General features: G+C 63.8%; 379 protein-coding genes, 1 tRNA gene and 1 pseudogene (2 of these 381 cut by a window edge). 125 read left to right on the forward strand and 256 right to left on the reverse strand.

What is annotated here, in order from left to right; genetic code table 11:
- The 3 genes from AAFG07_RS25210 to AAFG07_RS25220 form a co-directional block, all read right to left on the reverse strand.
- Positions 1 to 816 carry the start of a TonB-dependent receptor gene (locus AAFG07_RS25210; RefSeq protein ID WP_342722551.1) on the reverse strand. Its footprint begins 1,740 nt before the window's first position, so only the first 816 of its 2,556 coding nucleotides appear in the window; its start codon is at positions 814 to 816; the stop codon falls past the left edge of the window.
- A gap of 227 nt (positions 817 to 1,043) precedes the next feature.
- Positions 1,044 to 1,283 carry a hypothetical protein gene (locus AAFG07_RS25215; RefSeq protein ID WP_092085525.1) on the reverse strand — a complete coding sequence of 80 codons (240 nt, stop codon included), beginning with the start codon at positions 1,281 to 1,283 and terminating at the stop codon, positions 1,044 to 1,046.
- Positions 1,284 to 1,410: 127 nt separating this feature from the next.
- Positions 1,411 to 1,872, reverse strand: a complete 462-nt coding sequence (locus AAFG07_RS25220) for a MarR family transcriptional regulator (RefSeq protein ID WP_212315079.1) — start codon at positions 1,870 to 1,872, stop codon at positions 1,411 to 1,413.
- A 182-nt stretch (positions 1,873 to 2,054) separates the two neighbouring features.
- On the opposite strand from AAFG07_RS25220, the gene AAFG07_RS25225 reads away from it, so the two are divergent.
- From AAFG07_RS25225 to AAFG07_RS25235, 3 genes are read left to right on the forward strand one after another with little or no spacing between them, the layout of a single operon-like run.
- Positions 2,055 to 3,224, forward strand: a complete 1,170-nt coding sequence (locus tag AAFG07_RS25225) for an efflux RND transporter periplasmic adaptor subunit (protein WP_342722552.1) — start codon at positions 2,055 to 2,057, stop codon at positions 3,222 to 3,224.
- Positions 3,221 to 6,367 (forward strand): efflux RND transporter permease subunit, encoded by a 3,147-nt coding sequence (locus AAFG07_RS25230; RefSeq protein ID WP_342722553.1) that lies wholly within the window; start codon positions 3,221 to 3,223, stop codon positions 6,365 to 6,367. The genes AAFG07_RS25225 and AAFG07_RS25230 overlap by 4 nt, the downstream gene beginning before the upstream one ends.
- 58 nt (positions 6,368 to 6,425) lie before the next feature.
- A complete protein-coding gene (locus AAFG07_RS25235) occupies positions 6,426 to 6,986 on the forward strand; it encodes an invasion associated locus B family protein (RefSeq protein ID WP_342722554.1) in 561 nt (186 codons plus the stop codon).
- 22 nt (positions 6,987 to 7,008) lie between these two features.
- On the opposite strand, the gene AAFG07_RS25240 is transcribed toward AAFG07_RS25235, so the two are convergent.
- The 4 genes from AAFG07_RS25240 to AAFG07_RS25255 form a co-directional block, all read right to left on the reverse strand.
- Positions 7,009 to 7,416: a GNAT family N-acetyltransferase gene (locus AAFG07_RS25240; protein WP_342729235.1), complete on the reverse strand. Its 408-nt coding sequence runs from the start codon at positions 7,414 to 7,416 to the stop codon at positions 7,009 to 7,011.
- A gap of 182 nt (positions 7,417 to 7,598) precedes the next feature.
- Positions 7,599 to 7,672 (reverse strand) — tRNA-Gln (locus AAFG07_RS25245).
- 190 nt (positions 7,673 to 7,862) lie between these two features.
- Complete coding sequence (locus AAFG07_RS25250; protein WP_342722555.1) at positions 7,863 to 8,063, reverse strand: hypothetical protein; 201 nt, start codon at positions 8,061 to 8,063, stop codon at positions 7,863 to 7,865.
- A gap of 202 nt (positions 8,064 to 8,265) precedes the next feature.
- A complete protein-coding gene (locus AAFG07_RS25255; RefSeq protein ID WP_342722556.1) occupies positions 8,266 to 10,743 on the reverse strand; it encodes a penicillin-binding protein 1A in 2,478 nt (825 codons plus the stop codon).
- A gap of 549 nt (positions 10,744 to 11,292) precedes the next feature.
- Between AAFG07_RS25255 and AAFG07_RS25260 the strand changes: the two genes are divergently transcribed.
- Positions 11,293 to 11,643: a hypothetical protein gene (locus AAFG07_RS25260; protein ID WP_028344609.1), complete on the forward strand. Its 351-nt coding sequence runs from the start codon at positions 11,293 to 11,295 to the stop codon at positions 11,641 to 11,643.
- A 118-nt stretch (positions 11,644 to 11,761) separates the two neighbouring features.
- Here AAFG07_RS25260 and ggt read toward each other — a convergent pair whose 3' ends face one another.
- Positions 11,762 to 13,498 carry a gamma-glutamyltransferase gene (ggt, locus tag AAFG07_RS25265; RefSeq protein WP_342722557.1) on the reverse strand — a complete coding sequence of 579 codons (1,737 nt, stop codon included), beginning with the start codon at positions 13,496 to 13,498 and terminating at the stop codon, positions 11,762 to 11,764.
- A 115-nt stretch (positions 13,499 to 13,613) separates the two neighbouring features.
- Between ggt and AAFG07_RS25270 the strand changes: the two genes are divergently transcribed.
- Complete coding sequence (locus AAFG07_RS25270; protein WP_342722558.1) at positions 13,614 to 13,856, forward strand: hypothetical protein; 243 nt, start codon at positions 13,614 to 13,616, stop codon at positions 13,854 to 13,856.
- Between the two features lie 240 nt (positions 13,857 to 14,096).
- On the opposite strand, the gene AAFG07_RS25275 is transcribed toward AAFG07_RS25270, so the two are convergent.
- The 7 genes and pseudogenes from AAFG07_RS25275 to AAFG07_RS25305 all read right to left on the reverse strand — a co-directional run.
- Positions 14,097 to 15,596, reverse strand: coding sequence for an amino acid permease (locus AAFG07_RS25275; RefSeq protein ID WP_342722559.1), 1,500 nt, complete (start codon positions 15,594 to 15,596; stop codon positions 14,097 to 14,099).
- 147 nt (positions 15,597 to 15,743) lie between these two features.
- Positions 15,744 to 16,049: a BA14K family protein gene (locus tag AAFG07_RS25280; RefSeq protein ID WP_342722560.1), complete on the reverse strand. Its 306-nt coding sequence runs from the start codon at positions 16,047 to 16,049 to the stop codon at positions 15,744 to 15,746.
- A 191-nt stretch (positions 16,050 to 16,240) separates the two neighbouring features.
- Positions 16,241 to 16,738 (reverse strand): cytochrome c, encoded by a 498-nt coding sequence (locus AAFG07_RS25285; RefSeq protein WP_342729236.1) that lies wholly within the window; start codon positions 16,736 to 16,738, stop codon positions 16,241 to 16,243.
- A 34-nt stretch (positions 16,739 to 16,772) separates the two neighbouring features.
- On the reverse strand, positions 16,773 to 18,050 hold the full coding sequence (gene soxC / locus AAFG07_RS25290; protein ID WP_342722561.1) for a sulfite dehydrogenase: 1,278 nt from the start codon (positions 18,048 to 18,050) through the stop codon (positions 16,773 to 16,775).
- A gap of 239 nt (positions 18,051 to 18,289) precedes the next feature.
- Positions 18,290 to 19,246, reverse strand: a complete 957-nt coding sequence (locus AAFG07_RS25295; protein ID WP_342722562.1) for a catechol 2,3-dioxygenase — start codon at positions 19,244 to 19,246, stop codon at positions 18,290 to 18,292.
- A 161-nt stretch (positions 19,247 to 19,407) separates the two neighbouring features.
- Positions 19,408 to 19,593 (reverse strand): hypothetical protein, encoded by a 186-nt coding sequence (locus tag AAFG07_RS25300; RefSeq protein WP_342722563.1) that lies wholly within the window; start codon positions 19,591 to 19,593, stop codon positions 19,408 to 19,410.
- A 95-nt stretch (positions 19,594 to 19,688) separates the two neighbouring features.
- Positions 19,689 to 21,464 (reverse strand): annotated as a pseudogene (locus AAFG07_RS25305) (EAL domain-containing protein); the annotation flags it as partial.
- 514 nt (positions 21,465 to 21,978) lie between these two features.
- On the opposite strand from AAFG07_RS25305, the gene AAFG07_RS25310 reads away from it, so the two are divergent.
- The 3 genes from AAFG07_RS25310 to AAFG07_RS25320 all read left to right on the forward strand — a co-directional run bounded on the left by AAFG07_RS25310 (position 21,979) and on the right by AAFG07_RS25320 (position 24,922).
- Complete coding sequence (locus tag AAFG07_RS25310; protein ID WP_212315113.1) at positions 21,979 to 23,724, forward strand: ATP-binding protein; 1,746 nt, start codon at positions 21,979 to 21,981, stop codon at positions 23,722 to 23,724.
- Positions 23,725 to 23,822: 98 nt separating this feature from the next.
- Positions 23,823 to 24,401 (forward strand): peroxidase-related enzyme, encoded by a 579-nt coding sequence (locus tag AAFG07_RS25315; RefSeq protein WP_342722564.1) that lies wholly within the window; start codon positions 23,823 to 23,825, stop codon positions 24,399 to 24,401.
- Positions 24,402 to 24,409: 8 nt separating this feature from the next.
- The gene (locus AAFG07_RS25320; RefSeq protein WP_342722565.1) at positions 24,410 to 24,922 is read left to right on the forward strand and encodes an MgtC/SapB family protein; all 513 of its coding nucleotides are present in this window, start codon (positions 24,410 to 24,412) and stop codon (positions 24,920 to 24,922) included.
- On the opposite strand, the gene AAFG07_RS25325 is transcribed toward AAFG07_RS25320, so the two are convergent.
- Complete coding sequence (locus AAFG07_RS25325; RefSeq protein ID WP_342722566.1) at positions 24,883 to 25,509, reverse strand: ParB-like protein; 627 nt, start codon at positions 25,507 to 25,509, stop codon at positions 24,883 to 24,885. The two genes, AAFG07_RS25320 and AAFG07_RS25325, sit on opposite strands and share 40 nt — an antisense overlap.
- Before the next feature lie 87 nt (positions 25,510 to 25,596).
- On the opposite strand from AAFG07_RS25325, the gene AAFG07_RS25330 reads away from it, so the two are divergent.
- The 7 genes from AAFG07_RS25330 to AAFG07_RS25360 all read left to right on the forward strand — a co-directional run bounded on the left by AAFG07_RS25330 (position 25,597) and on the right by AAFG07_RS25360 (position 31,324).
- A complete protein-coding gene (locus tag AAFG07_RS25330; RefSeq protein ID WP_342722567.1) occupies positions 25,597 to 26,508 on the forward strand; it encodes an ion channel in 912 nt (303 codons plus the stop codon).
- Between the two features lie 57 nt (positions 26,509 to 26,565).
- Positions 26,566 to 26,922 carry a hypothetical protein gene (locus AAFG07_RS25335; RefSeq protein ID WP_342729237.1) on the forward strand — a complete coding sequence of 119 codons (357 nt, stop codon included), beginning with the start codon at positions 26,566 to 26,568 and terminating at the stop codon, positions 26,920 to 26,922.
- 181 nt (positions 26,923 to 27,103) lie between these two features.
- Positions 27,104 to 27,403, forward strand: a complete 300-nt coding sequence (locus AAFG07_RS25340; RefSeq protein WP_342722568.1) for an acyl carrier protein — start codon at positions 27,104 to 27,106, stop codon at positions 27,401 to 27,403.
- A 9-nt stretch (positions 27,404 to 27,412) separates the two neighbouring features.
- Entirely contained in the window at positions 27,413 to 27,889 is a 477-nt protein-coding gene (locus AAFG07_RS25345) for a 3-hydroxyacyl-ACP dehydratase FabZ family protein (protein ID WP_342722570.1), read from the forward strand.
- A complete protein-coding gene (locus tag AAFG07_RS25350; RefSeq protein WP_342722571.1) occupies positions 27,882 to 29,066 on the forward strand; it encodes a beta-ketoacyl-ACP synthase in 1,185 nt (394 codons plus the stop codon). The genes AAFG07_RS25345 and AAFG07_RS25350 overlap by 8 nt, the downstream gene beginning before the upstream one ends.
- 27 nt (positions 29,067 to 29,093) lie before the next feature.
- A complete protein-coding gene (locus AAFG07_RS25355) occupies positions 29,094 to 30,371 on the forward strand; it encodes a beta-ketoacyl-ACP synthase (RefSeq protein WP_092112903.1) in 1,278 nt (425 codons plus the stop codon).
- A gap of 17 nt (positions 30,372 to 30,388) precedes the next feature.
- Entirely contained in the window at positions 30,389 to 31,324 is a 936-nt protein-coding gene (locus tag AAFG07_RS25360) for a lipid A biosynthesis lauroyl acyltransferase (RefSeq protein ID WP_342722572.1), read from the forward strand.
- A 140-nt stretch (positions 31,325 to 31,464) separates the two neighbouring features.
- On the opposite strand, the gene AAFG07_RS25365 is transcribed toward AAFG07_RS25360, so the two are convergent.
- The 7 genes from AAFG07_RS25365 to AAFG07_RS25395 all read right to left on the reverse strand — a co-directional run bounded on the left by AAFG07_RS25365 (position 31,465) and on the right by AAFG07_RS25395 (position 39,977).
- A complete protein-coding gene (locus AAFG07_RS25365; protein WP_342722573.1) occupies positions 31,465 to 32,574 on the reverse strand; it encodes a polyamine ABC transporter substrate-binding protein in 1,110 nt (369 codons plus the stop codon).
- A 6-nt stretch (positions 32,575 to 32,580) separates the two neighbouring features.
- A complete protein-coding gene (locus AAFG07_RS25370) occupies positions 32,581 to 33,750 on the reverse strand; it encodes an aminotransferase (RefSeq protein WP_342722574.1) in 1,170 nt (389 codons plus the stop codon).
- Between the two features lie 8 nt (positions 33,751 to 33,758).
- Positions 33,759 to 34,088 carry a rhodanese-like domain-containing protein gene (locus AAFG07_RS25375; protein WP_342722575.1) on the reverse strand — a complete coding sequence of 110 codons (330 nt, stop codon included), beginning with the start codon at positions 34,086 to 34,088 and terminating at the stop codon, positions 33,759 to 33,761.
- Positions 34,089 to 34,225: 137 nt separating this feature from the next.
- On the reverse strand, positions 34,226 to 36,151 hold the full coding sequence (locus AAFG07_RS25380; RefSeq protein ID WP_342722576.1) for a potassium transporter Kup: 1,926 nt from the start codon (positions 36,149 to 36,151) through the stop codon (positions 34,226 to 34,228).
- A gap of 154 nt (positions 36,152 to 36,305) precedes the next feature.
- The gene (locus AAFG07_RS25385) at positions 36,306 to 38,228 is read right to left on the reverse strand and encodes a potassium transporter Kup (protein ID WP_342722577.1); all 1,923 of its coding nucleotides are present in this window, start codon (positions 38,226 to 38,228) and stop codon (positions 36,306 to 36,308) included.
- A gap of 112 nt (positions 38,229 to 38,340) precedes the next feature.
- A complete protein-coding gene (locus AAFG07_RS25390) occupies positions 38,341 to 39,171 on the reverse strand; it encodes a flagellar motor protein MotB (protein ID WP_097672457.1) in 831 nt (276 codons plus the stop codon).
- 32 nt (positions 39,172 to 39,203) lie between these two features.
- Complete coding sequence (locus AAFG07_RS25395) at positions 39,204 to 39,977, reverse strand: MotA/TolQ/ExbB proton channel family protein (RefSeq protein ID WP_029078588.1); 774 nt, start codon at positions 39,975 to 39,977, stop codon at positions 39,204 to 39,206.
- Positions 39,978 to 40,249: 272 nt separating this feature from the next.
- Here AAFG07_RS25395 and AAFG07_RS25400 point away from each other — a divergent pair, with 272 nt between their 5' ends.
- Positions 40,250 to 41,230 carry an NADPH:quinone oxidoreductase family protein gene (locus tag AAFG07_RS25400; RefSeq protein ID WP_342722578.1) on the forward strand — a complete coding sequence of 327 codons (981 nt, stop codon included), beginning with the start codon at positions 40,250 to 40,252 and terminating at the stop codon, positions 41,228 to 41,230.
- Positions 41,231 to 41,839: 609 nt separating this feature from the next.
- On the forward strand, positions 41,840 to 42,073 hold the full coding sequence (locus AAFG07_RS25405) for a hypothetical protein (RefSeq protein ID WP_342722579.1): 234 nt from the start codon (positions 41,840 to 41,842) through the stop codon (positions 42,071 to 42,073).
- A 12-nt stretch (positions 42,074 to 42,085) separates the two neighbouring features.
- Here AAFG07_RS25405 and AAFG07_RS25410 read toward each other — a convergent pair whose 3' ends face one another.
- Both AAFG07_RS25410 and AAFG07_RS25415 read right to left on the reverse strand, forming a co-directional pair.
- Positions 42,086 to 43,357 carry an FAD-dependent oxidoreductase gene (locus tag AAFG07_RS25410; protein ID WP_342722580.1) on the reverse strand — a complete coding sequence of 424 codons (1,272 nt, stop codon included), beginning with the start codon at positions 43,355 to 43,357 and terminating at the stop codon, positions 42,086 to 42,088.
- Positions 43,357 to 45,018, reverse strand: coding sequence for a thiamine pyrophosphate-binding protein (locus AAFG07_RS25415; protein ID WP_342722581.1), 1,662 nt, complete (start codon positions 45,016 to 45,018; stop codon positions 43,357 to 43,359). The genes AAFG07_RS25410 and AAFG07_RS25415 overlap by 1 nt, the downstream gene beginning before the upstream one ends.
- An 875-nt stretch (positions 45,019 to 45,893) precedes the next feature.
- Between AAFG07_RS25415 and AAFG07_RS25420 the strand changes: the two genes are divergently transcribed.
- Positions 45,894 to 47,384, forward strand: a complete 1,491-nt coding sequence (locus AAFG07_RS25420) for a methyl-accepting chemotaxis protein (RefSeq protein WP_342722582.1) — start codon at positions 45,894 to 45,896, stop codon at positions 47,382 to 47,384.
- A gap of 134 nt (positions 47,385 to 47,518) precedes the next feature.
- Here AAFG07_RS25420 and AAFG07_RS25425 read toward each other — a convergent pair whose 3' ends face one another.
- The 5 genes from AAFG07_RS25425 to AAFG07_RS25445 all read right to left on the reverse strand — a co-directional run bounded on the left by AAFG07_RS25425 (position 47,519) and on the right by AAFG07_RS25445 (position 51,790).
- Positions 47,519 to 48,664 carry an acyl-CoA dehydrogenase family protein gene (locus tag AAFG07_RS25425; RefSeq protein WP_342722583.1) on the reverse strand — a complete coding sequence of 382 codons (1,146 nt, stop codon included), beginning with the start codon at positions 48,662 to 48,664 and terminating at the stop codon, positions 47,519 to 47,521.
- Positions 48,665 to 48,740: 76 nt separating this feature from the next.
- Positions 48,741 to 49,568 carry an SDR family oxidoreductase gene (locus AAFG07_RS25430; RefSeq protein ID WP_342722584.1) on the reverse strand — a complete coding sequence of 276 codons (828 nt, stop codon included), beginning with the start codon at positions 49,566 to 49,568 and terminating at the stop codon, positions 48,741 to 48,743.
- Between the two features lie 193 nt (positions 49,569 to 49,761).
- Entirely contained in the window at positions 49,762 to 50,169 is a 408-nt protein-coding gene (locus AAFG07_RS25435) for a MaoC family dehydratase (protein ID WP_342722585.1), read from the reverse strand.
- Entirely contained in the window at positions 50,166 to 50,597 is a 432-nt protein-coding gene (locus AAFG07_RS25440; protein WP_342722586.1) for a MaoC family dehydratase N-terminal domain-containing protein, read from the reverse strand. The genes AAFG07_RS25435 and AAFG07_RS25440 overlap by 4 nt, the downstream gene beginning before the upstream one ends.
- Before the next feature lie 8 nt (positions 50,598 to 50,605).
- On the reverse strand, positions 50,606 to 51,790 hold the full coding sequence (locus AAFG07_RS25445) for a lipid-transfer protein (protein WP_342722587.1): 1,185 nt from the start codon (positions 51,788 to 51,790) through the stop codon (positions 50,606 to 50,608).
- 94 nt (positions 51,791 to 51,884) lie between these two features.
- Here AAFG07_RS25445 and AAFG07_RS25450 point away from each other — a divergent pair, with 94 nt between their 5' ends.
- From AAFG07_RS25450 to AAFG07_RS25470, 5 genes are all read left to right on the forward strand, one after another.
- Positions 51,885 to 52,658, forward strand: a complete 774-nt coding sequence (locus AAFG07_RS25450) for a TetR/AcrR family transcriptional regulator (RefSeq protein ID WP_342729238.1) — start codon at positions 51,885 to 51,887, stop codon at positions 52,656 to 52,658.
- Positions 52,588 to 54,144 carry a long-chain fatty acid--CoA ligase gene (locus AAFG07_RS25455; RefSeq protein WP_342722588.1) on the forward strand — a complete coding sequence of 519 codons (1,557 nt, stop codon included), beginning with the start codon at positions 52,588 to 52,590 and terminating at the stop codon, positions 54,142 to 54,144. Before AAFG07_RS25450 ends, AAFG07_RS25455 begins: the two co-directional genes overlap by 71 nt.
- Positions 54,145 to 54,235: 91 nt before the next feature.
- Entirely contained in the window at positions 54,236 to 54,832 is a 597-nt protein-coding gene (locus AAFG07_RS25460; protein ID WP_342722589.1) for a DUF2889 domain-containing protein, read from the forward strand.
- A 33-nt stretch (positions 54,833 to 54,865) separates the two neighbouring features.
- A complete protein-coding gene (locus tag AAFG07_RS25465; RefSeq protein WP_342722590.1) occupies positions 54,866 to 55,441 on the forward strand; it encodes a GrpB family protein in 576 nt (191 codons plus the stop codon).
- Positions 55,442 to 55,568: 127 nt separating this feature from the next.
- Entirely contained in the window at positions 55,569 to 56,486 is a 918-nt protein-coding gene (locus AAFG07_RS25470; RefSeq protein WP_342722591.1) for a DMT family transporter, read from the forward strand.
- Here the strand turns inward: AAFG07_RS25470 and AAFG07_RS25475 are convergent.
- Both AAFG07_RS25475 and AAFG07_RS25480 read right to left on the reverse strand, forming a co-directional pair.
- A complete protein-coding gene (locus AAFG07_RS25475) occupies positions 56,483 to 56,944 on the reverse strand; it encodes a carboxymuconolactone decarboxylase family protein (RefSeq protein ID WP_342722592.1) in 462 nt (153 codons plus the stop codon). The genes AAFG07_RS25470 and AAFG07_RS25475 overlap by 4 nt on opposite strands.
- Positions 56,941 to 57,348, reverse strand: a complete 408-nt coding sequence (locus tag AAFG07_RS25480; RefSeq protein ID WP_342722593.1) for a cupin domain-containing protein — start codon at positions 57,346 to 57,348, stop codon at positions 56,941 to 56,943. Before AAFG07_RS25480 ends, AAFG07_RS25475 begins: the two co-directional genes overlap by 4 nt.
- Before the next feature lie 88 nt (positions 57,349 to 57,436).
- Here AAFG07_RS25480 and AAFG07_RS25485 point away from each other — a divergent pair, with 88 nt between their 5' ends.
- The gene (locus tag AAFG07_RS25485) at positions 57,437 to 58,888 is read left to right on the forward strand and encodes a PLP-dependent aminotransferase family protein (RefSeq protein ID WP_342722594.1); all 1,452 of its coding nucleotides are present in this window, start codon (positions 57,437 to 57,439) and stop codon (positions 58,886 to 58,888) included.
- On the opposite strand, the gene AAFG07_RS25490 is transcribed toward AAFG07_RS25485, so the two are convergent.
- Positions 58,866 to 59,693 carry an SDR family NAD(P)-dependent oxidoreductase gene (locus tag AAFG07_RS25490; protein WP_342729239.1) on the reverse strand — a complete coding sequence of 276 codons (828 nt, stop codon included), beginning with the start codon at positions 59,691 to 59,693 and terminating at the stop codon, positions 58,866 to 58,868. The genes AAFG07_RS25485 and AAFG07_RS25490 overlap by 23 nt on opposite strands.
- A 265-nt stretch (positions 59,694 to 59,958) precedes the next feature.
- Between AAFG07_RS25490 and AAFG07_RS25495 the strand changes: the two genes are divergently transcribed.
- Together AAFG07_RS25495 and AAFG07_RS25500 are read left to right on the forward strand one after the other, a co-directional pair.
- On the forward strand, positions 59,959 to 60,303 hold the full coding sequence (locus tag AAFG07_RS25495) for a hypothetical protein (RefSeq protein ID WP_212315162.1): 345 nt from the start codon (positions 59,959 to 59,961) through the stop codon (positions 60,301 to 60,303).
- Positions 60,304 to 60,590: 287 nt separating this feature from the next.
- Positions 60,591 to 61,211, forward strand: a complete 621-nt coding sequence (locus AAFG07_RS25500) for a TerC family protein (protein WP_342722595.1) — start codon at positions 60,591 to 60,593, stop codon at positions 61,209 to 61,211.
- Positions 61,212 to 61,391: 180 nt separating this feature from the next.
- Here the strand turns inward: AAFG07_RS25500 and AAFG07_RS25505 are convergent, their stop codons facing one another.
- From AAFG07_RS25505 to AAFG07_RS25520, 4 genes are all read right to left on the reverse strand, one after another.
- Positions 61,392 to 62,108, reverse strand: a complete 717-nt coding sequence (locus tag AAFG07_RS25505; protein WP_342722596.1) for an RraA family protein — start codon at positions 62,106 to 62,108, stop codon at positions 61,392 to 61,394.
- A gap of 254 nt (positions 62,109 to 62,362) precedes the next feature.
- A complete protein-coding gene (gene pssA, locus AAFG07_RS25510; RefSeq protein WP_342722597.1) occupies positions 62,363 to 63,241 on the reverse strand; it encodes a CDP-diacylglycerol--serine O-phosphatidyltransferase in 879 nt (292 codons plus the stop codon).
- 180 nt (positions 63,242 to 63,421) lie between these two features.
- Complete coding sequence (locus AAFG07_RS25515) at positions 63,422 to 64,120, reverse strand: phosphatidylserine decarboxylase (RefSeq protein ID WP_092127222.1); 699 nt, start codon at positions 64,118 to 64,120, stop codon at positions 63,422 to 63,424.
- 153 nt (positions 64,121 to 64,273) lie between these two features.
- Positions 64,274 to 66,262 carry an ABC transporter ATP-binding protein/permease gene (locus tag AAFG07_RS25520; RefSeq protein ID WP_342722598.1) on the reverse strand — a complete coding sequence of 663 codons (1,989 nt, stop codon included), beginning with the start codon at positions 66,260 to 66,262 and terminating at the stop codon, positions 64,274 to 64,276.
- Between the two features lie 213 nt (positions 66,263 to 66,475).
- On the opposite strand from AAFG07_RS25520, the gene AAFG07_RS25525 reads away from it, so the two are divergent.
- Positions 66,476 to 67,081 carry a TIGR00730 family Rossman fold protein gene (locus AAFG07_RS25525; RefSeq protein ID WP_342722599.1) on the forward strand — a complete coding sequence of 202 codons (606 nt, stop codon included), beginning with the start codon at positions 66,476 to 66,478 and terminating at the stop codon, positions 67,079 to 67,081.
- A gap of 154 nt (positions 67,082 to 67,235) precedes the next feature.
- Here AAFG07_RS25525 and AAFG07_RS25530 read toward each other — a convergent pair whose 3' ends face one another.
- The 4 genes from AAFG07_RS25530 to cysS form a co-directional block, all read right to left on the reverse strand.
- A complete protein-coding gene (locus AAFG07_RS25530) occupies positions 67,236 to 67,613 on the reverse strand; it encodes a VOC family protein (RefSeq protein ID WP_342722600.1) in 378 nt (125 codons plus the stop codon).
- 70 nt (positions 67,614 to 67,683) lie between these two features.
- Positions 67,684 to 69,282, reverse strand: a complete 1,599-nt coding sequence (gene cimA / locus AAFG07_RS25535; RefSeq protein ID WP_342722602.1) for a citramalate synthase — start codon at positions 69,280 to 69,282, stop codon at positions 67,684 to 67,686.
- Positions 69,279 to 69,785 carry a GNAT family N-acetyltransferase gene (locus tag AAFG07_RS25540; protein ID WP_342722603.1) on the reverse strand — a complete coding sequence of 169 codons (507 nt, stop codon included), beginning with the start codon at positions 69,783 to 69,785 and terminating at the stop codon, positions 69,279 to 69,281. The genes cimA and AAFG07_RS25540 overlap by 4 nt, the downstream gene beginning before the upstream one ends.
- The gene (gene cysS / locus AAFG07_RS25545) at positions 69,782 to 71,197 is read right to left on the reverse strand and encodes a cysteine--tRNA ligase (protein WP_342722604.1); all 1,416 of its coding nucleotides are present in this window, start codon (positions 71,195 to 71,197) and stop codon (positions 69,782 to 69,784) included. The genes AAFG07_RS25540 and cysS overlap by 4 nt, the downstream gene beginning before the upstream one ends.
- 295 nt (positions 71,198 to 71,492) lie before the next feature.
- Here cysS and AAFG07_RS25550 point away from each other — a divergent pair, with 295 nt between their 5' ends.
- Together AAFG07_RS25550 and AAFG07_RS25555 are read left to right on the forward strand one after the other, a co-directional pair.
- Positions 71,493 to 71,801: a hypothetical protein gene (locus AAFG07_RS25550; protein ID WP_342729240.1), complete on the forward strand. Its 309-nt coding sequence runs from the start codon at positions 71,493 to 71,495 to the stop codon at positions 71,799 to 71,801.
- Positions 71,802 to 72,009: 208 nt separating this feature from the next.
- Positions 72,010 to 73,107, forward strand: coding sequence for a DUF2865 domain-containing protein (locus tag AAFG07_RS25555; protein ID WP_342722605.1), 1,098 nt, complete (start codon positions 72,010 to 72,012; stop codon positions 73,105 to 73,107).
- Positions 73,108 to 73,280: 173 nt separating this feature from the next.
- On the opposite strand, the gene AAFG07_RS25560 is transcribed toward AAFG07_RS25555, so the two are convergent.
- From AAFG07_RS25560 to AAFG07_RS25575, 4 genes are all read right to left on the reverse strand, one after another.
- On the reverse strand, positions 73,281 to 75,032 hold the full coding sequence (locus AAFG07_RS25560; protein WP_342722606.1) for an NAD+ synthase: 1,752 nt from the start codon (positions 75,030 to 75,032) through the stop codon (positions 73,281 to 73,283).
- 90 nt (positions 75,033 to 75,122) lie between these two features.
- The gene (locus tag AAFG07_RS25565) at positions 75,123 to 76,268 is read right to left on the reverse strand and encodes an FAD-dependent oxidoreductase (RefSeq protein ID WP_342722607.1); all 1,146 of its coding nucleotides are present in this window, start codon (positions 76,266 to 76,268) and stop codon (positions 75,123 to 75,125) included.
- A complete protein-coding gene (locus AAFG07_RS25570) occupies positions 76,265 to 76,624 on the reverse strand; it encodes a diacylglycerol kinase (RefSeq protein ID WP_229170836.1) in 360 nt (119 codons plus the stop codon). The genes AAFG07_RS25565 and AAFG07_RS25570 overlap by 4 nt, the downstream gene beginning before the upstream one ends.
- Before the next feature lie 43 nt (positions 76,625 to 76,667).
- Positions 76,668 to 78,056, reverse strand: coding sequence for a 3-deoxy-7-phosphoheptulonate synthase class II (locus AAFG07_RS25575; RefSeq protein WP_342722608.1), 1,389 nt, complete (start codon positions 78,054 to 78,056; stop codon positions 76,668 to 76,670).
- Positions 78,057 to 78,202: 146 nt separating this feature from the next.
- Between AAFG07_RS25575 and AAFG07_RS25580 the strand changes: the two genes are divergently transcribed.
- On the forward strand, positions 78,203 to 79,129 hold the full coding sequence (locus tag AAFG07_RS25580; protein ID WP_342722609.1) for an alpha/beta fold hydrolase: 927 nt from the start codon (positions 78,203 to 78,205) through the stop codon (positions 79,127 to 79,129).
- 810 nt (positions 79,130 to 79,939) lie between these two features.
- Here the strand turns inward: AAFG07_RS25580 and AAFG07_RS25585 are convergent.
- The 7 genes from AAFG07_RS25585 to AAFG07_RS25615 all read right to left on the reverse strand — a co-directional run bounded on the left by AAFG07_RS25585 (position 79,940) and on the right by AAFG07_RS25615 (position 85,858).
- Positions 79,940 to 80,293: a cupin domain-containing protein gene (locus AAFG07_RS25585; protein ID WP_342722610.1), complete on the reverse strand. Its 354-nt coding sequence runs from the start codon at positions 80,291 to 80,293 to the stop codon at positions 79,940 to 79,942.
- A gap of 57 nt (positions 80,294 to 80,350) precedes the next feature.
- On the reverse strand, positions 80,351 to 80,560 hold the full coding sequence (locus AAFG07_RS25590; RefSeq protein WP_342722611.1) for a DUF2934 domain-containing protein: 210 nt from the start codon (positions 80,558 to 80,560) through the stop codon (positions 80,351 to 80,353).
- Positions 80,561 to 80,991: 431 nt separating this feature from the next.
- Positions 80,992 to 82,077: an alpha/beta fold hydrolase gene (locus AAFG07_RS25595; protein WP_342722612.1), complete on the reverse strand. Its 1,086-nt coding sequence runs from the start codon at positions 82,075 to 82,077 to the stop codon at positions 80,992 to 80,994.
- Positions 82,078 to 82,123: 46 nt separating this feature from the next.
- Complete coding sequence (gor, locus tag AAFG07_RS25600; protein ID WP_342722613.1) at positions 82,124 to 83,509, reverse strand: glutathione-disulfide reductase; 1,386 nt, start codon at positions 83,507 to 83,509, stop codon at positions 82,124 to 82,126.
- A gap of 153 nt (positions 83,510 to 83,662) precedes the next feature.
- Positions 83,663 to 84,196 (reverse strand): DUF2059 domain-containing protein, encoded by a 534-nt coding sequence (locus AAFG07_RS25605; RefSeq protein WP_342722614.1) that lies wholly within the window; start codon positions 84,194 to 84,196, stop codon positions 83,663 to 83,665.
- 23 nt (positions 84,197 to 84,219) lie between these two features.
- Positions 84,220 to 84,918: a ribose-5-phosphate isomerase RpiA gene (rpiA, locus tag AAFG07_RS25610; RefSeq protein WP_342722615.1), complete on the reverse strand. Its 699-nt coding sequence runs from the start codon at positions 84,916 to 84,918 to the stop codon at positions 84,220 to 84,222.
- A 106-nt stretch (positions 84,919 to 85,024) separates the two neighbouring features.
- Positions 85,025 to 85,858, reverse strand: coding sequence for an SDR family NAD(P)-dependent oxidoreductase (locus AAFG07_RS25615; RefSeq protein WP_342722616.1), 834 nt, complete (start codon positions 85,856 to 85,858; stop codon positions 85,025 to 85,027).
- A 76-nt stretch (positions 85,859 to 85,934) separates the two neighbouring features.
- Here AAFG07_RS25615 and AAFG07_RS25620 point away from each other — a divergent pair, with 76 nt between their 5' ends.
- The 6 genes from AAFG07_RS25620 (at position 85,935) to AAFG07_RS25645 (ending at position 92,534) form a co-directional block, all read left to right on the forward strand.
- On the forward strand, positions 85,935 to 86,615 hold the full coding sequence (locus tag AAFG07_RS25620; protein WP_342722617.1) for an HAD hydrolase-like protein: 681 nt from the start codon (positions 85,935 to 85,937) through the stop codon (positions 86,613 to 86,615).
- A gap of 160 nt (positions 86,616 to 86,775) precedes the next feature.
- Complete coding sequence (locus tag AAFG07_RS25625; protein WP_212315209.1) at positions 86,776 to 87,258, forward strand: hypothetical protein; 483 nt, start codon at positions 86,776 to 86,778, stop codon at positions 87,256 to 87,258.
- 339 nt (positions 87,259 to 87,597) lie between these two features.
- Positions 87,598 to 88,632 carry a GTP 3',8-cyclase MoaA gene (gene moaA, locus AAFG07_RS25630; RefSeq protein ID WP_050400281.1) on the forward strand — a complete coding sequence of 345 codons (1,035 nt, stop codon included), beginning with the start codon at positions 87,598 to 87,600 and terminating at the stop codon, positions 88,630 to 88,632.
- A 349-nt stretch (positions 88,633 to 88,981) separates the two neighbouring features.
- Complete coding sequence (locus AAFG07_RS25635) at positions 88,982 to 89,521, forward strand: TRAP transporter small permease subunit (protein WP_092127299.1); 540 nt, start codon at positions 88,982 to 88,984, stop codon at positions 89,519 to 89,521.
- Positions 89,518 to 91,122: a TRAP transporter large permease subunit gene (locus AAFG07_RS25640; protein ID WP_342722618.1), complete on the forward strand. Its 1,605-nt coding sequence runs from the start codon at positions 89,518 to 89,520 to the stop codon at positions 91,120 to 91,122. The genes AAFG07_RS25635 and AAFG07_RS25640 overlap by 4 nt, the downstream gene beginning before the upstream one ends.
- 122 nt (positions 91,123 to 91,244) lie before the next feature.
- On the forward strand, positions 91,245 to 92,534 hold the full coding sequence (locus AAFG07_RS25645) for a M20/M25/M40 family metallo-hydrolase (protein ID WP_342722619.1): 1,290 nt from the start codon (positions 91,245 to 91,247) through the stop codon (positions 92,532 to 92,534).
- Between the two features lie 43 nt (positions 92,535 to 92,577).
- On the opposite strand, the gene AAFG07_RS25650 is transcribed toward AAFG07_RS25645, so the two are convergent.
- Complete coding sequence (locus tag AAFG07_RS25650) at positions 92,578 to 93,912, reverse strand: HAMP domain-containing sensor histidine kinase (RefSeq protein WP_342722620.1); 1,335 nt, start codon at positions 93,910 to 93,912, stop codon at positions 92,578 to 92,580.
- A 2-nt stretch (positions 93,913 to 93,914) separates the two neighbouring features.
- Entirely contained in the window at positions 93,915 to 94,589 is a 675-nt protein-coding gene (locus AAFG07_RS25655; protein ID WP_092125557.1) for a response regulator transcription factor, read from the reverse strand.
- Positions 94,590 to 94,914: 325 nt separating this feature from the next.
- Here AAFG07_RS25655 and AAFG07_RS25660 point away from each other — a divergent pair, with 325 nt between their 5' ends.
- The 4 genes from AAFG07_RS25660 to AAFG07_RS25675 all read left to right on the forward strand — a co-directional run bounded on the left by AAFG07_RS25660 (position 94,915) and on the right by AAFG07_RS25675 (position 101,724).
- Positions 94,915 to 96,180, forward strand: coding sequence for an efflux RND transporter periplasmic adaptor subunit (locus AAFG07_RS25660; protein WP_342722621.1), 1,266 nt, complete (start codon positions 94,915 to 94,917; stop codon positions 96,178 to 96,180).
- A gap of 56 nt (positions 96,181 to 96,236) precedes the next feature.
- Entirely contained in the window at positions 96,237 to 99,494 is a 3,258-nt protein-coding gene (locus tag AAFG07_RS25665; RefSeq protein WP_342722622.1) for a CusA/CzcA family heavy metal efflux RND transporter, read from the forward strand.
- Positions 99,494 to 101,089, forward strand: a complete 1,596-nt coding sequence (locus tag AAFG07_RS25670; RefSeq protein WP_342722623.1) for an efflux transporter outer membrane subunit — start codon at positions 99,494 to 99,496, stop codon at positions 101,087 to 101,089. Before AAFG07_RS25665 ends, AAFG07_RS25670 begins: the two co-directional genes overlap by 1 nt.
- Positions 101,090 to 101,391: 302 nt before the next feature.
- Positions 101,392 to 101,724: a hypothetical protein gene (locus tag AAFG07_RS25675; RefSeq protein ID WP_342722624.1), complete on the forward strand. Its 333-nt coding sequence runs from the start codon at positions 101,392 to 101,394 to the stop codon at positions 101,722 to 101,724.
- Positions 101,725 to 101,775: 51 nt separating this feature from the next.
- On the opposite strand, the gene AAFG07_RS25680 is transcribed toward AAFG07_RS25675, so the two are convergent.
- The 6 genes from AAFG07_RS25680 to AAFG07_RS25705 all read right to left on the reverse strand — a co-directional run bounded on the left by AAFG07_RS25680 (position 101,776) and on the right by AAFG07_RS25705 (position 107,011).
- A complete protein-coding gene (locus AAFG07_RS25680) occupies positions 101,776 to 102,048 on the reverse strand; it encodes a hypothetical protein (RefSeq protein WP_194455003.1) in 273 nt (90 codons plus the stop codon).
- Between the two features lie 141 nt (positions 102,049 to 102,189).
- The gene (locus tag AAFG07_RS25685) at positions 102,190 to 103,278 is read right to left on the reverse strand and encodes a TRAP transporter substrate-binding protein (RefSeq protein ID WP_092125553.1); all 1,089 of its coding nucleotides are present in this window, start codon (positions 103,276 to 103,278) and stop codon (positions 102,190 to 102,192) included.
- 246 nt (positions 103,279 to 103,524) lie between these two features.
- Positions 103,525 to 104,613, reverse strand: a complete 1,089-nt coding sequence (locus AAFG07_RS25690) for a TRAP transporter substrate-binding protein (RefSeq protein WP_097672506.1) — start codon at positions 104,611 to 104,613, stop codon at positions 103,525 to 103,527.
- A 326-nt stretch (positions 104,614 to 104,939) separates the two neighbouring features.
- On the reverse strand, positions 104,940 to 105,233 hold the full coding sequence (locus tag AAFG07_RS25695; protein ID WP_342722625.1) for a hypothetical protein: 294 nt from the start codon (positions 105,231 to 105,233) through the stop codon (positions 104,940 to 104,942).
- A 153-nt stretch (positions 105,234 to 105,386) separates the two neighbouring features.
- Positions 105,387 to 106,517 carry a P-loop NTPase gene (locus AAFG07_RS25700; protein ID WP_342722626.1) on the reverse strand — a complete coding sequence of 377 codons (1,131 nt, stop codon included), beginning with the start codon at positions 106,515 to 106,517 and terminating at the stop codon, positions 105,387 to 105,389.
- Between the two features lie 56 nt (positions 106,518 to 106,573).
- The gene (locus AAFG07_RS25705; protein ID WP_021082301.1) at positions 106,574 to 107,011 is read right to left on the reverse strand and encodes a VOC family protein; all 438 of its coding nucleotides are present in this window, start codon (positions 107,009 to 107,011) and stop codon (positions 106,574 to 106,576) included.
- Between the two features lie 202 nt (positions 107,012 to 107,213).
- Between AAFG07_RS25705 and AAFG07_RS25710 the strand changes: the two genes are divergently transcribed.
- The 4 genes from AAFG07_RS25710 to AAFG07_RS25725 all read left to right on the forward strand — a co-directional run bounded on the left by AAFG07_RS25710 (position 107,214) and on the right by AAFG07_RS25725 (position 111,110).
- Complete coding sequence (locus AAFG07_RS25710; RefSeq protein ID WP_342722627.1) at positions 107,214 to 108,086, forward strand: NAD(P)-dependent oxidoreductase; 873 nt, start codon at positions 107,214 to 107,216, stop codon at positions 108,084 to 108,086.
- A gap of 457 nt (positions 108,087 to 108,543) precedes the next feature.
- Positions 108,544 to 110,148 (forward strand): ATP-binding protein, encoded by a 1,605-nt coding sequence (locus AAFG07_RS25715; RefSeq protein ID WP_342722628.1) that lies wholly within the window; start codon positions 108,544 to 108,546, stop codon positions 110,146 to 110,148.
- A gap of 148 nt (positions 110,149 to 110,296) precedes the next feature.
- The gene (locus tag AAFG07_RS25720; RefSeq protein WP_342722629.1) at positions 110,297 to 110,500 is read left to right on the forward strand and encodes a DUF1289 domain-containing protein; all 204 of its coding nucleotides are present in this window, start codon (positions 110,297 to 110,299) and stop codon (positions 110,498 to 110,500) included.
- A 25-nt stretch (positions 110,501 to 110,525) separates the two neighbouring features.
- Entirely contained in the window at positions 110,526 to 111,110 is a 585-nt protein-coding gene (locus tag AAFG07_RS25725) for a TIGR02281 family clan AA aspartic protease (protein ID WP_342722630.1), read from the forward strand.
- A gap of 2 nt (positions 111,111 to 111,112) precedes the next feature.
- Here AAFG07_RS25725 and catC read toward each other — a convergent pair whose 3' ends face one another.
- Together catC and AAFG07_RS25735 are read right to left on the reverse strand one after the other, a co-directional pair.
- Complete coding sequence (catC, locus tag AAFG07_RS25730) at positions 111,113 to 111,403, reverse strand: muconolactone Delta-isomerase (protein WP_342722631.1); 291 nt, start codon at positions 111,401 to 111,403, stop codon at positions 111,113 to 111,115.
- Positions 111,404 to 111,512: 109 nt separating this feature from the next.
- A complete protein-coding gene (locus tag AAFG07_RS25735; protein ID WP_342722632.1) occupies positions 111,513 to 113,090 on the reverse strand; it encodes a 4-hydroxyphenylacetate 3-hydroxylase N-terminal domain-containing protein in 1,578 nt (525 codons plus the stop codon).
- Positions 113,091 to 113,342: 252 nt separating this feature from the next.
- On the opposite strand from AAFG07_RS25735, the gene AAFG07_RS25740 reads away from it, so the two are divergent.
- The 5 genes from AAFG07_RS25740 to AAFG07_RS25760 all read left to right on the forward strand — a co-directional run bounded on the left by AAFG07_RS25740 (position 113,343) and on the right by AAFG07_RS25760 (position 117,747).
- A complete protein-coding gene (locus tag AAFG07_RS25740; protein WP_342722633.1) occupies positions 113,343 to 113,954 on the forward strand; it encodes an FAD synthetase in 612 nt (203 codons plus the stop codon).
- Complete coding sequence (locus tag AAFG07_RS25745; protein ID WP_212315237.1) at positions 113,951 to 114,475, forward strand: flavin reductase family protein; 525 nt, start codon at positions 113,951 to 113,953, stop codon at positions 114,473 to 114,475. The genes AAFG07_RS25740 and AAFG07_RS25745 overlap by 4 nt, the downstream gene beginning before the upstream one ends.
- Positions 114,476 to 114,547: 72 nt before the next feature.
- Positions 114,548 to 115,417: an intradiol ring-cleavage dioxygenase gene (locus AAFG07_RS25750; RefSeq protein ID WP_176532048.1), complete on the forward strand. Its 870-nt coding sequence runs from the start codon at positions 114,548 to 114,550 to the stop codon at positions 115,415 to 115,417.
- A 68-nt stretch (positions 115,418 to 115,485) separates the two neighbouring features.
- Positions 115,486 to 116,664, forward strand: coding sequence for a muconate/chloromuconate family cycloisomerase (locus AAFG07_RS25755; RefSeq protein ID WP_342722634.1), 1,179 nt, complete (start codon positions 115,486 to 115,488; stop codon positions 116,662 to 116,664).
- Positions 116,665 to 116,850: 186 nt separating this feature from the next.
- Complete coding sequence (locus AAFG07_RS25760) at positions 116,851 to 117,747, forward strand: LysR family transcriptional regulator (RefSeq protein WP_342722635.1); 897 nt, start codon at positions 116,851 to 116,853, stop codon at positions 117,745 to 117,747.
- 2 nt (positions 117,748 to 117,749) lie between these two features.
- Here AAFG07_RS25760 and dusA read toward each other — a convergent pair whose 3' ends face one another.
- A complete protein-coding gene (gene dusA, locus AAFG07_RS25765; RefSeq protein ID WP_342722636.1) occupies positions 117,750 to 118,709 on the reverse strand; it encodes a tRNA dihydrouridine(20/20a) synthase DusA in 960 nt (319 codons plus the stop codon).
- Between the two features lie 170 nt (positions 118,710 to 118,879).
- Here dusA and AAFG07_RS25770 point away from each other — a divergent pair, with 170 nt between their 5' ends.
- Positions 118,880 to 119,980 carry a site-specific integrase gene (locus AAFG07_RS25770; RefSeq protein ID WP_342722637.1) on the forward strand — a complete coding sequence of 367 codons (1,101 nt, stop codon included), beginning with the start codon at positions 118,880 to 118,882 and terminating at the stop codon, positions 119,978 to 119,980.
- A gap of 1 nt (position 119,981) precedes the next feature.
- Here AAFG07_RS25770 and AAFG07_RS25775 read toward each other — a convergent pair whose 3' ends face one another.
- From AAFG07_RS25775 to AAFG07_RS25830, 12 genes are all read right to left on the reverse strand, one after another.
- Positions 119,982 to 120,218, reverse strand: coding sequence for a DUF2274 domain-containing protein (locus tag AAFG07_RS25775; RefSeq protein ID WP_342722638.1), 237 nt, complete (start codon positions 120,216 to 120,218; stop codon positions 119,982 to 119,984).
- Positions 120,219 to 120,221: 3 nt separating this feature from the next.
- Positions 120,222 to 121,511, reverse strand: coding sequence for a TrbI/VirB10 family protein (locus tag AAFG07_RS25780; RefSeq protein WP_342722639.1), 1,290 nt, complete (start codon positions 121,509 to 121,511; stop codon positions 120,222 to 120,224).
- Complete coding sequence (gene trbG / locus AAFG07_RS25785; RefSeq protein ID WP_342722640.1) at positions 121,508 to 122,533, reverse strand: P-type conjugative transfer protein TrbG; 1,026 nt, start codon at positions 122,531 to 122,533, stop codon at positions 121,508 to 121,510. Before trbG ends, AAFG07_RS25780 begins: the two co-directional genes overlap by 4 nt.
- Positions 122,530 to 123,234 carry a conjugal transfer protein TrbF gene (trbF, locus tag AAFG07_RS25790; protein WP_342722641.1) on the reverse strand — a complete coding sequence of 235 codons (705 nt, stop codon included), beginning with the start codon at positions 123,232 to 123,234 and terminating at the stop codon, positions 122,530 to 122,532. Before trbF ends, trbG begins: the two co-directional genes overlap by 4 nt.
- Before the next feature lie 3 nt (positions 123,235 to 123,237).
- Entirely contained in the window at positions 123,238 to 124,392 is a 1,155-nt protein-coding gene (trbL, locus tag AAFG07_RS25795; protein WP_342722642.1) for a P-type conjugative transfer protein TrbL, read from the reverse strand.
- A gap of 11 nt (positions 124,393 to 124,403) precedes the next feature.
- Positions 124,404 to 125,156, reverse strand: a complete 753-nt coding sequence (trbJ, locus tag AAFG07_RS25800; RefSeq protein WP_342722643.1) for a P-type conjugative transfer protein TrbJ — start codon at positions 125,154 to 125,156, stop codon at positions 124,404 to 124,406.
- 26 nt (positions 125,157 to 125,182) lie between these two features.
- Entirely contained in the window at positions 125,183 to 127,768 is a 2,586-nt protein-coding gene (gene trbE / locus AAFG07_RS25805) for a conjugal transfer protein TrbE (protein ID WP_342729241.1), read from the reverse strand.
- Positions 127,762 to 128,019, reverse strand: a complete 258-nt coding sequence (locus AAFG07_RS25810; protein ID WP_342722644.1) for a VirB3 family type IV secretion system protein — start codon at positions 128,017 to 128,019, stop codon at positions 127,762 to 127,764. Before AAFG07_RS25810 ends, trbE begins: the two co-directional genes overlap by 7 nt.
- On the reverse strand, positions 128,019 to 128,315 hold the full coding sequence (locus AAFG07_RS25815; protein ID WP_342729242.1) for a TrbC/VirB2 family protein: 297 nt from the start codon (positions 128,313 to 128,315) through the stop codon (positions 128,019 to 128,021). The genes AAFG07_RS25810 and AAFG07_RS25815 overlap by 1 nt, the downstream gene beginning before the upstream one ends.
- Positions 128,316 to 128,397: 82 nt before the next feature.
- Positions 128,398 to 129,381 (reverse strand): P-type conjugative transfer ATPase TrbB, encoded by a 984-nt coding sequence (gene trbB, locus AAFG07_RS25820; RefSeq protein WP_342722645.1) that lies wholly within the window; start codon positions 129,379 to 129,381, stop codon positions 128,398 to 128,400.
- Entirely contained in the window at positions 129,374 to 129,931 is a 558-nt protein-coding gene (locus AAFG07_RS25825) for a CopG family transcriptional regulator (RefSeq protein WP_342722646.1), read from the reverse strand. Before AAFG07_RS25825 ends, trbB begins: the two co-directional genes overlap by 8 nt.
- A 12-nt stretch (positions 129,932 to 129,943) precedes the next feature.
- Positions 129,944 to 131,971: a conjugal transfer protein TraG gene (locus AAFG07_RS25830; RefSeq protein ID WP_342722647.1), complete on the reverse strand. Its 2,028-nt coding sequence runs from the start codon at positions 131,969 to 131,971 to the stop codon at positions 129,944 to 129,946.
- A 558-nt stretch (positions 131,972 to 132,529) separates the two neighbouring features.
- Between AAFG07_RS25830 and AAFG07_RS25835 the strand changes: the two genes are divergently transcribed.
- Both AAFG07_RS25835 and AAFG07_RS25840 read left to right on the forward strand, forming a co-directional pair.
- Positions 132,530 to 133,195, forward strand: a complete 666-nt coding sequence (locus AAFG07_RS25835) for a hypothetical protein (RefSeq protein ID WP_342722648.1) — start codon at positions 132,530 to 132,532, stop codon at positions 133,193 to 133,195.
- Positions 133,192 to 133,782, forward strand: coding sequence for an RES family NAD+ phosphorylase (locus AAFG07_RS25840; RefSeq protein ID WP_342722649.1), 591 nt, complete (start codon positions 133,192 to 133,194; stop codon positions 133,780 to 133,782). Before AAFG07_RS25835 ends, AAFG07_RS25840 begins: the two co-directional genes overlap by 4 nt.
- A 10-nt stretch (positions 133,783 to 133,792) precedes the next feature.
- On the opposite strand, the gene rlxS is transcribed toward AAFG07_RS25840, so the two are convergent.
- From rlxS to AAFG07_RS25910, 14 genes are all read right to left on the reverse strand, one after another.
- Positions 133,793 to 135,778, reverse strand: a complete 1,986-nt coding sequence (rlxS, locus tag AAFG07_RS25845; RefSeq protein WP_342722650.1) for a relaxase/mobilization nuclease RlxS — start codon at positions 135,776 to 135,778, stop codon at positions 133,793 to 133,795.
- Positions 135,779 to 136,349: 571 nt separating this feature from the next.
- The gene (locus tag AAFG07_RS25850) at positions 136,350 to 136,661 is read right to left on the reverse strand and encodes a DUF736 domain-containing protein (protein ID WP_342722651.1); all 312 of its coding nucleotides are present in this window, start codon (positions 136,659 to 136,661) and stop codon (positions 136,350 to 136,352) included.
- Positions 136,662 to 137,398: 737 nt separating this feature from the next.
- Positions 137,399 to 137,887, reverse strand: coding sequence for a S26 family signal peptidase (locus tag AAFG07_RS25855; protein WP_342722652.1), 489 nt, complete (start codon positions 137,885 to 137,887; stop codon positions 137,399 to 137,401).
- Positions 137,888 to 137,927: 40 nt separating this feature from the next.
- Entirely contained in the window at positions 137,928 to 138,146 is a 219-nt protein-coding gene (locus tag AAFG07_RS25860; protein ID WP_342722653.1) for a helix-turn-helix domain-containing protein, read from the reverse strand.
- Positions 138,147 to 138,304: 158 nt separating this feature from the next.
- Positions 138,305 to 139,312, reverse strand: a complete 1,008-nt coding sequence (locus AAFG07_RS25865; protein WP_342722654.1) for a DUF2285 domain-containing protein — start codon at positions 139,310 to 139,312, stop codon at positions 138,305 to 138,307.
- Positions 139,313 to 139,785: 473 nt separating this feature from the next.
- Complete coding sequence (locus tag AAFG07_RS25870) at positions 139,786 to 140,295, reverse strand: thermonuclease family protein (RefSeq protein ID WP_342722655.1); 510 nt, start codon at positions 140,293 to 140,295, stop codon at positions 139,786 to 139,788.
- Positions 140,296 to 140,414: 119 nt separating this feature from the next.
- A complete protein-coding gene (locus tag AAFG07_RS25875) occupies positions 140,415 to 140,561 on the reverse strand; it encodes a hypothetical protein (RefSeq protein WP_342722656.1) in 147 nt (48 codons plus the stop codon).
- Positions 140,562 to 140,923: 362 nt separating this feature from the next.
- Positions 140,924 to 141,370, reverse strand: coding sequence for a hypothetical protein (locus AAFG07_RS25880; RefSeq protein ID WP_342722657.1), 447 nt, complete (start codon positions 141,368 to 141,370; stop codon positions 140,924 to 140,926).
- Positions 141,371 to 141,525: 155 nt separating this feature from the next.
- Complete coding sequence (locus tag AAFG07_RS25885) at positions 141,526 to 142,164, reverse strand: acyl-homoserine-lactone synthase (protein WP_342722658.1); 639 nt, start codon at positions 142,162 to 142,164, stop codon at positions 141,526 to 141,528.
- A gap of 209 nt (positions 142,165 to 142,373) precedes the next feature.
- Entirely contained in the window at positions 142,374 to 143,096 is a 723-nt protein-coding gene (locus AAFG07_RS25890; protein ID WP_342722659.1) for an autoinducer binding domain-containing protein, read from the reverse strand.
- Between the two features lie 233 nt (positions 143,097 to 143,329).
- Entirely contained in the window at positions 143,330 to 144,973 is a 1,644-nt protein-coding gene (locus tag AAFG07_RS25895; protein WP_342722660.1) for a carbohydrate porin, read from the reverse strand.
- A 371-nt stretch (positions 144,974 to 145,344) separates the two neighbouring features.
- Entirely contained in the window at positions 145,345 to 146,355 is a 1,011-nt protein-coding gene (locus tag AAFG07_RS25900; protein WP_342722661.1) for a fumarylacetoacetate hydrolase family protein, read from the reverse strand.
- Positions 146,352 to 146,882, reverse strand: coding sequence for a cupin domain-containing protein (locus AAFG07_RS25905; protein ID WP_342722662.1), 531 nt, complete (start codon positions 146,880 to 146,882; stop codon positions 146,352 to 146,354). The genes AAFG07_RS25900 and AAFG07_RS25905 overlap by 4 nt, the downstream gene beginning before the upstream one ends.
- 274 nt (positions 146,883 to 147,156) lie before the next feature.
- The gene (locus AAFG07_RS25910; protein WP_342722663.1) at positions 147,157 to 147,789 is read right to left on the reverse strand and encodes a hypothetical protein; all 633 of its coding nucleotides are present in this window, start codon (positions 147,787 to 147,789) and stop codon (positions 147,157 to 147,159) included.
- 140 nt (positions 147,790 to 147,929) lie between these two features.
- On the opposite strand from AAFG07_RS25910, the gene AAFG07_RS25915 reads away from it, so the two are divergent.
- Positions 147,930 to 149,489, forward strand: coding sequence for an AMP-binding protein (locus tag AAFG07_RS25915; RefSeq protein WP_342722664.1), 1,560 nt, complete (start codon positions 147,930 to 147,932; stop codon positions 149,487 to 149,489).
- Between the two features lie 11 nt (positions 149,490 to 149,500).
- Positions 149,501 to 150,697 (forward strand): lipid-transfer protein, encoded by a 1,197-nt coding sequence (locus AAFG07_RS25920; protein WP_342722665.1) that lies wholly within the window; start codon positions 149,501 to 149,503, stop codon positions 150,695 to 150,697.
- Between the two features lie 320 nt (positions 150,698 to 151,017).
- On the opposite strand, the gene AAFG07_RS25925 is transcribed toward AAFG07_RS25920, so the two are convergent.
- Positions 151,018 to 152,208 carry a DUF932 domain-containing protein gene (locus AAFG07_RS25925; protein WP_342729243.1) on the reverse strand — a complete coding sequence of 397 codons (1,191 nt, stop codon included), beginning with the start codon at positions 152,206 to 152,208 and terminating at the stop codon, positions 151,018 to 151,020.
- A 1,129-nt stretch (positions 152,209 to 153,337) separates the two neighbouring features.
- Here AAFG07_RS25925 and AAFG07_RS25930 point away from each other — a divergent pair.
- Entirely contained in the window at positions 153,338 to 153,544 is a 207-nt protein-coding gene (locus tag AAFG07_RS25930; protein WP_342722666.1) for a hypothetical protein, read from the forward strand.
- Positions 153,545 to 153,554: 10 nt separating this feature from the next.
- Positions 153,555 to 154,220: an SOS response-associated peptidase gene (locus tag AAFG07_RS25935; RefSeq protein ID WP_342722667.1), complete on the forward strand. Its 666-nt coding sequence runs from the start codon at positions 153,555 to 153,557 to the stop codon at positions 154,218 to 154,220.
- 120 nt (positions 154,221 to 154,340) lie between these two features.
- Here the strand turns inward: AAFG07_RS25935 and AAFG07_RS25940 are convergent, their stop codons facing one another.
- The 5 genes from AAFG07_RS25940 to AAFG07_RS25960 form a co-directional block, all read right to left on the reverse strand.
- On the reverse strand, positions 154,341 to 165,638 hold the full coding sequence (locus tag AAFG07_RS25940) for a calcium-binding protein (RefSeq protein ID WP_342722668.1): 11,298 nt from the start codon (positions 165,636 to 165,638) through the stop codon (positions 154,341 to 154,343).
- A 44-nt stretch (positions 165,639 to 165,682) separates the two neighbouring features.
- Positions 165,683 to 165,970, reverse strand: coding sequence for a hypothetical protein (locus tag AAFG07_RS25945; RefSeq protein WP_342722669.1), 288 nt, complete (start codon positions 165,968 to 165,970; stop codon positions 165,683 to 165,685).
- A 125-nt stretch (positions 165,971 to 166,095) separates the two neighbouring features.
- Entirely contained in the window at positions 166,096 to 167,520 is a 1,425-nt protein-coding gene (locus tag AAFG07_RS25950) for an HlyD family type I secretion periplasmic adaptor subunit (protein WP_342722670.1), read from the reverse strand.
- Positions 167,521 to 167,539: 19 nt separating this feature from the next.
- Positions 167,540 to 169,666: a type I secretion system permease/ATPase gene (locus tag AAFG07_RS25955; RefSeq protein ID WP_342722671.1), complete on the reverse strand. Its 2,127-nt coding sequence runs from the start codon at positions 169,664 to 169,666 to the stop codon at positions 167,540 to 167,542.
- A gap of 400 nt (positions 169,667 to 170,066) precedes the next feature.
- Entirely contained in the window at positions 170,067 to 170,279 is a 213-nt protein-coding gene (locus AAFG07_RS25960) for a hypothetical protein (RefSeq protein ID WP_342722672.1), read from the reverse strand.
- A gap of 187 nt (positions 170,280 to 170,466) precedes the next feature.
- On the opposite strand from AAFG07_RS25960, the gene AAFG07_RS25965 reads away from it, so the two are divergent.
- Entirely contained in the window at positions 170,467 to 171,504 is a 1,038-nt protein-coding gene (locus AAFG07_RS25965) for an IS110 family transposase (protein WP_342722673.1), read from the forward strand.
- Positions 171,505 to 171,759: 255 nt separating this feature from the next.
- Positions 171,760 to 171,939 carry a hypothetical protein gene (locus AAFG07_RS25970; protein WP_342722674.1) on the forward strand — a complete coding sequence of 60 codons (180 nt, stop codon included), beginning with the start codon at positions 171,760 to 171,762 and terminating at the stop codon, positions 171,937 to 171,939.
- Between the two features lie 545 nt (positions 171,940 to 172,484).
- Here AAFG07_RS25970 and AAFG07_RS25975 read toward each other — a convergent pair.
- Positions 172,485 to 172,766 carry a hypothetical protein gene (locus AAFG07_RS25975; RefSeq protein ID WP_342722675.1) on the reverse strand — a complete coding sequence of 94 codons (282 nt, stop codon included), beginning with the start codon at positions 172,764 to 172,766 and terminating at the stop codon, positions 172,485 to 172,487.
- Between the two features lie 274 nt (positions 172,767 to 173,040).
- Here AAFG07_RS25975 and AAFG07_RS25980 point away from each other — a divergent pair, with 274 nt between their 5' ends.
- The 3 genes from AAFG07_RS25980 (at position 173,041) to AAFG07_RS25990 (ending at position 177,159) form a co-directional block, all read left to right on the forward strand.
- Complete coding sequence (locus tag AAFG07_RS25980; protein WP_342722676.1) at positions 173,041 to 174,249, forward strand: 3'-5' exonuclease; 1,209 nt, start codon at positions 173,041 to 173,043, stop codon at positions 174,247 to 174,249.
- Between the two features lie 1,004 nt (positions 174,250 to 175,253).
- Entirely contained in the window at positions 175,254 to 176,897 is a 1,644-nt protein-coding gene (locus tag AAFG07_RS25985; protein WP_342722677.1) for a recombinase family protein, read from the forward strand.
- Complete coding sequence (locus AAFG07_RS25990) at positions 176,881 to 177,159, forward strand: hypothetical protein (RefSeq protein WP_342722678.1); 279 nt, start codon at positions 176,881 to 176,883, stop codon at positions 177,157 to 177,159. Before AAFG07_RS25985 ends, AAFG07_RS25990 begins: the two co-directional genes overlap by 17 nt.
- Before the next feature lie 157 nt (positions 177,160 to 177,316).
- Here the strand turns inward: AAFG07_RS25990 and AAFG07_RS25995 are convergent, their stop codons facing one another.
- On the reverse strand, positions 177,317 to 180,760 hold the full coding sequence (locus tag AAFG07_RS25995) for an autotransporter domain-containing protein (protein ID WP_342722679.1): 3,444 nt from the start codon (positions 180,758 to 180,760) through the stop codon (positions 177,317 to 177,319).
- A gap of 40 nt (positions 180,761 to 180,800) precedes the next feature.
- Here AAFG07_RS25995 and AAFG07_RS26000 point away from each other — a divergent pair, with 40 nt between their 5' ends.
- Positions 180,801 to 181,052: a hypothetical protein gene (locus AAFG07_RS26000; protein ID WP_342722680.1), complete on the forward strand. Its 252-nt coding sequence runs from the start codon at positions 180,801 to 180,803 to the stop codon at positions 181,050 to 181,052.
- Positions 181,053 to 181,634: 582 nt separating this feature from the next.
- Positions 181,635 to 182,348, forward strand: a complete 714-nt coding sequence (locus tag AAFG07_RS26005; protein ID WP_342722681.1) for a transglycosylase SLT domain-containing protein — start codon at positions 181,635 to 181,637, stop codon at positions 182,346 to 182,348.
- Between the two features lie 114 nt (positions 182,349 to 182,462).
- Here AAFG07_RS26005 and AAFG07_RS26010 read toward each other — a convergent pair whose 3' ends face one another.
- The 12 genes from AAFG07_RS26010 to AAFG07_RS26065 all read right to left on the reverse strand — a co-directional run bounded on the left by AAFG07_RS26010 (position 182,463) and on the right by AAFG07_RS26065 (position 205,151).
- The gene (locus tag AAFG07_RS26010) at positions 182,463 to 194,210 is read right to left on the reverse strand and encodes a hypothetical protein (RefSeq protein ID WP_342722682.1); all 11,748 of its coding nucleotides are present in this window, start codon (positions 194,208 to 194,210) and stop codon (positions 182,463 to 182,465) included.
- A 337-nt stretch (positions 194,211 to 194,547) separates the two neighbouring features.
- Positions 194,548 to 195,216 carry an invasion associated locus B family protein gene (locus AAFG07_RS26015; RefSeq protein ID WP_342722683.1) on the reverse strand — a complete coding sequence of 223 codons (669 nt, stop codon included), beginning with the start codon at positions 195,214 to 195,216 and terminating at the stop codon, positions 194,548 to 194,550.
- A gap of 791 nt (positions 195,217 to 196,007) precedes the next feature.
- Positions 196,008 to 197,012 (reverse strand): formate dehydrogenase subunit gamma, encoded by a 1,005-nt coding sequence (locus tag AAFG07_RS26020; RefSeq protein WP_342722684.1) that lies wholly within the window; start codon positions 197,010 to 197,012, stop codon positions 196,008 to 196,010.
- Between the two features lie 32 nt (positions 197,013 to 197,044).
- The gene (gene fdh3B, locus AAFG07_RS26025; RefSeq protein WP_166204147.1) at positions 197,045 to 197,641 is read right to left on the reverse strand and encodes a formate dehydrogenase FDH3 subunit beta; all 597 of its coding nucleotides are present in this window, start codon (positions 197,639 to 197,641) and stop codon (positions 197,045 to 197,047) included.
- A gap of 13 nt (positions 197,642 to 197,654) precedes the next feature.
- A complete protein-coding gene (locus AAFG07_RS26030) occupies positions 197,655 to 200,600 on the reverse strand; it encodes a formate dehydrogenase subunit alpha (RefSeq protein WP_342722685.1) in 2,946 nt (981 codons plus the stop codon).
- An 11-nt stretch (positions 200,601 to 200,611) separates the two neighbouring features.
- Positions 200,612 to 200,821 (reverse strand): twin-arginine translocation signal domain-containing protein, encoded by a 210-nt coding sequence (locus AAFG07_RS26035; RefSeq protein ID WP_342722686.1) that lies wholly within the window; start codon positions 200,819 to 200,821, stop codon positions 200,612 to 200,614.
- Between the two features lie 27 nt (positions 200,822 to 200,848).
- Positions 200,849 to 201,625, reverse strand: coding sequence for a Cro/CI family transcriptional regulator (locus tag AAFG07_RS26040; protein ID WP_342722687.1), 777 nt, complete (start codon positions 201,623 to 201,625; stop codon positions 200,849 to 200,851).
- Between the two features lie 119 nt (positions 201,626 to 201,744).
- Entirely contained in the window at positions 201,745 to 202,404 is a 660-nt protein-coding gene (locus AAFG07_RS26045; protein ID WP_342722688.1) for a DUF3306 domain-containing protein, read from the reverse strand.
- Complete coding sequence (locus AAFG07_RS26050) at positions 202,401 to 202,916, reverse strand: DUF3305 domain-containing protein (RefSeq protein ID WP_342722689.1); 516 nt, start codon at positions 202,914 to 202,916, stop codon at positions 202,401 to 202,403. The genes AAFG07_RS26045 and AAFG07_RS26050 overlap by 4 nt, the downstream gene beginning before the upstream one ends.
- Entirely contained in the window at positions 202,913 to 203,920 is a 1,008-nt protein-coding gene (locus AAFG07_RS26055) for a DUF6352 family protein (protein ID WP_342729244.1), read from the reverse strand. The genes AAFG07_RS26050 and AAFG07_RS26055 overlap by 4 nt, the downstream gene beginning before the upstream one ends.
- 11 nt (positions 203,921 to 203,931) lie before the next feature.
- Entirely contained in the window at positions 203,932 to 204,468 is a 537-nt protein-coding gene (locus AAFG07_RS26060; RefSeq protein WP_342722690.1) for a DUF6505 family protein, read from the reverse strand.
- Positions 204,465 to 205,151 carry a biotin/lipoate--protein ligase family protein gene (locus AAFG07_RS26065; protein ID WP_342722691.1) on the reverse strand — a complete coding sequence of 229 codons (687 nt, stop codon included), beginning with the start codon at positions 205,149 to 205,151 and terminating at the stop codon, positions 204,465 to 204,467. Before AAFG07_RS26065 ends, AAFG07_RS26060 begins: the two co-directional genes overlap by 4 nt.
- A 230-nt stretch (positions 205,152 to 205,381) precedes the next feature.
- On the opposite strand from AAFG07_RS26065, the gene AAFG07_RS26070 reads away from it, so the two are divergent.
- Positions 205,382 to 207,352 carry a 4Fe-4S binding protein gene (locus AAFG07_RS26070; protein ID WP_342729245.1) on the forward strand — a complete coding sequence of 657 codons (1,971 nt, stop codon included), beginning with the start codon at positions 205,382 to 205,384 and terminating at the stop codon, positions 207,350 to 207,352.
- Positions 207,353 to 207,386: 34 nt separating this feature from the next.
- Positions 207,387 to 207,695, forward strand: a complete 309-nt coding sequence (locus tag AAFG07_RS26075) for a hypothetical protein (RefSeq protein ID WP_342722692.1) — start codon at positions 207,387 to 207,389, stop codon at positions 207,693 to 207,695.
- A gap of 25 nt (positions 207,696 to 207,720) precedes the next feature.
- Here AAFG07_RS26075 and AAFG07_RS26080 read toward each other — a convergent pair whose 3' ends face one another.
- From AAFG07_RS26080 to AAFG07_RS26090, 3 genes are all read right to left on the reverse strand, one after another.
- Positions 207,721 to 209,013, reverse strand: a complete 1,293-nt coding sequence (locus AAFG07_RS26080; protein ID WP_342729246.1) for a c-type cytochrome — start codon at positions 209,011 to 209,013, stop codon at positions 207,721 to 207,723.
- A 536-nt stretch (positions 209,014 to 209,549) separates the two neighbouring features.
- Positions 209,550 to 209,765, reverse strand: coding sequence for a hypothetical protein (locus AAFG07_RS26085; protein ID WP_342722693.1), 216 nt, complete (start codon positions 209,763 to 209,765; stop codon positions 209,550 to 209,552).
- Between the two features lie 645 nt (positions 209,766 to 210,410).
- Positions 210,411 to 210,785: a hypothetical protein gene (locus tag AAFG07_RS26090; protein ID WP_342722694.1), complete on the reverse strand. Its 375-nt coding sequence runs from the start codon at positions 210,783 to 210,785 to the stop codon at positions 210,411 to 210,413.
- On the opposite strand from AAFG07_RS26090, the gene AAFG07_RS26095 reads away from it, so the two are divergent.
- On the forward strand, positions 210,769 to 210,948 hold the full coding sequence (locus AAFG07_RS26095) for a hypothetical protein (RefSeq protein WP_342722695.1): 180 nt from the start codon (positions 210,769 to 210,771) through the stop codon (positions 210,946 to 210,948). The genes AAFG07_RS26090 and AAFG07_RS26095 overlap by 17 nt on opposite strands.
- A 689-nt stretch (positions 210,949 to 211,637) precedes the next feature.
- Here AAFG07_RS26095 and AAFG07_RS26100 read toward each other — a convergent pair.
- The 3 genes from AAFG07_RS26100 to AAFG07_RS26110 form a co-directional block, all read right to left on the reverse strand.
- A complete protein-coding gene (locus AAFG07_RS26100) occupies positions 211,638 to 212,117 on the reverse strand; it encodes a Crp/Fnr family transcriptional regulator (protein ID WP_342722696.1) in 480 nt (159 codons plus the stop codon).
- A gap of 957 nt (positions 212,118 to 213,074) precedes the next feature.
- On the reverse strand, positions 213,075 to 213,305 hold the full coding sequence (locus AAFG07_RS26105) for a hypothetical protein (RefSeq protein WP_342722697.1): 231 nt from the start codon (positions 213,303 to 213,305) through the stop codon (positions 213,075 to 213,077).
- A 378-nt stretch (positions 213,306 to 213,683) separates the two neighbouring features.
- Positions 213,684 to 214,211 carry a hypothetical protein gene (locus tag AAFG07_RS26110; RefSeq protein WP_342722698.1) on the reverse strand — a complete coding sequence of 176 codons (528 nt, stop codon included), beginning with the start codon at positions 214,209 to 214,211 and terminating at the stop codon, positions 213,684 to 213,686.
- Positions 214,212 to 214,392: 181 nt separating this feature from the next.
- Between AAFG07_RS26110 and AAFG07_RS26115 the strand changes: the two genes are divergently transcribed.
- Genes AAFG07_RS26115 through AAFG07_RS26125 form a run of 3 tightly spaced genes read left to right on the forward strand, consistent with a single transcriptional unit; the run spans position 214,393 to position 220,707 of the window.
- The gene (locus AAFG07_RS26115; protein ID WP_342722699.1) at positions 214,393 to 215,628 is read left to right on the forward strand and encodes an NHLP bacteriocin system secretion protein; all 1,236 of its coding nucleotides are present in this window, start codon (positions 214,393 to 214,395) and stop codon (positions 215,626 to 215,628) included.
- Positions 215,621 to 217,822, forward strand: coding sequence for an NHLP family bacteriocin export ABC transporter peptidase/permease/ATPase subunit (locus tag AAFG07_RS26120; RefSeq protein ID WP_342722700.1), 2,202 nt, complete (start codon positions 215,621 to 215,623; stop codon positions 217,820 to 217,822). Before AAFG07_RS26115 ends, AAFG07_RS26120 begins: the two co-directional genes overlap by 8 nt.
- On the forward strand, positions 217,819 to 220,707 hold the full coding sequence (locus AAFG07_RS26125) for an NHLP bacteriocin export ABC transporter permease/ATPase subunit (RefSeq protein ID WP_342722702.1): 2,889 nt from the start codon (positions 217,819 to 217,821) through the stop codon (positions 220,705 to 220,707). The genes AAFG07_RS26120 and AAFG07_RS26125 overlap by 4 nt, the downstream gene beginning before the upstream one ends.
- Before the next feature lie 267 nt (positions 220,708 to 220,974).
- Here AAFG07_RS26125 and AAFG07_RS26130 read toward each other — a convergent pair whose 3' ends face one another.
- Both AAFG07_RS26130 and AAFG07_RS26135 read right to left on the reverse strand, forming a co-directional pair.
- Positions 220,975 to 221,148: a hypothetical protein gene (locus AAFG07_RS26130; protein WP_342722703.1), complete on the reverse strand. Its 174-nt coding sequence runs from the start codon at positions 221,146 to 221,148 to the stop codon at positions 220,975 to 220,977.
- Positions 221,149 to 221,789: 641 nt separating this feature from the next.
- Positions 221,790 to 223,358 carry a porin gene (locus tag AAFG07_RS26135; RefSeq protein ID WP_342722704.1) on the reverse strand — a complete coding sequence of 523 codons (1,569 nt, stop codon included), beginning with the start codon at positions 223,356 to 223,358 and terminating at the stop codon, positions 221,790 to 221,792.
- A 257-nt stretch (positions 223,359 to 223,615) separates the two neighbouring features.
- Between AAFG07_RS26135 and AAFG07_RS26140 the strand changes: the two genes are divergently transcribed.
- On the forward strand, positions 223,616 to 223,876 hold the full coding sequence (locus AAFG07_RS26140) for a LysR family transcriptional regulator (protein WP_342722705.1): 261 nt from the start codon (positions 223,616 to 223,618) through the stop codon (positions 223,874 to 223,876).
- A 223-nt stretch (positions 223,877 to 224,099) separates the two neighbouring features.
- Here AAFG07_RS26140 and AAFG07_RS26145 read toward each other — a convergent pair whose 3' ends face one another.
- The 17 genes from AAFG07_RS26145 to AAFG07_RS26225 all read right to left on the reverse strand — a co-directional run bounded on the left by AAFG07_RS26145 (position 224,100) and on the right by AAFG07_RS26225 (position 245,998).
- Positions 224,100 to 225,548, reverse strand: coding sequence for an MFS transporter (locus AAFG07_RS26145; protein ID WP_342722706.1), 1,449 nt, complete (start codon positions 225,546 to 225,548; stop codon positions 224,100 to 224,102).
- A gap of 126 nt (positions 225,549 to 225,674) precedes the next feature.
- The gene (locus AAFG07_RS26150; RefSeq protein WP_342722707.1) at positions 225,675 to 227,471 is read right to left on the reverse strand and encodes a CocE/NonD family hydrolase; all 1,797 of its coding nucleotides are present in this window, start codon (positions 227,469 to 227,471) and stop codon (positions 225,675 to 225,677) included.
- Between the two features lie 138 nt (positions 227,472 to 227,609).
- A complete protein-coding gene (locus tag AAFG07_RS26155; RefSeq protein ID WP_342722708.1) occupies positions 227,610 to 228,782 on the reverse strand; it encodes an enolase C-terminal domain-like protein in 1,173 nt (390 codons plus the stop codon).
- A gap of 299 nt (positions 228,783 to 229,081) precedes the next feature.
- Positions 229,082 to 229,999 carry a fumarylacetoacetate hydrolase family protein gene (locus AAFG07_RS26160; protein WP_342722709.1) on the reverse strand — a complete coding sequence of 306 codons (918 nt, stop codon included), beginning with the start codon at positions 229,997 to 229,999 and terminating at the stop codon, positions 229,082 to 229,084.
- A gap of 299 nt (positions 230,000 to 230,298) precedes the next feature.
- The gene (locus AAFG07_RS26165; protein WP_342722710.1) at positions 230,299 to 232,083 is read right to left on the reverse strand and encodes a CocE/NonD family hydrolase; all 1,785 of its coding nucleotides are present in this window, start codon (positions 232,081 to 232,083) and stop codon (positions 230,299 to 230,301) included.
- A 647-nt stretch (positions 232,084 to 232,730) separates the two neighbouring features.
- Positions 232,731 to 233,675: a LysR family transcriptional regulator gene (locus AAFG07_RS26170; protein WP_342722711.1), complete on the reverse strand. Its 945-nt coding sequence runs from the start codon at positions 233,673 to 233,675 to the stop codon at positions 232,731 to 232,733.
- A gap of 1,232 nt (positions 233,676 to 234,907) precedes the next feature.
- Complete coding sequence (locus tag AAFG07_RS26175) at positions 234,908 to 236,512, reverse strand: FAD-dependent oxidoreductase (protein WP_342722712.1); 1,605 nt, start codon at positions 236,510 to 236,512, stop codon at positions 234,908 to 234,910.
- 42 nt (positions 236,513 to 236,554) lie between these two features.
- On the reverse strand, positions 236,555 to 237,961 hold the full coding sequence (locus AAFG07_RS26180) for an aldehyde dehydrogenase family protein (RefSeq protein WP_342722713.1): 1,407 nt from the start codon (positions 237,959 to 237,961) through the stop codon (positions 236,555 to 236,557).
- A gap of 101 nt (positions 237,962 to 238,062) precedes the next feature.
- Positions 238,063 to 239,019 carry a helix-turn-helix domain-containing protein gene (locus AAFG07_RS26185; protein WP_097672572.1) on the reverse strand — a complete coding sequence of 319 codons (957 nt, stop codon included), beginning with the start codon at positions 239,017 to 239,019 and terminating at the stop codon, positions 238,063 to 238,065.
- A gap of 134 nt (positions 239,020 to 239,153) precedes the next feature.
- A complete protein-coding gene (locus AAFG07_RS26190; RefSeq protein WP_342722714.1) occupies positions 239,154 to 239,864 on the reverse strand; it encodes an ATP-binding cassette domain-containing protein in 711 nt (236 codons plus the stop codon).
- Positions 239,861 to 240,580 (reverse strand): ATP-binding cassette domain-containing protein, encoded by a 720-nt coding sequence (locus AAFG07_RS26195; RefSeq protein WP_342722715.1) that lies wholly within the window; start codon positions 240,578 to 240,580, stop codon positions 239,861 to 239,863. The genes AAFG07_RS26190 and AAFG07_RS26195 overlap by 4 nt, the downstream gene beginning before the upstream one ends.
- Positions 240,577 to 241,608, reverse strand: a complete 1,032-nt coding sequence (locus AAFG07_RS26200; protein WP_342722716.1) for a branched-chain amino acid ABC transporter permease — start codon at positions 241,606 to 241,608, stop codon at positions 240,577 to 240,579. The genes AAFG07_RS26195 and AAFG07_RS26200 overlap by 4 nt, the downstream gene beginning before the upstream one ends.
- Before the next feature lie 6 nt (positions 241,609 to 241,614).
- Positions 241,615 to 242,478, reverse strand: a complete 864-nt coding sequence (locus AAFG07_RS26205) for a branched-chain amino acid ABC transporter permease (protein WP_342722717.1) — start codon at positions 242,476 to 242,478, stop codon at positions 241,615 to 241,617.
- A gap of 3 nt (positions 242,479 to 242,481) precedes the next feature.
- A complete protein-coding gene (locus AAFG07_RS26210) occupies positions 242,482 to 243,747 on the reverse strand; it encodes an ABC transporter substrate-binding protein (protein ID WP_342722718.1) in 1,266 nt (421 codons plus the stop codon).
- 247 nt (positions 243,748 to 243,994) lie between these two features.
- The gene (locus AAFG07_RS26215) at positions 243,995 to 244,384 is read right to left on the reverse strand and encodes a nuclear transport factor 2 family protein (RefSeq protein ID WP_342722719.1); all 390 of its coding nucleotides are present in this window, start codon (positions 244,382 to 244,384) and stop codon (positions 243,995 to 243,997) included.
- Positions 244,385 to 244,400: 16 nt separating this feature from the next.
- Complete coding sequence (locus AAFG07_RS26220; RefSeq protein WP_342722720.1) at positions 244,401 to 245,195, reverse strand: MoaF C-terminal domain-containing protein; 795 nt, start codon at positions 245,193 to 245,195, stop codon at positions 244,401 to 244,403.
- A gap of 14 nt (positions 245,196 to 245,209) precedes the next feature.
- Positions 245,210 to 245,998 carry an SDR family oxidoreductase gene (locus tag AAFG07_RS26225; protein ID WP_342722721.1) on the reverse strand — a complete coding sequence of 263 codons (789 nt, stop codon included), beginning with the start codon at positions 245,996 to 245,998 and terminating at the stop codon, positions 245,210 to 245,212.
- A gap of 410 nt (positions 245,999 to 246,408) precedes the next feature.
- Between AAFG07_RS26225 and AAFG07_RS26230 the strand changes: the two genes are divergently transcribed.
- Positions 246,409 to 246,915 carry a MarR family transcriptional regulator gene (locus AAFG07_RS26230; RefSeq protein WP_342722722.1) on the forward strand — a complete coding sequence of 169 codons (507 nt, stop codon included), beginning with the start codon at positions 246,409 to 246,411 and terminating at the stop codon, positions 246,913 to 246,915.
- Between the two features lie 264 nt (positions 246,916 to 247,179).
- Here the strand turns inward: AAFG07_RS26230 and AAFG07_RS26235 are convergent, their stop codons facing one another.
- The 6 genes from AAFG07_RS26235 to AAFG07_RS26260 all read right to left on the reverse strand — a co-directional run bounded on the left by AAFG07_RS26235 (position 247,180) and on the right by AAFG07_RS26260 (position 252,948).
- Positions 247,180 to 248,337: an ABC transporter substrate-binding protein gene (locus AAFG07_RS26235; RefSeq protein ID WP_342722723.1), complete on the reverse strand. Its 1,158-nt coding sequence runs from the start codon at positions 248,335 to 248,337 to the stop codon at positions 247,180 to 247,182.
- A 57-nt stretch (positions 248,338 to 248,394) separates the two neighbouring features.
- Positions 248,395 to 249,177, reverse strand: coding sequence for a cyclase family protein (locus tag AAFG07_RS26240; protein ID WP_342722724.1), 783 nt, complete (start codon positions 249,175 to 249,177; stop codon positions 248,395 to 248,397).
- A gap of 34 nt (positions 249,178 to 249,211) precedes the next feature.
- Positions 249,212 to 250,453: an SDR family NAD(P)-dependent oxidoreductase gene (locus AAFG07_RS26245; protein ID WP_342722725.1), complete on the reverse strand. Its 1,242-nt coding sequence runs from the start codon at positions 250,451 to 250,453 to the stop codon at positions 249,212 to 249,214.
- Complete coding sequence (locus AAFG07_RS26250; RefSeq protein WP_342722726.1) at positions 250,450 to 251,628, reverse strand: thiolase family protein; 1,179 nt, start codon at positions 251,626 to 251,628, stop codon at positions 250,450 to 250,452. Before AAFG07_RS26250 ends, AAFG07_RS26245 begins: the two co-directional genes overlap by 4 nt.
- Positions 251,629 to 251,762: 134 nt before the next feature.
- Positions 251,763 to 252,545: an aspartate/glutamate racemase family protein gene (locus AAFG07_RS26255; protein ID WP_342722727.1), complete on the reverse strand. Its 783-nt coding sequence runs from the start codon at positions 252,543 to 252,545 to the stop codon at positions 251,763 to 251,765.
- Between the two features lie 82 nt (positions 252,546 to 252,627).
- Positions 252,628 to 252,948, reverse strand: coding sequence for a hypothetical protein (locus AAFG07_RS26260; RefSeq protein WP_342722728.1), 321 nt, complete (start codon positions 252,946 to 252,948; stop codon positions 252,628 to 252,630).
- Between the two features lie 224 nt (positions 252,949 to 253,172).
- Between AAFG07_RS26260 and AAFG07_RS26265 the strand changes: the two genes are divergently transcribed.
- The 4 genes from AAFG07_RS26265 to AAFG07_RS26280 are packed head-to-tail and all read left to right on the forward strand — an operon-like array spanning position 253,173 to position 257,887.
- A complete protein-coding gene (locus AAFG07_RS26265) occupies positions 253,173 to 254,324 on the forward strand; it encodes an ABC transporter substrate-binding protein (RefSeq protein WP_342722729.1) in 1,152 nt (383 codons plus the stop codon).
- Between the two features lie 43 nt (positions 254,325 to 254,367).
- Positions 254,368 to 255,411 (forward strand): branched-chain amino acid ABC transporter permease, encoded by a 1,044-nt coding sequence (locus tag AAFG07_RS26270; protein WP_342722730.1) that lies wholly within the window; start codon positions 254,368 to 254,370, stop codon positions 255,409 to 255,411.
- The gene (locus AAFG07_RS26275) at positions 255,408 to 257,177 is read left to right on the forward strand and encodes a branched-chain amino acid ABC transporter ATP-binding protein/permease (protein WP_342722731.1); all 1,770 of its coding nucleotides are present in this window, start codon (positions 255,408 to 255,410) and stop codon (positions 257,175 to 257,177) included. The genes AAFG07_RS26270 and AAFG07_RS26275 overlap by 4 nt, the downstream gene beginning before the upstream one ends.
- The gene (locus AAFG07_RS26280) at positions 257,174 to 257,887 is read left to right on the forward strand and encodes an ABC transporter ATP-binding protein (protein WP_342722732.1); all 714 of its coding nucleotides are present in this window, start codon (positions 257,174 to 257,176) and stop codon (positions 257,885 to 257,887) included. The genes AAFG07_RS26275 and AAFG07_RS26280 overlap by 4 nt, the downstream gene beginning before the upstream one ends.
- Positions 257,888 to 257,968: 81 nt before the next feature.
- Here AAFG07_RS26280 and AAFG07_RS26285 read toward each other — a convergent pair whose 3' ends face one another.
- Entirely contained in the window at positions 257,969 to 259,159 is a 1,191-nt protein-coding gene (locus tag AAFG07_RS26285) for an alpha/beta hydrolase (protein ID WP_342722733.1), read from the reverse strand.
- Between the two features lie 248 nt (positions 259,160 to 259,407).
- Here AAFG07_RS26285 and AAFG07_RS26290 point away from each other — a divergent pair, with 248 nt between their 5' ends.
- Positions 259,408 to 259,989, forward strand: a complete 582-nt coding sequence (locus tag AAFG07_RS26290) for a TetR/AcrR family transcriptional regulator (protein WP_342722734.1) — start codon at positions 259,408 to 259,410, stop codon at positions 259,987 to 259,989.
- Between the two features lie 534 nt (positions 259,990 to 260,523).
- Here AAFG07_RS26290 and AAFG07_RS26295 read toward each other — a convergent pair.
- A complete protein-coding gene (locus AAFG07_RS26295; protein ID WP_342722735.1) occupies positions 260,524 to 260,823 on the reverse strand; it encodes a hypothetical protein in 300 nt (99 codons plus the stop codon).
- A 318-nt stretch (positions 260,824 to 261,141) separates the two neighbouring features.
- Here AAFG07_RS26295 and AAFG07_RS26300 point away from each other — a divergent pair, with 318 nt between their 5' ends.
- Complete coding sequence (locus tag AAFG07_RS26300) at positions 261,142 to 262,692, forward strand: winged helix-turn-helix domain-containing tetratricopeptide repeat protein (protein ID WP_342722736.1); 1,551 nt, start codon at positions 261,142 to 261,144, stop codon at positions 262,690 to 262,692.
- 243 nt (positions 262,693 to 262,935) lie between these two features.
- Here AAFG07_RS26300 and AAFG07_RS26305 read toward each other — a convergent pair whose 3' ends face one another.
- From AAFG07_RS26305 to AAFG07_RS26320, 4 genes are all read right to left on the reverse strand, one after another.
- A complete protein-coding gene (locus AAFG07_RS26305; protein WP_342722737.1) occupies positions 262,936 to 263,667 on the reverse strand; it encodes a hypothetical protein in 732 nt (243 codons plus the stop codon).
- A complete protein-coding gene (locus tag AAFG07_RS26310) occupies positions 263,664 to 264,101 on the reverse strand; it encodes a thioesterase family protein (RefSeq protein WP_342722738.1) in 438 nt (145 codons plus the stop codon). The genes AAFG07_RS26305 and AAFG07_RS26310 overlap by 4 nt, the downstream gene beginning before the upstream one ends.
- A complete protein-coding gene (locus tag AAFG07_RS26315; RefSeq protein WP_342722739.1) occupies positions 264,101 to 264,325 on the reverse strand; it encodes a fumarylacetoacetate hydrolase family protein in 225 nt (74 codons plus the stop codon). Before AAFG07_RS26315 ends, AAFG07_RS26310 begins: the two co-directional genes overlap by 1 nt.
- Before the next feature lie 68 nt (positions 264,326 to 264,393).
- Positions 264,394 to 265,500, reverse strand: coding sequence for a cupin domain-containing protein (locus AAFG07_RS26320; RefSeq protein ID WP_342722740.1), 1,107 nt, complete (start codon positions 265,498 to 265,500; stop codon positions 264,394 to 264,396).
- A 423-nt stretch (positions 265,501 to 265,923) separates the two neighbouring features.
- Between AAFG07_RS26320 and AAFG07_RS26325 the strand changes: the two genes are divergently transcribed.
- The 4 genes from AAFG07_RS26325 to AAFG07_RS26340 are packed head-to-tail and all read left to right on the forward strand — an operon-like array spanning position 265,924 to position 270,649.
- Entirely contained in the window at positions 265,924 to 268,083 is a 2,160-nt protein-coding gene (locus tag AAFG07_RS26325) for an indolepyruvate ferredoxin oxidoreductase subunit alpha (RefSeq protein WP_342722741.1), read from the forward strand.
- A 24-nt stretch (positions 268,084 to 268,107) separates the two neighbouring features.
- Entirely contained in the window at positions 268,108 to 269,673 is a 1,566-nt protein-coding gene (locus AAFG07_RS26330; RefSeq protein ID WP_342722742.1) for an indolepyruvate oxidoreductase subunit beta family protein, read from the forward strand.
- Entirely contained in the window at positions 269,670 to 270,167 is a 498-nt protein-coding gene (locus AAFG07_RS26335) for a MarR family transcriptional regulator (protein ID WP_342722743.1), read from the forward strand. The genes AAFG07_RS26330 and AAFG07_RS26335 overlap by 4 nt, the downstream gene beginning before the upstream one ends.
- Complete coding sequence (locus AAFG07_RS26340) at positions 270,167 to 270,649, forward strand: MarR family winged helix-turn-helix transcriptional regulator (RefSeq protein WP_342722744.1); 483 nt, start codon at positions 270,167 to 270,169, stop codon at positions 270,647 to 270,649. The genes AAFG07_RS26335 and AAFG07_RS26340 overlap by 1 nt, the downstream gene beginning before the upstream one ends.
- An 11-nt stretch (positions 270,650 to 270,660) precedes the next feature.
- On the opposite strand, the gene AAFG07_RS26345 is transcribed toward AAFG07_RS26340, so the two are convergent.
- The 6 genes from AAFG07_RS26345 to AAFG07_RS26370 form a co-directional block, all read right to left on the reverse strand.
- Positions 270,661 to 271,389 carry an SDR family oxidoreductase gene (locus AAFG07_RS26345; protein ID WP_342722745.1) on the reverse strand — a complete coding sequence of 243 codons (729 nt, stop codon included), beginning with the start codon at positions 271,387 to 271,389 and terminating at the stop codon, positions 270,661 to 270,663.
- Between the two features lie 2 nt (positions 271,390 to 271,391).
- The gene (locus tag AAFG07_RS26350; RefSeq protein WP_342722746.1) at positions 271,392 to 273,008 is read right to left on the reverse strand and encodes an ATP-dependent acyl-CoA ligase; all 1,617 of its coding nucleotides are present in this window, start codon (positions 273,006 to 273,008) and stop codon (positions 271,392 to 271,394) included.
- A gap of 7 nt (positions 273,009 to 273,015) precedes the next feature.
- The gene (locus AAFG07_RS26355) at positions 273,016 to 273,492 is read right to left on the reverse strand and encodes an aromatic-ring-hydroxylating dioxygenase subunit beta (RefSeq protein WP_342722747.1); all 477 of its coding nucleotides are present in this window, start codon (positions 273,490 to 273,492) and stop codon (positions 273,016 to 273,018) included.
- A complete protein-coding gene (locus AAFG07_RS26360; RefSeq protein WP_342722748.1) occupies positions 273,489 to 274,829 on the reverse strand; it encodes an aromatic ring-hydroxylating dioxygenase subunit alpha in 1,341 nt (446 codons plus the stop codon). The genes AAFG07_RS26355 and AAFG07_RS26360 overlap by 4 nt, the downstream gene beginning before the upstream one ends.
- Before the next feature lie 18 nt (positions 274,830 to 274,847).
- On the reverse strand, positions 274,848 to 275,798 hold the full coding sequence (locus AAFG07_RS26365; protein WP_342722749.1) for a PDR/VanB family oxidoreductase: 951 nt from the start codon (positions 275,796 to 275,798) through the stop codon (positions 274,848 to 274,850).
- Positions 275,799 to 276,241: 443 nt separating this feature from the next.
- Positions 276,242 to 276,895: a response regulator transcription factor gene (locus tag AAFG07_RS26370; RefSeq protein WP_342722750.1), complete on the reverse strand. Its 654-nt coding sequence runs from the start codon at positions 276,893 to 276,895 to the stop codon at positions 276,242 to 276,244.
- A gap of 511 nt (positions 276,896 to 277,406) precedes the next feature.
- Between AAFG07_RS26370 and AAFG07_RS26375 the strand changes: the two genes are divergently transcribed.
- Positions 277,407 to 278,330, forward strand: a complete 924-nt coding sequence (locus AAFG07_RS26375; RefSeq protein WP_342722751.1) for a response regulator transcription factor — start codon at positions 277,407 to 277,409, stop codon at positions 278,328 to 278,330.
- Between the two features lie 107 nt (positions 278,331 to 278,437).
- Here the strand turns inward: AAFG07_RS26375 and AAFG07_RS26380 are convergent, their stop codons facing one another.
- From AAFG07_RS26380 to AAFG07_RS26405, 6 genes are all read right to left on the reverse strand, one after another.
- Entirely contained in the window at positions 278,438 to 279,865 is a 1,428-nt protein-coding gene (locus AAFG07_RS26380; protein ID WP_342722752.1) for an HlyD family type I secretion periplasmic adaptor subunit, read from the reverse strand.
- Positions 279,852 to 282,527 carry a type I secretion system permease/ATPase gene (locus AAFG07_RS26385; protein ID WP_342722753.1) on the reverse strand — a complete coding sequence of 892 codons (2,676 nt, stop codon included), beginning with the start codon at positions 282,525 to 282,527 and terminating at the stop codon, positions 279,852 to 279,854. The genes AAFG07_RS26380 and AAFG07_RS26385 overlap by 14 nt, the downstream gene beginning before the upstream one ends.
- Before the next feature lie 159 nt (positions 282,528 to 282,686).
- On the reverse strand, positions 282,687 to 284,798 hold the full coding sequence (locus AAFG07_RS26390; RefSeq protein WP_342722754.1) for a family 16 glycosylhydrolase: 2,112 nt from the start codon (positions 284,796 to 284,798) through the stop codon (positions 282,687 to 282,689).
- Positions 284,799 to 285,187: 389 nt separating this feature from the next.
- Entirely contained in the window at positions 285,188 to 286,198 is a 1,011-nt protein-coding gene (gene galE / locus AAFG07_RS26395; protein WP_342729247.1) for a UDP-glucose 4-epimerase GalE, read from the reverse strand.
- 56 nt (positions 286,199 to 286,254) lie between these two features.
- Positions 286,255 to 287,259 carry a glycosyltransferase family 2 protein gene (locus AAFG07_RS26400; RefSeq protein WP_342722755.1) on the reverse strand — a complete coding sequence of 335 codons (1,005 nt, stop codon included), beginning with the start codon at positions 287,257 to 287,259 and terminating at the stop codon, positions 286,255 to 286,257.
- Entirely contained in the window at positions 287,256 to 288,401 is a 1,146-nt protein-coding gene (locus AAFG07_RS26405) for a cellulase family glycosylhydrolase (protein ID WP_342729248.1), read from the reverse strand. The genes AAFG07_RS26400 and AAFG07_RS26405 overlap by 4 nt, the downstream gene beginning before the upstream one ends.
- 284 nt (positions 288,402 to 288,685) lie before the next feature.
- Here AAFG07_RS26405 and AAFG07_RS26410 point away from each other — a divergent pair, with 284 nt between their 5' ends.
- On the forward strand, positions 288,686 to 289,897 hold the full coding sequence (locus AAFG07_RS26410; RefSeq protein WP_342722756.1) for an NAD(P)/FAD-dependent oxidoreductase: 1,212 nt from the start codon (positions 288,686 to 288,688) through the stop codon (positions 289,895 to 289,897).
- A gap of 34 nt (positions 289,898 to 289,931) precedes the next feature.
- Here the strand turns inward: AAFG07_RS26410 and AAFG07_RS26415 are convergent, their stop codons facing one another.
- Complete coding sequence (locus tag AAFG07_RS26415; RefSeq protein ID WP_342722757.1) at positions 289,932 to 291,068, reverse strand: GNAT family N-acetyltransferase; 1,137 nt, start codon at positions 291,066 to 291,068, stop codon at positions 289,932 to 289,934.
- 212 nt (positions 291,069 to 291,280) lie between these two features.
- On the opposite strand from AAFG07_RS26415, the gene AAFG07_RS26420 reads away from it, so the two are divergent.
- The 8 genes from AAFG07_RS26420 to AAFG07_RS26455 are packed head-to-tail and all read left to right on the forward strand — an operon-like array spanning position 291,281 to position 301,638.
- A complete protein-coding gene (locus AAFG07_RS26420; protein WP_342722758.1) occupies positions 291,281 to 292,834 on the forward strand; it encodes a hypothetical protein in 1,554 nt (517 codons plus the stop codon).
- Positions 292,835 to 292,885: 51 nt separating this feature from the next.
- Complete coding sequence (locus tag AAFG07_RS26425; protein WP_342722759.1) at positions 292,886 to 294,319, forward strand: NAD(P)-binding domain-containing protein; 1,434 nt, start codon at positions 292,886 to 292,888, stop codon at positions 294,317 to 294,319.
- Positions 294,316 to 295,107 (forward strand): glycosyltransferase family 2 protein, encoded by a 792-nt coding sequence (locus tag AAFG07_RS26430; RefSeq protein ID WP_342722760.1) that lies wholly within the window; start codon positions 294,316 to 294,318, stop codon positions 295,105 to 295,107. Before AAFG07_RS26425 ends, AAFG07_RS26430 begins: the two co-directional genes overlap by 4 nt.
- 46 nt (positions 295,108 to 295,153) lie before the next feature.
- Positions 295,154 to 296,308, forward strand: a complete 1,155-nt coding sequence (locus tag AAFG07_RS26435; RefSeq protein ID WP_342722761.1) for a glycosyltransferase family 4 protein — start codon at positions 295,154 to 295,156, stop codon at positions 296,306 to 296,308.
- A 50-nt stretch (positions 296,309 to 296,358) separates the two neighbouring features.
- Positions 296,359 to 298,275, forward strand: a complete 1,917-nt coding sequence (locus AAFG07_RS26440) for a hypothetical protein (protein ID WP_342722762.1) — start codon at positions 296,359 to 296,361, stop codon at positions 298,273 to 298,275.
- Entirely contained in the window at positions 298,262 to 299,020 is a 759-nt protein-coding gene (locus tag AAFG07_RS26445) for a hypothetical protein (RefSeq protein ID WP_342722764.1), read from the forward strand. Before AAFG07_RS26440 ends, AAFG07_RS26445 begins: the two co-directional genes overlap by 14 nt.
- A gap of 15 nt (positions 299,021 to 299,035) precedes the next feature.
- A complete protein-coding gene (locus AAFG07_RS26450) occupies positions 299,036 to 300,304 on the forward strand; it encodes a glycosyltransferase family 4 protein (protein ID WP_342722765.1) in 1,269 nt (422 codons plus the stop codon).
- On the forward strand, positions 300,304 to 301,638 hold the full coding sequence (locus tag AAFG07_RS26455) for a hypothetical protein (RefSeq protein WP_342722766.1): 1,335 nt from the start codon (positions 300,304 to 300,306) through the stop codon (positions 301,636 to 301,638). Before AAFG07_RS26450 ends, AAFG07_RS26455 begins: the two co-directional genes overlap by 1 nt.
- A 47-nt stretch (positions 301,639 to 301,685) precedes the next feature.
- Here the strand turns inward: AAFG07_RS26455 and AAFG07_RS26460 are convergent, their stop codons facing one another.
- From AAFG07_RS26460 to dinB, 5 genes are all read right to left on the reverse strand, one after another.
- Positions 301,686 to 302,930, reverse strand: a complete 1,245-nt coding sequence (locus AAFG07_RS26460) for a hypothetical protein (protein WP_342722767.1) — start codon at positions 302,928 to 302,930, stop codon at positions 301,686 to 301,688.
- A gap of 20 nt (positions 302,931 to 302,950) precedes the next feature.
- The gene (locus tag AAFG07_RS26465; protein WP_342722768.1) at positions 302,951 to 304,219 is read right to left on the reverse strand and encodes a GNAT family N-acetyltransferase; all 1,269 of its coding nucleotides are present in this window, start codon (positions 304,217 to 304,219) and stop codon (positions 302,951 to 302,953) included.
- Between the two features lie 218 nt (positions 304,220 to 304,437).
- Complete coding sequence (locus AAFG07_RS26470) at positions 304,438 to 306,030, reverse strand: polysaccharide biosynthesis/export family protein (protein WP_342722769.1); 1,593 nt, start codon at positions 306,028 to 306,030, stop codon at positions 304,438 to 304,440.
- 341 nt (positions 306,031 to 306,371) lie between these two features.
- Positions 306,372 to 306,581 (reverse strand): hypothetical protein, encoded by a 210-nt coding sequence (locus AAFG07_RS26475; protein WP_342722770.1) that lies wholly within the window; start codon positions 306,579 to 306,581, stop codon positions 306,372 to 306,374.
- 114 nt (positions 306,582 to 306,695) lie between these two features.
- Positions 306,696 to 307,943, reverse strand: coding sequence for a DNA polymerase IV (gene dinB / locus AAFG07_RS26480; protein ID WP_342722771.1), 1,248 nt, complete (start codon positions 307,941 to 307,943; stop codon positions 306,696 to 306,698).
- A 341-nt stretch (positions 307,944 to 308,284) separates the two neighbouring features.
- On the opposite strand from dinB, the gene AAFG07_RS26485 reads away from it, so the two are divergent.
- The 3 genes from AAFG07_RS26485 (at position 308,285) to AAFG07_RS26495 (ending at position 311,404) form a co-directional block, all read left to right on the forward strand.
- Positions 308,285 to 308,551: a hypothetical protein gene (locus AAFG07_RS26485; protein WP_173642050.1), complete on the forward strand. Its 267-nt coding sequence runs from the start codon at positions 308,285 to 308,287 to the stop codon at positions 308,549 to 308,551.
- Positions 308,552 to 308,812: 261 nt separating this feature from the next.
- Entirely contained in the window at positions 308,813 to 309,955 is a 1,143-nt protein-coding gene (locus AAFG07_RS26490; RefSeq protein WP_342722772.1) for a hypothetical protein, read from the forward strand.
- 357 nt (positions 309,956 to 310,312) lie between these two features.
- The gene (locus tag AAFG07_RS26495) at positions 310,313 to 311,404 is read left to right on the forward strand and encodes an acyltransferase (RefSeq protein ID WP_342722773.1); all 1,092 of its coding nucleotides are present in this window, start codon (positions 310,313 to 310,315) and stop codon (positions 311,402 to 311,404) included.
- 57 nt (positions 311,405 to 311,461) lie between these two features.
- Here AAFG07_RS26495 and AAFG07_RS26500 read toward each other — a convergent pair whose 3' ends face one another.
- From AAFG07_RS26500 to AAFG07_RS26580, 17 genes are all read right to left on the reverse strand, one after another.
- On the reverse strand, positions 311,462 to 312,658 hold the full coding sequence (locus tag AAFG07_RS26500) for a glycosyltransferase family 87 protein (RefSeq protein ID WP_342722774.1): 1,197 nt from the start codon (positions 312,656 to 312,658) through the stop codon (positions 311,462 to 311,464).
- A 239-nt stretch (positions 312,659 to 312,897) separates the two neighbouring features.
- Positions 312,898 to 313,398: a tetratricopeptide repeat protein gene (locus AAFG07_RS26505; protein ID WP_342722775.1), complete on the reverse strand. Its 501-nt coding sequence runs from the start codon at positions 313,396 to 313,398 to the stop codon at positions 312,898 to 312,900.
- Positions 313,399 to 313,605: 207 nt separating this feature from the next.
- The gene (locus tag AAFG07_RS26510) at positions 313,606 to 314,004 is read right to left on the reverse strand and encodes a hypothetical protein (protein WP_342722776.1); all 399 of its coding nucleotides are present in this window, start codon (positions 314,002 to 314,004) and stop codon (positions 313,606 to 313,608) included.
- 12 nt (positions 314,005 to 314,016) lie between these two features.
- Positions 314,017 to 315,678, reverse strand: coding sequence for a type II and III secretion system protein family protein (locus tag AAFG07_RS26515; RefSeq protein WP_342722777.1), 1,662 nt, complete (start codon positions 315,676 to 315,678; stop codon positions 314,017 to 314,019).
- 413 nt (positions 315,679 to 316,091) lie between these two features.
- On the reverse strand, positions 316,092 to 316,502 hold the full coding sequence (locus AAFG07_RS26520; protein ID WP_342722778.1) for a TadE family protein: 411 nt from the start codon (positions 316,500 to 316,502) through the stop codon (positions 316,092 to 316,094).
- Positions 316,502 to 317,920: a pilus assembly protein TadG-related protein gene (locus tag AAFG07_RS26525; RefSeq protein WP_342722779.1), complete on the reverse strand. Its 1,419-nt coding sequence runs from the start codon at positions 317,918 to 317,920 to the stop codon at positions 316,502 to 316,504. The genes AAFG07_RS26520 and AAFG07_RS26525 overlap by 1 nt, the downstream gene beginning before the upstream one ends.
- A gap of 8 nt (positions 317,921 to 317,928) precedes the next feature.
- Positions 317,929 to 318,402 carry a hypothetical protein gene (locus AAFG07_RS26530; RefSeq protein ID WP_342722780.1) on the reverse strand — a complete coding sequence of 158 codons (474 nt, stop codon included), beginning with the start codon at positions 318,400 to 318,402 and terminating at the stop codon, positions 317,929 to 317,931.
- A gap of 6 nt (positions 318,403 to 318,408) precedes the next feature.
- On the reverse strand, positions 318,409 to 319,047 hold the full coding sequence (locus tag AAFG07_RS26535) for a methyltransferase (RefSeq protein ID WP_224924353.1): 639 nt from the start codon (positions 319,045 to 319,047) through the stop codon (positions 318,409 to 318,411).
- Positions 319,048 to 319,065: 18 nt separating this feature from the next.
- Entirely contained in the window at positions 319,066 to 319,998 is a 933-nt protein-coding gene (locus tag AAFG07_RS26540) for a type II secretion system F family protein (RefSeq protein ID WP_342722781.1), read from the reverse strand.
- Complete coding sequence (locus AAFG07_RS26545; RefSeq protein ID WP_342722782.1) at positions 319,968 to 320,894, reverse strand: type II secretion system F family protein; 927 nt, start codon at positions 320,892 to 320,894, stop codon at positions 319,968 to 319,970. Before AAFG07_RS26545 ends, AAFG07_RS26540 begins: the two co-directional genes overlap by 31 nt.
- A complete protein-coding gene (locus AAFG07_RS26550; protein WP_342722784.1) occupies positions 320,894 to 322,339 on the reverse strand; it encodes an ATPase, T2SS/T4P/T4SS family in 1,446 nt (481 codons plus the stop codon). The genes AAFG07_RS26545 and AAFG07_RS26550 overlap by 1 nt, the downstream gene beginning before the upstream one ends.
- Positions 322,336 to 323,526 carry an AAA family ATPase gene (locus AAFG07_RS26555; RefSeq protein ID WP_342722786.1) on the reverse strand — a complete coding sequence of 397 codons (1,191 nt, stop codon included), beginning with the start codon at positions 323,524 to 323,526 and terminating at the stop codon, positions 322,336 to 322,338. The genes AAFG07_RS26550 and AAFG07_RS26555 overlap by 4 nt, the downstream gene beginning before the upstream one ends.
- Before the next feature lie 11 nt (positions 323,527 to 323,537).
- Positions 323,538 to 324,503 carry a Flp pilus assembly protein CpaB gene (gene cpaB, locus AAFG07_RS26560; protein ID WP_342722787.1) on the reverse strand — a complete coding sequence of 322 codons (966 nt, stop codon included), beginning with the start codon at positions 324,501 to 324,503 and terminating at the stop codon, positions 323,538 to 323,540.
- Between the two features lies 1 nt (position 324,504).
- On the reverse strand, positions 324,505 to 325,011 hold the full coding sequence (locus AAFG07_RS26565; protein WP_342722788.1) for an A24 family peptidase: 507 nt from the start codon (positions 325,009 to 325,011) through the stop codon (positions 324,505 to 324,507).
- Positions 325,012 to 325,081: 70 nt separating this feature from the next.
- A complete protein-coding gene (locus tag AAFG07_RS26570; protein ID WP_342722789.1) occupies positions 325,082 to 325,297 on the reverse strand; it encodes a hypothetical protein in 216 nt (71 codons plus the stop codon).
- A 91-nt stretch (positions 325,298 to 325,388) separates the two neighbouring features.
- Positions 325,389 to 325,604: a hypothetical protein gene (locus AAFG07_RS26575; protein WP_342722790.1), complete on the reverse strand. Its 216-nt coding sequence runs from the start codon at positions 325,602 to 325,604 to the stop codon at positions 325,389 to 325,391.
- Between the two features lie 373 nt (positions 325,605 to 325,977).
- Positions 325,978 to 326,604: a hypothetical protein gene (locus AAFG07_RS26580; RefSeq protein WP_342722791.1), complete on the reverse strand. Its 627-nt coding sequence runs from the start codon at positions 326,602 to 326,604 to the stop codon at positions 325,978 to 325,980.
- Positions 326,605 to 327,169: 565 nt separating this feature from the next.
- Between AAFG07_RS26580 and AAFG07_RS26585 the strand changes: the two genes are divergently transcribed.
- From AAFG07_RS26585 to AAFG07_RS26610, 6 genes are all read left to right on the forward strand, one after another.
- On the forward strand, positions 327,170 to 327,706 hold the full coding sequence (locus AAFG07_RS26585) for an NYN domain-containing protein (RefSeq protein ID WP_342722793.1): 537 nt from the start codon (positions 327,170 to 327,172) through the stop codon (positions 327,704 to 327,706).
- A 111-nt stretch (positions 327,707 to 327,817) separates the two neighbouring features.
- On the forward strand, positions 327,818 to 328,327 hold the full coding sequence (locus tag AAFG07_RS26590) for a hypothetical protein (protein ID WP_342722794.1): 510 nt from the start codon (positions 327,818 to 327,820) through the stop codon (positions 328,325 to 328,327).
- Between the two features lie 251 nt (positions 328,328 to 328,578).
- Positions 328,579 to 330,297 carry a TolC family outer membrane protein gene (locus tag AAFG07_RS26595; RefSeq protein ID WP_342722795.1) on the forward strand — a complete coding sequence of 573 codons (1,719 nt, stop codon included), beginning with the start codon at positions 328,579 to 328,581 and terminating at the stop codon, positions 330,295 to 330,297.
- A 291-nt stretch (positions 330,298 to 330,588) separates the two neighbouring features.
- The gene (locus tag AAFG07_RS26600; RefSeq protein WP_342722797.1) at positions 330,589 to 332,715 is read left to right on the forward strand and encodes a type I secretion system permease/ATPase; all 2,127 of its coding nucleotides are present in this window, start codon (positions 330,589 to 330,591) and stop codon (positions 332,713 to 332,715) included.
- Between the two features lie 12 nt (positions 332,716 to 332,727).
- Positions 332,728 to 333,978 carry an HlyD family type I secretion periplasmic adaptor subunit gene (locus tag AAFG07_RS26605; RefSeq protein WP_342722798.1) on the forward strand — a complete coding sequence of 417 codons (1,251 nt, stop codon included), beginning with the start codon at positions 332,728 to 332,730 and terminating at the stop codon, positions 333,976 to 333,978.
- 220 nt (positions 333,979 to 334,198) lie between these two features.
- Positions 334,199 to 335,215 carry a transglutaminase-like cysteine peptidase gene (locus AAFG07_RS26610; RefSeq protein ID WP_342722799.1) on the forward strand — a complete coding sequence of 339 codons (1,017 nt, stop codon included), beginning with the start codon at positions 334,199 to 334,201 and terminating at the stop codon, positions 335,213 to 335,215.
- Positions 335,216 to 335,235: 20 nt separating this feature from the next.
- Here the strand turns inward: AAFG07_RS26610 and AAFG07_RS26615 are convergent, their stop codons facing one another.
- Positions 335,236 to 345,447 carry a DUF5801 repeats-in-toxin domain-containing protein gene (locus AAFG07_RS26615; protein ID WP_342722800.1) on the reverse strand — a complete coding sequence of 3,404 codons (10,212 nt, stop codon included), beginning with the start codon at positions 345,445 to 345,447 and terminating at the stop codon, positions 335,236 to 335,238.
- Between the two features lie 235 nt (positions 345,448 to 345,682).
- Here AAFG07_RS26615 and AAFG07_RS26620 point away from each other — a divergent pair, with 235 nt between their 5' ends.
- Positions 345,683 to 346,126 carry a hypothetical protein gene (locus tag AAFG07_RS26620; protein ID WP_224924351.1) on the forward strand — a complete coding sequence of 148 codons (444 nt, stop codon included), beginning with the start codon at positions 345,683 to 345,685 and terminating at the stop codon, positions 346,124 to 346,126.
- Between the two features lie 27 nt (positions 346,127 to 346,153).
- Here the strand turns inward: AAFG07_RS26620 and AAFG07_RS26625 are convergent, their stop codons facing one another.
- Both AAFG07_RS26625 and AAFG07_RS26630 read right to left on the reverse strand, forming a co-directional pair.
- Positions 346,154 to 346,711 carry a DUF3617 family protein gene (locus AAFG07_RS26625; protein WP_342722801.1) on the reverse strand — a complete coding sequence of 186 codons (558 nt, stop codon included), beginning with the start codon at positions 346,709 to 346,711 and terminating at the stop codon, positions 346,154 to 346,156.
- A 292-nt stretch (positions 346,712 to 347,003) separates the two neighbouring features.
- Entirely contained in the window at positions 347,004 to 347,549 is a 546-nt protein-coding gene (locus tag AAFG07_RS26630) for a hypothetical protein (RefSeq protein WP_342729249.1), read from the reverse strand.
- 332 nt (positions 347,550 to 347,881) lie between these two features.
- Between AAFG07_RS26630 and AAFG07_RS26635 the strand changes: the two genes are divergently transcribed.
- Positions 347,882 to 348,256 (forward strand): hypothetical protein, encoded by a 375-nt coding sequence (locus AAFG07_RS26635; protein WP_342722802.1) that lies wholly within the window; start codon positions 347,882 to 347,884, stop codon positions 348,254 to 348,256.
- A gap of 180 nt (positions 348,257 to 348,436) precedes the next feature.
- Here the strand turns inward: AAFG07_RS26635 and AAFG07_RS26640 are convergent, their stop codons facing one another.
- From AAFG07_RS26640 to AAFG07_RS26660, 5 genes are all read right to left on the reverse strand, one after another.
- Positions 348,437 to 348,697 (reverse strand): hypothetical protein, encoded by a 261-nt coding sequence (locus AAFG07_RS26640; RefSeq protein ID WP_342722803.1) that lies wholly within the window; start codon positions 348,695 to 348,697, stop codon positions 348,437 to 348,439.
- Positions 348,698 to 348,809: 112 nt separating this feature from the next.
- Positions 348,810 to 349,580 carry an SDR family oxidoreductase gene (locus AAFG07_RS26645; protein ID WP_342722804.1) on the reverse strand — a complete coding sequence of 257 codons (771 nt, stop codon included), beginning with the start codon at positions 349,578 to 349,580 and terminating at the stop codon, positions 348,810 to 348,812.
- Between the two features lie 49 nt (positions 349,581 to 349,629).
- Complete coding sequence (locus tag AAFG07_RS26650) at positions 349,630 to 350,430, reverse strand: SDR family oxidoreductase (protein WP_342722805.1); 801 nt, start codon at positions 350,428 to 350,430, stop codon at positions 349,630 to 349,632.
- Positions 350,430 to 351,818, reverse strand: a complete 1,389-nt coding sequence (locus AAFG07_RS26655) for a transaminase (RefSeq protein ID WP_342722806.1) — start codon at positions 351,816 to 351,818, stop codon at positions 350,430 to 350,432. The genes AAFG07_RS26650 and AAFG07_RS26655 overlap by 1 nt, the downstream gene beginning before the upstream one ends.
- Positions 351,815 to 353,299, reverse strand: coding sequence for an aldehyde dehydrogenase (locus AAFG07_RS26660; protein WP_342722807.1), 1,485 nt, complete (start codon positions 353,297 to 353,299; stop codon positions 351,815 to 351,817). Before AAFG07_RS26660 ends, AAFG07_RS26655 begins: the two co-directional genes overlap by 4 nt.
- A 218-nt stretch (positions 353,300 to 353,517) precedes the next feature.
- On the opposite strand from AAFG07_RS26660, the gene AAFG07_RS26665 reads away from it, so the two are divergent.
- The 3 genes from AAFG07_RS26665 to AAFG07_RS26675 all read left to right on the forward strand — a co-directional run bounded on the left by AAFG07_RS26665 (position 353,518) and on the right by AAFG07_RS26675 (position 356,861).
- Positions 353,518 to 354,780, forward strand: a complete 1,263-nt coding sequence (locus AAFG07_RS26665) for a Tm-1-like ATP-binding domain-containing protein (protein WP_342722808.1) — start codon at positions 353,518 to 353,520, stop codon at positions 354,778 to 354,780.
- Positions 354,777 to 355,442 (forward strand): HAD-IA family hydrolase, encoded by a 666-nt coding sequence (locus AAFG07_RS26670; RefSeq protein WP_342722809.1) that lies wholly within the window; start codon positions 354,777 to 354,779, stop codon positions 355,440 to 355,442. The genes AAFG07_RS26665 and AAFG07_RS26670 overlap by 4 nt, the downstream gene beginning before the upstream one ends.
- 66 nt (positions 355,443 to 355,508) lie before the next feature.
- Entirely contained in the window at positions 355,509 to 356,861 is a 1,353-nt protein-coding gene (locus AAFG07_RS26675; protein ID WP_342722810.1) for an aminotransferase class III-fold pyridoxal phosphate-dependent enzyme, read from the forward strand.
- Here the strand turns inward: AAFG07_RS26675 and AAFG07_RS26680 are convergent.
- The 10 genes from AAFG07_RS26680 to AAFG07_RS26725 form a co-directional block, all read right to left on the reverse strand.
- A complete protein-coding gene (locus AAFG07_RS26680; protein WP_342722811.1) occupies positions 356,847 to 357,164 on the reverse strand; it encodes a hypothetical protein in 318 nt (105 codons plus the stop codon). The two genes, AAFG07_RS26675 and AAFG07_RS26680, sit on opposite strands and share 15 nt — an antisense overlap.
- Entirely contained in the window at positions 357,161 to 359,185 is a 2,025-nt protein-coding gene (locus AAFG07_RS26685) for a tyramine oxidase (RefSeq protein WP_342722812.1), read from the reverse strand. Before AAFG07_RS26685 ends, AAFG07_RS26680 begins: the two co-directional genes overlap by 4 nt.
- A gap of 65 nt (positions 359,186 to 359,250) precedes the next feature.
- Entirely contained in the window at positions 359,251 to 360,279 is a 1,029-nt protein-coding gene (locus AAFG07_RS26690) for a branched-chain amino acid ABC transporter permease (RefSeq protein ID WP_342722813.1), read from the reverse strand.
- Positions 360,276 to 361,142, reverse strand: coding sequence for a branched-chain amino acid ABC transporter permease (locus tag AAFG07_RS26695; protein WP_097676476.1), 867 nt, complete (start codon positions 361,140 to 361,142; stop codon positions 360,276 to 360,278). The genes AAFG07_RS26690 and AAFG07_RS26695 overlap by 4 nt, the downstream gene beginning before the upstream one ends.
- 16 nt (positions 361,143 to 361,158) lie before the next feature.
- Entirely contained in the window at positions 361,159 to 361,857 is a 699-nt protein-coding gene (locus tag AAFG07_RS26700; protein WP_342722814.1) for an ABC transporter ATP-binding protein, read from the reverse strand.
- On the reverse strand, positions 361,844 to 362,575 hold the full coding sequence (locus AAFG07_RS26705) for an ABC transporter ATP-binding protein (RefSeq protein ID WP_342722815.1): 732 nt from the start codon (positions 362,573 to 362,575) through the stop codon (positions 361,844 to 361,846). The genes AAFG07_RS26700 and AAFG07_RS26705 overlap by 14 nt, the downstream gene beginning before the upstream one ends.
- A gap of 1 nt (position 362,576) precedes the next feature.
- Positions 362,577 to 363,890: an ABC transporter substrate-binding protein gene (locus tag AAFG07_RS26710; RefSeq protein ID WP_342722816.1), complete on the reverse strand. Its 1,314-nt coding sequence runs from the start codon at positions 363,888 to 363,890 to the stop codon at positions 362,577 to 362,579.
- Positions 363,891 to 363,936: 46 nt separating this feature from the next.
- A complete protein-coding gene (locus AAFG07_RS26715) occupies positions 363,937 to 365,025 on the reverse strand; it encodes a GTP-binding protein (RefSeq protein ID WP_342722817.1) in 1,089 nt (362 codons plus the stop codon).
- The gene (locus AAFG07_RS26720; protein ID WP_342722818.1) at positions 365,025 to 366,692 is read right to left on the reverse strand and encodes an amidohydrolase; all 1,668 of its coding nucleotides are present in this window, start codon (positions 366,690 to 366,692) and stop codon (positions 365,025 to 365,027) included. The genes AAFG07_RS26715 and AAFG07_RS26720 overlap by 1 nt, the downstream gene beginning before the upstream one ends.
- A gap of 175 nt (positions 366,693 to 366,867) precedes the next feature.
- Positions 366,868 to 368,445 carry a gamma-glutamyltransferase family protein gene (locus AAFG07_RS26725; RefSeq protein ID WP_342722819.1) on the reverse strand — a complete coding sequence of 526 codons (1,578 nt, stop codon included), beginning with the start codon at positions 368,443 to 368,445 and terminating at the stop codon, positions 366,868 to 366,870.
- 501 nt (positions 368,446 to 368,946) lie between these two features.
- Here AAFG07_RS26725 and AAFG07_RS26730 point away from each other — a divergent pair.
- A complete protein-coding gene (locus AAFG07_RS26730) occupies positions 368,947 to 369,873 on the forward strand; it encodes a hypothetical protein (protein ID WP_342722820.1) in 927 nt (308 codons plus the stop codon).
- Between the two features lie 1,074 nt (positions 369,874 to 370,947).
- On the opposite strand, the gene AAFG07_RS26735 is transcribed toward AAFG07_RS26730, so the two are convergent.
- The gene (locus AAFG07_RS26735) at positions 370,948 to 371,622 is read right to left on the reverse strand and encodes a LuxR C-terminal-related transcriptional regulator (protein ID WP_212310831.1); all 675 of its coding nucleotides are present in this window, start codon (positions 371,620 to 371,622) and stop codon (positions 370,948 to 370,950) included.
- A gap of 223 nt (positions 371,623 to 371,845) precedes the next feature.
- Here AAFG07_RS26735 and AAFG07_RS26740 point away from each other — a divergent pair, with 223 nt between their 5' ends.
- Positions 371,846 to 373,048 (forward strand): serine hydrolase, encoded by a 1,203-nt coding sequence (locus AAFG07_RS26740; RefSeq protein ID WP_342722821.1) that lies wholly within the window; start codon positions 371,846 to 371,848, stop codon positions 373,046 to 373,048.
- A 26-nt stretch (positions 373,049 to 373,074) separates the two neighbouring features.
- Here the strand turns inward: AAFG07_RS26740 and AAFG07_RS26745 are convergent, their stop codons facing one another.
- From AAFG07_RS26745 to AAFG07_RS26785, 9 genes are all read right to left on the reverse strand, one after another.
- On the reverse strand, positions 373,075 to 374,478 hold the full coding sequence (locus tag AAFG07_RS26745) for an amidase (RefSeq protein WP_342722822.1): 1,404 nt from the start codon (positions 374,476 to 374,478) through the stop codon (positions 373,075 to 373,077).
- Between the two features lie 16 nt (positions 374,479 to 374,494).
- Entirely contained in the window at positions 374,495 to 375,256 is a 762-nt protein-coding gene (locus AAFG07_RS26750) for an SDR family NAD(P)-dependent oxidoreductase (protein ID WP_342722823.1), read from the reverse strand.
- 63 nt (positions 375,257 to 375,319) lie between these two features.
- A complete protein-coding gene (locus AAFG07_RS26755) occupies positions 375,320 to 376,030 on the reverse strand; it encodes an ABC transporter ATP-binding protein (protein ID WP_342722824.1) in 711 nt (236 codons plus the stop codon).
- A complete protein-coding gene (locus AAFG07_RS26760; RefSeq protein ID WP_342722825.1) occupies positions 376,020 to 376,739 on the reverse strand; it encodes an ABC transporter ATP-binding protein in 720 nt (239 codons plus the stop codon). The genes AAFG07_RS26755 and AAFG07_RS26760 overlap by 11 nt, the downstream gene beginning before the upstream one ends.
- Positions 376,740 to 376,742: 3 nt before the next feature.
- On the reverse strand, positions 376,743 to 377,816 hold the full coding sequence (locus tag AAFG07_RS26765; protein ID WP_342722826.1) for a branched-chain amino acid ABC transporter permease: 1,074 nt from the start codon (positions 377,814 to 377,816) through the stop codon (positions 376,743 to 376,745).
- 13 nt (positions 377,817 to 377,829) lie between these two features.
- On the reverse strand, positions 377,830 to 378,696 hold the full coding sequence (locus AAFG07_RS26770; protein WP_223968694.1) for a branched-chain amino acid ABC transporter permease: 867 nt from the start codon (positions 378,694 to 378,696) through the stop codon (positions 377,830 to 377,832).
- 94 nt (positions 378,697 to 378,790) lie between these two features.
- The gene (locus tag AAFG07_RS26775; protein WP_342722827.1) at positions 378,791 to 380,005 is read right to left on the reverse strand and encodes an urea ABC transporter substrate-binding protein; all 1,215 of its coding nucleotides are present in this window, start codon (positions 380,003 to 380,005) and stop codon (positions 378,791 to 378,793) included.
- A 57-nt stretch (positions 380,006 to 380,062) separates the two neighbouring features.
- Complete coding sequence (locus AAFG07_RS26780) at positions 380,063 to 381,058, reverse strand: acetamidase/formamidase family protein (protein WP_342722828.1); 996 nt, start codon at positions 381,056 to 381,058, stop codon at positions 380,063 to 380,065.
- Between the two features lie 17 nt (positions 381,059 to 381,075).
- Positions 381,076 to 382,476 carry an amidase gene (locus AAFG07_RS26785; RefSeq protein ID WP_342722829.1) on the reverse strand — a complete coding sequence of 467 codons (1,401 nt, stop codon included), beginning with the start codon at positions 382,474 to 382,476 and terminating at the stop codon, positions 381,076 to 381,078.
- Positions 382,477 to 382,894: 418 nt separating this feature from the next.
- Here AAFG07_RS26785 and AAFG07_RS26790 point away from each other — a divergent pair, with 418 nt between their 5' ends.
- Positions 382,895 to 384,058 (forward strand): transporter substrate-binding domain-containing protein, encoded by a 1,164-nt coding sequence (locus tag AAFG07_RS26790; protein ID WP_342722830.1) that lies wholly within the window; start codon positions 382,895 to 382,897, stop codon positions 384,056 to 384,058.
- Positions 384,055 to 384,642 (forward strand): ANTAR domain-containing protein, encoded by a 588-nt coding sequence (locus tag AAFG07_RS26795; protein ID WP_342722831.1) that lies wholly within the window; start codon positions 384,055 to 384,057, stop codon positions 384,640 to 384,642. The genes AAFG07_RS26790 and AAFG07_RS26795 overlap by 4 nt, the downstream gene beginning before the upstream one ends.
- A 105-nt stretch (positions 384,643 to 384,747) precedes the next feature.
- On the opposite strand, the gene AAFG07_RS26800 is transcribed toward AAFG07_RS26795, so the two are convergent.
- From AAFG07_RS26800 to AAFG07_RS26910, 23 genes are all read right to left on the reverse strand, one after another.
- Positions 384,748 to 396,693, reverse strand: coding sequence for a filamentous haemagglutinin family protein (locus AAFG07_RS26800; RefSeq protein WP_342722832.1), 11,946 nt, complete (start codon positions 396,691 to 396,693; stop codon positions 384,748 to 384,750).
- A 144-nt stretch (positions 396,694 to 396,837) separates the two neighbouring features.
- Positions 396,838 to 397,569: a FecR domain-containing protein gene (locus AAFG07_RS26805; protein WP_342722833.1), complete on the reverse strand. Its 732-nt coding sequence runs from the start codon at positions 397,567 to 397,569 to the stop codon at positions 396,838 to 396,840.
- 358 nt (positions 397,570 to 397,927) lie between these two features.
- Entirely contained in the window at positions 397,928 to 398,431 is a 504-nt protein-coding gene (locus tag AAFG07_RS26810; RefSeq protein ID WP_176532285.1) for an RNA polymerase sigma factor, read from the reverse strand.
- A 10-nt stretch (positions 398,432 to 398,441) separates the two neighbouring features.
- Positions 398,442 to 399,116, reverse strand: coding sequence for an STN domain-containing protein (locus tag AAFG07_RS26815; protein WP_342722834.1), 675 nt, complete (start codon positions 399,114 to 399,116; stop codon positions 398,442 to 398,444).
- Between the two features lie 206 nt (positions 399,117 to 399,322).
- On the reverse strand, positions 399,323 to 401,611 hold the full coding sequence (locus AAFG07_RS26820; RefSeq protein WP_342722835.1) for a VWA domain-containing protein: 2,289 nt from the start codon (positions 401,609 to 401,611) through the stop codon (positions 399,323 to 399,325).
- A 14-nt stretch (positions 401,612 to 401,625) separates the two neighbouring features.
- Positions 401,626 to 402,438: a CbbQ/NirQ/NorQ/GpvN family protein gene (locus tag AAFG07_RS26825; protein WP_342722836.1), complete on the reverse strand. Its 813-nt coding sequence runs from the start codon at positions 402,436 to 402,438 to the stop codon at positions 401,626 to 401,628.
- A 49-nt stretch (positions 402,439 to 402,487) separates the two neighbouring features.
- Entirely contained in the window at positions 402,488 to 403,507 is a 1,020-nt protein-coding gene (locus tag AAFG07_RS26830; protein ID WP_342722838.1) for an alpha/beta fold hydrolase, read from the reverse strand.
- A gap of 34 nt (positions 403,508 to 403,541) precedes the next feature.
- Entirely contained in the window at positions 403,542 to 404,876 is a 1,335-nt protein-coding gene (locus AAFG07_RS26835) for a cytosine permease (RefSeq protein ID WP_342722839.1), read from the reverse strand.
- A gap of 81 nt (positions 404,877 to 404,957) precedes the next feature.
- Entirely contained in the window at positions 404,958 to 405,995 is a 1,038-nt protein-coding gene (locus AAFG07_RS26840) for an aliphatic amidase (protein WP_092125395.1), read from the reverse strand.
- A 32-nt stretch (positions 405,996 to 406,027) separates the two neighbouring features.
- Entirely contained in the window at positions 406,028 to 406,720 is a 693-nt protein-coding gene (gene urtE, locus AAFG07_RS26845; protein WP_342722840.1) for an urea ABC transporter ATP-binding subunit UrtE, read from the reverse strand.
- On the reverse strand, positions 406,713 to 407,465 hold the full coding sequence (gene urtD, locus AAFG07_RS26850) for an urea ABC transporter ATP-binding protein UrtD (RefSeq protein WP_342722841.1): 753 nt from the start codon (positions 407,463 to 407,465) through the stop codon (positions 406,713 to 406,715). Before urtD (AAFG07_RS26850) ends, urtE (AAFG07_RS26845) begins: the two co-directional genes overlap by 8 nt.
- Positions 407,462 to 408,601: an urea ABC transporter permease subunit UrtC gene (urtC, locus tag AAFG07_RS26855; protein WP_342722842.1), complete on the reverse strand. Its 1,140-nt coding sequence runs from the start codon at positions 408,599 to 408,601 to the stop codon at positions 407,462 to 407,464. The genes urtD (AAFG07_RS26850) and urtC (AAFG07_RS26855) overlap by 4 nt, the downstream gene beginning before the upstream one ends.
- Before the next feature lie 16 nt (positions 408,602 to 408,617).
- On the reverse strand, positions 408,618 to 409,487 hold the full coding sequence (gene urtB / locus AAFG07_RS26860; RefSeq protein WP_212310854.1) for an urea ABC transporter permease subunit UrtB: 870 nt from the start codon (positions 409,485 to 409,487) through the stop codon (positions 408,618 to 408,620).
- Between the two features lie 123 nt (positions 409,488 to 409,610).
- Complete coding sequence (locus tag AAFG07_RS26865) at positions 409,611 to 410,861, reverse strand: transporter substrate-binding domain-containing protein (RefSeq protein WP_249131266.1); 1,251 nt, start codon at positions 410,859 to 410,861, stop codon at positions 409,611 to 409,613.
- 127 nt (positions 410,862 to 410,988) lie between these two features.
- Positions 410,989 to 411,630, reverse strand: a complete 642-nt coding sequence (locus AAFG07_RS26870) for an ANTAR domain-containing protein (protein WP_092125390.1) — start codon at positions 411,628 to 411,630, stop codon at positions 410,989 to 410,991.
- Positions 411,627 to 412,781, reverse strand: a complete 1,155-nt coding sequence (locus tag AAFG07_RS26875) for a transporter substrate-binding domain-containing protein (RefSeq protein WP_212310855.1) — start codon at positions 412,779 to 412,781, stop codon at positions 411,627 to 411,629. Before AAFG07_RS26875 ends, AAFG07_RS26870 begins: the two co-directional genes overlap by 4 nt.
- A 274-nt stretch (positions 412,782 to 413,055) precedes the next feature.
- Positions 413,056 to 413,505: an OB-fold domain-containing protein gene (locus tag AAFG07_RS26880; RefSeq protein ID WP_342722843.1), complete on the reverse strand. Its 450-nt coding sequence runs from the start codon at positions 413,503 to 413,505 to the stop codon at positions 413,056 to 413,058.
- Positions 413,502 to 414,650 (reverse strand): acetyl-CoA acetyltransferase, encoded by a 1,149-nt coding sequence (locus AAFG07_RS26885; RefSeq protein WP_342722844.1) that lies wholly within the window; start codon positions 414,648 to 414,650, stop codon positions 413,502 to 413,504. The genes AAFG07_RS26880 and AAFG07_RS26885 overlap by 4 nt, the downstream gene beginning before the upstream one ends.
- Before the next feature lie 44 nt (positions 414,651 to 414,694).
- Complete coding sequence (locus AAFG07_RS26890; RefSeq protein ID WP_342722845.1) at positions 414,695 to 415,978, reverse strand: CoA transferase; 1,284 nt, start codon at positions 415,976 to 415,978, stop codon at positions 414,695 to 414,697.
- A 53-nt stretch (positions 415,979 to 416,031) separates the two neighbouring features.
- Positions 416,032 to 417,255, reverse strand: coding sequence for an ABC transporter substrate-binding protein (locus AAFG07_RS26895; RefSeq protein ID WP_342722846.1), 1,224 nt, complete (start codon positions 417,253 to 417,255; stop codon positions 416,032 to 416,034).
- A 27-nt stretch (positions 417,256 to 417,282) separates the two neighbouring features.
- The gene (locus tag AAFG07_RS26900) at positions 417,283 to 418,245 is read right to left on the reverse strand and encodes a PDR/VanB family oxidoreductase (protein WP_342722847.1); all 963 of its coding nucleotides are present in this window, start codon (positions 418,243 to 418,245) and stop codon (positions 417,283 to 417,285) included.
- A gap of 12 nt (positions 418,246 to 418,257) precedes the next feature.
- On the reverse strand, positions 418,258 to 419,577 hold the full coding sequence (locus AAFG07_RS26905; protein WP_342722848.1) for a Rieske 2Fe-2S domain-containing protein: 1,320 nt from the start codon (positions 419,575 to 419,577) through the stop codon (positions 418,258 to 418,260).
- Between the two features lie 13 nt (positions 419,578 to 419,590).
- Positions 419,591 to 419,917, reverse strand: a complete 327-nt coding sequence (locus AAFG07_RS26910) for a hypothetical protein (RefSeq protein ID WP_342722849.1) — start codon at positions 419,915 to 419,917, stop codon at positions 419,591 to 419,593.
- A gap of 215 nt (positions 419,918 to 420,132) precedes the next feature.
- On the opposite strand from AAFG07_RS26910, the gene AAFG07_RS26915 reads away from it, so the two are divergent.
- Positions 420,133 to 420,609 (forward strand): MarR family winged helix-turn-helix transcriptional regulator, encoded by a 477-nt coding sequence (locus AAFG07_RS26915; protein ID WP_342722850.1) that lies wholly within the window; start codon positions 420,133 to 420,135, stop codon positions 420,607 to 420,609.
- A 19-nt stretch (positions 420,610 to 420,628) separates the two neighbouring features.
- Here AAFG07_RS26915 and AAFG07_RS26920 read toward each other — a convergent pair whose 3' ends face one another.
- The 4 genes from AAFG07_RS26920 to AAFG07_RS26935 are packed head-to-tail and all read right to left on the reverse strand — an operon-like array spanning position 420,629 to position 425,811.
- Positions 420,629 to 421,822, reverse strand: a complete 1,194-nt coding sequence (locus AAFG07_RS26920) for a CoA transferase (RefSeq protein WP_342722851.1) — start codon at positions 421,820 to 421,822, stop codon at positions 420,629 to 420,631.
- 10 nt (positions 421,823 to 421,832) lie between these two features.
- Positions 421,833 to 424,061: an acyl-CoA dehydrogenase family protein gene (locus tag AAFG07_RS26925; protein ID WP_342722852.1), complete on the reverse strand. Its 2,229-nt coding sequence runs from the start codon at positions 424,059 to 424,061 to the stop codon at positions 421,833 to 421,835.
- A gap of 14 nt (positions 424,062 to 424,075) precedes the next feature.
- Complete coding sequence (locus AAFG07_RS26930; RefSeq protein WP_342722853.1) at positions 424,076 to 424,885, reverse strand: enoyl-CoA hydratase-related protein; 810 nt, start codon at positions 424,883 to 424,885, stop codon at positions 424,076 to 424,078.
- Positions 424,886 to 424,944: 59 nt separating this feature from the next.
- On the reverse strand, positions 424,945 to 425,811 hold the full coding sequence (locus AAFG07_RS26935) for a GntR family transcriptional regulator (RefSeq protein ID WP_342722854.1): 867 nt from the start codon (positions 425,809 to 425,811) through the stop codon (positions 424,945 to 424,947).
- 81 nt (positions 425,812 to 425,892) lie between these two features.
- Here AAFG07_RS26935 and AAFG07_RS26940 point away from each other — a divergent pair, with 81 nt between their 5' ends.
- Complete coding sequence (locus AAFG07_RS26940; RefSeq protein ID WP_342722855.1) at positions 425,893 to 427,032, forward strand: acyl-CoA dehydrogenase family protein; 1,140 nt, start codon at positions 425,893 to 425,895, stop codon at positions 427,030 to 427,032.
- 54 nt (positions 427,033 to 427,086) lie between these two features.
- Positions 427,087 to 428,289, forward strand: a complete 1,203-nt coding sequence (locus tag AAFG07_RS26945) for an ABC transporter substrate-binding protein (protein WP_342729250.1) — start codon at positions 427,087 to 427,089, stop codon at positions 428,287 to 428,289.
- A 48-nt stretch (positions 428,290 to 428,337) separates the two neighbouring features.
- Here the strand turns inward: AAFG07_RS26945 and hutU are convergent, their stop codons facing one another.
- From hutU to hutI, 3 genes are read right to left on the reverse strand one after another with little or no spacing between them, the layout of a single operon-like run.
- On the reverse strand, positions 428,338 to 430,008 hold the full coding sequence (gene hutU / locus AAFG07_RS26950; protein WP_342722856.1) for a urocanate hydratase: 1,671 nt from the start codon (positions 430,006 to 430,008) through the stop codon (positions 428,338 to 428,340).
- A gap of 18 nt (positions 430,009 to 430,026) precedes the next feature.
- Complete coding sequence (gene hutH / locus AAFG07_RS26955; RefSeq protein ID WP_342722857.1) at positions 430,027 to 431,586, reverse strand: histidine ammonia-lyase; 1,560 nt, start codon at positions 431,584 to 431,586, stop codon at positions 430,027 to 430,029.
- Positions 431,583 to 432,797: an imidazolonepropionase gene (hutI, locus tag AAFG07_RS26960; RefSeq protein ID WP_342722858.1), complete on the reverse strand. Its 1,215-nt coding sequence runs from the start codon at positions 432,795 to 432,797 to the stop codon at positions 431,583 to 431,585. The genes hutH and hutI overlap by 4 nt, the downstream gene beginning before the upstream one ends.
- An 85-nt stretch (positions 432,798 to 432,882) precedes the next feature.
- Between hutI and AAFG07_RS26965 the strand changes: the two genes are divergently transcribed.
- The 5 genes from AAFG07_RS26965 (at position 432,883) to AAFG07_RS26985 (ending at position 437,693) form a co-directional block, all read left to right on the forward strand.
- On the forward strand, positions 432,883 to 434,241 hold the full coding sequence (locus AAFG07_RS26965; RefSeq protein ID WP_342722859.1) for a formimidoylglutamate deiminase: 1,359 nt from the start codon (positions 432,883 to 432,885) through the stop codon (positions 434,239 to 434,241).
- Positions 434,238 to 434,981 carry a histidine utilization repressor gene (hutC, locus tag AAFG07_RS26970; protein ID WP_342722860.1) on the forward strand — a complete coding sequence of 248 codons (744 nt, stop codon included), beginning with the start codon at positions 434,238 to 434,240 and terminating at the stop codon, positions 434,979 to 434,981. Before AAFG07_RS26965 ends, hutC begins: the two co-directional genes overlap by 4 nt.
- A gap of 133 nt (positions 434,982 to 435,114) precedes the next feature.
- Entirely contained in the window at positions 435,115 to 436,059 is a 945-nt protein-coding gene (locus tag AAFG07_RS26975) for an ABC transporter substrate-binding protein (protein WP_342722861.1), read from the forward strand.
- Positions 436,060 to 436,137: 78 nt separating this feature from the next.
- Positions 436,138 to 436,911: an ABC transporter permease gene (locus tag AAFG07_RS26980; protein ID WP_342722863.1), complete on the forward strand. Its 774-nt coding sequence runs from the start codon at positions 436,138 to 436,140 to the stop codon at positions 436,909 to 436,911.
- Positions 436,908 to 437,693, forward strand: a complete 786-nt coding sequence (locus tag AAFG07_RS26985; RefSeq protein ID WP_342722864.1) for an ABC transporter ATP-binding protein — start codon at positions 436,908 to 436,910, stop codon at positions 437,691 to 437,693. The genes AAFG07_RS26980 and AAFG07_RS26985 overlap by 4 nt, the downstream gene beginning before the upstream one ends.
- A gap of 182 nt (positions 437,694 to 437,875) precedes the next feature.
- On the opposite strand, the gene AAFG07_RS26990 is transcribed toward AAFG07_RS26985, so the two are convergent.
- From AAFG07_RS26990 to urtA, 7 genes are all read right to left on the reverse strand, one after another.
- Positions 437,876 to 438,223 (reverse strand): zinc ribbon domain-containing protein, encoded by a 348-nt coding sequence (locus AAFG07_RS26990; protein WP_342722865.1) that lies wholly within the window; start codon positions 438,221 to 438,223, stop codon positions 437,876 to 437,878.
- Between the two features lie 101 nt (positions 438,224 to 438,324).
- Positions 438,325 to 439,554: a formamidase gene (fmdA, locus tag AAFG07_RS26995; RefSeq protein WP_173641970.1), complete on the reverse strand. Its 1,230-nt coding sequence runs from the start codon at positions 439,552 to 439,554 to the stop codon at positions 438,325 to 438,327.
- A gap of 86 nt (positions 439,555 to 439,640) precedes the next feature.
- Entirely contained in the window at positions 439,641 to 440,330 is a 690-nt protein-coding gene (gene urtE, locus AAFG07_RS27000) for an urea ABC transporter ATP-binding subunit UrtE (RefSeq protein WP_050400072.1), read from the reverse strand.
- A gap of 199 nt (positions 440,331 to 440,529) precedes the next feature.
- Positions 440,530 to 441,285 carry an urea ABC transporter ATP-binding protein UrtD gene (gene urtD, locus AAFG07_RS27005; RefSeq protein WP_063695194.1) on the reverse strand — a complete coding sequence of 252 codons (756 nt, stop codon included), beginning with the start codon at positions 441,283 to 441,285 and terminating at the stop codon, positions 440,530 to 440,532.
- Between the two features lie 12 nt (positions 441,286 to 441,297).
- On the reverse strand, positions 441,298 to 442,431 hold the full coding sequence (gene urtC, locus AAFG07_RS27010) for an urea ABC transporter permease subunit UrtC (protein ID WP_342722866.1): 1,134 nt from the start codon (positions 442,429 to 442,431) through the stop codon (positions 441,298 to 441,300).
- 17 nt (positions 442,432 to 442,448) lie between these two features.
- A complete protein-coding gene (gene urtB / locus AAFG07_RS27015; protein ID WP_092125363.1) occupies positions 442,449 to 443,375 on the reverse strand; it encodes an urea ABC transporter permease subunit UrtB in 927 nt (308 codons plus the stop codon).
- A gap of 172 nt (positions 443,376 to 443,547) precedes the next feature.
- A complete protein-coding gene (urtA, locus tag AAFG07_RS27020; RefSeq protein ID WP_050400067.1) occupies positions 443,548 to 444,810 on the reverse strand; it encodes an urea ABC transporter substrate-binding protein in 1,263 nt (420 codons plus the stop codon).
- Between the two features lie 167 nt (positions 444,811 to 444,977).
- Between urtA and AAFG07_RS27025 the strand changes: the two genes are divergently transcribed.
- From AAFG07_RS27025 to AAFG07_RS27040, 4 genes are all read left to right on the forward strand, one after another.
- Positions 444,978 to 448,346 carry an ATP-binding protein gene (locus AAFG07_RS27025; protein ID WP_342722867.1) on the forward strand — a complete coding sequence of 1,123 codons (3,369 nt, stop codon included), beginning with the start codon at positions 444,978 to 444,980 and terminating at the stop codon, positions 448,344 to 448,346.
- Positions 448,336 to 449,262 carry a response regulator transcription factor gene (locus AAFG07_RS27030; protein ID WP_342722868.1) on the forward strand — a complete coding sequence of 309 codons (927 nt, stop codon included), beginning with the start codon at positions 448,336 to 448,338 and terminating at the stop codon, positions 449,260 to 449,262. Before AAFG07_RS27025 ends, AAFG07_RS27030 begins: the two co-directional genes overlap by 11 nt.
- A 97-nt stretch (positions 449,263 to 449,359) precedes the next feature.
- Complete coding sequence (locus AAFG07_RS27035) at positions 449,360 to 450,238, forward strand: LysR family transcriptional regulator (RefSeq protein WP_342722869.1); 879 nt, start codon at positions 449,360 to 449,362, stop codon at positions 450,236 to 450,238.
- Positions 450,239 to 450,403: 165 nt separating this feature from the next.
- Positions 450,404 to 451,078 (forward strand): peroxiredoxin-like family protein, encoded by a 675-nt coding sequence (locus tag AAFG07_RS27040; RefSeq protein ID WP_342722870.1) that lies wholly within the window; start codon positions 450,404 to 450,406, stop codon positions 451,076 to 451,078.
- 54 nt (positions 451,079 to 451,132) lie between these two features.
- Here the strand turns inward: AAFG07_RS27040 and AAFG07_RS27045 are convergent, their stop codons facing one another.
- Positions 451,133 to 452,119, reverse strand: a complete 987-nt coding sequence (locus AAFG07_RS27045) for an AraC family transcriptional regulator (RefSeq protein ID WP_342722871.1) — start codon at positions 452,117 to 452,119, stop codon at positions 451,133 to 451,135.
- Between the two features lie 130 nt (positions 452,120 to 452,249).
- On the opposite strand from AAFG07_RS27045, the gene AAFG07_RS27050 reads away from it, so the two are divergent.
- The 3 genes from AAFG07_RS27050 to AAFG07_RS27060 all read left to right on the forward strand — a co-directional run bounded on the left by AAFG07_RS27050 (position 452,250) and on the right by AAFG07_RS27060 (position 453,877).
- Positions 452,250 to 452,786: a peroxidase-related enzyme gene (locus AAFG07_RS27050; RefSeq protein ID WP_342722872.1), complete on the forward strand. Its 537-nt coding sequence runs from the start codon at positions 452,250 to 452,252 to the stop codon at positions 452,784 to 452,786.
- Between the two features lie 36 nt (positions 452,787 to 452,822).
- Positions 452,823 to 453,329 (forward strand): DUF417 family protein, encoded by a 507-nt coding sequence (locus tag AAFG07_RS27055; RefSeq protein WP_342722873.1) that lies wholly within the window; start codon positions 452,823 to 452,825, stop codon positions 453,327 to 453,329.
- A 353-nt stretch (positions 453,330 to 453,682) separates the two neighbouring features.
- Entirely contained in the window at positions 453,683 to 453,877 is a 195-nt protein-coding gene (locus AAFG07_RS27060) for a hypothetical protein (protein ID WP_342722874.1), read from the forward strand.
- A 37-nt stretch (positions 453,878 to 453,914) separates the two neighbouring features.
- Here the strand turns inward: AAFG07_RS27060 and cobF are convergent, their stop codons facing one another.
- From cobF to cbiE, 6 genes are read right to left on the reverse strand one after another with little or no spacing between them, the layout of a single operon-like run.
- Positions 453,915 to 454,664, reverse strand: coding sequence for a precorrin-6A synthase (deacetylating) (cobF, locus tag AAFG07_RS27065; protein ID WP_342722875.1), 750 nt, complete (start codon positions 454,662 to 454,664; stop codon positions 453,915 to 453,917).
- A 7-nt stretch (positions 454,665 to 454,671) separates the two neighbouring features.
- Positions 454,672 to 455,400 carry a uroporphyrinogen-III C-methyltransferase gene (gene cobA, locus AAFG07_RS27070; protein ID WP_342722876.1) on the reverse strand — a complete coding sequence of 243 codons (729 nt, stop codon included), beginning with the start codon at positions 455,398 to 455,400 and terminating at the stop codon, positions 454,672 to 454,674.
- The gene (locus AAFG07_RS27075; RefSeq protein WP_342722877.1) at positions 455,397 to 456,707 is read right to left on the reverse strand and encodes a cobyrinate a,c-diamide synthase; all 1,311 of its coding nucleotides are present in this window, start codon (positions 456,705 to 456,707) and stop codon (positions 455,397 to 455,399) included. The genes cobA and AAFG07_RS27075 overlap by 4 nt, the downstream gene beginning before the upstream one ends.
- Positions 456,704 to 457,489: a precorrin-4 C(11)-methyltransferase gene (gene cobM / locus AAFG07_RS27080; RefSeq protein WP_342722878.1), complete on the reverse strand. Its 786-nt coding sequence runs from the start codon at positions 457,487 to 457,489 to the stop codon at positions 456,704 to 456,706. Before cobM ends, AAFG07_RS27075 begins: the two co-directional genes overlap by 4 nt.
- On the reverse strand, positions 457,486 to 457,854 hold the full coding sequence (locus tag AAFG07_RS27085) for a cobalamin biosynthesis protein (RefSeq protein WP_342722879.1): 369 nt from the start codon (positions 457,852 to 457,854) through the stop codon (positions 457,486 to 457,488). Before AAFG07_RS27085 ends, cobM begins: the two co-directional genes overlap by 4 nt.
- Positions 457,851 to 459,032: a precorrin-6y C5,15-methyltransferase (decarboxylating) subunit CbiE gene (cbiE, locus tag AAFG07_RS27090; RefSeq protein WP_342722880.1), complete on the reverse strand. Its 1,182-nt coding sequence runs from the start codon at positions 459,030 to 459,032 to the stop codon at positions 457,851 to 457,853. Before cbiE ends, AAFG07_RS27085 begins: the two co-directional genes overlap by 4 nt.
- Here cbiE and AAFG07_RS27095 point away from each other — a divergent pair.
- Positions 459,031 to 459,780, forward strand: a complete 750-nt coding sequence (locus AAFG07_RS27095; protein ID WP_342722881.1) for a cobalt-precorrin-6A reductase — start codon at positions 459,031 to 459,033, stop codon at positions 459,778 to 459,780. The genes cbiE and AAFG07_RS27095 overlap by 2 nt on opposite strands.
- Here AAFG07_RS27095 and cobJ read toward each other — a convergent pair.
- The 3 genes in view from cobJ to AAFG07_RS27110 are tightly spaced (at most 2 nt apart) and all read right to left on the reverse strand, a layout consistent with a single transcriptional unit that may run on beyond the window.
- The gene (gene cobJ / locus AAFG07_RS27100) at positions 459,756 to 460,490 is read right to left on the reverse strand and encodes a precorrin-3B C(17)-methyltransferase (RefSeq protein ID WP_342722882.1); all 735 of its coding nucleotides are present in this window, start codon (positions 460,488 to 460,490) and stop codon (positions 459,756 to 459,758) included. The two genes, AAFG07_RS27095 and cobJ, sit on opposite strands and share 25 nt — an antisense overlap.
- Positions 460,487 to 461,218 carry a precorrin-2 C(20)-methyltransferase gene (locus tag AAFG07_RS27105; protein WP_342722883.1) on the reverse strand — a complete coding sequence of 244 codons (732 nt, stop codon included), beginning with the start codon at positions 461,216 to 461,218 and terminating at the stop codon, positions 460,487 to 460,489. The genes cobJ and AAFG07_RS27105 overlap by 4 nt, the downstream gene beginning before the upstream one ends.
- Positions 461,219 to 461,220: 2 nt before the next feature.
- Positions 461,221 to 461,373 carry the final stretch of a precorrin-8X methylmutase gene (locus tag AAFG07_RS27110; protein ID WP_342722884.1) on the reverse strand. Its footprint extends 477 nt past the window's final position, so 153 of the gene's 630 nt are visible here — the last part of the coding sequence; the start codon falls outside the window, past its right edge; it ends in the stop codon at positions 461,221 to 461,223.

The raw sequence follows: 461,373 nt of genomic DNA on the forward strand, positions 1-461,373 counted from the left end.
CGGGCTGATCACCTGGTTGACATCGAGCGTCACCCGCTTGGTGCGATCGGTGCCGAACGAGGTGTCCATGTTGTAGAAGCTGTTCTCCGTCGTCGCCTGCTTGGTGACGATGTTGATCGCGCCGCCGGTGGTGCCGCGGCCTGCAAAGGACGAGCCCGGGCCGCGCAGGATCTCGACCTGCTCGGTGAAGAAGTTCTCGCGGACGCTGACGCCGGCGTCGCGTACGCCGTCGATGAAGATATCGTTGCGCGCATCGAAGCCGCGGATGAAGAAGCGGTCGCCGAACGCATTACCGCCCTCGCCCGTGCCGAGCGTGACACCGGCCGTCGACAGGATCGCCGATTTCAGCGAGGTGGCGTTCTTGTCTTCGAGCACGTCCTTGGTCAGCACCGTGACCGACTTCGGCGTGTTCAGGATCGGCTCGGGATACTTTCCGGATGCCTGCAAACGGTCGCCCTTGTACGGCGCGGCCGGATCCGCGTAGCGATCGCGATCAGCCGGAAGACCGCCGGCGTTGGGAAACGGCACCGGCGCCTGCTGGGCCTGCTGATTGGTGCGACGCGCGACGCGGCGCAGCGCGTTGCGGGCGCGGACCTGGTCCGATGTGGGCTTTGACGTGACGGGCCGCGGGCGCGCGACCGGGGCATCGACATTCACCGGCGGCAGGCTGGATTGCTGCGCTTCGGCCCCCGAAAACGACGCCACCGCGATCAGGCTCGCGACAGCGGAGACCTTCGTGGCGGAATAACCGGTATCATCAGCCGAACCGATCGCCGCATCGAAGCGCAGCGATCTCGGCGCCTTCACATTGCTCATGTCTTGCACGCCCCCAGAAAAGCAAGTCCGTTCGCGAAACCACCGTGCGACGAACTGTCTCTTTCGGTTATCGAGCGCGACTTTTTTTATCAATGCGATCAGCGCCACAGTTGGCTTGAATCGCCCCAAATCAAAGCGATTCTAATCTGTGGTTTGAAATCGTTCTAAACTCTAGTTTTTAGGTGTTCTAATAGTCGTTCTAAATTGGTGCCGAGATGCCTCGCCAATCACTCGGCGCTTGGCGGCTTCATCAGCGAGAACAACTCATCGATGGTCCGTTGCGCGACCTGCCGGACGCGGTCGCTATTCTCGAGGCCGGCGATATTGACGCCGCCGACGACCGCTTTGATCTCGTCGCGGAAGTCGGTGAGAAAACGCAGCGGGTCACGCTGCTCGTTGGCGACGCGCGCGATCAACCCGGTGACCAGGATCTGGCACGCCATCATGCGCCCGTTCAATTCGTCCATCGCTACCCTCGTCCTCTCGCATCGTTGCTGCGCGATATGAACGACATCCCGCGGCGTTTCAACCGTGTCGCGCAAGCTGCATCAGGTGAACGGATGAAGAGCAGGTCTGGACGCGACGAGACGCGCGCTATTTCGCGGCGATGTGCGCGGCATCCTCGCCGAGCGCCTTGATGCGATCCTTGACCTCGCGCAGCGTGGCCAGTCCGCTCTCGACATGCTTGTCCGACACGTCACGGAGCACGTCGCCGGCGATCGCATCGCGCAGACTGTCGAGATCGTCGACGAGACGGCGCCCGCTCTTCGTCAAGAACAGCCGATTGGCGCGGCGATCCCGGGGATCGGGACGACGTTCGAGCAGGCCGTGTTCGACGAGGCGGTCAAGCAGCCGCACCAGCGAGATCGGCTGCAACTCGAGCACGTCGGCAAGATCGACCTGGGACAATCCTTCCTGCTCGCGCAGGCGGAACAGCACGATCCACTGTGCCCGCGTGGTGCCTCGCGCCTTGGCGCGATGATCGATATAGTTGCGCAGCAGCCGGGAACTCTCGACGAGCTGCGCAATGAATTGGCGTTTGAGATCGAGCGACATAGGGGTCCTCGGTGCGTTTCCCAGACGGAATGTTTCTGCACGTTTCTGGCCTAAACCTTTCCAAATGTTTAGGATTCTCAAGCCTTGGTGTGTTTACACATTAAGTGCACGCATATTATATCCGCAAGCTCTGTGAACCGTTTCGATCACCCTTTATTGTTACGTCGAGCCCAAGAGTCCGCATGTCAAAGTCACGTACCATCGGTTGGGTTTTAGTGATCGCTGCGGTCGGCGCGGCCGGTTATTTCGGCTGGCAGAAGCACACGGACAATCAGCTGGCGGCAGCAGCCGCGCAAAAGCGTTCCGCCCAGCGCCCAGCCGTGCCGGTCAAGATCGCGCCGGTCGAGAAGGCCGACTTCCCGGTCTACCTGACCGGCCTCGGCACGGTGCAGGCATTCAACACCGTCCAGGTCCGCACCCGGGTCGACGGCCAGATCACCAGGATCGCGTTCAAGGAAGGCCAGTTCGTCAAGGCGGGCGACACGCTGGTCGAGATCGATCCGCGGCCCTATCAGGCGACGCTCGACCAGGCCAAGGCCAAAAAAGCCCAGGACGAGGCCAATATCGCCAACGCCAATCTCGACCTGCAGCGCTACACCAAGCTCGGCGAGTTCGCGACGCGCCAGCAGCTCGACACCCAGCGCTCCACAGTGGCCCAGCTCACGGCCCAGATCGCGGCCGACGACGCTGCCATCTTCAATGCCCAGACCCAGGTCGACTACGCCACTGTGAAATCGCCGATCGACGGGATCGTCGGCCTGCGACTGGTCGATGTCGGCAACATCGTCAACGCGTCGGCAGCGACCGGCATCGTGACGATCACCCAGATCGAACCAATCACGGTGATCTTCACCGCGCCGGAAGACCAGCTGCCCGATATCAAGGCGGCGCTGGCCGTTGCGCCGCCCAAGACCATTGCCCTGACCACCGACGGCAAGCGGGTGCTGTCCACCGGAACCCTGGCGCTGATCAACAATCAGGTCGACACCACCAGCGGGACTGTCCGGCTGAAGGCGGTGTTTGATAACAAGGACCATGCGCTGTGGCCGGGCCAGTCGGTCTCGACCCGGCTTCTGGTCAGAACCCTGAAGGATGCCACCGTCGTCCCGGATGACGCAGTGCAGCACGGCACCGAGGGCCTGTACGCCTATTCAGTCAATCAGGAGAACAAGGCCGAGCTTCGCAAGCTCAAGGTCAGCCAGTCGATCGACGGCAAGTCGGTGATCGAGGATGGCCTGTCGCCGGGACAGCAGGTGATCACCGCGGGCCAGTACAAGGTCTCGCCGGGAACCTTGGTGACGACGGCGGTGGCGAGCACGGACCAGTCCCAGTCGAAGGTTACGCAGGAATGAGCGACGGAATTTCCGCACCATTCATTCGCTTCCCCATCGGCACCTCGCTGCTGATGGCCGGCATCCTGTTCGTCGGTCTTGTCGCCTATCCCCTGCTGCCGGTCGCGCCGCTGCCGCAGGTCGACTTCCCGACCATCCAGATCACCGCGACGCTGCCGGGCGGCAGCCCGGAGACTATGGCGAGTTCGGTCGCCCAGCCGCTGGAGCGCCAGTTCGCGCAGATCCCCGGCATCGCGCAGATGACCTCGACGAGCTATCTGGGAACGGCGTCGGTCACGATCCAGTTCGACCTCAACCGCTCAATCGACGGCGCCGCCAACGACGTGCAGGCCGCCATCAACGCCGCCAGCGGTCAGTTGCCGAAGAACCTTCCCTCGCCGCCGACCTATCGCAAGGTCAACCCGGCGGACGCGCCGATCATGCTGCTGTCGGCGACGTCGGACACGCTGCCGCTGACCACGGTCAGCGATTCCGTCGACGCCCAGCTTGCCCAGCAGATCAGCCAGATTTCCGGCGTCGCGCAGGTCATCATCGGCGGCCAGCAGAAGCCGTCGGTTCGCGTCCAGATCGACCCGGCCAAGCTGGTCGCGAAAGGCCTGTCGCTGGAGGACGTCCGCGCCGCGATCAACATCGCAACGGTCGACAGCCCGAAGGGCAATATCGACGGCGCCACCCGCGCCTACACCATCTACGCCAACGACCAGCTGCTTACGGCGGACCCGTGGAACGACGTCATCATCGCCTACCGCAATGGCGGGCCGCTGCGCATCCGCGACATCGGCAAGGCCGTGACCGGACCTGAGGATGCCAAGCAGGCGGCTTGGGCCAACGGCAAGCGCGGCGTGTTCCTCGTCGTCTTCAAGCAGCCCGGCGCCAACGTCATCGACACCGTCGACAAGATCAAGGCGGCGCTGCCCCGGCTGGTCGCGGCAATTCCGCCGGCGGTCAAGATCGAGGTCATCAGCGACCGCACGACCACGATCCGCGCCGCGGTGGAGGACGTCCAGTTCACCCTGCTCCTGACCATCTTCCTGGTCGTGATGGTGATCTTTGCCTTCCTGCGCAGCTTCTGGGCCACCGTCATCCCGGCGGTAACCGTGCCACTGGCGTTGCTGGGCGCCTGCGCGCTGATGTGGATCTTCGGTTACACGCTCGACAATCTGTCGCTGATGGCGCTGACGATCGCGGTCGGCTTCGTGGTCGACGACGCCATCGTGATGCTGGAGAACATCAGCCGCTACATCGAGGAAGGCGAGCGGCCGATGGCCGCCGCCTTCAAGGGTTCCAAGGAAATCGGCTTCACCATCGTCTCGATCAGCATCTCGCTGGTCGCGGTCCTGATTCCGCTGCTGCTGATGGGCGGCATCATCGGCCGCCTGTTCCGCGAATTCGCGGTCGTCCTGGCGATGACCATCTTCGTCTCGATGTTCGTGTCGCTGACGCTGACCCCGATGATGGCCTCGCGCTTCCTGCGCGCCCACAACGAGGAGCGGCACGGCCGGTTCTACCAGCTCAGCGAGCGCGGTTTCGACGCGATGCTGCGCGGCTATCAGAGCGGGCTCGACCTCGCGCTGCGCTGGAAGTTCACGACCCTGATGGTCTTCTTCGCGACGCTGGCGCTGTCGATCTACATGTTCGTCATCATCCCGAAGGGCTTCTTCCCGCAGCAGGACGTCGGCCTGATCACCGCGACTTCGGAGGCCAGCCAGGACATCTCGTTCGCTGAGATGAAGGGCAAGCAGGAGGAGCTCAGCAAGATCGTCATGCAGGATCCCGGCGTGGCGACGGTGGCGATGGCGATCGGCGGCAGCGGCCGGGCCGGCAACAACGGCAACATGTTCATCACGCTCAAGCCCCTGAACGAGCGCGATGCCAACGCGCAGCAGATCATCGCCCGGCTGCGGCCGAAGCTGGAGAAGGTGCTCGGTGCCCGGCTGTTCATGCAGGCCGCGCAGGACGTTCGCCTCGGCGGCCGCCCGACCCGAACCCAGTTCGAGTTCACGCTGCAGGATGCCAACCTCGCCGAGCTGAACGAATGGGCGCCGAAGATCCTCGGCAAGATGCAGACGCTGCCGCAGCTGCGCGACGTCGCCACCGACCAGCAGACCAACGGCACCACGGTCGAGCTGAAGATCAACCGCGACACTGCCTCGCGCTATGGCATTCAGCCGCAGCTGATCGACGACACGCTCTATGACGCGTTCGGCCAGCGCCAGGTGACGCAGTACTTCACCCAGCTCAACAGCTACCACGTCATCCTCGAGGTGCTGCCGGAGCTGCAGGGCTCGATCAACACGCTCAACAACATCTACATCAAGTCGCCGCTGACCGGCGAACAGGTGCCGCTGTCGACCTTTGCGAAATGGACCACCGTTCCGGTGCGGCCGCTGTCGATCAGCCACCAGGGCCAGTTCCCGGCGATCACCATCTCGTTCAACCTTGCGCAGGGCGTCGCGCTCGGCCAGGCGACGGACGCGGTGCAAAAGGCGATGATCGACCTCGGCGCGCCGCCAACCCTGAGCTCGAGCTTCCAGGGCACCGCGCAGGCGTTCCAGCAATCGCTGTCGACCGTGCCGCTCTTGATCCTGGCGGCGCTCGTGGTCGTCTACCTGATCCTCGGTATTCTCTACGAGAGCTACATCCACCCGATCACCATTCTGTCGACGCTGCCCTCGGCCGGCGTCGGCGCACTGGCGATCCTGATGGCCGCCGGCTTCGACTTCTCGCTGATCGCGCTGATCGGCATCATCCTGCTGATCGGCATCGTGAAGAAGAACGGCATCATGATGGTCGACTTTGCGATCGCCGCCGAGCGCGATCAGCACATGGAGCCCGTGGCGGCGATCCGCCAGGCCGCCCTGCTCCGCTTCCGCCCGATCATGATGACGACGATGGCCGCGATGCTCGGCGGCGTGCCGCTGATGTTAGGGACCGGCACCGGCTCGGAAATCCGCCAGCCGCTCGGCTACGCGATGGTCGGCGGGCTGATCGTCAGCCAGGCGCTGACATTGTTCACGACGCCCGTGGTTTATCTCTATCTCGACAGGCTCTCCAACGCGTTTGCGAACTGGGGCCGCTCGCCGCGCGTCGACCACGATGCCGACGATGGCGAGGACGGATCAGTCAAGCAGGCCGCCGAGTGACTTGACTTTTGCCCGCATACCGGCACACCCGAAAGATGTTCGTTTCGGAGCCGGTACCGTGAAGATTGTCGCAAAGTCGCTCTTCGTCCTGTTCACCGTGATCGGTATGGCCGGCCTTGGCCACGCCCAGTCCCCCAAGGGCAAGAACGCGCCCACGCCGGTTCCGGCGGCTGCTCCCGCCGCTCCTCAAGGTGACGCCCCATCCGGGACCAATACCGGCTGGGTTGCGCGCTGCACGAGCGCGAGCCGCGACGCGCCGCTCGAATGCGCGATGGAGCAGACCGCGGTGCTCACCAAGACCGGCCAGCTCATCGTGCTGGTCAACATCCGCGTTCCCGGCGACACCCGCGCGCCGGTTGCGCTGATCCAGCTTCCGCTCGGGTTGAACCTGCCCGTCGGCGCCAAGCTGCAAGTCGACGACGGCAAGGCCGTCGATGTGCCGATCCAGACCTGCGAAGCGCGCGGCTGCTACATCAATGCGCCGATCGCGCCCGACGTCCTGGCCCAGCTGAAGTCGGGCAAGCAGCTCAAGGTGTCGTTCCAGAATCTCGGCAAGGAAACCATCAGCATCCCGATGCCGCTCGCAGACTTCGCGACGGTGTACGACAAGATCAAGTAGGTCGGCGCAGGCAGCCCTAGCGCTATCGCTCGCGCTTGTAGAGAAACGCGTTGTCCGGCTGCGGCATGCCGATGGTCTTGTAGAACCCGATCGAGTCGGGTGCCGACAGCAACAGGCACATCGATTCAGGTCCGGCGTGGCGCCGGGTTTCCGCGATCAGGCGCTTGCCGATGCCGTGCCCCTGAAATTCTCGATCGACCGCAAGGTCCGACAAATAGCAGCAATAGGCGAAATCGGTCAGCGCGCGCGAGACGCCGACGAGCTGGTGCGCCTTGCGCGCTGTCACGATCAGGTTCGCATTGGCGATCATGCGCGCCATCCGATCGGTATCCGCCAGCGGTCGCCGCTCGCCGAGACCCGACTGGCGCAACACGTCGATGAATTCGTCGACGCCGATCGACGGCTCGCGGGCATAGAGAATTTCGTCCATCACCTTAGACCTCTGTCGCAAAGGACCGCACTACAGGCGCGAGACCATGGTCGATCACGTCGGGCTAATCCACCCTCGATGCCGTGATGGCACACGTCGCGCTACGAGCGGTCCCGCTTCAGGCGCAAGTCCGCCCGGCAAGTCGTCAGGATTTTGAGGATGATCGCGCCATTGAGGCAGATTGGCTGGGGAACCTGGATTCGAACCAAGACAAACAGAGTCAGAGTCTGTTGTGCTACCGTTACACCATTCCCCAAGAATTGTCCGTGGTATCAACAACTTAGTTGGATGACTGGACATCTCGGTGCAGCGGGTTCGCCTGCCAAATCAGCGCCCGCGCGAGTGCGACCTTCTACCCGCTTGGTCCCACGCTTGGCAAGCATTGATGGCGTGGAAAGGGCGTGAAAATCGCGGCCAGGACGAGCGATCAGCGTTCGGCCAGAGGTTTACATTTCAGCGAGCAGTTCAAGCAGCACTTCGGGACAGGCCGCAAGCAGGGATCCAAGGCCAAATCCTGCAGTGCCAAGCGCGATGGCACCAATCCAGCCGCGCCACGCCCATCCGAGGACCGCGCCCATCAGAGTTGCGGCCCCAACCACGAGAACGGTCCAGATCAGCCGTACTACGACAAGCAGCGCCTTGATCATCGCGATCCACGGCTCAACACGCGCGGACGCGAAGGAAACGCCGCGCTTCAGGGGTTCTCCGGTCGAGGCCTCTATTTTGGGTCGGCGTCGCGCTCGGCACGTTCAACCACGGCGGCGTGATGCGCCCTGACAAAGCGCCGCACCGCCACGTTGCCGCGGCGGTGCACGAGACTGAATGGATTCAGTTCCCTGTGGTGGGGCCTCAATACAGCCCGCTTGGACTGGACTGCATGACCGCACGGCCCGCGTCGGGTGAGATCGACTGCTGGGTCCCGTCGATCACATCCGTGCCGGCGACCAATGTCGGATCATAGAACGGCGGCGCCTGGCCCGGCTTGAAGGCTTCGAGCACCACGCCCCGGTTCTGACCGGGCGTGGCGCGCAGGCCGGTCTTGGCATCGACCAGCACCAGCCGGATGCCGACCGGCTGCTTGAACGGGGTGGCGGGCTTGTCGGCCAATGCGAGCTTCAGGAAATCGCGCGCGATCGGCGCCGCGGTGTGGCCGGCCTGCGCGTTACGGCCGAGCGAGCGCGGCTTGTCGTAGCCGACATAGAGACCGACCACGAGGTCCGGCGAGAAGCCGACGAACCAGAGGTCCTTGGCCTCGTTCGAGGTGCCGGTCTTGCCGGCGAGCGGCTTACCGACGTCCTTCAGCGCAGTGCCGGTACCGGCCTGAATCACGCCCTCCATCAGCGAGGTGATCTGGTAGGCGGTCATCGCGTCGAGCACCCGCTCGCGGCGGTCGACGAGCTGCGGCTCGGGCTGGCTCTTCCAGCCTTCCGGCGCGTCGCAGCCGCGGCATTCGCGCTGGTCGTGCCTGAAGATGGTGTGGCCGTAGCGGTCCTGGATGCGGTCGATCAGGGTCGGCTTTACCCGGACGCCGCCATTGGCGATCATCGAATAGGCCGTGGCCATCCGCATCACCGTGGTCTCGCCGGCGCCGAGCGCATAGGCGAGATAGTTCGGCAACTCGTCATAGACGCCGAAGCGCTTGGCATACTCGCCGATGACAGGCATGCCGATTTCCTGCGCCAGCCGCACCGTCACGGTGTTGAGCGACAGGCGGAGCGCGTTGCGCAGCGTGACCTGGCCCTGATACTTGCCGGTGGAGAAGTTCTCCGGCCGCCAGATATTGCCCTGCCCCTGGTCGATCTCGATCGGCCCGTCGATCATCACGGTCGATCCGGTGTAGCCATTGTCGAGCGCCGTCGAATAGACGATCGGCTTGAAGGTCGAACCGGGCTGCCGGTAGGCCTGCGTCGCGCGGTTGAACTGGCTCTGGTCGAACGAGAAGCCGCCGACCATCGCCAGCACGCGGCCGGTGTGCGGATCCATCGCCACCATCGCGCCCGACAGTTCGGGGATCTGGCGCAACCGGTACTGGCCTTCGACGGCCTTGCCGTCCTTGAACAGCGGATCGGCGTAGATGACGTCGCCGGGCTGCAGCACCTGCGAGACCGCGGTCGGCGTCTTGCCCTTGGTCCTGGCCCAGCGCACGCCGTCCATCGTGATGATGCCGGTCTCGCGCTGCTTGCTGACGGCGCCGCCGAGCTCGCGGCCGGGCTGGAAGCCGATCCGCGCCGACTGGTCGTTGCTTTCCAGCACCACCGCCATCCGCCACGGCGAGATGTCCGAGAGCGACTTAATCTCGGCGAGCGGGACGCCCCAGTCGCTGGTGAGGTCGAGCTTCTGGATCGCGCCGCGATAGCCCTGCTGCTCGTCATAGTTCACGAGCCCCGCCACCATGGCCTTGCGCGCCATCACCTGGACCTTGGGGTCGAGCGTGGTGCGCACCGACAGGCCGCCTTCATAGAGCTTCTTCTCGCCATAGCGCTCGAAGATGTCGCGGCGGACCTCTTCGGAGAAATATTCGCCGGCGAAGGTGTGCGCGCCGTTGCTGCGGTTGGTGACGATCAGCGGGTCCTTGCGCGCCTTGTCGGCGTCGGCGGCGGTGATCCAGCCGTTCTCCTGCAGGCGGTCGATCACGTAATTGCGCCGCTCGATGGCGCGCGCACGGTTGCGCACCGGGTGCAGGCTGGCCGGCATTTTCGGCAACGCCGCTAGATAGGCCGCTTCCGAGACCGTCAGTTCATTGACGGATTTGTCGAAATAGACCAGCGAGGCCGCCGCGATGCCGTAGGCACCGAGGCCGAGGTAGATTTCGTTGAGATAGAGCTCGAGGATCTTGTCCTTGGAATAGGCCCGCTCGATTCGCATCGCCAGCAGGGCTTCCTTGATCTTGCGGGTGAACGACACCTCGTTGGTCAACAGGAAGTTCTTGGCGACCTGCTGGGTGATCGTGGAAGCACCCTGCGGACGGCGGTTGGAACCGAAGTTCTGGATGTAGGAGACGCCGGCGCGCGCCATGCCGGTATAGTCGATGCCGCCGTGCTCGTAGAAATTCTTGTCCTCGGCCGCCAGGAACGCGTTGATCACGAGCTTCGGCACGGCCTGGATCGGCAGATAGAGCCTGCGCTCCTTGGCGAATTCGCCCAGCAGCGATCCGTCGGCCGCGTGCACGCGGGTCATCACCGGCGGCTCGTAGTTCTGGAGCTGCGAATAGTCGGGCAGGTCCTTGGAAAAATGCCAGAACAGCCCTGCGACCGCGGCGAGACCAGCCAGGAACAGGATGGTTCCTGCGGTGAACAGGAACCCGAAGAACCGCAACAGAAATTTCATCGACCAGATTTTCCGTGGCGAATACGTCGCTCGTTCTGAGTGCGCTGCGTGCCACTTAGGCCGCCCGGTATATCGGTCGCACCATGGACCTGCAATTCAACACAGGAGAATTAAAGCGCGCCAGGCGTCAAACTTATGCCATAGAGCCCGGCTCGCGCGCAGCCAAATCAGCCCCTCCCCACCCTTCGGACGCTCTACAGGACCGCATCGACCTCGGGCCCTCCGTGCCTCGATTCGCCTGGGCGCTCGGCGGACGGCACGCCGGTCACCACTCGCTGCGCTTGCGCGGTGAGCCGCTTGCGAAAGAAAAGCGCAGGCCGGACCGAGCGCTTGCACTACCCGGCTGCCTTTCCAGGCGCTGTGTCGTCAGAAACCGGTGGACAGTGCCGGCGGGCCGACAGGATTAATGGTTTGTTAGCCATAACTACCGCAAGTTGTTGTCATACACGCGACTCGCGAGGGCTGGTTTGCATGGCACTGCGCGGATTTAGACGGCCCTTTACGGCCGACCCGAATGTCCTCGGATTTCCGAGACCTCCCACATCAGCGATGGGCACCGAAGCCTTGGACCTGGTCTATCAGGCGGCGGATCTGTTCCGCAGCATCGAGGACCGGGCCCGTGCCGGCGAGGCACGCGCCGAGGCCGCCGAACAGGCGCAGCTCGAAATCATCGCCGCCACCGAGCGCAAGCTGAGGGACGCGTCCCGGGCGCTCGAGGAGGCCCGACGGCGTATCGAGTCCCAGCAGGAGCAGCTCGACGCCGCCGAGTTCCGGGCCCAGGCCGCGGAAGCCGAGGCGCGTGAAGCCAAGCAATCGCTGGCCCTGGTCGAGGATGCGATCCGCCGGCGCCTGCTGCTCACGAGCGGGCACGACGACGGCAGGTCGACAGCCGTCGCCTGACCGGCATGCGGCCCAATTGGAGCGGTAGCCCGCATGAGCGAAGCGACATGCGGGAGCTCGACAAGACCCGGATATCGCTTCGCTCATCCGGGCTACGCGTTGTCGTTGGGCGTCTCAATCAATAGCCGGCGGCAAGCCCGGAGTTGCGGCGCGGATCGTTCGCCCCATAGAAGCGGTTGTTGCCGACCGGCTTGCCGCCCAGCGACGGCGCCCCGATGATGATGACCGCGAGGTGATTGGCCGGCTGCGGCGGCCCGAACTTTTGGCCCATGCCTTCCAAAATCTTCCGCGTGTCCGGCGACAGCGTGAAGTCCTCGAGGTTGGTCGCCTCCGGAAGCCATTGCTGGTGAAAGCGCGGCATGTCCACGGCTTCCTGCGCGTCCATACCGTAGTCGATGGCGTTGATCATCGTCAGCAGCACGGCGGTGATGATGCGGCTGCCGCCCGGAGTCCCCACCACCATGACCGGCTTGCCATCCCTGGTGACGATGGTCGGGCTCATCGAGGACAGCGGACGCTTGCCAGGGACGATGGAATTGGCCTCCCCCTGCACCAGGCCGTAGAGGTTCGGCACACCGACCTTGGCGGTGAAGTCGTCCATCTCGTCGTTCAGCAGCACGCCGGTCTTGGCCGCGGTCACCTTGGCGCCGAACCAGTCGTTGAGCGTGTAGGTCACCGACACCGCGTTGCCGTCCTTGTCGGCGATCGAATAGTGCGTGGTGTTGCTGCCCTCGTGCGGCGGAACTCCGGGCTTGATGTCCTTGGACACGCCGGCCTTGGCCGGGTCGATCACGGCGCGGATCTTCGCGGCGTAGTCCTTGTCGAGCAAACGCTCGAGCGGATTCTTCACGAAGTCGGGGTCGCCGAGATAGCTGTTGCGATCGACATACGCGTGGCGCATCGCCTCGATCTGGTAGTGCACCGCCTGCGCCGAATGGTAGCCGAGGTCCTTCAGCGGGTAGCCCTCGAGGATGTTCAGGATCTCGCAGATCACCACGCCACCCGAGCTGGGCGGCGGCGCCGAAACGACGTGGTAGCCGCGATAGTCGCATTCGACCGGCGCGAGCTCGCGAACCTTGTAGTTGTCGAGATCCTCCTGCGTGAGCAGGCCCTTGCCGGCCTGGCTCGAGGCGACGATCGCTGCGCCGACCCAGCCCTTGTAGAAGCCGTCGGTGCCGCGCTTGCTGATCTCGCGGAGCGTCTCGGCGAGTTCGTGCTGCGTCAGCCGTTCGCCGACCTGAAACGGCTTGCCGTTGTTGAGGAAGATCGCGCCCGAGGCCGGATCGTCCTGAAAATCCTTGGTCGAGGTCTGCAGCATGCTGACGTCGCCCTGGTCCAGCACAAAGCCGTCCTCGGCGAGTTGCAGCGCCGGCGCGATGACGTCCGCGCGCTTCATCGTGCCGTATTTCTCGCGCGCATATTCCATGCCGGCCACCGAGCCGGGCACGCCGACCGCGAGATGCCCCTTGGTCGACAGGCCGGGAATGACGTTGCCGTCCTTGTCGAGGTACATGTTGGCGGTGGCGCCCTTCGGCGCCGTCTCGCGGAAATCCAGGAAGGTCTTGCGGCCGTCGGCGAGCTGGATGGTCATGAAACCGCCGCCACCGAGATTGCCGGCGGCGGGATAGGCGACCGCCAGCGCGTAACCGACCGCAACCGCGGCGTCGACCGCGTTGCCGCCCCGCTTCAACACCTCGATGCCGACCTGCGTCGCGAGATGCTGCGCGGATACCACCATGCCGTTCTCCGCGGCGACCGGCGCAACCGACGCGGCGTGGCCAGGAGCTGACGTCGTGAGGCCGATCGCGACAATGGCCGCGACCATCCATCGCGCGCCCGTTTGTGGATTTCGCATTGGAGTTCCCCCGATTGCGCCGTTTGGGTGCGGCGTATGTTCCTTCTATCGGAGCGAGCAAGTGTAGCAGGCCGCGCGCCCGCGCACTATAGGCTCGTCGCGCATCGCAACGGCCTTGACTTTCCGTCAGCCCGACGTGCGCGCCGTGGTTTGTCCGGCCGCGATCGATCTGAAGCCGCGCGACGGCGCGGTCGGCATGCGCGGTCCCGAATGCGCCCGGCGATGCTACGACGACGATAGCATCCTGATCCGCGCCGCCGCCGATACATTGATGATCTCACCGCCCCTGATCATCACCGAGGAACAGATCGAGGCGATCTTCGCAGCGATCCGCCGCGCGTTGCACGCGATCGAGTGAATCTGGCCGCGGACGTTTGACTTTCAATGCCGCAACAAATTCGGTGTCGTCCCTGCGAAAGCAGGGACCCATAACCACGAATGTCGATTGGTTGGCTGCGCTAGAACAACGAATCCCATCCACAACACCCGCCGCAGCGTATGGGTCCCTGCTTTCGCAGGGACGACAGTCTCACGACAGTCTCTTGGCGGAGACGGGCTCGCGGTATCCCGCACAAGGCGAATCCTCGCCGCGCTTGATCTACACCCCGCCCCTCGCCCGCAGCCGGCTGTGGCGTCGGCCATAGGCCGCATAGATCACAAGCCCGAGCACGAGCCACACCGCGAGCCTGATCCAGGTGTCGAGCGGCAGGCCGAACATCAGGAACAGTGAGGTCCCCGCGGCAGCCGGCGCCACCAGCCAGATCGCCGGTGCCTTGAACGGACGCGGCAAGTCCGGATCGCGCAGACGCAGCACCAGCGTTCCGATCGAGACCACCGTGAATGCGAACAGTGTGCCGATCGAAACGAGCTCTCCGACCAGCCCGATCGGCAGCAGCCCGCCGAGAACAGCAGCGACGCTGCCGGCAAAGATGGTCGAGACATAGGGCGTCTGGAACCGCGGATGGATCCTTGCGGCGATGCCCGGCAGCAGCCCGTCATGCGCCATGGCGCGGAAGATCCGCGGCTGCGCCAGCAGCATGATGAGGATCACCGACGTCAGCCCGAACAGGATGCCGAGCTTGATGAAGGGACCGAGCCAGCCGATGCCAACGGCATCGATGCCGACGGCAATCGGATCGGGCACGCTCAGCTTGTCGTACGGTACGATGCCGGTCAGCACGAAGCCGACCGCGACATAGAGCGCGGCGCAGATGACGAGCGAGCCGAGAATGCCGATCGGCATGTCGCGCTCCGGCGTCTTCGCCTCCTGCGCCGCGGTCGAGATCGCGTCGAAGCCGATATAGGCGAAGAACACCACCGCCGCGCCGCGGACCACGCCGGACCAGCCGAATGCACCGGGACCGGCGTTCGGCGGGATCAGCGCGCCCGACGGATTGCCTGCCGTGACCCAGTTCGCCAGCGAGACCGAGGAGGCTGCGGTCGCGAGAAACAATGCGATGACGACGAGTTTCACCACAACGACGAAGCTGGTGAAGCGCGCGGACTCGCGGATGCCGACCACGAGCAGCGCGGTGACGAAAGCGATGATCGCCATCGCCGGGATGTTGATCACCGCACCGGTCGACGACCACGCACCGCTGTTGGCGTCGTAGGCGAGCGGCGCCGAGGTGAATTGCTGCGGCAGGTTGATGCCGAAATCGCGCATGAAGCTGACGAAATAGCCGGACCATCCGACCGAGACCGCGATCGCGCCGACCGCATATTCGAGGATCAGGTCCCAGCCGATGATCCAGGCGATCAGCTCGCCGAGCGTGGCATAAGCGTAAGTATACGCGCTGCCGCAGATCGGCACGGTCGACGCCATCTCGGCGTAGCACAGGCCGGCGAAAGCGCAGGCGACGGCACCAAGCAGGAAGGAGAGCGTGACGGCGGGTCCGGCATTGGCGGCCGCCGCATGCCCCGTCAGCACGAAGATGCCGGCGCCGATGATGCCGCCGATGCCGAGCGTCACCAGCTGCAACGCCGAGAGCGAGCGCTTGAAGACCGGCGTCTCCGCGTCGCCATCGGCACGCGCCGCTTCCCGCAGCAGCTCCGCGGTCGACTTTCGGTCCCAGAAACCGGCCAGGGTGTCTGTCACGCCAGCTGCCCTCCGCCGCTCGGGCCCGGCGGGGCCCGACACGATCAGCGGACTATAACGCGCCCGACGTCCAGGCGTTCGGGTTCAGGGCGACTGCCCGCGCGTTTTTCCACCGCCAAGAACGACGGCCAAGCGCGGTGCAGGGCCCTATTGGCAGGGATGACGGCGGCCGTCGCGGCCAAGGAAGGTGCCGGACGCAGGATCGAACGAATGGTAGCGCGCGCAAGACGAGGACGGCGCCGCGGGCATGGCCCCATAGGCATTCGCCGGGTTGCCGCCGCGTTGCGCCGCCTGCTGGGCCTCGCCCCACGGCGTCAGGGCGCCGCCGTTGATCGCGCTCCGCCCCGGATTTTGCGCATCGAAAAGCGCCGGCTCCGACATCTGAGCCGAGACTGGCGTGAACGTCATTCCCACGAGCAGCACAGCGGCTGCAACGGCCTTGAGTCCGGCCATAAGACCTCTCCGATGGATCAATTGAAATCTGTCCAAGAAACTGTGCAAGGGCGGCAGCGCCGTCCCTGTGCCCAGAACCGATGTGGTGACGGCCAAGGTCCCGATGCAGGGATCATCAGGTCACAATGCCGCGAGGCAGCCGTCGGCGTGGCACGACGACCGCGCCGCGCGACGTCCGCCCGGCCCGCGCTTTACCGATTATGCACGTCAGGCCGCGGGTCGGAGACGAACCCGTCGCGGTTCGGCATTTTGACTGCGGCGAGCGACTTCGCATCGAGCACCGCATTGGCGGGGACGATGCCGTTGAGGCTGAGGATGTAGGCGGACACCGCGTAGACGTCCTCATTGCTCAGCGACTGTGGCGCGTTCTGGGGCATCGCGCGGCGGATGTAGTCGAACAGGGTCGGGGCGTAGGGCCAGTAGCTGCCGACAGTGCGGATCGGCCTTGGGCTCGCCAGCGTGCCCTGTCCGCCGACCAGGCGGTCACCGACGCCGCCCTGCCCGCCGTCGCCATGGCACGCCGCGCATTGCTCACTGAACACGATGCGGCCGCGCTCGACGCTGCCGCTGCCCGGCGGCAGCGCCGCGCCGTCACGGCCGATATCGATGTTCCAGCCGGCGATCTCCGCCGGCGTCGCCTCGCGGCCGATGCCGTAGCGCTCCTCGGCATGAACAGCGACGCCGAGCATCGCGATCGCACTCACCAGCGCGGCGGTCTTCAGATTACGCTTGGCCATTGGTCACCTCGCCATTCGCATCGATGCGCCAGGGCCAGATCGCGTTGTTATGGTAGAAGGAGTTGAGACCACGCACGGCCACCAATTCCGCGAGCGTCGGCTGCACATAGCCGGTCTCGTCGATGGCGCGGCTCTGGATCACAGCGGGGGTGCCGTCCCAGTGCCAGGGCAGGCGGAAGCGCGTGAGCGCGCGCGTCAGCACCGGTTCCTGCAGCACGGCCTGTTGCCAGATCTTGCCTTCGTCGAGCGAGATCTCGACGCTCTTGATCTTGCCGTGACCGCTCCAGGCTATCCCGGTGATCTCGTGAAAGCCGTGCGTGGTCAGCTTCTGTCCGCCGGACGGCCGCGTGATGATCGACTTGGCCTCCATGTAGAAGGTGAATTCGCGCGACGTGCCGTCGGGCATCGGGTCGGTGTATTTCGAGGTCTCCTCGCGCGAATAGGCCGGCTCGGCGACGACCTTGAGCCGGCGCAGCCATTTCACGTTCATGTTGCCCTCGAAGCCCGGCAGCAACAGGCGCAGCGGATAGCCCTGCTGCGGACGCAACCGCTCGCCGTTCTGGCTGTAGACCAGCATGGCGTCGTCGAGGCATTTCTCGATCGGGATCGAGCGCGTCAACGCGGCGGCATCGGCGCCTTCGGCCACGATCCATTTGGCGCCCGCCTGCAGCCCCGCTTCGTCCAGCACGGTTTTCAGCGGCACGCCGGTCCATTCCGCGCAGCTCAGGAGACCGACGAGGTCGGAAGCCGTCTTGCCGTAGGGTTTGGTGTAGACCGGATTGCCGGAGCACTCGATGAAGTGGATGCGCGACTGCGACGGAAAGCGGCGGATGTCCTCCATCGTGAACACCAGCGGGCGATCGACCATGCCGTGCAACATCAGCCGGTGCTCGGCCGGATCGATGGTCGGCACGCCGCCATGGTGGCGTTCGTAGAACAGACCGTTCGGCGTGATGATGCCGTCGAGCTCCTGCAACGGCGTGCGGCCCGACGCGGAGATATATTGCGGTAGCGTCTTCGAGATGTTCTTGACGACGCCCTTCTCGTGAACCGATGGCGCGCCATAGGGCTGGCTTCCCATCGGATCGCCGGGCGCTTTCATCCATTCCGGCACGCTGGGCGGAAGATTATTCCCCTGTTCGGCAAGCGCGGTAGAACCGGCAACTCCAGATATCGCGGAGCCGCCCGCCAGTGCTGCGCCCGCCTGAAGGAATCGCCTGCGAGACGCCTCTCGCACGCGCTTGTCCGTCGTGTGTTCGCTCATCGACGTTTTCCTCTGACGTTACCACAGCATGATCCGGAAAAGTGCGAAGCGGTTTTCCGAAAGGATCATGCCAGGACAACAACCTAAAGCACGATGACGATTCATCGTGCTTCAGTGCAGCCTAACACCAAACGCCCGCGACGAGGCAACGCTCGCGCGCGCAGAGCTGCATCAACTGCACGCGATGGCACACGATGCCGGACACGCAGATCGCGAACGCGGCCCAAAGAACGCGCGTTTCAGTCCTTCACCGGCGGCGTACCGTGGGTGTGGAACGACTCGATCGTCTTCAACCCCCAGGCCTGGCCCTTCTTGCGCTCCTCTTCGGTCCACACGATCGACTTCCAGTCCGGCGCGAGGATCAGGCGGGCACCTGCATTGGCCACCTCGACGCGATTGCCGCCGGGCTCGTAGACGTAAAGAAAGAACGTCTGCTGGATCGCATGCTTGTGCGGTCCGGTTTCGATATGCACGCCGTTCTCGAGAAAAATATCCGCCGCGCGCAATATCTCCTCGCGGCTGTCGAGCGCGTAGGTGACGTGATGGAAGCGGCCCATCTTGCCGTAATGATCGCGGGTATAAGCGAAGTCGTAGCTCTTGTTCGACATCGTCATCCACATCGCGGCTTCCGTGCCGTCGTTGAGCACTATCTGCTCGGTGGTGCGGCACCCCAGATAGGTCTCGAAGAACAGGCGATTGGCCTTGATGTCGACCGCGAGGCAATTGAGATGGTCGAGCCGGCGGACGTTGACGCCGCGCGCCGGAAAGCGCTGCGCCTGGTTCTTCAACGCGGGCTTCAGCTCGGCCGGCGCCTCGTACCATTCGGTCTCGTAATAGAGCTCGATGACGTGGCCGTCGGGATCGCGGCAGCGGAATGCCGGTCCCTGCCCCATGTCGCCATCGATCCAGCCGATGTCGAAGCCCGAGTCTTTCAGCGCGGCGACGCGGCGCTCGAGCGCCTGCGCGCTGCGGGCCCGCAGCGCCATATGCTCCATGCCGGAGGTGTTCGATGCGGTCAGCTTCAGCGAGTAGCGCTCGTAATCGTCCCAGCCGCGCAGATAGACCGACTCGCCCTTCCGGCCGCTGACCGTCATGCCCATGACATCGACGAAGAACTTCAGGCTCTCGTCCGGCTTCGGCGTCAGCAGCTCCATGTGCCCGAGATGAGCGAGATCGAAGATCGGTTCCGGCTGCATGGGGCGGGCTCCTTCCACGACGACGACGCCCGATCGACGGCTTGCCGCTCTGGCGCGCGAGCTTCGGTGCGTCGATTTGTACTAGTGTACAAAGGATTAGGTCCCGTCAACAAAATGTTGATCCCGGAAATTGCGGCAGCCGTTGAGGCCAGCATCCGTGCCTAGCCCTTCGACACCATCACCGGTGCCGGAGCGTGCGGCCGGGATAGGGTCGCCGACACCGTCAGCGCGACGGCGAGCGCGCACACCATGCAGAGCTTCATCTGCGCCGTGCGGCGATCGGTCATCGGCAGGAAGAAGAAGAATGCGATTGCCAGAACGAGAAGCGCGTTCACGAGAATGTACATGGCGGAGCCCTCTTGTTGCGTATCGACAAGATGGCCGGCGCTCGCGCGGCATTCCGTGGCTGGAATCACATATTGAAAGCGGCCGGGGCCGGCGGTCAGGCGACCGAGACGGCCCTCTCGCGATGCGACGACAGCAGCTTGCGGATTTCGACATCCGGCACCGGCCGACTGAACAGAAAGCCCTGCATCTCGGTGCAGCCAAGGCTGCGGAGCAGGTTGCGCTGCTGCTCGGTCTCGACGCCTTCGGCGGTCGTGGTCATGTCGCTTGCGGCAGCAATGTTCACGACGGCCTGGACGATGGTGGACGACGCGCCGGTCCCCGCGAGATCCTTGATGAAGGCGCGATCGATCTTGATCTTGTCGAAGGGGAAGCGCTGCAGATAGCTCAGCGACGAATAGCCGGTGCCGAAATCGTCGAGCGCGATCCGGACACCGAGCTCGCGCAGCTGATGCAGGATATCGAGCGCGGCCTCGTCGTCACGGATCAGCACGGCTTCGGTGATCTCGAGCTCGAGCCGCGAGGGCGCGAGCCCCGACGCCGCGAGCGCGGCGGCGACATTCAGCGCCAGCGTCTGGCTCTTGAACTGGATCGGAGACACGTTGACCGCGACGTTGATGTGATCCGGCCAGTTCACGGCTTCCCGGCACGCGGTGTTGAGCACCCAGTGCCCGAGATCGTTGATCAGGCCGGTATCCTCGGCGACCGGGATGAAATCTGCCGGCGAGATGGTGCCGCGCTCGGGATGGCGCCAGCGCACCAGCGCCTCGCAGCAGCTGACCCGGCGGTCCTCGAGATGGAGCAACGGCTGATAGTGCAGCTCGAAGCTGCCGTCGGCGATGGCCTGGCGCAATTCCAGTTCGAGGCTGCGCCGCGCCTTGGCGCGCGCGTCCATGCCGGCTTCGAAGAACCGGTAGGTGCGGCGGCCATCGCTCTTCGCGCCATAGAGCGCGAGGTCGGCGTTGCGCAGCAGTTGATCGAGGTCGAGGCCGTCGGCGGGCGCGACCGCGATGCCGATGCTGGCGTCGGTCGTGATCAGGTGCCCGCTGCAATCGATCGGCTGGCGGATGGTCTGATAGATCGCGGCCAGGAGCTGCATGGTCTCGGTCTGATCGCGGACCGCAGTCTGGATCACGGCGAATTCGTCGCCGCCGAGCCGCGCCGCGACGTCGGCCCTCCTGACGCAGGAGCGCAGGCGTTCGGCGATGGCCCTCAGCAGTTCGTCGCCGATCTGATGGCCGAGCGCGTCGTTGACGCTCTTGAACTCATCGATGTCGATATACATGACCGCGATCTGTTCGTCGGGTCCGATCGCCTTCAGCGCCTGCTCGAGGCGCTGACGGAACAGCAGGCGGTTGGGCAGATCGGTGAGCGCGTCATAGTGCGCCATATGCGCGATCTTGTTCTCGGTGCGCGTCCGCTCGGTGACGTCCTCGATGGTCGCCACCCATCCGCCCTCCGGCAGCGGCTTGTTGACGATCTCGATCGCACGCCCGCCCGGCGCCTCGGTCAGCTGACGCGTCCCGCGGCCAAGCTTCACGTTGCGGATAATGGCATCGCAGAATTCGTCGACGTCGCCATCGAACGAGCCGGTCTCCTGCCGGTGCGCGATCAGCCGCTGCATGGTGCAGCCAGGCTTCGCCACATCGGGCGAGAGCCCGAACATCTCGATGTAGGGACGGTTGCAGATGATGATGCGCGCCGACGCATCGTAAAGCACGAGCCCCTGCGGAATGTTGTCCACGGCGGTCGTGAGATTGCGACGTTCGGTGGCGAGCCGCGCGTCGGAGATCTCATGCCGCTTCAGCAACAGGAAGACGATCACGGCCATGATCGCGAAGGCCGCCATCAACAGGCCTTCGCGCTCGCTCCACTGCGCGGTCACGCTTCCGAACAGGCTGCCGACGAGCAGGCCGGCACAGAAGGCCAGCCCCTTGGTCGAGCTGGCGTCGGCATTTCCTGACGATGAATTGCGGTGTTCGATGCGCACGCTGATCTCTCCCAGGCGCGGCATCGTTACGCAGCACTGATGGAAAGGTCGTTACAACTCGCAGTTAGCAATCGGTTACACGATACCTGAAGACACGGCCTAACACATCGCGCCAAAACCTCCGTAAACCTACGGAGCTGCCGATGCACTCCTCGAAGATGGTGAATCCCGCCTTAACGGAAAAGCCGCGAAACAAACCCGGCTGTGCCGGAAAGCGACGATTTCGCCGCCGATGGGCGCGACCAAGCGCAATCTCGCTGCACGATAGAAACAAATCGTCACCGGGAAGGTGTAGATTTAGCCGATGCGCAACCTCGGCGACTTAACGGTTTTTCCAAACCCGGGCGCGCATATTGGTCCGGACATTTAGATTTTGCGAACGAGCCAGGCTGGAACTGTGACATCCTTTGGACGTGTGATCTCTGTGCGCGGCTCGCAGGCCCGGGTTGGGCTGCTGACGGGCGGCCAGATACAGCTTTCAGAAATGCGCGCGACCGTCGGCCGGTTCGTCAGTATCCGCTGCGCGAGCTCGGTCATCGTCGCGATGATCACCGAAGTGTCGTGCGAGAACCTGGCGGCGTCCGACGAATACATGGCGACCGCCTCGGTCGACCTGCTCGGCGAAATCCTCGGCGGCGACCGCCCGAAATTCCAGCGCGGTGTCACCCATTATCCGACCATCGGCGACAGCACCGATCTGATCACCAACCAGGAGCTGCGCACGGTCTATGCGCCGAGCGGCTCGGACCAGATCAATGTCGGCACCCTGCAGCAGGACCGTTCGGTTATCGCCTATGTCGACGTCGAGGAAATGCTCTCCAAGCACTTCGCGGTGCTCGGCTCGACCGGCGTCGGCAAATCCACCGGCGTGTCGCTGCTGCTCAACGAGATCCTGAAGTCGCGGCCGAACCTGCGCATCTTCCTGCTCGACGTGCACAACGAATACGGCCGCTGCTTCGGCGAGCGCGCGCAGGTGCTCAACCCGCGAAACCTGAAGCTGCCGTTCTGGCTGTTCAACTTCGAAGAGATCGTCGACGTGCTGTTCGGCGGCCGGCCCGGCGTGCCCGAAGAGCTCGACATCCTCGCCGAAGTGATTCCGATGGCGAAGGGCATCTACACCCAGTACCAGAACTCCGACCGGGTCGGCCTCGGGCTCAAGCGGGTCGACCCCAAGCAGGTCGGCTACACCGTCGATACGCCGGTGCCCTATCGCCTCGTCGACCTGATCTCGCTGATCGACGAGCGCATGGGCAAGCTCGAGAACCGCTCCTCGCGCATCATCTATCACAAGCTGATCTCGCGCATCGACGCGGTGCGCAACGATCCGCGCTACGCCTTCATGTTCGACAATGCCAATGTCGGCGGCGATACCATGGCCGAGGTGATCAGCCATCTGTTCCGCCTGCCCGCCAACGGCAAGCCGATGACCATCATGCAGCTCGCGGGCTTCCCGGCTGAAGTCGTCGATTCCGTGGTGTCGGTGCTGTGCCGCATGGCGTTCGATTTCGGGCTGTGGAGCGACGGCGTCTCGCCGATGCTGTTCGTCTGCGAGGAAGCGCACCGCTACGCGTCCGCGGACCGCAACATCGGCTTCGGGCCGACCCGCAAGGCGGTGTCGCGCATCGCCAAGGAAGGCCGCAAATACGGCGTCTATCTCGGCCTGATCACCCAGCGTCCGGCCGAGCTCGACGCGACCATCATCTCCCAGTGCAACACACTGTTCACGATGCGCCTCGCCAACGACCGCGACCAGGCGCTGCTGCGCTCCGCGGTGTCGGATGCCGCGGCCAATCTGCTGTCGTTCGTGCCTTCGCTCGGCACCCGCGAAGTGCTGGCGTTCGGCGAAGGCGTGGCGCTGCCGACCCGGCTGCGCTTCAAGGAGGTGCCGCCGCACCAGCTGCCGCGCGGCGAAGCCACCATCGCAACGGTGCCGTCGGTCACCGCCGGCCATGACATGCATTTCGTCAGCGCCGTGCTGGAGCGCTGGCGCGGCGCCACCTCGCATCGCGACACCCAGAGCGAGGCCAACTTCAACCCTCCCGCACCGCCGCGCACCGTGGCGCCCGCCGAGGCGCCGATGCTGCAGCCGTCACTGGGCCTCGATCCCGATCGCTTCTCGCTCCTGAAGAAGCCGCTGCGCTGACGTCATTCTGGCAGGGCGCCGATGCGCCTTGCGCCCAAGCCGTCATCCACTATGGTTTCGCGTGACGCCGCGTCCCCGCGGCACGCCGGAACCATCTCATGACGCAGCCGACCGCAAAACGCTTCCCGACGCCCGCTCTCGACAAGCTCCCCGAGGATATCCGCACCCGCATCCTGGCGGTGCAGGAGAAGTCCGGCTTCGTGCCGAACGTATTCCTCACTCTGGCCTACCGCCCCGACGAGTTTCGCGCGTTCTTTGCCTATCACGACGCGCTGATGGAAAAGGACTCAGGCCTCTCCAAAGCCGAGCGCGAGATGATCGTGGTCGCGACCAGCGCCGCCAACCAGTGCCAGTATTGCGTGATCGCCCATGGCGCGATCCTGCGCATCCGCGCCAAGAACCCCGAGATCGCCGATCAGATCGCGATCAACTACCGCAAGGCCGACATCACGCCGCGGCAGCGCGCGATGCTCGATTTCGCCATGAAAGTCAGCCGCGCGGCCGAGGAGGTCGCGGAGGCGGACTTCGCCGCGCTCGCGACCCACGGCTTCAGCGACGACGACGTCTGGGATATTGCCGCGGTCGCGGCCTTCTTCGCGCTCTCGAACCGCCTTGCGAACGTCACCGGCATGCGGCCGAACGCCGAGTTCTACATGCTCGGCCGGCAGCCGAAATAGAGGAAGCCTTGGTAGACTGGAGCGAGATCATCCTGCGTCTCGGCGCGGCCACGCTTGCCGGTGGCGCGATCGGACTCGACCGCGACCTGCGCGGCAAGCCGATCGGGCTGAAGACCCTGGGTCTCGTCAGCCTGTCGACGGCTACGGTCGTGCTGCTGGCATTGCAGGCCGTCGAGCCCGGCCATTTCACCGATGCCGTGAGCCGCGTGATCCAGGGCGTGCTGACCGGCATCGGCTTTCTCGGCGCCGGCGTGATCGTTCGCCAAGGCGACCGCTTTCAGGTCCGCGGCCTGACCAGCGCGGCATGTGCGTTCTTCGCCGCCTGCGTCGGGATTGTCTGCGGCGCCGGACACTGGCCGATCGTCATCACCGCGCTCGTGCTGGCATTCCTGCTGCTGACCTTCGGCAAGCGGACCGAGCGTTGGCTGCACCACGCGCTCGGCGGCAAGGAGGACCCGCACAGACCGGAGGCCGCGCCCGGTCAGTCGTCAGATGCCGGCCCGCACCAGCCGGGCAAATAGATCGCGTCCTTGCTGCGGCCCAGCGCCAAGCCCTTCTCCAGCGCCTTGTCGAAATTGTTCTCCACCGTCTTGCGCGGGATGTGGCGGCGCAGGAAATCGGCCCACAGGAATTCGCTGAACGGCGTCGTGTCCTTGGCAAAGCCGCCGGCCCGGCGCATCTCGCCGGCGAGGCTGCGGAACGGATCGTCCTTGAGATCCTTGATCGACTTCGGAATGTCCCTGAAATGGCAGCGCTCGCCCTTTGCATTATAGGGATAGACCCAGCGCTTGTTGTCCATCACGCCCCAGAACACGTCGCGCTCGACCATCGTGAGATCGCCGATCACCGTGACCAGGATGTCCTTGACGCCCTCCTCGTGCAGCGCACGCGCCATATGATGGTGATCGACCACGTAGTAGCGATCGTCGGGACCATGGACGACCGGGATCATATGCTTGCCCAGCAGTTCGGCGCGCTTCTTGTCCGACTTGTGCTCACGCCAGCGCTCTCGCTTCTCCTTCACCTCATGCATGCCGACCGTCATCTGGGTCGGTCGCAGCGACATGATCGGGACCGGTTTGACGTAGGGCTCGCGCGTATGGGCCATGCCTTGTACTCCCGTTTGACCGGCACTCCGGAATGGGTTCCATTATGACATGATGTCACAGGCAGGCGGAAGAGCCGGTTCATCGGAATGGCACTGAGAGCAAGCGAACGCGTGAAGGCCCGCACGATTCGTTTCGGCAACCGCGAGGTCGTGACCGAGGGGTTGGAGCTCAGTTTCTGGGCAGACATCAGTCATCGCTGCATGACGGCATCCTGGCCCGCCTTTATTGGCGGTGCAGCATTGGTGTTCATCACCTTCAACGCCGTCTTCGCCTTGATGTATTGGCTTGGCGATCATCCGATCGCCAACGTGCCTGACGGCCAATACATCGACTACCTCTATTTCAGCATCGAGACACTTTCGACCGCGGGCTATGGCGACATGCACCCGCAGACGCATTACGGGCACTTCATCGCCACCATCGAACTCTTCACCGGCATCTTCTCGATGTCGCTGATGACCGGGCTGATCTTCGCCCGCTTCTCGCGTCCGAGCGCGCGCCTGCTGTTCGCCGACAATCCCGTGATCTCGGACCATGAGGGCCAGCTCACGTTGATGATCCGCCTGGCCAACGAGCGGCACAACATCATCGCCAATGCCACCGCGCGGCTGTGGCTGTTCAAGAACGGCGTCAGCAAGGAAGGCATGCCATACCGCCGGTTCTACGAACTGCCGCTGCTGCGCAGCGAGAGCCCGGCGCTCGCGCTGAGCTGGACCCTGTTTCATGTGATCGACCAGGACAGCCCGCTCTACGGCCTCGACGCCGCGGAGCTGGAAGCTGTCAATGCCGGGCTCGGCCTCTTCGTGTCAGGCTATGACGACGTTGCAGCGCAAACTGTGCACGCGCGAAAATCGTACGAACATTCCGACGTCCGCTTTGGCCATCGCTATGCCGAGATCCTGCAGGCGACCGACGACGGCCGTCTGCGGATCGACTACAGTCGGTTCCACGAGACCATCGAAGGAAAAATACCACCTCTGCGCGCATCAAGATTTTAGGTGTGAAGCGCAGCGAACATGCTAAACATAAGCGGCGACGCGACCGGACTGACAACAGTGAAGACGCAGCGGCCAATTTCCTCGGATGACGAGCACGTGGTGCTGAAATTCCGGCCGCGTACCTCGGCGCAGCCGCCCGGCAAGCGCGAGGAGGCGGTCCGATCGGCCCGCCCGGCTTCCATCACTCCTGTTTCCGTCGCCAACGACCTCTCCCGCTATGAGAAGCCGCGCGAGGAGCCGGACGATTTCCGCCAGCGCATGCTTGCCAACATCGCCGCCTTCGCCTTCACCGTGGCGCTCACTGCGGTCGGTATCTGGCTCGCCATGAGCATCGCCGATTTGCGCAAGACCCAGGATTGCGTGCTGATGGGACGCCGGGATTGCGCGAAGATTACGGTGATGCCACGCAGCTAGGCAGGCCGGAACCGTACCCAAAAACCGTCCTCGCCAGGCCGGCCAAGCTCCATTGAACTAACGGCCCTGCTCCGATATACGGGCACACGACTCCGGCAGCAGCAATCAGGCAATCCGGGGCACCGCGCCCGCCTCCTCCGAGCCGACCCGGAATTACCTTCAATATATCAAAGGCTTAATGATGTCCTCCACATTCGAGCAGATCGCCAACATTATCGCGGAGACCTGCGACATCCCGCGCGATACGATCAAGCCGGAGAGCCACGCGATCGACGATCTGGGAATCGACAGCCTCGACTTCCTCGACATCGCCTTTGCCATCGACAAGGCCTTCGGGATCAAGATGCCGCTTGAGAAGTGGACCCAGGAGGTCAACGACGGCAAGGCCACGACGGAGCAGTACTTCGTGTTGCAGAATCTCGCCGACCGCATCGACGAGCTGGTTGCGGCCAAGAACGCGGGCCCGGGCTCGGCCTCGTAATCGCCCATCATGCAGCTTGAAACTTTTCAGCTGATCGATCGGATTGTCGACCTCAACCTCGACGCAAAGACGATTGTCGTCGAGGCGGATGTCCCGCCGGACAGCCACTCTGTGTTCGCGGGGCACTTCCCGGGCTACCCGATCATGCCCGGCGTGTTGCTCACCGAAGCAATGGCCCAGAGCTCGGGCTGGCTGATCCTCGGTCTGACCAAGTTCGAGCGCATGCCTTTCCTCGCCATGGTCAAGGAAGCCAAAATGCGTGGCTTCGTCAGCCCCGGCTCGGTGCTGACGATCGAAGCCAAGATCGAACACGAAGGTTCAGGCTTCACCGTAACCTCGGCGAAGGTCCGCGTCGGCAAGGAGCTCAAGTGCAACGCCGAGCTGACCTTCCGTCATATCCCTTTCCCCAGCCCGGACTTGCGTGTGCACATGGATGCGCTCGCCAACAAGATCGGGTTTCCGCTGCAGGCAATGAGTCATGGCTGATAAGGAAGTCTGGATCACCGGCGTCGGCCTGCTCTCCTCGCTCGGCGAGGGGCTGGACGCGCATTGGGAGGCGCTCGGCGCCAAGCGCGTCAATGCCGACGAGAAGCGCCTCGCGCCGTACGTGATTCATCCGATCGCCCCCGTCAGCTTCGACGCCCAGATCCCGAAGAAGGGCGATCAGCGTCAGATGGAGACGTGGCAGCGGATCGGCACCTACGCCGCCGGGCTGGCGCTTGATTCCGCCGGCGTCAAAGGCAATCAGGAAATCCTGTCGCGGATGGACATGATCATCGCAGCCGGTGGCGGCGAGCGTGACCTCAATGTCGACCTGGCGATCATGAACGCCGATGCGCAGGGCAAGCTGCCGCCTGCCGTCCTCAACGAAAAGCTGATGAACGAGCTGCGCCCGACGCTGTTCCTGGCGCAGCTCTCCAACCTGCTTGCCGGAAACATCGCGATCGTTCATGGCGTGTGCGGGACATCGCGCACCTTCATGGGCGAGGAAGCCGCGAGCATCGACGCCGCGCGGATCGCCGTCGCACGCATCGGGGCCGGACAGAGCGACATCGCGCTGGTCGGCGCGGCCCATAATGGCGACCGCGGCGACCTCTTGATGCTGTATTCGTTCGGCGACTTCGCCCTCAAGGATCAATACGCCTCGGTCTGGGCCCGCCGAAACAACCCGGGCTTCGCCATCGGCTCTGCCGGCGCCTTCCTGGTGATGGAATCGCGCGAGCACGCCGAGGCGCGCGGCGCCAAGCCGTACGCCAAGCTGACCAAGGTGGTCGCCGATCTTGCCAAGCGCAAGCAGCCCGGCGCAGTGACGAAGTCGCTGCAGGCGATGTGGCCGCAGCTCGGGGTCGGCAACGACAACGCCACGCTGATCACGGGCGCGACTGGCGCCGAGCCTGCGACCGCTGAGGAGCGCGAATTCCTCGGGCAGCATCCCGGCCTTGCCGTGCGCGCCACCGGAACGACCTTTGGGCACACCATGGAGGCGCAGTTCCCGCTCGGGCTCGCCCTGGCCGCGTTGTCGATTTCCCGCGGCGCGCTCTATCCGGCCAACGACCCGACCGGGCTGGAGGTTGAAAAGAGCGAAGCGCCAACCCAGATTGTCGTATTGGGGGTCGGCCACTGGCAGGGCGAAGGCATGGCACTGGTCGAGGCCGTCAAGTAATTCGGCGCAAGCACCGACGGGGACACCATGACAGCACCACGCGATAAATTCGGCCGACCGATCGTCGTCGTGACCGGCATGGGAATCGTGACGTCGCTCGGCGGCGGCAAGACCGACAATTGGAAGCGCCTCAGCGCGGGCGAGTCCGGCATCAAGACCGTGACGCGCTTCCCGCTCGACAGCCTGAAGACGACGATGGCCGGCGCCGTCGATTTCGTCACTGTCGACCCGTTCTCCTCGACCAGCCTGTCGCAGCGCCTGGCGGAGATCGCGACTGAAGAGGCGCTGGAGCAGTCCGGCATCGGCAGCAAGGGCGACTTCCCCGGCCCGCTGTTTCTGGCGGTCGCGCCGATCGAGACCGAGTGGCCGCAGCGGCTTGAGGTCGCGCGCGAGGTTCCGACCAAGGACTTTGGCATCATCGACTATCTGGCGACCTGCAGCGGCGGCAAGTTTACGCACTTCCACCGGCGCTTCACCTTCGGTTCGGTCGCGCTCAACCTCGCCGAGACCTTCGGCACCAAGGGGTCGCCGATCTCGCTCTCAACGGCTTGTGCGTCCGGCGCGACTGCGATCCAGCTCGGCGTCGAGGCGATCCGCCGCGGCGAAACCGATGCAACGCTGTGCGTCGCGACCGACGGCTCGGTCAATCCGGAAGCCCTGGTGCGCTTCTCGCTGCTCTCGGCCCTCTCCACCCAGAACGATCCGCCCCAGGGCGCCTCAAAGCCGTTCTCGAAGAACCGCGACGGCTTCGTGATGGCCGAAGGCGCCGGCGCGCTGGTGCTGGAGAGCTACGACGCGGCGATGGCGCGCGGCGCGCGCATCCTGGGCGTCGTCGCCGGCTGCGGCGAGCTCACCGACTCCTTCCATCGCACCCGCTCCGCCCCGGACGGCAAGCCGGCGATCGGCTGCGTGCGCAAGACGCTTGCTGACGCGGGCATGGAGCCCGAGCAAATCGATCACATCAACGCACACGGCACCTCGACGCCGGAAAACGACAAGATGGAATATCTTGCGACCGCGGCGGTGTTCGGCGAACACACCAAAAACATTCCGGTGTCGTCGAACAAATCGATGGTCGGTCACACCATCTCGGCGGCCGGTGCGGTCGAGGCGATCTTCTCGCTGCTCACGCTCGAGCATCAGCGGATTCCACCGACCATCAATTACGAGGTGCCCGATCCCGCGATCCCGTTCGACGTGGTCGGCAACAAGGCGCGCGACGCCAAGGTGACCGCCGTGATGTCGAACTCGTTCGGGTTCGGCGGGCAGAACGCTTCGCTCATCCTGACGCGCGAGCCGGCCTAGCGCTCTCGCCTGATCAGATGAAACGCCTGCTCCTTCGCGCCCGCGCGCATCTGCGTGATGCCGCAAAGCCTGTGACCGATGCAGCGATCGGCGGGCTGACGATCGGCCTGCTGCGCACCACGCGCTATTTCGATCCGGAGAAGACCGCACGGTTCTTCGGCCGCGCCGCGCATTTCATCGGCCGCCGGCTGCGCGAGGACCGCATCGGCCGCGAGAACCTTACGGCGGCCTTCCCGGAAAAGTCGCCGCAGCAGATCGAAGAGATCCTGACGGGCGTCTGGCACAACCTCGGACGCATCGGCGCTGAATTCGCGCATATCGACCGCATCTGGGACCACGATCCCCAGAATCCCGACAAGCCGGGCCGCGTCGAATTCTCGGCGCGCAGCAAGCAGCTGTTCGACCAGTTGCGAGACGACGGCAAGCCGGCTTTGTTCTTTGCCGCACATCTCGGCAACTGGGAACTCTCTCCGATTGCCGCGGCGGCACATGGGCTCGATGCTACGATCCTGTTCCGGCGCCCGAACATCGAAGCCGCCGACCGCGCCATCGAACGCATCCGCGCAGTCAATCTGGGCACGCTGGTCCCGGCCGGCCGCGACGCGCCGCTCAAGCTGGCGCAGGCGCTGAAGAACGGCCAGCACGTCGCGATGCTGGTCGACCAGTATTTGACCAACGGCGTTCCCGTCACCTTCTTCGGCCGCAAGACCACCGCGAACCCGCTCTTGGCGCGCCTGCGCCGGCAGATCGATTGCCCGATCCACGGCACCCGGATCATCCGCCTGCCCGACGGCCGCTTCCGCGGCGAGGTCACCGAGGAAGTGAAGCCGGTGTTCGACGCATCCGGCCAGATCGATATCCAGGGCACGATGCAGGCGATCACCGACATCGTCGAGGGCTGGGTCCGCGAATATCCAGATCAGTGGCTCTGGCTGCACCGGCGCTGGCGGTAGTTGACGATTGTCATTCCGGGGCGATGCGAAGCATCGAACTATGGTGCGCAATTGCGCACCTGAGAATCTCGAGATTCCCCGATGCGCAATTGCGCATCTGAGGTCTGGTCCTTCGGACCACCCCGGAATGACGCTTCACGTCACTTCCCGGTCTTCACGCGGGTCCACAGCCGGTTGATGACCCGCTGCGTCGCCGGATCGCGCGCCGTGATCACGAACAGCTTCTTCTGCATCGCCTCGTCGGGATAGATGTTCTTGTCGTTGAATATCTTCGGATCGATCAGCTTCTGGCTCGCCAGATTGCCGTTGGCGTAGGACAGGAAGTTCGAATTCTTCGCCGCGACGTCGGGACGGTAGAGGTAGTTGATCAGCTCATAGGCTTCCGCGACGTTCTTCGCGTCCGCCGGAATCGCGAGATTGTCGAAGAACATCTGCGCGCCCTCCTTCGGGATCGTGTAGCCGATCTCGACATCGGTCTTGGCTTCCGCCGCGCGGCTGCGCGCCTGCATGATGTCGCCCGACCATCCGACCACAAAGCAGATCTCACCCGAGGCCAGCGCGCTGAGATATTCGGATGAATGGAATTTGCGCACATAGGGCCGAATCTTGATGACGAGATCGGCGGCCTTCTCGAGGTCGGCCTGCTTGGTCGAGTTCGGGTCCAGGCCGAGATAGCTCAGCGCCGCCGGCAGGATGTCGTCGGCGGAATCCAGCATGTGGATGCCGCAATCCTTGAACTTGGCGAGATTCTCCGGCTTGAACACCATGTCCCAGCTGTCGATCCTGGCGTCGGGTCCGAGAACCTTCTCCGCCATCTTGACGTTGTAGCCGATGCCCGTGGTGCCCCACATGTAGTTGGCGCCGTAATTGTTGCCGGGATCGTAGGTCGCGAGCTGACCCGTCACCACCGGCCACGCATTGGCGAGGTTCGGCAGCTTCGACTTGTCGAGCTTGAGGAACACCTTCGCGGTGATCTGGCGTTGCAGGAAATAGCCGGTCGGCACCACGACGTCGTAGCCCGACTTGCCGGCGAGCAGCCGCGTCTCCAGCGTCTCGTTGGCATCGAACGTGTCGTAGACCACCTTGATGCCGGTTTCCTTGGTGAAGTCCTCGAGGACTCCCGGCGCCATGTAGTTCGACCAGTTGTAGAAGTTGACCGTGCGCTCCTCCGCGCTGGCGGAGGCAGCAAACAACAGAACCGTGGCGATCGCACCGACAAAGTTGACGAGACGACGGCTCTGCTTCTGCATTCTGGTCTACCTCTTGCGACGATGTACTGCGTCGGACAGCCGCTCCAGCGCGGTGTCGAGCGTCGAGTCCTTCTTGGCGAAACAGAACCGCACGACCGACGTCACCGCATCCTGCTCGTAAAACGCCGACACTGGAATAGCCGCGACCTTGTAATCCTGCACAATTCGCCAGCAGAACTCCGCATCGGTCTCATTGAGCCCGAGCGGCGACAGATCCACGGTGAGAAAGTAGGTCCCCTGCGACTTCAGCACCGGAAAGCCGATGCTCTCCAGCCCCTTGGTCAGGCGGTCGCGGCTGCGCGCCATGTCCTTGCGCATGTCGAAGAAATAATCGTCCGGCTTGCCGAGACCGTACGCCACGGCCGCCTGCAGATTCGGCGCCGTCGTGAAGGTGAGGAACTGGTGCACCTTAGCCGCCACGCGCAGCAGCGGCGGCGCGGCGCAGACGAACCCGATCTTCCATCCGGTCAGCGAGAAGATCTTGCCGGCGCTGCCGACCTTGATGGTGCGGTCGCGCATACCAGGAATCGTGATCAGCGGGATGTGCTCGCGGCCGTCGAACACGACGTGCTCCCAGACCTCGTCGCAGATCGCGACCACGTCGAACTCCTGGCAGTACCGCGCCAGCAGTTCGAGGTCCTCGCGCGGATAGACCACCGCCGCCGGGTTGAGCGGATTGTTGAACAGCACCGCCTTGGTCTTGTGGTTGAAGACGCTGCGCAGCATCTCCTCGTTCAGCCGCCACTCCGGCGGTTCGAGCCGCAGCAGCCGCGGAATGCCGCCGGCCTGGCGGATGATCGGCAGATAGGAATCATAAACCGGCTGGAAGCACACCACCTCGTCGCCGGGCTCGACCACGGACAGGATCGAGGAGGTCAGCGCCTCGGTGCCGCCGGAGGTGACCATCACCTCGGTCATCGGATCGAGCTTGAGCCCGTGCCAGTGGCCGTAATGCGACGCGATCGCCTGACGGAGTTCCGGAATGCCCATCATCGACGGATACTGATTGTAGCCGTTGATGGACGCGTCCGCGGCGGCGCGGCGGATGTCCTCCGGTCCGGGATCGTCGGGAAAGCCTTGGCCGAGATTGATGGCGTTGTTGTCGCGCGCAGCCTGCGACATCGCCTCGAAGATCGTGACGGGAAGGTCCGCGAAGACCTTGTTCATGGAGGTCATGTCAGGAATCAGCCGCCGGTCTTGGTGGGCAGTCCTGCCGCCTTCCAGCCGATGATGCCGCCCGCCAAATGCTTGTCATAGGGCAGGCCCGCGGCCTGAGCCGCCAGCGAGGCCGTCACCGAGCGCTTGCCGGAGCGGCAGGCGAACACCACCTGCTTGCCCTGCGGATCCGGAATCGCTGATGGATCGAACGCCGACAGCGGCACCACGACGCCATCGGGATAGGCCTCCACAGTGACCTCATTGGGCTCGCGGACGTCGACCAGGAGATAGCGGCCTTCCGCTATGCCCTTCGACACCTCGTCCGGAAACAAATCTTCCACCTTGTGATCCGCCACGGAAATATCCTCCCGATATCAGCTTGGGCGAGCCTCGCGCGGCCCGCCGGTCCGGGCCGCAAAGTCGCCTCTCGCGCGCAGAAAATCAAGCACCCGAAACGGGTTAGATGCCGCGCGGAAACGCTGGATCTTGGACCCTAGATCGTGACTTGCGTGCCGACCTCGACCACCCGCCCGGTCGGGATCTGGAAATAGTCGGTGGCATCGTTCGAGGAGCGGCTCAGCGCGATGAACAGATGGTCCTGCCAGCTCGGCATGCCCGAATGCGCCGCCGGCTTCAACGCACGGCGGGACAGGAAGAACGAGGTCGACATGATGTCGAACTGCCAGCCGAGCTTGCGGGCGATCGCCAGCGTCTTCGGCACGTTCGGCTGCTCCATGAAACCGAACTTCAGCGTCACCTTGGAGAAGGTCTCGGTCAGCTGCTCCATCCGCACCCGCTCGGAAGGATCGATGCGCGGCGTCGGCGCTGTCTCGATGGTGAGGATGACGTTCTTCTCGTGCAGCACCTTGTAGTGCTTGAGGCTGTGCATCAGCGCGGTCGGCGCGCTGACGGGATCGCTGGTCAGGAACACGGCCGTCCCGGAGACGCGCTGCGGCGGCCGCTTCTCCAGCATCGCGACGAGATCGGCGAGCGGGAATTCCAGCTTGCGCGACTTCTCGAACAACAGCCGGCTGCCGCGCCGCCAGGTGTACATCACCACGATCATGACCCCGCCGAGCGCAAGCGGCACCCAGCCGCCCTCAAACACCTTGAGGAGGTTGGCGGCCAGGAACGTGACGTCCAGGAACAGGAACGGCGCGACCAACGCCGCGGCGGCGAGCGGTGACCAGCGCCAGACCTTCCAGATCACCACAAAGCCCATCATCGCCGTCACCACCATGGTGCCGGTCACGGAGATACCGTAGGCCGACGCCAGCGCGCTCGACGAGCGGAACATCAGCACCAGCACGATGACCGCGATGAACAGCAACCGGTTGATGCGCGGCATGTAGATCTGGCCGGAATGCGCCTCCGACGTGTGGCGGATTTCGAACCGCGGCATCAGGCCGAGCTGGATCGCCTGCCGGGTCAGCGAGTAGGCGCCGGTGATGACGGCCTGGCTCGCGATCACGGTCGCCATGGTGGCAAGCGCGACCATCGGGATCAGCGCCCAGTCCGGGAACATCAGGAAGAACGGGTTCTCGATGCCCTTGGGATCGCCGATCAGAAGCGCGCCCTGCCCGAGATAGTTCAGCGCCAGCGACGGCAGCACGATGAACAGCCACGCGGTCTGGATCGGGCGCTTGCCGAAGTGACCGAGGTCGGCATAGAGCGCCTCCGCGCCGGTCACCGCGAGGAAGACCGCACCGAGCGTGATGAAGCCGATCACGCCGTGATGCAGCATGAACGACACCGCAAGGATCGGGTTGAACGCGTACAGCACCTCGGGGTGCCGCACGATCTGCGGCAGCGCCGCGACCGCGATCACGGCGAACCACACGCACATCACCGGGCCGAAGAACGCGGCGACGCGCGCGGTGCCGCGCGACTGCACGGCGAACAGGACGACCAGGATCACCACCGTGAGCGGGACGACATAGGGATCGAATGTCGAGGTGACGAGCTTGATGCCCTCGATCGCCGACAACACCGACAGCGCCGGGGTGATGACGGCGTCGCCGTAGAACAGCGCGCCGCTGATGATGCCGAGCAGCACGATCGCGGCTCCGCCCTTGGTGACCGCGCGCTGCGCCAGCGCCATCAGCGCCAGCGTCCCGCCCTCGCCATTGTTGTCGGCACGCAGCAGGATCACGACATATTTCAGCGTCACGACGACGATCAACGCCCACAGGATCAGGCTGAGCACGCCGAGTACCGCATGCGCCGTCACGGCGCCCTCGCCGCCGGCAGCCGCGACGACGGCTTCGCGCAGCGCGTATAGCGGGCTGGTACCGATGTCGCCATAGACGACGCCGATGCTGCCGAGCATCAGCGCCTTGAAGGTGGCGGTTGAATGCGCCTCGCCATGGCCGTTTGCCGCGGGCGTTTCCGCCGCGGTGATCGCACTCTCGGATGACATGGGAAGCTGCGCCTCTGTCTTCTGCCGCACTGCACAATGCCGGGTCGCAGGCCTATACTCCCGGCAGGAATGCATAGGTTAGCCCGGATTCAGGCCTCCGCCATGCATATCACGCATAGATCACGGCTTTTCAACTGTCGAATCCGTCGCTGCATCAAATAGTTACCTGAGTACCCACTTCAACGACCCGCCCGGTCGGAATCTGGAAATAGTCGGTGGCATCGTTGGCGGACCGGCTCATCGCGATGAACAGGTGGTCCTGCCACTGCGGCATCCCGGACTGGGCGGATGGCTTCAGCGACCGGCGCGACACGAAGAACGAGGTCGACATGATGTCGAACTGCCAGCCGAGCTTGCGCGCAACCGCAAGCGCCTTCGGCACGTTCGGCGATTCCATGTAGCCGAAGCGCAGCCGCACCGCGGTGAACTTGTCGCTGACCTTCTCCATGGTCACGCGCTCCGACAGGTCGACGCGCGGTGTCGGCGCGGTCTCGATGGTCAGGATCACATTGTGCTCGTGCAGCACCTTGTTGTGCTTGAGATTGTGTAAGAGCGCGGTCGGCACGAAGCTGGGATCGCTGGTCAGGAACACCGCGGTGCCCTTGACGATATGCGGCGGCCGCTTCTCCAGGCTGTGGATCAGGTCGCGTAGCGGCACCTCGATGCGGCGGGTCTTGGCGATCAGGATCGCGGCGCCGCGACGCCAGGTCCAGATCATCGTCGCCATCACGACGCCGAACAGCAGCGGCACCCACGCGCCCTCGAACAACTTCAAGAGATTGGCGCTGAAGAAAGTCATGTCGACGATCACGAACGGCAGGATCAAGGCGGCGGCCGACGCCACGCGCCAGTTCCACAGCTTCCAGATCACGATGAAGCCCATGATGCCGTCGGCGACCATGGTGGTGGAGACGGCGATGCCGTAGGCCGAGGCGAGCCCACTCGAGGTGCGGAACAGCAGCACCAGCAGCAGCACGCCGATCAGCAGCAGCCGGTTGACGCGCGGTAGGTAGATCTGCCCGGCGTGGGTCTCCGAGGTGTAGCGCACCTCGAAGCGCGGCAAGAGCCCGAGCTGCACCGCCTGGCTGATCAGCGAATAGGCGCCGGTGATCACCGCCTGGCTCGCGATCACGGTCGCAGCGGTGGCGAGCCCGATCAGCGGCAGCAGCAGCACCTCCGGCACCATGCGGTAGAACGAGTTCTCGATCGCGGCCGGATCGGACAGCACCAGCGCGCCCTGCCCGAAATAATTCAGCAGCAGCGAGGGCAGCACGAAGAACAGCCAGCCGGACTGGATCGGCTTGCGGCCGAAATGCCCGAGATCGGCGTAGAGCGCCTCGCCGCCGGTCACCGCGAGGAACACCGCGCCCAGCGTCACCAGGCCGACGGTGCCGTGGGTCAGCAGGAACTGGATCGCGTAATACGGATTGATCGCCGCCAGCACCGACGGATCGTCCATGATGTGGACCACCCCCATCACCGCGAGCGATGCGAACCACACGACCATCACCGGCCCGAAGGCAGAGGCAACGCGCGCGGTGCCCGAACTCTGCACCGAGAACAGCAGCACGAGGATCAGGATCGTCAGCGGCACCACATAGTGCTCGAGATGCGGCGTGGCGAGCTTGAGGCCTTCGACCGCCGACAGCACCGAGATCGCCGGCGTGATCATGGAATCGCCGATGAACATCGAGGCGCCGACCACGCCGAGCGCGAGCAGCGGCCAGCTGCGCCGTCCGATCGCGCGCTGGCCGAGCGCCATCAGCGACAGCGTGCCGCCCTCGCCATTGTTGTCGGCGCGCAGCAGCAGAAGGACGTATTTGGCGGTGACGACGGTGAACAGCGCCCACAGGATCAGGCTGAGCACGCCCAGCACCATGATGCGGGTCACCGGCTGGCCGTGCGCGGCGCCGCCGACCGCCTCGCGGAATGCGTAGAGCGGCGAGGTTCCGATATCGCCGAACACCACTCCGATGCTGCCCAGTGTCAGGGCCCAGAAGCCGGAGGTGCCTTGGCCCTTGCCCTGCCCCGTACCTTGGGTCTCCTGGGCTTCGGTGGATGAGACGCTGACAGCCATGGCGAGGTTGGAACGCCCGATCGGTTGATTTTGATCCGCGCGGCTATCGACGCTTCCGCCCCGCCTGTCAACCAACCAGCATGGCCAGCGACGGTAGCATGGTAACCCGGAGCTACGGCTTCAGATCCGGCGGCAATGGCGGATTTTCCCGCATCAACGTGATGGTCACGCGACGGTTCGCCGGCAGCGTCGGATCGTCGGGAAACAGCGGCTGGCCGTCGGCCTTGCCGGAAACCGCGAAGATGTGGGACGGCGGCAGCCCCTCACGCTCCAGGATCTGCCGCACCGCATTGGCGCGGTCCGCGGACAGGTCGAAGGCGTCGTAATCGCTTCGCGCCGGCACGAAGCCTGCGGCTGTATGCCCCACGATCGCGATCCGCAGCGGCGTCGCCTTCAGTGGCGCGGCGAGCTTCTGGATCAGCCGGCGGGTGCGTTCATACGGCTCCCTGGAGCCGTCGGCGAACATCGAGCGGCCGTCCTGGTCGACGATCTCGAGGTTGAGCCCCTCCTTGGTCTCCTCGAACATGATGTTCTTGGAAATCTCGGTCAGCTCCGGCATGTCCTGCAGCGCCTGGCGCAGCGAGGCGGAAGCGAGCGCGAACTCGCGGTCGATCTTCAGCCGCGCGCCATTGATCTGGCTGCGCTCTTTTTCGTCCGGCGTCGGATTGGCGGAGGATTCCTCCGGCGAGATGTGCTCGACATTCTTGAGCTTCGGCCGGGTCGGTAGGCCGTCGGACTCGACGATGCCGGAATAGCGCACATTGGTCTGCACGCCGAAGGCGTCGCGCATCGAGCCGGCGACGATCTTCAGCTTGTTGTTGTCCATGGTGGAGAACGCAACGAGCATCACGAAGAAGCTCATCATCAGGCCCATCAGGTCGGCGAAGGTCACGAACCAGCCGTGACCTCCGGTATGGGCGTCGCCGCGCTTCTTCTTGGCCATCGCTGCTGTCCCCGGAGCGCCAGTCGGGGCCGTCAGGCCGGAACCGGCTCACCCTCCTCGTTGCGATGCTTCTCCGGCAGATAGGCCAGCAGCATCTCGCGCACCAGCGCCGGGCTCTTGGAATCGCGGATCATCAGGATGCCGTCGATGATCAGCGTGCGGTTGGTCTCCTCGTCGAGCAGCTTGCCGTGCAGCTTGTCGGCGATCGGAAGACAGAACAGGTTGGCCACCAGCGCGCCGTACAGCGTGGCGAGCAGCGCGGTCGCCATGAACGGGCCGAGCTTGGAAGGGTCGGTCATGTTGGCGAACATCTGCACCATGCCGATCAGCGTGCCGATCATGCCGAAGGCCGGCGCGCAGTCGCCGATCGCGCGATAGATCTTGCTGCCCTCGTCGAGGTGCATCAGGAAATTGTCGCGGTCGCGCTCCATGTTGTCGCGGATGAATTCGAGGTCGTAACCGTCGGCGACGTAGCGGATGCCCTTGGCGAGGAACGGCTCGTCGGTCTCGACCTTCTCCAGGCCGACCGGGCCCTGCTTGCGGGCGATCTCGGCGATGCGGGCGAGCTCATCGACGAGGTCGCGGGCCGACAGCCGGCTCATGGTGAAGGCAAACTTGGCGCCGAGCGGCAGCCCGTGCAGCATCACGCCGAGCGGAAAGCGGATCATCGTCGCCGCGATCGAGCCGCCGAAGATGATGATCATGGCGTGTTCGGAGATGAACATGTGCAGGTCGCCGCCCATGAACATCATCACCGCGATGACGATGATGCCAGCCAGCAGCCCGGCGCCAGTCATGATATCCATAGGAGACTCCAACGCGTACGCAACCTGCCCGTCCTGGACGGCGCGCAGCCCAGTGCGGGCCGCGTGGAAAACCCTAACGTTAACGCCATTAAGGACGCGTTACCGAATTTGGTAGGGATAACAACGGGTAAACGTCCGCCTTTTCGCGATGTCGTTGAAGATGTTGGCTTTCCGCATGCGACACCGCCGCTGCATGCGCAAAAGGTCTCCCCGTAGAACAACGGACGTGAGATAGGTTCGGCCAGAGGAAACGAACCAATGAGCAGGACAGGATGAAGGCGGTCGTCGTCGAGCAATACGCGCCCATCGATCAGATCGGGCTGAAGGAGATCGCCACCCCAACACCCGCCGCCGGACAGATCCGCGTCCGGGTCCACGCCGCGAGCATCGGCTTCGTCGATGGGTTGAAGGTCGAGGGCCGCTACCAGACCAAGGATGCCGTGCCCTTTACGCCCGGTGCGGAATTCGCCGGCGTGGTCGACGAGGTCGCGAGCGATGTTGCCGGCATCGCGCCGGGCATGCGGGTGATGGGCGCGGCGCGCTCGGGCGCGCTGGCCGGGTACATCGTGGTGCCGGCTGCCGCCGTCGAGATCATGCCCGACGGCCTTTCGATGGAGGCCGCCGCGGCCTTCCGCACCAACTACCTCACCGCGTTGTATGCGCTCGCCGAGCGCGGCTCGCTCAAGGCCGGCGAGCAACTGCTGGTGCTGGGTGCCGCCGGCGGCACCGGCATCGCCGCGATCCAGGTCGGCAAGCTGCTCGGCGCGCGCGTCATTGCCGCCGCCTCGACCGACGAGAAGCGCAGCTTCGCCGCAAGCTTCGGCGCCGATGCCGTCGTCGACTACACGAAGCCCGATTGGCGCGATGCGCTGAAGGACGCAACCGGCGGCCATGGTCCCGACGTGATCTTCGATCCGGTCGGCGGCGAGGTCTCGCTGCAGGCGTTCCGCTCGATCGCCTGGAACGGCCGCCATGTCGTGGTCGGCTTTGCGGCAGGCCAGATCCCTGCTCTGCCGTTCAATCTGCCGCTTCTGAAGGGTGGCCTCCTGATCGGCGTCGATGCCGCGCAGATCGCGCGCCGCGAGCCCGAGGCGCAGGCGCGCGTGATGACGCAATTGTCGGCATGGCTGAACGACGGCCGACTGACGCCTGTGGTCGGCAAGGTGTTCGAGCTTGAAGATTTCCGTGCGGCGTTCACGACGATGCAAACCCGCGCCGCGCTCGGCAAGATGGTGGTGCGGATCGGACAGTGAGAGAGGCAGCGCCGCCACCTCATCCTCGCTGTCGTCCCTGCGAAAGCAGGGACCCATAACCACCGATATTTATCGTTTGAGGGACTGTGGCCCCAGCACAGCGTAGCAATTCGCATTTGGGGTAATGGGTCCTGGCTTTCGCCAGGACGACAATGAGGATGGTGCTCGCGCGATACGACGCGTCGTCACTGGGTCCCTATCTCCGGTGTCATCGCCCGGCTTGACCGGGCGATCCAGTATTCCAGAGGCAGTTGTGCTCGAACCGAGAGGCCGCGGCGTACTGGATCGCCCGCCTTCGCGGGCGATGACAGATGTGCATGATGATCCGGCGCGGCCCCTTGGGTCACCCGAGCGCGCCGTCCCAACGCTGCCATTGCATCGCAGGAACCAACACCGCTGCGGCGCATTGACAGTTCACCCATCGGTTGAGAGGTAATATGCCGCCCGTATCGGTATCAGCGCCGATCCTGTAGCATTCCTGTCCGCCGAAGAGCCAATTAGCCGTCATCTGTTGTGTTTAAGGATTCTTCCCTTGGCACTTTTTGCATATCGAACATCCAGCACCACGTCCCGATCGCGCGGGCTAACCACCGTTGCCTGAGACGCGCGATGAAGACGGACAAGGCCATCTGGTACGTGTCGTTCGCCGTGAGAAGCCCTGACGCCGGACACCACCGCTGCGCGCGCCAGACCCGCACTTTCACCACCGAGCAGGACGCCAAGGCGTTTGCGCGCAGCCTGCTCGATCAGACCCAGGACGTCAGCGCCGGAACGATCAATCCGCACACGCCGAGACGCGTGATTGCACCGGCTGCGATCACGGCCTGGGCCGGCGAGAGCTAAGGCTTGCGTCCCCTACAGGAAGCGTGACGGCGCGAACGGCTGCAACGGAATTTCCGGCGCCTTGCCGCTCAGCAGTTGCGCGACCAGCCGGCCGGTGCGGGCCGAACCGACCAGGCCGACATGGCCATGGCCGAACGCATAGACCACGTCGCGCGAGGCGCGGCTATGGCCGATGCAGGGCCGCCCGTCGGGCATGCTCGGGCGATGGCCGAACCAGGTCTTGATCCGCGATGGTGGAATGTCCCTCGGCAGTTTCGGAAACATGCTGAAGAGATGCTCGCGCAGGATCTCGGCACGCCTCCAGTTCGGCTCGGCGTCGAGCCCCGCGATCTCCACCGTGCCGGCGGCGCGCAGGCCCTTATCGGTCCAGTTGACCACCATCTTGGCGTCCGAAGCCATCATCGAATTGCGCGGCCCGGATTCCGGATTCTCGATCATGACGTGATAGCCGCGCTCGGTCTCCAGCGGCAGAGGGTCGCCGATCGATGCGGTCAGCTGCTTCGAGCGCGCGCCGGCGGCAACCACCGCCGCATCGCAGGCGATCTCGCCGGTCTCGGTGACCACGGCGACGAGCCTGTCACCCGCAAGCCTGAGGCCTGTGGCCTTGGCAGCGACGCGCTCGGCGCCGCTCGCGATCGCGTGCGCGGCGAGCGCTGCGACGTAGGCGCCGGGATCGCGGCAGCGGCCGGCCTCCTCGACCACGACGCCGAACTTGTAGCGCGGATGCAGATCGGGCTCGCGCTGGCGCATCTCGTTTTCATCGAGCTCCAGCCATTCAATGCCGACGCGCTTGCGGATGCGCCAGCCGAGGTCGCGGTCGAACGGCGTGCGCGAGGGAAACACGTGCATCACGCCGCGCCGCTCGATCAGCTCGGGCACGCCGGCTTCCTCGGCGAGCTGCCGGTGCAGAAGCGGCGCGTCCTTCAAGAGATCGCGCATCGCCCGCGCGGTGGCCTCGACCTGCGCCTCGGTCCAGCTCGACAGCAGATATTTGACCAGCCACGGCAACGCCTTCGGCAGATACGACCAACGGATCGCAAGCGGCCCGAGCGGGTCCATCAGATAGAACGGCACCTTCTTCCAGGTGCCCGGCTCGGCCGGCGGGATCACCGAATGCGACGACAGCCAGCCGGCATTGCCATAGCTCGCCGCCTGGGTGCCGCCGGGCTCGCCCGGATCGATCAGCGTGACACGATGGCCCGCGCGCAGCGCCTCGATGGCACTGATCACGCCGACCGCGCCGGCGCCGATGATCGCGACGTGACGGCCGGCGGACTCTGCCATCAGCTAGAAGCCTGCGGCGCAAAATCCTTACCGACCGACAGCGCACGCTGATCGACCAGGCAGTGCAGGATCGCGGGCTTGCCGGACGCCAGCGCCCGCTCGAACGCCGGCGCGAAGTCTTCGGTGCGCTCGACCCGCTCGCCATGACCGCCGAACGCCTTGGCGTAGAGCGCGAAATCCGGGTTCTTGAGCTGGGTGCCGACGACGCGGCCGGGATAGTCGCGCTCCTGATGCATGCGGATGGTGCCGTATTGCGCATTGTCGATGACGACAACGATCAGCGGCGCGTCATACTGCACGGCGGTGGCGAACTCCTGCCCGTTCATCAGGAAGCAGCCGTCGCCGGCGAATGCGACGACCACGCGATCCGGATGCTGCCGCTTGGCCATCACAGCCGCCGGCACGCCGTAGCCCATCGAGCCCGAGGTCGGCGCGAGCTGGGCTGCGAAAGCGTGGAAGCGATGGTGGCGATGAATCCAACCGGCGTAATTGCCGGCGCCGTTGCAGACGATCGCATCCTTCGGCAGCCGATCGCGCAGCCAGGTCACGACCTCGCCGTATTGGAAGTGCCCTGGCAGCTCGCGCGGCTTCTCGGTCCAGGCAAGATAGTCCACGTGCGCCTTGGCCGCCTCACCCTTCCAGGCGGGCGCGGCTGCGGGCTTCATGCTCTCGACCGCGGCAGCGAAGGCCGCAGGCGTCGCCTGGATCGCCAGCGCCGGCTGGTAGACGCGGCCGAGCTCTTCGGAGCCCGGATGCACGTGAATGAGCTTCTGGCTCGGTGTGGGAATGTCGAGCAGCGTGTAGGACGAGGACGGCATCTCCGACATGCGGCCGCCGATCAGGAGAATGACGTCGGCGCCGGTGAAGCGATCCCTGAGCTTCGGGCTCGGGCCGATGCCGAGATCGCCGGCATAATGCGAGTGGTCGGCGTCGAACAGCGAGGCGCGGCGGAACGAGGTCGCGACCGGGAGATCAAAACGCTCGGCGAAGCGCGCGATGCCCTTGGCGGCCTCCGCGGTCCAGGCCGAGCCGCCGAGCACCACGAGCGGCGCCTTGGCGCCCGCCAGCATCGCGCCGAGACGTTCGAGATCCGATGGCGCCGGCCAGCTCGCGGCGGGCTCGACCTTCGGCGCGTCGGCGACCGCTGCGGTTTCCGTCAGCATGTTCTCCGGCAGCGAGATTACGACCGGACCGGGGCGGCCCTGCAGCGCGACGCGGAAGGCGCGCGCGACCAGTTCCGGAATGCGGTCCGGACGATCGATCTCGACCGCCCATTTCGCCATGGTGCCGAACACCGCCTTGTAATCGAGCTCCTGGAACGCCTCGCGCTCACGCATGCCGGTGTCGACCTGGCCGACGAACAGGATCATCGGGGTGGAGTCCTGCATCGCGATGTGCACGCCGTGCGCGGCGTTGGTCGAGCCCGGGCCGCGGGTGACGAAGCAGATGCCGGGACGCCCGGTGAGCTTGCCATAGGCCTCCGCCATCATCGCCGCGCCCCCTTCGGCACGGCAGATCACGACGTCGATCGGGCTGTCATGCAGGGCGTCGAGCGCCGCCAGATAGCTCTCGCCCGGCACACAGGTGACGCGCTCCACCCCTTGCGCGACCAGCTGGTCGATCAGGATCTGGCCTCCGGTGCGGGCGTTGCTTTTGGTCATGAGGGCTCCCTGCGGCATTGGCGCGCGCTTGCGGCTCGCGCGGAATGTGGTCCGACGGGGGTATGATAGACGGGAATATGGCGCAAGGCCGAAGCAGCCTCTCGCGGGAGAAGCGGGGTCAAGCCATGCGATAGGCAATGGGCATCGCCCTTTCGTCATCGATTTCCGCAGAGCGGACGAACGCCGGCGGGATCGGCGCGGCTCGGCCGGAGAGCAGGCAGGTAACCCTCCGCCGATTTGAGAGCGCCCTTGCCGTCAGCGTGCGGATGACATGTTCCCTCGCCGGCCGGCAAGTTCGATCCGGTACCGCGGCGCCCGGATCAACCAGTGCGTGTTTCTTTCAACAGCAACCTCATCGGCGATGCGGCAGCCTCGCGGTCATCACGCGGCACCGACCGCTGCAGCAGATGATCCGCATGCATCGCAAAGACCGACGGCGCGCGGCTGCCGCACGGGACGCGTGAAAGCCAGCGCGTTGCGGCGCGCATGACAATAGCGTGGCACAAACTGCATGGACCATCGCGTCATATGCACGATAACAATCATTCGATGCGCGCGCGTGTGCTTCCGTAAGACTACGGTGCAGCGATCGGTCGCTTCGCACCGTTTGCTACACGATCGCGTCGATATCGCAGCAAATCGCCGTCTTGCGCGTCGATTTCGGCTGCGCTCATCGCACGCAGCGCGTGTGACGATAGCGTGGCACCAACTGCATGCACTTTGGAATGGAACTCGAATCGCCTACGGTTTCGTACAGTCTAAAATTGTAAATCGTGTATCGCACCTGCCCGCCGTCCCGCTGCGGAAGGCGTTCTGCTGCCGACCAGGTGCATCGTTTTCCGTTCACCAATTGATATCAATGCTGGAGGCAATGCATGTTGGGGATGAAGAGCGTCGCAAGCGTGATCGGCTCGGACAGTTCTTACCGGCTGTTCGACGACATGCCGATCAGTGTCATGCTCTGCGAGCTGGACAATTTCAGGATCACCTACATCAACGAGTCGACGCGGCAGAATCTGAAGAAGATCGAACATGTGCTGCCGGTGAAGGTCGACGCGCTGATCGGACAATCGATCGACATCTTTCACAAGAACCCGCAGCATCAGCGCCGGCTCTTATCCGATCCGAAGAACCTGCCGCACAGGGCGCGCATCACCATCGGCGGCGAGACGCTCGATCTCACCGTGACAGCGATGACCAATTCACGCGGCCGCTACACCGGGCCGATGCTGACCTGGGAGCTCGCGACCGAGAAGGCGCGGCTTGAAACCCAGACCGAGCGGCTGTTGCAGATGCTCGACAACATGCCGATCAACATCATGATGTGCGATACCGAGTTCAACATCACCTACATCAACCAGACCAGCCTCAAGACGCTCGACACCGTGAAGCATTTGCTTCCGGTGGCGCCGGACAAGATCCTCGGCAACTCGTTCGACATCTTCCACAGGAACCCGGCGCATCAGCGCCGCATCGTCGGCGATCCCAAGAACCTGCCACACGCGGCCAAGATCAAGCTCGGCCCGGAAACGCTCGACCTGCGGGTCTCCGGGCTGACCGACAAACGCGGCAACTATACCGGCGCGATGCTGAGCTGGTCGGTTGTTACCGGCAATGTGAAGCTCGCCGACGATTTCGAGAAGGACGTCAAGGGCCTTGCCGGGATGCTGGCATCGGCCTCGACGCAGATGCAGGGCACCGCGCGATCGCTGACGACAACAGCCGAATTCGTCAATCAGCGCTCGGCGAGCGCGGCGTCCGCCTCCGAGGAGCTGTCGTCCTCGGTCAACGAGATCAGCCGTCAGGTGGCCGAAGCGAGCCGCATCGCCCGCATGGCGGTCGAGGAAGCCGCGAAATCCGACCAACTGGTCGCGGGCCTCGTGACCATGGCGCAGAAGATCGGCGACGTTGTCGCGCTGATCAGCCAGATCGCCGGCCAGACCAACTTGCTCGCGCTCAACGCCACGATCGAGTCCGCGCGTGCCGGCGAGGCCGGACGCGGATTTGCGGTCGTCGCCTCCGAGGTGAAGGCGCTGGCCAACCAGACCGCCAAGGCCACCGAAGACATTTCGGCGCAGATCAACGAGATGCAGGCCGCGACCGGCAACACAGCCACGGCGCTGAAGGCGATCTCGCAGGTCATCGTCCAGATCAGCGAGATCTCGACCGTGATCGCCAGCGCCGTCGAGGAACAGGCCGCGGCCACCAAGGAGGTCACCGCAAACATCAACGGAACGACCAAGGCGATCGACGATGCCAGCAAGGCCGCCGAGAACGTTCTGGCGGCCTCCGGGGAGCTCGCCAGCAACGCCTCGGAGCTGGAAGTTCAGGTCGACAAGTTCCTGAAGAACGTGCGCGCGATGTAGGAGCGCGATCACGTCCGGCTGGTCATTCCGGGGCGCGACTGAAGGGAGCGAACCCGGGTGCGCAATTGCGCACCTGGGAATCTCGAGATTCCGGGTTCGATGCTAACGCATCGCCCCGGAATGACGGAGAATCGTCACAGCGAGCGCGCGATCAGGACCTTCATAATCTCGTTGGTGCCGCCATAGATCTTCTGGATGCGGGAATCGACGAACATGCGCGAGATCGGATATTCCTGCATGTAGCCGTAGCCGCCATGCAGTTGCAGGCATTCGTCGGCGGTTTCGACCTGCTTCTGCGAGCACCACCATTTCGCCATCGAGGCCGTCACGGTGTCGAGGTCGCCGGCGACCAGGCGCTCGACGCACCAGTCGACGAAGACGCGGGCGATCATCGCCTCGGTCTTGCGCTCGGCGAGCGTGAATGCGGTGTTCTGGAATTCGATCAGCGGCTTGCCGAACGCGGTGCGCGCCTTGGTGTATTCGGCGGTAATCTTGACCGCGCGCTCCATCGAGGCGACCGCCCCGATCGCGAGCGACAACCGCTCCTGCGGCAATTGCTGCATCAGCTGGACGAAGCCGTTGCCCTCCTCGCCTCCGAGCAGGTTTTCCGGCGGCACCGTGACATTGTCGAAGAACAGTTCCGATGTATCGGAGGCGTGCAGGCCGATCTTGTCGAGGTTGCGGCCGCGCCGGTAGCCCTCCGCGCCCGCAGTTTCAACGACGATCAGCGAGATGCCTTTCGCGCCCGGCGCTCCGGTGCGCGCCACCACGATCACGAGATCGGCGGCCTGGCCGTTGGTAATAAAAGTCTTCTGGCCGTTGATGACGTAGGAATTGCCCTGCTTCTTCGCCGTGGTCTTGACGGCCTGCAGGTCGGAGCCGGTGCCGGGTTCGGTCATCGCGATGGCGCCGACCATCTCACCCGACGCCATCTTCGGCAGCCAGCGCTTTTTCTGCTCCTCCGAGCCGTAGTTGACGATGTAGTGCGCGACGATCGCGCTGTGCACGGAAACGCCGGTGGTCAGCTCCGGGACCGTGCTCTCGAGGTCATCGAGCACGGCGGCCTCATAGGCGAAGCTGGCCCCGAGGCCGCCATAGGCCTCCGGCACGCTCGGCAGCAGCGCGCCCATCTCGCCGAGCGCGCGCCAGGCGGAGCGATCGACCAGCTTCTGCTCGCGCCATTTCTCGGCGTGTGGCAAAAGATCCTTGGCGAGGAATTTACGGAACTGGTCACGGAAGGTGTCCAGCTCCTCAGTCATCCAGGACGATCGGTAGTGCATGATATCCCCGCTGCGCATTTTTTTGACGCGTTTTCTTGACGCGAACCGGCGTCCACTTCGCTTGAAAACGCTTTAGTCAGATCAAGAGACCGCCGCCGGCGACGATCACCTGACCACTGATGTAGTTCGATTCCGGCGCGCAGAACAGATAGACCGCGTCCGCCGCCTCTTCCGGCGTGCCGCCGCGGCCGAGTGGGATCATCCGGCCCATCGCCTCCAGCATCTGCGGCTGGACGCCGACCTTGATGTCGCGGCCGGCGACGCCGATGGTCTTCTGCTGGCTCTCGATCGGCTGGGTCAGGCGGGTGTTGATCAGGCCGAACGCCACGCAATTGACGTTGACCTTGTAGCGGCCCCACTCCTTGCACATCGTGCGCGTCAGCCCGATCAGCGAGGCCTTGGCCGAGGAGTAGCTCGCCTGCCCGGCATTGCCGTAGAGGCCCGCGATCGACGAGATGTTGACGACCTTGCGGAATACCTCGCGGCCGGCCTCCGCCTCCTTCTTCGCCATCACCCGGATCGGCTCCGATGCCGCGCGCAGGATGCGGAACGGGGCGACGAGATGGACGTCGAGCATCGCCTGGAACTGCTCGTCCGACATCTTCTGGATCGTCGAGTCCCAAGTGTAGCCGGCATTGTTGACGATGATGTCGAGGCCGCCGAATGTTTCGATGGCCGCACCGACGAAACGATCCGCGAAGCCGGTCTCGACCACGCTGCCATTGACCGCGATCGCCTCGCCGCCCATGGCCTTGATCTCGGCGACAACGGCGTTGCCTGGCTCGGCGTCGAGGTCGTTGACCACGACCTTCGCGCCCTCGCTCGCGAGCTTCAACGCAATCGCGCGCCCGATGCCGCGGCCCGATCCGGAGACGAGCGCGACTTTGCCTTGCAGTTTCGACATGAAATTCTCCCTCAAGCAAGATGATCTTCTTTCTTCACCTCTCCCGCTTGGGGGGGAGGTCGCATCGCATCGAAGATGCAATGCGGGTGGGGGCTCTCTCCACGATCTGACTCGTGGAGAGAGCCCCCACCCCAGCCCTCTCCCGCAAGCGGGAGAGGGAGCCCCAGTAACGCTGCGATAGCAGTTCGGCCAATCAGAGCGCGATAACGGCTTCCCCAGCGAGCTTGATCTCGCCGTTCTGATCCTTCGTGGTCAGCGCGAGTTTTACCCGCTTCTCACCGCCCTGCTCGATCAGCTCGGTCACTGTGCCTTCGCAGGTCAACGCGGCGCCGAGCTGGGTGATCGCGGCAAAGCGGGTCGAGAATGAGCGGATGCGCGACGGGATGACCGCGTCCGTCAACGCCTGGCCGAGATAGCCCATGACCAGCATGCCGTGCGCGAACACGTCGGGAAACCCCGCTTGCTTCGCGAAGTCGATGTCGACATGGATCGGGTTGTGGTCGCCCGAGGCGCCGCAGTACAGCGCGAGGCGATGGCGGCTGATCGGCGGGAATTCCTTGTGGACGATGCGGTCGCCGACCGCGGGAACGCTGCTGCTCATGACGGCCTCGCATTGCGCACCACGATGGTGCGCGAGGTATCGGCGACGTGGACGCCGGCCTGGTTGGTGACCGCGGTCTCGACCACGATCAGCGTCATCGCCCCGCCCTTCTTCTCGGTCACGCTGGTGACGCGCGGCCGGAAGGTCAGGGTGTCCCCGATCACCACGGGTGCATGATAGTCGAAGCGCTGCTCGCCATGCAGCACGCGGGCGAGATCGATGCCGAGCGCGGTCAGGAACTCGAACGGCTCAGCCGCATCCATCATCTCCAGACAGAACAGATAGGTCGGCGGCACCGGCGCCGTTGCCCCGTCGCGATAGACCGCATTGGTCTCCCCGAGCGTGTCGAGGAAGAAGCGCAGGCGCCCCGGCTCGACGCGCGCGGTCACGGGCGTGAACGTACGCCCGACGGCGGATTGATCGACCATGGGCTGCCTCAGGCGCGTTCGTAGAGCGTCACGACGCAGGCGCCGCCGAGGCCGAGATTGTGCTGCAAACCGAGCCGCGCGCCCTCCACTTGCGTTGCCGCGGCGGTGCCGCGCAGCTGCCGCGTCAGCTCGTAGCACTGCGCAAGGCCGGTGGCGCCGAGCGGATGGCCCTTCGACAGCAGCCCGCCGGACGGGTTGGTAACGATCCTGCCGCCGTAGGAGTTGTCGCCGTCATCGATGAACTTCGCGGCCTCGCCCTCTCCGCACAGGCCGAGCCCTTCATAGGTGATCAGCTCGTTATGGGCGAAGCAGTCGTGCAGCTCGACGACGTCGAGATCCGCAGGCCCGATGCCGGCCGCCTCATAGACCTTGCTCGCGGCATCGCGCGCCATGTCGTAGCCAACCACCTGCATCATATCAGACGCGCCGAAGGTCGAGGGCGTGTCGGTCGTCATCGCCTGCGCGGCGATGCGGACGCTCTTGTTGAGGCCATGCTGGTCGGCGAACTTCTCCGAGACCAGGATCGCGGCGGCGCCACCGCAGGTCGGCGGGCACGCCATCAGCCGCGTCATCACGCCGGGCCAGATCACCTGGTCGTTCATCACGTCGTCGGCGGTGACCTCCTTGCGGAACAGCGCCAGCGGATTGTTCTTCGCGTGACGGCTCGCCTTGGCGCGCACCTTGGCGAACGCCGACAGCGGCGTGCCGTATTTCTTCATGTGGCTGAGGCCGGCGCCGCCGAAATAGCGCAGCGCCAGCGGCACGCCGGGCGCATCGACAAGCTTGTCGGCAGCCGCATCGAAATCGTCGAACGCGCTCGGGCGATCGGTGAACACAGCGCCGAGCGCGCCGGGCTTCATCTGCTCGAAGCCGAGCGCCATCACGCAGTCGGCCGCGCCCGATTCAATCGCCTGCCGCGCCAGGAACAGCGCGGTCGAGCCGGTCGAGCAGTTGTTGTTGACGTTGACGATCGGGATGCCGGTCATGCCGACCGGATAGAGCGCGCGCTGCCCGCAGGTGGAGTCGCCATAGACATAGCCGACATAGGCCTGCTGCACACGGCCGTAATCGAGCCCGGCATCGGCGAGCGCGAGCTTCGCGGCCTCCGCACCCATCACATGATACGGCGCGTTGGCGCCGGGCTTGACGAACGGGATCATGCCGACCCCGGCAACATAGGTGCGTGACGTCATCGCGTGTCCTCCCGGAAATTACCCACTGGACTATTTGTTACCCATGGGTAATATACGGACCACCTTCCGGAGTCAATGCGACAACAGCCACGCGATGGACGCCCGCTTCCCCCTTTCCAACACCGAGTCGCCATGGCTGCCGTTCGAGAGCCGGCGCCGCGCCCGCGACGAGAAGCGCGAAGCCGTGCTGCGCGCCGCCGTGCAGCTGTTCCTCGAACAGGGCTATCACCGCGCCACGCTGAACGACGTCGCCAAGCGGCTGAACATCACCAAGCCCGCGCTGTATAATTACTTCCGCGGCAAGGACGAGATCCTGTTCGAGTGCTGGTCGATCGGCCACGAGTTGGTCGACGACTGCATTGCCGAGACCTCGGCCGGCAGCGGTAGCGGCCTCGACAAGCTGCGCAAGCTCACCATCCGCTACGCCGAGCTGATGACGACGGACTACGGCAAGAGCCTTGTCCGGTTCGATCTTCGCGATCTCAGTGAGCATAACCGCAAGACCGTGCAGACCGCGAAGCGACGGATCGACCGCGCCTTCCGCGACTATATCGCTGCTGGCATCGCGGACGGTTCGGTGAAACCCTGCGACCCGAAGCTCGCGGCGTTCGCCATCGCCGGCTCGCTGAACTGGATCGGACACTGGTTCCAGCCCGGCGGTGAGCTGACCGGACGCGCCGTCGCCGAGGAATTCGCGATCCGCCTCACCGAGGGGATTGCCACGACATCAATGCGCAAGAAGGCGGACAAACCGCCTCGCAAGGGAAACGTGGGAAACGCATCAAGGGAGGACGGGAGTGAACATCACACACGGGCTGCGGCGGGCGCTGCAGGTCAATCCAAACGGGCTCGCGGTCGTCTGCGGTGAGCGGCGGCGCAGCTGGCGCGAGGTCGGCACCCGCGTCGCCCGCCTCGCCTCAGCGATCCGCTCGCTTGGCGCCGGCAATGGCGACCGCGTCGCGATCCTGTCGCTGAACTCCGACCGCTATCTCGAACTGTACCTCGCCGTCGGCTGGGCCGGCGCCGTGATCGTGCCGCTCAACATCCGCTGGTCTCAGATTGAGAACGAGGACGCGCTGCGCGATTGCCGCGCCACGATCCTGTTCGTCGACAAGGCGTTCGCGCCGGTCGGCACGGCGCTCGCGAACGCCCTCCCCGGCCTGAAGTTGATCTATGCCGACGAAGGCGAGACACCCGCGGGCATGGAGAATTACGAGACGCTGATCGCGCGCAGCCAACCCGTTCCGGACGCGATGCGCGCGCGTGACGATCTCGCCGGCATCTTCTACACCGGCGGCACCACCGGGCGCTCCAAGGGCGTGATGCTGAGCCACGGCAATCTGATGGCCAATGCGCTGAACGCGCTCGGCGAGGGCCTGTGGCCGGGCACCTCGATCTACCTTCACGCCGCGCCGATGTTCCACCTCGCCAACGGCGCTGCAATGTATTCGGTTCTGCTGTCCGGCGGCTCGAATGTCGTGATCCAGGGCTTCACGCCCGACGGCGTCGCGGCCGCCGTGCAGAAGGAGCGCATCACCGACGTGCTGCTGGTGCCGACCATGATCCAGATGTTCGTCGATCACCCGACGCTCGGCAGTTACGATCTGTCGTCCTTGAAGCGGATCTCCTACGGCGCCTCCGTCATCAGCGACGCCGTGATGATGCGCGCCATGAAGGCGCTGCCGCATGTCGAATTTACCCAGGCCTATGGCATGACCGAGCTGTCGCCGATCGCGACGCTGCTGCACTGGAAGGAGCATATCGGCGACGGCCGCGCCAAGGGCCGGCACCGCGGCGCCGGCCGCGCCACGCTTGGCGCCGAAGTGAAGATCGTCGATGCAGAAGACAAGGTGGTGCCGACGGGCACCGTCGGTGAGATCGCGGTGCGTGGCGATATGGTGATGATGGGCTATTGGGAGCGGCCCGAGGAGACCGCGCGCGCCGTGATCGACGGCTGGATGCATACCGGCGACGGCGGCTACATGGACGAGGACGGCTTCGTCTACGTCGTCGACCGCGTCAAGGACATGATCATCTCCGGCGGTGAGAACGTCTATTCGGCCGAGGTCGAGAACGCGCTGGCCCAGCACCCGGCGGTGGCGCAATGCGCCGTGATCGGCATCCCGAGCGAGCGCTGGGGCGAGCAGGTTCACGCCGTGGTGGTGACGAAGGGCGGCGCCAACGTCACGCCGGAGGAGCTGATGGAGCACTGCAAGACGCTGATCGCCGGTTACAAATGCCCGCGCAGCGTCGACATCACCGCGACCCCGCTGCCGCTCTCCGGCGCCGGCAAGATCCTGAAGCGCGAGCTGCGCAAGCCGTATTGGGAGAACCGCGAGCGGCGCGTCAGTTGAGACGCGCTGCATGGCGCCGCCTCAGCGGCGGGCGTTGACATCGGAGCACGCGGCCGATTGGATCGGCTGAGATTCAATCCAGCGAGTTCCGATGTCCGCACCCGATACCAACGCCGACGGCAAACCCCGCCGCCTGATGCACCTCCGCTCCGTCGAATGTCTCGGCTACCTCCGTGACGACGGGCTGTGGGAAGTCGAGGCGCGGCTGGTCGACACCAAGCCTTATGCGCGGCAGGACAGGCATCGCGGCCTGCAGCAGCCCGACGATCCCGTGCACGACATCAGGCTGCGGCTCGCGGTCGACGACAGCTTCACGATCCGCGAGACCGGCACCACGATGGCCTCGACGCCCTACCCGTCCTGCCTCGACGTCGAAGGCATCCTGCAGCGCCTGGTCGGCGAACGCATCGGCAAGGGCTGGCGAGAACTGGTCCGCCGCAAGATCGGCAGACTGGAGACGTGCACCCATCTGGCCGAGCTGCTGGGCCCGGCGGTGACGACGCTGTTCCAGACCGCGACCTCAGGCAAGGACCCGCAGGGCCGCGGCGCGCTCGATCACCAGCAGGGCGCCACCGAGCCGCCGTTCTTCGTCGGCGGCTGCTATTCGTGGCGGCTGGACGGACCTGTCGTGGCCGAGACATTCCCGCAGTTCGCAAAGAAGCCTGTCGAGGTGAAGCAGGGTTCGTGAGCGGCGCCACGGCCGCTGCCTGCTTGATACTCTGTGAGAAGCAATCAGGGGGTCAACGTGGAGAAGTACGGCGCCGGGTCGATCGTCGTCTCTGACTATGACCCCAACTGGCCCGCATTGTTCGCGCAGGAGCGCACGCGGATCGAGCAGGCTCTCGGCGCGTTCGCATTGGCCATCGAGCATGTCGGCAGCACGGCCGTTCCAGGTCTCCCGTCGAAGCCCATCATCGACCTGCTGGTTGGCGTGCGCAGCCTCGAAGCGGCCGGGCAACGCTGCATCGAGCGGCTCGAGGCGCTCGGCTATATCTACATGCCGGACTACGCGTCGTGGATCCCCGGCGAACTGTTCTTCCGCAAAGGACCGCCGGGTCCGTGGACCCACCATCTGCACATGATGGAGCCGTCGCATCCGCGTTGGGAGGCACGCCTGGTGTTTCGCGATTATCTGCGCGCGCACGGCGAGGTGGCACGCGCCTATGCCGAGATCAAGCGGGCCCTCGCCGCCTCCTCAAAAGACGACATCGAAGCCTATCGGACCGGCAAGGATGCTTTCGTCCAGGAGACCACAGCCAAGGCGTGGGCGTGGCGCACAGCGGCACGAGACCAATAGCACAAGCGGACCGCGGCAAGCCTGCACGTTCCTCGCCGAAGAAGACCCTCGCATTTGGCTGCTGCGCCAACCAGCCCTGCGTCGCGATGGGTTGATCGATCCTGGCAGCTAACGTACTCGTCCGGGCATGAACGAACACAAGGCCGGCGCCAAGCCTGCAGCCCTTCCTGATAAAAAAGCCATTCTGCTCGGGGTCGCATGCGGTCTCGGCGCGGCGCTGTGCTGGGCTCTCGGCTTCGTGGCGACCCGGCACGGCCTGAAAGTCGGGTTCACCCCTGTGGATCTCCTGATGCATCGCTTCCTGTGGTCGGGCATCGTGTTCATCCCGCTCGTTGTGCGCGCCGGCCTGAAAGACCTCTGCGGCATCGGATGGGGCCGCGGCATGGCGCTGATGATGCTGGGCGGGCCGGTGATGTCGCTCATCAGCTATGCCGGCTTCGTGTTCGTGCCCCTCGGGCATGGCAGCGTGATCCAGCCTTCCTGCGCGACCCTGGGCGGACTGTTCCTCGCGGTCGTCCTGCTGAAGGAACAGATCTCACCCTCACGGGTCGCCGGCGCCGTCGTCATCGTGATCGGGCTTGCCGTGATCGGGAGCGAGTCGATCGGCCATATGGGATTGAGCGCCGTGATGGGCGATCTGATCTTCGTTACGACCGGATTGATGTTTGCAGGCTTCGCCACACTGGTACGCTACTGGCGGGTGTCTGCGTTCTCGGTGGCGACCGTCATCAGCGTGCTGTCGCTCTCGCTGTTTCCGCTGTATGCCGCCTCGGGCGGGCTGGCACGCGATGCGGCCATCGGCCTGAACGAGAATGCGCTGCAGGCCGTCGCCCAGGGCATCCTGGCCGGGCCCGCAGCCATGTATTTGTTCGCGCTGTCGATCCAGCGGCTCGGAGTAGCCCGCGCGGCCGTATTTCCCGCGACCGTGCCGGTGCTGACCTTGCTGTTGGGCTGGCTCCTGATCGGCGAGCCGCCGACCACGCTGCAGGCGGCCGGATTGGTCACGGTGTTGGCCGGGTTCTACCTCGCGCAACGTCAGAGCTAGCTCGTCAGCTCGCGAACGGCCTGCGGCGGATTGCGGAAGCCGATTGCGATCCGGTTGTAGGTGTTCATCAGGCCGATCGCGATGGTCAGGTCGACCAGCTGCATCTCGTTGAACACCGCGCGGGCCGCCTGGTAATCGGCATCCGGGATCGCGGTCTCCGCCACGCGCGTGACGATTTCGGCCCAGGCCAGCGCTGCGCGCTCCTCGGCGTCGAACAGAACCTCCGCCTCGCGCCAGACCTGCAACAGCGCCAGCTTCTCGACCGCAACGCCCATTTTCTGCAAGCTGCGCGTATGCATGTCGAGGCAATAGGCACAGCCGTTGATCTGCGAGATGCGCAGGTAGACGAGCTCGATCAGCGTCGCCGGGAGGCCGCATTGCGTGAGGTAGCCGTAGACGCCACCAAGCGCCTTGATGCCCGCGGGCGCGACCTTGTTGTAATCGATCCGTATGCTCACGGCTTGTGCCCTTCCTTGTCGAAGACGGTCAGCGCCTTGTCGTTGCTGTCGACGACGAACACGGCAAGGATCTTGGCCGGCTCGGTCGCGCTGGCGTTTCGCCCGAGCACGTGATGGGCGCCGGGCGGCTCGAAGAAGCTGTCGCCGGCCCGATAGATGTGCGCGGCCTCGCCCTCCAGCTGGCTCTCGATCGCGCCCTGGAGCACGTAGACATAGAGAAACGCCGACTTGGCATGATGATGCGGCGCCGACGGCTCGCCCGGCGGGAAATTGACCTCGACCGCGATCAGCGACTTGCCGGGAATGTTGGTGATGGCATGCTCGAATTTCGGCGTCACCGATTGCGCTTTTGCCGGCGTCGCAAGCGCGGCGCAGGCCAGCAGCGCCATCCATGAATTCTTCATCTCGTGCCTCCATTGCTGACGGATAAATGCGAGCGCGCGGGCGTGAAAAGAAGCACCAAGAATGAACCGAATTGGTGTACCACGGGCCATGCCCAACCCGCTTCCCATCGCGCTCGACCGCTCGGCCAGGACGCCGCTTTCGGAGCAGATACGCAAGGCGATTGCGGCGGCGATCGACAATGGCGTGCTGGTGCCGGGCGCCCGGCTGCCGTCATGGCTCGACCTTGCCGCGCAGCTCGGCGTTGCGCGCGGCACCGTGCGGACCGCTTACGACAAGTTGGCGGACGCCCAGCACATCGTGTCGTCGAAGGCGAACGGCACCACCGTCGCCAGGCGGCCGAGGAAGGCTGCAAAACCCGATGCGCCGATCGTTCCGGGATCGGTCGTGGAGATGTTTCATGACCTGAGCGGTCAAGGACATTTCCGGATGGGCGTCCCCGCGCAGGACGCTCTCCCCGCAAAGCTGCTGGCGCGAATCCGCGCGCGCGCCGTGCGGGCGGAGTTGAGCGCGGTGACCCGCACCATCGATCCGCGCGGCGAGCTCGAATTGCGGCGGGAGATCGCGGCGCACCTCGCGATCGCGCGCGGGCTTGAATGCTCGCCTGCGCAGATCGTCATCACCTCGGGCTTCAGCGGCGGACTTGGCCTCGCGTTGCGCGTGCTCGGCCTCGAAGGCCGCCGCGCATGGATGGAAGACCCGGGATTTCCATTGACCCGAAAGGGGCTCGAGCTCGCCCGGCTGGAGCTCGCCCCGATCCCTGTCGACGGCGACGGCGTCGACGTCGACCACGGCCTCAGGCACGCGCCCGACGCGGCGCTCGCGGTCGTGACGCCGGGACAGCAGGCGCCGCTCGGGCCGCCGCTGTCACTGAGGCGTCGCGCGCAACTGCTCGATTGGGCCGCGCAAACCGGCGCCTGGATCATCGAGGACGACTATCTCGGCGAGCTGCAGCTCGATGGCCGCGCCGCGCCCGCGCTGGCCTCGCTCGACCGCGCCGGCCGGGTGATTCATCTCGGCTCCTTTAGCAAGACGATCTCGCCGACGCTTCGGCTCGGCTTCCTGGTTGCGCCCGAGCAATTGGCGGCGCAGTTCGCCGATGTCGCGACATGCCTCGCCCCTGCTCCGGGACCAGCCGTGCAGCTTTCCACCGCCGAGTTCATGCGTGACGGCCACTACATCCGTCACCTCCGGCGAACCAAGCGGACCTATAGCGAGCGCCGCGACGCATTGACGGCTGCACTGCGGCCATGCAGCAACGTGCGAGTGGCCGGCCTTGCGGTGATGCTGACGCTGCCCGACAAGGTCGACGATCTCGCGATCGCGCGGCAGGTGCTCGCGCATGGGCTGGCGCCCGCTCCGCTCTCGCCCTGGTATCTCTCACCGAAGCGGGCGCAGTCGGGCTTGCTGCTCGGCATTGCAACCATGCCCGATCGCGGCGTTCAGACCGCCTGCAAGCGTCTGTTCGAGGCGATCCGTGCCGAAGGTCGCACTCAAGGCGCGCCGGCCGCGCGCCGCGTCAGGAAATCCGCAGCCCGGTGAGCGCAAGGCTCAATGCCTTTAGCCGCTTGCGCGCCTCGGCATCATAGGCTTGGGCATGGGCGCGCGCCTCGCGCTTGCCGTCGAAGAACAGCCCGCTTTTTTCGGCGACGTCGTCGTCCTGAACCAGGCGCAAAATGGCGTCGCCGCCCTGCTCGACGGTCGAGATCGGCGTGGCACCGCTGGCGCGCACCATGGTCGTGTTCATGTAGGTCGCCGGATGCAGCGAATTGACGGTTACGCCGGAGCCTTCGAGCTCGGCGGCGAGGTCGATGGTGAACATGATCTGCGACAGCTTGCTCTGCGCATAGGCGCGGGCGCCGCTGTAGTTCCTGGTGATCATCACATCGCCGAAATCAATCGGGTGCTGGCCGAGCGAAGCAACATTGACGATGCGCGCCGGCGTGCTCGCCTTGAGCCGCGGCAGCAAGAGATGCGCGAGCAGGAAGCCGGCGAGATAGTTCACCGCGAAGCGCAGCTCGTGGCCGTCCTTGCTGGTCTGCCGCGCCGGCCCGTCGTTCTGTGAGCCGATGCCGGCATTGCTGACCAGAACATCGAGGCGCTCCTGGTCGTCGAGCACCAGCTGGGCGAACTCGCGGACCTCGGCGAGCGAGGACAGATCGGCCTGATAGAACATCGGCTCGCGACCGGAGACCCGCTTGATCTCGTCGGCAAGGGTCTGCGCCCGTTTGGTATCGCGGCCGTGGATCAGGACCCGGGCGCCGGCGGATGCCAGCTTCATCGCCACGTAGCGGCCGACGCCATCGGTGGAACCGGTGATCAGCACGGTCTTGCCTGCCATATTCATGGACATAGCCCTTCGCTCGTTCTCCCAGCGTTGCGACTAAAGATAAATGCGCAGTCTGGACTTTGCCATGGCATGCCGCGGCGCGATCAGGCCCAAAACGGCGCCGAAATGGCCCGCCCACGGCCCTCGTCCGCGGCCCCAAGTGTACACTCTGTCGCGCGGCCTGCGGTCGCGCGGCGCCGCGCCGCGCCTCAACGTGAACACGTTCTGATATCGTCGGGATGAACGACAAGGCTAGGATCGGCAAGGGTCGGCAAGAATTGGAATGTCCTCGACCATTCCAGACAGGTTCTCGCGGAAGGCTCCCTCGCTGGAGCCGTTCGGCATGCTCCTGTTATTCGCGGTGCTGACCGCGCTGCCTATCATCCTGACCGTTCGTCTGGTTGAGCCCGCACTCGTGCTGCCCGCGCTCAGCCTGGTGTTGTTCGCAGAGGCAGCCATTGCCGCGCTGGCGGCGCGCGTGATCCACATGCGTGCGAGCGTGGCGAACCTGACGCTGTGGGATTTTGCCGGAGCATTCACCTTCATGGGGTGTGCGGCGGCAATCCTCGGCGAGCCGGATCAGGCGGCGCTGTTCTTCGAGGAACAGGCCGCGCTGCGTCCGGACTAGCATGATCCGGAAAAGTGTGAAGCGGTTTTCCGAACAGATCATGCTCAAGCAAGAAGCGAAAGCGCGATGACGATTCATCGAAATCTCATCGCGCTTGAGCGACCGTAAATCCCAGGCCGGGCCCCTCTGGCAGCCACAAGCTGCGATGTCGGACTGGAACTCAGTTGGAGTGGCCCTGCTTCGACCCGCGACGCGGACACGCGCCGCGGTGGGTTTGCCGTCTACATGACGGCAACATCCTCTGTCGTCGAACGGTCCACTCCCCGACCTCAAGGGGAGCATTGCTGATGTCCGAACTGTTTTCACTCGACGCCCTCAGCGCCTTGCTGCAAGTCGTCGTCATCGACCTCGTGCTGGCCGCCGACAACGCGGTCGTGATCGGCCTTGCCGCGGCAGGCCTGCCGGCGAAGCAACGCGGCAAGGCGATCCTGATCGGCATCGGCGCCGCGACGCTGCTGCGCATCCTGTTCGCGCTGCTCGCCACGCAATTGATGCAGATCGTCGGGCTCTTGCTGGCCGGCGGCATCCTGCTGCTGTGGGTGTGCTGGAAAATGTGGCGCGAGCTGCGCGCCACCGCGCATGAGACGACGGCCGAGCATGCCGCCGATGGGGCGGAGGGACAGCGCAAGACGCTGTGGCAGGCCACGACCCAGATCGTCGTCGCCGACGTCTCGATGTCGCTCGACAACGTGCTGGCGGTTGCGGGCGCGGCGCGCGAGCAGCCGATCGTGCTGGTGTTCGGCCTTGCGCTCTCGATCGCGATGATGGGCGCGGCCGCGACCTTCATCGCAAAACTGCTGCAGAACCACCGCTGGATCGCCTATGTCGGCCTCGCCGTGATCCTCTACGTCGCCGTCGACATGACCATTCGCGGCGCATCCGAGATCGCGAAGGTCGCGCCGGCTTGACGGCGGGCTCGTTGCACCTCTCCCGCTTGCGGGGGAGGTCGGAACGCATCGTCGGATGCGTTCCGGGTGGGGGCTCTCTCCACGATATGACTCCTGGAGAGAGCCCCCACCCCAGCCCTCCCCCGCAAGCGGGAGAGGGAGCGCAGTTCTGTCGCGGCGGCCGATCGATCTCATCCAGCGTCAGTGGATTTCCGCCGAGCGCTTCAGCGCCTCCTTCAGCTTCTCGAGCGTGAAGTCCTTGCTGCGCGCGATGTCCAAGATCGGGGTCTCGCGGCGGCCGCAGAGTTCGGCGGCCTCGGGCAGCTTCGCCGCGATCTCGTAGGGAATCACGATCGCGCCGTGGCTGTCGGCGTGGATCAGGTCGTCGGAGCGCACCGTCATGCCGGCGACGCGGACCTCGCCGCCAAAGCTTTCGGCATGCACCCAGGCATGCGACGGGCCGATCGAGCCGGCCAGCGCCTGGAAGCCCGGCGCCCATTGCGGAATGTCGCGGATCGAGCCGTCGGTGATGACGCCGAGGCAGCCGAGCGCCTTGTGCACGGCGCTCTGCACCTCGCCCCAGAACGCGCCGTAGCCGACATCGGGACCGTCGATGTCCTGGATCACGGAGATGCGCGGACCGAAACCGGTGCCGACATATTCATAATATTCGATGCGGCGCTTCGACTGCTCCTCGGCCGAGAGCCCGGACTTCAGCACCGAGCGGATCGCAACCGTGCGCGCATAGCCGACGATCGGCGGCAAGGTCGGGAACGGGCAGACCAGCGGCTTCACGGTGTAGCCGATCAGACGGCGCTCCGGCGCGACGACCTCCATCGCATTGCAGATCGTCGGCGTGTCGTAGCGCGCTAACGCCTCGAGGACGGACGCAGGCAGCGGGGCGGAAGCGGATGTCACGGCGTTTCTCTCCTGATTTTTGGCGTTCGCTGGGCCGTCCCAGCCTATAGCCGAGATCGCAGGCGAACCCAACCGAGCCACGCTCATGGCTGATATTTGCTGGAGCGAAACAACTGCATCACCGTCACCCTGAGGTGGCCGCTTCTTCAGCGGCCCTCGAAGGGTCGACGGCCCGGTTGCGAGATCGAGGCCGTGCATCCTTCGAGGCTCGCTCCGCTCGCACCTCAGGATGACGGGTCAATCAGTGGGCGCGTTCAATGCAGATGCGTCGGACGATCGTCGTTGTCAGCATCCGCGACCGGCGCTGCATAGGGAGCCGCAGCCGATGCCGGCGAGGTCACACTTGCGCCGTGCGTCTGGGCCGCAAGCTGGCGCTCCTGGTCGCGGTAGGACTTCCAGCCCCAGGGCAGGCTGATCAAATAAGCGACCGAACCCGCCGAGAGGATGTGCCAGGGATAGCCGATCAGCAGCGCAACGAAGAACACCACCGAGACGAACACCGGCAGCACCATCTCCGGCGGCACGCGCATCTTCACAGTCTTGCCGGAGAACACCGGCAGCCGCGACACCATCAGGAAGGCGATCAGGAGCGTGTAGAACGCCGTCAGCGTCGCCGGCGGCATCGGCACACCGAGGAAGGCGAGATAGATCGGCAGCAGCACGGTGATCGCGCCGGCCGGTGCCGGCACGCCGGTAAAGTAATTCGCGGCGAAAGCCGGCTTGTTCGGATCGTCGATCGAGGCATTGAAGCGCGCCAGCCGCAGGCCGCCGGAGATCGCGAACACCATCGCGGCGATCCAGCCGCCATTGTTCAATTCATGCAGCTGCCAGAAATACAGGATCAGGCCCGGCGCGACGCCGAAATTGACGAAGTCGGCGAGGCTATCGAGCTCGGCGCCGAATTTCGACTGGCCCTTGATCATGCGGGCGACGCGGCCGTCGATGCCGTCGAGGATCGCGGCGAACACGATGGCGGCGACCGCCAGCTCCATCCGCCCTTCCGTCGACAGCCGGATCGCGGTCAGGCCGGCGCAGATCGCCAGCAGCGTGATCATGTTGGGCACGAGCATCCGCACCGGGATCGGGCGGAACCGGCGGCGGCGAGACTCGGTGGAGTTGGGATCAAAGGGCATCATGGTCTTGCAATATAGCAAGCATGGCCCGGCTCCGCCATTGGCGCCGGAACCAGCTGGTTAAAGCGTTTTCCAGCGAAGTGGATACCGGTTCGCGTTAAGAAAACGCGTCAAAATGGAAATCTGGAGCTCCCGTTCCGATTCCGAGCGGAACGGGAGCTCCGGCCTGCCGAAACAGCGTTAATCGGCGCGGTAGGTGCGGCCCGGGTCGGCGTTGCGGAAATCCGCAAGAATCGTCTCGCCGGCAACCGCGGTCTGCCCCTCGGAGACCAGGGCCTTGGTGCCCTCGGGCAGGTAGACGTCGAGCCGCGAGCCGAAGCGGATCAGGCCGAAGCGTTCGCCCGCGCCGATCGACTGGCCTTCCTTGACGAAGCAGACGATGCGGCGCGCCACGAGGCCGGCGATCTGGACCACGCCGATGCGGCCATTGGCGCCGGAGATCACCAGCGAGTTGCGCTCATTGTCCTCGCTCGCCTTGTCGAGCTCGGCATTGATGAAGGCGCCGGGCCGGTAGGCGATACGGTCGATGCGGCCGGCAACCGGGCTGCGGTTCACGTGGCAGTTGAACACGCTCATGAACACCGAGACCCGCGGCAGCGGCTTGTCGCCGAGGCCAAGCTCGGCCGGCGGCAGCGCCTGCACCACCATGGAGACGCGGCCATCGGCCGGCGACACGACGATGCCGTCGCGCAGCGGCGTCACGCGGACGGGATCGCGGAAGAACAGCGCGCACCAGACCGTGAGCAGCGTCCCGATCCAGCCCAGCGGGGTCCAGATCCAGAACAGGATCAGGCTCGCCAGGGCGAAGCCACCGATGAACGGATAGCCCTCTGGGTGGATCGGCGGGATCTGCGCGCGGATGGAATTGGCGATCGACATCAGAGCTCGCTTGCGTTTCCCCGCCCTGTTTGGCGGGAGAGGCCTAAAGCGCGATGAGATTAGGTCGAAGCGTCATCGCGCTTTAGTTCATTGTTTAAGCATGATCTTTTCGGAAAACCGCTTCGCACTTTTCCGGATCATGCCCTAAATCGACTATTCCGCGGCGGTCGGCAAGGGTTTCTCACCCGCGTCAGGGGTGGATTCCTCCGAGGAATCGGTGACCACGGGCGGCAGGCGATTCGGCGCGCCGCCGTCGTCATCGACCTGGGCGAGCCGTTCGCGGGCCTCCTCGGCCTCGCGCTGCCGGTTCCACATGCTGGCATAGAGACCGCCCGAGGCCAAAAGCCGCGCGTGGGTGCCGCGCTCGGCGATCCGGCCCTGGTCCAGCACGATGATCTCGTCGGCGCCGACGATGGTCGACAGCCGGTGCGCGATCACCAGCGAGGTGCGGTTGCGCGAGACCCGCTCCAGCGCGCCCTGGATCTCGTGCTCGGTGTGGCTGTCGAGCGCCGAGGTCGCTTCATCCAGCACCAGGATCGGCGGCGCCTTCAAGACGGTGCGCGCGATCGCGACGCGCTGCTTCTCGCCGCCGGAGAGTTTCAGGCCGCGCTCGCCGACCTGCGTCTCGTAACCCTGCGGCGACATCCGGATGAAGCCGTCGATCTGCGCCAGCCGCGCCGCCTCCTCCACCTCATCATCGCCGGCATCCCAGCGGCCATAGCGGATGTTGTAGCGGATGGTGTCGTTGAACAGCACGGTGTCCTGCGGCACCATGCCGATCGCCGACCGCAGCGAGGTCTGCGTCACATTCTTGATGTCCTGGCCGTCGATCAGGATGCGGCCGCTCGAGACATCGTAGAGCCGGAACAGCAGCCGCGAGATCGTCGACTTGCCGGCGCCGGAGGGACCGACGATCGCGACCGTCTTGCCGGCCGGCACCTCGAAGCTCAGGCCTTTCAGGATCTGGCGGTCGGGCTCGTAGGCGAAGCGGACATCCTCGAAGCGCACGCTGCCTGTGGACACCACGAGCGGCTTGGCGCCCGGCACATCCTTCACCTCGGGGTCGCGCGCCAGCACGTCGAACATCTTCTCGATGTCGATGATCGCCTGCTTGATCTCGCGATACACCATGCCCATGAAGTTCAGCGGCTGGTAGAGCTGGATCATCATCGAATTGATCAGCACGAAATCGCCGACGGTGTGGGTGCCGTTGCGGATGCCGAATGCGCACATCAGCATGGTCGCGGTCAGGCCCGCGGTGAAGATGATCGCCTGCCCGGTGTTGAGCACGGCGAGCGAGGTGTAGGTCTTCACGCTGGCCTGCTCGTAGCGCTCCATCGAGCGGTCGTAGCGCCTGGCCTCGCGCTCCTCGGCGCCGAAATACTTCACCGTCTCGTAGTTGAGCAGCGAGTCGATAGCCTTGGTGTTCGCCTCGGTATCGGAATCGTTCATCTTGCGGCGGATCTCGATCCGCCACTCGGTCGCGATGTAGGTGTAGTACATGAACACGACGACCGTGATCAGCACCGCGAGCACGTAGCGCCAGTCGAACTGCCAGAGCAGCACCGCCGCCAGCAGCGCGACCTCGACGATGGTCGGGATCAGCTGCAGGATCACCATCCGCACGATGGTCTCGATGCCGGAGCGGCCGCGCTCCAGCACGCGGGTCAGGCCGCCGGTCTTGCGCTCGAGATGGAAGCGCAGCGACAGCTCGTGCATGTGCACGAAGGTGATGTAGGCGAGCCGCCGCACCGCATGCATCGCGACGCGGGCGAAGATGCCATCGCGCCACTGCGTCAGCACCGCCATGATGATGCGCACCGCGCCGTAGCTGATCGTCATCAGCACCGGCGAGGCGATTAGCCAGACCATCCAGTTCGAGGCCGCGACCGGCGCCGAACCCGTGCCGTTCAGCGCATCGATCGCCCATTTGAACGTGAACGGCACCGACAGCGTCGCGAGCTTGGCGAACAGCAGCAGCACCACCGACCAGATCACGCGCATCTTCAAATCGGCGCGATCGCCGGGCCAGATGTAGGGCCAGAGATGAACGAGAGTGCCGAGCAGCGTCCCCCTCTCGGCGGCGGGCGCCGTGGCCGTGGGCTGATCGGCCGCGGTCACAGTCTGTTGCGGCGGCACCATCAGGAGCCCGCTCGCGACGTCATGGCGCGGCAGTCCGCGGCCACATCTTTTCCACGATTTGCCATTGTGCCCGTCATATAGATCGTTTCAACGTGGCGTACAGGCTTATGGCGAAAATTGTTCGCGATTCGCGGGAATTTACGAGATTTTTTGGCCCTCAATGCCCATATGCGAGTCTTGACCCTGTTTACGCTGCAGTGCCACAAGGATCGTATGAACCAAATCAAGACTGTCTGTGTTTATTGCGGCTCCGGCCCCGGTAACAATCCCCGTTTCGTTGAAGCTGCCATCGCGCTCGGCAAGGCCTTTGCCGAAAACAACGTGCGCCTGGTGTACGGGGGCGGCTCGATCGGCCTGATGGGCGCGGTCGCCAAATCCACCCTCGATCATGGCGGCTCCGTCACCGGCATCATTCCGGAATTCCTGCGGGCGCGCGAGAATGCGCTGACCTCGGTTCAGGAGATGATCGTCACCCCTGACATGCATGAGCGCAAGCGGCTGATGTTCGAGCGCTCGGATGCGTTCGTCGCACTGCCCGGCGGCATCGGCACGCTGGAGGAGTTGGTCGAGCAGCTGACCTGGCAGCAGCTCGGCCGTCACTCCAAGCCGATCCTGCTCGCCAACATCGATGGTTTCTGGGAACCCCTGCTCTCGCTGCTGAGCCACATGCGCACGACCGAGTTCATCCGCGCGACGCTGCCGATCAACGTGCTGATGGCCGACCGCGTCGACGACATTTTGCCGCGGCTGCGCTCCGCGGTGGCCGGCAAGCCCGCGGCCGCGAAGGAGCTCGCCCCCGAAGTGGCGCGGCGGCTCTGATCGTTCGAGCGCGCGAATCCATCCCGTCATCCTGAGGTGCGAGCGGAGCGAGCCTCGAAGAATGAACGGCCCGGCCGCTGGCCGTGCATCCTTCGAGACGCGCTACGCGCTCCTCAGGATGACGGATTGAGAGCGGCGCTCGTCCTAGTCCCAATCACTCGCTCGGAAACGTCACGGCCTCGATGCGGTTGCCGTCGGGATCGAGCACGAAGGCGGCGTAGTAGCGCACGCGGTCGTGCGGGCGCAGGCCCGGGGCGCCGTCGGAGAGGCCGCCTGAAGCCAGCGCGGCGGCGTGGAACGCATCGACCTCGGCGGTGGTCTTCGCGCGCAGGCAGATATGGGTGCCGCTCTCATGCGCGACCTGCGCCATCGTGGCGCGGAGATTGATCCAGAATTCGGGATAGGCCTTGCCGAAGCCGATCGTCGCCGGCCGCGTGACGAGGCGGCTCAGGCCAAGCGCGGCCAGCGTCGGCTCATAGAACCGCGCGGCGCGCTCGAGATCGCGGACGCCGACGGAGACGTGGTCGATCATGGGCCTACCCTTCCCGGTTGTCGTTCCGGGTTCGGTCCAGCGGACCGCCCCGGAATGACGGATCAATCACTCACGCCTGCGCGCCCGACTTCACCAGCTTGTAGAACACCGAATCCATCAGCGCCTGGAACGAGGCGTCGATGATATTCGGCGAGACGCCGACGGTGGTCCAGCTCTCGCCGGTCTCGTCCTCGCTTTCGATCAGCACGCGCGTGACCGCCTCGGTGCCGCCATTGAGGATACGCACGCGATAGTCGATCAGCTTCAAGCCATCGATGTATTTCTGGTACTTGCCGAGGTCCTTGCGCAGCGCCACGTCGAGCGCATTGACCGGACCGTTGCCCTCGGCGGCCGAGATCAGCCGCTCGCCGTCGACATCGACCTTCACCACCGCGAGCGCCACCGTGACGCGCTGGCCGTTGGCGTTATAGCGCTGCTCGACATTGACGTCGAACTGCTCGACCTTGAAATATTCCGGCACCTTGCCGAGCGTGCGACGCGCCAACAGGTCGAACGAGGCATTCGCCGATTCATAGGCAAATCCCGCGGCCTCGCGCTCCTTCAGCTCCTCGACCAGGCGCGTCAGCCGCGGATCGCCCTTGTCATAGACGATGCCGGCGCGGTCGAGCTCGGCTATCACATTGGAGCGGCCGGCCTGATCCGAGACCAGCACCTTGCGGTGATTGCCGACGGAATCCGGCAGCACGTGCTCATAGGTCTGCGGATCCTTCATGACTGCGGAGGCATGGATGCCGGTCTTGGTGACGAAGGCGCTCTCGCCGACGTAGGCGGCATGGCGGTTCGGCGCCCGGTTCAGCATGTCGTCGAGCGTGCGCGACACCTTCATCAGCGTCGCCATCTTCTCCGTGGTGACGCCGATCTCGAACTTGTCGGCAAACTCCTGCTTCAGCTTCAGGGTCGGGATCAGCGAGCAGAGATTGGCGTTGCCACAGCGCTCGCCGAGGCCGTTGAGCGTGCCCTGGATCTGCCGCGCGCCCGCCCGCACCGCGGCGAGCGAATTGGCCACCGCCTGCTCGGTGTCGTTATGGGCGTGAATACCGACATGAGCGCCGGGCACCTGCTTGACGACATCGCCGACGATGGTCTCGATCTCGTGCGGCATGGTGCCACCATTGGTGTCGCACAGCACCACCCAGCGCGCTCCCGCCTCATAGGCCGCAATGGCGCAGGCAAGGGCATAGTCGCGGTCCTCCTTGTAGCCGTCGAAGAAATGCTCGCAGTCGACCATCACCTCGCGGCCGAGCGCCTTCGCGGCCGCGACGCTGTCGCGGATCGAGGCGAGGTTCTCCTCGTTGGTGGTCTCGAGCGCGACCCGGACCTGGTAGGAGGAGGATTTTGCGACGAAGCAGATCGCGTCCGCCTTGGCCTCGAGGATACCTGCGAGCCCGGGATCGTTCGACGCCGAACGGCCCGGCCGCCGCGTCATGCCGAACGCGGTGAAGCGCGCGTGGTCGAACGCAGGCTTCTTGCTGAAGAACTCGGTGTCGGTCGGATTGGCGCCGGGATAGCCGCCCTCGACATAGTCGATGCCGAGCGCGTCGAGCATGCCGGCGATCACCTGCTTGTCCTGCAGCGTGAAGTCGACGCCGTTGGTCTGCGCACCGTCGCGCAGCGTGGTGTCGAACAGATAGAGGCGCTCGCGGCTCATGCGTGGCCTCCGGGCACGGCAACGCCGTCGAGCGTCTTCTGCATCGTGGTGTTGGCGAGCCATTCGTCGTTGACGGTGATCGTATTGCGCTGCTGCGCGACGTAGCCGCGCTTGCGGAAGAATTCGAGCGCAGTGTCGCTGGCATCGACCTTGAGAGCCTTGGTGCCGCGGGCACTCGCGATCCTCTCCAGCGCATCGCACAGCGCGCTGCCTGCACCCTGCCCGACCGCGCTCGGATGCACATAGAGCATGTCGATGTGATCGGCCCCCTTCAGCGAGGCGAAGCCGACCGGCGCGCCCTGCAATGTCGCGATCAGGGTCAGCTGGCCGGCGAGCTTCTTGCCGAAGGCCTCCTCGTCGTCGGCGGCCATCGCCCAGGCTTCCTGCTGCGCCTCGCTGTAGTCGTCGCCGGTCAGGTCCATGATCGACGCCGCGAAGATCGCCGCCAGCAGCGGCGCGTCGTCAGGCAGATAGGGACGCAATGCGGGTGCGGATCGGCTCATCGCGCGACCTCCCAGGTCGTGATCGGCTTTCCTTCGGCATCCTTGCCGTCCTTGATCGCCACGCCCATCGCGGCGAGCTGATCGCGGATCCGATCGGATTCCTTGAAGTCCTTGCGCGCACGCGCCGCGGTGCGCTCGGCGATCAGCGCCTCGACCGCGGCAACATCGACGCCACTGGCTTGCTCCTTGCGACCCTTCCACGCCGCCGCGCTCTCCGACAGGAAGCCGAGGAGCCGCAGCGAACCGGCAAATTCCTTGCGGCTTGCTTCATTGCTCGCGGCAGCATTGCGCAAGCTGTGCAGCACGGCCATGGCCTGCGCCGTGTTGAGATCGTCGTAGAGCGCCTCGACCATCGCCGGCGACGGCGCTCCGGACTCGGCGTCGGCCGCGACCGCATACCAGTCGTCGAGCGTCCTTGCGGCTTCTTCCGCGCTCTTCAGCGTCCAGTCGAGCGGCGACCGGTAATGCGTCCTGAGCATGCTGAGACGCAGCACCTCGCCCGGCCAATCGGCCAGCAGATCGCGGATCGTGAAGAAGTTGCCGAGCGACTTCGACATCTTCTCGCTTTCGATCTGCAGGAAGCCGTTGTGCATCCAGACATTGGCCATGCGGTCGGTATGGAACGCGCAGCAGGTCTGCGCGAGCTCGTTCTCATGGTGCGGGAACACCAGGTCGATGCCGCCGCCATGGATGTCGAACTTCTCACCCAGATGCTTCCAGGCCATCGCCGAGCACTCGATGTGCCAGCCGGGCCGGCCCTCGACGGCAATGCCAGCCGGTGACGGCCAGGACGGCTCGCCCGGCTTCGACGGCTTCCACAGCACGAAGTCGGTGTTGTCGCGCTTGTAGGGCGCAACATCGACGCGGGCGCCCGCGATCATCTCGTCGAGCGAGCGCTTCGACAGCGCGCCGTAGCGCGGCAGCGTGGAGTTAGCCGCGTTCATCGCCTGCGGCGAAAACAGCACGTGATCCTCGGCGACATAGGCAAAGCCGCCGGCGACCAGCTTCTCGATGATCGCGCGCATCTCCGGGATGTGCTCGGTGGCGCGCGGCTGCACGGTCGGCGGCAAGCAGCCCAGCGCAGAGACATCGTCCTGGTACTGCTGATAGGTCTGCTCGGTGACCTTGCGGATCGCCTCGTTCAGCGGCACGCCGGGATAGTCCCGCGCGGCGCGCACGTTGATCTTGTCGTCGACGTCCGTGATGTTGCGGACATAGGTGACGTGACCTGTGCCATAGCGATGGCGCAGCGCGCGGAACAGCACGTCAAAGACAACAGCCGCCCGGCCGTTGCCGATATGCGCGAAGTCGTAGACCGTCGGTCCGCAGGCATACATGCGGACGTTATCGGCATCGAGCGGCACGAACGGCCGCTTCTCCCGGGTCAGCGTATCGTAGAGGCGCAAATCCATGGGTACCCATCCCTTGCGGCCGGGCGTCCAGTGATCTCAGGGTGATTGAGAAAAGACGGCCTCAGCCAGCGAATCGCTAGCTCATAATCTCGCGGCAAATGCTGCAGATGGCGAGGTGGCCGTTCATGGTTCCATCGTGTCTCACGGCCCCCTGATCGCGTCAAGGGGCTGTTTTCGGGCGTTATGCAGCCCGCGCCGCACCGAAATCACGCCAACGCCCTCATGGTTAATCATTATTAAGGAATTGGGCGTACGGGAGGGCCTGCGGATTCCCCGCCGTTTTCACTGGTGCACCATGCGGCCCATTTCATCATTAATTGCCTCTACGTTCGTCCTTGTCTCCTCGGCCGCCTTGGCCGACAGCCGCGTTTTCATCGTCGCCAACCAGGCCGACGGATACGGCATCGATCAGTGCCTCGCCCACGGCGACCGCTGCGGCGCGTCCGCCGCCCGCGCTTACTGCCGGTCACGCGATTTTGCGCAGGCCACCAGTTACCGGCGCGTCGATCCCGACGAGATCACCGGCGCGGTTCCGCACGCCGCCAATGAGACATGTACCGGCAACAGCTGCGGCGAATACGTCGCCATCACCTGCCAACGCTGAGCCAAGCCGCTGGATAAGCGGGGTTATTGCCACACCGGCGCCCCGGAAACGACGTGACGCTGCCGCGAGAAACGGCTATTGCAGGCGGCCTTTGCAGGTGGTCCTGGCCGCGCGCTTTGGCGTTGATCGCCGCGCGGCGTCGTTTTAATGGCCGGATATGCCCAATAGCTCCCGTTCTCGCTTCTCCCGTTGGTTCTTGGCTTGCGCCGTGTTGGCCGGCATCGCCCTGCCCACCACGCATGCCCTGGCGCAGGTGCCTCCGGGCCCGCCCGGCCCGGCTCCCCAAGGCGCGCAGGCCAATCCGATGTGCGCGCGCCTGGAGGGCCAGCTGGCCGCGATCGATCGCGGCGGCGGCGACCCGGCCAAGGACGAGCAGATCCGCCGCTATCAGGACGCGGCAACCCGGCAGCAGGGTGAACTCGATCGCGTGACCGCGCAGGCCCGGCGCATGGGCTGCGACAGCTCGGGATTCCTTTCGCTCTTCAACAACAACTCGGCGCAGTGCGGACCGGTCAACAACCAGATCCAGCAGATGCGCGCCAATCTCGACCAGATGACCGGAAATCTCGAGCGGCTGCGCACCGGCGGGCTCGGCGGCGCCGATCGCGAGAACCAGCGCCGCTCGGTGTTGACCGCGCTGGCGCAGAACAATTGCGGCCCGCAATACGCGGCGGCCGCGCGCGGCCCGGGCAATTTCATCGAGAACCTGTTCGGCGGCGGCGGTGGCGGCAATCCCAGTCCGCTGCCCCCGCCCGACGCGCAATATGGCGGACAGTCCGGCACCTTCCGCACCGTCTGCGTCCGCACCTGCGACGGCGCCTACTTCCCGATCTCGTTCGCGACCTCACAGGCGCGCTTTGCCGCCGACGAGCAAATCTGCAAGGCGCAGTGCCCGGCCGCGGAGGCCAGCCTGTTCGCCTACCGCAATCCAGGCGAAGACATCAACCAGGCGGTCTCGATCAGTGGCCAGTCCTACTCGTCGCTGCCGAACGCGTTCAAGTACCGCACCGAGTTCAATCCGTCCTGCTCCTGCAAGGCAGCCGGCCAGAGCTGGGCGGACGCGCTGAAGGCGGTCGACGACCAGGCGTCCGCCGCGCAGCAGGGCGACATCATCGTCACCGAGGAGAGCGCGCGGAAGATGCAGCAGCGCGCCCAGACCAAGTCCGCGGCCGGCAAGAAGGGCGCGCCGGCAGCGGCGGCTCAACCGCAGCAGCCCGCCGCCGCCGAGGCCACGGCGCCGGCAGCGCCCGCGAGCGACGGCCAGATCCGCACGGTCGGCCCGACCTTCATCCCGAAGAGGCAGTAGCGACAGCCCATCCGCGAACTCCCTGCACCTCTCCCGCTTGCGGGGGAGGTCGTATCGCATCGAAGATGCGATACGGGTGGGGGCTTTCTCCACATTGGTGGTCCGACTCGCGGCAACACCCCCACCCCGCCCTCCCCCGCAAGCGGGAGAGGGAGAGCGGTCTCGCTCCAGGCTCAGCCCTCGAACGCTTCAGCCGACGCGCGCGAGCCGCGCGTCACCAGCTTCTCGTCCGGCTCCGGCAGCGCCTTGCCGAAATCGCGGAAGCGGTTGGTGATGGGATAGCGGCGGTCGCGGCCGAAGTTTTTCCGCGTGACCTTCACCCCCGGTGCCGCCTGCCGCCGCTTGTATTCGGCGATGTTGAGCAGGCGATCGACGCGGGTCACCACATCGCGGTCGAAGCCGGCCTCGATGATGGTCGCAAGCGGCTCCTCGCGCTCCACCAGCCGTTCGAGGATCGCATCCAGCACCTCATAGGGCGGCAGCGAATCCTGGTCGGTCTGGTTCTCGCGCAACTCCGCGGTCGGCGGCCGGATGATGATGTTGACCGGGATCACCTCGCCCGACGGCCCGAGCGCGCCGTCCGGTTTCCATTCATTGCGCAGGCTCGACAGGCGGAACACCTCGGTCTTGTAGATGTCCTTGATCGGGTTGAAGCCGCCGTTCATGTCGCCGTACAGCGTGGCGTAGCCGACCGACATTTCCGACTTGTTGCCTGTTGTCACCACCATGGCGCCGGTCTTGTTGGAGATCGCCATCAACAGCGTGCCACGGGCGCGCGCCTGCAAATTCTCCTCGGTGATGTCGCGCTCCATGCCGGCGAACACCGGCGCCAGGATCTTCTCGAACCCGTTGACGGCGTCGGCAATCGGCAGGATCTCGTAGCGGATGCCGAGCGCGGCGGCGAGCTTGGCGGCATCGTCGAGCGAGACCTGCGCGGTGTAGCGGAACGGCAGCATCACGCCACGCACCTTGTCGGCGCCGAGCGCATCGACCGCGATCGCCGCGCACAGCGCCGAGTCGATGCCGCCGGAGACGCCGAGCAGCACGCCGGGAAAACCGTTCTTGCGGACATAGTCGCGCAGGCCGAGCACGCAGGCCGCGTAATCCGCCTTGTCGCCCTCGAGCTGCGCCGTGATCGGCCCGTTGCAGCGCCAGCCATCCGCGGTCTTGCGCCAGGTCAGCGTCGTGATGTTCTCCTCGAACGCCGGAAGCTGCGCCGCGACGGAGAGATCGGCATTCAGCGCAAACGAGGCGCCGTCGAAGATCAGCTCGTCCTGGCCGCCCATCTCATTGAGATAGATCAGCGGCAGCCCGCTCTCGGTGACGCGCGCCACCACGATCGACAGCCGCAGATCGGTCTTGTCGCGGGCATAGGGCGAGCCGTTCGGTACGATCAGGATCTCGGCGCCGGTCTCGGCCAGGCACTCGACGACGTTCTCGTAGTCCTCGGATTCCTCGAGCCAGATGTCCTCGCAGATCGGCACGCCGATGCGCACACCGCGCACCGTCACCGGGCCCGATGCCGGGCCGCGCGCGAACAGCCGCTTCTCGTCGAACACGCCGTAATTCGGCAAATTGGCCTTGAAGCGCAGCGCGGCGATGCGTCCGCCGTCGAGCAGCGCGCAGGCGTTATAGAGCTTGCCGTCTTCGACCCAGGGCGTGCCGATCAGCATCGCCGGGCCGCCGTCTTTGGTCTCGCGCGCCAGCTCCTCGATCGCGGCGCGGCAGGCCGACTGGAACGCCGGCTTGAGCACCAGATCCTCCGGCGGATAGCCGGCGATGAACAGCTCCGACAGCACCACGAGGTCGGCACCGTCGGCCTTCGCCTTGTCGCGCGCGGCACGCGCTTTCGCGGCGTTGCCGGTGACGTCACCGACCGTCGGATTGAGTTGCGCCAGGGTGATCTTGATCTGTTGTTCGCTCATAGCTTTATGTTGTCCCGCACAACGGCAAACTGCAATGGTCGTCCGATCATGGTGCGATTGCAGAAATCGCACTGGGATCGCCGGCGGCGGTCAGGGGGCAAGCTCTGCCCTCACCTCGCCGAGCAGCGCCATGCCACCCAGCCGGCCCAATTCGTCCGAACATTTCGCGCTCTTGCCATAGCAGCCGAATGCGACCGTAACCCGCTCGGAAAGCGGTCCGATGCTGGGCAAGCCGGTGTCGCCGAAGGTGGTCATGCAGGGCACGACGCGGCGTTCCTCGAATTTGAGGTCGCGAATGCGGTCAAGGATCTGGGATTGCAGCCGATCGGCGATGTCAACCGATCCGCCCGACCGGAACCAGTCCTTGATCTCAGCCTCGCTCTCGAGCGCACGATCGACCGGATCGCCGCCGAGCTTCAGCCAGCTCTGGCCGTCCGGATATGGGATCGGCGGCAGAATGTAGGGATTGTCGCCCTTCGGCCCGAGACAACGCATCGACGGCATGCCGGCCAGGCGTTGCACCTCCGCCGCACCGAACCGAAACAACGCCGCGGTCCGCGCATAGACGGTAAAGCCCAACGAGCGACCGAGCAGCGATTGGGTGTGCCCGCCCGCCGCAACCAGCACACGCTCGGCCGCGACGCTGCCCGATCGCGTCCGGATGGTCACACCGGAGCCGCTCTCGGAAATCCCGAGCGCCGGTTCGCCGATCACCCGGGCGCCTGCGCGCTCCGCCGCGATCGTCTGCGCCCGGACCAGGCGGCGCGGTGAGATGTATCCGGCATTGCGCGGCTCGAAATAGCCCAGCATTCCCGCCGTCGATTTCAGGAACGGAAACCGCTCCGCCAGCGCCGCGTCCTGATAGGCTTCACAACCGATCCCCTCGTCGGCACAGACTTTGCCGACCGAGGCGACATCGGTGGTTTCGCGATGGCCGATGTGAAGCGCACCGGCTTCGCGGTAGAATTCGACACCGCTTTCCGCCGTGATCTCGCCGTAGCGCGCAATCGCAGCGCGGTTCATCTGCCGCCAGAACGGCTGCGGATCGTAGGTCCGCGAGATGCGGCCCTCGTCATAGTGGCTGCCGAAGACGCCGCTGTGCTGCGCAAAATCCGCCGGCTCATCGGGGCCGATCAGCGCAACCTCATGGCCCATCTTGCTCAGATGGCGCGCGGCCGCCGAGCCGATCAGTCCACGTCCGATCACCGCAAGCTTGATCGGCCTGTTGGCGCTCACGACGAGAATGCGCCCAGGCGTTCGGCGAGAGCGAACAGCCAGAACAGCCCGGCCATCACAAGCGCGACGCCGACGGCGGCGGAGCCCATGTCCTTGACCCGCCCGATCTGCGGATCGTGATCCATGGTCAGGCGGTCGGCGAGCTTCTCGATCGCGGTGTTGAGCAGCTCGATCACGAGCACCAGCACCACGGTCGCGACCAGCTCGACCCGCCGCATCACGGTGGCGCCGACCAGCCAGGCCAGCGGCACCGACAACACCAGTGCCACCACCTCCTCGCGAATCGCCTGCTCCGAGCGAATGGCGAAGGCCAGCCCGTTGCGCGAGTTGATGGTGGCTCGCCAGAACCTCAGCAAGTCACTGCCCTCAAGTCACCGCCCTCAAGTCACCTGCCCCAAATCACAACCCTGCGGCGGCCGGCATCGGTTTGACCTTGCCGGCGCGCTCCTGCTTCAGCAGCTCGGCGATCAGGAAGGCCATGTCGATCGACTGTTCGGCGTTGAGGCGGGGATCGCAGACCGTGTGGTAGCGGTCGTTGAGATCCTCATCGGTGATGGCGCGCGCGCCGCCGATGCACTCGGTGACGTCCTGCCCGGTCATCTCCAGATGCACGCCGCCGGCATGGGTGCCCTCGGCCGCATGGATCTGGAAGAACGCCTTCACCTCCGACAGCACGCGGTCGAACGGCCGCGTCTTGTAGCCCGAGGTCGAGGTGATGGTGTTGCCGTGCATCGGATCGCACGACCACACCACCTTGCGGCCTTCCCGCTGCACCGCGCGGATCAGGCCAGGGAGATGATCGCCGACCTTGTCGGCGCCGAAGCGGTTGATCAGCGTCAGCCGGCCCGGCTCGTTGTCGGGGCTGAGCACGTCGATCAGCTTCAACAGCTCGTCCGGCTTCAACGACGGACCGCATTTCAGGCCGATCGGGTTCTTGATGCCGCGGAAATATTCAACATGGCCGTGATCGAGCTGCCGGGTGCGGTCGCCGATCCAGATCATGTGGCCGGAGGTCGCGTACCAGTCGCCGGTGGTGGAATCGACCCGCGTCATCGCCTGCTCGTAACCGAGCAAGAGCGCCTCGTGGCTGGTGTAGAAATCGGTGGCGCGCAGCTCCGGGTGGCTTTCGAGATCGAGGCCGCAGGCGCGCATGAAATTCAGCGCGTCCGAGATGCGGTCGGCCAGCTCCTTGTAGCGGCGGGACTGCGGCGAATCCTTCAGGAAGCCGAGCATCCACTGATGCACGCTGCCAAGATTGGCGAAGCCGCCGGTCGCGAAGGCGCGCAGCAGGTTCAGCGTCGCAGCGGATTGGCGGTAGGCCATCAGCTGGCGCTGCGGATCGGGAATCCGCGCTTCCGGCGTGAAGGCGATGTCGTTGACGATGTCGCCGCGATAGCTCGGCAGCTCGACCTCGCCCTGCTTCTCGGTCGGCGACGAGCGCGGTTTGGCGAATTGGCCGGCGATGCGGCCGACCTTCACCACCGGCAGCGCGCCGGCATAGGTCATGACCACGGCCATCTGCAGCAGCACGCGGAAGAAGTCGCGGATGTTGTTGGCGCCGTGCTCGGCAAAGCTCTCGGCGCAATCGCCGCCCTGCAGCAGGAAGGCCTCGCCGGCAGAGACCCGCCCCAGCGCCTTCTTCAGGTTGCGCGCCTCGCCCGCGAACACCAGCGGCGGAAAGGTCGCAAGCTGGGCCTCGACATCGGCCAATGCCTTGGCATCGGGATAATCGGGCACCTGCAGCACCTTCTTGGCGCGCCAGCTATCGGGTGTCCACCGCTCGGACATGAGGTCAACTCCTGAGCAAATACCGCGACTTAATCGACGGGAAAGGTGGGCTTATACACAGCCGCCCGCCCCGCCGCTAGGAGGATTCCTGCAATCCCGTCAAACTCTTGCAGGAAAATACGAATTCGCATTTGCTGGACCATACCATGAATGCCAGGGAAATTGCCGCAGCCGCCACAGTGCTGGACGACGTTTTTAGCGACGACATCGTCGTGCCGGCCGCCGATGGCTATCCGCTCGCGGCGACGCTGTTCCTGCCGCGCGGCAGGAAGCGCCACGCCGTCCTGATCAACTCGGCGACCGCCGTGCCGCGGAAGGTCTATCGCGGCTTTGCCGGCTACCTCGCCCGCCGCGGCGCGGCGGTGCTGACCTACGACTACCGCGGCACCGGCGACTCGAGGCCGATGGCGGCAACCGGCCTCAACAAGCCGAAGTCGCTGGCCGGCTTCAAGGCCACGATGGCGGACTGGGCCGCGCTCGACACCACCGCGGCCGTGAACTGGATGCGCGACCGCTACCGCGACCTGCCCTTCGCCTATGTCGGCCACTCCTTCGGCGGCCAGGCGCTCGGGCTCCTTGCCAACAACGCTGAAATTCCGCGCGCGCTGCTGGTCGCCTCGCAGGCCGCCACCTGGAAGCTGATGGCCTCGCCGGAGCGCTACCGCGTCGTCGCCTTCATGAACGGCATCGGCCTGCCGCTGGCGCGCGCGCTCGGCTATGTGCCCGGCTGGGCCGGCCTCGGCATGGACCTGCCGCGGGGCGTGTTCGAGCAATGGCGCGGCTGGGTGATGCGCGAGCGCTATCTGCTCGACGATGCCACGCTCGCGGCGCGGGAGAACTTTCCGAAGTTCAAGGGCAAGCTCCGCGCGCTTGCGATCACCGACGACACCTGGGCAACGCGGCCGGCAGTCGAGCTGCTGTGCTCCGCCTTCACCTCGATCACACCGGAGATCATCTCGATCCGCCCCGCCGATGCCGGCGCGAAAGCGATCGGCCATTTCGGCTTCTTCCGCAGCGAGCACCGCGACGCCCTGTGGCGCGGCGCCGCGGAGTGGCTCGAGGCGGAGGGATGAGCGCGAACTCTCACCACCGTCGTCCCTGCGAAAGCAGGGACCCATAACCACCGAATTCACTTGTGAACGCGATCGTGGCCCCGGCGTCGAGCGCCAATTGAGATTTGGGGTAATGGGTCCTGGCTTTCGCCAGGACGACGATGAGGATGGTTCTCGCGCGATCCAACGCACCGTGATTGCGCACCTCATCTCGGTGTCATCGCCCGGCTCGACCGGGCGATCCAGTATTCCAGAGGCAGTCATTGTTGAACCGAGAAGCCGCGGCGTACTGGATCGCCCGCATGCGCGGGCGATGACAGAATGTGGTGGAGGCGCAGCTTCGTATTCTCGCGACACGATCCGTCCGAGCTCTGCTCTTCGTTTCGCGCTCTCTCGAAACAGAGGGCGCAGGGAAAGCCGGGTGCCGATCGCACCCATGGGTCCGGTGCAACAGAAAGCACCGGAGGTCGGACCACAGGTGTAACCGGAAACATCCCGGCTTTCCCTGCGCGATGGGTTACGGCTTATACGTGCTCTCCCCGGTGAGACTGGGCTTGCTTGTCACCGCCTTCGCAAAACGCTTCCGCATCTCGCGACGAGACACCTGCCGCTAGGGCGTCAGGACCACACGATTTCGCCGTCCGCCTCGCATGCACGTCGTCTCGCGCATGCTCAGCGTCCACCGCATCTCACCGCAACACTCCTGACGATGCGCAGCGCCCCTCGATCGGGTGAGACGGGCTAATTGAACATCTGAGTTGGGGAGCGCGTCAAGAGAAAATTCCGAAAAAACGAAACTGCCATCGCAGGGGATTGTTGGGTCATACAGTCTCACACCACCTTCCGCGGCGCCGCCGTCGCGGCATCGCCCGTGTTCGGCGTCCCCGTTGGCTCGATCAGCAGCAGATGCACCTCTTCCCTTGCGACGGGCCGATGCTCGACGCCCTTCGGCACGATGTACATCTGGCCTTGCTTCAGCGTCACCGTCCGATCGCGCAGCTCGATGTCGAGCACGCCTTTCAGCACCAGGAAGAAGTCGTCGGTGTCGTCATGCTTGTGCCAGACGAACTCGCCCTGCACCTTCACCACCATCACGTCGCAGGCGTTGAATTGTGCCACGGTGCGCGGCGACCAGTGGTCGGAGAACGTCGACAGCCTCTCGGAAAGATCGATCGCGTCGCTCATGATGCCTCCGGGTCCCGGCCAGTCTGCCGGGCTCGTTAGCTCAGCCCCGCGACGCACTCAATGCACGCCCCTCAACTTCTCCGGATACGTTGTCGGCCCGTTGTGCCCGTTGATATCGCAAGGCGCTTCGCCGTTGGCGGCCTTGCGCGCCAGCAGCTCGCGTTCGGCCTTGTACCAGAGCTGATCCATCTGGCCCGGCGGTTCGCCGGCGTCCTTCCATAATTCGTAGGCGCGGGTCCGAATCTCCTGCTCGGTTGGGCCTCTCATGGGCGGCTCCCTCAATTTGAGACATCAAACTGTTTGGAGTGGAACTGCCAGCATAGCGCAAGGTTCCAACTTGCGCGAGATCGCCGCGCTGTCCATGGCGCGCCATCTGTGCACAAGCGCCGCGGCGCAGGCCATTTGCCGGACGCTGGATCTGATTTGAGCGCCCGCGAAGAGCGGCCTATGCATGTCAACAAGGGTGCCCTAGTTCCTCGGCACCAAATGCGGGCGCCGGCAGCGCGCAGGTCTTGTGGAAGCAACCTACCCCTTCAGAGGTATGAAACCTTTGCGCCCCTCCCGCAGACCTAAACACATCAGGATTTTGCCAACCTTCCTGGGGCTAGAGACAGCGCCGCTCGCATGTATTTTAAGCGGGCGGCGTTGCGCTGTCAGGCAGGGCTCGCTCTCAGTTCTCACCAGGCCGCCGCGGCTGCTCAGCGCAAATTTGCAATGAAGAAATCGAGCGCAAGGCCGATCGTCTCGGCATGGACCGCCTCGCGGTCGGTGCCCTCAGGATCGCGGCATACGGCCCCGATCACCAGACGCCCTACCGCAGTACAGGTATCGAAGAAGACGAAATGGCCCGCGCGCGGAAACAGCTTCAGCGGCGCGTGGGGAATAGCCTTGCCGAGCGCCTCGGCGCCCGAGGCCGGCGGCGTGATCTCGTCGGCGCCTCCCGCGACGATCGCGACCGGGATCGATATGGCGCCAAGGCTCTCCGGCGTGAAGGCCGGCACCGGCCCCGGCGCCATCGCGAACACGGCGCGAACGCGCTCATCGCGATAGGACTGGCCACCAAGGCTGTAGCGCTGCCGGAAATCGGGATCGGTGGTCAGGCGTATCACGCTCTGCTGGCGCAGCTCCGTCGCGCCAGGCTGCGACGTGCACAACGCGTCAGCGGCGGGCGAGCGGCAGAAAGCCTCTGTCCGCTCCGGATCGGTGATGCCGCCGGCGATGGCGATGACGGTGTAGCCACCGTACGAATGGCCGACAGCGCCGATCCGCGCCGGGTCGATCTGCTCGCCGAAGGTCCGGTCGGTGCGCATGGCGTCGATGACCCGGCTGAGGTCGACGGCGCGCAGCCACTTCAGCGCATAACCGTCGACTGTCCTGTCCTCGGATCGATTGTTGCCGGGGTGGTTGACCGCAACGGCGATGAAGCCGTGCGCCGCAAGCCCCGCGCCGAGCCAGGCGAGATCGGTCGCGATGCCGCCGAAGCCATGCGACAGCAGAACGAGCGGACGTGGTGCCCCCTCTGCCGGCGCCGCATCAGGCGCGGCGCGTCCGGTGCTGACCAGCGGGACGAGGCGTGGCCCGATCCATTGCGGCTGCTCGTGCGCATCGGCCGCAGCCGGATACCAAATCACGGCGCGGAGCACGTGCGCGCTGGCGCCGCGCCAGTCGTAGGGTTCGGCCGGAACGAAATCGCGCGTGGTAACGCCGACCTTGAATTCGGCGTCCTCGGCAAATGCGAGATCCGGCGCCGCGAGCATGATCAGCAAGAGCGCCAGAAACCACATCGGAAGCTCTCCCTCCGGGAGGCAGGATCGCCCCGGGTGGCGCGCCCTACTCCGCCGCCTGGCGCACGTGGCGCGCGGTTGGCGTCCGCATCGTCACCAGTTCCTCCGCCGCGGTCGGGTGCAGCGCGACGGTGGCGTCGAAATCGGCCTTGGTCGCCTTCATCTTCACGGCGATCGCGATCGCCTGGATCGTTTCCGCGGCGGCATCGCCGACGATGTGGCAGCCGAGCACGCGGTCGCTCGACCCGTCGACCACGAGCTTCATCAGCACGCGGGTGTCGCGGCCGGACATCGTTGCCTTGATCGGGCGGAAATCGGTCTTGTAGATGTCGACGTGGCTGTACTGCGCCCGCGCCTCTTCCTCCGTGAGGCCGACGGTGCCGACCTCCGGCTGCGAGAACACTGCGGTCGGAATGGTCGCGTGGTCGACCTGCACCGGGCGCTTGCCGAACACGGTGTCGGCGAAGGCATGGCCCTCGCGGATCGCGACCGGGGTCAGATTGGTGCGGTGGGTGACATCGCCGACCGCGTAGATGTTGTCGACCGAGGTCTTCGACCAGCCGTCGACCTGGATGCCGCCATTGGCGGGATTGATCGCGACGCCGGCGGCCTCCAGCCCGAGACCCTTGACATTGGGATGCCGGCCGATCGCGAACATCACCTGGTCGGAGGCGATGCTCGAGCCGTTCGACAGATGCGTGGTGAAATCGCGGCCGTGCTTGTCGACCTTCGCGACCGTGCAGCCGGTGATGATGGTGATGCCGCGCTTCTCCATCTCGGTGCGGACATGCTTGCGCACGTCCTCGTCGAAGCCGCGCAGGATGTTGTCGCCGCGGTAGACGACGGTGACGTCGGAGCCGTAGCCGGCGAAGATGCCGGCGAATTCCAGCGCGATATAGCCGCCGCCCTGGATCACGATCCGCTTCGGCAGCTCCTTCAGGTGAAACGCCTCGTTGGAGGAGATCACATGCTCGATGCCAGGAACCGCCGGCCCGTGATTGGGCGCGCCGCCGGTCGCGATCAGGATGTATTTCGCCGTCACCTTCTCGCCGGCGGCGAGCCCGATGGTGTGGGCGTCCTCGAGCACCGCGCGGGTCTTGACGATCCTGGCGCCCGACTTCTCGACATTGGTGGTGTAGGCGCCCTCGAGCCGGGCGATCTCCTTGTCCTTGTTGGCGACGAGCGTCGCCCAATCGAACGAGACCTGGCCGATGCTCCAGCCGAAGCCGGCCGCGTCCTCGATCTCCTGGTGGACGTGGCTGCCGATCACGAACAGCTTCTTCGGCACGCAGCCGCGGATCACGCAGGTGCCGCCCATCCGGTACTCTTCGGCGACCATGACCTTCGCGCCATAGTTAGCGGCGATGCGGGCGGCACGAACGCCGCCCGAACCACCACCGATGACAAACAGGTCGACGTCAAACTCGGCCATGGCAACCTTCTTTCTTCCTGCTCCCTCGCCCCGCTCTTGCGGGGAGAGGTTGGGGTGAGGGGCATCTCCGCGAGTCAGGCCAGCGGAGAGTCCCCCTCACCCGGCACTACGTGCCGACCTCTCCCCGCAAGCGGGGGCGAGGTGACAAAGACCCTAGATGTCCTTGCCGCGCTTCTTCATCTCGGCCTTGAACTGGCCGTTGACGATCACGCCGAACTGCTGCGCCCACTGCTGCATATATTGCAGCGATCCGTTGATTGCCGTGGGCTCCGCGGTCAAAAGCTTCTGACCGAGCGGGGTCTTGTAGAACGTCACGAGGTCCTTCAGCTCCTGCTCGGTGAACTCGGCGGCGTAGATTTGCGCCATGCCGTCGCCGATCTCCTTCTCGCCGCCCGCGAACTGCTTGGCGACGATCACCGCCACCTCGTCGAGATCTTTCTGGTAGTTCAGGTACTGCTGCAGCAGGCCGGTTTTGGTCTTCTCGATGATTCCCGGAACGGCGCCGGAATACATCACCGCCACGTTCTTCATCGTCAGGATTTCCTTGGCAGCCGCAACCGCCGCGGGGGTCGACTGCTTGACCTTGGGCATGGGAGGCAGCTGCTGCTGCGCCATGGCCGGTGCGGCCGCGAGCGCCAGTCCAGCCGCCAGGGCCACGGCCGACAAAAGTCCCGAAAAACGCTTCATTCCAAGTCTCCTTGCTTGCGGCGTTAGCGCCGTTCAACAACCCGAATTCCCTGTGCGCCGGCCAGAACGGCGACGCTGCCGAGCCCGATGAACAGACCATGTTCAACCACGCCCGGGATCACGCTGAGCAAACCGGCGAGACGCGGCGGGTCGCCGATCCGGCCGAGATGGGCATCGACGATCCAGTGGCCGCCATCGGTGACAAAAACGTGACCGTCCTTGCCCTTGCGGATGATCATTTGGCCGGACACGCCGGCCTCGGCGAACGCCCGCGCCATCGCCGCCTGGGTCGCGGCGAGCCCGAATGGGATCACCTCGACCGGCAGCGGAAAGCGGCCGAGCACCTCGACCCATTTGCTGTCGTCGGCGATCACGATCATGCGATCACTGGCGGCTGCCACGATCTTCTCGCGCAGCAGTGCGCCGCCGCCGCCCTTGATCAGATTGAGCGCGGGGTCGATCTCGTCGGCGCCGTCGATGGTGAGGTCGAGGTGATCGACCTCGTCCAGCGTGGTCAGCGGGACGCCGCAGCGGATCGCGTCCGCCCGGGTCGCCTCCGAGGTCGGCACGCCGATCACCTTCATGCCGGCGCGGACCTTCTCGCCGAGCAGCTCGACGAAATGCTTGGCGGTCGACCCGGTGCCGAGCCCGAGCTTCATGCCGTCGCGCACCTCTTCGAGCGCGCGCGCCGCCGCCTGGCGTTTCAGTGCGTCCATGTCCACGGCCGATAGCCCCTCGGTTGTCCGTTACGGGCGCGCCATCGGCCGCCCGGCGGGCGCATATCTAGCCTCGATTCACGGGCAGGAATAGCGCCATCCGGGGCCGTCTTTAGGCCGAAACGGCATCCATCGCGGCCAAAATCGCCGCAAAACGGTCCTCGACCTCGGCCCGCATCCCGGGATGGGTGAAAACGTAAAGCTGGTCGTCGTGAATCGCGCGCACCACGCGGGCCGCGACCGAGGCCGGATCGAGACCGGCTTCCAGGCGGCGCGCGATCTCGGCGACGACGGCGGCCATCGGGCTCGCCGGATCGAGCTGGCGGCGCGGTCCGTAGCGCTCGGGGCGGTTGCGCCCGCTCTCGCCGATCCGGGTCCGCACATAGCTCGGACAAAGTACGCTGACGCCGATCCCGAGCGGCTTCAGTTGCGCCGAAAGCCCTTCGGAGAGGCTGACGACGGCGAATTTGGTCGCCGAATACGGGCTCACGCCGAGCCCGGCATTCATCCCGGCCATCGAGGCGGTGTTGACGATATGGCCGCCTTCGCCGTGCGCGCGGATGTGCGGCAGGAAGCTCCTGATGCCATGCACGACGCCCATCAGGTTGACGTCGATCACCCAGCGCCAATCATCGACCGAGATCTGGTCGATGCCGCCGCCACCTGCGACGCCGGCATTGTTGCAGACGACGTGGACGTTGCCGAAGGCGCGGAACGATGCCTGTGCCGCGCGATCGACGCTTGCGGGATCGGCGACGTCGCAGACCACGCCATGGACGTCCGCGCCGCCGACGCGCAGCGCATCGATGGCCTTGTCGAGCGCGCCGGTTTCGATGTCGGCGAGCATCACCTTCATACCCTCGCGCGCGAACGCGGTTGCCATCGCCAGCCCGATTCCGCTGGCTCCTCCGGTGACAAAAGCGGCTCTTCCGGCGAGTTCCCGCATCCCGGCCTCCCCAATTTCACGACGCGCCGACATCTACTCTTGCATCACGGCGCGCGGCCCGATAGCCAAAAGCGTGATGTCCGCCTCCTCTCCCCCCATCATCGTGTTCGATCTCGACGGCACGCTGGTCGACACCGCGCCTGACCTGATCAGCGCGCTCAATTATGTGCTCGACCGCGAAGGTCTGCGGCCGGTGCCGCTGTCGGCCGCCCGCAACATGATCGGCGCCGGCGCGCGCAAGCTGCTCGAGCGCGGGCTCGAGGTGGACGGACGCGTGGTCAGCCTCGCGGACCTCGACCGCCTGACCAAGGATTTCATCGACTATTACGCCGAGCACATCGCCGACGGCTCGCGCCCGTTCGACGGGCTCGAAGCCGCGCTCGACCGGCTGGAGGCCAAGGGCCATCGCTTCGCAGTCTGCACCAACAAGCTGGAATGGCTGTCGAAGCTGCTGCTCGACCGGCTCGGTCTGACGCCGCGCTTTGCCGCGATCTGCGGCCAGGACACATTCGGCGTCGCCAAGCCCGATCCGGCGTTCCTGCGCGAGACCGTCGCCCGCGCCGGGGGCAAGCTGCCCGGCGCCATCATGGTCGGCGATGCCGGTCCCGATGTTGGGGTCGCCCGGCGCGCAAGCGTCCCGGTGATCGGCGTCGATTTCGGCTACACCGACGTCCCGATGACCGAGCTGAAGCCGGACCGGCTGATCAGCCATATGCGCGATCTGCCGGACGCCGTCGCCAGCCTCGGCGTCGCATAAAATCTCTGCAACACATTGATATTACTTGGTAATATTTTGCCATGCGAATTTTTCGTTAACCATCCTTTAACGAACAGACCTCCCCCTGTTGCACCCCTGTTCCGACGCTCCTATGGTCGGCCCGGGGATTGTGGCTGATTGCCGCAGTAGAGTGTGGATCATGCGTCGTATCATCGTGATTGCGGCCGCCGGGCTGAGCCTGGCCGGCTGCTCTTCGTTCTCATTGGATTCGTTCAAGTCGGCACCGCCGCCGATGCAAGTGCAGCTGGATTCGGCCCCGCAAGGCGCCGACGCCGTCACCTCGATCGGGCCGGGTTGCAAGACGCCCTGTTCGGTGTCGATCCCGGCGCCCGAGGCCAACTTCACCGTCACCTTCAACATGCCGAAGTTCCAGCCGGCGACGGTGCCGGTGACGGTGACCCGCTCGCCGGGCGACTTCACCAGCCCGGCCACCACCACGCTCGATCCGAGCCCGGTGTTTGCCGAGCTGCAACCCGCCGGCCCGCCGCCGCGCGGGCACAAGGCGATGCGACCGAAAAAGAAGAAGCCGAAGCCGGCTGCCGCTGCGGCTCCTGCCGCTCCGGACGCGGCGTTCCCTGCCCCGAGCGCGGCACCGCCGCCGGCCGCCGCGCCCACGCGCTGACGCGCAACGCTGCGCGCGTCTGATCGAGATTGCACTGCACAAGAGCCCGGCCAAAAGCCGGGTTTTTGTATTTCGTGGAGACACATCGGCGATTGCGATCATGCATCGCACGATCTGTCTCACCTATCGCGCGCGATCAGCTTTGCATGTTGCGGATCATCCTTAGGGACGCATTGTGACGGCGCGCCAACATGCATAGATTGTGGGCCTGGAGCCGGGCTCGGCTCCGCACGCAGGGACACATTTCAAGACTTGAGTTGAGGTCTTGAGTTAAGGTCTCGCCTTGAAGGCTTGGCTTAAAGGCTTGGCTTAAAGGCTTGGATTGAAGGCTTGGGTTGAATGAACGGATCCACGCAGGCGCATTCCGACACGCTGTTTCGTCCGATGACCGATCCGTTCGGCCGGACGATCCGTTACCTGCGGGTCTCCGTCACCGACCGCTGCGACCTGCGCTGCTTCTACTGCATGTCGGAAGACATGACCTTCCTGCCGAAGGCCGACCTGCTGACGCTGGAAGAGCTCGACCGCCTCTGCTCGGCCTTCGTTGCTAAGGGCGTGCGCAAGATCCGCCTCACCGGCGGCGAGCCGCTGGTCCGCCGCAATGTGATGGGCCTGGTGCGTTCGCTGTCGCGCCATCTTTCGACCGGCGCGCTCGACGAATTGACGCTGACCACCAACGGTTCGCAGCTGGCACGCTTCGCGCAGGAGCTGGCCGATTGCGGCGTGCGGCGCGTCAACGTCTCGCTCGACACGCTCGACCCCGTAAAGTTCCGGGCCATCACCCGGTGGGGCGACATCGACAAGGTGCTGTCGGGCATCGAGGCGGCGCGATCGGCGGGACTTGCGGTCAAGATCAACGCGGTCGCGCTCAAGAACATGAACGAGGACGAGATTCCCGCGCTAATGGAATGGGCGCATGGCAAGGGAATGGGCCTGACCTTGATCGAGGTGATGCCGATGGGCGACATCGGCGAGGGCCGCATCGATCAGTACGTTCCGCTGTCGCTGCTGCGCGCGCGGCTCGAGAAGCACTACACGCTGACCGACCTTGCCGACGACACCGGCGGCCCTGCCCGCTATGTCCGGGTCGCGGAGACCGGCGGCAAGCTCGGCTTCATCACGCCGATGACCCACAATTTCTGCGAATCCTGCAACCGGGTGCGGATCACCTGCACCGGCACGCTGCACACCTGCCTCGGCCACGAGGACGCCTCCGACCTGCGCCGGCCGCTGCGCGCCTCCGACGACAATGATCTGCTGTCGGCGGCCATCGACCGGGCCATCGGGCTGAAGCCGAAGGGGCACGATTTCATCATCGACCGCCGCCACAACCGCCCGAGCGTCAGCCGCCACATGAGCGTCACCGGCGGCTAGTTCGAAGCCCGCTGCCGACACCTGCGCCGTCTCCCGATTACCAAGGCGGGACAACGATTTGCCGCGCCGTCAATTTGCCCATTTTCCGATTGACGGCGTTCGACGGCGCTGATTTGGTGCCCCGGCTTTCACGCTCGCCCGGCCGGATAGGCCGCTGCCCCCTGTCGGCTCGCTGCCGACGATCCGGCAGCCAAGAGCAACGAACAACGGCGGAAGCGGATTTCGGGGGAGGATGAACGTTTGCAACTGCTCCTGAAGGTGAGCCGTGGCTCCGTGCGCGTGCGTGCGGCGGCCAGATGATGCTTGAAAAGATATTCGGCGCGCAGATCGCGCGGCCGTGGAGATCGTGATGCGCCCATTGTTGGCACTCAGTCAGGCCATCGACCGACTGAACGAGAAGATCGGATACGTCTGCAACCTCCTCGTCCTGCTCGCCTGCCTGGTCAGCGCCGGCAATGCCATGATCCGCTACGCGTTCAGCTACTCCTCGAACGGCTGGCTCGAGGCGCAGTGGTACATGTTCGCGATCCTCGTGATGTTCGGCGCCTCCTACACCTTCAAGCGCAACGAGCATGTGCGCGTCGAGATCCTCTATCTGATGCTGTCCGAACGCGGCCAGCTCTGGCTCGACTTGATCGGCACCCTGTTCTTCCTGATCCCCTCCTGTCTGCTGCTCGCCTATCTGTCCTGGCCGTTCTTCCACCAGGCCTACGCGGTCGGCGAGATGAGCGGCAATGCCGGCGGGCTGCTGCGCTGGCCGATCAAATTCGTTATCCCGTCCGGCTTCGTGATGCTTGCGTTACAGGGCGTCTCCGAGGTGATCAAGCGGATCGCCGCGCTGCAAGGCTATGTGACGATCGACGCGAAGTACGAGAGGCCGACGCAATGACCATTACGCTGGAGATGATGCCGTCACTGATGTTCGGCGGCCTGATCATTGCAATGCTGATCGGCTACCCGGTGGCGTTCACGCTCGCCGCGGTCGGCCTGTCGTTCGGGTTCCTCTCGATCTATCTCGGCTTCTTCGACCTCAACTTCCTGCAGGCGATCCCGGGCCGCATCTTCGGCAGCGTGCTGTCCAACGAGCTCCTGCTCGCGATCCCGTTCTTCACCTTCATGGGCGCGATATTGGAGAGATGCGGGCTCGCCGAGGACATGCTGGATTCGATGGGCCAGTTGTTCGGCCCGATCCGCGGCGGCCTCGGCTATTCCGTGATCATCGTCGGCTTCATCCTCGGCGCCATCACCGGCACGGTGGCGGCGCAGGTGATCGCTATGGCGCTGATCTCGATGCCGGTGATGATCCGCTACGGCTACAACATCCGCTACATCACGGGCGTGCTCGCCGCCTCCGGCACCATCACGCAACTTGTCCCTCCATCCCTCGTCCTGATCGTGCTCGCCGACCAGCTCGGCAAATCGGTCGGCGACATGTATCTCGGCGCCTGGGGCCCGTCGGTGTTCCAGATCCTGCTGTTCGCCGGCTACACCTTCCTGCTCGGCATCTTCAAGCCGAGCCATGTGCCCGCGGTGCCGATCGATGCCCGCACGCTGACCGGCTGGGCGCTGTGGAAGAAGTGCCTGCTCGGTATCATCCCCTCCGCGGTGCTGATCTTCGTCGTGCTCGGCACCATGATGATGGGCCTTGCGACCCCGACGGAGGCCGGCGCCATGGGCGCGGTCGGCGCCATCGTGCTCGCCGCGATCCACCACAAGGATTTCAGCGCGACCGGCCGCAAGGTGCTGATCGCAGGCGTGATCGCCGGCGGCATCGGCACCATCATCGCGATGCTCTACAGCGAGAACCTGATCTTCAGGCTCGCCTTCGCGATCACCTATCTCGCAGTGGTCTGGATCTGCCTCGAGGCCGTCAAGATCCCGGACCTGCGCGACCTGATCAAGCAGGGCTACGAGACCACCATGCGCATCACCTGCATGGTCACCTTCATCCTGATCGGCTCGACCTGCTTCTCGGTGGTGTTCCTCGGCGTCTCCGGCGGCGTCTGGCTCGAGCACCTTCTGACCTCGCTGCCCGGCGGCGTCTGGGGCTTCCTGATCTTCATCAACCTCTTCATCTTCTTCCTGGCGTTCTTCCTCGATTTCTTCGAGATCGCCTTCATCATCCTGCCGATGATCGCGCCGATCGCGCAGAAGGTGCTGGCGCCGGTGGTCGGCCCCGACGCCGCGCTGATCTGGTTCGGCGTGATGCTCTGCGTCAACATGCAGACCTCGTTCCTGCATCCGCCGTTCGGCTTCGCGCTGTTCTATCTGCGCGGCGTGGCGCCGAAGGAAGTGAAGAGCTCCGACATCTATTGGGGCGCAATGCCCTGGATCGGGTTGCAGGCGATCATGGTGGCATTGGTGATCGCATTCCCGGTCGTCGTCACCGGACTGCTCGACAAGCCGCTCGATGTCGACCTCAACAAGGTCAAGATAGAGGTGCCGCAGATCGAGCTGCCGCCGCTCGATTTCGGGCAACCGAAGCAGTAACCGGCCCCGGCTTCTTCAGCGTGCCCTTGCGGAAGCGGGGCACGCTGGAACCGTTGACGGCGGCGTCGAGTCCTGTGAAGACGCGGGGGTACGGATCGCCCTCCAACGCACAGACCGCCGCCATGCCCCAATCGCATCCCGCCCGCTCGTTCGTTCGCCCGCTCATCGCTTCCGTCAGCCTGGCGTTTGCCGCTGCCACAGCGCATGCGGCGCCGGCGGCCGACATTCCCGCACTGGCGCAACAGGAGCAGCAGCCGCTGCTCGATACCCTGCGCGACCTCGTGCAGATCGAATCCGGCAGCAAGGACATCGAAGGCCTCAACCAGATCGCCGCGCGCATCGCCGGCCAGCTCAAAGAACTCGGCGGCGCGGTGGACATCCTGCAGACCACCGACATCTACCGGCTGGACGACACGCCGGAGAAGATCGGTCCCGCCGTGCAGGCCGTCTTCAAGGGCACCGGCAGCGCGAAAATCATGCTGATCGCGCATATGGACACGGTGTATCTCAAGGGCATGCTGAAGGATCAGCCCTTCCGCGTCGATGGCGACAAGGCTTACGGCCTCGGCATCGCCGACGACAAGCAGGGCATCGCCACCATCATCCACAGCGTGGCGCTGCTGCAGAAGCTGAACTTCAAGGATTACGGCACGCTCACGGTGCTAATCAATGGCGACGAGGAGATCTCTTCGCCCGGCTGGCGCAGCACCATCACCCGCGTCGCCGCGGAGCAGGATGCGGTGTTCTCGTTCGAAGGCAGCGACGCCAGCGGCACGCTCCGCCTCGCCACCAGCGGCATCGGCTCGGCCTATCTCACGGTGCACGGCAAGTCGTCGCATGCGGGCGCGAGGCCCGAAGGCGGCGTGAATGCGCTCTATGAGCTGTCGCACCAGGTGCTGCAGATGAAGGACCTGTCGAAGCCCGAGCAGGGCCTGAAGCTGAACTGGACCGTTTCCAAGTCCGGCACCAACCGCAACGTGATCCCCGCGGAAGCCACGGCCCAGGCCGATGCGCGCGCGCTCAAGGTGTCCGACTTCGACGAACTCGAGACGGCGCTGCAGGACAAGATCAAGAACCGCCTGCTGTCCGATTCCAAGGTGGACGTGAAGTTCGAGGTACGCCGCCCGCCGCTCGAAGCCAACGACGCCTCGCGCCGCGTGGCCGGCCACGGCAAGACGATCTATCAGGACCTCGGCATGCCGCTGAACGTGGCCGAGCGGGCCACGGGCGGCGGCACCGACGCTGCGTTTGCCGCCCTCAAGACCAAGGGAGCCGTGGTTGAAGGCATGGGCCTCTCGGGCTTCGGCGCACACTCCAACGATGCCGAGTACGTGCAGATCAACAGCATCGTGCCGCGCCTGTATTTGACCACGCGCATGATCATGGACCTGTCCGACGGCAAGCTGAAGTAAGCCGGCCCGCCCGCGGCACGACAGGTGCCGCAGGCAGAGCCGCTCAGGCGGTCGCCGGCTCTGTCCTGGCGAGGCGGAAGCTCAGCGTAAACTGGGCACCGCCGGACGGCAGGTTCTCGACCTTGATCGTCGCGTCGTGATCGTCGACGACGCCGCGGACGATCGAGAGCCCGAGCCCCGCCCCGTCCGTGCGCTGGCGCTGACGATCGCCGCGCCAGAAGCGCTGGAACACCAGGCCCTGCTCGGCTGGCGCAATCCCTGGCCCGCAGTCGCGCACCTGCACCGAACCGTCCTCGTGCACCTCGACATCGACCGAGGTCGCGTCGGCGGTGTACTTGATGGCGTTCTCCGCCAGATTGAAGATGGCGCGCTGCAGCATCTCGGCATTGCCCTTGACCCGCACCGGACCGTCGGTGCCGCGCAGCGCGATGTCTTTCTGCTGCGCCAGCGCATAGGGCGCGATCGAGCCGACCACCTCGGCGCACACGGCGCGCAGATCCGCGGTTTCGCCGGGGTCCAGCACCAGCGTATCGAGCTCGGCAATCTCGAGCAGCTGGCTGACGATACGGCTCATGCTCTCGATGTCGGCATGCAGCTCCTTGGTCCCCCTGGCTACATCCAGCGTCTCGATCCGGGTCCTCAGGATCGCGAGCGGGGTGCGCAGCTGGTGCGCAGCATCGGCGGTGAATTGGCGCTGCACGTGAAATCCGTCCTCCAGACGGTCGAAGGCCTGGTTGACGGCGGTCACCAGCGGCAGGATCTCGCTGGGAATCCCCTCCGTCGGCAGACGGATGTCGGTCCTGGCTGGTCCGATGCTCCTGGCCTCCTCCGAAGCCCGCAGCAGCGGAATCACGGCGCGGCGGAAGATCAGGATGTCGGTCGCCAGCAGAATCAGGAGGATCGGGATGGTGATCCAGCCGACCCGCCGGAAGAAGTTGGAAACGATGTCATCGATGATGACGTCGCGATGCGACAGGTCCTCGGCGACCTGGATGCGCAGCGTCTGGCCGCCGACGAGCTTGGTGGCGCTGGCGCCGGAAATCCGGTCGGCCAAGGCCGGCAGTCGCGGCGCTCCGCGATGCGACGAAAACAGCAGATTGTCGTCCGCATCGTAGATGTCGTAGCGATAGCGGCCATAGGCGTCGGAATAGAGCCCCCTCAGGCTGTCCGGCAGGTTGAGCTGTACCTTGCCGGCGGAATCGACCACCAGGTTCTGGCCGAGATCGTCGGCCTGATCGCGCATCGCTTCGCGATGCAGCTGGTTGATCTCCGAGTTCAGCAACCACAGCAGCAGCAGCGGCAGGAAGATCGCGGCGACCGCGACCGCCACGATGTGCAGGAACACGATCCGCGAGGTCAGCGACGTGAAGCGGAACACCCCTATTTCTCCTCCGCCATCAGATAGCCGACGCCGCGAATGGTGTGGATGATGACCTTGGCGCGGTGCTCGGTGAGCAGCTTGCGCAGCCGCGACACGTAGACCTCGACCGCATTCGAGGCGACCTCGCCCGACAGACCGAAGATGTGGTCCTCGACGTTCTTCTTCGGCACCACCCGCCCCTGCCGCCGCAGCAGGATCTCGAGCACCGACGTTTCACGCGCTGAGAAAACGTGCGGAGCACCGTCGACGAACACCTGCTTGCTCTCGGTGTCATAGACCAGATTGGCGAGCTTCAGCGACGAGCCGAGCAGCTGGCCGGGCCGGCGCAGGATGGCTTCGAGCCGCGCCACCAGCTCTTCCAGCGCGAACGGCTTCGCCAGATAATCGTCCGCGCCGCTGCGCAGGCCGTTGACCCGATCCTGCAGGCCGTTGCGCGCAGTCAGCACCAAAACCGGCAGCGGGTCGGTCTTGCGGCGCAGCTCCGACAGCACCGACAGGCCATCACCGTCAGGCAGACCGAGATCGAGGATCATGGCAGCATAGGTGACGCTGCGCAGCGCATCACGCGCCTCGGCAACACTGTTGACGATATCGGACTCATATCCCGCCGCCACCAGCCCGCTCGCGAGCAGCCGCGAGAGCTCGAGATTGTCCTCGACGATCAGAAGGCGCATCGCAGCAGTCCTGTTTTCATTCGATCGGTCTTCCGATTGCACACCTTGTTGCGATGCGCCAGCCAAGCGACAATTCCGCAACAGATCGCGCGTTGAGCAATCCCGACGTGCAAACGAAACGCATTTAAGCACAACGCCGGGATTGTCGCTAACCGCACGATGTTTTGGCTATGCGCCGCGGCTCGTATTCCCACGCAAAATAGATAAACCGGCCTCCACCGCAATCAAATTCGCGCACCGCGGCGCGCTCTTGAAAAGGGCAAATGTAAGGCTGGCGTCAGCTAGCCCTGATAATCGTTCATCCGCTCTCACCGGGAGATCGACGATGGCCCACCATGCGGCAGGACCTCGTCTCTCGCGCGAGACTTTCATGCAGTATTGGCGGCGGGCGATGTCATTTCGAATGAAGTATATGGGCTTTGCGGCGATGCCGGTGCTGGCGGCACTTCTCGTCGGCGCGTGGCTCACGACGCGCGCCGACGGTGTCGTGAGCGCCAGGGCCGCGCAGGAGACCGCGCCGCAGGACGTCAACGTCGAGCAGCAATACGTCGCGCTGAGCGACAAGCAGGCGGCCTCCCTGAAGACCATGGCCGCGGAGCAGCGTTCGTTCCGGACCCTGAAGAACGCGGTCGGCTCGATCGACTTCAATCAGAACATGCTGGTGCAGGCGTTTACCTCAAATCCCGGCCGGATCGTCGACACGCCCCTCAATGTTGGTGACGAGGTTGCGAAGGGCGACAGGCTGTTCACGATCGACAGCCCCGATCTGCTGCAAGCCGAGTCGTCGCTGCTCGCCGCGGCCGGCGTGCTCGAGCTGCAGACCAGGACGCTGGCGCGGGTCAGGCAGCTGCTGAAGACCGGCGGCGGCGCTCAAAAGGACGTCGACCAGGCGACGTCGGATCAGCAGACCGCCGAGGGCAACTACAAGGCCGGGCGCGACGCGGTGCGCATCTTCGGCAAGACCGACGCGGAGATCGACCGCATCGTCGCCGACCGCAAGGTCGATTCCATTCTGGTGGTGCCGAGCCCGATCTCCGGCCGGATCATTGCGCGCAATGCCGCGCCGGGACTCTTTGTGCAGCCCGGCAATGCGCCGGCGCCCTATTCGCTGGCCGACATCTCGACGATGTGGATGGTCGCCAATGTGATCGAGACCGATGCCCCCGCCTACCGGATCGGCCAACCGGTCGAGGTACGGGTGCCGGCCTATCCGAACGAGGTGTTTCGCGGCCGCGTGACGACGCTCGGCCTCAACATCGATCCGAACTCGCACCGCCAGCTGGTGCGTTCGGTGATCGATGATCCCCAGCACAAGCTGCGCGCCGGCATGCTGGCGAGCTTCACCATCGAAACCGAGCCGCCAAAGCTGTCGGTGAGCGTTCCGCTCGACGCCATCGTGCGCGAGGGCGACGGCACGATGACGGTGTGGGTCACGACCGACGGCCGCAAGTTCGACCGCCGCACGGTAACGATCGGGATGGAGCAGGACGGCTGGCGGCAGATCCTCAACGGCCTCGCAGCCGGCGAGAAGGTCGCTTCCACCGGCGCGATCTTCCTCAGCAACAAGTTCGCCAACGCGGCCACCGGCTAGCGCGCCAGCCGCAACGCTGACCGCGCCCTCGTCCGCTCAAGAGTAAGTGCAGCACCTTGATCAAGAGCCTCCTTCAATTCGGTCTGACCCGAAGCGCCGTCATCGTGCTCGGCCTCGCCGTGTTCTGCGCCGCCGGATTCGCCGCGTTCACCAAGCTGAACATCGAGGCCTATCCGAACCCGGCGCCTGTCATCCTCGAGATCACGGCGCAGGCCGCCGGCCTCTCCGCCGAGGAGATGGAGAAGTACTATACGATCCCGATGGAGGTCGGGCTGTACTCGACGCCGGGCGTGGTCAACATCCGCTCGACCTCGTTCTACGGCCTGTCGTTCGTGCGGGTCACCTTCAAATACGGCGTCGACTATTATTTCGCGCTCTCGCAGGCCACCAACAATCTCACGCAGAACGTCCAGCTTCCCGGCAATCAGATCCCGCAAATCCAGCAGTCCAGCCTGGTCGGCGAGATCTATCGCTACCAGCTCGTCGGTCCGCCGAATTTCGGCCTGACCAATCTCAGGACCTTGCAGGATTACGTCGTCGCCCGCCGGCTGATGACGCTTCCAGGCGTGGTGCAGATCAATGCCTGGGGCGGCACCACCAAGCAATTCAACGTCGACGCCGATCTCGCCAAGCTCGAAGCCTACAACATCACCGTACCGCAGCTGATCAGCGCGCTCGGCAACGCGAACATCAATGTCGGCGGCCGCGAGATCGCGATCGGCCAGCAATCCGTCAACATCCGCGGCATCGGCCTGATCAACTCAGGCGGCGATGACGATATCACCAAGGGCTACAGGGTCCGGGACATCGAGAACGTCGTCCTGACCCAATCCAGCGGACTGCCGATCCAGATCAAGGACGTCGCCAAGGTCTCGGTCGGCTATGTGCCGCGGCTCGGCATCGCCGGCAAGGACAGGAACGACGACGTCGCCGCGGCGATCGTCGTGATGGGACGCACCCAGCACACCAACGACATCGTGCCGAAGGTCGAGGAGGAAGTCGCCAAGATCAACAGGGACGGCACCCTGCCTGCCGGCGTCAAGGTAGTCCCCTACTACGACCGCACCTCGCTGGTCAGCGTCACGACCCACACCGTGCTGCACAATTTGATGTTCGGCTGCCTGCTGGTGTTCGTGATCCAGTGGGTCTTCCTCGGCGACCTCAGAAGCGCGCTGATCGTCAGCGCCAACATCCCGTTCGCGCTGTTCTTCGCGATCATCATCCTGGTGCTGCAGGGCGAGGATGCCAATCTGCTGTCGCTCGGCGCCGTCGACTTCGGGATCATCGTCGATTCCGCCGTCATCATGATGGAGAACATCTTCCGCAACTTCCAGTCCAGCCCGGAGAACCGGCTGCGGGTGCTGAAAAACCTCGCCGAGGGATACTGGGGTGGCGATCCCACGACGCGAAACGGCCAGCCCGCGCCGGGCTGGACCGAGCGGCTGCGCATGATCTTCGTCAGCGCATTGCAGGTCGACAAGGCGGTGTTCTTCACCGCGGCCATCACGGTCACCGCGTTCGTGCCGCTGTTCACCATGCAGGGCGTCGAAGGCCAGATCTTCGGGCCGATGGCGCGAACCTACGGCTACGCGCTCGCCGGCGCGCTGCTCGCGACATTCACGGTGACGCCGGTGCTGGCATCGCTGCTGCTGCCGCGGCATATCGAGGAAACCGAAACCATCATCGTGCGCTCGCTGCGCAAGGCCTACACGCCGGTGCTGCGCTGGTCGCTGACGCATCTGCGGGTCGCGGTCGCGGCCGGCATCATTTTCCTCGTACTGAGCGGCCTTGCCGCAAGCCAGCTCGGCAGCGAATTCCTGCCCGCGCTCGAGGAAGGCAATTTCTGGATCCGCGCCTCGATGCCCCCGACCATGTCGCTCGACGCCGGCACCGAGCCGACCCGCAAGATGCGCGAGATCCTGTTGCGTCACCCCGAGATCATCACGGTGGTGTCACAGCATGGCCGCCCCGACAATGGCAGCGACGCCTCTCCATTCTCGAATGTCGAGCTGTTCGCGCCGATCAAGCCGTTCGACCAGTGGCCGCCCGGCCTGACCAAGGAGAAGCTGACCGAGGAACTGCAGCGGGAGTTCGACGAGGAACTGCCCGGCGTCACCTTCAACTTCTCGCAATACATCCAGGACAACGTCGAGGAGGCGCTGTCGGGCGTCAAGGGCGCGAACTCGGTCAAGATCATCGGCCCCAACCTCGCCGTGCTCGAACAGCTCGCGACCAAGGTCGCGCAGGAGATGGCCAAGATCCGCGGCGTCGCCGATCTCGGCATCTTCCATCTGGTCGGGCAGCCCAACCTCAACATCAAGGTGAACCGCGAGAAGACCGCGCGCTACGGTCTCAATACCGGCGACGTGACGACCGTGGTCCAGGCCGCGCTCGGCGGCACCAGCGCGACGACGGTGCTGGAGGGCGACCGCCAGTTCGGCGTGGTGGTGCGGCTCGATCCGAAATTCCGCCAGAGCATCGACGAGGTGCGCGAGATCAAGGTGGCCTACCAGACGCCGTCCGGCACCAACGCCTACATCCCTTTGAGCGAGCTTGCCGACATCTCGCTCGATACCGGCGCGTCGTTCATCTACCGCGAGCGCAGCCAACGCTACATCCCGATCAAGTTCAGCGTGCGCGGCCGCGATCTCGGCAGCACGGTGGCGGAAGCGCAGACGCGCGTCGCCGAGGCGGTGCAGCTTCCGACCGGTTACCGAATGATCTGGTCCGGCGAATTCGACAATCTCGAAGCCGCCAAGGCGCGCCTGATGATCGTGGTGCCGGTGACGCTGCTGCTGATCTTCGTGCTGCTCTACAGCCTGTTCAACTCGCTGCGCGACAGCCTGCTGGCGCTGGCCGGCATACCCTTCGCGGTCGGCGGCGGCCTGATCGCGCTGTACCTCGCCGGGCTCGATTTCTCGATCTCGGCCGCGATCGGCTTCATCTCGTTGTTCGGCGTCGCGGTCATGGACGGCATCCTCAACATCACCTATTTCCGCGAATTGCGGGCCTCAGGCATGAGCATCGCGGAGGCGGTGTTCAACGGCGCCGAGCAGCGTATGCGGCCGATGCTGATGACCGCGCTGTCCGCGGGCGTCGGCCTATTCCCCGCCGCGCTGTCGCACGGCATCGGCAGCCAGGTGCAGCGGCCGCTCGCGACCGTGGTGGTCGGCGGCATGTTCATCGGCCCGCTGCTGCTGCTGATCGTGGCGCCTGCGCTGCGCAAGATCTTCCTGTCGCGCGAGCCTGTCGCCTCTCCCGACCAGGCGGCTGCCACGGCACCGCCCGAAGCGGCGCATGAAGGGGGCGCCTGATGTCCGAGATCGTCGCAAGGATCGTTGCCGCGCTCGCGCGGTGCGGAGGGCGCGCCCTGCGTCCGGCGCTCGGCGCCGGCGCCGCCGGGCTGTTGCTGGCAAGCTGCGCCGTCGGCCCGAATTTCGTGCCGCCGGCCGCCCCCGACGTCGATCGCTACACGCCGGAGAAGCTGGCCTCCCCGAGCTCGAGTGCCGGGGGCCCCAGCGTGCCCAAGCAGCACTTCGTCAGCGGTGAGGACGTATCGCTGCGGTGGTGGACGGCATTTCGCTCAAAGCCGCTCCACGAGTTGATCAAGATGTCGGTCGAGCACAACCCGTCCCTGCAGGCGGCCGAGGCGTCGATCAGGATCGCGCAATACAACGCGCTGGCGCAGCGCGGGCTGTTCTTCCCGCAACTCGGCGCAAATTACACGCCTGCCCAGCAGCAGATTTCCGGCGCATCGGGTTCGGGCCCGGGCGGCCAGTCGCCTTCGGTATTTTCGCTTCATACCGCGCAATTGAACGTCAGCTTCGTGCCGGACATCTGGGGCCAGAATGTTCGCGCGGTCGAAAGTCTCGACGCGATCTCCGAGCAGCAACTGTTCCAGCTGGAAGCGGCCTACCTCACCCTGACCGCCAACGTCGTCACCGCGGCGATCCAGGAAGCATCGCTGCGCGGCCAGATTGCCGCGATCCAGCGCGTCGTGAAGATCGAACGCGGCATTCTGGAGATCGTGAAGAACCAGTTCAACGCCGGCGGCGCCGCCCAGGTCGACGTGCTGGCGCAGGAGGCCGCGCTGGCCCAGTCCGAGCAACTGCTGCCGCCGCTCGAAAAGCAGCTCGCGGTTCAGCGCGACCTGCTGACGTCGCTGGCCGGGCAATTCTCGGCCGACGAAATCCTGCAGACGTTCACGCTCGACCGCCTGGCGCTTCCCGCACACCTGCCGGTGAGCCTGCCGAGCAAGATGATTGCCCAGCGTCCGGACGTCAGAGCCGCGGAAGCGCTGCTGCACTCGGCCAACGCCCAGCTCGGTGTGTCGATCGCGGCGCGGCTGCCCAACATCACGATCACCGGCAACGCCGGCGCCGCCGGCTTCAGCCTGGCCGAATTGTTTACGCCGGGGACCAGCTTCTACGTCATCGCGGCGAGCGCGACCCAGCCGCTGTTCGACGGCCTGACGCTCTACCACAAGCAGAAGGCCGCGGAGGCCGCGGTGGACCAGGCGGATGCGCTCTATCGCCAGGCTGTCGTCACCGCGATGCAGAACGTCGCCGACGCCTTGCGCAGCCTGCAGGCCGACGCGCGCGCCTTGCAGGCTGCCGTCAGGGCCGAGCTCGCCGCCAAGGCCAGCCTCGACATCATTCAGAAGCAGCTTGCGCTCGGGCAGGTCAATCAGGTGGTCGTGCTCAATGCCCAGCAGGTCTATCTGACGGCGGCAGTGGTCCGCGTGCAGGCCCAGGCGACGCGCCTCTCGGACAGCGCCGCCCTTTTCATGGCGCTCGGTGGCGGCTGGCCGACCAATTGTGCATCCGACGACTGGCGCAAATGTGCCCTGGAGGATTTACCCGCCAGCGCCCCGCAGCGCGTCAGCGAAAACGGGCCGCCCGCCCGCTGACAAGCACCTACGAGACCACTGACTGGAGGAACCGACGAATGAAGAACATGCTCCCCCTGGCGGCAATTCTCCTTGCGATCTCTGCGGGATCCGCGGCCGCGCAAAGCGCGGTCCGCGGTCCGAAAAAGCCAAGCAATCTCGGCGGTCCCTCCGAGCAGAAGAACCCGGTGGTTCGCACGACGCAAGGTGCCGTATCAACGCCTCCAGCATCGCCGCCAAAGCGATCGCCAAGGAAATAGCGGCACGCTCCCGCAATTGAGTTGGCTTCCGGAATTCACGCTGATCGGCTCGATGAGACCCACATGAAAAACACAACGCGTCTGCTTCTCATCGCTGCGGCTGCTGCCATGATGGCGTCGGTATCCTGCGCGGCGCCTGTTCAGGTGACGCCGCCGTCGTCGCGAGGCCCGGCAAGCATCGTTCGGGTCCGGCTCGCTTGTGACCAGAACTGCCATTGCTGGCAGACGCGCTATCAGCAGCGAAGCTATCGCCGGACAATCGACGATCAGGAGCGTCAGGATCCGAACTACTGCCCAAATGGAGGGCACTATAACGGCCATTACCGCACCGGACCGGCCACCGGATTGAGCTTCGAGAGTCGCGTTCCCGTGCGCTCATTGCCGTTTCCATTTTGATCGACGGGGCTTGCACGATGATTGCTGGGCCGCCGCGATCACCGACGGCGCCTACCAGATGACGACCGCGCATACCAGCGCCAACGGCACCGCGGCGCCGCCGATTACGACCCACCTGCGCATATCAGCGGGATCTCTGGAATACCTGAAGATCTGGACGGCGACGAAGAGGCAGACCGCGGCGCCCAGGATGATGCGAAACAAATCCGATGGCGTCTCGTAGGCCGACCAGATGGTTTCGTTTTGCGGGCTTGCGACGCGAGCAGTGATGACCACCACAAGGGTCAGAAACAGCGTCCGCAGGATAAGACCGAGGAAACGCATATGGCGTCCTGATTCACACTCCTGAGCAATGCTAGCACGAATCGTGCCGAAAAGTATTCATTTGGCGGCCCTCTTCCAGCTCCAGACGAAAATCCCGGAGCTTTGCCCCGGGATTGTTGCTTGCGCTGAAGGTCAGTGGCGTCAGGCCTGAGAGTGGCGTGCCATGAAATTGTCGTAGCCGACTTCGGCGACCTGGAACCACTGATAGCCGTTGTTGGAGAACGTCGTCAGCGAGTCATAGACCTTCTTGAAATTGGCATTGGTCGCCGAAACCTCGGCATGCAGCTCCTTGGCGGCCTTGAAGGACGCTTCCATCACAGCAGACGGGAACGGGCGCAGCTTGGTGCCGGCCGCGAGCAACTTCTTCAGTGCAAGCGGGTTGGCCTGGTCGTAGCGCGCCATCATCCAGTTGTTGGCGAGATGACCGGCCTGCTCGAGCACGAACTGATAGTGCTTCGGCAGTGCGTTCCACTTGTCGAGGTTGATCATCGCCACCAGCATCGGGCCGCCTTCCCACCAGCCGGGGAAATAGTAGTTCGGCGCGACCTTGTAGAAGCCGAGCTTCTCGTCATCGTAGGGACCGACCCACTCGGCCGCATCGATGGTGCCTTTTTCCAGCGCCGGATAGATGTCGCCGCCGGCGAGCTGCTGCGGCACCGCGCCGAGCTTCTGCATCACCCGTCCGGCAAAGCCGCCGATGCGGAATTTGAGGCCCTTGAGATCGTCGACGCTGTTGATCTCCTTGCGGAACCAACCACCCATCTGGCAGCCGGTGTTGCCGGCGAGCAGCGAGGTGACGTTGTAGCTCTTGTAGAACTCGTTGAGCAGCTCCTTGCCGCCGCCCAGCATGAACCAGGCCTGATTGAGCCGCATGTTAGGGCCGAACGGCACCGAGGAGCCGAAGGTGAAGGTCGGGTCCTTGCCGAAATAGTAATAGGGCGCGGTATGCCCCATCTCGACCGTGCCGTTCTGCACGGCGTCGAGCACCTGCAGGCCGGGCACGATCTCGCCGGCGGCAAAGGTCTGGATCTGGAACTTGTTGTCGGTGGCTTCCCCCACCGCCTTGGCCATCAGCTCGGCGCCGCCGTGCAGCGTGTCGAGCGACTTCGGCCAGCTCGTCGTCAGGCGCCATTTGAGCTCCGGCATCGACTGCGCGATCGCGGGAGCTGCGACCGTTGCCGCGCCTGCGACGCCGAGCCCCGTGACCTTGATGAAATCTCTGCGCTTCATTTGCTTCCCACCCTGTATGATTGTGTTTGTCCGAGCGTCGACTGCTTGCGATCGTCGCGCTGCGTTTCTTTGCCGCCATGACCGGTGACCGATCAGGCGCCGCCTTCGTGCTGAGGCTTCGGACGCGAGCATGGAACATCCCCTCGGCGAACGCCAGACGCAAAAAACCCGGCCTCCTTGCGGGGGCCGGGCTACTTAAGTCGAAGCTTTGGGCGCGTTCTCTTCTCGCGAACGCTCGAAGCGCTGTTAGCCGCGGGTGCGCGAGCGGATCATGAAGCTGTCGAAGGTGTATTCGGCGACCTGCCACCACAGATACTGGTCGGAACGGTACGCCTGCATGGCGTCGATCGACTTCTTGAAATCGGCATTCTTGGCCGAGATTTCGCCCCACAGTTCGTTGGTCGCCTTAAGGCAGGCCTCGAGCACTTCGTTGGTGAACGGACGCAGCTGCGTGCCGCCGGCAACCAGCCGCTTCAGCGCCGAGGGGTTCTGCATGTCGTAGCGCGCAGCCATCCAGGTGTTGGCGTTGGCGGTCGCGTTGGTCAGGATCGCCTGGTAGTTCTTCGGCAGCGCGTTCCACTTTTCGAGGTTGCAGTAGGCGTGCACGGTCGGGCCGCCTTCCCAGAAGCCCGGATAGTAGTAGTACTTGGCGACCTTCTGGAAGCCGAGCTTCTCGTCGTCATAGGGACCGACCCACTCGGCTGCGTCGATGGTGCCCTTTTCCAGCGCCGGATAGATGTCGCCGCCGGCGAGCTGCTGCGGCACCACGCCGACCTTCTGCAGCACCTGGCCGGCAATGCCGCCGATGCGGAATTTGAGGCCCGAGAGATCGGCGACCGTCTTGATCTCCTTGCGGAACCAGCCGCCCATCTGGGTGCCGGTGTTGCCGCAGGGGAAGCCGATCACGCCGAACTTCTTGAAGAACTCGTTGCCGAGCGCCTCGCCGCCGCCCTGGTACCACCAGGAGTTCTGCATGCGGGCATTCAGGCCGAACGGCACCGACGCGTAGATCGCAAAGGTCGGGTCCTTGCCGACATAGTAGTAGGACACGGTGTGGCACATCTCGACCGTGCCGTTGGAGGTCGCGTCCAGCGCCTGCAGGCCGGGGACGATCTCACCCGCCGCGAACACCTGGATCTGGAACTTGTTGTCGGTCATTTCGGCGACATACTTCGCCACCTGGTCGGCACCGCCATAGATGGTGTCCAGCGACTTCGGGAAGCTCGAGGTCAGGCGCCATTTGATTTCAGGCGAGGACTGCGCAATCGCCGGCGCGGCAACCGCCGTCGCGGCAGCACCGGCCGCAGACACTTTCAAAAAATCACGACGCTTCATCGTAAGGCTTCTCCTTGAGGGGCGTTTCCCGGTGATCGCTAGCAGTTCTCCGGCAGGAGGCTTGCAAGCAGAACACTTGCAAACGCCCCGCCGAGGCGCTCTGGGTCGGCCCTTTAACACGGATGACGGCCTCACGGAAACGCGACAATGGCATGACCGCGCCAATTAAACGAAAGTCTGATGGCGCGGGAAATTTGCGGGAAAACGCGGGCTCAGGCTGGGGCGACGACGGCTTGCCGCGGCTCGCGGACCATGTCCCCGTCACGCGGTAAATCGCCGCGTGCGGGCCGCCCGGCCGGCGCTCAACCACCGGGCTCCCGAGGCAATCAGCGCCGCGTCGCCTCTCGCGCCTTCTTGGCTTTATCGGCCAAATGCCGCCCACGCCGGATCCAGCTTTGCGCGGTCGTCTTGCTGACGCCAAAGGTCTTGGCGATCGCGATCGCGGCCTCGCCGATCGAGTCGGATTTCTTCGCAAGGTTGAACGCCGCCCGGGAGGCCTCTTCGCGCTTCTCCCGCGTCAGATGCTTACGGCGTTGTTTGTTTGCTTCGCGTGATGCTGCCATGTCGCTGGTCGCCTCACGGCCCCTCCCCGCATTACGGATACCCGTGCCCGCCTTCAATTGACGGCACGGCGGTACGATTCGGCCAGTGCTGGACAAACATACAGGCCGGACGCGATTCAGCAATCATCCAAGGGCGACAGGCCTGTGAAGAAAGGCCGCGGGGATCCCGGCCTTTGAGGCGCACCGGCTGACCGGGACACCAGCGCGGGCTCAGGCGGCGGCGATGACGCCTTGCAGCTGCTCACGGACCTTGCTGCCGATCGCGCGGTAGATCGCCGCGTGCGGGCCGTCCGGTTCGCTCTCGACCACCGGGTTGCCGGAATCGGAGGCGGCGCGGATGGCGATATGCAGCGGGATCTCACCGAGGAACGGCACCCCGAGCTTCTCGGCCTCGTGGCGGGCGCCGCCATGGCCAAAGATGTCCGAGCGCGTGCCGCAATGCGGGCACTGGAAATAGCTCATGTTCTCGACAATGCCGAGCACCGGCACATTGACCTTCTTGAACATCGCCAGTCCCCGCCGCGCGTCGATCAGCGAGAGGTCCTGCGGCGTCGAGATGATGACGGCGCCCTTGAGCGGGACGTTCTGCGCCAGCGTGAGCTGGGCGTCGCCGGTGCCGGGCGGCATGTCGACGACCAGCACATCGAGCGTGCCCCAGACGACGTCGCGCAGCATCTGGGTGATCGCCGACATCACCATCGGCCCGCGCCAGATCATCGCGGTGTCTTCTTCGACCAGGAAGCCGATCGACATGATCGACAGGCCGAAGCGCTGCAGCGGGATCATCTTCTTGTCGTCGTTGAGCTTCGGCTTCTCGCGGATGCCGGTCAGCCGCGGCACCGATGGGCCGTAGATGTCGGCGTCAAGCAGCCCGACGCGCAGGCCGATGTCGCGCAGACCGAGCGCAAGGTTGAGCGCCGTGGTCGACTTGCCGACCCCGCCCTTGCCGGAGGCAACTGCGATGACGGCGGAGATGCCGGGGATCTCGGCCTGGCGCGCCATCGGCGATTGCGCACCAGGCGGGTGTGGATGTCGGTGCGCGGATGCAGGCGGGACACCGCCGGCCGGTCGCGGCGCGGGCGCCGCACCGCCGGCCTTGCGCTCCGCGGTCAGCGCGATCATCGCGACGCTGACGCCGGGAATGGCACGCACGGCATTCTCGGCCTGCGCACGCACGCTCTCCCAGGCGCGGGCTTCCGCGGCATCGACATTGATCGAGAAGAACACCTTGCCGTCGGTGACCGTGATCGCCGACAGCACATTGGCGTTGGTCAAGGCCGTGCCGCGCGGCGACATCACCTTGGCAAGACAATCGAGAACCTGTTGCTGCGTCACGCTCACCGCGCATCTCCTGGAAAGTTCAAGAGACCTCCCATAGAGCGTTGCAGCGCAAAAGGCTACCTCGCTCCGACGTCGTCCCGCCGCTCGGCCGGCGCTGCGGCGCCACCCTCCTTGGCGGCCTCGTAATTCAGTTCGATCATGACCCCGTTGGGGTCGTTGACGAAGATCTGCCAGAGATCGCCGCCGGGAACCTGGCGCGAGTCGAACTCCATGCCCTTGGACTGCAGCCGCTTCCGCATCCCGTCAAAACCCTGGCTGGCAAAGGCGACGTGATGGACAACGCCCGAGTCAGGCTTCTGCGCCTCGTCGGTCGCGGAAATATCGACCAGATGCACGACCGCCTTGCCCTCGCTGTACATCCACGCACCGGGGAACGCGAAGTTCGGCCGCGCACCCTTTTCCAGGCCCAGAACGTCCTCATAGAACCGCACCGTGGCGGCGAGATTCCGGGTCCGGATATTGAAATGATCGAGCACACCGACGCTCATGCCCATGCGAGACACTCCCTTTTTTGTGAGGTTCTTTGGTGGGCCGATCCTAGCACAAAACCGGGGTCTGCCATCCAACGAAGCCGTTGCCCTCCGCTGCGCAGGGGGTATGGTGCGGCTCCTTCCATGGACGGAATGCCCTGCCCGCCGCGACGTTTTCCGGCGGTCCCAAGGGGCGATCACCACGGCAAATTACAAGGTAACAGACATGGCTAAAGTCGCTTTCCTCGGTCTCGGCGTAATGGGTTTCCCGATGGCGGGACATCTCGTGAAAAAGGGCGGCCATGAGGTCACCGTTTACAACCGGACCGCGGCGAAGGCGAAGGAATGGGCCGACAAGTTCGGCGGCAAGACCGCGCCGACCCCGAAGACCGCGGCCGAAGGCCAGGATTTCGTGATGTGCTGCGTCGGCAACGACAACGACCTGCGCGCGGTCACGATCGGCCCCGACGGCGCCTTTGCCGGCATGAAGAAGGGCGCGACCTTCGTCGATCACACCACCGCCTCCGCCGAGGTCGCCCGCGAGCTCGATGCCGCCGCCACCAAGGCCGGCTTCAAGTTCGTCGACGCGCCGGTGTCCGGCGGCCAGGCCGGCGCCGAGAACGGCGTGCTGACGGTGATGTGCGGCGGCAGCGAAGACGCCTATGCCGGCGCCGAGCCGATCATCACCGGCGCCTATGCGCGGATGTGCAAATTGCTCGGACCGGCAGGCGCCGGCCAGCTGACCAAGATGGTCAACCAGATCTGCATCGCAGGCCTCGTGCAGGGCCTGTCCGAGGGCATCCACTTCGCCAAGAAGAGTGGCCTCGACGTCGCCGCCGTGATCGAAACCATCTCCAAGGGCGCAGCGCAGTCCTGGCAGATGGAAAACCGCTACAAGACCATGAACGAGGGCAAGTACGATTTCGGCTTCGCGGTCGAGTGGATGCGCAAGGACCTCTCGATTGCGCTGGCGGAAGCCCGCCGCAACGGCGCCACCCTCCCCGCCACCGCGCTGGTCGACCAGTTCTATGCCGAGGTCGAGAAGATGGGCGGCAAGCGCTGGGATACGTCGAGCCTGCTGGCCCGGCTGCAGCGCTAGCTCATCGCATTGGCACGGTGACCCGCGTCGGCGGGTCACCGGCCATGCAGCGTCGTCTGGCGAAGGAGAATTCCCCTTTGAAGGTGCGCGCTGCCAAAATATCGAAAACAACCCCATGCAAAGGAGCTGACCGGCCGCCGGCAGTCGATTTGTCAACTTGACATGTCGGGCAAATCAGGGGCACATTTCCATTATTCCGAAATCATGTGGACGTGGCTAGCGTCTGGGGTTCGCAGGCTGTCACACAATAGATGTATGCCGAAACATGCCGCCTTTCGTTGCAGTCCTCGAAAGCCGTGGCTCTCCTCGGACCAACGGCGCGGCGCCTGCACAAAGGTTAATTTAACCTCCGGTTAACGCCTTTCTTTAGCTCTTTAAGGTAACGCTTAATGAATTAGCGTCACAGATAGACAATGCAAAAGGCGCGCGCGGTTCGCGCGCAGGATTTGTGTTGTTGATGAGTAATCCCGCAGAAAAGCCTGAAGTTGTGCAACTTCCGGCAGGACCTCAGGTGACGGTGCCGGTCAACAGCCGGCGCGTCGCAGCACAGCGGGTGCGCGAGGCGCGGGATCGGTTAACGTCAACCAGTGGAACCCGCCCGGCGTTCGACGCCGAACTGCTCCGGCAATACGCCCAGACCCGGATCTCGGCGTCCTACGTCGTGATGCTCCTCGTGGTGGCGACCGGCGTCCTGTTTGGCCTCTGGATGAAGCCGATCGTGGCCGGCGCCTGGACGGTCGGCATCCTCGCTGTCCATCTCGCGATCATCCGCAGTTGCGCCCGCTTCCTCGCCGAGCCGACCTCCGTCGCGGTGACCCGCAAATGGCGGACCCGCTTCGTGCTGCTCGACCTGCTGTACGGCCTGTGCTGGACCGCGATCCTGATCCACCCCGCCGGGCGCGATCTCTCCTCCAACACGCTGATGATGTTCCTGATGCTGCTGGTGATCGCGGTCTCCAGCATGCTGGCGGCGAGCCTGCCGATCGCAGCACTCGCGGCGACCGTTCCGGTGACGGTCGGGATCGCGCTCGACCTCGTGCTCAACGGCGCGTTCGACAATTACGTGCTGGCGCTGCTCGCGCTTGCCGCCGAGGGCTATTTCGCGCTGCTCGCCCACCGCCTGCATTCGACCACGCTGGCGACGCTGGAAGCCCGCGCCGAAAAGGACGCGCTGATCGGCGAACTGGAACAGGCCAAGGCGATCTCCGACGAGGCGCGGCACCGCGCCGAATCCGCCAATGTCGCCAAGTCGCGCTTCCTGGCCCAGATGAGCCACGAGCTGCGCACCCCGCTCAACGCCATCCTCGGCTTCTCCGAGGTGATGAAGAGCGAGATCTTTGGTGCGCACGCGGTGCCGGTCTACAAGGAATATTCCGCCGACATCCATAACTCCGGCGTGCACCTGCTCAATCTCATCAACGAGATCCTCGATCTGTCGCGCATCGAGGCCGGCCGTTACGAGCTGAACGAAGAGGCCGTGGCGCTGGTGCATGTCGTCGCCGACTGCCACCATCTGCTGAAGCTGCGCGCCTCCAGCCGCGGTATCACCATCCACGAGGTGTTCGAGCATGGCATGCCCCGGATCTGGGGCGACGAGCGCGCCATCCGCCAGGTCGTGCTCAACCTGCTCTCCAACTCGATCAAGTTCACCCCGCAGGGCGGCGAGATCTGGCTGAAGGTCGGCTGGACCGCGTCGGGCGGGCAATATCTGAGCGTGAAGGACACCGGAAGCGGCATCGCCGAGGACGAGATCCCGGTCGTGCTGGCCTCGTTCGGCCAGGGATCCAACTCGATCAAGTCGGCGGAACAGGGTGCGGGCCTTGGACTGCCGATCGCCAAGAGCCTGATCGACATGCATGGCGGCACCTTCACGCTGAAATCGAAGCTGCGCATCGGCACCGAGGTGATCGTGACCTTGCCGCCGGAGCGGGTGATGAGCGCGCTGGCGCCGATGACGGAAGAAGCGCCGCCGATGCAGCCGGAGCCCGCCGAGCCCTCGATGGGCGCCGACCGGAAACGTGTGCGCCGCAAGTCCATCATGAGTGCCGGCACCGGATTGTAGAGCATGTCGCGGGTGACGCGGTTTTCGCTGCCAATGAATCCGAGGCGTTCGCGCCGGGACCATGCTCGCGACAAAAAGCCCGGGCGTGATGGCGCATCCCGATTCGACCGACTTGCACCGGCGGCCGAAACGGTTCAACAGTCGAACAATGAGCTCAGAAACGCCGTGTATCGCAGTCTGCATGATCGACCCCAGGACGAAGCTCTGCTTCGGCTGTGGTCGCACGCTTCCGGAGATCGCACGCTGGCACAAGATGGACCGCGCGGAGCGGCTGTCGGCCATGGCGAATTTGCCGGCGCGGATGGCCGAGGCCGGGCTCGAACGCATGGAGCCGCGTCCCAAGCGCGCGTGACCACCGGAGCGACCGGAGCCGTACCGTGACCCGCATCCTCCTTGTCATCGTGCTCTTGATGGCAACCGCGGGCGCCGTTGTCACGTACGGCGATCCCGACCAGATCGCGCGCGCCAGACAGAATCTGACCCAGATCTTCGGCCGCAGCATCGCCGCGCCGGCATCCGCCCCTGCCCCCGCGGTGCAGATTGCGCGCGGTCAGGGCGGCGAGTTCGCGTTCCGCGCCAAGATCAACGGCATCAGCGCACCGATGGTGATCGACACCGGCGCGACCTCGGTCGTGCTGACCTGGGAAACCGCCAAGGCGATCGGGCTGCCGACCGACATGCTCGAATACAATGTCGACCTGGAGACCGCCGGCGGTCACACCAAGGCGGCGCGGCTGACGCTCGATCGTCTCGCGGTCGGCAAGCTGGTCGAGAAATCGGTGCCGGCGCTGGTGGTGCAACGCGGGCAGATGAAGACCAACCTGCTCGGCATGAGCTTCCTCGACCGGCTCGAAAGCTGGAGTGTCCGCTCCGACACGCTGAGCCTCACCGGATACCCCGACGTCACCGGCAGCATCAGCACCTCGGCCCGTCACCGCCGCCCGCGCACAGTTGTCGACTAGCCCTAGCGGTCGTCGTCGTGGATCGACGACGGATGCCGGCACAGCGGCGTGACCTGGATCTCCATGAACGGAAACAGCGGCAGGCTGGACAGGATGTCGTGCAGTTGCTGCGCGCCGGATACGTCGAAGATGCTGACATTGGCGTAGCGTCCGGCCACCCGCCACAGATGGCGCCAGGCGCCGGTGCGTTGCAGCTCCATGGCGCGGGCACGCTCGGCCTGCTTCAGCGCATCGACCTTCTCGGCCGGGAGATCGTGCGGGATCCGCACGTCCATTTCGACGTGAAACAGCATGATGGTGAACTCTCTCTGCGAGGATGAAGCAGCAGCGTGAAAACGGAATGGAGCCGCCGTGCGTTGCGGCGGCTCCATTGATCTCTCTACCAGATCGTCAGCCCTGTCGTCAGCCTTGCACCAGACCGCGGCTGACCAGGTTGATGTCATCCGGATTGATCAGATCCTTCGCCGTCCAACCGGAGACGTCGTAATCGCTCATGCAGTTGCGCACGAAATCCTGCATGGCGCCGAGGTCGCCGGTCGCGCTCGCGGCCATCAGCGTCTCGACGCGAAGGTTCTCGTAATTGCCCGCGTAGTTGCGCTCGTAGAGCTCGTGCCGTCCGCCGAACTCGGAGCCGACCGCGTCCCAGAGCAGCTTGAGCAGCTTGATCCGGTCGATCGCGGCATAGCCGTTGGAGCCGCGCACGAAGCGGTCGAGATAGGGCCTGATTGCCTCGCTCTCGAGGTCGGCCGAGCTCGACGGCAGGTAGATCAGGCCGCTCGCAACATGGCGTTCGATCAGCTCCTTGATCCGCGGATAGGCCATCGGTGCGAACACGCGATAGGCCAGCCCGTAATTCAGGTTGGGCAGATTGTAGCCCTCGGTCCCCTGCCAGGCGATCGGCGATTTCACCATCGCATCCGAAATGCCGTGGAACAGATTGCGCCACGCGATCACCTCGCCCACCGCCGTCTGCACGCCGCGGAAATCCTTGGATCCGGTCGCCTCCACCGCCATCGAGAACAGGCCGGCAATGAAGTCGAGCTTGACGGCAAGCCGCGTCACGCCATGCAGCGTGAAGCGCGGGATGAAGCCCGACGCCGGGAAGAACTGGTTGATCTTGTCGACGTCGCCATAGATGAAGACGTTCTCCCAGGGCACCAGCACCTTGTCGAACACGAGGATCGAGTCGTTCTCGTCGAAGCGGCTGGACAGCGGATAGTCGAACGGCGAGCCGGTCGCAGCCGCCGTGAACTCGTAGGACGAGCGGGCGATCAGCTTGACGCCCTTGGCGTCCATCGGCGCCGTGAAGATCAGCGCGAACGACTTGTCCTTGATCGGGATGCCGTAGTGGGCGATGAAATTGTAGTGAGTCAGCGCCGAACCGGTCGCAACCACTTTCGCGCCCGAGACGATCAGGCCGGCGTCGGTCTCCTTCTCGACATGCATGAAGACGTCACGCACGTCCTCGATCGCGCGGTCGCGATCGATCGGCGGATTGACGATGGCGTGATTCCAGAAATCGAGCCGCTCCTGGGTCCGGGCATACCACCTCTTCGCATTGCCTGCGTACTCGCCATAGAAGCCCGAATTCGCGCCCAAGGTCCCAAGGAACGCCGCCTTGTAGTCCGGCGAGCGGCCCATCCAGCCGTACGCAACCTTCTGCAATTCGGCGATCGCATCGCGGCCCTTGATCAGATCGTCGGCCGTGCGCGAGCCCAGGAAGAACGGATGGGTCAGCTGTCCGGAGCCGGTGTCGGTCAGGACGCCGATCTGACCCTTCTTTTCGTGGAAGCGGTCGTACCAGCGCGCCACCATCCGCGCCGAATTGCGGAAGGCCGGATGCTGGGTAACGTTCTTGACACGCTCGCCGTAGATGTAGATCTCCCGGCCGTCCTGGATGCTGTCCAGGAATTCCGCACCGGTATAGACGCTGGTGGTTGACGCAGGCACATCGGCCCGCAGGGCAGCTGCTGTAGTCATGGGTTTCTCCTCCGCTTGTGTCGTTGGACCGGCGGGCGTTGCCACACCGGCCCGGACCATCCCGTCACGCTCTTGGTCGGCGTGACATCGGAGGAAAAGCTACGCGCCCAGCCTGCGCGGGCGAAAGGTATCACACCATACCGCGCGCACCGCCGCCGCTCGGGCTATGACTCAGGTGGCACGGACCAGACGGCAATGATCGTCCGGCCGATGCGGCGCCGCAGCTGACGCTGCACGGCAAGGGAGCGAACCATGGGCAAGGGTTTTGACAGCGCTGCTGTCGCTTTCCATCGCGATGGAGAATTGGCCCTCGACGCCAGCGTCGTGACCATCGGCGCGTTCGACGGCGTCCACCGCGGCCATCAGGAACTGCTCCGGCAGACCATTGCGGCAGCGCGACGCCGCGGCATTCCGGCCGTGGTCTACACCTTCGATCCGCCGCCGAAGGTATATTTCGGCCAGGCCGAGGCGCTGATCTCGCTGCACGAAAAGCTCGAGCGCATCGCAACATTCACACCGGACCATGTCATCGTCGCCGATTTCAACCAGATCTATGTCCGGCGCACCGCGGCTGACTTTCTCGCCGAGTTGCAGCTTCTGCAACCGCGTGAGGTGATCGTCGGCGAGGATTTCCGCTTCGGGTCCTGCAAGGGCGGCACCGCGCAGCTGCTGCGTCAGCACTTCAACACGCGCATCCTGCCGCCGGTGCGCTGCGGCAAGGGCGAGATCGTCTCCAGCAGCCGGATCCGCACGCTGCGGCGATCCGGCCTTGCGGCCGCCGCGTCGGCGCTTGAAAATTGGCGAGACATCGTGACCGCGTCGCCAGCCAACCGATCCGCCCAACTCGAGGTCATCAACCCATGACCGCCATCGATCCGCGCGAGCTGCGCAATGCCTGTGGCCAATTCGGCACCGGCGTCACCATCATCACCACGCATTGCGAGGGACGCGACCATGGCATGACGGCCAACGCCTTCATGTCGGTTTCGCTCGATCCGCCACTGGTCGCGATCTCGATCGCGAAAAGCGCGAAGATGCTCTGCAACATCCAGAACACCGGCCGCTTTGCGGTCAGCATTCTGGCTGAGGGAATGGAGGATCTTGCCTGGCATTTCGCGGGCAAGCCCAGGCTCGACCTCTGCGACGTCTTCGAACGCCGCAACGAGCTGCCCGTCATCGCCAACGCTGCAGCTTACTTCGTGACCGATCTTGCGGATGAGATCGTCGCGGGCGACCACACCATCTTTCTGGGGCACGTCCGCGAGATGTCGCTGGAGCCTGGCAAAAAGCCGCTGCTGTTCTGCCGCGGCCGCTTCGGCGGCCTTGCCGATCCGCACCCGGCGCCCGCGATGCTGGAGAATGCGGCTTACGAATTTGTCTGGTGAGACCGCCAGGAGATATTCCCGAAAACGGGGATGCAAGTTTGATCCAAACTGCAAGAAAAGGAGGAAACGACCATGCTGAACGTCAACAAGGACACCATCACCGACCACGTGATCGCCGCGCTCTCGAACGACATTCCTGATCGCAACCGTCAGATCATGACGAGCCTGATCCGCCACATGCACGCGTTCTGCAAGGAGGTCGACCTGACCTTCGCCGAGTGGTTCGCCGCCTGCGAATTCCTGCGCCGCGCCGGCGACATCTCGGACGAGAAGCGCAACGAGTTCATCCTGATCGCCGACATTCTCGGCGTCGAGGTGCTGGTCGACATGCTCGACCACCGGGTCACCGATGGTGAGAGCGAGTCCACCGTGCTCGGGCCGTTCTATCGGGAGAACCCGCCGGTGCTGCCCAAGGGCGCCTCCATCATCAAGAAGACGTTCGACAACGCGCAGACCGTCAAGGTCAGCGGGCGCATCAGCGATACCGCGGGCCGGCCGATCGAGGGCGTCACCATCGACGTCTGGGAAGACGCGCCGAACGGGCTCTATGACCTGCAAGACCCCGAGCAGCCAGCCTATAATCTGCGCGGGCGGTTCACCACCGACGCCAACGGCGAATACGCCTTCGTGGCGCTCCGTCCCGAGCCCTACCCGATCCCCTATGACGGCGCCGGCGGCGAGCTCTTGAAATACATGGGCCACCATCCCTGGCGCCCGGGCCACATTCACTTCATGCTGTCGAAGGACGGCTATCAATCGCTGATCTCGCAGATCTACGATTCCGAGACCAAGTATCTCGACAATGACTCGGTGTTCGCCGTGAAGCAGAGCCTGATCGGCAAGTTCGCCAAGGCGCCGGCCGGCGCCGACACCGATCTCGTTCTCGATTTCGACTTCAAGCTCAAGAAGGCGGCGGTCGAGCGCCTCGTCGCGGCCGAATGATCCACACCACGCCCTGCCAGGCCGGGAAGGCCTGGCAGGGTTCACTTTGAACTGACCTGCGAGGACCTATGAGTCGTGCCGTGATCGAAATCGCCGAGCCCGTGGAGCAAGTGCGGAACTTCGCAAGGGACACTGCGATCCGCAGTATCCGCGCCACCATCGTCGAAGCGCCGACCCGCCGGCGGCACAAGCTTTCGAACACGGAGGTCACGCATCAGGGCTACGTTCTGGTGCGCGCGCTGCTCGACAACGGCGTGACGGGCATCGGCGAAGCCTCGACGCTCGGCGGACCGCGCTGGGCCGAGGAGAGCGTGGAATCGATCAAGGCCGCGGTCACGAATTACCTGGCGCCGGCGCTGCTCGGGCAGCCTGCCCTCGCCTTCGAAGCCAATGCCTTGCGCATGAGCAAGGCCGCGACCCGCAATTTCGCCGCCAAGGGCGCCATCGAATCCGCCCTGCTCGACGCCGCCGGCAAGACGCTCGGCCTCCCCGCCAGCGCGCTGCTCGGTGGTGCAGTTCGCCAGCGCATGGAAGTGATCTGGGCGCTGGCCTCGGGCGACAGCGGCCAGGAACTGGAGGAAGCAAAGGAGAAGCTGCGCCGCCGCGAACATCGTCAGTTCAAGATCAAGTTCGGCTTCAACCGCCCACCGGCCGATCTGAAGCGGTTGCAGACGCTGCGCGCCGGCCTCGGCGACGAGGTGCGCCTGATCGTCGATGTCAACCAGGGCTGGACCGAAGCCGAATGCATCCGCTTCATGCCTGCGCTGGAGGAACTGGACGTCGCGCTGGTCGAACAGCCGGTGTCGGCACTGCAGCTGGAAGCCATGGCGCGTGTCGCGGCGCGCACTTCCATTCCGTTGCTTGTCGACGAAGCGGCCTTCACCAAGGAGGAAATCGCCCGCGTCGCCACGATGGGTTGCGGCAGCGTCTATTCGCTGAAGCTCGTGAAGAGCGGCGGCCTGTTCGAGATGAAGCGTGCCGCCGCGGTCGCCGGCGCCCACGGCCTCGAGCTCTACGGCGGCTGCCTGCTCGAGAGCAGCATCGGCGCGGCCGCGCATCTCGCCGCATTCGCCACCCTGCCCAGGCTCGAATGGGGAAGCGAGCATTTCGGCCCGCGGATCCTCGTGGAAGACCTCGTCGTCAACCCGATCAGATTCGACGCGTTCGAGATCTGCGTGCCCGATGGCCCGGGCCTCGGCGTCGAGGTCGACGAGGACAAGATCCGCGCCTTCGCCCGGAAGGACTAGCCAGATGACGTCGTCCGCGCGGACAATTGACAATCCAGGGATGCCCGCACAGTCTTCCCGCCGGAACCACCGTCTCGATCATGCGCCGATGACCACGCGATATCAAACCCGGCAGGCCTTTCCCGCAGCTTCCGCGGAAGCGCGCGGACAAACGCTCGGCTGACCGTGACCGATCGCGACGACGTCATGGATCTGAGGCGACTGGTCTACTTCGTCGCCGTCGCCGAGGAATTGCATTTCGGCCGCGCCGCATCACGGCTCGCGATCGCCCAGCCGCCGCTCAGCCGGCAGATTGCGCAGCTGGAGAGCGATCTCGGCGTCGTACTCATCGACCGGAGCCGAAGCCAGATCCGTTTGACCCAGGCCGGCAGCGTTCTGCTGGAACGTGCGCGCGATGTGCTGGAGCGGCTCGATCGGACGCACCGCGAGATCAAGCGGATCGGCGAAGGCTTTTCGGGGCACCTGCGCGTCGCCTTCGTCGGATCGGCGACCTATGGCGTGCTGCCCAATGTGATCAAGGCGTTTCGCTCGGCCTATCCCGACGTCGAGCTCGCGCTGTCGGCGATGAACAACGCCGAGCAGAAGCGCGCGGTGATCCAGCGCGAGATCGATATCGCCGTCGCCCGGCCCTCGCTCGACGACGAGGAATTGAAGTCGGAGCCGCTGCTGCAGGAGCCGTTGATCCTCGCGCTATCAGACACCTCGCCCTTGCTCGAGCAGCAGGTCACGCGGCTGACTGCGCTGAAGGCCGAGACCTTCGTGCTCTACCCGCGCAAGCCGCGCCCGAGCTTCGCCGACCACATCCTCAATATCTGCCTCGAAGAGGGCTTCATTCCGAAATCGCAGGTGCTGGCCCAGGACTATCAGACCGCGATCAGCCTGGTGTCGGTCGGCGTCGGCATCGCGCTGGTGCCGCAATCGGTCTCGCAGGCGGACCGGCCCGGTGTCGCCTATCGCGCCTATGAGGGACATAATCCCGGCACCGCGCTGTCGCTGAACTACCGGCGCGACAACCGGATGCCGCACCTCTTCAACTTCCTGAAAATCGCACAAGACGTCGTGCGGCGTCAGCGCAAGCAATAGCCTCAGGCCGCGACCGCCGCAGGCGCGCGGTCGTCGACGCGTGCGATCGCCTCGCGCAGCACATCGGTCCCGGCGCCCGGCCGAACGCCGTTCTCCGCGAGATGCCTGCGGAAGGCGCGCGCGCCTGGCACGCCGTGGAAAGCACCGACGAAATGGCGCGTGATCGAATGCAGCCGCGTGCCTTCAGCCAGTTGCCGCTCGATATAGGGCAGCATCGCCGCGAAGACGTCCTTCATCGTGGCGTGCGGCGGCGTTTCACCGAACAGCTCGGAATCGACGGTCAGCAGCCGCCACGGCTCCTGATAGGCCGCCCGCCCCAGCATCACGCCATCGACCTGTGCCAGATGCTGCTTCGCTTCGGCGATACTCGTGATGCCGCCGTTGATGATGATGGGCACGTTCGGCAGCACCGCCTTGAGGCGATAGACGCGATCGTAGTCGAGCGGCGGGATGTCGCGGTTCTCCTTAGGCGACAATCCGTTGAGCCAGGCCTTGCGCGCGTGCACGACGAGCGCATCCGCGCCTGCGGCAATCACGCCGCGCGCCAGCGTATCGAGCGCGACTTCCGGATCCTGGTCGTCGATGCCGATCCGGCACTTCACCGTGACGGGAATCTTCACCGCGCGCTTCATCGCCGCAACGCCCTCGGCAACCAGCGCGGGCTCCGCCATCAGGCAGGCGCCGAACCGGCCGTCCTTCACCCGATCGGACGGACAGCCGACATTGAGATTGATTTCGTCATAGCCGAAGTCCTCGCCGATCTGCGCGGCAGTCGCGAGATCGCGCGGATCGGAACCGCCGAGCTGCAGCGCCACCGGGTGCTCGCTGGCATCGAAGCCGAGCAACCGCGCCCGGTCGCCGTGGATCACCGCACCCGTCGTCAGCATCTCCGTATAAAGCCGCGCCCGCCGCGACATCAGGCGATGGAAGACCCGGCACTGCCGGTCGGTCCAATCCATCATCGGGGCCACGGAAAAGCGATAATCTTGCGATTTCAATGATTTACCTTATGCTTCAATGGGATGAAACACGAACGTGTGCACTCCAAACTAGCCGAATTTGCACACGTTTGTACCCGTTTTGACCTGCCAGTGCACACGTAGCGCACACGATTTGGGGAGTGCACACGACCGTGGCCAGTTTCACTCAGTTGCCGTCCGGGAGTTGGCGTGTCCAGGTCCGCCGCAAGAACCGCTATGTGGCGGAGACCTTCCGTCGCCGTAAGGATGGCGAGGAATGGGCGCTCGACATTGAGCGCAATATCGATCGCTGCGGGTCACCCAGGCCCCGAGCCGCTGTAAAGGCCAAAACCTTCGGCGACATCATCGATCTTCATATCGAAGACATGCTCGAAGTCGGTCGTCCTCCCCGCCGATCCAAGGCGGCTGTCCTGGAGGCTCTGAAGGAGGATCTCGGAACCGTAAAGCTTCCCCGTCTCGACCGTGAGAGGTTGATCGAATACGGCAGGAAACGCGCGAAGGAAGGTGCCGGCCCAGCTACCCTTGCAATCGATATGTCGTTCATCAGAACCATCGCAACGCATGCAGCAGCTGTTCACGGAATCGAAATTTCTGCCGAAGAGGTGCGCTTGGCACGTTTCGCGTTGAAGCATTTAGGTCTCGTCGGAAAGTCCGATGAGCGAGATCGACGTCCCACTCAAGATGAGCTCGACGAGCTCATCGAATATTTCGAGAGCAATCCGCGACAGGTCATCCCGATGGGCCGCATCGTCCGATACGCCGTTGCAACCACAATGCGGCAAGAGGAGATTTGCCGGCCTGACTGGCCGGACGTCGACATGGCGAAGCGGATTCTCACGATCATGGACCGCAAGGATCCGAGAAAGAAGGATGGTAACAATCAGAAAGTCCCGCTTCTCAATCTGACCGGCTATGACGCCTGGGAAATCATGCTCCAGCAGCGCATCATCACCAAAGGACAGGGGCGCGTATTCCCGTATAATCACAAGTCAGTAAGCGCGGCATTTACGCGCGCCTGCGACGAGTTGAAGATCGAGGATCTGCATTTTCACGACCTGCGGCACGAAGGTACAAGCCGCTTGTTCGAAGCTGGGCTCACGATCGAAAAGGTCGCGCTGGTCACCGGTCACAAAGATTGGCGCACGTTGCGGCGCTACACGAAATTGAGGCCCGAAGAGCTTCACAAGCTGCAAACTAAGCCACAGCCAACTCTGGAAGAGTATCTCCGGACACTAGATACCGTACAGGCGTAGATCAGGATTGTCGTTCGGCCTGCGAAGAGCTGGCACCGCCGATTCTCATTTTCTTGAATGCCGCGTCGGTGTCGATAAATGCTTGCAGCATAAACGGAATCAAATCCGCAATTTCCTCTCGTGTGCCGTACGTCTGCGCATAGAAATCGGCGTACTCACGTAGGTGCTTGGCTAGGCTTGGCGCAAGTACGAGATTCATTTTCACCGGAGTTCGGTCGGGCAGCTTCGCGAGCTTCATCTCTCACCTACCCTTAGCCACTGCCTGAACATCCCGGTAGGGTTTCAATACCAGATCCTTCGAAACAATCACCCGCAGCGGCCATCCCGGTCGCACCGTGATCGTCGGCTGCACGTCGAGCTGGCGTTCCACCAGTCGTTGACCAGCACGATTGGTCGTCTGCTGCGTGCTTTCCCGCAGTGCCTTCACGAGATCGCTCTCGTCATGACCGATCGATAATTGCGTCCCTACTCCGATCAGTGTCGCCAAGGCCACGCCCTTGAGCAGTTGCCAGGTATGGAAGTCCACCTCATCCTCGAGCCCGGCGTAGCCCGCAACATCAGTAGCTGGAAGGTTCTCGATCACCATGGAATTGCCATTCGGCAGGACTAGGCGCGTCCAGACGACAAGCGCCCGCTTCTGGCCGAAGGCTACCACGCTATCGTATTTGCCGATGAGCCGCGTCCCCTGTGGCACGAGCAGATGCTCGCCCGTCACGGTGTCGTAGACGTTCTCCGTGACCTGAGCGATCGTGGCGCCGGGCAAATCCGAGTTCAGCCCCGTGACCAGGCTCGCTGGTATAATCGTCCCCGCCATCACGGCGTAGGTGGAGGGCGCCGGCAGAAGCGCATGCGGATTAATGGTCTCGGTGTCAGCTTTCGCTCCCACAAAGGCGAGCTTTCGCGCCTGCGACGAGGGCACGATCTCGTCTGACCGATCGAGCATCGCCCGCGCAGCTTTCGCGAGCTCAGCCGCGGACGGCCCAGGATCGGCTGCCTGTGGCCGGAAGGAGGACGGTGGGCTGACGGCCACTTCCGTAACATCAGCGCGTCTGCGCTTGTCCTGCTTTTCCGACAGACGGAAGAACAGGCCCGACTCCCTTGCCTGTTGCGCGACACGCACCTGGCGAATGCGTTCGGCTCTCTCGGCATCCTCTTCCGGGTTGGTGCGGAAGCCTGGATCCGATGATGACGCGGTGCCGACTTTCTTTTCATTCTCGGCAAAAGCCCGGCCGATATCGCCCGGAGATGGCGGTCCAAGCCGCGGCGTTGACGGCGATAGCTCTTCGTAAGATTTGGGCAGCTTGCTCAGCCCCTCCGCTGTTTGCTTCCGGTCTGTGTTGTATAGCTCTGGCCGGTCCGCCTGCTTCAATGACCGCAGCGGCCGGAGCGCCAAGATCGTCGCACCGGCAATGAACAATGCAGCGACCGCGCATCCGATCATGAGTGCGCGCGTGTTCAACCGGCGAATAGGCCGCGGCCGTGCCCGCAGCTCCAGAGGCTCCGGCGGCTCCCGATCCACCCCGCTTGTCATGAGGCACTCCCGGCGTTGACGGCTTGCGACACCGGCCGCGCATCAATGCGGATGATCCGGACGATGCGCTGGGGATCCTCGCCCAGACGGAGCTCGGCGGCGCCAAACATGCGGTCAACAACGTAGTAGGTGCCCCGGACGCGATAGTTCACAAGATTTGGACGACCGTCGGCGCCTGCAACAAACAAGGGCGGCGCCTCGCCCTGCGACAGGCCTGATGGCATCTGGATGAAGACCTTGCGGCCATCGTCGAACGCCCGCAGGGGTCGCCATGGCGGATCATCGCCTTCGATGCGGTAGCGGAAGTTAAGGCTGTCGAGCCGAACGCCGCGATCGGCGACCCGTTCCTCGTTTGCCTGGGCGGTCGCGTTCTGCTTGTGAAGGGCAACCAGAGTATCCGTCGGATATGTCCAGGAGATCGAAGCCATATAGGTCTGCTTGGTCGAGACGAGCTCTAGATGGTAGGCGCGCCGGTCGGTCAGGATCACCAGATTGGTCTGGACATCCGGAAGCGTCGGTTTGACGAGGATATGGACCCGCCGGCTGCTACCCTGACCGCTCGAGGTATCGCCGACCACCCATCGAACGGTGTCGCCCGTGGAGACGTCGATCAGTTCCTCACCAGGCTGAAGCGCGATAGTCGAGACCTTCTCGGGGCTGGCATAGAGCCGATAGAGGGCCCCTTCAGTCCACGGATAGACCTGAATCGCGTTGATGTAACCGGCCCGGGTCGGCTCCATCCGCGCAGCCTTGTTCGCCTTGGCAATCGCCTGCTCAGGCGGCACCTTTTCTTCCTTGGCGCCCTTCTTCGGATAGGGCTTGAGCTGGCCAGGCAATGGCAGGACCTTGGGCGCCTCGACAATTTCGACGGGCTTCGGCGGATCTGCCTCCGGGAGCGCTTGCTCGAATGTCAGCTCATCATAAGGTGCTTCGAGGTTGAGCTTTGTGGCGCATCCGCAGAGCACAAGCGACAGGACCAGGACGCTGGCCGACGCGAGCTTGGTTGTGGCAGCAGAATTCATTTGGCGTCTCCGATGAGGTCGCGCGACCAGTTGAGGGAATGAACGTAGAGGCCGAGCGGATTCTTGCGCAGCGTCTCGGCGTCCGCCGGCGGTTTGAGAACCGTGGTGACGAGACCAGTGAATCGCTCGGTCCTGGCGATCGTGCCGTTCTCGAAAGCGTTCTCCTTCCAGCGGATTTCGAAGCTGTCGCCGGATGCACGCACCACCGAGGTAACTTCGGCGGTGACGGTCCTCGAGCCGATTTTCGCGAACGGATCGGTTTCTCGCGCGTAGTCGTTCAGGGCTTGCGCGCCGCGATCGGTGACGAAGTCGTAGGCCCGCAGCCAATTCGTGCGGACAATCACGGGGTCGATCGACAACGAACGAACGTTCTCGATGAACCGCGCCAGAAAGTGCGCGATCTGCGCATCCGAGGGCTGATACGCTTCCATCGCAGGTCCGACGGCGCGGACCTCGCCCAACCGGTCGACTTCGACCACATAGGGGACGACGCCTGAGCGGGCGATCACGGTGAGCAGCGCTAACCCGAGAACACCGGACACAGCGGTGATGCCCAGCGCCGCGAGCCGCCAATTGCTCGCCTGAACTCGCGCGGACCCCAGCCGCTCGTCCCAGACCTGGCCCGCTTTCTGGTAGGGCGTCACGGGCTCTGGCGTCTCTCCGTAGCGAACGGATACGCGTTGAAAGGGATGACCGGCCATGTGTCAGTCCTCCCCGAGCTTCGGACCCGAGGAATGACCGCCCTTGTCCCCATCCTTCAGGGTATGGGCAGCAATCTGCGCTGCCTCCCGGGCGTGCAGTGCCGAGGCCGCAACGCGCGAAGAGCCGGGGGCCGCGGCCCCGCTCGCTGCTCCGACGCTTCCGACCGCAGACGGCTCGGCAGCGGCAGCATGTGCTGCACCGCCGCCGACCGACGATGCTCCGCCCAGCGACGCCGCGGAACGGACCGCTGTCATCGACCCACTCGCGGCCATGCGGAGCCCGCCCACAGCAACCGCGCCGCCTCCGATCGCAACAGCAGCCGCACCAGCGACTGTACCCGCCGCAGACCCGGCCCCCAATTGAGGCGCACCCGACACAAGGCCGGCGGCAATGCCCGGACCAAAGATTCCAAGTCCAAACAGGGAGAGCGCCGCAAGCAGCAAGCTCATGGCCGACGCAATATCGACCGGTCGCGTCAGCGTGCTTGCGAGTTGACCGAAGATGGTCGAACCGATGCCGACAATGATCGCCAGCATCATCACCTTGACGCCGGAGGCTACGACATTGCCGAGCGTCTTTTCGGCGAGGAATGCAGTCTTGCCCCAAAGCGCGAACGGCACGAGGATGAAGCTCGCAAGTGTCGTCAGCTTGAACTCGATCAGCGTGACGAAGAGCTGAACCGACAGCACGAAGAACGCGAGCACGATCACGATCCAGCAGAACAAGATGATCAGGATCGTTGGCAGGTTCGTCAGCACATCGAGGCCGGAAAACTGGCTCACCTCTTCCAGAAGCGGATGCGCTGCAGTAAACCCGGCGGCGGCAACGAAGCCCGGCCGGGCCAAATCAGCCGCGCTCAATGTGCCGCCTGACGCTTTCAGGCCGATTCCCGAAAACGAGTTGAAGATGATGTTGGCAAGGCTCTTGAAGTTGCCGATGATGAAGGCGAACGCACCGACGTAGAGGATCTTCTTGGCAAGCGTCACCAGGATCTGGTCGTCGGCCCGCATGCTCCAGGCAAGTCCGGCAAGCGTGAGATCGATGACGACGAGTGTCGAACTCAGGAACGAAACTTCGCCCGACAGAAGACCAAAGCCCGAGTCGATATAGCGCGAGAAAGTCTCGGTGAAGCGATCGATGACGGAGAGATCAGCCATGGCGCCCTCTCCTATCTGCCGCCGGCGTAGGCATGGCCATCGCCGATGAAGCGGATGAAGCGCTCCTGGGCGGCCGCCGCGGATGCGCGCTCCTCGGCCGCCCTCAACGTGTCGGCGCGGGCCTGGGTCGCCAGCAGCGTCTGCATCTGCATTGCTTGCTTGATCTGTAGAGCCAGCAACTCGTTGCCGGACTGCTGGGCCTGCAAGGAGCCGACCGCGGCTGACGAATTAGTCATCAGCGTGCGAAGCGTCTGGCCGTCCTGGTCCAGGTTACTGACGATGGCCGACTGCATCGTCAGCGCCTGCTTGAGCCCCTCATAGCTGTTGTTCCAGCGTGCGGTTGCATCCAGCACCATCCTGTCCGACGTTGTCGCGGCGCCATACTGACGAGGATAGAGCTGCGCAAAATCCTGCTGCGTCCTCTGAACGTCGAACGAAATGCCTTTCGCTTGAGCGATCAGGCTGTTCATCTGACTGATCGTCGAGGTCAGCTGACCGACGACGCTGGTCGGAAGGCTCGCCAGATGCTTGGCCTGATTGAGAAGCGACTGGGCCTGATTTTCGAGGCTCCTGACCTGGTTGTTGATCTGCTCCAACGTGCGAGCGGCAGTCAGAAGATTCTGGCCGTAGTTTGAGGGGTCGAACACGATATCGAATGCCCCAACCCGTCGCGATCCATTCACGGCGACGACTATAGATAGTGCTACGGTCACGAAGATTCTTGTAGTTGTACGCGCAGATAAGCGGCCGATACTTTCGAGCATAGGAAACTCCAAAGATTGAGGTCGGGTCAGGCCCTGTGGGCCTGTTCAAAGGTGCTGATCAGATTGGCGGCCCAGTGCAGATCGCGTTCAGCGAAATAGCGCTCGGCAAAATGGTAGGGCCCCGAGCGGGCTAAGACCTCGTCAATGGCGCGCTGATCCTCCGGCGAGGACGCCCCGACGAGCGCAAGCGCGGCCGGTCCAAGACCAAGTTCGAACAGGCGGTTGCCGGCACGCGACTGCAGGTAGTAGTCGCGCTTGGGAAAGGCCTCGGCGATCAGGCGCACTTGCGTGTCGTTCAGGCCGAAGCGCCGATAGGTTTCGGTCTGGGTCGGCTCAAGGGCACGGGGATTGGGCAGGAATATCCGGCTCGGACAGGACTCGATGATCGCGGGCGCAATCTCGCTCTCCGCGATATCGGCAAGCGATTGAGTGGCAAACACCACCGCCACATTCTTCTTGCGCAACGTCTTCAGCCATTCACGAATCCGGCTCGAGAACAATGGATCGTCAAGGAAGACCCAGGCTTCATCGAGCACCAGCAAGGTCGGGCGCCCATCGAAACGCGCCTCCAGAGTGTGGAAGAGATAGGTGAGCACGGGTGCGACCAGCACCGGCAGCGCCATCAGCTCTTCCATTTCGAAAGTCAGGACGTCGGCACTCGAAAGGCGGTCGGCGTCCGCATCGAGGAAACGACCGTAAGGTCCCTCCAGCGTATAAGGCTGAAGCGCCTGACGCAGGGCGTCTCGTGCGAGCAAGGCCACAAGCCCCGTCATCGTGCGCTGGGAGACCGGCGCCGTACCGAGGCTCTTGAGCGCCGACCAGAGGGTCTCCTTGACCTCGGGCGTCACGCTGACGCGCTCGTGGGCAAGCACGCCGCAGAGCCAGTCGAGCGCCCAGAGCCGCGCGCCCTCCTCGGCTACATCCTTGAGCGGCTGGAACGCGATGCCACCCTTGGCCCCGAGCTCGTACCACGCACCCGACAGCGCAAGGGTCGTGGCGCGAGCGGAACGGCCCTTGTCGAATATGATCAGCTGGGCATTCGGATAGCGCCGAAACTGCAAGGCCAGCATCGACAGCAACACCGACTTGCCGGCGCCAGTCGGGCCGACGACGATGGAATGCCCGACGTCGCCGGCGTGCAGCGAGAGCCGGAACGGCGTCGCCCCCTTGGTCTTGGCGATCAGAAGTGGCGGCCCATCGAGATGCTCGCATCGCGCCGGTCCGGCCCACACGTCCGACAACGGGCACATGTGAGCCAGATTGAGCGTGTGCACGATGGGTTGGCGAATATTCGCATAGGCCTGCCCCGGCAAACCGCCGAGCCATGCCTCGACCGCATTGACGCTTTCCCGGATCGTGGTGAAGCCCCGGCTGTTGATCACGCGTTCGACGAGGCGGATCTTGTCGTCGGCGGCACGCGCGTCCTTGTCGCTGACAGTGACGGTCGTCGTGATGTAACCGAATGCCACGAGATCGTCGCCGAGCTCGGTCAACGCGGTGTCCGCGTCAGCCGCCTTGTTGCTGGCGTCCGTGTCCACGAGCGCGGCCTGTTCGTTGAACATGACCTCCTTCACGATCGCTCCCAGTGATTTGCGCTTGGCAAACCATTGGCGGCGATACCGAGATAGCGAAGCATGCGCCTGCGTGCGGTCGAGTGGCAGAAATCGCGTGGCCCAGCGGTAGGCAACGCCGAGCCGGTTCAGCTCATCCAGCAACCCAGGAAAGGTCACGTGCGGGAAGCCGAGCACGGTCAGCGCACGAAGGTGGCTTCGGCCGATCGCCGGCGACAATCCACCGGTCAGCGGTTCGTCGCTCAGAAAACAATCCAGATAGGCCGGAATCTCAGGCACGGCGACCGGGTGCCGCTTGGTCGAGACGCAGCTATGCAGGTAGGTCAGTGTCTCCCCGTCATCGAGCGGCCGGATCTCGGGAAGGACCGAAGACAAGAGATCGATCGCCCGGTCCGTCTCCTGGACAAAGCGCTCGAGATGATCGCGATAGCTGTGCTCCCGCGATGACCGAGGCTGACCAGCTTTACGAGCAGTCGTGGAGACCGATTCATCCGGCCGGGCGCCCTCATGCCGAGGCGCGGAAGCCTGCTGCCTATGCCGCCTACGCCGTGACGACCCCACGCCCCGGTTGTCTCGCGAACGCTCGAGGAACAATCCTTCCAGCCGCGACACGCGCTCGGCCGGCGGCAAATACATCAAAGTGAGGTGAAGCACGCTCTCAAAATGCTGACCGCGCGGACGTGACGGATCGTCCCACGATGCCTCGGACGCACTTTCGAAGGCGGCCCGCCGTTCCTCATCGACAAGCCACGACACCGCGTCGGGAAAGCGTGAGCGCGGATATTCCGACGCCGGAATCCGCGTGGCGTCGAAGAATAGCGCCCAGCCCGAGCCAAAGCGCTTCAGAACGTTGTTCACCCGCGAGACCACGCTCATGAGCTCGGCCTCGGTCGCACTATCGAGATCCGGGCCCCGGTAGCGCATGGTGCGTTGAAAGCTGCCGTCCTTGTTCAGGATCACGCCGGGCGCGATGAGGCATGCCCAGGGCAGCCAGTCGGCCAGACGATAGGCATGGGAACGGAATTCTCTCAAATTCAGCATGCGAGCCACCCCTTGTGCTTGGTGTGACGGATTGCGACCTCGACAAAGGCGGGATCGCGCCTGGCGAGCCACACCGAGATGGTGTGACCGACGATCCAGAGCACGACGCCTGCGAGCCAAAGCCGCAGGCCAAGCGCCAGCACCGCCGACAAGGTGCCGATCAGGATGGCCGCGGAGCGCGGCGCGCCACCGATCAGAATGGGCGCGGTCAACGAGCGGTGAAGCACGAGTTCGAAGCCATCGGGACGCATCAGATCAGTGCTCCGCCGCCGAAGGAGAAGAACGACAGGAAGAAGGAGCTTGCCGCGAAGGCGATGGAGAGGCCAAAGACGACCTGGACCAACTTGCGGAACCCACCTGAGGTGTCACCGAAGGCGAGCGAAATGCCGGTCACCGTGATGATGATGACAGCGACGATCTTGGCGACCGGTCCCTGCACCGACTCCAGGATGCGCTCAAGCGGCGCCTCCCACGGCATGCCTGAGCCTGCGGCGTGTGCGACCGAAGCGGAGAGGAGTACGCATGTGACGCCTGCTCCGAACCCGATGAAGAAGCGCCTGTGAGCTCGACGAAAGCGGAAGCGCGCCGTTGAACGCGTCAAAACAGCCATGTTGTACTCTCCGTGCGGGTCAGGGACGATGGGAAGTGTTTGGAAGCCCAGGCGGGGTCTCCAGGAGGTAATCGCCGGAAGGATCAAGGCCCTTGAGCTCGGCGACCGCCTCGATCCGGCGCGCGGGGCCCCGTCCCCTGATGAAAACGACAAGGTCGATCGCCTCGGCGATGAGGCGGCGCGGCACGGTGGCTACCGCCTCCTGGATCAATTGCTCGATCCGATAGAGCGCAGCGCGCGCCGAGTTGGCGTGAACCGTGGCGATCCCGCCGGGATGTCCGGTATTCCAGGCCTTCAGCATGTCGAGGGCTTCGGCGCCCCTCACCTCGCCGACGATGATGCGATCGGGGCGCAGGCGAAGCGTGGAGCGCACGAGATCGGCGAGGCTCGCGACGCCCGGCTTGGTGCGGAGCGTGACGACATCCTTGGCCTCACAGTGCAGCTCGCGGGTGTCCTCGATGATGACGATGCGCTCATCAAGGAGCGCAATCTCCGCCAGCAGCGCATTGGCAAGTGTCGTCTTGCCCGATCCGGTGCCGCCCGCAACCAGGATGCTACGGCCCTCGACGACCGCCGCCGCCAACACCTTGGCCATCAGGGGCGAGGCAATCTGCGTCCTGACGTAGTCGGAGAGCAGAAAAGTCGTCGTTGCGGGCTTGCGGATGGCAAAGCACGGCGCAAGCGAGACCGGCGGCAGCACGCCTTCGAACCTTTCACCGGTTTCGGGAAGCTCGGCCGAGATGATCGGGAAGGATGCACTCGCCTCGGCCCGAACGTGGCTTGCGACCAGACGGATGATCCGCTCCGATTCCTGCGGCGTCAGAATGACGCCGGTATCCGCGCGTCCAGACCGATGCCGCTCGAGCCAAAGCCTGCCGTCGGGGTTGACGATCACCTCGACGACCTCGGCCTCTTCCAGGGCCAGCGCGATCGCCGGTCCCATCGCGGTCCGCAACATCCCGCGGCGGCGCTCGCGGGTTTCGGGCGAGAGAAGGTCAGACATGGCCGGCCTCCTCTCGCCCCGCCGGAGACGGCTCCGGCTGCTGGCCCGTCGCGTGGTGCGAGCGGGATTCTGTTGTTGTGGTCTGTGCCTTTCCGGCGCCGAGCGGCGCGCCCTCCTCCAGATGCCGCATGAACAGATCCGGATTTGACGTCGAGACCTGTTCCATGACATCGGCCACGAGCCGGCCGCCGGAGGCGATCCGCTTGCCGACCTGCGCGACGAACATCTCGAACCGCTCGCGCCCCAGCGCACGCGCGGCATCCTGGTCTCCGGCCGGCAGCGGCGGCGTGATCGTCAGGTAGTAGCGAACGAACAGTGCAAAGGTTTCTGCCATGATCGAGAGATCACGGTCCGCGCGATCGAGCTGCCGGCTCATCCGGTCGAGCCGGCGGATCAGGGCCGCGTCCCCGCTCGCGTCCCGCTCAGGATTGAGAAAGCGGTCGAGGGCGGCGTCGACGATCGCCGACTTGTTGGTGCCGGGCCGCCTGGCCGCGAGCTCGAGCCGCTGCGCCACGCTATCGGAGACATAGGCGGATAGTTTTGGTTTCATTGGGAGTGTCCTTCAGAATGCAGGAAGAAGATCGTCGTCATCGCGCGTGACGGCGTGAGCGCTGCGGATAGCGCTGGAGGCGTTCGCCGCGCGCTGCATCTGGTTGCGATCCGCCGCGGCATCTGCGTCGTCGTCGAGCAGCCGCTCCTCGGTAAACCGCGTCGCCTCGGCTTGAGGATGGACCTCCTCGAACAGCGGCAGTTGCTGCTTGAGCCCACCTTCCTCCGCACCCGCCTGCATGAGGTCGCGGTATGGAAGCGTTGCCAACCGGAGATCGACCGTCCGGATCTGGCGACCCCAATCGCTGGCACGTGCGGCCGGGCGGTCGCGATATGCGCCAGCAGCGAGGTGCGGCGACGGACGCAAGCGCGTCACAAAATTCGCATCGTCATAGTGCCTGAGCTTACGAGCCCGAACCGGCGCCAGCCCCGAGACAAGCACGATGGCCTGATCGGGCGGCAGCTGCATCACTTCGCCGGGCGTGAGCAGCGGCCGAGCAGTTTCCTGGCGGCTGACCATGACGTGACCGAGCCAGGGCGCGAGCCGGTGACCGGCATAGTTCCTCTGTGCCCGTAGTTCGGTTGCGGTGCCGAGCGCATCTGAAATGCGCTTCGCCGTGCGCTCGTCATTGGCGGCAAAGGCGATACGAACATGGCAATTGTCCAGGATCGCATTGTTCTCGCCATAGGCCTTGGCGATTTGATTGAGCGACTGCGCGATCAGATAGGCCCGGATGCCGTAGCCGGCCATGAAGGCGAGCGCGCTCTCGAAGAAATCAAGCCGGCCGAGCGCTGGAAACTCATCCAGCATAAGAAGGAGTTGGCGATGCTTGGCGTCGCCTGCCTTGATGTTCAGGGACTCGGTCAACCGGCGGCCAATCTGATTGAGGATCAGCCGGATCAGCGGCTTGGTGCGGCTGATGTCCGACGGCGGCACGACCAGATAGAGCGTGACCGGCTTCTCCGCGGTGACGAGATCGGCGATACGCCAGTCGCAGCTCTCGGTATTCCGGCTCACGACCGGATCGCGATAGAGGCCAAGGAAACTCACGGCGGTGGACAGCACGCCGGAACGCTCATTTTCAGATTTGTTGAGGAGCTCGCGCGCGGTCGCGGCGACGACGGGATGGACCTTCGGCTCGGCCTCCGTTCCGAGATGGTTGGTGGCCAGCATGATCCGCAGCGTCTTTTCAAAGGACTGCGCTGGATCGGCCAGGATCTCAGTGACGCGCGTCAGCGTCTTTTGTTGCTCTGCATAAAGGACGTGGAGGATGACGCCGACGAGCAGCGAGTGGCTGGTCTTTTCCCAGTGGCTTCGGCGCTCCAGTGCCCCTTCCGGATCGACCAGGATATCGGCAATGTTCTGGACATCGCGGACTTCGGCCGCACCTTTGCGCACCTCGAGCAGTGGATTGTAGCGCGCGCTTCTTGGATCGGTCGGATTGAACAGCAGGCAATGCGAGAAGGTTGAGCGCCAGCCAGACGTCAGCTCCCAGTTTTCGCCCTTGATGTCATGCACGACCGCCGATGAAGTCCAGGACAGCAACGTCGGAAGCACCAGCCCCACGCCCTTGCCGGACCGTGTCGGTGCAAAGCACATGACGTGCTCGGGTCCGTCGTGACGCAGATAGTGATCTTCAAATCGTCCGAGGAACACACCCCTGCCGGCGAACAGGCCGGCAGCGCGGATTTCCTTCCGATTTGCCCAACGCGCGGAGCCGTAGGTCGTGACCAACTGGTTTTGCCGCGCCCGCCACACCGAATTGACGACTGCAAACAGCGCGCCCGCAATGCCGCCAGCCGCAGCGATAGCCCCGCCCTCCTCAAATATCTCGGGCGCGTAGGCCTCATAGGCGAACCACCATTCGAACAATCGCCAGGGCAGATAGACCGGATAGCCGCCAATGGCGAACCACGTTGCGCCAAGCCGCGCCTGAAATCCGAGCGCTGCCGCCGTCCATTGCGTCGCTCCCCATGTCGACGCGACGACGATACCGAGGACGACCGTGATCTGGCCGACATAGATTCTTGTTGGAAACATTTGCCGCCCCACTCGACGCTCGCAACGAGCGCGGCGAGATGAAAAGCGGGATGGCGCCTCGCGTTCAACCTGAATAAAAATCGCCGCCGGCAACGAGATCCGGGTCGATCAAACCCATCGAAGCAAGATCGTTGCTGCGGCAGTCTCAGCGTGGTTGAGGAAACTCCTCAATTGAAGGTGAACCGCTTGACCAAATTGGATCACTGGTCTGACCTCGCCCGGATTGCTCATCGCACACGCGCACGCCGCAGCGAGTGAGCGAATCGAACGAAGGCCGCTTGTGCTTTCAACGTCGATGGTCGCATCGACCGTCAGCCTGAAAAGGGTGCGCGTCGACGAAACCAATATCGCTGCGCGACGGACTGCCCAAGTCGCCATCCGATCTCGCGCCACGAGCCCGTGCGGAGATTGGTCGGCTCCATTCTCCGCATGATTTGCGGAGAATGCCGCCGGGAATCCACAACCGGTTCAGTTTAGACTACCAAAATACCATTGTTATATTTTGTCAAAGTTGACAAAGTTGCATATTATCCCGATATTCAAGGCGGAGTTCAGCTCATGTCCAAAGCACAGTCAAAGCCCTCGGGTACCGAGGATCTGTCCGTCCACGAGGACGGCGTGATGATGGTACTTAAGCAGAAGCCCGCCGCTCTGAAGAGCCTCGCGCTTCCCGCTGACGCGCAGGTTGCGATTGTTTCCAAGAGCGCGACTGCACTGCAGAAGGTGCATGAGCGAAACAAGCAACTGACGGGTCAGGCGTTCCGGTATTTCTCCGAGGCTGCAAGGAGAACCGCGGTCGTCAACAAGGACGCCTTCGCGCCCGATGCCCGCGCGCTCGCCGTTCTCGAGGGCGTCCGCATCGCGCAGGAGGATCTTCGGCGATCCGGCGGCGCGTATGATCTGGACCAGGTCAGAACGCTCCTGCGGGGAATCTCCCGGCAGGCTGTCGACAAGCGCGTGCAGGAAGGCAGCCTCCTTGCCGTTCCCGGTCCCAGCAACCACCGGAGCTTTCCGACCCTTCAGTTCAACATCGACGGCACTGTCGTCGAGGGTCTCAAGCTCGTCCAGGAGGCGCTGCCAACCAACAACCCCTGGACCGTCCTGAATTTCCTGGCCCAGTCTGACGACCGGCTGGGTGGCCGCAAGCCGATCGATCTTCTGAGGGAAGGCAAGGTTGAACTTGTGGTCGAGGCCGCCCGGCGCATGGCTCAGCAAGGCGCGTGACGGCTCCACTGCCGCCGGACGATCTGGATCGCCGCCGTCCCCGCCAGGTCCGGCTGCGGGCGGGCACGGTCGTTCATCGGTTCTACACCGCCGCGTACGATCCGATCTTTTTCGACGCCTCGCGTCTCGGCCGGCTGAACGCTCCCGACGGGAGCTATGGCGTTCTCTATGCGGCCCGGGAGCCTTTTGGCGCTTTCGCAGAAACGTTCCTCCGCGTGCCGGGACGGACCCTGCTCGATACCAGCATGCTCAGCCGCAAGGCCTACGCTCGCCTCGAGATTGCAGCAGATCTTTCGCTGATCAGACTGGCCGGCCCCTCGCTCGCTATTCTCGGCGCGACCGCCGAGGTGGTGCATGGTGGGCTGCCTTACGACGTACCGCAGGCCTGGTCGAAGGCGCTTTTCGGCCATCCGCTCAATCCCGACGGCATCGCCTATTACGCCCGCCACGACGACGAAGGCCTTTGCTATGCGCTGTTTGATCGCGCACGCAGCTCGGTCAAAGAAATCGATCGACAGACCAACCTCGATCAGGACTGGTTCTGGCGCCTTGCGCAACGATACAGGGTCGGACTTGCACCCGGCTAACCACTCCGCACTAGCGTCCGATGCCCCGCTTCAGTCCGATCGACCACGAAATGCCGTCTCCGCCAACGCTGCCGCTGACGACTTGCCCGCGCGCGCGTTCCAGAACCGGCCGCCAGGGCACCAGGACAAATTCGCGCGACTGCTCGATCAGCGCGTATCGTCCGCTATTGAGCGTTAGCATCCGCTTGTAGACGCCGCCGAGGCTGTCGCCAGACCTGACGTTGCGGTATTCGAGCCCGGTGCGAGCGGAAATGTCCGCCGCGGTCCTCGCCAGCTCGCGCTCCTCAAGGGTATGCAGCATGTTCCGCGCATAGCGCACCCGCCCTCCTTCCTCCCGCGCGAGCCCTTGTTCGATCAGCCATTGCCGTCTCGCGCGCAGGGCCGTCTCCACCTCCGCGCCGAAGCCGGTCGGCGCGAGCCCCTCGGATTCCTTTGCAAGAAGCTTTCGATCGAGCCAGGTCGCACCGACCGCCTGCGGCAGCTCTTCGAGCCTTCGCCACGACAGCACCGCAACGCATATCGGATTGCGCGAGCGCTGCTGTTCCTCGTACCGAAGCGCCCGATCGAGATAATCCTCGCCGACCTTCCAGTCGCCATCGGCAAGACGGCTCACCGTCCCTTGACGGCGCATCGCCTCCAGTCGCCGGACATGGGTTCCGATATATTCGGCCGATGCCTGAGGATCCAACTCGCGGTGCAGGCGCTCGCTGTAAAGACCGGCATTGGCCGCGGCCACTTCAGCGATTGTTCGATCCACCGGGCGGCGCTCCGCCGAACGCGGCCTAAGCTCCAGAATCGTGCTCCGCGCGGGCAGCTCTTCGTTGGCGCCGAGAGCACCGACCTCGGCATAGTGCGTCCGCCCGTCGACCCCATCGATCACCACATAGCGGCGTTCCGTTAGCTCGTCCGCAAACCCTTCGCCAATGACCCGCCCGATCAGGCGCTGGCCTTCGCTCCGTGGATCGAAGATCGCATAGCTTCCTGCCGCCCGCGAAATTCCCGCCGCACTTAGCTCGCGATGCATGGTCTTGATGATATCGCCACGCTCGCCCATCCGCCTGAGCTTCGGCTCGAGCTCAGGGTCAAGGCGCCAGCGACCGGGATCGTCTTCTGCCGCCAATCCCATCCGCTCGAGCATCCGCAGCCGGCCCATCCGCATCGTGTGCCAGACCGGATCACGCGCGGCCTTTGCAGCAGGCTCAAGGACACCATCCAGGGCGTCACGCAGGATAGCCCGGTCAAGCCGCGTGAAGCGCTCGGCGGTAACCTTCTGCTGAAGTTTGCGCGCAGCCTCGATCTCGGTTTCGGGACCAAGCTCGCGGGTAACCAGATCAGACGCCCGCGCCCGAAGGCCGTGGGCGATATAGTCCCGCGCGATCACGAGATCATGCCCCGCTTCATCTTTGCCGCGGAGCACAACATGGCTATGCGGATGGCCCGTATTGAAATGATCCGCTGCGACCCACTCGAGCCTGGTGTCGAGGTCGCTCTCCATCTGCCGCATCAGGTCACGGATGAAAGGCTTCAGATCGGCGAGCTCCGCGCTGTCCTCCGGTGCCACGATGAAGCGAAACTGGTGGCGGTCGGCGGCGCTGCGTTCAGTGAACGCCTTGCCGTCGGCACGGTCGTTCGCTGCATCATATAGTCGGCCCGGTTCACCTGTTCGCGTCACGCCGTCGCGTTGCACATAGCGCAGATGCGCCCGCACGGCGCCGGTGTCGCCGGCCTTGATGCGCACGATCCGCGCCTTGACCACGACCCGGCGCTGCCCTTTGCTCCGGCCGCCCCCGGCAAACACCGCACCTTGGGCGTATCCGCGGCCGATCCGGCCGCCCGAGAAATTCGACTCGCGGTGAGCCCTGTGACCGGTGCGTTCTGCAACCTGCCGAACGCGCCGAAGATATCCGGCCGGCTTCCTGGCCTTGCGGTTGCCGATCCTGCCGAGCTTCGGTTCGAGTTCGTCGTCATCGACACCATACATGGCGCGGGCTCCCACTCAAGAAGACCGCGGATATGTGAAGCCAAAGAGCCTTCGCCAAGTCGCAGACGTGAATGACGCGCACCGGCATTGGCTTGAAGCCCAAATGGCGTGATCGCGTTGCGCCGTATCACCAACTCCTGGATGTGCAGGCAAGGACTTGGAGCTCGTCGAGCGCCAGTGCTTTAATCTTGCCTTACGCCCCACCCTGCTCAGTCCTCGGCCCTGTTGGCTCCCGCTTTGCTCAAATCGCCACGGGGCCTGAGGGGCAAGTGGCGCCAGGAGTTGGATTTCGGTCATCGCGCGAGCAGCAATTCGGGCGCGGCGAGCAGTCCCGCTCGTGCTGCGGCCGCTAGCTAGACTGGCGAAACAGCACGTGCGGAGATCGAAAACGGGAGTCCAACGCGACCCGAAATCCGGAGAGATCAGCGCAGAACGCCGCGCGGAAAATCCGGCCGGCCGATCGTATCTCAGCCGGCGGCGAAGCGCCTTCTGTACGCAAAACGCTCGTCTACTCCTTCCCGACGCGGCGCAAGAAACGCAAAAAGGGCCCCGCCTCCGAGGAGGCGGGGCCGAAGATTCCGGCCGGTCAGTCGCCGCTGCGGCGCGACCAGATCAGGCTGAAATCCTCCTCGCCCTCGACCTTGACCAGCGAGGCGTAGATCGGGGCCGGGAAGCTCGGATCGTCGAGCTTGACCGAGAGATATTCGCGATCGCTGTCGCGGGCGGTCTTCTTCCAGGCGGCGCCGAACTCGGTGGAGCCTGCGAAGATGCGGTAGTCGGGGGCCTTGTCGTTGTCCTTCTCGGATGCGACGAGCTTGGCCTTGATGTTGAGCGTCAGCGTCTTGATCGAGCCGGTGTAGCCGTTGTCCGAAGCGGTGAAAGTGCCGATGGTCGCCATGATAATCTCCGTCTGTTTGCTCGGGCCGCGCCCATCGCGGCCTCGATGGCGATCCCTTGCCCGGGGGAACGATCGGCCCGCAGCCACAAGGCCCGCAGCGCCAGCGGAGGACGGCGAAAGTCTGCTTTTTTGGCTTTCGCGAGGAATGCCGCCGCTTCGCGGCAGGGGAAAAAAGCAGGCACGAGCTGTTGCGGGAAGGCGATCGAGGCCCTTGCCGACCTCCGGGCTTGATCAGCCCAATCGAGACTGCGTTGGACGCGAGCCCATGACGGAACCGACCAAAATTATCGTGGCGTCCGGCACCGGCACACAAGGACACGGAATCGATCCGACAAAATTCCGGCATCTGCGCATCAATCGTAAGCAGGGCGGAGTCTAGCGAGACTGGCGCCCCAATCGCATATTGCACAACGAACCAATGGCATCGCCAAACGATCCGCCATAGCGCGCTCTTCGAAGCGTGACGTCATGACACGATCGAAGCGTCCGGCCTGATCGCCCCGCTTCGCAGAAAGATGCTGGGCAGATGGATCGGCCCCTGACCCGAAGAACAGATTTAAGGCAAGGCGATTTTGCATCGATCGAGCGGGCCGCGCGCCACCGCGCGCGGCCGGGTCTGAACAAGCGTCTGCGAGAGTGCTTGCGATTGGACAATGCAAAACAGCGCGGACGACCTGGGAGACCGCCGGAAACGGCGCACGCCCTCGTCTAGACGAGCGCCTATCGTCACCCGCCATTCAGATGTCCGGGTTCCACGTCCAGAGCGGACGCGCTACGCCGAGGATGTCGCACCGCAAGACCGGCCCGAAATACCTGGAATCGAACGAGAGAGGATGCGGCTGCAGCAGAAAATATTCCCCGTCGACGAGCCGCATGCAGCCCTCCCAGGACGGCAATGGCCGGCCCGCGTGGTCCTTCTCCTGCACTTCGGCAATGACCTTTCCGCCAATCGTAATCGCGTCGGTCGGGTCCTTTGAGCGGCAAACCTCGTCGCCTCGGACCGCCACCACCTGCTTGAGCAGCGGTACCGCCGGCGGCGCGATCTCGTGCGCGACAATCAGGAGTTCGACCGAAGGCGGCGGCCTCAGCACCGCGAGCTCCCCCCGCACCGGCAGGCGCTGCTCGAGATAGTAGAAGCCGAGCGACGCGCTGCCGGACGCGTTGTAGATCAGGCACGGCGCCCGGTCGGCAAAGGCAATGAACAGCGTGACGATGCCGCCGCACATCGTTGCGAGGGTCGTGTTTCTCTTGAGGCGACGGCGTGGATCAATCCGCATCTGAGGTCGACCTCCGCTTGCTGGCCTGCGAGAATTCCACGAGGTCCTCGATGTGATAGCGCACATAGCGGCCGTGCTTTCGGTAAGCGGGCCCGCGCCCTTGCACGCGCATTTTCTCCAGCGTGTTCTTGGTGAGCCTGAGCCAGGCGGCAGCTTCCACCGTATTCAGGAACGGCTTGTCAGGCTGCTTGTCTTCGATTTTCGTCATGTTGTCCGGCACTCCTTCTCGCGAGAGCCCGCGCAAGGCACGGGATGCGAGGAGAAGCGTCGTCAGATCGCGCGGGAATCCGAGTGGCGAAGATCAACTCGGGCGGTTTGCCACCCCGCGCGGGCAGGTCTCGTCCAGCGAGAGGCGGTGCCGCCCGTTCAGCCGAGAAGATCGCGGTATCCGCCCTTCATCAGCTCGGTACCCTTGGCTACCAGCCGGCGTGTCCGGTCCTTCAGAAACTGGCTCGGTCCCTGCCATTCGTCGGCGACCAGCTTCGCGCCAAAAATCGTGGTCGCGATCTGCCGATAGGTCTTGCCGCTGAGGCTTTCATCGAGCGCGAGCAGCGCCTGGCGAAGCCGCTCGTCGCCGCCAAAGAATGATGTTTCGGGCGGCGGCGTCTCGCTCGCCATGAAGCGCTGCAGGCGCTTCATGAGTTCGATCTGGGCCGCAAGCTCCGACAGGCTTTCGAGTTCGAATACCGGTCGGAACCTGCCGGTGAGAACCGGAAGGCCATGGAGCTCGACCGCGACATGAACACCTCTGCCCTTCATCAGCACGAGCGGCACGCCGTCAGCGTCGATCACCGCATGGCGCTCCACCTTGAAGTCGGCGAGCACGTTCGTTGGTTCCTCGCCGCCCTGGCGCGGCGGCAATGCCCTCAGCCGCACCACGCGTTTCAACGCACGCGCATGCCACAACACCGGCGCCTGGCGCGCGGCGAGCGCAGGATCCGCGAAGGCCAGCAGACCCCATTTCTCGGCGTGCGGGAACCGGCGCGGCAGCCGCAACAACCGCGTGCCATCGGTCAGCGTGAGGCAAGGAAGATGCTTCGGAACGCAGCATCGCCAGTCTGCGGCATAGTCGGCGTTACGCCTCAGGAACTCCCACGCCCAGTCGGCCGCGTCGAAGCGGGCCTGACCGAAAGCCGCTTCGCCGCCGCCACACCGAGCTCGCCTGTGATGCGACATGTTCAAGAGGGTCCACCACGCCTTGAGGTTGCGCTTATGATCGTTCCCACCGATTGCGGCAAGAGGGCGGCCCCCTCGCCTCGACCAGCCAAACGCAAGGCACGCTTGAGCAGCCATTGAGCGGCCGACGAATCCGCAAGCTGTCGTCGGCGACCGATCACGGCATCGGCGCGTCCGCAGAGCCAGAGCGAAGCGCACCGCATCGCTGATCAGTCCGCGACGCTCAAGGCAACGCGTTAACCCGACGTGGTATCAATCTTGCTAGTTTCATATTAGCTTGATGGTGCGCGCACCGGTTCACGGCGTGTGCACATTCGTCGAGCCAACCCAACCAAGAGGACGACATGGCCAAGAAAGCGAAGAAGACGGCGAAGGCGACCAAGAAGGTCGCCAAGAAGACCAAAAAGATGAAGAAGTAAGCGCGATTTTCCGCGCTCACGCCGCCGCGGCATCGCCAGTTGCGCCGATCATGGCGTGGTGAGACCGGACGCCTCGCAAGATGCTCTTCCGAGGCCGCGGCGACGATCAGGCCGGCCCCATGTGCAGACGGCTCGAGCAGCCACTGGATTGATGCACATGGGTCCGGTTTCTTATGATCCGGTCATCCGGACTCTTCCCGCGGCAGCGACCTCGCGCAGCCGCCGCGCCTATCTGCCCCTGACGGCTGCGCGCTATCGCTCCCCGCTCGCCCCTTCGACGGAGCAGGCGTTCGGCCGGCCTCCAGCGCCGATGCATTGACGGTAGCGCCAGGGCACGACGAATCGTCCGCTCCACATGCCGCTTTGCTTGCCGCGCGCCTCGGCTTCGGCCGACGCGTAGTCACCCTTGCTGTAGCGCGGCCAGTCGATCGCAAGGCCGCCGCGCACCAGCCAGTCGGCAAGATCGACCTTGCCGACGCTGCAGACTGCCACCGACCGCCCGTACCGGTCGCGGTCGACCTCCACACAGGCCACGGCCTGCCTCCCGATCAACGCGCCCAATGCGTTTGCGGCCACTTGCCCGCAGCGATAATGGCCGCCCCGTCGATCACGGCAGAGCTGGTCGTGCTCCGGCGCGTCGATCCCGTAGAGACGCACGCGGGTGCCATGGATTTCGATGGTATCGCCATCGATCACGCTCGCTTGCCCGGCGACGTCGCCGGCGCGCGCCCGATCGACCGGTGTCGCGACGATGACGAGCAATGCGAAGGCGCGCCTTGCAAGCTGCCTTGGCCTCAAGACCCGGTTCAACCTCGCTCCGGCATGGTCTGCCCTGACGCGATCTTCTCGGATGGCCGGTTTCCACATATCCCGGCCGCGGCCTACGGCCCACCAACCGTCAGCGAGGAAACAACCCGCACCAGCATCACGAGCGTCGCAGTCAGCGTCGCGCCCCCGACCACAAACTGCGCAACGCACCGCTTCACCATGGCGCCGCCGTCAACAAAGATGCTGAATGCATTTGGCATGGGCCGGCTCCGTCCAGTTCCTTCCGTGGATCGAGCCGGATTCATAGTCTGAGTCGCTGCGCTGGCGCCGCAAGCTTATTTCTTGGGGCGTTAGGGTTTGATTCACGACTCGGGGACTTCCGCCAAACGACTGCGGTGGGGGCCTACCGAAGTCGAATCGGCAGGCTCAGTCGCCAATAAGCAAATGCTTAGCGCCCTCCCAGCAGCTGGGAGCGTGCAGGCTCTTCGCGGGACATGATCGGGCACGCTCAGCTCTTCGCCGCGGCCGCGACGGGATCTCGGTCGAGAGGTTGGGAACGGATGCGACCGTTTTGATCGCGTCGCGCGTCAATCACGCCATCTGTGAGCGGACGCGCTCAGGATCACTCGCTTTCCGGACTGTCCAGAAGCTGCCGCACCTTCCCTATTGCGCTCGGACAACCAAGGCAGACCGCCCATTCAAACATGGTTTGGCGAATCGTCGTCGTCAGAATTCCGTGCAGCGCCAGGCGACCAAGAACAAGCGGGTGCTCGCGCTCCCTGCGGATGAGGGAAATATCCGCAAGCACTCGCACGTCGTAACCGAGCCTTGTGCCCTCGAGCGCGGCGATGAGCACGTCCTCTTCCAGCCACGCTCCCGCAACAAAGAGCACGTTCGTAGCTGTGGATGTCAGGCTCGCAATGAAGCTGTCATTGCGCCAGAGTTCCAGAGGATCAGCCCCGGGTACCGTGGCAAGACCCGGAAACTGGCTGACCCACGACGGTTCGTGCTCACCGACGACGTCGGCCGTGACCCCAAAAACCTCGAACACCGCCGGCAGGAGCGCCATGCTCTCCCGCCGGGTCTCAGCGCATTCGATCGACGCTGTCCCGGACTTGCTACGCCCGGAATTGATCAGGACCAGACGACTTTGCCGTGGATCTGCCAGCATCGCTTTGATTTGAGAAATGGACCGGATCGCCGATAGATGACGGAAAGCCGTAGTCAGGCGGCCGCGAGAGGCAGCGGCTCTTCCCGAAGCACGGGGCCTTCGACGGCCGCATGTCGATACATCGCGGCTAGCGCAGCATCGGAATTCCGCAGGAAACCCGCTAGCGCCATGGTTTGGCCGATTCGCTGCGCGGGTGCGATCCGTTCCAGCGGCCACCCCGCGCGCCTGAGAATGCGCTCCATGCGCACGTCGGTGACGGTTGCGATCGCATCCGCTCGGGCCGCTCGCATGCCCTCGATCATGGCCGCAAACAGCAAGAACGTCGTGCGATTGAGCCCGCCCACCGTCGGCTCCGGAGCGCGGGTGGTATCGACGCAAAACCGCGAGCTTTCGAGAATCTGCTCGTTCCGCGGTGCCGGCTGGCCTCCGAGCAGACACGGAAACGTATCCGACAACATGGTGGGCCCCGTGGTCGGCAGCAGCCGAACGGATGCCACGACGTCCCGGCTCTCGGTCGCAATCAGCAGATAGGTCGGGTTAAGGGCGTCATAGACGTCGATCTCGAACTCGCCCGATACGGACACTGTCCAATCGAGACGATCCTTGAACACGCGCCGGCGCAGGCGAAACATTGCGGCAAGCAGATCGAGATGATGCCCGAACTGATGATGGCGGAGAACAACGACTTGCATGATGACCTCCTGGTTGAGAACAGGGGTCACAAAGCCATAGGCGGACGGACCGCGCGCCTGTCGAATCTTGCAGGTCTAACACCGATACAGGCGAAGCTAGATCTACCCCTATCAAGAATAGGCCAATTTCGGCAATCGAAGATGCCCTTCCTCAAGTGACGAGGAGGCTTGCTTCATTGTGGGTCGCGATCCCAACGCTCGCGGTGAAGTCAGGGTAATAATCCCCGGCGCAGCGCTTCACCCACGCATTGAGCGATCGTTGCGGCGTCCAGCTTGCGCCGGGCGTTCTCCAGATGGAACACCACCGTACGGGGTGAAATCTGAACGAGGACGGCGATATCCGCGACGGTCTTGCCCCGTGCGACCCAGGCAAGACATTGACGCTCGCGCTGGGTAAGAGTGGCGCTCCCCCGCGCGGGCATCCGCAGGCGTGCGGCTGCGTGGGCATGAAAGTAGAGCCCAACAAGGTGAACGACAGTCTCAGAACCCGCGACAAGCCGGCTCGTTGAGGCGGCGGCTTCGTCGGTCGCCATGGTGAACGCCGCCATCTGTCCGTAACCGCCTCTAATCGGGACAGTGACGCCAGACCTGATCCCAAACGTCATCGCCTCATCGAAGAAGCTGCGCTGTTGCTTTGTTCCGGCAGGCTTGGGTGCACCATCACCCCAGTGGAAGATTTCATTTTCAGAACGCGCCCGGCGCACGACGGGATCGAGTCTCTGATAACCAAGCTCGAAGTATCGTCCGGTCCACGCCTTCGGATAGGAGGAGACAAGCATCGGCGCATGGTTGGTGATCTGCAGATAGGCGAACCATCGGAAGCCCAGCCGCAAGGTCACGCGTCGCGCGACCTTTTCGAACCCCTGCTCGTCGTCTACCGTCCAGATGGCATCGACGAACTCCTGAAATAACCGATCCACCTCTGTCATCATTGAGCCACCGGCCAGGTCAGGTCACCAGCTGAGACACGAGACACGCCACCGTTAGGCGGCAAGCGGCCTTCGTTACCGGGCAACGCCGGCCGCCAAGAGATCGCGCTCACTCGACTCCACGCCAGGACTGCCTCAATAGTTCCCGCCCCCGCTTGGCCACACAGTGCCGACATTCTCCATCGATTGGACCCCGAGATCTCGCGATCCAATCGATGGCCTCTAGAGATGCGCTGCTACATGTTTACGAGCAGGGAAGCGAGAACGTTTAGAGAGGGCCCCTCGGTCTTGAAGTACGCGAGACTTGGATGGTCCGTGTAACCCACCCCGACCGTCCCCCAGAGCCCGGGCATCAGATGCGCGGTGTATGTCGCCGTGACCGAATTGGAGGTTCGAGCAGCAAAGGCTCCGGTAAGGCTTGAGAACTGATTGGTGGCGTCCGCCAGATAGTGGCTTACGACGTTTCGAGCCATGACAACCGAGAGCATGTCCGTTGGGCGGTTATCAAATGGTCCGATCCAATACGCTCGGCCCTCATAGTATTGAGAGATGCCCGTCGTCTCGGGCGGCGCGTACATGACCGACATACCCGCATAGATGCCGCGGTGCGCCGTCAGAGGTGACGACGGATCCTGTTGCCACAGTTGTCCGTCGGCAAGAAACGTTACACCGAAATTGCCCGCGTGTGTTGCGAACGGATTAGCAGGAAGATGCGAAAAGTCACGGAACGTGGAGTTATTGTAGAGGACGTCGAACCGGAGCCAGGCTTGTGGATTTCCCGGACTCGCCGGCCGCTTGTAGCCGAACTCGTCGATCAGGAGTTCGCCGGTTCCTATTGGCCCGTTCCAGTTGAACCCTGAAGGGTTCGTGAGTGTTTCGTCAAACACTACATTACCGGTGACACTGTTGATCGGAAGGCTTCGCTGCACCGCAGCCTGATTGTAGATCGTGTCGGTGATGTGCCACGTTGTTCTGAAGCTTGGGGTCGGCAAAATCGATAGGCCCAGTTGCACCGGGATCGAGCCGCTCGGACCAAACGTATTGGCGAGATTCGACCCAACGAAGGTCCCGATGAACTCCGTCGTGTTGGTGACGTAGCCGAACTTGATCTCCAGCCTCTTGTCGAGGAGCGTCTGATACCAGGCCAGCTGATAGAGCTGGAGAACATTGGGAATGTATCCAACATCGTTGCCGGTGCTGTACTGTCCAGCCACCATCAGTTGCCCGTCCGGCACACCCCAACGGCCCAGATCGTAGGTCAGCCAGGCGATGGTCTCGTTGATGTAGCTTGGGCGTTGACCGAAATAGGTCTGATTGCCGGCACACAACGCGCCGGTTACCTGGGAATAACGTGAGACGCAGGGCGGAAAGTAGCCTGGGACCTGGCGCGGCGTATTCAGCATATTCGATTCAAAGATGGCCAGATTGTAGGTCTGCAGGCCAAAACCTGCCGACGCCAATGCCGAACGCCAGCCGCCTTCGTCACGCAGAAGAGAATCGCGATAAGAGGGAAATGGTATGTTCCAGCCCTTTACCCCGTAGCGCTTATTCAACTCATTCAACCGCTCGCGTTCCGTTGCTGAATCAACTAGCTTCGGATTGGATCCCTTGGCAATCGGCGCATTGTCCTGCCGCGATACGGCATGGTCTGCCCCTCTCATTCTTTGAGCGGTTGCAACCTTCTTTTGCTTTTGGGTGACCGATGCGACGGGCTTTGCATCTGCCTCGATGGGCTGTGCTCGAGCAGCCGCTTCACCGATGACAAGCAATGCCAAGCCAAGGCCGGCCGAGCCAATAAGTCTCCTCCGAAGCTGGCGGAAACCGTTTCCGGAAATCGTCCGGGCTCCTTGAATGCTGAGGACGATGTGGTTTCGATGCATTTTCTCCTCCCTTTTGATGATGTTTTTCTTTCCAACCGTTTCGAAGCAGTCATTGCCCGGACATCACCAGGCTGGCTGCCCTCCCCCCGAAGCAGACAAACGAACAGCCCTCCTCAGCCGTCGGAATCACCGTCGGAGAGCTGATCGTTTTGTCTTGCTGATTGGTCGCGGCGTCCGGTACAGCGCCTGCGGCCTCGCCGGCAATCGCGACGCACCGCAGCTCTACTCGTGCTTTGGAGCCCGCCCGGATCGCGAGATCGAGCGGACGTGCCTACATTAAATCGACGTGCCGCAGGTCCGGGGCCCCATCATGGAGTTCGCCGTTCCCTCGCTGATCAATCCGTCGATTTCGACTCCCCCCACCTGCCTCATTATCCCCGCTCAGGGCGCCGCGAACGATCGGACTGACCGTCTGACATTCGCACGCGGTTGCGCAGCATTCCGATGCCCTCGACCTCGAGTTCGACGACGTCTCCGTCCTTGAGCGAGCGGCCGTGGTCGACTGCGCTGCCTCCGAGAACCGTGCCTGAAGCAAAAATGTCGCCAGGGTAAATCGTGCGCGAGCGGCTCATCTCCACGATCGCCTGTTCAAACGTGAAGCGCATATTCCGCGAGGACCGATTGGTCCATTCCTCGCCGTTGACGCGCGCGATCATCCGCACGTCGGATAAGTTACGAAATTCATCGGGAGTGGCGATGCACGGCCCAAGCGTCTTGGCCCCGTCGAAATCCTTCCCGCCGGCAGGTCCGATCCCCATCTCCATGTGGACCAGTTGCTCATCTCGGGCGCTCCAATCGTTAAAGATCGTGTAGCCGAAGATGTGGTCCGCAGCCGCTTCGAGCGGAATGTCCTTGCCGCGATTTCCGATAACCACAGCCCATTCCAGTTCGAAATCAGCGATCTTTGAATAGGCTGGCCAATGAATGTCCTCATCATGGCCTGACACGGACAGGGGGTCGACCGTGTAGTAGGTCAGGCGTTTGAGCAGCAGATCAAACCGTAGCCGTTTGGCTACGGCGAGTTGCGCCGCGGCCTGCTCTGAACCAGCGGCAGCCTCTGCCTCAAGCTGGTGCTTGCGCTCATAGAACCGTTCGACATGCTCGGTAAAGAGGTTGCAGTCGCGCATGCGAACCGGTCTCGGCAACGGAGCTAACAGGTGCGCTTCGGCCGACGGCACAATGGCCGATCGCGGTGGATCGCCGACGATCTCTTCTGCGAGCCGGAGCGCTTCAGGGCCCGCCTCAATCATGTCCTGCATTGACTGAAACCACCGGCCCTGTGGGTCGGTTTTGGTCAACGCCGTCAGATCGACAATACGATCATCAGACAGGAGAGCTCCGACTGATTGAGTGCCCCAGGCACTGAAGGTGACAAGCCTCATGTCGGGCTCCTTCCGTCAACGAGCACTCCGACAAGGACGCAATCGTTAGGGCCATCGTTGCGCCACCCATGCATGCCGCCGTTCTGCACGACGACGTCGCCGGCTTCGAGAAGAACGTCCTGTCCTTCGGTCAGCATCCACACACGGCCCGAGGCCACCATGAAATAGTTGAGGGTATCGGTCTTGTGCATCGAGCTGTGCTTCGCCGTCGCCAGCTGTTCCTGGGACGGCACGTGCACGCTTTGAATGGCGTGATGCATCGCCTCCACGTCCGCGGCTGACTGCCGCTCCGCGTTGGGCCTCATACGGACGATGCGGAAAATGGTGCCCCCGTCCGGCGGCTCGTGCCGCATCGGTACCCCAATCGTGGGATCCAGCGAGGAAGAAAGATCGACTGGCGTCTCGCGCGTGATCCAGAGATCGCGGGCAAACACGTTGAAGCCAAGTTGGGGCAACGTTGAAAGATCGTCGATTGTCAGCACATCTGACCTTCCGTCCCGATCATTTCCGACAATGAGGCGTCGCATGGAATCTCCTCTTATTGGCAAGACGCCTGAAGGGAGATGTCCGCGCAGTTGACCGTAACGACAACGCGTCGGCCGGCTGCACCATTCCGCCTCCCTATCAGCGCCAGCCTGTTCCGCCAAGGCCGTTTTGGTACGATTATTATTATTTTCGTACCAGACAGTTTGTCAAGTGGCTCGCCCAAGTTTTGCGGAGAGGCGTGCGGCGGCGATGGCGGCCGAAAAACGTTGAGTCGGTCCGTCGCTTCTATTTGCCACCTTTGGCTTGATATCGAAGCTAGCGCTTCCTTGGCGTCTCGCCCCGCGGCGCCGCGTTATCGCGCTTGAACAGGCCCTGGAAGAGCAGATCCGGAAGCTCGGCGAAGGCCTCGCTCATGGTGAGTCCCGCTGCAGCAAGGACCTCCGGTTGATTGATGAGTCTCGCCGCCGCGAAATAAACCTCGGCGGCCAGATGAGCGTGCAGCGGCTGGAAATGCCCCTTACGGATGCCGTCTTCAATGAGATCGCGCAGCACCGCGACCCGCTCGCGTTGATGCTCTTCAAGCATCCGCCGCGCGGGCTCAAAGGCTCGCAGTTCTTCATTAAACTGCTGCGTCGCTCGGGAGCTCTCGCTGACCCCAGGCTGCAGATAAGCAAGGATACGAGCCTGTGGATCTTCATTCTCGAGAGCAGCGCGCATGCCGCGTCGGCGGATCCGATCAAGCAGCCGCCGCAAGACCACCAAAAACAGCTCGGGCTTGTTGGGAGCGATTTCGTACAGGGAGCGCTTTGAACAGCGCAGTCGCGCGCACAGATCGGCAACAGTCGGCGTCTGAAATCCCTCGGTAAAGAAAATCTCTTCGAGATCATCGAGTATCTTCTCGTGGCGCCCGTGCAGTCGGCCCTCGCCCCGGCGCGTACTTGGGCTCATCTCAATCTCCTCAGCTGGGTTACTCCATATAGCGCGACATTCTGCGTCCAACCCAGAGGCAAGTTGACAAGCCCGATGCGGTACAAATATATATAATTTCGTACCACATCGTAAACCTATTGTATGAGGCGAATACACTCATGCGGATCATCGACCACTTCGATCAGGGCGTTGCCTACTATCCGGGCGCCATTGCTTTCCACGATCTCGCCAGCGGCGAAACGTTGACCTATCGAGAGGCTGATCGTCGCGTGCAGCTGATCGCCGCCGCAATTCGGGGGAATGGATTTGGCAAGGGCGCCAAAATTGGCATTTTGGCGCCCAATAGCAGCATTGCATTCGTGGCTCTGATCGGACTGATGCGCGCCGAGGCGGTTTGGCTTCCGATCAATCCTCGCAATCCGCCAACCCTTAACGCCGACCTGCTGCGACGTTTTGATGGCGAGCTGCTGTTGTTCAGTCAGGTCCACGAGAAGGACGCGCAACTCATTGTTTCGGAAGTCCCCGAATTGCGCGCCACTGTCTGCCTCGACGCCGAAAGTCTACTTGGTCCCTCGCTCGAGGCCTGGACGAGTGAGAACCAGGCGAGCGCCCACACCGGCGAATACGCGCCGGATGACATGTTTGCGATCTTCCCAACAGGCGGAACAACTGGTCTGCCGAAGGGGGTGATGATTACTCACGGCAATATCGCGGCGATGTTTAGCAATTTCATGAGCCACTTCGGTTACTACGACGATGCGCGGCATCTTGTGGTGGCTCCGATGACGCATTCGGCCGGTATTCTCGGCTGTCTTCATTTTAGTCGGGGTGGATGCAACGTCATCATGGCAAAAGCTGATCCCGGCGCCATTCTCGAGGCGATTCAGGAGCACCGCATCACCCATCTCTTCCTGCCGCCGACGGTTCTCTACATGGTGCTGGCTCATCCCGAGTTTGGCCAGCACGACTATAGATCGCTCCGGCATCTGCTGGTGGCGGCGGCGCCCTCCTCGCTGGAGAAGCTGAAGGAGGCCCTAAGAGTCTTCGGACCGGTGTTGTCCGAAACCTTCGGTCAGGCCGAATGTCCAGCCGCGATCTGCCTCAAAGCGCCATGGGACTATCTCAACGCCAAAGGTGAAATCGACTTCAATCGCCTGCATAGCGTCGGACGCCCCGGCGTGTGGAATAAGGTCTCCATTCTCAACGACGACGGAGCAGAACTGCCCCGCGGTAGACCCGGAGAAATCTGCGTGCGCGGGCCTCTCGTTACGCCCGGTTACTACAAGGACGTGGAGTCGACTGCCTCCATCCGCCGGTTTGGCTGGCATCACACCGGCGATATCGGGGTGATGGACGAGCATGGCTACATCACGATTGTCGACCGCAAGAAGGACATGATCATTTCGGGTGGCTTCAACATCTTCCCCAATGAAATCGAGCAGATTCTGGCTAGCCACCCGGCCGTCCAGGAATGCTCGGTCATCGGGATCCCCGACGACAAATGGGGCGAGGCCGTCAAGGCTGTGGTTCAGCTTAAGCCTGCGGCCAAGGCGACGGAGGCGGAGCTGATCGCCTTGGTGAAACAAACCCTCGGCGACGTCAAGGCACCCAAGAGCGTGGATTTTGTCGATGATCTGCCGCGCAGCGCGGCTGGGAAGGTCCTCAAGACTGAGCTGAGGGCAACCTATTGGCACGGGCACGCACGTGCAGTGAATTGAGGTAGAGCAGCATGACTGATGTCCTGATCGCGGGGGTTGGCATGATCCCATTCGCCAAGCCCGGTCAAAATCAAAGTTACGATCTTATGGGTGCCGGAGCCGTGCGCGCCGCACTGGACGATGCCGGTATCGTGTACGCCGATGTTCAACGGGCCTATGCGGGTTACGTGTACGGTGACAGTTGCGCTGGCCAAGCCGCGCTCGGTCACCTGGGCGCAACAGGAATCCCGATCATCAACGTGAACAATAACTGTGCCAGCGGCTCGACCGCATTTGCGCTTGCAGTCGATGCGGTTCGCAATCAGCCGGACGCATGCATCCTTGCCCTGGGGTTCGAGCAAATGGCTCCCGGCGCGTTGGACATCGTATTCGGCGATCGACCCAATCCAATTGGCCCGCACCTCGCCCGTGTCGCGGAAATCATGGAGCTGACCGTCGATGACCGCGCCAAACCACCGGCGATCCAGCTCTTTGGTTGTCAGATCGAGTTGCTGCAGCAACGTTGCGGCGTCGGCGATCGAGCCCTGGCCAAGATTGCGGTTAAGGCTCGCCGTCACGCCGCAGCCAACCCCTACGCGTTGTTTCGAACACCGTTGCAGGAAGATGAAGTTTTGGCGAGCCCTTTGCTCTTTCGAGGCCTCCGCAAGCTGTTCGCTTGCCCGCCGAGCTGTGGAGCGGCAGCAGCACTCCTGTGTGGGCCCAGGTTCGCAGCGCGGCACGGGCTGCGAGCGAGTGTGCGCGTTATCGGATCTGGATGGATAAGCGATCGCCGCGAACATTTTGCAGGTGATCCTCTGGATATTATGTTCCGTGCACTCGGTCGAGACGCTGCAGATGGGGCCTATGAGAATGCCGGGGTTGGGCCAGAGGACATTGACATCGTCGAGCTGCACGACTGTTTCACCAGCAACGAGGCACTAATGTATTCAGCGCTTGGCTTTTGCTCCGAAGGCGAGATCGAACGATTCATCCTCGAAGGCCGGGGCAGCTATGGTGGAGATATTGTCGTAAATCCATCCGGCGGCCTTCTGTCCAAGGGCCATCCGCTCGGGGCTACAGGACTGGCCCAGATCGCGGAACTCACATGGCAGCTTCGCGGCATCGCTGGTCGACGCCAGGTTGAAGGAGCTCGCACCGGGCTGCAACAAAACGCTGGCTTGGGCAGCGCGGGTTTCGTGCATATTCTGCAGAATTCTTCGCAGGTGTGATCGCACAGCTGACTCATCATCAGCGACCAAGGTGCAACTTCCATCCGCCGAACGTCTCCGTGGTGAAATACTCTGCGAGACAACGCCGTCTCATGGCGTCTGGGTGGCGGATCTTCTCAAGCACCAAACATGAGCCGTAGTTAACGGATAACTCGGGCCTAACAGTGCGGCACTGTTTTGGGCCGCGAGCCGGGCCGAAGGCCCGGCGAGCGTCGGGCACGGAGACACGTCATCGTCGCCGATCCGGCTTACCGGATCGGCGACGATGTACCAGGCCGACAAGGCCACGCAACCTGCAACTGGTTGCGCAGCTCATGTCATCAGGTGGCGCGTTCCATCAGGCGCTTTGCCTTGCCCTCCAGTTCAAGCCGAGCATCCTGATGCGCCTTGCCGCGGGCAATGGCGGTGATGCCCTGCACAAAATCAAAGATGCTTTCCGGCTTGCGATTTTCTTCGTCGAGGACGGTCTCGATGATTTGCGAGATTTCGGATCTGGAAAACCCGCCTCTGCGCAGAAAGCTCGCCCGGTCCTCGTCAGTGCGAGCAACAATCCGCTTCCGGGCCGCCCTGATCCCTGCAACGAAGGGCGCGGGCGACGAATTGGCAAAGTTCGTCAGCGCGGGGGCCGCTTCACGCGCAAAGCGTTGCGCGGCGAATTTCGAATGCCGGATCGTGATTTCCTCGAAATTCTCCACGCCCCAAAGATTGCGGTTCATGCAGACGGCGCGGAGGTAGAAGCTTGCAATGCCGAGCGTCTTGCTGCCGACTTCGCTGTTCCAGCAATAAAATCCCCGGAAGTACAAATCCGGCGATCCGTCCGCTAAACGCCCCGCCTCGATCGGGTTGGTGTCGTCGACCAGGAACAGGAACACATCGCGGTCACTGGCATAGAGCGTCGTCGTGTCCTTGGTCACGTCCGCAAAGGGATTATGGGTCATGGTCGCCCAGTCCAGCACGCCCGGCACCTTCCACCGCGTATCGCCTTTGCCGTTACCCGCGATCGTCATCACCGCGGCGACAAGTTCGTGGTCCCAGATCCGGCCATAGCCCGGCCCGGTCACAGCACGAAGCTCGACGCATCCATTGTTGCTTTCCAAAGTTTTCACGAGCTCGGCGCGGTGTGAGAGCAGGCCGTGTTGCAGGTTGATCGCTGACAGCGCAGCAGGAAGTTGCCGCAGATAGGATGTCGGCGCACCAACGAGCGTGCACAGCTGACCAAAGCTCCAATGCGTCGGCGTCACCGCCCCGTCGCATCCTGGCACGGTCAGGGCCAGCCGCTCCGAATTATCCCGACTCGCCTCCACCCGGATGGCCTGGGTCTCCACCGTCCGTGCCTGCGCTCGTTCGGCGCGGCCCCGCACCACCTCATAGAGGTCCGGCAAATCTAGAAACCGTTCGTCGTCTGGACGCGCAAACCACTCGGACGACACGCGGCCAACTCGCTGGCCGCGCGATACGTCCACGCGGAATCCGCCTGACGTAGGCTGTTCGCTCTGGGAAAGGTTCATCATGTTCACCGTTATTCTCCTGAGGGACTGAGGTTGAAGCGCAGCGCTGCGCTGCAACCCTGCCCGTCGGCGAGACACGGGGTAGCAAGTGCCAGGGCAACCCGAGCGGAGGGGGATCGCCCGCCCGATAGGGCCGCTCAGACAGCGGGTCTGCACAAGCTTGCCTTGATTCCGAATGTTGCGGATCGAAAGCGCGGAAGACCGGGGAGACCGCTCGGGGCGGCGCCGGCGTCAGCCGGTGCTTTACCCTGGGGCGCGCGAGGGGCAGCGCCCCTTAGTCCGCTTCCGCAACAATTCAAATTGCGAGCCGACGCAAGTGATGCCACTCCGGCAGAAGCTCACTGACAAAGGGCAGCCGACGAAGCGGCAGTGATAGCGACGCGGGCATGCAATGAGCGCGGGCACCGAGGCGACTGCAGTCGCAAGACCGGTTAACAAGGGACCCGAACGCGGGACAGCGATAGCGACACCGGCATGCAATGACGGCGGGGCCCGCGGGCGAGTGCCTCCGGCGAGCGACACATGATGGCGCGCGAAGGATCGAAGCCTGATGGCCGAGACGCCACGCGGCTCGGTTCACGAGAGCCCGCTGCGGCACGAGCCGCAGGCGCACAAACAAAATCCCGAGAAGATCGCGAGATCAGGGAATTCGGACTTCCTCCCGAGCCCTGGTTTCCGCGTCATAGATTCTAACCTGAAGCCTTGGAAAACGCTTCTTGAGCTCTTCCCCACCGGCCCTGGCGCCGGCCTCGGTTGCAAATTCGACTTTCAGTCGGCCATCCACTTCAAGCGCATAACCCGAAGCTGGCAATTTAGGAGTGGCTGCAACCATGTCGTCCCCGTCGTGCATTGAAGGCAATCACCAGCGAGTCCGTAGCGTGAGTCGCCCAAACCAAGCCAGCGCCACTTCCGCCGACAACCGTATTGCCGGCCTGTATCAAGGATGCGAGTTCGCGTCATCCGAGCAAGAGGCCGGTCTTTCATTGGCGCGGGCGGGGCGCGATCGAGCCGCGGCTCCAGCAGCGTCCGGATTTTCCTGGACCAAGGTCAAGGACGGCCTGAAACGGCGGCTTGACTCCATAAGAACAAAATAAGAACATGAGCCATCGACGGTCAACCCGGAAACAAGGCCATGTCCTCGGTCTCCCAGCCGAACGAACAGGACGATGGACTTGAGGCCGCCGTCGATCAGGCGATCGCTGTTTGCGGCGGCAATTTGCGCGCGACCATTCGCGCCCAGATCGTTGCGAACAATTTCCTGGGATCGGAGGTTGAAGAACTGAGAAAGGCCGTTTCGCACGCCTTCACGCGGGGGCGGTTTCGGACCCATACGGGATAGACGACGCCGTATGTGCAATCTCTATTCGATCACGACCAACCAGGCGGCGATCGCCGGCCTGTTCAGGAGCATGAACCGCTATGTCGGCAATCTGGCGCCAATGCCTGGTGTGTTTCCTGATTATCCCGCCCCCGTGATCCGCAGTGCCGGCGACGCCGAAGAAATGGTGTTGATGCGCTGGGGCATGCCGCCTCCACCCAGGACCGGCGGGCCGCCGGTCACCAACATCCGCAACACCTCCTCGCCGCACTGGCGCGGTTGGCTGAAACCGGAGCACCGCTGCCTCGTGCCAGCGAACAGCTTTGCCGAATACGCTCCCGAGCCAAATGCGGAGACCAAGAAAAAAGACGTTGTCTGGTTTGCGCTCGAGAAAAGTCGGCCGCTGTTCTGTTTCGCCGGGATCTGGACCGAATTCAGAGGCGACCGCGGTACCAAGTCGAAGCCGATTCCCGGCCCTCACCTTGTCTACGGCCTCCTGACGACGTCACCCAATGCGATCGTCGAGCCGATTCATCCGAAGGCAATGCCCGTCATCCTGACCAACGCGGAGGAACGTGACGTCTGGCTGCGAGCCTCCTGGGATGAGGCGAAGGCGCTGCAGCGCGCCCTGCCCGATGACCTACTGCAGATCGTGATGCGCGGCCCCGATAAGGAGGACGTGCCGAGCACCACCTGATGCCAGGATCATCCACCCAGCTCAACGAAGTCCCGGTTTCCAATCTGGCTCTCGGGCGCGGCGGCCGCGACCGGCTACCGCGCTCGACACAGGTTACGGCAAGAATTCACATCGCGCTTCTCATGCGTGCCACGCAGCGGACATCGTGCCTTGCAGGCTCGCGTCGTTCGGCAGTGTATGGATGCTCGAGCTGGTCGGATCGAAGCCAGGATTGCCTGCCGCGTAAGTTGCCATCGCCTGGACCAGCTGAGAAACCTGACTATCGATCTTCAGCCCGCCGGCCGTGATTTCCTGCAGCTGCGCACCGGCCCCGGCGAACCATCCGTTGACCGTGACGCTGGTGCTCGTGCCAAGAAGGTCGACGAGCAGATTGTCGCCTGAACGCTCGAACCAGAGTTGATCGTTGCTGATCCCACCTACGAAATCGAGCTCGTTCTTCGCGCCCGTTGCGGTCGGAAGATTGATTGCGGCCTGCCCCGTGCTGGACGACGCCTGGTAGAAATTGCTCCTTGCTCCTCCGTTTGCTACCTCCTGGCCGCTGCCAAACTGGAAGACGTTTGTGCCATAGGCATTTCCGGTCAGGGTCGCATTGGACGTCGATCCTACCCAGGTAAAAGTTGTCGCGGCATCCCTGACCTGATCCCTGCTCCAGCTGACGCCGTCGGAGAAACTGATACCAAGACCATTGTTGTACGGCGATAACTCGTTCTTCAGCGTGATGGTTTTGCCGGTCGAGATAACTGCCAGCGTGACGTCGTAGTTGCCGGTGTTACGCGAGAGCATCACGCCGCTGGAGGCGATATCCTGCATCACCAACTTGCCGCCGTTATCGTCGATCACATCATTGCCGCCGCTCGAGGTATAGATGTAGGTGTCAGTACCATCCTTGCCGTTGAGATATTTGTCGCCAAGCCCGGCCACCAGCGTATCGTTGCGGCCATCAAAGCCATAGATTGATCCGCTATTGGCAGCGCTCGCCTGGTCCAGCAACTTCTGCTCGATCTGATCCCTGCTCCAGTTGGCGTCGGAGAAATTGACGCCGAGACCGCTGTTGTAGGGTGAAAACTCGTTCTTGATCGTCACAGTCTTGCCGGTCGTGGTCACCGTCAGCACCAAATCCCAGCTGTCGAGAGTTCGCGACAACGTCACTCCGGGCGAGGCAATGTCCTGCATCACCAGCGTGCCGCCATTGTCGTCGACCACATCGTTGCCGCCGGCCGACGTATAGACATAGGTGTCGGCACGATCCTTGCCGTTCAGGTACTTGTCGCCGAGCCCGGCCACCAACGTATCGCTGCGGTCGTCAAAACCATAGATCGACCCGCCATTGGCGGCGCTCGCCTGGTCGAGCAACTTTTGTTCGATCTGGTCCTTGGTCCAGCTCACACCGTCGAAGAAATTGACGCTAAGACCGCTCGCGTAGGGCGAGAACTCGTTCTTGATCGTCACGGTCTTGCCGGTCGAGGTCACCGTCAACACCAGATCCCAGCTGTCGCGGTCCCGCGACAGCGTCACTCCGGTCGAGGCGATGTCCTGCATCACCAGCGTGCCGCCGTTGTCGTCGATCACATCATTGCCGCCGGCCGACGTGTAGATGTAGGTGTCGGTACGATCCTTGCCGTTCAGGTACTTGTCGCCGAGCCCGGCCACCAACGTATCGCTGCGGTCGTCAAAACCATAGATCGACCCGCCATTGGCGGCACTCGCCTGGTCGAGCAGCTTCTGCTCTATCTGGTCCTTGGTCCAGCTCACGCCGTCGAAGAAATTGACACCGAGACCGCTCGCGTAAGGCGAGAACTCGTTCTTGATCGTGACGGTCTTGCCGGTCGAGGTCACCGTCAGGACCATATCCCAGCTGTCGCGGTCTCGCGACAGCCTCACTCCGGTCGAGGCGATGTCCTGCATCACCAACGTGCCGCCGTTGTCGTCAACCACATCGTTGCCCCCGGCCGACGTGTAGATGTAGGTGTCAACACCATCCTTGCCGTTCAGGTACTTGTCGCCGAGGCCAGCCACCAATGTATCGTTGCGACCGTCATAACCGTAGATCGATCCACCATTGGCGGCAGTCCCCAGATCCAACAGCTTCTGTTTCAGTTGTTCCGTGGTCCAGCTGACACCGTCAGAGAAGTTGACTGACAGTCCAGTGTTATACGGAGACACCTCGCCCTTCAGCGTCACCGTTTTGCCGGTCGAGGTTACGGTCAGCACCACGTCATCGCCGCCAGCGATGCGCGACAGCGTCACCCCGGTCGATGCGATGTCCTGCATCAGCAGCGTCGATTGGCTGTTGGCGTCATTGATCACATCGTTGCCACCAATAGTCGAATAGACGTATCGGTGCTGCTTGCCGTCGCCATTCACTAACTGGTTTCCGGTGCCCAGCACGATTTCATATCCCGCCGTCGATTCGACGGCGGTCGTGTTGATCTTCGTGCGGTCCCAGATCGTCCCGTCGGCAAACCTGATATAGTTGATGCCGTAGACCGAGCTGCCGCCATTGAAGAACTGGTAGAGAACCGTGACGCTGTCGCCAGTCGCCGGTACCTTGACGATCATCTGATCGCCGGATCGGCTCAACTGGACTTCCGACGGCAGGATATCGCTCAATTCCAGCGTATCGTTGCGCTGGTATCCGCTACCGCTGTTGTCGAGGGTGTCGTGACCATCGCCTTTCACAAACAAGATGCGATCCGCACCTGTCCCTGTCAGTACGACCCTGTCATCGCCCAGACCGGGAATGATGGTCGTCCCGTTGCCAGGCGGACTGATGGTGTCGTTACCGCTCGTTCCGCGGACCGGTGCATTGGTCGCAATCGTCGCGCGATCCCAGATCGTTCCATCGGCAAACCTGATATAGTTGATGCCATAGACCGAGCTTCCGCCATTGAAGAACTGGTAGACAACCGTAACGCTGTCGCCGGTCGCCGGTACCTTGACGATCATCTGATCGCCGGATCGGCTCAACTGAACTTCCGAGGGCAGGATATCGCTCAATTCCAGCGTATCGTTGCGCTGGTAGCCGCTACCGCTGTTGTCGAGGGTGTCGTGACCATCGCCCTTCGCAAACACGATGCGATCCGCACCTGTCGCTGTCAGCACGACCCTGTCATCGCCCAGACCCGGAATGATGGTCGTCCCGTCGCTTGGCGGACTGATGGTATCGTTGCCACTCGTTCCGCGGACCGGCGAATTGGTCGCAATCGTCGCGCGATCCCAGATCGTTCCGTCGGCAAACCTGATATAGTTGATGCCGTAGACCGAGCTTCCGCCACTGAAGAACTGGTAGACAACCGTAACGCTGTCGCCGGTCGCCGGTACCTTGACGATCATCTGATCGCCGGATCGGCTCAACTGAACTTCCGAGGGCAGGATATCGCTCAATTCCAGCGTATCATTACGCTGGTAGCCGCTACCGCTGTTGTCGAGCGTGTCGTGACCATCGCCTTTCGCAAACACGATGCGATCCGCACCTGTCCCTGTCAGCACGACCCTGTCATCGCCCAGACCCGGAATGATGGTCGTCCTGTCGCTTGGCGGACTGATGGTATCGTTGCCACTCGTTCCGCGGACCGCCGCATTCGCCGCAATCGTTGCGCGATCCCAGAGCGTTCCATCAGCAAACTTGAGATGACTGATCCCCTTGGAGTTGCCATCACCCGAGAACTGATACTTGACCGTGAAGCTGTCGCCCGTCGACGTCACAGTGACGACCATCTGATCGCCGGCCCGGCTGAGCTGGACTTCGGAGGAAAGAATGTCGGTCAGTTCGAGCGTGTCGCTCCTTTGATAGCCTGATCCCGGATTATCAAGGGTATCGTGGCCATCGCCCTTGGCGAACTTGATCGTATCACTGCCGGCTCCAGAGACGCTGATCGCATCGTCTCCCTTGCCAGCATCGACCGTCACCCCGTCAGCAGGCAACGACAGTGAATCATTGCCGCTGGTTCCGCGCACCCATGCGTTGACCGCAATCGTCGCACGATCCCATACCGTGCTGTCGGCAAAGGCAATTCGTTCGATACCCGTATAGGACGAGCCCGATCTGAACTGCCCGGCAACGGTTATGATCTCACCCGTCGCCGCGACCCGGACAAGCAGGTTCTCGCCGGAGCGGGTCAAGGTGACACCACCTGGCGCGATGTCGATCAGCCGAAGTGTATCGATCTCGGCAGCCTGATCCGCTCCATCATCTATCGTGTCGTTTCCGTCACCGGCACGGTACAGATAGGTGTCACTGCCTGCGAAGCCGCGGATCACATCCTGACCGCGACCACCGTTCAGCAAGTCGTCTCCATTCGTACCATCAATTTGATCATTGCCGTCCGTGCCGCGTTGCTCGGCGCGAGCAGCGACATCTGCTCTCCCCCAGCTGGTGCCGTCGGAAAACACGATCTGCTCGACGCCGGATTGAGCCCAGGCGAACTGATTCCGTAGCGTGAGCGTCTCGCCGGTCGCGATGATACGAAGGACGAGGTCGTTACCGCTCCGCAACGTTTCGATGGCATTCGGATTGAGCCCAATAAGCTCGACACGGTCCATGCCGTCGACATTGTCTTCGATGACAACATCATTGCCTGAGCCAGCACCAAAGCGATAAACGTCGCTTCCTGCATACCCTTCCAGCGTGTCGTCCCCGCCGCTGCTCTCGAAGGTTTCCGATGCATTGGATCCAGTCAATCGCTCGGCAGCCGATGTGCCGAAGACAACTCCATCTTCGAGATGGCTAAGGATTGCGCTTCGATCCCAAGCTGTTCCGTCGGCAAACTCGATGCGCTCGATCCCCGATCCTGCCGCTTCAGCGAGTTGCCCCTCCAAGGTAATCGTGCCCGTTGAGCCGATGCGGAGAACCAGATCCTTGGTACTGAGCGAGCTGCGGCCAACGCGGACATCTCCCGGAGCGATTCCGGCGGAAAGAACCAGGCGATCGATGTCATTCAGCGCGCCGGCCTCTACGATGCGGTCGTCACCGTCGCCTGCCGTGTAGATATACTGATCGCTTCCGGACTTACCCTCCAGGCGGTCATTCCCGCCCAATCCCTGCAGGACGTCGGCGCCTACTCCGCCTGTCAAGACGTCATTCCCCGACGTGCCGGTGAAGATATCAGGTCCATCCGTCACTGCGATATTGACTGTCGACGTAATCGAAAGACCATCCGCGTCCGTGGACCGAATGGTCAGCAATAACTGAGGGGTTGCCTCGAAGTCGATCGCAGCGCCCGATTTGACGCGAATCTGATTGCCGACGATTTCGAATAGATCGGCCGCACCGCCCACAATCGCATAGGTGTGGGTGTCACCAACATTCGGATCGCTGGTCGACAGCGTTCCCACGACGGTACCACCGGCAGCGTTCTCCTGAACTTGGCCACCTGCAAGCGCAATACCGGTTGGAGCGAGATTGTCGAACGAACGGAAACTGAAGTCGGCGGCCGAGAGCGCCGTGAGGTTGACGCCCGTCAAGGTCAACGTACCATGAGCCCCGGCTGCGATCACCACGTCAGCCCCGACTTGGCTTGCCGCCGCTATCACCGCATCGAAATTTGCGAAGACGCCGCGGTCAAACTGAATCGTCGCCCCGGCTCCCGGCACGAAGTCCGTGATACGATCGTTGCCGAAATCCGGACCGAACAGGAATGTATCGGCATCACCACCGCCGGACAGGACGTCGTCGCCTGATCCCCCGTCAAGGACATCGCGGCCCAGCCCGCCATTGAGAACATCAGCACCAGCTCCGCCGGACAGACGGTCATCGCCCATTCCGCCGGACAACGTATCCGCACCGTCGCCGCCTTCGATCACGTCATCGCCGGAACGCCCATCCAGAGTGTCGGAACCAGCGCCTCCGATCAACAGATTGGCCCCCGCATCGCCGGATATCTGATCGTCGAAGGCCGTGCCGAGCACATTCTCCACACCTTCGATCTGGGCGATCGTTCGCAGCGTGCCGGTGGTCAGATTCGCTGTGTCGGTCGTTTGCGCTTCCTTCTGAAAGTTCACGAGATCGATCAACACAGCGGCGCCGAAGACGCTGAAATCCGCGGTGTCGATGCCCGCGCCACCATTCAGATCATCCTTGTCCCCAGGGGCACTTTCGCTGACGATCAAAACGTCGTTGCCCAACCCGCCATACTGAAGATCGCTGCCTGCCTTGCCGTCGATAATGTCGTTACCCGCCTCTCCATAGAGATTCTCGGAGATGGCCGAGCCGGTAATCACATCGTCCCCTGGCGTTCCGGCAAAGAATGGGGACGTCGCCCCCGCAATCGTGGCACGATCCCATTCGGTGCCGTTGCCGAAACGAATGATCTCGATTCCCCGCCCCGGAGCATGGAAATCGTCGGCGAATTGGCCGACGATCCGGATCGCTTCCCCCGTGTCCCTGATCGTGATCAGGAGATCACTGCCCGCACGGCGAAGCTCGACCTCGGCAGGATTGATGTCCTTCAGGATAAGAGAATCGGAGAGGGTGTTTCCTCCCGCAGCCTGGTCATCGATCGTGTCGTTGCCATCGCCCTTGCTATAGATGTAGGTGTCGCTACCGTCTTCCAAGCTATGATTTGAAGTGGAGATCAAATCGTCGCCCTTACCGCCCTCGAACGTGTCGTTCCAGGTGCTGCCGTTGAGCACGTCCGGACCGTCAGTGCCGCGGTACCAAGCCTCCTGTTGGATGCGCACCCGATCCCATTGGGTGCCGTCGGCAAAGCGAATGAGCTCCATGCCGTGTCCTGGAGCACGGAAGTCGTCATCGAACTGGCTAATGATCCGAATTGCCTCTCCTGTGTCCTTGATCTTGATCAGGAGATCACGGCCCACCCGGCTAAGCTCGACTCCCTCAGGATTGATGTCCTTCAGGATGAGAGTATCGGGAAGCGTGTTTCCACCCACGGCCTGGTCATCGATCGTGTCGTTACCGTCGCCTTTGCTATAGATGTAGGTGTCGCTGCCGTCTTCCAAACCATGATTTGAAGTAGAGATGTAATCGTCACCCTTGCCGCCCTCGAACGTGTCGTTCCAGGTGCTGCCGTTGATCACGTCCCGCCCGTCAGTGCCGTGGTACCAGGCTTCCTGCTGGATGCGAACGCGATCCCACACGGTGCCGTCAGCGAAACGAATGACCTCAAGTCCTTGCCCGGCTGCGCGGTAATCATCAGCGAACTGGCCGGCGATCCGAATCGTCTCGCGTGTTTCCTTGATCAAAATCAGGAGATCATTGCCCACGCGGCTCAACACGGCATCGGCAGGATTGATGTCCTTCAGGACGAGGGTATCGGAAAGCGTGGTACCACCTGACGCTACCGCTCCATCATCGATGGTGTCGTTCCCGTCGCCTTTGCTATAGATGTAGGTGTCGCTGCCGTTCTCGAAACCATGGTTTGAGTTGGTGAGGACATCGTCACCTTTGCCGCCCTCGAAGGTGTCGTCTCCCGTTCCTCCATCGAGATAGTCTTTTCCGGCATCTCCATACAGATAATCGTTACCGCTCCCGCCAATGAGCTGATCGAGATCGCCGCCGCCGTGCAACTCGTCATTGCCGTCGCCACCAATCAGAACGTCGTTGCCGTCAACTCCACTGAGAAGACTGCGATCGCCCCAGAGAATGTCATCTCCCTGCCCTCCATCCAGGATATCATCTCCGAGGCCACCGATCAGGAGGTCGTTGCCGCCAAGTCCGGATAGCGTGTTGTTGCCGGCTCCGTTCAGGCTCCCGTCACCTCCGATGTCGAAGTCTCCGTTGATAATATCGTTGTAGTAGTCGTGACCATCACGGTCGACAAACCCGCGATAGGAGTCATTCGATCCAAAATGATACTGTCCGTAGGCGTCTCCGTAGTGTCCGAATTCGTCGTAGAAATAGCTATAGATCAGGGTTTGCGTCCCATCGACGTTCCGATAGAACGAAAACGACGTGATATCCCGCCCGAGATAGTCCTGGCCGAGACGCTCGAAGATCGCCTGCCGGTCCCAAGTCACGCCCCCTGCGAATTCGATCGACTCGATGCCCCAAGATGTCATGCTCCAGTCGTTATGGAGATTGCGGACACTGTTGAGCATATTGTCGACTTGGATTGTCTCTCCCGTCGACAGGATGGTGATTAACAGGGTGTCTCCCTGGCTGGAGAGGCGGACATTGTCCGGCGAAACGTCGCTCAGTCGCAGAACGTCTCCAGCGGAAGGCAAGCTTTCGGCGATGCGATCGTTGCCATCGCCCTTCTGCCAGATATAGAGATCGGCACCGTCGCTGCCGTCCAGCACGTCATCGCCCTTCCCTCCGAGAAAGACGTCATCGAGCCGCGATCCGACCAGCGAATTGCCGGTATCGTCTCCGCGGAACCAGGCCTGCTGCTGTATCTGATCACGATTGAGCGTCACGCCGTCGGCAAATGTGATGCTGTCGATCCCCTGCGCATGACTGCGCCAATCGTCAGTCGAAGCCGTATGATTGAAGAAGTTGGTGTCGTTGATGAGTTCTCCCGTTGAGAGAATCTTGATCAGCAGCTGATTCCCAACGCGCGACAATTCGACGTCTGCACGATTGATATCGGTCAGAACCAAGCGGTCCGCGGTCGACTCGGTCCAATCATCGATTGTGTCGTATCCATCGCCTCGGCCATAGAAAATGGTGTCATTGCCATCGCCCGGCCGGATCAGATCGTCTCCCTTGCCTCCATGAATGACATCATTGCCTGCGGAGCCGGTGATCAGGTTGCCGTATCCGTCGCCGCGATACCAGCTCGCGTTCTTGATCTGCGTCCGATTCCATTCCGTCCCATCGACAAAGCGCAGAATATCGATGCCCTGTCCGGCGAAGAAGCCCTCGACCGCTACCGTTTTTTGTGTCCCCGTGACGCGGATCAATAGATCATCGCCGATCCGGTCGAAGGTGAGGTCTGCTGAATTCAGATCGGTAAGTACCAGTCTATCAGTATCCGTTGTCGGCCCAGTGTCCTTGATCCATAGATCGCCGTCCTGCTTGCCATAAACGTAAATATCGCTGCCGGCGCCGCCACTGACAGCGTCGCCACCACCGCCACCGATGAACACGTCTTGGCCAGAAGTGCCGCGAATGCTTTCAGCCGCCGTGGTTCCGACAAGCGCGGTTCCGTCGACGATATGAGACGAAATGTCGTGCAGAACGGCATCTGAGATAACGCCGAGATGGGGGAGGACGGTGCTGGCATAGGCCTGCCGATCCCCATTAAAGGCAATGGCTATCATGCCGTCTAGACCTAGGAGAGCCCGCTCGAGATAAGATACTTGAGCTCCCGCGTGCTCCGGCATCACCGTTGTAATCAGGTCGACGACCAACCCAATATTGCCGGGCGTGTCAGGCGCCGGATCGCCTGCCGCAGGCTGCGACAGCTCCAACAAGGAATAGAAGAAGTAGGGACTGCTTACGGCCGTGCTCATATCTCCGCCGCGCGCGACCACACTTCGCGCTACCTGCGATAGGAATGCGATTTCGAGAACGGATATGATGCTCTCGAAGCTCGCTTCGATGCTCCTGCCAGCGGAGAGAGATCCAGGATAGGTACGCAACTCCTGACCGTGCGCGCTCAGAACCTCACGATAGGTGTCACCAAAGAAGGCCTCGACGAAGGCTAAATGCCGAGCATCAACGAATTCTCCTCGACTGCGCGGATCTATGCCGTCGACGCCGGCCCATTCGAGCAGCAGGTCGCCAAGCGCCGCGCGCAATTCGGCCGGCGTCATTGAGGACGCCTGCTCGGTCAGCGACGTCCAGGCAGCGCGAAACTGCGCATCGGTCGTGGCCTTGTACGCGATCGAATAGATCTTGCCAGAGCCAGGCAGTTGCGGAAGGAGATCGACGCCATCTGCAATCGTAAAGCCGGGCGTCGTATCCGCACGCGTATCTCGCTGGTCAGTCTGGAAGTAGATGGTCTGAGCGATCCCCGTCGTGCCATCCTCACGTGTGAATGAAGCCTGATATCCGACACCATTCCCCTCGTTGGTTCCGGACGCGGCCTGACGGACGAGCGATATCGACTTGATTCCCGCTTCGGCCAATGTCTGCAATTCGCCGGCGTCGGAGACGCCGTTCTGATTCAAATCCCGCCAGATGCGAAGCTTTGCAAAGACCGGGTCGGAGGCATCAATGACTCCGTCCCCGTTCGCGTCGAAAGTTTCAAGCACCGCAAAGCCATCTTGCGTGGCCGATCCGAACAGTTCTGCTCCGCCGTCAACCAACCCATTCCCATTGACGTCGATTGCAAGAATTCCGTCATCTGGCGAGACCCAGCCAGTGCGCTGCGCGAAGCCATCGCCGTTGTAGTCGAAATAGACCGTTGAACCGAGCAGATTGGTGGTATGGACACCGTCTCCATTCAGATCGAGGATCAGGGGGTCTCGGAGTAAGTTGAGCAGCGGTGAGAAGAGATGGCTCAACGCGGCGCCGATGTCTGCTCCAACTAGTTGAGCGGCGTGTAGATATATCTCACCGGCCTGCGACCCGAAATAGGCACCGATCAATGCTGCGACCAGGATGGTTAGCTCGGCCAAGGCTCCCGGCGGAAACAAAATAGCCGCCAGAACCATGCCAGCGCCCATGCCGAGCTCAGCTCCATAAAAGCCGCCGAGAACACGCCCGAGCATCCCGGCTTCCGTCGCCAGCGCTCCGTCTGTGTCCCCACTCCGCAATTGGGCGACGGCCTTTTCTGTGCTTACCTTCATGTCGTAGAGGGCTAAGCCAATCCCCAGGGCACCGAGCGCTGCACCAAATGCGCGGACAGCTTGTGCGCCACTGATGTCGGGCAACGGCACTTCACCGGAGGTGTTACTAGAGAACTTCGAAAGAAGGTCGACTATCGTTTCAGCGAAACCAGAGACCCTGTTCAACGTGAAGAGATCTCTAACCCCCCGAAAGATTGCATCATCGCCGACCCCCGGCTCTCCTCGAAGCTTCAGGAGCGAGTCTAGACTTGATTCACGTCCGGCGACCGCATTCTTGTCGTAGTAGTCACCGATGTTGTCTTTGATATTTTGATAAGACTGAGCCTGCTTGTTGTTGATGAAGTCGGAAATCGCTGATCCAGAATTTACCTTAGAGTAGAACGCATCATCCATAAGGACTTTTGCGCCATCATAGTTTTTTGCGGCCTCCCATATGGATAAATCACCTGCATTTGGACGGGCACCTGTTAAAGGGTCAGTTGTAATTGCACCATCCCTTATCAGACTGTTTGTAATGGGGCTCGGATCAATAATGTAATTGCCAGGATTGTCTCTCCAAGCTTGTACTGCGGGACTGAGAGTACCCGAAAGTTCATCCATGACGATTCGGGTCGAGTGTATCTCGTAGCTTGCAGATATTTTGGCAAGAATTACACTCCCAAGATCGCCGAGTTTCGAAAGACTGATGAGATAACTCGCGTCGATAAACACTATCGGCTGCGACATGGCGGCTTCCCCTGAGGTAATTCGTTTCTCTACAGTCGTACTGATTAGGAGCCGCTCTTAGCGGCATCGATTTCGGCCCGAATTACCTTGCGTACGTCGATGAGCAAGCGGTTTTCGGCGTCGGGTTTGTTCTCGGCTTGCGCGAGAAACGGCATATCCGGCAAGACGACGGCAAGTGCGCGCAAGATAGCCGTTTGTTCTCGTGCATGTTCATCTGCGAGAGGATCCTCGACTAAGGCCATCTTCTTCATGATCTCCCAGATACCAGGAGAGTAGCTCTCCAAGGCGGCAATTGTTTCCTGGATCTGCTCGTCGGTGTAAAACGTGCCCATGACAACCATCTCACATTGAGGTTTGAGCTCGCCGCATCATAGCGGTAAGATCGACGTTTGAGCCATCTCGAAGCAGAGTTTCGCTTCCTTCACTGCGACGGCCGACCAGCCTGCGTTGATACGCATCATCTCTCTCGCAAACTTTCCTGCTTGTATCGCATCACCGGCGACATCAGATACTCGATGATCCGCCGCGTGCCGGTCTTGATCTCGACGGTCACCGCCATACCCGGAGCAAGGCTGACGAGCCTGTCGTCGATCTGCATCTTGGTCCCATCGAGTGAAATCCGCGCGGCATAGACGAGCTCCTGCCCATCGGGCTCGCTGGAATCCGAGAGTGCGCCAGCCTTCTTCTGCGAGGCCTTCTTGTCACTCGGCTTATCTCTCACGATGGCGTCTTGCGACACGCTGATCACCTTGCCCTGCAGCAGGCCATACCGAGTGAAGTTGAACGTATCGATTTTCACTTCGGCGGACTGGCCCGCACTAACGAACCCGATGTCCCGGTTCGGGATCATCGCTTCGGCTTCGATCCGGCTGTCCGCCGGCACGATGATCATCAGCTGCTGGGCCGCAGTGACCACGCCGCCGATCGTATGCAGCGCCAGCTGCTGGACGGTCCCGTCGATCGGCGAGCGCAGAACCTGCTCGTTCATCTTGCGCTCGGCCTTGACCAGGTCCTGCGCCAGCTCCTCGACCTTCTTCTGGGCGTCGGAGAGATCGCTCAGGATCTGCCGCTCGAAGCCGGACTTGGTCTGTCCGAGCTGCTGCTCCAGCGCCTGCCGCGCGGCTTCAATTTCCACCAGCTTGCGGCTCTGAACCACCCGCTCGTTCTGCTGGTCAAGCATCCGAGCTTGCGCGTCGAGGTATGCGATCTGATTACCGTACTGGATCTGCATCGCTTCCCGGCGGATCTTTGCGGTCTGCTCGACCAGCGGCAGCGAAGCGTCGATCTTGGCGATGGCTGCTGCAATGGAATCCGCCTCGGCTCGCTTCTGCTCGATCTGTTGCGTGATCGATGCCATTTTGGCGAGCTGTTCAGCCGCCTGCGCCTGCATCGCGGCGCGGGTCCGCACCAGATCTCGCTCCGAGGCCCCGGCCGGCGCGGCAATGTCGCGTGCGCCGTCCAGTCGATCGAAATTGTCCCGCAGAGCACCAAGCCGCGCGACGTCGAGCTGCGCCAGGATCAGGTCCTGGGAGACCCGCCGCTTCTCGGCCTGCGTGACGGTGCGATCGAGCTCGATCAGCACTTGCCCGGCCGCGACCTGGTCGCCGTCGCGGACGTGAATGGCCGAGACAGTACCCGCCTCGAGCGGTTGAATCGTCTTCGACCGACCGGTCGGCACGATCTTGCCCTGAGCTGTCGCGATGATGTCGACGTGGCCGAAGGTCGCCCAGGCGACGGCGATGGCGAAGAACAGGATGATCGTGCCGCCGATGGCGCGTCCGACGGGCGAGGCCGGCGTCTCGATGATCTCCAATGCGGCCGGCAGGAACTGGCGCGCCGTGTCGGCCCGCGGCCGGCGGAACGGAACTACGTCCGCCGTCATTTGGCCCTTGGGCGGTGCATCAGCCAACGACATGGAGCCCCGCCTGGATCTGGTGCAGCGTTGCGTAACGGCCCGCCTGCTTGATCAGCTCGTCGTGGGTACCATCCTCGACCAGCCGCCCGCCCTCGATGGTGATGATCCGGTCGGCCTGGCGGACCGCCGACAGCCGGTGCGCAATGATGAAGACGGTACGTCCCGCGGCAATCCGCCGCATGTTGCGCTGGATGATGCTTTCGCTCTCATAGTCGAGCGCGCTGGTCGCCTCGTCGAGAATCAGGATCCTTGGGTTGGTGACAAGCGCCCGCGCAATCGCGATCCGCTGACGCTGCCCGCCCGACAGGCTGGCACCGCGCTCGCCCACCACAGTGTTGTAGCCATCGGGCAGCCCGAGGATGAATTCATGGGCGCCGGCCAGCTCGGCCGCGGCAATGATCCGCTCCATCGGCATGCCGGGATCGGCCAAGGCGATGTTGTCCCGGATCGAGCGGTTGAAGAGCACATTCTCCTGCAGGACGGAGCCGACCTGCCGCCGCAGCCAGGCGACGTCGGCGACCGTCAGATCGATGCCGTCGATCAGGACCCGGCCAGCTTCCGGCACATAAAGCCGCTGCAGCAGCTTGGTGAGGGTCGACTTTCCCGAACCGGACGGCCCGACGATGCCGATCACCTGGCCGGCCGAGACCTTGAGCGAGACGTCGTGCAGGGCAAGCGGCGCATCGATGCGATAGCGGAAATCGATATGCTCGAACGTGACATGGCCCTGGATCGGCGGAAGCGCAGCGCGCGCGGCGTCGAATGTCGGCTCGGGCGTCGTATTGAGAATGTCGCCGAGCCGCGCGATCGAGACCCGCGCCTGATGGAAGTCCTGCCACAGCTGCGCCAGCCGCAGCACCGGCTGGGCGACCCGCCCGGCCAGCATGTTGAAGGCAATCAGCTCGCCGACCGTCAGCTGGCCTTCGATGACCAGATGGGCCCCGAAATAGAGCGTCAATGCCGTGACGATCTTGCTGATGAACTGAACGCACTGGCTGGTCCAGTTGCCGAGCGACAGGACGTCGAAGCTGGAGCCGACATATCCGGCGAGCTGCTCTTCCCAGCGCCGCTGCATCTGCGGCTCGATCGCCATCGCCTTCAAGGTCTGGATCCCGCTGACGCTCTCGACCAGAAACGCCTGGTTTTCGGCGCCGCGGTCGAACTTCCGCTCGAGCCGTTGCCGGAAGATCGGGGTAACGCCGGCCGATAGCGCGACATAGAACGGAAACGAGCCGACCACGATCCAGGCCAGCAGCGGCGAGTAGTAGAACATCACCGCGAGGAACACGAAGGTGAAGGCAAGATCGATCACCAGCGTGAGCGCCGAACTGGTGAGGAAGTTGCGGATGTTCTCCAGCTCCCGGACGCGCGCCACCGAGTCGCCTGCCCTGCGGGCCTCAAAATAGCCGATCGGCAATGCGATCAGGTGCCGGAACAGGCGCGCGCCGAGCTCGACATCGATCCGGTTGGTGGTGTGGGAGAACACATAGGTGCGCAGTGCACCTAGCACTGTCTCGAAGATGGAAACCGTAATGAGGCCGACGACCAGGACATCAAGCGTCGTGAATCCCCGATGCGTCAGCACCTTGTCGGTGACGACCTGGAAGAACAGCGGCGTAACGAGCGCAAACAGCTGCAGAAAGAACGACGCGACAAGGACCTCGGTCAGCAGCCGCCGGTATTTATGCATCGCCTGAAGGAACCAGGTGATGTCGAAGCGGCGCGCGAGATCGGCGAGCGAGGCACGCCGCGTCATCAGGACAACGGAGCCGTTCCAGCTTGCCTCGAAGTCCGCGCGCTTGAGGGCCTGCGGCCGCCGCTCAAGCGGATCCTGGATGAGAACATCGTCCTCGGTAACTTTGCCGATAATGACAAAGCTCTCGTCTCGTCGCTGAACAATCGCCGGCAACGGCAACCGCGTCAGACCTGTCCAGGTCTCCTTGACTGCGCGGGCCCGGAGCTTCAACTGCTTCGCACAACGCAGCATCTCGGCAACACCAATTGCGCGGCCGGCGAACTGATGTGCGATCTGTGCGGGATCGACCGAGACCTGATGGAACCGGAGAAGAAGCGCGAGACTTTGCAGGCCCGAATCCGGACTTATCGCTTCCATATTCCTCATGCCACCCAAAGTCGTGCGTTTGGAGTCCTACACTTTCTTTTCTCGCCAGTAAAACGGAAACAGATAGAGACTTTCGATTGAGTGAGAACTCGCAGCGCGGAGAACGCAGAGAAATCAAACGAGAATAACCTTGAGCCAACTCTCTTTGCATCTGGAGTATTCGTTGCCAACGCACGGAGACCGTCACCGCGACACTCGCACTGGAGCCACATGCAGCATTACGTACGATGTGTTGCGTGGAAGATCTTCTGCTTGATGATCTTTTCAAACCACAACGGCCATCATCTGCTCTTCGGACGACAGCCCCTTTCTCAACAACGACAAGGGAACGGTGCGGCGTATGGTCGCATCACAATAGCGACCTCTCGCACTCACCGAAGACTCTCGGTTGCTAACCACCACTGCCACGCCTCTTGAGCCAGATCGCGGCCGCGCCGATCAGAGCCGACAGCACCCCGCTCCACCAGATCGAGCGCGGTCGCGCCGCGCTAATCGAGCTGAGGTACAGGAATGCTCCGAGCACGACACCATAGTGCTTGCGAAACTCACCGCTTCTCCGCGCGATTTCAACAAGGTCCGAGGACCTGGCCTGATGACCTGCCATTGCGGCTACCTCACCTGCATCGAGCCATGATGATACGAGTGAGTTGGGTGTCCCGTCGAGTCTTATTTCGCATTTTCCGAATTTAATGATTGGCGTGAACCCAATCGGCGCGAGCTGGGGTAATCCGATCCCCGGCCTTCGGTACCCTTGGTCTGGGACTGATTCAGCCCAGAAAGGGAGACGCAAAATGGCTTTGTGCGTCGGACTTGATGTTTCGCTGAAAGCCACTTCGATCTGTGTCGTGGAAGCAGATGGCTCGCCGATAAGGGAAGGCAAGACCGAGAGCGAGCCGATCGCGCTCGTTAAAGCCTTGGTTGGATGGCGCCAGCGGATTGCGCTGGTTGGTATTGAGGCCAGCCCTTTGTCAGAATGGCTCTACGGCGCATTGGCCGAGAGTGGCTTTCAGATCGTTTGCATAGAAACGCGGCATGCTCAGCGTTTTCTATCCTCTCGGCCCAACAAGACGGACCGCAGCGATGCGCGTGGCATTGCCGAGATGATACGGGTCGGTCACTACCGGGCGGTACACGTCAAGAGCAAGGCTTCGCAGATTTTACGGACGGTCTTGATTGCCCGAAGGAAGTTCGTCGATCACATGCTGGCGATAGAAGACACCATTCGCGGCTTGTTAAAGGTGCATGGCCTCAAGCTGGGGCTTGTGCATCGCTCCCGCTTCGCCGCCAAGGTCGAAGCCGCGCTCACTGATGCAGCAGAGCTGCGATTGGCAGTCGAAGCGTTACTCGACGTCCGTAACACTATGCGAGTGAAGAAGGCTCTATTGGACCGTCAGCTTTCACAAATGGCGCGTAAAGATGAGGTCTGCAGGTGTTTGATGATAGTCTCGGGCGCAGGGCCAATCGTAAGCCTTTACTTCAAGGCGACGATTGACGATCCTGCACGGTTCAAGGACTCGAGGGCTGTAGCGGCGCACCTGGGACTGACGCCTCGTGTGTATCAATCTGGCGAGATCGACCGGTCTGGCAATATCAGCAGGTGCGGTGACAGACTGATGCGCCACGCTCTCTACGAAGATGCGAACTCGCATCTTCGGATCGCGAAGAAGTGGTCCGTTCTGCGTGCGTGGGGCATAAAGCTCACCAAACGCGTAGGGGCGAAGAAAGCATGCGTAGCAGTGGCCAGGAAGCTGGCTATCATAATGCACCGTATGTGGGTGGCTGGTACAGACTTCCGCTTCGTCCAGCCGTCAGCTTCGAGCGCGACTTAGGAATCGTTCCGGCGTAGCCATCTGCTCTGCCCAGGACGTGGGGAAGGTCAGTCCGTTTCGATCCCTGTGCGTTTCAGCACCTGCTGTGAGCTTGGACGACCTCGCCTCGCTGGACCCCATCATGGAGCGAACCCTTTTTGGTCGGCTCCGAACAGAAGCGCGGACCAGGCAGAAGTGGTAGGCGGCAACGATCGTGACCCAAGGGGCGGAGACGCATTGCGGCTCCGGTCGCGGGCGCATGCCCACGAGTAGGGCGTGACCGACGAGCGGCGGGCCGCCAAGGCAATGTACGTCTCTTTCTGGCCCAAAGGAGACATTGGCCAGGAAGCCGCGGATGGCCGCGATGGGCCACAACCGGACATCAACAGGACAATGGCAAAGTCATGGTCGCTTGTCGGCGGCCATAGCCTGATGAACTTTTTCGCTTTGCGTTGATCCCGGCGATTCAAACCCGATTCGCCGTCCCGGCCATAAAGCCAATAAACGACCCGGTGGAAAAAGAAGCACAAAGCATTATTAGACTGCCCGTCATGGAGAGAACAAGTTTGTCTTGAACAAGATGAAGTACCATCCACCCCAGCAGCATGCAAATTAGCCCGCAGCCTGTCGGCAACATCGCACGCCGCCGAACTGCGAGCCGTCGGGCCGGGCCAAGCAGCTCAGAGTTCCGTGACAGACTCCAGGATCGGCGAAAAGACACCTCGAAACTCAGGGCAACCACGATCAAACAGGCAGTGAGGAAGTAACCAGACATTACCCTTGGTACCGACCATTTGAAGGGCACAGGCGAGACAATAGCGTGGATTGATTGCCTCAACCCTAAGCAGATAGCGAGCAAAGGCTGTATCGGAGCATTATTCCAAACTCGTCAGCGAAGTCCGCTCTGGGGTCGAGCGCGGAAGTAGGGAGTGGAAGCCAATTCGGTCGGCCTGTCACGCGAAACCGGACCACTGCCCCACGCGCGAACGTGAGCCTTTAGGTCAAAAGCTACCATCAGGACGCGGAAAGCCTCGCCCTTTCGGAGGTGCCTGTTCGATACAGGTCCTTGCCCGCGCGACGATTTCCTCTGGCGATAGCTCTTTGAGAAGTCGGTCACGTTCGCGACCAAAAATAGAAACCAGCTCCATGAGACGCTCGTTTTCTCCTTCAGGTACCCGTGTGTCCAGCCTTCTGAAAGTCACCGATGCGTTCTGATGGTTGATCGTGGCATCATTCGCTTTCTTTCGTAACGCGTCGTCGGCTGGAACCTTGCCGGCTTCCATAAGCTTGTCCGCGAGAAAAATCGTCGTCGCACAGGTGAGATGGACGTCCTCCTGGGGAGAACAAGCCACTACGGATAAGCTCGTAGCGGCAAGTAGAGCTAAGACTGGGTTCTTGCAGAGAGGGTTCACGGTGAATCTCGGTTCTGACCGGGACAAAAGTGCCGACAACACACCCCACTTGTTGGTTGCATAACAGCACTCCGTCAACCGGCAACACCGTGAATGCTCAATTTTCCATGAACAGAGAAAGTCTGCTTCGGGTCAAAGTGAGACCTTGGCCTTTGACGGCTATGTGGTCGCTTCTACCCCAAGAGGAGATGGAGAAGGCTTGACGTTTCAGTTCGGATTACAGAAGGGATCGAAGCCGCCAGGCCGTGACGCGAAGCGGCACGGTCCACGAGAGCCCGGCCGCATCCAGCGGCGCGCAAGACTGCGCTCCATCGCAAGGCCAAGTTCCAGCGAGGCCCTCCCTCCACCGGGTGCTCGCAAGCTCGGGACCTATCCACAGGCGCCGCAATGCCGGATCCGATCCGATCGGGTAAGCTTGCCGGCCACATATCACAACGCCTCTATAGCGTCGCCGCCCGACATGACCGTCCAACCGACCCTCGCCGAGATCGCCGCCATGCTGGAGCAGTCGCCCGACTACCGGGTGCTGCGCAGACTGGTTCCACGTGCCGAATTCACGCCGCCCACAGGACAGCCGGAAAAGATCGCGATCCTGCTCGACGTCGAGACTACAGGCCTCGATGCGGCCAAAGACGAGATCATCGAGCTCGGGATGGTCAAGTTCAGCTATCTTCCTAACGGCAGGATCGGCCGGGCGATCGATATCTTCAGCTGTTTCAACCAGCCGTCGATCGCAATTCCCGGAGAGATCACCGCACTGACCGGCATCACCGACGCCATGGTCGCGGGCCACAGCCTCGATGAAGAGCGTATCAACGCGTTCGCGTCCGATGCGGTCGTCGTCATCGCCCACAATGCCGGTTTCGATCGCAAGTTCATGGAACGTTGCGCGCCTCTGTTCGTGCTCAAGGCCTGGGCCTGCTCGGTCAGCGAGGTCGAATGGCGCCGACACGGCTTCGAGGGATCGCGCCTGTCCTATCTTTTGGTGAAGGCCGGATTGTTTCATGAGGCGCACCGCGCGGTCGACGATTGCCAGGCGCTGCTCGAGATCCTGGCCATGCCCCTGCCCGAGCTCGATCGCACCGTACTCTCGGTGCTGCTCGAGCGCGCCCGCCGCAGGACGATCAGGGTCTGGGCCGAGCAGTCGCCCTTCGAGCTCAAGGATGCCCTCAAGCGCCGTGGCTACCGCTGGAGCGACGGCGCCGATGGCCGGCCGCGGTCCTGGTATATTGACGTCGATGATGGCAATCAGGCTGCCGAGATCGCGTATCTGCAGGAAACCATCTATCAACGGGACGCCGAAATCCGGACCCAGATTCTGACCGCGTTCGACCGCTTTTCCGCGAGAATCTGAACGCCCCCGCGCGTCAGCCGGGAAACTGCGGTTGGATCAGCGATACGATCATCCGCCACCCGCCCTTGTGAACTTGATGGCCGGACGATCGCCAGCTCACCCGGCCGTCGTCTATCGCGCGCCTCCAAGACTTTAATCACATCACCATTGATCTCGCCCTCTGGTTGCGCCTAGTCTCTTCATTGCTGGGGAGAAATAGAGAATGAGACTTTCGAGTATCGCTGCGGCCTGTTTGCTGCTGGCTGCGACCACGAGTTTGTCGGGATGTATAGAAACTGCGGGTCCCACTTTTAACGGCCCATCGGGCAAACCAGTAAGCACGGCGAAATGCTACGCTTCGTCTGCTGGCTGCTTACAGCAAGCTTCACAGGCGTGTGCCGGCCCCTATCAGGTTCTCGATAGCGAAAGCCATTCCGGTGGTCTTGTCGCAGACCTTATGCCTGGACCGGTCACTTGGTATACCCTCACTTATCAATGTGGCCCATCCGACGGGAAGATGCCGACATTTGCCTTTCGAGGACAGCAATTCGTCGATTCGCCGACCGTGGTCGTCAATACACCGGTGTCCGCGGCTCCCCTTTCGCCGCCAATCACATGCCAATCGAGGCGGGTTGGCGGAATGGTGCAGACGACTTGCTAATTGGCCGGGGCGCCAGGGCCTGACGAGTAAGCGACGAGATCAAAAGCCAGATATGGCCTCGGCGGAGTCGTGGGCATGTTTGGCAGCATTTGCGGCCAACGCTTGGCAATGAGGCTACAAGGATAGGCCTGCTCGTCCCGGCTTTTCCAAGGAACCATGTGGGCATTGTCGGCGTTACCGACCTGCGGCGGTTGCACGATTGCATGGATATCGCAGGTCGTCGACGGTGCCCCAGCCACGATCATCTTCTCCGAAGGTCAGAGAACGTGCAACGGTGCCGCGCGGGCGAAGGCCTGCAGGTACCACCGCCGTCCAGGCACATCAGCAATCGCCCCCGACGCTTCGTGCAGCACAATACGTGCGGATGTCGTCCGATCCTCAAAAATACTCGATCGAAATTCAGGTAGCCGCCATCGCTGTCTACGCAGCACGCCGAGGTATGGAAATCGTCCGTACCTATTCTGATCCAGGACGCAGCGGTCTTACCATTGCCCGCCGTAAAGGTTTGCAGGAACTCATCGATGACGTCGACAGTGGACGGTCGGATTTTGATTGTGTCCTCGTCTTCGACATTAGCCGTTGGGGGCGTTTTCAAGACACTGACGAAAGCGCCTTCTACGAGTTCATCTGCACACGGGCGGGAATATCGGTTCACTATTGCTCTGAAGAATTCGAGAACGATGGCAGCCTGTCATCGGTGATACTCAAGAACCTGAAGCGCGCGGGAGCTGCTGGCTTCAGCCGGGACCTGTCGCGAAATACATTTATGGGCCAGTCGAATATCGTCGACCGAGGATATTGGCGGGGCGGAGCGGCACCCTACGGGCTGCGTCGGATGCTCGTCGATGCAAACGGCAAGCATAAGGGCGTACTGGAGCGCGGCCAGCAGAAGAACTTGAAATCTGAACGGGTCGTTCTCGTCCGAGGGCCTAACTCGGAGGTCAAGATCGTCCGTCGCATCTTCTCGTCGTTCGTGATCCACCGGAAAAATAGGACGCAAATTGCGGAGGGGCTCAACGCTGAAGGCTTATTGAGTCCCGGCGGAAAACGATGGACCGCCCTGACCGTCAGCAACCTCCTCGCGAATGAGATTTATTTGGGTCATATCGTTTTCAATCGCAGCTCAATGAAGCTTGCCGGGCGACGTGTCGACAACCCGCCTGAAATGTGGATACGCCACGACAACGCTTTCGAAGGCATCGTTGATGCGCGTCTTTTCGCTCGGACACGAAAGCGGCTCGCTGAAGTCGCAAACAACAAGAAGGAAACCGATCAGCAGTTGCTTGATAGTTTGGCGGCTCTCCTGCGACGAAAGGGCCGATTGTCAGTGCACATCATCCAAGCGGCAAAGGGCGTGCGTCACCCCGCTGTATACACAAAGAGATTTGGCTCGCTCATGAGAGCCTATGAACTTGTTGGCTACAGGCCCGGCAATCGGTACCGCTTTATGGAGATCGCCGTCGAAATTGATCGCACGATCTGCTCGGTGGTCGATGATATCATCATCAATCTTAGGGGGCGCGGCGTGAACGCCTCGTTCTTGCACGAACTGTACCTCGTTACGATTTCCGGAGGATTGACTGTATCGGTAGCAGTGGCGCGCGCCGTTTCGGACGGTGACACCAGGTCGCGCCGATGGGAGGTACGGAAGCTCAAATACCATAAGGCCGAACTTACGCTTTTGATTCGGATGGACAGTGGCAATAGCCGCATTCGCGACTATTTCCTTCTCCCAACCGCTGCGCTTCCGTTGACGAAGGACAGAAAGAAGCTACGCGTGTCGGATCGTCTCTTCAGTCGAATGCGGCTCGACAGCCTTGAGGCCGTCATGGCCGCTCTCTACGGCAGGCTGCGTGCATCGCGAGAAGAATGCGGCAGGATTAGCGCTCTCCCTCTGGCAAAGCAAAATGAAAGCGCGACCTTCCCAACCTCTTTCCACAAGCCCAGTCAGCTACCGGCACAAACAACAAATCGCTCCGCAAGAAAGTCAGATGGCGCGCGCCACTGATCGAGCGCAAAATGAGGGCTCCGAGACTAACCTTGGCAGAGTTTTCCTAACCTCATGTGCAACCTCTATCTATTGCGGCGACATGGTCTTTGGGATCGCGACCCGCTATGTCTCCACCCTCCTTGGACGCTCCAGCGTCGTGGATTACCTCGATGCCAATCAGCCAGAAATGCTGAGCGAGTTTCGATCGATCGTGGCGGCCGTATCGGTTGAGGGCCAGCCTGGTCGGCAGGCAGATGCGGCCGCCAAGGAAGCTCGTTAAGGTACTAGCCGCGCGCGCAAATTCGTTCCAAGCAGAGGCAGGAAGTGGCAGCGGCCGCAAGGTTCACCAAAGAAGTTGGCAAACCGCGCCAAATAGCAGCCGGCAGACGTCGGAGCCAATACCTGGTTGCTTGACCGGGGCGTCGGGATAACCGCGCTCACCACGCGTAACGTACCACTCCCTTTCCAGCATATGAGCGCGTCACATTCGAGAATTCTCCCTCGAACGTTGCCGCGGCCGACCAGCCGCTGGTCCAACTCACTTCTGCCGAACCGGTGACGAGTGCGGCGTCGGACGCCATCGCGGCGCCGTTCACCACGAAACTCGTGCCGGGCAGCGTCTGGAATGTCGCAGCAATCGAACGATCCGGATTGAAGTCGTGGGCCCAGGCCGCGCGGCCGCGCAATGTGAAAATGCCGTCTTGCACGGCAAAGGATTTGTCGGTGCGCAATCCGAGCTCGGTCCGCGCGTCGGTTACACTCTTGGCCGCATAGTTCAGCGCAAAGCTCGAGAGCCCCGAGACAACCCTTTCCGCATAGGCGGGCAGATCGAACGTCGTGAATTGGCCTGCCGCGTAAGGTGTGATGCCGACACCACCGGCAACGGGTGCAACAAGACGATAGCCGCCCTCGAGCCGGCCGCTCCAAGCATTTGCGTTGAACTCGGCGCGCAGCCGATCCACTCCAGCGGCCGTCACCGTGCGGTCGGTCGTCATGTCCTGCCAGCCATACGCAATCGCGCCAACAAGGTAGGCGGGACCGGCATTGTGCCGGACGAAAGCCCCCGCCTGGAACAGATCAGAGCGGCCGGTCCCAAGGCTAGTCCCAAGGCTACTGACACCGAAGCTCGTGCCTCCGCCGGCCACCGCAAATCCGGCAATGGTATCGGGCGAGAAGCGATAGTCCGCACCGACCGCCGTGCCGTAGACGCTGCTGCGGGAGTCGTTGGAGCCGAGGACTCGCGGATCTCCAGAGGTAAACTGCGAACCACCATAGCCGGCGGTCCAGATGCTCCAGCATTGCGCGAAGGTCTGCGCGATCGGCGGCGCCTTCGTGTACACCGCCGCATAGGCGGAGCGCTCATCCGCATCGTGGCCCTTCGCAGCATAGGAGAGGCCTTCCTCCGCGTTGCCCGGGCTGCCGCCGGTGCCGGCAGCATCGGTGCGCCCCGACACGAAGGGATCGGTCAGCAATCCCATGAACAGTTTCATGGCGTCGAAGGTGGTCTGCTGCGAGCCCGTGGCGCTTTCGCCGGACACTTGCGTCAAGCCGGCCGGCGTCAGTCCGCCGAATACGATCGGAATACTGCCGGTACGATTGAAGTAATTGACCAGCGTGTTGGCGACATTCTGCTGGTTGATGGTGAGTCCGGATCCGAAATTCGGTGCAGCCGGCGGAGAAAAGTTGAGCGCGAGGTCGAGATAGGCCGTGGTGGCGTCATAGCTCAGGCTGGCCTTGAAGTTGGACGGAAGATTGGTGTTCACCAAAGGGCCATATGTGCCGTTCACTCCACCCGCAGCACTCAGGATCGTGTAGCGCTTCGAGACATAGCTTCCGTTGGCGTAGCGCGCATTTACCGTCGCGCCACCGAGCGTCGCGGTCCCCGTCACCTGGGCGAACGACGACGTCGTCGGGCTGAGGAAGACCAGATACTGGGCGCCCGACTGCAACGCGAGACTGCCATTGACCGTCATCGAGCTGCCCGGCGCGGGGCCTCCCGGTGCAAATGTGCCGCTTGCTGCAATTGCCGTATTGCCAACCGTGCCGGTACCCGTCAGTTGGCCAAGTGCATTGACCGTCGTCATGCTGGACGATGCGATCGAGCCGTCCACTTCAAGCACGCCACCATTCACCGTGGTCGTTCCGGTGTATTGGTTGATGCCGGACAAGACCTGTGTGCTGCTGCCGTTCTTGACGATCGCTAGCTTGGGACCCGCTGCGCCGCCCTCGCCTCCGACGCCGTCCCGCAGCACGCCGGAGAAAGTATCCGTGCCACCCTTCGCGCCCGTGATCGTCAGTGTCGCAAGGCCGGAAGCGCTTGCGTTTTGCACCACGCCACCGCCGGCGGCACCGTTCGCAAGCGAGGCAATGCTGTTGTTGAAGCCGCTCAGGGTCAGCGTTGCGCCCGCGTTCACCTGAAACGCCGAATTGGAGGACAGCGCCGTGATTGAATTGGCAATCAGGGTCCCCGAGTCGATATAGGTGATTCCGGAATAACTGTTATTCCCGGCGAAGATCACCTGTCGCTCGATGCCAACGCCAGTGCTCTCGATGATAAGCGTCCCGCCGCTCGACCCCGGTGCGTCACTGATGTTGCCGGTGAAGCGGAAGAACCCCGAGCCTGAATCGATCGTGCCGCCGTTGGCGGTGATTTGCACTGCATTGCCGACCGTGCGCTCGCTGATGCCAGCCAGCGCCTGGAGCCTGCCGCCGTCGAAGGTCAAGGTGCCGGTGCCGATGGCCGATGATGCGATACCCGAGCTTGGCTGTCCCGGCGTGTTGAACACGGTGTCGACCCCAAGCTGCAGCGTGCTGGGGCCGGCGGACGCGCCACAAGCCGCTCCACCGGATGCACCGCAGATCGTCGTGCCGCCGGAATAGGTGTTGTGGCCGGAGAGGACCAAGGTGCCTCCGCCATTGACCACGACGTCTCCCGGCACGATGGGAGGTCCCGGCGCGTCGCTGATCACGCCAGAAACGGTGGTCATCGTCCCTGGAGCAACCGTGAAGGTCGGATCGCCGGCGAGCTTGAAATTATTGCTGATGGTGTGGTCGCCTGCAGCAAACAGGATTCTCGTGCCGGCTGCCATCGTGACATCGCCAGACCCGAGCGCATGATCGTTGCCAACCACAAGGGCGCCGCCATCGAGCTCTGTACCGCCCGAATAGCTATTGGCGCCGGACAAGGTGAGTACGCCGCTTCCAACCTTCGTCAGGCGGCCTCCATTACCCGAAATGGTGCCGGAGACCTCGGTATCCGTGTTGAGCGACCCAACCGTCAGGTTCTTCGTACCGAGAACATAATTACCGGCCCCCGCGATCGAGCCGACGCTCAGGCCGCTCGACGTCAATCCGGAGATGTCGACCGTACCGCCCGCGTTGGTGACGAGCTGCGCTGTCCCGCCGGTGCTGCTATCTGTGAACAGCGTCCTGCCGAAAGCATTGGTCGTGATGATCGCGTCGCCCGCGCCGGCGGAATTGGCGAACTGAAGGGTGCCCAAATTGCCGGACGCACCACTGACGACAAAGCCCGGGTGATTGCCCGACTGATTGTCGATACCACTTCCGCCAATCACCAACGAGGCCGGCCCGCCGGCTCCACCGGAGATATTGAACGTGAACGCAGCTGCGCCATTTGAGAAATGCAGCCCGCCGACCTGCGTTGCCTGATTGATGTCGATTGCCGTGGTGGCCGACGCCCCGAATTGCGCAATATCGGTCGTGGTCGGGACCGATCCCACCGTCCAGTTGGCGGCGTTATTCCAGTTGCTGCTCGCCGGTGTCGCCAGCCATCCTGGTTGCACCGATATGACTTGCCGCGTCGCTGTTGCGACGTCGTTCCAGTTGAAGCTCGGCGTATTGGGATTGGTACTGAAGAACATCTGGATCTGTTTTTGACTGGGAGTGCTCCAGTCGACCCAGATGCGCTCGAAATTCAGCTGCAAAAGCGGAATATATGTCCCGAAGCCAGGAACGACGTTCGGCGTCGAGGAAAACGTCACATTGCATTCGGCCGGCGTGCACGAGCCTGCCGAGGCGCTGCCGTTACCGAACTGGACCTGGCCCAGAAGGCCGCCGCCGTCGACGCTGATGCTGGTCCCGATAATAGAGAACGAGCTCGGCGATCCGACCGATACCGGAATCACAAAATTTGCCGGATTGATCAGAAACTGACCGCTGCCGTGAGACGACGAGAAGCCGATTTCCCAAAGGTCAGCTGCCGCAGCTGAACTCAGTTGAACACCGAAGGCCGCGGCAACAGAAAAGCCGGTCAACCAGTGACGATGCATTCCCCATCCCCCGAACCCTCTGTATCGGAGGTTGCAGCAGATGTCACCTTCCCGCTGTCGCGCCAGCGTCGGCCGCGACGCGGCCATGGCCGCGGTATAATATTGCCTGCTCGATACGAATTTGGGGATCGGCGCGATGTCGGTGCTGCTCGACGGGCGCAACGCCCGCTCCCGGCTAGTCGTCAGGACATTGGCAATCTTTCTATTTCAGTGTGGGTTCGCGCTTCAAACAAGCCTCGCGGCAACGAGCCGCACCCAGGCAAATCCGAGACAGCAGCTCCTCGCCACATTCGACCGTTCCGCTCCTGCTGCGTGAAGTTCGTTAAAGGCTGACGATCCCGTGTCCTCGTTGCCCGTCACCAAGCCAATCGCTCGCAAGAGGCGCGCTCGGCAAGGCTGGACCCCAGCCATTCCGCTGGCCTGCAGCCGACCCGCCGCGCGAAAGATGTGGCGGAAGCTCGAAGCGATGCCGGCCGCGATGCGGGCTGCGGTCGTCAGTGCGGTGCTTGTCGCGCTCCTTCCGCTGGCCAACGTCTCCTATCAGATCGTCCGCAAGCCGACCGAGCTGTTCTTTTTCGTCGGCACGGCGCTGGACAAGGAGCCGGCAGACACGTGGCGACAGTACGGAGCACACTTCCGTTCCTCCTCTACCGACGCCATCGCCCCCGAGCTCCTGGCTGCGCTGGCCCAGACCGAGAGCTCCGGCAATCCGGTGGCGCGCACCTATTGGCGCTGGCGACTGACCTGGAATCCGCTCGCGATGTACAAGCCCGCCTCGAGCGCCGTCGGCCTGTATCAGATGACAGACCCCGCGTTCGCCGAGGCCAACAGCTATTGCATTCGCCAGCACGCGGTCGTCACCGCGGACTGCAGGTTCAATGGCCTCTATGTTCGCACGCTGCCAAGCCACGCCACGGAGCTCGCAGCGATATACCTGGACCGCAACGTCGCCAGGGTTCTCGCTGCCGCACCGAAGAACACCGCCAGTCCCCGGCAGAAGCAGGATCTCGCCGCGCTCATCCATCTCTGCGGCACCGGCCCCGGACGGGCCTTTGTGCGCCGCGGTTTCCGGCCTGCCGCGGGCGAGCAGTGCGGCGACCACCTCGTCGCGGCATACATTGCGAAGGTCAACGAGATGAAACGCCAATTTCAGAAGCTTGCGGCAAACGATGGGAGTTGAGCCAGAGGTGGCATGCCGCGCACGAGCGCCTCGCCGCAAAACTCCGCACCCGCGATAGGGCTTGGAAACCAATAGGGGCTGGAAGGCGTCACAAAGCTCCCGCAGAACGGCTCATCACCAGGAGACCTTGGCTCCGATGAAGCCCGCGATGCTCGGCGTCCGGTACAGGTCTGCTCTCACATCGGCCGACACCGAGACGTTCCGATCGAGCGCGACCTTCGCGCCGAGATTGATGCGAGCCAGATCAGTCGGAGCCAGCGCACCATCGATGACGAAGTCAAATCCCGGCGCCGCGATGAACGACGGGTTCACGGTCCGGTGCGGCAGGAATTCGTGAACCCAGGTGGCACGCGCCCAAGCGTAGAGCGAGCCGCCATTCGCCAGCAACTGGGTGGTATCGAGCTGTGCGCCGATGAAGGTCGGGACGGAGTTGACGTTACGGCTCGCGAACGACAGGCCAATGAAACTCGGCGCACCGTTGTTGTTCTCGGTGAAGCCATTCATCCAGTACGACGTGAAATTCAGGCCGGCCAGCGGCGTCACATTGTAGTCGCCGAAGCGGTACTTGTAGCCGCCCTCGAACATGCCGCTGACGGAGTAGCTGTTGAAGGTCCCGAGCAGATGTTCGGCAAATCCCGGAATTGCCGCAACTGACGACCCGAATAGCGGCGGCAACACCGTGCCCGGGATAGCTGCGAAGCGGCTCTCGGTATTGGTGAAGTATTCCAGGCCGAGCGAGCCCATGACATAGGCGTTGTCGAAGCGCTTCGCAGCATAGCCTGCGATGTGGCTGCCCTCGACGCTGTCATTGGTATCGCGCCCGGGTATCTTGACCCACGCCTTGCCATATCCGACCGCGACACCTGCCATCAGGGTCGGATCGAACTGATAGTCGAGACCGCTGGTGAATCCACCGCCCGCCGATGACGTAGCCGCCGTACCGATTGTCGGATTGCCCGAATAGCGCCAGTCGCCTCCGTTCAGCGTCGTCCAGATTCGCCAGGTCCGCTGGCCCGGAGATTTCGCGTAGTTCGGGAAGCCGTTGCCGGGCGCCGCCGCGTAGCTCATCCGACCCCCGTCATAGAAGGTCAGGCTGTTGGCATCGTTCCGGTCATTGTCGAACATCCAGAACCGGGCCTGGCTCAGGATCGACGAGTGGAACATGTCGTTCGCCGAGATCGCGCTCTGCTCGACTGCGGCCACGCCTTCGCCCGACAACGTGTCGTACACCGCACCCAGCACGTCCACGGTTGGCTGATAGAACAATGCCGCCGCGATCGGACGGAAGGTCTGTACATGCGCTGTCTGGATCGCGTTGACTGCGTTGCCGACAGAATGCTGATTCTGGGTCAAGCCGGAGGGCGAGTAGTCGATCGAGTATTTCAGATCAATGTCAGTCGCATTCGGATAGACCAGCAAGTACTGCGCAACAGCGGTCTGTTGAGCCTGCCCAACCAGGTTCGGATGGGTCTCGCCCCCGGCAGCCGAAATGATCGTCAGTGTATTGGTGCCCGGTGTCGCGTCACCCGCATTGCCGATATTGACCACGACAGCGCCAGAGACATTCGCCGTTCCCGTCGCGTTCAGCCGATCCGCGGTGGCAGACTTCAGATCCAGATCGACGCCGAAATACCCGCAGGTGCTGGTCGGCAGGCCGAAGGCACCGCAGGAACCAGCTGTGGTCTGCACGAAGTTTCCGTTCAGGTTGGTGGTCAAGACGTTGAACAAGGCGCCCGGCGAGAGCAGGCCTTCGTTGGTCAGGACGTTGCCGGCCGCAGGTCCGCCGAGATTGATCACGGCACCGGCGTCGAACACACCGGCCATCAGCGACGGGTTGTTGTTGTAGGGCTTGTTGTCGATCGAGTTCGTGCCGGTACCGAGGTCGATCGATCCGATCATGTGACCGAAACTCGTGATCGCCTCGTTGCCGATCCCGCCCCTCACCGCGGTGCCGTTGATACCAGCCATCGTCGCAAGCAGTGCGAAGTTCGTCAGCGTATTGTTTGCGCCGCCGACAAAGGTCACCGCGTTGGTCGTCGTTGCACCGTCGCCGCTGCCGAGCACGGACTGAGCGGTGCCGAGCCCGGCGTTGCCGAGCGTGATGCCGATGTTGCCGCCGACACCCAGAGCGTTGACCGACTGGGCGTAGATCGCGGTCGAACCGGCACCGGTCACGACAACATTCGCTTGTGCGTTGATGGTCACCGCGCCCGCGACGCCTGCCCCACCGACGCTGCCGGCGAACGGTCCGCTCGAGCCGGGCGCATTTGCGAACGCGCCGCCACCGACGATGCCGCCGCCGCCCGCAATCGACTGCGCGATGATGCCGTGTGCACCGGCGCCGGTCGTCGTGATCGCGCCATTCGTGGTCACGCTGACGTTGCCGCCATTGCCGCCACCGCCGCCCGCGCCGCCGGTGACTGCCGAAGCGGTCGCTGTGCCATCCGAGCCAAAGGCCATCTGCAAACCGCCGCCGCCGCCGATCGACTGCGCGACGACAGCGTGGGCGCCGTTGCCGGTCGTTGAGACCAGTTGCGTGGCGATCGTGACCGCGCCGCCATCGCCCGCCGCGCCGCCACCGGCGCCGATCTTGACGCCTCCCGACGAGCCAACGCCGAAGGCTTCGGCGACGCCGCCGCCGCCGCCGATCGACTGCCCGAGCACACCGATCGCCCCCGTGCCGGTCGTGAACACCGAGCCGCCTGCGCCCAAGTTGACCGCGTCGCCCTTGCCGCCGGCGCCGCCGCTCGAACCGATGACGAAGCTCGAGACCGCGGGGTTCTGGCTGCCGCCGCTCCAGAAGCCGGCAAAGCCACCGCCGCCACCGATCGACTGGCCGAGCAAGCCGACTGAACCGACACCGCTCGTCGAGACAGTCTGCGCCGCGTTGAAGGTCACCGATTGAGCAAGACCGCCCGCGCCGCCGAGGCCGCCCACAGCGAAGCTGACGCCGTTGGCGCCCACGCTGGTGCCGGTTGGTGTCGTGAAGCCAACATAGCCGCCGCCGCCACCGATCGACTGCGCCATCAGGCCGGCGGCGAGCGCACCCGACGTTGCGACAGCCCCCGTGAAGCTCGGCAGATTGACCGTCCCGCCATTGCCGACGGCGCCTTCCGAACCTCCCGCCGTAAGGGCAATCCCCAGCGGCGTTCCAGTCACCACGCCGAATGCCAGGACCGCGTTGCCGCCGCCACCGCCGATCGACTGCACCACCGCGCCGGCCGCCAGATTGCCCGAGGTCATGATGTTCCCGGTATTACTGAATGCGACCGCGGCACCCGAGCCGCCATTGGTGCTGGTCCCGCCGGCAATCGCCTTGAGCACACCGACACCGGTACCAACGGAAATGTCTCCGGTGGCGCCGTCCGCGCCGCCGCCACCGCCGACCGACTGACCGATCAGACCAATTGCGCCTTCGCCTGTCGTCGTCGTTGGATTGGCATTGGTGGTGGTCAGAAGATTGCCGTTGCCGCTGATGCCGCCCGTGGCGCCGACCATCGCGGTGATGCCACCGCCCATCGTCGTCAGCGGATCCGGCACCGAGATCGCACCATTGCCGCCGCCGCCGCCGATCGATTGTGCCAGCATGCCGTAGGACAGCGCACCCGAGGTGAGCAGCACACCGCCGCTGACGTCGACGATCACCTTGCCCTTGGCGCCACCCGCTCCGTTCGAAGAGCCGCCGACATTTACTTCTGCGCCAAGCGCGCCGCCGTTCTGAGCCGAGATCGCCCAGGCCGAGTTGCCGCCGCCACCCCCAATCGATTGTGCCAGCACGCTGACCGAATCGTCGGCCAGTGTCTGGATGCTGCCCGTGCTCTTGACGGTTACATCGCCGCCGTCGCCACCGTTACCACCATGGCCGCCGACATTGTTCGACATCTGGCCGCCGCCACCGCCGGTGAGGCTGAGCGCGCCGGCAAATCCGCCCGAACCGCCACCGCCGCCGATCGATTGCGCGAGCACGCCGACCGAGCCTGCGCCCTTGACGACAATGATGCCGGTGTTGGTGACCGTGACCGCGCCGCCATTGCCGCCGTTGCCTCCGCCGCCACCAACGTTCGACACCATGCCACCCGAGCCGCTCGCGAGTGTGCCGGCCACAGTGAAGCCGCCATTACCGCCGCCACCACCGACCGACTGCGCATAGATGCCGTAGGACAGCTTGCCTTCGGTCACGATCTGACCCGAATTAGTCACCGACACGAGATCGGCCGAGCCTCCGCCACCGCCACCACCGCCGATGCTTGTGGTCGTGCTGTTGCCGCCCGATCCCGAGGCGGCCAGCGAGAAGCCGCCATTACCGCCGCCGCCGCCGATCGACTGCGCGAGCACACCGATCGAGCGATCGTTCGTGGTGTGGATCAGACCGGTGTTATCGACCGTGACCTGGCCACCATTGCCGGCACCGGCGCCCGAGCCACCGACCGTGTTGGTGAGAGTCGATCCATTGCCGACGTTGAACGCGCCGGCGAAACCGCCCGAACCACCGCCCCCGCCCACCGATTGCGCAAAGACGCCAATCGATGCGGCGCCGTTGGTAATGATCTGACCGTCATTGGTGACCTTCACCGCGCTGGCGAGGCCGCCGCCACCGCCCGCGCCGCCACCGACGGTCGAACTCGCGTCGCCGCCGAGATTGAGCGTGCCGTCGACTGCAAATCCGCCGTTGCCGCCACCACCGCCGATCGACTGCGCCTGGATGCCGTGGGCCATCGCACCGTCAGTGAAGATGAGCCCGGTCGACGTGTTGGTGACGGTGACGTCAAGACCGATGCCTCCGCCGCCACCTGAACCGCCGACGGAGGAGCTGGCCGACTTCGCCTGCGAGACGCCCCCGCCGATCGCAAAACCGCCATTACCGCCGCCGCCGCCAACCGATTGCGCAAAGATGCCGGTCGCGCTGGTGCCGGCGGTCGCGATCTGCGCGGTGTTTGTGACGTTCACCGAGTTGCCAGCACCGCCGCCGGCGCCTGAACCGCCGAGCGTGCTGCCGAGGCTCGCACCGCTAGCGCTGACGCTGGCGCCGATCGCGAAGCCGCCGGCGCCGCCGCCGCCACCGACCGACTGCGCGAAGATGCCGAGCGCGCCTTTTCCGGTCGTGCCAATATTGGCGTCGTTGGTGACGGTGACGACACCGGCGCCGCCAGCCGCCCCTCCGGCGCCGCCGCCGACCTTCGCATTCGAGTCGTTGTTCAGCGAGGCCGCGGCACCGATCGAAAACGCGCCGTTGCCGCCGCCACCGCCGATCGATTGCGCCTCGATGCCGTAGGAGTACATGCCCGACGTCATGATGACGCCGCCTGCGTGGTTGTTCACGGTGACGTCGCCGCCGATGCCGGCAGTGCCGCCATTGCCGCCAACGCTCTGGCTGCCGGCATTCGCGGTCGATCCCGCCGCCGAGATTCCGAACGCGCCGCTGCCGCCGCCGCCGCCGATCGACTGTGCCAGGATGCCGATCGAGCTGTCCTGCTTGGTCACGATCCTAGCGGAGTTCTCGACCGTCACCAGCATGGCGTTGCCGCCGCCGGCGCCATTGCCGCCGACCGAGTTGTCGAGCGCGGAGCCGTTGGCGCTGACCGAAGCGCTGACCGAGAAGCCGCCGGAGCCGCCGCCGCCGCCGATCGATTCCGCGAAGATGCCGTGCGCGTTGAAGCCGTCGGTGGTGATGGTGTCGAAATTCTTGACGGTAACCGTGCCGCCGGTGCTGCCGGCGCCTGCGCCGCCGCCACCAACGGTGGATTGAGCATCGCCATTCAACGACAGGCCGGCGCCAATCGAGAAGCCGCCATTACCGCCGCCGCCGCCGATCGATTGGGCTTCGATGCCATGGGCAAACGCGCCCTTGGTGTCGATCGTGCCCCCAACATTGTTGTCGACTTCGACGGCCATCGCGAGGCCCGCTGAACCGCCCTGGCCACCGACGCCCTGGTTCACGCCCTTGGCTGACGAGGCCGCAGCCCCCAGGGAGAACCCGCCATTGCCGCCGCCGCCACCAATCGACTGTGCGACGATGCCGCCGGCGTTTGCGCCATTCGCCGACAATGCGGCGCTGTTCGTGACCGTGACGGTGTTAGCGTCCGCACCGCTGCCGCCATTGCCGCCCGTCGTGTTGTTGATCGCCTTGCCGTTCGAGCTGACCGACACGCCACCGGCGAAACCCCCGGTGCCGCCGCCGCCACCGATCGACTGCGCCAGAACAGCGATCGTGCCGTCACGCGGACCCAGCGTGCCGACGGAGATCGCCCCGGAATTCGTCACGGTCACACTGCCCGCCTTCTGGCCGGTGCCTGCGCCGCCGCCCGTCGTGCTCGCCGCCGAGTCGGTTCCAACAGAGAGGGAGCCGCTCACCGCAAAACCGCCATTGCCACCGCCTCCACCGATCGACTGAGCGAGAATGCCGTGAGACAGCAAGCCAGTCGTGATGATCTGTGCGGCATTGGTGACCGTGACATCCTTGCCCATGCCACCGTTGCCGCCCGAACCGCCAACGGTGTTGGTCGAGCTTTTGTCGCTCGAGCTGAACGCGGTGCCGACACTGAAGCCGCCATTGCCGCCGCCACCGCCGATCGATTGCGCGGTGATGCCGGCCGCGTTGTCGCCGAGTGTCAGGATGAGCGATCCGGAGCCGTTCAGCCCCAATTGAACCGTGACCGTTCCGCCGTCCGAACCAAGGCCGCCCTTGCCGCCCATGGTGTTGGTGGTGCCATCGCCGCCGAGACCAAGCGCAATACCACCGGAGAAGCCGCCGCTGCCGCCACCGCCGCCGATCGACTGCGCGACGATGCCGCCGGAGCCATTACCGGTGGTGAGGATGGTGCCATCCGACTTGACGAGGACGTTGCCTGCCGCATTGCCGCCGCCGCCATCGCCGCCCGTCGCGTTGGTCACGCCGGCGCCATTGGTCGAGAGCGATCCCGCGATCGCAAACCCGCCATTGCCACCGCCGCCCCCGATCGACTGTGCGAGAATGCCAAATGACAGATCGCCGCCGGTGGTGATATTCCCGATATTGGTGACGTGAACGTCGCCGCTGGTATTGTTGCTGGCGCCGCCCTTGCCTCCGATCGCCTGTGCCGATCCCTTCGAGTCCGACACGGTCGCCGTCGCAGCAATCGCGAAGCCGCCATTGCCGCCGCCACCACCGATCGACTGCGCAACGATGCCGCTGGAATTCCGGCCTGCAGTGCTGATAGCACCGTGGTTGGTGACGTCGACCATCAGGATGCCGGCCGAGCCGGAGCTGCCACCGGCGCCCCCGCTGCCGCCGACCGTGTTGTTGGCGGCGTCTGAGCCCGCCGATAGACTGACGCCGATCGAAAAGCCACCATTGCCGCCGCCACCGCCGATCGACTGCGCCAGGATGCCGACCGAATTGTCCTTCTCGGTTTTCACCGAAAGGCCGGTCAGGTCGGTCCCTGACGTCTGTTGCGTCGTGACCGTGACCTTGCTCGAATTGTTCCCGGTGCCACCATTGCCGCCGACCGAGTTGAGGTCAGTCGAACCGCTGTAAGACAGCGATGCACCGATCGCAAAACCGCCATTACCGCCGCCGCCACCCAGGGACTGCGCGAAGATACCGGTCGATTCACTGCCCTGCGTGTGCACCTCACCAATGCTGGTGACCGTTACAGTGCCGCCGGTGCCTCCGGTGCCGCCAGTGCCACCCTTGGACTTGCCGACCGAGTTGTAGTCCATGGTCGCCGAAGCGGCCAAGGAGAAGCCGCCATTGCCGCCACCGCCGCCGACCGACTGGGCATAGATGCCCATCGAGCTGTCTTTCGTGGTCGTGATGTTGCCTGTGCTCGTCACATCGACCGCGCCACCGGAATTACATTGTCCTCCTCCGGTGCACGAGCCGCCGTTGCCGCCGACCGCGCTCGCGATCGCAGCACCGCTTGCGAGCGCCAACGAGCCGGAGAAACCGCCATTGCCGCCAGAGCCGCCGATCGACTGTGCGAGAATGCCATCCGAGCTCGGCCCCGACGTGAAGATGTCGCCGGTGCTGCCGACGTGAACGGCGCCCGCCTTCGAGCCGGCGCCGCCGTCGCCACCGAACGCAAACGACGCCGAGCCGCCGCTACTGACCGTGAGCGTGCCGCTGACGGCGAAGCCGCCATTGCCGCCACCGCCACCGATCGATTGCGCGAGGATGCCTGCGGACTGCGCACCGCCAGTGGTGATATTGCCGGTGGAGTCGATGCTGGCGAGACCCGCGATGCCACCGCTTCCGCCAGCGCCACCGAACGCCAGCGAGAGCGCGCCATTTTCAGAGCCGGAGGCCGCAATCGCGAAGCCGCCATTGCCGCCACCGCCGCCGATCGACTGCGCCACCAGGCCATTTGAAGAGAGACCCGACGTCGTGATCGCCCCGGTCGACGTGATCTTGGCCGTGTTGGCGTCGGAGCCAGCACCTCCGGTGCCCCCGAGGCTGATGCCGGCGCTCGCCATTCCGGACCCGGCCGCGGCGATCGCAAAGCCGGCATTGCCGCCGCCACCGCCGATCGATTGCGCGGCGATCGCATCGGAATGATCGCCATGGGTCGTGACCGCGCCAAAACTCGTGACCGTGACGACATCGGAGTTACTGCCGGAGCCGCCATCGCCGCCGAGGCCGACGCTGACCGCGCCATAGCCGGCACCGCCGCCCGACAACGAGAAGCCGCCATTGCCACCCTTGCCACCAACCGACTGGGCAAGGATGCCGTTCGAGTTGGCCTGCCAGGTTTCGATCGTATTGCTTGCCGTGGCAGCGCTGTTGTTGTTGACGGTCACCACGCCGCCGGCACCGCCCGTGCCGCCGCTGGATGCAAACGAGAGATTGACGCTGGCGAGGCCCGCACCGCTGAACGCACCGGCAAATCCGCCGTTGCCGCCGCCCCCACCGATCGACTGCGCGAGGATGCCGTTCGATCCGGCGCCGGCGCCGCCGGAGACGCCAGTCGAGATGTTGCCGATGCTGGTCACGGTGACGGCCTTACCGTCAGCGCCATTGGCCCCGCTGCCGCTCTTGTCCAATGCAACCGCGACGCCATTGGTTGCGGCGCCTGCAATCGAGAAGCCGCCATTGCCGCCGCCGCCTCCGATCGACTGCGCGAAGATGCCGTTGGAGAGGTCGTTGGTCGTCGTAATGTTGGCCGTGCTGTAAACGGTCACCGCTGCGGCGTCGTTGCCATGACCGCCATTGCCGCCGAACGCCAATCCAACAGAGGCGAAGGTGGCACCGCCGGTCGCTGAGACCGCGAATCCGCCATCGCCACCGCCACCACCAATCGATTGCGCGAGAATGCCGTTGGAGCTCACGCCATGCGTCGTGATGCTGCCATTGGCGCCGACGAACACGTTGCCGGAGATGCCGCCAGGTCCGCCCTTGCCGCCCAGCGCGAAAGACTCACTCCCGAACACACCCACCGAGACGGCGACTGCATATCCGCCGTTGCCGCCACCACCGCCGATCGATTGTGCGACGATGCCCGACGAGCGGGCGCCACTGGTAGTAATGTCACTTGCCGAGATCGCACCGATAGAGTTGCAGGCTGCATTGGCGTTGACACAGACATTGTTGGCGTTGCCACCGGCGCCGCCGCTGCCGCCAATACCATTGCCGATAAAGATGCCTGCGGAGACCGCACCGGCACCATTGCCGCCGCCGCCGCCGACCGACTGCGCCAGGATGCCGGCCGCGTCATTGCCGCCGGTCGTGATCGATCCGTTGTTCGTCACGGTGACGACGCCGCCGCTGCTGCCGCCTGAACCACCCGAGCCGCCAACCGAGAACAGCGCTGCCGCGCCGAACCCACCGTTGCCACCGCCACCGCCGATCGACTGTGCCGTGATGCCGGTCGAGAAATCCTTCTCCGTGATGATGGTCGCCGAATTGGTGACAGTGACCGCGCTGCCGTTGACGCCCGCACCGCCCTTGCCGCCAAGCGCCGCAAGCCCGGCCGCGCCACCGCCGCTGCCGCCGCCGCCGCCGATGGACTGCGCGAGAATGCCTTCCGAATTGGCGCCAAAAGTATGAATCGAGCCGCTCGCAGTGACCGTGACGGCGCTGCCGATGCCGCCGCCGGCGCCATCGCCGCCCAGCGAGATCAGGCCCGCGCCGAAGCCGCCGTTGCCGCCGCCGCCTCCGATCGATTGCGCGAGAATGCCGCGCGAGAAATCGCCATGCGTCACCAGCGCGGCGTTGTTCGACCCGACGACGACCTCGCCGCCCGAACCGCCGCCACCGCCGGCACCGCCGATCGCGAAGACACCGACCGACCCGCCACCGTTGCCGCCGCCGCCGCCGATCGACTGCGCAAAGATCGCATCGGCGGCGATACAGGACGTGCAGTTCTGGGAAATGTTGGCGTTGTTATCTACCGTGACCTTCATGGCGTCGCCGGCAGCGCCGCCGCGACCGCCGAGGCCCAATGCGCCAAGCGCGAAGCCGCCATCACCGCCGCCCCCGCCAATCGACTGTGCGAAGATGCCTGCCGCCGTCGTCGAGTTCGAAGCATTGGTATAGGAGCCGGTTCCCGTCAGCGTCATGGCGCCGAAATTGTGGACCTCGACCGTTCCGCCATTGTTGCCACCGCCACCATTGCCGCCGCCGCCAATGAAGCCGACGCCGACGCCGCCGGTACCGCCGCCCCCGCCGACGGACTGCGCAAAAATACCTGTCGACTGATTTCCAATAACGGTGAGCGTGGCGCTGTTGCTGACAAAGACGTTGCCGCCGGCACCGCCGGTCGAACCGCTGCCACCGAAGCCGACAACGCCGCCACCGTTGCCGCCCGCACCGCCGCCACCGCCGACGCTCTGCGCGTAGATCGCCGACGCACCCGTTCCGTTGGTGCCGATCGATCCATTTGTTGTCGTAACGGAGACCGAACCGCCCTTACCAGCGCTCGAGGAACTACCACCAAATGAAAGCGCACCGATCGATCCGCCGCCCGAGCCGGCAAAGCCGCCGATGCTCTGTGCGAAAATGCCGAACGCATTGTCGCCCACCGTCGTGATCGTGCCGCCGGTCGTAACCTTGACCGTCCCGCCGTCAGAGGCCGCTGCGCCCGAGCCGCCGATGCCGGCAATATTGAGACCATCGGCGGAGCCGGCCGCGCCACCGGCAGCGCCGACGCTTTGCGCCCAGATTCCGGCCGCGCCCGCGCCGTGTGTTGCGATGTCGAGCACATTATTGATCGTGACTGATTTCGGCGCTCCGCCGTTCTTGCCGTCGCCGCCGACGCCGACTGAGCCGAAGGTGTCACCATTGCCGCCTGCGCCGCCGGCACCGCCGGCGCTGAGGCCCAGGATGCCGTGGGCATTGGTGCCTACTGTCGAAATCAATCCGGCGCCGGTCGTCGTGATGGTGACATTGCCGCCGTCGCCACCGGAGCCACCATTGCCGCCGATACCAGGAACCGGCACGAGCAAGACCAACGCGCCGAAGCCGGTTCCGCCATCGCCTCCAGCTTGTCCGACGCTTTGCGCCACGATGCCGGCGGCATTTGTGCTGGTCGCCTGAAAGCCAGCCCCGGGGCCTACGAAATTCACCGCAACGTCTGGCGCGCTCGATCCGCCGGAGCCATTCGTTCCGTGAATCGGCAGGCTCGTTCCGTTAGATGCTTTCCCACCGCCGACCGAGATGTTGGCACTCGCGGTGCCGCCATTCGGCGCGATGTTTACTGCGAGATTGTTGACGTCGAGCGTCGTGTTTCCGCCGGCCGGGCTGGCGCCGCCATTCGGGAAAGTCGCCGGTGCACCGGAGCAGGTGGTCGTTCCGCCAACCGGCGTATCCTGTTGGCAAGCTGCCAATGCAGGCGACGGCGCATCGATGACGGTGAAGAGCAGCAGCGCCAACGCGCACAAAATGCGCAAGGGCAAGGACCAACGGAACTTCAGTTTACGCGGCGTCGACGTCCACGGGACATGAATGCTAATATAGTTTTGCGTGGACGTACCCGCTCCCCAAACTGTTGGGTTGCGCACGTTACCCTCGAATAAAATTACCTTGGTCGTACGGTCGTGAGTGGCAAAGGCACTTTGCTATCGGCTGCGCCTTGGATACCTGCAGCCGATCATCGAAAATTAACGAAACAATTGCTACGCGCGAACCTGATAATCTGCAACTGAGCAGGTCGCAATTCGTCACGGACAGACACGTTTGGCCATCCGGTGTGGCTTTTAGGCCATTCAAGTTCCCAAAATGGATCAGCTACGGCTTCGCCATCGCGTCCAACGCTTGCGCCAGCCCGCGAAACGAGAACGGCAGTGTGAGGTCACGATTGCTGCCATCCTTGAAGGCAAGACGGCCGCGGCCGGTTTGAGCGCGCCATTTCACAAGAATGTCGTCACGCGTCTCGGTATCGGCGAAACATCCGGACGGCAGGCAACGCCGATATGTGAGGTCCACGGCCTTGTCTTTTTCGTCGACCGACATCTGGACGGGACCTGCGAACGTCACATTGTTCGGTAGCACGACCACGATCCTCATTCCGGCAGATGGATTGCCAGGCGGACGACCGAATGCGATCTCGGCAATCGGTCCCTGCCCCTGGACCTGCAAGGTCTGAGCAACCTCGCAATTCGTCGTGCTGCCGCTATCGATACGGCTGCAACGCATCACCCAATCGCCGAAAGTTGCTGTCGTATTCTGCGGCAGCGAGCTCACAGGTGGAGCTTCGCTCGGAGTTGGCTGCGGTGAAGCGGCCGGAGCCACGGGAGCTGCCGAAGGTTGTGGTGCCGGCGATCGCGGCGTAGCCGGTCGCGTGGGCTGCGGCTGTACGGGAGCTTGAGCGTGAGTTTGCTGAGCGGCACTCAATTGCGCTGCCATCGCCAAGAGCGCGGCGAACAGAATGACGCGCATTGCTGGAAACGAACGCATCGAAGCCCCCCATTAAAAATTATCGACCAATGCAGAAAATTTACATGCGGGCGCCGTGACGTAAACAGAGAAATCGTGGCCAGCGAGTAGCGGAGAGTCGAAACGATCGACAGATCGATCCCGACGTCAATCCTGGTGGGATTTATCCGAGCGTGCTTGCCAGGGCTGCCGATGACTGCTCAGCAATGAAGATCCTTAATCTCCCCACCGCGCACTTGTCCAAGTCGTACGCGACCTCCGCCGACGCGATCGAGCTCGCAAGATAGCCGACAAGGAGTGTTCGCTCGCGCTTGCCTTTAACCGACTTCTCTTTGATATGTCGTGATGTCGCCCTGAACCTTCGCGCACGTGATCGTCCGAGGTGCCCAACTCATAAGGTCTGCTCAAGTTGGCTGTGGTGAGATTTTTCTTGATCTCCCGGTGCACACGTCGTGCACACGCGGTGCCCCAACCGATTGAAAAACCTGAATTCTCGGTCCAATCCATCTTGGGCAAGTTTGTGCGAGCTCAAGCAATCGAAATCTAACGAGCATGTTTCTTGCCGATGAGAGTGCGGCGGTTCGACGGCGCGGGGGAGCAGCGCTGTTCATGACGATCCATTTTGTGTAATCTCTCGCTGCACTCGACCCCTTTGGGAGGATAGCCATGAGGGCCTTCCTGCTCGCCTGCGCAGCCGCCGTCGTTGTGGCGGGAGTCAGCGCCGCGGTCCTTGACCGCGTGCAAGAGCCGGTCGCAGAGGCCTTTGCGACGACGGCCGTCCGGCTTTAGCGATCTCGCCCTCCGTGCGCGGCCTACTCCGCCGCCGTGGCGGCCGGCTTCGAGCGCGCATCATTGGCGGCGGCGCGCGCCTCCTCCTCCTCGAGCCACAGACTGTGGTGCTCTCTCGCCCAATTGACGTCCACGATGCCGCTGCCCATCGCCTCGAAGGCACCTTGCATGCCGATGGTGCCGATGTAGATGTGGGCCAACATCACCGCGACGAACAGCACCGCCACGATCGCGTGGACCACCGCAGCCATTTGCATTCCTTCGATGTCGGCCAGGTAGAACGGGAACATCAGCTGATATCCGGTGATTGCAACGGCCGCGCCGCCGGTGACGACGATCCAGTAGACCGCCTTCTGGCCGGCGTTGAAACGATAGGCCGGCGGATGGTCGTGACCTACGATGCCGCCGCCGCGCTTGATCCACTGCACATCGACCTTGTTCGGGATATTGCCGCCAAGCCACATCAGGAAGATCAACATCACTCCGATGGTGAAGGGGAAGCTCAAATAGTTGTGCGCGTACTTGGCCCATTGCGACCATTCGGAGAATGCTTCGTGGCCGATCAGCGGCAACAGCAGCGGACGGCCGAAGGTGATGTTCAGTCCGGAGATTGCCAGGATGATGAAGCAGGTCGCCGTCATCCAGTGCACGAAGCGCTCGAAGGCGCCAAAGCGCACGATCGTGCGCCCCGACCTCCCGTCCTGGAGCCGAACCATGCCGCGAGTCAGATAGAAGGCGACGAGCGCCACGAGCATGCCAAGGATGGCAATTCCGCCGACCCAGCGCAGGGTGACGTTGCGGAATTCTCGCCACTCGCGCCCCGCCGGCTGCTCCAGCACGCCTGACCGCTGATCCGGAATGCTGACGCGTCCCTGGATCCGGTCGAGCTCCTGCAGAAGCTGTTGCTCCTTCACCGCGCTGGCGCTCGGGTTGACCTGCTGGGCGATGGACGGCACCGACGCAGCGATCATCAATGCAAGCGCCCATGCGCCGAGGGCGAGACGGATGTGTTTTGCAAGAGACGCCATGAGTCCCTCCCGGTAGTTGCGCGAGGCCACCTTCAGGATTCGATCGTCTCGCGATAGGCAGTCTTCCAGCCCCAGGCGCCTGAGCCGTAGCCGCGCTTCATCACACGTTCCTTGTAGATCTGGGCAATGATCTCGCCATCGCCGGCGAGCAACGATTTGGTGGAGCACATCTCGGCGCAGAGCGGCAATTTGCCCTCGGCGAGGCGATTGGCCCCATACTTCTCGTACTCCTCCTTGCTGCCATCGGCCTCGGGGCCGCCGGCGCAGAACGTGCACTTGTCCATCTTGCCGCGGGAGCCGAAATTGCCAATCTTCGGATATTGCGGCGCGCCAAACGGACACGCATAGAAGCAATAGCCGCAGCCGATGCACAGATCCTTGGAATGAAGCACGACGCCGTCGGCGGTCGTGTAGAAGCAGTTGACCGGGCAGACCGCCGCGCAGGGCGCGTCGGTGCAGTGCATGCAGGCCATGGAGATCGATCGCTCACCGGGCTTGCCGTCATTGATGGTGACGACGCGGCGCCGGTTGATGCCCCAGGGCACCTCGTGCTCGTTCTTGCAGGCGGTCACGCAGGCATTGCACTCGATGCAACGATCGGCGTCGCAGAGGAATTTCATCCGAGCCATGTGCGTTGCTCCTCTAGGCTGCGACAATCTGGCAGAGGGTGACCTTGGTCTCCTGCATGTTGGTCGCAGGATCATAGCCGTAGGTCGTGATCGTATTGGCGCTTTCGCCAAGCACAATCGGATCGGTCCCCTTCGGGTAATTGCCGCGAAGGTCCTTGCCCGCGAGCCAGCCGCCGAAATGGAAAGGCATCCAGGCAACGCCCTTCCCGACCCGTTCGGTCACCAGCGCCTTCATTCTGGCACGCGAGTTGTTTTCAGCACCGCTCACCCAGACCCAGCCGCCATCCTTGATGCCGCGATCGGCGGCATCGGCGGGGCTGATCTCGATGAACATGTCCTGCTGGAGTTCGGCGAGCCACGGATTGGTTCGCGTCTCTTCGCCGCCGCCCTCGTATTCAACCAGGCGGCCCGAGGAGAGGATGAGCGGGAATTGCTTGGCAATCCCCTTCTCCACCGCGGCCTTCTGCACGGAGAACCCGATGTTGGGCATGCGGAACTGCTTGGCATCGGGAAGCGTCGGATATTTGGCGACCAGATCGACGCGCGGCGTGTAGATCGGCTCGCGGTGAACCGGAATGGGATCCGGCAGGCCGAACGCGTTCATGCGCGCCTTGCCGTTGCCGTAGGGCACGCAGCCGTGCATCAGCGCGACGCGCTGAATGCCGCCCGATAGGTCGAGCGACCACGACACTGCGTCTGGAGTGGCGGGATTGATCCTGTTGATCGTGGCCATCTCCGCCTCCGTCAGATCCTTGTCCCAGCCGAGCTTCTTCAGGCTCGCCAGCGTGAATTCCGGATAGCCGTCCTTGATTTCCGAATCCTTCGAATAGGACCCGTCGGCGAGCAGGCTGACCTTCCGCGTCGTGCCGTCGGCTAGCTTCTCCTCGCGTTCGATGCCAAAGCGCGGCCGGAACGTGCCGCCACCATCCATCACGCCGAGATTTGTGTTGTAGAGCAGCGGCGTGCCCGGATGCCTGACCTCCGGCGAGCCCCAGCACGGCCACGGCAGGCCGTAATAGTCGCCGCCGACCTCCGGATCGTCCTTCGGAGCCCGCATCGTCAGCATGTCGAACTTCGCCTGGTTCCTCATATGGGCCTTGAGACGCTCGGGCGATTGCCCGCAATAGCCGGTCGACCAGCTGCCGCGATTCATCTCGCGCAGGATGTCCTCCGCCTCGGGCAGATTGTTCTCGACCTTGATGTTCTTGAACATCTTGTCGGCAAAGCCGAACTTCTTTGCCAGCAGATAGGTGATCTCGAGGTCGTCCTTGGACTCGAAGATCGGCTCCACGATCTGCTCACCCCACTGCAGCGAGCGGTTCGAGGCGACACGGGATCCCTTGCACTCGAATTGGGTGGCGACCGGGAGAATGTAGAGACCGTCCTTGCGACCGGCCTCCACCGCGAGCGAGGTCCAGGTGGTCGGATGCGGGTCGGCGATGACAAGCAGGTCGAGCGCCTTCAGACCCTTCAGGGATTCCGGAATGCGGGTGATGCTGTTGGAGGCGTGTCCCTGCACGAACACCGCCCGCACATTGTCTTTCTGGGCGACCTGGTCTTTCGGCAGCGTCACCGCCTCGAACCAGCGAGTCAGCGGGATGCCGGGCGCTTCCATGATCTGCTTGGAGTCGAAGCGCGACTTCAGGAAATCATAGTCGACTTCCCAAACGCGCGACCAGTGCTTCCACGCGCCCTCGGCGAGCCCGTAGTAGAACGGTAGCGTGACGATATCGAGCCCGACGTCGGTTGCTCCCTGAACGTTGTCGTGGCCGCGGAAGATGTTGGCGCCCATGCCCGGTCCGCCGACATTCCCGGTCATCAGGAGCAGGATGCAACTCGCCCGCACATTGGCGGTGCCGACCGTCTTCTGAGTCTGACCCATGGCCCAGATCAGTGTCGACGGCTTTTCCGTTGCGAACATCTTCGCGACACGCTTGAGCTGCTCACCGGGAATGCCGGTAACGCGCTCGACCTCCTCCGGATTCCATTTTTCGACCTCCTTGCGAAGATCGTCGAAACCATAGACGCGCTGCCGGATGAATTCCTTGTCCTCCCAACCGTTCTGCAGGATGTGCCACATCATACCGTAGAGCACCGGAATGTCGGTGCCTGGCCGCATGCGGACATACTCAGTCGCGTGCGCCGCGGTTCGCGTCAGACGCGGGTCGATGACGATGAAGTTGGCCTTCTGAAGTTCCTTGCCCTCCAGCAGGTGCTGCAACGACACCGGATGCGCCTCGGCCGGATTGCCGCCCATGATCATCTGGGTCTTGGCGTTGCGGATGTCGTTGAAGCTGTTGGTCATCGCGCCGTAGCCCCAGGTGTTGGCCACGCCGGTGACGGTCGTCGAATGGCAAATACGCGCTTGATGGTCGGTGTTGTTCGTGCCCCAGAACGCGCCAAGCTTGCGGAATAGGTAGGCACCTTCGTTGGTCATCTTGGCTGACCCGAGCCAATACACGGAATCGGGACCCGACTTCTCGCGAACCTCCAGCAGCTTGTCGCCGATCTCGTTGATCGCGGTCTCCCAGGAGACCCGGGTCCACTGCCCACCCACAAGCTTCATCGGGTAGCGTAGCCGCCGCTCGCTGTGCACGAGCTCGCGCACGGAGGCGCCCTTGGCACAGTGCGATCCGCGATTGATCGGGGAATCCCAGGTCGGCTCCTGGCCAATCCATACGCCGTTCAGCACCTCGGCGGTCACGGTGCACCCAACCGAGCAATGCGTGCAGATGCTCTTGCGCACCGTCGCTCCCGTGGTGAGCGGCCCCGCGGCGGCGGCTTTCGCCTTGCGAATGCTGCCGAGGGGCAGTGTGCTGAGCGCAGCAAGCGCGCCGCCGGCAAGACCGGACCGACGCAGGAACGTGCGGCGGTCGAAGCCGCCGGTCTGCCCGCACAGGAGGGCCGCGACGGACCCACGTCGGTCGGAATCGGAACGCGGTGATCTCCTGATCAGCATGGCCGCCTCCCTCAACGCGGATAGCGATTGACGCGATAATACGCCTTCACGTGGTCGGTTTCCCTGTAGCGGGCCTTGCGCTTCTCAACCTCGGTCTCGCTGTCGGCTTGCGCCGGCGCGATCAAGGGGGCTGCCAGCGTGGCGCCGGCGCCGATCGTGCCGAGCCCGACCTTGCGAAGGAAGTCGCGGCGGCCTGCCGTCATTTTCTTCTCGTCGCTCATTGCACCTCTCCTGGACCGGGCAACTGGTCAATTGGCGAACTTGAAGGCCTCTGTCTCAATCTCCAAAAACACGCATCCCAGCGTCCCGACTGCGCGATAGAACTTGGCGCTCTCGGCCTTCGCCATGTCAGCGAACAAATGTCCGATCCAGCGGGACACATGCTTCTCGAAGAAGACGCGCTGTGCTGCAAGCGACGCCGGGAAACGACCAGCCACAAGGCCCGCCATGATTTCGCATAGCGTCGCCGCATGGTCCTCTGGTTCTGGATTGCTCTCCGCCCGCTCGATGCCAAGCGCGGCCAGATCGTCACGAAGTCGCGACAACGGGCGCTCGTTGAGGAAGCCGGTCAGATAGTAGGACGCGTAGGGCAGCAGCTCGCCGCGCCCAACGCCGACAAACAGCTCAGAATATTCGCGTTCGACCTCGGCCGCGACCGCGATCGAAGCGGCCTCCGCAAGTGCGGCGTGGGCGCGCCCAAGCGGCGTCACATCGCCGTTCAGTTGCGCGATCTGCTCAAGCAAGGCTTGCGACGGCGCCGCCGAGAGCAGGGTCGCAAGCAGTGCGTATTCCTGCACGCGTCCGACTTCGATCGGATCAAGCAGGTCCGATACCGCAAGCTCGCCATAGAGATCGGGACGAAGAATTTTTCGCGAGACGCCTGTCGCGATCTCGACCGCAATCACGCGCCGCGCCGGCACCTGGTTCCAGTTCGACACCGACGGCTGGGCAATACCGATTTTCCGGGCTAGTTGGGCTACACCCCCGGCGGCATCGATGGCACGTTCAAGGCCCGCATGGCGCACACCGCCCTCCCATCCTGGGGGCCAAGCGCTTGATTGCGTTTGTTTAACAAAGACTAGTCGGGTGGTGGAGGGCGGTCAATCGATCGGCATAGCCTATGACTATAGCATTTGGTCGCACCCTATCGAGGCAGCGCGCCGCCATGTGTGCGGCGCCGAACGGCAGACTCTTCGCTCGCGCCCTGGAGTTGCGGTGCAGCAGAGTTTGACGGAGGTCCCGCGCTTGCGGACTTGTCGGACAGCGGGAGATCCGCGCACGCCCTCACCGGATTTGGTGCTTGCGCCAAATCGTCGACGGCAGCAGCAGTCGGTCGCATGGCGTCTTCGACAGTCTCTTCGATCGCGTCGGTCGCGTTCTCGGCCGCCTGCACGAGGTCCCCGACAACGCGGCGGACGAGTTCGTCAACCTGCTCGGACGAATAGTCCAGTGGACCGAAACCGGGCATGGCCGACGGGTCGTTGAAGTCCCAGGCATTTTCCGCCAACCCAATGAAATCGCGAATGGCAGGATCGGCGCTCCAGGCCCGACGAAGCGCCGCACGGCTCAATTCCCGCGGAATGCCCTTGCGAAGGAAAGGCGAGAGGTCGGTCGCGGCATCAATCGATTCGATGGGCGGCAGGCTCGACAAGTCGACCTCGGTGGGACAGGGCTCCGCCGCGTCAGGGGCAGCCATCGCCGAAGCATTCGCCTCGGCGGGTTGTTCGGGTCTTGGTTCAGCGTGGCCGTCCCTCGCCGCCTGCTTGCGTCGCGACCAGCGCGCCAGAAAGTCGCCTTCGCTCATTCGTGCCCACCTTCATGGCGCCGTTGCGCCAGCGCCTCCGGATCGGCGCGGCTCCGCTCGCGCTTGAAGAACTCATTCTCGACGTAGTGCTCGGCGATGAAATCTTCAATCGCCCGGCGCAGCACCTCGGGCATCGGTACCGCTTCGACGAGGTTGACACCGGCCCCCGTGAACGCCTCCCCTTCGGCCGGATCCGCCGTGACCGCGGAAAGGAGGTAGGGCGAGGCTCCCTCGGCAGGGCTCAACACGATCCAGATGCTGGGCGCACCGGAGGTGAGATTGTCGCGGTAGCGCTCGGTTTCCGAGCGGTAGAGGTCGACTGTCGCGCTGCCGGCGTAAAACAGCGTCACTCCCTCCTGCTCGCGGATCACCGTCCACGGCGTCACCTCCGGCTCGTCCGGCAGCACCCCGACGCCGCGCCAGACGACGTCGACCCACGGAGAATCCGCTCTGCGGCGCTCGACCACGACGCCGACGGAGAGACGGACCAGCGGCTCTGCGACAGGGCTCATGTCACGGCCTCCAGATGCTTGGTTGGCAGTCCCGTCAGCAGATTCTGCGGCTTCATCCGGACGACCTGATCGGACGTCATTGCAAGGATCAGATAGGCCGGCGTGCGCCCCGCAATATCAACGATCAGGCCGGGATCCGCAAAGCTCAGCCGAAACAGCGCCAGCACGCGCCCCGCGGTGCGGTCGTCGAGGGATTCGCCCTGCCAAAGCCGGTCACCGATCCGGGTCGCTTCCGAATCCAGGCCCACATACCAGGTGAGTTCTGCGTTGCGCAGTTCGGTCAGCGGCTCGATCGTCACGTCGATCCCGAGCAGATGCGAGATCCAGCGTCGCAACACTTCGGCCAGTGAAGCCTGCCCCCGCCCTCCGCCGGTCAGATCAAGCGCCATATCGAACTGGTCACTGCGTTGCCAATAGCCGTCGGCGTTCTCCTCGCCGAGAACGTCGAGTTGTGTATCGCCCGCTGCACCCAGCATCGACATCAGCGACAGCACCGGCGTCGGGCTGCGCCCGCCAAGGATCTCCTCGTCGCCCAGGAGCAGCAAATGCTCGTGCGGCAGGATCCGTTGCGGCCGAAAGAACAACTCGGCTGCGCGCAGCAAAAAAGGATCTTCGCAGCGATCAAGCACATTGCGCAGGATCACATGCACCAGTTGGTTCATGAACAGCGGCGGCAGATTGGCCGAACCTGAACGAACCGACGCGAGATAGGCCGCCTCCAGCGTCGGATGGCGCAGCAGGAGGTCGCGAAATGCCAGCACGAACCGCCAGTTCTCCCGCGCGTCGGCGTCGTCGATCGCGGCCACCTCCGTGACTCCGACCGGGTGGCGCGGATCGGTCAGCAATTGCCGGTGCAAGCGACGCTCGACCGCGCACGCGTCGTCCGGCGGCATCAGCTCGGGGCGCGCGAAATAGGCCTTCAGGTATTCATCCGTGACAACGAGCCCGCCGCTCGCGTTGCGATCGAGCAGATGGTGGCCGCAGGCGATCCAGAAATCCTTCATCGCCAAATCTTTCATGGCCCTGGCTCCTTGCTCATATCGGCAAGATTGAGATCGCCGCCGGGTTCGGCATCATCCTCCACTTCCATGAACGAGAACGCCTTGCCGTGCCCCTGCCCCTCCCGTAGCCGCAAGCTCCGGAAGGACTCGCGGACCTCGCCATCGCGCACCGAGCGATGGACGGCGATCAGCGTGCTAATCGGATGGGCACAGAGCGATTGCGCAAAGGCAACCTCCTCTTCCGCCGCCACGCGCGCGGTTGCAAGATCCGGCGCACCGAACCGTTCGACCAGCCGCTTCGCCAGGAGCTCCACCAGCGCGCGGCGATCGTCCGCGGTCGCGGGAACGATCTGCGCCAGCGTCGACCAGCCCCAGGATTGCACTCCGAGAAAACCGCCGCGGAACGCGGTACGCTCCTTACCGTCCAGTTGCTCCAAATTGCGATCAAGAAAGCGGAACGCGCCCGACACCGCCCATTCCCCGGGCTCCGCGGACACGTCGAATACCAACGTGTCGGACGGATCGAGCGCAATGGTGCGCAAGAGCTTCACAGGCGCGGCCCTCCAAGCTTCGGATCGAGCCACGAGGACGACAGCAGGGATTTCCTCAAATCGCGCCGCTCGGTCCCATCTCCTCCAACCCGGCGCACCAGAAGATCGCCGTTGTCAGCGATCGCGCGAGAGGTCTGCGGTTGGTCCGTCAGCCGGCTCAGGAATTCGCGTGCAACGGCGTCAAAACCGTCGACTTGCCAGGTTTCGGTCGCGCGCATCAGGTGCCGCGCAAAGCTTTCCGTGATTTGAACCGCGCCGGCTTCGCCAAAGCCCTCCTGATCGAGCGCCGAAGCGAGTGGATGCACGCCCGCTTCCGCCTCGGTTATCGCAACCGTCCGGATCATGGCACCGAACACCAACCAACGCGGCGGCTCATCCTCTTTCGCGGACGATGGCCAGCCAAGCCGGCCGCCACCGACGAGCCCGCCGTCGACACGGACCGCATCCGGCCAGTCGATGGCGACCTGCTTGTTCGGCGGTGCATAGGCGCGCAAGGCGTCGGTCAATGCCACCATGGCGGCATAGAAGGCGCGGCGCGCGGTGCACAAGGGCTCGGCGGGTTCGAGCACGACGGCGAACTCGGCAAGATCGAAGCGCCCCACATAGGTCAGCGTACCTGCCCCACTCTCTTCCGCGATTGCGATGGCATGGGCGAAGGCATCGCGCGTCTCGCGCAGCCTCACCAGCGTGAACGGCGGAGGCAGGTCAATGGGCTCCAGGATCGATGAGCGCGTGCGGACGGTCGGCGACAGACGGACCTCCAGCTTCCATTTCTTCCCATGTGATAATAGTTTATCCGAGCAAAGGGGACGGCGCGAGTCCGCCCCCGCGTTCCCCGACCGCTTTGGGAGGTGAATAGCCGCGTATGCCGGATTCGCCGAAGACGATCCTGATCTGCTCGTGCGAAGACACGATGCGTCTCGACACCGCTGCGATCAAGCGAGGATGTCGCAACAGCGAGATCGCCGAATTCCGACACCTGTGCCGAGCCGAGCTGGATCGGTTTCGCGATGCAGCGAAGGTTGCGGGGCCAATGATCGTCGGTTGCACCCAGGAGGCGCCGCTGTTTGCCGATGCGATGGAGGGCCGCTCGGAAAGAACAGAGTTCGTCAACATCCGGGAGACCGCAGGGTGGTCCCTGGAAGGGCGACAGGCGGGACCGAAAATGGCAGGGCTGCTCGCTGCAGCATCCGAGCCCATGCCAGCCTACCCGTTTGTCACCTTGTCGAGCGAGGGCGTGATCCTGATCTATGGCCGCGACGACGTCGCGGTTGAAGCGGGCCAGCTGCTGGCAGATCACCTCGACGTGACGGTCATGATCACGCGGCCAGCGCAGATTGCACCACCGGCGACGACATCGTTCCCGATCGTCAAGGGAACGATCCGCAATGCCAAGGGACATCTGGGCGCCTTCGAGCTTGTGATCGACGACTATGCCGCGGCTCGCCCCTCCTCGCGCGAGGCGCTGCTGTTCGAGGCTCCGCGCAACGGCCTGACGTCGCGCTGCGACCTCATCCTTGATCTTTCCGGCGGGACGCCACTTTTTCCCGCGCATGATTTGCGCGAAGGCTATATCCGCGTCGACCCGGGAGACCCGCCCGCAATGCTGCGCGCGGTCCTCAAGGCACGCGATCTCGTCGGCAGTTTCGACAAGCCGAAATACGTCAACTTTACCGCAGACCTCTGCGTGCATTCGCGGTCGAAGCTAACGGGGTGCCATCGCTGCCTCGATCTTTGCCCGACCGGTGCGATCACGCCGGATGGCGATCACGTCAAGATCAATGCGGAGGTCTGCGCCGGATGCGGCCAATGCGCCGCAGCCTGTCCGACCGGCGCGGCAACCTATGCCCTGCCGCCAGCCGACGCGGTGTTGCACAAATTGCGCGCGATGCTTTTGTCCTATCACGCAGCCGGTGGCACCAATGCCGTCGTGCTGTTCCACGACAGCCAGCACGGCACGGCGCTGATCGATGCGCTCGCCCGCCATGGCGACGGGCTGCCGGCCAGCGTGCTGCCGCTCGCGGTGAACGAGGTGACGCAGGTTGGACTGGAGGCCGCCGTCGCTTCCTTCGCCTACGGTGCGGCTGGGATACGCTTTCTCCTGCGCGCAAAGCCGCGGCATGACGTCGCCGGCCTCTTCAAGACGATCGCGATGGCTCATGCGATTATCTCCGGGCTTGGGTTCGAAGGACGCAGGGTCGAAGCCATCGAAACCGATGATCCGGACGCACTCGGCAAGACGCTCTGGTCAATCGAGCCGGCGCCGACCGTCGAGCACCCAGCGACCTTCCGGTCCGTCGGCAAACGGCGCGAATTGCTTCGCCTCGCGCTTCACGAGCTTCACAGCCGCGCTCCTTCGCCGGTCGACGTCATCGCGCTGCCTGAAGGCGCACCACTTGGCGCGATCCGCGTCAATGTGGAGGGATGCACCTTATGTCTGTCTTGCGTGTCGGTCTGCCCGACCGGTGCGCTGCGCGACGATCCCGAACGTCCTGTGCTCAAATTCGTCGAAGATGCCTGCGTGCAATGCGGATTGTGCCAGAGCACGTGCCCGGAAAAGGTGATCACACTCAAACCGCAGATCGACTTCCGGGCCGCCAGGGCCCCGGCAACGATCATCAAGCAGGAAGAGCCGGCGCTTTGCATCCGCTGCAACAAACCATTTGGCGTGAAGAGCACGATTGAGAAGATCGCGGCGAAACTCGAGGGCCGGCACTGGATGTATCCCGCCGGCGACAAGCGGCTCGATACGGTAAGAATGTGCGCGGATTGCCGCGTGATGACCATGAGCGAGCAACAGTTCGACCCGTTTGCCGGCGTGCCACAACGCGCGGCGCCTCGCACGACCGATGATTATCCACGCGAACGGGAAACCAAGAATTAGAACCAATTGGGAGCAGCACTTGGGAAGGCGCACCATGTCTCATCTCACCAAAGCTCATTTTGCATTCATTGCCGTTGGAGTTGCCCTTGGCGCAGCGATGATCGCGGCACCCGCCGAAGCCGCGCGCCTGTCGAAAGCCGACAAGGTCGCCTTGAAACAGGCGATCGTTGCCTGCAAGGCGGAAGCGAAGGGCAGGAAGGCCAAATGGCTCGCGCGCCGGAAATACGTGAACAATTGCGTCACCGAGGCCCTGAAAGAGCACCCAAACGTCGACGTCGTCAGACTGATCAAGGAGTATCCGAACATAACGGCCCTCCCGGTAGAGAAATGGCCCGGCTTCTAGCAATGCAACGCTGCGTAACGGGCCGCTACCGTCGCGCCAACGTCGCATGCCCCAGGAAATCCGTGAGCGCCTTGCGGTCCTCGACCGAGCCGATCCGCTGCTCCGGCATTTTTGTGCCCGGCGTAAAGGTATTCGGGCCGAGCTCGAAAAGTCTTGCCACCGTTTCGGGGGTCCAGACGATATCGAGCTTCGTCAGCGCGTCGGAGAAGCGATATCCCGGCAACGACGCAATCCTGCGACCGTACAGGCCATCGAGCGTAGGGCCGGCGCGCTGCGGCTCCTCCGCCGACAGCGTGTGGCACGCAACACACGCCCTGAACACCTCGGCGCCACGATCTCCCACATGGGCTGCCAGCGGATCGCCTTGCGCGGCCTGCAGCGACGAGCCGACAGGATCGCCCGTCCGTGCGTTCCAGCGCCGGATCCTGCCGTCCGCGCCGCCCGTCAGCAACGTTGCATTGTCGGGCAGGAACGCAGCCGACCAGACTGGCGCGCCCTGAGCGACCAGCGATCGCACGGTGCTCCGCGCCTTTCGGTCGATGACGGAGACGCCTCCGCCAATTCCGGCTGTCGCGATCAAGGCGCCGTCCGTCGACATCGCCAATGCGACGATCGGGTTCGAGTCGGCCAGTATCTCACCGGTCTCGTGACCGCTCGACGTCAGAAACCGTACCTTTCCGTCGCCTCCACCCGTAATGATCTCGCCGTCGGGCGCCACTGCCACGGCATTGAGAGGTGACGGAAGCAGGACGACATCCGGCGTTCCCGCCACCATCGGCCAAATCCTCAACTCGCTATCGTAACCGACGCTGACCAGCGATTGTCCGTCCGCAGAGAAGGCAACTCCGTTGACGTTCTGCGTGTGCCCTTTCAGCATCTGCGACGCGCCGTCGGCGAGTGACCAGACACCCACCATATGATCCCACGACGCCGTGGCGAGTCTGGTTCCGTCCGGCGAGACGACGAGCGAAACGATTGGCGCGCGATGGCCCTCGAAAACCTGATCCGGCTGCTCCCGGCCGGGTGTCCAGATCGCGATCCGCGCGTCGGCCCCGGCTGTCGCCATTCGGCCATCCCTCAGGAAGACGACCGCATTCACCGCATCAGAATGAAATCGAAGGACTTGCTCCGCGGATTCGGTCCTGAGTGACCATCGAATTGCCGACGTATCAAAGCTGCCTGACAGAGCACTGTCACCGTCACGCGAGATCGCGATCGCGCGCACGGGGCCGCCATGACCCGCGAGTTGTCCTCGCGCCGGCGTTGAATCAAATGCCCACAGGGCGGCAACGACATACAAATTTGAGAGCCAGTTCATCGGCAGCTCGCGGGTCGGCTCCGGCACGTCGCCGTTGCCTTGCGGGATAGTTTGCGCGGGCTTGGCCGGGGTCAACGACTGGAGCCGTTGTTGGGTTTCCATGTTGCGCCGCGGGAGAGAAGGCACCCCCGCTACTCAATGCCGCAAGGGCGTCTTGTCGGCTTGAATCGAGCGTCACCGGCTCCTATCCTGAACCTGAAGCGTCAGGGATGACGGCATGCAAATACGATCTAAACCGTATCTGCATTTCATTTCGCTGTGGCGATCGCTCCGCAATTCGATTCCGCCGCGCCACGGCGATGCGCCTCGTCAAGCGTCACCATCGCTCGTTTACGTCGCGGTCGTGATGACGTTTCTCTTGGCTATCCTGGAGGTAGATCTTCATCGAGGCGAATTGGAATCGCTTGGTCTCCTCGCAAACCGCGACCCACCTCCGGCCGCCTTCTTGGGCCCCTAGGCGTTCGTCGCCCGCTCAGGCTTCATTCGCTCCTTGAGCGTGATCCGACTGCGGTCTGCTTCGCCTGTCAAGCGGCCGTTTAGCGCGTCGTCTCTCTTGGGAAGACCAGAGACCGGTCGTCAAAGTCCTCGGCTGGCAACTTGGCTCCACCGCGGGCGCCTTGCAGTTCTTGCAGTATCGAACTGCTTGCGGTCCCGGCCTGCCCGACCGTCGGGACCGAGTGTGAGCGCGGGATGCCGAGCACCACGATAACAAACGCGAAAACCATGACGGCCGCTACCACCAGACCTTTCATGCGAAATCTCCGTTCGGTTGGAGCTGTCCCGAAGAAGTTTGCAGTGATCTGATTAGTGCTGACCGCAGCATCACGATGTGAACCGCCTCACATGCCCTGGAAATTTTCTACTGGGGCGCCTTTCGGGTTCCGCCCGATTAAAGTCGACGGCACAATGGCGCCCTCCGCGAGGATGCGGCCGACAAGACGGATGCTAAAATTGCCGGCGCGTTATCCGCAATTGAACTTCAATCCACGAGATGGTGTTGCTCTGTTGACGTTCGATCGAACCGCGGCAGCCTCAAAATCGACGCTCACAAGAGTTTTCGCAAGTTGCTTGCGCGCGTAAAGTACCCCGGCTCGTGGGTTGGTGAACAAAATCGCGGAAATGGTAGAGCGTGGGCAGCCCATCTGGCACCGCGGAGGCAGGTCGGTTCGCAAACGCCGACGAACGACGCCGGCTTCTCGGTCGCAGGCAGCTGCCCCGCTTTCATTACTACGATCGCGTCGCGCCGACGCCCGCGTCGAACGGCTGTTCAGGCCGTCAATGGATTTTTCTTGGTCTCGCCACGTGTTCGCTCACGATGGACTGAGGCATCTGGACGTCATCCCTCAGAGCCCCGCCCATTTCTCGGGCGCAGATACGGCCAGTGCGGTGCCGTCGTCTCACCGATCAGGGAATTGCGGGCGAGCGCGTGAAACCGCGGCTTCGATCTGCTCGTTGAGTGATTCGTTTTTGACCGCATCACGTCCAAGTTCGAGATAGGCCGGTCCTTCCAGTTTCGCCCGCTCGGCGGCAAGCCGGACTGCCAGGTTCGTCCAGCGTGGTCCGGCAGTCGTCTGCCCTACCTGCCGCGTACCTTTTACCATACCCGAGGCGCGCCAAATACGCCACTCACTCTGCCGCGAAACCAGCAGGCGCTGGCCTGGTCGATTGTGACGCACGTCACAGCGACCGTCGCTTGGAGTTCGTATCCTTCCCACACCGGTCGCAATGGAGCCGCCGGCAACAGAGGGAAGGCAGATGAAGATGACGAGCATTCGTGAACTGTCGGCCGACGAACTGGGAGTCGTTTCGGGCGGCAAGCCGACCAGCCCGGTCAGTGTTCCTGCAAATGCGTTCGACAAGCTGCTGGCGGCGATCGACAAGAATCTTGCGATGGTAAAGCAGCTACAGCCCGGCGGTTACCTTCCGCCCGGCTAAGGTAACGAGCCACATTGTGGCCCCCGTGCCCATGGTTGCAGTGGTTACGTTACGGTTCGGTTCTCTAGAGAGCCGATACCGACGTAACCACCCGTGCCCTCCTCCGCGGCTTGTGCCGTAGTGTTGGAGTATTGCGGCGTGTCGGCGGACGATCTTCGGAAAGCCATCGAGAAGATCGGCGACTCCGCTACGGTCCAAAAGGAATTGGACTTACTCGACAAATTTCACGAATGACCAAACCTAACTGTCCAATCTGCTTCGGCCCGGGAATGATACTGCTCGGCGTCGGAACGTTCTTTGCACAAGTTGTGACGATCGGAATCGTCGGTCGGGCCGCCGCCGAGAACCCAAGGATCGCAAGTGACAATTATCTGGCCTGTTCTTTTTGTTGGGGGCTTATCGGTACGGCAGTTCCCGGTCAACTGTTCGATTCCTTCGGGGCATGCGTCGGCGGTATAGTATGTTCTATGGCCGTGGCCGCACTGCTCACTGCAATCCTGACTGCGTAATGGGCGACCTTCGCCAATCAGACCCTGGCCTTGTGCCAAGATCCGCCGTTTCTACATGTCCGGGTCTTCGCACATCGAAGCGTGCGCTTCACGGACATTTGCAAGCTCCTGCAAGCGCTTGGAAGCAACAATGTCAGGACTCTCGGGCCTGATCTTTCGAACGACTCTCAAGACAAGAAGCTATCGCTCCGCCTGCTGCACCAACAGCTCGGCAATCCGATCATCGGCGCGGCGGAGCCTCCGGCAAAGTTCGCGGCCGATATTCTGCATCACTAGGACATACGCGCGGATGTCTGCCTTGCCGTACATGTAAAGGTTTCGAGCCGTGAGCTCATACAGGACAGTTGGGCTTTGCGCGACGACGGAGGCCGATCGATTCTGCATTTCGATGAGCGTCATCTCGCCAAAGAAATCGCCGGGCTCAAGACCTGCCATCCGAATTGAGCGCCCCGCACGCCCAAGCTTGCTTACCATGAGCTCGCCGGAGTGAATAACAAACATTGAACGCCCCGGCTCTCCTTCGGCCACGATCATCGCGCCGACGTCGAAACGGCGCTCGACAAGCATTGAGATCAACAGATCGAGGCTCGGATCTGACAGCCCTCCGAAAAAAGGCGTGGCAAGCAGGAAAGCTTTCAATTCGGGAGAGTTGACAGCCATCGCGCTACTATACTGCTACTCCCGGTAGCAGCAAGCCCAGCGGCTCGAGTGAGCACGGCGTCCGCGGGTTCAGACGAAGCGAAAACTTAGCCAGCGCGATCGCGCGGGCCCGCTTCGCTGTCCCGGTTCATGCCCGACTACAGAGCCGGCCTCGTTGGGGACGCCGGCTCTGATATGCACCTGCTCGTTGATTACACTGGAAACGGTCCGAACGGACCACTCGTAGGAAAGGTCGGTCCAGTGCCGGTCGGCAGCCGCGGACCACGCCCGAGCGTCGGAGAAACATAGATCACGCCTCCATGACCGTCCGAAACCGGAATTCCAAAGCAACCGCCGGTCACGGTTTCAAATTCCTCATCGGACAACGGACGGACCGTCTGATGCTCATTCTGGTATGCACTCATCATCGTCATCTCCATCTGTCTACGGTGAACGGATGATCCTTGCCATCCAGGTGCAGCTTGCCGCATCGACGACCAGCTCGCTGTGACCTTGATCACGCAGCCTGCACGGGCGATGCTGACCCGCACTTTCAGCGGTATCGTCGATGCTGTTGCCGATTGAGGTGCAGCGGTGAACGATCGACTTGCCGCACAACCACTGAAAAAAAATGCGAGGTCCTCGTTTCTGGACCTCGCATCGATTGATCCCTTTCCGCTAGCCCAAGGCACGAGCCAGGCTTGAGCTAGCTCCGAATGGGTCCTCCCGACGAGGTGGGAATGTGAAGTTGGCCCAAAAGCCAATTTATGAAATCGGAAACAGCCGAGCCGCCGGTTCCGCCATTATTGCGGCTTCCACCGCACGCGGAATCGAGCTCGTCTCCAGTCAACTCACGAATTTTCTGCATGGTACGCTCCTCTCATCTGTTGGGCTTCTGCCTGCTGAGCTCCTGCCCGCCGCCAAAGCGAAACCCGTGATGCGGGCGCGCCCGGGTCTCGCTTTGGTCGGACGGGGTGCTCAGAAGATCTGGCTGATGCAGTACCCGATCCCAGCGAGAAGCCCGCCGCCAATGGCACCGGGTACGGCGCCGATGCCGCCAACCGCCGCACCGCCCATGCCGCCCGTCACTGTTCCGCCCCCCAGCGCCTTGGCGAAATCTCCCCAGCTCCACTTGCCGCCGGCCACCGCGTCGAGTTCGTCGATGGAGAGCTCGCGGGTGGCTGAATTGTCGTTCACGTTACGCGTCATTTCAGTCCTCCTTGCTGTGTTCATGGTGCGGGACCATCCCGTAACCAGTGTGCAGCATGTCTCTGCTGCCCGGAGGCTTCCGTGAGAATTGTCACTCCAGCTGAACCCCGCTGCAGTCAAGCCGGCTGTTCTGAGCCGCGCGGGCTCCAGGGGTGAAGCCAACGTCGCGCGTCAAAACCCGGCTCGTGATCGCGCACAATCGCGCCTCGTGATGCAGATCACGCCCGATCTGAATGGCAGATCTATTGTGCTGCGCGGAGTTCGCGAAGGGACGGTCCGTCCCGGACATCTGGCGGAAAGCACGAAGGAGCGTCCACAATGTGGGACCAGGGATCCGCCGACAGATCCCGCATTCAGCGTCAGCAAATGCGTGGCGCGTTACAGGCGATCGCGAATGGAGTTCAGGATGCCAGTCGTTGTATCGATGACCCTCAACGCCTCCTGTGCCTTTCCGAACCCCACCGGATTTTTGTTGCATTGCTCGGACAACTGCACCAGCCGCTTTCTCTCGCCCGTCAGAATGACGTTGGTTTTATCGACCGCAAACTTGACGACACCTCGCAACGGACTGTCGTCACCGACGTCGGTCAAGTCCTTCTCCATCGTGATCAGATATTCGTAACTGGCGAGTTCGTCGGAAATCTGCAGAAGCTCGCGGATCGTGGAGTTGACACAGACGATGTCCCCGTTCGGTACGTCCGAGCGCTTGACGGTCTCGACGAGATCACTCATCAGATTCGCAAACAACGGCTTCAAGCTTTCCGCCTGCTTGCGATCGCTCTCGGAAAGGACCCCGGCCTGTGAGACAGGGGACCATAGCAAACCCAGCGCTACACTCGTCACGAGCACGGCCTGCTGCGCGTGCGCTGCAAACAACCGCCTTGCCCTGCCGCTCAGCGTGCGCATTCGAGCCTCGGCACCGATTTCGCGCCGGTCGTTGTTGTGACCACGTCTGATCTATGCGAAGATGTCGACATATTCATTCAATCAATTCAGTCCTTTGCGTGCTGATATGTCCACCTCGGAAACGCTCGGACAGCCGGAGAATAGGAGTGCGACCTCCGAGCCGCAACGGGCATTTCGGGCGATGGCGCTCGATCGCGCGGCCTCGCCTGAACAGCTTGATCAGCTCGTCGTCATCACCAGGCCTGCGGACTGGATTATAACGGTCGTTTTCCTTGTTGCGGTGGTGGCCGCGGTCGTGTGGAGCATTTTCGGGCGCGTACCCACCCGCGTCTCCGGCGAGGGAATCCTGATCAGCAATGGTGGCAAGGTGGTCGACGCGGTCTCGGCCGCGGCCGGCCGGCTGCAGTCCGTTGCCGTCACTGTCGGCGACCACGTCGACCTTGGCCAGTCGATCGCTCAGATCGTTCAGACCGACATTGAGCAGAAGCACACGGCGGCGGTCGAAGTATTACGGGAGCGCCAGCGCGAATATACCGACCTCAAATCGAAGGTCGCAGCCGAGCTCGCCGCCAAGAGTCAGAATTTCGAGAAACTCGAAGCCGCACTCGAGCAAGTCATCAAGGCGACCGGCCAGCGCGTCGATTATCTGTCGGTTGACGTCAAGAACCTCGAAGGGCTGCTCGCGAAGGGTTACACGACGCGACGCAACCTGGAGGACCGACGCCAGGAACTGAGCGATGCGCAGCAACGCCGCCTCGACGCGCAGAATGAGATTCTCAAGCTCAGGGCGCAGAAGACGGACCTTGAAACACAGCGCGAACGCGACATTCAACAATCCGAATTTACCCTGAACGAAGCGCGCCGGCAGGTGAATGCGGCCGCGGAGCAGTTGAGCCAGAATACGCAGGTCCTCAGTCCGATGGAAGGCCGTGTCCTCGAAGTGAAGATCTCTCCCGGCTCGGTACTCTCGGTCGGGATGCCCGTGGTCCAGATCGAAACCGAAGGCAGCAAGCTCCAGGCCATCGTCTATATTCCAGCTGAACATGGCAAGCAGATCAAGCCGGGGATGCAGGTTCATCTCGAGCCGAGCACCGTCAAACGCGAAGAGTTTGGCATGATGCTGGGCACGGTTTTGAGAGTCTCTGACTTCCCGATGACGCCTCAGGGCATCAGCGCGGCGTTGCACAATGAAAGCCTGGTGTCCCGCTTCTCCCACAACGGCGCGCCATATGCTGCCGAGGTGGCACTTCAAGAGGATGATTCCACCGCGACGGGCTATCGCTGGGCCGTGGGCAATGGGCCTGCCACTCATTTGACGAGCGGAACCCTGGCGCACGCGGAAATCACAACTCGGCGGCAACGGCCGCTCGATCTGGTGATCCCCTTGATCAGGCACCTAACGGGAATTGATGGATAAGTCCCCTCCCACGTCGGCAAACGCGCGGCACGGTCGCCTATCGGGACTGCTGCGCAAGCAGGTGAAGCGGACCCCGGTTGTCCTGCAGATGGAGGCGGTCGAATGCGGCGCTGCGGCGCTCGCAATCATTCTCGCCTATCACGGCGCCTGGATTCCCCTGGAGCAGCTCCGCATTGCCTGCGGCGTTTCGCGCGACGGAAGCAAGGCCAGCAACATCGTCAGGGCGGCGCGGCGCTACGGCCTAGTTGCAAGGGGGTACAGTGTCGAGCCGCCCGCGCTGACTACGCTTCCGACACCCTGCATCATCCACTGGAACTTCAATCATTTTGTGGTCCTGGAGGGTATCAAGGCCCGGCACGCCTATATCAACGATCCTGCGAGCGGCCGCAGACGCATTAGCTTGGCCGAGCTCGATCTTGCCTTCACCGGAGTGGTGCTGGTCTTCGAGCGCGGCGAAGAGTTCAAAATGGTCGGCAGCAAGCCCAACGGGATCGGGCTGCTGCTGCAAGAGTTGCGTCATTCAAGGGCGGCGGTTGTCCTGCTGGTGATCGTGAGTATCGTGCTCGTCGTTCCCAATATCCTTGCCGCAGGCTTCTCCAAGATTTTTGTCGACGACATTCTGATCCAGCACAACAATCGCTGGCTCATGCCACTCCTGATCGGAATGGCGCTAACGGCGGCCTGTCGCGCGGTGATGGTCGCGGTTCGTCAGTCGGTGTTATTACGATTGCAGGCCAAGCTCTCTGTTGTCATGACCAGTCGCTTCCTGTGGCGCGTGATGGCGCTGCCGATGGAATTCTTTACCCAGCGCCATGCCGGGGACGTTGCCAGCCGCGTTGCGTCGAACGAGCAGGTCGCACGCCTTTTGTCCGGCGGAATTACGATGAACGCGCTCAGCTTGACGTCGGTGCTGCTGTTTGCCGGCGCGATGGCGGTCTATGACGTCAGCCTGACGGTGCTGTGCGTCGCGATCGCCTTGCTGAACGTTCTCCTGCTTCGCCTGGTTGGGGCGCGACGGCAGGAGCTCAGCTACCGGCTCGCGGTTGAACGGGGCAAGCTCCTGGGCGCCACGGTGGGCCTGGTGCGTACCATCGAAACCATCAAGGCGAGCGGCCAGGAGGATGACGCGTTTGGCAAATGGGCGGGCCTCCAGGCCAACAATCTGAACGCCGAACAGAGGCTTGGTGCATCGGCCATCATCTTGGACATGATGCCGACGCTGCTCTCCGGGCTGATGGTCGCGGCGATCCTCGGGCTCGGTGGTTTGCGGGTTATCGAAGGCTCGCTGACGCTTGGCAGCCTGGTTGCATTCCAATCCCTGGCGGCGAACTTCTCGGAACCATTCGAGAATCTCGTCAACTATTTCGGCGGCCTGCAGACCATCAAGGGAGCGCTCGAACGGCTCGAGGATATTCGCAAATACCCACTCCGGCCCGCGCCATCCGGCAACGCCATCGATAGCGTTCCATCAAAGCTTGCCGGCAGGGTCGAGCTTCGCAACATCAGCTTCGGCTATTCGGTTCTGGAACCGCCGCTGCTGGCCGACCTGTCGCTGGCGATCCCTGCGGGATCGCGCGTGGCACTTGTCGGCGTCTCCGGCAGCGGAAAATCGACGCTCGGCAAATTGATCTGTGGGCTGTACGAGCCGTGGGCGGGAGAAATTCTATTCGATCAATGGAAGCTGGCGGAGCTTCCATCCCAGGAGTTCGCAAATTCCGTCTCCTATGTGGACCAGGATATATTTCTGTTCGAGGGGACCGCGCGCGACAACCTGACCCTTTGGGATTCGACGGTGGATGAGCGCGACTTGATCGCCGCCGCGCGGGATGCGTTGATCCATCACGACCTGGCCACGCGTCCCGGAAACTATGACTGCCACATCAATGAGGGCGGCGGCAATTTCAGCGGAGGGCAACGCCAACGTATCGAAATCGCTCGGGCGTTAGTCTGCAATCCGTCGATTCTCGTCCTGGACGAAGCAATGGCCGCCCTCGATCCGATCACGGAAAAGGTCATCGACGACAACCTGCGACGCCGAGGCTGCACCTGCATTATCATCGCACATCGCCTGAGCACTGTGCGTGATTGCGACGAAATCATCGTGCTGGAGCATGGCCGGATCGTGGAACGTGGCACCCACGAACAGCTTGTCGCGCTCCAGGGCGCCTATGCAAGGCTCGTGACAAGCGAATGAGTAACCCCGGCACGAGGGATGAGTTTGCGACCGCGAGGCCAATTGAAGCCCCCGCCCCTTACCGCGTGGCGGTCGATCCGCGGCATCCCATTCTCCTCAACGAACGCGATCAGGTACTGGAGGTGAGCGCCGGTCATATCGATATCTTCGCCGTGGAGGCGGACGGCGTCCGACATCATCTGCTTCGATGTGAAATTGGCGAAGTCATACTGGACCTGCACACGGCCTGTGAAAGGTCAGCGATTCAGTTGCAGATCGTCGCAGTCGGGGGTCCCGACGCGGAGATCATCACGGTCTCACGAAGCGAGATCGCCACGGAACGCATGTCGGGCTGGATCGGCCGGGTCTCCATGCTCGCGGCCGGCTCGGCCCGATCGGACAACGCTTCCGAATTGATCGGCGGCGAAACAAGTGAACTGCGTCCAGGCGAGCGTTGCCGTGGCCCAAAGCGAAGCATCGTGTGGGCCCGCATCGAAGCAGGAGGCGTGAAAGTATTGGATCTCGACCTCGAGCTCGAGGCCGGAGGTCCCTTCATTCCGCTCACAGCGGAGGTCTGGCTGGAAGCCGGCGAGAGTGGCGCCAGAATCACAGCAGAGCCGACCGCGCCTGAATTGCCTCTGGTCTGGCTGGCCCTCGACCGCTTCCATGTCGCGATTGCCGCCAGTCTGGAGCGGTGGCTTCGACATGAGCGGTCGTCCGAGCGGCAGCAACTCGCCCGGCGAGCCGAACTGACCCGTGCGCGAACGCTGGATGCTCTTGAGCGTCTGTCCGAAGTTGTCACCGCGCCAACCGGTCGGACGCAGGTCGAGCTGGATGCCAGCGATCCCCTGCTCGCCAGTTGCCGCCTCGTTGCGGACGCATCGGGAAGCTCCATCATTCATGCGAGCCGAACGCATCCCGCAAGCCAGAGTTTCAGCGACATCCTGCAGATCGCGCGTGCATCGCGGTTACGAATTCGCCGCGTCCAGTTGCGCGATCGTTGGTGGAAGTCGGATGCCGGCCCCCTGCTGGGGTGGCATGGGCCCGAAAGAGACCCGGTCGCTCTGATCCGTGACCGGCGCGGCCGGTACACGATGATCGATCCGAAGCAAGAATGGCGGCAACCGGTCGGTGGCTCGGTTGCAAGCGCTCTCGCACCGGAAGCCGTCAGCTTCTACAAAGCCTTGCCCGCGCACCCACTTCGCTATCGTGATCTGCTGTCATTCGCGACCGGAGGCCTCTCCGGCAGCATGGTCCGCATGACCCTCGTGATCATTGCCATCGGGTTGCTGTCGCTGATACCGCCGCTGGTGACGAATCTGCTGGTCAATTCCGTGATCCCCCGCACGGAGATCGACCAGCTCGTCGTTTGCGCGGCAGCGCTCTCCGTCACCGCGATCGCGATAGCGGGACTGCAGGGAATGCAGGGACTGGTCACGCTCCGGCTCGAAGGCCTCCTCGATTACAAGCTCCAGGCCGCCCTCATCGATCGACTGCTCCGGTTACCGGCGTCGCTGTTTCGCGACTACACGACCGGAGATTTGGTCGACCGGTCGATGGGCATTGAAGCGACGCGCCAGATCGTTACCGGACGGACCTTGCGAGGCTTTACATCGGCCCTGTTCGGGATTTTCAGTATTGGGCTCATGCTCTACTACGACCTCAGACTCGGCAGTATCGCGCTTCTACTGATCGCGCTCCGGGCGGCCGCAATCGTCGCTACCAGCGCCGTGCGAATCTACTACGAAAGCAAGCACTTCAATCTGCAAGGCAAGGTCAGCGGTTTGGTGCTGCAACTGATCGCCGGCGTCAGCAAGCTTCGCGTGGCGAACGCCGCAAGTCGCGCACTGGCGCGATGGTCGGGACAATTCGCCGTTCAGAAGCGCTACTTCATCGCCTCGCAGCTAGCGGCCAACGTGCTGGTCGTGTTCGAGACGGCCTTCCCCCTTCTAGCCGTGTTGATCATTTTTGCGGTCGCCTCGCGCACCAACAGTCAGCTCTTGGCCAATCTCGGCGCCTTTCTCGGTTTCCTCTCCGCGTTCGGACAGACCACGGCAGCGATCGGCAACTTTGCCTCGAGCATGAGCGAATCGCTGGTGGTCATCCCCCATCTCACCAGGATGAAGCCGATTCTCTCCGCCGCCGCCGAGATCGCTGAAGATCGGCGGCCCGCAGGCGAGCTGATAGGTGAAATCGAGTTTTCCGGTGTCACATTCCGCTATATCGAGGGTGGACCTACGGTTCTTAATGACATTACCTTGCGTGTTTCGAGGGGCGAGTATGTGGCAATTGTCGGCCCTTCGGGCAGCGGAAAATCATCGCTGTTGCGATTGCTGCTGGATTTCGAACGACCGGAAGCCGGGACGATCTTCTATGACGGCAAGGCGCTGAACACGGTTGAGACCAACGACGTGCGCCGCCAGCTCGGCGTTGTACTGCAAGACACCAAGCTGGCAACGGGCAGTCTATACGAAAACATTTGCGGCGGCGTCGACCTGACGCTGGACAAAGCCTGGGAGGCCGCGCGGCTCGCGGCGCTCGATGCCGATATTCGGCAGATGCCGATGGGTATGCACACGCTCGTTGCGGAAGGCATCAATACGCTCTCGGGCGGACAGCGCCAGAGAGTCCTCATCGCCCGCGCGCTGGCACGTTCGCCACGCATCTTGCTTTTTGACGAAGCAACGAGCGCGCTCGACAACCAGACCCAGGCGATCGTCGGAGCCTCGCTGGAGCGGCTGAATGTCACGCGGATTGTTATTGCTCATCGGCTGAGCACAATCCGCCACGCGGATCGAATCGTGATGCTGGTCGGTGGCAAGATCGTGCAATCGGGAAGCTATGACGAGCTGACGAGTGGAACCGGCCCATTTGCAGAGTTCGCGCGGAGACAGCTTGTGGTCTAGCCAACTGGTCGATCGGCCTGCTTACCACAATCCCTCCATTCAGTCCTATGCCCTGACGACTACGAGCACAAAGCATCTCGGACATGACGTCATGTCGTCCTGACCAGAGTGCCATGGTCGCAAGAGGCGACCAACTCACAGGTTCTGTCCACGTCGGCTGTGGGAAAGGATGACGCGCGGCCACTTGCTGCGCAATCGTCACGCAGCAAGTCTTTGATTCACCGAGCCGCATCGCGGATCGCGTGCCAGCGCCGATCCCGACGAAGATCAGAAGGGCCAAATTGATTTGACGATACCTTCCACCACGCCGATGACCTGCTTGATTCCGCGAACCAGGCCGTGACCACCGTTACCCGTGCCGGTGCCGTTGCCGTCACCGTCCGCACCGCCGACCACACGATCGAGGGCTTCCATCGACATTTCATGGTCGAACTTGTTCATAGCCATTCTCCTGTTTTCGGGAGGGGCCATCCCCTCAAGCCGTGACCACACGCATACGAGGTCATCCGGCTAGTCGGCCGTGATCCACGTCACGCATGGTTTGCGCCGCGGCAAGTTTTTCGTTCCTGAGTTCGACGAACGCAATTGCGTGAATGTCCAGTAGGAGCCGTGACGTTTCCGACGCCCGAGAACCGAGGCCGCTCGTCGTCCGCGCTCGCCCTGCCCCCTGGAAATTGTGGCATGCATATCGCCCACCTCACGCCGCCCAAGCCACTTCAAATGGCCTGCTCACATTGGCTGTGATGAGATTCTTCTTGCTGTCGCGGTGCACACGCCGTGCACACGCGGCCCTCTAATCGATTGAAAAACTTGAACTCTCGCGCCAATCCATCATGGGAAGTTTGAGCTAGCTCCAGCAACCGATGTCCGATTGGAGCCAATCAGAGAAGGTTCGTCCATCACCCTGCCCCATAAGCCCAGCACACGTTCAAATCGTGGAACTGCCGCCGCTCCGCCCAAAGGCCGAAACTCCAACCAGTGCTAGCTAAAAAAGCCTCCGGCGGGCATGCCGGAGGATTTCTCGGAGGTTCATAGTTGTCGCGAGTTGCCTCTTTGCTTCCTGCTTCTAGAAGCTCAGCGGATTACCAGTTGCGCTGGGCGCGCAGGAGCAGAGTGTAGGTGTCCTGGTCCTTCAGCTCGTAGAGAGCTGCCGGCTTGCCGATCGCACCACTGCCCGGATAGCTGATCACACCAGCATATTTCTGGTCCAGATGGGTGTAGGTGAAGTCTGCCGAGAAGGCCAGGTTCTTCACTGGAGTCCACTGGGTCTGGGTACCGAGCTGCGCGATGCTGTAGTCGGGGTTACACGAGGTCAAGCGAGCGACACCAAACGTCGCGCCGAACGTACCGCCTACGCCGCTGCCGGTCGGACCGCAGATGTAGGTCTTGGCTGTACCATTGTACGATACGCCCGCGTAAGCACCGTAGATGCTGGTATTCCAGTTCGGGCCCCAGTTGTGGACATAAGCACCGCGCATACCCCAAGTCGAGACGAGTTGCTGCGAGCCACCAGTGACAAATACGCTGTCCGGGGCAATGCCGAAGCCAATGCTTTGATAGGCGCCAGCCACGCTGGTGCCACCGAAAATGGTGTTCGCACCAGCCTGAGCGGACAGCTCCTGGATGTTGTAACGGGTCGCACCGTTCGTATACACGCCCTGGACGTTGATCGTGTCGCCAGGTCCGCTCTGGATGTCCTTGATCGACAAGGCCAACTGACCTGCCCAACCCCACTTGTCGTCCGGATGACCGGTGACCTCGGTGGAGCCGTAATAGGCTGCGTGATTGTCATGGGCGGCGAGCGATCCCTGAAACAGACCCCATGCCTGATCGACACGCAGCATGGCGATGAAGTCCGGCGAAATCGTGCCAGCATAGTCGCTGGCGCCATAAGGACCGAGAGCCGCAAAGCCAGCCGCGCCAAAAGGCGCAGCCAGGTTGTTCACGCCAGCCTGATTGTAAGCCGACTGATCCTGAGCCGACAGAGACAGCGACACGCCGTCGCCGAACTGCGCGGTGTAGGTGAACTGGTTCACACCGGTGCTCGTGCCGCCGCCACCAACGAGGCCGTCGAAGTTGTTGCCCGGATAGCCGGTCCAGGGCGTACTGAACTGCGAAATCGCTTTGCCGATGGTGAAGCCAGCGAACTGGATGAAGGCGTAGTACACGCCCAGCGTACCAGCAGCCACCGCACCGCCGTTGGCGTTGTTCGGGGCCGAAGCCGTGCCGATCGGCGAGTAGACGGTCGTGCCGTTGCCCTGCCCGGCGTAGCTGTCCGTCGTCCAGGAGAAGGTAGAATTCAAGTACGTGCGGAGCACGCCGTACTCGGTCGCGGTGCGCGTATCGATGTTCAGGCCTTCACGGGAGCGCCAAGTATAACCGTTGGTGAAACGGTTCTGAGCACCACCAGCGCCCGCAGTATTGCCTGTGGCGTCCGCATTGGTGTTCGCCAGCACGTCGACGCGCAGATAGCCGCTCAGCTTAAGACAGGTGTCGGTGCCCGGAATGTAGTAGAAACCGGGACCATACAGGGAGCAAACCTTCACGTATTCGACCGCTTTGGCCTTGACGGGAAGATCGGCCGCCTGTGCTCCGCTCATCGCGACGAGACCTGCCGCTGAACCAAGCATAAGGCTCTTAATCATCTTCATGCTAAACCTCCAAGTTGCTCTATCTCTGGGAGGGTTCCGGATCCGCCGGGTAAAAAGCGCCCTCAGGTTGGTTCCCTTGTCCCTTTAACCCCGCTTGGTTTTCGCGCTCGGACACACGCGCTTGAAGCGCGAGGGACGTAAGCGAACCACTTGTTACGGGACGACCTCGGGAGCCCCCTCCGCCGCAGAGCAATTGTGAGGAAGACACGCTACATCTGAAAAGCATATATTTTAGGGGCCATTCATCTAAAATAGGCATGGTCCGCTACAGCGAGGAACTGACGGGCGTACGCAAGGTTCGCTACTTCGTCAGCATCGCGGACAGCGGCAGTATCAATGCAGCGGCCGGCCTCTTGCAGGTCGCACAGTCGGCGATCAGCCGCCAGATGCTTCGTTTGGAGGATGAAGGGGTGCTGCTTCAGCGCAGCGTCGTCGGTGTAGAACTGACGGAGCGCGGCCATTTCCTGTTGGAACGGGCGCGCTTTCGGCCGACCGGATGGCGGTTTGCCGTTTGGTAGATGTCGGCGAACGCCATTGAAATCGCTCGGAACGGCTATTTGATAGATGTTGCCGAGAACACCGCAGACCTCGCTCAGATTGGGGCAATTGACTTCGCAAAGCCGGTCGCCGCGAGCGTTGCAGGAATGCCCTGCGTCTGCTCGTCGTCGCGCACCGCGGCATCACCCGCCGCCGCGCCCACGATCGCTCCAAGGGCCCTGGTGGAGCGCTCTACGAAGCAGATCAACGGGCTGGCGCAGCGCCGTGCGAGCGCATGCGCCGCTCCAGCACCGCCAGCACCGGCGCCAGCAGCAGCACCAGCAGCATCGGCGCCGCCGCGGTGCACATGGCGGCCTTCAGGCCCATCTGATGCGCCAGCAAAGCCGCTCCGATGAGCGGTGCCGCGCTGCTGCCGGCGCGCGAGACGGCGCCCTTCCAGCCGACCGCGGCGCTGCGCAGCGCGGCCGGATAGACGATCGGTGTCAGGATGTTGAGCGACTGGTAGGTGCCAAAGGTGAAGAAGCCGGCGCTAACGATCGCGCCAACGAAGCCCGCGCTGCCGAACGGAAAGAAGGCCAGCCCAACCAGCGACAGCATGTCCAGCAGCGCAAACACGACGATCACGCGGTAGCGCCCAAAGCGATCCATAATTAAGCCGGTCGACAGCCCGGCGACGATGGAAGTCGCGCCGGCGACCGAGGCGTAGACCGCGTAGCTGGCCAGCGGGATGCTTTCGAATTCATGGAAGAACGCCGCATTGAGGGCGAACAGATTCACGCTGACCTGGCCGCAGATGCAGGTGAACCAGAGCACGAGCGTGAAGGCGGCGCGGTGACTGCCGAAGATCTCGACGATCGAGATGCCGGTGCCGAGCCGCCGGGCCGGTTCACCGAATTGGGTGTCGGGCGGTAGCACGATACTTAGCTTGCGCAGCGCGCCGAGGATGTCGGTCGAAGGGGCGGCCGTGCGCGCCAGGTGCAGCGGCGACTCGGGTACCAGGAGCAGGACCGGCACGATCATCAGGAACGGTGCCAGTGCGCCGACCACGTACATGCCCTGCCAACCGATGCGATCGAGCAAAAGGGCCACGAGGGCACTGGCGACCACTGCGCCCACGCCGATGCCGGCATAGACTATGCCGACTATGGTCGAGCGGCGCTTGATGGACGAGATGTCGGCCACCAGGCTACCGACCGCGGGCAGCAGGCCGCCGCCGACCATGCCGGCGATGAAGCGGGTCACCGCGAAGCCGGTCGCCGAGGTAGCGAACACACTTTGCAGGGTAGCGACGGAGAACAGCGCCAGCAGCACGACAATCATGCGCTTGCGACCGAAGCGATCGGCCAGCGACGACAGCAGCAGCCCGCCGAGTGCCTGACCGATGGGTTGCGCCGCGAAGGCACCGGTGAGGCTGGCGGTGGCCACGCCGAGCGTGGAGGCGATCGCGGGCAGCATCTGCCCGGTCACTAGCAGATCGTAGCTGTCGATCAGCATAACCAAAAACAGCAACGCCATGGTGACGACATGGCCGCGCCGCACCGGCGATGCGTCGAGCAGAGCACCGAGGTCGATCTTGTTGCTGCCCGTGCCGCCACCCGGATTCGCGGCGGCGGGTGCACCGGCCGCTGCCGGCGCACTCGCGATGGAAGCCGCGCACACATCGGTCACCTGTTCGTTCGTCGCGAGCCTCACTCAGCGTCCTCCCTCGTTTTTTGATCCGTTCACCCGCCTGCCAATGCAAGGAGCAGGGATGTATTGCGGATATGTTCGTCGTTGTTACTTCCTTGGCCGCGCAGGGACTTCCAGCACGGTGATGGCTCAAGCGCTCTCGGAAGGAATGATCGGCAGGAGGATGAAGGGCTCATTGGAGTCGTCGAAATGCAGCGTGTTCTCTCCACCAAAGATCTCCGGCGGCCGATCCCGCGGTTCCGCATGACGGAACGGACCGACGCCCGTCATCGGGTAAGGTTGATCAGTGAGGCCGGTGTCGCCCAGACCGTTGTCGTAGTCACAGCCACGAATGTTCAGTGCCAGCGTATAGCCCGGAGGCACCACGATGCAGGTCGGCAGGATCTCGATGTCCAGCACGACGGGCTCACCCGGCACGAGCGGCTGCAGCTCGTCGTGCGTGTGGTAGGGACGGTACGGGAGTGACTTGGCCTTATCCAACTTGCGATGCGAGGCACGTAGCCAGCCCAACGCGATCGGGACGCGCGGATCGTTGGAGCCGATGAACAAGACCTCTCTGCCGTCTGGCGCAAACAGCCGCAACGCCAGGAAGATGTCAGCATCGACAGTACGAGACGACACCACCAGCCTGGCAGCCACGGGGCCGGTGATCTCCAGTTCCTTGGCGGCGGGCGGCATGGTGAACGTGATTCCGTCACCCGTGGTATTGTAGGAGATGCTGGCGCCGGTGCTCGGCGTGGTGCTGAGGGTGCGCGTGGAGGGAACCAGATAGTATTTGGTCCACTGCGTGCGTGCGAGCGGCCATTCCTGCTCGTCGCGGATCGTGAAATGCTCGCCCGGCCGACGAATCTGCAACTGCACCGGCGGCTGTTTGTCCCAGCCCGTGTCCTTGCCCTGCAGGAAGTGCCCGAGGAAGCGCTTCTGCAGCGCAACGCCTTCGGCGCGGTAGAAAGGGCTGAAGTGACTGTCACCATGCACTTCGAGCCACTTCTGGCCGGAGCCGGCCGCGAGATAGCCTTCGAAGTTTCCGCGCGGGTGAACTCCCATGCCGCCCCAGTTGGCTGCTGACAGCAGCGGCACCTGGATGCGACTGACGTCGGGTCTGCGCCCGGCATAGAACTCGTCGTCTAGGGGATGGTTCAGGGCCACGCTGGACATCGGTTCGGCACGATTCGCCGCGAGCTCCTCGTCCGACAGCGTTTCTGGTCCGCTGACCAGTTCGCCGTTGTTCGGATTGCGCGCTCCACGCTCGCCGTACCCGTGCTGAATCCGCAGCACCTGGCGACCGAACCAGCCGGCGCCGAACTGCGAATAGATGCCGCCGTGCCGCGCGGCGTCCCGGTAGCGGTCCACGAAACCCTCCCAAACGCAGATGGCAGCAAGATGCGGGGGCCGCAGCGCGGCGACGTGCCACTGGTTGGTCGCGTAATAGGAAATGCCGTTCATCCCGATCTTGCCGTTGCTCCAGGACTGTGCCGCCGCCCATTCAATGCATTCGTACAAGTCCCGCGTTTCCTGCTCCGAAGTCGGGTCGAGCACGCCAGGCGAGCGGCCTGCACCGCGACTGTCGACGCGGATGCAGACAAAACCGTCCGGGACCCACTTCTCAGGGTCGACGACTTCCCAGTTCATGTATTTGTTCGACGAGCCTTCGGCGATCTCAGGATAGGCCCGAACCATGCGGTCATACGCACTCTTGTAGCCCACTTGCATTGGCACGCCCTTGCCATAAGCCCCGTAGGAAATCAGGGCGGCATAGCGGCCCGGCGCCCGCGGGAGAAAGATGTCCGCGCGCAGGACTACGCCGTCGCTCATCGGAATTGGCGCATCCCAGAGGATGCGCATGCCATCAGCGTATACCGCCTCCGGTGTATCGTCAGACAGCGCGGCGTTGGCGTCGGCGTGATTCGACTTCACGTGATTCATTCCTATCGTTCCTCCGAACAGTTAACTTGTCTGGATTCCTAGTGGCGCCAGGATCTTTTTGAAGCGATCGATCTCCGAATTGACTTAGATCTTGAATGCTCGCGGCGACATCATCTCGACTTTCTGGCGCAACGACACTCAGATCCAGTCAACGGCCACTTCACGCATCAGGGCATGGAGCCGGCTCTGTCCCTCGAAGCCGATACCAGGCCGCTGGGGAGCGGGCATCCATCCACCCGACACGTGACAATCGTCTGCGTAGCCGCCGAACGCGCCGAAAAAACCCGGATAGGCTTCGCAACCGCCGAGCCCCAGACCGGCCACGAGAGCGAGGGACATTTGATTGCCGCCGTGCGGAAAGTGCCTGCAGTAATCCCAGCCGTGCGTTGCCAGCTCTTTGACGAGGTCCGCATAGGTACCGATGCCGTAGATCTGCGGCGGATCCATCTGCAGATAGTCACGGCCCTTGCGCCACCCGCCAAATCGCACCTGATTCCAAACGTCTTGGGAGCTAAAAAGGTTTTCGCCGGTGGCGAGTGCTTCCGAGTAGGCCTCGGCAACCGCGGCCGAAGCTTCGAAGTCGTTCGGATGGCAAGGCTCCTCGAACCAACGCAGTTTGAAAGGAGCGAGAGCGCGGGCATAATCCAATGCCTCTTTGGTGGAGAAACGTCCGTTGGCATCGACAGAAAGTTGCCGTGGATCGCCGAGGAGCTTCAATGCCTCCTCGACGCGGCCGATGTCTTCCGCCAGGGATAGGCCGCCGACCTTGATCTTCATGTGCGTGTAGCCGGCGTCCAGATGGCGTTGGAGCTCCTCGGTCACGTCACCAGGTTTGCTGTCCGGTCGATACCACCCGCCACCGACGTAACAGGGCACCCTTGCTTCCATCGGGCGTTGCCGCCACGATTGCGAGACAAGTTCCGCCAGCGGAAGACGCCGAGCTTTGGCCACGGCGTCCCATAAGGCGGTCTCGATCGTGCCGACCGGCACCGACCGTGCAGCGTCGCCGCCCGGCTTCTCGCCGACGAGCATGCACTGCAGTGCCTTAGACGGATCGAGAAAGCAGTCTCGATCCAGCAAAGCTTCCGGGGATGATTGCATCAGCCTGGGTATGAACCGGGCCCGCATCGGCTCACCACATGCGTATCGGCCGATGGAGTTGAAGGCGTACCCGATGACTGGAGCACCCTCGACGATCCTATCGGTCAGTACAGCCACGATCGAGACTGTCATCTCCGCGAAAGAGAAAACCGAATTTCGCAAGTCACTGCGCATTGGCAGCGCCGCCTCGCGTACGTCCAGGACGCGCATGTCTAGAATATCTCCAATGGTTCTTTTGCGCCGCCAGGAGGCTTCGAACTCGAGCGACTTCGGCTTCCATGATGGCGGCGATTGGTGTCGGGCTCATCGTTTAGCCAACGAGTCCTCCGGCGGCTTCGAAGCGCGCAACCACTCCTTGAGCCCCACTGATTTGGGAGAAGGTCTTGTCCGGCCCGTCGAAGATGAGCGTCAGCGTACCCGCGGGTGCGCAAATCATCAGTTTCCTCCTGTGGGCGGCGTCGGGCCGCGCATATTCTTGTGTCGTTGGCCGCGCGGGGATTAATCCCAGTTCAGTCCGACAGGTCCGCCGCAACCACGCTCCGCAGAACGCCGAGGCGTTCTACCTCGCACTCGACGACATCTCCCGGCCTCAGCCAGACTCCGTCGCCGAGACCACCGCCCGCAGGCGTTCCGGTAGCGATCACATCGCCGGGCCATAAGGTCATGCCCTTCGACACTTCCGCGATGAGCGCCGGTACCTTGTGGATCATGTCCGACGAGTTCGCATCCTGACGGACCTTGCCGTTGACGCGACACTGTTTGCGCAACGGGTACGGCTCCCGCAATTCATCGGTGAGTACCAGCACGGGACCCATTGGGCAGGCGGCATCGAGACCTTTTGCCTGAGTCCAGTTCTTTCCGTACGAGGTGTTGAGGTCGGGATACCCGTCATTCATCTGGAAGTCCCGATAGCTGACGTCGTTCACCACCATGTAACCCGCCACATGGTCGAACGCGTCTTCGGCGTCAATGCTTCGGCCAACGCGACCGATCATGATGCCGATCTCAACCTCATGATCCAGCTTGTTCGACGCGCGGTGCGCGACGATCGTGTCGCCCGGATTGGCCACGCTGCTGGACGGCTTCTGGAAGAAGAACGGTTTGGCCGGAACCTTGACCTTCGCTTCCTTGTCGTGACCGTAATAGTTGACGACGTGCGCCAAAATCTTCGACCCGGCTTCGAACGGTGCGAGCAGTCGCAACGATGCCATTTCCAGCGCTGGTAACTGGCTTCGGCGAGCGATGATAGAAGCCATGTCACGGTGCGCGACCCCGCCGGCGAGGAAAAGGCGCAAATCCGTAGCCGCGGGAACGAACCAGTCGAGACGCTGCTCTTGTGCCGCAGCTACCAGATCAATCACCTGGCCATCGGCAACGACGAGGCCAAGGCGAGCGCCAAGGGGAGAGAGAAACCGGGCGATGCGCATGTTTGATATCAAATCTCAGGTTAGGAGACTGATTGTGGGAACGCGCGCTGTATCTGAAAAGCACATATTTCAGATGCTGTTTATCTAAAATAGGCATGGAGGCCTGGACCACTAGAAATTGGTGAACTGCTGGCTGCTCTGCTTCGTCTTCGCCGTTGCTCCTGCAAAGAGATACACCATCCACAGCGTCCCCGACGGTGGTTGCAGGACGCGCGCAGCGTTAGTACCTCCAGCAGCGCAATGGCACTGCCGCGCAGGAGTGCACTTCTTCGGTTCAATGCATGGTGAGGGCAGGCTCTTCAGGTCTGGCCGGAAGGGATGATAGGCAGCAAGAGGAAGGGCTCCCGACCTTCCTCGAAATGCAGGGTGTTTTCGCCGCTGAACACTGCTGGCGGCCGGTCGTGCGGATCCCTATGGGTGAACGGCCCGACGCCGGTCATGCGGTAGGGGGCATCCTTGAGACCCGGATCGCCCAGACCGTGGTCGTAGTCACAGCCGCGAATGTTCAGTGCCAGCGTATAGCCGGGAGGCACTACGATGCAGGTCGGCACGATCTCGACGTCGAGCACCACCGGTTCACCCGGGACCAGAGGCTGGAGTTCGTCATGCGTGTGGTAGGGGCGGTACGGCAGCGACCTGGCTGGGTCGAGCTTGCGGTGCGAGGCGCGGAGCCAGCCCAGCCCAATCGGAACGTGGGGGTCATTGGAGCCGACGAACAGGACCTCCTTGCCATCCGGATCGAACAGGCGCAGCGCCAGGAAGATGTCGGCATCAGTCGTGCGAGAGGACACCATTAGTCGGGCCGCGACTGGGCCGGTGATCTCCAGCTCTTCCGAAGCCGGTGGCAGGGTGAACATGATCCCGTCGTCCGTGGTGCTGTAGGAGATGCTGGCACCGGTGCATGGCGTGGCGCTCAGGGAGCGTTTGGCGGGATCCAGGTAGTACTTAGTCCATTTCGTTCGGGCGAGCGGCCATTCCTGCTCATCGCGAATTGTGAAGTGCTCCCCCGGGCGCCGGATGTGCAACTGCACCGGCGGCTGGCGATCCCAACCCGTGTCCTTGCCCTGGAGGAAATGCGCCAAAAACCGCTTTTGAAGTTCGATGCCCAACTTGCGATAGAAAGGGGTGAAATGCGAATCACCGTGGACTTCGAGCCATTTCTGAGCGGAGCCTGCGCCGAGATAGCCCTCGAAGTTACCCCGCGTGTGCAGACCCATGCCGCCCCAATTTGCGGACGACAGCAGCGGCACCTCGATACGGCTAACGTCGGGAGTCCGCTCCCGGTAATAGTCATCGATCAGGGGGCGGTCGAGTACCTCATTGGAGGCAACGTTCACGCGGTTCTTTGCAAGCTCTTCGTCGCTCAGCGTTTCCGGGCCGGCAACGAGCTCACCTGTGTTCGGGTTGCGGTGGCCGCGCTCGCCATATCCGTGCTGCAGCGGGGCCACCTGCCGGCGATACCAGTCCGCGCTGAACTGCATGTAGATGCCGCCCTGCCGGGTCGAGTCCCGGTAGCGGTCCATAGCCCCCTCCCACACGCAGATGGCAGCAAGGTGCGGAGGCCGCAGCGTGGCTACGCGCCACTGGGTGGTCGCATAATAGGAGATGCCATTGAGCCCGATCTTTCCATTGCTCCAGGGCTGGGCGGCCGCCCACTCGATGCATTCGTAGAAATCCTGTATTTCACGCGACGATAACGTGTCGAGCACACCATGAGATCGCCCCGCGCCGCGGCTGTCTACACGGACGCAGACGAAGCCATCGGGCACCCACTTCTCGGGGTCCACCACCTCCCAGCTTTGGTACCTGCCGGACGAGCCCTCCACGATGTCCGGTGCGGCTGCGACCATGCGTGACCACTGGCTCTTGTAGCCGACCTGGAGCGGCAATCCCTTGCCGTACGGACCATAGGACATGATTGCGCCATAGCGGCCGGTCGCCTCAGGCAGAAATATATCGGCGCGCAGCACGACCCCATCGCTCATGGTGATCGGCGCGTCCCAGAGGATACGCATGCCGTCAGCGTGTACCGCCGCAATTTCTCCATGACCATCAGAATTTCGAACGCGTGTTTTTGTCGCCATTTTTTTAACTCCAGTTACTATCGACAATTGGATACGACGCGAGGTGCTCAAGCACCCACGATTTGCATCAGCGGATACGGCGCGTTGTAGCTTCGAGGCCGACGCCCGGCTTGTTCGGCACTTCAACATGGCCGTCCGAGACCACCTTGCCGGCGGCAACGCTGTCATCGCGTCTTGGCGCTGATGGGTGGAGAATATTCGACGACCACAACTGGGGATTCTTTTGGAAGACCACTGAAAGATCACGCGCCGATTGTGGAAACACGCGCCACACTTGAAAAGCACATTTTTCAGGGACCATTCATCTAAAAGAGGCATGGACCCGCTGGCGCCGGGAACTGATGGACTTGCGCCAGCTTCGCGACTACGTCATCGTCGCTATGGGTGATTGCGGACGATGACTGGGCGGCGGACGCTCCGCGCAACTGACACGACGCCGCAACCCATCGGCAGCGCGCGGCGCGCCGGTTCGATGGCGCGATCCGTCATCAGCCGCAAATCGCGACTCGGCCTCTCACAGGTCTTGATCGTCTTACTGGCCGTGGCGTTGTCGCTCCGGCCCTCCACCGACGTTCTCGATGTCGTGCGGCAGGGCGACTTGAGCGCCGGCAGCACCGAATGGTGGATGCTTCACATCAGGACGGTTTTTAAACTTGAGATAGGACTTGCGCTTTGGCTCGCACAGGCAAGAACAGCTTTTCCTCAATGCGTTCGCATACAATTTGCTCAACGGCGGCGCGAAGCGCGCGGGCTGCCAGACTGGCGGGGCGCCCCTTGCCCCAAGCTATCATTCGGGTTGTGTCGAGCCCACGCACGGGCACACCTTGCAACCCGCGCCAAATGTCGGACGTACTCAATGCCGACTTGGGAACAACCACATAGCCCACGCCGGAGCGGGTCAACTCGGCTGCGGGACTGCTGCTATGGATTTGGATGATAGGACGCAGCGCCCCGTAGCGTTCCTCGAAGATGCGCCGTAGGCCCGGCGAGATAATGATTGGCATCTGCTTTAAGTCGCGCGCGGCAATGCTCTTTCGCTTGCAGATCGGATTGCCAACGGGAGCCAGAAGCAGAGTTTCTTCGCGCCAAGCAGGTTTCACCACGACGTCTTCGCGCGCTTCAATTTCAGTGACGAGAGCTAGATCCAGCGTACCGGCGGCAAGGCTGCGCAGCATCTCGTCTGTTGTACTATCCGAAAGCTCAAGCTGAACTTGCGGAAACTGGGCGTGGAACCGTTGAATCAAGGGTACATAAAGGGCTCGCCCCGCGCTCGCAGGGGCGGCCATGCGTACGGTGCCACGCATTCCGCGGCTGAAGGTTGAAACGTCGTTCGTAGCACTCTCGATCTCTCTCAGGATGAAGCGCGCCCGCTCCAACAGCACGTGGCCGCTCTCGGTCAGCTCTACCCCGGCAATGCTGCGCTGAAACAGCACGCCCCCCACCTCTTCCTCCAAACGAAGCATCTGGCGGCTGACCGCTGACTGTGCGACGTGCAAAACGACGGCCGCTGCGCTGATACTGCCGCTGTCCGCGACGCTGACGAAGTAGCGAAGTTGGCGTAAGTCCATCAGTCCCCCAGTTTCGAGGTCCATGCCTATTTTAGATGAATAGCCTCTGAAACATGTGCTTTTCAAGTGTGTCGCGTGTTCTCACAGCGCCGCCAGGTCAAACAAAGTGACCGCCGACAAGAAACAACCTGTTCCCAGCAGAAACGATCGAACGCCATGACTTAGCCGAGGTATCATCAAAAGCCTGATCAGTATGGGCATGAGGCTCAGTCTCGTGATGGAATCGGATACTAGAGCGAGCTCTGCCGGCTTGGTGTTCAGGTACGTGATTTCCAAGGAGGATGCCCAGCAACGGATCGCGGAGCTGAAGAGCGGTTGCGCGTCGAGGCGGAACTGGCTGCCCTCGAGGAGGCCCTCCCTCCATCTCACTGCATCCGGCAACGCCGGACCGCTTCATCGAGACCGTGAATGCGCTTGCCGACACGATAGCAAGCCACGCAAGCGCGGAGGACGACCGCGGCCCGTTGGTCGCCGACTTCAGGTCGCTTGCGCACAGCGTCATCGTCCACCCGAATGGCCCTTAGGAAGGCTTCGAGGTCGAGGGAAAGCTGGCCGCACTGGTCGGCGGAGGGCTTTTTCTGGAGGCCCACCATAGTAGTGGGTCATACGTGGTAGCGGGGGAGCGACTCGCCCCCCCGACATCAGCATTCTTCATACTCGCGCTGAATAGCAGCCCCCTACCCCACCGGCGAAAGGCAGGTTCGTTCGCCATGCCGACAACGAGATCAGCTTCTCGGTCGCAGCTGCCGCGCTGCTCTCATCAATTCGATTGCGTCGAGCCCCAACATCCGCATCACGGCTCGGACCGACTGCTCAGGTTTGCCAACAATAGATTTTTCTTGATCTCCCGGTGCACACGTCGTGCACACGGCGCACCCTAACCGATTGAAAAAATTGAACTCTCGCTCCAATCCATCATGGGCGCAACGGAAAAGAGATAGTCTCGCGGTTTCAAGTAGTTACCTTGGAATTCAAAGGGACGCCCATAAACATGTGCGCTTCAAACTAGGCCGAATTTGCGCACGCTTGTACCCGTTTTGACCTGCCAGTGCACGCGTAGCGCACAGAAAGCGGCGCCCAGAGTATGTCCAATGATGCTGTCCCGGAAGCAGACTGCGCTCTGTCCTCGACCTGCTCGGCGCGGTCGAGATCGAGGCCGCGCCGGACAGCTCCGGGCTGCCCGCGCGGATGCGCCGACACCTGCTTCGACCGCGGCGTATTCGTCCTCGCGCTCGGTGACACGGGCCCCAACTGTCTCAGGAGGCGCTTACCAATTCCGCCGCTCCCAAGATGAAGCGAGCTGCCCGCTCCCCGATCATCATCGTCGGTGCGTTGGTATTTCCGGAGACGAGCCGCGGCATGATTGAGGCGTCGGCAATCCGAAGGCCTTCGACGCCACGCACCAGCAGTTGTTCCGAGACAACCGCCATCGGGTCGCCGGAGGGCCCCATCTTTGCCGTTCCGGAGGGATGAAACACGGTCTTCGAGATCGCGCGGACATAGTCGGCGAGCGCATCGACGTCGCTCTCCACGCCGGGCTTTGGCAGAGCGCGCCGCTTGATCAGACGCGCCAGCGAAGGCGCCTCGGAAATGCGAATGGCAAGCTGGACGCCTCGCACGAGGATGTCGACATCCGCTCGCTCTGCAAGCGAATTGGCGACGAACAGCGCCGGGTCGGCCGGATTCGGCGATCTCAGGCGAACAGTTCCACGGGACTGCGGGCGCAGCACACAGGGGCCGATCGAGATGCCATGTCCGGGCTCGGACGGCCGATCCGCAAAGCCGTTGAACGTCGGCAAGACGTGAAACTGGATGTCCGGCTCGCCGGTCCTGGCGGTATCGGCAAAACCGCCGGACTCCACGACCGTTGATGTCAGCAACCCGGTCTTGGTCAGAAGGTACTGCATCATGTGCGATGCGGCCCGAACGCCCTTGTCTTCGCCGAAGATCGAGATCGGATCCCTGGTCTCGCACTGAACGGTCGCTTCGAGATGATCCTGGTAATTCTCGCCGACCCCGGGCAGATCGGAAACGATCTCGATTCCATGTTCGCGCAGATGGGCAGCAGGTCCGATCCCCGACAGCTGCAAGATTTTCGGCGTCGCCAGTGCGCCGGCAGTCAGGATCACTTCGCGCCGCGCCTTGACGGTCGAACCGTCCTCGAGCAGCACACCGCTCGCGCGCTTGCCTTCGAACACCACCTTGTGGACACGCGTCGCGGTCCTGATGGTCAGGTTCGCACGTCGCTCTGCCTCGCGCAGGAAGGCTTCGGCGGCGCTGCGGCGGCGTCCACGGCTCGTCGTCGTCTGGTAGAAGCCGACGCCCTCCTGGCGCGCGCCGTTGAAGTCCTCGTTGTAGGGGATGCCCGCCTCCTGCGCGGCGCGGATAAATGCCCAGGACAATGGATGGCCGTAGGCACGATCGGAGACATTGAGCTTGCCGATCGTGCCATGATATTCGCCGGACAGCCGCTGGTTGGCTTCAAGATCGCGGAAGACCGGAAGCACCTCATCGTAGCTCCAGCCGCGGCAACCCATCTGCGACCATGTATCGTAATCCCGCCGCGATCCCCGGATGTAGACCATCGCGTTGACCGAACTGCCGCCGCCCAGGACGTGCCCCTGGGGTACGATCGACGGGCGCCCGTTCAGGCCCTTCTCGGGCTCGGACGCATAGACCCAGGCGTCGCGTCCCTTCTCGAGCACCTTGAAGAAGGTCGCAGGGATGTGGATGAACCGGTCGGTGTCGCGCTGTCCGCTCTCGATCAGCAAGACACGATTGCGCGGATCTTCAGACAGGCGGGACGCCAGCACGCAGCCAGCGGAGCCGCCGCCGGCGACGATATAGTCAAACTCCTGCATATCACTCCCTGCGACGCGGCCGATTCCGACCTGCTCCCCCGGCTAAACAAACACGGTCTGGACGGTGGTGAACTCCTTCAGCCCATCGACCCCGAATTCCACGCCGAAGCCTGACTGCTTCACGCCGCCGAACGGCGCGTTCGGCTGAATGGCGCCGTGCTTGTTGATCCAGACCGATCCGGATTCGATGCGTTGCGCGACCGCCTTCGCACGCGCGAGGTCGGTTCCCCAGACCGAGCCGCCGAGCCCCAGCGCGCTCGCATTGGCCTTGGCAATCGCGTCCTCGACGTCGGAATAGCGGATGATCGGCAGAGCCGGGCCGAACTGCTCCTCGTCCACCAGCCTGCAGCCGTGATCGACGTCGGCAACCAGCGTCACAGGATAGAAGTAACCAGGGCCGCCGGGCGGATCGCCGCCGACCAGCACCCGACCGCCCTTCTTGCGCGCCTCTTCGACGAGGGCCGAGACGATCTCGAACTGCCGGCGATTCTGCACCGGACCAAGCGTCGAGGTCTCGGAGAGACCGTCGCCGACGACGATCTGCTTCGCATAGGCCGCGAGCTCGCGGCAAAGCTCGTCATACAGGCTGTCGTGGACATAGAGCCGCTTCAGCGCCGCACAGGTCTGACCGCCATTGATGAATGCGCCCCAGAACAGGCCCTCGACGATCTTCTTCGGGTCGGCATCCGGCAGCACGATCCCGGCGTCGTTGCCACCGAGCTCGAGCGTCAGGCGCTTCAAGCTGCCCGCCGCATTCTGCATGATCTTGCGGCCGGTCGCGGTCGATCCCGTAAACGTCACCTTGCCGATTCCGGGATGCGCCGACATCAGGCTGCCGATCTCGTTGTCGCCGGTGACGACATTCACCACGCCCGGAGGCAGTTTCTCATTGATCAGCTCGACCAGACGGATCGTGCTCAACGGCGTCAATGGCGACGGCTTGATGATCACGGCGTTGCCTGCGCGGATCGCCGGGATGATATGCCAGCACGCGATCATGACCGGCCAGTTCCACGGCGTGATCGAGCCGACGACCCCGATCGGCTTGCGATGTAGCTCGACCCGTCCTTCGGCACCGTCCTGCAGGACTTCCACCGGCAGCGACAAACCGCTGGTATGGCGTGTCCAGGCCACGGCGCCACCGATCTCGAAACGCGAACCTAACCCGTTCAGCGGCTTGCCCTGCTCGAGCGTCAGGAGCCGCGCAAGTTCCTCGGCATGCTGCTCGATCGTATCGGCGATCGCGCGACAGGCATCGGCACGCTCGCTATCGGGCCGGTCCTTCCAGATTTCAAACGCCCTGGAGGCGGCCGCAACCGCGGCGTCGAGATCGGACGCCGTCGCGAGCGGCATTCCGCCGACCACGGCGCCGGTCGACGGGTTGAGGACGTCCTGGAAACGATCTGTCTCGATCCGGCGCCCGTCGATAAGCAAGCTCCAGCGCTGCATGCAATCTTCTCCTCACGACAACGACTTGCTTCAGCAAAAGCCATCGCACGGCCAATGTCTTGGAAAGGAGCGCGGTTTCGCTTGGACGGGAGCGCAGCAGGCTATCGGCGCGTGACGTCGGTCGGCGAGCAGTCGAAGGCCCGCTTGAAGCAACGGTTGAAATAGGAAATGTCGTTGAAGCCGGACGAATAAGCGATCTCGGCGATGGTGCCGCCGTCAGAGCCGCGCTGCCGTTCCAGCAGGCGATCCTTGGCCAGCCGCAGCCTGCGATCCCGGATGAAGCTGGTGACCGTGGTTCCGACCGCGCTGAAATCTTCCTGCAACGTGCGCATCGAGACGCCGAGACGATTGGCGAGCCATTGCGCCGTCAGCCACTCCGCCGTGAGATGGCGATCGACCAGGGCCCGCGCGAATTCGAGCCGGCCGGACGCCCGCTCCTTCGGACAGAGCGGGGTGTCCGGCGAATCCGCGGCGAACGCCTGCCGGGTCGCCTGCAGCAGCAATTGCCGCAACTCGCCGGACCGCTTGTGGCTCGACGGCAGCTGCAACATCTTGGCAACCAGCGCCCGCAGCATCGTCGACATCGGGTCCTCGGCTCCGAGCCGTCGTGACACCTCGAAGTCGTTCGGCTTCTCTGACAGCAACAATTGCCGCGGCAGATGCACCGACAAGTGATTGCTGAACTGGCCGTTGAAGAAGAAGTTCGACGGCAGCGAGGAATCGACCAGAATGCAGTCGCCGGGCGAGATGATGCTCTGATGCCCTTGCTGCTCGACCCCGCACACCCCCTGCAACTGAACCAGCAGGAAGAAGTGCTCGCCATAGTCCTGGCGAATATCGCGCTCTGCGCGGCGAACCACGTCGACGTCGGTTGCGACCTGGACGATCTCCATGCCTGCGGCATCGCGCAGCACAACGCCGCCATTGACGAAGCCGCGCTCCTCCTGGCCGAACGGATTGAACCGTCCGCACACGGACCGGAGCTTGTCCCTCCATTCCTCCAAAGGCGGCTGTCCCCAGACTTCGGGAGTCCAGCTGCTAAACTCCTGGAGCTGCATGCGCTCCTCCCTGGGAAACGCCGTCGGGCGGCGCTTTTGATAACATGTTAAGCACCTCCTTTGCCGTGTCAACGCCTTTCCGGCACGGAGATGCGGGCACGGCACCGCGACCAGCGGTCGCAACGACGATGTGCTTATGCGAGATAGGCGCTGTGCAGGATGGCGGGATTGTCGATCAATTCTCGCGGCTCACCGGAAAAGCAGATCTTGCCGCGTTCCATCACGTAGACCGCATGGGCGATCTTCAGGGCGATGTGCGTGAACTGCTCGATCAGCAGCACGCCGACCCCTTGCGCGGCCAGGTCCTGCAACACCGGCACCAGGCGAGCAACGACAACGGGGGCGAGACCGAACGACAACTCGTCGGCGAGCAAATAGCGTGGCTTGGCAATGATCGCCTGCGCGAGCGCCACCATCTGCTGCTGTCCCCCGGACAAATTGCCCGACCTGGCCTGAAGGCGTTCACGCAATTCGGGGAACGTGCCGAGCGCAACATCGATCGCCGATCTCAATTCGGCGCGCGACAGATGGCTGCCGGCGACCTTGAGATTGTCCTCGACACTCAGCTCGTTCAGGACCTGGTGTCCTTCAGGGACGGCGGCCAGCCCGCTCGCGCGAATGGTCTCCGGCCGCAAGCCCATGATCGAGTGTCCGTCGAGATTGATGGCGCCCGAGGTCGCAGGCAGGACGCCGGCGATCGCCAGCACGAGACTGCTCTTGCCGGCGCCATTCGCGCCCAGCAGCGCAGTGATCCGTCCGGGCGCGAGGGCGAGATCAATGCCGTGCAGGATCGCTTTGCCGTTGCGGGAGAGATCGAGACCCCGCACTGTAAGGCCGGCGCTCACGTCGCATCCTCCAACACACCGAGATAGGCCGCACGCACCTTCGGCTCGGCCAGCACGCTTGCCGTCGCCCCATAGGCGATCGCGGAGCCGAAATCGAGCACCAGCGTTGCCGTGCAGGTCGCCGAGATCAGGTCGACGTCGTGGTCGACCAGCAATACCTGCGCCCCGCAATGGCCGTGAAGCTGCCTGATGACGTCGCGCAGATGCTCACTCTCATGCTGGGCGAGACCCGCGCCCGGTTCGTCCATCATGATCAGCCGCGGGCGGCCGACCATGGCGCGAGCGATCTCCAGCATCCGCCGCTGATAGGCGTTGAGGTCGCGGCCGAGCACGTTGCCCTTGGCAGCAAGGCCGACGAACTCCAGCGCCTGCGCAATCAGTGCAGCGCGCGGCTGCCCATCGGTCGGCACATTGTCGAGAATGGCATTGATGTTGTCGGCCGCGGTCAGATTCTCGACAACCTGCTCATTCTGAAACGTGCGGCGAATCCCGAACGCGGCCCGCTTGTGAATCGCGATGTTCCTCAGGTCCTGGCCGTCGATGCTGACATGCCCCGTGGTTGGGCGCACAAATCCGGACAGGACATTGATCAGCGTCGTCTTGCCCGCGCCGTTAGGCCCGACCAGACCGGTGACCGGCTCGGGCAGACGTGCCGTCAGCTCGCTCAAGCCACGCACGCCGCCGAACTGCACCGTCAGATCGTCGATCTCGATCATGGACCGGCCTTTCGTTCGCCACACAGGGCCCGGCGCAGGCGCCCGACCAGGTCAGACAGTTGGCCGGCGATGCCGTGCGGCGCGGTGATCAAGGCGTGCAGCAGCCCAATGCCGAACACCATGGTTGCGATATTGCCGTCGACGCGGAAATCGTTAAGCAGCGCCGGAAAGGCGCGCAACATCAGCCCGGCGATAATCGGGCCGAACCAGGAATACGCGCCGCCCACGATCGTCAGTGCAAACAGCATGATCGACTGGCTCGCCGGAAACGCGCTGCCGTCGAGCTGCCCGACGCCCCCGGCAAGCACCGCTCCCGCGACGCCGGCGAGGAAACCGGCGAGCGCAAAGGCCCACACCTTGTAGGCGACGATGTCGACGCCGCCGGCGAGCGCGCAGACCTCGCTGCGGCGGATCATGGCCCAGGCGCGGCCCGGCCGCCCGCGAACATGCACCAGCACCAGCAGATAGCAGAGCATGGTGACGACGATCGCGTAACGCAGATAGGCCTCATCGCTCTGCGCAATGAGCGGGCGCGCCATCATCAGCCGCGCGCCGGTGCTCTTGCCGAGGATGCCGGGTCCGCCGTCCGGAAAGCCGAATGCGCTGATCAGCACCTGGATCGCGCCGGCCATCATCAAGGTGATGATCGCCAGATAGAGCCCGCGCATGCGCAGCGCCGGCAGCCCGACGATCAGTCCGACCAGCGCCGCCGAGACGCCCGCGGAGAGCAACGCGATCTCGAACGGCACCCCGAGGCCGTGGGAGATGCGCAGCGCGAACCAGCCGCCGACGCCTAGCAGGCCGAACTGCGCCAGCGACACCATGCCGACCTGCGCGAACAGCACGCTGACGCTGAGGCTTGCGATCGTCAGCGCCGCGGCGGAGATGAATGTGCGCAGCCAATAATTGCTCAGCGCGTCCGGTATCACATACAGGGCGATCAGCGCGGCCACGCACAGGGCGATCCCGCGAAGCGGCAATCTGGCGGCGCGAATGGGCGGCACTCCCTCCAGGCTTTGATCGGTCACGTCAGCTCACCTGTACACGAAGACGACCTTGCGCTGCATCCACAGCAGCGCGCCGACCGCAAACAGAAACGGCACCGCGGTACGGAACGGGCCGACGATCGGCACCGGCGTCAGCAGCGCTTCGCAGACGCCGATCGCAAGGCCCCCCGCAACGGTCGCCGGTAGCGATGCGAAGCGCCCTACCACCGCCGCAGCGATCGCCGGAATGACGGCGAATGTCAGCGCCTGGCCGCTCAGCCGCTGCAGATCGGCGAGCAGCACACCGCTGACGCCGGCCAGCGCGCCTGAGATCACCCAGGCCCAGCCATCGACGCGGAACACGCGAACACCAAGCATCGCGCTGAGGTCGCGGCTGCTGGCCAATGCCCGCATCTGAAGGCCGACGCGGCTATAGGAGAGAAATGCCATCACCGCGCAGGTGACCAGCAAGCCGAGCGCGAACGCGACCGCGCGCGTCATCGTGACGCGAACGCCCATCAGGTCGAAGCTCATCGTGTCGGTCGGCAGCCGAAGCCGGCGCGGCGCTTCGCCCCAGACATATCCCATGAAACCCAACAGAATGAGTGCGAAGCTGAGCGTCGCGACGGCGCGCATGATCGGATCCGAATAGGCAAGCCGGGGTGCGATCACGCGACCGTAGAGGAATGACACCGCGACCGCAGCGGCGATCCCGCCAATCCACGACCATTCGGCCGGACCGCCGCGCTCGACGATCGACCAGGAGATAAAGGCTGCCAGGGCGCCGACCGCGCCCTGGGCAAAGTTGACCACGCCGGATGCCCGGTAGAGCACCACGATGCCGACACCGGAGAGCACGTAGGTGGCGGCCGTCGCGAGGCCCGCAACGAGAAAGGGCGTGAAGTCGGGCATCGTCTATTTCGCGATCCCGATTGTCTTCTCGAAGGCGTGCACGTCGTCGAGCTCGGGATCTTCCGACTCGATGCAGACCGGCTTCGGCACCAGCTTGCCCTCCTTGACCTGCGACACCGGTCCGGCGTGGTTGGCATTGTGCCGCGGTCCCGAGCCGATGTACCAGGGCGAGCAGAACATGTCGCTCTCGAACCGGTTGACGTTGCGCAGCGCAGCCGTGACCGAGGCCCGATCGATCTTGGCCGGATCCATCTTCAGCAGGGTCTCCGCCGTGACCCGTGCGGCGAGGTAACCGGCCTGCGAGAAGGTATCTCGGGGATCGGAGGCCTGGCCATACTTGTCCAGCACCGCGAGCCAGTTCAGCGTATCCGGCGTTCCGGCATTGGCGGCATTCAGCTCCATGTCGACCGTGACCTTGCCGTCCCAGTACTTGCCGATCGCGTGCGGGAAGTCCGGGTTGTAGAGAGACGCCGGACCTGCGAAATGCACCTTGTCGGCGAGCCCCTGCTCTTCCGCCGCAGCGAAGATCGGAACCGCCAGCCCCTTGGGCGTGCCGACGCTGATCACGTCAGGCTTGAACGCCATCGCTTCGAGCACGATCGAGGTCGCATCGAGCGAGCCGGGATCGAACGCGATGATCTTGCCGTCACCGCCCTGCTTCTTGATCCAGGCGACCGCGCCGGTGCAGGACCACTCGCCGACATTGGGAATGTTCGGCGCGATGCAGACCACACGCTTGATCTTGCCGGGATAGGTCCGCGCGACATCCATCACGGCCTTGGTGTTGCTGACGCGCGGGCCGGCATTGGTCGGCGCATAGTTCTTCTGGAAGAAGCAATCGCGCGGCACCCCGACGCCGGCGATCACCATGATGTCTTCCTTCTCGTAGATCCCCTGATTGGCGCCGCAATCGACGAAGCTCATGTTGCCGACCAGCGCGACCGCCTTCTGGTCACGGATCAGCTTCGCCGCGACCTGCGACGACTGCTCCGGGTTCCAGGCATCGTCCTCGAGCAGATATTTGACCGGGCGGCCATTCACGCCACCATTGGCGTTCAAGCACTTGAAATAGGCCGCCGCGGCCAGCCCCGACGAGCTGAAATTGTCCGGCCCGGTGATGCTGACGATGCCGCCGACGACGATCGGCTCGCCGGTCGCCGCCTTGCCGGTGTTGGCACCGCACTTTGGATCAGCCGCGTAGGCAGCGCTGCCGATGCAGATCGCAAGCATTGCGATGACGGCAGCCAGGATCGTCTGTCTCGATATCATGCGTTCCCCTCCATACCCCAGATGTCGCGTGGGTTTCGTTGTTCCGCCGCGCGTCCCCTTGCGCGCCGTGCAATGCAATAACGGCACGTTGTTCGGCCGAGTTGATCTTGATACTAGGCAGCCGCGATCCGGCACGTCTTGGACTCGGACGCGATCGGCCTAGGACACAAACGAGCAATGTGTGAGCCCGAAGCCCGCGTGCGCCGAGTGACCGATGCCCCAGCCCCGGCGCACGCGGCCGCCCCCGCTACCTCATCGCGTCGGCGACGAGCCTTGTGTCGGTGAACTGCTCGAAGCGCACCACCCGCCCCTCGTCCACGTCCCAGACGTGCACGACACGTGCGCGCATTGCCTTGCCGGTCGGCTTGTAGTGCCCGGAATAGGTCCCGATCCCGACGATCGTCGTGCCACCGTCGATCAGTCTTTCAAGCGTGAACGTGTAGCCGGTCCACTCCTCGCCAATGCGCTTGAACACGCCGGCGATGATGGCGTCCGTACCGACATAGGTTCCCGCATAAGGGAAACCTGCCATCTCGGTCCACCTTGTCTCCCCGGTGATCGGCGCCATCATGGCAGCGAGATCACCGCGATCCGATCCGGCGTAATGCGCCTCGATCGCGTCGTAGTTCCGGCTCACGTCGCTGCTCCCATGATTACACCGGCTCCTTGCCGGGGTCGTAGCTGGTTCTGGACTTGATCTTGATGAAGGCGCCGGCCGGCTTGTTCTCGACCCGGCCCTCGCTCGTCACGCCGAGGAATTTTCCGGTCGAGCGCATGGCATCCCAGTTGTAGAAGAAGATCGACGCGACCGGGATGATGAACTCGCGGAATCCGAAGACGTACTGGTTATGATCGAACTTGTAGGTCGTCGTCAGGTCGACGTCGCCATGACCGCGCTGAACCCCGACCAGGTTCTGCCAGGCATAGCGCTGCGAGCTCAGATAGACATGCTCGTAAAGGTGCTGCGGGCTGTATTCGTAATGGGCCGTCATCCCGACCAGGTCCCGCGACGGCGCCGGCTCGAAGCCCGCGGGCGGAATGGCGGGATCGCCGACGACACCGGGCGTGTAGACCTGCGCAACCCGCGGTTCGCCGGGAGCTTCGCCCACGGCGCGGACACGCTCGCGGACCGACAGCACGCGGCGGGTCCTGGTGTTGACGATGAACGCTTCATCTTCGGTCGCACGCGCGGCAAAGGTGACGTTGATGAAGACGACGTCGGGCGCGACACTGATTGCCTCGTACCAGTCCGCGCCGGTCGTGTCGCCCTCGCGCCATTCGAGCCGATCGACTGAAGCAAAAGCCAAATCAATGGCACGGCCGTCCTCCAACGTGATCTTCAGGCGCTGGCCGGCGAGCGCATCCGTGATCGGCAGCCGGTTGGTTGCGATACCCGCGGCGAAGTCATCAAAATTCTTCCAGTCAGCGGGTCTGTCGTTGCCCTGCATTTCTTGCCTCCCGCTCACTCGACGAATGCCAATGTCGGCAAATCGACCACGGCCGCCCCGCCATCGACGGTCAGGATCGAACCATTCATGGCCGACGCTTCATCCGAGGCGAGGAAGCAGATGACGTTTGCGACCTCCTCCGATGTCGCCGGGCGACCGAGCGGCACATCCTTGGTGACCAGCCGGTAGGCCTCCTCGATCGAATGCAGCCCGTGCTTCTCGACGATGACCTGCATCTGCTCGTCGGCCATCGCTGTCGCAACCCAGCCGGGACACACGATATTGGTTCGCACGCCCTTGCGGCCGTAGTCGCGCGCCAGCGATTTGCCGAAGCCGATGCAGGCGTGCTTCATCGTCACATAGCCGGCCGCGTCGGGGCCCGCGAACAGGCCGGCGATCGAGGCAACGACCACGACGGTGCCTTTTTGCGCGATCAGATCCGGAAGGCTTTCGCGGGCGCAGACGAAGGCGGTGTCGAGGTTGAGCCGGGTCGCCAGCGACCACGTCTCGTCGGTCATCGAGATTGTCGGACCGACGCCATGACCGCCGGCATTGGCGATCAGGATATCCACCCTGCCGAACTTGCCGTGGATCTCCGTCAAGGCTGCCCGTACGGCGACGCTGTCGGCCGCGTCCGCCTGCACCACGAAACAACCGGTCTCGTCAGCCAACGCCTGCAGCGGCTCCCGCCGCCGGCCCATGACCGCAACGTTGGCGCCCTCCGACGCAAGCCGCCGTGCGACGGCCGCTCCTATTCCGGTGCCACCACCCGTGACCAAGGCAGTTCGTCCGCTGAATCTCATGTATGCGCCTCGCCCCCGATGCCGCCCGCGTTGTCGTCGAGCCGGACGACAAACTGCTACCCGACGATCGTTCGTTGCTGTCAGTTAGACCTACCGGGCCGCGGACGTCTTGGACTCAAGCGCAGCTATGCTAGGACGTGGGCGCGTACGGCGGTTCCGCTCGCAAGTCGTCGGCCTCTGATTTATTTTAAGTATAAAGCATCACCACTGACCAAAGGACCGCCGAGGCGCCCCTTGAAGAACCGCGGAGATCGCTTTTCGGCGGGCCACGCACTGCAAATTCCGCTACATCAGCAAGCGGGCTCGCGCCGCCTTGAACGAACCTTGAATTTACTTTTGGCACGAACTATCTTGTAGGTGACATTGAGGTCGTCGCCGTCAGCGGGACCGGATGCCGCGGGAGATTTGATTTGGCAGTCGCGAAGGAGTCCCCACCTGTTTCGCCCAAGAGCGGGGTTGATCAGGAGGCCGAGTACCGGGCTCAGACACGGCTTTGGCTTCGGCTGCTTGCCTGCACAACCCTGATCGAGGGCGAGTTGCGGCGCCGGTTCCGCGAGGAATTCGATTTCACGATGCCGCGCTTCGACGTTCTGGCACAGCTTGACCGCGAGCCGAGTGGACTGGTGCTGGGAGAGCTGCCGAAGCGCCTGATGGTCTCCGCTGGAAACCTCACACCCATCGTCGACCGTCTGGTCGAGGACGGCTACATCACCCGCACCCCCTCCAACCTCGATCGGCGCGTGCAGATCGTTTGCATGACCGTCGAGGGCCGCAAGGCCTTCAGGCGCATGGCCAAGAGCCATGGCTCATGGCTGGCGGAACTGTTGGCAGGATTCCCGGCCGACCGGCTCGATGGATTGACCAGCGAGCTCGACGAGCTCAAGGGCGCCGTCAAGGACGCAATGCAGAAGCCGTGAGCTGACCCGAGCCACATATTCGGTGTCGTCCCTGCCTAGTGCGCAATTGCGCACGGGAGCAGGGACGACGCGTGGGAAGAGAATGCCGGGCGGCGCACGCCGCAACAGCCCTGTGCGATTGGATGGCCTGCTCGACCTCGCATGGGGGCACATTCTCCCCGCGGCCGCGGATCGAGTCCTTCATGCGATCGGTGAAGCGATCATGATCGTCGGGATCGCAGACCACCGCCGGAGTGAAACCTGCGGTGCCATCCCGCCGCTCGATCAGGGCAGCAGCTTGTACTTGCCGTCCTCGATCTGAACCAGGATCCGCGCACGCGCATCGACGCCGTGGCGATCCGCCGGCGTGTAGGAGTAGACGCCTTGCGTCCCGGCCAGCTCCTTGGTGGTGAACAGCGCCTCGCGCAGCGCGGTGCGGAATTCCGGCGAGCCCGGCTTGGCGCCGGTCGCCAGAGCGCGCTTGGCCGCATCGACGAACACCAGCCAACCGTCGAAGGAATAGGATGAGAACGAGTCGGTCGGCGCCTCGCCATTCGCCTTCTCGAAGGCCGCGCGGAACGCCAGGGCAACCTTCTGGATCGGATTGCTGGCTGGCAGCTGCTCGGCCGCGGTCACCGGCCCGGTCGGGCAGATGATTCCGTTGGCGGCCTTGCCGGCCAGCCGCAGGAAGTCGGCGCTGATGAGCCCGTGGTTGCCGTAGAGCGGTCCCTTGTAGCCACGCTCGGACAAGGCGATCACCGGCAACGCACCCGGCGTTCCCGTGCCGCCAAGCATGATGGCGTCGGGGTGGGCTGCCAGCGCGCGCAGCACCTGGGCGGTCACCGACGAATCCGAGCGGGCGTATCGCTCGTTGGCGATCACCTTGATGTCGGCCGCCTTGGCGCTTTGCGCCAGCGAGTCGTACATGAGGTCGCCGAAGGCATCCGAGAAGCCGATGAACGCGACGGTCTTCAACCCTCGCGCCTTCATGTGGTCGACGATGCCCTGAACCAGAAGCGGCGTCGGTTGCGGCGTCTGCACGACCCAGGGCCCGCCCTCGCCCGGCGGCACCGGCGCGATCGGCGAGACCGCGATCATCGGCGTTTTCATCTCGATTGCGGCCGTCGCCATTGCCAGCGTCTGCGGCGCGCCCGACGTGCCGATCAGAATGTCGACCTTCTCCTGCTCGACGAGCTTGCGCGCATTGCGCGCCGATGCCGTCGGATCCGAAGCGTCGTCGAGTTGGATGACGCGGAGTTTCTCACCGCCGACTTCGCCGATATAGGCTTCACCGGCCGCCAGTCCTTTTGCGTTCGGAATCCCGATCGACGACACCGGGCCGCTGAGGCCGGTGACGAATCCGACGAGGATCTCCGCCTGCCCGACCTGCGGAACGGCAACAAGCAGCGCGGCCGAAGCCAGCAAGGTCTTCATCGAGATCATGGCACCTGTCCTTCTTGATTTGCGTTTCTTCTGTTGGGCAAGCGCCATCCGCTCGCTTCAGCTCGCCGACACCAACGCGATCACGCGCAGCGGGCTGCCGGAACCGTTCTGGATCTTCAAGGGCGAAGCCACAATGACGGCGCCCGTGGCGGGAAGCTGATCGAGATTGCAAAGACACTGAAGGCCATAGCGGCCGGCGCCGTGCAGGAAGTGATGCGCCGGATAAGGCGGCTCGAAATGGCCGGCCTGCCCCGCGTCGGTGCCGATCGTCTCGGTGCCGAAGCCGATGATGCCGCGCTCCTCCACCAGCCATTTCATGACGGCCGCGTTCGGGCCCGGCGTGTGCGCGCCGTCATCCCTGAGGTTGGCGTAGTCGCGCCAGCCCTTCTTCGACCAGTCGGTCCGCAGCAGAACCCAGTGCCGCGCCGGAATTCGCCCGTGCTTCGCCTCCCAGGCTTCGACGAGCGGAACGGTCAGCAGGAAATCCGGATCCTGCGCTGCGCCGGCCGAGCAGTCGATGACGCACGCCGGAGCGATCATGTCCTTGGCAGGCATCGTGTCGACGGAATTGTTCGGCAGGTCCTTGCCAGTGAACCAGTGAATCGGCGCATCGAAATGCGTGCCGGTGTGCTCGCCGAAGGTCACATTGTTCCAGTACCAGGCCGGACCGCGACCGTCATAGCGTGAAATCTCCTGGATCCGGACCGGAGCTGCCTGGCCAAACTCCGGCGGCAGCACGATGACCGGAAAATCCGGACTGAGCGTGAAGGTCAGATCGACGACGCGCACCGCGCCGGACGAGACCGCACCTGCGAGCTCCAGGAGATTCTTGCTTTGCATCGTCACGTCCTCCCGCTTGGTTGAAATCCTGATCTTATTTGTCGAGCTCGCGCTCGACCGCCTTCGGATTGGCGGCGAGACGCTGCCTGATTTCCTCGGCGACGTCTCCGACATACATCTCCTCGAGTCCGCCTCTGAGCCCGGACACAATCGCCTGTGCAACAGCGCGCGGCGCGACTTTGGGCGGCGGCACGGTCTGGAACCACTCGGTGTCGACCGGCCCCGTGAACAGGTTCAGCACCTTGACGCCGCCGGGCCGCAGTTCCGCGCGCAGACAATGCGACAGCGACAGGCAGGCGGCTTGCGATGCCGAGTAGGCGCCGAAAGCGGGCCAGTTCACCAGCGCATGGACGGACAGGATATTGACCCAGGCGGCACTGCTGTTGACGCCATCCGCCCCCCGCATCCGCATCGCCGGACCGAAGGCCTGCGCGAGGTTGATGAAGCCGAGATAGGCCTGGTCGATCTCGTCCCGCGCGATGCTCGTGCCCCTGCGGTCGAGGAGGCCGCCAGGCCGCACATATTCCGTCGTGTTGACGAGGATGTCGACCTTGCCGCCGATGTCGGCCGCAAGATCAGTCGCCGACTTTTCGTCGGCCGCGTCGAGCGTAACGAGTTCGATCCCCTGCTGTCCGCGCAACAGCTGCTCGCCGACAAACGGCCGCCACGGTTCGGCAACGCCGACGAACACCGTCTTTGCGCCCGCGGCCTTCAGCGCCGCAATGGCCTCCTGGCCGATCAGGCTGCGGCCATTGGTCACCAGCACCCGCCGGAATTTCGGATCAGCCGTCATTTCCCGCCACTGCCTGTCGTCTGCCATCTTGGGAGTCTCCCCCTCGGGTCGGGCAAAGGCCACCGCCTGACCGCTCTTGTCGAGCTGAAGCGACATGAGGACAGGCGCACCCTCGACACAGTCGGCATGCAGATGCGCCACCATCGTCGGACCGCAGTCCATCTTGACGAGACCAATGCGCCAGGGCGCCCGCTCGCGGAAATAGACGTCGCTCGGCACCCGCGCCGTGGTTTCGGCCAGCAGCGCGCCGCGGCGCGGCGCATCGACGAACACCAGACCGGCCGACAGGCAGACGGGGCACGCCTCACGTGCCGGATAGGCAAAGGCGCCGCAGGCCTCGCAGCGCTGCAGCATGAAGCGGCCTTCGGCGGCGGCGCGCGTGAACCCGTGCGATGTCCTGCTGCGCGCTTGCGGCGGCGACGTCGGAAGCCGCGTCCGCAGCAGCGGGTTCTTGCGCCGGGGTGGCTCAATCGGATCGATCATCGCGCGGGCCCCGCAAAGATCACGGCGCCCGAGGCCAGGCCGCGGTCATAGTTGATCATGCCGAAGCCGGAAGCCAAACCGAGCTTGGCATCCTTCACCTGCGTGGGACCGGCTTCGCCCAGAACCTGCCGCAATCCTTCGACGAGCCCGAGATAGGCGCCGGCGGCGCCGGCCTGCCCGGCCGAGAGCTGGCCGCCCGAGGTGTTGTGCGGAAAGTCGCCGTCAACGGTCAGATCGTGCTGACGAACGAAGGCCGCGCCGTCGCCCTTGTCGCAGAAGCCGAGATCCTCGAACTGCATCATCGTGATGACCGGATAATCATCATAGGTCTGGACGATATCGAGATCGTCAGGCTTCACGCCGGCCATCGCGTAGAGTTCGCCGACATCCATCGCCCAGCCGCCGCGCACCTGTATCGGATCGTCGGCGAAGGCGTTGTGCCGCTCGATCGTCGACAGCAATCGTGCAGCCGGCAAGCCAAGCGATGCCGCGGTCTCGTCCCGCATCACAAGGAAGGCCTCGGCACCGGCGCAAGGCATGACGCAATCGAACAGGTGAATGGGGTCGGAAATGGGACGGGCCGCCAGATACTGCTCGATCGTCAGCGGCGCCTTCATCAGCGCATGCGGGTTGCGCAGCGCGTTGGCACGCTGGGCGACCGCGATCCTGCCGACGTCCTCGCGCGTGACACCATAAGTCCGCATGTAGTTGCGCGCGATCAGCGCGAAGCTCGCATTGGCGCCGCCTGCCCCGTAAGGATAGACCGCGTCCTGGTTGAAGCGCGAGAAATTCTCGAGCGTCAGGCGGAAGGAATCGACGTGGTTGGTATCGCCGGCCACGCAAGCCACGATGTCCGCATCGTGTGCCTGCACCGCGCGCGCTGCCTTGCGCAATGCGGCGATGGCGCTGGCGCCGCCGAGCGGGATGGTGTCCAGCCATCTGACGCACAGCCCGAAATGCTGCGTCAGTCCGATCCCGCTGTCAGTCCCCATGGTGAAGCTGGAGACGCACAGACCATCGATATCGGAAGCCTTGATGCCGGCCCGCGCCACCAGCGCGCTCAGCGCACGGCCGATCCACCATTGCGCGCTCTCGATCGAATAGCGCGCATAGGGGATCGTGACGGGAGCCGCCATCACGATGCCCTCATACGGTGTGCGCAACGAATTCTTCACCAGCCGCCTGCCTTGCCTGCCCGCCTCAGATCATCTCCAGCTACACAGCGATACTGCCACGAGGCGCATTCGAACAGGGGCACCTTCTCGGGTCTCGTCACGTCTGGCACTCCAGAACTGGGCGGCTCATCGCACTAGCGCTTGTTGCGCGCGAGCATCGCCCGGAAATCGTCACGTGCCAAACCACTGGCACGCTTGAAGCTTGGTCCGCGGCTCGGCTCGGTGCCGTTGAGTTGCCTCAGCTGTACCCACATCTCGGCGCTCTTCAACGCCACCGCGGCACAGTTCACGACCGGCGCGTGCCCGACCTTCAGGCCGTGCTCCCGCCCGATCAAGAGGCCCGGCAGCACACCGGCGGGGATCACCACGTCGGCGCCGCGCTCGACCAGCGGCAACGCGCAGGCCATAAAATCCTCGATCATCCGGGCGTGGGCCGCCTGGTCGCCCGCGAATGCGCTAGCGAAATCCTCCGGCTTGCAACCGAGGCCGGTCACGTGGACGACGCGATCACCGAGGCCGTAACGTTCAGCCTGCTCGTAGTGCCAGACCTCGAAGACAGGATCGAGCGTCACGAGGCCGAGGCGCCGGCCGAGTTGCGAGGCCGCAAGCAATGTTGCCTCGCCGGTCCCGATCACGGGAATGTCGAGCGTCGCGCGGAGTTCGTAAAGACCGGGATCCTGGAAGTGGCCCATCACGAAGGCGTCGAACCCGCCCTCTTCGGCCGCGATGCCGTTGTCGATCGCCTGAACCGCGCAGCGCAATTCGGCAAGCCGGCCGAACTCCCGGTCTGGTGGCGAAATGCCTTCGACGTGAACCGTCGTGCCGGGCGCGGCGATCGTGTTGAGGTACTCCGACAGCCGCGCCATATAGGGCGCGTTCACGCTCGCATCGACGAAACTCTGCCAGAAGATGCGCATCGCCCTTCTCCTCAAACGGTGACGGGAGCATCGGCCGTCGACCTGCCGACAGAGATATTTCAACCATAAACTAATTGACCCGTCAAATGCGCGCGACGAAGCCCGCCAAGGGGGCCTCTCCGTCGCGCCAAGAAGGCCCATTTTTCAGGACGAAGAGGTGAAGGAAATGGCGCGCTCTGACGGAATTGTATGCAGCAACATTTTTTTCTGGCAGCCCCGTGACACGTGTTGACGGCGCCACGGAGAATACTTTAGGCTTTAAGTAATCGACCATCGGCCAATGCCGGTGGCCATGACGATGATGTTGCAGGGCACCGATTTTGAGAAACTCAATCGCGTGGACGATCGTCGGGCCCGAACGGCCGGCAGCAACATCGCCGGTGGCGCGTCGCCGCTGCGGCATTCACTTTCTTTCGTTTCGACACATGCACGCCGGTTGCCGCGGACCCGCCCGCTATTCGAGCGGCACACCTCGCCATGGCCGCTGACGCCCCGGCCAAGCGAACTTCCCTCTCGCCGCGCCCGGCGTCTGGCGCTGCAGCAATGCCTTCAACCGGTTCGTGCACAGTTCGGGCTTCTGCCCGGCTGCCAGACATTCGTATTCAGCATCAACGGAGGACAACGCAAATGCGGCAGAAGACCCTGGGCTTACTCGCACTAGTCGCCGGCGTCTTCGCAGCACCGGCTGCGCAAGCCGACATCACGATCGGCTTTGTCACCTCGCTGAGCGGCAACGGCGCGTCGATCGGCATCCCCTATGGGCGCGGCATCAATGCCGCCTATGAATACAAGAAGACCATCAACGGCGAGACCATCCGCCTGATCCAGCTCGACGACGGTTCCGATCCGTCGGCTGCGACGCGCAACGCGCGCAAGCTCGTCGAGGAGGAGAAGGTCGACCTCCTGATCGGCACCGCGACGACTCCCTCGACCATCGCCATGGCGGCCGTCGCCAGCGAATTGAAGGTGCCGATGATCTCGATCTCGCCGGTCGGCAAGCTTCCGGACTCGCCGGAGCAATGGGTCGTCGCGGTGCCGCAGCCGGCTTCGCTCCTGGTCAAGATCGTCGCGGACCGGATGAAGCGCGACGGCATGAAGAACATCGGCTATATCGGCTTCTCCGATGCGTGGGGCGACCTCGTCTATAACGGCGCCAAGGCCGCCGAGCCCACCGACGACATCAAGGTCCAGACCAACGAGCGCTATGCCCGCACTGATACCTCGGTGACCGCGCAGATCCTCAAGGTCATGGCCGCACGTCCCGACGCGGTGCTGATCGGCGGCTCCGGTACGCAAGGCGCGTTGCCGCTCATCACGCTCTCCGAGCGCGGCTTCAAGGGCAACACCTACGGCACCGTGGCGCTGGTCAATCCGGACTTCGTCACCGTCGGCGGCAAGGCCGCCGAGGGCATTCAGGTCTCCGCCGGCCCCGTGATCGTGGCCGAACAGCTTCCGGACGAGCACTTTGCCAAGAAAATCGCGCTCGATTTCCGCGCGGTCTACCAGAAGACCCACAACATTCCGACCACTGACGGGTTCTCCGCCTACTCCTTCGATGCCTGGCTGATCTTCGCCAACGCCGCCGAGCGGGCGCTCAAGACCGCGAAGCCCGGGACGACGGAATTCCGCACGGCGCTGCGCGACGCCATCCTCAGCACCAAGGAACTGCCCGGCGTGCATGCCGTCTACAACTTCAAACCCGGTGCAGTCACCGGCGTCGACGAGCGCTCGCTGGTGGTGGTCCGGCTGACCGGCGGCGTCTGGAAGTACGCGCCATAAGCGAAACCATGGCCGTCGGTCGGAACGGGGGAACGGCGTCTCAATGACGAGTGACATCGCGGCCATCCTTGGAATCGACGGGATCGCCACCGGCGCGGTCTACGCGCTGGTCGCGATCGGAACTGTGCTCATCTTCACGGTGACACGGGTCATCTTCATTCCCTTCGGCGACATCGCCGCCTTTACCGCCCTGACGCTTGCGGCGCTCGATGCCAAGCGCTTTCCCGGAACCGGCGCGCTGGTCGTGGTGCTGGCGTGCCTTGCGACCCTGATCGAGATCATTTCACTCATTCGCAACGGCGACACGCGACTGCTGCCGCGCGCGCTTCTGTTCTATCTCGTCCTTCCGTTGGCAGTGGTCGGCATCGCCTGGCTCACCATGCGCATCGACCCGCCGCTCGCCGTCCGGCTCGTGCTCGCGCTGATGCTGATCACGCCGATCGCCCCTCTGCTTGACCGGATCGTCTTCCGCCCGATCGCCGACGGCACGGTGCTGCTGCTGCTGACGGTCTCCGTGGCGCTGCATTTCGCGCTGGTCGGCCTTGGCCTGCTGTTCTTCGGCCCCGAGGGAGTCCGGACCGAGCCGCTGACGTCGTTGTCAACGGAGTTCGCCGGCGTCCTGATCTCGGGCCAGACCATGCTAATCGTGATCGCTGCGCTGGTCTTCAGCGGCCTCCTCTATCTCTTCTTCGACTTCACGCTGGTCGGCAAATCGCTCCGCGCCACGGCTGTGAACCGGACCGGCTCGCGGCTGATGGGGATCCGGCCGGCGCGGGCCGGCACCATCGCCTACCTGCTGGGCTCGCTGATGGCCGGCGTGTCCGGCATCCTGATCGCGCCGGTGAATACCGTGTTCTACGATTCCGGCTTCCTGATCGGTCTGAAGGCTTTCGTCGGCGCCATCGTCGGCGGCATGACCAGCTATCCCGGCGCCGCGATCGGCGCGGTCGGGGTTGGCATCCTCGAAAGCTTCGCATCCTTCCAGAGCAGTGCCTTGAAGGACGTGATCGTGTTCTCGCTGCTGATCCCGGTTCTGATCTGGCGGTCCCTCGCCTCGCTGCATTCCGAGGAGGAGATCGAGGAATGACGCGCCTTCATGTTCAGCTCGCAGCCGTCGCAGCACTGGCGTGCCTCGCACTCGCGCCCCTCGTCCTGAGCCCGTTCAGCGTCACGCTGATGAACTATATCGGCATCTATTCGCTGGTCGCCATCGGCCTCGCCCTCCTCACCGGTGTCGGCGGCATCGTGTCGTTCGGACAGGCGGCGTTCGTCGGCATCGCCGCCTATGCGACGGCGTGGGTCTCCGCCCTGAACGGCCAATCGCCCTGGCTCGGCCTGCTGTTCGGAGTGGCGCTGACCTGCGGCGTCGCGGCCATCCTCGGCGTCGTCACCCTGCGCCTGCAGGGCCACTTCCTCTCGCTCTCGACCGTCGCATGGGGCCTTGCGATCGGCTTCCTGTTCGGCAACGTCGAGGGGCTCGGCCGCTTCAACGGCATCTCGTCGATCCCGCCGATCAGTCTTGGCTCGCTCGCGCTCGTCTCCAGCGCACAGATCTATTATCTGATCTGGGGCATCGTCGCCCTGGTGCTCTTGCTCGGCTACAATCTGCTGGACTCGCGGCTCGGCCGCGCCATGCGGGCCCTGCGCGGCGGCAATACGCTGGTCGAGAGCCTCGGCATCAACGCCTTCCGGATCAAGCTCGTGACCTTCGTGATCGCGGCGTTCCTGGCCTCGCTCTCCGGATGGCTATACGCGCATATGAGCCGCTTCATCAGCCCGGGCCCGTTCGATGCCAGCATGGGCATCGAGTACCTGATGATGACGATGGTCGGCGGCGCGGGCAGCCTGCTCGGCGGTGTCGTCGGCGCCGCCATCGTGACCCTGCTCAAGAACAGCGTGCAGGATTATCTGCCGCTGATCGCCAAGGGCGCGTCTGGGCAACTCGAGATCGTCGCCTTCTCCGCGCTGTTCATCCTGTTCCTGCAATGGGCGCGGCAGGGCATCGTCCCCTCCATCGCACGCTATCTGCCGAAGACCAGGCGCGAGTGGCCGCAGCCGGCGCCGCCGCTGCCGCGCCGGCCGCAACCGGCACCGGGCGAGCTTCTCCTGAAGGTTGATGGCGCCGAGCGTCGGTTCGGCGGCCTCGTCGCGGTCAACAATGTCAGCTTCGAGGTGAGATCCGGCGAGATTCTTGCCGTGATCGGCCCGAACGGCGCCGGCAAGAGCACGATGTTCAACTGCCTGACCGGCGCGCTGCGGGTCAACAAGGGCGAGATCGTCTTTGCGGGACGCATGATCACGCGCGATCCGCAATCCCGCATCGCCAAGGCCGGCGTCGCCAGGACCTTCCAGCATGTGAAGCTGCGGCCGCGCATGAACCTGCTGGAGAACGTCATGCTCGGCACTTACAGCCGAACCCGCACCGGCCTGTTCGCCGGCGCCTTTCGCCTCAATCAGCGCGAGGAAGCCAGCGCCCGGCACGAGGCGCTGATGCAGCTCGAGCGCGTCGGGCTCGGCGACAAGCCGTTCGAGCTCGCCGGCAATCTTCCCCTCGGCAACCAGCGCATCCTGGAGATCGCGCGCGCGCTCGCCGCGGATCCCGCCCTCCTGGTGCTGGACGAGCCGGCGGCGGGCCTGCGCCGCCAGGAAAAGCTGCGACTGGCGGAGCTGCTCCGCGCGCTGCGGGCGGATCACCTGACCATCCTCATCGTCGAACACGACATGGAATTCGTGATGTCGCTGGTCGACCGCATCGTGGTGCTCGATTTCGGCTCCAAGCTTTGCGAGGGCGTCCCGAGCGCGATCCGCAGCGACGAGCGGGTTCAAGAGGCCTATCTCGGGGGCGTCGCGTGAGCGAGATGTTCTCCATGACCGACGTGACCGTCTGCTACGACAACGTCGAGGCCGTGCGCAACGTCTCGCTGTCGGTCGACGAGGGCCAGATCGTCACCGTGATCGGTCCGAACGGCGCCGGCAAGACCACACTGCTGATGGCGGCCATCGGGCTGCTCGGATCGCGTGGCCGCATGGCGTTCCGCGGCAACGATCTCGGTAAGATGTCTGTCGAGGATCGCGTCGAGCGCAGGCTCTGCCTGGTTCCGGAGAAGCGCGAGCTGTTCTCCGACATGTCGGTCGCCGATAACCTGCTGCTCGGGTCCTACAGCCTGCGCGACCGCTCCGGTGTCCGAAAGACGCTGGATGAGGTCTATGATCGCTTTCCCCGGCTCAGGGAACGACAACATCAGGCCGCAGGCACGCTGTCCGGCGGCGAACGCCAGATGCTCGCGCTGGGGCGCGCGCTGATGGCAAAGCCCGCGCTCCTGATGCTCGACGAGCCCAGTCTCGGCCTCGCGCCGCTGATCGTGCGCGAGATCTTTCGCACCATCGCGTCCTTGCGCGACCTCGGCGTGTCCATCCTGCTGGTCGAGCAGAACGCCCGCGCCGCGCTCGAGACGGCCGACTATGGCTACGTGCTGGAGACCGGCGAGATCGTGCAGTCCGGCCCTGCCAAGGATCTGATCCACGATCCGCGGCTAATCACGGCCTATCTCGGCGGGCACTGAGACCAGTTTGCGTCGATCCCGGCGAGCCGCACACCAAAAAATCGAAAACAACCCCATGCACAGTAGCCGGCCACCGCAACATCAATGGCTTGTCGGCTCGGCGCTACGCACCCCCACCTGCTTCATGAAGGCGAGCAGGAACGTGCTGAGCCGAACCGGCTGCTCCTGTTGGATCCAGTGACCGGCGCCGTCGATCAGCTCGATGCCGCCCATCCTCGTCGCCGCCTTCGTCCGCATAAGATCGAGCGCGCCCGGCGCCGAATAGGTGCCCCAATCGCTCTTCCCCCCGATGAAGAGCGACGGGACATCGATCGTCTTGCCCGAAAACAGGCGCAACTCAGCGTTCAGGTCAGGATCGGAATAGACGCGATATGCCTGCAGGGCGCCCTGAAACCCGGTGCGGCCATACTCCTCCGTGTACACTGCAAGTTCCGGCTCGGCGAGCCATTTGCAGGCCTGCACCTCGGCGGCGGAAGGGTGGAATGGAGCGACGGTCTGGGGCATCGTCTTGCCAAGATCCATGACGTAATAGGTGGGCATTTGTGCAAGTTCGATGGCGGTTCGCGCCTTCAACGGATGCGGCTTATTTCCCGGCCAGTCAGCGCTCTTGACGTAGAAGAATGCACGAAGAAACGGATGTAAGCCTTGAGGGGGGTGCCACATGTCATCGTTCGCCCCCCGTGTGCTCAAATATTGTTGGTAATGCACTCTCGGCGGATCGAGCGCCGCCAGCGCGGCCGCCAACTTTTGATTTTCAGTGCTCGGTTGGACCGGCGATGCCTCGCTGTCTGCAGTGTTGAACGGAAACGCCGGCGGACCGGGGAACGGTGCGCTCATCAGCACCACCGAGGGAAAGACGTCAGGTCGCGCCAACGTACAATAGGCTGCCACCGGCGAGCCGAAGTCGTGCCCGACGAGCATGGCCGTGCGCCGATACCCCAACGCCGAAACCAATCCGAAGGCGTCACGCGTCATGTTCAAGAGGCTGAACGGTTCTATCGGGGCGTCATAGCCGTTCACCCAACCGGTGGTGCGGCCAAAGCCCCGCTGGTCGGGCGCCACCACATGGTACCCGCCGTCAGCAAGCAGCGGGAGCAGGTGTCGCCAGCCGTAAGCCAAATCCGGAAAGCCGTGCAGCAGCAGCGCGAGCGGCCGGCCGGGGCTTTCGTAACCGGCCTCGAGAATATGGACATCGAGGCCGTTGACCCCATGGATCATGCGCGAGCGGACCCCCTTGGGAAGCGTTCCATCGCCATATGCTGATGTGGTCAAATCAGTTTCTCCTATGGGGTTTGCGCAGGCCGGTCGAAGCGAAGCCGCAACCAGGCCGGCCGCGCCCATCGCCAGGACGGCTCGTCGGGACGCCGATGACTTGAAACCAACTGGATGACTCATGACGGAACGCACCGTCCGCGTGCAGGCGCTTGGCCGAGGGGCATCATCGGATTTCCTGCTATGGCGATCACCATAATATGGCAATCGCCATAGAAGCGTCAAGCGGAACGTGTTACGTTCACGGCATGCCACGTAAGACTGACGCCCGCGCCCGCGCGATTGCCACGGCCGAACGACTGTTTCGCATCCAAGGCTACACGGCGACTGGATTGACCCAGATCATTGCAGAGAGCGGTACGCCCAAAGGATCGTTCTACTTTCACTTTCCACGCGGCAAGGCACAGCTCGCGGAAGAAGCAATCGATCATTACGTCGCGGCTAGAATTGCGGTATTGCGGAATATCTCGGCGAATACGACGGGCGATGCCCTGAATTTCGTTCATCAGATTTTCAGCACATTCGCTGCCGAAATGGTCGCCTCGGATTTCCAGTATGGCTGTCTCATGCAAAATCTGGCGAATGAGCTGCCCGCGCTCGACGCCGAGCTGACCAAACGGGTCGCGCGCGGATTTGTTGATTCGACCGAGATCGTTGCGGAGCATTTCAGGGGGTGCGGTTTCGCTCCCGCGCGCGCATCCTCTACCGCAGCCGCATTGGTAGCCGCCCTCGAAGGCGCGCGAACGATCGCGCGCCTGGAACGCACGCCGGCTATATTCGAGGCGCTGGCGGATGTCAGTGTCCAGCGGTGGGCTGCCCCCGAGCGGTGATCCTCGCCCAATGTTCTCGCTCGGGCGCCAGTGCCGATGGCCCTATCGCGGTCGCCAGCCGTTCGTTTCAGGCTGAAGATTCCGTTTGCGCATCTCCGCGAGGCCATGTCGTCTAGTGGGATAGTCGCCGGAACTGCATCACGTGTCGGGTCTTGCCCCCTTGCGACGGAATCCGCCTGTCGCTTGCATGTCGCGGCTCTGAAGGGGTGAACCGGACCTGGTAAAGATCGGGCAGAATCGTCGCAATTGACCCCTCGCGTCAGTTAGCGCAGTGCAGCGACGTGTCTGAAGTTGAGGATAGAAGGGAAGTAGCTGGCCGACTGTAAAGACGACGCGGTTGCCCCCTTCTGCGACATCACCAGCCCAATTCACCGTGATTGCGTCGATGACGAGATTATCGGATCTCCGGAGAGGCGAGGCAAGGAGCCGGGCGCAGAGTAACGCAGCCAGGAGTGCAATCTATCGAAATTGAAACGGCCGCCGGTATGCCCGGCGGCCTCCGCGCTTGACGTGGGTCGCTGGGCGGCGCCACGACTAGAGATCGATGCCAACAGCGATGTTGCGGCCCTGTAGTTCGGAGATTTTCATTCCTTCCGCCTGCACCTGCGCGAACTCCGGGTCCCTTGCCACGGCCTCCTGCACTTTGCCGTAAACTTCCCAACTGGCGTAGCGCGTCGCAACCAGCAACTCTCCTGCCCACGCGCCGGTGTGGAAACGGGACAGCCGAAGAAATTCGGCGCCGTGTTTTTCAAAGATTTTCTTCGCCCGCCTGACAATCTGGACCATTTCATCGGGCTTGTCGGTCTTGAAACGAGTAAATTGTACGATCGGCATGGGCTACCTCCATAGTGATGTGAATTATCCAAGAGGCATGTATCGAGCGACGTTTGGGGCGCGAACCTCAAAGCAATCTCGATAAAGATTTGTCTTCGTCGACGTTACTTGGTTCAGGCGTACCAAGCGGCAACAAGTCTGCCATTTTCCGTTGTCTCCCTGGGACGGTGTCTTTCCACTGGCACGAAGGTGCCGCGGGGTCGGTGGGCACGCTTGACCGCCAGCTTACATTTTCCTCACCGGCAGCTTATTCTTGCGATGTCCTGCGAGGTCAAAGCCCGGTTTTCGGGGGGGCTCGCGTCCAAGGAGAGTCGCATCTTGCGCTATCTCTTCGAGGGGTACGCATTCGACACCGGCCGGCGCGAGCTGCATCGCGGCACGGACGTCGTCTCCGTCGCGCCGCAGGTGTTCGATCTGCTCGATTATCTGATCCGCAACAGAGACCGCGTCGTCAGTAAAGACGACCTCATCAATGCCGTCTGGAATGGGCGCAGCGTTTCGGATGCGGCACTGACGACCCGGCTGAATGTCGCCCGAAGCGCAATCGGCGATTCCGGCGAGGAACAGCGCCTGATCAAGACGTTACCGCGCAAGGGATTCCGTTTCGTCGGACAGGTGCGGGAGGCGCGAGAAGGTGCCGGCCCTAATCCCGGCGATCCGCCCGAGAGCGCTCCTGCGCTTCCCGACAAACCCTCCATCGCCGTGCTGCCGTTCGAGAACATGAGCGGCGACCGCGAACAGGAATACTTCGCGGACGGAATGGTTGAGGAGATCACGACGGCGCTGTCGCGTTTCAAATGGTTGTTCGTGATTGCGCGTAATTCGAGCTTTACCTTCAAAGGCAAAGTCGTCGATGTCAAGGAAGTCGGGCGCAGGCTTGGTGTGCGCTATGTCCTTGAGGGCTCTGTGCGCAAGGCGGCGGGGAAAGTCCGCATCGCGGGACAGTTGATCGATACGGCGACCGGCGCGTACATTTGGGCAGACAGTTTCGAGCGTGACCTGACTGACATTTTCGTGCTTCAGGACGAAGTCACGGTCGCCGTCGTCTCCGCTATTCAGCCAAAATTGCTTCAAACAGAAATTGAAATAGCGACGCGGCGGCGACCGGAGAACCTCACCGCCTACGACTTTTATCTCCGGGCTATGCAGCAGTTTTACCTGGCGACCCGCGCAGGGGTGGCCGAGGCGTTGAAGCTGGCTCATCGCGCTTTGGAACTGGCCCCCCAGTTCGGCCTTGCCGCCGCTCTGGCAGGTGCCTGTCATATGCAGAACGTCGTTTCTGGCTATGCTGTCGATCCTCAATTCGACCGCAAGGAAGCAGTTCGGCTTTTTCGCTTGGCATTGAGCCTCGATGATGGTGATCCGGAAACGTTAGCATTGGCTGCCTCAACCTCGGCGTTCATGGTCGGCGATAGTGACAGCGAGATCGAAACGGCTGACCGGGCGGTCGCGCTCAACCCCAATTCACATCTCGCCTGGCGCGGCAGAGGGTTGGTCTATAGAATTGCGGGGCTGCCGGAAGAAGCGGTGCGGAGCTTTGAACGTGCTATGCGCGTAAGCCCGGTAGACCCATTGCTGTACATGACGCATGTTGGGATGGGGATGGCCTTTATTGAGCTTCGTCGCTTTGACGAGGCCATCGTCGCAGGGAAGAAAGCTCAACGTCATAACCCCTCCTATGCAGGAGCCTACTACTGTCTCGCGTCCGCTTTCGCTCATCTCGGACGCGATGCCGAGGCCCGCGAGGCGGCGGCGCGTGTGCTTGAGGTCGATCCCGCCTTCACAATATCCGCGAGGATGGGTCGTCGCAGACAAGCACACGCGAAGCTGTTGATTGAGGGTCTTCGGAAGGCGGGGTTGCCCGAATAAGCCCAAGCATACCCGCGCCGACGCGGTGACCGAATAGAGCCTGTTCGCTGCAATGCGTGAGTCCGGAATTGGCCCATCGCATCATTTGCTGCGGCTGCGCAAGACTGGTCAGTATCGGCGCAAAGCGGACCTCGCTTACGGTACACGGCCTAGATCGGGCGTCACTTTTGCCCGCCGATTGACAACATGCTGATTTTCAGAACTTTCTCTTGCTCCGTCGGGCAAATCAGGCGCACGATGCCATCATCGCGACGTTCCGCCCTCGCCCCTCTCCCCGGCCGGGACGATCCTCGTCAGCATCGGAAAATGCTTGTTGCCGCCCGCGAACGGCGGAAACCGGACGAAGTCCGCGCGCATCCGCTTGATCACGTCGGAGCTCAGCGCCAGCGCGAGGGCTTGCGGGCTGTCGAACATCAGCCTGTTCCGCTGCATGTAGTCGACGCGCTGCGACGGCAGCCGGTCGACCCAATCGATGCGCGTGTAAATCTCGATCTGGCGGACGTCGGGGAAGCTCCGCATGATCGAGGGATGATGCTCCAGGTAATGTAAATTCCAGGCATTCATGTCGTCGGCCGGCCCGGGATAATGCACGAGGTAGCTGCATGGCGTGACCGTACCGTTCGCATACTTGGCGTCGTCGACGGGATAGGCGCGCGTCACCATCGCCTGATGCGTCACGTCCAATCCGACAAGGCTCGGCAGTCCGCGACCTGCCGCAAGACCCGCGAGCACGCCGCCGCGATCCATCGCGGCCTCGCATGCAAAGAGGTTCGGAAATCGCAGTTGCAGCGCAGATACCGGCCCTCGCCCGTCGGCCTTGTAGGGATGATCGACCGATTGCTCCAGCGGCGTAAACAGCAAGCCTTCGGCCATCCCCGGGACCGCCCCCACCATGGCAGCCGCAGCCGCAAGATCGGCCACGTGAATTCGCCGCTCGCCTTTCGGATCGGAGAACGTCATGAACAGCGAGATCATAGCGACGCTACCTGCGTGTCTTCGTCCGCATGTCGATGCAATTCGAGCGCAGCACGGACGTCGTCGGGCCATGGGATCGCGCGATGATCGACCAGCGACGTCGCGGCGAGGATCTGGCGCGCCCGCCAGCGCTCGCCATCTGCGCCGGTGACGACGTGCGTCAAATGGAGTGATGCGCGGCCGACCTTGACGATGCGCAGGCCAAACGTCAGGCGATCGCCGAACTTCGACGGCCGCGAAAAGTCGCAGGTCAGATGCACCGTCGGGGTCCCGATCTTGCGGACCGTGATCAGCTCGGGCCAAGAAAATCCGATCGTGGCCCAAAATTCCTCGACCACGCCATTGAGGATGTTCAGGTAGGACGGGAAATAGGCGATCCCCGATGGATCGCAATCCCCGAAGCGCAGCTCGCGATCGAACGAGAACAGCGTCATCAGACCGCAACAACGGGGTGCCGGATGACGCCGACACCGTCGACGCCCGCCTCGACCACATCGCCGGGCCACAGCCATTCCTGCGGGCTCATGCCGGCGCCCACGCCTTCGGGCGTTCCGGTCGCGATGATGTCGCCCGGCTCGAACGTCATGCCGGACGAGATGTCGGCGATCAGGGCCGGAATGTCGAAGATCATGTATTTGGTGTTGGAGTCCTGCTTCATGACGCCGTTCTTGGTCAGCCAGAGCCTGAAGGCCTGATCCGGTTTCGGGTTGAATTCTGCGGGAAAAGTCAGGCCGCGACCGACTGATGGCCGGCATTGTCGCCATAGGCCTCTTCCCGGTAGAGGCCGAGCCCTTCGATGACAGGCAGGTCGTTGAAGCAGAACAGGCAGGCATCCTCGCTCGCGGAGGCGTTGCCGTGCTCATGCCAGGACCAGGAGGGAACGCAGAAAATATCGCGCTCCTGCCACTCGAACCGCTTGCCGCCGATCACGGAATAGCCGTGCCCTTTGGCAACCTGATAGACGAAGCTTCCGGTGTGTCGATGCGACCTGGTCGTCTCGCCCGGTCGCAGCAGCTGCATGCTGGCGCCGATGGTCTGCATCACATGTCCGCCCGTGATCGGATTGACGTAGTTCATCAGGATGCCGTCATAGGGCGAGCCGTCGGTCGCGGCGGCATATTTCCGCAACGACTCGTAAGTCGGCTCCCACTCATATTTGAACATCGGTGAATAGCCGTTCGACCATCGCGAGCCCGCCGGCCGAAGACCGGGATTGCCCCAGGTCTTGGTCATGTCGTCGACGGGATAGCCCGACTCCTCCTGCTGGATCTTCGGGTGCACGACGAAGAAATTCGCCTCCAGCGCGTTGACGAGCGGAATGTCGAGCCCATCCTGCCAGATACAGACCGAGCCGTTTGCCTCGACGCCATGCTCGTGCCAGGTGCCGTTCGGCGTCAGCACGAAATCCCGCGCACCGAGTGTCATCTTGTGGCCATCGACAATGGTGTAGGCACCCGTCCCTTCCATGATGAAGCGCAGGGCGGAGGCCGAATGCGCGTGGGCCGACGCCACTTCGCCCGGATGCATCACCTGCAAGCCCGAATAGAGCCAGCCGACTGCGGCCGACACGTCGCGGCGCCCGGGATTGTTGAGGTAGATCACGCGCCGTCCCGCCTTCTCCGGCGAGACCAGCTCCACCGAGCGCAGCACGTGCTCGCGCAGATCGCTGTAGCGCCAGAGAACGGGAACGGACGCCGACTGCGGCTGCCACGGCTCGATCTTGTTGGCCACCGTCCACAGCGCGGCCGCTTCGAACTTCTCGAGATCCTTGTAGTAGGCCTTGAGCTCCGGGGTATCCTCGACATTAGCCCGGCCGATGACGTTCTCGCCCATCCTGTCCTCCAAGTCTTATCTCATGACGTCCTGTCGCCACATCCAAAACTGTTGTCCTGGGCTAGTGCGCAATTGCGCACGGGAGCCAGGACCCGTAACCACCGCATTTGATTGTGAAAGGGATTGCGGCCCCAGATCGCTCGACAATGACCATTCGGGGTAATGGGTCCTGGCTTTCGCCAGGACGACGGTGCGGAGGGTTTGCGATTCGTGGCGTCGTTGGATCGACACGTCCCATCATTCCGTCGTGCCTGGAATTGACACGAAGCTCGCGCGCTCCGCGGCAGCTTCAGCATTGGCGCTACCCTGTCGCTGGCCCATACTCGCCGTCTGGAGCAGAGATCCGCAAAGCTTGGCGGCATGGCGCAGCGTTGACTTACTTTACATGTAAACGTATGCTATCGCATATTTCTGGAGGGTGCAATGGCTGAACGGTCTTTTGCTCGTGAGGTCGAGGATCTCCGGCTGGGCGACGGCGACACCTTCCGCGGCGAAGGCATCCTCGCCATCACCAAGGCACTTCTCCAATCGGGCGTTGCCTATGTCGGCGGCTATCAGGGCTCGCCGATCTCGCATTTGATGGATGTGCTGGCCGACGCCAAGGACGTGCTCGACGATCTCGGCGTCGTGTTCCAGAGCTCCGCCAACGAAGCGGCGGCGGCGGCGATGCTGTCGGCCTCGGTGATGTATCCGCTGCGCGGCGCGGTGGCGTGGAAGTCGACGGTCGGCACCAATGTCGCCTCCGACGCGCTGGCCAATCTCGCCTCCGGCGGCGTTACCGGCGGCACCATGATCATCGTCGGCGAGGATTACGGCGAAGGCTCCTCGATCATGCAGGAACGCACCCACGCCTTTGCGATGAAATCGCAGATCTGGCTGCTGGATCCGCGGCCTGACCATGAATGCATCGTCAACCTGATCGAGAAGGGATTTGAGCTCTCGGAAGCCTCGAACACCCCTGTCATGTTGGAGGTGCGCGTCCGTGCCTGCCACATGCACGGCAGCTTTATCTGCAAGGACAACGTCAAGCCGGCCCACACCATCAAGGACGCCCTGAACAATCCGAAGCGCGACGTCGGCCGCATCGTGCTGCCGCCGGCTGCCTACGAGCATGAGCAGGAGAAGATCAAGACACGGATGCCTGCAGCCATCAACTTCGTCCGCGACAACAGGCTGAATGAATGGATGGGGCCAAAGCAGGGCAAGGTCGGCATCATCATGCAGGGCGGGATGTACAACAACGTCGTCCGCGCGCTGCAATATCTCGGGCTGTCGGATGCCTACGGCAACACGCAGGTTCCGCTCTACGTCATGAACGTCACCTACCCCGTGATCGACACCGAGGTCGCCGAGTTCTGCCTCGACAAGGACGCCATCCTGATCGTCGAGGAAGGCCAGCCGGAATATCTGGAGCAGGCGATCAACACGGTGCTGCGCCGCAAGGATATCCAGGCGCGCATCCACGGCAAGGACGTGCTGCCGATGGGCGGCGACTATACCGCGCAGGTGCTGCTCGGCGGCGTGCGCGAATTTATCGAGAAGACCGAGCCGCGGCTGCTCGGCAATCGGCCACCGGCGCCGGACGCGAGCCCCGTGCTCAACCGCCCCGAGGTTGAGAAGCTGAAGCAAATCGTGCCGGCGCGTCCGCCCGGGCTTTGCACCGGCTGTCCGGAGCGGCCGATCTTCGCCGCCATGAAGCTCGTCGAGAGCGAACTCGGCGAGCACCACGTCTCGGCCGACATCGGCTGTCACCTGTTCTCGATCCTGCCGCCGTTCAACATCGGCGCGACCACGATGGGCTTTGGCCTTGGCCCGGCCTCGACCTCGGCCTTCAACGTCAAGGCCGACAAGCGCTCGATCGCCGTGATGGGTGACGGCGGCTTCTGGCACAACGGGCTGACCAGCGGCATCGGCAACGCCGTCTTCAACAAGCATGACGGTGTCTTCATCATCGTCGATAATTACTACACCTCGGCGACCGGCGGTCAGGACATCCTGTCGTCGCGCGCGACGAGCAAGCGGCGCAATACCAACAACTCGATCGTGCAGGCCGTGAAGGGCATCGGCGGGCAATGGGTCCGGCAGATCGACCGCACCTACGATGTCGGCCGGATGCGCGACACGCTGAAGGAAGCGTTGACGACCAAGGAGGAAGGCCCGAAGGTCATCGTCGCCTCCTCCGAATGTATGCTGAACAAGCAGCGCCGCGTGAAGCCGCAGATCAGCAAGGCGATCAAGGACGGCGTTCGCACCGTCAAGGAACGCTTCGGCGTCGACGAGGATGTCTGCACCGGCGACCACGCCTGCATCCGTCTTTCGGGCTGCCCGTCGCTCTCGGTCAAGCAGCTCGACGATCCCTTGCGCGACGATCCCGTTGCGGCCATCGACAATTCCTGCGTCGGATGCGGCAATTGCGGCGAGGTCGCGGACACCGCGGTGCTGTGTCCGTCGTTTTATCGCGCCGACGTCATTCACAATCCGACCGGCTGGGACAAGTTCAAGTCGAAGGTCGCCATGGCCGTGATCGGCTGGCTGCAACGGCGGCGCGATCGCCGGCGTCCGGCGCTCGAGGCCTTGGCATGAGAATCTTGGCATGAGATTTTGGGCATGAGAGACGAAACGGTCCAGCTGGCGCTTCCTGCCGCAGGTGACGCGACCGAGCGGCCGATCTCGATCGCGATCGTCGCGATGGGTGGCCAGGGCGGCGGCGTCCTCACCGACTGGATCGTCCAGCTCGCCGAGAACCATGGCTGGGTCGCGCAGTCGACGTCGGTGCCCGGCGTCGCCCAGCGCACCGGCGCCACGATCTACTACATCGAGGCGATGCCGCCGCTCGACGGCCGCAAGCCGATCCTGTCGCTGATGCCGACGCCCGGCGACGTCGACGTGGTGATGGCGGCGGAATTCATGGAAGCCGGCCGCTCGATCCTGCGCGGCCTAGTGACGCCGGACCGCACCACGCTGATCGCATCCAATCACCGGACGTTCGCGATCGGCGAGAAGATCGCGCCGGGCAACGGCATCGCCGACGGGGGCGCGGTGACCGGCGCCATCGGGATCGCCGCCAAGACCGAGATCATCTTCGACATGAACGCGCTGGCAATCGCAAACGGCAGCGTCATCTCGGCCGCGATGTTCGGCGCGCTCGCAGGCGCCGGCGTGCTGAGTTTTGGCCGCGAGAGCTATCTCGACGTCATCCGCGCCGGCGACAAGGGCGCACAGGCCAGCGTCCGCGCGTTCGAGGCTGCGTTTGACCGGGTGCAATCGAAATCCCCCGACCCGGCGCCGCCGTCGCAATCGGAGGCGGCCGACACCGCGCCCTCCCCGGCAGCGCTGGATCCCCGTCTTGCCGGCCTCGCCGCGCGGCTGGCGCAGGAGTTGCCGAAGGCCGTGCAGGCGATGGGCCGCGCCGGGCTGAAGAAGGTCGTCGATTTCCAGGATGTCGCCTATGGCGGCGAGTATCTCGACATCCTCGGCAAGCTCCACGCCGCCGATCGCAGCGCCGGCGGCGCCGCGCGAGGTTTTGCCTTCACTCAGGCCGCAGCAAAATATCTCGCCAACGCCATGGCCTATGATGACGTCATCCGCGTTGCCGACCTCAAGACCAGGTCCAGCCGTCGCGCGCGGATCGAGGGCGAGCTCGAATTGTCCGAGGGCCAGGTGCTCCAGACCACCGAGTTCATGCACCCTCGCATGGAAGAAGTGATGGGCATGCTGCCGGTGGGCCTTGGCCGCTGGCTTGGCGCCAGGCCGCGCCTGCTCGGCTGGCTCGACCGCCGCGTCAACAAGGGACGCCGGGTGCGGACCTACTCGCTGCTGTCGTTCGTCGCGCTCTATGTCGTCGGCGGGCTTCGCAGCATGCGCCGCCGCTCGCTGCGTCACGCCATCGAGACCGCTCATCGGGACCAATGGCTCACGGCCGCGACCGAGGCCGTGCGAGCGAACTATCAGTTGGGCGTCGAGATCCTGCAATGCCGGCGCCTCGTCAAGGGCTATTCCGACACCCACAGCCGCGGCCTGTCGAAATTCGACAAGACGCTGGCCGCGATCAAGCTGGTCGAGGAGCGCGACGATGCCGCCGACTGGGCGCGCCGGCTGCGGGAAGCCGCGCTGAAGGACAGCGAAGGCAAGGAGCTCGACGGCGTGATCCAGACCATCAAGAGTTTTGCATGATGCCGGCAGCACTCAAGGAGAGCACGGCTGCCGTATTCGGGCAGATTGAAACCCGGCTGTGGCTGCAACTACTGTCCCTGCATGGCGAGCTGTTTGCGTCGCTGAATTCCATGCTGAGCTCGGAATTCGGGCTGTCGCTGGCAAAGTTCGACGTGCTCGCCCAGCTCGATCGTTACAGGGACGGAATGGCGCTCGGGCAATTGTCGCAGAACCTGAAAGTGTCCGGCGGCAACGTCTCGGGCCTGGTACAGCGCCTGCTGGCTGACGATCTCATCAGCAAGGAAATGTCGAGCGAGGATCGCCGCTCGTTCATCGTGCGCCTGACGCCAAAGGGCGAAGCACTGTTCAGGAAGGCGGCTGAGGTGCACAAGAAGCATCTCAGCGAACGGCTCGAAAGTATTCCCGCCCCGGAGCTGGCGGCTGCATTGTCGGTGCTGCGGTCCCTCTCCTCGAAACTCGGCAGCGAAAGCAAGAAGCAGGGTCGCAAGACATAATGGCCAAAGACTCCAGGAGCAGATGGAAATCCGGTCCACCGCGGACACGGGACCAGCTGCAAAGCTACATTCCCTATCTCTTCAACCGGCTCGCCAATCGCTGGAACCTGGATCAGAACCGCGATCTCAGCGAGCACAACATCAACAACGTCGTGTTCCGGACGCTGTCGGTCCTGTTCATCTACAAGACGCTGACCGTCAACGAGATCGCCGTTCTGGCCGTCACCGAGCAGTCGACCGCGAGCCGCATGGTCGAGTCGATGGTGTCATCGGGCCTCGTCAAGCGCGAGATCGCGGAAGAAGACCAGCGCCGCCGCGTCGTCGGATTGACGGCGGACGGTGAGGCGCTGCTGCGAAAGATCTGGCCGATCATGGAGAGCAACTACGACCGGCTGACCGTCGGCATCGATCCCGACGAGATCGAGGTGTGCGCCCGCGTGCTGGCCAAGATGGTCGAGAACATCCGCCAGAACCAGATCTGATCCGCACACGATCAGGGACTGAGGCCGGCAAGGCTGGTGCCGCCGCAGACGTAGAGCACCTGCCCGGTCACGAAGTCCGAGCGCTCATCGAGGAAGAAGCGGATCGCGTGCGCTACGTCCTCGCGTGAGCCGAGCCGCCCGACCGGAACGTTGCGCGCCATCCGCTCCTGCTGCTCGGAGTCCTTCGGGATGACGCCCCAGAAATTGTCGGTCAGGATCGGGCCCGGTGCGACCACGTTCACCGTGATGCCGCTCGACGCCAGCTCCAGCGCCCAAGTGCGCGCCATGCCGTGCACGCCGGCCTTGGTGGCGGAATAGGCCGAGCGCGTGGCCGCGCCCATGGCGGCGCGCGAGCTCACGAACACGATCCGCCCGAACCGCCGCGAACGCATCCCTTCCATCGCCGCCTGGGTCAGCAGCATCGGTGCGCCCAGATGCAACTGCGCCAGTGTCAGGATGTCTTCCGGCTTCGCATCGGCCAGCAGGTTCGGCAGGATGATGCCGGCATTGTGCACGAGGCAATCGACCGCATGATCCCGGCAGATTTCCTGTGCAATCGCCCTGGTCTCCGCCATGCTGGTCAGGTCCACGCGATAGGCGGTGAGCAGATCGTGCGTCCAGTCCGGCTTCTCGAGCCCGACCGAGACGACCCGCTGTCCCTCGCCGACGAGCTTTTTCGCCAGCGCCTCCCCGATGCCGGAATTGCCTCCGGTGATGAGTGTGGTGCGGGTCTGGCTCATGATCACTCCTGCCGCCGCTTGAGGTCGCGAAGATCGAAGAACGCGCCATCGCGCATCAGTCTCGCGACGAACTCCTTCAACCCGGCGCGCTGGATCTTCTCGGTCGCGGTCAGCGGCAGTTGATCGACGAACGAGATCCAGCCCGGCGCCTTGTAATAGGCCATCTGCTCCAGGCTCCAGCGCACGATGTCCTCGGCCAGCGCGCGGTCTGCCCCTGGATTCTCGGCGATGATGACAGCCGCGACCTCGTCGCCGCGTAGCTGATCGGGTGTTGCCGCCACCGCGGCCTGCCGGATCGCCGGATGGCGGTTGAGCACGGATTCGACCTCGACCGCGGCGATGTTCTCGCCGGAGCGGCGGATCACGTTCTTCTTGCGATCGACGAAATGAAGATCGCCATCGGCATCGCGCGACACGATATCTCCGGTATGGAGCCATCCGTCCTTCCAGGCCTCTGCGGTGGCCTCCCTGTTCTTCAGGTACTCGCTGAAGAAGCCGTAGCGGGGATCATCCCCTGCCCGCCGCACCAACAACTCGCCGGGCGTTCCCACCGGCGCATCGTTGCCGGCGTTGTCGACGATCCGAACCTCGACTTCCGTCGCCGGACGGCCGAAACAGCTGGTGCCGATCTTGCGCGGCTCGACGTTGGCGGCGATCACGCCGCCGCTTCCGGTCTCGGTCATCGCCCAGGCCTCGAGCAGCGGAAAGCCGAAGCGCTCCTCGAACGGCGCGTGCAGCAGCCTGTCGACGCCGGCGCCGAAGCCGAACCGCACGGTGTGCGCGCGATCTTCCTGCGTCGGCGGCGCGCCCATCAGCATCGAGGGCATGACGCCGAGATAATGCAGGCAGGTCGCGCGGCTGTCGCGCACCGATTTCCACCAGCTCCGCGGATGGAAGCGATCGAGCATCGTCAGGCTGCCGCCGACCGACAGCATCGCCATCAGCGACACCGCCATCGCGTTCATGTGAAACAACGGCAGCGGCGTGATCATGCGCTCGCCATCACCTCTGAGATCGATCAACCCGCCGACGTCGCGATACCAGTCTCCGGAATAGAGGAAATAGGTGTTGGTCAGCACGCAGCCCTTGGGCTGGCCTGTCGTCCCCGACGTATAGAGCAGCGCGCATTCGCTCGCACCGTCGCCGGGGTCCGCCGGCCGCGCGCCGCCGAACGGGGCTGGAATCTCGCCGCTGTCGGTCGCAACCGGAATCGGCCGGCCGGCCTGCCGTGCCGCCGTCTCGACCTCGCCCCGTCGTTTGGCGAGGACGAAAGCGGCATTCATCTCGGAATGCGCGATGATGTATTCGAGCTCGCTGACCCGCAGATCGGGGTTGATCGGCACCACGGAAACACCGAGCGCGTTCAAGGCGAACCACAGCTCGACGAACACCGGCCTGTTCTGGAGCAGCAGCCCGACCCGATGGCCTCTGCCGTAGCCGTGGCTCGCGAACGCCGCGCGCCAGCACTCCACCCGCTCAAACATGGCGCGGTACGAGATCTCCCCGGCCGCGATGCTGTAGATGTCGGCGGTCTCGGGCAGCACGTTGAGAAAGCCGGCTTCGCCCCGATCGAGGGCAATCTCGCGGAAGCGGGCGTAGACGGTGGTCGCTGTGGTCAAGGCGCACTCACATGAAAAGCTGGATATTGCCGAACGGCGCATCGAAATTCACGAGATCGATGCGCTTGAGCCTGATCTTGAGGTCATCGCCGACCTGAACGAGATCGTGCGACGCCCACCCCGAAAAGCGTTCCAGCGTATCGCCGCGCGTCTCGGTGTAGAGAAAGGACGTCCGCGCCTTGAACACGCCGGCGGCCGTATCGCACGCCAGGATCTGCGGCGCCTGCAGCAAATGATGGCAGCGGCTCTTCGGCTTCTGACTGAAGGTGCGCTCGCCGGCCAGTCGCTCGATCCGCACTTTCATCAGCATCAGGTCTTCGTACATCAGCGAGGGCTGGAGTACCGGATCCTGCTGCTGCCATTCCAGCGGCATCCAGTAGCGGCCCTCCGGGTGGAACAGGTCGAGCCACGCCTGCCATTGCATCGTGTCGAGGAGGTCGGCTTCCCGATAGATGAAATCGGTGATGGTCTTCTCGCTGATCATTCCGCGGCCTCGACGCCCTGGTCCATGCCCATGGTCATGAATTTGGCCCAGGCATGAAACTGGTTCCGCATCTGGCGCTCCGACGTGCCGTTGACGACCGCGGTGACATCAGGCGCTTCGTTGCTCTCGTAGAGCCGGCGCAGATTGACCCATTGATTGCCGTTCGACTTCAGCCCCTCCTGGGCCCGCTCATACATTTCGAGATCGTCGTGCCCGACGATCGAGGTCGGTGCGTTGATGAAGCGATTGTACATCAGCGCCCGCTCGTAGAGCTTGTCGGGTGCGCCGACCAAACGATAGACCCAGCTCTCCACCAGCGTCCGGTCCACCGCGATCGGGATGAAATTGCGCAGGATCTGCACCGCGCCCTTCACCATGATGTTCGGGAAATAGACGGTGTTGTGCCGGACCTCTCCCAGGATCTCGTGGGCCCGCTTCTCGCCATAGGCCGCGACCATCTGGCCGAGATAGCCCTCGACGTCCGAATAGTTCGAATGGATGGAATTGGCGACGCCGGTATGGCCGTGGCCGTTGGGCCAGATCCGGATGCCGCTCTGCTCGTAGAACTCGTACGGGCTCATGAACGGCCCATAGAGCTGCACCGCCATCGGCTTCTCCGTGGAATCGCCCTGTTCGCGTTGCCAGACCTTGATGGCGGTGCCGGCCGAGCTCTCATGCGCCACCATGGGATGGCAGGTGTCGGTCTGGTTCTCGACCAGCATCTTCCAATTGCAGGTGTGCATGTAGCGGATCGGCGTGGCCTCGACGGCCAGCTTCCCCTCCGGCGAGCGGTCGACCATGTTGTCGATGGTCGAGAGGCTTTCACCAAAATAGTCTTCGAAGCCGACGCCGTTTTCGCTCAGGCGCGCGAAAATGAAGTCCCGGTAGACGACGACATTCTTGATCCGCGACAACCCGTCGCTCGCCTGCGTGTCGGCAAAGCCGGTGCCCTCGTAGCCCTTCTTCAGCGGGATCGCGAGCAGCGAGCCGTCGGTCTTGAACGACCAGGCATGATAGGGACAGCGGAAGAACTTTCCGGTATTGCCGCACGGCTCGGAGGCGATCTTGACGCCCTTGTGCGGACAGCGATTGTAGAACAGGTGGATCGAGCCGTCGGTATGGCGGCTGGCCACCACCGGCTGCCGGCCGATATTGGCGGTGATGAAGTCGCCGGCCTTCGACAACTGGCTGGCATGCCCGACATAAATCCAGCTGTTGGGAAACAGATGTTCCATCTCGAGATCGAAGACCTCGGGATCGACATAGACGTCGCGATGCACCTCGGCGTCGCGCACAAGCCCGCCGATCGCGCGGGGATCCTTTCCGTATTTCGCCATGGCGCCTCTTGCCTCCTCTCAGAGATCCAACACCAGCCGGTCCGACTTCGCACGCGACACGCAGATCTGCATGACCTTGTTGGACGCCTTCTCGTCGTCGCTGAGAATGACGTCACGATGATCGGGCACGCCTGCGATCACGCCGCACTGGCAGATGCCGCAATCGCCCCGCCGGCAATCATAGAGCACGTCGAGCCCCGCCGCTTCCAGCGCCCCGATGATGCTCTGATCGGTCGCGACCGTGATGACCTGCCCGGTCGACTTGAGCTCGACCTCGAACGGCTGGTTCGGGGAGCTGGCCGGCTCGGCCTTGAACAGCTCGAAATGGATACGGTCTGCCGGGATGCCCCTGGCGAGCGCCGTTGCCTTCACCGCGTCAATCATGCCGGCAGGCCCGCAGACATAGACGTGGGCATCTGCGGGCGCATCGCCGAGCGCTGCCGCGATATCGAGGCGGGACACATCGCTATCGTAGTGGACCGCCAGGCCCTCTGAACAGATCGCCTGCAACTGCGGCAGGAACGCCAGCAGCCCGGGCGTTCGTCCGGCATAGTGCAGGCGAAACCAGGTTCCCTGCGCCTTCAGCACCGCCGCCATGGACAGGATCGGCGTGACGCCGATGCCGCCGGCAAACAGCAACGCCGGCGCGGCGCCCTCGTGAAGACTGAAATTGTTGACCGGCGCGGTCGCGCTGACGACGTCGCCGACCTGAAGGGCATGCATGAACTGCGAGCCGCCGGTCGACGTCTCCTCGCGCAGCACCCCCAGCGCAACAGCGCCTTCAGGCAGGTCCGGCAATGCCATCAGGGAGTACGGCCGGTCTTCCCCGCCCGGCAGCAACACGCGAATGTGCGCGCCCGCTTGCCACGCCGGCACGGCACCGCCCTCCACACCGAACACGACGCTGCGAATGACAGGCGTCTGCGCAACGATCGACTGCACTTTGAGCTTGAGCGGATGCGCGTCCATTCGGGCATCTCATATTATATGAATTTGCATATTTTTATACATGTAATAATTGCCTGTCAATCGTCGCTGCGGCGGGGACACGGCAACGGGACAGGCCCGTGCCAGGCAGGTCATCCGCAGCGATCATTGCTCGCGCGATCCATTCGGCGGGCAAGACGCCTCCGGTCCCTGGCCTGAGAAAACCGCAAGCTGCGCACGACGCGTGCGCGGTCGCGCTCGGGTTAGTCCGGGTAGCAATGTGTCTGGATTAAGCGGGCGGCCGACCCGGTCGACCATCGCGGGCGGTCGTCATCGATGCATCAGCGTTCAAGCTGTAGTGACGACCGGCGGCGATCGTTTCAGCGGCAAGGACGTACGGCCGCGCACCCCGCTGACAAGTCAACGACAGCGATCGATAGAGCCTCGTCGCCGCCGCATATAGTCGCCCTTCACAAGGCCCGGTGTCAGCTGGATGGAGAGCCGCCTGGCCCTGCATAGGAGACGGCGAGCGTCGCCAGAATTGTCCTGTTGCTGATCTCGAGCTTGCGGAAGATGTGGTGCAGATGAACCTTGATGGTACCGTCGGCCACCTTCAGACGGCGGCCGATCTCCTTGTTCGACAGCCCCTCCGACACCAGGTTCATGATCTGCCGCTCGCGCTCCGTCAATATCGCAAGATATTTCTCCGGCATCGCGGTTTGCGCACGGGAGATCGCTTCCTCGCACGCGGGCGGCGGCAGCATCCTGTGACCGTCCGCGACCTGCCGCAATGTTTGCATGAGAGTCTCAGGCTCTTCGTCGTGGAGAATCACGCCGTGAGCTCCGGCCGCCGCCAACGTCGCGAGATCGCGATCCTCGACGGAGGTAGCGAGAAAGACGAGGCGCACAGCAGGCGTCCCGGACTTTCTAATGTCGATCATTGCCTGCTCAAGAATGTCAGGCATCGACATGTCCAAAATGGCTATGTCGGGCGCTAGATCCCGTACTGCTTCGAAACAGCTCGCAGTGTCACTGCAACGAGCGACCACCTTGAAATCACGTTCTGCTTCGAGCAGGCAATTCAGACCCAATAAAACAACCGGATATCTGCTAGCAATCACCACACGACTGAAATGCATTTACGACCAATCCCTCAGTCCCTCCAGTTCAGCTCGGCGCCCAATTGACTCATAAGCTACTCTAATATGAAGCTTATTCGTAAGGTTTTGTTGTCGCGAAAGCCCGTGAATTTACTGCCCTGAGCATGCCAACAGGCATATTTTCAGCAACGCGTGATCGCAACCCAGAGCTGGCTCACCCAAAGCGGGTGTTCGTCAACGGTGCCCGGGACGCGCGACCATCAAACCACCGGCTTTCCTATGACGGTCGACATCTGAAACGACCGACGACGTCTGAAACAAATGTCTATAACCAACGGTATATAGGGATATTGGGGATTAGCATCTAACATTCTTAAATATTTAGAGTGGGCTCAGGACTTTTTCGTCCTCAGTTCGTTGGTTCGATCGGATAAATCCGAGGAAGTGTTTTTCATACGTCGTTCTTTTTTAGCTGGGTGGATCATCAACAAAATGAGCCGGATTCAACCGACCCGCCCATTGTTTCATTGTAGCGTCCGGGAGAGTTTCCATGAGACGGCGATATCCTTTTGCTATTGTGCTTGTTGGCGAAAATAGTCTTCGTAAGGAAGGTCTTGCCAGAATTCTGAATTCAGAGAGCTTTCAAGTCCTGACTTCGATATCCGATGCCGACGATTTGTTTGGCGACGATGCGCCCCAGAAGACCACCGCCAGTCAGGCATTGCTGCTTCTTATTGTTCACACCGGCGACGATTTTCGCCCGACAATCGAGCAAATCGATTCCTTCAAGCGACGTCACGCGGATGGACGCGTAGCCGTCGTCGCCGATCAATATCGTGTGAGCGACCTGGCTGCGGCACTTCGGGCCGGTGCCACCGGCTACTTCATCGACGTGATGAATTGCGACGCGTTCATCAAGTCCATCGAACTCGTCATGATGGGTGGGATGGTCTTCCCGCCTGCATTCCTGACGTCCACACTCGACGCCGAAGAGCGCGACGCAGACGATACGCCCGCACCCAATGATGACGATCCCGTCGCCGCGCAGGCGGAAGACGGGCTCGCTCGGCAACTTTCGCCGCGGGAAATCTCGATTCTGCATTGCCTGATCGAAGGCGATTCCAACAAGTGCATTGCCCGCAAGATCAACATTGCCGAAGCCACGGTGAAGGTTCACATCAAGGCGATCCTTCGCAAGATCCGGGTTCAGAACAGAACACAGGCAGCGATCTGGGGCTTGCACCATCGACCTGTGGCCTGGCCGAACGGCAACGGGTCTGCGCATCAGACCACCGAAGCCGAGCGGCCGCTCCCGCCCAAGCGGGAAATTCCCAAGATCGCGAGAGCGAGCAGGCCGGCGCCACTTGGCGCGATCGACCACACGGCGAACTATTTTGAAGTGCCGCTTACGAACGGCCACGCCCGCAACGGCATGGGCTCGAAGATCGACGGGGCAATCCGGCTTCGAAAATAGCTGAAGCCGTCCCGCCGGGTCGCCCCCGGCGGGATATCGAGCGGACTGCAAACCGATGCGATGCGCGATGACCGATGCCGGGCTGCCCGCAAAGGCAGCCGGCTTGTCTATCGTTCTCGCAGCGCTTCCTGCTGGTGCGTCGCCAGCGGCGAGAGCACGTAACTGATGATCCGGCGCCGACCCGTCTTGATCTCGACCGTCACCGCCATGCCGGGACCGAGCTTGACCAGCTTGTCCTCCACCTGCATCTGCGTACGGTCGAGAGAAACGCGCGCAGCATACTCCAGCTCCTGTCCTCTGGGCTCACTGCCGCCCTGCACGCCTCCCGGCGTCCGATCATTCGACGCGCCCGGCGCCCTGTCGCGGGTAATGGCATCCGACGATACGCTGAGAACCTCTCCATCGAGGAGCCCGTAACGGGTAAAATTGAACGTATCGACCTTGATCGCAGCCCTCTGTCCCGGATGAACAAATCCGATATCGCGATTGGAGAGCATGGCTTCTATCTCGAGGTGGCTGTCGCTCGGCACCACCACCGCCAGCGCTTGAGCGGGCGAGACCACGCCGCCCACCGTATGCACAGCGAGTTGCTGCACGACGCCGTCGACCGGCGCGGTCAACTGCTGAAACTTCGTCCGCTGCTCCGCCTTCACCACCTCCTGCGCGGCGCTCTTGGCCTTCTGCTCCGCCTTTGCGAGCGCATCGTAGGTGGTCCGCCGATATTCCGCGTCGGCCCTTTCCCTCGTTTCCTTCAGCAAGGCCATCGCGGCGTCGGCTTCGCGCAGCCGACTCTGCTGCACGATAAGATCCTGCTGAAGGCCGACCAGGTCCTGGTACTCAGAAAGGTAGGTGACCTTCGAGCCCAGCGCCTTGTCGAGAAGCGTTTTCCGGATTTCGACCCGCTCCGTGAGCACGGGTATCGTCGCCTGGATCTTCGCGACATTCACCGCAATGGTCGCCCGTTCCGCCTCCTTCTGGCCCTGCTGGCGCTCAATCTCGGCAAGCTTGGCTTGCTGCTCGGCGCGCTGGCTGATCAGAAACTGACGATGCAGATCGATATCGGCGGCACTTGCACCCTGCGGCGCCTGGAATGCCGCGAGCGGATCGCTCGCAAGCGCCGCGCGAAGCCGCGCCACTTCGAGTTCTGCGGCCAGAAGATCGCTCCGGTAACGCTCCTGATCCGCTCCGGTCATCGTCGGATCCAACTCGATCAGGACTTCACCGGCCTTGACGCTCTGTCCGTCGCGCACATGGATGGCGCGCACGACGCCCGTTTCGAACGGCTGGATGAGCTTGGTGCGCCCGCCCGGCACGATCTTGCCGGTCGCGGTTGCGACGATATCGACGTGCCCAAACCACGCCCATGCCAGCGCGAGGCAAAAAGCCGCGATAATGCTCGCCCCGATCGCGCGCCCGATCGGTGACGGCGGCGATTCGGTGATTTCGAGGGCCGCCGGAAGAAACGCGATCTCTTGCTCGCGGCGGCGAACCTCGGCCTTGGGAAACGGAATGATGTTTCGGCTAGCGAGCGTCATGGATACCCGCCTGTAGCTGGTGCAGCCTCGCGTACCGTCCATTCGAACGGATCAACTGATCATGGTTGCCGTCCTCGACGAGACGGCCGTGCTCGACCGCGATGATCCGGTCTGCGTGACGTACCGTAGAGAGCCGATGCGCGATCACGAAAACGGTCCGGCCGGCGGAAATCCGTTTCATGTTCTGCTGGATCGCGCGCTCGCTTTCATAGTCGAGCGCGCTGGTCGCCTCGTCGAAGATGAGGATGCGTGGATCGGTGACCAGCGCTCGGGCAATCGCGATTCGCTGACGCTGTCCGCCGGAAAGGCTGCTGCCGCGCTCCCCCACGACGGTGTCATACCCTTCGGGCAGCTCCAGAATGAAGTCGTGGGCGCCGGCGAGCGAGGCGGCCGCAATGACGCGCTCGATCGGCATCGCCGGATCAGCGAGCGCGATATTGTCGCGAATGGAGCGATTGAAAAGCACGTTCTCCTGCAACACGACGCCGATCTGACGCCGCAGCCAGGCGAGATCGACCATCGCAAGATCGACGCCATCGACAAGCACGCGCCCGCTTTCCGGCACGTAGAGACGCTGGATCAGCTTCGTGATGGTGCTCTTGCCCGAGCCGGAGGAGCCCACGATGCCAATGACCTGGCCCGGCTCGACGCTGAACGATACGTCGTGCAGCACTTCGGGACCGTCGATGCGATAGCGGAACGTCGCATGCTCGAATGTGACCTGGCCACGGATCTCCGGCAGCGCAGCCCGGCCGGGACCGGAGCTCGGCTCGGGAATGGTGTTGAGGATGTCGCCAAGACGATCGATCGACAGCCGGGCCTGATGGAAATCCTGCCAGATCTGCGCAAGCCGCAATACCGGCATGCTCACGCGTACCGCCAGCATGTTGAATGCGACGAGTTCGCCGACCGTCAGCGCACCATCGACCACGAGGCGGGCCCCGAAGTACAGGGTTGCGGCGGCGACCAGCTTGTTGATCATCTGGACCGATTGGCTCGCCGTATTGTTCAAGCTCAGCACGCGGAAGCTCGCGGCCACATAGGCGGCGAGCTGCTCCTCCCAGCGACGTTGCATTTGCGGCTCGACCGCCATCGCCTTGAGCGTTTCGACGCCGGTGACGCTCTCGACCAGAAATGCCTGGTTCTCGGCGCCGCGATCGAACTTCTCGTCGAGACGCCGGCGGAACAGCGGCGCCACGCCCGCTGAGATACCGATATAGAACGGAAACGATGCCAGCACGATCAACGACAGCGACGTCGAGTAGTAGAACATCACCGCAAGAAACACGAAGGTGAACACCAGATCGATCACCAGCGTCAGCGCCGAGCTCGTCAGGAACTGACGAATATTCTCGAGCTCGCGGACACGCGCGACGGAATCGCCGACGCGGCGCGTCTGGAAGTATGCGATCGGCAGTGCCATCAAGTGGTGGAACAACCGCGCACCCAACTCCACGTCGATCCGGTTGGTCGTGTGCGCGAACAGATGGACGCGCAGCGTACCGAGAATGGTCTCGAGGACGGTCAGTACGACAAGGCCCGTGACCAGCACGTCGAGCGTGCTCATGCCGCGATGCACCAGCACCTTGTCGATGACCACCTGGAAGAACAGCGGCGATACGAGGGCAAAGATCTGAAGGAAGAAAGAGGCGACCAGCACCTCGCTGAGCAAGCGGCGATACTTGTGGACTGCGCCGACGAACCAGCCGATATCAAAGCGCCGGGCGGTGTCGGTCAGGGCAGCCCGCCGCGTCATCAGGATGATGTCGCCATCCCACATCGCCTCAAGTTCGGCTTGGTCGACCATCTGAGGCTGCGGGAGCAATGGACGCTGAACCAGGAGCTTGTCGTCGACGATCTTGCCGAGAATCAGGAATCCTCCGTCGCGCAACACGGCGATCCCCGGCAGCGGCGTCACGGCGAGCCGATTCCAGTCCGTCCTTTGCAGTCGGGCCTTCAGCCCAAAATTCCTGGCACAACGTATGATGTCGGTCACGCCGAGGCGGTCCGTGCCGGTCCGATGTCGAATTTGATCCGGGTCGGCCGCGATTCCATGACAGCGCAGCAGGACCGCCAGCGCCATCGCCCCCGATTCATCATCGCCGTCGCCGCGCGCAATTGAGCTCGCTTCAGCGGCAGCGTCGCGTCGACCGGACCAGCGCGCCAGCATCCGGTGCTCACGGACGTACCGCACCAGGCTTTCGCGCAGGTTCCGCAGCACATTGCGCCCGCGGACGCCCAGGCCGGCGAGCAGATGAAACGCCCGCTGCGCGACGTGCCGTGCATCGGTCGAGATCAGACGACCGTCCCAGATTGCCTCGAATTCAGCGCGCGTGATGCGCCTCGGATGCGGCGAGGAAGGATGCAGCACAAGCGCTTCGTTGCCGTCGACCTTTCCGAGCAGCAAGAATCCGCCGTCCTGCAGCGCGGCGATTCCCGGCAAGCGGATATTCGCAAGCCGCGTCCAATCCGTCGTCCACGAGCGTGCCTTGAGATTGAATTCACTGGCGCAACGAAGCATTGCGCGGATACCGATCGTCCCACTCCCGCAAACATCGCGGATCTTGTCGGATTCGGCTTTCACACCATGAAGCCGCAAGAACAAGACCAGGGCTCGGAGCCCGAAATCTGCGGCATCGGCATTTCCATTCTGGATCGCCATTTGTCAGCTCTATCGTTCTGCGGTCACGGGACCGACTTCAACAATTCCCTTTCATGCATTCACAAAGGACGACACGGTATCGCACCCAGCCGCCGGCACCGCCGGCCTCGTTTCCACGCCACCGATGGGCGTGGAAACGCTGCCGGCTGAGCAGCCGCATCAATGGTGCGGCTTGGTCAGAAGCGATTGTTCGTTCCAGCCCCCGCCCTGCGCGTCGGCCGCAACGAGTTGCCCCTGACCGCCGCGGCCGTGGTGACCTGCCATGCACTGGTTCAGCAGCGCGAAGCTTCGATCCGCGGACGAGGCCGTGTGTGTGGTCGTCGCCGGACGAGGATCTGTCACCGTGATGCTCTGCGACGCAGATGTCGTGACGGAGCCCGTCGTCGGGTCCTTTCCGCTTGCCGTGAGCGTGAGCGTGGCGACCGGATGACCGCCACCCCGGTAATTCGACTGCAACGTCAATCCGCTGTCGACCTGCGCAGCAGTGAGCGTGATGTCGCTGCCTTTGTATGTACGGCCATCAAGGTTGTCGGTGATGGTCTCGTACTTCGGTAGCCCCTGAATGTTCACGGTCACAGCGTCGTTGGAATCGGCGGTTGTGACCTTGACTCCGAGATCGACGGTCCCGCCTCTTCCGTTCACCGACAGCGAGGTATCCGCGATCGCGAGCACCGGCGCGACGGGCGTCGGATCGACCTGGAGGCCGGCGAACGTCTTCACCGCGCCGGCAAGATTGGCCGCGACACCGCTGGCGTCCTTGATGCTCGCCGTGCCCGGCAGGTTGACCCCGGTGATGGCAAGTGCCGAGGTCGCCGTATCGGTCGATGCGACGGTCGTCCGGAAGGTCAGCGTGCTGCTTCCCGAGCCGCCAACATAGGTGGCGGTGCTTCCGTCATTGAGCGACAGGGTCGGCGTGCCGGTCACATTCACGGATTCATTGAAACCGAGCGTGAATGTCGCGGTATCGCCCACGTGCTCGATCCCCGTCCCCGGCGAAGCCGCAACCTGGGTGACCGCCGGTTGGATCGTGGGCGTGGTCGGCTGAGTCGGCGGCGTGGCGGTCGTCGGATCGACCTGGAGACCGGTGAACGTCTTCACCGCGCCGGCAAGACTGGCGGCGACACCGCTGGCGTCCTTGATGCTCGCAGTACCCGGAAGGTTGACTCCGGTGATCGCAAGTGCCGACGTCGCAGTATCGGTCGGTGCGACGGTCGTTCGGAAGGTGAGCGTGCTGGTCCCCGAACCGCTGACATAGGTGGCAACGTTTCCGTCATTGAGCGACAGCGTCGGCGTGCCCGTCACATTCACGGCTTCGTTGAAGCCCAACGTGAATGTAGCAGTATTGCCCACGTGCTCGGTTCCTGTCCCCGGCGAAGCCGTAACCTGGGTCACGGCCGGCTGGACCGTGGGCGTGGTCGGCTGGGTGGGGCTCGAAGGAGTGACGTTCGCACCCGTGACGGTGTCGCCGCCGCCGGCCGCCTGATAGAGCTGGATCTGGTCGATCTGCATCTGCATCGTCGACGGGGTCGAACTATCGAACGCCGTATGCCAGCCGGCCGCGTTGGAATTCGCGACCTGATTGCTCATGATCAATTCCATCGGCTCGTTCGGAATCGGCACCTGCGCGCTGGTCACCTGCGCCATCTGCTTTCCGTCGAGATACCAGGTGATGGATTTGCCGGGCACCCAATTGATGCCGTAGGTATGGAAGCCGGCCGTGAGGTCGATGCCGGTGTCGATAACACCGCCGACCGTCCCGGAGGGTGTGTGAAGGTGCCAGGCGAAGGCCTGGTTTGCCGGCCCCGAACCGGTATATCCCCCCTCCTGCATATCGATCTCGAAATTGTCGCCGCTGCTCGAGCCCGCGCCGGGCAACAGCCACAGCCCAGGCCATGCACCGTCGCCGCTCGGCGCCTTCATGCTGATCTGAAGGTAGCCGCCGTCAAACTCGAACTTGCCATAGCTGCTGACGGCGCCGGACGTGACCGGAAATGTCTGAGGCGTGCCACCATTGATGCCGCTGACAGCTTGCCTGATCGCTGTGAGATTCAGTATCCCGTTGTTCACGGTCACCTGGCTCGGCATATCGTAATCGACATCCAACGGGCCGCCCGGCCCGCTGCCGCCTGATCCATTGCTATTCCACGGCCAGCCGTTTGCGGCGCGGCTCGTGATGTAGGGGTGCCAATAACTGTCGAGTGTCGTGCCGGAGAAATTCTCCTCAAAAACGAGATTGCTCGACGTGAAACCTGCTGGCGCGGCCAGGGCCATTCCATGTTCCTTCCAAAAAGTGAACGAAGAATTCCACTGTCGCGAATTGCGCGACCATTCCACTGCCGCGAACCGCGCGACATACCGCATGCCCGCCGCGCGTGATGGCGCGGGCACATTCCAATGCAGTGGAGATTTCGAGGTACGCCCCCTCGACTGCTAGTCGGTTGGCTAAAGATCAAGTATGGCGAAAAATGGTTTCAAATTGAACTTCACACAGACCTTTTGCGCCGTGCCACGCCTCATTCGGGGACAGCGTTGCGCTCGAGCCATATTTCGATTGGGATTCAATTCTCAGGGGACTTGCGACAGGGCTTTTAAAGTCCCGACCGAATCGCAATCGTCCAGGTCGTCACGCGTGCGGTGACACGTCGGGACCGCTCACGAAATTAGATGTGGCGATATCCGTCGGGGTTTTTCAGCTGCCAGTGCCAATGGTCTGCGCACATCTGCGCCAACGACTTCGCCGATTTCCAATGCAACGTCTGTTTCGCGAATGTCGGATCGGCACAACAGATCGCAACATCGCCGGTCCGGCGCTCTCCGATCTCATACGGAATGGACCGACCGCTCGCGGCCTCGAATGCGCGAACCACCTCCAGAACGCTGCTGCCGCTGCCCGTTCCCAGATTGACCGTGAACACCCCGGGCTGCTCGAGGTGGCGCAGGACGCTGAGATGGCCGGCTGCCAGATCGACGACATGAATGAAATCGCGGATGCCGGTGCCGTCCGGCGTGTCGTAGTCGTCGCCCCAGATCCGCAGCTTCGCTCGCTTTCCAATCGCGACTTGCGCCACCAGCGGCACCAGATTGTTCGGAACGCCGATCGGATCTTCCCCGATCAGGCCACTCTCGTGCGCGCCAGCCGGATTGAAATAGCGCAGGATGCCGATGCGCCAATCGTCCTCCGAGCGATAAAGATCCTTGAGCATTTCCTCGATGAAGAGCTTGGTGCGACCATAGGGATTGGTCGGCGCCAGCGGATGCCCTTCGTCGAGCGGCAGATAGGCGGGCATGCCGTAAACGGTCGCGGACGAACTGAAGACAAGCGTCTTGACCTTCGCCCTTTTCATTGCCGACACCAGCCGCATCGTTCCCACGACATTGTTGTCGTAATAGGTCATGGGATGAACGTTGGAATCGCCGACGGCCTTCAACCCCGCAAGATGGATGACCGCGGTCACGCCACAGGCACGAAGTACCTCGTGGACGGCCTCCTCATCCCGGATGTCGACGCAACGAAACGCGACCGGTCGACTGCATATCGATTCGACGCGATCGAGAGAGGCTCGGTTGCTGTTGCAGAGATTGTCGACCACCACGACATCGAAGCCCGCATCCAGCAGCGCAATGCAGACGTGAGTGCCGATATAGCCAGCGCCTCCGGTCAACAAGATCATGTCAGTCACCGTTTCGGTCCAACAGACTTTCCGCGCAACGCCGCCATGGCGCCGGGCTAGGATCTCCGGATTTGCGCGCGCGACGACAATTGCTGTGACAAGGCTTCGGCCATGCCGCCGAGGCGGGTCGTGGCGTAGGCGAACGCGGTCAGGCTGAAGCCCGCCATGATCGCGCCGGCCCGCCGCGCGGCGGCGAATTTGCCGCGCATGGCCGCCATGAGTTCGCTCGCCACGGCACGCGGCAGGACTTCGCGAACGTAGCGCTGCTCGGTCTTCAGCCCGTCGCCGGACCCCGCGATATTCCTCAATACCGCCTTGGCGGTGCCCTCGATCAGGCAGCGGTGGACGAAGTACGTCCAGGTGGCACGCTTGGCCGGCACGACGTGATGCACCTGCGCCCGCTGCCGATATGCAAAGTAACCGCCGGGATACAGACGCGAGGCCCGGATGCACAATTCGGTCTCCTCGCAGCTCTCGGCCTTGCCGCCGAATCTCGCGCGACCACTGACGGAAAATCCGAGCTTGCGGCGTCCGAGATCCGACGTGAAGCCGCCGACGCTCCGCAACACGTCGGCTCGCACCGACATGTTCGCGCCGATCGGGTTGCGGATGCGCCCGTCCCGCACATCCATGCCGGCATAGGTGCAGCCGACGACCCAGCCGAATTCGGCAGGAAACCAGGAAGGCGGCGGTGCTTGCCACGATGGCAGCACCGGTCCCCCCGCCCCCAGCACCGCTGGATCCCGGTAGGCTTCCAGCAGGTCCTCAAGCCAGCACGGGTCGGCAGCAGCATCGTCATCCAGAAAAGCGATGACCGACGCCGTGGCGTGCTCCGCCCCCGTCATGCGTCCACCCGACAGGCCGGGTTGACCGGCGTTCGCAAGAACGGTGACGCCGCCAATCTCCCGCGCGGCACGCGCGCGCAAGGCTTCGTTGTTGTCGACCACCAGGATGATCTCCCGGGCAGCACGTGTCTGGGCGCGGACGGACGCGACCGCGCGCTGCAGCTGGCTCCAGCGGTCGAGTGTGTGCGCGCAAATCACCACGGATGCGTCGATCATGGCGTCTTCCATCCGCTATCCGAGGCGCCGCTGGTCTCGCGAGATTGCTTCGCCCGCGCTGTCGCCGCCTTGAAGACGTTCCAGATCGCGCTTCCGTCATTGCGGATATCGAACTGGTCATGCTCGTCGACGGGAAAGCGCCCGCTGTCCTGACGCGACACCAGCCGCCAGACCACCCAGCCGGCACAATTGGGATCGTGCCCGATCCTATCGAGCCAACCGGCGTAGGCTGCGGCAGCATCCGGATTGGAGCGGGCGTAGCCGAACTCCTCGAGCAGCACGGGCTTGTTGGCGCGCGCCGCGAGCTGACAGAACTCGGTGATGTTGTCGCCGAATTGCTGAACCGTCTGATTGTAGAACAGCGGGTAACCGTGCCAGGTCCCGAAATCGAGCGTCGAGATCGAAAGGTCCGACAATTTGTCGGAGACATTGGCGTGCCCCGAGCTAACCAGATGATTGGGATCGAGGAATTTGACGTAGGCGGACATCTCGGCGGTCCAGGCCAACCGCAAGCTCTCCGGGCTGGCATTGCCCTCGTTCATCAACTCCCAGGCCATGATGGTCGGATCGTCGCGGTAGGCGATGCCGCTCAACGAATTGACGCGCTGCACGACGTGGCGAACCCAGCTCATATAGTCGCGCCGCGTGCGCCGGTCGCGAAAGAAGAACCCGGATTTGTCCTGGCTTCCATACCAGGCCCGCATCTGCTGGGCGCCGCCCGTATAGGCCCAGAAGTCCAGGAAGGCGACGATCAGCTTCAGGTGACGCTTGCCGGCCTCGGCAATCAGGAAATCAACCTTCTGCATCCCGTTCGCGCCGTCATTGAAGGCCATCCCGCCTTCGCGATCGTCCCAGTAAAGTAGATAGGTCCCCTTGACGCCGAGATCGCTTGCGTCGGCCTCGACCCGCCACTGCCAGATCGTCACCATGCTCCCGTCGAGCGATCCGATCACGGGCTGAAGAAAGGTGCGCACAACGTTGGCGCCCATCGCCACCGCGTCGTCGAGAACGCGGGTGACCTCTTGCTGCGAGCCGAAGGTGAGATAGTGGTTGTTCACGCCGGCCACGAAGAACGGTTTCCCGTTAGCCGTGAAGCGCGTTCCCTGAGCCTTGATGAAGGACGTTGGCGACGGTCCGTCCACCGCCGGACCATCGGCTGCGCTCACGACTGCTGGAGCAGCGAGCGAAGCAACCACCAGGACGCAAAGTCCGATGTTGCACAGCCCGTCTTTCGCCCGTTTCCAGCGAACAATCATTCCTCCACGTGACTATCGCGCACGGCCGAACGCAACTTCCCCGAAGGATTACTCCCTTCGGCGTCGTGCTCTGGCGCAGCGTTTTCTCTACAGTGTCGTCCAGCGACGGCAATCGACGGGCTCCGGTTCAAACATGGCGACCTGAGATGCAGCAGTATGGATGATCCGCCATGACAGACACCGACGTGGCGGTGATTGGCGCAGGCCTTGCCGGCTCGACCACCGCAGCGATATTGGGGCGTGCGGGCATCCCCGCCACGCTCATCGACCCTCATCCGGTATATCCGCCGGATCTGCGATGCGAAAAGCTCGATCGCGGGCAAGTCGCGATCCTGCACAAGACCGGTCTCGACGGCATTGCCCTGTCGGCGGCGACGTTCGACGGGGCGACCCGTGATGGCAAAGCCTGGATCGCCCGCTTCGGGCGCGTGATCGACAAGCGCCCGGGTGGACAGTACGGAATCCTGTACGACGACCTGGTCAACGTCATGCGCAGCGCCGTTCCGCCTGAAGTGTCGAACGTCGTTGCGAAGGCAATTCGCATCACCACCGGCGATGACCGTCAGGAGATCTCGCTGTCGAATGGCAGCGTCATCACGGCGCGTCTGGTCGTCCTGGCCAACGGATTGAGCGTCGCACTCAAGGACCAGCTCGGCATCGAACGCACGGTCACGAGCCCCTGCCATTCGATTACTCTTGCCTTCGACATCAAGCCCCATCCGGCAAAGCCATTCGACTTCGCGGCCCTGACCTACTACCCGGAGCGCGCCCGCGACCGGATGGCTTACCTCACGCTTTTCCCCATCGGAACGTCGATGCGGGCGAACCTGATGGTCTATCGGACCATGGACGATCCGTGGCTGCGGGAGATGCGCCACAATCCCGAGCGCGGCCTGTTCGCCTTGATGCCGAACTTGCGCCGCTTGATCGGGGACATCGAGGTCGTTGGGCCGGTCAAGATCCGCCCCGCAGACCTCTATGTCAGCCTAGGCCATCGCCAAGCGGGTATCGTCCTGGTCGGAGACGCGTACGCGAGCTCCTGCCCGGCCGCCGGCAATGGCGCCGGCAAGGTCTTCACCGACGTCGAACGGCTGTGCAACGTCCATATTCCGAATTGGCTCGCAAGCCCCGGCATGGCCGCGGACAAGATCAATCAGTTCTACGATGATCCGGTCAAGCGCGCCTACGACGAAACCTCCACGTCGTGGGCCTACCAGTTGCGGTCGATGTCCATCGAGGAAGGCATCAGTTGGAGCATTCAGCGCAGGCTGCGCTTCTTCGTCGGCGCTGCAATCTCCGCCGCTTGCAAGATCGGCGTGCTCTCCGACGGAAATCAGTTCGTGCCGGAGGGATGGACGCAGCGCCTGCGGGATCGCACCTGAGCCGCTGGCTGACGTTCGAAGGCGGATGCGCTCTCTACCGGGAATGCCGGAACGCATGCCAAATCCGGCCGCGGACGTTGCAAAATTGCTGATACCCCTGGTGCTCCGCCACTTCCATTGCGAAGGCAACCGGGTTGCGCATCCGAACATCGATCAGTGTATCAACCATGGTTCGTCGGCCGGTCCACAGCTGCGACATGATTCCATCGCCTGACGAGCATGAGTCGATTGTAACGGCCTGAGCGGATTCGAGTAGCTCTTCCGTGATCCTGCTGATCAGCAAAGCCCCAGGCGAAAAGCCCGCGAAGCACGCATTGAACGCAGTCTTCCACGTATAGGCCCGGCGGCCGCTGTAAATCAGGACTTGCGCCGCGATCGCGGCACCGTCGACGCGCAACAGCGCGACCGAGGCCAGATCGCGCGCCGCGAGATTTCGGATGAGTTGGCGGGCAAAGCGTGCATCACCGGCGTCGCAAAGCAGCGCCGTTCCCTCCTTGCCCTTCCAGCTTGCGGCCTCGAGTGCGAGAAACGTCTCGAACCCGGCCTCCGTTTCGGCCGGCGTCCGGCTGTTCACAATCTCCACCTTTCCAGTCGCGGCGAGCCGATTCCAATCCTGGCGCAGCTTCTTGCGGGTCGATCCCGATTTCTTGACCCCTGAGCTCTGGTCCGCAAACGGGCGTTCTGCGCGAACAAGCTCCCGATATCGCCCCATGCCCTCGAGCTGCCGGAGCATCGCCGGATAGACAACCGGGTCAGCTTCGAAGGAGCGCAACTTGATGATCTTGGGCAGTTGGACGTCACGCCTGATCGCGTCGAACAATGCCGCCACCACCTCGTCGGCGCGAGCGTTGTCGATCACCGCATTCGAGGTGAACGCGTAATTGTAGGGGAGTGCTTCCAGGAATGCCGGCGCCGTGGGCAGATTGCGCTTCTCGCACAGCGCCCAGAATCCCACTGGACAGCGCGGCTCGACCTCCTCGTCCCAGGCAACCAGGACGTGGATCTTGGCAAACCCGGTTTCGGCGGCCGCCAGTAACGCCGCAGGATGCATGAATGCGTTGCCACCGACACGCGCGACGAGATCGTCCCACGTCCGACAGAGTTCGGCACTCGGAGCGCAGGTGTATGCTGAAATCAGCCCATTCTTCGCCCGCTGCCAGCCCACATTCATGCGTCCAAATGACGCTCCCGACCGGCTGAGCGCAACATCGCCGAAGGATTACCCCGTCTGACATCACACATCCGGGCACGGTTTGGGCATAATTTTGCAGCCGATCGCCGTGGCCTGGCCGTGTGCCGTCAGACAGCACAGGGCCGCTGGATTCCAGCATCGGCGGTCCCGCAGTCGCGGCAGGCGAACAATTGAACGGGCTCGGGGTGTGAATGCGTGTTGGCCTGCATCTTGATCCATCGCGGCTGCTGCGCTGGCATCTATGGCTGGCAGAGGCTCTTGCCGAAAACCCTGGCAACGAGATCTCGTGCAGCTTCGGATCGGATCACCATCCGCTGCCGCTGAATTGCCGCACGCTGCTCGAGCTGGAGCGGCTCGTCTACCGCGTCCGCGGAGACGGCGCTACGGATTCCGTCCCGGCAGCACTCCGGGCCCTCGCGCCTTCGACCACTGCGCCCGATGTCGTGGTCAATCTCAGCGGCGAGGAGCCGGCCACCTCCGAACGGCGCGTGCTGACACCCCTCTTCAACGGCGTGCCCGGCGAAATCGGAGCCCTGGCAGCGTTGGCGAACGGCGAGGACCTGCTCGTCGAGCTGCACGATACAGCGAGCCCCTGGGCCCCCTGGAGGGCACGTCCGGCCAGCGCGGACCGCAACGTGCTCGCGGCGACCCTGGACGGCACCCTCTCATGCGCCGTCCTGCTGATCCTCAAGGCTCTGCGCGAGGAAGGACGGCCGGCCGCATGCGATGTCGCCCGCCCGCGGACGACCGGACCTCCGCGCCCGCCTCCCGCGGCCCTCATATGGGCGAGCGGCAGGATGGCATCGAAAGCCATCAGCCTCCTGAATATTATTGCAAGAGGCGGCAAGATGTGGGGCGTCGGCTGGCGCCTCGACGGCGGGACAAGCCTGCTCGACAAGGGCAACGCCGCCTTCCAGGTGCTCGCCGGGGACGCCGGCAGCTACCTTGCCGACCCGTTTCCGTTCACCCACCAGGGACAGGATTTCATCTTTGTCGAGCAGTACTCCTTCAGGAAGAAGCGGGGATGCATTGCCGTCGCAAGGGCAAACCGTGACGGCACGGCCGGCGAGCCGCGGATCGTCCTGGAGGAGCCGCATCACCTCTCCTATCCGTTCGTGTTCGAACGGGATGGACAGATCTGGATGATCCCGGAATCCGGCGAGGCGAGCAACGTCAGCCTCTATCGGGCAATCGAATTCCCCCACCGGTGGGCCCGGGAAGCCTGCCTCATCGACCGCATCGAGGCCTACGACTGCACGCCGCTGTTTCGCAACGGCCGTTGCTGGTTCTTCGTCAGCCCCAGGCAATGGAGGTCCACGTCATGGGACGTCCTCGATATCTACCGCGCGGAGAGCTTGACCGCCCCCTGGGTGCCTCACGCCGCCAACCCCATCCTGATTGATGCCTCGCTCAGCCGCCCTGCAGGCGCCTTCATCGAGCACGGCGGGCAAGTTCTGCGTCCGGTGCAGAACTGCTTGCGCGGCTATGGCGATGCAATAACACTGTGCCGGATCGATGCGCTCCGGCTGTCGGGATTTTCTCAGACCCCGGTCGGTGTCATTCGAGCAGCAGGCTTCGGCTGCCACACCTACAACCGCAGGTCCGGTCTAGAGGTGATCGATATGTTCGGTCGCACCACAGGATTGCGGGAGGTCACGGCCTCCTACGAGCCGTTGTCACCCGGCGTTGCGGTGGCCGCGGAGCGGCGACCGGCGCGGTCATCGATGCCGGCTGGCTTGGCGTAAGAGACAGGAAATCATTGCGGCCGACGTCGGTCCAGCAGAACCATTTCCGCAGTGGCACAAACCGATAACTACAAAGAGCTAATCATCTATCGCGCTTCCACTGCGAAGCACCATCAGCGATCTTTGGCGCCAGGCTTGCTGGAAGAGGGTCGCAAGGAGAGAGTTTCCGCGTTTCAATCTCCCGATGTCTTTTTCATTTCATCTACCTTTTTATTCCGTGCGGGAGGTGCGTTTATGGGCCGATCGAGCACATCCGTGGATGTGGCCGTCATAGGAGCCGGCCCCTACGGCTTGTCGCTGGCTGCGCACTTGCGCGCGCGCGGTGTGGAGCACCGGATCTTTGGTGAGCCAATGGCGTCCTGGAAGAACAACATGCCCCATGGCATGCTGTTGAAATCCTATCCTTGGGCGTCATGTCTCTCCGATCCCGGATCGGAATTCACGGTGAAGTCGTTCTGCACCGAACGCGCCCTGCCCTATCACGACGTTCTGACACCACTGACGCGCGAGCGGTTCATCGAGTATGCTGAAGCCTTCCGGATGCGCTACGTGCCGACCGTGGAGAGCAAGACTCTCACCGCGCTGGAAGCCGTCGGCGGCGAGCTTCGTGCCAGTTTTGACGATGGCGAGACGGTCAACGCGCGGCGCGTCGTGGTGGCAGTCGGCCTGCATCCGTTCAAGCACCTGCCGCCGAACGCCGCACATTTGCCTGCCGAGCTGTGCTCGCACAGCGGCGCCTACGGCTCATTTGAATCGTTGGACGGCAAGGACATCACCGTGGTCGGATCCGGATCGTCCGCGACCGACCTGGCCGCGCTGCTCTATGAACGGGGAATCCCGGTTTCACTGGTTACGCGCGCACAGCAACTGCGTTTCGCCAACCGGCCGCGCAACCGCACTTCCGTCGAGCGGCTGGTCGCGCCATTGAGCGGCATCGGCCCGGGCTGGAGCCTCACGGCCTGCGCGAAATATCCTCAGCTCATCCAGATGTTGTCGGAGGAACGTCGCATCCGGCTCGCCAATCCCAAGGCGCTGGGTCCCTTGGGCGGCGCGTTCGTGAAGGACCGCGTTGTCGGAAAGGTGCCCATGTGGCTCGGTACCTCGATCCAGAGCACCGAGATCCGCAACGGCAAGGTTCAGCTCAACCTCGTCAATGCCGGTCGGCCGGCGCTTGAGACCGACCATGTGATCTTCGCAACCGGCTACAAGATCGATCTAAGCCGGCTCGGCTTTCTGAATCCATCGCTGCTACGCCACATCCGCCTGGTCGAGGGGGCGCCGCAGCTTTCGTCGCATTACGAGACCTCGGTACCGGGCTTGCATTTTATCGGTCCCGCCGCAGCAAACAGCTTCGGCCCGGTGTGTCGGTTCGTATACGGGACCTATCACCCGGCTCGGGCTCTTGCACAATATTTGTCAAGCATACTTGTACGCTCGCGACCTGCGCTCCAGGTCCGGCCATTTGATCGCACGGTGTCACCATGAACGCTCCTGTCCCCAACATCCTCTCCCACATCAGTAAGGTACCGGCGGCTGACGCGATCAATCTCGCGCTGGGTCGACCGTTGATGATGCCGCGCGTGAGCTTCGTCGTCCCGACGCTCAATGAAGCCAAGAACCTCCCTTGGCTTCTGCCGCGCATCCCGACATGGGCGCACGAGGTGATTATCGTGGACGGGCGCTCGACGGACGACACGGTCGCCGTGGCGCGCGGCCTGCGCGAGGACGTGAAGGTCGTGATGGAGCCGCGCCGCGGCAAGGGCGCCGCGCTGCAGGCCGGCTTCCGGGCCGCCACGGGCGATATCATCGTCATGATCGATGCCGACGGCTCGATGGTTCCGGAGGAAGCGATCGTCTTTGTCGGCGCCCTGATCGCCGGCGCGGATCTGGTCAAGGGCTCGCGCTTTCTCCAGGGCGCAGGAACCGACGACATGTCGACGTTCCGGATGCTGGGCAATTGGGGCCTCACCATGTTGGTGCGAATGCTCTACGGCGGCTCGTTCTCCGACCTGTGTTACGGATACATGGCGTTCTGGACCAAGCACGTCCCAACACTCAATTGCGACTGCGACGGCTTCGAAATCGAGACCCTCATCAACGTGCGAGCTCTGAAGAATGAGCTGAACATTGTCGAGGTCGCGAGTTTCGAAGCGCCGCGCATCAGCGGCTTGAGCAATTTGCGCGCCATTCCGGACGGCTGGCGCGTCCTCAAGACGATCCTGCGCGAGAAGGTACGTTCTCCGGTTTCGCTGGTTGCCTATGGCTATCCATAGCCGGCACGAGCGGGACGCGCGTCCACGATGACGGTGGGGAAGCCGAATGCGTATCCTGATGGTGTCCGCGCGCTGCTACCCCTTCGTCGGCGGTATCGAAACCCACATCCAGGAGGTCGGTCCGCGCCTGGTCGCGCGCGGCTACTCGGTCGACGTGCTCACGACCGATCCCTCCGGAAAGTTGCCAATTGAGGAGAACGTCCACGGCATGTGCGTGCGGCGCGTGCCGGCTTGGCCGCGGGAATTGGATCTCTACATCGCACCGCAGGTCTATGCCGCGATCCGCCGTGGCACATGGGATCTGATCCACTTTCAAGGTTACAACACTTTTGTGAGCCCGATCGGGCTGCTCGCAGCCGTCCGCACCGGAGCCCCGTTCGTCCTGACCTTCCATAGCGGCGGGCATTCCTCGCGGCTGCGGAACGCCGTGCGCAGCACTCAGCGTGCGCTGCTGCGCCCGCTGGTGGCGAAGGCCGCGCGGCTGATCGGCGTCTCCGAATTCGAGGCCAACTTCTTCAGCACGCGAATGGGCATTGCTCGCGAACGGTTTGTGGTTGTCCCAAACGGCGCCGCGATGCCGGCCGCCAGCCCTGGCGTCAAGGTCGATCCCTACTTGATCGTCTCGAGCGGCAGACTGGAGCGCTACAAGGGCCATCACCGGGTGATTGCGGCCCTGCCGGAGTTGATCCGGAGGATACCGAACGCGCGCCTGCGCATCGTCGGAACCGGGCCCTACGAGGGCGCACTGCGTCGGCTCGTCAGCACGCTTGGTCTTGACGATCGGGTCACCATTGCGGGCATCCCAGGATCCGAACGCCAGAGAATGGCCGACCTCCTGGCGAGCGCCGGCCTGTTCGTGTTGCTGAGCGACTACGAGGCACATCCCGTCGCGGTGATGGAAGCGCTGTCGCTGCGTCGGCCCGTCCTCGTCAGCGACACGTCGGGGCTGCGGGAGCTCGCGACCAAGGGCCTGTGCTGCGCGCTTCCGCGCGATGCAAGCCCGGGCGAAATCGCCGCGGCCATGGCCGAAGAACTCGAAGCTCCGCGAGAGATGCCCGATCTGGCATTGCCGGATTGGGACGCTTGCACGCAAGCGCTGAGTGACGTCTATCGTGATGTGTCGGGTAACCCGGCGACGGTCAGCCTGCCGCACGACGGTGCACGGGGCTTGCGACCCGCGACGAGAGCGCGGGTCGGATGACACGCGCTCATCCCAACGCCGAAATCGCAATCACGCCAGCGCGGTCCTGGATGCAATCCATCCTTGCCATGATCGGCCCTGACCTGCGTGGCAACAGGGTCGATCCAACGCCAGATCCTGCGAACTCCGGGTGGATCGCGGCGCTCTGCATCGTGGCCGCAACGGCCCTACTCCTGATTGTGGCCGGGCACGGAGCCGGGCGGCGCGGCGAGGCGGTGGCATCGCTGCTGTTCTGGGCCGGTGTTGTCCTGCTGGTCGTCCCGGCCAGCCTGCGCATCTCGTGGCCGAACGTGGCCCGCAGCGAGCGGCTTCTTCTCCTACTCGTGCTTGCTGAAGCCCTGTTCTACTTCAAGATCGTCTATTCACCGACGGGCTTCGCGCACCACGATGAGTTCTTGCACTGGGCCGCGGCGGAAGACCTCGCGACCGGCCGCCGGCTGTTCCTGTCCAACCCGCTGCTGCCGATCGGGCCGGCGTATCCCGCGCTGGAAATCGTGACGACGGCGATCACCAATCTAACCGGCTTGCCGTTGTTTGCGGCTGCGACCCTCCTGTTGGCGATCCTGAAAGGCACGCTCGTCGCGGCCCTGTTTCTGTTCTACGAGAGGATCACCACTTCACCGCGTATCGCGGCGATCGCTTGCCTGACCTACATGGGCTGCTCGACTTTCGTGGTGTTCGAGTCGGCCTTTTCCTACGAGACCCTCGGCTTTGTGCTGTGCATATTGATCCTCTCGGTGGAGGCTGCATCGAAGGATCTCGCCGGACGACCAAGGTTGAGCGCGCTCGGCCTGATCGCGCTGCTGTTGGCGAGTCTTGCGGTCACACATCACCTGACGGCAGCCTTTGCCGCCATCTACCTCGGAATGCTGGCGGCCCTGGAGGCTGTACGGCGCGACGTCTCACTCGGGCTCGAGGCGAGGATCGCCATGGGGATCACGGCGCTGATCGCCATCCTCCTCCCTCTGCTGTGGGTCATGGCCAGCGGATATTCTTTCACCGGTTACGTCGGCCCTGTGGTCGAAACCGGCTTCAAGACGCTGATGGGAAGGATATTCGGCACCGGCATTCCGCCGTCGGAACATCTCGGCGCGCCCACCCAGCCCCTCGGCATGCGAATGACCACGTTGGTTGCGATCCTGCTGCTGGCGCTCGGATTGGCGACGGGTTTCTTTCGATCGCTGGCTCTGACCGCGCCGATCAAATTGCACTCAGGCTGGCGTCCAATCCACGATGTTCTCGGGCGGCGCTGGCGTGACAGCCGCGTTGTGCTGCTCACTTTGCTGGCCTGCGGGTTTCCTGTCTCGGTCGCATTCCGCTTGACCGTCAACGGGTGGCAAATCGGCAACCGGATGGGAACGTTCGTGTTCATCGGCGTCGGACTGGTCGTCGCGGTTGGCATCATCCATTTCTGGCAGGGCCGCGCGCCGCGCGGATGGCGCCGCGTCGCACCATCCGCCGCGCTGGCGGTCATCGTGATGGGCGGGGTGACGGCGGCTGCACTCGAGCCGATCCGTGGACCCTACAAGGTGGCGGCGGACGCGCAATCCATCGAGCGCATGGGCATCGAGACGTCACTCTGGACCAAGGAATGGCTCGGGCCCGGCAACCGCTTCACGGCCGACCGGGTCAATCGCCTGCTGCTGGCCGGCTACGGCCGGCAGGACGTGAGAATCAAGATCAAAGAGGGCATCTACGCTGCTCGTGCGTTTAGGGGTGAAAAGCTCGGATCCGATGATTTCTACGCACTGGCCAGGAGCGACATTGATTTCCTGCTGGCGGATCTCCGCCTGACGACCGCACCGCCGGTGCTCGGCTTCTACTTCGAGCCTTGGGAGTCGCAGCCCGGAACGCGGCTCTGGGCTGCCGAACTGCTGAAGTTCAACGACGTCAAAGGCGTCACGCGCACCTACGACAACGGTTTTCTTGTCATCTACGACGTGAGAGGACTGCATGGCGAGCCCTGACAAGCGGGACCTGCTCGGCGCCTGCCTGTGGGCAGGAGCGACGGTGGCCGTGGTTGCGGCCAGCGACAGCATGGTCCCGCGCACCGTTCTCGGCGTGCCCATGGCTCTCCTCATTTCCGGCCATGCCGTGCTGCGCGCGATCGGCATCAGGACCACGTCGCTGTCGGAACACCTCGCCTATTCGGTTGGCGCGAGCCTCGCCGTCACCGTCGTCGGAGGCTTTGTGCTCAACGTGCTGGGCTCGCTCACGCCGCTTGGCTGGGCGTTCTGGTACCTGGCGGTGACAGCAGCCGCGATGCGGCTGGCTCCCAGCGACATTGACGTCTCAACCCCGAGCGCCAGGCTGGGTTCACTGCGAATACCGCCCTGGCAAGCAGCTGCGATCGCATTGGCGATACTCGTGGCGACGGGAGCCTACGCCCTGGCGATCCACGATCAGACAGTCGAGCAGCAGTTCAAATATACCGAGTTCTGGATGCTGCCGCCGGCCCAAGGCGATCCGGGCCAACTCGTCGTCGGCGTGCGCAGCGCAGAAGCCGAGGCGCACCAATACGACCTCGAAGTCACCCTCGACGGGAAGCCGTTCGCGGTCTTCCGCTCGCTGACGATTGCCCCGGGCGACACGTGGGTGCGGAAGGTTCCTGTGCCCATCCTCGCTGTCCAGCAGAAGGCCGAGGCCCGGCTCTACCGGCCGGCCGACAACAAGCTCTATCGCAAAGTCTCGGCGCTGGTGCCGGCTAGCTGAGGCGGAGGCTCGGTCATGCGCATCCTGCTGCTGTCCCAGTTCTATCCCCCGGTGATCGGGGGCGAGGAACGCCATGTCCGCAATCTCGGCGCGGCATTGGCGCAGCGCGGCCACGACGTGAGTGTTGGGACGTTGATGCGCCAGGGATCGCCGGAGACCGAGCTGGACGGAGCCGTCCGCGTTCACCGGTTGCGCGGCACGCTGCAGCGCCTGTCGAAACTCCATGCCGATCCCGAGCGTCAGCACGCGCCGCCCTTCCCGGATCCCGAACTGGCACTCGGCCTGAAGCGGCTGATCGACCGTGAGAAACCGGATGTCGTCCACGCCCACAACTGGATCTATGCATCCTTGCTGCCGCTCAAGGCGCTCAGCGGGGCCCGCTTCGTGGTGACGCTGCACGATTATGGTCTGGTTTGCGCCAAGAAAAATCTGATGCATCTCGGGGTCCAGCTGTGCAGCGGGCCGGCGCCGGCAAAGTGCCTGCCATGCGCGACCCGGCACTATGGCGCAGCGAAAGCGACCGCGACCACCCTCGGCAACTGGGCATCGAGCTTCGCTGCCCGTCGTATCGTGGATCGCTTCATTGCGGTGAGCCACGCCGTCGCCCATCACACCGGGCTCACCCACGGCAGCGCGCCTTACGAGGTCATCCCCAACTTCGTGCCCGACGATGTCGAAGTGCCTGGTCCGGAGGACTCCTGCCTGCGCGATTTGCCGGACGGTGATTTCATTCTGTTCGTCGGCGACATGATGCGTCTGAAGGGCATCGACGTCCTTCTCAAGGCCTATGCCGGACTGGACCGGCCGCCACCGCTTGTCATGATCGGACGCCGCCTCGCCGATACGCCGACCGAGTTCCCGCCGAACGTTCGCAGCTTCAGCGCATGGCCGCATTCCGCCATCATGCACGCCTGGCGGCGGTGCCTGTTCGGCGTGTTGCCGTCGACCGGCCCGGAGGCGTGTGCAACCGTGATCATGGAAGCGATGGCGTGCGGCAAGGCCGTGGTCGCAACGGATATCGGCGGCATGCCCGATCTGGTCGATCACGGCGAGACAGGACTTCTCGTACCGCCCGGCGACGCGCCGGCCCTCGCCGGCGCGATGCAGGCGCTGCTGGACGACCGTGCCTTGCTGGCCCGCCTCGAGGCGACGAGCCTCACCCGGGTGGGACGCCTCAAGGCCAAAGCCGTCGTGTCCCGGATCGAGCAGCTCTATCGGGATGTGATGCGCGCGGCTCCCGCTGCAGTCGCGATGGCTGCCTACCAGGATCCGGGAAGGCCATGATGCCGATAGGCTTCGTCCGAGCTGCCATCTCGCGACTGCACCAATCACTGCAGAAGAGCGCCGCCCTCGTCATGAATTCCGGCGCGCTGGCGACCGGGACGGTGGCAACGGCTGGTCTTGGTTTTGCCTATTGGTGGCTCGCAGCCCGGCTGCTTCCGCCGGACGCGATGGGCGTTGCTTCAGGCCTGCTGTCCATGATGAGCCTCGTCACCGTGCTCGGCGAGGGTGGGCTCGGGACCTTGCTCACGGGCGAGCTCGTTCGGCATCCCGGCAAGGAACCCGGGCTTGTCACGGCCGCAGCTTCGGTCGGCGCGGCCATGGCGATCGGGTTGGCCGTGTTGTTTTTCGTCGGGCAGACACTCCTCATGGGTTCGGCCGGATCGATCGATGATTGGTCCGCGGGCCTGGCCTTCGTCATCGGCTGCGGCCTCAGCAATCTCACCATCATGGGCGATCAGGCATTCGTCGGCATTCTCCGAAGCAGCAGCAAGACGATCCGCCTGATCCTGTTCGCCATATTCAAGCTGATGCTGCTCGCCGCGGCGGCCGCCCTCGGCTTCACCTCTCCTACCGCGCTGCTCTGGACCTGGGTGGCTGGATTGCTGGCGTCCTGGATCGGCGTCGATCTCTTGACGAGGGGCGGCGCTCGTCATCTCGTCGGCGCCCCCGATTTCAAACTGCTCCACATGCACCGCCGCCGGGTCCGCGACCATTACGCACTTGACGTCGCATTGCTGACGCCGGCCCTCGTCATGCCGTATCTCGTGCTGGTGCTGCTGTCGCCGACCACCAATGCCGCGTTTGTGGCGATATGGATGCTGGTCTCGGTCGCCTCCTTGATTCCGGCAGCCATGGCGATGGTGCTGTTTCCCGTCGTCAGGGCAAGCCCGAAGCAATCCAGGCACGACATCCTCGTGTCGCTGACGGCATCGCTGCTGTTCTCGCTGGCGTGCGCCATCTTCATCTTCACCTACTCGCAGCAGATCCTGGCAGTCTTCAATCCGACCTATCCCAAGATCGCCGGTTCGAGCCTCAGCTTGCTCGGATTCAGCCTGCTTGGATCAACGCTGAAATTCCACGCCTGCACGCTCGCGCGGCTGACCGACAGGATGCTCAAGGCAGCTCCCTGGTTTGCGCTCGGCGGATTGTTGGAGCTATGCCTTGCCATCCTGGGAGCAAGGCTCGGTGGCCTTCAGGGCCTGGTCGTGGGCTGGACGCTCGCCGTCAGCATCGAGGGCGTATGCGCAGCCCTCTGGTTGACGTCGGCCACGAAGTTGGTTGCCGGCACCGACCCCGTGCTGCAAGGCCCGACCTCATCCCCGTTCCAGACCTGAGGAGATCTTCTGGAGACGTCGCCATCCGCAGAGTATCGCCGAGACGATCAGCCTGCGCGGTTCGTCCCGGATGTCGAAATCGCTCCGGTCTTGAGAAGGCGCGCGGCCGCACGGTGCAGGACGTTCTTTGCGGTTTGCGCGACCTCCAGCAAGGCTGGAGCCGGATCGTCCCAGCGCCAGTAGGCGTTGTGAATCCGGTGCTTCGGCGGATAGGAGCAATCGGTGCCGAGCATTCGCGCCGCGAGGAAATCCCTGAACTCGTCGCGCCAGACATGGGTCGGATCGAGGTTCAATACCGGGCGCGGTTGCCGCGCAGCGTCGCAATAAGCGACGTGACAGAGATTGATGCCGCAAACGGCTGACAGCTCCACCTGCAGATCGGTTCGGCCAACGGTCGGCTCGACAAACCGAAAGCTTCCATCACGCACGTCGCGCCTGTATTCCATGCTGGCAAAGCCGTTGGTCAGCCCGACGGAGCGGAAGAAGCGGATCGTCAGATGCTCCAGCTCCTGGGCCACCTCCGGCGCAGCCCAGCAACTCGCGGTCCAGCCAGTCTGCGGTGGAAACGAGCGGCCTTTGCGGCCCGTAAAGCAGACCGGCGTCCCCGGCCCCACATAACACAGGCAAAAATAGATCGAATCGTTCGGACCCTCGATCCACTCCTGAACAATCACCTCCCCCACGACGTCCAGCACCCGCTCGCAGAGCGCTCGCGCGTCGGCCAGGGTCCCGACACGATAGGCCTTCTGAAATGAAGCATCATAGGCGGGAGAACGGCCGTTGGGCTTCACACACAGTGGAAGCCGAAGCCCGTGCAAGACGCTGAGGTCACCGCGGCTCCTTACCAAATGGGTTGCTGGAACCGGAAAGCCGCCGTCTTGTGCCAGCCGGAAAAATCGCTCCTTCAAGGTCAAGTCGACAAGGAGCTGATGCGACGGCAGCTCGAAGCTGAACCGCGGGGCCACGGCGTCACGATACCGCGACACAGTCAGAAGCGGACGGTCATCCGCAAAAAACAATACGCCACCGTGAGGCATCTCCCCCCGCAGCCGGAGCAGCTCAGTGACGAATCCCTCTCCCTCAAAGCCTGAAACCACAGCTCGCCGCGCATATCGCGACATCGATGCAATCTCGACCTTGGTGTCGACGACCACGACCGGACGAATCCCCGCCCGGGCCAGACTGCGCACGACTGACAGGCCGTTGGTGCCGCCGCCCAGCACCACCGCCGTCGGAGCGACATCTCCCGCCACGGCCTGCTGTGCCGGATTCCGTCCCAGCCAGCGGGACACGCCATGTCTGGCGAAGCCGTTCACGGCCCTTGAACGGCCGGAGCCGAGCAGCCAGCGCCATTTCCGGTCGAAACAGGTGCTGTTGGTCCGCTCGCCTGCTTTCGCAGCAGCCGTCCCAGCGCTTGCCTCGCGCGCCGAAGCCTTTCCTCGATGCGGCGCTCCAGGGTGTCGGCGCCCAGTACGATCCACGTCATTGCGTGCTCGGCATTGGCAAGCTGAGACTTGTGTCGGGCGAAGCCCGCGAGGAGATCGTAGCCGCGCTCACCGCGCGACATGCTGTCCTCGATCGACAGCACATGACTGACCAGGCCGGGCTTCAGCCGGCCGTCCGGCTCGTAGAGAAAGCCACTCTGGTAATTCAGGACATGGCCCTCGTGCACGAAATTGTACAACACGCCGATCGTCTGTCCTGCAACCAGCGTCCGCGAGATGCGGATGGCACCGCCAGGGACTCCGCGTGCAATCAGTTCTTCATGAAACGGACGGAAGCCGGGGTTGACGAACGATCCCTTGGATCCCCATCGCGATTGATGAAAGCCGGCCAGCACATCGAACGCGGCAAGCGCCTCCGATGTCGTCTCCATCACTCGAAACTCGATGGGGCCACGTTCGGCATACAGCCGCACGGCGCGGTTGATGGCCTGGCGTGTGCTGCGGCCCAACGAGGCCCGGTAACTCCCGCTCTTGGCGCCGATCTTGGCGAAGTCGACCCACCGCGCAACGTCTGTTGCCCTCACTTCGGTCAAGAGCCCGGCCCGGCCGGCCACACCCGACGCGACGCCCTCGAAATCCAGATCGATGCCTGAGAGCACGAGCTCGTCGGAGGCGCTCAAGCTATGCGCAATGGCATCAAGGCATGCCGCCGTGACGGGAGCTGCCAACGCCCGCTCGGCAAGGATGCCGTTATACTCGATGAACAGCCGGTCGAAGCGAGCGTCTCCGGTTTCGTTGAGCAGCCAGCGCGCCCGACCGTGCGGTCCGAAGCTCCACACCGTCCGCCGGCAAACGACCGCCAGCCCGACGGTTCGCCCGGACATCCGCGCGATCAGAACATGCGGTTGTGCACCGCGCGGCAGATGCTTGAGCCACGTACCGACCCAGAGCCAGGACAGATAGAACGAATGCGTCGCGCGCGCTTCGAGCTCCTTCCAGGAGCTCTCAAGGCTCGCAATGTCCTGCAAGGATTCAATGCGGACCTCGATGGGCGCATCATGGCGCCCGGTTTGCTCGACCGAAGCCGCGCGATCGGGTTCCGGTTCGACGACCGAGACATCATGACTTGCTGCCATATGTCGATCCCAATACTCCAGCGGCTACGGCGGCGATCCCGGAGAACGGCCCGGAATGGTTCTCACCGCAGAAACCTTCATCTCCCGGGTGCGGGATGTGAAGGTGTTATCCCTGGCTACCCATGGCAGACGAGACCCTCCTAGATGGGGGTAGCCCTCCGGGATATCCGACGGGGATTTCAGGCGGAACGCTGCGCCGGGTGATGTCCCGCCGGGCATCAATTCGGACCGGTCGCCTGATCCGCAACCGCTCGGCCGATCTCCTGCCGGTTGGTCGCTCGCCCAACGGACGGCCGATCGGCTGGTGCCGCAGCTGGGGCTGGCGAATTGGCCTGGGTCGAATTTGCCTGGGTCTTCGCGTCGCCGTCGTTTACGATGATGTTCACGAGATCGCCTGGTTGCAGCACGGTCATCCCGAGAGACTCGATACCCACCGGCCCGGTCGGCGTTTGCCGCACGACCTGATAGGTGATCCGGCTTGCCTCTTTCGTGAACTGGGCACGGGTCGCGGGCAGCGTGCTGAGGACGCCTTCGCTCATGTTGAAGTCGCGCTCATTATCCGCGAGCTGGCGTTCGATGGCCTCGATCTCAAGCTCCAGGTCGTTCCTGACATCGGCCTGGATCCGAAATCCTTCGGCCTCAAGCGTCGCAAGGCGCTGTTTGGCCGTCGCGTACTGATTGAGCGCGTCTCGCCGACGCTGCTCCGCATCGGTCAATTCGCTCTGAACCTGATTCAAGACCGTTGCGCTGATGACATTGCGATCCGCGAGCGCGCGCATGCTGTTGACCCGCTCCTGGCGCAGCTTGACGAGCTCGTCGAGCGATTCCAAGCGACCATACACAACAACATCCTGCTTGGCCGATTCCAGCGCGGTCTGAAGCGCGCGCTCGCGGTTCGTGCGGGCGGTGGCGATGGTTTTGCGCCGATCCCCCTGTTCGCGGACCAGGTTGGCGGCTTCGGTCGCTCCCACCAGTTCGATCAGCCGAAGCGGAATCTTGGGTTCGGCGCCGTCGCGTTCGGCCTTCAGCACCGCTGCGCGCGCCAGCAGCTTCAGCATCGCATCAGCCGACGCACTCCGTTTCAGGATTTCCCGTACCGCTTCGATCTTCTGCCACGGCTCCGAGGAGCCCCGGTCGAGCCCGCCCGCCAGCGCCATTGCGTGCAGCACCGTCATGCCGGATACGAATTTGTACGAGCCGGGATTCTTGACAGGCCCCAGCACGTAGATCGGCGAACGCTCGTTCGACAGAATGTTGACCACTCCCTTGCGGCCGAGCAACCGATCGAAGCTTTCCGCCAAATCGGTACGAACCTGCTGGGTTGACCGGTCGGCAACCCGAATGGTGCCAAGCAAGGGTACCGAAATCGTGCCGTCCTCCTGAACCGTGTATGGGCCGCTCAGCTCCGGACGCTGCACGAGACCGCGCAGGGCCGAGCTCGACGACCGCCCCCACTTGTCCTCCTCGGCGTCGACGCGCTCGTAGAACGCGATCGTGAGCTTGTCGCCGATGGCGCACAGGTCTCCGGCCTGCGCGTCCCGCGCCGGGCTGAGCATCTTGGAGCGTTCAGCGATCGCGGAAGCAGGGGTGTCGCTCGCTACGACCGCCGTCATCGGCGGCGCGCTCGGCGAATCCGACGTCGTGACCGCAGCCACCTGTGCTGGCGTCGGAGACGGCTTGTCGGACCGTGTACCGAGCGCAGCAAACGCCTTCTGCGTCACAGCATGCGAGAATATCTCGACGGCTCCCCAGTTCTTGCCCGCAGCCACCCCCACCACGGCGAGGCTGACGATGGCAAGGACAGCTGTCATTCTCCTTCGAGAGCGGAGCGGCACGAGCCGGGTCGGCTCGGACTTATCTTGCACAACCATACACGCGGCTTTCGCGTTCGTTGATGGCGGCCAGGTCGCTGAATGCGAGCGTGGCGCCAAAAACAGCACTATCACGAGCAAAGACACCGCTATCGTGACGCCTGGGCGGAGGACGCACAACTATCCCATTGTGGGCACCCCTTTTGAGCGAATGACCGCTTGCCCCAAGCGGACGACCAACTCGTGGGACGGGAACCGATATGACGTTGTTTGAGCAACGACCTCTGTTCATCGTAGGCTGCGCGGGAGCCATCAATGGCGCCGAGGTGCGACCTGGTCTGCTAGCTCAGCATCGAGATGATCGATTGCAGCTGATCGGATGCCGACGCCACGAGCCCGTCGAACGATGTCTGGCCGTGCGCCGCCGCCCGCAAGATGGATTCGGCAACGGCCGCCTTGAGACCGAACACGGATTGATCGGCCGGCACGCTTGCCATCACCGTCTCCAACGCATCGCGCATCGTCTGGATCAGTTCGGAGCTGAATTTCATGGCTATCCTCCGCATGCTCAGGATAGACCGGGGATGCCACGCCACCACTCACAAGCCCGCGATTCCGGATTGCCTTTTCTTAATGCAACGACAAGCCGGTGAATCGGCGAAAAGCTAGAGGTCCTTCTCGGCCAGCTTGCGGAAATCGTCGGGCACCGAACGAACGACCTCCAGCGCCGCCGAACCGTATCCGATCGCATCCCAGCCGAAACGATCGCGGACCTTGTCGATGGCACAGTCCGCGGCCCAGCGCGCCATCCCGATCGGACTTCCAGGGCGAAGCGCTTGATCGGCCAGTCCGAGCGGGAGCTCGAGCGCAAGATCCCAATGCTCCTCGAGATGCGACACCGAGATCGCCAGCAGCGAGATGGTTTTCTCGCTTGGGTGATCAGCAAGCGTGGCGCGCACCAGCTTCTCGGCGAGGCTGGCGAGGATCACCGTCGTACACACGGGCGCATCGAGCGTCATCGAGCGTGTCACCGATTTCAGGTCGGCGAAGCGAACGCGCACCGTCACGGTTCGTCCGGGCCGGGATTTTGCCCGAAGCCGCGTGGCGACGCGGTCGGCGAGATGAAGCAGCGTCGGCCGAATGACCTGCTCGATCGCGGGCTTTCGGCCAAGCGCCGATTGTGCTCCTGCCGATCGCGCGCGCCGATGCGGCGTGAGTTGTCGCGGATCGCGATTCCAGGCCAGTGCGGCGAGTTTCTCGCCCGCCGCCGGACCGAGCAGCCGCGTCAGCGACTGCTCCGACAATTTGGCGAGTTGACCGATCGTCGAGACGCCGATCGCGTCCAGCCGTGTCTTGGTGACCGGCCCTACTCCCCACATCAACTCAACCGGCAGTTCGTGCAGGAATCCGAGCTCGGCGTCGGGATCGACGACGACAAGCCCGTCGGGCTTTGCAACCTGCGAGGCGATCTTTGCCAGATGCTTGGTGCGCGCGACGCCCACCGAGATCGCAAGGCCGAGCTCAGTGCGCACACGCCGCCGGATCGCCGCGGCTATCTCGGCGGGCGTTCCGAACAGATGCGTGCAGCCGGCAACGTCGGCAAACGCCTCGTCGATCGAAATGCGCTCGACGAGCGGGGTGAAGTCGCCGATCACCTTGATGGCTGCGTCACCCAGCCGTTGGTAATCGCTGAAGTGGCCGCCGACGAAAATCAGTTGCGGGCAAAGCCGGCGAGCTTCCCGTCCCGACATGCCGCCATATACCCCGAAGGCCTTGGCCTCATAGGACGCAGCAAGCACAACCCCGCCTCCGACGGCGATCGGCTTGCCTTGCAGAGACGGCTCAAGCAGCTGCTCGACCGACGCGTAAAACGCATCCAGGTCCGCGTGAAGGATTGTGGCTGCTTCTGCCATCTCAACCCGTTCATCCCTGACCTGACCAGAACTGCGCGTTCCTGGACGCTACAATGGGCACTAGAACAAAACAAGAACAAATTCCAGTCGACCAGGAATGGCCGCCGGCGCTGGCGGTCTCCCGGCGAACGCTGGGAGCGTTGTCGTGCCAAGCATCGATGCGGGCTGCCGGTCGCTGTCGAAGGAATCACCGCAAGGCAGTTGGCAGGTCGCTCGACGTCCACGGGCATTCTCTGCCGAGGGCGAGCGCGACAACGCACGGCTCTCGCGTCCCGCTGCGCCAGTTCGCTCATGAGCCGGCGTTGTTTGACGAACAGGCTTTTTCGGGTAGAGATCAAGGCATGACCGACCACTCTCATCAGGTGGACTTCCAGGCCGCGGCCTCGCTTTACAAATGGCCTTCTCTCGGCAATTCCAGGCGAGAGGATCGCGCGCCCTATATGATCGTCAACGGAACGCTCGACCAATGCATCCGGGACTTCATGGGCAAGCCCGAGAAGACCCGGCATCTCTACGAGATCCGGACCACGTCGCAGCCGCCCCTGGTGCCGGAGGTGCTGTCGCCCGAGCACGTGATCGAGCTCTCCAGGCTTCGCGAGTTCCTCTGAGGCGCTTCAGCGGATGTGATCCCGACGCGTCTCGTTCGCAGGCAGACTTATCCACCTGTCGTGCGCCGGAAGGCGCATTGTTTGCCTCAGATGGAGCCGCTACACTTGCCTGGCTCTCCGAGTGACGGACGTCCGCGCCGGCATGATTGATCCGCTTTGGCCTCGTCTGCGGTTCGCACATCGCCGGCACGGGAGCGGAGCGGCTGCACGACCGGTTGCCGGAGCATCGAGAGGCGCCACATGAGATTCAATCTGGCGATCTTGAGCGTGCTCGCCGCAAGACCCGAGCAACGGATTCCGCTTGAAGAGGTCAGCCGCGAAGTCAAGCGCATGATCGCCGCGGGCGATGCAGCCACGAAGCTGAAGCGATCGTCGGAGCTTGGCGACGCCGACGTCTTCCAATCCGGATGGGCTTCGATCAATGAGGCCGGGCTGCAGATCACGGGCTCGGGCCTTGCGCTATGGCGCGAGCTAGAAGCATCCCGGGTCGAACAGGAACTCAGCGAGCAGGAGCTCGGCGAGCAAGAGGTCGGCGAACCGGAGCCCAGCGAACGACAAGCTGAGCCCGGGGAGACCGTCGCTGCCGACCGGCGCGATGCGATCAGCGATGCTGTTGTCGAACGGCCCGACGTGATTGATCGGCAAATCCCTCGCGTGATGGAAGCAGGCCTTGCCGATCGCACGAGTTTGGGCGCAAGCCGCGCAACGGCAGCACCCGACCTGCCCGCGCGCGCCTCGATCATCCCCGAGCCGGCATTTGGCTCCATTCACGAGACGGACCGAGACGATTCCCGGTTCTCGCGACTCGTAAAACTCCTCGGCACCGGCATGCCCGGATTTACCCGGGCGCGGCGGCGGCGTTCCGAGGGCGACGTGCCGGATCGGAAAACGGCCAAGGGCGTCGGAATGTCGGGGCTGGCCATTGCGTGCCTCAGCCTGATCTCGGTCGTCGCGTGCGTTGCCGCAGCGATTGCGCTCGGCCAGATCACTTCGCTGAAGTCGGACAACGCTGCGCTGCGACGGGAGCTGGTCCCGCTGAGAGATCGTCTCACACGGCTCGAGCAGGACGCCGCAAAACGCGAGGCCGCGCAACAGGAGGCGCAGGACAGGCTTGAGGCAGACAAGAAGGCCTCCGATGCCGGCAGCGAGCAAACTGCGCTCAACCTCTCGCGAGACGAGATTCAGCTGATCAGGGAATACATCAAGGCGGCCCCTTCGGCCGCCGGCGCCGGACCGCCGATCAACGTCGGCGATCCCGTCAGCGGCGGAATGATTCCGTTGCCGTCGCCGCTGACGGAGAAGGCGCCACGACTGGTCGGCGCGAGATTTGCAATCCGCAACGGTGCGATCATCATCAGCGCACGAAGCAGCCGTCGCGTCGATGCCGTGCTGATGGCGAACTAGTGGCCTCCTCCCGGTGTTCGCTCCCGCTTGGGCGAACATGGACGCTTCAGTAAGTTTCACGATCGTTCGGAATGAAGAGACCGCCCTTGGGATTCATTTCTGTGAATGGGTGGATCGGCTGCCGTCGACCGCATCGGTAACCGCGCGCGAGCCGCAGGAATTGCTTTGCACGAGCGCCGTGCCGCGCCGAGCTAACTGCTTTCCGGAGATGACCGTGCACAACGGCTCCGAAGTACTACCTCCTATGGGCTCGCATCGAGCAACGCGACTGGGGGCATAGTGTCTCCGCATGTCCGTTCCGTGTTGCCAGAAACCAGGCTGTTCAGAGCGGCGGGTTCCGGATGCGAGGCAAAACTCATGATCATCTCGAGAAACCATCACATCCAGGCGTTACGCGGAATCGCCGCCTCGCTGGTCGTCCTAAGCCATGCTCTGGAGGTTATCGTCGATCATCACATTCTGCCCGAGTGGTTTAGACCTGTAGGCTTCAGCATTGGTGGACTTGGGGTGACGACATTCTTTGTCATCAGCGGGTTCATCATGGTTACCATTTCTTACGATGATTTCGGCAGCTTGCATAACGCGCTACGTTTTGCCGGACGCAGGCTTGTCCGGATCGTGCCAGCCTATTGGATCGCCACGCTTACTGCGTTCGCGCTCTATCAGGTTTCTCCGCTCTCTCGAAAGCCTTCAGCAGCGGAACTTGTCAGTTCGCTGACCTTCATCCCTTATCCCAATGGTCTCGGTGTCGACATGCAGCCGGTGCTCGGACAGGGCTGGACGCTCAACTACGAGATGTCCTTCTATGCCTTGTTCGCCATCGCTTTGGTCTTGCCTCGACGGATCGGTTTGATCGGACTGTTTTTGCTGTTTTGTGTGATTGTCGCCGGGGGAGCATCGGTAAAACCCCTCTCCGACAATACGCCGGCTCAGACCGTATTCACATTTTTCTCCGATCCGATCATCTTGCTGTTCTTGGTTGGCATGGCTATCGGCGTGCTGAAACGAAACTTCGCCGACCATTTTGTTGTCCGCTATCCGCTATTGGTTGCGGCGGCGCTACTTGCGACACAGATCCTCGTGAACATCGTTTTGCGGATCCCGCCGCGTTTGCCCTTCCCGGAAGTCATCTCGGTCTGGATAGCTGGCGCATTGGCTGTTGCGGCGTGCGCATTCGCTGCGCCCGTATCGGGTGGGGGGTTTGAAGCCGCTGCCGAGGCAATGGGCGACGCATCGTACAGCACGTACCTGTTCCACATCTTCATCGTCGCAGCACTGAAAATGGCGTTCCCGATCACGCCGGTGACTGCGGTCTTCTTCGTGTTGCTGGCGCTGCTGCTCTCGAACCTATTCGGCCTCTTGTTCTACCGAACCGTCGAGCGGTCGATTTCCGCCATGCTTCGAGGATCGCCAATTGCTTGGAGGCCGGTGGTGACGCGAGCGTCTTAGACAACTATCGGATGCCAACCGGCGAAGCGCCGTATACCGTTGACGACCCGATCCGGATCAGGAAGCACGAACCGGAATTGTCCCGCTGGCGTCGAGTTGCCGCAATCTCATCCAGATCACCGCGATCAATGTGGCGCACATGAACGGACCCACGGGCACAAGCGCGATCGGGAACACATATCCCAGCACGAAGATAATGCCGACGCCGAATCGGAAGGACCGCCTTGATGGCAGCGTGATCCGGTCATCGCTCATGAGGAAGACCAGCGCGACGACCAGGACCTGCATATCGTAGATGGCGAAGTAAGGGGAAATCAGAGGCGTTGCCGCAAGCAGGCAGGCGGCCTTGACGGCGAAGCTTACATCGCGCCGCCACGTGATCAGCACCCAGACCGCGCAGGCCGACGCGACAAGGATCTGCAGCGACATGGCCACCCCGTAGCCAAAGCCGGCAAGGCGAAACAGGCCATAGATGCTCTGCAGCTTGTACCACGGCAGCGCGCCGGTGAGATGGAACTGCGTCGTCGCGAAGGTCGCTGCTTCACGAAATCCCGTGAACGTATCCCAGCCGAAGATGGTCCCGGACAGCAGCAGCAGAGCGGACGCCATCAGGGAGGCCGTTACGACAACACTCCAACGTCCAGTGGCGATCAGTACGAGGGGGAGAAGAACGCCATATTGAGGCTTGAAGATGAGAAGCGCGATCAAGAAACCACTGATGATCGGGCGCCTGTCCAATAGCAGCAGGGCGCCCCCCAGCAGCGCTGCCGCAAGCAGCGAGCTTTGGCCGGAAAGAAAATCGTAGACGACGGGCGGTGCCGCCAATGCCAGCAGCAGCGCGCCTGAACGCGGCCGAATGGAGTAGACCACCAACAGCCAGCAAAGCAGCTTTGCCGCGCTCCAGATCCAGAAGGCAGCTGTAAAGGGCAACAGCGCCAAGGGCGCCAGAACCAGAAAAAACACCGGAGGATAGAAGAACGGAACCGGCATTTGGTCGTAGGAATACGGCGCATGATCCGCCGGCTGCATCTGAACGAGCATCTGACGCAGTTGGCCCCAATCATAGGCGGTCGCAGCATGGCCCTTTAGAGCCATGGAGCCGGCGGCCCAAAAACATGAGAAGTCGATACCTGGATGACCGGCTCCACTGATAAACATCAGGGCCAAAGCCAGTATCGTCATACTGAGCAGGACGAGACAGGCAATCGCCTGCGCTCTATCCTCGCCGTCCTCGTGCGAAATAACCCAGGTCATGAAAATCGCGCGATCTCGTCAAAGACCGCAATCTACCATTGCACTTTCTGGCGCAGCAACGGATTGGGGGCCCGTTAGTTAACGGAGAGCCCTGCAGACTTTGAGGACAGTTCCTGCGGCATCCCGAGGTGCGGTCCTCAGCAATCGCTCACATAGGCAAAGCCGATGTTGCCGTGATCCGCGCTACCCGGGGTCAGGAATCATCATGAAAATCGGGCGACCGCCGTGCGGCTGTCAGCCTACGGCTGATTGTTCGGCGGCCTTTCGATGAACTTCCGGCTGCCGTTGAGAAGTTCGAGATTGTTGGCGATGACCGGGTTGCCCGGATCGAGCGAATACGCCTTCTCGAACTTGCGCCGCGCGCCGTTCAGATTGCCGCGCAGCATGAGGGAATAGCCCTGATCGTTGAGGATCTGGACGGTCTCGCCGCCAAGCCGGATCGCCTGCGCGTAGGCCTGATCGGCGAGATCGAAGCGGCGCAATTTGTCATAGCTCGCGGCAAGCCCGACCCAGGCCGTGACGTCCTTGGGCGCCTTCTCGACCGCATCCTTGAAATAGCGCTGGGAGATCCCGTAGTTGCCGCGGTTGTACTGCTCGAGCCCCATCCGCACCGGCTCGTCGGAGGGATAGTATTTGACGTCGGTCGGCTCCTGCACGGGATCACCGCCTGGCGGATCCACCGGAGCGACGATCGCGGCTTCGCGCGTCGTGTAGTCACAGCCGGCAAGGCCTGTCGCCAAGCAGCAACAGATCAACGCTGGCGCGAGACGATGCAATGCTCGCCCCGTTCCCCAAGTCCAGCGCATCTCTTGCCCCATTCGAAACATCATCTCGAAACTACCTACGAAAAACGGACGGCACGACCGAAACATAAGGTCAGCGCCAGAAACCAACGTCGTATTCCCGTTCAGAGTCCCTGCCCCGGCATCTGGCCGACGCTGCAAGGATTACCTGCCGCCGCCTACCCCGACGGCCACCGAGCCACCGGTCCCCGCGCCCAATCCGGTTGTATTGACATTCTGAATTGTGGTGACCGGCGGCGCCTGGCCCATCGCTGTGGTCGGAGCGCCCATGTCCGGAAGCTGATCGACCGGCCGCGACGTGGTGCCGTAACGCTTCACCGCCTCACCCGTCCGCCGCGCGTCATACGCGATCCTGCGATCGCCGACATAGGCCGGCCATGGGTGGATCGTGTGGGTGACGGCGTTGACCTCCTTGGCGTTGCCGGCACTCATCGTGATGGTGTCGGAACGCTGGACGTAGCGGTCCATCTCGTCATGCCCGTAAACGCCGTAGCAGCCGCCGAGCAGAACGGGAGCGAGCAAAGCCAGATATCTGATCGTCATCCCTCGCCTCCTCTAGTTCAGGGTCTTCACGACCGGCTGGTTCGCACCAACGGTCGGCGGCGGAGCGGGTACGACCGCATTGGGCGCGATGATGTGGCCATAGGGTCCCTTCACCTCGCCGCCGGAATTGACGTAGTCGTCGTACCGCTTGCGAACTTCCATCTGGCCGTTGAGGAAGAAATCGACGTCGTTGGCCGGCAGGCGGGAATCGAGCGGCGATGCCAGTTGCTGGCCGGGCACCGCCGGCGCGACGAGGCGCGGCGTCACGATGATGACCAGGTCGGTTTCCTGCTGCTGGTAGGACTTGCTGCTGAACAACGCCCCAAGCACCGGCACCGAGCCGATCCAGGGCAGTTGCGAAATGTCCTGCTGGTTTTTCGTCTGCAGCAGGCCGGCGATGGCAAAGCTCTGGCCATCGCGCAATTCAACCGTGGTGCGCGCGTCGCGCCGGGTCAGCGACGGAACGCTGGTGCCCTGAATCGTGACCGTATTGGTGAAGTCGAGTTCGCTCACCGAAGGCTCGACGCGGAGATTGATCAAGCCGCGCGAGAGCACGGTCGGCACGAAGGCCAGCTCGACACCGAACTTCTTGTACTCGATCGACACGGTCGGAAAGCCATTGGTCGATTGGGTCGGGACCGGCACCGGAAATTCGCCGCCGGCCAGGAAGCGCGCAGCATCACCGGAGAGCGTGGTCAGATTCGGCTCCGCCAGTCGGCGGGCTAGTCCTTTGGTTTCCAGGGCAGTAATCAGGAGGTCCACCGAACTGCCGTTGCTGGTCCTCAAGATGCTGGTCAACAGGCTTCCGAACGGAGCCGGAGATACGCCACCGGCAGCGCCGACAAGCGTACCCAGCGTTCCAAGCACAGGAAGGCTACCTGTGGGAGGGGCACCGACTTGACCGCCCCCGGCACCAAAGGCGCCATTGTTGGTATTGATACCGCCAATGGGATTTCGGCCAGCGGCTACGACGCCGCCCGCTCCCGAAATGCCGATATTGGTTCCATTGGCGTTGGCCGCCATAAGGTTCACGCCGAGGTCACGCCCCGCCTGCCGGTTGACCTCGAGGAAGCGCACCTCGAGCATCACCTGCTGCGGTGCCGCAACGCTCATCGCATTGACCACGATACCGCCCTCGGGAACGCTGCCCTTGGCAATCGTCATCGCGCGCTCCGCGACGACCGCATCGGCAGCCAAGCCGCTCAGCACCACCTGACCTTGGGATGCCGACACCCGAATGCCTCGGGTACCGGTGCCCTCCTGGATGTTCTGCTGCAGATTGCCGATATCGAGGCTCACTTCGACATCGAGGATGCCGATCTGCTTCATCGAGCTGTCGAACAGGATGACGTTGGTGGTGCCGGTCTTCTTGCCCTGGACGTAGATCAGGTGGTCGCTCAGCGACTTCACGTCGGCGATGTCAGGCGAACCCGCGACGATCGACGAAAACGCCGTGTCGACCCTGAACGTCCGCGACTTGTTGATGGTCACCCTGACGCGCTGGACGTCGCTCATCTCGCTGACGAAGACGCCGCTGGACGACGGCGGCGCCCGCCGCTCGGCGGCCGCTACGGGATCGGTGGAATGAAACAGGGTGACAGCGGCGCCAAGCGCCATCGCGCTGAAGGCGACCAGCCTACGTCCCGCACCATCCGAAACGCGACTTCCCATCATGCCATCCCCTTCGCCGCGCCTCCGCGACGACCCCCGTAAACCTACGGCCTCGGCGTCCCGATCACTCCAGTTCGTCCATCACGCCGTAGAGCTTACAGTCTGTCCGACTACAAATAGTTACTTGCGAATTCTCATGCCCCGGCGTGCCGAACCGAACCAAAAACGCAGCTCAGTCCGAGTTCATCCCCACCCGCCGGGCCGCAAATGGCGGCTTCCGGATCATCCCCCGCCGCGCGCCTTGATTGCAAGGAAAGAGGTCCGCCCGGCTCCTGCAACCCCGGAGAAAACTCCCCGATGTTGCCAGCGCGCACCACTTCCATAGCCCGGTTGGGGTATGTCCGACCTGCCGACGCAGCCCCGCCGGCCGCCGGGCTCCGGACAGTCCAATCAGCCCGCAAACGATTCGGGTCTGCTCAGAAGGGAATCTGGGTCGATGCGCTCGGCGAGTTTAGGGACGTGCCCCATATCGGCATCAGCGGGGCGAAGCCTGTCAGGGACACGGTCACCGTCAGCGCAGAGGTCCCCGCGGTCGTGGTCACCGTAGGCGTGAGACCGGCGCCATACAGGAAGGGCGCAGTTGTCTGCTTCTGTGTGGTCGTCAAATAGTCTCCGGTACAGGTGGACGGTGAATTGGACGCCAGCACAGCGGGCGAATAGCAGGTGATCATGTTCGCTCGAGCGGCAGCATCGGCGAGGATGCGCAACGACTGCATCGTGATCGTGTAGCGCCCGAAATCAAAGATGGCGAAGATCAGGGTGAACAAGGGCACGGCGACGAGACAAAACTCGAAAGCCGCCGCCCCGCGCTGGTCGAGCCCTTTCATCACTGCACCAAGCGCACGGTTTGAACGTTAGGCGTTGCCGCCGTATCTGACTTGCATTTGGAATTGTCCAGGGTCGTACTGCCTTGGAAGGATACAGCATAGGCTATGACCTGATAGCAACCTGGATTGGGGGCAATCTGCGCGCTGTTGCCTCCGTACGTGACGGGAGTATTGGGTACGTAAACTGTGCCATTGAAATAGCTATTGGCGTTGCCCGTCACGTTGATGCCATTTTTCGACCAGGCTTCGGGATCGTAGATGAGAAGATCAGCCATCAGCTTCAACACGGTCGATGACGCTAATGGAGCGGGCACCTGAGTCGAGGATACGGTTGAGGGCGCGTTGAGCTGAATCGTTGGGGTGCCCGACACAGTGAGCGTCGCGCCCTTATCTGAGGGGCTCATAAACTTCGGGGGCAACAATACTAGCGTGGCTGTTGCGGGGGACGGGGTCGTTATGCTGGCGTTGCCCTTGATGGCAAGCGCGCCATCAGCGAAGAAGTAGATGCCGCTCAAAGTGTACGTGCCGTTATTAAACGACGTGAACGCGCCAGACACACTCGAGGACAGGTCATAGTAACATTTTTTGGGAGATCCGTACGACGGCAGAGGTGTATTGGTGGACGGTACCGGGCAGACACCATCAGGGAAATCAGACGTTTTTAGCGATGAGATTGCCGTATCCAATGCACTCAGTGGATTAGGAATGGGTTGCTGATAGGTTTGCACACCTGTGCATTGAGTTCCGCCTGTCTGGGAGCAGCCGCCGACCGTATAGCTCGGGGCGTTCACCGAAATACCGGCATTGCCGATGAAACCGATCGCGTTTGACGCGGGGCTGTTCGACGAAATACCGCAGGTTGGCGATGTGACGGTAGCGGCGCCCTGGAAGGTAACAGAGCCCGTGATTGCCAGAACGCATGGGGGCTTCGACAAACTGTCAACTCTGGCGACCGCCGTCGCGGCGATGTTGACCGTCGACATGCCAAGCACCTGAGCCAGATAGGCCGGTTGCTGCTGGCTGACGGTGGCCTGGACGTAAGTTCCCGCGGTCCCGTTCCACGACGTCAGGGAAGCAATCTGGACGTTCTGCGTGACGCCGCTCGTCGTCACACATCTGGAGCCGGGATAGCCGGTGTCACCGGAATTGCAGAACGTATTCTGAGCTGCGGCCTGCTTGCCGCGATAATCGTATGGTTGTGAATTGTTGCAGGTTACACCAGGCTGCGCCGCGCTGCCGCACGCCACCCGCAGGGCCCCCGAATAGGCCGCCGCATCAGCCGCCCCCTGGGCGCGCTGCTGGGTGGCGTACCACGACCCGGCCTCGCCGCCGAGTGCCATCATTCCGATCAACGGGATCAGCGCGAGAACGGTTGCAAACGCGGCCGAACCTCGACGGCAATGGAGCATGTCACGCATGGAACACCTCATTGAAACCGCTCCGAATAGGTCAGCGTGAACGAACAAGGATTGGTATTGGTGCTGGTGCAAATTGCCGACCTCAACACCATCGGTGCGAACGTGATCGTTGTTGAATACACGTAGTACTTCGGCTGGGAGGGATCTGAGTTCGATGAATCGCAGACGGCGTTGCTGTCGCCGCAAATCAGCGTGATGCTGGGGATCGGATATCGGGAATCGGCCTTGGCGAGCGCCGCCGATGCCCAACTGGACGCGTTCGTGACGTCGCCCGGCGGCGAGTACTGGATCAATTGCCCGAACCCGCGCAGCGCCGCGGACGCCTGGATGTATTGAAAGCCGGCCAACGCCAGGTCGGCAAGCGGCAGCAGAATAACCAGGAACAGGAAAAGGAAGACGAACAGCATCTCGAACGCGACGGCGCCGCGTTGATCCGCGATCAGGGAACGCTTGCCGCTCACACGCCTCGTCCAGCTCTGCATGGCAACTCACCAGACATAGGGAATCAATCTCCAGCGCGAGGCCTCGTAGCTGGAATATTCAGGAAGAGTGCGCCGAAGCACGTCTTCTTCGTAATGAATTCGCCAGACCTGGATGCAGATATGCAGGAACAGCAAGGCGACGGTCATCCAGCTCAGATGCTGCAACACAACGCCGACGAACACGATCTCTTCCGATAGGTAGAGCGGGTGCTTGATCCACCGGTACGGCCCGGTCTGCACCACCGAACGCGCCTGCGGCACCAGGCTGAACGACCGTCCGAGATGGCGGACAGTGACGAGGATCATGATCATGCCGGTCAGCACGAAAGCCGTGGATAACAGATTCGGCAATGTGCCTTCGGTCTTCTCGAAAAACGTGATCGTCCACGGCCAGTATGTGCCGACGAACGCGGCGATCCTCGGCAGCAACCCTTCGGCCTGCGCCTTTGCAGGCCCCCGGATCAGGATCAGGAGCGCCAGCATCAGGTAGAACACCGCGACAAAGAAGTTCGATACGAGCGACGGCCACGGCTCCCCCGCCGGTGTCGCGAGCTTGAATGACACGGCAAGCGCCAGCAGGAGGAACCAGGCGCTGCCCAGCATTCGGGTGAGCCGATCGTAGGCCAGGTTCGTCGAAAGGCTCATTGCACTTGCGCTCATGGCTTACTTACCCAGGTCGGCGAATGTACGAATCAGATGAAGGAACGGGCTTCCGCCCAGAATGACGAACATCGCCGGAAGCAAAAACAACACCATCGGAACGGTGAGCTTCGCACCCAATTTGTGCGCGCGCTCCTCGAGCTTGGTGATGCGTTCCCGGCGCAAGTCGACTGCGATGCTGCGCAGGGCCTGGCTCAGCGGCGTGCCATATTGCAGGCTTTGACTGACCATGGTGCCGAAGCGACGGAGGCCCTCCGACGTGGAAGCGAGCTTCTCGAACGCTTCGGCACGGTTCGGCAAGATCCGCAAATCATCGAGGAGACCGCGCAGCACGTGGCTGATGGCGGGATTGGACTCCCGCATCTCGTCCGCCACACGCTCAATCGCGCTCTCCAGGCCCATGCCGGCTTCGCTGCAAACGACAAGCAGATCGATGGTGTCGGGCGTGCCGAGCCGGATCGCCGCATCGAAGCGTCGCTTCACGACCAGCAAGATCAGACGCGGAACCATGATTCCAAACGCCACGCCAATCAGCGTGAAGATCAACACGTCGCTGAGCGGTCGTCCAAGAATCTGCGCAATCGCGAAAGCTGCGATCGGCAACACGAATGTGCTGACCGTCTTGAAGCCGATCCAGATCGGCAGGGTTCGATAGTGATTGAACCCTGCCGACTGAAGAACCATCTTCAGTTGGTCGAGATTTTCCTGGGCGTAGAAACGCCTGTAGCGCGTGCCGACCGATGAAAGCCAGCCGATCAGGTCCCCCGAGTTCGATCGATCGGAGATGCCCAGCACGGCATTCGAGACACGCGTGTTGAGGGCGCGGAGATGCATCTCGCGAATGATCAGCAGGAAGGTCGCAGCCGCGAGTGCAACGGCAAGAGTGGCAAAACCGAGAACAGCCGTCATAGGGTGGTTTCCCTTCTGACCATCCAACGGATCACGAAATGCCCGATCAGGACCGAGCAAGCCGCATAAGCGAGAAGCACGTTGCCTTGCGGATCGAACAACAGCAGATCGATCGACCGCGGATTGATCATGTAAAGCAGCCCGCCGATAACGACCGGTGCGCCGGTGAGCGCACGCGATGAAAAGATGACCTCTCCCGCCAAGGCCTTCGCACGGGCCGCCAGCGCAACCCGCTGGCTCACGGTCTCGCCCAGCGTTTGCAGCGTTTCCGCCAGGCTGCCGCCGGTCTTCAATTGCACCGCAAGGGTCACCGCAAACATCGCATACTCGGGCACCTGCGTTCGCTGATAGACGGCTTCCACAGCCTCCTCGGGCGACCGGCCTGTATTCAGTTCGCTGCAGACGATGGCAAACTGCCCGGATGTCGGTTGCGGCATCTCGCGGGCGATGGTGCGAAATGCCTCGTGGACGGGCAATCCGGACCGGACAGTGCTCGTCACCAGCTGGACCGCGTCTGGAAGTTGCTGGAAGAGCTGATTTGCAAAGCGGTGTCGCTGCCATCCGAACAGCCCGCGCACGACCAGGATAGCGACGCCCGCGGCGGCAATGCCCGCATAGAGGCCCGAAAACTTCAGGAACCCGTTGACATAGATGATTCCCGCCCCTGCCATTCCCCCTGCAAGCAGCACATAAATCGGACGCATCATGTACACCGCGTCGGCACGGTAGTTGGCGATGCGATGGAACATATGCCAACGCGACGTCTTCGCCGCACGACGGATGGACACCAGGGTCGCCGCTTCAGCCGTCGGCAAGGCAATCTCGAGCTGGCGATCCATTCGCCTCTGTCGTGAGTCGAGCCAAAGGGTGTTTGCCCCAGCACACAGCAGAAGCAGCAGGACGATCATCAAGGGCGTCGACATCAGATCTGCCTCATCGCATCTGCCCAGGCTCGATCGAGCCCGTAATAGACGAGGCGGCTCTTGAACTTCGGAACCGCGTTGGTGGAGCGGTAGGTGCCCGATATCCGTCCGTGAACGTCCTCGTCCTTGTACTCGAACAGCGCGATGTCGTTGGTGGTGATCACTTCGCCTTCCAGGCCGATCACCTCGCTGATCTGTATGATGCGGCGCTGGCCGTCCCGCATGCGCTCGACCTGCACGATAAGATCCAGCGCGGCGACGATCTGCGACCGGATCGCGCGCGACGGCAGATTGACCTGCCCCATCTGCACCATGTTCTCCACGCGGGTCAGAGCATCGCGCGTGCTGTTGGCATGCACGGTGGAAATCGATCCATCATGGCCGGTGTTCATCGCCTGCAACATGTCGAATGCCTCGGCGCCGCGCACCTCGCCCACGACGATGCGGTCCGGCCGCATACGCAGCGCGTTCCACAGGAGATCGCGTTGCGTCACCTGTCCGGTGCCTTCGAGGCTCGGGGGCCGGGTCTCCAGGCTGATCACATGCGGCTGCTGCAGCTGCAGCTCCGCCGCGTCCTCGATCGTGACGATGCGCTCGCTGTTGTCGATGAACTGGCTCAAGGCATTCAGCAGCGTCGTCTTGCCGGAACCGGTGCCGCCGGAGACCAGGACATTGAGCCGGCAGCGGGAGGCGATCTCCAGCAACTGTCCCAGCGCGGGCGTCATCGAGCCGTTTGCGATCATCCCGGCGATGTTCAGACGCCGGTTCGGAAATTTTCGGATCGAGATGCAGGGGCTATGGATCGCCAGCGGCGGCAGGATGATGTTGACGCGGCTGCCGTCATGGAGACGGCAGTCCACCATTGGGCTGGACTCGTCGACACGCCGACCGACCTGTGAGGCAATCTTCTGTGCGACGGAAGCGATGTGGTCATTGTCGCGAAACCGGACTGCGACCCGCTCGAGCTTGCCGGCCCGCTCGACATAGACGTTGTTCGGCCCATTGATCATGATGTCGTTGATCGTCTCGTCGAGCAGCAGCGGACGCAGCGGCCCGTAGCCGGTCATGTCGTCGGCGATTTCCTCCGCCAGGAAGAGCTGCTCGCGGCCCGACAGCTCCAGCCGCTCCTGGTTGGCGATGCCGTGGATGATTTCCTCGATCTGCCGCCGCAGGACGTCGCGGGAGACCGTGGTGGCCACCGCCGGCTCGATCTGCTCGATCACCCGTTCACGGAGTGACGCCGACATCACCGGATGATGCGCGGCGGGCTCGTCATGCCTGGGCGCCGATACGAACGGGCGGGACGCCGGTGGCGCCACGCTTGATTCCTCCGGCGGTAAGGCCGGCGGGACCGGTTGCACGCTTGGTACCGCCGACGGCGTGACCAGCACCGCGCCGGGCATCCGCACCGGCATTTCGTCTGCGCGCCTGCCGAACTTTTTCATAGCCCGAGCCACCTCTTCCACGCGGCCTTTTGCTTGGGGCCGACGCCGGTGATCTCCCGCACGATCGGGGCAAGGTGACGCCGCAGCCCGGATACGTGCTTCAGGGCCGGAACGCCGAGGTTGACCGCCTGGGTCATTCCCTTGCCGAGATCGGGGATCACCATGTCCGGCTCTGCGCCCAGGGCCTTGACGATCGTCGCCCTGGGCAGGCCGCCGGCGCGGTCGGCACGATTGAGCAAGGTAAAGACGCGGTCCTTGCCCGCGATGTTGGTGACGGCGTTACGGAGGGCGTGGGCGTTGCGCAGGCCCGTCACTTCGGCCTCCAGCAGCACCAGCACATGACGGGACATCTGAATGACCGGATAGATCGATGCCGGGAACGGCACCGGCACGTCGACAACCACGTAATTGAACCGTTGCCTGAGCAGACCCAGCACGTGGCGGACGCCGGCTTCTGTAATGTCGAGCTTGGCATCGAGATCCTCATCGCCCGAAATCAGAACAACGCGATCGGTCACCTCGATCGCCGCCCGCTCGAGGAACAGCGTGTCGGCTCGCATCGGATTCTCGAGGGCAATTCGCAGTCCCGGACCGGGGCGAACACCCAGCATCACCGCGGTCTCGCCGCCCTGCAGATGCAGGTCGAGCAGCGCCACCTTCGCCTTGGTGGTTTCGGCCAGTTGCAGCGCGAGGTTGATCGCGATGCTGGTCGCTCCGGCGCCGCCCTGCGCGCCGCAGATCGAGACCACATGCCCGCCGCGGTCAGTCTGGGCCGGCACGGCGTCGCCGATCAGTTTCGGACGCAGCTGGTCGAGCACGATGTCCCGGGTGATCGGGGTCGGAAGATACTCGGTAAGGCCGATCTCCATCAGCTCGCGGTAAAAGGTGATTTCCCGGTTGTCGCCGATCAGGGCCACCTTCACATCGGGCGGACAGACACTGGCGAGGCGTTCCAGCTCAGTGAAGGGGTCATCCAGCCCGCTGATGTCGGTCACCAGCGCGTACAGATCGGTGTCGGTCTCGAGCATCCGTGTCGCATGGCGGATAGTGCCACGCCGGATCACCAGATTGCTGCCGTCGAGACCCTTGCGAAGAGCCGCAGCGCTCAACTCGTCGTTCACGAAGCAGACGATCCGGTTGCGCGCAACAAGGGACGTCGTCTCTTCCGGTGGTTCGACCATTGCCATGGTTACACTCATCAACGTTTCTCCAGTCCCTTGCCGACGTCAGCCGCCGCCGCTGTCGTCGGGGTGTCGGCCCCGGACCCGCCGTCGCAGCCTGCACTCGCGTCGTCGTCCAAATCCTGCTTCCTGACCGAGTACTGCTTGACCTCGCTACCGGTATAGATCGCGACCGTCGTGCTCTGGCCGGCAACTGCACTTTGGCGCGCCAGCTCCGGCGACACATCGCAGCTGGACGTGGCACCTGTGTCGGTCTTGTCCCACTGCTCGGCCGCAGCGCGGATGACGAGCGACAGCGTTCCGAGCTGCTTTGCAACGGCAACCTTCTTGACCTGGCTCGGCTTGAGCTCCAGCGAGACGGTTTGCGCCGTTTTGCCCGGGACAGCATTGGTGATTGGACGCCCGCCTTGCGCAATCTCCTGGTCGATCGCGATCACGCGCACATTGGATAGAACGGTCTCGCTGACGGCTCGTTTCACCGGAGCCGACTTCTCGAACACCTGGGTGAGCACCACGTCGACATTGTCACCCGGCCTGATCAGACCGGACACACCGGTCTCCTCGTCGACCTTGATGCTGATGGCGCGGCTGTCGGGCGCCAGGACGCTGGCAAGGAAGCCGCGATCCTTCGGACGCAGGATGTCGTCCAGAGTAATGACGCTGCCGGCGTCGACGAACTTGCGAACCAGCGAACCGGGAAGGCCGGCCTTGGAGTCAGGCGTTTCGAGGATCGCCCCCGCGGGGACACGATTCGGTGCCGTCTGGCGCACGGCGAAATCCTCGTCCCGCGCCAACGTCCCTTTCGACAACGAACGTGTCGTCACAAAGTAGCCGACCGTCGCAGCCGCAGGTGCAGGCTTTTCTTCGACCGCCTGCGCAACAACAGGGTCTTTCGGCAGGTTCAGGCTATAGGCGATGAGCCCGAGCGCCGTAGCCGCAAGGAGCAGCACCATGATGATCGAGACGCGGAGAGCGGACGACATGTCAAATTCCTTTGCTCAAAATGGCCCAGATACCGCCGCATGCGATGGCGACCCCGTAGGGCAGCGGTGCATGTCGCAAATGACGCCAGCGCTCGACCGCGTAGACCCGGCGCATCAACGACGATCCGGCGGGCGCCAGCTTCGGTTGTGGCAGACGGCGCAGCATCAGATGCACTGCGGCCAGAACGCCGCCGGCCAGTGCAGTTGCCGTCAACAGTTCAATCACGCCGGTCAGCGGCAGACCGATCGCCAGGGCAACCAGCAACTTGACGTCACCCCCGCCGATCGCTCCCCGCAGATAGATCACGAAAAGCGCCAGGAACAGGATTGCGGCAACGATCAGCGACTGGCCGATCTGCATCGGACTGGCCAATTGGCCGACGATCCCAAGGAGCGCCAGCGCCAGACAAATTTCGTTTCGGATCAACCGTGTCGCGATATCGATCGTTGCGACATACAACAACAATGCGATTTCCAGACACGAGGTCGTGGACGCAATCCAATTCATGAAATAAACGCCTCAGAAAAAAGGCGGGGGGCAAAAATAATGTCCCCCTCCGGAGCGCTGTCCTCTGGACTTATGCGCTAACCGCGTTGGCAACCGCGGTGCCGATCGAAGTGATCGAGGTGAGCAGTACGCTGCCGATGCCACTGGCGGTACCCGTACCGAACGCCGCGGAAACGGCGGCGACGATACAGGCGGCGACGATCACGTACTCGAACGACACAACGCCGTCCTTGTCCGTGCGCAGACGCTCAAATCCTTCGGTGATCTTGATGTAAGACTGCAACATAGGAGAAAGCCTCCTTAAGGCTTGCGCACATCGCAATTCGGTTGACCGCTGTTGACAGGAGCAATCTGCCAACAGCATTCAACATCCGGAGTTAAGCGGAGACTGCGGTGGCGACCTTGCCGGCGATCGTGGTGATCGAGGCGCTCAGAACCGAGCCGATGCCGCTGGCGGTACCCGTACCGAACGCGGCCGAGACGGCGGCGACGATGCAAGCGGCGACGATCACGTATTCAAACGACACAACGCCGGCCGCATCCGTGCGCAGACGCTTGAAGGCTTCGGTGGTCTGGATGTACAGCTTCAACATAGGAAAATATCCCTTGTATGAGTAAATTTACGCAATATGTTGGCGGGGGGCAAAATCCAGTGCCAACTAGGATTTTCTTATAATGCGTTGCGAGAAATCTGTCGATTGGTAATCGTTTATTAACCCTACTGGCGTAGTCGCTGACGCCTCTCCGCGGGAGCGACGCTTCGATGACAATGCACGAAATACCTTAAATTATAGGGTTTTCGGCATTTCTCGACATTTCATTCTAGCCGCTCCGTGCGAATACGGTGGCGGCATCCAAAGGGTGCACCGGACAAGTTGTCGCGCGAACGACGCCTGGAGTGACGGCCTCACATTCCGGTTCCACAAGGCTCCCGCCGACCATCATGCGTAGGCCGGACCGCTCGTCTCAGTAACAGGTCCCGGAATCCCCTCCGAGGCGGCCGCAGCTCTCCGGGTTGGATTGTCGCCACTGCGTGACCGCCGCCGGCGGCTTGCTCGCGTCGGCCGGCGTGGCCGGCAGCCTGCTGCGCTCTTCGTCGAGAAGCTGCGAATGCAACTTCTGGATCTGGACGTTTCGCTCGAGCAGGGACATGGCTCGCGCTTGAACCTGCTCTGCCAACGTTTTGCGCAGGGCATTCTCCCGATCGAGCAGCTCAGGAAACGGCAACAGCGGCCGGACGAGCTCGGTTGCCTTGATCACGCACGACGCCCGTGCCACCGCTTGCGCGATCTGATCAGGAAAGGCGTTCCGGCATTCCGCGAGTGCGCCGCTCAGGTTGACCGTTACCGCGGCCGGTGCCGTTTCCGCCACCGGTGCCGTTTCCGGTGCCGGTGCCGGTACCGTGGTCGTCTCCGTCGCTGGCTCTGTTGCGGTCTCCGTTGCCGGTCCCGCCTCCTTTTCGATGGCCCGGCGAGCGGCCCCACAACAGGACAGCAGGATGCAGAGCGAGAGGGCAACCAGGCATCTCGCGCGCCTTGGCCAATCCTCCCTGGCTCGCTGCTTGATCCGGCGCCCGATTGTTGTGTCGGTCACGGCAAGCCCCCATCGCGCGCCCCACCTGCCCTCTGCTGATACGAACATCGCATCAAGCAGCGGGTCGATCGCGACGGTTCGCTATTGATAAGGGCGAGAGACTTGTTGCGATGGCGCAATCGACGCACCGCCGCGCATCCGCGCCCGCCAGCACCAACAAACTGCCTGCGCAATGCGGGGACGCAAAGCCGTCCTTTCCCCTCCGGCGAAACTGGTATCGGCGAAAACCTGTATCTGCAAAAAAGTGGTATCTCGAAATATCGCATCGGCACGAAATGCGCCGGTACACCCGATTGATTTTAGATGTAGTTTTGTTGGTGACGCAATAGTCGCCGCCTCTCACGCAGCGGCGCGGCAACTTGTCGGCACCGCAGGCCGCGCTGCACCATTGCCTTATCAACAGGCGCACCATCATCATGGCACCCGCCGGTGTCGAAAATTCTGCTTCATCCCCGCCGAGTCCTTGCTCTAGGATCAGACATTTCAATTTGAGCGTCCAGCATGCGCTCGAGATATTTGCAGAACCAAAACGTACAGCGACTGATCCGGCGTCATGGGGCTTCAGATGACCGATCGCATTGCACTTTTCATCGACGGTGCGAATCTGCACACCACGGTCAAGAGCCTCGGCTTTGAAGTCGATTTCCGGCGATTGCTCTCGGAGTTCGGCAAGCATGGGCAAATCGTCCGCGCCTATTTCTACACGGTCGTGAGGGACGACGACGAGTTCAGCAGCCTTCGGCCACTGGTGGATTGGCTCGATTACAACGGATATGCCGTGAGGAGAAAGGCCGCCAAGCAACACGACGACGGCGACGGACGGCGGCGAATGAAGCGCAGCATCGGCATCGAGCTCGCGGTCGATGCAATGGAAATCGCGCACCGCATCGACCACGCGTTCGTGTTCTCTGGCGATGGCGACTTGCGAGCCGTTGTCGAAGCCGTCAGGCGGATGGGCGTGCGTGTCACCGTCGTTTCCAGCATTCGAACGAAGCCTCCGATGATCGCCGACGAGCTTCGCAGGCACGCCGATGCCTTCGTTGAACTCGAGAGCCTCAGGCCATCGATCGAGCGTCCAGCGCATCCGATAGCGCCGGAGTGACGTTGCGGGCGCCTTCCGACGTCGCGGCCGGAGATCGGCTGGAGACGCGCGCGGCTCGGCCGACCACATCCGTACATCACCGAGTTGCGCTGGCCACGCAGGGACATCAGTATGATCCCAACCAACGCAACTGCAGAGGGAAAGCCAATGTGGAGGTCGGTCGGCTGCGTCTTGTTGTTGCTGGCGACGACGAGCGCAGCGATAGCTGAACCTTCAAGGTTCACCTGTGACACGCCACGAGGCAAACGGGTTGAGGTTGGCCCCTCCGGCAAAGGCGGTGACGTCCAGTGGATCGATGACGATCTGGACACGGTCCGGCCATCCGTCGTGATCGATGGCGAGACCTTCTCGGTCACCTGGGGCACGTCAGTCGCGACGGAAGGCAAGGCGGCCAAGCTCACCACCTATGTCTTTGCGGCCGCGCACCGTACGGCTGCGTCGATTTTTGCGACCCGCATCGACGAGTCCACGGCCGAGATATTCCGGTTCTATTTTGCCAGCAAGTCGCTCTACAAGCTGACGAGCCACCTGGGAGGCCCCGCGCCCGACGCCAAGGCCCCGCCCTTCGTTGCAACCTACCTGGCGACCTGCCGTGAGCAGGAGGGCGCGGCCGGCCGTTAAGACAGACTTAACTGACCTTTTCTGTTCCGGCCGCCGGTGTTGCTGACCGGTACCAGCCCAAATGGTCACTGGACCGCCGCTAAATCGTTGGATTTTAATAAAAATCAAAATATTTCCGGGCAACCGACGCCGCATCTCTCCACCCCACTTAGACCGGCGGTGTGGCTGAAATGTCATAGGTTACGGAACCGTCCGCTGTTAGCTTTCGGTAGATTCTACGTAATAATTTTTGTGTGTTGGGGGCGGGGATTATGAAATCGGCATACACGGTCATCGCGTGCCTCTGCCTGGCGGCAACGCCAGCATGTGCCGAGGTTTTTTCTATTAACGATGCCTTGCGCCAGGCAATGCAGACCAACCCGGGCGTGGGCGAAGCTTCCGCGAATCGGCGGGCGACGGAAAGCGAGCTGAGGCAAACTCAGAGCACGCTGCTGCCGCAGGTGCGCGTTGACGCCAGCTACGGGCCGGAAAAATTCGATCAATCGCCCAACTTCATCAGCCCGTCCCTGCAGGCACCGACTGTGGGTTCAGGGCCGTGGCGCAATGGCAGCCAGGAATCGGTCGTGGTGCGCCAGCTGCTCTGGGACGGCTTCTCGTCGATCTATGACGTCTGGCGCCAGACCGCGCGCGTGAATGCCGCCGCCTCGCGCGTCAAGGAACGAACCGAGTTACTGGCCCTCGACGCCGCCGAAGGCTACATGGACGTCGTGCGTTACATACGGCTGGTTAGCCTTGCCCAGCAAAACGTCGCCAACCACGAAAAGATCTTTTCAAACGTGAACTCCCGCTTCTCGGGTGGCCGGGCCGGCGAAGGCGACCTGGAGCAAGCTCGGGAGCGCGTCGAAGCCGCCCGTGCGGCGCTCGCCGAATTCCAGCGCAGCCTCGATGACGCCAGGGCGAAGTACCGCAAGACGGTTGGCCTTGAGCCAATCAACGTTCGCTTCCCCGCCCCTCTCGCAGGACTGCCGAACAGCCGCGACGAAGCGCTGGCGACCACCCTGCGGTTCAATTCGACGATTGCGGCGGCCCAGTCCGACGCCGATGCCGCCAAGCATGCGTTCAAGGCCACGGACGGAACGTTCGGCCCGAAATTCTACCTCGAGGGACGGGCAACACACTACGACAACTCCTTCCCTTACGTGGCGGCACCCGGAACTCCCGCCGTTACGCATGAGGACTACAGCGGCAAGGTGGTGATGTCGTGGGACATCTTCCGTGGCGGTCAGGATGCCTGGAATCGGTCGGAGAAGGCCGAGCGCTATACCGAAGCCACCATGCGTCACGCGCGCTTGCAGCGCGACGCCTATGAATCGATCGACAAGGCGTGGAATGCCCGTACGATTACGGCCACGCGCATCGCAGCTCTGACGCGCCAGCTCGAGGCCGACCGGAAGACCATCGCGGCCTTCCAGAAGGAATACGAGCTCGGTCAACGTTCGCTGATCGATCTCTTGAACGCGCAGAACCAGTTCTTCAACGCGTCGGTCTCGCTCACCTCGGCACGTAGCGTCGTCGTTTTTGCCGACTATCAACTGCTGGCCGCGATGGGGACCTTGATCGAGTATCTGAAGGCTCCGCCGCCGGTCGACGCAGCGCCCACCGACATGCTTTCGATTGGCCTGCCACGCTACTCGTTCCCTACCCTCCGCGTGAACCTGCCGCAAACCGGCCCCGAACCGCTGCATGTCGCCGTCCCGGCTCCCGCCGCCTCAGTCCGCCCAGCCAAGGGCTACAAGGAGGGCTATGCGGCAGCTCAGGCCAAGGATGTCGGTTTTGCCGATCGCTTCACCGGCTCGACCACGACCGCCGCCGTGCCCGGCTCCGCGGAATGGATGCAGCAGCAAAAGAGCGCTACGGACGGCCCGAATGTCATCTACGCGGATCCGTCGGTCACGGCGAATGCGAGTTCCTATGCGTCGACAAAGCCCCACTGGCTGCTGTCGGCCTTTCCGAGTGGTTCCGCTCGATAGAGCCGCCAACCACGATCAGGACTTCAGAAAGGGCCCCAAACGGGGCCCTTTCGATTCCGTATTAATACTTAAAGCAAGTTTCGCTGATTTTGTTCGCCATTTGTTGTAGCCTGCACGAAATCATCGCATGCGATTTCTGCATTTCCATTTTGGTTGTCGAGGTTTCAGTTGTTGTTTCGAACCCCCAGCGCGGCGGCTGACGCCGTCCGCCCCCCGTCGGATGACCCAACTTCAAAGCCTGCCGCGACAAGTCGGCCGCGCGCACTCGGCGACGATCCCCTCACCGCAACGTTGACGTATCTCGCGGCTTATCACGGCCGCGCCGTCAGCCGCGAAGCGCTGCTCGGCGGACTTCCGATCACGGACGGACGCCTGTCCGTTTCGCTCTATGACCGTGCAGCCAGACGCGCGGGTCTGGAGACCGAGGCCGTCAAGCGCGACATTTCGGACATCCCCGCGCTGGTCTTGCCGGCCGTTCTCATCATGAAGGACGGCTCCGCGCTCATCCTTCTCGGCGTGGACCCGGCGAACAAGGCCATCAAGTTCGTTGATCCGGCGACGCCGAACGCTCCGCGCGTCGCTGAAGTTGCCTCGATCGCAGCGGACTATACCGGCTACGCATTCCTGGTGAGAAGCGCCGCGCAGGCCAATGCGCGCGCCGTCGCCGCAGGAGACATTCCCAAGAACCACTGGTTCTGGTCGGTGGTGAAGACGCACTGGCGCAGTTACGGACACATCGCGATCGCCGCCTTTCTGACCAACATCCTCGCGCTGGCGACGCCGCTGTTCACGATGAGCGTCTATGACCGCGTCATCCCCAACGGAGCGATCCCCTCCCTGATCGCACTCTCGATCGGCATGGGACTCGGCATCGTCTTCGATTTCATCTTCCGCATGGTCCGCAGCCGCATGATCGACGTGACCGGCAAGACCATCGACGTCGTGCTCGCCGCCAACATCTTCGAGCATGTGATGTCTGTGAAGTTGGCGCAGCGGCCGACCTCGGTCGGCATCATCGCCAATCAGCTCCGGGACTTCGACTCGGTGCGCGAATTCTTCACGTCCGGAAGCGTGGTTTCGGCGACGGACCTGCTGTTTGCCATCCTGTTTGTCGGCGTGCTGTTCATCATCGCCGGGCCGCTGGCCTGGATCCCGCTGATCATGCTCCCACTCGTGATGCTGATCGGCTTCCTGCTGCAGCGCCCGCTCGATCGCGCGATGAAGCGCCTGCAGGCCGAATCCGCGGCCCGGCACGGCGTGCTGGTCGAATCACTGTCCAGTCTGGAAACCGTCCGCGCGACCGGCGCCGAGGCCCGCATGCAGACCTTGTGGGAACGCTCGGTCGCGGCGACCGCCCGCTCGGGTGAGGACGTTCACTTCTGGTCGTCGATGTCGCTGACGAGCGCGAGCACGGCCCAGCAGATCACGAGCCTGCTCCTTGTCATCGTCGGCATTTTCCTGATCCTCGACGGCAAGCTGAGCGTCGGCGCGCTGGTCGCCGCAAACATGCTCGCCGGCCGCATTCTGGCGCCGATCGCCGGCATCGCCTCCGTGATCACCAAGGGAACGCAGACGCTAACGTCCCTCAAGGCAATCGACCGCATCATGTCGATCGAGCGCGAGCGATCGCCGACCCGGTCCTATGTCGCAAGACGGATCGACGACGGCAAGGTCGCCTTCGAGAACGTCTCGTTCGCCTACCCGAACGCGCCGGGCAACGCGCTCGAAAAGGTCAGCTTCAAGATCGAAGGCGGAGAAAGGGTCGGCATCATCGGCAGGGTTGGATCCGGCAAGACCACGGTCGGGCGGTTGCTGCTCGGGTTCTACGAGCCGAAGGAAGGCCGCATCCTGGTCGACGGCGTCGATTCGCGCCAATACGATCCTTCGGATCTGCGCGCCGGCATCGGCTTTGCGATGCAGGACACCGACCTGTTCTACGGCAAGCTGCGCGACAACATCGCCCTCGGCAAGCCGGAGGCGACCGACGAGGAAATCCTGCTTGCCGCGCGGCTCTCCGGCGTCGAGAGCTTCATCGCCGGCCACCCGATGGGATATGACATGCCCATCTCGGAAGGCGGCCGCAGCCTGTCGGGCGGCCAGAAGCAGGCGATCGGGCTCGCCCGCGTCCTGATCCGCAAGCCGCGCGTGCTCTTCCTCGATGAGCCGACCGCGCACTTCGATATTCGCAGCGAGCAGGAGTTCCTCGAGCGGCTCAAGGGATTCCGTGACGAGCGGATGACCATCATCATTTCGACCCATCGTCTGTCATTGCTGAACATGGTCGATCGCCTGCTGCTGTTCGACAACGGCCGCCTGGTTGCCGACGGCCCGCGCGACAAGGTGCTCGCCCTTCTGCAAGGAAAGCCCGCGTCCACGGCTCCGGCGCCCGAGAATACGATCCAGCCGAAATCTGCATAACGAGAAAATATTATGGCGTCTTCCGATTTTGCGTTTGCAAATGATATCCGGTCCGCGGCGCTGCTGCGCACGCCCCGCACCTCTCGCATGCTGCTGTGGACGTCCTGCGCGCTGCTCGCGACGTTCGTGACCTGGGCGCATTTTGCCGTGCTCGACGAAGTCAAGCGCGGCAGCGGGCGCGTCGTGCCGTCGCGGCAGATGCAGGTGGTGCAATCGCTCGAAGGTGGAATCGTCGGCGACATCCTGGTGCGGGAAGGCGACATCGTTCAGCAGGGCCAGTCCCTGATGCGCATCGAAGACACGAAGTTCGCCTCCGAGTTCGGCGAAATCCGCGAGCGCCGCGCGGCGGCGGCGGCGCGGGTGGCCCGCCTCGAGGCCGAGGCGCGCGGACGAAGCGAGATCAGCTTTCCGGATGAAGTCGACAAGGTGGTTCCCGCCGCCGTCGCGACCGAGGCCAGCGTGTTCAAGATGCGGGCCCAGAAGGTCGCGCAGGACATCGACGTCCTCAATCAGCAGGTCACTCGCCTCACCGGCTCCCTCAAGCTCCTGGAACGCGAGCAGACCCTGACCCGCAAGCTCTATGAGCAGAAGGTCGTGCCCGAGATCGAGATGCTGCGGCTCGACCGGCAGGCTACCGACATGAAGGGACAGCTGGCGGAGGCGCAATCGAAGATCGCGAACATCACTGCGTCATTCCGCTCGCAGGCCGACGAGGATCTCGCCAAATCGCGCGGCGACCTCGCCGTCCTCGACGAGAACATCAAGTCCGCCCAGGACCGGGTGCGCCGCACCGACCTGAAGGCGCCGGTCCACGGCATCGTCAACAAACTGAACGTCAGCACCATCGGCGCCGTCGTGGCGCCCGGCGCCAACCTCATGGATATCGTGCCTCTGGACGACACGCTGCTGGTCGAAGGCCGGATTCGTCCCCAGGACATCGCCTTTATCCGTCCCAACCAGGACGCGGTGGTGAAGATCAGCGCCTATGATTCCTCGGTCTACGGATCGCTCAAGGGCAAGGTCGAACGCATCAGCGCCGATACGATCGTCGACGACAAGGCGGAAAGGACCGAACGTCAGGAGACCTTCTATCGGGTCATGGTGCGCACCGATAAGAACCATCTCGGCAGCGAGCAGCATCCGCTGCCGATCATTCCGGGAATGGTGACCACGGTTGAAGTCCTGACCGGCGAGAAGTCCGTGCTGGACTACATCGTGAAGCCCGCTCGGCTGCTGCGTGACGAGGCCCTGCGCGAACGCTGATCGGGGCCCCGGAGTGCGTGGTTAACCGATCATGACCTGCGGTCGTTCAATTTCGAACGAACCGGCAAACCCTGGATTGACCGCCTTCACGACAATCCAGGAGCAGCCCCCTCCACTTAACTCCGCTTAAGCGGCCGAGGCGCCAGTCTGCGTCCCGATAACAGCGGGGACGCAGATCGACGCACAGACGTTGACGGTCCCCGACATTGGGGACGTCATTATGAAGTCGCTGAAGATTGCCTCGTCGGCGGTCATGGCCGTGGCCGCATTTTCAATAAGTCTTTGCGCAGCGTCATCCGCATTTGCCGCGGACGCGCTTTCTCTCGGCAATCCCGCCGGCGAGCCCGCGCCGGCCTCGGATGCCGCATCGAACCGCCCGCCTGCCACCTTCTTCACCATCACCGACGTGCTGGCCAAGCTCGACCGGCAGCGCGGCCGTGGTCCGAACGCCATTCGTACCGCCGCGCTCACGCCGCTGAATACGGCGACCGACGCACTTCCCGCGGCCAAGCCGCTGCCGCCCGTTGGCGCCGAGCCGTTCGGCTTGTTTACCTTCCGCGCACCGGAGAACGGCATGTGGCGCAAATGGCGCGGCCTCGAATCCGATCTCGCAAGAGAGCAGACCGTCCTCGAGCATTGCCGGGAGAACGCCGCCAGCTGCCCGGCCAATGCCGCGCAATTCCTGCGCCTGATCAACGCGGTCAAATCCAGATCCGGACGCGACCGGCTGGATGAGGCCAACCGCGCCGTCAACCAGGCGATCCGCTATGTCAGCGACTTCGCCCAGCACGGCGAAGCCGACCGCTGGACCGCCCCGCTCGCCACCTTTGCCACCGGCAAGGGCGATTGCGAGGACTACGCGGTCGCGAAATACATTGCGCTCAGCGAAGCCGGCTTCCCGCGCGAAGATCTGCGCCTGGTGCTCGGCCGCGATCGCGCCATCCGCCAGGATCATGCCGTGCTGGCGGCTCGGCTGGATGGTGGCCATTGGCTGATCCTGGACAGCCGCCGCTCCGAACTGATCGACGACCGCGAACTCGACAACTTCACGCCGATGTTTGCGATCAATGAGCACGGCGTCCAGCTGTTTGCCGCCCCCTACGCCAAGCGGCTTCCGCTGGGCGACGAGCTCGACGCGGCACCGGCGGCTGCCAATGCGGCGGACGCCGAATGGACCGGCGTGGAAGACCTCAGCAGCAGTGGCGCCCAGTTGCCTGGACTACCCCTGCTGCTGTGACCCGTAATCTGCTCCTCGGCCTAGGCGACGTGGATGGCGCCAGCGACTGTTGCGGCGGGAATACCAGTCGACATGTGCGCGAGTTGGACCTGATCCGCCCCGTTTCCGGCCGCTGAGTACCACAGATTATGATTGGTGGTGTCGTAGTAGAACTTGTCTCCGCTGCTGCTTTCCTGCCAGGCCACGCCCCCATTCGTGGGTGCTCCAGCTCCGGAATTGAACTGGGTCGCAGCATTGATGAGCGCCGCGTTGCTGATCGTGAGATTCTGGCTGGCCACGTCGACCACAATTGAGTCGGTGCCCGCCACGCCGAAGTCCATCGTGACCGCAGCTGCGCCGACCTTGCCTTGCAGGACATAGGTGTCGTCGCCGCCATTGCCGTTCAGGATATCGACGCCGGCGCGGCTGGCAATCAGGATGTCGTTGCCTGCGCCTCCATTCAGCACATCCGTGCCACCGGTGCTATTCGCGCCGCCGTCGAGGATACTTCCGGTGCTCGCCGCAGTGAGTGTATCGGCGAACGACGAACCGAAGACATTTTCAAATCCACTGATGCTGTCACCGGCGGCGTATCCTCCACTTGCCGTTGAAGTCGTCAGGTTGACAGTCACACCCGCAGTCGAATTGCTGTAGTCGACCGTGTCGCCACCGCCAGCTCCCCCGACAAGTACGTCGGCGTGCGAGCTCGCGACCAGGACCTCTGCGGCAGCCGTGCCGGTCAGATTGTACCCGCCCGCGCCGTTGGCCGTGCCTACCAGCGAGACCGAGAGATCGGTGGCGCTGTGGGCCGTGTCGCCATCGCCGTCAGTGATGGTCGGGGCAAATGTCAGGGTCGTGCTGCCGATCTGCTCAGCTCCGCTGATGCTGGTGACGAGCAGTTTATTGTCGGCGCTCGTGAAGTCGTGGAAGCTACCATTGTAGAACTGGATCGAGCCGCCGACGTTTTCGACGTCGATCCGTCCGAATGCGGCAAAATTGCCGATGCTGTCGACGGCGCCATTGGCGGTCCCCCAATGCGCTGCATCCACGACAATGGACGTACCGTCGGTCTGCTGGACAAGTTCCGAAGCGATAACGGCGCCGGAATCGTCCCTGATGGTGATTAGGAACGCCTCGAGCGATCCGTTGCTTTTGCCGATACCGATCGTAACCGAGCTCTGGTCGCCGACCCGCGCCGAATCTCCAGCGATGTTGTTGAACTGGAAGAAGACCGTCTCGCCCGTGTCGAGGTTGCCGTTGTTCACACCGAGGCCGCCACCTCCGCCGTTATTGATATAGACCTTGTTGCCGACGTCCGGATTTCCGCCACCGATCGCGCTGGTGTATCCGTCGATCAGGATACTGTTGCCAGCAAGGCTGTCATTGCCGCCGTGAGGCGTGAACACGCCATTGGTAATGGTCGCATAGTCGCTATTGCCAGGCGGAAGCGTCGTGAAATTGAACGGCGCGAACGTCTGCAGAGCGTTCGATACGAGGTGGAAATCATACGTGCCATTCGCCGCCATCGAGAGCGTGAAGAACTCATTATTGCCGAGCGCGGCCTGCGCATCCGCCTGGTTCGAATAGGCGAACATTTCCGACGTATGACTGGATGAGTCGTAATGGACGTACTCGTAGAACGTGTAGCTGGTAGTCGCACTCGTGACTTTGACTGCGAAAACCTCGTCGCCCGCCGCGTTGTGGGTGCCCGTGTCCGTCACGGTGTAGGTCTCGCCGGCGGGCGCGGTCCCCATCGTAATCCCGATCGCCGTGGTCGCATTGAGTCCGTCTGCACCAAACCAAGGCTGCCAAGTGCCATGGGCGTCTGTGTTGTTCACGCTCGGCATGATGGCGTTTTGGATGCCGTTGATTAACGGCACATCGTCGATCACCGTGATCGCCAGCGACGTCGCCGCCGACGCGGTCACCGTGTCGCCGTCGGTGTCGGTTGCCTGGATCATCGAACCGAAGTTAATCGCCAGCGTGTTCTCCACCGCCGTACCCACCGGCGGCGCGGCGTGGTCGAGATGCGCGTCGAGCGTAAACGTGTAGGCACCGGTGGTCTCGTTCAGCGTCAGCGTGAACACCGTGGTGCCGCCCGCCGTCGCGGTCAGCGTCTCGACGCCGGCCACAATCGTCACCGCATAGGTCAGCGCCACGCCGCCCGAGGTCAGGCCCTGCGCCGTCAGGCTGGCCGTGCTGGCCGCAAACGAGTAGTGCACCGGCGCGTCCGCACCGGCGAAGAACAGCGCCGACACGCTGCCGCTCGCCGCAGCCGGCGCGGCAGCAACCTCACCCGGCGCCAGCGCGCCAGGCAGCGAGTCCTCGTCGACCGTGCCGCTCAGCACCGTCGCCGTCGCAACCGGGATGTCGTCGATCACAGTGATCGCCAGCGACGTCGCCGCCGAGGCCGCAACCGTGTCGCCGTCGGAATCGGTCGCCCGGATCATCGAACCGAAGTTGATCGCCAGCATGTTCTCAACCGCGGTGCCGGCAGGCGGCGCCGCATGGTCGAGATGGGCGTCCAGCGTGAACGTATAGGCACCCGTGGTCTCGTTCAGCGTCAGCGTGAACACCGTGGTGCCGCCCGCCGTCGCCGTCAGCGTCTCGACGCCACCCGCGATGGTCACCGCATAGGTCAGCGCCACGCCGCCCGAAGTCAGGCCCTGCGCCGTCAGGCTGGCCGTGCTGGTCGCAAACGAGTAGTGCAGCGGGGTATCGGCCCCGGCAAAGAACAGCGTCGACACGCTGCCGCTCGCCGCAGCCGGCGCGGCCGCAACCTCACCCGGCGCCAGCGCGCCAGGCAGCGAGTCTTCATCCACCGTGCCGGTCAGCACCGTCGCCGTCGCAACCGGGATGTCGTCGATCACGGTGATCGCCAGCGACGATGCCGCCGAGGCCGCAACCGTATCGCCGTCCGAGTCGGTCGCCTGGATCATCGAACCGAAGTCGATCGCCAGCGTGTTCTCAACCGCGGTGCCGACCGGCGGCGCCGCATGGTCGAGATGGGCATCCAGCGTGAAGGTATAGGCACCGGTGGTCTCGTTCAGCGTCAGCGTGAACACCGTGGTGCCGCCTGCCGTCGCGGTCAGCGTCTCGACGCCGCCGGCAATCGTCACCGCATAGGTCAGCGCCACGCCGCCGGACGTCAGGCCCTGCGCCGTCAGGCTGGCCGTGCTGGTCGCAAACGAGTAGTGCAGCGGGGTATCGGCCCCGGCAAAGAACAGCGTCGACACGCTGCCGCTCGCCGCAGCCGGCGCAGCCGCCACCTCACCCGGCGCCAGCGCGCCAGGCAGCGAGTCCTCGTCCACCGTGCCGGTCAGCACCGTCGCCGTCGCAACCGGGATGTCGTCGATCACGGTGATCGCCAGCGACGATGCCGCCGAGGCCGCAACCGTGTCGCCGTCCGAGTCGGTCGCCTGGATCATCGAACCGAAGTTGATCGCCAGCGTGTTCTCCACCGCGGTGCCGGCCGGCGGCGCAGCGTGGTCGAGATGAGCATCGAGCGTAAACGTATAGGCACCGGTGGTCTCGTTCAGCGTCAGCGTGAACACCGTGGTGCCGCCCGCCGTCGCGGTCAGCGTCTCGACACCGGCGACAATCGTTACCGCATAGGTCAGCGCGACGCCGCCCGAGGTCAGGCCCTGCGCCGTCAGGCTGGCCGTGCTGGTCGCAAACGAGTAGTGCAGCGGGGTATCCGCACCGGCGAAGAACAGCGTGGACACATTGCCGTTCGCCGCAGCCGGCGCAGCCGCCACCTCACCCGGCGCCAGCGCGCCAGGCAGCGAGTCTTCGTCCACGGTGCCGCTCAGCACCGTCGCCGTCGCAACCGGGATGTCGTCGATCACAGTGATCGCCAGCGAAGATGCCGCCGAGGCCGCAACCGTGTCGCCGTCGGAGTCGGTCGCCAGGATCATCGAACCGAAGTTGATCGCCAGCGTGTTCTCCACCGCGGTGCCGGCCGGCGGCGCAGCATGGTCGAGATGGGCATCGAGCGTGAAGGTATAGGCGCCGGTGGTCTCGTTCAGCGTCAGCGTGAACACCGTGGTGCCGCCCGCCGTTGCCGTCAGCGTCTCGACACCGCCGGCAATCGTTACCGCATAGGTCAGCGCGACGCCGCCCGAGGTCAGGCCCTGCGCCGTCAGGCTGGCCGTGCTGGTCGCAAACGAGTAGTGCAGCGGGGTATCCGCCCCGGCGAAGAACAGCGTGGACACATTGCCGTTCGCCGCAGCCGGCGCAGCCGCCACCTCACCCGGCGCCAGCGCGCCAGGCAGCGAGTCTTCGTCCACGGTGCCGCTCAGCACCGTCGCCGTCGCAACCGGGATGTCGTCGATCACAGTGATCGCCAGCGAAGATGCCGCCGAGGCCGCAACCGTGTCGCCGTCGGAGTCGGTCGCCAGGATCATCGAACCGAAGTTGATCGCCAGCGTGTTCTCCACCGCGGTGCCGGCCGGCGGCGCAGCGTGGTCGAGATGAGCATCGAGCGTAAACGTATAGGCACCGGTGGTCTCGTTCAGCGTCAGCGTGAACACCGTGGTGCCGCCCGCCGTCGCGGTCAGCGTCTCGACACCGCCGGCAATCGTTACCGCATAGGTCAGCGCGACGCCGCCCGAGGTCAGGCCCTGCGCCGTCAGGCTGGCCGTGCTGGTCGCAAACGAGTAGTGCAGCGGGGTATCCGCCCCGGCGAAGAACAGCGTGGACACATTGCCGTTCGCCGCAGCCGGCGCAGCCGCCACCTCACCCGGCGCCAGCGCGCCAGGCAGCGAGTCTTCGTCCACGGTGCCGCTCAGCACCGTCGCCGTCGCAACCGGGATGTCGTCGATCACAGTGATCGCCAGCGAAGATGCCGCCGAGGCCGCAACCGTGTCGCCGTCGGAGTCGGTCGCCAGGATCATCGAACCGAAGTTGATCGCCAGCGTGTTCTCCACCGCGGTGCCGGCCGGCGGCGCAGCATGGTCGAGATGAGCATCGAGCGTGAAGGTATAGGCGCCGGTGGTCTCGTTCAGCGTCAGCGTGAACACCGTGGTGCCGCCCGCCGTCGCGGTCAGCGTCTCGACACCGCCGGCAATGGTTACCGCATAGGTCAGCGCCACGCCGCCGGAGCTCAGGCCCTGCGCCGTCAGGCTCGAAGTATCCGAGGAGAACGAGTAGTGCAGCGGGGTATCCGCCCCGGCGAAGAACAGCGTGGACACGTTGCCGTTCGCCGCAGCCGGCGCGGCAGCAACTTCACCCGGCGCCAGCGCGCCGGGCAGCGAGTCTTCATCGACCGTGCCGCTCAGCACCGTCGCCGTCACAACCGGGATGTCGTCGATCACCGTGATCGCCAGCGATGTCGCCGCCGATGCCGTCACGGTGTCGCCGTCGGAGTCCGTCGCCTGGATCACTGCGCCGAAGTCGATCGCCAGCGTGTTCTCCACCGCGGTGCCGACAGGCGGCGCCGCGTGGTCGAGGTGGGCATCCAGCGTGAAGGTGTACGCGCCGGTGGTCTCGTTCAGCGTCAGCGTGAACACCGTGGTGCCGCCCGCCGTTGCCGTCAGCGTCTCGACGCCGGCGACAATGGTCACCGCATAGGTCAGCGCCACGCCGCCCGAGGTCAGGCCCTGCGCCGTCAGGCTCGAAGTATCCGAGGAGAAGGAGTAGTGCAGCGGGGTGTCCGCACCGGCAAAGAACAGCGCCGACACGTTGCCGTTCGCCGAAGCCGGCGCGGCAGCAACTTCACCCGGCGCCAGCGCGCCGGGCAGCGAGTCTTCATCGACCGTGCCGCTCAGCACCGTCGCCGTCGCAACCGGGATGTCGTCGATGACCGTGATCGCCAGCGAAGATGCCGCCGAGGCAGCAACCGTGTCGCCATCGGAGTCCGTCGCCTGGATCACCGCACCGAAGTCGATCGCCAGCGTGTTCTCCACCGCGGTGCCGACCGGCGGCGCCGCGTGGTCGAGGTGGGCATCCAGCGTGAAGGTGTACGCGCCGGTGGTCTCGTTCAGCGTCAGCGTGAACACCGTGGTGCCGCCCGCCGTTGCCGTCAGCGTCTCGACGCCGGCGACAATGGTCACCGCATAGGTCAGCGCCACGCCGCCCGAGGTCAGGCCCTGCGCCGTCAGGCTCGAAGTATCCGAGGAGAAGGAGTAGTGCAGCGGGGTGTCCGCACCGGCAAAGAACAGCGCCGACACGTTGCCGTTCGCCGAAGCCGGCGCGGCAGCAACTTCACCCGGCGCCAGCGCGCCGGGCAGCGAGTCTTCATCGACCGTGCCGCTCAGCACCGTCGCCGTCGCAACCGGGATGTCGTCGATCACCGTGATCGCCAGCGACGTCGCCGCCGAGGCGGTCACCGTGTCGCCGTCGGAGTCCGTCGCCTGGATCACTGCGCCGAAGTCGATCGCCAGCGTGTTCTCCACCGCGGTGCCGGCCGGCGGCGCCGCGTGGTCGAGATGGGCATCGAGCGTGAAGGTATAGGCGCCGGTGGTCTCGTTCAGCGTCAGCGTGAACACCGTGGTGCCGCCCGCCGTTGCCGTCAGCGTCTCGACGCCGGCGACAATGGTCACCGCATAGGTCAGCGCCACGCCGCCCGAGCTCAGGCCCTGCGCCGTCAAGCTCGAAGTATCCGAGGAGAACGAGTAGTGCAGCGGGGTATCCGCACCGGCGAAGAACAGCGCCGACACGTTGCCGTTCGCCGCAGCCGGCGCGGCTGCAACCTCACCCGGCGCAAGCGCGCCAGGCAACGAGTCTTCGTCGACCGTGCCGCTCAGCACCGTCGCCGTCGCAACCGGGATGTCGTCGATCACCGTGATCGCCAGCGAAGATGCCGCCGAGGCAGCAACCGTGTCGCCATCGGAGTCCGTCGCCTGGATCACCGCACCGAAGTCGATCGCCAGCGTGTTCTCCACCGCGGTGCCGGCCGGCGGCGCCGCATGGTCGAGGTGGGCATCCAGCGTGAAGGTGTACGCGCCGGTGGTCTCGTTCAGCGTCAGCGTGAACACCGTGGTGCCGCCCGCCGTTGCCGTCAGCGTCTCGACGCCGGCGACAATGGTCACCGCATAGGTCAGCGCGACGCCGCCGGAGCTCAGGCCCTGCGCCGTCAGGCTCGAAGTATCCGAGGAGAAGGAGTAGTGCAGCGGGGTGTCCGCGCCGGCGAAGAACAGTGCCGACACGTTGCCGTTCGCCGAAGCCGGCGCAGCCGCAACCTCACCCGGCGCAAGCGCGCCAGGCAACGAGTCTTCGTCGACCGTGCCGCTCAGCACCGTCGCCGTCGCAACCGGGATGTCGTCGATCACGGTGATCGCCAGCGACGTCGCCGCCGAGGCCGCAACCGTGTCGCCGTCCGAGTCGGTCGCCAGGATCATCGAACCGAAGTCGATCGCCAGCGTGTTCTCCACCGCCGTGCCGGCCGGCGGCGCCGCATGGTCAAGATGGGCATCCAGCGTAAACGTATAGGCACCGGTGGTCTCGTTCAGCGTCAGCGTGAACACCGTGGTGCCGCCCGCCGTCGCCGTCAGCGTCTCGACGCCGGCGACAATGGTCACCGCATAGGTCAGCGCCACGCCGCCGGAGCTCAGGCCCTGCGCCGTCAGGCTCGAAGTATCCGAGGAGAAGGAGTAGTGCAGCGGGGTGTCCGCGCCGGCAAAGAACAGCGCCGACACGTTGCCGTTCGCCGAAGCCGGCGCGGCAGCAACCTCACCCGGCGCCAGTGCGCCAGGCAACGAGTCTTCGTCGACCGTGCCGCTCAGCACCGTCGCCGTCGCAACCGGGATGTCGTCGATGACCGTGATCGCCAGCGAAGATGCCGCCGAGGCAGCAACCGTGTCGCCATCGGAGTCCGTCGCCTGGATCACCGCACCGAAGTCGATCGCCAGCGTGTTCTCCACCGCGGTGCCGACCGGCGGCGCCGCGTGGTCGAGGTGGGCATCCAGCGTGAAGGTGTACGCGCCGGTGGTCTCGTTCAGCGTCAGCGTGAACACCGTGGTGCCGCCCGCCGTTGCCGTCAGCGTCTCGACGCCGGCGACAATGGTCACCGCATAGGTCAGCGCCACGCCGCCGGAGCTCAGGCCCTGCGCCGTCAGGCTCGAAGTATCCGAGGAGAAGGAGTAGTGCAGCGGGGTGTCCGCGCCGGCAAAGAACAGCGCCGACACGTTGCCGTTCGCCGAAGCCGGCGCGGCAGCAACCTCACCCGGCGCCAGTGCGCCAGGCAGCGAGTCCTCGTCCACCGTGCCGCTCAGTGCCTTCCCTATCGCGACCGGGATGTCGTCGATCACAGTGATCGCCAGCGAAGATGCCGCCGAGGCCGCAACCGTGTCGCCGTCGGAGTCCGTCGCCAGGATCATCGAGCCGAAGTTGATCGCCAGCGTGTTCTCCACCGCGGTGCCGGCAGGCGGCGCCGCATGGTCGAGGTGGGCATCCAGCGTGAAGGTATAGGCACCCGTGGTCTCGTTCAGCGTCAGCGTGAACACCGTGGTGCCGCCCGCCGTCGCCGTCAGCGTCTCGACGCCACCGGCGATCGTCACCGCATAGGTCAGCGCAACGCCGCCCGAGCTCAGGCCCTGGGCCGTCAGGCTGGCCGTGCTGGTCGCAAACGAGTAGTGCAGCGGGGTGTCCGCCCCGGCAAAGAACAGTGCCGACACGTTGCCGATCGCCGAAGCCGGCGCGGCCGCAACCTCACCCGGCGCCAGCGCGCCAGGCAGCGAGTCTTCGTCGACCGTGCCGCTCAGCACCGTCGCCGTCGCAACCGGGATGTCGTCGATCACCGTGATCGCCAGCGATCCGGTCGCCACGACGCTATCGCCATCGGCATCCGTCGCCCTGATCACCGAGCCAAGCCCGATCAGAAGATTGTTCTCGCCACTTGCGGCGGGATGGTCGAGATGCACATCGAGCGTGAAGGTGTAGGCACCGGTGGTCTCGTTCAGCGTCAGCGTGAACACCGTGGTGGCGCCCGCCGTCGCCGTCAGCGTCTCCGTGCCACTGCCGACGCCGCTCACCGCATAGCTCAGCGCAACACCGCCGGACGACAGATTCTCCGCCGTGAGACTGGCAAGGCTCGCGGTGAAGGAGAAGCTCAGCGGCGCATCTGCACCCGATACGAACAGCGCCGACACGTTGCCGCTCGCCGTCGCCGGTGCACCGGCGACCTCACCCGGCGCAAGCGCGCCGGGAAGGGAATCTTCGTCGACCGTCCCGACCAGACTCGCATTGATCGCGAGCGGACCATCATCAAGAATCGTCAGATGCGAACCGACATCGGTGGACGCGGTTGCGGACTGGCCGAAATTGTCTGTCACCGTCGCGGTCAGCGTGACCAGGCCGGACGCCAGCGAAATGCCTTCATTGAAGTCGCCGGGTGTTCCCTCATGAACCGCGCGCAGATCCGTCAGCGTCACGTGACCCGTGGCATCAACCGCGACTGTGAAGACGAGATCGCCACCGACGGCCGTGCGTCCTTCGACAACGCCGGCCGCGTTGACCGTCAGCAGCACGTGCTGCCCGGTCCCGGAATCGATCAGACCGGAATCGGCATGCGGTGAACTGATGGACAGCGCATAGGTCAGCGATTGCTCGCCGCCCGGCACAATGACGTTAAACGACACCTGCACAGACGCAACCGTTACCCCTGCCGGACCCTGTCCCGAGCCGGCCACGCCGTGGTTGGTCGCAGCAGTCAGGAAGCTCTCGTCGACGATCAGCTGCGGTACGAGACCGCCGGAAATGGTGGGTGCGGGCGGCGTTGCCTGCGGAAGAACGGTGCCAGTCGGCCCCGTGTCGATGATATTCGGCAGTTCTTCCGGCGGGGCCAAGACGTTGGTGGGCACCGGATCCAGCGGATCAACCGCGAACGGATTGAAGTTCGCACCGCTCGCCTGCGCGTTGCCGTTCGAGTTGCCGCCATTGTCGGCTGCCGGCAACACGGAGGAGTCCGTGCTGATCGGAAACAGGCTTGCAAACTCTTGCACCGAGACGTCGCGGCCAGGCGCCATCTCGATGGTGACGTTGTTCTGCCCATCCGCGCGGGAGTCGAAGAACGGCTCAACCGTGACGGTCGACTGGTTGTCGAACAGGATGATCAGCTTTTCGCCGATATGAACCAGCGTGATCTTTTCATTCGCGATCGACGAGAAGTCGACCTTCGCTTTCTGGTCGTATCCAAGATTGACGACCACTGCCTGATCGGTCAGTGGCTTCGTCAGCTTGTAAATTCGTACGGGAGCCGAATTGGTGGAATTGCCGGTGCCGGTAGCCTGAGCAACCTGAAACGAACCCTGCATTATCAACTCCGCAAAATGCGATTAGAGGAAAAGTTGTAGAAAAATTTAGCTTTAGGCTATTGTTAACCCTCCCTCCGGTCAAGAAATGTATTTGGTTAATCAATGCTTTCCCTGCGAGTGTGGTAAAGATCGAACAGGTCAAAGCTGAAAGAACAACGGCTTAGCCCGTTTGACTTGGTCGAAAGGCAGTATTTGCCCGGCCCGGTTCGTTCTCGCCGGCTATTTGGAGCGCTCGATGCGGGTGATTCTTCTTCTGGCTTGTGCCGCCGTCTTGATTTGGGACTCCTTCGGCGCAGTGGCCGCGCAAGCCCCGCAACCACCCGTCCCGCGCGAGACCACTGTCGAGCGCCAGGTTCAGGCCCTGGCCAACCGGGACACCCAGATCGGCCTCTACCTCAACGTGCTGCCTGACTGCACGTCGGGACCGCTGCCAACCATCCGGCTGGTCAGCCCACCCACCGCCGGGAAGGTCGTGGTGAAGTCAGCGAAGGCCAAGGCCACCAATTACAAGGCCTGCCTGGCACTCGAGGTGCCCGCCTATGTCGCCTTCTACAAGGCGCCGCCCGAATTCCTCGGCGACGACGCCTTGACCCTCGAGGTCAAGTATCAGGGCGGCCGCACCGAGATTCAGAAGATCACCGTCAAGGTGAGCGGGCCGGGTAACCAACAAAAGATCTGACGGCCGGCTGCAGGCCCGAGCAGCGGCCTAGAGCGGCTCGCCGTCGGCCGTTTCCTGCTCGACATCGTGCGAGACCTCGCTCGGTCCAGTGGCCGGCTGGCCAAGCTGTACCCTATCCTCGTGACAATCGCTGATCCGGCGGGCGACCACCCGGTCCATCCGCGGCGCCTGGCCGTGGACTTCGTTGACCTCGGTATAGGCCTCGTCGCTCAGTACCGTGATGACGGTGCTGACCGGCCCCATGTAGTCGCACCGGTTGGAGAAGACGTACCTGTTGCTGATCTTCTCCGGCCTTGAGGAATGGCAATTTCCGATCGACGGCGATGAAAACGTCGCCTTCATCGCCTGGGTCGGGTCGACGCAGCGCGTCATTTCGCGCTCGAGCAGCTTTTGCCGGACGTTCGAGGGCGAGACCAATTCCAGCGTCCGCGTGAATCGCCACATCCCTTTCCGGAAGGTCGGCCCGCTGAAGCTCTCCTCGCCCGCCGCGCCGTGGGAAGCGAGCAAGGACACCGCAAGGGCGGCCACGACGCCAAGCGTGCATGCGAAGACCTTCGACTGCCCGAAGCCCTCACGCGAAGTCATTCGTTGAATCCTTATCGGCTGCACGATGCGCATCGCGTGACTTCACTTGAAGCACGCCCCACCTCACTTCATTCCAGAACACTTCACGTTAAGGTCGAGTAAATACTCGCCCTTTTGGCTGGAGTTCTCCGCAATCAAGACTCGACCCGGCGCGAAGCACGATCAAGGCCGGCTGCGGAAAACCCTCTCCGGAAAAATACGGTCCGCCCCCCCCGGAGCCCGTCGCGAAGCGGGCCCATGCGTCAGCCTCCGAGGAGCCTGACGCTGGCAAGCTGCCTTGGTTGATCAAGGGCTATTGCTGCAAACGCGCCGCAGCGGATTTCGCGGTGTTGGCAACGCCGCCATCGTCGCAGTCGCCGATCCGAGTCGCGACCACCGTGTCGGTCCTGGGATGCTCGCCGGTGCTGACCTCGTTCAGCTCGGTGTAGGCTTCGTCGCTGCGCACCGTGATCACGGTGCTGACCGCGCCCATGTAATCGCACCGATGCCCGAAAGTGTACTGATTGCCGACCTTTTCAGGCTTGTCCGAGACGCAGCTTCCGACCGGGTCTGGTGAGAAGGTAGCCTTCATGGCGAAGGTCGGGTCGACGCAGCGCGTCGTTTCCGCGTTGACCACCCGGTACTTGAAATTCTTGTTCGCGCTCTTGACGACGTCGAGGGTCCGGATAAAGCGCCACAAGCCCTTGCGAAAGCTCGGGCCGGAGAACGATTGATCGCCTTGAGCGGGCTGAGCCGCCGCTGCCCGGCCGTTCGGTTGAGGAGATGGCGTCTGCGCGTGAGCCGCAGGAACGATCATCAAGGTCAGTAGCGAACCTGCAATGGCACCACGGAAGTTCATTCCCACCCCCGATGTTCGCCCCGAAACCCGTTCGCGATGCGATCCGGCCAGGCGCTTGAAGCAGTCGCTGCGAAACGACTCAATTACCCCTCACCACTTGCAGGCCAATTGTGGCCAGTAAAGGCACGTTGTCGCAGCCGGACAGTCTTCGACTTAATTCCGTTCCACTGCAGCAAACTTGCAACACCTAACGCCCAATCCCCAGGGTGATTGACCCGATCCGCCGTGCTGCACCGGGTGGAGCGGTTTGACCTTGGAGGTTTTTTTTGCTCATTTAGCGCGAGATATTTTTTGCTCAATTACTTAGCCTATCGCCGGACGAGGGGGCACTGATGCGTATTCGGATTTGCTACATGGTCGCGGGCCTGTTGGCCTTGGGCGCAACGCTATCAGGCGCTTCCCGGCCGGCGGCGGCCGCGGACCTCGGCTTGGTCACGAAAGCACCGGTCGGCACCTGCACCGAGATCGTCTTCACCTGCGAGAATGGCCGTCAGTATCCGCTGTGCCCGCGCGCCGTGTCGGTCGAGGGCGAAGTGGTCACGGCTTCGCTGCTGACCGGTCATTCCGGCGGGGTGCATGTGCGGCTGGTGCCGATGGGCGTCGGTTATCGCTATGCCGGCCACGGCATCTGGCTCGACGGCTTCCGGGAAAATGCGCTGCTGAACTTCGGCAAGCACCACCAGGTGGCCTGCGCCATCGCGCACTGATCAAAGCCTGATCCGGAAAGCCGCGAAGCGACCGTCCCTGGCGACAAGCGCTCCGCGCTTGCGCGGAGCTCATGCCCAAACAAGACGGTCAAGCGCGTTAGCGATTCGGCCCGGTCTACTGCGCGCTCCGCGCCACCCCGACCGGGGTGACGCGAAGCACGTCATGAAGCCGGCCGCTCCTCACCCCTTGGTGCGGAGCACGACGCGCGACGATCGCGAGAACATATACGCCTTCGGATAGACGTAGACCGGGCAGTGGTCCTGCCACTGATATTGCTGCCAATTCCATTTCCAGCAGCCCGATTGGATCTGAGGCTCCTGCACGTAGTCCAGCCGGTACGGCGGATCCCCAAACGGATAGTCGCCGCATCGCGCCGCCGTCGATGACAGAACGACGATTGAAGCGGCCGCGGCAATGATCACAGAAAATGACTTGTTCATAACGCCCCTCGATCGAATGACGTGACGACGCGAGAGTGCCAAATCCGCCGGTCCTTATCAAGGTGCCGGCCGCCCGCTGCCGGCCGCCCGCGCCGCGACGCCAACCGGCCGTCTACACGGCGCGGTTTTGCGTCGGCGAGCGGCCGCCGCCATCGGCGACCAGCACCGCTCCGGTCACGAAGGACGCCTCGTCGGAAGCCAGGAACAGGCAGCATGCCGCGATCTCGGCGGGCTCGGCCATCCGTCCCAAGGCGATCCGCCGCTCGACGCCGCGAAACTCCGTCTCGGCGGTGGTGCCATTCTGGTCCGCGAGCAGCTGCATTTCATAGGCGCTCATCGGCGTCCGCACCCAGCCGGGCGCCACGGCATTGGCGCGGATGCCGTCGGCGCCGTGGGCGTAGGCCAGCGAACGCGTATAGGCGACGACGGCCGCCTTGCTGGCGGCGTAGCTTGCGCTGTCCGGGCTGGCATTGAACGCCGCAACCGAGGCGATGTTGACGATCGCGCCGCCGCGCTGCCGGAGCAGCGGCAGGGATGCCCGGCAGACCCGCATGGTTCCCGTAAGGTTGACATCAAGCGTCCTGGCCCAGACCTCGTCGGAGACGCTGGCGGGCTGATCCGGCACGATCAGGCCGGCGGCGTTGACGACGATATCGAGCCAGGCGCCGCAGGCGGCGACGGCTTTGGCAATGTCGTCCGGACGCGTGACGTCGCCGTGGACCGCCTGCCCTCCGCACTCCGCCGCGGCTGCTTGCAGTTCGGCATCGCCGAGCCCGAACAGCACGACGCGCGCGCCGCTCAATGCCAGCAGTGAAGCCGTGGCCCGGCCGATCCCTGTGGCTGCGCCGGTCACCAGCGCGGTCTTTCCGTCCAGCCGCGGCATCAGAGCATGATCCGGAAAAGTGGAAACCGGTTTTCCGAAATGATCATGCTCATTGGAGTCCCCACTGCCGTTCGACGGCAAACCCGGTCTCCGGCAGCGTCGAACCGCCGTCGACGACGATGGTCTGCCCGGTGACATATTTGGCCTCGGTGGAGGCGAGATAGAGCATCGCGCAGGCGATGTCGTCGGCGCTCCCCATGTGCCCCATCGGGATGAAGCGCTCGAGCTTTGCCTTGTTCTCCGGCGCGCTCATGGTGCCGCGGCCGGGCTTCTCGATGAAGCCGGCTTCGACGCCGTTGACCGTGATGCCGTCGCGCGCAAGCTCGAAGGCGGCGCCTCGGATGAACGCGTTGACACCGGCCTTCGCCGCCGAGTAATGCGCGCCGCCGCCCATCGCAACGCGCGCCGAGACCGACGATGTCACGAGAACGCGTCCAAAGCCGTTGGTACGCATATGCGGAATCGCAGCCTGCGCGAGCCAGATACTGGCGTTCAGATTCAGCACCAATGTCTCGTCGAGCTTCGCTTCATCGATCTCGTCAAGCGAGGCCCACGGACAACCGCCGGCATTGTGCACGACGATATCGAGCCGGCCGAATTTGGCGGCGACATCGTCAATCATCGCACGCAAGCTGCCGCGATCAAGCCGGTCGAACGGCACGCAACGCGCGGTTCGTCCGCCGTCAGCGAGTTCGCGCGCCAGTGCCTCGGCCACATCGAGCGTCCGGTTGGCGATCACCACGGTCGCACCCGCCTGCGCAAGGCGCCTGACAATGGCCGCACCGATCCCCCTGCCACCGCCGGTGACGATGGCGACCCGGCCGTCGAGATTGAACGGAAGCGCCTGCATCAGATGGCCCCCGCGCCGCGCAGCAGATCGATGAACTGCGCGAACACCGCCGTGTGCTTGTCGACGTCCCGCCCCGACGTCGCCGGACACATCAGCAGCATGGTGTGGAACGGCGTCACCAGAATGCCCTCGTTCATGTAGAACGCATGGAGCAAGGTCTCGAGATCGGGTTGCCGGCCGGCAATGACGTCGGCGCCGCTGCGTGGCGGCCGTGGCATGAACATGATCTCGCCACGCGCGCCGATCTGGGTGACATGCCAGGGCAGCCCCGCCGCCTCGATCAGCCGGCGCGCCTCCTGCGCGAGCCAGGTCGCGGTTCCGATCATCCGTTCGTAATTCGCTGAGGTCAGGACCTTCTCCAGCACTGCGCGCATGGTCGCGACCGTCAGCGCGTTGCCGGCAAGCGTGCCGCCGAAACCAAGATGCGCGGACTGCCGCTCGCGCGGATTGACGTGCGGAACAAGTTTCCAGAGCCGCTCGGCAATCTCCTCGCTCAGACCGAACACGCCGGCGGGGATGCCGCCCGCGATCGCCTTGCCGGCGACGAAGATGTCGGGCTCAAGCCCGTGGCTCTCCGTGTAGCCGCCCGGCCCGCACGACAGCGTATGGGTCTCGTCGATGATGAGCACGGTACCGGCGCGGCGGGTCAGGTCGCGCAACGCCTGGTGAAAACCGGGATCGACCGGAATCATGCCGAAATTCGTCATCAGCGGCTCGGTCAGCACGCAGGCGACATCGCCCTGCGCCAGCGCCGCTTCGAGCGCCGCGACATCGTTGAACTCGACCACCCGGCTCACGGCGTCATGATCGATGCCGTTGGGGTGGATCATGTTGCGCAAGCCGACGCGGCCGTCGCGGATCTCGACATGCGCCTCCTCGACGCCGCCATGATAGCAGCCGGAGAACACCAGCACCTTGCGCCGTCCGGTGATCATGCGCGAGATGCGGATCGCGGCGCGGTTGGCGTCGGTCGCCGACGTCGTCAAGGTCCAGTACTTCGGGCCGAAGCGACGCGACAGCTCGGCGCCGACCCAGATACTGTCTTCCGTCGGCAGCATCATGGTCGCGCCACGCTTGAGCTGGGCCAGCGCGGCTTCCGTCACTGCCTCGGGCGCGTGCCCGCACATGCCGCCGGTGTCGCCGAGGCAAAAATCGATATAGTCGCGGCCGTCGATGTCCCTGATATGCGCGCCGTGCGCCTCATCGGCATAGATCGGAAAACCGCCGGCCCAGCGCCGCATCCAGTGCGACGGGCCGCCATAGAGGTAGTGCTGCCGGCCGTCCTGCCAGGCCGCCGCCGAGCGCGGGTGCAGCGCCCGAAAACGTTCCTGCTCGGCATCGAGCAAGCGGTTCAGAACGCCTGCGCGCTCAGTAGTTGCTGATGTCATAGCGCGATCCAGGCGGTCTTGAGGTCGGTATAGGCGTCGAGGGCGTGGAGCGACTTGTCGCGTCCAAAGCCGGATTGCTTGAAGCCGCCGAGCGGCACCGTGATATCGGCGCCGCCATAGGCATTGACGTGCACGACGCCGGCCTTGATGGCGCGCACCATGCGATGCGCCGTTGACAGACTTCCGGTCCACACCGCCGATGCAAGCCCATAGGGCGTCGCATTGGCAAGTGTCGTAGCGTCCCGCTCGCCGTCGAACCGCGTGACCGCCAGCACCGGGCCGAACACCTCCTCGCGCCAGACCTCCATCGATGGCGTCACCTCGGCGAGGATCGCGGGCGCCATGAAGTTGCCGCCGCTCTCGATGCGGATCTGCTCCCCGCCGATCAGCCGCTTCGCACCCTGCGCTTCCGCGCGCGCAACCGCATTCAGGTTCTTGCGCAATTGCACCTGGCTCGAGATGGCGCCGATATCCGACGTCAGATCGAGGGGATCGCCGACACGGAGCTTGGCAGTGGCATCGAGCAGCGCATCCATGAAGCGGTCATAGATTGCGGACTGCACCAGCAGCCGTGAGCCGGCCACGCAGACCTGGCCCGAATTGCGGAAGATGCCGTTCGCGGAGACCTTGGCCGCATGCTTGATGTCGGGCACATCGGCGAAGACGATGTTGGGCGACTTGCCGCCAAGCTCGAGATGAACCCGCTTCAGGTTCGACCGCGCCGAGCATTCCAAGAGCCGCCGGCCGACCGCGCCCGAGCCGGTGAAGGCCACCACGTCGACATCCATATGCATCGCGAGCGCCTCGCCGGCCGATGCGCCGCGGCCGGTGACGACGTTGAGCACGCCGTCCGGCAGGCCTGCCTCGCTCGCAAGCTCGGCCAGCCGCAACAGCGTCAGCGACGCCAGCTCCGGCGGCTTGACCACGACCGAGTTTCCAGCGGCGAGCGCGGGACCGATCTTCCACGCTCCGATCATCAGCGGGAAATTCCACGGCACGATGACGCCGACGACGCCAAGCGGCTCGCGATGCACGAGCCCGAGCACGTCACCCGAGGTCGGCGCGATCTCGCCATACACCTTGTCGATCGCCTCGGCGTAGTACCTGACGGTGCCGGCCGCCGACAGCGGTTCGGCCTTGTAGGCCATGCCGATCTCGGTGCCGTTGTCGCGCACACCGAGCACCGCGATCTCGAGTGCGTGCTGCTCGATCAGATCGGCGAACCGCAGCAGCACCTTCTTGCGCTGCGCCGGTGCCGCGCGCGACCAGCTGCCCTGCTCGAAGGCCTGCCGCGCCCGCTTCACCGCAAGGTCGATATCGGCCGCATCGCCGTCTGCAATGGTCGTCAGCACCCGGCCGTCGATCGGCGACACCACGTCGAGCCGTACCTCGCCGATCGCCTGCGCCGGCCGTCCGCCGATGAAGAGCTGCTGGGCCGGAATTGCGGCCGAGCGTAACAGATCGATCTGGGCTTGCTGCATGCGGGATCATCATGACGGTGACAAAAGCGGCTCCCCACCGGAGACCGCTGGCATGGCGCAATCCTCGCCAAATCAAGGCTTTGGCAGCAATCAACCGATAGGTGGATGTCGCCGCGGCCGGCGCCCTCATAGCGTGATCGCACGATGGCCGAACGCCCTGCCCGCTGGGTGCAAACCAACTCGTCCACATTCCTCACGCCACCGGCGAGCCGAAGGTCATGCCCGAGATCACGCAGCCCCGTATTCTTCTGATCGGCACTGGAGACACCAAGGCCGACGAACTGCTGTTCATGAGCGCGTGCATCGCCCGCGCCGGCGGCACAACCATCATGATGGACATCAGCGTGCTCGGCGATCCGCCATACCAGCCCGCTCATGACAAGCACGCGGTGGCGTCCGCTGCGCAGACCACGATCGCGGCAATTGTGTCCAGCGGCGATGAAAACTCCGCGATGTCGCTGATGGCGATTGGCGCTGCCAATCTGGCGCGCGAACTCGCGGAGCGCGATGCCATCGACGGCGTGATTGCGATCGGCGGCACGATGGGTACCGACCTCGCGCTCGACGTCGCACAGGCGCTGCCGCTCGGCCTGCCGAAGCTGATCGTCTCGACCGTCGCCTTCTCGCATCTGATCCCGCCCGAGCGCGTCGCCGCCGATCTGATGATGATCCTGTGGGCCGGCGGCCTCTATGGCCTCAACGGCACTTGCACCGCCGTGCTGTCGCAAGCCTGCGGCGCGATCGTCGGCGCGGCAAAGAGCGCCATCAAGCCGAGCCGGGACCGGCCGGTCGTTGCGATCACCTCGCTCGGCAAGAGCTGCCTGCACTACATGGTGGAGCTCAAGCCGCAACTCGAGCAGCGCGGCTATGAAGTGGTTGTCTTCCACACCACAGGCATGGGTGGCCGTGCCATGGAGTCGATCGCAGCCCAGGGCGGCTTTGCCGCGGTGCTGGACCTCAGCCTGCAGGAGGTCGCCAATCAGCTCACCGGCTCGGTGGTCAATTCAGGCGCCGACCGGCTGGAGAATGCGGGCAGAGCCGGCATTCCGCAGATCGTCGCCCCCGGGGCGGTCGACATGGTCGACTTCCCGGCATGGCTCGGGATTCCGAACGAGCTGTCGGATCGGCCGTTCCACGCGCACAACCGGCTGCTCGCATCGGCGACATCGGGAGCCGCCGATCGCCGCCGGATCGCCCACGCGATTGCGGAGAAGCTCGCCGGCGCCAGCGCACCCGTCGCCTTTGTGCTCCCCGCCGGCGGCATCCAGCAATGGGACCGCGAAGGCGAAGCCCTGCACGATCCCGACGCCCTCGCCGCCTTTGTGGACGCGATGCGGTCGGCGGTCCGGCCGCCGGTCGAGCTGCACGAAATCAAGGACCACATCAACAGCGCGACATTCAATGAAACCGTGCTCGGCATCTTCGACCGGTGGGTCGCTGCCGGCATTGTCCGCCCCGGCCGCGGAACGGTTGCCGCATGACGCGACCGCTCGCCCAGGCGCTGGTGCTCGACTTCGGCGGTGTCATCTCGAAGACCCTGTTCGAGACCCATGACCTGACCGAGCGCGCGCTCGGGCTCGCACCGTGCACGCTGAAATGGCTCGGACCATTTGCCCCCGACAGCGATCCGCTCTGGGCCGCGATGCAGCGCGGCGAGATTTCCGAACGCGACTACTGGCTGACCCGCAGCCGCGAGGTCGGGCGCATGGTCGGCGAGGATTGGCGCGACATGGAAACCTTCGTGAAGCGCGCGCGCGGCGCCGATCCCGACACCGTGATCCGGCCCGAGGCGGTGCGCGCGATCACCCTCGCCGCCGACGCCGGGTTCCGGCTTGCGATCCTCTCGAACGAGCTCGACCTGTTCTATGGTGCGGAGTTCCGCACCCGCCTCTGCATCCTGAAGCGCTTCGACACCATCGTCGACGCGACCTATACCAGGATCCTGAAACCCGATCCGCGCGCCTATCAAAGCGTGCTGGACGAACTGGCGCTGGAAGCAGAAGATTGCGTCTTCGTCGACGACCAGCGTCGCAACATCACGGGCGCCGCCGCGTGCAACATGCGCACGGTGCTGTTTGACGTGCGCAATCCAGCCGCGTCCTACAGCGAGGCGCTGCGGCATTTCGGGCTGCAATTCGACTAAAGCGTTTTCGAGCGAAGTGGGTACCGGTTTCGCATGAAGAAAGCGCGTTAACGATAGAGAGCGATCATGCGCGACAGAAACTTCCTGGTTGAAAACAACGCCAAGCCGATCTGGCATCCGATGGCCCATCCCGCCGAGATGCGGGCGCAGCCGCCGCGGATCGTGATGAAGGGCGAAGGCGTCAACGTCACCGACATCGACGGCAACACCGTGATCGATGCCGTCGGCGGCCTGTGGAACGTCAACCTCGGCTACAGCTGCGATCCGATCAAGAAGGCGATCGCCGACCAGCTCAGCGCGCTGCCGTATTATTCGGGCTTCCGCGGCACCTCGAGCGGTCCGTCGATCGAGCTCGCCTACGAGCTCACCGAATGGTTCAAGCCGGAAGGCATGGTTCGCGCCTTCTTCACGTCGGGCGGATCGGACTCGGTCGAGACCGCGCTGCGGCTTGCGCGGCAATACTGGAAGATCAAGGGCCAGGCCGACCGCACCAAGTTCCTTGCGCTGAAGAAGGGCTATCACGGCACCCATTTCGGCGGCGCGTCGGTCAACGGCAACGCCAATTTCCGCCGCAACTATGAGCCGATGCTGCCCGGCGTATTCCATATCCCGGCGCCGTCGACCTATCGCAATCCCTTCAACGAGACCGATCCCACCAGGCTCGCGCAGCTTTGCGCGGCGGCGATGGAGGAAGAGATCGCGTTCCAGGGCGGCGACACCATCGCGGCCTTCATCATGGAGCCGGTGTTAGGGGCCGGCGGCGTGATCGTGCCGCCGGACAGCTTCATGAAGCTGGCGCGCGAGATCTGCGACCGGCACGGCATCCTGATGATCGCCGACGAGGTCGTCACCGGGTTCGGGCGCACCGGCGCATGGTCGGGTTCGCGTCTGTGGGGCGTCAAGCCTGACATGATGACGATGGCCAAGGCGATCACCTCGGGCTATTTCCCGCTCGGCGCGACGCTGATCGGCGAGCAGGTCGCGGAAACCTTCGAGACTGATACGACCGCGTTCGGTTCGATCGGCCATGGCTACACGTATTCGGGCCATCCGGTCGGCTGCGCCGCGGGCCTTGCCGCGCTCGCCGAGACCCGCCGCCTCAAGCTTGACGAGAATGCCGCCGCGCGCGGTGAGGACCTTGCGCATGCGCTGGCCGCGCTCAAGGCCAAGCACCAGCTGGTCGGCGACGTCAGGGGCAAGGGCCTGATGGCCGCGCTCGAGCTGGTCGCCGATCGCGACAGCAAGAAGCCCGCCGACAAGAAGACGATGGCGAAGGTGGCAGATAGCGCCTACGAGGCCCGCGTGATGCTGCGCGTCTCGGGCAACAACCTTATCCTGTCCCCGCCCCTGATCCTCACCTCATTGGATGTGAAGGCGATCGCCGATGGGATCGACGCCGGCCTCTCAGCGGTCGGCTGACAGCGCACTGACACAGGCCATGGCACGCTCGAACAGCGCGCCATCCGCCTTGTCGCGGTCGAGGCAATCGGCGAGCGATGCCACCGACATTCTCTGATCGGTGCAGAAGATCCGCATGAAGTCGGCCGCGAGCGCGACCTTGTGCGGCGTGGATTGGCGCTGCCAGTCGCCGCTGCTCAAATAGAGCAAGGACGCATCTTCAGCGCCGATTTCGGCCGCCGCGCCCCACGCGACCGGCTGCGCCGCCAACAACGCCAGCAGCGCGCCGGCCACCGCTCCCGTGCGATGCACACGGCCACTCATTTGGTGTCCTTGGTGGTATCCTTGGCATTCACCATCGGCGGCACGTCGAGCGCGGGATTGCGATCGAAGAAGTTGAACGGACGGAGCCGGAAGCCATGCCAAAGGCCCGGCATGACCGGCCAATCCTCGGCGCGCGGCACGTGGCGGAAGCCGACCGTGTACCACAGCACGAGGTCGCGGTCCTCGATCGGCCGCTTTGCGGCGGTCCATTTCGGCAAGCCATCGACCTCAGGATTCTCGTTCGGGTACATGCCTGCGGCATATCTCTCGTCCTTGGCGTAGGCCGAGGTCCATAGCGTGTAGGCGCTGAAGCCCGCGCGCAGCTGGATCGGATCGTCCTTGGCGAGCAACGAGACGTCGGAGTGTCCGGGCATCAGCTGATAGCTGGTGCGATAGCCGCGGCTGTTGGTCTTGCCCGTACTTTCGATCCTGAACTGCGCCGCGCTCAGCGGCGTCGTGATCGGCCCTTCGGTCGCGACCGGCCTGGTGTCGACCTGCCAGAGGCTCTTGCGTTGGCCCTCATCCAGCCGGCGGACGCTGAAACGATCCTCGACCAGCCGGTTCGAGGTGCCGTCGACGTCCATGTCGATCCGGAATGTCATGTAGTGATCGTGATTGACGGCCAGCAGCCGCTCGTCGACCAGCGTCCCGTAGGCCGTGTCCTGCTTCGCCGTCGGATCGCTCAAGGTCCGGCTCGCCACGCCCTTGGTTGCATCGATGCCGTAGGCGCCGAGCCGCACGTCGATGTTGCCGGCGCGGTCGAACACGTAGTCCACCAGATAGTCGTAATTGCCGACCACCGGCGCCATCCGCACCACCAGCTCATTGTTCGGCCGCACCTCGGCGGTGTTGTTGATGAGCTCGCTGTGGCGCCAGATCGGATCGCCGGTCGGGCGCTCGAAGATGCAGACCGCGCCCTTGGAGACAACCGGCATGCCCTTGGTGTCCGAGATCGTCAGATCGAGGAAATGCGCGCCTTCGGGGCAATCGATGCCGCGCAGCAATTCGCTGGAGAGCACGCCAAAACCGTATTCGCCGATATCCATATAGGCGCGGAACGACCAGGTCGGCGCCGGATCCATATAGGGCACGAACATCTCGCTCGCGGATATCTGATAGGCGATGTCGCGGAACGTGCCGTGGTCGTCGTAGCGGATCAACGACAGCACCGCGCCGACGCGCGGCTCGAGACGGACATGGAACGACCAGTTGTCCCAGTGGACCTGGCCGCCCTCCACCTTCACATTGCTGCCCTCGGGCGCGGTGATCTCGATCGGCTTCGGCGGCTTGCGGTATTTTCCGGAGTCGGCGTAGGCGTGCGACGGCGTCTGCGGCGGCGGCGGCACCACGCCGAGATCGGTCACCGACAGCACCGTCCTGCTCTTGAGATCGACCTGCGCGACCAGATTCTCGATCGGCTTGCCCCAGAGATTGTTGGCGGCGCCGGTCGTGTCGACACAGGGAACGTTGAGCAGGCGGCGGCCTTTCAGGGCCGGGTCGCTCACCGGACCGACCGACAGCGGCAGGCACATGACGTTGCGGAAATCGGTGATGCCGCGCTTGGCCATCGCGGCGATCCAGCGCGGGTCCTGCTTCGGCAGATCACCGGCCGACATCAGCTCGTCGGTGGTCAGTGCGGCCTCGTGATCCCTGATCTCATCCAAGCCAAGCAGGCTGCGTGCGGCAAGATCGATATGCGCTTCATAGAGATGTCCACTACTCAGCAGCGTCGCATTCGCCCGCCGCGCGAAGGGTTGTCCGGGCTTCCACGCCCGCACCTCGTCCTTGGGGTCCTCGTCGACGGTCATGGAGACGACCCGCGCCGCATCGTCGAGCTTGCCGGCGCCGCGGAGGATCTCGGTGACGGAACGGATTTCGTCCGTTGTCAGCCCATCCATCGGGTGCGTCGCGGCCGCCTGCGGCCACATCCTGCGCTCGGCCTGCGCCGGTAGCGGCGCCGCCATCGTCATCGCAACCAGGCCGGCCAATGCCGATCCGCATCCCCGGAATACCAGAGCCATCACGCCCTCCACTCAAAATCAGAACGGTCAGAATACAAGCAATGGTGACCGCGTGAAGACCTGCCTCATCCGGTAACCCGTTCCGATGCGCCCGGCAGGATGGTGGCCGCGGCCGGCCGTGGCGCGGCACGGTGGACATCGAGCAGCCGCACGCCGAGGCGATCGCGCAAGGCGGGCCAGATGCCGCGCGGCGCCACGATCATCACGACGACGGCAATGATGCCGAGCCCGACCAGATACCAGCCGCCGGACAGGCCGAGCGGCCCGGTCATCAGCTCGCGCAGGCCGAAGAAGATGATGACGCCGAGGATCGGGCCCTCCAGCGTCCCGATGCCGCCGATGATCACGATGAACATCATGTAGACCGACCAGTTGACATCGAAGGCCGCCAGCGGCGCGATGAACAGATTGCCCATGAAGCTCAACGCACCCGCAAGCCCGCATCCCGCCGCCGACAGCACGAAGGCGATGAAGCGATTGTGCCGGACGTCGACCCCGACGCTCATCGCGGCGAGGTCATTGTCGCGCACGCTCATCAGCCCGAGGCCGAAGCTCGAGGTCATCATCTTGTACAGCGCGGCGATCGTGACCAGCGTCAGGCCGCCGGCGAGCCAGAACATGGTCGGCTCGAACCAGTCGAAATCGATCAGCTTGCTGGTGGCGAGCGGCACGCCCGACGTGCCGCCGACCGCCTGCGATTTCATCGTGAAGGCGCCGATGATCTCGGCGAACACCCACATCGCGATCGAGAAATAGGCATCGCGCAGCCGGAACAGCGGAAAGGCGATGATCGCCGCGACGGCAGCGGCCACCAGCGGCGCCACCGGCAGCACCCAGATCGGGGTGACTTCGAGCCAGCCGGAGGTCAGGAACAGCGCATAGGCGCCGAAGGCGATGAAGACCTGATGGCCGAGCGACACCAGCCCGGCATAGCCCGCCAGCAAGTTCCACATCTGCGCCATCGTCAGCAGCAGCAGGCACTCGGTCGCGAGCCGCAGGATGCCCTCGTTCAGCACGAAGGGCGCGCCGGCGATAGCAGCGACGAGCACGATGGCACAGGCGAGGAGAATTGTCCGTGTCGGCATCTGCGTCATACCCTGCTCGACACGAGACCCGACGGGCGGATCAACAGCATGATGAAGAATAGGAGGTGCGCGTAGAGCAGCCCCGCGTTCGGATCGATCTTCAACCCGATCAATTGCGCCATGCCGAGCGCGATGCCCCCGAGCAGCGCGCCCCAGAACGAGCCGAGCCCACCGAGCACCACGACCTCGAAGGCGATCAAGAGCCGCTCGGCGCCCGAGAACGGCGTGAAGCTCGACCGCACCGCGAGCAGCACGCCGCCGATCGCGCCGAGCGCGAGCGACAGGCCCATCACATAGTTATAGACCCGATCCGGCTTGACGCCGGACAGCCGGACGATATCGCGGCGGTCGGCGGTGGCGCGCACGATCCGCCCGAACTCGGTATGGCGCAGCACGAGCTGCAGCGCCATGAACAGCAGTGCGGCGAGCACCAGCGTGAGCAACGGCATGATGCCGATGTTGAGGCCGGCGATCTCGAGGCTGGCGCGCGACAGCTCGCCGACCTGGAGGCTGCGCACGTCGGCGCCGAATATTTCGACCATGACGTTACGCAGGATCACCGAGACACCAAACGTCAGGAGCAACGGCGACAGCGGATCGGGCGACGTCACGACACGGTTGACGATGGCGGCCTGGTAGAGCCAGCCGACCGCAAACGACAGCGCGATCACCGGGATCAGCATCAACAGCGGCGAGACCTGCGGAAACAGGTTGGAAAGCAGCACGGCGCAGAACGCGCTCAGCACCATGAACTCGCCATGGGCGATGTTGACGACGCGCATCACGCCGAACACCAGAGCGAGCCCGATGCCGAGCAGGCCGTAGAGCCCGCCCAGCAGGGCTCCGTTGATCAATGTCTCAACCCAGATCATGTCGTGCCAATCCTGGCTAGTTACCGAAATAGGCGTGCGTCAGCTGCTCCGGCTGCAACCCTTGCGCCGGGCCGGTCAGCGACACCCGCCCCTTCAACAGACAGTAGATTCGTTCGGAGGTCGCGAGCGCACGCTTGACGTCCTGCTCGACCAGCACGACGGCGGTGCCTTCGCGGCGGATGTCGGCAAACGAGCGATAGATCTGCTCGACCACCACGGGCGCGAGCCCAAGCGAGATCTCGTCGCACAGCAGGAGCCGCGGGTTCGACATCAACGCGCGGCCGATCGCCGCCATCTGCTGCTGGCCGCCGGAGAGCTGGCCCGGAAACATCCGCCGCCGCTCCTCCAGGATCGGGAACAGGTCGAACACCCGCCGCAGCGTCCAGCTGCCCTTGCGCCGGTTGACGCTGCCCATCAGCAGGTTCTCCTCGATGGTCAGCGAATCGAACAGCAAGCGCCCCTCGGGCACCATGATGAGCCCGAGCCGCGACACCTCTTCGGCCGGCATCTGCGAGATGTCGATGCCGTCGAAATGCACCGCCCCGCGCCGCTCCTCATTGAGCCCGACCAACGCCTTCAGAAACGTCGACTTGCCGGCGCCGTTGGCGCCGACCAGCGCCACCGCCTCGCCGTCTGCGACGGTGAAGTTCATGTCGAATACGGCCTGGAGATCGCCGTAGAAGATCTGCAGGCCGTTCACATCAAGCAACGCCATCGGCCTTCAATCCCATGTAGATCTCGCGCACCACGGCGCTGTCCATCACCTCGGCCGGCGGCCCCTCCAGCACCTTGCGGCCGAAATCGAGCACCAGGATCCGATCCGACACTGCGCGCAAAGCGTGCGGAATATGCTCGATCCAGATCATGGCGTGATCTGCCTTCACCGACTTGATGATGGCAACAAGGCGCTCGACCTCGGGCTCGGTCAGCCCGGCGGCGATCTCATCGAGCAGGATCAGCTTGGGCTTCGAGGCCAGCGCCTTGGCGAATTCCAGCCGCTTGCGGTCGATCAGCGGCAACGCGCCCGCGAGCTTGTCCGCCTTGGCGTCGAGCCCGGTCCGCTGCAGCACTTCCATCGTCCAGCTCGATGCCGCCTCGCCGTACAGGCCCGCACCGTAGGACGCCGCGACCAGCGCGTTCTCGTACACCGACAGATGCGGAAACGGCTGCGGGATCTGGAACGCGCGCCCGAGCCCCATCCGCGCCCGGCGATGCGGCGGCAGGCCTGTGATCTCGTTGTCTTCGAGCATGATCGAACCGCCGTCGGCCGTGAGCAGGCCGACGATCAGGTTCAACAGCGAGCTCTTGCCGGCGCCGTTCGGGCCGATCACGCCGAGGCATTCGCCGCGCGCCAGCTCGAAGTTGACGTTGTCGGCGACCACGATCTCGCCGAAACGCTTCGAGAGCCCGCTGACGCGCAGAAGCGGTGCCATCTCACGCCAGCTTGGAGAGCAGCTGGAGATCGGCCTGCTTCGGGATGAACGGCGCCGTCCCGTTGTGCACGATCAAGAGCTCGTATTTCGCCTTGCCGCCCTTGGTCTTGCGCCATTGCCCGCCCGACAGCGACGTCACCGCGACGTTCTTGATCGGTGTCCCCTTGAACTTCACAGGTCCGACCACCGTCTCCATGTCGAGGCCCGCGATGGCATCGCGCAACGAGTTCTTGTCCTTCGGGTCGCTGTTCTGCAATGCCGCAAGTGCAACCTCCCACAGGGCATGCGCGTAGCCGATCGGCTGGGTCCACTGCTTGCCGGTGGTCTTCTCCCACTCCGCAGCGAGCTCGGCAGCGCTCTGCCCGGTCAGCGACGACTTGAACGGATAGGCAGGCGTCCACCACACCTCGGTCGACATGCCGTCGCCGCGATCGCCGAGCGCGTTCACCGCACTGGGGAACAGGAATGCCGCTGCCACCGTGCAGATCTGCGGTTTGAAGCCGGCCTGCGCCGCCTGGTTCCACAGCGTCACCCAGTGATTACCGTAGGTGAAGCCGGAGACGATATCGACGCCGTTGCTCTTGAACGACGACACCTGGTTGGTGAAGTCATCGGTCGCGATCTGGAATTTTCCGGCGGAGAATTCCTGATAGCCTGCCCCCGCAATGCCGCCGGGCAAACCGACCTTGGGGTCGGAGAACGCCTGGCCCGCGGGATTGTCGATGTAGAGCGTGCCGACCTTCTTGTTGGTGTCGACCGACTGCCACATGCCGAGAAAATTCTTCACGACGTCATCGGCACCCCAGAAGAAGTGGTAGCTGTAGGGGAAGCCCTTGTCCGGCGTCGACTTGCGCGGGAACATCCAGCCCTGCCACGGCACCATGGTCGAAATCGACGGAATGCCGCGAGCATCGGCGAGCTCCTGCACCGGGGCCTGCGCGTCGCCATCCTCGATCAGGATCAGGTCGCACTTCTCCCGCAGCACCAGTTCGCTCGCGACCACCGACGAGCGGTTCGGATCGGACTGATTGTCCTTGAAGACAAACTCGACCTGCCAGGTCTTGCCGCCGATCTTCAGGCCGTCCTTCAGCCGGGCTTTGATACGTTCATGGATCCAGGTGTCGGGCTCGGCAAACGGCGCGCGGACGCCGGAGAGGCATCCGACCCAGCCGATCTTGATGGTGTTGCCGGCGGCCCGCGCGACGTTGACCAGCGGCACATTCATCGCCGATGCGAGGCCGGTCGCACCAGCCGCCTTCAGCAGCGTGCGCCGGTCGAGCCGGCCGGACGTCTTGTCATTCTTTGCCTCAGTCATGTCCCTCTCCCTCCATAACCAATGATGAAATTGTTCGATCTCGGGCTCACGCCGCCGCCCGCTGGATCGCTGCGCGGCTCACCGCGGCAAATTTGCACAATGTGTTTTCGATGATCTGGCGCGGGATGCCGCGCACGATGAAGACCAGCCGCGAGCGCCGGTCCGCCGACGGCCAGCCCTGCAACGTGATCGGCGGATGGAACACGTGCTGCACGCCATGCACCACGACCGGCGCGTCAGGCTGCTCGGCGACATGCACGATCGCCTTGAAGCGCAGCAGGTCCTCGCCCTTGAGCGCCGCGACATAATCGAGCCAGCGCGCAAACGCGTCGCGCTGGATCGGCTCGTCGATGATCAGGCTGTAGGACGATACACCGGCGTCGTGCGCGTGATGGCTGTGGTGGCCGCACGCCCCACCGTCGCAATCGTGATCGGCGTGATGATGCGGCGCGTTCGCCGCCTGTGACGCCAGATCGAACCAGCGCACCACGTCGGCCGAGCGGGCCGCCGGATCGAACAGCCCGGCATCGAGCACCCTCGCCGGATCGACCATCCCGTTCCGTACATGCGCGCGCGACACGACCGGGTTGATCGCAGCGAGCCGCGCAGCAAGGCGCGCCAGCGCATCTTCGCTGGCCAGATCGGTCTTGGTCACCAGCAGCCGGTCCGCGACCGCGATCTGCCTGACGGCTTCACCGTGCTCCTCGAGCGTATGTGCGCCGTTGACCGCATCGACGGTCGCGACCACGCCGTCGATCCGGTAGCGGCCGACGATATCAGGCGCCGTCATCAGCGTGTGCAGCACCGGCACGGGATCGGCGAGACCCGTGGTCTCGACCAGCACGCGGTGGAACGGCGGGATCGCCCCTGTGGCACGGCGGGCGGCAAGATCAACCAGCGTCTCGATCAGATCCTCGCGCACCGAGCAGCAGATGCAGCCATTGTCGAGCAGCGCCAGACGATCCTCGCTGCTCTCGACCAGAAGATGATCCAGTGCCACCTCGCCGAACTCGTTGATGATGGCGACGACGCCATTGAGCTCCGGCTGGCGCAGCAGATGGTTCAGCACCGTAGTCTTGCCGCTGCCGAGGAAACCGGTCAGCACCGTGACCGGGATCTGATCCGCCGTGTCCATCACGCGCCCCGCTCGTAGACCTTGCGGCCTTCGAAGAAGGTCATCTCGACCCGCGTGTCGGCAAGCTGGTCCGGCGGGATGTCGAAGATCATCTGGTCGAGCACGATCAGGTCGGCCGATTTACCCACTTCGATCGAGCCGATCGACTGGGCGAGGTCGGCCGCGCGCGCGGCATCGATGGTGTAGATGTCGATCACGGTGGCGAGATCGAGCGCCTGCTCGGCCCACAGCGACTTGCCGGGAAAATCCCCGGTTGGATTCTGCCGGGTCACCATGCCTTCGATGCCCTGCCAGGGATCGGGGATCGGAATCACCGGCCAGTCCGAGCCGCCGGCCATCAACGCGCCGGCTGCCTTCAGGTCCTTGTTCGGCCAGAAGCGCTGCGCGCGCTCCTCGCCCATCGCGGCCTTGTGCGCCTCGAGGAAGATGGTCGGATACCAGATGATCGGCGACAGATCGGCCGCGACGCCGAGCTCGGCGAAGCGCTTGATGTCATCGGGCGCGATGTAGCTCGCATGCGCGATCTGGTGCACCAGATCGGTCGCCCCGTTGAAGCTGCGCACGACATCAATCGCGTCGAGCGCCTGCGTCACCGCGGCATCGCCCGCGCAATGGATCTTCGCGGCAAGGCCAAGCTTCTCGCAGCGCCCGAGCCAGCGGATCAGGTCGGGTACGGTCAGCATGGTCGATCCGCGGAAGCAGCAGCCGCGCACGGGATCGGCCAGATAGGGCTCGTGGAACGCCGCGGTCTTGGCGCCGGGCACGCCGTCAAGGAACACCTTCACATAGTCCGGCTTCACATGCGCGCCGCGATACTGCTCACGCAGCGCAAACAGCTCCTCGCCGGCCTTGCCGAACATGAAGCCCGGCTCGACCACCGGCATCGCGCAGACCGCCCAGGCGGTCAGCTCGCCGCGGTCGTCGAGCCCCTTCAGCGCCGCCATGATCGGCTGCATGCTGGCGGCGTCGATGAAGGCGGTGACGCCATACGTGTTCAGCACCGAAATCGAGCGCGCCACCGCCGCGCGGTCCATCTCGGCCGTGTAGTGACCGGAGGCCGCGAGCGCCCGCTCGACCAGGCCCGATGCGGCCTCGATCATGATCCCGGTCAGCGTCCCGGTCTTGAGGTCGCGGCCGATCTCGCCGTCGGTCGGATCGGGGGTCTCGGCCTGCACGCCGGCAAGCCGCAGCGCCGCCGAGCTCGCCCAGCGATTGTGATAGGTGTCGTCGCGCAGCACGACGGGATGTCCGAGGCAGGCCGCATCCAGCAGTGCGCAGGACTCCGCGGTGTTCATCTCGTTCAGGAGATTGTTGCCGAACTGCCCGCCGACGATCCAGGCGCCGGGCGCGGCCACTGAGGCCGCCTTGTGCAACGTCTCGGCGATCCTCGGTACGCTGTCGGCGTTGGAGAAGCGCAGCTCGTAGAGATCGGCCTGCCCGCCCATCATGATGTGATTGTGGATGTCGACGATGCCCGGCATCGCCATCCGTCCGCCGAGATCGACGGTCTTGGTCCCCTCGCCGACCAGCGCCGCGACGTCGCGCTCCTCGCCCACGGCGATGAACCGGCCGGCCTTGACCGCCGCGCATGCCGCCCAGGGCTGCTCCCGGTTCGACGTGTAGATCCGGCCGTTGCGGAAGACCGTGTCGGCGAATGTCCTGTTCATACGGAGCAACTTCTCGATTGGGAAAGTCCGGAGCGTTCAGCCTTTCGCGGTGCACAGCGGCGAACCGCGCACGGCGCCGGCATGATCGGCCAAACGTTCGACATGTCGGCATTTGGAACAATCCACCGTCCGGTGGATGCTGCGCCGCCTGCCGCAATGCGGGCAGTCGGCCCTCTCAGTAGCCCAGCGCCAGCCCGTCCTTGCGGTGGTCGGAAGCGCCGAGCAGAACGCCGCGGGCATGGTCGATGCGGATCGCCTGGCAACCGCCGATCGGCTCCTCGGAGAAGCGGGCATCGTGGCCGCGGGCGCGCAGCTCGTCGCGGATCGCTGGCGATATCGTCGTCTCCAGCGACAACGCGCCGTCGAAGGCAAAGGAGCGCGGTGCCTCGGCGGCCGCCTGGATATCCATCTTCATGTCGAAGATGTTCGACAGCAGATTGGCATGGCCGGCGGCCTGGTAGTGCCCGCCCATCACGCCGAACGACATCACGGTCCTGCCGTCCTTGCGCAGCAGGCCCGGAATGATGGTGTGCATCGGGCGCTTGCGCGGCCCGAGCGAATTGAGATGTCCGGGTCTGGCGCGAAAGCTCCAGCCGCGGTTATGCAGCAGGATGCCCGATCTCGGCGCGTAGATGCCGCTGCCGAACGGATAGAACAGCGAGTTGATCAGCGAGACGGCGTTGAGGTCGCGGTCGACCACCGTGACGTAGACGGTGTCGCGATGCTCGATATCGTCCCAGGCCGCGGGCGCGGAGGCGCGGCGCATGTCGATCTTGCTGCGGATCCTCCCGATATAGTCTTCGGCAAGGAATGCGACGGGATCGATGTTGCTGGTGGTTGGATCGCAGAAGAAGGCGTCGCGCGCGCGGTAGGCGGCCTTGGTCGCTTCGGCCAGCAGATGGATCCGATCGACCTGCGCCAGCGCGCCGACATCGAAGCCGGCAAATGTCCGCAGGATCATCAGCGCCGCCAGGCCCTGCCCGTTCGGCGGACACTCGATCACGTCGTGGTCATGGTAGCGTGCCGAGATCGGGCGCACGTAGTCCGAGGTCTGCGCCGCGAAATCCTCAGTACTGTGGGCACCGCCGAGCCCGCGCAAGATGCCGGCCATCTCGTCGGCGGCCTCGCCTGCGTAGAACGCCTCGCGCCCGTGCTGCGCGATCCGGCGCAGGGTCCGGCCAAGCGCGGGCTGCGTGCGGATATCGCCGACCTCCGGCGCCTTGCCGCCGGGAAGGAACTGCGCCGCCGCATTGGCGTCGATCTCGATCCGCGCACGGAAGCGGCGCCAATCTTCCGCGACGCGCGGTGTCACGCAAAAGCCCTGCTCGGCCGCCGCAATCGCCCGTTGGAAGATCTCCTCCAGCGACCTGCTGCCGTGATCGGCGACCAGCCTGCACCACGCGTCGATGGCGCCGGGCACGGTCACAGCCTCAGGCGCGGTCGGCGGAATGTCGCGCGCGCCGCTTGCGGCGAATTTTCCTGCATCGGTGCCGGCGGGCGTGCGGCCCGAGCCGTTCAGTGCGATCGGCTCGCCAGCGTTGGGCGAATACAGCGCAAAGCAGTCGCCGCCGATCCCGGTCATCTGCGGCTCGACGACGCCCTGCACCGCCACCGCGGCCACGGCTGCATCGACGGCATTGCCGCCGGCCTTCAACATCTCGACCGCAGCAAGCGTCGCCTGGGGGTGCGAAGTTGCGGCCATGCCACGCTCCGCAACCGCCACCGAGCGGCCGATGGCCATGAAATCACGCATGTCGGATCCTCAAATGTTGTGAGCGGAAGCCGCTCGCCAACATTGTCGAAAACGACACCGGTCCTTGACGGAGTCTCGGCCGGCTGCGCGGCGAGCGGCAATCCACCTAACGGTGGATCGGTGAATACAGGCGAGGTTTGTCTCGCTGGACGCTTCCGGACGCGGCGAATTAATCCGACGGCAACGCAGCAAGACCTGTCAAACCTGTGCGTGAGGAGTGCTTTGGCCTATCTGAGTAGTTGCATGTTCGCCGGCTAATTCTGCGGTGGTTAACTGGTTGCCAAGCTCAGAGCGCGATGGCACGCTGTCATGGTCAGTTTGGCTCATGTTTGATTTTCAATGCGGATGTCATCTCGCAAAGAGGTTCATGGCACCAGGCGAAATCAGTTCGGTTGCGGGGCTGGTTGGTTACGCATTGCCGCGCCTCTGATCACACTGTCATGCGGTGTCGTCGTTCGCGATGTGCACGCGGCGTCGCCCACGGAAGAGTCGGGCCCACAGGTGACAGCATCCGAACCGTCGGCTCAAACCGATGCTCGGAACGCGCCGCCAGGTGCGGACCGAGCGAACTCCGAGGCTCTGCCAACGACGGAAACCGAGAAGCAATCCGAGCAAGCATCTCAGACGGCCAACGCTGTCGACTCACTCAAGGCCGCTCCTGACAATGTCGATACGGTCCTGGTCCTGGACGAGTGCTTTGTTGCCGAGGCATGCATCGACCGGTTCCTTGGAGCACTTTACACGCGAGCACCGAAGACCGACTGGATCGTCGTGTACGAGAAAAACGACGTAACGATCAAGCGGAAGGGAAAACAGATCACCGTCACTCGCAGCATCCCCAAGCGGGTCGAAAATGACTTCGGATGGAAGGACCCCAGCGCAGCAGATAAAGCCGGCATGTCTCTGATGGACTACGTAATCGGAGGGATGGATCGAACTTTCAAGGGAAGGCTGTTCTATTTGCTCCATGCAGCAGAACAGGCCGGACTGGCACCTGGGATCACAAGCGGATTCCGAGATGACTATCGCCAATCAATCGCAAGCGGGCTGAAGGCCGCGAATGACAAGTCCTATCACGGTGGCAGTTCGCGAGGAGGCTATGGTCACGGGCTCGCCGCAGACGTCATCAGCATGAACGGCGGGAGCAAGGACGAGCGGGTAATCGAGACCAAGCGATTATGGAAATGGATCGACGAACACGAAAAGCAGTTCGGAGTCGGACGTCCATATTTGAATGGAGACCCAGCGCATCTCGGACCAGTCGACGGTCAGGAATACGTAGCTCATCGTTCAGCACCGAGCCACGCCAGGCTGATCGGCAAGCGACATAGCCGAATTGCAGCATCTTCCAGGCATGGCGTGAAAACGCGAGCAAAGTCAAAGGCAGCAACGAAGCCTGCGACAACGAAAATCAGCTCGCGCCTGTGATCGGCGCACCTGTCGCTGCGCTTCGAATGTGCGCTCCGGCCAGCCCCAGCTCAGGGGGTGAGCTGGGGCCACGGCGGTTGCGGAGACTGTGGCGGCCAGCCTTCAGCCACGACGTTACGCCTCTTCCCTGAATTTCATCCACCAGAAGCCGCAATTGCTGCGCCGCGCTACTACCTTTGCGCTGCTGAGTCTGCTCACCGAGAGATCTGTTACTCAGGGCTAGTTCGGAATGGCAATTGTCGCGCGCAACTGTCGATTTTACTATGTCCTCAGTCGTGCGGATTGGCCGACGTCAACCCCACACTCCGACCATGCACATCGCGCGATCAGGGATCGCCGCTTCGGCCCACGGAGCGACGGTCCCGCCCCATTCGGGATGCGACAAGCTAACCCGACGGGCAACTCAGCAAAAACGTGTCAATCCCTCGCCATCAAAATAATTCGGTTTATCGGAACGGCAACTCAGTGTATGGTTGACGCATCTCACCCGATCGAGGGGCGCTGCGCATCGTCACGGGTGTTGCGGTGAGATGCGGTGGACGTTGATTGCGCAACTGACGAGTGCGCATGAGACGGACGGTGAAGTCGTGTGGTCCTGACGCCCTAGCGGCAGGTGTCCTCTCGCAAGACGCGCAAGCGTCTTGTGAAGGCGGTGACAAGCAAGCCCAGTCTCGCCGGGGAGAGCACGAAGTAAGCCGTAAGCCATCGCGCAGGGAAAGCCGGATTGCTCCGGTTACACCTGTGGTCCTACCCCCGAGCTTTCTACCTTTTGCTCGGGGCCCATGGGTGCGATCGGCACCCGGCTTTCCCTGCGCCCTCTGTTCTCAGAGCGGCGGAACGAAGAGCAAAGCTCGGGCAACAATCATGTCGCGAGAATGCGGAGCCATGTCTCACAGCCGGTGCAACACATTGGCTGTCGTCCCGGCGAAGGCCGGGACCCATAACCACCGCGGCAAATGGTTGCGCGACGCTGGAACGACGAGTCCCACCGACAACCTCTGCTGCGGAGTATGGTCCCGGCCCCCGTGCGCAATTGCGCACTAGGCCGGGACGCGGGGAGGAAAGAGCCGCGCCCTAATGCGGCCGCGACATCAGCGCCACGACGGCGGAGCGGGTCTCGACGCCGAGCTTCTCGAAGATGTGGATCAGGTGCGTCTTCACCGTCGCAAGACCGATGCTCAGGCACTCGCCGATCTCGCGGTTGGTGCGGCCGCAGCACAGCAGCTCGACCACCTCCATCTCGCGCGAGGTCAGTCCGTAGCGCGCCGGCTCGTCCGGATTCGGGGACAGGCGGCTGGTCAGGTTGAACTCGAGGTAATCGTGGATCTTCTCGGCAATGTGCATGCTGCCGTCGGGAATCGTGCAGCCCGGCGCCCAGAGCACGCTCATTCCGGCCACGATCCGGTCGTTGCGGCGGAAGAAGAACTCGATCATGTCGGCGACGCCGCATTGGCCGGCGAAGGCACGGTAGGTCGCCGCCTCCTGGGACGCGCATTGGTCGAGCGCGATGCTCAGCCGGGCGATCGGCCGGTTGCTCGCGGAGCGCGGATGCAACGGATCGAGCCGGTTCATGCCGGCAAGATACTGGTCGTGGAAGCTCGGCGGAACGTTGCTAGAGAGCACGAAGCGGTTGAGGGTCAGATTGCCGTCGACCTCGTAGAACGCGGTCGCCGAACCCTCGAGAATCCCGCGCGCGAACTGGATGGCTTGCGTGGTTGCCGGATCCGGTCGGCCCAGAAGCGCGATCATGACCTACCTCCCGATGTTTCCCGATGGCGAACGTCTACGCGTCGCGTGCCCGGCACGCTGAGACAGACGCGGGGCATAGTCAAGCAATTTGCGGGCCAAACCCACATCCCGGAAACGGTTACGCCGGAGTAACCCGATGCCCCCCTCCACCATCCGGTTGATTGCAAGCGGCGCGACCGATACGGAACTTCTGCACGTCCCCGGTATCATTATTGGATCAACAATGAATTCGCGTCGCATCATGGCCGCCTTCCCGTCGGCGGCCGACGAACAAGTCACGCTCGCCAACTGGCGCCAGCATCCCTTCAGCGAGTGGGCATTCCGCAATGTCCGCGAACTGCTGCCGACCGCCAACATCGCGCGCGCTTCGACGCCGTCCCCGCTGTCCTTTGCTCCGCGCTATCTCGACGACGTCAGCTTCGCTGACCCGCGCGGTGAGACGGTCGGCGTCGGCCAGGCGCTGCGCGCAAGCCACACCGACGGCATCGTCGTGTCGCATCGCGGTCAGGTCGCCTTCGAATGGTATGCCCACGGCCTGGCGCCGGATACCCCGCATCTGATTTTCTCGGTCAGCAAATCGGTCGCGGGAACGCTTGGCGGCATCCTGGCCGATCACGGCAAGCTCGATCCCGACGCGCCGGTGACGCGCTACATCCCGGAGATGGAGGGATCGGTCTATGGCGGCAGCTGCACGGTGCGGCACCTGCTCGACATGAGCGTCGGCATCCGCTTCGACGAGGATTATATGGCGCGCGACGGCGACGTCATGAACTACCGGCGCTCGACCGGCTGGGAGCCGCCCGACCCGACCGTGCCGCCGACCAACCTACGCGACTATCTGCGCACGCTGCGGCCGAACGGTACGCCGCATGGCCAAACCTTCCACTACGTCTCGACCAACACCGACGTGCTCGGTTGGGTCTATGAGCGCGCCTGCGGCATATCCTACGCGAAGATCCTCGCGCAGTATCTGTGGCAGCCGATGGGCGCCGAGCACGACGCCTACATCGCCGTCGACTCGCGCGGCGCGGCCCGCGTCGCCGGCGGCATCTGCGCGACACTGCGCGATCTCGCCCGTTTCGGCGAGATGATGCGCAACCACGGCATCAGCAACGGACGGCAGGTGGTGCCTGGCTGGTGGGTCGACGACATCAGGCAGAACGGCAATGCCGAGGCCTGGTCGCGCGGCGATCTGACCAAGGTGTTTCCGAACGGCAACTACCGCAACAAGTGGTACACGATTGATCGCAACGAAACCCCGTTCGCCGCGGTCGGCATCCACGGCCAATGGATCTATATCGATCCGGAGAGCGAGACCGTGATCGCGCGCGTTTCCTCGCAGCCGCTGCCGATGGACCTCGATCTCGATCACATGTGGATGCGCGGCTATCGCGCGATCGCGGCCCGGCTTGCCAGCAAGGCCTGACGAGCCGCGACACCATTGACGTAGCATCATCCGATCGGCGGCCGCCGCGTATGCCAGTCGGTCACCGATTGGAATGCGGCGCCGGCGCGGACCAGCACGTCTTCGGACAGATGCGGGCCAACCAGCTGCATGCTGAGCGGCATCTGGTCCGACGCCATGCCCATCGGCAGCGTGATGGTCGGGCTGCCCGAGAAGTCGAACACCGCCGTGAAGCGCAGGATGTTCAGGAGGACGTTGGGGTCGGCACCGTATTCGCTCATCTTGGTGAGCGTCGGGATCGGCACCGGCATCGTCGGGATCAGCAAGAGATCGATATCCTCGAACATCGCGGAGAGGCTACCGCTGAACTTCAGCCGCTCGTGATGGATCGCAGCGATATCGACGCCGCTCGTCGTCCTGCCCTGCTCGATCAGCTGGGCGAGGTCCGGTCCATATTCCGACTTCCGCGACGGGTAGGTGTCCAGATGCGCCTCCGCCGTTTCCACCGAGCACATCGCAATCCACTGGCTGACGAGCTTCTGATAGGGCGGGAAATGCACCTCGCGGATGTCGGCACCAAGATCGGCAAGCGCGCGCTCGGCCTGTACCAAAGCGGCGACGACCTGCCGATCGATCCCCTCCTGGGTGTACCTGCGATCGACGCCGATCCTCAAGCCGCGGATGCCATCGCCTGCCCCGGCCAGATAGTTCGGCACCGGCGCGCGCAAGGCGGTCGGATCGTTGGCATCCGCGCCGGCGATGACGCCGAGCATCGCCGCGGCGTCGGCCGCGCTGCGGCACATCGGTCCGATGTGATCGAGCGAGTCCGCCAACGGGAAGACGCCGTATCGGCTGACGCGGCCCCAGGTCGGCTTGATGCCGGTCAAGCCGCAAGTCGCCGACGGAAACCTGATCGAGCCGCCAGTGTCGCTGCCGATCGAGCCGTAGCAGAGCCCCGCCGAGGTCGCGACGCCCGATCCGGTCGACGACGAGCCGACCCAGTAGTTCACATTCCACGGATTGAGCGGGGCCTGAACGGCCGGATGGTGGCTGGTATAGGCGCCCTCCGTCATCTTGAGCTTGCCGAGCGTGACCGCACCGGCGAGCTCGAGCCGATCCACGATCGTGGCATTGAAGGACGGAACGAACTTGGCGTGGATCGTCGTGCCGCCCGCGGTCGGCGCAAACGTTGTGTAGCAGAGGTCCTTCAGCCCGATCGGAACGCCATGCAGCGGGCCGCGCCTGATGCCCTTGGCGATCTCCGCATCGCGCTGCCTCGCCTGCGCCATGGCCCGCTCCGCAAGGACGTGCGCATAGCCATGAAACTGCCCATCGAACTTCGCGATCCGGCCGAGGATCGCCTCCGTGATCTCCGAGGCCTTCGCCTCGCCGCGGCGAATGAGCTCGGAGATCTCGGTGATGGACTTGTAGTGCAATGGATCCGCTGACATGTCGTTGTGGCCCCGGCTAGAACTGAACACCGCGCGTCAAGGCGCCGTCCACGACGAGGTTGGTCCCCGTGATGAAGCTCGCCGCCCTGCTCGCCAGGAACACCGCGGCGTTCGCCATCTCCTGTGGCGTGCCCATACGGCCGGTCGGGTTGAGCGCCAGCGCGGTCTTGTACAGTTCGGGATTGCCGTCCTTGATCATGTTCCAGACGCCGCCCTCGAAATAGGTATTCCCCGGCGACACCGAATTGGCCCGGATGCCTTTCGCCGCGAGCTGGTAGGCGAGGCCCTGCGTGTAGTGGATGATGGCGGCCTTGAAGGTGCCGTAAGGACCGCTGGCGAAATCGACCTCGCGCCCCGACACGCTGGAGATCGTGACGATCGCCGCCGCCGCGCTCTTCTCAAGATAGGGCATCGCCGCGTTAACCAGCCGCACCGTCCCCATCATGTCGGTGGAGAACTCCTTCTCCCAGCTTTCCTCGTCCTGCCCGATCGACAGCGCGCTGACATTGGCGACCACGACATCGATGCCGCCGAGCTTTCCAGCCATGTCGGCGACCCAGGTCTTCAGCGCCGGTCCGTCGGAGACGTCGACCGCGCCGCCGAATGCCGCGACGCCCTTGGCCTTGATCGCGGTCACCGCAGCGTCGACATCCGCCTGGTTGCGCGCGCAGATGCCGACATTGGCACCCTCGGCCGCGAACGTGTCGGCGATTGCGCGCCCGATCCCCTTGGTGCTGCCGGTCACGAGAACCTTTGCGCCCTTGAGTCCCAGATCCATATCCATTCCCTCCGTTGTTATCGATTGTTGAACGCGCACTTCCTCTCCACATGGCGTGGCCGATCAAAGCAGCAGCTGCGCGCGAACATTGTCCGCGTTGACCTCCTCGCCGGCCAGCGATCGCGTGATCTTGCCCTTCTCCATGATGTAGCAGCGCTGGGCGATCGCCAGGATGGTGTCGAGGTTCTGCTCGACGAAGATGATCGTGGTGCCGAGCTCGGCGCGGAACGATTGCAGCGCCTCGCAGATGTGCTGCACGATCGAGGGCTGGATGCCCTCGGACGGCTCGTCGAGGATCATCAGCGAGGGATTACCGATCAGTGCGCGGCCGATCGCAAGCTGCTGCTGCTCGCCGCCCGACATGGTGCCCGCAATCTGGCGCCGGCGCTCCTTCAGGCGCGGAAAATACGCGTAGACGAGTTCCGGCAGCTTCTTTCCGTCGGGTCCGCCGATCAGCTCGCCGACCTGCAAATTCTCCTCGACGCTCATTTGCGGAAACACGTCGCGGCCCTGCGGGATGTAGCCGAAGCCGGCGCGCGCCCGCGCATCGGCCTCGAGCTGCGTGACATCCTGATCCATGAAGGTGATGGTGCCGCGCCAGGACTGCAGCAGCCCGATCAGGCAGCGCATCAAGGTCGACTTGCCGACGCCATTGCGGCCGATCACGCCGACGATCTCGCCGCGCGAGACCGTCATGCTGACGCCCTGCAGGATCGGCGTCGCGCCGTAGCCCGCCCAGAGCCCCGATACGTCCAGGATACGATCAGTGGGCATGGGTCTTACCCAGATAGATTTCCGCGACCTTCTCGTCTTCCAGAATGGACTCGAGGCTGCCGCGCGCGAAGATCTTGCCAAGATGCAGAACGGTGACGCGCTGGGCGACCTGACGCACGAATGCCATGTCGTGCTCGACGACAAGAACCGTCATGCCCTCGGCATTGAACGACTTGATCAGTTCGCCGGTCTTGTAGGTCTCTTCCGGCGACATGCCCGCGGTCGGCTCGTCCAGCAGCAAGAGCTGCGGCTGCAACGCCAGCGCCATCCCGATCTCCAGCCATTGCTGCTGGCCATGCGACAGCGCACCGGCGAGCTTGCCGCTATCATCAGCCAGATTGAGCAGCGCCAGCAGCCGCTCCTCCTCAGCCCGGCATTCCGCGCCCGAAAGCCGCTCCTGCAGCGCGATCTGGATGTTCTGCCGCACCGGCAGTTCCTTGAACACGCTCGGCGCCTGCATCTTGATGCTCATGCCGCGTTGCACCCGCGCGTAGGGTCGCTCCGCGGTGATATCGACGGAGTCGAAGAAGATGCTGCCGGTGCTCGGCGGATAGAAGCCGACGATCAGCTTGAACAACGTGCTCTTCCCGGCCCCGTTGGGCCCGATCAGGCAATGGACCTCGCCGGCATTGACCGTCAGGTCGACGTCGGAGACGGCGGTCAATCCACCGAAGCGCTTGGAGACACCTTTTACATCGACCAGTGCCATGGTTCAGGTCTCATCCGATTGCAGACGGCCGGCATCCGCCAGCGCGGGGGCTTCGTCGCGCCGTCGGCGCCTGGTCCACCAGTCGACAACGAGCTTGCCGATACCGAGCACAAAACCCTGCGGCGCCAGCATCACGGTCGCGAGCAGAAGTACGCCCATCAGCACCAGCGCCGCCTGCTGGCTGTAGACCGTGATGGTCTGGAAGCCGAACAGCAGCAGGAACGATCCGACCAGGGTCGCGGTCAGATCATTGCGTCCGGAGAACGCTACCCACACGATCGGCATCGCGGCCGCGGGCAGACCGATGCTGGACGGCGTGATGAACTGCCCCCAGGACGTGTACAGCGCGCCGCTCAGCCCCGCGAGGCCGCTGCCGATCACGAACGTCAGGAGCTGATACTTGCGGACGTCGTAGCCGAGCATCTCGGCGCGCTGCGGATTTTCCCGCGTCGCCACGATCACATTGCCGATGCTCGAGTTCACCAGCATGCGCAGCGCGATGTAGACGATCACGATCAATGCGATCATGAGGTAATAGAGCGCCGATCCCTCGATATCGAAGCTGCCGACCGTGAGCGGGTCCATTCCCTTCATGCCGTTGAAGCCGTTCAGCCGCGCCGGACCGATATGCCATTCCGGCCCGGCCGTCTGCCCGAGGAAGAAAGCCAGCACCAGCGTTGCCGAAAGCGTCACGATGCCGAAGAAAATCCCGCTGATGCCACCCCAGATCATGAAATAGCCGAGGACCCCCGCCGCCATCATCGCGATGACAACCGAGAGCACGAGCGCGGCGATGGTGGCCGTTCCCCCGCCCATGTTGATGGCGAGCACGCCGTAGCCGTAGCCTGCGATGCCGAAGAAGAAGGTTTGGCCAAACGATAGCATGCCGCCGTAGCCCCACATCAGGCAGAGGCCGAGCGCCATGAAGATCCAGATCAGGAAGTAGGCAAAGTTTCCGACATCATAGGAGTCGGCGAACAGCGGATAGATCAGCGCGCCCGCCAGCACGACGAGAAAGCAGGACCAGAAGTTCTTTCCGCGTCCGAGCGTCTGCGGACCGTCGAGCAGCTTCAACATCAGAGATTCCCGTCTAGCGCCCACGACGAACCAGCACGCTCGATAGCCCTTCAGGCAGCACCCGTATGATCAGGATCACGGCAAACAGCATGCCGATCTGCCCGATGATCTGCCCGTAGCTCGCATTGAGCGCCATCCTGATCATCGCCAGGAACACTGCCGCCGGTGCGGTTCCGAGCAGGACATTGGCGCCGCCGATCACGACGGTGACAAAGCTCTCGACCACGAAGGTCGCGCCCATGGTCGGGATCAGCGTCATGGTCGGCGCGTAGAGCGCACCGCAGAGCCCTGCGAGCGCCGTGCCGATCCCGAAACTGATGGAATAGATGCGGCCGGTGCGTGCGCCGAGCGCCTTCGCCATTGCCGCATTCTGCATCGTGGCGCGCGCGATCACGCCAAAGCGCGTCTTCATGAAGATGATGTAGAGGCCGGCCAGCACGGCCACCGCACAGCCGAACAGCACGAGGCGATAGGTCGAGAACGTGTAACCGCCGATCGCAAAACTTCCTTCCGGCGTGCCGATGCCGCGCACCGCGGACCCGACAATCAGCAGCATCGACTGCGTCACGATCAGGCTGAGGCCCCAGGTGGCGAGCAGCGAGTCGAGCGGACGTTTGTAGAAGCGCCGCACGATCAGCAACTCAACGATCATGCCGATGATCCCCGCCGTCAGCGCGGCCAGAATCTGGGCGATCGGGAGCGGCACGCCGAGATTCACGAGCCCGACCGTCACATAGGCCCCGCACATGATGAACTCGCCATGCGCCATGTTGATGACGCCCATCATGCCGAACACGATGGCAAGGCCCGCGGCCGACAGGATCAGGAACGCGAACACGTCGGCGAACTGATAGAATAGCGAGAAGAGTTCAGCCGACATTCCGCTCTCCGTCATCACGGCGCCGCATCATTGCGGCGCCGGTTCGCTTCAAAGCCATGACGCAAAACACGAGCAAGATTCGTGCCCGCTTGCGTCACGATTTGCTGGGAAGATGACTCGGCGTGTACTGATCCTTGTCGTTCTTCTTGGTGAGGTCGCAGCCGATCTCGCCGAGCCAGTATGGCTGGATGGTTCCGTAGTCCTTCTCGACGGTCACCTCATGCTTGGGCCCGACCGAAATCAGGCGCATGCGGTGCGACGTATGCTGGCTCTTCGGATCGATGCAGACCTTGCCCTCGGGGGCGTCGATGCAGGCATCACCGGTCGCGATCACCTTGCGCATGTCCTCGAGCTTCGTCGACTTCGCCTTCTCGACCAGTGCCTTGTACATGTAGAGCGCGTTATAGGCATTGTAGCCCATGTCGTTGATGTAGAGCTCGTCGGGGAACTTGGCGTGCCAGCGCTTCTTGAAGTCGTTGGCTTCGGGCGTGTCGATCTCCTCGAACCAGTTGGCAGTCGCATGCATGTTGTTGAGCGCCGGCGGCTTGAACCGCTTGTGCTCGAAGCCGAGCATGACCTTGATCGAGGACCCCATCGGCAAATTGAGGTTGGCGGCGGACGCCTGCTCGAAGAACGAGTCCTGCGCGGCACCGACATTGATCGTCAGCAGCCAATCCGGCTTCGCCTTCTGGATATTCTGGATGGTCTGCGCGAACTGCGATACGCCGAGCGGGATGAACTCCTCGCCCACGACCTCGCCGCCGAGGTCCTTCATGATCTTGCGGTTCCACTCCGCCGAGATCTGGCCGAAATTATAGTCGGCCGCGATGACGTAGACCTTCTTGCCGAACTTCTGAACCATCCAGGGGATCAGGGTCGAGAACTGCTGCTCCGGCACCGCGCCCATGCTGACCATGCTGGCATCGCAGACGCCGCCTTCATATTGGTTCGTGTAGAAGTACGGCGTGGTGGTACGATCGACGATCGGACGCAATGCCTCGCGCGACGCCGAGGTAATGCCGCCGATCAGCACGTCGACCTTGTCGCGGTTGAGCAGCCTTCGGCCGAACTCCTGATAGCGGGCATTGTCACCTTGGGGATCAAGGTGAATTAGCTCGATCTGGCGGCCGAGAATGCCGCCGCTTTTGTTGATCTCCTCGACCGCGAGCTGCGATCCATGCAGCTTCGGCATACCCATGAAAGCCAGATCGCCGGAGACGTCCTCCAGCAAGCCGACCTTCAACGGCGGATCGGCCGCCTGAGCAGCACCAATGACAGCCGTCCCGAGTACGGCACCAAGCAAAGCCATTCCGACTATACGCCCCGAATTCATCGCGATGTTCCTTGTCGTTGAAAGATGTGGAAGTCACGCCTTGAGGTAATTCTTCAGGATCGACGCCCCCATCGTGTATTTGGGGTCGACCATGTTGCCGAGCCGCATGCGGCCGGCCTGGCTGAGCAGCATGTAGGCGTCGATCTCGTCGAAGCCGTAGTCCGCGCTCATCCAGCGCACGAGCTCGCGATAGGCGATCCGCGCCGCGTCCTCGAGCGGCCGCGCGCTGCCGATCGTCATGATGAAGTCGCGCGTCTCGAGCCGCGGCCAGGCGAAGCTCCAGTTCTTGATCAGATCGATCTGCAGCGTGACGGTGGCGCGCTGTTCGAGCGCGACGCCCGAGAGTTCGCCGTCGCCCTGCGTGGCGTGGCAGTCGCCGACATAGAGCAACCCGCCCTCGGTATGCACCGGAAAATAGATGATCGAGCCAGGCGCGACGTCTGGCAGGTCCATGTTGCCGCCGTGATAGTCGGGCTGCAGCGAAGAGATCGCCTCGATCTCGGGCGACACGCCGATCGTGCCGATGAACGGCTCATAGGGCAGCGTGATCTTGTCGTTCCAGCGCACGCCGTTGCGGTCGACATGCAGCTTCTTGACGCGCTCCGGCAGCGGCGGATTGAGCAGCGCCGTGGACGCGGTTCCGACCAAGCCGCCGAACTCCGGAATGATGCAGGTGGTGCCTGCCGGCTGCGCGCCGCGGGTCTCGACGTCGCGGATATAGACGGCGAGGCAATCGCCCTTCCTGGCGCCCTTGACCGCGATCGGCCCGCATTGCGGGTTCAGGTAAGGGAAATTCAGCTTCGCCGTGGGGCTGTCGGTCTCGCTGGTGAGCACGCCGCCGAAGGCATCTTCGGTCTCGACGACGACCACCCCGCCCGGATCGATCGACAGGGTCGGCTTGGCATAGGGTCCATAGACGTAATGGAAGCCGCCCTGTTGCTCGATCGTCAAACTATGGGTCGTGCCGGTCGCACCCTTGGCGACGGCGCGCTTGGCCATGATGGAACTCTTCAACCAGTCTTCGGTCATGCGAACGGCTCCTCAACTCAGATCGCGGGATGGCGCTTGTGCCAGTCGGTGACGCGCTGGAAGGCATCGCCGGCACGAACGAGACTTGCCTCGTCGAAATGACGGCCGACAAACTGGAAGGCGACCGGACCACCGTTCGGCGCAAAGCCGCCGGGTAGCGTCACGGTCGGGCTGCCGGTCATGTCGAACGGACAGGTGAAGCGCAGCAGCCCGGTGATCAGTGACGGATCCTCACCGAGCGCCGCCATCTTGGCCAATGTCGGCGCAGCGAACGCCTGGGCTGGAACCGCGATGAGATCGACCGTGTCGAACAGCAGCCGCACGGCGCCGCGAAACGCCTCGCGCCGCAGCACGATCTTCTGATAGTCCATGCCGGACTGCGCCCGGCCGAGATCGAGCAGGCCCGCGAGTGCCGGACCGTATTCGTCCTTGCGCGCCGGATAGGTTTCTTCGTGCGCAACGGCCACTTCGATGCCGCACAGCGGGAACCAGTCCTCGATCACGGCCTTGGGATCGGGGAACGTGATCTCCTTGATCTTCGCGCCGAGATCGGCGGCAACCCGCAGCGCTTCGCTGAGCACCTTGCCGGCAGCCTCGTCGGTGCCCTCGCTGGTCCAGCGCCGATCGACCCCGATCGTTACGCCGCGCAAATCTCCAGTCAGGCCCGCGAGATAATCAGACACGGCCAGCGGCACGGACGTGGTGTCCTTTGGATCCTGACCCGCGATCACGGCGAGGATCGCGCCGCAATCCGCCGCGCTGCGCGCCATCGGACCGATGTGATCCAGCGTTGCGGCGAGCTCGAAAGCGCCGTAACGGCTGACGCGTCCCCAGGTCGGCTTCAGCCCGGTGATGCCGTTGGCAGCTGAGGGAAAGCGGATCGAGCCGCCGGTATCGGTTCCAAGTGAACCGAAGCAAAGCCCCGCCGCGGTGGCGACGCCGGAACCGCTCGACGATGCGCCGGACCACAGATCGGCATTCCACGGATTCGTCGGCGGATCGATCTTCGGGTGATGATCGGCATAGGCGCCCTCGGTCTGCTGCAGCTTGCCGAGGATGATGGCACCGGCCTCCTTCAGCCGCGCGACCACGGTGGCATCCTCACTCGGACGGAAGTCGCGATGAATGGTCATGCCGTGCGCGGCCGGCGCCCCCTTGACCCAGCACAGATCCTTGACGGCGATCGGCACGCCGTGCAGCGGCCCCTTGATCTTGCCGGAGGCAATCTCCTTCTCCGCCGCCGCCGCTTCGGCAAGCGCTGCGTCGCCCATCACATGAGCATAGCTCTTGAGCTGGCCGTCGAGCTGCCCGATCCGTCCGAGCATCGCTCTCGTCACCTCGACAGGTGAGAGCTTTTTGGCTTGAATTTGCTGCCCGACCTCAATGAGCCCGAGATAGTGAAGATCCGTCGTCGGCATCGTTTCTCATCCCCGCACTTGGCACGACGCAAGCGCAGGCACTGCCCATCACCGCGCATGCGCCTCCGGCTTGGCGACACGGATGTGTTGCCAATTTGTCTGGCGGCAAAAGCAAAAAGCCACCCGCCCCTCCAAACGAAGGTGACGAATGGCCCAAATGCCGCGGCTATGAACTATCGCGTGGGTCCGGGATCGAACGGAGCACTCTGCGCGGCGATCGGGACGTCATCGGCCAAATCGACGCACGCAAGGTTCGACAGGAAGCCCTGTAGGAGAAAATTCTAAGGAGGTGTGCAGCGCGTTGTCAACGAGGCTGGCTGCACAAATTTCGCGAGGTGCTGCGCAGCAAATCGGCATGACCTCTTGCACCGGCCTCTGCGAAGATGGTTTCCTGCATGCGTTGCACTGAAAGTCGTCGATGACAAAGCCGTCCATTCCCGTTGGCATTATCTGCTCGCAGCACGGGCCCTATCAGGCCATGGGGCGCGAGATCCTGAAGAGCGCCATGATGGCGGTCGACGAGATCAACGAGCAGGCCGAGTTCGACTTCGCGATATCGGCGCATGTCCGCGATCCCCGCGGCGTCATTTCGGAATACCATACGGTCTGCGACGACCTCATTCGCAATGTCGGCGTCGAGCACATCATCGGCTGCTACACCTCGGCTTCCCGCAAACAGGTTCTTCCGATCGTCGAGCGCACCGACCGCCTGCTCTGGTATCCGGCACGCTACGAGGGCTTCGAATGCTCCGACAACGTCATCTATGTCGGCGCCTCGCCCAATCACAACGTGCTGCCGCTGGTGCGCTACGTGCTCGACAATCTGTCGCGCGAGATCTTCTGCGTCGGCTCCAACTATGTCTGGACCTGGGAGACCAACCGCGTCACCCGCGAGCTGGTGACGGCGGCGCGGGGACGGATTCTCGCCGAACGCCTGCTCGAGCTCGGTGAAAGCGCGGTCACGCATATCGTCGACGAGATCGTGCGGCGCCGGCCGCCGGTTGTGTTCAACACGCTGGTCGGCAGTTCGAGCTATGATTTCATCCGCGCGTTTCATGCCGCAACCGCCGCGGCAGGTCTCGACATCCCGATGCTGAGCTGCAGCCTGTGCGAGCCCGAGCTCAAGATCGCGGGCCCCGCATCGGCCGGCTGCATCACGTCGTCGGCCTATTTCGAAAGCATTCGCCTGCCCGAGAACCAGGCCTTCGTCGCGCGCTGGAAGGCGCGTCACGGCGAGCACAGCAGTCCGTCGGTGGACGGGCAATCCGCCTATGTCGCGGTCTATCTGCTGGCCCGCGCGCTGCAACGCGCCGGCACCTCCGATATCGGCGAGGTGCGGCGCGCCGCGGCCGGCCACCGCTACAATTCGCCGCAAGGCCCGGTCTGGATCGACGGCAGCAACAACCACTGCGTCCTGACGCCGCGGCTCGCCGTCTCCAACGCCGAAGGACAGTTTGACATCTTCTGGGAAGCTGAAGCTCCGGTTAAACCGGATCCCTATCTGGCGCAGCTCGACATCGCCGCCGGCCCCGCAAGGGATGGAACGTTGCCGAATGCGCCCCATTTGCGGGTTGTGAAATGAGCAAGCCGTCGTCATTTTCGCTGCGCGGACGCAAGGCGCTCGTCGCCATCAAGGACGAGCGCGACGCCACCATCGTCAGGCGCCAGTTCGAGCGTCTCGGGATCGACATCGTGACATGGGATGGCGGCGCCGATATCGACTGCCGGCCGGACGTGACGCTGATCGACGACGAATTCCTGCCGCTCGCCTCGCCGGCGCAGCGCGCGGCGCTTGGACGAAGCCCGGTCATCGCCCTGCTCGGCACCGAGACGCCGAGCCGCCTCAAGCTGGTGCTCGACCTCGATCCGGCCTCGTTCCTGGTCAAGCCGCTGCGCTCGGCCGGCATCTATGCCGCGCTGGTCCTCGCCTTCGAGCGAAGCGAGCGCACCAACGAGCTGAAGCAGCAGGTGCTCAAACTCGAACAGCGTCTTCGATCCCGCCGCGTCGTGCTCGCCGCCGTCCTTCAGGTCATGCACACCCATGCACTGGCCGAGCCGGCCGCCTTTGCGCTGATCCGGCGCGCCGCCATGGAGCAGCGCAAGACCATCGAGGAGCTCTCGGCCGAGATCACGGCAAACGGCTCCCTGCCCCGCGCGGCGGGCTAGACCAGCATCGCTCAAGCCAAGTCGCAGCGGCCACCACGCAGGCTGGATTCTTGTCTTGACGCGTTTTCCTCACGCGAACCGGTACCCACTTCGCTCGAAAACGCTCTAGTTCGCGACCTGACGGCGCTCATCCGGCGTCAGCTTCTTCAACTGCTCCGCGGTCAACTGGCCATCGCCGATCAATTGGAAGGCGCTGTTCGGGTCGTATTGGCTTTGCTTGTCGTTGCCGCGCCGTTTTGGTTCATCGCTGCCGTCGCCGCCGCCATAGCCGAGCACTTCGACGATGATGACGGAAGGCTGCTCGTTCGTCTGCGGCGGCGGCACGGCCGCCTGCTTGGCCGCGGCGCCCGCCGTGTTCGAGGCTTCGCTCAAGGCGCCCATGTTGGGCGCCTGCACCTGCGGCACACCGATGACGCCACCCTGCGCCTGAATGTTGGCGGCGTTGACGATATGCAATGCAGCGATGTTGACGAAGCTCGACGCGCGGATTCCGGCTTCGCCCGCATCGACGGTGCCGAGCGGCGCGATCAGATCGACGGTTCCGCGCGCCACCTCCGGGATCGGTTGCAATGTTGCGATACCGGCGCCGCTGGACGGCGTCACAGGCGATATCGCGATGTTGCCGTAGTTATCGTAGGCGCGTTTGGGCGGCGTATAGATCACCGTGGTCTTGGCGCCGCGGCCGGCATTGATGTCGCCCTCCGCGGACCAGATGACGATATTGCCACCGAACGTGGTCATGATGCGCGATAGGCCCATCAGCACGCTGTTCTGCGAATAGATCTGGATGTTGCCCGCACCTTGCGTGATAAGGCCGGCATCGGCGCCCGGCAGCAGCCCTTCGGTGCCGATCGTGACGCCGCCGCCCGGAGTCAGGAACTGGATGTCGCCGCCGAAATCGGTGTGAACAAAGCCGCTTTGAATGGCGTAGTTCGACTTGCCCGGCGTGCCGGTTGCCGCGGTGAAGATCGTGATGTCGCCACGATAGGCGGCATCATTCGGGAACAGCGCGGCGATCGCCTCGCGCCCGCGCAAATAGGAGCCGGCGCGCGGGCCGCCGACCTCGTTGTACTCGCGCCCACCCGCGGTCAGCTCGGCGTAGTAAACCTGGCGCAGGAAGACGCGCTGCTGCGCGTCCGGCAGCGTGAGGAAGTAGCCGAGCGCATCGGCCTTGGCCCCGCCATAGCCGAATCGCTCCTTGAGCCATGCGTAGAGCTCGTCTCCATAAGTCTTGGCCACCTTGCCGGGCTGGTCCGCGATCGGCCCCGCGCCCGCAAGATTGTGTGGATCAAGATAGAGCCTGGCAAAGCCGGACCAGTCCACCTGTCCGATGCCGATCTCGCCCGCACCGACGCCGGCCTGCATGACGATAGCAGCGCCGGGCCGGTTGTCGCCGGCGGCGAGCGCTCCGATGCTTTCGACCGTCGCCTTCGATCCCTGATAGATGTTTTTGGCGGCCGTGATTTCGAGCGTACCCGGGCCGGCAATCGCCCAGCCTCCCTTCGCCGCCGATTGAAGTCCCGGCCAGCCTGCATAGATGATGCTGCCGCCGGCCGCGATCGTCGACACATCGTTCTGATCGCTGTGCAGGATCAGGCCTGTCGTATCGACGATGTCACCACCCGCAAACATCTGCAGCGGCCTTGCTGCCTGATAAGTCACGCTATAGACACTCGCGCCAGCGACGAACCGGCTTGTTGTCAGAATCCGGCCATAGGTGACGCTCGTGATATCGCCGTTCACCGCATAGATGCGCGACGGATCGCTTTGGGCCGGCACGGCCCTGTCCTTCACCGTGTTCGCATCGAAGACGAAGGGCTGTCCGCCGGTGTCGTAAGAATAAACGGCTTGCGCGCCGTTGATTTGATCGCTTAGCGCATTGTAGTCGCCCCAGTAGTTCGACGCAGTGATACTCAGTCCATTCGTCAAGCTCGCCCAGCCGGGCCTGAACGGCGTTGCCAGAGCCGACGTCGGCGTCGTCAGGAGACCGGTCTCAAGTGTGTTGCCGAAGATCGATCCTTGCGCGAGAACCTCGAACGCACCGTTCGGTGACGGCAGCAGCATTCCCCCGCCAAGGCCGTAGATGTTTCCGTTCGCGGCGACCGCCCGCACGATCGAGGGCAGGAAGCGCGAGATGGCCGGGCCGCTACCCGGCGAGAGCGAACCACCGGCGGCCATCATGTTGAGTGCGGTGGTCCCGGTCCACAGCGTGAACCAACTCGCTCCCTCGTCGCCATTGCCGGCGGCGGTGAGACCGGTCGTGCCGACACGACCCGGATCGAGAATGGTTCCAACCGCCAGATCGCCACGCGCGCGGATGTCGATCGCACTGTCGCCCGGCGCGAAATCTCCGCCGGCCAGCGTGGTCATTGAATAAGGCGTCAGCGGATTGATCGGCCGCGGATCCGACCCGCCATCGTTACGAAAGTTTGACGCCGTGAGGCTGCCGAAGTCTCCCGTCGCGATGTCGATACGTCCGCGCAGATCGACGAACTGATTGCCGCCGGTGCCGATATTGCTCGCCTTCACCGACAGCGTGCCGCCACCGGTCTGCACAAGGCTGCCGTCGGCCATCACACGGCCGCTGCCGCCGACGGCGATGACGACACCGCGGCCTGCGTCGCCCATCGTGCCTCCGGCTTGCACCGTGACATTGCCGCCACCGAGCGTGCCGAGCCCGGAGAAAGCGGAGAGATTCAAGGCCAACGTGCCGTTGTTGAGCGCCGGATCAAACGTATAGCTACCGAAATTGACGCCCCAGGCGGTTCGCTGGCCGATCTCCGAGCCACCCTGGCGCCATAGCCAGGACCCGATCTCGGTCGTGCGCTTCGTCAGTGTTCCCTTGACGTCGCCTTGCGCGACAAGCAGGAAATCGCCGCCATGCTCGGGGTAATACATCCGTTCCGCGCCGAGCGTCGCCTGATAGGCGGCATTCGCCGAACCAAGCACTGTGCCGTCGGACAACGTGCCTCGGCCGACATTGTAAGGCTCGTTCGCTGCGGTACCGGTCCCCAAGATGGCGGTGCCGGCCGTGTAAACGCCAAACGGTGTCTGTTGATCGTAATTGCCGCCGGCCAGAATTTCGAGATCGCCCGTCCCGGTGCGCACGACGCTGACGCCTGACGTCGTCGGCTTGTTGATGGTGATGTTGAACGGATCATTCAACACGACATTGCCCGAACCAGCGAGCACGGGCGCCGTCTGCAACATGCGGCTGTCGGGGCTGGCGAGATCGGCGCCGCCCACAAGGCGCATCGACCAGGATTGCGTTCCCGGAGCGAGCATCGGGGAGATCGCCCAGATCTGGCGATCGCCCGGTCCAATCAGATTGACGTTCGTCATGCCGGCCGGCAGCACCGTGCCCTTGGGCAGCGGCGTATCGGCGGTGAATGTATAACCCAAGAACAGGTAAAGGCTGGTCCCCGCCGGCAGCTTCACAGGCTGAAGAACCAGATTGTTGGAAAGGGCAGAGTTGATGAAGACCGGCCCGGTAAAATAAACGCCTTTTTCGAATACGGTGCCGGCCGGAAATACTGTGCCAGTCAAAAGCGTATCACCGGGATTGTAGGTTTTTCCCGGCGTGATGATACGCCCGCCATTCAGCTTCCTGGTCTGAACGTTGGCTCCTTTCACAGTGAAGTCCTGCGACAAGGTGACCGCGACAGGGAGCGGATTTGCGGCGTTCGGGCTCTGTCTGACCCTTCCGTCGGTGAGCTTCAGCTCCATGTTGATTGTGCCATTGCTCGGAATGGCCGAACCGCTGCCGAGGACGACGCCATCCGTCCGAACGGTGTAGGCGGCCGGCAGCGTGCCGGAAGCAATCACAGTCACCGCGTCAGGCGACGCCGGCGGCGGTGCGAAGCCGTCCGTGATGCTGCCGTTGATCTTGAGATCGCTGGCGGCACGGACCACAAGCACGCCCGGCTCGCCGGAGCCGAGCACGGCCGGATCGGCCTTTGGCCCATAGCGATAGCCGGAGAAATCGAGATCGCCCTTCGTCGACAGACCACCGCTTGAGGTGATGGCAACGCCGGGCCGCAGATGGAAGGCGGAGCCATAGGCCGCAAGCCCGGCCAGGCGGTTCTGCAAGTCTCCATTCTGGAGCGCTGCGTTGATGAATGCCGTATTGTCGTCGTGCAGACCGTCGAGATAGGCCTGATCGATGACGCTGCCGCCCGGAAGGTTGTAGGTGCGGAAGCCGTTCATCGCAATGCTGCCGGCACCGCGGATATCGAGCAGGCCGCGCGCGTCGATTGCGATATCATTGGCGCCGGCACCATCTCCGCCGGTGCCGCCGCGGCGCGGCGCGTTGAGTTCGAGCTTGCCGCGCTGCACGCCATCCGGCGAGGTCATGTCGATGGTCGCGCCCGCGGCCAGCGTCATGGTGCCGTGCGTGGTGGTGAGTTCGACATGCGCGGTGTTGTTGGCTTCGATCGGCACGCCGTAGCTGTCGATCCAAAGCACATTGCCATGGACGTCGAGCACGGCATTCGAGCTGAGCATGAGATCGTCGCGCGCGGACAGGCGGATGGTGCCGGGCTTCGTCCCGCTCGCGTCGATCCTGCCGTCGACCGTGAGGCTGCCTTGATCGACCGAGACCGTCACATAGCGCGCCTTCACGCCATCGCCGACGACAAGGCTGCCTTGGCGGAGATCGAAGCTGCGGGCGCCGAAGAAACCGGCATCGTTGAGCTTGGCATTCAGCGCGGCGAAATCGCCGAAACTCTGCGCCGCGACCGTGAACTGGCCGCTGTCGTAATCGCCCGTCGACGATCCATTGAGCGTGCCGCCGAACCAAACCTGGCCGTGCGCGGCGTCGATCGCCTTGGCCGCGATCGAGCCCGCCGCATTGTTCGCGGCCGAGACATCGATCACCGAGCCCGCATTCTGGACGATGTTGCCGTTGCTGGAGCTCAGGATGAGATCGCCGCCCCAGCTGTACTTGGTGACGTCGAAGAAGGCGATGCCGCGGCCCGACAGGTCGACGGTGGCGTTTGCGCCGAGCACGACGTCGTGCGTCGCATTCAGCGTCAGCTTGCCGGACGGCAAGGCGAATGCGGTGTCGGCAAATACACTGTCTCCGGTGAAGGAGAGCGTGCCGCCGAGATCCGTCACGCCACGCGTGTCGGCAGGCGCGGCCCCCACTGGTGCGACCAGACGCAAGGCTGCGCCGGCGCTGACGTCGAGCGTAGCCCCGCCGCTCGCCGTGATCAGCGGGGTCGCAATGGTGAGCGCACCGCCCTGCAACGCGCCGGTGCTGTCCTGGCTGAGCCCCACCTTCAGCGTGCCGTTGCTGTTCGCGGTGATGCGCTTCGTAGCCGTCAGCGTGACATCGGAGAAGCCAAGCGCAACGCGGTTCAGCGCTGCGCCATCGGTCGGCTTGCTCAGCGAGGCGTCATAGCCGAACAGAATCTCGCTGGCCGTGATGGCGAGATGCCCCGATCCCGTGCCGGGCCCGCCGGGAAGGACAGCGGCAGGCGCCTGGCTGCCGTAAGGACTCGCAGTGCTGCCGTTGCCCGTGCGAATGCCGTTCCAGACCAGCGTGTCGGCGGTGATGCCGGCGGTGTCGCCCGCGGAGCCGAGGCCATATATCGCCGGTGTATTGAGAACGAGTTTGAGAGAATCGGAGGAGGCACCGCCCCGGCGCGTGGCGTCGAGGTCGACACTGCCGATCAGGTTGAAGGCGCCGCTTGCCGTGATGATGAGCTGCTCGAGTGTCGGGCTGCCGGCAGTCGTCGACGGCCGCATTAGCCTGTCGAGCACACTCTGGGTGAGATTCCAGCCCGATGGCAGTTGGCCTGCGGCCTGCGCCGCGGCAAGCGCGGCCGCGGTGCCGACATTGATCTGCTCCTGCGTGACGTTGAGGTAACGCGCGCCGAAATTGACGTCACCCATCGACAGCCCGCCCGGCGCAGCCAGCACCACGCTGCCGTCCGTGAGCAACGAGGCACCGCTCGCGATGCTGATGTTGCCGGGCCCGACGGCATCCAGGAATTGGAACCGGCCATTGGCGACCGCGAGCACAGCCGGACTATTGGCAGGGTTTGCAGTCGAGTCGGGAGATATGTTGGCGTAGAAGTAGCCCAGCGTGGAATCGACCGCGTTGCTGCTCAGTCCGCGCGTGTCGATGGTCGCGCCGCCCGCCATGTTGACCGTCTTGCCGATCAGGAACACCTGGCCCGCACGTATCGTGGCGCCATCGAGCAGGTTGACGGCCGTGGTCGCGCCTCCGTCAAAATAAATGTTGGCACCGGCCCCGGGATTATCGACCTCGGAGTACACGCTCGCGCCGCCCAGCAACACCGTCGATGCCTTGAAGGCATTGATGTCGTCGCTCGAAATCGACGTATGACCAGCGATAGGTGCAGTTCCCGGCGCCGTGATGTCGAGCACGCCGTAACCCGATGAATCGCGCGGCCTGATGACCAGCGTGCCGTCAACGCCGCCTTTGGCGCCGTCGAACAGCGCGGTGCCGGCGAAGGACAGCGATTTCGTATTATCCGGCGACGGGAAGAGATTGAATACGAGGACCTTGCCGTCTTCCGGCAGACGATACCGGAAGCCACCGAACTGGGCGGCCTGTGCGCGCTCGAAATCGGCATAGCCGGTCTCGTTATACTGCGAATAGAGCCGCGTGGTCTGGCCGGAGGTCAGGATCACCCGCGTTGGCAGCGTGTCCCTGATTCCGGCGTTGGCAACGCCGAGATAGCCTGACGTGACCACCGAGCCATTGCCCGCGGTCACGGGCGCCATCATGGTCGTTCCAGTCGCGCCGAGCTCGACGCGATAACCGCCAGGCAACAGCGCGTAGCTCGAGGGGAGCAGCGTATAGGTCCCGGCGGGCAATCCCGGCGTCCCCGACGGAAGCGTGATCTGCTGGCCGATCACGGGATCACCGGCGCCATTGGATGCGATCACCGGCGCGTAGTCGGCGGCGTAACCGGGCAGGATGGCGTAGACCTTGTTGCCTGCGGCGCTGTAGCTGTTGACCGGATTGGCGTTGACGAGCGCGGTCTTCAACACATCGACCGAACCGCCACGGCCGGAGATGAAGCCCGCGCCGGCGAGCGTGCCGCCGCCGGAGAGATCGAGCACCGAGCCCAGCTCGCCCACAACAGATGCGGCATTGATCGAAATTCCGCTGGCGATCCTTACATTGCTCGAATGATCGTCATAGAACGCGCTCGCCAGATTGTGCAGCGTGCCGTCCGCGCCTTGATAGGTGATGCCATCCGAGGTGCCGCCAAACGGCATGATCAAGCCGGCCGCGCTCGCGGAGGTGATGCTTCCGCTGCGGAAGACGATCCGCGCGTTGGATGGCCCGGTATCATTGTTGAGCCAAATGCGCCCCAGCGGCGCGCGAAGAACGCCACCCTGGTCGATATTGCCGGCAACAAAAATCAGGTCGCCGAACACCGAAGCCGGTACCGCCGGTGTCTGGTCGTCGTTGCGGCGGATAACGAGACGGGCGTCGGGATCATAGGCGACATTTGCTCCATTCGGACGGAGCCCAACCGCGATCGTGGCAACCGCGCCGCTCAACGGATAGATCTGGTCGGCGGTCAGCGCGAGATTCTCGACATCGAGCCCGCCATTGCCGAACCGGATATCGCCACTGCTCTGCAACGCGACCTGATGAAAGCCGCGGGCGTCGAACGGAATGCTGACAGGACGTCCGAGACCGAGATCTAGCGCCCCACTGCCCTGCGAGCCAGTGGCTCCGAACAGGACAGAGCCGTAAACGTCGATCAAGTTGCCTGCGACGGTGAAGCTGCCGCCCACGGCCGGATTCCGGACGTGAAGATCGTTGATCCCGGGAGCATAGCCCACGGCCGTCTGCGCATCTGCGGGGTTGTAGACGCCATCAAGACGGACATAAGGCGCGGACAGATGAATTGTGCTGTTTGGCGCGTCCGACGCCGCGGCGATGACGCCGCTCGACAGCCGAAGGCTGCGCGAGAGGCTGAGGTCCACATTGCCGTCAAAGATGAGCAGGTCGCGCGTATAGAGCGCGAGCGAGCCGAAGCCCCCCTTCTGGACCTGGTTGACCCCAATGACCGTCCGCCCGAATTGCAGAGCCGGATCGGCCTGACCGGGCGACAGATCGGTGTTTAGACCGGTGCCCGCAGCGTCTTGCACGAGCGTGATATCGCGCGACCTCTGAAACGCCTCAGGCAGATCGCCGCTGGCGTAGGGCGCATTTGCATTCGGCTGCCCGACGATATAGCCGCGCCAGGACATGATCAGGTTCAGCGCGCCGCCGGACGCGCCGCTGCCGCCGGACGCCGCGCGCAAGGTGCCGTCCAGCGCCATACCGAAGCTGGAATACAGCGAGATCGTCCCGCCATCGCTGGCGGCAAGCGTCGGGATGTAGCCGTTGCCGCTCTGGACATCGACCACCGCGGAGGTGCCCGACGCATCGATCAGCGCGCCCGGGCGAACGATCACGAAGGCATCGCTGACGACGGGATATTTCGGATCCAATGCCCCGGTGCCGCCGATGCGGATCGTGCCGCCGTTCGGCACAGCTGCATAGGAGATCCCGCGGTCGTCGCGTCCCACCGCATCACGCGCGGAAACATCCAGCGCCGCGTCATCGCCGATCCAGAACGAACGGGTCAGGCCGAACTCGCCGTAACCCATATTGTAGCGGGTGTCGCCCGGCGCGTCCTGCAGGCTCGTGATCAGGATATTGCCGGCGGGTGCCTTGATCGCACCGTCGATGACAGTCTGGCGATTGGCGAAGATCGAGACCGAACGCCCCGGATCGACGTTGATCGACGCGCCCTTCGCCAGCGTGAAATCATGCAGGCTCCAGAACGTCAGATCGGCGCCGACGCGCTGCGTGGCGCTGCGCGTGAAGGAATTGATCGTGAACTTCGGAGGTGTCCAGAGGTCCGCCGCCTCGGTGACGAGGCTCCCGCTGGGCGTGATGAAGCTGCGCGGGGTGAAGCGATAGACCGGCACCTCGGCGTCCACACGGGCGCCTTCGCCGATCCGGATGCCCGTGTTGCTGCTGATGTTGTAGGCCGTGAAGCCGGATCGGAAGATCGCCGGATCGAGCACCAGCGCATCGGCCACGGCTTCGCCGATCGAGATCTCCTGGCCGGCGTTCAGCGTCAGCGTGCCGCCGCCACCGAAGCCGTAAGCGCGAATGGTGCCGTCGAGGATGAGCGGATTGGTGAAGAACTGCGTCCAGGCTAGATGCGAATAGTCATTGGCGACGAGGCTGACATTGCCGCCCTTGCCGCCCTGTGTCTTGCCGTTCGCCAGGATGGCGCCACCCGACGACACATCGATGAGCGACCCGCTCGCAAGCGTGATGCCGCCCGTGGTCGAAACGGTGAAATTGCCACCATCCAGATGCGCCCGGCCGGAGCCATCGGTTCCGGTCAGCTCGTTGCTCCACAACCCGCTGAGATCGACGGCGACGCTCCGGCCGATCGTGACCTGCGACTTGCCGCTCGCATCGTTCAGCGCCCACCATAGCTCGTTCTGCCCCTGGCCGAACACGGCATGCATGAGATTGGTCAGCGTCACGCTGCCACCATGCGCCGCGACGTTCGCGCCGATCTCGACATTCGGCGCCATGAAGGTCACCTGCGCGCCAGGAGCAAGCTCGAGCGGCGCCTCGACGAGGATTTCCTTGCTGCTCGCAACGCTGAGACCGCCCAGCCTGGCGGCATTGAGCGCGTCCGAATTGAACAATGCAGTCCCGATCCGGTCGTCGGGCAAGACCGACGTGGCGTTCAGCGCATCGGTGATCTCAGGCGTGCGGCCGAAGACGACCTGCGTGGCGGATGCACTGGTGAGGCCAAGCCCCGAATAGCCACCGAGCGCGAGCTTGCCCTGGAGCGGCGCGACGTTCTGAGACAACTTGTAGCCGTCGGTGGTGCCGTCCGGCCGCGCCGTCGTCTGGCGTGAGCCGGTGACGACATCAGCGACGATATCAGCTTCAAACACTGCCGTCGGCGTGGACAGGACGAGAGAGCCGGCGTCACGGCCGATGGTGTAGCCGTCCTCCCAGCGGGTCGTCACGCGGCCCTTGCCGAACGGGCTGGTCCAGACCTCGGTCAGATTCGGCGCAACCTTGCCGCCGAGCTTGTGCTCGCGAATGAAGCCGGCGCCGAAGCCGTAGAACTGCATATCGGCGCGTGCCTGGTTGACACCGTAGAGACGGCCGTCCGCGCCAAGGAAATTGCTGGTGCGGATGTAGCCGCCCTGATAGCTGATCGAGCCGCCGGAGACGTCGAACACCGCCCCCTTCTGCGCGACGACTTCCTGCGCCGCCAGCGTGACGGTGCCGCCGACCGCGGCCCATTCGCCGATCCGGTGGGCGGTATTGGCGAGATATCCCGAGACCTCGAGCAGGCCACCCGGCGTATAGTAGCGGTCGGTCGCATAGCCGCCGGTGCCGGCCGGCACCAGCACCAGATCGCGCGCGTCGATCCAGACGTCCGCGTTCTTCAGATAGCCCTGGTCACGATTGACGGGCGAGTCGCGCAGCTCATTGCCTTGCACGTTGATCAGGAGGTTATTGGTCGACATCGGCAGCAGCACGCCGCGCACGCCCGAGACGTCGATGATCGATCCGCTCTCGGCGAAGACGCGGCGGCCGGCGCTGACCGCCACCTGGCCGCCTTGCGCCTGCGTGGTCGAGCCGTCCTTGAAATTTACAGTACCGCCGCTGACGATCTCGATACGTCCCTGGTCGAGCCGGTCGGCGAGCTGGGAAAGATTGTCGAACTGGGCGTTGGCGACCGGGGCGTGGGTGAAGGCCTTGGAATCGGCGACCAGCTGGCTGCGTTGGCTGTCGAGCGCGGTATCGCTGCTGTCGAGCTCGGGCAGGATCGCGGTCAGGCTGCCACTGGCGAGCGTGATGCTGCCCGCGGCATCGGACGCTGCGTCCAGGAGATGGATCGTGCCGCGGGTGTTGACCGAGGTCGTGGCGACAAGCACCCCATCCTGGGTGATGCTGCGGCCCGCAAGCGTGATGTCGCCTTGCTGGGCGAAGATCAGGCCGGAATTGCCGACAGCCGCGATCGCGTCGCGCACGATCGGCGAGATTTCGTTGCCGCGTGTGGTCGAGGCCTGGTTGGCATCCGTGCTGTAACCCGGCCGCAGCAGAAAGTCGTTGCCGGCGGCGAGCTGCACCTGGCCTCGCGGTGCGCTGATCGAGCCGGCATTGCTGACCTCGGTTCCCATCAGCAGCACGAAGCCGCCACCCTGCGTCACCGAGGAAGGTGCGTTGGTCGAGATCAGCGCGCCGGCCTCGACCCTCACCGCGCCGCGGGCATCGGTGAAGCTCGGCACGTATTGGCCACTCGCCTGCTGCGAGTAGATGCCATTGCGCAGGAACTGGGTGTCGGTGATGATGGCGGTCGAGGCGATCAGCGAGCCGACATTCACCTGGCTCGCACCACCGAAGATGATGCCGTTCTGGTTGATCACATAGACCGAGCCGTCGGCCTTGATGTTGCCGAGAATCTGGCTCGGTGCCGCGCTGCCGACCACGCGGTTGAGCGCCACCCAGTTCGCATGGCCTTGCTGGTCGAAGGACAGCGTGGTGCGCGCGCCGACGTTGAATGAATTCCAGTTGAGGATCGCCTGCGCCCTGGTCTGCGCGATGCCGACCTGGGTCTGGCCGGCGGCATCGATCGCCTGCGTCGGCGCATTCGCGCCTTGCCATCCCGGCGCTACCTGCAGGCCGCCGGTCGCAAGGCCGTTGGGCACCGCGACCTGCGGCAGCGTCACCGAACGCTGCGAGGTCTGCGCCGCGGCGCGCGCCGCGTTCTGCAGGCCCTGGATCGCCTGGATGGCGCGCGTGGCCCGCGCCATCGCATCCTGGCCTTGCTTGGCGGCTGCCGCCGCGTCCTGCGCTGCCGACTGCGAAGCCGCAATCGCCGCGGCTGACGGTGACACCGTCCAGCTCGATCCAAACGGGCGCGCGACCACCGGCGTATTGGCGAGAAGTGCCACGACGCTGACGCTGCCGAACAATGCGGTGCGAACGGTCGCGCGGGTGAGAGACCTGGAGAGGCGGGGAACCATGGAATCGCTTTCTTGCGCCGGGCGACGACAGCCGAAGATTTCGCGTCTCAGCGCCAGCACCGAGACCCTCGCGGCTGTGACGATCCCGAATGGGCCGACCCGCACGCCGGATGCGAAATTTTTTGCAAACCGCTAGAGGCCTCCTCAGCCGAGCAGCACAATGCCGCCGGGAAGCGTTTTGGCTTTCACGCCAAAGGCTTGTTCGAGCTGCAGGAGGACCTCGTCGATCCGATCGATATGGAAGCGGCCGTTGATCAGATGGGCGTTCAGCTCGGCATTGACGATGAAGATCCGGCCCGACCGGTACCGGTTCACCTCCTCCACCACCTTGGGCAAGGGCGTGTAACGGAAGATCAGCAATCCCTCTTGCCAGGCCGCCTCGACGGCCGGATCGATCGCGACGATGTCGCTCATGCGCCTCTCGTCATAGGCGATCTGCTGTCTTTCACGAACGGTACGGGCGTTTCCCTGATGCTCGACGCGAACCTCGCCGCCGAGACAGGTGACGCGCACCTCGGCTGCGAGGTAGCGCACGTCGAACGAGGCTTGCGTTGCCACCGTTTGACCGCTGGACGCAATCACCGTCACCGGTCGGGACTGCTGCGGGGCCGTCGCGATCGATGCCTGTCCCGTGATCAGCTCGATGCGGCTGCTGTCACCATGGTCCGGGCGCAGCGCGATGCTGGTTCGCGTGTCCAGGTTGATCGACACATTGTCGTTCAATGCGAGCTTGCGCTGCTCTCCCGTACCCGTCCGGTAGTCGGCCGCAAGCTCGGACCATGACGGCCAGAGCTCGAGCGGGGGCCGCAGCGTCACCACTCCGACGGCGGCCGCGGCGGTTGCAAGCCCGCCGCCGAGCACCAGCCTGCGCGTCATCACGCGCTTCGCTTCGCCGTCGAGCAACACACCAAGCGACGCGGGGTCATATCGGAGGTTATGGCCGGCCGTGCCAACCGTCTCCCAAAGCTTGCTCGCCTTCGCAAACGCAGTCGCATGGGCAGCGCTCTGCTGGCGCCACAGCTGGAATGCCTCGGCATCCTCGACCGTCGCGTCTCCGGACGTCAAGCGCCTCACCCAGGCATGTGCCTCCCGCTCCATCGCGCCGAGCCCTATCGTCGATTTGCCGCCTTCGTACGTCATGCGGCCTTGCCTCGCCGCGCACGCAAACGGCAGCCTCTGCGGCCGAACCGTCCGCCTATCCACTTGACGTTCGCGATAGCCATCAACCGCACAACTATTTTCCCAGCTTCAGCGCGCAGTGTTCCTGGGCGAGGCGGAGTTCCTTCTCGACCAGACGCAACGAGACCCCCAGCCGGCTGGCGATCTCCCGCTGCGGCATTCCCTGAAGCCGCGCGGCCAGCAGGATGACCCGGCGGCGCGGCGTCAGTTCCGCGATCGCCTTCTCCAGAGCCTCGATCTCGAAGCGAGCCTCCGTGATCTGACCCGGCCCGGGCGCATCGTCCACAATATGGAGCAGATCCTGAACCTCATTGCGGGCCAGACGCCGCTTCTCGGCCCGCTGCCGGTCGATTGCGACGTTGAAGGCCATGCGGAACAGATAGGCGGCCGGGCTTTGCACCGAACCCGCCACCTCGGCCCGCCCGAGACGCACATAGGTGTCCTGCAACGCATCGCTGGCAAGCTCCGCCGATCCGAGACGACGGCTCAGCCGCAGCTTGAGATCGTCGTAGCGGGCAGCCAGGAAGCTGCGCAGCATGGTCCGGGTCGCGTCGCTCATCGCAGCACGCTCAATTCACCCCACCGCTGGTCCGGATGGCGTCGATCCCGGCGCAGTCCTGCGTCCGTTTCGACGGACGCGCCGCAACGACCATCGTGAGGGGTTGCGAGATGCCGGGCGGCGGCACCTCGTTCATTCTCAATCCGCGAAGCGTCGTCTCGATCGCGCTGTCGACACGGTCATCGCCTGTCTTGCTCAAGAGTCTGGTCTGTTGCACGGATCCCGTTGAAGCGATCCAGAACTGCACGGCGATCCGATAGCGGCCGGGCCGCAGCAAAATGTCCTTGCAGAAGGCGTCGCGAACGCGCTTCTGCACCACGGCATAGTAGCGGGCACGAATGACCGGATCGCCTTTTCGCGCATCGACGTCGGGCGTCGTTAGCTGCCCGGCGGCCGGAGACGAGGGCACGATCACCACGGCATTCTCCGACGTCAGGCGGCCGACAAGCCCGGTCCCATCGAGCAATATCTGCAGGGCTTCAGACGGCGCGAAGACGCCCCTCACCTCGCCTGAGAGCCGGCCCGTCGCAAGCCGCGCATCGTAGAGCACCTCACGCCGCGACGTGGCGCCATAACTTTCCAGTGCGGATGTCAGGGGTTGCGACGGAATATCGAAGGTGAGGCGCGGCGCAGCAGCGATCGGACTCTCCTGCCCGATCGCGACATCGCTGCCCGCGCCCAGCATGCAGAGGCAGATCAAAACGCACAATCGACGAGCGTCTGAGGGGCGCCCTGCCAAGCCCCTCGAAAGATATCCAATGCTCATCGTATCCGCGTCGATTGTTTCCCCGGGGCGGGCGACTGTGTCCAATCTGCAACGTTAGCGTCGAAGTGTGACAGCGGTGCGTAGGCCCGTGGAACGAGGATCCGAGCCCGCTCGGGATGGCAGCACTATTTCTTCAGTTCCGCATAAAGCTGCATCACCCGTTGCGGCAATACCTCGATACGGGGCACCCGGAGCGCATGGCGCTCGCCGAAAATGCGATCGAGCTGGGGAAATCTGTCCTCACCGATGCCGAAGGCAAAAATATCGGTGCCGCGCCGCCGCAGCTGCTGAGCGGCACGGCGCGCGTCCTCCACCAGATATTGCGGATCGGGCACATCGACGTCGGACGGCTCGCCGTCGGTCAGAACCAGCAGCACCTTGCGGAATGCGCGTCGCCCCGCGAGGTAGCCCCCGGCGTGGCGCAACGCGGCACCGAGCCGGGTGGAATGGCTGCTGCCAAGGCCCGCGAGACGCGAACGCACCACGGCGTCCATCGGCTCCTCGAAGCCTTTGATGCGGAGATAGCGCACACGCTCGCGGCCGTCGGAGCTGAATCCGTGCACCGCGATCGCGTCATTGGCGGCCTCGACCGCCGTCGCCATGATCGCGGCGGCCTTGCGCTCGACGTCGAGAACCGTCCGGCCGCGACGATCACGGTCCGCGGTCGATTGCGACAGGTCGAGCAGCAGCAGCACGGCGAGATCGCGCGGTCCCGGCGCATCGCGCTGATAGACCCTGGGCTCGCTGATACTGCCGGCGCGGCGCTCGATCGTCAGCGCGATTGCCGCGTCGATGTCGAGCGCGTCGCCGTCGCGCTGGCCCTTGTGTCGGATGCGGCGGCCGATTGAGGCGTCACGGGTCAACTCGGTGATCCAGCGCATCGCCTCGGCATCCATCGAAGGGTCGAACGGCTGCGCGGAAACCGCTGCATCAGCCTCCAGGATCGTGGTCCAGTCCGCCCGCTCGGTGCGCGTGGCATAGTCCCATTCCGAGTAGGTCGCGACCGGAAATCCGTCCAGCAGGGTCACCGCTGCGGCCTTCGCGCGCAGTGTCTCGTCGGGCTTCGCGTCGTTGTCGGTGGACTTTCCACCGGCGTCGTCGCGGCGCTCGATCCGCACTGAATCGACTGCAAGTTCGATCGTCTCGGCCGGGCTGTCCGGCTGATCGCCAAAATCCCACAGCGCCAGATTGTCATCGCGATAGGCCGGCTCGACGACATAGCTCTTGGCGTTGAACTGCAGCCGCATCTGCCCGATATCGTTGCCGAGCAGCCCGCCGATCTCGCGGCTGATGGCAGGATCAATCCAGCGGTCGGCGGCTTCGGCAAACAGCGCTCGCCCCTTGGTCACCCACGCATCCGGGTCCTGATAGTCCGGATCGATCAGCGCCCGCGCGAGCCGCATCATCAGTCCGGCGGCAGTTGCCTGGCTTGTTGGCGTCGCACTGTGAAACGGCAACCACAGCCGGCGTAGCCCTGGCATCTCGCGAAGCGCCAGCGTCTCGACCCTGGCATCCTCGATCAGCGAGACCAGCGCGATCTGCAGCGCCTTCAGCCGCCCCACCGGAAAGCGGACGGTGGAATGCACCAGATGCGCGCCGGCATGCGCGACCGCGGCGAGATAGATGGTGTCTGCTCCCTCGCCCGCGAAGCCGGGAAAGGTCTCCGGGAGACCGATGAGGCCGGCGGCGAGCGAGACACGCCGCGGCACCGGCGTCGGTGCAACGGCCAGCTTGCGGAAGCGCGGCTTCCTGTTCCACAGGGCGATCGTGGTTGCGGCGAGGCGCTTTTCCAGGCGTGCAAAATCATCGCCGGTTCGGCCGACCGCGAACAGCCGCACCGAGAGCGGATCGTCGAGCGCGAAATAGGCGCGCCGGCGCGATACGCGGCCGCCGCTTGCCCGCAAGCCGGCCGAAACCCAGGCGGAAAAATCGTCGGCGCCAGCATGCGCGAGCAGCGGCTCCAGCCGGCCGATCGCAAGGCCCACCGATTCCGGGCCTGCATCTGCGAGTTGGCCAAGCGCGGCAAGAACGGCGGTGAGTTCTCCAGCACCCGCAAGCCGCGGCAGCACTTTGGACAATTCGGTCAGCAAAGCCTGGGCAGCGCGGCTTCCGGCGCTGCGGCCGATATCGCCTGCGGCGTGTCCGATCGCGATCAGATCATCGGTCGATCGCAGCGCCTGCCATTGCGCCGATAGCTTTAGAAAGCCCAGAACCACGGCCTGGCCGAGGTTGGCCTCGAACAGGTCGTGCACCGCCTCGTCCCAGGCCGCCAGACGATCGAACGCCCCCATCCGGTGCAAGGCGGCCCGCGCCGCCTGCACCGCCACGGCAATCTCATCGTGGCCGCGCAGGAGCTCCGCAAGCCGGCGCCCGGACCGGAAGCCATCGAGCGAACTGATTTGCGCGACCGCCACCTCCGAGTTTCCGTCTACGCAGAGGCCGAAATCACGTCACGCAACGTGTTCCTGGTGTCCGCATCGTCGGTCAAGGGAACGACGATCGTGGTCTCGCACGCCTTTTCGAGGCTGATGCCGCATCCGATCAAGCGGCCGGCATTGACCAGCATCCGGGTCGAAGCGCCTTCGTCGAGACCCTGGCCCTTCAGGTTGCGGCTGTGCTGGGCGATCTTCACCAGGAGATCGGCGAGGTTTGGTTCGATGCCGGCCTCGCGCGACACCACCTCGGTTTCCGCCGACCGGTCGGGGTAACTGAAATCCAGCGCCGCGAAGCGCTGCTTGGTGGATTCCTTGAGGTCCTTGATCGCGCTCTGGTAGCCCGGATTGTAGGAAATCACGAGCTGAAAATCGGAATGCGCGTGGATCAGCTCGCCGCGCTTTTCCAGCGGCAGCACACGCCGATCGTCGGTCAAGGGATGGATCACGACCGTCGTGTCCTGGCGCGCCTCGACGATCTCGTCGAGGTAGCAGATCGCGCCGAGACGCACGGCTGTCGTCAGCGGCCCGTCGCTCCATACCGTACCCTCTGCATCGAGCAGCCACCGTCCCACGAGATCCGCCGCCGTCATGTCCTCGTGACAGGCGACCGTGATGAGCGGACGGCCGAGCCGCCAGGCCATGTATTCGATGAAGCGGGTCTTGCCGCAGCCGGTGGGGCCTTTCAGCATCACCGGCATGCGGTTCGCATAGGCTGCACCGAACAGTTCGACCTCATCCTTGAGCGGCCGGTAATACGGCTCCTGGCGGATGCGGTACTGGTCGAGCAGCAAAGCGGGATTGGACAAGCTCACGCCTCCCATGATCGTGCAGGCAGCCGTTCGCAACCGATTGAACTCACGATGCGAGCAGTTCCTTGAGCTTGGTATCGATGAAGGCGACATCGACCGGGTTCGTCCCCGGCCCGCCCGCGAAGTGTCCCCAGATCGACGGCACCGGCACGAACTTGGCGTTCGGCATATTCGCGACCTCGAACTCGCTATCTTGGGGCGGGAAGTAGAGATCGGTCTGCCCCGGCATGACATAGGCCTTGGCCTTGATCGCCTTCAGCGCAGCCTTGAAGTCGCCCCTGTAGATCTCGTTATCGCTGATGTCGCCGTGCTGCCACGTCCACAGCATCGTCAGCAAATTGTTGGCATCCTTCGGCAGGAAGAAACCCTCCCAGAACGCCACCAGGAAATCCTCCAGCGACGAATAGCCCAACGTCTTGATATCGAGCTGCTCGCGATAGAAGGCCTGCGAAAAGCCCCAACCGGCATAGACCCGTGCGGCAGCACGCAGGCCGCGGGCCGGCTTGCCGGTGTACCAGCCCTCGTTCCACGCCGCATCCGCCGTGAGTGCGGCCTTGACGCCTTCGAGGAACACATAATTGTGGCGTGAGCATTTGGCCGAGCCGCAGAACGGCGCCAGCAGATCCATCATATCGGGATAGAGCGCACCCCAATGGAACGTCTGCAACGCGCCCATCGACCAGCCGACGACCAGACGGATGTGCTTGATGCCGAACTTCTCGGTCACCAGCCGGTGCTGGGCGCGGACGTTGTCATAGGCCGTCACCTGCGGAAAACGTGGCCCGTTATAAGGCTCCGGCGTGTTGCTCGGCGACGACGACAGGCCGTTGCCCAACATATTGGGAATAATGATGAAGTACTTCGCCGGATCGAGCGCCATGCCCGGCCCGATCAGCCATTCATTGTCGTAGTGCTGGCCGGAGTACCAGGTCGGATAGACGATCACGTTGTCCTTGGCCGCGTTGAGCTGGCCAAACGTCTTGTAGGCGAGCTTGCAGTCGCGGAGGGTCGCGCCGCGCTGCAAGGCCAGATTGCCGAGATCATGGATCTGATAGTCGACGCTCATTGATGTATCCTTCTTGCTTGATCGAGCTTGTCGCTTAGGCGGGACGCGCCACCTTTTCGGCGGAGGATTCCACCCGCGCGATCGCCCCGTACACGATGCCGGCGACCAGCGCGGCGGATATCGCAGTGGACAACCCCGGCATCAGATTTTCAACCGCAAAGGCGCACAGCGACCCGATGCCCCAGGCGATGAACGGCTTCGCGCGCCAATCGACGTCCGCGCGCGTCCCGGTTCGCAACAAATACTGATCGACCAGGATGATCGCGCCGATCGGCGGCACGAGGACGCCGAGCAGCGACAGCCACTGGATGAAGAACGCCCAGACATTCCCCGCGGCAACCACGATGCCGATGGCGCCGAGGATCACGGCCATCAACCGCATGTTGGTCCCGAGGATACGGGACCAGCCGGTGGCCGCATTGTAAAGGCAGTGCGAGCAGACCGATCCGAGATTGGCGTAGAGGAAGATAAAGGCGAGAATGCTGAGCCAGGTGAGCTGCTTGCCGTTCATGTAGCCGAACATGTTATCGACACCGAACGGGTTGGCGTTCGGCACCGCAAGCGCGGCCGTCATCACGCCGCCGACCAGCATCGCCACCAGATTGGCGAACGGAAACGCGCTGAACGTGGCAAACAGGGACGCCCGCGGGCTCGGCGCCCAGCGGTTGAAGTCCGCCGTCACCGTGCCGGCATCGATGAACAGCGCAAGCACCACCGTGAGGCCGACGCCCATCGACATGCTGGCGACGCCATTATTGCCGGCATAACCGAAGATCGCCGCTGCCGTCGTGGTCGAGGCAGCATCGGCCGCGACCCAGAGACCGAGGACGACAAACAACGGTACCGACGCCAGCCCGATATAGTGCAATCCCTTCACGCCGACGAAGGTGATCCCGATATAGAGCACGCCTGCGACGATGGTCATCGCTACATAGTTGAGACCGTAGGTCGAGGAGATCAATGCGCCGGTGATGCCGGTCTGCACCGCATACCAGCCGAGTAGCAGGGTCGACAGCAGGCCCGACGCCAGCACATAGCCCTTCTTTCCGAACACGATGCTGGCGATCAGCGCGAAGTTCATGCCGCGCCTGGTGCCGATCAGGCCGAGCGCGCCCACATAGGCGAACATGATCAGATTGCCGATGATCATCGCTACCAGCGCATTCTTGAAGCCCATGCCCAGCACCAGCAGCGATCCCGTCATCGCCCCGGTGATGATCATCGGAAAGCCCAGCCACACCATGGTGACCGAGAAGGCGCTGCGCCGGGCGCTGATCGGCACCGGCTCGTGCTCGAATTCATGGCCGAGAAGGTCGTCGATCTGCCCCTCGGTCTGATGCACCAGTCCGCTATTTGCTTCGCTGCTCATGGTAACCCCCGTTTCCCGCTGCAACAGTTTCAGAACCGCGCCGGCGCGAATGATCGCGCCGGCACAGCTCGGCTTTTCCAATCAACGATGTGCGACTTTCTGGTTCGGAATGCCCTCGATCGGACATTCGTCGGTCCCGACGGTCGGACGGGTCATGGCTTCAACCATTTCCCGCGTACCTTCGGGGTCCGTGATCCAGTTCTTGTAGAAGGTGTAGGGGCAGACCGCGTGGCCGCGATCGCCCTCTCCGGAGTTGATCAGGCCGGTATAGCCGCGGTGCATCAGCTTGAAGAGATGGTTCTGCGACTGCATGTTGCGGCGGGCATCGCGGATCAGCGACACCGAGAGCTGGGCGTACTGGATGCCGTTCTCCTCGGTGCCGCATTCGCCGAGCGTCCGGCCGTCGAAGCCGATGAGCGCGGAATGGCCGAAGTAGGAATAGACGCCGTCGAAGCCGGAGGCGTTGGCGACCGCGACGTAGCAGTTGTTGGCCCAGGCCATCGATTTCGAGATCTGGATCTGCTGCTCCTTGGCCGGATACATGTAGCCCTGGCAGCGGACGATCAATTCGGCGCCGCGCATCGCGCAGTCGCGCCAGATCTCCGGGTAGTTGCCGTCGTCGCAGATGATCAGGCTGATCTTCAGGCCCTTCGGCCCCTCGGAGACGTAGGTGCAGTCGCCGGGATACCAGCCCTCGATCGGCACCCACGGCATGATCTTGCGATACTTCTGGACGATCTCGCCCTTGTCGTTCATCAGGATCAGCGTGTTGTACGGCGCCTTGTTGGGATGCTCCTCATGGCGTTCGCCGGTGAGCGAGAACACGCCCCAGACCTTCGCCTTGCGGCAGGCATCGGCGAAGATGCGGGTTTCCTCGCCCGGCACTGACGAAGCCGTCTCGTACATCTCCTTGGAGTCGTACATGATGCCGTGGGTCGAGTATTCCGGGAAGATCACGAGGTCCATGCCCGGCAGACCGAGCTTCATGCCCTCGACCATCTTGGCGATGTTGCGCGCGTTATCCAGCACCTCGGCCTTGGTGTGCAGACGCGGCATCTTGTAATTGACCACGGCGACGCCGACCGTGTCCTTGCTGCTCGATATATCTCCATGCAACATGTCTCGACTCCCTTTCTGAACGATAATTCCCGCTACACGGCCATGTGCAGCTGGATGAGATCATCGGTGAGTTCACCGATCGCGCCCTTGGCGACGACGCGTCCCTTTTCGAGCAATGCGAAGCGGTGGGACGCGCGCCGCGCGAACGCAACATTCTGTTCGACCAGCACGACCGTGATGCCGCGGTCGCGATTGAGCTTGACGATCACGTCCTCGATCTGCTCGACGATGTTCGGCTGGATGCCCTCGGTCGGTTCGTCCAGCAGGATGACTTTGGGCTGGGCAAGCAGCGCGCGTGCGATTGCAAGCTGCTGCTGCTGACCGCCGGAGAGATTGCCGCCGTAGCGATTGAGAAAATCCTTGAGCACCGGAAACAGCTCGAGCACCCATTCCTCGATGCCGTTGGCCGATTTCGCCGCGAAGGTCCCGAGCGTCAAATTCTCCCGCACGGTGAAGCGCGGCAGGATGCCGCGGCCCTGCGGCACATAGGCGATGCCGGCCTTGGCGCGCTGATGGGTCCGCAGCGGCGAGATGTCGGCGCCGTCGAGCGACAGGCGTCCGGTGCACCGGTCCATCAGGCCGAGGATGCTGCGCATCAGCGTGGTCTTGCCGACGCCGTTGCGGCCGAGCACCGACAGGAATTCGCCATTGCCGACCATCAGGTTGATGCCCTGCAGGGCGCGGCTGTTGCCATAGAATGCGTCGACGTCGGTCAGCTCAAGCATGGCTGATGCCTCCCGATCCGAGATAGGCGCGGCGCACTTCCGGATGCGCCTCCACTTCCGCGGCGGTGCCCTCGGCCAGCATCTGGCCCATATGCATCACCGAGATGATGTCGCCGATCGCCTTGACGAAGCCCATGTCGTGCTCGACCACGATCAAGGTGTGCTTGCCCTTCAGCCGTACGAACAGTTCGGCGGTCTTGCGGGTTTCCTGGGCCGTCATGCCGGCGGTCGGTTCGTCCATCAGGATCAGCTCGGCGTCCTGGGCGACCAGCATGCCGATCTCCAGCCACTGGGTCTGGCCGTGCGACAGATAGGCGGCCGGCCGGTCGAGCTGCTCGGTGAGCCCGACCAGTTCGGCAAGCCGTTCGATGTCGTCACGCCGGGCATTGCCGATGCTCCAGCGCAAATTGCCGAACACGGAGGTGCGGCGCGCCCGCGCCACTTCGAGATTGTCGCTGACCGAGAGCTCGCGGAACACGCTCGGCACCTGGAACTTGCGGCCGACACCGGCGCGGGCGATCTCGTATTCCTCGAGATCCTGCAGCGCGGTGCCGTCAAAGCTGATGGTGCCGGCGCTCGGCTTGACCTTGCCGCAGATGATGTCCAGCGCCGTGGTCTTGCCGGCGCCGTTCGGCCCGATCAGGCAGCGTAGCTCGCCCTTGCCGACGCTCATGTTGAGCGAATTGAGCGCCTTGAATCCGTTGAAGCTGACCGAGACGTCGCGGAGATCGAGATGGGAGCTCATGTGCTGCCCTCCGTCTGGCTGACGCTTCGTGCAACCGCGCCGCTGGCGGCCTGTCTACGCTGGGCAACCCAGCGCCGGGTGGCCTGCGCGAGGCCGGCGAGCCCCTTCGGCAGGAACAGCACCACGAGCACGAACAGCGCGCCCATCACCAGCGTCCAGGTTTCGAGGAACGCCGCGGATTCCGACAGCGCGCCCTGCATGCCCGCGACCAGCACCGCGCCGAGGAACGCGCCGACCAGGCTCTGCCTGCCGCCGACGGCGCACCACACCACCACCGAGAGCGAGAGCTGCACGCCGAGGAAGGTCGGCGAGGCAAACTCCATCACCACCGTGTAGAGCATGCCGGCGAGGCCTGCGATCGCGGCCGACAGCGCGAACACGAAGATCTGGTAGAGCGCGACGTCGTAGCCGAAGTAGCGCACCCGGCTTTCGTGATCGCGGATTGCCTGCACGATCAGGCCGGCCCTGGACTTGGTGAAGGCAAAGGCAACCAGCAGGCCAAGCAGTACACATCCGGCAACGAGATAGTAGGTCGCGCGGCCATAGGCATCGAACGCGACGCCGAACAGCTCGAGCTGGGCGAGATCGGTGATGCCGTTGAAGCCGCCGGTGTAGCTCTGCTGGTCGATGATCACGAGATTGATCACCACCATCGTTGCGAGCGTGATGATCGAGACGTAGACGCCGGTGACACGCCCCCGGAACATGAACCAGCCGAGCGCTGCTGCAACCAGCGCCGGCACGAGCAGGCCCGCGGCGATGGCGAAGCTGAGCGACCGGAACGGCTCCCAGAACCAGGGCAGATGCTGGACATTGTTCCAGACCATGAAGTCCGGCAGTCCGCTCGCCCCCGTATGCACCGGCACGGTCTTGAGCTTCAGCGCCATGGCCATCGCGTAGGAGCCGAGCCCGAAGCTCATCGCCTGGCCGAGATTCAGGATGCCGCCGAAGCCCCAGGACAGCCCGAGCGATATCGTGAGGATGCCCAGCACCAGATAGCGCGCGACCTTGTTGAGCAGGAAGTCATTGTTGAGCAGCACCGGGAGCGCGAACACCAGCGCGGAAACGATGAGCAACGGTGCAAGTTGCGCGATCAGGCGCTGCAATCCGCTGGAGTTAGAATTATTCGACGGCATAGATGAGCGATCTGTCTCAGGCCCGCACACGTGCGGTGAAAAGCCCCTCGGGGCGGAAACGGATGAGCACGACGATGGCGAGCAGCACGATCGTCTTGGCCACGGTGTCGTTCTGCAGGAAGGCGATGCCGCCGGAGAGCTCGCCGAGGATGAAGGCACTCGCCACGGTGCCGGCGAGGCTCTGCACGCCGCCGAGCACCACCACCATGAAGGCGTCGACCACGTAGCCGGTGCCCATATCGGGCGAGACGCTCTTGAGCGGCGACACCAGCGCGCCGGCGAGTCCGGCAAGGCCTGCGCCATAGGCGAAGGTCAGCGCATAGACCCGCTTGGCGTTGATGCCGAACGAGGCGGCAACCGAGCGGTCCTGGATGATGGCACGCAGCTTCATCCCGACCGTGGTGCGGTTCATGAGCAACCAGGTCGCCCCGAACAGCGCGATCGACACGACGAACAGGAACACCCGATACGACGATATCGGGATGCCGAACACGTCCATGCTGTCGGCCAGCGCCGGCGGCAATTGCACATAGCGGAGTTCGCTGCCGACCATCAGCCGTACCGCCTGCTGCAGCATGATGCCGACGCCCCAGGTGGCGAGGATCGTGTCGAGCGGCCGGTTGTTGAGCAGGCTGAGGACGTAGCGTTCGATGACCCAGCCGAACGTGGCCACCACCAGGAAGATCGGAACGAGGCTCGCGAGCAGGCCGAGCCCAAGATAAGTGTGGAACACCCAGGCGGCGTAAGCGCCGAGCATCACGAACTCGCCATGGGCGAGATTGATGATGCCCATCGAGCCGTAGATGATCGACAGTCCCAGCGCGACCAGCAGCAGGATCGACCCGATGCTGAGGCCTGTGACGATTTGTTCGATGAATTGGTCCACGTCGGGATCCGCTTTCGATGTTGGTTTGGGCGCCCTGCGCCGCTCGCACTTCTGCGAGAGGCCGCTTTCGTTGCGGAAGCCGGCCGCCGGCGCCGCACGCCGACGGCCGTCGTCAGCCCCCCGTCAGCTCTTCTCGACCAGGCCCTTTTCGGTGCAGGACTGCCCGGGATAGGCCGCGTACGGCACCGGCTTCAGCCAATCTTTGGCCTCGACGAGAATCTCGAACTGGCCGTTCGACTTCGCCTGCGCGATCTTGGGCCACAGCCAGGTGTGCAGATTCTCCGACTCGATCCGGACCTTGCCCTGCGGCGCGATCACTTCCTGGCCCTTGACCGCGTCGCGGATGTTCGGCGGCGTGAGATCGCTGGTCGCGAGCTTCTCGACCGCCTGCTTGAACAGGTAGGTCTGGAAGTAGCAGGCCTCCGAGACGAAATGCGTCACCTTGTCGGCGCCCCAGCGCTTCTTGTAGGCCTCGACGAATTTCTCGTTCTCGGGCGACTTGTGCACCATGAAGTACGGCGCCGAGGTGAAGTGACCGGCGGCAGCCTCTCCGCCCATCGCCGCGACCTCGTTTTCGGAGGTCGTCAGGCTCGCCATCGGCATCTTCTCAGGATCGAGACCGGCAGCCTTGTACTGACGATGCAGTGCGACCACGGAATCGCCGACCACGGTGGAGAAGATCACGTTCGGCTGCGTCGAGCGGATCTTGTTGATGACGGAAGAGAATTCGGAATGGCCGAGCGGCACATATTCCTCCGCCACGACCTCGCCGCCGAGTTTCTCGAGCAGCTTCTTGCAGTAGTTGTTCTCTTCCTTCGGATAGATGTAGTTGGAGCCGATCAGATAGAACTTCTTACCGAACTTCTTGACCAGCCAGGGCACGAATTCGTCCTGCTGCTGGTTCGGCACCGCGCCGGTGTAGATGACGTTCTTCGAGCACTCGCGGCCCTCATAGAGCGTCGGATACCAATAGAGGTTGTTCTGCCGCTCGAAGACCGGAAGCACCGCCTTGCGGCTCGCCGAGGTATAGGAGCCGAACACGCTCACGCATTTGTCGCCGACGACGAGCTTGCGCGCCTTCTCCGAGAAGGTCGCCGGATCCGACGCAGGATCCTCGACGATCGGCACGATCTTGCTGCCCTTGATGCCGCCGGCGGCGTTGATTTCCTCGATCGCAAGCAGCGTCGCCTTGTTGAGCGATTCCTCGATGATCGCGGTCGTTCCCGTCAGCGAGAACAGCACGCCGACCTTGATCTCGCCGCCGGCCGCGTAAGCGAGGTCGGCGTTCTTGATCCAGATATGCGGCAGTCCGGCGCCGGCAAATGCACCAAGCGCCGCGGTATTCCTCAGCAAAGTCCGCCGTGAAATGCTCATCCCTAGCTCCCTTCAGGACTGAAAAAACAAAAAGCCCTCCCGATGCGCGCTTACGCGAGCATTGGGAGGGCTTTGTTGCCGGTTGTGTCGAAGGCGGCTCTGTCGCCGCCGGCCCCGCTATTGGGGCTTACTGTTGATGATCGTAGCCAAGCAGTTCGAACGAGTCAACAATCGCCGCGGCGACTGCACTTGCCGACACGCGACGATCCATCGCCTGTCGTCTGATGAAGCCATAGGCTTCGGTTTCCGGCATCTGCCGCGTCGCCATCAGGATGGCTTTGGCGCGTTCCACCGTGCGCATCGAGCGCAGATTGTCGTCGAGCTTCTCGATCTTGCTGCGGAGCCGCCGTTCGTAGCTGAACTGGCTGCGCGCCAGCACGAGGCTGGACAGCACTGCATTCTGCGTGAACGGCCGCGGCAGAACGGCGTTCGGCGTTGCATGACACAGCGCATCGGCGTGAACGGCTTCCGTCGCCGGCAGGATCACGACCAGTGCGGAACGCGCATCGCCGGGAATCCACGGCAGGCGCCGCGCCAGATCCGGCGAATATTCGCAGTACACCACGTCGGCATCGGCCGGCACGCTCTCCGGCATCGGCCAGACCTGACGCACCCGCATCCTGAACCGCTGCAATTCGCGCAACAACATGCCGACCTGATCGTCGACCGGCGCAACCACGACGGCCGACAGATCGGCAAGTTCCTGAACCATGGTCTTGCGTCCGCCGACGTCTCGGCTCAGCGACGGCTTACGCGACTGCTCGTTCATTGGACGCTTCCTGTTTGCGTTGCACGACCATACCCGATCAGGAACGGATCCGCATGCACCGGCTCCTTCGACTGGCTGACCACATCGAACTGTCCCTGGCGGTTGGCGCGTCCGATGCGTGTCCACAAATCGGTATGGCCCGACATCGGGTTGACGGTGACGGCACCTTGCGGTGCATCAAAGCTGGTGCCGAACACCATCGAGCGAAGCACTTCCGTATCGAGCGAATTGACCTGCTCGAGCGCCTTCGCAAACAGATGCAGCTGGAAATAGGAGGCCTCTGCGCACATGTTGGTCGAGATATCGGCGCCGAACCGCTTCTTAAAGCGCTGCACAAACGCGCTGTTGGCGCTGCCCTCGACGCCCTGGAAATAGGATGCCGCGGTGACATGTCCTTCGCCGACGTCGAAACCCATGGCGGCGATTTCGGCTTCCGTCGTGGTCAGGCTGGCGATCGGCACTTGCTTTGGATCGAGCCCGACATTCGCGTAGGCCTGATAAAGGAAGACCGTGCCTTCCCCCACGACGGTCGAGAAGATCACGTCGGGCCTGACCCGCTTGATGTCCTGGATGATCGGGACAAAGTCCTGCCAGCGCGCGTAGACATTGACGTAGCGCTCACCCACGACCGAGCCGCCATTGCTCTTCAGCAGCTCCCGCATCACCCGGTTGGACTCGCGCGGATAGATGTAGTCCGACCCCACGAAATAAAATCGTGTTCCGAACGTATCCATCAAATAGCGGCACAGCGCGAGGCTGTTCTGATTCGGCGAGGCGCCGGTGTAGATGACGTTCGGCGACGCCTCGAAACCCTCATAGAGCGTCGGGTACCAGAGCAGGCCGTTCAGCCGTTCGACCACCGGCAGCACCGCCTTGCGGCTCGACGAGGTGTAGCAGCCGAATATAGTGCTGACCTGATCCTCCACCATCAACCGTTTGGCGTAGTGGCCATAGGCGGCCGAGTCCGAGCCAGGGTCGTAGGCGACGGGAACCAGCTCGCGGCCGCAGACCCCGCCTCCCTCGTTCACCTCCTCGATCGCAAGCTGCGTGCCCTGATACTGGGTCTCCTCGATCACCGACATGAAGCCGGTTCGCGAGAACAGCACGCCTATCCGCCACGGAGCGGAGGTCGCTTGGGTAAGGTTCGACATGATCAGGCCCTCGACAGAATTGGAGGGACGAGAGGGATTATTGTTCTTGTTGCTCTCGAACAGCATTGCCGGGGGCGGAAGATTGCATGTCATCTGCCGCGAGACAAGGACCCAGGCAGCTCATCCTGTCAGCGGCGCTGACGCGAAAGCAGGCAAACCAGATGTCGCCCGCAAATGATCACAGGTGCAGCGGTCTATGGACCGTCTATCTCCGGTAGACGCGCGATCGATTGCCCGTATCAGGCGCAGGGATCGATAGTAACTCCGGGGAAACCTACGCCCGGCGCCATTGCAGCAAGGAGAAAGGCGGATCGGACTCCGGGTGATGCTCGAAGACCCCTTCGACATCTGCGCCCATTGCAACCGCCTGTTCGGGATCGCCGAGCAGATTGCCGACCATGCGAATGCCGCCGGCATGCGGCAATTCGACAAGCACCGCGATGTACGGTCCACGCCCCTTCAGCGCCGCATGCGACGGATGCCACACGCGCTCCCAGCTGAAGATCCGGCCGCGCGGCGCGACCTCGGTCCAGACCGGGTCGAAGGCGTGGCAGCGGTGGCAGAGCCATTCGGGTCCGAACTGCCACGTGGCGCAGCGGCCGCAGCGTTGCACCAACAGCTTGCCCTGACGCAATCCTTCCCAGTAAGGCGCAGAGAGGCCGTCAGGTTCTGCAACCGGGATCGGCAGGCCTGCCGGGAGATAGCGCGCGCTCGGCTTGCTCATAAGGTGGCCTCCGAACCCAAGATGAGGTTGCTCGCGGGAGAGACCATCGGACCTCCGATGACCATTGCGACGTCGCTGCATCGAGCCTGGCTCGTCGAGGTGCCGCGCACCTGGCGAACCGCTTCCAGCACGAGCTCAAAACCATGCATGTAGCATTCGGCGAGGTTGCCGCCGCTGGTGTTGAGCGGCAGCCGCCCCGACGGCGCGATCAGGTTCTCGAATGTCAGGAAGTCGTTGGCCTCCTCAGGCTTGAAGAACCCGTGCTCCGCCAGCGCCATCACGACACCGCCGGTGAAATTCTCGTACGCCTGGACCACGCCGACATCGGCCGGCCCTACTCCGGCCATGCGGTAAAGGTCGGGCGCGACGGTGTCGAAGCTCGCCGTGGCGTAGAGCGGCGCGTTGTGCGCCGTCGCCGCGGCGCGATGTCCGGATCCGAAGGCGGCACCGAGCAGATAGGCCGGTTTATTTCGGAATTCTGCGGCGCGCTCCGCCGATACCAGCAGCAATGCCGCCGCGCCGTCATTTTCCATGCAGCAATCGTAGAGATGGAACGGCTCCACGATCCAGCGCGAGGCATCGTATTTCTCGACGTCCAGCGGCCTGCCATGCATCACGGCGCGCGGGTTGGCCTGGGCGTGGTGATAGGAGGCGAGCGCGATCGCGCGCAACGCCTCTTGCCGTACGCCGTGCTCGTGCATGTAGCGCTGCACCCGCATGGCAAAACGCTGCGGCGGCGCCAACACACCATAAGGCATCAGGTAGGACCGTTCGCCCGAAACCGTGTGGATGCCGCCCGCCTGTCCGAACCGGCCATATTGGCCCTGCGCCAATGAGCGGAACACCACGACACAATCGGCGAGGCCCGCGACGATCGAGGCCGCCGCGTTGGCAACCGCAGCACAGCAACCGCCGCCGCCTCCACCCCATTGCATGGTCGCTGAACGCAATCGATGCGTACCCAGCGCCGCGGCCAGCCGCGAGGCCTCGCTGCGATCGTCGCTGTAGGACGAGAACCCGTCGATCTCGCGGGGATCGAGGCCAGCGTCCTCGCACGCCGCCAGAATGGCTTTCAGCGCGAGCTTGAATTCCGGGTCGGGAGAAGCGCCGTGGCGACAATATTCGGTTTCACCGATCCCAATCACGGCCACACGCCCCCGCAGCGTCCGCTGGTCTCGCCCGCGCGCCGTCACGGCTTGGCATCCTGTCGCGAGGGCTGGCTGCCGAAGGCACCGCCTGCGGCAAGGCGCGCGATCTCCGCCTCATCGTAGCCGAGCAACTCACGGAGGACATTCTCGGTGTGCTGCCCGACGGCCGGTGCCGCGACGGGATCAACGATCGGCGTCCGCGAATAGCGGATCGGCAGGTTCACGTTCGGCACCCAACCCACCGTCTCGTGCGGGATCCGGGTGACGATCCCGCGCTCCCTTGCCTCCGGGGAGCGGATCGCTTCGCCGACGGTGCGTACCTGACCGCAGGGCACCCCGGCCGCCCGCATTCGCGATTGCCAGTGCGACCAGGGCTGCTGCGCAAAGGCGGCGCCAAGGATCGCGAACAGCTCCTCGCGCCGGCGGATTCGATCCGGGCCGGTTGCATAGATCTCGGCCGCCGCGAGGTCCTCGCGCTCGAGAACCTGCGCCATCAGGCGTTGGAAGATCTTGTCGTTGCCGCAGTTGATATAGAAGGCGCAATCGCTGGCCAGGAACACACCCGACGGACAGGTGTCCGGGCTGGTGTTGCCGCTTCGCTTCGGATCGGTGCCGCTGAAGAGCGACTGCATGGTCGCGTAGCCGGTCATCAGGACGGCATTCTCGAACAACGACACCTCGATGGCCTGGCCCTGCCCGCTCCGCTCGCGCGCGAACAACGCGCCAAGGATCGCATTGCTGGCCATCATCGCGGTGCTGATATCCATCACCGGTGACAACGCGCGCACGCCCTCCCGGTCGGCATAGCCGTTCATAGAGACAAAACCGCTCTCGACCTGCGCGATCGGATCGAAGCCGAGCCGGTCCGAAAATGCCCCGTCACGGCCATAGGCCGACACCGAGCAATAGACGATCTCGGGCTTGATCTTGTGGCAGCTCTCATAGTCGAGCCCCAGCCGTGCCATCACATCAGCCGAAAAATTCTCGACGAGGACGTCCGCCGTCGCGATCAGCTCGCGCGCGACCTTCAGGCCCTCCGGCGATTTGAGATCGAGGGCAACGCTGCGCTTGTTGCGGTTGGTCCAGAGGAACGGCGCGCCGTGCCTGAGATCGGGATGCACCGGGGGATAACGGCGCAAATCGTCACCGCGGCCCGGCGCTTCGATCTTGATTACCTCGGCGCCCATGTCGGCAAGGATCATGGTCGCAAACGGTCCCGCGATGAAATGCGAGAAATCGATCACCCGGACCCCCTCGAGCGCCCTTGGCGCATCGACAGGGCGCGGCGTGTGCTCGGGGAAGTCGGCTTCAAGCTGATCCAGCATCGGGACATCCGTCAGTTTGAGAAGTGTTGATCCGAGGGCCGCAGCCGTCGTCGTCAATTGCTCTTGGGCGGCTCGACGAGCGAGCATCCGCCCTGGTCGAGCGGCCGAAACGCCTCCGGACCGGACAGCACGCCGACCTGCTCCAGCAGGTCCCACTTGCTCTTCGACGCATTCGGGCTCTTCACTTTGAAGATGTACATGTTGTGAATGGCGCGGCCGTCCGCGCGCACCACGACCGGCCCGAACAAGGCGTCGTCGATCGGCTTCTCCTTCAACTTCTGGATCACGGCCGGCGCGTCATTGGTTCCTGCCGCCAACGCCGCGTTGAGATAGGCCAGCACCGACGAGTAGACGCCGGCGTGGAACGCGGTCGGCAATTGCCCGCGCTGACGTGCGCTGAACCTGGCCGACCAGGCACGGCTGGCATCGTTGAGGCCCCAGTAGAACGGCTGGGTGATGATCAGTCCTTCGCCGACCGCAAGTCCGCTGGACTCGACATCGTTGGTGGTGGTCAACAGCGCCGCGAAGGTGCGTCCGCTCTGCTTCAGCCCGAACTCGGCGGACTGCTTGATCAGGCTGACCGTGTCGCCGCCGGCGGTTGCGAACGCGATCACGTCGGCGCCGGAGCTCTCGGCCTGCAGGATGAACGAGGCATAGTCCGCATTGTTGATCGGCACATTGACCGATCCGAGAACCGTGCCGCCGCCGGCGCCGATCACCGCCGTGCCGTCGCGCACCATCGACTTGCCGAGCGCATTGTCGGTCGCGATGAAGTACCATTTCTTGCCGCCGTGACGCACGAGATAGGCACCGATCGTGTGCGAGGCCGCCCAGGTGTCGAAGGTCCACTGGATCGTGTTGGGCGAGCAGTATTTCCCGGTCAGGTCGGAGGACGCCGCACTCGATGCAATCAGCGCCGCCTTGGTGCCGCGCACGACTTCGTTGACGGCGAGCCCGACGGCCGAGTTCGGCACGTCGGCGACCGCATCGACCTTCTCCTGATCGATCCAGCGGCGCGCGATTGCGGCGCCGACATCCGCCTTGTTCTGGTGATCGGCCGAGACGATCTCGACCTTGAAGTCCGGATGAAGCAGCATGAAATCCTCGGCAGCCATCCGGGCCGCCGTCACCGAACCTTCGCCGGCATTGTCCGAATAAGGGCCGGATGCGTCGTTGAGCACGCCGATCTTGAGGGAGCGCGCAGCGTCCGCCGACGCGGGCGAACTGGCGCAGGCGGCCAGCAGGACCACTCCGGCAATTTGCGAAAGATACTTCATTGTTCCCACCCGTCGTATGTTGTTGTCTTAGAGATCGAGCACGAGCGTGCGGGACTTGGCGCCCGAGCAGCAGATCATGACGCTCTTGTTCGCCGCCTGCTCTTCCTTGCTCAGAAACTGGTCGCGATGATCGGGCGTGCCCTCGAGTACGCGCGTCTCGCAGGTGCCGCAGACCCCTTCGCTGCAGGCGTAATTCGCGGTGATGCCGGCATCCAGCAATGCATCGAGAATCGTCTTGCCGGGCTCGACCGCAATCGTGCGATTGCTTCGCGCAAGCTTGACGTCGAAGCCGCCCTCCGTTGAGGGCGCTTCCCGCGCCTGGAAGTATTCGACATGCACGTGATCGGACGGCCGATCGGCCGTCGCCGCCTCGAATGCCGCGAGCATCGGCACCGGACCGCAGCAATAGAGATGCGCCCGCGCCGGCGCGATTCCGACAATTGCCGGCAGGTCGAACAGACGCCCCGATCGCTCGTCGTCGAAATCGACATGTATCCTGGAACGAAAATCAGATCGGAATGGGCCGAGCTCGTCGAGGAATGCGGCGGCCGCGCGCGTCCTCGCGGCATAGAACAGCTCCCAGCGGCGCCCGAGCGCCTCCAGACGCCGGATCATCGACAGCAATGGCGTGATGCCGATGCCGCCGGCGACCAGGACCGAATGCTCCGCCTCTTCGTGCAGCACGAAATTGTTGCGCGGCCCGGAGATCGTCATGATGTCGCCGACCTTCACGGAGTCGTGGACGAAGCTGGAGCCACCGCGGCTCTCGGCATCCTTGTTGACAGCGATCACATACCGGTGTCGCTCGCGCTGATCGTTCACCAGCGAGTAGCTCCGGATCATGCCGTTCGGCAGATGCAGGTCGATATGGCTGCCGGCCGTGAACGGCGTCAGCTCTCCGCCCGTCCGTGCGATCAGCTCGTAGGAATTGATCCGCTCGGCCTCGTAGCCGATGCGCTTGACCAGCACGTCCTGCGTCACGTCAGCCATGGCGGGATGCGCTCACAGCTCGTACCCGAAATCTGCGCCGAGCTTCGCCCGCATGAACGGCGCGCCGACATCGACCCAGGACTCCTCCGGCGGCAGCCGCAGCGACACCGCCCGCACCATGAACACGTCGGGGTCTAAGACGCCCTTGGGCTTGATCGCGTGATCGCGATAGGCGCCGAGCGCCTCCAGAATGAAGCGCCGCGTCATCGCGATGCCGGTATCGCTGGAGCAGAGCGTCTCCCTGGTGCGATCGAAGATCGGCGAGACGCCGCTCTGGCAGGCGCCGTCCTGCACCCACAGCCCCGGCAGGCCCGAGAACCAGGTGGTGCGCTGCGCCTCGTAGTCGAATTGAAAGCCGTTCTGCGGATTGTATTTGGTCCAGTAGCCGGCGTACGGCACCGTCACCGGGTGCTGGATCAGCGCGTGGCGGCTGGCATGGCCGCTCTCGCGGCCCTTGTGGCCTTCGGCGAAGACCTGCCGCGTCTTCTCCAGCAGCGGCTCCGACGGATGATAGGAGAACATGATGCAGAGCGTGTTCTCGTCATCGATCGGCACCCAGGCGTGCCCGCTCAGATCCGGAAACGGAGACAGCGGGGGCACCAGCGTATAGAACGGCAGCATGAATTGGTTGACGCGCCAGTACAGCGTGTTGGCGTCGTAATTGCGCCGCGCGGCGATGCTCATGCCGAAGTCTTGCTTGATGCATTCGAAGGTCGGCCGCAGGTCGCGCTTCTGGATCCAGGCGCTCGTCGTGCCCTGGGCGTCGAGCCGACCGTGCAGCAGCGGCGCGTGCGCCGAGTCGATCTCGCCTTCGACCGCCTGCAGCCAGTTGCACTCCTGGACGCGAACCGAGATGTGCACCTGCTCGGCCGGCACCAGATTCCATTCGAGGTTCGGCAGCGGCGGAAGTTCGGCCTGGTCGGGACCCATATAGGTCCAGATCATTCCGTTGCGCTCCTTGCAGGGATAGGCCTTGATCCGCACGCGCTCCTTAAGGCGGCTGCGCACCGGCTCGGCCGGCATGTCCGTCACCGCGCCGGTGACGTCGAATTTCCAGCCGTGATAGACGCAGCGCAGCCCGCAATCCTCGTTTCGCGCGAAGACCAGCGGCGCGCCGCGATGCGGACAGGCCTGATCGACCAGCCCGACCCGCCCCTCGGTGTCGCGGAAGGCGACCAGATCCTCGCCGAGCAGCCGGATGCGCTTCGGCTGTCCATCCTTGGTGAGGTCTGCCGACGGCAGGAAGGGAATCCAGTAAAGCCGAAACAGGTCGCCGAGCGGCGTGCCCTTGCCGACCCTCACCAGGCGTTCATTGTCTTCGCGCGAGAGCATGGATTTGCCTCCTTCAATTGCGTGTGGCCGGGCCCGCCGCACCGCCGAGAAGCGCGGCGACGCGGTCAGACAGTCCGAGATCCTGAGCGGTCCAAAGCGGATCGGATGCGGTGAGCGGCTTGCGTGGAATGGGAGGCTGCTTGCCCTGCTCCATCAGGCCGACGATCAATTCGATGCGCCGCCGCTCGAGCTCCCGCAAGGCGTCCTCGACGGCGGCGGCTTCCGCCGTGCATCCCGGCAGCTCCGGATAGGCAAGCCGAACCCGCCACTGCCCCGGCTCGGTTTCGACGGCCTCGGCCTCGAGCAAATAGGGGATCGACAGCAGCTCACGCAGGTCCAAGTTCAACCTCCCTGAACGATGTCTTCGCATCGCATGTGATACGTATACGTACTACATTGCGGGATGGCTGACAAGGCGAAATCAAAATTGCATCGTGCCGGGAACAGACCGGGCTGCGGTTCACCGCAGGGTTGAGGACGTCAGGCCAAGCTGCTAACGGCTGAGGCGAATTCGAAAAATCGGGGTCCAACGACGGCATGGCAGCCGACAAGGGTATGAAAACGAGCTCGGCCGCCGACATTGCGCGCGACTGGCAGCTCGAAGGCGGCGTCGGGTTTCTGCTGCGGCTGCTGGAGGCCCGCTATGACGGGCTCTATCAGAGCATGACCCGCCAGAGCAACATCACGCCGCGGCAGTTCGGCCTGCTGATGGCGCTGTACCAATTGGGTCCGCTCACCCCCTCAGTGTTGGCGGAGCGGATCAGCTGCGACCGCAACACGCTCAGCGAAATGCTGAAGCGGATGGTCACGCGCCGGCTGGTCTCGAAGAAGAACAATCCGGACGACCGCCGCTCGCTCCAGGTGCAGATCACCGCCAAGGGAGAGGAAGCGCTGCTCGCCGTCATCCCGGCCGCCGCCGAGCTGCAAAACATCATGCTGGCTCCCTTGCGCAAGGAAGACCGCGCGCATTTCCTGAAATGCCTGCTCGCGATCGCGAAGGCTCCGCCGCCGGACGCCCCGTCCGATACCTGAGATCGCCGACGTCCGGTGCCTAGGCCTGCGTCCTGCCAAACGTGCCCGCAGCGGCGAGCGCCGCAATTGCGTCCGGCGACAATCCGAGGATCCGCGACAGCACATCGTCCCGCTGCGCGCCGATCCCGGGCACTTGACTTCCGATCGATGTATCGGCCCCGGACATCTGCCATGGCGCATTGACGCCGACGAATTCGCCGGCACCATCCGAGACCGTCCCAAACACGCCACGTTGACGCAAATGGGTGTCGGTCAACGCAGCACCCGGCGTCCGGTACTCGGCGCAGGGAACGCCGGCGCGATCCAGCGCCGCGATGCATTCAGCGACGGTGTAACGCTCCGTCCACTTCTCGATCACCTGCATCATGGCGGTCCAGTTGGCGCCGCGGGCCGGAATGCTCGCAAAGCGCGGATCGTTCGCCAGCTCGTCCTGCCCCGTGACCTCGCACAGCGCCACAAAATTGCGCGGCGTGACCGGAGCGATCAGGATATCGCCATCGCGCGTACGCACCGGCCCATAGGTTGGACGCGGCGAGCGGATCGGGAACTGGGCTTCCTGGAGTTCATAGACCAGCAGGTTGAGCATGCAGTCCATCAAGGCCACATCGACGCGCTGCCCCTTCCCGGTGCGTTCGCGCTGGACCATCGCGGTCTGGATCGCCGAATAGCCGAAGATGCCGCCGAGGATGTCGGCGACAAAGATCGCGCCGGCGGCCGGACGCTCCCGGTCGCCGGCATAGCGCATCAGCGAGGTATCGAACCCGCTTTCGGCGTGCACGATCATGGCGTAGGCCGCGCGCTCGGCAGCGGGGCCTGTCTGGCCATAGCCCGAGATCGAGCAATAGATCAGGCGCGGGTTGATCTCGCGAAGCGCGTCATAGCCGAGGCCGAGCCGATCCATCACTCCCGGGCGGAAATTCTCGACAAGGATGTCCGCCTCTGCGACCATGCGATGCACGAGCTTGATGGCATCGGCGTTCTTCAGGTCCAGCGCCAGGCTGCGCTTGCCGGCATTGAGCTGGCCGAAATAGGTGCTGTGGCCTTCGCGCAGCGGCGTCCGCAGCCGCATGTCGTCGCCTTCCGGCGGCTCGATCTTGATGACCTCGGCCCCGACGTCGGCGAGCAGCCGCGCGCAATACGGCCCCGCCACCATGATGGAGAAATCCAGCACCCGCACACCGGCGAGCGGCGCCCTGTCGCCATCCTTCTGCATCCGATCTCTCCTACCTCGGCAGCCCGAGCGCGCGTTGCGCGATCAGGCTGCGCTGAATCTCGTTGGTCCCGATGCTGATGACCCACATCAGCGAATGCCGCAGGTTCTGCTCGAAGCGGCCGTTGTCGATCGCGCCCGGCATCTGTTCGGAGAGCGCGGCGCGCATCCCGAGAATGTCGAGCGCGGCCTCTCCGAAACGCTCCATCAGCTCTCCGGAGAACACCTTGCTGATCGCTCCATACTCCGGCGGAGTCATGCCGTCGGCTGCGAGCTCGGCACAATGCATCATCAAGAGACGGCCGATCTCGATCTCCGATGCCAGGGTCGCCATCCTGTCGCGGACGAGGGGGTCATCGGCCAGAGACGGATCGCCGATGACATGCAAACGCAGCTGCTCGAAGGCGTGTGCGACCTTCAGGACGATCCCGCCACCGACCAACCCTCGCTCGAAGGCCAGCGCGCCGGTCAGCACCTTCCAGCCGCCATTGACCTCGCCAACAAGGTTCTCGGCGGGGATCCGGACATTGTCGTAGAAGATGTTGGCAAAGGTGCCGTCATACATGGTGACAGATGGACGGATGGTGATGCCCGGCGCATCCATCGGCACGATGAACATGCTGATGCCGGCGTGCGGCGGCTTTGCATCCTTGTCGGTCCGCGCGGCGAGGAACATGTATTTGCCCCACCAGGTGGTGGTCCAGATCTTCTGGCCGTTGATCACCCAGTGCTCGCCGTCCCTGATCGCACTGGTGCGCAGCGCCGCGAGGTCCGAGCCCGCCTGCGGCTCGCTATAACCCATGCCGTGCATGGCTTCGCCGCGCAGGATTTCCGGAAGATATTTCTGCTGCTGCTCTGCCGTGCCGAACATCATCAGCGCGTTGGCCTGGATCGCCGCACCGATCCGTGGTGCCTCGCCCCGCTCCATCGTCTCCATGAAGGCGATCTGCTCCAGCGGTGAGCGCGCCTGGCCGCCGAACTGCTCCGGCCATCCGAGGCCGATCCATCCGGTCTCGCCGATACTTTGGGCGAAGCTCGCATCGAACTCGCGCTTGGCGAACGGCCTCTGGTCGAACGCCTGCTTCGTGTCTCCGGTCCAGTTTTGTTCGAGCCAGAGCCGGACCTGCTCGCGAAACGCATTTCCGGCGGGCCCGAGGTCATATTGCGGCAGCCCGGCGCCGCCCGCATCCAACAGTCGCGCGGCCAACCTTTGCTTTGCATCCGAGGCGCCGCCGAGCGCGATCGTATCGAGGTGCACGCGCTTGAAATGGATCGGCGCCTCGTGCTCCTCGGCATAGCCGATCGCACCGAATGTATGCTGGGTCTCCAGCGAGACCTGCCGCAGCGCATTGCCGGAGAACGCCGATGCGCAATCGGCGAAGTAGCGCCAATCGTCGTCGCCGCCATCATGCAGTCTGGCGGCATGCTCGAGGATCAGCCTGACGCCTTCGAGCGCGATCAGGCAATTCGCCAGCTTGTGCTGGATCGCCTGGAACTTGCCGATCGGTTGTCCGAACTGGTGCCGTTCCCTGGCGTAGTCCACGGCCAGCTCAAAGGCACGCCGCGCCGCGCCGTAAGCGCGCGCGGTCGACGCCGCCTTGCCCTTGATGCGGAGATCGTCCAGATCGACCATCCCGACCGGAATGCACGTGAGCGGCGCTGCGTTCAGCCTGACCTCGGAGAGCCCCCATGCCCCCATCGCGCGGGTCGCGACGCACTCGACACCGGGTCCGGCAAGATCGATCAGCGCAAGATGAGCCTGATCGAGCGCGACTAGAAGATGCGTGGCGGCTCCCGCAGTCTCGACGAAGCGGAGCACGCCCGTTGCCTTGCGGTCCGTGACTTCCACCGAGCCCGCCCCCGGATCGCGATCCAGCGCCCCGAACGAGAAGGCGACGATCGCCTTCCCGGAATGCGGCCGCTCCAGCAGATCCACCACGACGTCGTCCTGCGATCCGGAGATCGCAAGATTGGCGAGCGCCGCGGACCACATCGGCGCCGGACACCCGGCGCGGCCAAGCTCCGCCATGACGACGAGAATCTCGGCGAGCCCGCCTTCGCCGCCCTCCGCACCGAGCGCGGCGACGCCCTGCCCGACCAGCTTGCGCCAGATCGCCGACACCTCGTCCGGCGAGGACGACGCCGCTGCGCCGCGCGGACGCCAATGCTCGTCGAGGAAGCCGCGCAAGGAGTCGCGCAGCATCCCCGCGACATCGTCGTTCGACACTTCGGTCGCACTCACGGCCCGGCCCCGAGCTATGCCTGGCCGAACCTCGGCTTGCGCTTCTCCTTGAACGACATCGTCGCCTCCTTGTGGTCGGCGGTCTCGAACGTCACCTGCTCCAGTGCCATCGAGGCCTCCAACAGCATGTTCACGCGCTCCTTGACGATCTGGTTGATCGACAGCTTGGTCCAGCGAATGGCCCAGGTCGGACCGTTCGCGAGCTCGACCGCGATCTCGCGGGCCTTGGCCAACACTTCGGCGCGCGGCGCGACATGGTTGACCAGCCCGATCCGCTCCGCTTCCTTGCCCTTCAGCAGCGTGCCGCGGATCAGGAACTCCTTGGCCTTGTTGATGCCGACCAGCAGCGGCCAGATCACCGTGCCGCCGTCGCCCGCGACCAGGCCGACGCGTGAGACGTGGGTGTCGCCGATCCGCGCATCCTCAGCCATCACGGTGATGTCGCAGAGCAGCGCGTGGGTCGCAGCTAAGCCGATCGCGTCGCCATTGATCGCCGCGATGATCGGCTTGTCGAGCTCGAGCTGGCGGGTGACGCCGCGCCGGCTGATCATGGGATCGTGTACCTCGCCCTCCTCGAGCACGTCGCCGCCCGGCCGCTCGGACATCGCCTTTACGTCACCGCCGACGCTGAAGAAGTCGCCGGCGCCGGTCAGGACCACGGCATTGACGGCGTGATCGTCGGCGAGGTCGTCCCAGATCGTTCGCAACTCGCGGATCAGCTTCTGGTTGATGGCATTGCGCGCCTGCGGGCGATTCAAGGTCACGGTCGCGACCTTGTCCGCGACCTCGACCGTCAGGCACTCATAATTGGCGTAGTTGGACACGTTTGCCTCCATTGTTATTGCTGTTTGAGTTGTTGATCTACCGGCACGGTTGGCACGCGCTACCGTCGCAGCCCGGGCTGCACGTCGGCCAATGCGACATGAAGCGACATCGCTCCCGGATCCTGCTCCAGCATGCGCTGCACGGATTCCAGGTGCGATCGCAGCAGCCGGCTCGCCAGCGCCACGTCTCGCTCGTTCAGCGCCGCCAGGAACTGCCGCCGCTTCTCGGCGAGCCGCGCCATCGCGACCCCGCTGGAAGCAACCTTGGCATAGACGAAGCGCATGTGGATCTCGGTGACCGAGTCCACGATCATCGCGATTACCTTGTTGCCGGTCGAGGCCGCGAGCAGCTTGTAGAACTCGCGCGAGCATTCGACCCGATCGAGCAGCCTGCCTTCCTTCGTCGCAAGCTCGGTTCGCTCGATATTGGCTTCCAGCGCATCGAGGTCGGCCCTTCGCGCATTTGCACATGCCAGCTGCACCACAAGGTCCAGGACGTGGACCCGCGCCTCCGACAATTCCCGCACGGATATCGTCCCGAGGCTCAGCATGTCGCGCATGACCTCGTTCATGCGCCGGGTGTCGCCCTGCTGGATGAAGGCGCCGCCCTTGACGCCCTTCTGCAGTCGCAGCACGCCGGCCATCTCCAGGCTGCGCAGCGCCTCCCGCAGCACATTCCGGCTGACGCCGAGTTGCTGGGCGAGCTCGCGCTCGGCCGGCAGCTTGTCGCCGGGTTTCAGCACGCCGAGCGCCAGTTGCTCGCGAATGCGCTCGCAGATCTCCTCGAACGTCCGCCTGGTGTGGATCGGCTTGAACGTCGGTGTGGCCGCGGTGGCGGCCGCACGGAGATCGGTGGCGCGCTCCCTGCGGTTCGGAGAGGCGGTGCGGGGGCGCTGCGGCGCGCGAGGGCTTGACTTGGTGCTCATGCGGTGAATTATTAAATGGATCACCCATTCAATGGAAGCCCCTTTTTGGGCTTCCGGCAAAGAAACAGACGGGGAGTTCGTATGAGTTTTTCCGAGGAGCAGGTCGCCTTCCGCGACAACGTCCGCAGGATGGTCGCCCGGCACGTGGCGCCGATCGCCGCCGAAATCGACGAAACCGACCGCTTCCCGCTCGAGCTGGTCAAGCTGTTCGGCGAGATGGGATTGATGCAGCTCTGGGTGCCGGAGCGCTATGGCGGCCCGAACGGCAACCTCACCATGGCCTGCATCGCGCGCGAGGAAATCTCGAAGGTCTCGCCTGCCTGCGCATCGATCGCGGCGCTCAACACCATGTTCATCATGCCGTTGCTGCATTTCGGCTCGGAAGAGCAACGCGAGAAATATTTGCCGATCATCGCCCAGGGCGGCGTGGTCACGGCGATCGCGATCTCGGAGCCGCAGGCCGGTTCCGACGTCGCCGCGCTCAACACCCGCGCCCGCAAGGACGGCGACAGCTATGTCCTGAACGGCCGCAAGCAGTGGTGCAGCTACGGCGTCGTCGCCGACTACATCGTGGTGATGGCGCGGACCAGTGACGGTGCCGGTGCGGACGGAATCAGCGCCCTCATCGTCGAGCCGAAGAAGATGCCGGGCATTACGTTCGGCCGCCATGAGCGCAAGATGGGCTTTCGCGGCGCCCCCAACACCCCGATCTTCTTCGACAATGTCCGGGTCCCGGCCGAGAACCTTGTCGGCGAGGAAGGCAAGGGGTTTCGCGCGTCGATGCGCGCGCTCGACCTCAACCGCCCGACCATCGGCGCCCAGTCGGTTGGCCTCGCCCAGGGCGCGCTCGATGCCTGCATCGCCTACGCCAAGGAACGCAAGCAGTTCAAGCAGCCGATCGCCGAATTCCAGGGCGTGCAATTCATGCTCGCCGACATGGCGATGCAAATCGAGGCGGCCCGCGCGCTGGTCTACGAATGCGCCCGCGCCGGCGATGCCGGCGACTGGAAGCGGCTCAACGTGCTTGCCAGCATGGCCAAATGCGTCGGCAGCGACATGGCCATGAAGGTCACGACCGACGCGGTCCAGATCTTCGGCGGCTACGGCTACACCATGGACTACCCGGTCGAGCGCATGATGCGCGATGCCAAGCTGACCCAGATTTTCGAAGGCACCAACCAGATCCAGCGCGTGGTGATCGCCCGCGAGCTGCTGCGCTAGCGCAGATCGATTGCAACAAGAAACGAATTGCAGGGAGAAACGACCTTGAACCACATCATCGACCGGGCGTTGGTGGCCGTCGCGCTGTCAGCCCTGCTGGCGGCGCCCGCCTGCGCGCAGAAGGCTTACGGACCCGGCGCCAGCGACACCGAGATCAAGCTCGGCCAATCGACGCCGCTGAGCGGCCCCGCCTCCGCCTTCGGCGCCGGCGCCGGGCGTGCCGTGGTCGGCTATTTCGAGATGCTGAACGCGAAAGGCGGCATCAACGGCCGCAAGATCAACTTCACCCAGCTCGATAATGCCTACAGCGCGCCGAAGGCGGTCGAGCAATCGCGCAAGCTGATCGAGGACGTCGGCATCTTGGCCGAGGTCGGCACGATCGGCACCGCGCCCAACGTCGCAATCCAGAAATACCTTAACGGCAAGCAGGTGCCGCAGCTCTTCATCACCGCCGGCGGACGCCGCTTCAACGATCCCAAGACGTTCCCGTGGACGATCCCGCTCTATCCGGACTTCGAAACCGAAGGCCGCGTCGTCGCCAAATACATCCTGCGCACAAAGCCCGACGCCAGGATCGGCGTGCTCTACCAAAATGACGACTACGGCAAGGACTATCTCAAAGGCCTCCGCGCCGGTCTCGGTCCGAAGGCCGAGCTGATCGTTGCCCAGGCCTCCTACGAACTTGCCGACCCGACGATCGACTCACAGATCGTCCAGTTAAAAGCCGCCGGCGTCGACACGCTGATCGAGCAGTCGTCGTCGAAGGCCGCCGCGCAATCGATCCGCAAGGTCTATGAGCTCGGCTGGAAACCGCTGCACGTGATCGGCGGCTCGACGGCATCGGTCGAAACCATCCTGAAGCCCGCGGGCCTCGAAGCATCGAAGGGCCTGGTGACCACCCAGTTCCTCAAGCAGCCGGGCGACCCGGCCTGGGCCAATGACGACGAGGTCAAGGCCTACAAGGATTTCCTGAAGACGTACGCAGCTTCGGCCAATCCGGACGACTATTCGGTGCTGGTCGCCTATATGAACGTGCACGCGGTGGAGCTGGCCTTGCGCAAATGCGGAGACGATCTCACCCGCGAGAACCTGATCAAGCAGGCGACATCGCTGAACGGCGAGCGGCTGCCGATGATGCTGCCGGGCGTCTCGATCAGCACCCGGCCCGGCGACTACACGCCGTTCAGGACCTTGCGGATCGCGACGTTCGATGGCGAGAGCTGGTCGCTGACCGGCGAGCCGCTGTCGGCCGACTGAGGCCGGGTTGGCGAGAACCGTTATCAGTGGCTTCTCGCCAACGTCAGCTCAGGCGCGCAGGCTCGGCAGATCGAGCCCGTTGGCCTGGGCCCACTCGATCGCCGTTTCATAGCCGGCGTCGGCGTGGCGCATGACCCCCGTCGCCGGATCGTTCCACAGCACGCGCTCGAGCCGGCGCGCCGCCTCCGGCGTGCCGTCCGCGACGATCACCATGCCGGCGTGCTGCGAATAGCCGATACCGACGCCGCCGCCGTGGTGCAGCGACACCCAGGTGGCCCCGCTCGCGCAGTTGAGCAGCGCGTTAAGCAGCGGCCAGTCGGACACCGCATCGGAGCCGTCGCGCATCGCCTCGGTCTCGCGGTTCGGGCTTGCCACCGAGCCGCTGTCGAGATGATCACGGCCGATCACGATCGGCGCCTTGAGCTCGCCGCGCGCCACCATCTCGTTGAAGGCAAGGCCAAGGCGATGGCGGTCGCCAAGGCCGACCCAGCAAATCCGCGCCGGCAGCCCCTGAAACTTGATGCGCGCCTTCGCCATGTCGAGCCAATTGTGCAAATGGCCATCGTTGGGCATCAGCTCCTTGACCTTGTCATCGGTCTTGAAGATGTCCTCGGGATCACCCGACAGCGCCGCCCAGCGGAACGGCCCCACGCCGCGGCAGAACAGCGGACGGATATAGGCCGGAACGAAGCCTGGAAAGTCGAACGCCTGCTTCAGGCCCATGTCCTTGGCCATCTGGCGGATGTTGTTGCCGTAGTCGAGCGTCGGGATTCCCTGGGCGTGGAAATCCAGCATGGCCTGCACGTGATCGACCATTGAGGTCTTGGCCGCCGCCTCGACCGCCTTCGGGTCAGCCGCGCGCCGCGCTTCCCAATCGGCGAGCGTCCATCCCTTCGGTAGGTAACCGTTGATCGGATCATGCGCGCTGGTCTGATCGGTCACGATGTCCGGGCGCACGCCGCGGCGCACCAGTTCGGGAAAGATCTCGGCCGCATTGCCGAGCAGGCCGACCGAAACGGGCTTTTGGGTCTTGGCCGCGTCGGCAATGATCGCCAGCGCTTCATCGAGCGTCGTCGCCTGGCGATCGAGATAACCGGTGCGCAGCCGCATCTCGATGCGGCTCGGCTGGCACTCGACGGCGAGCATCGAGGCGCCGGCCATGGTCGCAGCCAGCGGCTGGGCGCCACCCATGCCGCCGAGGCCCGCCGTCAGAATCCATTTGCCGGCGAGACTGCCGCCATAGTGCCGGCGCCCGACCTCGACAAACGTCTCATAGGTCCCCTGCACGATGCCCTGGCTGCCGATATAGATCCACGACCCTGCCGTCATCTGGCCGAACATCATCAGGCCCAGGCGATCGAGCTCGTTGAAGTGGTCGAGCGTCGCCCAATGCGGCACCAGGTTCGAATTCGCGATCAGGACGCGGGGCGCATCGGCATGGGTGCGGAAGATGCCGACCGGCTTGCCGGATTGCACCAGCAGCGTCTGGTCGCCTTCGAGCTTGCGCAAGGAGGCGGCGATCCGGTCAAAGCTCTCCCAGTCGCGCGCCGCACGCCCGATGCCGCCATAGACCACAAGCTCGCTCGGACGCTCGGCGACGTCAGGATCCAGATTGTTCATCAGCATGCGCAGCGGCGCTTCCGTCAGCCAGCTCTTCGCGCTGATGTCGGTGCCGCGGGGAGCGCGGATGATACGTTCGTTATCCAATCGGCGGTTCATGACGGATGTCCCTGTCGGCTAAGCAAGTTTTGGAAACGGATCGGACGAAAGGACCGCGATCGCAGCGGCCGGTAACGCGTCGGCTTCGACCAGCGACGCGGCCCGCGCGAGATCGTCGGCCATGTAACGGTCCGCGGCGAGCGCCGGAACATGCTCGCGCAACGCGGCAATGACCGCAGCGAGCGGTGCGCTTGTCGAGTGTGGTGCGCGCAGCGTGATGCCTTGCGCGGCGACCAGAAGCTCGATGCCGAGGATGGCCGCAAGGTTGTCGGCCATGTCGGACAGCCGGCGCGCGGCATGCGCGGCCATCGAGACGTGATCCTCCTGGTTGGCGCTGGTCGGCGTGGAATCGATCGAGCACGGCATCGCGCGCTGCTTGTTCTCGGCATAGAGCGCGGCCGCCGTCACCTCGGCGATCATGAACCCGGAATTGATGCCGGGCTCGGGCGTCAGGAACGGCGGCAAGCCGAAGTTCAAGGCAGGATCGACCAGGGTCGCGATCCGGCGCTCGCTGGTGGCGCCGATCTCCGACAGCGCCAGCGCGATCTGATCGGCGGCGAAGGCCACCGGCTCAGCATGAAAATTGCCGCCCGAGACGATCTCGCCGGTGTCGACCAGAACCAGCGGGTTATCCGTCACGGCATTGGCTTCAATGGTCAGCACGCGTGCGGCGTGTACGAGCAGGTCGAGCACGGCACCCGCGACCTGCGGCTGGCAGCGCAGGCAATAAGGGTCCTGCACGCGCTCGTCGCCTTCGAGATGCGATCGCCTGATGTCGCTGCCGTCGAGCAATGCAGTCAAGGCCGCAGCCGCAGCGATCTGCCCATCATGGCCGCGCAGAGACTGAATCTCGGGACGAAACGGCACCGTGGAAGCCATCGCCGCGTCGACCGACAGCGCACCGGTCACCAGTGCAGCACACGCAAGACGATGTGCGCGCAGCAGGCCGGAAATCGCATAGGCCGTCGAAAATTGCGTGCCGTTGATCAGCGCGAGCCCCTCCTTGGGGCCGAGCGTCAACGGCGCGAGACCGGCAGCGGCAAGCGCTTCATGACCCGGCACGATCTTGCCATCAAGGAATGCCTGCCCTTCCCCGATCATGACGGCGGTCATGTGGGCGAGCGGCGCCAGGTCGCCGGAGGCGCCGACCGAGCCCTGCTGCGGCACCAGCGGTGAGACGCCGCGCGCCAGCATGCCCTGCAATTGCTCGATCACATCGCGGCGCACGCCGGACGCGCCGCGCCCGAGCGAGATCACCTTCAACGCGATCATCAGGCGCACGATCGGTTCGGGCGTAGCCGCGCCCACGCCGCAGCAATGCGACAGGATGAGGTTGCGTTGAAGCAGCGCCGTCTGGTCGGGGGCGATACGCGTCGAGGCCAGCTTCCCGAAGCCGGTATTGATGCCGTACGCGGGCACGTCGGTCTGCGCCGCTTTCGCCACGATCTCCGCAGTTGCCTCGACGCGCGGCCAGAACGACGGATCGAGCACGATGGGCACACCGTCAAGCACGCGCGCCAGGACGTCGAGGCCGACCGCTCCGGGCTTCACGACAATGGGGACATCCGGATCGCTCATTGCCCCCTCCACACCCGCCGGTGCAGCGGATTGAAGCCGATGCGGTAGACCAGCTCGGCCGGGCGCTCGATGTCCCAGATCGCGAGATCGCACCATTTGCCGGCCTCTAGCGTCCCGGTCTCGGCGAGCGTGCCGAGCGCGCGCGCCCCTTCCCGCGTCACCCCGGCAAGGCACTCGGCGACCGTCATCCGGAACAACGTTGCGCCCATGTTCATGACAAGCAGAAGCGAGGTCAGCGGCGAGCTGCCGGGATTGCAGTCCGTCGCCAGCGCCATGTTGACGCCGTGGCTGCGGAACAGCTCGACCGGCGGCTTCTGCGTTTCGCGAATGAAATAGAACGCACCGGGCAGCAGCACTGCGACCGTACCGGCCTTGGCCATCGCGGCGGCGCCGGCTTCATCGGTGTGCTCCAGGTGATCGGCCGATAGCGCAGAGAATTTTGCCGCGAGTGCCGCGCCGCCGAGATTCGACAGCTGATCGGCATGCAGCTTCACGGGCAGCCCCAGCGCACGCGCCGCCGCGAACACCCGAGCGGTCTGCTCGCCGGAAAATGCGATGCCCTCCATGAAGCCGTCGACGGCATCGGCAAGGCCGGCCTTGGCCACCGTCGGCAGCATCTCGTTGCAGACCAGATCGATGTAGCGGTCCTTGTCGCCATCGGCTTCTGGCGGCAATGCGTGCGCACCTAAAAAAGATGTGCGGATCGCAACCGGCCGCAGGCGGCCGAGGCTGCGTGCCGCCGCAAGCTGCCGCATCTCGGTCTCGACGTTAAGGCCATAGCCGGACTTGATCTCGACGGTGGTTACCCCCTCGCCGATCAGCGTGTCCAGCCGTGGCAGTGCGCCGGCGACGAGCTCGGCCTCGGTCGCGCTGCGCGTCGCAGCTACGGTCGAGACGATGCCGCCGCCCGCGCGCGCGATCTCCTCATAACTTGCGCCCTTCAGACGAAGCTCGAACTCGTGCGCGCGATTGCCGCCGAAGACGAGATGGGTGTGGCAATCGACCAGCCCGGGCGTGATCCAGCGGCCGCCGCAATCGATCCGTTCAACCGCGTCCGCATCCGCAGGAAAGTCCGACTGCACGCCTGCATAGACGATGCGGCCGTCGCGCGCCGCGATCAGGCCACGGTCGATCTCGCCGAGATCGGCGCCATCGCCGCGCATCGTGGCGAGCCGGGCGTTGTGCCAGATGCGGTCGAAACGCTCTGCCATGCGATCGTCCCCTTACGGTGGGATGCTTGACTTATATGTCTAGACATATAATCGTGTCGGGGTTCTGTCCAGCCGGCATGGAAAAATGACACGACTGCATTTCGCATTCGCGCTGCTGCCCTCGGGCTGGGCCAATGATGTGCAAATCGTGGTCGCCGACGGCACGATCGCCTCGGTGACGGCAGGCGTGCCCCCCGCCCCCGGCGATGAACGTCACCAATTGGCAGTTCCGGGATTGGCGAGCCTGCACAGCCACGCGTTTCAGCGCGGCATGGCCGGCCTTGCCGAACTGCGCGGCGACACCACCGACACGTTCTGGACCTGGCGCGAGACGATGTATCGCTTTGCGCTGACGATGACGCCGGACGACGTCGCCGCCGTCGCGACCCTGCTCTATGTCGAGATGCTCGAGCGCGGCTTCACGCGCGTTGGTGAGTTCCACTATCTCCATCATGATCGGGACGGCTCGCCTTACGCCAATCCGGCCGAGATGGCCGTGCGCATCGCGGAAGCGACTGAGGCGTCCCGCATCGGGCTCACGTTGCTGCCGAGCTTTTATGCACATGGCACCTTTGGCGGCGCAGCACCGCATGCCGGGCAGCGTCGCTTCATCTGCTCGGTCGATCAGTTCGCCGCGCTGATGGCGGCCTCGCGCGAGGCAATCCGAAAACTGCCTGGCGCCAACATCGGCATCGCCCCGCACAGCCTGCGCGCAGTGGCGCCCGATGAGCTTGCGGCGATCATTCCACTTGCCGGCGCCGACCCGATCCACATCCACGCCGCCGAACAGGTGCGCGAGGTGGAGGATTGCATGGCCTGGTCGGGGCAGCGACCGGTGGAATGGTTGCTCGAGCACGCGCCCGTCGATCGACGCTGGTGCCTGATTCACGCGACTCACATGACGGAACGGGAAGTCGCAGCGCTCGGCGGCAGCGGCGCCGTTGCAGGCCTCTGCCCGGTGACCGAAGCAAGCCTCGGCGACGGCATCTTTTCGGCCCGCGAATTCCTCGCCGCGGGCGGCCGGTTCGGCATCGGAACCGATTCCAACGTGCTGGTCGGGGTCGCCGACGAACTTCGTCAACTCGAATACGGCCAACGGCTGAAGCATCGCGAGCGCAATGTGCTCTCCGGGCGTCCGGGTGCATCCACTGGCCGTGCCCTGTTCGATCACGCGCTCGCGGGCGGCGCGCAGGCCCTGGCGCAGACCAACGCTGGCCTCGTACCCGGCGCCCGCGCCGATATCGTCACTCTCGACACTTCACACCCATCCCTGGCGGGACGGTCGGGCGATGCCGTTCTCGACGGCTGGCTGTTTGCGTCCGGAAGCGATGCGATCGACTGCGTCTGGGCCGGCGGCGACAAGGTGGTCGCGGGCGGACGGCACAGGTTGCGCGACAAAGCGCGCGAGCGGTTCAATGCGAGCGTCCGGAGGCTTGTCGCATGAGCCTCGCCTCCGATCGGGCCCGCCCTGCCGCAGCCAGCAAACCGACGCTCTACAAGCGGATCCGGCTCGATATCGAGACACGGATCCTGACCGGCGAATGGCCACCGGGCCACCGCATCCCCTTCGAGCACCAGCTCATGGCGCGCTATCGCTGCTCGCGCATGACGGTGAACAAGGCGCTGTCGGAGCTGGCGCAGGCTGACCTGATCGAGCGGCGGCGGCGTGCCGGCTCATTCGTACGTCGTCCGCAGCATCTGTCGGCGGTGCTCAAGATCGCCGACATGCGCGCCGAGATCACCGCGCTCGGCCGCACCTACAGCTATCAGCTGATCGATTGCCGGCGCCGCACCGCGACCGCGGCCGATCGCGTCCGGCTCGGGGTGAGCACGGCCGGCAAGGTGATCGCGATTGCCTGCCGGCACAGCGCCGACAATGTGCCGTTTGCGGTCGAAGACAGGCTGATCGATCTCTCCACGGTTCCGGAGGCCGCGACGGCGGACTTTGCGCGCGAACCGCCGGGATCATGGCTGCTGCATCACGTGCCGTGGACCGAGGCTGAACATACGATCAGCGCGGTTGTTGCGGACGATCGCACTGCGAAGGCGCTCGAGATCGCAGTCGGCGCGCCCTGCCTCGTGATCGACCGCTACACCTGGCGCAGCGCGCGCACGGTGACGGCGGTGCGGTTGCATTATCCAGGCGAGACGCATCGGCTGGTCGCTCGCTTCAAGGGAGGCTGAGACGGCTTGCGCGGCATAATTCATGCAATGCATCATGGGCCACCATCCACCGACATGCTTTATGCGGCAATCCGCCGCGACTGACGTGAAGACATCAACAAGGTTCAATCCATCGTTCAAGGGGTCGACAAACATGCGTTCGTTCAAGCTATTGCCCGCAATCGCAGCCTTGCTCGCGTCCACCGCCGCGTTCGCGGATGACGTCAAGGTCGGCGTCGGCATCTCCGGCTGGACCGGCTTCGCGCCGCTGACGCTCGCCAAGGAGGCCGGCATCTTCAAGAAGAACGGCCTCGACGTCACCTTGAAGAAGATTCCGCAGAAGGACCGGCATCTCGCGATCGCTTCGGGCGACATCCAGTGCGCGGCGACGACGGTGGAGACCTGGATCTCCTGGAACGCCAATGGCGTCGCGACCAAGCAGATCTTCCAGCTCGACAAGAGCTATGGCGCCGATGGCATGGCCGTGCGCAACGACGTCGCCGCGATCAAGGACCTCAAGGGCAAAACCGTCGCGGCATCCGCGCCGGGCACCTCGCCCTACTTCGCGCTGGCCTGGATGCTGAAGAAGAACGGTCTCACAGTGAAGGACGTGACCGTGGTGAATCTGGAGCCCGCCGCCGCGGCGCAGGCTTTCGTCTCCGGCCAGAACGACGCCGCGATGACCTACGAGCCTTACCTGTCGACGGTGCGCGCCGCCCCCGACAAGGGCAAGATCATCGCCACCACGCTCGATTATCCGATCGTGATGGACACGTTCGGCTGCACCCCGAAATTCCTGACCGACAATCCGAAGGCGGCCCAGGCGCTGGCCGACAGCTATTTCGAGGCGCTCGACATGATCGCCAAGGATCAGGCCAAGGCCTATGAGATCATGGGCGCGGACGTGAAACAGTCCGGCGAGCAGTTCGGCAACTCGGCAAAGTACCTGCGCTGGCAGGACAAGGCCGCCAACCAGAAATTCTTCGCCGGCGACTTCCTCACCTTCAACAAGGATGCCGCGGAGCTGCTGCTCGAGGTCGGCATCATCAAGGCCGCGCCGAAGGTGGAGGACATCTACGACGCCACCTTCATCAAGTAATGCAGCCATCATTTCGGCCGGTCCCGCCTTGCGACAAGCCGGGCCGGACTAGTGTATGAGACACGCCCGGATCAATTGATGCGTCCCCTTGAGCCCACAACATCGAAGCAGCGCGTGGTCTACGGCCTTGCCTTCTTCGTGCTGTTCGTCGCCCTCTGGTCCTGGGCAACGTTCGGCGGCCATGTATCGAAGACATTCCTCGCCAACCCGCTGACGATGGTGCAGGAAGGCTATGAGCTGCTCGCCAAGCAAGGCTTCCTGTTCGACATCGGGATGACGATCTGGCGCGTCATCGGCGGCTTCGTCCTTGCCGCTATCATCGCGGTGCCGATCGGCGTGCTGATGGGGGCCTACAAGCCGGTCGAGGCCTTTCTCGAACCGTTCGTGTCCTTTGCACGCTATCTGCCGGCATCCGCCTTCATCCCGTTGTTGATCCTGTGGGCTGGCATCGGCGAATTACAAAAGCTGCTGGTGATCTTCATCGGCGCGGTGTTTCAGATCATCCTGATGGTGGCCGTGACCGTCGGCGCCACACGGCGCGACCTGGTCGAAGCCGCCTACACGCTCGGCGCCGGCGACAGCGGCGTCATTCGCCGCGTACTGCTGCCCTCCGCCGCGCCCGAGATTGCAGAGATCCTCAGGCTGGTGCTCGGCTGGGCCTGGACCTACGTCATCGTGGCCGAACTGATCGGCTCATCGTCCGGCATCGGGCACATGATCACCGACAGCCAGGCGCTGCTCAACACCGGCCAGATCATCTTCGGCATCATCGTGATCGGGCTGATCGGCCTGGTCTCCGATTTCCTGTTCAAGGCGTTCAACGCCTGGCTGTTCCCGTGGAAGCTCGCATGACTGCGCTCAGGATCGATCAGGTCTCGCGAACCTTCCCCGCCCGCGCAGGCAACGCGCCGACAAGGGCGCTCGAGCCGACCACGCTCGACGTTGGTGACAACGACTTCGTCACCATCCTCGGGCCCTCCGGCTGCGGAAAGTCCACCCTGCTCCGGATCATCGCCGGGCTCGACCGGCCGACCAGCGGGCGCGTCACGCTCGATGGTCGCGAGGTCACCGGCCCCGGCGCGGATCGCGGCATGGTGTTTCAGTCCTACACCCTGTTTCCGTGGCTGACCGTGCGCGAGAATATCGCCTTCGGCCTGCGCGAGCGCGGCGTGTCGCAAACCGGGCGCTATGACATCGCCGACGCCTTCATTCGCCGGGTCGGGCTATCCGGCTTCGAGAACCATTGGCCCAAGCAGCTGTCGGGCGGCATGCAGCAGCGCACCGCGATCGCCCGGGCGCTGGCCAATGATCCGAAGATCCTGCTGCTCGACGAGCCGTTCGGCGCGCTCGACAACCAGACGCGTGCGCTGATGCAGGAGATGCTGCTCGGGATCTGGGAGCGCGACCAGAAGACGGTGTTGTTCGTCACCCACGATATCGAGGAGGCGATCTTCCTCGGCAGCCGCGTCATCGTGATGAGCGCCCGTCCCGGCCGCATCAAGGCCGAGATCGCGGTCGACCTGCCGCATCCGCGTTCCTACAAGATCAAGACCACGCCCGAATTCGTCGGACTGAAGGAGCGGCTGGTCGAGGAGATCCGCACCGAGGCCCTGAAGGTCGCCGAACAGGCCTGAGAGCCTGTTTCGAAGCGCGAGCAATGACATCGAGATTTCTTAACTAGCTCCGTCATGCCCGGCCTTGTGCCGGGCATCCACGTCTTTGCTTCAATCGGGCAAGAAAGACGTGGATGGCCGGGACAAGCCCGGCCATGACGATGCAGCGCCAGTTTGAGGAAAACCGACGATTGGCTGCGCTGTCAGTGGCTGATCATCCAGGGACGCGCGGTCGGAAAACCCTTGGCGCCGCTCCTGGTCTTGGTCATCAGCCGTGCAGGCTTCTTCTTGTCCGTGGAGCAGCAGCCGCAGCCCGGGCCGTGCGCGGCCTTGTACTGATCGAGCGTCTTCGGCGCGTGCCGGCTCTGCTCGTTGGTGGCGTGCGCCTTGCGCTTGTCCGAGGGCATGCAGAAGAACGCCGGGGCGGTGAGGATCACACGCGGCGACGTCGCCTCGCATTGCGGGCAGTCCTGCGGCAGGTCGCATTCCGCCATCGGCCGCATGTCGGTAAACGGGCCGCAGTCATTGCAGAGATATTCGTAGATCGGCATTTCCTTAATCCTTGCGCAGTCGTGTGTGACGTCTGGCGGCGGATGCGGGGCGGCCAATACGCAGCCGTCCCGCATCCTTCGCGCAGGGATCACTTGAAGGATCACTTGTCGGGCGAGATCGGCATCTGCACGTCACCCTTGATATGCTTGATCGGTCCCGCCGACGACGGCATGACGTCGAAGTCGAAGATCTCCGTCGGCAGCCAGAGCGTAGCGCAGGCGTTGGGCACGTCCACCACACCGGAGATGTGACCCTGGCACGGCGCGGTGCCGAGGATCGAATAAGCCTGCGCGCCGGAGTAGCCGAACTTCTTCAGGTATTCGATCGCGTTCAAGCAAGCCTGGCGGTAGGCGATGTGGACGTCGAGATAATGCTGCTTCCCGGCCTCGTCGACCGAGATGCCCTCGAAGATCAGATAGTCCTTGTAGTTCGGCGTGATCGGCGACGGCTTGAACACGGGGTTCTTGATGCCGTACTTCGATACGCCGTCCTTGATGATGTCGACCTTGATGTGCAGCCAGCCGGCCATCTCGATGGCGCCGCAGAAGGTGATCTCGCCGTCGCCCTGGCTGAAATGCAAATCGCCCATCGAGAGCCCGCCGCCCGGCACATAGACCGGGAAATAGATCTTCGAGCCGCGCGACAGATCCTTGATGTCGCAGTTGCCGCCATGCTCGCGCGGCGGCACGGTGCGGGCGCCCTCAAGACCGATCTTGGCCTTGACGTCGCCCTTGGCCTGGCCGGCATGCGCGGTCGGCGCGAACGGCGGATTGGCAAGACCGGGCACGCGGGTGGGATTGGTCGCGATCAACTCGGCTTCGCGCTTGTTCCAGGCCGCCAGCATCTTGGCATCGGGCAGACAGCCGATCAGGCCGGGATGGATCAGGCCGGCGAAGTTGACGCCGGGGATGTGACGCGACGAGGTGTAGAGACCCTTGATGTCCCAGATCGACTTCTGCGCCAGCGGGAAATGGTCGGTGAGGAAGCCGCCGCCGTTCTGTTTGGAGAAGAAGCCATTGAAGCCCCACAGGCTCTCCTTCAACGGACCGACGTCGAGCAGGTCGACGACGAGGAGATCGCCGGGCTCGGCGCCCTTGACGCCGATCGGACCGGACAGGAAGTGCACGATCGACAGATCGATGTCGCGCACGTCATCGGCGGAATCGTTGTTCTTGATGAAGCCGCCGGTCCAGTCGACGGTCTCGATGATGAAGTCGTCGCCCGGGCTGACCCACTCGACGATCGGAACTTCCGGATGCCAGCGGTTGTGAATCTTGTCGTTTTCATAGGCCGACTTGCTGAGATCGACCTTGATCAGTGTATCTGGCATCGAGATGCTCCCCTTGGTTACAAAGTTAAGATTTTGAGCGTGATCTGGTCGGAAAACCGCTTCACACTTTTCCGGATCACGCTCGGCTAGACGGACAAATATTTGGAGATCTGCGCGGCATCGACGCTGGCGCGCGGATCGTCGCGGACGATCTCGCCGTTCTCGATGACGAGCACGCGGTCGGCGATGTCGAGCGCGAAGCTCAGCACCTGTTCGGAGACGACGATCGACAACCCCCGTTCGTCGCGGATCCGTTTCAGGGTGCGCGCCATGTCCTTGATGATCGACGGCTGGATGCCTTCGGTCGGCTCGTCGAGCAGCAGCACCTTCGGCTTGGTCGCCAGCGCGCGGGCAATCGCGAGCTGCTGCTGCTGCCCACCCGAGAGATTGCCGCCGCGGCGGCCCTTCATCTCGAGCAGCACCGGGAACAGCTCATAGATGTCGCCGGGCACCTCGGAGCCGCCTGACACCACGAGCCCGGTCTCGATGTTCTCCTTCACCGTCATGGTGGAGAAGATCATCCGGCCCTGCGGCACGTAAGCGAGCCCCTTCGCCACTCGCTCGTAGCTCTTCATCGCACCAAGCTCGGTGCCGTCCATGGTCACCTTGCCGCTCTTGGCCGGCAGGATGCCCATCAGGGACTTCATCAGCGTCGTCTTGCCCATGCCGTTGCGGCCCATGATCGCGACGATCTCGTTGGGCGCGACGGAGACGTTGAGGCCGTGCAGCACCTCGCTCTGGCCGTAGGCGACATGAAGATCATTGATTGCCAGCATCAATCGCTCCTAGAAATCGGGCACCGTTCTTCACCTCTCCCCCTGTGGGAGAGGTCGGATCGCATCGCCAGATGCGATCCGGGTGAGGGGTTGCGCGCTCCCGTGGGACCTGAAGGCCCTCACCCGGCGCTGCGCGCCGACCTCTCCCCGACGGGGAGAGGTGAACCGAGTTCGCGGCTCGACCTATCGTCACCATGCGTCAGTGGCCCAGATACACTTCGATGACTTTCGGATCGTTCTTGACGTGCTCCATCGTCCCCTCGGACAGGATCTGGCCCTGATGCAGCACGGTGACCTTGTGCGCGATGTCCTCGACGAACTTCATGTCGTGCTCGATCACCAGCACCGAACGGTCCTTGATGATGCGGTTGAGCAACTCGGCAGTCTTGGCGCGCTCGGAGACGCTCATGCCGGCCACCGGCTCGTCCAGCATCAAGAGGTCCGGGTCCTGGATCAGCAGCATGCCGATCTCGAGCCACTGCTTCTGGCCATGGCTGAGCTGGTCGGCATAGGTGTTGAGGCGGTCCTTCAGGAAGATCATCTCGGCGACCTCCTCGACCCGCTGCTTGACCGCATCATCGCGCTGGAAAGTCAGCGAGCCGAACACGGTGCGGCCGCGCGGGTAGGAGATTTCGAGGTTCTCGAACACGGTGAGGTCCTCGAACACCGACGGCGTCTGGAACTTACGGCCGACGCCAGCCTGCACGATCTCGTTCTCGCGCAACCTGGTCAGCTCCTGGCCGCGGAACTGGATCGAGCCTGACGTCGCCCGGGTCTTGCCGCAGATCAGGTCGAGCACCGTGGTCTTGCCGGCGCCGTTCGGGCCGATGATGACGCGGATCTCGTTCTCCTCGACATAGAAGGAGAGATCGTTCACCGCCTTGAAGCCGTCAAAGGACACGGTGAGTCCGGAGACCGCGAGCAGGAAATCCTTGGGCTGATGGCCGACGAGCATGATGGTCCCTCCTCACTCGGCCGGTGCGCCGTCGGCGACAAGGCCCGCCGATTTTGATCTTCGCGATGCCAGCAGGCGATCGATGCGCGGCTGGATATGGTCCGCCCAGACACCGGCGAGCCCGTTCGGGAAGGCCAGCACCACCGCGATGAACAGCGCGCCGAGGCCGAACAGCCAGAGCTGCGGGAAGGATTCCGAAAGGCTGGTCTTGGCGAAATTGACCAGCAGTGCGCCCCAGACCGCGCCGAAGATCGACATCCGGCCGCCGACCGCGGTGTAGATCACCATCTCGATCGACGGCACGATGCCGACGAAGGACGGCGACATGAAGCCGACCTCGAGCGTGAACATGGCGCCGCCGATCGCGGCGAACACTGCCGCGGCGCAGAACGCGAAGATCTTGAAATTGGCGACGCTGTACCCGGAGAAGCGCACGCGATCTTCCTGCTCCCTCATCGCCACCAGGATGCGCCCGAGTTTTGTCAGGCGGATGAATTGCGCGGTAACGATGCATCCGAACAGCAGCACAACCTCGACGAAATACAGAATGAACTTGGCGTGATCGGTGCGGATGTCCCAGCCGTGCAGCGTGCGCAGATCCGTGATGCCATTGATGCCGCCGGTGTAGCCCTGCTGCCCCACGATCAGGATGGTGAGGATCGCGGCGATCGCCTGCGTGATGATCGCAAAGTACACGCCGCCGACCCGGCGCTTGAACATGGCGGCGCCGATGATCAGCGCGAAGAAGGCAGGAACCAGCAAGATCGCCAGCAGCGTGACCGGAAAGCTGTGGAACGGCTTCCAGAACAGCGGAAGCTGCGTGATCTGGTTCCAGTCCATGAAGTCGGGAATACCGGGCGTCGACTGGATCTTGGTGTTCGCGACACTCGACGCCTCGAGCTTGAGGTACATCGCCATGCAGTAGCCGCCGAGGCCGAAGAACACGCCCTGCCCCAGGCTCAGGATGCCGCCATAGCCCCAGCACAGCACGAGGCCGATGCCGACGAAGGCGTAGGTCAGGTATTTGGCGACCAGGTTGAGGCGGAAGATATCCAGCGACAGCGGCAGGATGAGAAGCAACAGCACCGCGAGCGCAAGGAAGCCGAGCAGTTCGGAGCGATTGAAAAAGCGCGAGTTGATGACCATGACCTGCCTGCTTGTTCTTATTTCCGGACCTTGAGCGCGAAGAGCCCCTGCGGACGCACCATCAGGATCGCGACGATGGTCAAGAGCGTGATCACCTTGGCCATCGATCCCGACAGGAAGAACTCCAGTGTCGACTGGGTCTGCGAGATCGAGAAGGCGGAGGCGATGGTGCCGAACAGAGAGGCCGCGCCGCCGAACACGACGACCAGGAAGGTGTCGACGATGTAGAGCTGGCCAGCGGTCGGCCCGGTCGAGCCGATCATGGTGAAGGCCGAGCCCGCGATGCCGGCGATGCCGCAACCGAGGCCAAAGGTGTAGCGATCGACCTTCTCGGTATTGATGCCGACGGCGCCGGCCATCACGCGGTTCTGCACCACGGCGCGCACCTGCTTGCCCCAGCTCGACCAGAACAGCACATAGGCGACCGCGATCGTGATCAGCATGGTGAGCGCCATCACGAACATGCCGTTGATCGGGATCTGGATCGAGTCGGTCGCCTGCCAGGAGCCCATCATCCATTCCGGCAGCTCGACGCCGACCTCGCGCGCGCCGAAGATCGAGCGATAGGCCTGCTGCAGGATCAGGCTGAGGCCCCAGGTCGCCAGCAGCGTATCGAGCGGGCGCTTGTAGAGATGGCGTATCAGCGCCCATTCGACCAGCATGCCGAGCGCGCCGGACGCGATGAACGCCAGGATCATCGCGATGAAGAAGTAGCCGGGGAACAGCCAGGGCGCGACGTGCTGCACGGCGTTCGACGTCATCCAGGTGACGTAGGCCCCGAGGATCATGAACTCGCCATGGGCCATGTTGATGACGCCCATCTGGCCGAAGATGATGGCAAGCCCCAGCGCCATCAGCACGTAGACGGAGAACAGGATGAGCCCGGCAAATCCCTGCATTGCAAGGATGGCGCCGAGATCACTGATCGAATAGTCGCCGAACATCGTGGTTCTCCGTCATTCCAAGGGGCACACGCCACCGGTCAAGCGACGCTCGTTCCGTGGCGTGGACGATGACGTCCACGCCGCGATGCGTTGTGGAGTTTCGTAGCCCGGGTGAGCGGGTGCGATACCCGGGACGGCCCCGCATATCGCTCCGCTCATGCGGGCTACTGGCTCACTGGTAGCCCTTGGGGAACGGATCCGGCTCGACGAGATCGGCGGTCTCGTAGATCAGCTCATACTGGCCATCGGCCTTGGCGCGTCCGACCCGGGTCTTCGACCACAAATGATGGTTCTCGTGGATCCGGACATAGCCTTCCGGCGCACCCTTGAACTCGACGCCGGGGGACGCCGCAGCGATCTTGTCGATGTCGAAGGAGCCCGCCTTCTCCACCGTTAACTTCCACAGCCACGGGCCGAGATAGGCTGCCTGTGTCACGTCGCCGATCACGGTCTTCTCGCCCCACATCTTCTTGAACGCGGGCACGAAGGCCTTGTTGTTCGGATTGTCGAGCGACTGGAAGTACTTCATGCAGGCATAGGCGCCGGCGATGTTCTCGCCGCCGATGCCGTCGATCTCGTCCTCGGTGACCGAGATGGTCAGCAGCGTCTGCTTCGACAGGTCGATGCCGGCCGCCTTGAGCTGCTTGTAGAACGCGACGTTGGAGCCGCCGACGATGATCGCGTAGATCACGTCAGGCTTGGTCAGCTTGATCTTGTTGATCACCGAGTTGAACTGGGTCGAGCCGAGCGGGAAGTATTCCTCGCCGACGACCTTGCAACCCTGCAGATGGTTCTCGATGTGCTTGCGCGCGATCTTGTTCGAGGTGCGCGGCCAGATGTAGTCCGAGCCGAGCAGATAGAAGCTCTTGGCGCCCTTGGTCTTGTTGACCCAGTCGAGGCCGGCGATGATCTGCTGCGTCGCCTCCTGGCCGGTGTAGATGACGTTCTTCGACTGCTCGAGGCCTTCATAGAAGGTCGGGTAGTACAGCATGCCGTTGTACTGCTCGAACACCGGCAGCACCGCCTTGCGCGAGGCCGAGGTCCAGCAGCCCATCACGGCCGCGCATTTGTCGTTGACCAGCAGCTTCTTGGCCTTTTCCGCGAAGGTCGGCCAGTCGCTCGCGCCGTCTTCCTGGATGAACTTGATCTTGCGGCCGAGCACGCCGCCGGCGGCGTTGATTTGCTCGATCGCCAGCTTCTCGGCCTCGACCGACCCGGTCTCCGAGATCGCCATGGTGCCGGTCACGGAATGCAGGATACCGACCGTGACTTCGCTATCGGTGACTGCAAGACCTGTGGTGTTGACCGCGGAGGTTGCAGGAACGTCGGCAAAAGCGGGACGCCCCAGCATCGAAACAGCCGGCAAAGCCGCCATTCCCATCAAGAGCTTGCGGCGGAGCGGAGACTTCAGGCCTGGTTTGGTTTCGTCTGACATGAGCACCCCATTGGTTCGAGAACGCTTATTGATCAGGCGAGGATTGCTCACTTTTGTGCAGCGCACTGATACGTGAGATCGCGTATACTGCACCGCAAAATAGCGACGTAGGTTTTTGGTACGGGATTTGCCCGCGATCAGAGCATCGTGGACCAGGAGTAGAGCGAGTGGCAGGGCGGCAGCGGATTGACCGCGTCAGGCGCCAATACAATCAATGGGTCGCCAACCAGACGCTGGAAGACTATGCGCTGCGCTTCACCGCCAAGAGCGCGCGGCGCTGGTCCGCCGCCCGCGTCGCCAACACCGCGCTCGGCGCGATCTCCTTCCTCGCGCTGGAGGCGATCGGCGGCACCATCACGCTGAACTACGGCGCGATCAACGCCTCCGCCGCGATCCTGGTCGTCAGCGTCATCATCTTCCTCTGCGGATTGCCGATCGCCTACCATGCCGCGAAAAGCGGCATCGATATCGACCTGCTGACCCGCGGCGCCGGCTTCGGCTATATCGGCTCGACCATCACCTCGCTGATCTACGCCTCCTTCACCTTCATCTTCTTCGCGATCGAGGCCGTGATCCTGGCCAGCGCGCTGGACATGTGCTTCGGCATCCCGCGGCCGATCGGCTACCTGATCAGCGCGGTCGTGATCATTCCGCTCGTCGTCTACGGCATCACGCTGATCAGCCGCTTCCAGCTCTGGACCCAGCCGCTGTGGGTGATCCTCCACATCATGCCGTTCGCGGCCATCGCCTGGGCCAATCCGCATTCCTTCACCGAGTGGCGCAAGTTCGCCGGCGAGCACGGCGATCCCACGGGCAATCTCGATCTCCTGCTGTTCGGCACGGCGGCCTCCGTCGTGTTTGCGCTGGTGGCGCAGATCGGCGAGCAGGTCGACTTCCTGCGCTTCCTGCCGCGCGACCGCCGCACCTCGCGAAAGGCCTGGTGGATCGCACTGCTCAGCGCCGGTCCCGGCTGGATCGTGCTCGGCGCGCTCAAGCTGCTGGCCGGCTCGTTCCTCGCCTTCTTCGCGCTCAGCCACGGCGTGTCGGCCGAGCACGCGGCCGAGCCGGCAAACATGTATCTCGAAGCCTTCCGCTACGTGCTGTCGCAGCCGGATCTCGCGATGGCGCTGACCGGGACCTTCGTGATCCTGTCGCAGGTCAAGATCAACGTCACCAATGCCTATGCCGGCTCGATCGCCTGGTCGAACTTCTTCTCCCGCCTCACCCATTCGCATCCCGGCCGCGTGGTGTGGCTGGTGTTCAACGTCGTGGTCGCGCTGCTGTTGATGGAGATCGGCGTCTACAAGGCGCTGGAGCAGACGCTGGCGCTGTACTCCAACGTCGCGATCGCCTGGGTCGGCGCGCTGGTCGCCGACCTCGTCATCAACAAGCCGCTCGGCCTGCGGCCGCAGCACATCGAGTTCAAGCGCGCCCATCTCTGCGATATCAACCCGGTCGGCGTCGGCGCCATGACGATCGCGACCGTGGTCTCGATCAGCGCGTTCTACGGCCTGTTCGGCCCGACCGCGAAGGCGCTGTCCGCCTTTGTCGCGCTTGCGGTCGCCTTCATCACCGCTCCGCTGATTGCGTGGGCGACCGACGGAAAGTATTACATCGCGCGCAAGCCGAAGCGGAGCTGGCAGAACCTTGAATCGATCCAGTGCTGTATCTGCGAGCATGCGTTCGAGCCCGAAGACATGGCCGCCTGCCCGGCCTATGCCGGCCCGATCTGCTCATTGTGCTGCTCGCTCGACGCGCGCTGCCACGACCTCTGCAAGCCGCATGGGCGGATCGGTGCGCAGGTTTCGGACGCCCTGGGCAAGGTGATGCCGCAGCCGATCTACGCCCGCATCAACTCGCAGCTCGGACATTACCTCGGCGTGTTCGCAGTCTCGGCCGGCCTCGTGGCGCTGGTGCTCGGCCTGATCTACCTGCAGACCACGGCGGCCGTGCATGCCAACGAGCTATTGGCCGACGTGCTGTGGAAGGTATTCTTTGCGCTGACCCTGATCATCGGCGTCGTCGCCTGGCTGTTCGTGCTGGCGCAACAGAGCCGGCGCGCCGCGGAAGACGAAACACGCCGGCAGACCACGCTGCTGATCCAGGAGATCGACGCCCACAAGCGCACCGATGCCGAATTGCAGCGCGCCAAGGAAGTCGCAGAGGCCGCCAATCTCGCCAAGAGCCGATACGTCGTGGGTCTCAGTCACGAACTTCGCTCACCGCTCAATGCGATCTCCGGCTACGCGCAGCTGCTGGAGCAGGACGACAGCCTCCCGGTGCGGCCACGCGGGCAAGTGCGCGTGGTCCGGAGGAGCGCGGACCATTTGTCGGGACTGATCGATGGCATTCTTGATATCTCCAAGATCGAGGCCGGCCGCCTCTATCTTTCGCGCGACGAGGTGCGGCTGAACGATTTCCTCGAGCAGCTGGTCGGCATGTTCCGTCTGCAGGCCGCAGCCAAGGGCATCGACTTCGTGTTCAGGCGGCCGGCCGTGCTGCCGGTCGTGGTCTATGCCGACGAGAAGCGGCTGCGGCAGATCCTGATCAACCTGCTCTCGAACGCGATCAAGTTCACGCAGACCGGCAAGGTGCAATTTGTGGTGCATTACCGTAGCCCGGTCGCCGAGTTCGAGGTAATCGATACCGGGCCGGGCATCCAGCCCGACGATCTCGAACGGATCTTCGCGCCGTTCGAGCGCGGCGCGCTCGGCGTCACCCAGCCGCAGACCGGCACCGGGCTCGGCCTCACCATCAGCCGCCTGCTCGCGGGTGTGATGGGCGGCGACATCAAGGTCTTGAGCACGGTCGGCACCGGCAGCACCTTCCGCGTCAAGCTGCTACTCTCCGAAGTCACCAATCCGCGCCGCGATGCGCCGGTCGACGCTCCGGTGTACGGCTATCACGGCCCGCGCAAGACGATCCTGATCACCGACGATGATCCGACCCACCGCGACCTGCTGCGCGAGATCCTGGCGCCGCTCGGCTTCATCCTGCTCAGTGCGCCGGACGGGCCAGGCTGCCTTGCCCTCGCGCAGCATTGCCGGCCGGACATGTTCCTGCTCGACATCTCGATGGCGGGCATGGACGGCTGGACGGTCGCTGAAACTTTGCGCTCCGAAGGCCATCACCAAGCACGCATCCTGATGATATCCGCGAGCGCATTGGAAGCCCATGGCGCGCCGCTGGCGCAACCGTTCCACGACGGCTACCTCATGAAGCCGATCGACATCCCGCGGCTGCTCGAGAGCATCTGCCAGCTGCTCAAGATCGAGTGGCAGTATGAGGCCGAGCAGATTCCGCCCCCGCAATGGAAGCCCGACACTGGTTCGCGCCCGCCGGTGAAATATGTCGAAGAGCTGATCAGCCTCGGCCAACTCGGCTATATCAGGGCGATCCAGCTCAAGCTCGATGAGATCGGCAACGAATGTCCCGAACATGCCGATTTCGTCGGCCAGATGCGCACGCTGATCGACCGGTTCGATCTTGATCAATATATGGCGACGTTGAAAACATTGCACAGCTATGACCACTGAACAGCGAAAGCGCGACGTCGCGCTCGTCGTCGACGACTCGCCCGAGACGTTGCGCCTGCTCACCGACGCGCTCGACGGCGCCGGCATGACCGTGATGGTCGCACTCGACGGCGCCTCCGCGATGCGCATCGTCGACCAGATCACGCCCGATATCGTGCTGCTCGATGCCGTGATGCCCGGCATGGACGGTTTTGAGACCTGCAGGCGGCTGAAGCGCGACGCCGGGCTCGACGGCGTCCCGATCATCTTCATGACGGGGCTAGCCGAAACCGAGCACATCGTGCGTGGGCTGGAGGCCGGCGGCGTCGACTATGTCACCAAGCCTATCGTCGTCGAGGAGATGCTGGCGCGCATCCGGGTGCATCTCGCCAACGCGCGGATGACGCAGAGCGCTCGCGCCGCGCTGGACGTCTCCGGCCGCTATCTGCTCGCCGTCAACAGCTCGGGCACGCTGCTATGGGCAACGCCGCAGGCACAGCGACTGCTGTCGGATACGCTCGCCGACGCCGCCGACAATTTCGTGCTGCCCGAGCCGATGCCGCAATGGCTTGACCAGGCGCAGAAGGGCAAAGCCGGAGCGAAGACCGCAACCGTGGCGCCATTCCCCGGCAGCGAGCAGCTTCGGCTGCAGTTCATGGGCAAGCTCGGTCCCAACGAATTCCTGCTGCGGCTCGCCAAGGACACCAGCGGCGACATGCCGGCCGAGTTCTCCAGCGAGCTCGGCCTGACCACCCGCGAGGGCGAGGTGCTGTCCTGGCTCTCCAAGGGCAAGACCAACCGCGACATCGCGCAAATCCTGGGCCTCAGCCCGCGCACCGTCGACAAGCACCTCGAGCAGATCTACGCCAAGCTCGGCGTCGAGAACCGCACCGCCGCCGCCGCGATCGCGGTCAATGCGAGGCATCGCAAGTCGTAGCCTGCCGGCTCCGCTGCCGACGCGCGTCCGGGAAATGGCCAATCGCCTCGGACCGTGACAGGATGGGCATGATCGCTCATTCCTGTGGAGAATAGCCATGGATCGTCTGGCGGCGATGGAGACCTTCGTGCGGGTGGTCGAGACCGGCTCGTTCTCCGCAGCGGCGCGACAGCTCCGGGTCGGCCAGCCGGCGGTCTCGAAATCGGTCGCACAGCTCGAGGAATTTCTCGGGGTCAAGCTGCTCACGCGGTCGACCCATGGACTCACCCCGACCGAAGCGGGGCTCGGCTATCTCGAGCGCGCCAGGCGCGCGCTTGAAGAGGCGGCCGAGGCCGAGATCGCGGCGCGCGGCGCCGGAGCCGGCCTCAAGGGACGATTGCGGGTCTGCGCCGCCGTCACCTTCGCCCGCATCCATCTCATTCCGATGCTGCCGAAGTTTCTCGCGCAGCACCCGGAGTTGGAGCTCGAAGTCGTGCTCGACGACCGCCAGATCGATTTCGTGCAGGAGGGCATCGACGTCGCCCTGCGGATGGGGAAGATGACGGATTCGACGCTGACCGCGCGCCGTGTCGCACGATGCAAGCGCCTCGTGCTGGGTACGCCGGCCTATTTCGACCGCGCCGGCACGCCGGCCACGCCGAGCGAACTGAGCCGGCACCAGGCCGTCGTTTATCTCCGCGAGGGCAGCGTGTGGTCGTTTCAGCGCGAGAGCACTGAACTCGCCGTCACGGTGCGGAGCCGACTGCGGGTCACCGCAGCCGAAGGCGTCCGGGCTGCGGTGCTCGCCGATGCCGGACTCGCGATCGCGTCGGAATGGATGTTCACCCCCGAACTCCAGGCGGGTGCCGTGCGCGCGGTCCTGCCGGAGTGGGGCCTCCCCGCGCTCGATCTCTGGGCGGTGCTTCCGACCGGGCGCGCCGCGACCGCCAAGGCCCGCGCATTCGTGAACTTCTTCGAGCGCAGCTTCAATGCATGACGCGTGATCCGCCGGTTGAAGTGATTCACGCTTATTCCGGTCGGGAATAAGCGCTAGTCCAGCGGCAGCGCTACCCTGCGCGGCCATCTGCTTTAGCTTCCTGCGTGTGATTTCAACAAACGGACGGCGCTGCCGTCCACCACGCAGAAGCCAAGGAGAACCGCCATGTCGCTGCAAGCCAAGCTCGACGCTTTCAAGGCCGATTTCGAAGCCGGAAAGCCGCCCTACAACGTTCCGCCAGCCGTCATCGAGATCATGCACCGCGCCACCGCGGAGCTGATCGCATCCGGTGCCGCCCAGCGCGCCAAGAAGGCGGGCGATGTCGCCCCTGCCTTCTCGCTCCGGGATCCGGACGGCAATATCGTCAACTCGGCCGACCTGCTGAAGCGCGGCCCGCTGGTGCTCAGCTTCTACCGCGGCGTCTGGTGCCCGTATTGCAACATGGAGCTGCAGGCGCTGGAAGCCGCCAAGCCGGAATTCGACAAATACGGCGCTTCGCTGGTCGCGATCTCGCCGCAGACCGCGCCGAACAGCCGGAAGTCGGTGCGCCAGAACAAGCTCTCCTTCCCGATCCTGTCCGACGCGAAGGGCCAGATCGGCGATGCCTTCGGACTGCGCTTCCATCTGCCCGACTATCTGGTCGAACTCTACAAGCAGCTGAAGAACGATCTGCCGACCTTCAACGACGATCCGAGCTGGACGTTGCCGATGCCGGCCCGCTACGTCATCGGACAGGACGGCGTGATCCTCTACTCGGAGGTGAACCCCGACTATACCCGCCGCCCCGAGCCCGAGGACATGATCGCGGTTCTCCAGCAGGCCGCCGCCGTGAAGGCATGACGGTGCGCAGTGCGGCCGATGGCGATTGCCCATCGGCCGCTTGCCTGTCGTGGGTCAAACTTGTACTGCGCCTGCCGGATCACCCGGTGCCGCGACACCCATCACGGCATCCGGTTCGGACGGTTGCGCCTTTCGCCACTGCGCCGGTGTCACGCCCATATGGCTCTTGAAGGCGCGCTGAAATGCGGCCTCGGACTGGTAGCCGACCATCTCCGCAACGGCGCCGGTCGAAAGCGATGATCTCTTCAACTCGTTCGCCGCAAGCGTCATCCTGATATCGGTGAGCAGATCGCTGGCCGATCGCCCAAGCTTCTCCTGGAACTGCCGTGCCAGCGTGGCCCGCGACATGTTGCAGAGACGCGCCAGCTCCGGCAGCGACCATGCGCGCGCAGGCTGGTTGAACATGGCCGCCACCGCCGGCGCCAGACGGGGATCGCCGACCAGTGCCAGCAGACCGTGTGACCTGTCATCGGTCTCGCTCGCCAGCCGCAGCACAAGCGCAAACATCGCCGTGGACAGCGCGTCCAGCATGGCGCGGCCGCCCAGATGATCGTCGGCCGTTTCGCTGCGCATCAGGGACACGAGCCCGGCGAGCTGTGCGGCCGTTCCCTTTCCCGTCCGCGGGCCGGCATGCACGACAAGACGCGGCGGAAGATAGGTGCGCAACAAACGGTCGTGCGGAGGTGCAATCGCGAAGTGTCCGCACAGCAGGTCGAGCCGCTCGTCCGAACCCAGGTTTTCGCTGATCGTGAAATTCTGTGCCGCCCGGTTGCGCGCCGGAAGCGGTGTCGCCCCGCTGCCGTCATGCATCACGTGTCGCGGGTTGCCGGGCAGCAGAAGAATGTCGCCGGTCTTCAGCAGCAACGGCCGGCCGCCTGCAGGATCATCCAGGATCGCCGAGCCGGCAAGCACCGCATGATAGGGGATCTCGTTGGACGCGCCCGGCCCCTGGTCGATGCGCCAGGGCACGCTGTAGCTGCAACGCAGGTCGAGCCGCCCGCGCACCGGCATCATCGCGAACAGCCGGCTGAGCCAGTCCATGGCAGTCCCCCAAAGCGACCGGATTGAGACGATTGAGCATATATATGAGCCTAATCGACATTCAATGTCTCACATCTCGATCCTATTGTCACTCCGCAATCGTTCACCAACCCCAACAAGGAGTGCCACCATGTCCCGTCTCTCAGTCCCCAATCTCGAAACCGATACCGGCCCGTCGGGCCAGATCTACGCCCAGATCAAGAAGGCGGCCGGCAGCGTCCCGAACGCCTACGCGGCGATCGCCGCCCACGGCCCGGCCGCGCTCAAGTCGATGCTCGCCGCCGATGCGGTGCTCGCCGGCGGAAGCCTTTCCAAGCGCGATCGGGAGATCATCAAGCTCGTCGTCAGCGCCGCCGGCGGCTGCGACTACTGTGTCGCCGCGCATTCCCATCTCGCCAAGCTCGCCGGTGTGAACGCGGACGTCCTGCAACAGATCCGCGACGGCGCTGCGACCGGTGACGCCAAGCGCGATGCGCTGGTGCATTTCATCCGCAAGCTCGCACAGTCGAGCGGCACCGTCAGCGACGCGGATTTCGCCGCGATCAAGGCCGCCGGCTACAGCGACGCGCAGCTGGTCGAGATCAGCCTGGCGTTCGCGACCATCGTCTTCACCAACGTCTTCAACCGCATCAACGACACCGACATCGACTTCCCCGCGGTCGCCTAGAGCGACCGCGCGATGTCACACGAAGGGATCACGACCATGACCACGCTTACCAACACCACACAGAATCCGCTTGTCCGCGCACTCTACAGGTCCGGCCTGCTCGCGGATGATCTCGACTACCACGTCGTCCGCGCCGCGATGGTGATCACGTTCCTGTTCTTCGGTTACCAGAAGTGGTTTCCGTACGAATTCGAACGGCTGGTCCCGTTCATCAGCAACGGGCCGCTGATCTGGTGGCTCTATCCAGCCTTCGGCCATGCCGGCGCCAGCTACTTCCTCGGCGCCTCGGAGTGGACGTTCGGCTCGCTGCTGCTGGCGGGCTTCTGGGACAAGCGCCTCGGCGTGCTCGGCGCCCTCGGCTCGACCGGCACCTTCATCGCGACGGTCACCATCATCCCGTTCATGCCGGATGGTTGGGACGTTGCCGCCGGAGGCTTCCCTGCAATGACCGGCAACGTGCCCTTCCTGATGAAGGACGTCGTTCTGCTCGCCGTGTCGCTCTACCTGCTGAGGCAGGACGTGGTTCGCCTGACGCGGCAATAGGTGGCGTCCGCTGATGGCGATGGATCGCCGGCGAACCCAGCGTTCGCCGGCGATCGCGCGTTGATCGGGGGTCGGGGAAAGCGCGGGCGTCGCGACATCGCAGCCATTGTTGCGGTGCGAGCGAGGTCGGATCGTGCTTCGACGTCACGCCATAAGTTGTTGCTGAGTTTGCGGAATGCGTTGCAGTTGCCGGTCCGTTCCTGTGCGGGATCGGACTGGCGATCCGGATGTTCGATCTCGATCGCATCGGCGTTGCCATGCAGGAATGATCGGTCGCTCTCCCGGCCATGACCATAGTTCTGCCGTGTGGTCTAGGTTACAAAATACCGCCGGTGTTGTTCTGGGGTGAGTTGATGAAGAAGGACGACGTCACATGTCCGCGCTGCGGAGCTGGATTCCGGCGCCTTGAGCTGGCATCCGGATCAGGAAGCAAGGGCGAGTATCGCTGCCCGGTCTGCGAGACAACCCTCGAGCAGTTCGAGGGAGACACGCTCGTGGCTTACCGCCTGACGATCCAACCCTCGATTCGCGGGCTGAAGACCGGATAGCCGCCCCGCTACATGGAATGCCGACGCAATCCCTCGATCACGATCGCCGCTTGAGGACGTAGCTGTCCATGATCCAGCCGTGCCGCTCACGCGCATCGCGGCGCGCGGCGACGATGCGAGGGCCCGCCTCGGCCAACTCCCCTGCCATGAGGATCTGATCGGGCATGCCGAGATAAGCGCCCCACCAGATCTTGAAGCCTTCCGGATCCAGCGTCTGGAATGCGGCGCCGCCGTCGAGCATCACGACGATGGTGTCGACGCCCGGCGGCCAACCGGCCTCGCGGAGCCGCCTGCCGGTCGTGACCAGGAACGGCTCGCCGATCTCGTTGAGCGGCAGCGCATGCGCCGCGCACAGTGCCTGGATCGACGTGATGCCCGGGATCACCTCGATCGATGGCAACGGATCGAGCCGTTGCGCAATCCGCAGGCTCGAATCGTAGAGCGAGGGATCGCCCCAGATCAGCAGGGCGACGCGGCCCTCGCCGCCGAGATGGCGCGCTATTTCCTGCGACCAGGTTACGGCGACCGCATCGTGCCAATCGTCGACGCCCTTGCGATAGTCCTCCTCGCCGGCGTCACGCACCGGCAGGTCGAACTCGGCAATGCGCGTGCGGTCGTTGTTCAACGCCGCCGCGCAGATCGTTCGGCGCAAGTCGGCGAGGTCCGCCTTCGCGGTCCCCTTGCATGGGATCAGGACCAGGTCGGCGGCATTGATGGCGGCGATCGCAGCAAGCGTGAGCTGCTGCGGATCGCCGCAACCGATACCGATCAGGGAAAGCGTCAACATGGCCGTATCAACCTTGCTCCGGCGCCAGCGCACCGAACAGGATAACAGCAGCCGCGGTTGCAGCGCCTACATGCGCGAGCCGCTCGGCGAGCTCTGCGATCGTGGTGCGGACAATCCGCTCGTCGGCATGACCAAGCGACTCCGCCAACAGTGCAGGCGTCTCGGGAGCGAGGCCATGCGCGATCAGCTTCGCGGCCAAGACCGGGAAGGTGCGCCGGCCCATATAGACGACGGTGGTCGCTTCCGGATCGGCCAGCGCCGCCCAATTCAGATCCGTGGGCAACTCGCCCGTGACATCGGCACCGGTCACGAACTGGACCCGGCGCGAGGTCAGCCGCCGCGTCAGCGGAATGCCGGCTTGCGCCGCGGCGACCGAGGCCGAGGTCACGCCGGGAATGATCTCGTAGCCAATGCCGGCCGCGCGCAACGCCTCGATCTCCTCCTCTAGTCGTCCAAAGATGCCGGCGTCGCCGGATTTCAGCCGCACCACGCGCACGCCGGCCGCGGCGTAGTCGACCAGCAGCCGGCTGACATGATGCTGCTTCGCCGAGAGGCGGCCGGCGCGTTTGCCGACTGCGACGAGATTGGCGCCCATGCGCGCGAGATCGAGGATCGCGCCCGAGGCAAGGTCATCATAGAGCACCACGTCGGCCTCGCGCAGCCGCGCGGCTCCCTTCATGGTCAGGAGCTCGGGATCGCCGGGGCCGGCCGAGACGAAGGAGACGAATCCGCTCACCGGTCCTCCGCAATCAAATGGAAGAATGTACCCGTTGCGTTGCGCCGCCGCGATCCGGTCTCCGCCACGATCGCGCCGGTCGCATCGCGCACCACCGCAAGCGGCGTATCCGGCTGCGCGATGATCGTCGAGTAGTGAAATTCGTGGCCGCGCAGGCGTGCGCCCGAACTGTGCCCGGGCATCGCAGTGGCAAGCTCGGCGAGCCGGTAGCCCAGATGCATGCGGCGCTTGGCATAGCTGGTCTCAAGGCCGAGCAAGCCCGACATTTCGTGGCGCACGCCTTCGGCATCGGTCAGCGCGGCGCCCAGCACCATGTAACCCCCGCACTCGCCGTGCACCGGCTTCGTCTCCGCAAAGGCGCGCAACTGCCCAAGAAATCGCGTGTTGGCAGCAAGCCGGCCGGCATGCAGTTCAGGATAGCCGCCGGGCAGCCAGCACACATCGGCATTCACGTCGGGGCCTTCGTCGGCGAGCGGCGAGAACGTCACGATCTCGGCGCCGGCCGCACGCCAGGCTTCCAGCATGTGCGGGTAGACAAAGGAGAACGCGGCGTCGCGCGCGAGCGCAATGCGCTGACCCGGCGGCGTGATGTCGAGGCTGCGCACGGCCGATTGCGGCGACCAGGCGCGCGCCGATTGCAACACGGCGTCGAGATCGACATGCTCGACGACGAAGCGTGCGGCCTCGTCGATCAGACCGTCGATCTCGGCCTGCTCCTCGGCCTGCACCAGGCCGAGATGACGCTTCGGCAAGGCGATCTCGGCGTGGCGGGGCAGCGCACCCAACACCGGAATGCCCGCACCCGCCATGGCACTGCGCACCAGCGCTTCGTGCCGCGCACTGGCGACACGGTTGAGCACGACACCCGCAAGCCGCACCCCGGCGCGAAAATCGCGCAATCCCGCCGCGACCGCCGCCGCCGTCTGTGCCTGGCCGGAGGGATCGATCACCAGCAGCACCGGCCATCCCATCATCTCGGCAATATCGGCGGTGGCGCCGGTACCCGAGACGCCGCGCGTTGCGACGCCGTCGAACAATCCCATCGAGCCTTCGGCCAGCAAGAGATCAGCGTCCGCGCCGCGGTTTGCCATATGCGCGATCGCATCTGATGCCATCGCCCAGCTGTCGATGTTGACGGATGCGCGTCCGGTCGCGACCGCATGAAAGGCGGGATCGATGTAATCCGGCCCGCTCTTGAGGCATTGCACCCTCAGCCCGCGATTGCGATAGGCGCGCGCCAGCGCCAGGGTCAGCGTCGTCTTGCCGACACCCGATGCCGGTGCAGAGATCACGAGCCCCGCGGTCATCGCGATGGCTCCGGAAAGCGCGGCTCCGCTCCGACCGGGCGATAGCGGCGGTCATAGTCGGCCGCATAGAGCCGGCTCTCGGCGAATTCACCGGCGCCGAGCGTCTTGCCGACCAAGATGAGCGCGGTGCGCTCGAGCTCGGGGCCGACGGCGGCATCGAGCGTTGCGAGCGTGGCGCGCACGATGCGCTGCTCCGGCCAGCTCGCGCGCCAGACGATCGCTACCGGACAGTCCGCGCCATAGTGCGGCGTGAGCTCGGCGACGACCTTGTCGAGCAGATGGATCGACAGATGGATCGCGAGCACCGCGCCGGTCGCGGCAAAGGCCGCGAGCGTCTCGCCATCAGGCATCGCGGTGGCCCTACCCGGCGTGCGCGTCAGCACCACCGACTGCGCAAGGCCGGGCAGCGTCAGTTCGGCCTCCAGTGCCGCAGCGGCCGCGGAAAACGCGGGCACGCCGGGCGTGACCGAATAGGGAATCTGCAACGCGCGCAACCGGCGCAGCTGTTCCCCCATTGCCGACCAGATCGAGAGATCGCCCGAATGCAGCCGCGCGACGTCCTTGCCCTCGGCATGCGCGGCAGCGATCTCAGTGATGATCTCGTCGAGCGACAGCGACGCGGTGTTGACGATGCGCGCATCCTTCGGGCAATGCGCCAACACGCCCTCGGGGACCAACGATCCGGCGTAAAGACAGACCGGGCAAGCGGCGATGAGATCGCGGCCCCGCAGAGTCAGGAGATCGGCAGCGCCCGGCCCTGCGCCGATGAAATGCACCGTCATTCACCGTCTCCTTCCGCGATCGCCGCGGTGGCCGTCCGATCCTGCGACACGGCCCTGACCGAAATCAGGCGCGCGCCGCGCCCAGCGGCTGCGACCGCGGCTGCTTCGGCGACCGAACCCGTCCCGAACCTGGACCTGATGATTTCGGATTGCGTTGCGGTCTTTATCTTTGCCAACATCTCGGCAGGAATGCTCTGAATCGGCAATCCCAATTCCTGGGCCAGCGCCTTCAATGCCGCCGCATCGGCCTTGTCACTCACTGTTGCAATCGCCGCAAGCCCCTTGGAACCGCCGGCCGCATCGAGCGCATCGCGCAAGGACGCGACACTGGCATTGCTCCTGAACCCCAGGCCCGCGACCTTCATCGGACCGCGCTCCATTGCACGATCGGCCGCGCGGCCTTCCAGGAGCGGTACCGGCCCAACGGCTCGGCCTGCGCGATCTCCACTCGCATCAATTCGCCGCCATGGCGCTGGTGCAGATCGGAGAGCAGCGCCTCGGTTTCCAAGGTCACGGCATGCGCAACTAGTCGTGCGCCCGGCGCGATGCGTGGCCAGATCGCATCGAACATCGCGGCATCAAGACCGCCGCCGATGAACACGGCATCAGGCGCCTCGAGGTCCGACAGGACGCCGGGCGCCTCGCCTTCGATGACGGTGATCCGGTGGGTCAGGCCGAAGCTTGCCGCATTGCTGCGGATGTTGGCGGCGCGTTCGGCGCGGGCCTCGACGGCGATCGCCGTCCCGCCGCAGAGCGCCCATTCAATCGAGATCGAGCCTGAGCCCGCGCCGATGTCCCACAGCCGCTCACCAGGCCGCGGCGAAAGTGCCGACAGCGCAAGCGCGCGGACCGGCCTCTTGGTCCGTTGTCCGTCATGCACGAAGAGTGCGTCGGGAAGACCCGAGCTGCGCGCGATCCCCTGCGTTCCCCTCGCCTCCAGCGCAACCGTGACCAGGCTGTCGCTTGAATCGCCGGCATAGCTGTCAGCGCGATGCTGCGCGATGAACTCACGCGGTCCGCCAAGCGCGGACAGCGTCCATATCGCTGACGCCCCCCAGCCGCGCCCCGTGAGCCATCGCGCGAGATCGGACGCCGCGCTGCCATCGCGCACGAGGCAGATGATCCGTGCGCCACGCGCGAGATGCGGCAATAGCCGCTCGAACGGTGCGGCATGAAGACCGAGACAGATGACATTCTCGAGCCGCCAGCCCAAACGTGCCGCTGCCAACGAGAACGTCGACGGCGCGGAATGCGCGACCCACTCACCGACCTGCAACTTCCCGACAAGGCTTCCTCCGACGCCGTGCCAGAACGGATCGCCCGAGGCGAGCACAGCGGTCGGACGACCGCGGCATTCGAGCACGATGTCCGCATCGAATGGCACCGGCCAAACGTGGCCGCGGTCGGTGATCCCGGCCAGCGCGAGATGCCGTTCACCGCCGAAAACAGTTTCGGCTTCACGCAGCGCCTTTCGGCTTGCGTCGGAGAGCCCAGCAAGGCCATCTTCGCCGATGCCGATGATGGTCAACCACGGATTACCCATGATGCGCGCCCTGATCCTGGGCGGAACAGCCGACGCCAATTCGCTCGCCGCGACAATCGCGCGCGCGGGGATCGATGCGGTCTATTCCTATGGCGGGCGCACCGCCGCTCCTGCCGAACAACCTCTGCCGACCCGGATCGGCGGCTTCGGCGGCGTCAGCGGTCTTGCCGATTATCTGCGTCGCGAAGGCATCACGCATGTGATCGATGCGACGCATCCCTTCGCGGCCGAGATGAGCCGCAACGCGATCGCCGCCTGCGCGCAAACCGCAACGCCGCTGCTCGCGCTCGAACGCGCGCCCTGGGACAAGACATCCGGCGATCGCTGGTTCGAGGTCGCGGACGTCGTATCGGCGGTCGCGGCGTTGCCGGACAGCCGCGCCAACGTTTTCCTCGCGATCGGCCGCCAGCACATCGCGCCGTTCGGCAGCCGGCCGCAGCATGCCTATACGTTGCGTTTCGTCGATCCGCCCGAGGAGACGCTGCCCTTGCCCGGTGCCGACGTCATCGTCTCGCGCGGCCCGTTCACGCTCGAGAGCGAGCTCGCGCTGATGCGTACGCGCTCTGTCAACTGGATCGTCGCCCGCAATTCCGGCGGAGGTGGCGCGCGCGCCAAGATCGACGCCGCCCGCGTGCTTGGCCTTCCCGTCATCATGATCATGCGGCCGCTGCTGCCCGAGAGGCCGCGGGTCGAACGCGTGAGCGAGGTGATGGAATGGCTCGGTCATCGGACCTGCCTCGGCGCATAGACCCAGCGGCCGACCCGCCGCGTCGTCGAATTACAGACGATCACAAGCGTCCGCATATCGGCCATCTCGGGCTTGGCGTCGCGCAATTCGACCGTTTCGATGCGCTGCTCGGGTGTGCTGACGGCGCGGGCGAACACCACGATCCGCTCATCACAGCCCGCCTCTTTCAAAATCTCGAGCGTCCGCGCAAAGCCATCAGGGCGGCTGGCTGAGCGCGGATTGTACATCGCGATCGCGAAATCGGCTTCGGCCGCGAGCCGCAGACGCTGCTCGATCAGCGGCCATGGCTTGAGATTGTCGGAGAGGTTGATCGCGCAGAAATCGTGACCGAGCGGCGCGCCAACGCTCGCCGCCGCCGCCAGCATTGCGGTCACGCCGGGCAGCACGCGAATGGAGAGGTCGTGCCATTGCGCTGCGTCCTCCAGCGCTTCAAACACGGCCGAGGCCATCGCAAACACACCTGGATCGCCCGAGGACACCACGACGACGTGCCGGCCCTCGGAAGCCAGCCGCAGCGCCTCGCCGGCGCGCTGCAACTCAACGCGGTTGTCGGAGGGATGCAGCGTGAGCCCGGCGCGCGGCGGCACGCGCGTAACATAAGGCGCATAGCCGACAATGTCGGTCGCCATCGCGAGCGCAGCGGAGACCTCCGGCGTGATCAGCGCTTCGTCGCCCGGCCCCAGCCCGGCGATGGTCAGCGTGCCGGTCATTGCGCGGCCTCCCTGCGCCGGCCCTGCCCGTGCACCAGCACGATCGCAAAATACGGGCAGTCGGCCTCAGCGAGACCGGCGAGCCGCGCGACCCGCTGATCCGGCATGGTGCCGCGTTCGACGAGCCACGCATCGTCGAGGCGGCCGGCGGACGCGAGCGCGCGGCGGATCTTCGCCAGATTGCGGCCGGTCTTCATCACGACAAGGGCGTCGGAGCTGCGCATCCGCTGCGCGAGCTCAGCCTCGGGCAGCGTGCCCATCAGCACGGTGGTCACATCGTCGGCAAGCGCAATCGGCTGGCCGACCGCATTCCAGCAACCGACCATGCCGGGAATGCCGGCGACCACCTCGATCTCGACCCGTCCCTGCAACCGCGCACGCAGGTGCATGAACGAGCCATAGAAATAGGGATCGCCCTCGCAGAGCACGACGACGTCGATCGCGCGCGCAAGCCGCGCCAGGCGCTCGGCCCATTCGTCATAGAAGCCCGCTAGCAGCCGCGCATAGTCCGGACTGTCGAACGCGATCTCGGTGGTGACCGGATATTCCATCGGATATTCGCTGACGCCGGCGGCGAGCATGCCTTCAACGATGCGGCGTGCCTGCCCCAGCTGCCCCTTCTTGCGAAAATAGGCGACATGCTGCGCGGCGCGCACCGTGCGGTCGGCGCGCACGCTCATCAGGTCGGGATCGCCTGGGCCGAGGCCGCAGCAGATGATACGTCCCATCGCTATTCGCTCCGGCTCGCCAGCGCATTGACAGCAGCAACCGTGATCGCTGATCCGCCGAGACGTCCCTCGACCGTCAGCGCCGGTACCGGCGACGCGGCCATCAAGGCCGCCTTCGACTCAGCCGCGCCGACGAAGCCGACCGGGCAGCCAAT

Origin of the sequence: Bradyrhizobium sp. B097, assembly GCF_038957035.1 — a bacterium.
Taxonomy (GTDB): Bacteria; Pseudomonadota; Alphaproteobacteria; order Rhizobiales; family Xanthobacteraceae; genus Bradyrhizobium.

Bases quoted from the DNA above. Each gene is read 5' to 3' on its own strand.
- AAFG07_RS25215 (WP_092085525.1), bottom strand. From the start codon at position 1,283: ATGGACGAATTGAACGGGCGCATGATGGCGTGCCAGATCCTGGTCACC.
- AAFG07_RS25220 (WP_212315079.1), bottom strand. From the start codon at position 1,872: ATGTCGCTCGATCTCAAACGCCAATTCATTGCGCAGCTCGTCGAGAGT.
- AAFG07_RS25225 (WP_342722552.1), top strand. From the start codon at position 2,055: ATGTCAAAGTCACGTACCATCGGTTGGGTTTTAGTGATCGCTGCGGTC.
- AAFG07_RS25230 (WP_342722553.1), top strand. From the start codon at position 3,221: ATGAGCGACGGAATTTCCGCACCATTCATTCGCTTCCCCATCGGCACC.
- AAFG07_RS25240 (WP_342729235.1), bottom strand. From the start codon at position 7,416: ATGGACGAAATTCTCTATGCCCGCGAGCCGTCGATCGGCGTCGACGAA.
- AAFG07_RS25250 (WP_342722555.1), bottom strand. From the start codon at position 8,063: ATGATCAAGGCGCTGCTTGTCGTAGTACGGCTGATCTGGACCGTTCTC.
- AAFG07_RS25255 (WP_342722556.1), bottom strand. From the start codon at position 10,743: ATGAAATTTCTGTTGCGGTTCTTCGGGTTCCTGTTCACCGCAGGAACC.
- AAFG07_RS25260 (WP_028344609.1), top strand. From the start codon at position 11,293: ATGGGCACCGAAGCCTTGGACCTGGTCTATCAGGCGGCGGATCTGTTC.
- ggt (WP_342722557.1), bottom strand. From the start codon at position 13,498: ATGCGAAATCCACAAACGGGCGCGCGATGGATGGTCGCGGCCATTGTC.
- AAFG07_RS25280 (WP_342722560.1), bottom strand. From the start codon at position 16,049: ATGGCCGGACTCAAGGCCGTTGCAGCCGCTGTGCTGCTCGTGGGAATG.
- AAFG07_RS25285 (WP_342729236.1), bottom strand. From the start codon at position 16,738: ATGCTCGGCGTCGCTGTTCATGCCGAGGAGCGCTACGGCATCGGCCGC.
- soxC (WP_342722561.1), bottom strand. From the start codon at position 18,050: ATGAGCGAACACACGACGGACAAGCGCGTGCGAGAGGCGTCTCGCAGG.
- AAFG07_RS25295 (WP_342722562.1), bottom strand. From the start codon at position 19,246: ATGCAGCCGGAACCGATCTTCGATCTCGCTCATCTCGGGCACATGGAG.
- AAFG07_RS25300 (WP_342722563.1), bottom strand. From the start codon at position 19,593: ATGTACATTCTCGTGAACGCGCTTCTCGTTCTGGCAATCGCATTCTTC.
- AAFG07_RS25315 (WP_342722564.1), top strand. From the start codon at position 23,823: ATGACGCAGCCGACCGCAAAACGCTTCCCGACGCCCGCTCTCGACAAG.
- AAFG07_RS25325 (WP_342722566.1), bottom strand. From the start codon at position 25,509: ATGGCCCATACGCGCGAGCCCTACGTCAAACCGGTCCCGATCATGTCG.
- AAFG07_RS25330 (WP_342722567.1), top strand. From the start codon at position 25,597: ATGGCACTGAGAGCAAGCGAACGCGTGAAGGCCCGCACGATTCGTTTC.
- AAFG07_RS25340 (WP_342722568.1), top strand. From the start codon at position 27,104: ATGTCCTCCACATTCGAGCAGATCGCCAACATTATCGCGGAGACCTGC.
- AAFG07_RS25345 (WP_342722570.1), top strand. From the start codon at position 27,413: ATGCAGCTTGAAACTTTTCAGCTGATCGATCGGATTGTCGACCTCAAC.
- AAFG07_RS25350 (WP_342722571.1), top strand. From the start codon at position 27,882: ATGGCTGATAAGGAAGTCTGGATCACCGGCGTCGGCCTGCTCTCCTCG.
- AAFG07_RS25355 (WP_092112903.1), top strand. From the start codon at position 29,094: ATGACAGCACCACGCGATAAATTCGGCCGACCGATCGTCGTCGTGACC.
- AAFG07_RS25360 (WP_342722572.1), top strand. From the start codon at position 30,389: ATGAAACGCCTGCTCCTTCGCGCCCGCGCGCATCTGCGTGATGCCGCA.
- AAFG07_RS25365 (WP_342722573.1), bottom strand. From the start codon at position 32,574: ATGCAGAAGCAGAGCCGTCGTCTCGTCAACTTTGTCGGTGCGATCGCC.
- AAFG07_RS25370 (WP_342722574.1), bottom strand. From the start codon at position 33,750: ATGACCTCCATGAACAAGGTCTTCGCGGACCTTCCCGTCACGATCTTC.
- AAFG07_RS25380 (WP_342722576.1), bottom strand. From the start codon at position 36,151: ATGTCATCCGAGAGTGCGATCACCGCGGCGGAAACGCCCGCGGCAAAC.
- AAFG07_RS25385 (WP_342722577.1), bottom strand. From the start codon at position 38,228: ATGGCTGTCAGCGTCTCATCCACCGAAGCCCAGGAGACCCAAGGTACG.
- AAFG07_RS25390 (WP_097672457.1), bottom strand. From the start codon at position 39,171: ATGGCCAAGAAGAAGCGCGGCGACGCCCATACCGGAGGTCACGGCTGG.
- AAFG07_RS25395 (WP_029078588.1), bottom strand. From the start codon at position 39,977: ATGGATATCATGACTGGCGCCGGGCTGCTGGCTGGCATCATCGTCATC.
- AAFG07_RS25400 (WP_342722578.1), top strand. From the start codon at position 40,250: ATGAAGGCGGTCGTCGTCGAGCAATACGCGCCCATCGATCAGATCGGG.
- AAFG07_RS25405 (WP_342722579.1), top strand. From the start codon at position 41,840: ATGAAGACGGACAAGGCCATCTGGTACGTGTCGTTCGCCGTGAGAAGC.
- AAFG07_RS25410 (WP_342722580.1), bottom strand. From the start codon at position 43,357: ATGGCAGAGTCCGCCGGCCGTCACGTCGCGATCATCGGCGCCGGCGCG.
- AAFG07_RS25415 (WP_342722581.1), bottom strand. From the start codon at position 45,018: ATGACCAAAAGCAACGCCCGCACCGGAGGCCAGATCCTGATCGACCAG.
- AAFG07_RS25420 (WP_342722582.1), top strand. From the start codon at position 45,894: ATGTTGGGGATGAAGAGCGTCGCAAGCGTGATCGGCTCGGACAGTTCT.
- AAFG07_RS25425 (WP_342722583.1), bottom strand. From the start codon at position 48,664: ATGCACTACCGATCGTCCTGGATGACTGAGGAGCTGGACACCTTCCGT.
- AAFG07_RS25430 (WP_342722584.1), bottom strand. From the start codon at position 49,568: ATGTCGAAACTGCAAGGCAAAGTCGCGCTCGTCTCCGGATCGGGCCGC.
- AAFG07_RS25435 (WP_342722585.1), bottom strand. From the start codon at position 50,169: ATGAGCAGCAGCGTTCCCGCGGTCGGCGACCGCATCGTCCACAAGGAA.
- AAFG07_RS25440 (WP_342722586.1), bottom strand. From the start codon at position 50,597: ATGGTCGATCAATCCGCCGTCGGGCGTACGTTCACGCCCGTGACCGCG.
- AAFG07_RS25445 (WP_342722587.1), bottom strand. From the start codon at position 51,790: ATGACGTCACGCACCTATGTTGCCGGGGTCGGCATGATCCCGTTCGTC.
- AAFG07_RS25450 (WP_342729238.1), top strand. From the start codon at position 51,885: ATGGACGCCCGCTTCCCCCTTTCCAACACCGAGTCGCCATGGCTGCCG.
- AAFG07_RS25460 (WP_342722589.1), top strand. From the start codon at position 54,236: ATGTCCGCACCCGATACCAACGCCGACGGCAAACCCCGCCGCCTGATG.
- AAFG07_RS25470 (WP_342722591.1), top strand. From the start codon at position 55,569: ATGAACGAACACAAGGCCGGCGCCAAGCCTGCAGCCCTTCCTGATAAA.
- AAFG07_RS25480 (WP_342722593.1), bottom strand. From the start codon at position 57,348: ATGAAGAATTCATGGATGGCGCTGCTGGCCTGCGCCGCGCTTGCGACG.
- AAFG07_RS25485 (WP_342722594.1), top strand. From the start codon at position 57,437: ATGCCCAACCCGCTTCCCATCGCGCTCGACCGCTCGGCCAGGACGCCG.
- AAFG07_RS25490 (WP_342729239.1), bottom strand. From the start codon at position 59,693: ATGAATATGGCAGGCAAGACCGTGCTGATCACCGGTTCCACCGATGGC.
- AAFG07_RS25495 (WP_212315162.1), top strand. From the start codon at position 59,959: ATGTCCTCGACCATTCCAGACAGGTTCTCGCGGAAGGCTCCCTCGCTG.
- AAFG07_RS25500 (WP_342722595.1), top strand. From the start codon at position 60,591: ATGTCCGAACTGTTTTCACTCGACGCCCTCAGCGCCTTGCTGCAAGTC.
- pssA (WP_342722597.1), bottom strand. From the start codon at position 63,241: ATGCCCTTTGATCCCAACTCCACCGAGTCTCGCCGCCGCCGGTTCCGC.
- AAFG07_RS25515 (WP_092127222.1), bottom strand. From the start codon at position 64,120: ATGTCGATCGCCAATTCCATCCGCGCGCAGATCCCGCCGATCCACCCA.
- AAFG07_RS25520 (WP_342722598.1), bottom strand. From the start codon at position 66,262: ATGGTGCCGCCGCAACAGACTGTGACCGCGGCCGATCAGCCCACGGCC.
- AAFG07_RS25525 (WP_342722599.1), top strand. From the start codon at position 66,476: ATGAACCAAATCAAGACTGTCTGTGTTTATTGCGGCTCCGGCCCCGGT.
- AAFG07_RS25530 (WP_342722600.1), bottom strand. From the start codon at position 67,613: ATGATCGACCACGTCTCCGTCGGCGTCCGCGATCTCGAGCGCGCCGCG.
- cimA (WP_342722602.1), bottom strand. From the start codon at position 69,282: ATGAGCCGCGAGCGCCTCTATCTGTTCGACACCACGCTGCGCGACGGT.
- AAFG07_RS25540 (WP_342722603.1), bottom strand. From the start codon at position 69,785: ATGAGCCGATCCGCACCCGCATTGCGTCCCTATCTGCCTGACGACGCG.
- cysS (WP_342722604.1), bottom strand. From the start codon at position 71,197: ATGGATTTGCGCCTCTACGATACGCTGACCCGGGAGAAGCGGCCGTTC.
- AAFG07_RS25550 (WP_342729240.1), top strand. From the start codon at position 71,493: ATGCGGCCCATTTCATCATTAATTGCCTCTACGTTCGTCCTTGTCTCC.
- AAFG07_RS25560 (WP_342722606.1), bottom strand. From the start codon at position 75,032: ATGAGCGAACAACAGATCAAGATCACCCTGGCGCAACTCAATCCGACG.
- AAFG07_RS25575 (WP_342722608.1), bottom strand. From the start codon at position 78,056: ATGTCCGAGCGGTGGACACCCGATAGCTGGCGCGCCAAGAAGGTGCTG.
- AAFG07_RS25580 (WP_342722609.1), top strand. From the start codon at position 78,203: ATGAATGCCAGGGAAATTGCCGCAGCCGCCACAGTGCTGGACGACGTT.
- AAFG07_RS25585 (WP_342722610.1), bottom strand. From the start codon at position 80,293: ATGAGCGACGCGATCGATCTTTCCGAGAGGCTGTCGACGTTCTCCGAC.
- AAFG07_RS25590 (WP_342722611.1), bottom strand. From the start codon at position 80,560: ATGAGAGGCCCAACCGAGCAGGAGATTCGGACCCGCGCCTACGAATTA.
- AAFG07_RS25595 (WP_342722612.1), bottom strand. From the start codon at position 82,077: ATGTGGTTTCTGGCGCTCTTGCTGATCATGCTCGCGGCGCCGGATCTC.
- gor (WP_342722613.1), bottom strand. From the start codon at position 83,509: ATGGCCGAGTTTGACGTCGACCTGTTTGTCATCGGTGGTGGTTCGGGC.
- AAFG07_RS25605 (WP_342722614.1), bottom strand. From the start codon at position 84,196: ATGAAGCGTTTTTCGGGACTTTTGTCGGCCGTGGCCCTGGCGGCTGGA.
- AAFG07_RS25615 (WP_342722616.1), bottom strand. From the start codon at position 85,858: ATGCGGGAACTCGCCGGAAGAGCCGCTTTTGTCACCGGAGGAGCCAGC.
- AAFG07_RS25620 (WP_342722617.1), top strand. From the start codon at position 85,935: ATGTCCGCCTCCTCTCCCCCCATCATCGTGTTCGATCTCGACGGCACG.
- AAFG07_RS25625 (WP_212315209.1), top strand. From the start codon at position 86,776: ATGCGTCGTATCATCGTGATTGCGGCCGCCGGGCTGAGCCTGGCCGGC.
- moaA (WP_050400281.1), top strand. From the start codon at position 87,598: ATGAACGGATCCACGCAGGCGCATTCCGACACGCTGTTTCGTCCGATG.
- AAFG07_RS25635 (WP_092127299.1), top strand. From the start codon at position 88,982: ATGCGCCCATTGTTGGCACTCAGTCAGGCCATCGACCGACTGAACGAG.
- AAFG07_RS25640 (WP_342722618.1), top strand. From the start codon at position 89,518: ATGACCATTACGCTGGAGATGATGCCGTCACTGATGTTCGGCGGCCTG.
- AAFG07_RS25645 (WP_342722619.1), top strand. From the start codon at position 91,245: ATGCCCCAATCGCATCCCGCCCGCTCGTTCGTTCGCCCGCTCATCGCT.
- AAFG07_RS25655 (WP_092125557.1), bottom strand. From the start codon at position 94,589: ATGCGCCTTCTGATCGTCGAGGACAATCTCGAGCTCTCGCGGCTGCTC.
- AAFG07_RS25660 (WP_342722621.1), top strand. From the start codon at position 94,915: ATGGCCCACCATGCGGCAGGACCTCGTCTCTCGCGCGAGACTTTCATG.
- AAFG07_RS25670 (WP_342722623.1), top strand. From the start codon at position 99,494: ATGTCCGAGATCGTCGCAAGGATCGTTGCCGCGCTCGCGCGGTGCGGA.
- AAFG07_RS25675 (WP_342722624.1), top strand. From the start codon at position 101,392: ATGAAAAACACAACGCGTCTGCTTCTCATCGCTGCGGCTGCTGCCATG.
- AAFG07_RS25680 (WP_194455003.1), bottom strand. From the start codon at position 102,048: ATGCGTTTCCTCGGTCTTATCCTGCGGACGCTGTTTCTGACCCTTGTG.
- AAFG07_RS25685 (WP_092125553.1), bottom strand. From the start codon at position 103,278: ATGAAGCGCAGAGATTTCATCAAGGTCACGGGGCTCGGCGTCGCAGGC.
- AAFG07_RS25690 (WP_097672506.1), bottom strand. From the start codon at position 104,613: ATGAAGCGTCGTGATTTTTTGAAAGTGTCTGCGGCCGGTGCTGCCGCG.
- AAFG07_RS25705 (WP_021082301.1), bottom strand. From the start codon at position 107,011: ATGGGCATGAGCGTCGGTGTGCTCGATCATTTCAATATCCGGACCCGG.
- AAFG07_RS25710 (WP_342722627.1), top strand. From the start codon at position 107,214: ATGGCTAAAGTCGCTTTCCTCGGTCTCGGCGTAATGGGTTTCCCGATG.
- AAFG07_RS25715 (WP_342722628.1), top strand. From the start codon at position 108,544: ATGAGTAATCCCGCAGAAAAGCCTGAAGTTGTGCAACTTCCGGCAGGA.
- AAFG07_RS25720 (WP_342722629.1), top strand. From the start codon at position 110,297: ATGAGCTCAGAAACGCCGTGTATCGCAGTCTGCATGATCGACCCCAGG.
- catC (WP_342722631.1), bottom strand. From the start codon at position 111,403: ATGCTGTTTCACGTCGAAATGGACGTGCGGATCCCGCACGATCTCCCG.
- AAFG07_RS25735 (WP_342722632.1), bottom strand. From the start codon at position 113,090: ATGACTACAGCAGCTGCCCTGCGGGCCGATGTGCCTGCGTCAACCACC.
- AAFG07_RS25740 (WP_342722633.1), top strand. From the start codon at position 113,343: ATGGGCAAGGGTTTTGACAGCGCTGCTGTCGCTTTCCATCGCGATGGA.
- AAFG07_RS25745 (WP_212315237.1), top strand. From the start codon at position 113,951: ATGACCGCCATCGATCCGCGCGAGCTGCGCAATGCCTGTGGCCAATTC.
- AAFG07_RS25750 (WP_176532048.1), top strand. From the start codon at position 114,548: ATGCTGAACGTCAACAAGGACACCATCACCGACCACGTGATCGCCGCG.
- AAFG07_RS25755 (WP_342722634.1), top strand. From the start codon at position 115,486: ATGAGTCGTGCCGTGATCGAAATCGCCGAGCCCGTGGAGCAAGTGCGG.
- AAFG07_RS25760 (WP_342722635.1), top strand. From the start codon at position 116,851: ATGGATCTGAGGCGACTGGTCTACTTCGTCGCCGTCGCCGAGGAATTG.
- dusA (WP_342722636.1), bottom strand. From the start codon at position 118,709: ATGATGGATTGGACCGACCGGCAGTGCCGGGTCTTCCATCGCCTGATG.
- AAFG07_RS25775 (WP_342722638.1), bottom strand. From the start codon at position 120,218: ATGAAGCTCGCGAAGCTGCCCGACCGAACTCCGGTGAAAATGAATCTC.
- AAFG07_RS25780 (WP_342722639.1), bottom strand. From the start codon at position 121,511: ATGACAAGCGGGGTGGATCGGGAGCCGCCGGAGCCTCTGGAGCTGCGG.
- trbG (WP_342722640.1), bottom strand. From the start codon at position 122,533: ATGAATTCTGCTGCCACAACCAAGCTCGCGTCGGCCAGCGTCCTGGTC.
- trbF (WP_342722641.1), bottom strand. From the start codon at position 123,234: ATGGCCGGTCATCCCTTTCAACGCGTATCCGTTCGCTACGGAGAGACG.
- trbL (WP_342722642.1), bottom strand. From the start codon at position 124,392: ATGGCTGATCTCTCCGTCATCGATCGCTTCACCGAGACTTTCTCGCGC.
- trbJ (WP_342722643.1), bottom strand. From the start codon at position 125,156: ATGCTCGAAAGTATCGGCCGCTTATCTGCGCGTACAACTACAAGAATC.
- trbE (WP_342729241.1), bottom strand. From the start codon at position 127,768: ATGCTGAATTTGAGAGAATTCCGTTCCCATGCCTATCGTCTGGCCGAC.
- AAFG07_RS25810 (WP_342722644.1), bottom strand. From the start codon at position 128,019: ATGCGTCCCGATGGCTTCGAACTCGTGCTTCACCGCTCGTTGACCGCG.
- trbB (WP_342722645.1), bottom strand. From the start codon at position 129,381: ATGTCTGACCTTCTCTCGCCCGAAACCCGCGAGCGCCGCCGCGGGATG.
- AAFG07_RS25825 (WP_342722646.1), bottom strand. From the start codon at position 129,931: ATGAAACCAAAACTATCCGCCTATGTCTCCGATAGCGTGGCGCAGCGG.
- AAFG07_RS25830 (WP_342722647.1), bottom strand. From the start codon at position 131,971: ATGTTTCCAACAAGAATCTATGTCGGCCAGATCACGGTCGTCCTCGGT.
- AAFG07_RS25835 (WP_342722648.1), top strand. From the start codon at position 132,530: ATGTCCAAAGCACAGTCAAAGCCCTCGGGTACCGAGGATCTGTCCGTC.
- AAFG07_RS25850 (WP_342722651.1), bottom strand. From the start codon at position 136,661: ATGGCGACCATCGGCACTTTCACCGCTTCGGACAACGGCTACACCGGC.
- AAFG07_RS25855 (WP_342722652.1), bottom strand. From the start codon at position 137,887: ATGTGCGGCGGCATCGTCACGCTGTTCATTGCCTTTGCCGACCGGGCG.
- AAFG07_RS25860 (WP_342722653.1), bottom strand. From the start codon at position 138,146: ATGACGAAAATCGAAGACAAGCAGCCTGACAAGCCGTTCCTGAATACG.
- AAFG07_RS25875 (WP_342722656.1), bottom strand. From the start codon at position 140,561: ATGCCAAATGCATTCAGCATCTTTGTTGACGGCGGCGCCATGGTGAAG.
- AAFG07_RS25880 (WP_342722657.1), bottom strand. From the start codon at position 141,370: ATGGCGCTCCTGCCGGCGGTGTTCGAGGTTTTTGGGGTCACGGCCGAC.
- AAFG07_RS25885 (WP_342722658.1), bottom strand. From the start codon at position 142,164: ATGCAAGTCGTTGTTCTCCGCCATCATCAGTTCGGGCATCATCTCGAT.
- AAFG07_RS25890 (WP_342722659.1), bottom strand. From the start codon at position 143,096: ATGATGACAGAGGTGGATCGGTTATTTCAGGAGTTCGTCGATGCCATC.
- AAFG07_RS25895 (WP_342722660.1), bottom strand. From the start codon at position 144,973: ATGCATCGAAACCACATCGTCCTCAGCATTCAAGGAGCCCGGACGATT.
- AAFG07_RS25900 (WP_342722661.1), bottom strand. From the start codon at position 146,355: ATGAGGCTTGTCACCTTCAGTGCCTGGGGCACTCAATCAGTCGGAGCT.
- AAFG07_RS25905 (WP_342722662.1), bottom strand. From the start codon at position 146,882: ATGCGACGCCTCATTGTCGGAAATGATCGGGACGGAAGGTCAGATGTG.
- AAFG07_RS25910 (WP_342722663.1), bottom strand. From the start codon at position 147,789: ATGAGCCCAAGTACGCGCCGGGGCGAGGGCCGACTGCACGGGCGCCAC.
- AAFG07_RS25915 (WP_342722664.1), top strand. From the start codon at position 147,930: ATGCGGATCATCGACCACTTCGATCAGGGCGTTGCCTACTATCCGGGC.
- AAFG07_RS25920 (WP_342722665.1), top strand. From the start codon at position 149,501: ATGACTGATGTCCTGATCGCGGGGGTTGGCATGATCCCATTCGCCAAG.
- AAFG07_RS25925 (WP_342729243.1), bottom strand. From the start codon at position 152,208: ATGATGAACCTTTCCCAGAGCGAACAGCCTACGTCAGGCGGATTCCGC.
- AAFG07_RS25930 (WP_342722666.1), top strand. From the start codon at position 153,338: ATGTCCTCGGTCTCCCAGCCGAACGAACAGGACGATGGACTTGAGGCC.
- AAFG07_RS25935 (WP_342722667.1), top strand. From the start codon at position 153,555: ATGTGCAATCTCTATTCGATCACGACCAACCAGGCGGCGATCGCCGGC.
- AAFG07_RS25940 (WP_342722668.1), bottom strand. From the start codon at position 165,638: ATGTCGCAGCCGATAGTGTTTATCGACGCGAGTTATCTCATCAGTCTT.
- AAFG07_RS25945 (WP_342722669.1), bottom strand. From the start codon at position 165,970: ATGGGCACGTTTTACACCGACGAGCAGATCCAGGAAACAATTGCCGCC.
- AAFG07_RS25950 (WP_342722670.1), bottom strand. From the start codon at position 167,520: ATGACGGCGGACGTAGTTCCGTTCCGCCGGCCGCGGGCCGACACGGCG.
- AAFG07_RS25955 (WP_342722671.1), bottom strand. From the start codon at position 169,666: ATGGAAGCGATAAGTCCGGATTCGGGCCTGCAAAGTCTCGCGCTTCTT.
- AAFG07_RS25960 (WP_342722672.1), bottom strand. From the start codon at position 170,279: ATGGCAGGTCATCAGGCCAGGTCCTCGGACCTTGTTGAAATCGCGCGG.
- AAFG07_RS25965 (WP_342722673.1), top strand. From the start codon at position 170,467: ATGGCTTTGTGCGTCGGACTTGATGTTTCGCTGAAAGCCACTTCGATC.
- AAFG07_RS25975 (WP_342722675.1), bottom strand. From the start codon at position 172,766: ATGGAAGCCGGCAAGGTTCCAGCCGACGACGCGTTACGAAAGAAAGCG.
- AAFG07_RS25985 (WP_342722677.1), top strand. From the start codon at position 175,254: ATGTCGTCCGATCCTCAAAAATACTCGATCGAAATTCAGGTAGCCGCC.
- AAFG07_RS25990 (WP_342722678.1), top strand. From the start codon at position 176,881: ATGGCGCGCGCCACTGATCGAGCGCAAAATGAGGGCTCCGAGACTAAC.
- AAFG07_RS25995 (WP_342722679.1), bottom strand. From the start codon at position 180,760: ATGTTCTTCAGTACCAATCCCAATACGCCGAGCTTCAACTGGAACGAC.
- AAFG07_RS26000 (WP_342722680.1), top strand. From the start codon at position 180,801: ATGCGCTCGAAATTCAGCTGCAAAAGCGGAATATATGTCCCGAAGCCA.
- AAFG07_RS26005 (WP_342722681.1), top strand. From the start codon at position 181,635: ATGCCGGCCGCGATGCGGGCTGCGGTCGTCAGTGCGGTGCTTGTCGCG.
- AAFG07_RS26015 (WP_342722683.1), bottom strand. From the start codon at position 195,216: ATGCGTTCGTTTCCAGCAATGCGCGTCATTCTGTTCGCCGCGCTCTTG.
- AAFG07_RS26020 (WP_342722684.1), bottom strand. From the start codon at position 197,012: ATGGCGTCTCTTGCAAAACACATCCGTCTCGCCCTCGGCGCATGGGCG.
- fdh3B (WP_166204147.1), bottom strand. From the start codon at position 197,641: ATGGCTCGGATGAAATTCCTCTGCGACGCCGATCGTTGCATCGAGTGC.
- AAFG07_RS26030 (WP_342722685.1), bottom strand. From the start codon at position 200,600: ATGCTGATCAGGAGATCACCGCGTTCCGATTCCGACCGACGTGGGTCC.
- AAFG07_RS26035 (WP_342722686.1), bottom strand. From the start codon at position 200,821: ATGAGCGACGAGAAGAAAATGACGGCAGGCCGCCGCGACTTCCTTCGC.
- AAFG07_RS26045 (WP_342722688.1), bottom strand. From the start codon at position 202,404: ATGAGCGAAGGCGACTTTCTGGCGCGCTGGTCGCGACGCAAGCAGGCG.
- AAFG07_RS26050 (WP_342722689.1), bottom strand. From the start codon at position 202,916: ATGAGCCCTGTCGCAGAGCCGCTGGTCCGTCTCTCCGTCGGCGTCGTG.
- AAFG07_RS26055 (WP_342729244.1), bottom strand. From the start codon at position 203,920: ATGAAGGATTTCTGGATCGCCTGCGGCCACCATCTGCTCGATCGCAAC.
- AAFG07_RS26070 (WP_342729245.1), top strand. From the start codon at position 205,382: ATGCGTCTCGACACCGCTGCGATCAAGCGAGGATGTCGCAACAGCGAG.
- AAFG07_RS26075 (WP_342722692.1), top strand. From the start codon at position 207,387: ATGTCTCATCTCACCAAAGCTCATTTTGCATTCATTGCCGTTGGAGTT.
- AAFG07_RS26080 (WP_342729246.1), bottom strand. From the start codon at position 209,013: ATGAACTGGCTCTCAAATTTGTATGTCGTTGCCGCCCTGTGGGCATTT.
- AAFG07_RS26085 (WP_342722693.1), bottom strand. From the start codon at position 209,765: ATGAAAGGTCTGGTGGTAGCGGCCGTCATGGTTTTCGCGTTTGTTATC.
- AAFG07_RS26095 (WP_342722695.1), top strand. From the start codon at position 210,769: ATGAAGATGACGAGCATTCGTGAACTGTCGGCCGACGAACTGGGAGTC.
- AAFG07_RS26090 (WP_342722694.1), bottom strand. From the start codon at position 210,785: ATGCTCGTCATCTTCATCTGCCTTCCCTCTGTTGCCGGCGGCTCCATT.
- AAFG07_RS26100 (WP_342722696.1), bottom strand. From the start codon at position 212,117: ATGGCTGTCAACTCTCCCGAATTGAAAGCTTTCCTGCTTGCCACGCCT.
- AAFG07_RS26105 (WP_342722697.1), bottom strand. From the start codon at position 213,305: ATGACGCGTAACGTGAACGACAATTCAGCCACCCGCGAGCTCTCCATC.
- AAFG07_RS26110 (WP_342722698.1), bottom strand. From the start codon at position 214,211: ATGCGCACGCTGAGCGGCAGGGCAAGGCGGTTGTTTGCAGCGCACGCG.
- AAFG07_RS26115 (WP_342722699.1), top strand. From the start codon at position 214,393: ATGGCGCTCGATCGCGCGGCCTCGCCTGAACAGCTTGATCAGCTCGTC.
- AAFG07_RS26120 (WP_342722700.1), top strand. From the start codon at position 215,621: ATGGATAAGTCCCCTCCCACGTCGGCAAACGCGCGGCACGGTCGCCTA.
- AAFG07_RS26125 (WP_342722702.1), top strand. From the start codon at position 217,819: ATGAGTAACCCCGGCACGAGGGATGAGTTTGCGACCGCGAGGCCAATT.
- AAFG07_RS26130 (WP_342722703.1), bottom strand. From the start codon at position 221,148: ATGAACAAGTTCGACCATGAAATGTCGATGGAAGCCCTCGATCGTGTG.
- AAFG07_RS26135 (WP_342722704.1), bottom strand. From the start codon at position 223,358: ATGAAGATGATTAAGAGCCTTATGCTTGGTTCAGCGGCAGGTCTCGTC.
- AAFG07_RS26140 (WP_342722705.1), top strand. From the start codon at position 223,616: ATGGTCCGCTACAGCGAGGAACTGACGGGCGTACGCAAGGTTCGCTAC.
- AAFG07_RS26150 (WP_342722707.1), bottom strand. From the start codon at position 227,471: ATGAATCACGTGAAGTCGAATCACGCCGACGCCAACGCCGCGCTGTCT.
- AAFG07_RS26155 (WP_342722708.1), bottom strand. From the start codon at position 228,782: ATGCGCGTCCTGGACGTACGCGAGGCGGCGCTGCCAATGCGCAGTGAC.
- AAFG07_RS26160 (WP_342722709.1), bottom strand. From the start codon at position 229,999: ATGCGCATCGCCCGGTTTCTCTCTCCCCTTGGCGCTCGCCTTGGCCTC.
- AAFG07_RS26165 (WP_342722710.1), bottom strand. From the start codon at position 232,083: ATGGCGACAAAAACACGCGTTCGAAATTCTGATGGTCATGGAGAAATT.
- AAFG07_RS26170 (WP_342722711.1), bottom strand. From the start codon at position 233,675: ATGGACCTCGAAACTGGGGGACTGATGGACTTACGCCAACTTCGCTAC.
- AAFG07_RS26175 (WP_342722712.1), bottom strand. From the start codon at position 236,512: ATGCAGGAGTTTGACTATATCGTCGCCGGCGGCGGCTCCGCTGGCTGC.
- AAFG07_RS26180 (WP_342722713.1), bottom strand. From the start codon at position 237,961: ATGCAGCGCTGGAGCTTGCTTATCGACGGGCGCCGGATCGAGACAGAT.
- AAFG07_RS26185 (WP_097672572.1), bottom strand. From the start codon at position 239,019: ATGCAGCTCCAGGAGTTTAGCAGCTGGACTCCCGAAGTCTGGGGACAG.
- AAFG07_RS26195 (WP_342722715.1), bottom strand. From the start codon at position 240,580: ATGATCGAGATCGACGATCTGACGGTGCAGTTCGGCGGCGTGCGTGGC.
- AAFG07_RS26205 (WP_342722717.1), bottom strand. From the start codon at position 242,478: ATGCCCGACTTCACGCCCTTTCTCGTTGCGGGCCTCGCGACGGCCGCC.
- AAFG07_RS26210 (WP_342722718.1), bottom strand. From the start codon at position 243,747: ATGATATCGAGACAGACGATCCTGGCTGCCGTCATCGCAATGCTTGCG.
- AAFG07_RS26220 (WP_342722720.1), bottom strand. From the start codon at position 245,195: ATGCAGGGCAACGACAGACCCGCTGACTGGAAGAATTTTGATGACTTC.
- AAFG07_RS26225 (WP_342722721.1), bottom strand. From the start codon at position 245,998: ATGAGATTCAGCGGACGAACTGCCTTGGTCACGGGTGGTGGCACCGGA.
- AAFG07_RS26235 (WP_342722723.1), bottom strand. From the start codon at position 248,337: ATGATCTCGATGAAGACCTTGCTGGCTTCGGCCGCGCTGCTTGTTGCC.
- AAFG07_RS26240 (WP_342722724.1), bottom strand. From the start codon at position 249,177: ATGCAAAGCAAGAATCTCCTGGAGCTCGCAGGTGCGGTCTCGTCCGGC.
- AAFG07_RS26245 (WP_342722725.1), bottom strand. From the start codon at position 250,453: ATGATCGATCCGATTGAGCCACCCCGGCGCAAGAACCCGCTGCTGCGG.
- AAFG07_RS26255 (WP_342722727.1), bottom strand. From the start codon at position 252,545: ATGCGCATCTTCTGGCAGAGTTTCGTCGATGCGAGCGTGAACGCGCCC.
- AAFG07_RS26260 (WP_342722728.1), bottom strand. From the start codon at position 252,948: ATGCCGCAGCGGCGACGCGCCACCGGCGATGTTGCTGCCGGCCGTTCG.
- AAFG07_RS26265 (WP_342722729.1), top strand. From the start codon at position 253,173: ATGCGGCAGAAGACCCTGGGCTTACTCGCACTAGTCGCCGGCGTCTTC.
- AAFG07_RS26270 (WP_342722730.1), top strand. From the start codon at position 254,368: ATGACGAGTGACATCGCGGCCATCCTTGGAATCGACGGGATCGCCACC.
- AAFG07_RS26275 (WP_342722731.1), top strand. From the start codon at position 255,408: ATGACGCGCCTTCATGTTCAGCTCGCAGCCGTCGCAGCACTGGCGTGC.
- AAFG07_RS26290 (WP_342722734.1), top strand. From the start codon at position 259,408: ATGCCACGTAAGACTGACGCCCGCGCCCGCGCGATTGCCACGGCCGAA.
- AAFG07_RS26295 (WP_342722735.1), bottom strand. From the start codon at position 260,823: ATGCCGATCGTACAATTTACTCGTTTCAAGACCGACAAGCCCGATGAA.
- AAFG07_RS26305 (WP_342722737.1), bottom strand. From the start codon at position 263,667: ATGATCTCGCTGTTCATGACGTTCTCCGATCCGAAAGGCGAGCGGCGA.
- AAFG07_RS26310 (WP_342722738.1), bottom strand. From the start codon at position 264,101: ATGACGCTGTTCTCGTTCGATCGCGAGCTGCGCTTCGGGGATTGCGAT.
- AAFG07_RS26315 (WP_342722739.1), bottom strand. From the start codon at position 264,325: ATGAAGCAGGACTCCAACACCAAATACATGATCTTCGACATTCCGGCC.
- AAFG07_RS26320 (WP_342722740.1), bottom strand. From the start codon at position 265,500: ATGGGCGAGAACGTCATCGGCCGGGCTAATGTCGAGGATACCCCGGAG.
- AAFG07_RS26325 (WP_342722741.1), top strand. From the start codon at position 265,924: ATGGCTGAACGGTCTTTTGCTCGTGAGGTCGAGGATCTCCGGCTGGGC.
- AAFG07_RS26330 (WP_342722742.1), top strand. From the start codon at position 268,108: ATGAGAGACGAAACGGTCCAGCTGGCGCTTCCTGCCGCAGGTGACGCG.
- AAFG07_RS26335 (WP_342722743.1), top strand. From the start codon at position 269,670: ATGATGCCGGCAGCACTCAAGGAGAGCACGGCTGCCGTATTCGGGCAG.
- AAFG07_RS26340 (WP_342722744.1), top strand. From the start codon at position 270,167: ATGGCCAAAGACTCCAGGAGCAGATGGAAATCCGGTCCACCGCGGACA.
- AAFG07_RS26345 (WP_342722745.1), bottom strand. From the start codon at position 271,389: ATGAGCCAGACCCGCACCACACTCATCACCGGAGGCAATTCCGGCATC.
- AAFG07_RS26355 (WP_342722747.1), bottom strand. From the start codon at position 273,492: ATGATCAGCGAGAAGACCATCACCGATTTCATCTATCGGGAAGCCGAC.
- AAFG07_RS26360 (WP_342722748.1), bottom strand. From the start codon at position 274,829: ATGGCGAAATACGGAAAGGATCCCCGCGCGATCGGCGGGCTTGTGCGC.
- AAFG07_RS26365 (WP_342722749.1), bottom strand. From the start codon at position 275,798: ATGGACGCGCATCCGCTCAAGCTCAAAGTGCAGTCGATCGTTGCGCAG.
- AAFG07_RS26370 (WP_342722750.1), bottom strand. From the start codon at position 276,895: ATGCATTTCAGTCGTGTGGTGATTGCTAGCAGATATCCGGTTGTTTTA.
- AAFG07_RS26375 (WP_342722751.1), top strand. From the start codon at position 277,407: ATGAGACGGCGATATCCTTTTGCTATTGTGCTTGTTGGCGAAAATAGT.
- AAFG07_RS26380 (WP_342722752.1), bottom strand. From the start codon at position 279,865: ATGACGCTCGCTAGCCGAAACATCATTCCGTTTCCCAAGGCCGAGGTT.
- AAFG07_RS26385 (WP_342722753.1), bottom strand. From the start codon at position 282,527: ATGGCGATCCAGAATGGAAATGCCGATGCCGCAGATTTCGGGCTCCGA.
- AAFG07_RS26390 (WP_342722754.1), bottom strand. From the start codon at position 284,798: ATGGCCCTGGCCGCGCCAGCAGGTTTCACGTCGAGCAATCTCGTTTTT.
- galE (WP_342729247.1), bottom strand. From the start codon at position 286,198: ATGATCTTGTTGACCGGAGGCGCTGGCTATATCGGCACTCACGTCTGC.
- AAFG07_RS26400 (WP_342722755.1), bottom strand. From the start codon at position 287,259: ATGATCGACGCATCCGTGGTGATTTGCGCGCACACACTCGACCGCTGG.
- AAFG07_RS26410 (WP_342722756.1), top strand. From the start codon at position 288,686: ATGACAGACACCGACGTGGCGGTGATTGGCGCAGGCCTTGCCGGCTCG.
- AAFG07_RS26415 (WP_342722757.1), bottom strand. From the start codon at position 291,068: ATGAATGTGGGCTGGCAGCGGGCGAAGAATGGGCTGATTTCAGCATAC.
- AAFG07_RS26420 (WP_342722758.1), top strand. From the start codon at position 291,281: ATGCGTGTTGGCCTGCATCTTGATCCATCGCGGCTGCTGCGCTGGCAT.
- AAFG07_RS26430 (WP_342722760.1), top strand. From the start codon at position 294,316: ATGAACGCTCCTGTCCCCAACATCCTCTCCCACATCAGTAAGGTACCG.
- AAFG07_RS26435 (WP_342722761.1), top strand. From the start codon at position 295,154: ATGCGTATCCTGATGGTGTCCGCGCGCTGCTACCCCTTCGTCGGCGGT.
- AAFG07_RS26440 (WP_342722762.1), top strand. From the start codon at position 296,359: ATGCAATCCATCCTTGCCATGATCGGCCCTGACCTGCGTGGCAACAGG.
- AAFG07_RS26445 (WP_342722764.1), top strand. From the start codon at position 298,262: ATGGCGAGCCCTGACAAGCGGGACCTGCTCGGCGCCTGCCTGTGGGCA.
- AAFG07_RS26450 (WP_342722765.1), top strand. From the start codon at position 299,036: ATGCGCATCCTGCTGCTGTCCCAGTTCTATCCCCCGGTGATCGGGGGC.
- AAFG07_RS26455 (WP_342722766.1), top strand. From the start codon at position 300,304: ATGCCGATAGGCTTCGTCCGAGCTGCCATCTCGCGACTGCACCAATCA.
- AAFG07_RS26465 (WP_342722768.1), bottom strand. From the start codon at position 304,219: ATGGCAGCAAGTCATGATGTCTCGGTCGTCGAACCGGAACCCGATCGC.
- AAFG07_RS26470 (WP_342722769.1), bottom strand. From the start codon at position 306,030: ATGACAGCTGTCCTTGCCATCGTCAGCCTCGCCGTGGTGGGGGTGGCT.
- AAFG07_RS26475 (WP_342722770.1), bottom strand. From the start codon at position 306,581: ATGAAATTCAGCTCCGAACTGATCCAGACGATGCGCGATGCGTTGGAG.
- dinB (WP_342722771.1), bottom strand. From the start codon at position 307,943: ATGGCAGAAGCAGCCACAATCCTTCACGCGGACCTGGATGCGTTTTAC.
- AAFG07_RS26485 (WP_173642050.1), top strand. From the start codon at position 308,285: ATGACCGACCACTCTCATCAGGTGGACTTCCAGGCCGCGGCCTCGCTT.
- AAFG07_RS26495 (WP_342722773.1), top strand. From the start codon at position 310,313: ATGATCATCTCGAGAAACCATCACATCCAGGCGTTACGCGGAATCGCC.
- AAFG07_RS26500 (WP_342722774.1), bottom strand. From the start codon at position 312,658: ATGACCTGGGTTATTTCGCACGAGGACGGCGAGGATAGAGCGCAGGCG.
- AAFG07_RS26510 (WP_342722776.1), bottom strand. From the start codon at position 314,004: ATGACGATCAGATATCTGGCTTTGCTCGCTCCCGTTCTGCTCGGCGGC.
- AAFG07_RS26515 (WP_342722777.1), bottom strand. From the start codon at position 315,678: ATGATGGGAAGTCGCGTTTCGGATGGTGCGGGACGTAGGCTGGTCGCC.
- AAFG07_RS26520 (WP_342722778.1), bottom strand. From the start codon at position 316,502: ATGAAAGGGCTCGACCAGCGCGGGGCGGCGGCTTTCGAGTTTTGTCTC.
- AAFG07_RS26525 (WP_342722779.1), bottom strand. From the start codon at position 317,920: ATGCGTGACATGCTCCATTGCCGTCGAGGTTCGGCCGCGTTTGCAACC.
- AAFG07_RS26530 (WP_342722780.1), bottom strand. From the start codon at position 318,402: ATGCAGAGCTGGACGAGGCGTGTGAGCGGCAAGCGTTCCCTGATCGCG.
- AAFG07_RS26535 (WP_224924353.1), bottom strand. From the start codon at position 319,047: ATGAGCCTTTCGACGAACCTGGCCTACGATCGGCTCACCCGAATGCTG.
- AAFG07_RS26545 (WP_342722782.1), bottom strand. From the start codon at position 320,894: ATGTCGACGCCCTTGATGATCGTCCTGCTGCTTCTGCTGTGTGCTGGG.
- AAFG07_RS26550 (WP_342722784.1), bottom strand. From the start codon at position 322,339: ATGAAAAAGTTCGGCAGGCGCGCAGACGAAATGCCGGTGCGGATGCCC.
- AAFG07_RS26555 (WP_342722786.1), bottom strand. From the start codon at position 323,526: ATGGCAATGGTCGAACCACCGGAAGAGACGACGTCCCTTGTTGCGCGC.
- cpaB (WP_342722787.1), bottom strand. From the start codon at position 324,503: ATGTCGTCCGCTCTCCGCGTCTCGATCATCATGGTGCTGCTCCTTGCG.
- AAFG07_RS26565 (WP_342722788.1), bottom strand. From the start codon at position 325,011: ATGAATTGGATTGCGTCCACGACCTCGTGTCTGGAAATCGCATTGTTG.
- AAFG07_RS26570 (WP_342722789.1), bottom strand. From the start codon at position 325,297: ATGTTGCAGTCTTACATCAAGATCACCGAAGGATTTGAGCGTCTGCGC.
- AAFG07_RS26575 (WP_342722790.1), bottom strand. From the start codon at position 325,604: ATGTTGAAGCTGTACATCCAGACCACCGAAGCCTTCAAGCGTCTGCGC.
- AAFG07_RS26585 (WP_342722793.1), top strand. From the start codon at position 327,170: ATGACCGATCGCATTGCACTTTTCATCGACGGTGCGAATCTGCACACC.
- AAFG07_RS26590 (WP_342722794.1), top strand. From the start codon at position 327,818: ATGATCCCAACCAACGCAACTGCAGAGGGAAAGCCAATGTGGAGGTCG.
- AAFG07_RS26595 (WP_342722795.1), top strand. From the start codon at position 328,579: ATGAAATCGGCATACACGGTCATCGCGTGCCTCTGCCTGGCGGCAACG.
- AAFG07_RS26605 (WP_342722798.1), top strand. From the start codon at position 332,728: ATGGCGTCTTCCGATTTTGCGTTTGCAAATGATATCCGGTCCGCGGCG.
- AAFG07_RS26610 (WP_342722799.1), top strand. From the start codon at position 334,199: ATGAAGTCGCTGAAGATTGCCTCGTCGGCGGTCATGGCCGTGGCCGCA.
- AAFG07_RS26615 (WP_342722800.1), bottom strand. From the start codon at position 345,447: ATGCAGGGTTCGTTTCAGGTTGCTCAGGCTACCGGCACCGGCAATTCC.
- AAFG07_RS26620 (WP_224924351.1), top strand. From the start codon at position 345,683: ATGCGGGTGATTCTTCTTCTGGCTTGTGCCGCCGTCTTGATTTGGGAC.
- AAFG07_RS26625 (WP_342722801.1), bottom strand. From the start codon at position 346,711: ATGACTTCGCGTGAGGGCTTCGGGCAGTCGAAGGTCTTCGCATGCACG.
- AAFG07_RS26630 (WP_342729249.1), bottom strand. From the start codon at position 347,549: ATGAACTTCCGTGGTGCCATTGCAGGTTCGCTACTGACCTTGATGATC.
- AAFG07_RS26635 (WP_342722802.1), top strand. From the start codon at position 347,882: ATGCGTATTCGGATTTGCTACATGGTCGCGGGCCTGTTGGCCTTGGGC.
- AAFG07_RS26640 (WP_342722803.1), bottom strand. From the start codon at position 348,697: ATGAACAAGTCATTTTCTGTGATCATTGCCGCGGCCGCTTCAATCGTC.
- AAFG07_RS26645 (WP_342722804.1), bottom strand. From the start codon at position 349,580: ATGCCGCGGCTGGACGGAAAGACCGCGCTGGTGACCGGCGCAGCCACA.
- AAFG07_RS26650 (WP_342722805.1), bottom strand. From the start codon at position 350,430: ATGCAGGCGCTTCCGTTCAATCTCGACGGCCGGGTCGCCATCGTCACC.
- AAFG07_RS26655 (WP_342722806.1), bottom strand. From the start codon at position 351,818: ATGACATCAGCAACTACTGAGCGCGCAGGCGTTCTGAACCGCTTGCTC.
- AAFG07_RS26660 (WP_342722807.1), bottom strand. From the start codon at position 353,299: ATGCAGCAAGCCCAGATCGATCTGTTACGCTCGGCCGCAATTCCGGCC.
- AAFG07_RS26665 (WP_342722808.1), top strand. From the start codon at position 353,518: ATGCCCGAGATCACGCAGCCCCGTATTCTTCTGATCGGCACTGGAGAC.
- AAFG07_RS26670 (WP_342722809.1), top strand. From the start codon at position 354,777: ATGACGCGACCGCTCGCCCAGGCGCTGGTGCTCGACTTCGGCGGTGTC.
- AAFG07_RS26675 (WP_342722810.1), top strand. From the start codon at position 355,509: ATGCGCGACAGAAACTTCCTGGTTGAAAACAACGCCAAGCCGATCTGG.
- AAFG07_RS26680 (WP_342722811.1), bottom strand. From the start codon at position 357,164: ATGAGTGGCCGTGTGCATCGCACGGGAGCGGTGGCCGGCGCGCTGCTG.
- AAFG07_RS26685 (WP_342722812.1), bottom strand. From the start codon at position 359,185: ATGGCTCTGGTATTCCGGGGATGCGGATCGGCATTGGCCGGCCTGGTT.
- AAFG07_RS26690 (WP_342722813.1), bottom strand. From the start codon at position 360,279: ATGACGCAGATGCCGACACGGACAATTCTCCTCGCCTGTGCCATCGTG.
- AAFG07_RS26695 (WP_097676476.1), bottom strand. From the start codon at position 361,142: ATGATCTGGGTTGAGACATTGATCAACGGAGCCCTGCTGGGCGGGCTC.
- AAFG07_RS26700 (WP_342722814.1), bottom strand. From the start codon at position 361,857: ATGGCGTTGCTTGATGTGAACGGCCTGCAGATCTTCTACGGCGATCTC.
- AAFG07_RS26705 (WP_342722815.1), bottom strand. From the start codon at position 362,575: ATGGCACCGCTTCTGCGCGTCAGCGGGCTCTCGAAGCGTTTCGGCGAG.
- AAFG07_RS26710 (WP_342722816.1), bottom strand. From the start codon at position 363,890: ATGACTGAGGCAAAGAATGACAAGACGTCCGGCCGGCTCGACCGGCGC.
- AAFG07_RS26715 (WP_342722817.1), bottom strand. From the start codon at position 365,025: ATGGACACGGCGGATCAGATCCCGGTCACGGTGCTGACCGGTTTCCTC.
- AAFG07_RS26720 (WP_342722818.1), bottom strand. From the start codon at position 366,692: ATGAACAGGACATTCGCCGACACGGTCTTCCGCAACGGCCGGATCTAC.
- AAFG07_RS26725 (WP_342722819.1), bottom strand. From the start codon at position 368,445: ATGCGTGATTTCATGGCCATCGGCCGCTCGGTGGCGGTTGCGGAGCGT.
- AAFG07_RS26735 (WP_212310831.1), bottom strand. From the start codon at position 371,622: ATGATCGCGCTTCTGGGCCGACCGGATCCGGCAACCACGCAAGCCATC.
- AAFG07_RS26740 (WP_342722821.1), top strand. From the start codon at position 371,846: ATGAATTCGCGTCGCATCATGGCCGCCTTCCCGTCGGCGGCCGACGAA.
- AAFG07_RS26745 (WP_342722822.1), bottom strand. From the start codon at position 374,478: ATGTCAGCGGATCCATTGCACTACAAGTCCATCACCGAGATCTCCGAG.
- AAFG07_RS26750 (WP_342722823.1), bottom strand. From the start codon at position 375,256: ATGGATCTGGGACTCAAGGGCGCAAAGGTTCTCGTGACCGGCAGCACC.
- AAFG07_RS26755 (WP_342722824.1), bottom strand. From the start codon at position 376,030: ATGCCCACTGATCGTATCCTGGACGTATCGGGGCTCTGGGCGGGCTAC.
- AAFG07_RS26760 (WP_342722825.1), bottom strand. From the start codon at position 376,739: ATGGCACTGGTCGATGTAAAAGGTGTCTCCAAGCGCTTCGGTGGATTG.
- AAFG07_RS26765 (WP_342722826.1), bottom strand. From the start codon at position 377,816: ATGTTGAAGCTGCTCGACGGTCCGCAGACGCTCGGACGCGGAAAGAAC.
- AAFG07_RS26770 (WP_223968694.1), bottom strand. From the start codon at position 378,696: ATGTCGGCTGAACTCTTCTCGCTATTCTATCAGTTCGCCGACGTGTTC.
- AAFG07_RS26775 (WP_342722827.1), bottom strand. From the start codon at position 380,005: ATGGCTTTGCTTGGTGCCGTACTCGGGACGGCTGTCATTGGTGCTGCT.
- AAFG07_RS26780 (WP_342722828.1), bottom strand. From the start codon at position 381,058: ATGACCGAAGACTGGTTGAAGAGTTCCATCATGGCCAAGCGCGCCGTC.
- AAFG07_RS26785 (WP_342722829.1), bottom strand. From the start codon at position 382,476: ATGCCGACGACGGATCTTCACTATCTCGGGCTCATTGAGGTCGGGCAG.
- AAFG07_RS26790 (WP_342722830.1), top strand. From the start codon at position 382,895: ATGACAAAGCCGTCCATTCCCGTTGGCATTATCTGCTCGCAGCACGGG.
- AAFG07_RS26795 (WP_342722831.1), top strand. From the start codon at position 384,055: ATGAGCAAGCCGTCGTCATTTTCGCTGCGCGGACGCAAGGCGCTCGTC.
- AAFG07_RS26800 (WP_342722832.1), bottom strand. From the start codon at position 396,693: ATGGTTCCCCGCCTCTCCAGGTCTCTCACCCGCGCGACCGTTCGCACC.
- AAFG07_RS26805 (WP_342722833.1), bottom strand. From the start codon at position 397,569: ATGACGCGCAGGCTGGTGCTCGGCGGCGGGCTTGCAACCGCCGCGGCC.
- AAFG07_RS26810 (WP_176532285.1), bottom strand. From the start codon at position 398,431: ATGAGCGACGCGACCCGGACCATGCTGCGCAGCTTCCTGGCTGCCCGC.
- AAFG07_RS26815 (WP_342722834.1), bottom strand. From the start codon at position 399,116: ATGCTGGGCGCGGGCAGCGATGTCGCGATCGGGCAGGAGAGTCCGATC.
- AAFG07_RS26830 (WP_342722838.1), bottom strand. From the start codon at position 403,507: ATGAGCGTCGACTATCAGATCCATGATCTCGGCAATCTGGCCTTGCAG.
- AAFG07_RS26835 (WP_342722839.1), bottom strand. From the start codon at position 404,876: ATGAGCAGCGAAGCAAATAGCGGACTGGTGCATCAGACCGAGGGGCAG.
- AAFG07_RS26840 (WP_092125395.1), bottom strand. From the start codon at position 405,995: ATGTTGCATGGAGATATATCGAGCAGCAAGGACACGGTCGGCGTCGCC.
- urtE (WP_342722840.1), bottom strand. From the start codon at position 406,720: ATGCTTGAGCTGACCGACGTCGACGCATTCTATGGCAACAGCCGCGCC.
- urtD (WP_342722841.1), bottom strand. From the start codon at position 407,465: ATGAGCTCCCATCTCGATCTCCGCGACGTCTCGGTCAGCTTCAACGGA.
- urtC (WP_342722842.1), bottom strand. From the start codon at position 408,601: ATGCCGTCGAATAATTCTAACTCCAGCGGATTGCAGCGCCTGATCGCG.
- AAFG07_RS26865 (WP_249131266.1), bottom strand. From the start codon at position 410,861: ATGAGCATTTCACGGCGGACTTTGCTGAGGAATACCGCGGCGCTTGGT.
- AAFG07_RS26870 (WP_092125390.1), bottom strand. From the start codon at position 411,630: ATGAACGAGCAGTCGCGTAAGCCGTCGCTGAGCCGAGACGTCGGCGGA.
- AAFG07_RS26875 (WP_212310855.1), bottom strand. From the start codon at position 412,781: ATGTCGAACCTTACCCAAGCGACCTCCGCTCCGTGGCGGATAGGCGTG.
- AAFG07_RS26880 (WP_342722843.1), bottom strand. From the start codon at position 413,505: ATGAGCAAGCCGAGCGCGCGCTATCTCCCGGCAGGCCTGCCGATCCCG.
- AAFG07_RS26890 (WP_342722845.1), bottom strand. From the start codon at position 415,978: ATGCTGGATCAGCTTGAAGCCGACTTCCCCGAGCACACGCCGCGCCCT.
- AAFG07_RS26895 (WP_342722846.1), bottom strand. From the start codon at position 417,255: ATGAAGTATCTTTCGCAAATTGCCGGAGTGGTCCTGCTGGCCGCCTGC.
- AAFG07_RS26900 (WP_342722847.1), bottom strand. From the start codon at position 418,245: ATGGCTGACGTGACGCAGGACGTGCTGGTCAAGCGCATCGGCTACGAG.
- AAFG07_RS26905 (WP_342722848.1), bottom strand. From the start codon at position 419,577: ATGCTCTCGCGCGAAGACAATGAACGCCTGGTGAGGGTCGGCAAGGGC.
- AAFG07_RS26915 (WP_342722850.1), top strand. From the start codon at position 420,133: ATGAAAACGAGCTCGGCCGCCGACATTGCGCGCGACTGGCAGCTCGAA.
- AAFG07_RS26920 (WP_342722851.1), bottom strand. From the start codon at position 421,822: ATGCAGAAGGATGGCGACAGGGCGCCGCTCGCCGGTGTGCGGGTGCTG.
- AAFG07_RS26935 (WP_342722854.1), bottom strand. From the start codon at position 425,811: ATGAGCACCAAGTCAAGCCCTCGCGCGCCGCAGCGCCCCCGCACCGCC.
- AAFG07_RS26940 (WP_342722855.1), top strand. From the start codon at position 425,893: ATGAGTTTTTCCGAGGAGCAGGTCGCCTTCCGCGACAACGTCCGCAGG.
- hutU (WP_342722856.1), bottom strand. From the start codon at position 430,008: ATGAACCGCCGATTGGATAACGAACGTATCATCCGCGCTCCCCGCGGC.
- hutH (WP_342722857.1), bottom strand. From the start codon at position 431,586: ATGAGCGATCCGGATGTCCCCATTGTCGTGAAGCCCGGAGCGGTCGGC.
- hutI (WP_342722858.1), bottom strand. From the start codon at position 432,797: ATGGCAGAGCGTTTCGACCGCATCTGGCACAACGCCCGGCTCGCCACG.
- AAFG07_RS26965 (WP_342722859.1), top strand. From the start codon at position 432,883: ATGACACGACTGCATTTCGCATTCGCGCTGCTGCCCTCGGGCTGGGCC.
- hutC (WP_342722860.1), top strand. From the start codon at position 434,238: ATGAGCCTCGCCTCCGATCGGGCCCGCCCTGCCGCAGCCAGCAAACCG.
- AAFG07_RS26975 (WP_342722861.1), top strand. From the start codon at position 435,115: ATGCGTTCGTTCAAGCTATTGCCCGCAATCGCAGCCTTGCTCGCGTCC.
- AAFG07_RS26980 (WP_342722863.1), top strand. From the start codon at position 436,138: ATGCGTCCCCTTGAGCCCACAACATCGAAGCAGCGCGTGGTCTACGGC.
- AAFG07_RS26985 (WP_342722864.1), top strand. From the start codon at position 436,908: ATGACTGCGCTCAGGATCGATCAGGTCTCGCGAACCTTCCCCGCCCGC.
- AAFG07_RS26990 (WP_342722865.1), bottom strand. From the start codon at position 438,223: ATGCCGATCTACGAATATCTCTGCAATGACTGCGGCCCGTTTACCGAC.
- fmdA (WP_173641970.1), bottom strand. From the start codon at position 439,554: ATGCCAGATACACTGATCAAGGTCGATCTCAGCAAGTCGGCCTATGAA.
- urtE (WP_050400072.1), bottom strand. From the start codon at position 440,330: ATGCTGGCAATCAATGATCTTCATGTCGCCTACGGCCAGAGCGAGGTG.
- urtD (WP_063695194.1), bottom strand. From the start codon at position 441,285: ATGCTCGTCGGCCATCAGCCCAAGGATTTCCTGCTCGCGGTCTCCGGA.
- urtC (WP_342722866.1), bottom strand. From the start codon at position 442,431: ATGGTCATCAACTCGCGCTTTTTCAATCGCTCCGAACTGCTCGGCTTC.
- urtB (WP_092125363.1), bottom strand. From the start codon at position 443,375: ATGTTCGGCGACTATTCGATCAGTGATCTCGGCGCCATCCTTGCAATG.
- urtA (WP_050400067.1), bottom strand. From the start codon at position 444,810: ATGTCAGACGAAACCAAACCAGGCCTGAAGTCTCCGCTCCGCCGCAAG.
- AAFG07_RS27030 (WP_342722868.1), top strand. From the start codon at position 448,336: ATGACCACTGAACAGCGAAAGCGCGACGTCGCGCTCGTCGTCGACGAC.
- AAFG07_RS27035 (WP_342722869.1), top strand. From the start codon at position 449,360: ATGGATCGTCTGGCGGCGATGGAGACCTTCGTGCGGGTGGTCGAGACC.
- AAFG07_RS27040 (WP_342722870.1), top strand. From the start codon at position 450,404: ATGTCGCTGCAAGCCAAGCTCGACGCTTTCAAGGCCGATTTCGAAGCC.
- AAFG07_RS27045 (WP_342722871.1), bottom strand. From the start codon at position 452,119: ATGGACTGGCTCAGCCGGCTGTTCGCGATGATGCCGGTGCGCGGGCGG.
- AAFG07_RS27050 (WP_342722872.1), top strand. From the start codon at position 452,250: ATGTCCCGTCTCTCAGTCCCCAATCTCGAAACCGATACCGGCCCGTCG.
- AAFG07_RS27055 (WP_342722873.1), top strand. From the start codon at position 452,823: ATGACCACGCTTACCAACACCACACAGAATCCGCTTGTCCGCGCACTC.
- AAFG07_RS27060 (WP_342722874.1), top strand. From the start codon at position 453,683: ATGAAGAAGGACGACGTCACATGTCCGCGCTGCGGAGCTGGATTCCGG.
- cobF (WP_342722875.1), bottom strand. From the start codon at position 454,664: ATGTTGACGCTTTCCCTGATCGGTATCGGTTGCGGCGATCCGCAGCAG.
- AAFG07_RS27075 (WP_342722877.1), bottom strand. From the start codon at position 456,707: ATGACCGCGGGGCTCGTGATCTCTGCACCGGCATCGGGTGTCGGCAAG.
- cobM (WP_342722878.1), bottom strand. From the start codon at position 457,489: ATGACGGTGCATTTCATCGGCGCAGGGCCGGGCGCTGCCGATCTCCTG.
- AAFG07_RS27085 (WP_342722879.1), bottom strand. From the start codon at position 457,854: ATGAAGGTCGCGGGCCTGGGGTTCAGGAGCAATGCCAGTGTCGCGTCC.
- AAFG07_RS27095 (WP_342722881.1), top strand. From the start codon at position 459,031: ATGATGCGCGCCCTGATCCTGGGCGGAACAGCCGACGCCAATTCGCTC.
- cbiE (WP_342722880.1), bottom strand. From the start codon at position 459,032: ATGGGTAATCCGTGGTTGACCATCATCGGCATCGGCGAAGATGGCCTT.
- cobJ (WP_342722882.1), bottom strand. From the start codon at position 460,490: ATGACCGGCACGCTGACCATCGCCGGGCTGGGGCCGGGCGACGAAGCG.
- AAFG07_RS27105 (WP_342722883.1), bottom strand. From the start codon at position 461,218: ATGGGACGTATCATCTGCTGCGGCCTCGGCCCAGGCGATCCCGACCTG.